This window comes from Polaribacter aestuariivivens, from assembly GCF_005885675.1.
Classification (GTDB): Bacteria; Bacteroidota; Bacteroidia; order Flavobacteriales; family Flavobacteriaceae; genus Polaribacter; species Polaribacter aestuariivivens.
Map to the genome: position 1 here is coordinate 115,344 of NZ_VANR01000003.1, position 392,489 is coordinate 507,832.

298 protein-coding genes and 2 tRNA genes (1 of these 300 only partly in view) are annotated in these 392,489 nt (G+C 30.5%); 195 read left to right on the forward strand and 105 right to left on the reverse strand.

Annotated features, from left to right (window positions below; translation table 11 throughout):
• Window positions 1-669, reverse strand: partial view of a BspA family leucine-rich repeat surface protein gene (locus tag FDT66_RS06550; protein ID WP_138535370.1) — the beginning only. 1,839 nt of this gene lie to the left of the window's left edge; only the first 669 of its 2,508 coding nucleotides appear in the window; the start codon lies at window positions 667-669; its stop codon lies off the left edge, out of view.
• An 87-nt stretch (window positions 670-756) separates the two neighbouring features.
• Here FDT66_RS06550 and dinB point away from each other — a divergent pair, with 87 nt between their 5' ends.
• From dinB to FDT66_RS06605, 11 genes are all read left to right on the forward strand, one after another.
• Window positions 757-1,839: a DNA polymerase IV gene (gene dinB / locus FDT66_RS06555; RefSeq protein ID WP_262709556.1), complete on the forward strand. Its 1,083-nt coding sequence runs from the start codon at window positions 757-759 to the stop codon at window positions 1,837-1,839.
• A 115-nt stretch (window positions 1,840-1,954) separates the two neighbouring features.
• Complete coding sequence (locus FDT66_RS06560) at window positions 1,955-2,425, forward strand: GNAT family N-acetyltransferase (RefSeq protein WP_171032333.1); 471 nt, start codon at window positions 1,955-1,957, stop codon at window positions 2,423-2,425.
• Entirely contained in the window at window positions 2,426-3,535 is a 1,110-nt protein-coding gene (locus tag FDT66_RS06565; protein ID WP_138535372.1) for an NAD(P)/FAD-dependent oxidoreductase, read from the forward strand.
• On the forward strand, window positions 3,535-4,671 hold the full coding sequence (locus tag FDT66_RS06570) for an NAD(P)/FAD-dependent oxidoreductase (protein WP_138535373.1): 1,137 nt from the start codon (window positions 3,535-3,537) through the stop codon (window positions 4,669-4,671). The genes FDT66_RS06565 and FDT66_RS06570 overlap by 1 nt, the downstream gene beginning before the upstream one ends.
• Window positions 4,671-5,381 carry a methyltransferase domain-containing protein gene (locus tag FDT66_RS06575; RefSeq protein ID WP_138535374.1) on the forward strand — a complete coding sequence of 237 codons (711 nt, stop codon included), beginning with the start codon at window positions 4,671-4,673 and terminating at the stop codon, window positions 5,379-5,381. The genes FDT66_RS06570 and FDT66_RS06575 overlap by 1 nt, the downstream gene beginning before the upstream one ends.
• Complete coding sequence (locus FDT66_RS06580) at window positions 5,382-6,434, forward strand: type III polyketide synthase (RefSeq protein WP_138535375.1); 1,053 nt, start codon at window positions 5,382-5,384, stop codon at window positions 6,432-6,434. It abuts the gene before it with no gap.
• Window positions 6,435-6,445: 11 nt separating this feature from the next.
• Window positions 6,446-6,886, forward strand: coding sequence for a 3-hydroxyacyl-ACP dehydratase FabZ family protein (locus FDT66_RS06585; RefSeq protein WP_138535376.1), 441 nt, complete (start codon window positions 6,446-6,448; stop codon window positions 6,884-6,886).
• Between the two features lies 1 nt (window position 6,887).
• Window positions 6,888-8,165 carry a beta-ketoacyl-[acyl-carrier-protein] synthase family protein gene (locus FDT66_RS06590; protein ID WP_138535377.1) on the forward strand — a complete coding sequence of 426 codons (1,278 nt, stop codon included), beginning with the start codon at window positions 6,888-6,890 and terminating at the stop codon, window positions 8,163-8,165.
• Between the two features lie 59 nt (window positions 8,166-8,224).
• Window positions 8,225-8,476 (forward strand): acyl carrier protein, encoded by a 252-nt coding sequence (locus tag FDT66_RS06595; RefSeq protein WP_138535378.1) that lies wholly within the window; start codon window positions 8,225-8,227, stop codon window positions 8,474-8,476.
• Complete coding sequence (locus FDT66_RS06600; RefSeq protein WP_138535379.1) at window positions 8,469-9,056, forward strand: 4'-phosphopantetheinyl transferase family protein; 588 nt, start codon at window positions 8,469-8,471, stop codon at window positions 9,054-9,056. The genes FDT66_RS06595 and FDT66_RS06600 overlap by 8 nt, the downstream gene beginning before the upstream one ends.
• On the forward strand, window positions 9,031-9,480 hold the full coding sequence (locus FDT66_RS06605) for a 3-oxoacyl-ACP synthase (protein WP_138535380.1): 450 nt from the start codon (window positions 9,031-9,033) through the stop codon (window positions 9,478-9,480). The genes FDT66_RS06600 and FDT66_RS06605 overlap by 26 nt, the downstream gene beginning before the upstream one ends.
• 176 nt (window positions 9,481-9,656) lie before the next feature.
• Here FDT66_RS06605 and FDT66_RS06610 read toward each other — a convergent pair whose 3' ends face one another.
• The 6 genes from FDT66_RS06610 to FDT66_RS06635 all read right to left on the reverse strand — a co-directional run bounded on the left by FDT66_RS06610 (window position 9,657) and on the right by FDT66_RS06635 (window position 17,457).
• Window positions 9,657-10,655, reverse strand: coding sequence for a DNA-processing protein DprA (locus FDT66_RS06610; RefSeq protein WP_138535381.1), 999 nt, complete (start codon window positions 10,653-10,655; stop codon window positions 9,657-9,659).
• A gap of 27 nt (window positions 10,656-10,682) precedes the next feature.
• Window positions 10,683-11,318, reverse strand: a complete 636-nt coding sequence (locus FDT66_RS06615; RefSeq protein ID WP_138535382.1) for an amidophosphoribosyltransferase — start codon at window positions 11,316-11,318, stop codon at window positions 10,683-10,685.
• Window positions 11,319-11,321: 3 nt separating this feature from the next.
• Window positions 11,322-11,897 carry an HAD hydrolase-like protein gene (locus FDT66_RS06620; protein WP_138535383.1) on the reverse strand — a complete coding sequence of 192 codons (576 nt, stop codon included), beginning with the start codon at window positions 11,895-11,897 and terminating at the stop codon, window positions 11,322-11,324.
• 133 nt (window positions 11,898-12,030) lie between these two features.
• Window positions 12,031-12,951, reverse strand: a complete 921-nt coding sequence (locus tag FDT66_RS06625; protein WP_138535384.1) for an ABC transporter ATP-binding protein — start codon at window positions 12,949-12,951, stop codon at window positions 12,031-12,033.
• A 205-nt stretch (window positions 12,952-13,156) separates the two neighbouring features.
• Window positions 13,157-15,232, reverse strand: a complete 2,076-nt coding sequence (locus FDT66_RS06630; RefSeq protein ID WP_138535385.1) for a M13 family metallopeptidase — start codon at window positions 15,230-15,232, stop codon at window positions 13,157-13,159.
• A 68-nt stretch (window positions 15,233-15,300) separates the two neighbouring features.
• Window positions 15,301-17,457, reverse strand: a complete 2,157-nt coding sequence (locus FDT66_RS06635; RefSeq protein ID WP_138535386.1) for a prolyl oligopeptidase family serine peptidase — start codon at window positions 17,455-17,457, stop codon at window positions 15,301-15,303.
• 293 nt (window positions 17,458-17,750) lie between these two features.
• On the opposite strand from FDT66_RS06635, the gene trxA reads away from it, so the two are divergent.
• The 17 genes from trxA to FDT66_RS14210 all read left to right on the forward strand — a co-directional run bounded on the left by trxA (window position 17,751) and on the right by FDT66_RS14210 (window position 31,234).
• Window positions 17,751-18,116 carry a thioredoxin gene (trxA, locus tag FDT66_RS06640; RefSeq protein WP_138535387.1) on the forward strand — a complete coding sequence of 122 codons (366 nt, stop codon included), beginning with the start codon at window positions 17,751-17,753 and terminating at the stop codon, window positions 18,114-18,116.
• 345 nt (window positions 18,117-18,461) lie between these two features.
• Window positions 18,462-18,800: a PadR family transcriptional regulator gene (locus tag FDT66_RS06645; RefSeq protein WP_138535388.1), complete on the forward strand. Its 339-nt coding sequence runs from the start codon at window positions 18,462-18,464 to the stop codon at window positions 18,798-18,800.
• A gap of 1 nt (window position 18,801) precedes the next feature.
• Window positions 18,802-19,455: a hypothetical protein gene (locus FDT66_RS06650; RefSeq protein WP_138535389.1), complete on the forward strand. Its 654-nt coding sequence runs from the start codon at window positions 18,802-18,804 to the stop codon at window positions 19,453-19,455.
• A 2-nt stretch (window positions 19,456-19,457) separates the two neighbouring features.
• On the forward strand, window positions 19,458-20,165 hold the full coding sequence (locus FDT66_RS06655) for a hypothetical protein (RefSeq protein WP_138535390.1): 708 nt from the start codon (window positions 19,458-19,460) through the stop codon (window positions 20,163-20,165).
• A gap of 50 nt (window positions 20,166-20,215) precedes the next feature.
• Window positions 20,216-21,682: a DUF5687 family protein gene (locus FDT66_RS06660; RefSeq protein WP_138535391.1), complete on the forward strand. Its 1,467-nt coding sequence runs from the start codon at window positions 20,216-20,218 to the stop codon at window positions 21,680-21,682.
• A 21-nt stretch (window positions 21,683-21,703) separates the two neighbouring features.
• Window positions 21,704-22,399 (forward strand): ABC transporter ATP-binding protein, encoded by a 696-nt coding sequence (locus FDT66_RS06665; protein ID WP_138535392.1) that lies wholly within the window; start codon window positions 21,704-21,706, stop codon window positions 22,397-22,399.
• A 90-nt stretch (window positions 22,400-22,489) separates the two neighbouring features.
• Window positions 22,490-24,721, forward strand: coding sequence for a type IX secretion system periplasmic lipoprotein PorW/SprE (porW, locus tag FDT66_RS06670; protein ID WP_138535393.1), 2,232 nt, complete (start codon window positions 22,490-22,492; stop codon window positions 24,719-24,721).
• A gap of 44 nt (window positions 24,722-24,765) precedes the next feature.
• A complete protein-coding gene (locus FDT66_RS06675; RefSeq protein ID WP_394347928.1) occupies window positions 24,766-25,137 on the forward strand; it encodes a bactofilin family protein in 372 nt (123 codons plus the stop codon).
• Window positions 25,103-25,321, forward strand: coding sequence for an AtpZ/AtpI family protein (locus tag FDT66_RS06680; RefSeq protein WP_138535395.1), 219 nt, complete (start codon window positions 25,103-25,105; stop codon window positions 25,319-25,321). The genes FDT66_RS06675 and FDT66_RS06680 overlap by 35 nt, the downstream gene beginning before the upstream one ends.
• Window positions 25,314-25,703 (forward strand): DUF6168 family protein, encoded by a 390-nt coding sequence (locus FDT66_RS14285; protein ID WP_222927910.1) that lies wholly within the window; start codon window positions 25,314-25,316, stop codon window positions 25,701-25,703. The genes FDT66_RS06680 and FDT66_RS14285 overlap by 8 nt, the downstream gene beginning before the upstream one ends.
• Window positions 25,704-25,783: 80 nt before the next feature.
• On the forward strand, window positions 25,784-26,917 hold the full coding sequence (gene atpB / locus FDT66_RS06685) for a F0F1 ATP synthase subunit A (protein ID WP_138535396.1): 1,134 nt from the start codon (window positions 25,784-25,786) through the stop codon (window positions 26,915-26,917).
• Window positions 26,918-26,953: 36 nt separating this feature from the next.
• Window positions 26,954-27,142, forward strand: a complete 189-nt coding sequence (gene atpE, locus FDT66_RS06690) for an ATP synthase F0 subunit C (protein WP_013993139.1) — start codon at window positions 26,954-26,956, stop codon at window positions 27,140-27,142.
• A gap of 100 nt (window positions 27,143-27,242) precedes the next feature.
• Window positions 27,243-27,743, forward strand: coding sequence for a F0F1 ATP synthase subunit B (locus FDT66_RS06695; RefSeq protein WP_138535397.1), 501 nt, complete (start codon window positions 27,243-27,245; stop codon window positions 27,741-27,743).
• A 6-nt stretch (window positions 27,744-27,749) separates the two neighbouring features.
• On the forward strand, window positions 27,750-28,307 hold the full coding sequence (atpH, locus tag FDT66_RS06700; RefSeq protein ID WP_138535398.1) for an ATP synthase F1 subunit delta: 558 nt from the start codon (window positions 27,750-27,752) through the stop codon (window positions 28,305-28,307).
• 21 nt (window positions 28,308-28,328) lie between these two features.
• Complete coding sequence (gene atpA, locus FDT66_RS06705; protein WP_138535399.1) at window positions 28,329-29,906, forward strand: F0F1 ATP synthase subunit alpha; 1,578 nt, start codon at window positions 28,329-28,331, stop codon at window positions 29,904-29,906.
• A 69-nt stretch (window positions 29,907-29,975) separates the two neighbouring features.
• Window positions 29,976-30,839 (forward strand): ATP synthase F1 subunit gamma, encoded by an 864-nt coding sequence (gene atpG / locus FDT66_RS06710; RefSeq protein ID WP_138535400.1) that lies wholly within the window; start codon window positions 29,976-29,978, stop codon window positions 30,837-30,839.
• 272 nt (window positions 30,840-31,111) lie between these two features.
• On the forward strand, window positions 31,112-31,234 hold the full coding sequence (locus FDT66_RS14210; protein ID WP_262709557.1) for an RNA polymerase sigma factor: 123 nt from the start codon (window positions 31,112-31,114) through the stop codon (window positions 31,232-31,234).
• 483 nt (window positions 31,235-31,717) lie between these two features.
• On the opposite strand, the gene FDT66_RS06715 is transcribed toward FDT66_RS14210, so the two are convergent.
• The 7 genes from FDT66_RS06715 to FDT66_RS06745 form a co-directional block, all read right to left on the reverse strand.
• Window positions 31,718-32,374, reverse strand: a complete 657-nt coding sequence (locus FDT66_RS06715; protein WP_138535401.1) for a M48 family metallopeptidase — start codon at window positions 32,372-32,374, stop codon at window positions 31,718-31,720.
• A complete protein-coding gene (locus tag FDT66_RS06720; RefSeq protein ID WP_138535402.1) occupies window positions 32,374-35,436 on the reverse strand; it encodes a type I restriction endonuclease subunit R in 3,063 nt (1,020 codons plus the stop codon). The genes FDT66_RS06715 and FDT66_RS06720 overlap by 1 nt, the downstream gene beginning before the upstream one ends.
• Before the next feature lies 1 nt (window position 35,437).
• On the reverse strand, window positions 35,438-36,793 hold the full coding sequence (locus FDT66_RS06725; RefSeq protein WP_138535403.1) for a restriction endonuclease subunit S domain-containing protein: 1,356 nt from the start codon (window positions 36,791-36,793) through the stop codon (window positions 35,438-35,440).
• Entirely contained in the window at window positions 36,793-38,847 is a 2,055-nt protein-coding gene (locus FDT66_RS06730) for a type I restriction-modification system subunit M (RefSeq protein ID WP_138535404.1), read from the reverse strand. Before FDT66_RS06730 ends, FDT66_RS06725 begins: the two co-directional genes overlap by 1 nt.
• Window positions 38,844-39,047, reverse strand: a complete 204-nt coding sequence (locus FDT66_RS06735; protein ID WP_138535405.1) for a helix-turn-helix domain-containing protein — start codon at window positions 39,045-39,047, stop codon at window positions 38,844-38,846. The genes FDT66_RS06730 and FDT66_RS06735 overlap by 4 nt, the downstream gene beginning before the upstream one ends.
• A gap of 371 nt (window positions 39,048-39,418) precedes the next feature.
• Window positions 39,419-40,960 (reverse strand): L-piperidine-6-carboxylate dehydrogenase, encoded by a 1,542-nt coding sequence (gene amaB / locus FDT66_RS06740; RefSeq protein WP_138535406.1) that lies wholly within the window; start codon window positions 40,958-40,960, stop codon window positions 39,419-39,421.
• 258 nt (window positions 40,961-41,218) lie between these two features.
• Window positions 41,219-43,507, reverse strand: coding sequence for a sulfatase-like hydrolase/transferase (locus tag FDT66_RS06745; RefSeq protein WP_138535407.1), 2,289 nt, complete (start codon window positions 43,505-43,507; stop codon window positions 41,219-41,221).
• Between the two features lie 159 nt (window positions 43,508-43,666).
• On the opposite strand from FDT66_RS06745, the gene FDT66_RS06750 reads away from it, so the two are divergent.
• Window positions 43,667-44,734, forward strand: coding sequence for an isoaspartyl peptidase/L-asparaginase family protein (locus FDT66_RS06750; protein ID WP_138535408.1), 1,068 nt, complete (start codon window positions 43,667-43,669; stop codon window positions 44,732-44,734).
• Here FDT66_RS06750 and FDT66_RS06755 read toward each other — a convergent pair.
• From FDT66_RS06755 to FDT66_RS06775, 5 genes are all read right to left on the reverse strand, one after another.
• On the reverse strand, window positions 44,722-45,066 hold the full coding sequence (locus tag FDT66_RS06755; protein WP_138535409.1) for a hypothetical protein: 345 nt from the start codon (window positions 45,064-45,066) through the stop codon (window positions 44,722-44,724). The genes FDT66_RS06750 and FDT66_RS06755 overlap by 13 nt on opposite strands.
• 81 nt (window positions 45,067-45,147) lie before the next feature.
• Window positions 45,148-46,473, reverse strand: coding sequence for a PorT family protein (locus FDT66_RS06760; RefSeq protein ID WP_138535410.1), 1,326 nt, complete (start codon window positions 46,471-46,473; stop codon window positions 45,148-45,150).
• A 3-nt stretch (window positions 46,474-46,476) separates the two neighbouring features.
• Entirely contained in the window at window positions 46,477-46,977 is a 501-nt protein-coding gene (locus tag FDT66_RS06765; protein WP_394347929.1) for an RNA polymerase sigma factor, read from the reverse strand.
• Between the two features lie 46 nt (window positions 46,978-47,023).
• Window positions 47,024-47,443: a hypothetical protein gene (locus FDT66_RS06770; RefSeq protein WP_138535412.1), complete on the reverse strand. Its 420-nt coding sequence runs from the start codon at window positions 47,441-47,443 to the stop codon at window positions 47,024-47,026.
• Window positions 47,444-47,445: 2 nt separating this feature from the next.
• Window positions 47,446-48,135, reverse strand: a complete 690-nt coding sequence (locus FDT66_RS06775) for a hypothetical protein (RefSeq protein ID WP_138535413.1) — start codon at window positions 48,133-48,135, stop codon at window positions 47,446-47,448.
• Window positions 48,136-48,304: 169 nt separating this feature from the next.
• Here FDT66_RS06775 and FDT66_RS06780 point away from each other — a divergent pair, with 169 nt between their 5' ends.
• From FDT66_RS06780 to FDT66_RS06790, 3 genes are read left to right on the forward strand one after another with little or no spacing between them, the layout of a single operon-like run.
• Window positions 48,305-49,279, forward strand: a complete 975-nt coding sequence (locus tag FDT66_RS06780; protein WP_138535414.1) for a LuxE/PaaK family acyltransferase — start codon at window positions 48,305-48,307, stop codon at window positions 49,277-49,279.
• A gap of 25 nt (window positions 49,280-49,304) precedes the next feature.
• A complete protein-coding gene (gene mscL, locus FDT66_RS06785) occupies window positions 49,305-49,763 on the forward strand; it encodes a large conductance mechanosensitive channel protein MscL (RefSeq protein WP_138535415.1) in 459 nt (152 codons plus the stop codon).
• 51 nt (window positions 49,764-49,814) lie between these two features.
• Window positions 49,815-50,255 (forward strand): YHS domain-containing (seleno)protein, encoded by a 441-nt coding sequence (locus tag FDT66_RS06790; RefSeq protein ID WP_138535416.1) that lies wholly within the window; start codon window positions 49,815-49,817, stop codon window positions 50,253-50,255.
• Window positions 50,256-50,287: 32 nt separating this feature from the next.
• Here the strand turns inward: FDT66_RS06790 and FDT66_RS06795 are convergent, their stop codons facing one another.
• Both FDT66_RS06795 and tyrS read right to left on the reverse strand, forming a co-directional pair.
• Window positions 50,288-51,055 carry a sterol desaturase family protein gene (locus FDT66_RS06795; protein ID WP_246034776.1) on the reverse strand — a complete coding sequence of 256 codons (768 nt, stop codon included), beginning with the start codon at window positions 51,053-51,055 and terminating at the stop codon, window positions 50,288-50,290.
• Window positions 51,056-51,065: 10 nt separating this feature from the next.
• Entirely contained in the window at window positions 51,066-52,358 is a 1,293-nt protein-coding gene (tyrS, locus tag FDT66_RS06800; RefSeq protein WP_138535417.1) for a tyrosine--tRNA ligase, read from the reverse strand.
• A 66-nt stretch (window positions 52,359-52,424) separates the two neighbouring features.
• On the opposite strand from tyrS, the gene FDT66_RS06805 reads away from it, so the two are divergent.
• Window positions 52,425-53,420: an NAD-dependent epimerase/dehydratase family protein gene (locus tag FDT66_RS06805; RefSeq protein ID WP_138535418.1), complete on the forward strand. Its 996-nt coding sequence runs from the start codon at window positions 52,425-52,427 to the stop codon at window positions 53,418-53,420.
• Window positions 53,421-53,445: 25 nt separating this feature from the next.
• Here the strand turns inward: FDT66_RS06805 and FDT66_RS06810 are convergent, their stop codons facing one another.
• From FDT66_RS06810 to FDT66_RS06820, 3 genes are read right to left on the reverse strand one after another with little or no spacing between them, the layout of a single operon-like run.
• Window positions 53,446-53,904: a DUF4296 domain-containing protein gene (locus tag FDT66_RS06810; RefSeq protein WP_138535419.1), complete on the reverse strand. Its 459-nt coding sequence runs from the start codon at window positions 53,902-53,904 to the stop codon at window positions 53,446-53,448.
• 1 nt (window position 53,905) lies between these two features.
• The gene (locus FDT66_RS06815) at window positions 53,906-55,243 is read right to left on the reverse strand and encodes a dihydroorotase (RefSeq protein WP_138535420.1); all 1,338 of its coding nucleotides are present in this window, start codon (window positions 55,241-55,243) and stop codon (window positions 53,906-53,908) included.
• A gap of 2 nt (window positions 55,244-55,245) precedes the next feature.
• Complete coding sequence (locus tag FDT66_RS06820) at window positions 55,246-55,968, reverse strand: polyprenol monophosphomannose synthase (RefSeq protein WP_138535421.1); 723 nt, start codon at window positions 55,966-55,968, stop codon at window positions 55,246-55,248.
• A 104-nt stretch (window positions 55,969-56,072) separates the two neighbouring features.
• Between FDT66_RS06820 and FDT66_RS06825 the strand changes: the two genes are divergently transcribed.
• The gene (locus FDT66_RS06825) at window positions 56,073-56,690 is read left to right on the forward strand and encodes a DUF4271 domain-containing protein (protein WP_262709560.1); all 618 of its coding nucleotides are present in this window, start codon (window positions 56,073-56,075) and stop codon (window positions 56,688-56,690) included.
• Window positions 56,691-56,707: 17 nt separating this feature from the next.
• Window positions 56,708-57,454 (forward strand): uroporphyrinogen-III synthase, encoded by a 747-nt coding sequence (locus tag FDT66_RS06830; protein WP_138535423.1) that lies wholly within the window; start codon window positions 56,708-56,710, stop codon window positions 57,452-57,454.
• A gap of 53 nt (window positions 57,455-57,507) precedes the next feature.
• Here the strand turns inward: FDT66_RS06830 and radA are convergent, their stop codons facing one another.
• The 4 genes from radA to panC form a co-directional block, all read right to left on the reverse strand.
• Window positions 57,508-58,869 carry a DNA repair protein RadA gene (radA, locus tag FDT66_RS06835; RefSeq protein WP_138535424.1) on the reverse strand — a complete coding sequence of 454 codons (1,362 nt, stop codon included), beginning with the start codon at window positions 58,867-58,869 and terminating at the stop codon, window positions 57,508-57,510.
• Between the two features lie 198 nt (window positions 58,870-59,067).
• Window positions 59,068-60,012: a lysylphosphatidylglycerol synthase transmembrane domain-containing protein gene (locus tag FDT66_RS06840; RefSeq protein WP_138535425.1), complete on the reverse strand. Its 945-nt coding sequence runs from the start codon at window positions 60,010-60,012 to the stop codon at window positions 59,068-59,070.
• Window positions 60,013-60,014: 2 nt separating this feature from the next.
• Window positions 60,015-60,365, reverse strand: a complete 351-nt coding sequence (gene panD / locus FDT66_RS06845) for an aspartate 1-decarboxylase (RefSeq protein ID WP_088352642.1) — start codon at window positions 60,363-60,365, stop codon at window positions 60,015-60,017.
• Window positions 60,366-60,392: 27 nt separating this feature from the next.
• A complete protein-coding gene (gene panC, locus FDT66_RS06850; protein ID WP_138535426.1) occupies window positions 60,393-61,241 on the reverse strand; it encodes a pantoate--beta-alanine ligase in 849 nt (282 codons plus the stop codon).
• Window positions 61,242-61,342: 101 nt separating this feature from the next.
• On the opposite strand from panC, the gene FDT66_RS06855 reads away from it, so the two are divergent.
• Genes FDT66_RS06855 through glmS form a run of 3 tightly spaced genes read left to right on the forward strand, consistent with a single transcriptional unit; the run spans window position 61,343 to window position 65,646 of the window.
• Window positions 61,343-62,152, forward strand: coding sequence for a glycogen/starch synthase (locus tag FDT66_RS06855; RefSeq protein WP_138535427.1), 810 nt, complete (start codon window positions 61,343-61,345; stop codon window positions 62,150-62,152).
• An 11-nt stretch (window positions 62,153-62,163) separates the two neighbouring features.
• Window positions 62,164-63,759, forward strand: coding sequence for a DUF4270 family protein (locus tag FDT66_RS06860; protein ID WP_171032334.1), 1,596 nt, complete (start codon window positions 62,164-62,166; stop codon window positions 63,757-63,759).
• A 30-nt stretch (window positions 63,760-63,789) separates the two neighbouring features.
• Complete coding sequence (glmS, locus tag FDT66_RS06865; RefSeq protein ID WP_138535429.1) at window positions 63,790-65,646, forward strand: glutamine--fructose-6-phosphate transaminase (isomerizing); 1,857 nt, start codon at window positions 63,790-63,792, stop codon at window positions 65,644-65,646.
• Between the two features lie 51 nt (window positions 65,647-65,697).
• Here the strand turns inward: glmS and FDT66_RS06870 are convergent, their stop codons facing one another.
• Window positions 65,698-66,306, reverse strand: a complete 609-nt coding sequence (locus FDT66_RS06870; protein WP_138535430.1) for an NAD(P)/FAD-dependent oxidoreductase — start codon at window positions 66,304-66,306, stop codon at window positions 65,698-65,700.
• Window position 66,307: 1 nt separating this feature from the next.
• Window positions 66,308-66,889 (reverse strand): MarC family protein, encoded by a 582-nt coding sequence (locus tag FDT66_RS06875; protein ID WP_138535431.1) that lies wholly within the window; start codon window positions 66,887-66,889, stop codon window positions 66,308-66,310.
• Between the two features lie 85 nt (window positions 66,890-66,974).
• On the opposite strand from FDT66_RS06875, the gene FDT66_RS06880 reads away from it, so the two are divergent.
• Complete coding sequence (locus FDT66_RS06880; protein WP_138535432.1) at window positions 66,975-67,544, forward strand: DUF3109 family protein; 570 nt, start codon at window positions 66,975-66,977, stop codon at window positions 67,542-67,544.
• Window positions 67,545-67,632: 88 nt separating this feature from the next.
• Window positions 67,633-70,311: a CHAT domain-containing protein gene (locus tag FDT66_RS06885; RefSeq protein ID WP_138535433.1), complete on the forward strand. Its 2,679-nt coding sequence runs from the start codon at window positions 67,633-67,635 to the stop codon at window positions 70,309-70,311.
• Here FDT66_RS06885 and FDT66_RS06890 read toward each other — a convergent pair.
• A complete protein-coding gene (locus FDT66_RS06890; RefSeq protein ID WP_138535434.1) occupies window positions 70,288-70,890 on the reverse strand; it encodes a tetratricopeptide repeat protein in 603 nt (200 codons plus the stop codon). The genes FDT66_RS06885 and FDT66_RS06890 overlap by 24 nt on opposite strands.
• The gene (locus FDT66_RS06895) at window positions 70,887-71,429 is read right to left on the reverse strand and encodes an RNA polymerase sigma factor (RefSeq protein ID WP_138535435.1); all 543 of its coding nucleotides are present in this window, start codon (window positions 71,427-71,429) and stop codon (window positions 70,887-70,889) included. Before FDT66_RS06895 ends, FDT66_RS06890 begins: the two co-directional genes overlap by 4 nt.
• A 118-nt stretch (window positions 71,430-71,547) precedes the next feature.
• On the opposite strand from FDT66_RS06895, the gene FDT66_RS06900 reads away from it, so the two are divergent.
• Together FDT66_RS06900 and FDT66_RS06905 are read left to right on the forward strand one after the other, a co-directional pair.
• Window positions 71,548-72,285, forward strand: coding sequence for a hypothetical protein (locus FDT66_RS06900; protein WP_138535436.1), 738 nt, complete (start codon window positions 71,548-71,550; stop codon window positions 72,283-72,285).
• A gap of 10 nt (window positions 72,286-72,295) precedes the next feature.
• Complete coding sequence (locus tag FDT66_RS06905; protein WP_138535437.1) at window positions 72,296-73,756, forward strand: FG-GAP repeat domain-containing protein; 1,461 nt, start codon at window positions 72,296-72,298, stop codon at window positions 73,754-73,756.
• A gap of 84 nt (window positions 73,757-73,840) precedes the next feature.
• Here FDT66_RS06905 and FDT66_RS06910 read toward each other — a convergent pair whose 3' ends face one another.
• Window positions 73,841-74,314 (reverse strand): hypothetical protein, encoded by a 474-nt coding sequence (locus tag FDT66_RS06910; protein ID WP_138535438.1) that lies wholly within the window; start codon window positions 74,312-74,314, stop codon window positions 73,841-73,843.
• A gap of 119 nt (window positions 74,315-74,433) precedes the next feature.
• Here FDT66_RS06910 and FDT66_RS06915 point away from each other — a divergent pair, with 119 nt between their 5' ends.
• The 14 genes from FDT66_RS06915 (at window position 74,434) to tsaB (ending at window position 86,302) form a co-directional block, all read left to right on the forward strand.
• Entirely contained in the window at window positions 74,434-75,174 is a 741-nt protein-coding gene (locus FDT66_RS06915; protein WP_138535439.1) for an energy transducer TonB, read from the forward strand.
• A 97-nt stretch (window positions 75,175-75,271) separates the two neighbouring features.
• Window positions 75,272-76,018 carry a deoxyribose-phosphate aldolase gene (gene deoC, locus FDT66_RS06920; protein ID WP_138535440.1) on the forward strand — a complete coding sequence of 249 codons (747 nt, stop codon included), beginning with the start codon at window positions 75,272-75,274 and terminating at the stop codon, window positions 76,016-76,018.
• A 2-nt stretch (window positions 76,019-76,020) separates the two neighbouring features.
• Window positions 76,021-76,593 (forward strand): acyltransferase, encoded by a 573-nt coding sequence (locus tag FDT66_RS06925; protein ID WP_138535441.1) that lies wholly within the window; start codon window positions 76,021-76,023, stop codon window positions 76,591-76,593.
• Window position 76,594: 1 nt separating this feature from the next.
• Window positions 76,595-78,673, forward strand: a complete 2,079-nt coding sequence (locus FDT66_RS06930; RefSeq protein WP_138535442.1) for a gliding motility protein RemB — start codon at window positions 76,595-76,597, stop codon at window positions 78,671-78,673.
• A gap of 216 nt (window positions 78,674-78,889) precedes the next feature.
• The gene (gene cyoE / locus FDT66_RS06935) at window positions 78,890-79,792 is read left to right on the forward strand and encodes a heme o synthase (protein ID WP_138535443.1); all 903 of its coding nucleotides are present in this window, start codon (window positions 78,890-78,892) and stop codon (window positions 79,790-79,792) included.
• 54 nt (window positions 79,793-79,846) lie between these two features.
• Window positions 79,847-80,434, forward strand: a complete 588-nt coding sequence (locus tag FDT66_RS06940) for a cytochrome c oxidase subunit 3 (protein ID WP_171032335.1) — start codon at window positions 79,847-79,849, stop codon at window positions 80,432-80,434.
• Between the two features lie 57 nt (window positions 80,435-80,491).
• Complete coding sequence (locus FDT66_RS06945; protein ID WP_138535444.1) at window positions 80,492-81,472, forward strand: cytochrome c oxidase subunit 3; 981 nt, start codon at window positions 80,492-80,494, stop codon at window positions 81,470-81,472.
• Window positions 81,473-81,491: 19 nt separating this feature from the next.
• On the forward strand, window positions 81,492-81,833 hold the full coding sequence (locus tag FDT66_RS06950; protein WP_138535445.1) for a cytochrome C oxidase subunit IV family protein: 342 nt from the start codon (window positions 81,492-81,494) through the stop codon (window positions 81,831-81,833).
• A gap of 80 nt (window positions 81,834-81,913) precedes the next feature.
• Complete coding sequence (locus FDT66_RS06955; RefSeq protein ID WP_138535446.1) at window positions 81,914-82,567, forward strand: hypothetical protein; 654 nt, start codon at window positions 81,914-81,916, stop codon at window positions 82,565-82,567.
• 19 nt (window positions 82,568-82,586) lie between these two features.
• Window positions 82,587-83,234 carry an SCO family protein gene (locus FDT66_RS06960; RefSeq protein ID WP_138535447.1) on the forward strand — a complete coding sequence of 216 codons (648 nt, stop codon included), beginning with the start codon at window positions 82,587-82,589 and terminating at the stop codon, window positions 83,232-83,234.
• Complete coding sequence (locus tag FDT66_RS06965) at window positions 83,227-83,769, forward strand: DUF420 domain-containing protein (protein WP_138535448.1); 543 nt, start codon at window positions 83,227-83,229, stop codon at window positions 83,767-83,769. Before FDT66_RS06960 ends, FDT66_RS06965 begins: the two co-directional genes overlap by 8 nt.
• Complete coding sequence (locus FDT66_RS06970) at window positions 83,762-83,983, forward strand: hypothetical protein (RefSeq protein WP_138535449.1); 222 nt, start codon at window positions 83,762-83,764, stop codon at window positions 83,981-83,983. Before FDT66_RS06965 ends, FDT66_RS06970 begins: the two co-directional genes overlap by 8 nt.
• A gap of 213 nt (window positions 83,984-84,196) precedes the next feature.
• Window positions 84,197-85,522 carry a TolC family protein gene (locus tag FDT66_RS06975; protein ID WP_138535450.1) on the forward strand — a complete coding sequence of 442 codons (1,326 nt, stop codon included), beginning with the start codon at window positions 84,197-84,199 and terminating at the stop codon, window positions 85,520-85,522.
• 93 nt (window positions 85,523-85,615) lie between these two features.
• Window positions 85,616-86,302 (forward strand): tRNA (adenosine(37)-N6)-threonylcarbamoyltransferase complex dimerization subunit type 1 TsaB, encoded by a 687-nt coding sequence (gene tsaB / locus FDT66_RS06980; protein WP_138535451.1) that lies wholly within the window; start codon window positions 85,616-85,618, stop codon window positions 86,300-86,302.
• Between the two features lie 2 nt (window positions 86,303-86,304).
• On the opposite strand, the gene FDT66_RS06985 is transcribed toward tsaB, so the two are convergent.
• The 3 genes from FDT66_RS06985 to FDT66_RS06995 all read right to left on the reverse strand — a co-directional run bounded on the left by FDT66_RS06985 (window position 86,305) and on the right by FDT66_RS06995 (window position 87,746).
• Entirely contained in the window at window positions 86,305-87,111 is an 807-nt protein-coding gene (locus tag FDT66_RS06985; protein WP_138535452.1) for a mechanosensitive ion channel family protein, read from the reverse strand.
• Window positions 87,112-87,126: 15 nt separating this feature from the next.
• The gene (locus FDT66_RS06990) at window positions 87,127-87,483 is read right to left on the reverse strand and encodes a DUF1304 domain-containing protein (protein WP_138535453.1); all 357 of its coding nucleotides are present in this window, start codon (window positions 87,481-87,483) and stop codon (window positions 87,127-87,129) included.
• A 62-nt stretch (window positions 87,484-87,545) separates the two neighbouring features.
• Window positions 87,546-87,746 (reverse strand): dodecin family protein, encoded by a 201-nt coding sequence (locus tag FDT66_RS06995; RefSeq protein ID WP_138535454.1) that lies wholly within the window; start codon window positions 87,744-87,746, stop codon window positions 87,546-87,548.
• Window positions 87,747-87,906: 160 nt separating this feature from the next.
• Between FDT66_RS06995 and FDT66_RS07000 the strand changes: the two genes are divergently transcribed.
• Together FDT66_RS07000 and FDT66_RS07005 are read left to right on the forward strand one after the other, a co-directional pair.
• Window positions 87,907-88,257: a toxin-antitoxin system YwqK family antitoxin gene (locus FDT66_RS07000; RefSeq protein WP_138535455.1), complete on the forward strand. Its 351-nt coding sequence runs from the start codon at window positions 87,907-87,909 to the stop codon at window positions 88,255-88,257.
• A gap of 125 nt (window positions 88,258-88,382) precedes the next feature.
• Window positions 88,383-88,742: a hypothetical protein gene (locus FDT66_RS07005; RefSeq protein ID WP_138535456.1), complete on the forward strand. Its 360-nt coding sequence runs from the start codon at window positions 88,383-88,385 to the stop codon at window positions 88,740-88,742.
• Between the two features lie 112 nt (window positions 88,743-88,854).
• Here FDT66_RS07005 and FDT66_RS07010 read toward each other — a convergent pair whose 3' ends face one another.
• The 11 genes from FDT66_RS07010 to FDT66_RS07060 form a co-directional block, all read right to left on the reverse strand.
• Window positions 88,855-89,574: an energy transducer TonB gene (locus FDT66_RS07010; protein WP_138535457.1), complete on the reverse strand. Its 720-nt coding sequence runs from the start codon at window positions 89,572-89,574 to the stop codon at window positions 88,855-88,857.
• 63 nt (window positions 89,575-89,637) lie between these two features.
• The gene (locus FDT66_RS07015; RefSeq protein WP_246034780.1) at window positions 89,638-89,922 is read right to left on the reverse strand and encodes a VanZ family protein; all 285 of its coding nucleotides are present in this window, start codon (window positions 89,920-89,922) and stop codon (window positions 89,638-89,640) included.
• Window positions 89,923-89,980: 58 nt separating this feature from the next.
• Window positions 89,981-90,361, reverse strand: coding sequence for a glycine cleavage system protein GcvH (gcvH, locus tag FDT66_RS07020; protein ID WP_138535458.1), 381 nt, complete (start codon window positions 90,359-90,361; stop codon window positions 89,981-89,983).
• A gap of 21 nt (window positions 90,362-90,382) precedes the next feature.
• A complete protein-coding gene (gene sov / locus FDT66_RS07025) occupies window positions 90,383-97,567 on the reverse strand; it encodes a T9SS outer membrane translocon Sov/SprA (protein ID WP_138535459.1) in 7,185 nt (2,394 codons plus the stop codon).
• Window positions 97,568-97,571: 4 nt separating this feature from the next.
• Complete coding sequence (gene ruvA / locus FDT66_RS07030) at window positions 97,572-98,153, reverse strand: Holliday junction branch migration protein RuvA (RefSeq protein WP_138535460.1); 582 nt, start codon at window positions 98,151-98,153, stop codon at window positions 97,572-97,574.
• A gap of 221 nt (window positions 98,154-98,374) precedes the next feature.
• On the reverse strand, window positions 98,375-100,657 hold the full coding sequence (locus tag FDT66_RS07035; protein ID WP_138535461.1) for an NADP-dependent malic enzyme: 2,283 nt from the start codon (window positions 100,655-100,657) through the stop codon (window positions 98,375-98,377).
• Between the two features lie 94 nt (window positions 100,658-100,751).
• Window positions 100,752-102,491, reverse strand: a complete 1,740-nt coding sequence (locus tag FDT66_RS07040) for an alpha-amylase family protein (RefSeq protein ID WP_138535462.1) — start codon at window positions 102,489-102,491, stop codon at window positions 100,752-100,754.
• 24 nt (window positions 102,492-102,515) lie between these two features.
• Entirely contained in the window at window positions 102,516-103,454 is a 939-nt protein-coding gene (locus tag FDT66_RS07045; protein ID WP_246034781.1) for a carbohydrate kinase family protein, read from the reverse strand.
• Window positions 103,455-103,483: 29 nt separating this feature from the next.
• On the reverse strand, window positions 103,484-104,785 hold the full coding sequence (locus tag FDT66_RS07050; RefSeq protein WP_138535463.1) for an MFS transporter: 1,302 nt from the start codon (window positions 104,783-104,785) through the stop codon (window positions 103,484-103,486).
• On the reverse strand, window positions 104,775-105,140 hold the full coding sequence (locus FDT66_RS07055; protein WP_171032337.1) for a glutaredoxin family protein: 366 nt from the start codon (window positions 105,138-105,140) through the stop codon (window positions 104,775-104,777). The genes FDT66_RS07050 and FDT66_RS07055 overlap by 11 nt, the downstream gene beginning before the upstream one ends.
• A gap of 174 nt (window positions 105,141-105,314) precedes the next feature.
• Window positions 105,315-107,939, reverse strand: coding sequence for a TonB-dependent receptor (locus tag FDT66_RS07060; protein WP_138535465.1), 2,625 nt, complete (start codon window positions 107,937-107,939; stop codon window positions 105,315-105,317).
• 183 nt (window positions 107,940-108,122) lie between these two features.
• Between FDT66_RS07060 and FDT66_RS07065 the strand changes: the two genes are divergently transcribed.
• The 6 genes from FDT66_RS07065 (at window position 108,123) to FDT66_RS07090 (ending at window position 115,489) form a co-directional block, all read left to right on the forward strand.
• A complete protein-coding gene (locus tag FDT66_RS07065) occupies window positions 108,123-109,148 on the forward strand; it encodes a LacI family DNA-binding transcriptional regulator (RefSeq protein ID WP_138535466.1) in 1,026 nt (341 codons plus the stop codon).
• A gap of 142 nt (window positions 109,149-109,290) precedes the next feature.
• On the forward strand, window positions 109,291-110,736 hold the full coding sequence (locus FDT66_RS07070; RefSeq protein WP_138535467.1) for a RimK family protein: 1,446 nt from the start codon (window positions 109,291-109,293) through the stop codon (window positions 110,734-110,736).
• Window position 110,737: 1 nt separating this feature from the next.
• Complete coding sequence (locus FDT66_RS07075) at window positions 110,738-111,961, forward strand: glutamate-cysteine ligase family protein (RefSeq protein ID WP_138535468.1); 1,224 nt, start codon at window positions 110,738-110,740, stop codon at window positions 111,959-111,961.
• Complete coding sequence (locus FDT66_RS07080) at window positions 111,961-112,638, forward strand: N-formylglutamate amidohydrolase (protein ID WP_138535469.1); 678 nt, start codon at window positions 111,961-111,963, stop codon at window positions 112,636-112,638. The genes FDT66_RS07075 and FDT66_RS07080 overlap by 1 nt, the downstream gene beginning before the upstream one ends.
• Window positions 112,639-112,766: 128 nt before the next feature.
• A complete protein-coding gene (locus tag FDT66_RS07085) occupies window positions 112,767-115,235 on the forward strand; it encodes a DUF5686 and carboxypeptidase regulatory-like domain-containing protein (RefSeq protein WP_138535470.1) in 2,469 nt (822 codons plus the stop codon).
• A gap of 11 nt (window positions 115,236-115,246) precedes the next feature.
• Complete coding sequence (locus FDT66_RS07090) at window positions 115,247-115,489, forward strand: MoaD/ThiS family protein (protein WP_138535471.1); 243 nt, start codon at window positions 115,247-115,249, stop codon at window positions 115,487-115,489.
• A gap of 20 nt (window positions 115,490-115,509) precedes the next feature.
• Here FDT66_RS07090 and FDT66_RS07095 read toward each other — a convergent pair whose 3' ends face one another.
• Window positions 115,510-115,779, reverse strand: a complete 270-nt coding sequence (locus tag FDT66_RS07095; RefSeq protein ID WP_138535472.1) for a DUF3817 domain-containing protein — start codon at window positions 115,777-115,779, stop codon at window positions 115,510-115,512.
• A gap of 64 nt (window positions 115,780-115,843) precedes the next feature.
• Here FDT66_RS07095 and FDT66_RS07100 point away from each other — a divergent pair, with 64 nt between their 5' ends.
• Window positions 115,844-116,266 (forward strand): molybdenum cofactor biosynthesis protein MoaE, encoded by a 423-nt coding sequence (locus FDT66_RS07100; RefSeq protein ID WP_138535473.1) that lies wholly within the window; start codon window positions 115,844-115,846, stop codon window positions 116,264-116,266.
• A 182-nt stretch (window positions 116,267-116,448) separates the two neighbouring features.
• On the opposite strand, the gene FDT66_RS07105 is transcribed toward FDT66_RS07100, so the two are convergent.
• Window positions 116,449-117,489, reverse strand: coding sequence for a COX15/CtaA family protein (locus FDT66_RS07105; protein ID WP_138535474.1), 1,041 nt, complete (start codon window positions 117,487-117,489; stop codon window positions 116,449-116,451).
• A 411-nt stretch (window positions 117,490-117,900) separates the two neighbouring features.
• On the opposite strand from FDT66_RS07105, the gene FDT66_RS07110 reads away from it, so the two are divergent.
• The 4 genes from FDT66_RS07110 (at window position 117,901) to FDT66_RS07125 (ending at window position 125,325) form a co-directional block, all read left to right on the forward strand.
• Window positions 117,901-119,175 (forward strand): ribonucleotide-diphosphate reductase subunit beta, encoded by a 1,275-nt coding sequence (locus FDT66_RS07110; RefSeq protein WP_138535475.1) that lies wholly within the window; start codon window positions 117,901-117,903, stop codon window positions 119,173-119,175.
• A gap of 3 nt (window positions 119,176-119,178) precedes the next feature.
• Complete coding sequence (locus FDT66_RS07115) at window positions 119,179-120,957, forward strand: ribonucleoside-diphosphate reductase subunit alpha (protein ID WP_138535476.1); 1,779 nt, start codon at window positions 119,179-119,181, stop codon at window positions 120,955-120,957.
• A gap of 282 nt (window positions 120,958-121,239) precedes the next feature.
• Window positions 121,240-122,580, forward strand: a complete 1,341-nt coding sequence (locus FDT66_RS07120) for a deoxyguanosinetriphosphate triphosphohydrolase (RefSeq protein WP_138535477.1) — start codon at window positions 121,240-121,242, stop codon at window positions 122,578-122,580.
• Window positions 122,581-122,628: 48 nt separating this feature from the next.
• A complete protein-coding gene (locus tag FDT66_RS07125; protein ID WP_138535478.1) occupies window positions 122,629-125,325 on the forward strand; it encodes a T9SS type A sorting domain-containing protein in 2,697 nt (898 codons plus the stop codon).
• Window positions 125,326-125,374: 49 nt separating this feature from the next.
• Here the strand turns inward: FDT66_RS07125 and dxs are convergent, their stop codons facing one another.
• Window positions 125,375-127,144: a 1-deoxy-D-xylulose-5-phosphate synthase gene (dxs, locus tag FDT66_RS07130; RefSeq protein WP_138535479.1), complete on the reverse strand. Its 1,770-nt coding sequence runs from the start codon at window positions 127,142-127,144 to the stop codon at window positions 125,375-125,377.
• A gap of 57 nt (window positions 127,145-127,201) precedes the next feature.
• Between dxs and FDT66_RS07135 the strand changes: the two genes are divergently transcribed.
• From FDT66_RS07135 to FDT66_RS07180, 10 genes are all read left to right on the forward strand, one after another.
• Window positions 127,202-127,651 carry a nucleoside deaminase gene (locus FDT66_RS07135; protein WP_138535480.1) on the forward strand — a complete coding sequence of 150 codons (450 nt, stop codon included), beginning with the start codon at window positions 127,202-127,204 and terminating at the stop codon, window positions 127,649-127,651.
• A 104-nt stretch (window positions 127,652-127,755) separates the two neighbouring features.
• Window positions 127,756-130,257, forward strand: coding sequence for a S9 family peptidase (locus tag FDT66_RS07140; protein ID WP_138535481.1), 2,502 nt, complete (start codon window positions 127,756-127,758; stop codon window positions 130,255-130,257).
• Window positions 130,258-130,372: 115 nt separating this feature from the next.
• Window positions 130,373-131,140, forward strand: a complete 768-nt coding sequence (locus tag FDT66_RS07145) for an enoyl-CoA hydratase/isomerase family protein (protein ID WP_138535482.1) — start codon at window positions 130,373-130,375, stop codon at window positions 131,138-131,140.
• Window positions 131,141-131,144: 4 nt separating this feature from the next.
• Complete coding sequence (locus FDT66_RS07150; RefSeq protein ID WP_138535483.1) at window positions 131,145-131,708, forward strand: MOSC domain-containing protein; 564 nt, start codon at window positions 131,145-131,147, stop codon at window positions 131,706-131,708.
• Window positions 131,709-131,978: 270 nt separating this feature from the next.
• Window positions 131,979-134,924 (forward strand): histidine kinase dimerization/phosphoacceptor domain -containing protein, encoded by a 2,946-nt coding sequence (locus tag FDT66_RS07155; RefSeq protein ID WP_138535484.1) that lies wholly within the window; start codon window positions 131,979-131,981, stop codon window positions 134,922-134,924.
• An 88-nt stretch (window positions 134,925-135,012) separates the two neighbouring features.
• Window positions 135,013-135,681: a LytR/AlgR family response regulator transcription factor gene (locus FDT66_RS07160; RefSeq protein WP_138535485.1), complete on the forward strand. Its 669-nt coding sequence runs from the start codon at window positions 135,013-135,015 to the stop codon at window positions 135,679-135,681.
• Between the two features lie 143 nt (window positions 135,682-135,824).
• The gene (locus FDT66_RS07165) at window positions 135,825-136,799 is read left to right on the forward strand and encodes a phage tail protein (protein WP_138535486.1); all 975 of its coding nucleotides are present in this window, start codon (window positions 135,825-135,827) and stop codon (window positions 136,797-136,799) included.
• A 15-nt stretch (window positions 136,800-136,814) separates the two neighbouring features.
• Window positions 136,815-145,352 (forward strand): LamG-like jellyroll fold domain-containing protein, encoded by an 8,538-nt coding sequence (locus tag FDT66_RS07170; RefSeq protein WP_138535487.1) that lies wholly within the window; start codon window positions 136,815-136,817, stop codon window positions 145,350-145,352.
• Between the two features lie 4 nt (window positions 145,353-145,356).
• Window positions 145,357-146,637 carry a hypothetical protein gene (locus tag FDT66_RS07175; protein WP_138535488.1) on the forward strand — a complete coding sequence of 427 codons (1,281 nt, stop codon included), beginning with the start codon at window positions 145,357-145,359 and terminating at the stop codon, window positions 146,635-146,637.
• Window positions 146,627-148,399, forward strand: coding sequence for a T9SS type A sorting domain-containing protein (locus tag FDT66_RS07180; protein ID WP_138535489.1), 1,773 nt, complete (start codon window positions 146,627-146,629; stop codon window positions 148,397-148,399). Before FDT66_RS07175 ends, FDT66_RS07180 begins: the two co-directional genes overlap by 11 nt.
• A gap of 1 nt (window position 148,400) precedes the next feature.
• Here the strand turns inward: FDT66_RS07180 and FDT66_RS07185 are convergent, their stop codons facing one another.
• Window positions 148,401-149,543 (reverse strand): DNA polymerase III subunit, encoded by a 1,143-nt coding sequence (locus FDT66_RS07185; RefSeq protein WP_138535490.1) that lies wholly within the window; start codon window positions 149,541-149,543, stop codon window positions 148,401-148,403.
• A gap of 75 nt (window positions 149,544-149,618) precedes the next feature.
• Here FDT66_RS07185 and FDT66_RS07190 point away from each other — a divergent pair, with 75 nt between their 5' ends.
• The 3 genes from FDT66_RS07190 (at window position 149,619) to FDT66_RS07200 (ending at window position 152,923) form a co-directional block, all read left to right on the forward strand.
• Window positions 149,619-150,407, forward strand: coding sequence for a tryptophan-rich sensory protein (locus FDT66_RS07190; RefSeq protein WP_138535491.1), 789 nt, complete (start codon window positions 149,619-149,621; stop codon window positions 150,405-150,407).
• A gap of 105 nt (window positions 150,408-150,512) precedes the next feature.
• Window positions 150,513-151,700: a phosphoglycerate kinase gene (locus FDT66_RS07195; RefSeq protein WP_138535492.1), complete on the forward strand. Its 1,188-nt coding sequence runs from the start codon at window positions 150,513-150,515 to the stop codon at window positions 151,698-151,700.
• Between the two features lie 182 nt (window positions 151,701-151,882).
• Window positions 151,883-152,923: an aldo/keto reductase gene (locus FDT66_RS07200; RefSeq protein ID WP_138535493.1), complete on the forward strand. Its 1,041-nt coding sequence runs from the start codon at window positions 151,883-151,885 to the stop codon at window positions 152,921-152,923.
• 110 nt (window positions 152,924-153,033) lie between these two features.
• On the opposite strand, the gene FDT66_RS07205 is transcribed toward FDT66_RS07200, so the two are convergent.
• Genes FDT66_RS07205 through FDT66_RS07215 form a run of 3 tightly spaced genes read right to left on the reverse strand, consistent with a single transcriptional unit; the run spans window position 153,034 to window position 155,316 of the window.
• Window positions 153,034-153,351, reverse strand: coding sequence for a DUF6370 family protein (locus FDT66_RS07205; RefSeq protein WP_138535494.1), 318 nt, complete (start codon window positions 153,349-153,351; stop codon window positions 153,034-153,036).
• 5 nt (window positions 153,352-153,356) lie between these two features.
• Window positions 153,357-153,620: a hypothetical protein gene (locus FDT66_RS07210; RefSeq protein WP_222927911.1), complete on the reverse strand. Its 264-nt coding sequence runs from the start codon at window positions 153,618-153,620 to the stop codon at window positions 153,357-153,359.
• Between the two features lie 10 nt (window positions 153,621-153,630).
• Window positions 153,631-155,316, reverse strand: a complete 1,686-nt coding sequence (locus tag FDT66_RS07215) for a glutamine--tRNA ligase/YqeY domain fusion protein (RefSeq protein ID WP_138535496.1) — start codon at window positions 155,314-155,316, stop codon at window positions 153,631-153,633.
• Between the two features lie 111 nt (window positions 155,317-155,427).
• On the opposite strand from FDT66_RS07215, the gene FDT66_RS07220 reads away from it, so the two are divergent.
• The 10 genes from FDT66_RS07220 to FDT66_RS07265 all read left to right on the forward strand — a co-directional run bounded on the left by FDT66_RS07220 (window position 155,428) and on the right by FDT66_RS07265 (window position 170,128).
• Window positions 155,428-155,643, forward strand: a complete 216-nt coding sequence (locus FDT66_RS07220) for a zinc ribbon domain-containing protein (RefSeq protein ID WP_138535497.1) — start codon at window positions 155,428-155,430, stop codon at window positions 155,641-155,643.
• A 163-nt stretch (window positions 155,644-155,806) separates the two neighbouring features.
• Window positions 155,807-156,217, forward strand: coding sequence for a DUF2452 domain-containing protein (locus FDT66_RS07225; RefSeq protein WP_138535498.1), 411 nt, complete (start codon window positions 155,807-155,809; stop codon window positions 156,215-156,217).
• Between the two features lie 102 nt (window positions 156,218-156,319).
• Window positions 156,320-156,676, forward strand: a complete 357-nt coding sequence (gene folB / locus FDT66_RS07230; protein ID WP_138535499.1) for a dihydroneopterin aldolase — start codon at window positions 156,320-156,322, stop codon at window positions 156,674-156,676.
• 59 nt (window positions 156,677-156,735) lie between these two features.
• Window positions 156,736-156,806 (forward strand) — tRNA-Cys (locus tag FDT66_RS07235).
• A 134-nt stretch (window positions 156,807-156,940) separates the two neighbouring features.
• Window positions 156,941-162,493, forward strand: a complete 5,553-nt coding sequence (locus FDT66_RS07240) for an alpha-2-macroglobulin family protein (RefSeq protein WP_138535500.1) — start codon at window positions 156,941-156,943, stop codon at window positions 162,491-162,493.
• A gap of 131 nt (window positions 162,494-162,624) precedes the next feature.
• The gene (gene pbpC, locus FDT66_RS07245) at window positions 162,625-164,970 is read left to right on the forward strand and encodes a penicillin-binding protein 1C (RefSeq protein ID WP_138535501.1); all 2,346 of its coding nucleotides are present in this window, start codon (window positions 162,625-162,627) and stop codon (window positions 164,968-164,970) included.
• A 351-nt stretch (window positions 164,971-165,321) separates the two neighbouring features.
• Window positions 165,322-165,501, forward strand: a complete 180-nt coding sequence (locus FDT66_RS07250; RefSeq protein ID WP_138535502.1) for a hypothetical protein — start codon at window positions 165,322-165,324, stop codon at window positions 165,499-165,501.
• Window positions 165,502-165,649: 148 nt separating this feature from the next.
• A complete protein-coding gene (locus FDT66_RS07255) occupies window positions 165,650-166,492 on the forward strand; it encodes an MBL fold metallo-hydrolase (RefSeq protein WP_138535503.1) in 843 nt (280 codons plus the stop codon).
• 15 nt (window positions 166,493-166,507) lie between these two features.
• Window positions 166,508-168,223: a S8 family serine peptidase gene (locus FDT66_RS07260; RefSeq protein ID WP_138535504.1), complete on the forward strand. Its 1,716-nt coding sequence runs from the start codon at window positions 166,508-166,510 to the stop codon at window positions 168,221-168,223.
• Window positions 168,224-168,292: 69 nt separating this feature from the next.
• Complete coding sequence (locus FDT66_RS07265; RefSeq protein WP_138535505.1) at window positions 168,293-170,128, forward strand: M1 family metallopeptidase; 1,836 nt, start codon at window positions 168,293-168,295, stop codon at window positions 170,126-170,128.
• 165 nt (window positions 170,129-170,293) lie between these two features.
• Here the strand turns inward: FDT66_RS07265 and FDT66_RS07270 are convergent, their stop codons facing one another.
• The 3 genes from FDT66_RS07270 to FDT66_RS07280 all read right to left on the reverse strand — a co-directional run bounded on the left by FDT66_RS07270 (window position 170,294) and on the right by FDT66_RS07280 (window position 173,228).
• Window positions 170,294-170,959, reverse strand: coding sequence for a LysE family translocator (locus tag FDT66_RS07270; protein WP_138535506.1), 666 nt, complete (start codon window positions 170,957-170,959; stop codon window positions 170,294-170,296).
• Between the two features lie 109 nt (window positions 170,960-171,068).
• Window positions 171,069-172,112 (reverse strand): ferredoxin--NADP reductase, encoded by a 1,044-nt coding sequence (locus tag FDT66_RS07275; RefSeq protein ID WP_138535507.1) that lies wholly within the window; start codon window positions 172,110-172,112, stop codon window positions 171,069-171,071.
• A gap of 126 nt (window positions 172,113-172,238) precedes the next feature.
• Window positions 172,239-173,228 (reverse strand): aspartate-semialdehyde dehydrogenase, encoded by a 990-nt coding sequence (locus tag FDT66_RS07280; RefSeq protein ID WP_138535508.1) that lies wholly within the window; start codon window positions 173,226-173,228, stop codon window positions 172,239-172,241.
• A gap of 282 nt (window positions 173,229-173,510) precedes the next feature.
• Here FDT66_RS07280 and trhO point away from each other — a divergent pair, with 282 nt between their 5' ends.
• The 11 genes from trhO (at window position 173,511) to FDT66_RS07335 (ending at window position 184,470) form a co-directional block, all read left to right on the forward strand.
• Window positions 173,511-174,542, forward strand: coding sequence for an oxygen-dependent tRNA uridine(34) hydroxylase TrhO (trhO, locus tag FDT66_RS07285; RefSeq protein WP_138535509.1), 1,032 nt, complete (start codon window positions 173,511-173,513; stop codon window positions 174,540-174,542).
• Between the two features lie 189 nt (window positions 174,543-174,731).
• A complete protein-coding gene (gene ricT / locus FDT66_RS07290) occupies window positions 174,732-176,174 on the forward strand; it encodes a regulatory iron-sulfur-containing complex subunit RicT (RefSeq protein WP_138535510.1) in 1,443 nt (480 codons plus the stop codon).
• The gene (locus FDT66_RS07295) at window positions 176,149-176,652 is read left to right on the forward strand and encodes a gliding motility lipoprotein GldH (RefSeq protein ID WP_138535511.1); all 504 of its coding nucleotides are present in this window, start codon (window positions 176,149-176,151) and stop codon (window positions 176,650-176,652) included. The genes ricT and FDT66_RS07295 overlap by 26 nt, the downstream gene beginning before the upstream one ends.
• A 2-nt stretch (window positions 176,653-176,654) precedes the next feature.
• Window positions 176,655-178,937, forward strand: coding sequence for a penicillin-binding protein 1A (locus tag FDT66_RS07300; RefSeq protein WP_138535512.1), 2,283 nt, complete (start codon window positions 176,655-176,657; stop codon window positions 178,935-178,937).
• Window positions 178,938-179,010: 73 nt separating this feature from the next.
• Window positions 179,011-179,712, forward strand: coding sequence for a CoA transferase subunit A (locus tag FDT66_RS07305; protein ID WP_138535513.1), 702 nt, complete (start codon window positions 179,011-179,013; stop codon window positions 179,710-179,712).
• A gap of 2 nt (window positions 179,713-179,714) precedes the next feature.
• Window positions 179,715-180,371: a CoA transferase subunit B gene (locus tag FDT66_RS07310; RefSeq protein WP_138535514.1), complete on the forward strand. Its 657-nt coding sequence runs from the start codon at window positions 179,715-179,717 to the stop codon at window positions 180,369-180,371.
• Window position 180,372: 1 nt separating this feature from the next.
• A complete protein-coding gene (locus FDT66_RS07315; protein WP_138535515.1) occupies window positions 180,373-180,594 on the forward strand; it encodes a hypothetical protein in 222 nt (73 codons plus the stop codon).
• Window positions 180,595-180,639: 45 nt separating this feature from the next.
• Window positions 180,640-181,401 carry an exodeoxyribonuclease III gene (locus FDT66_RS07320; protein ID WP_138535516.1) on the forward strand — a complete coding sequence of 254 codons (762 nt, stop codon included), beginning with the start codon at window positions 180,640-180,642 and terminating at the stop codon, window positions 181,399-181,401.
• Window positions 181,402-181,446: 45 nt separating this feature from the next.
• Complete coding sequence (locus tag FDT66_RS07325; RefSeq protein ID WP_138535517.1) at window positions 181,447-182,715, forward strand: lytic transglycosylase domain-containing protein; 1,269 nt, start codon at window positions 181,447-181,449, stop codon at window positions 182,713-182,715.
• A 151-nt stretch (window positions 182,716-182,866) separates the two neighbouring features.
• On the forward strand, window positions 182,867-183,850 hold the full coding sequence (locus FDT66_RS07330) for a DUF4837 family protein (protein ID WP_138535518.1): 984 nt from the start codon (window positions 182,867-182,869) through the stop codon (window positions 183,848-183,850).
• Window positions 183,851-183,972: 122 nt separating this feature from the next.
• The gene (locus FDT66_RS07335) at window positions 183,973-184,470 is read left to right on the forward strand and encodes a DUF1761 domain-containing protein (protein WP_138535519.1); all 498 of its coding nucleotides are present in this window, start codon (window positions 183,973-183,975) and stop codon (window positions 184,468-184,470) included.
• A gap of 75 nt (window positions 184,471-184,545) precedes the next feature.
• Here FDT66_RS07335 and trpS read toward each other — a convergent pair whose 3' ends face one another.
• On the reverse strand, window positions 184,546-185,514 hold the full coding sequence (gene trpS / locus FDT66_RS07340; protein WP_138535520.1) for a tryptophan--tRNA ligase: 969 nt from the start codon (window positions 185,512-185,514) through the stop codon (window positions 184,546-184,548).
• 146 nt (window positions 185,515-185,660) lie between these two features.
• Here trpS and FDT66_RS07345 point away from each other — a divergent pair, with 146 nt between their 5' ends.
• The gene (locus tag FDT66_RS07345; protein WP_138535521.1) at window positions 185,661-186,425 is read left to right on the forward strand and encodes a lysophospholipid acyltransferase family protein; all 765 of its coding nucleotides are present in this window, start codon (window positions 185,661-185,663) and stop codon (window positions 186,423-186,425) included.
• On the forward strand, window positions 186,422-187,060 hold the full coding sequence (trhA, locus tag FDT66_RS07350) for a PAQR family membrane homeostasis protein TrhA (RefSeq protein WP_138535522.1): 639 nt from the start codon (window positions 186,422-186,424) through the stop codon (window positions 187,058-187,060). The genes FDT66_RS07345 and trhA overlap by 4 nt, the downstream gene beginning before the upstream one ends.
• A 239-nt stretch (window positions 187,061-187,299) precedes the next feature.
• Here the strand turns inward: trhA and FDT66_RS07355 are convergent, their stop codons facing one another.
• On the reverse strand, window positions 187,300-187,773 hold the full coding sequence (locus tag FDT66_RS07355) for a CYTH domain-containing protein (RefSeq protein WP_138535523.1): 474 nt from the start codon (window positions 187,771-187,773) through the stop codon (window positions 187,300-187,302).
• 86 nt (window positions 187,774-187,859) lie between these two features.
• Between FDT66_RS07355 and porZ the strand changes: the two genes are divergently transcribed.
• The 3 genes from porZ to FDT66_RS07370 are packed head-to-tail and all read left to right on the forward strand — an operon-like array spanning window position 187,860 to window position 193,386.
• Window positions 187,860-190,190 carry a type IX secretion system anionic LPS delivery protein PorZ gene (gene porZ, locus FDT66_RS07360; protein ID WP_138535524.1) on the forward strand — a complete coding sequence of 777 codons (2,331 nt, stop codon included), beginning with the start codon at window positions 187,860-187,862 and terminating at the stop codon, window positions 190,188-190,190.
• The gene (gene recO, locus FDT66_RS07365; protein ID WP_138535525.1) at window positions 190,190-190,912 is read left to right on the forward strand and encodes a DNA repair protein RecO; all 723 of its coding nucleotides are present in this window, start codon (window positions 190,190-190,192) and stop codon (window positions 190,910-190,912) included. The genes porZ and recO overlap by 1 nt, the downstream gene beginning before the upstream one ends.
• Complete coding sequence (locus tag FDT66_RS07370; RefSeq protein WP_138535526.1) at window positions 190,912-193,386, forward strand: TonB-dependent receptor plug domain-containing protein; 2,475 nt, start codon at window positions 190,912-190,914, stop codon at window positions 193,384-193,386. Before recO ends, FDT66_RS07370 begins: the two co-directional genes overlap by 1 nt.
• Here the strand turns inward: FDT66_RS07370 and FDT66_RS07375 are convergent.
• From FDT66_RS07375 to FDT66_RS07390, 4 genes are all read right to left on the reverse strand, one after another.
• A complete protein-coding gene (locus tag FDT66_RS07375; RefSeq protein ID WP_138535527.1) occupies window positions 193,376-194,188 on the reverse strand; it encodes a class I SAM-dependent methyltransferase in 813 nt (270 codons plus the stop codon). The two genes, FDT66_RS07370 and FDT66_RS07375, sit on opposite strands and share 11 nt — an antisense overlap.
• Window positions 194,189-194,190: 2 nt before the next feature.
• The gene (locus FDT66_RS07380; protein ID WP_138535528.1) at window positions 194,191-194,535 is read right to left on the reverse strand and encodes an SdpI family protein; all 345 of its coding nucleotides are present in this window, start codon (window positions 194,533-194,535) and stop codon (window positions 194,191-194,193) included.
• Between the two features lie 125 nt (window positions 194,536-194,660).
• Entirely contained in the window at window positions 194,661-195,527 is an 867-nt protein-coding gene (locus FDT66_RS07385; protein ID WP_138535529.1) for an acyl-CoA thioesterase, read from the reverse strand.
• Window positions 195,528-196,700, reverse strand: a complete 1,173-nt coding sequence (locus FDT66_RS07390; RefSeq protein WP_246034783.1) for a peptidogalycan biosysnthesis protein — start codon at window positions 196,698-196,700, stop codon at window positions 195,528-195,530.
• 205 nt (window positions 196,701-196,905) lie between these two features.
• Between FDT66_RS07390 and FDT66_RS07395 the strand changes: the two genes are divergently transcribed.
• The 12 genes from FDT66_RS07395 (at window position 196,906) to FDT66_RS07445 (ending at window position 213,385) form a co-directional block, all read left to right on the forward strand.
• A complete protein-coding gene (locus FDT66_RS07395) occupies window positions 196,906-198,018 on the forward strand; it encodes an efflux RND transporter periplasmic adaptor subunit (RefSeq protein ID WP_138535530.1) in 1,113 nt (370 codons plus the stop codon).
• 5 nt (window positions 198,019-198,023) lie between these two features.
• Entirely contained in the window at window positions 198,024-201,380 is a 3,357-nt protein-coding gene (locus tag FDT66_RS07400) for an efflux RND transporter permease subunit (RefSeq protein ID WP_138535531.1), read from the forward strand.
• Window positions 201,367-202,710, forward strand: a complete 1,344-nt coding sequence (locus tag FDT66_RS07405; RefSeq protein ID WP_138535532.1) for a TolC family protein — start codon at window positions 201,367-201,369, stop codon at window positions 202,708-202,710. Before FDT66_RS07400 ends, FDT66_RS07405 begins: the two co-directional genes overlap by 14 nt.
• Window positions 202,711-202,776: 66 nt before the next feature.
• On the forward strand, window positions 202,777-202,911 hold the full coding sequence (locus FDT66_RS14215; RefSeq protein ID WP_262709558.1) for a hypothetical protein: 135 nt from the start codon (window positions 202,777-202,779) through the stop codon (window positions 202,909-202,911).
• 110 nt (window positions 202,912-203,021) lie between these two features.
• Window positions 203,022-203,603, forward strand: coding sequence for a methyltransferase domain-containing protein (locus tag FDT66_RS07410; RefSeq protein ID WP_138535533.1), 582 nt, complete (start codon window positions 203,022-203,024; stop codon window positions 203,601-203,603).
• A gap of 65 nt (window positions 203,604-203,668) precedes the next feature.
• Entirely contained in the window at window positions 203,669-204,667 is a 999-nt protein-coding gene (locus FDT66_RS07415; RefSeq protein ID WP_138535534.1) for a GntR family transcriptional regulator, read from the forward strand.
• Entirely contained in the window at window positions 204,667-205,548 is an 882-nt protein-coding gene (locus FDT66_RS07420) for an aldose 1-epimerase (protein WP_138535535.1), read from the forward strand. The genes FDT66_RS07415 and FDT66_RS07420 overlap by 1 nt, the downstream gene beginning before the upstream one ends.
• Before the next feature lie 36 nt (window positions 205,549-205,584).
• Window positions 205,585-206,739 (forward strand): galactokinase, encoded by a 1,155-nt coding sequence (gene galK, locus FDT66_RS07425; protein ID WP_138535536.1) that lies wholly within the window; start codon window positions 205,585-205,587, stop codon window positions 206,737-206,739.
• A 5-nt stretch (window positions 206,740-206,744) separates the two neighbouring features.
• The gene (locus FDT66_RS07430; RefSeq protein ID WP_138535537.1) at window positions 206,745-207,764 is read left to right on the forward strand and encodes a UDP-glucose--hexose-1-phosphate uridylyltransferase; all 1,020 of its coding nucleotides are present in this window, start codon (window positions 206,745-206,747) and stop codon (window positions 207,762-207,764) included.
• 253 nt (window positions 207,765-208,017) lie between these two features.
• Entirely contained in the window at window positions 208,018-210,570 is a 2,553-nt protein-coding gene (locus FDT66_RS07435; protein WP_138535538.1) for a T9SS type A sorting domain-containing protein, read from the forward strand.
• A gap of 25 nt (window positions 210,571-210,595) precedes the next feature.
• The gene (locus tag FDT66_RS07440) at window positions 210,596-212,254 is read left to right on the forward strand and encodes a T9SS type A sorting domain-containing protein (RefSeq protein WP_171032338.1); all 1,659 of its coding nucleotides are present in this window, start codon (window positions 210,596-210,598) and stop codon (window positions 212,252-212,254) included.
• A gap of 135 nt (window positions 212,255-212,389) precedes the next feature.
• The gene (locus FDT66_RS07445) at window positions 212,390-213,385 is read left to right on the forward strand and encodes a T9SS type A sorting domain-containing protein (protein WP_138535540.1); all 996 of its coding nucleotides are present in this window, start codon (window positions 212,390-212,392) and stop codon (window positions 213,383-213,385) included.
• 67 nt (window positions 213,386-213,452) lie between these two features.
• On the opposite strand, the gene FDT66_RS07450 is transcribed toward FDT66_RS07445, so the two are convergent.
• Complete coding sequence (locus FDT66_RS07450) at window positions 213,453-214,340, reverse strand: AraC family transcriptional regulator (RefSeq protein ID WP_138535541.1); 888 nt, start codon at window positions 214,338-214,340, stop codon at window positions 213,453-213,455.
• A gap of 448 nt (window positions 214,341-214,788) precedes the next feature.
• Here FDT66_RS07450 and FDT66_RS07455 point away from each other — a divergent pair, with 448 nt between their 5' ends.
• From FDT66_RS07455 to FDT66_RS14015, 21 genes are all read left to right on the forward strand, one after another.
• Window positions 214,789-216,150 carry a hypothetical protein gene (locus FDT66_RS07455; protein WP_138535542.1) on the forward strand — a complete coding sequence of 454 codons (1,362 nt, stop codon included), beginning with the start codon at window positions 214,789-214,791 and terminating at the stop codon, window positions 216,148-216,150.
• A gap of 96 nt (window positions 216,151-216,246) precedes the next feature.
• Window positions 216,247-217,824 (forward strand): glycoside hydrolase, encoded by a 1,578-nt coding sequence (locus FDT66_RS07460; RefSeq protein ID WP_138535543.1) that lies wholly within the window; start codon window positions 216,247-216,249, stop codon window positions 217,822-217,824.
• A gap of 1 nt (window position 217,825) precedes the next feature.
• Entirely contained in the window at window positions 217,826-219,433 is a 1,608-nt protein-coding gene (locus FDT66_RS07465) for a sulfatase (protein ID WP_138535544.1), read from the forward strand.
• A 14-nt stretch (window positions 219,434-219,447) separates the two neighbouring features.
• Window positions 219,448-220,863: a sugar porter family MFS transporter gene (locus FDT66_RS07470; RefSeq protein WP_138535545.1), complete on the forward strand. Its 1,416-nt coding sequence runs from the start codon at window positions 219,448-219,450 to the stop codon at window positions 220,861-220,863.
• A 9-nt stretch (window positions 220,864-220,872) separates the two neighbouring features.
• A complete protein-coding gene (locus FDT66_RS07475) occupies window positions 220,873-221,640 on the forward strand; it encodes an SGNH/GDSL hydrolase family protein (RefSeq protein WP_138535546.1) in 768 nt (255 codons plus the stop codon).
• Window positions 221,641-221,644: 4 nt separating this feature from the next.
• Entirely contained in the window at window positions 221,645-224,482 is a 2,838-nt protein-coding gene (locus FDT66_RS07480) for a sugar-binding domain-containing protein (protein ID WP_138535547.1), read from the forward strand.
• Between the two features lie 51 nt (window positions 224,483-224,533).
• Complete coding sequence (locus tag FDT66_RS07485; RefSeq protein ID WP_138535548.1) at window positions 224,534-227,836, forward strand: tetratricopeptide repeat protein; 3,303 nt, start codon at window positions 224,534-224,536, stop codon at window positions 227,834-227,836.
• Between the two features lie 10 nt (window positions 227,837-227,846).
• The gene (locus FDT66_RS07490) at window positions 227,847-229,352 is read left to right on the forward strand and encodes a sulfatase family protein (protein WP_246034784.1); all 1,506 of its coding nucleotides are present in this window, start codon (window positions 227,847-227,849) and stop codon (window positions 229,350-229,352) included.
• A gap of 35 nt (window positions 229,353-229,387) precedes the next feature.
• On the forward strand, window positions 229,388-231,238 hold the full coding sequence (locus FDT66_RS07495; RefSeq protein ID WP_222927912.1) for a sulfatase family protein: 1,851 nt from the start codon (window positions 229,388-229,390) through the stop codon (window positions 231,236-231,238).
• A 55-nt stretch (window positions 231,239-231,293) separates the two neighbouring features.
• A complete protein-coding gene (locus tag FDT66_RS07500; RefSeq protein WP_138535550.1) occupies window positions 231,294-233,072 on the forward strand; it encodes a T9SS type A sorting domain-containing protein in 1,779 nt (592 codons plus the stop codon).
• Window positions 233,073-233,095: 23 nt separating this feature from the next.
• Complete coding sequence (locus tag FDT66_RS07505) at window positions 233,096-235,888, forward strand: sugar-binding domain-containing protein (protein WP_138535551.1); 2,793 nt, start codon at window positions 233,096-233,098, stop codon at window positions 235,886-235,888.
• A 13-nt stretch (window positions 235,889-235,901) separates the two neighbouring features.
• Window positions 235,902-237,851 (forward strand): discoidin domain-containing protein, encoded by a 1,950-nt coding sequence (locus FDT66_RS07510; RefSeq protein ID WP_171032339.1) that lies wholly within the window; start codon window positions 235,902-235,904, stop codon window positions 237,849-237,851.
• An 11-nt stretch (window positions 237,852-237,862) separates the two neighbouring features.
• Window positions 237,863-241,087, forward strand: coding sequence for a glycoside hydrolase family 2 TIM barrel-domain containing protein (locus FDT66_RS07515; protein WP_138535553.1), 3,225 nt, complete (start codon window positions 237,863-237,865; stop codon window positions 241,085-241,087).
• Between the two features lie 46 nt (window positions 241,088-241,133).
• Window positions 241,134-243,296, forward strand: coding sequence for a family 16 glycosylhydrolase (locus tag FDT66_RS07520; protein ID WP_138535554.1), 2,163 nt, complete (start codon window positions 241,134-241,136; stop codon window positions 243,294-243,296).
• Window positions 243,297-243,381: 85 nt separating this feature from the next.
• The gene (locus FDT66_RS07525; RefSeq protein ID WP_138535555.1) at window positions 243,382-244,803 is read left to right on the forward strand and encodes a sulfatase-like hydrolase/transferase; all 1,422 of its coding nucleotides are present in this window, start codon (window positions 243,382-243,384) and stop codon (window positions 244,801-244,803) included.
• Between the two features lie 670 nt (window positions 244,804-245,473).
• Window positions 245,474-248,614, forward strand: a complete 3,141-nt coding sequence (locus FDT66_RS07530) for a SusC/RagA family TonB-linked outer membrane protein (protein WP_138535556.1) — start codon at window positions 245,474-245,476, stop codon at window positions 248,612-248,614.
• Window positions 248,615-248,619: 5 nt separating this feature from the next.
• Window positions 248,620-250,581 (forward strand): RagB/SusD family nutrient uptake outer membrane protein, encoded by a 1,962-nt coding sequence (locus FDT66_RS07535; protein ID WP_246034786.1) that lies wholly within the window; start codon window positions 248,620-248,622, stop codon window positions 250,579-250,581.
• 22 nt (window positions 250,582-250,603) lie between these two features.
• Entirely contained in the window at window positions 250,604-251,812 is a 1,209-nt protein-coding gene (locus tag FDT66_RS07540; protein WP_138535557.1) for a DUF5000 domain-containing lipoprotein, read from the forward strand.
• A gap of 25 nt (window positions 251,813-251,837) precedes the next feature.
• Window positions 251,838-253,100: a DUF4998 domain-containing protein gene (locus FDT66_RS07545; RefSeq protein WP_138535558.1), complete on the forward strand. Its 1,263-nt coding sequence runs from the start codon at window positions 251,838-251,840 to the stop codon at window positions 253,098-253,100.
• 293 nt (window positions 253,101-253,393) lie between these two features.
• A complete protein-coding gene (locus tag FDT66_RS07550; protein WP_138535559.1) occupies window positions 253,394-255,538 on the forward strand; it encodes a T9SS type A sorting domain-containing protein in 2,145 nt (714 codons plus the stop codon).
• Window positions 255,539-255,561: 23 nt separating this feature from the next.
• Window positions 255,562-255,729, forward strand: coding sequence for a hypothetical protein (locus FDT66_RS14015; RefSeq protein ID WP_171032340.1), 168 nt, complete (start codon window positions 255,562-255,564; stop codon window positions 255,727-255,729).
• Between the two features lie 222 nt (window positions 255,730-255,951).
• On the opposite strand, the gene FDT66_RS07555 is transcribed toward FDT66_RS14015, so the two are convergent.
• From FDT66_RS07555 to FDT66_RS07580, 6 genes are all read right to left on the reverse strand, one after another.
• The gene (locus FDT66_RS07555; RefSeq protein WP_138535560.1) at window positions 255,952-257,598 is read right to left on the reverse strand and encodes a solute:sodium symporter family transporter; all 1,647 of its coding nucleotides are present in this window, start codon (window positions 257,596-257,598) and stop codon (window positions 255,952-255,954) included.
• A gap of 246 nt (window positions 257,599-257,844) precedes the next feature.
• The gene (locus FDT66_RS07560) at window positions 257,845-259,254 is read right to left on the reverse strand and encodes a purine-cytosine permease family protein (RefSeq protein WP_138535561.1); all 1,410 of its coding nucleotides are present in this window, start codon (window positions 259,252-259,254) and stop codon (window positions 257,845-257,847) included.
• Between the two features lie 20 nt (window positions 259,255-259,274).
• A complete protein-coding gene (locus tag FDT66_RS07565; RefSeq protein ID WP_138535562.1) occupies window positions 259,275-260,420 on the reverse strand; it encodes an alpha-hydroxy acid oxidase in 1,146 nt (381 codons plus the stop codon).
• A gap of 5 nt (window positions 260,421-260,425) precedes the next feature.
• Window positions 260,426-261,799, reverse strand: coding sequence for an FGGY-family carbohydrate kinase (locus tag FDT66_RS07570; RefSeq protein WP_138535563.1), 1,374 nt, complete (start codon window positions 261,797-261,799; stop codon window positions 260,426-260,428).
• 10 nt (window positions 261,800-261,809) lie between these two features.
• Window positions 261,810-263,090, reverse strand: a complete 1,281-nt coding sequence (locus tag FDT66_RS07575; RefSeq protein ID WP_138535564.1) for a sugar isomerase — start codon at window positions 263,088-263,090, stop codon at window positions 261,810-261,812.
• Between the two features lie 80 nt (window positions 263,091-263,170).
• Complete coding sequence (locus FDT66_RS07580) at window positions 263,171-265,276, reverse strand: bifunctional aldolase/short-chain dehydrogenase (RefSeq protein ID WP_138535565.1); 2,106 nt, start codon at window positions 265,274-265,276, stop codon at window positions 263,171-263,173.
• Window positions 265,277-265,476: 200 nt separating this feature from the next.
• On the opposite strand from FDT66_RS07580, the gene FDT66_RS07585 reads away from it, so the two are divergent.
• Window positions 265,477-266,517 (forward strand): GntR family transcriptional regulator, encoded by a 1,041-nt coding sequence (locus FDT66_RS07585; protein WP_138535566.1) that lies wholly within the window; start codon window positions 265,477-265,479, stop codon window positions 266,515-266,517.
• A 1-nt stretch (window position 266,518) separates the two neighbouring features.
• Here the strand turns inward: FDT66_RS07585 and FDT66_RS07590 are convergent, their stop codons facing one another.
• The 3 genes from FDT66_RS07590 to FDT66_RS07595 all read right to left on the reverse strand — a co-directional run bounded on the left by FDT66_RS07590 (window position 266,519) and on the right by FDT66_RS07595 (window position 270,549).
• On the reverse strand, window positions 266,519-267,949 hold the full coding sequence (locus FDT66_RS07590) for a sulfatase family protein (protein ID WP_138535567.1): 1,431 nt from the start codon (window positions 267,947-267,949) through the stop codon (window positions 266,519-266,521).
• A 61-nt stretch (window positions 267,950-268,010) separates the two neighbouring features.
• Entirely contained in the window at window positions 268,011-268,178 is a 168-nt protein-coding gene (locus tag FDT66_RS14020; protein WP_171032341.1) for a hypothetical protein, read from the reverse strand.
• 25 nt (window positions 268,179-268,203) lie between these two features.
• Complete coding sequence (locus tag FDT66_RS07595) at window positions 268,204-270,549, reverse strand: T9SS type A sorting domain-containing protein (RefSeq protein WP_138535568.1); 2,346 nt, start codon at window positions 270,547-270,549, stop codon at window positions 268,204-268,206.
• A gap of 205 nt (window positions 270,550-270,754) precedes the next feature.
• Between FDT66_RS07595 and FDT66_RS07600 the strand changes: the two genes are divergently transcribed.
• Window positions 270,755-272,416, forward strand: coding sequence for a sulfatase (locus FDT66_RS07600; protein ID WP_138535569.1), 1,662 nt, complete (start codon window positions 270,755-270,757; stop codon window positions 272,414-272,416).
• A 39-nt stretch (window positions 272,417-272,455) separates the two neighbouring features.
• Here FDT66_RS07600 and FDT66_RS07605 read toward each other — a convergent pair whose 3' ends face one another.
• The 9 genes from FDT66_RS07605 to FDT66_RS07645 all read right to left on the reverse strand — a co-directional run bounded on the left by FDT66_RS07605 (window position 272,456) and on the right by FDT66_RS07645 (window position 289,092).
• Window positions 272,456-273,991, reverse strand: a complete 1,536-nt coding sequence (locus FDT66_RS07605) for a sulfatase (protein WP_138535570.1) — start codon at window positions 273,989-273,991, stop codon at window positions 272,456-272,458.
• A 2-nt stretch (window positions 273,992-273,993) separates the two neighbouring features.
• Window positions 273,994-275,208 (reverse strand): carboxypeptidase-like regulatory domain-containing protein, encoded by a 1,215-nt coding sequence (locus FDT66_RS07610; RefSeq protein WP_171032342.1) that lies wholly within the window; start codon window positions 275,206-275,208, stop codon window positions 273,994-273,996.
• Between the two features lie 20 nt (window positions 275,209-275,228).
• A complete protein-coding gene (locus tag FDT66_RS07615; RefSeq protein WP_138535572.1) occupies window positions 275,229-276,716 on the reverse strand; it encodes a sulfatase-like hydrolase/transferase in 1,488 nt (495 codons plus the stop codon).
• A gap of 73 nt (window positions 276,717-276,789) precedes the next feature.
• The gene (locus FDT66_RS07620; protein WP_138535573.1) at window positions 276,790-278,322 is read right to left on the reverse strand and encodes a RagB/SusD family nutrient uptake outer membrane protein; all 1,533 of its coding nucleotides are present in this window, start codon (window positions 278,320-278,322) and stop codon (window positions 276,790-276,792) included.
• Window positions 278,323-278,339: 17 nt separating this feature from the next.
• On the reverse strand, window positions 278,340-281,573 hold the full coding sequence (locus FDT66_RS07625) for a SusC/RagA family TonB-linked outer membrane protein (protein ID WP_138535574.1): 3,234 nt from the start codon (window positions 281,571-281,573) through the stop codon (window positions 278,340-278,342).
• A gap of 151 nt (window positions 281,574-281,724) precedes the next feature.
• Window positions 281,725-284,502 carry an alpha-L-rhamnosidase gene (locus tag FDT66_RS07630; protein WP_138535575.1) on the reverse strand — a complete coding sequence of 926 codons (2,778 nt, stop codon included), beginning with the start codon at window positions 284,500-284,502 and terminating at the stop codon, window positions 281,725-281,727.
• Between the two features lie 289 nt (window positions 284,503-284,791).
• Complete coding sequence (locus FDT66_RS07635; RefSeq protein ID WP_171032343.1) at window positions 284,792-286,963, reverse strand: T9SS type A sorting domain-containing protein; 2,172 nt, start codon at window positions 286,961-286,963, stop codon at window positions 284,792-284,794.
• 90 nt (window positions 286,964-287,053) lie between these two features.
• The gene (locus tag FDT66_RS07640) at window positions 287,054-287,602 is read right to left on the reverse strand and encodes a hypothetical protein (RefSeq protein WP_138535577.1); all 549 of its coding nucleotides are present in this window, start codon (window positions 287,600-287,602) and stop codon (window positions 287,054-287,056) included.
• A 5-nt stretch (window positions 287,603-287,607) separates the two neighbouring features.
• Complete coding sequence (locus FDT66_RS07645; protein WP_138535578.1) at window positions 287,608-289,092, reverse strand: sulfatase family protein; 1,485 nt, start codon at window positions 289,090-289,092, stop codon at window positions 287,608-287,610.
• 172 nt (window positions 289,093-289,264) lie between these two features.
• Here FDT66_RS07645 and FDT66_RS07650 point away from each other — a divergent pair, with 172 nt between their 5' ends.
• The 6 genes from FDT66_RS07650 to FDT66_RS07675 all read left to right on the forward strand — a co-directional run bounded on the left by FDT66_RS07650 (window position 289,265) and on the right by FDT66_RS07675 (window position 301,325).
• Window positions 289,265-291,235 (forward strand): sulfatase-like hydrolase/transferase, encoded by a 1,971-nt coding sequence (locus tag FDT66_RS07650; protein ID WP_138535579.1) that lies wholly within the window; start codon window positions 289,265-289,267, stop codon window positions 291,233-291,235.
• Between the two features lie 104 nt (window positions 291,236-291,339).
• Window positions 291,340-293,097: an alpha-L-rhamnosidase-related protein gene (locus FDT66_RS07655; protein ID WP_138535580.1), complete on the forward strand. Its 1,758-nt coding sequence runs from the start codon at window positions 291,340-291,342 to the stop codon at window positions 293,095-293,097.
• A gap of 30 nt (window positions 293,098-293,127) precedes the next feature.
• On the forward strand, window positions 293,128-294,906 hold the full coding sequence (locus FDT66_RS07660) for a hypothetical protein (protein WP_138535581.1): 1,779 nt from the start codon (window positions 293,128-293,130) through the stop codon (window positions 294,904-294,906).
• Between the two features lie 3 nt (window positions 294,907-294,909).
• The gene (gene rhaM, locus FDT66_RS07665) at window positions 294,910-295,221 is read left to right on the forward strand and encodes an L-rhamnose mutarotase (RefSeq protein WP_262709561.1); all 312 of its coding nucleotides are present in this window, start codon (window positions 294,910-294,912) and stop codon (window positions 295,219-295,221) included.
• Between the two features lie 17 nt (window positions 295,222-295,238).
• Entirely contained in the window at window positions 295,239-296,735 is a 1,497-nt protein-coding gene (locus FDT66_RS07670) for a sulfatase family protein (RefSeq protein ID WP_138535583.1), read from the forward strand.
• A gap of 117 nt (window positions 296,736-296,852) precedes the next feature.
• The gene (locus FDT66_RS07675) at window positions 296,853-301,325 is read left to right on the forward strand and encodes a G8 domain-containing protein (protein ID WP_138535584.1); all 4,473 of its coding nucleotides are present in this window, start codon (window positions 296,853-296,855) and stop codon (window positions 301,323-301,325) included.
• A gap of 51 nt (window positions 301,326-301,376) precedes the next feature.
• Here FDT66_RS07675 and FDT66_RS07680 read toward each other — a convergent pair.
• Window positions 301,377-301,458 (reverse strand) — tRNA-Leu (locus tag FDT66_RS07680).
• Between the two features lie 125 nt (window positions 301,459-301,583).
• Here FDT66_RS07680 and FDT66_RS07685 point away from each other — a divergent pair.
• The 3 genes from FDT66_RS07685 (at window position 301,584) to pth (ending at window position 303,938) form a co-directional block, all read left to right on the forward strand.
• Window positions 301,584-302,525, forward strand: a complete 942-nt coding sequence (locus FDT66_RS07685) for a ribose-phosphate pyrophosphokinase (RefSeq protein ID WP_138535585.1) — start codon at window positions 301,584-301,586, stop codon at window positions 302,523-302,525.
• Window positions 302,526-302,542: 17 nt separating this feature from the next.
• Window positions 302,543-303,169, forward strand: coding sequence for a 50S ribosomal protein L25/general stress protein Ctc (locus tag FDT66_RS07690; protein WP_138535586.1), 627 nt, complete (start codon window positions 302,543-302,545; stop codon window positions 303,167-303,169).
• Between the two features lie 148 nt (window positions 303,170-303,317).
• Window positions 303,318-303,938 carry an aminoacyl-tRNA hydrolase gene (pth, locus tag FDT66_RS07695; protein ID WP_138535587.1) on the forward strand — a complete coding sequence of 207 codons (621 nt, stop codon included), beginning with the start codon at window positions 303,318-303,320 and terminating at the stop codon, window positions 303,936-303,938.
• Between the two features lie 68 nt (window positions 303,939-304,006).
• Here the strand turns inward: pth and FDT66_RS07700 are convergent, their stop codons facing one another.
• The 8 genes from FDT66_RS07700 to FDT66_RS07735 all read right to left on the reverse strand — a co-directional run bounded on the left by FDT66_RS07700 (window position 304,007) and on the right by FDT66_RS07735 (window position 310,784).
• Window positions 304,007-304,540, reverse strand: a complete 534-nt coding sequence (locus tag FDT66_RS07700) for a hypothetical protein (RefSeq protein ID WP_138535588.1) — start codon at window positions 304,538-304,540, stop codon at window positions 304,007-304,009.
• 57 nt (window positions 304,541-304,597) lie between these two features.
• Window positions 304,598-305,047: a 6-pyruvoyl trahydropterin synthase family protein gene (locus tag FDT66_RS07705; RefSeq protein WP_138535589.1), complete on the reverse strand. Its 450-nt coding sequence runs from the start codon at window positions 305,045-305,047 to the stop codon at window positions 304,598-304,600.
• Between the two features lie 93 nt (window positions 305,048-305,140).
• Window positions 305,141-306,640 (reverse strand): GH3 auxin-responsive promoter family protein, encoded by a 1,500-nt coding sequence (locus FDT66_RS07710; protein WP_138535590.1) that lies wholly within the window; start codon window positions 306,638-306,640, stop codon window positions 305,141-305,143.
• Window positions 306,640-307,506 (reverse strand): M23 family metallopeptidase, encoded by an 867-nt coding sequence (locus FDT66_RS07715; protein ID WP_138535591.1) that lies wholly within the window; start codon window positions 307,504-307,506, stop codon window positions 306,640-306,642. The genes FDT66_RS07710 and FDT66_RS07715 overlap by 1 nt, the downstream gene beginning before the upstream one ends.
• 146 nt (window positions 307,507-307,652) lie before the next feature.
• On the reverse strand, window positions 307,653-308,237 hold the full coding sequence (nadD, locus tag FDT66_RS07720) for a nicotinate (nicotinamide) nucleotide adenylyltransferase (protein WP_138535592.1): 585 nt from the start codon (window positions 308,235-308,237) through the stop codon (window positions 307,653-307,655).
• Between the two features lie 81 nt (window positions 308,238-308,318).
• A complete protein-coding gene (gene gmk / locus FDT66_RS07725; protein WP_171032346.1) occupies window positions 308,319-308,912 on the reverse strand; it encodes a guanylate kinase in 594 nt (197 codons plus the stop codon).
• Window positions 308,913-308,985: 73 nt separating this feature from the next.
• The gene (locus tag FDT66_RS07730) at window positions 308,986-309,840 is read right to left on the reverse strand and encodes a YicC family protein (RefSeq protein ID WP_138535656.1); all 855 of its coding nucleotides are present in this window, start codon (window positions 309,838-309,840) and stop codon (window positions 308,986-308,988) included.
• A 47-nt stretch (window positions 309,841-309,887) separates the two neighbouring features.
• Window positions 309,888-310,784 (reverse strand): DMT family transporter, encoded by an 897-nt coding sequence (locus tag FDT66_RS07735; RefSeq protein ID WP_138535594.1) that lies wholly within the window; start codon window positions 310,782-310,784, stop codon window positions 309,888-309,890.
• 242 nt (window positions 310,785-311,026) lie between these two features.
• Here FDT66_RS07735 and upp point away from each other — a divergent pair, with 242 nt between their 5' ends.
• Complete coding sequence (gene upp / locus FDT66_RS07740) at window positions 311,027-311,680, forward strand: uracil phosphoribosyltransferase (protein WP_138535595.1); 654 nt, start codon at window positions 311,027-311,029, stop codon at window positions 311,678-311,680.
• Here upp and FDT66_RS14125 read toward each other — a convergent pair.
• Window positions 311,662-312,603, reverse strand: coding sequence for a DUF6427 family protein (locus tag FDT66_RS14125; protein WP_222927913.1), 942 nt, complete (start codon window positions 312,601-312,603; stop codon window positions 311,662-311,664). The two genes, upp and FDT66_RS14125, sit on opposite strands and share 19 nt — an antisense overlap.
• A 41-nt stretch (window positions 312,604-312,644) precedes the next feature.
• Here FDT66_RS14125 and FDT66_RS07750 point away from each other — a divergent pair, with 41 nt between their 5' ends.
• The 18 genes from FDT66_RS07750 (at window position 312,645) to FDT66_RS07835 (ending at window position 330,083) form a co-directional block, all read left to right on the forward strand.
• Entirely contained in the window at window positions 312,645-312,854 is a 210-nt protein-coding gene (locus FDT66_RS07750) for a DUF6341 family protein (RefSeq protein WP_138535597.1), read from the forward strand.
• Between the two features lie 9 nt (window positions 312,855-312,863).
• Window positions 312,864-313,535, forward strand: a complete 672-nt coding sequence (trmB, locus tag FDT66_RS07755; RefSeq protein ID WP_138535598.1) for a tRNA (guanosine(46)-N7)-methyltransferase TrmB — start codon at window positions 312,864-312,866, stop codon at window positions 313,533-313,535.
• Between the two features lie 65 nt (window positions 313,536-313,600).
• Window positions 313,601-313,936: an MGMT family protein gene (locus tag FDT66_RS07760; RefSeq protein ID WP_138535599.1), complete on the forward strand. Its 336-nt coding sequence runs from the start codon at window positions 313,601-313,603 to the stop codon at window positions 313,934-313,936.
• 241 nt (window positions 313,937-314,177) lie between these two features.
• Window positions 314,178-315,323, forward strand: coding sequence for an Mrp/NBP35 family ATP-binding protein (locus FDT66_RS07765; RefSeq protein WP_138535600.1), 1,146 nt, complete (start codon window positions 314,178-314,180; stop codon window positions 315,321-315,323).
• Window positions 315,324-315,326: 3 nt separating this feature from the next.
• Complete coding sequence (locus FDT66_RS07770; protein WP_138535601.1) at window positions 315,327-315,563, forward strand: NifU family protein; 237 nt, start codon at window positions 315,327-315,329, stop codon at window positions 315,561-315,563.
• Window positions 315,564-315,728: 165 nt separating this feature from the next.
• Window positions 315,729-316,784: an NAD(P)/FAD-dependent oxidoreductase gene (locus tag FDT66_RS07775; protein WP_138535602.1), complete on the forward strand. Its 1,056-nt coding sequence runs from the start codon at window positions 315,729-315,731 to the stop codon at window positions 316,782-316,784.
• Window positions 316,785-316,825: 41 nt separating this feature from the next.
• Window positions 316,826-317,158, forward strand: coding sequence for a hypothetical protein (locus FDT66_RS07780; RefSeq protein ID WP_138535603.1), 333 nt, complete (start codon window positions 316,826-316,828; stop codon window positions 317,156-317,158).
• Between the two features lie 209 nt (window positions 317,159-317,367).
• Window positions 317,368-318,525 carry a homogentisate 1,2-dioxygenase gene (locus FDT66_RS07785; protein WP_138535604.1) on the forward strand — a complete coding sequence of 386 codons (1,158 nt, stop codon included), beginning with the start codon at window positions 317,368-317,370 and terminating at the stop codon, window positions 318,523-318,525.
• A gap of 79 nt (window positions 318,526-318,604) precedes the next feature.
• Window positions 318,605-318,931 (forward strand): four helix bundle protein, encoded by a 327-nt coding sequence (locus FDT66_RS07790; RefSeq protein ID WP_246034790.1) that lies wholly within the window; start codon window positions 318,605-318,607, stop codon window positions 318,929-318,931.
• A gap of 47 nt (window positions 318,932-318,978) precedes the next feature.
• Window positions 318,979-320,142 carry a 4-hydroxyphenylpyruvate dioxygenase gene (gene hppD, locus FDT66_RS07795; RefSeq protein ID WP_138535606.1) on the forward strand — a complete coding sequence of 388 codons (1,164 nt, stop codon included), beginning with the start codon at window positions 318,979-318,981 and terminating at the stop codon, window positions 320,140-320,142.
• A gap of 126 nt (window positions 320,143-320,268) precedes the next feature.
• The gene (locus FDT66_RS07800; RefSeq protein ID WP_138535607.1) at window positions 320,269-321,186 is read left to right on the forward strand and encodes a tryptophan 2,3-dioxygenase family protein; all 918 of its coding nucleotides are present in this window, start codon (window positions 320,269-320,271) and stop codon (window positions 321,184-321,186) included.
• A gap of 103 nt (window positions 321,187-321,289) precedes the next feature.
• Complete coding sequence (locus FDT66_RS07805; protein WP_138535608.1) at window positions 321,290-322,060, forward strand: DUF3108 domain-containing protein; 771 nt, start codon at window positions 321,290-321,292, stop codon at window positions 322,058-322,060.
• 109 nt (window positions 322,061-322,169) lie between these two features.
• On the forward strand, window positions 322,170-323,444 hold the full coding sequence (locus tag FDT66_RS07810; RefSeq protein ID WP_138535609.1) for a M23 family metallopeptidase: 1,275 nt from the start codon (window positions 322,170-322,172) through the stop codon (window positions 323,442-323,444).
• A 4-nt stretch (window positions 323,445-323,448) separates the two neighbouring features.
• Window positions 323,449-325,017, forward strand: coding sequence for a glucose-6-phosphate isomerase (gene pgi / locus FDT66_RS07815; protein ID WP_138535610.1), 1,569 nt, complete (start codon window positions 323,449-323,451; stop codon window positions 325,015-325,017).
• A 218-nt stretch (window positions 325,018-325,235) separates the two neighbouring features.
• The gene (locus FDT66_RS07820) at window positions 325,236-327,839 is read left to right on the forward strand and encodes a TonB-dependent receptor (RefSeq protein ID WP_138535611.1); all 2,604 of its coding nucleotides are present in this window, start codon (window positions 325,236-325,238) and stop codon (window positions 327,837-327,839) included.
• A 103-nt stretch (window positions 327,840-327,942) separates the two neighbouring features.
• Window positions 327,943-328,365: a hypothetical protein gene (locus FDT66_RS07825; protein WP_138535657.1), complete on the forward strand. Its 423-nt coding sequence runs from the start codon at window positions 327,943-327,945 to the stop codon at window positions 328,363-328,365.
• A gap of 1 nt (window position 328,366) precedes the next feature.
• Entirely contained in the window at window positions 328,367-329,095 is a 729-nt protein-coding gene (locus FDT66_RS07830; protein ID WP_138535612.1) for a lysophospholipid acyltransferase family protein, read from the forward strand.
• A gap of 4 nt (window positions 329,096-329,099) precedes the next feature.
• Window positions 329,100-330,083: an acyl-ACP desaturase gene (locus FDT66_RS07835; RefSeq protein WP_138535613.1), complete on the forward strand. Its 984-nt coding sequence runs from the start codon at window positions 329,100-329,102 to the stop codon at window positions 330,081-330,083.
• A 222-nt stretch (window positions 330,084-330,305) separates the two neighbouring features.
• Here the strand turns inward: FDT66_RS07835 and FDT66_RS07840 are convergent, their stop codons facing one another.
• Window positions 330,306-331,088: an amidohydrolase gene (locus tag FDT66_RS07840; RefSeq protein WP_138535614.1), complete on the reverse strand. Its 783-nt coding sequence runs from the start codon at window positions 331,086-331,088 to the stop codon at window positions 330,306-330,308.
• 81 nt (window positions 331,089-331,169) lie between these two features.
• Between FDT66_RS07840 and FDT66_RS07845 the strand changes: the two genes are divergently transcribed.
• A complete protein-coding gene (locus FDT66_RS07845) occupies window positions 331,170-333,923 on the forward strand; it encodes a PD-(D/E)XK nuclease family protein (RefSeq protein ID WP_138535658.1) in 2,754 nt (917 codons plus the stop codon).
• Window positions 333,924-333,971: 48 nt separating this feature from the next.
• Window positions 333,972-334,160: a hypothetical protein gene (locus FDT66_RS14130; RefSeq protein ID WP_222927914.1), complete on the forward strand. Its 189-nt coding sequence runs from the start codon at window positions 333,972-333,974 to the stop codon at window positions 334,158-334,160.
• Between the two features lie 14 nt (window positions 334,161-334,174).
• Here FDT66_RS14130 and FDT66_RS07850 read toward each other — a convergent pair whose 3' ends face one another.
• Complete coding sequence (locus FDT66_RS07850) at window positions 334,175-334,966, reverse strand: universal stress protein (RefSeq protein WP_138535615.1); 792 nt, start codon at window positions 334,964-334,966, stop codon at window positions 334,175-334,177.
• A 95-nt stretch (window positions 334,967-335,061) separates the two neighbouring features.
• Here FDT66_RS07850 and FDT66_RS07855 point away from each other — a divergent pair, with 95 nt between their 5' ends.
• The gene (locus FDT66_RS07855; protein ID WP_138535616.1) at window positions 335,062-336,393 is read left to right on the forward strand and encodes an MATE family efflux transporter; all 1,332 of its coding nucleotides are present in this window, start codon (window positions 335,062-335,064) and stop codon (window positions 336,391-336,393) included.
• 11 nt (window positions 336,394-336,404) lie between these two features.
• Here FDT66_RS07855 and FDT66_RS07860 read toward each other — a convergent pair whose 3' ends face one another.
• The 6 genes from FDT66_RS07860 to FDT66_RS07885 all read right to left on the reverse strand — a co-directional run bounded on the left by FDT66_RS07860 (window position 336,405) and on the right by FDT66_RS07885 (window position 340,416).
• Window positions 336,405-336,611 (reverse strand): helix-turn-helix domain-containing protein, encoded by a 207-nt coding sequence (locus FDT66_RS07860; protein WP_138535617.1) that lies wholly within the window; start codon window positions 336,609-336,611, stop codon window positions 336,405-336,407.
• 2 nt (window positions 336,612-336,613) lie between these two features.
• Window positions 336,614-337,120 (reverse strand): DUF2975 domain-containing protein, encoded by a 507-nt coding sequence (locus tag FDT66_RS07865; protein ID WP_138535618.1) that lies wholly within the window; start codon window positions 337,118-337,120, stop codon window positions 336,614-336,616.
• 9 nt (window positions 337,121-337,129) lie between these two features.
• Window positions 337,130-337,552, reverse strand: coding sequence for a hypothetical protein (locus FDT66_RS07870; protein WP_138535619.1), 423 nt, complete (start codon window positions 337,550-337,552; stop codon window positions 337,130-337,132).
• 146 nt (window positions 337,553-337,698) lie between these two features.
• The gene (locus tag FDT66_RS07875) at window positions 337,699-338,400 is read right to left on the reverse strand and encodes a Bax inhibitor-1/YccA family protein (RefSeq protein ID WP_138535620.1); all 702 of its coding nucleotides are present in this window, start codon (window positions 338,398-338,400) and stop codon (window positions 337,699-337,701) included.
• A gap of 26 nt (window positions 338,401-338,426) precedes the next feature.
• A complete protein-coding gene (locus FDT66_RS07880; RefSeq protein WP_138535621.1) occupies window positions 338,427-338,861 on the reverse strand; it encodes a LexA family protein in 435 nt (144 codons plus the stop codon).
• 34 nt (window positions 338,862-338,895) lie between these two features.
• Window positions 338,896-340,416, reverse strand: coding sequence for an aminotransferase-like domain-containing protein (locus tag FDT66_RS07885; protein ID WP_138535622.1), 1,521 nt, complete (start codon window positions 340,414-340,416; stop codon window positions 338,896-338,898).
• Window positions 340,417-340,483: 67 nt separating this feature from the next.
• On the opposite strand from FDT66_RS07885, the gene FDT66_RS07890 reads away from it, so the two are divergent.
• From FDT66_RS07890 to FDT66_RS14025, 5 genes are all read left to right on the forward strand, one after another.
• Window positions 340,484-342,304, forward strand: coding sequence for a TonB-dependent receptor (locus FDT66_RS07890; RefSeq protein ID WP_138535623.1), 1,821 nt, complete (start codon window positions 340,484-340,486; stop codon window positions 342,302-342,304).
• Window positions 342,305-342,560: 256 nt separating this feature from the next.
• Window positions 342,561-343,151 (forward strand): hypothetical protein, encoded by a 591-nt coding sequence (locus FDT66_RS07895; RefSeq protein WP_138535624.1) that lies wholly within the window; start codon window positions 342,561-342,563, stop codon window positions 343,149-343,151.
• On the forward strand, window positions 343,145-344,566 hold the full coding sequence (locus FDT66_RS07900) for a flotillin family protein (RefSeq protein WP_138535625.1): 1,422 nt from the start codon (window positions 343,145-343,147) through the stop codon (window positions 344,564-344,566). Before FDT66_RS07895 ends, FDT66_RS07900 begins: the two co-directional genes overlap by 7 nt.
• Before the next feature lie 124 nt (window positions 344,567-344,690).
• Complete coding sequence (locus FDT66_RS07905; RefSeq protein WP_138535626.1) at window positions 344,691-345,557, forward strand: cupin-like domain-containing protein; 867 nt, start codon at window positions 344,691-344,693, stop codon at window positions 345,555-345,557.
• 82 nt (window positions 345,558-345,639) lie between these two features.
• Window positions 345,640-345,795 (forward strand): hypothetical protein, encoded by a 156-nt coding sequence (locus tag FDT66_RS14025; protein WP_171032347.1) that lies wholly within the window; start codon window positions 345,640-345,642, stop codon window positions 345,793-345,795.
• A gap of 65 nt (window positions 345,796-345,860) precedes the next feature.
• Here the strand turns inward: FDT66_RS14025 and rseP are convergent, their stop codons facing one another.
• Window positions 345,861-347,216, reverse strand: coding sequence for an RIP metalloprotease RseP (gene rseP, locus FDT66_RS07910; RefSeq protein ID WP_138535627.1), 1,356 nt, complete (start codon window positions 347,214-347,216; stop codon window positions 345,861-345,863).
• 171 nt (window positions 347,217-347,387) lie between these two features.
• Here rseP and FDT66_RS07915 point away from each other — a divergent pair, with 171 nt between their 5' ends.
• From FDT66_RS07915 to FDT66_RS07965, 11 genes are all read left to right on the forward strand, one after another.
• On the forward strand, window positions 347,388-348,068 hold the full coding sequence (locus tag FDT66_RS07915) for an SCO family protein (RefSeq protein ID WP_138535628.1): 681 nt from the start codon (window positions 347,388-347,390) through the stop codon (window positions 348,066-348,068).
• A 494-nt stretch (window positions 348,069-348,562) separates the two neighbouring features.
• Complete coding sequence (locus FDT66_RS07920) at window positions 348,563-348,793, forward strand: FeoA family protein (RefSeq protein WP_138535629.1); 231 nt, start codon at window positions 348,563-348,565, stop codon at window positions 348,791-348,793.
• Window positions 348,793-350,904, forward strand: a complete 2,112-nt coding sequence (gene feoB, locus FDT66_RS07925) for a ferrous iron transport protein B (protein WP_138535630.1) — start codon at window positions 348,793-348,795, stop codon at window positions 350,902-350,904. Before FDT66_RS07920 ends, feoB begins: the two co-directional genes overlap by 1 nt.
• Complete coding sequence (locus FDT66_RS07930) at window positions 350,904-351,020, forward strand: FeoB-associated Cys-rich membrane protein (protein ID WP_138535631.1); 117 nt, start codon at window positions 350,904-350,906, stop codon at window positions 351,018-351,020. Before feoB ends, FDT66_RS07930 begins: the two co-directional genes overlap by 1 nt.
• 91 nt (window positions 351,021-351,111) lie before the next feature.
• Window positions 351,112-351,669 (forward strand): DUF2911 domain-containing protein, encoded by a 558-nt coding sequence (locus FDT66_RS07935; RefSeq protein ID WP_138535632.1) that lies wholly within the window; start codon window positions 351,112-351,114, stop codon window positions 351,667-351,669.
• Window positions 351,670-351,832: 163 nt separating this feature from the next.
• Window positions 351,833-352,255 (forward strand): hypothetical protein, encoded by a 423-nt coding sequence (locus tag FDT66_RS07940; RefSeq protein WP_138535633.1) that lies wholly within the window; start codon window positions 351,833-351,835, stop codon window positions 352,253-352,255.
• Window positions 352,256-352,383: 128 nt separating this feature from the next.
• Complete coding sequence (locus FDT66_RS07945; protein ID WP_138535634.1) at window positions 352,384-355,842, forward strand: leucine--tRNA ligase; 3,459 nt, start codon at window positions 352,384-352,386, stop codon at window positions 355,840-355,842.
• Window positions 355,843-355,913: 71 nt separating this feature from the next.
• On the forward strand, window positions 355,914-356,531 hold the full coding sequence (locus FDT66_RS07950; protein WP_138535635.1) for a hypothetical protein: 618 nt from the start codon (window positions 355,914-355,916) through the stop codon (window positions 356,529-356,531).
• Between the two features lie 92 nt (window positions 356,532-356,623).
• On the forward strand, window positions 356,624-357,094 hold the full coding sequence (locus FDT66_RS07955) for a hypothetical protein (RefSeq protein WP_138535636.1): 471 nt from the start codon (window positions 356,624-356,626) through the stop codon (window positions 357,092-357,094).
• 49 nt (window positions 357,095-357,143) lie between these two features.
• Window positions 357,144-358,553 carry a sensor histidine kinase gene (locus FDT66_RS07960; protein ID WP_138535659.1) on the forward strand — a complete coding sequence of 470 codons (1,410 nt, stop codon included), beginning with the start codon at window positions 357,144-357,146 and terminating at the stop codon, window positions 358,551-358,553.
• Window positions 358,554-358,613: 60 nt separating this feature from the next.
• Window positions 358,614-359,396: an enoyl-CoA hydratase/isomerase family protein gene (locus FDT66_RS07965; protein WP_138535637.1), complete on the forward strand. Its 783-nt coding sequence runs from the start codon at window positions 358,614-358,616 to the stop codon at window positions 359,394-359,396.
• Window positions 359,397-359,473: 77 nt separating this feature from the next.
• On the opposite strand, the gene FDT66_RS07970 is transcribed toward FDT66_RS07965, so the two are convergent.
• Complete coding sequence (locus FDT66_RS07970) at window positions 359,474-360,055, reverse strand: hypothetical protein (protein ID WP_138535638.1); 582 nt, start codon at window positions 360,053-360,055, stop codon at window positions 359,474-359,476.
• Between the two features lie 208 nt (window positions 360,056-360,263).
• On the opposite strand from FDT66_RS07970, the gene FDT66_RS07975 reads away from it, so the two are divergent.
• Window positions 360,264-361,133: an AraC family transcriptional regulator gene (locus FDT66_RS07975; RefSeq protein WP_138535639.1), complete on the forward strand. Its 870-nt coding sequence runs from the start codon at window positions 360,264-360,266 to the stop codon at window positions 361,131-361,133.
• 8 nt (window positions 361,134-361,141) lie between these two features.
• On the forward strand, window positions 361,142-361,315 hold the full coding sequence (locus FDT66_RS14030; RefSeq protein ID WP_171032348.1) for a hypothetical protein: 174 nt from the start codon (window positions 361,142-361,144) through the stop codon (window positions 361,313-361,315).
• Between the two features lie 154 nt (window positions 361,316-361,469).
• On the opposite strand, the gene FDT66_RS07980 is transcribed toward FDT66_RS14030, so the two are convergent.
• From FDT66_RS07980 to FDT66_RS07990, 3 genes are all read right to left on the reverse strand, one after another.
• Entirely contained in the window at window positions 361,470-362,129 is a 660-nt protein-coding gene (locus FDT66_RS07980) for an HD domain-containing protein (RefSeq protein WP_138535640.1), read from the reverse strand.
• 35 nt (window positions 362,130-362,164) lie between these two features.
• Window positions 362,165-362,371: a hypothetical protein gene (locus FDT66_RS07985; protein WP_138535641.1), complete on the reverse strand. Its 207-nt coding sequence runs from the start codon at window positions 362,369-362,371 to the stop codon at window positions 362,165-362,167.
• Window positions 362,372-362,558: 187 nt separating this feature from the next.
• Window positions 362,559-362,969, reverse strand: coding sequence for a BrxA/BrxB family bacilliredoxin (locus FDT66_RS07990; RefSeq protein WP_138535642.1), 411 nt, complete (start codon window positions 362,967-362,969; stop codon window positions 362,559-362,561).
• Between the two features lie 332 nt (window positions 362,970-363,301).
• Here FDT66_RS07990 and FDT66_RS07995 point away from each other — a divergent pair, with 332 nt between their 5' ends.
• From FDT66_RS07995 to FDT66_RS08005, 3 genes are all read left to right on the forward strand, one after another.
• Window positions 363,302-364,057 (forward strand): TerB family tellurite resistance protein, encoded by a 756-nt coding sequence (locus tag FDT66_RS07995; protein WP_138535643.1) that lies wholly within the window; start codon window positions 363,302-363,304, stop codon window positions 364,055-364,057.
• A 434-nt stretch (window positions 364,058-364,491) separates the two neighbouring features.
• Complete coding sequence (locus FDT66_RS08000; RefSeq protein ID WP_171032349.1) at window positions 364,492-369,282, forward strand: DUF11 domain-containing protein; 4,791 nt, start codon at window positions 364,492-364,494, stop codon at window positions 369,280-369,282.
• Window positions 369,283-369,315: 33 nt separating this feature from the next.
• A partial coding sequence (locus FDT66_RS08005) for a tandem-95 repeat protein (RefSeq protein WP_171032350.1) occupies window positions 369,316-392,489 on the forward strand: 23,174 nt, incomplete at its 3' end.

The following is a 392,489-nucleotide window of genomic DNA, read 5'->3' on the forward strand; positions in this document are numbered from 1 at the left end:
ATTATTCATGGTGGTTGCAGAGGTCGTTGTCCATCCAGAAATATCTTGATTAAATAATGAAGCTCCATTAAACAAATTATTAAAATTTGTAACCCCACTTACTACCCAATTACTAATATCTTCATTAAATGAAGTGCAGTTTCTAAACATTTGAGCAATGTTTGTTAGGTTACTCATATTCCAACTATTCCAATTTGTTGTACTACCAGTTCCAATTGCAGTAGCATCTCTAAACATTCTTAAAGTAGTCAAGCAAGAAGTTAAATTAGGTGTATCAGAAGCATTAATTACTAAATTTGAACAACCATCAAAAGCTCTAGACATACTCGTCCAAACTTGATTTGTACCCCATTGTTCTACAGATAAAATCTTATCTTTATCTCCAGTGGCATTAAAATAAATTCTATTAAATGTACCTGTTATGGTAACAGTATAAGTATTTGCAGTTGTATAAGTATGTGAAGCGTTACCTGTATATGTCGTTAAATCACTTGAACCATCACCCCAATTTACATTGTAACTATATCCAACTCCAGTAGTTGGTATGGTTATGGTTTCGCCTGCGGTTGTAGTTTGCCATGTTGTTATAAACTCAGTTTGAGCTATACATTTAGAGGAAATTAATAAGAACACGAAAACTAAAAAAATGCGTTTATGGGGGAATAACATATCATTTTAATTTACCATAAATATACACTAAAATTTTGAGTTTTCATAATTGGTAACTAGGCACTAGATGTCGTATTTTTACATTCATTGGAAGCTAAAAATAAATATAGAAAAATTATTCATGTAGATATGGATGCATTTTATGCCTCTGTAGCAGAATTAGACAACCCAGAATTAAGAGGTAAAGCTATTGCAGTTGGTGGTGGTGGAGATAGAGGTGTAGTTTCTGCAGCAAGTTATGAAGCACGAAAATTTGGTGTAAAATCTGCGATGAGTAATGTTTTAGCGAAGAAAAAATGTCCACATTTAATTTTTGTAAAATCTGATTTTGCACGCTATAAAGAGCTATCAGCAAAAATTAGAGAAATTTTTTACGAGTATACAGATTTGGTTGAACCACTTTCTCTGGATGAAGCTTATTTAGACGTTACCGAAAACAAAAAGGGAAACCCGTCTGCAAACGATATTGCTAGAGAAATTCGCCAGAGAATTTATGACGAAACAGGTTTACGAGCTTCTGCAGGAATTTCCATTAACAAATTTATTGCAAAAGTAGCTTCAGATATCAACAAACCTAATGGGCAAAAAACGGTTCATCCAGAAGAGGTTATTAAATTCTTAGAAGAATTACCCGTAAATAAATTTTATGGAGTTGGTAAAGTTACTGCTGCAAAAATGTATAATTTGGGCATTTTTGTTGGAAATGATTTAAAGAAAAAATCGCTGGAAGAATTGGTAACTTTATTCGGAAAATCTGGTACCCATTATTACAATATTGTTCGAGGTATTCATAATAGCGCTGTAAAACCTAATAGAATTCGCAAGTCTTTAGCAGCAGAAAGAACGTTTAGTGAAAACATTTCATCAGAAATTTTTATGATTGAAAAGTTAGATAAAATTGCAGATGAATTGGAAAGAAGAATGCTAAAAAACGATACGAAAGGAAAAACCATCACCTTAAAGATTAAATATTCCGACTTTACACAGCAAACGAGAAGCAAAACAAAAACATATTTTATGCAAAAGAAAAAAGATTTTTTTCCTGTGGTAAAAGAGTTGTTATTTCAAGATAAATTGGTAAATTCTGTGCGTTTATTAGGAATTTCTTTCGGGAACTTAAACACAGAAATTAAAGAACCAGTTTGGGTACAGTTAAAGTTTGATTTTTAACGCACAGCGTTTTTAAGTATTTTATCAGCAGTATGTAATTCCTGTGAAAACAGGAATCCATAAGTTAGCTAGTTTGTATTCTTTTCTTTTTTGATATTAAAAACATAAAATAAACATGAAAATTATCAGAACAAATTCAGAAAATAAAGATTTTATCAATTTGGTAAAAGAATTAGATGCTTATTTAAAAATAACGGATGGAGATGAACACGATTTTTACAATCAATTTAATAATATTGATGTTTTAAAATATGTGGTTGTAGTTTATGTTGATACTGAAATAAATTCAGCACAAGTGAAGATTCCTGTTGGTTGTGGTGCTATTAAAAAGTTCAACAATATTTCTATGGAAGTAAAACGTATGTATGTTTTTCCAGAATACAGAGGTAAAGGAATTGCACGAAAAATTCTTTCAGAATTAGAAGTTTGGGCAGTAGCATTAGGATACAAAAAATGTGTTTTAGAAACAGGAAAAAGACAAGTAGAAGCAGTACAATTTTATAAAAAATGTGATTATACAGTTATTCTAAATTATGGGCAATACAAAAATATGGAAAACAGTATTTGCTTTGAAAAACAACTCTAAATGAACTACAGTTATTGGGAATTAAAAGAATGGTTTACAAACATCGATTTTACCATCGTTGGTAGTGGAATTGTAGGTTTAAATTGTGCTTTAGAATTAAAGAAAAAACATCCAAAATCCAATATTCTAATTCTCGAAAAAGGAATGTTACCTCAAGGAGCCAGTACAAAAAACGCTGGTTTTGCTTGTTTTGGAAGTCTTTCTGAATTGATAGACGATTTAAATTCTCACACAGAACAAGAGGTTTATAATTTGGTTGATAAACGCTGGAAAGGGTTACAATTATTACGAAAAAATTTAGGCGATAAAAATATCGATTTTCAACAAAATAAAGGTTTTGAATTGTGTGAAAACGAAGCCTTTTTTGAAGAATGTATTTCAAGAAAAGATGAAATGAATCAATTGTTAAAACCTATTTTTAAGAGTGATGTTTTTTCAGAATCAGAAAATGTTTTTGGATTTCAAAAAATTCATCCTAAATACATTGTAAATAATTTTGAAGGGCAAATTGATACAGGAAAAATGGCTTTTCAACTATTACAAAAAGTACAAAAATTAGGCGTTAAAATTCTCAACAACATTTCTGTAGAAAGTTTTGTTGAAAGTGGAAATCAAGTTGAAGTAAAAACGGATAAAATCAATTTTAAAACCAATAAATTATGTATTGCTACAAACGGATTTGCAAATCAGCTTTTAAATGAAAAAGTACAACCTGCAAGAGCACAAGTACTGATTACAAAGCCCATTAAAAATCTGAATATTAAAGGCACTTTCCATTTAGACAAAGGATATTATTATTTCAGAAATATAAATAATAGAATTCTGTTTGGCGGAGGCAGAAATCTTGATTTTAAAACCGAAGAAACTTCTGAATTCGGACAGACAAAAATTATTCAAAATCAATTAGAAAAAATTTTAAAAGAAACGATTTTACCAAATACAAATTTTGAAATTGAGCATAGATGGAGTGGAGTTATGGGTGTTGGCAATCAGAAAAAAGCCATTGTAAAACAAATTTCTAATAACGTTTTTTGCGGAGTTCGTTTAGGAGGAATGGGTGTTGCAATTGGAAGTTTGGTTGGTAAGGAATTAGCAGAATTATTAGATTAATGACTCAAGAAAAAACAACTTTTGAAATAATTATAATTGGAGGTGGTTTGGCTGGTTTGTGCAACGCTATTCATTTATCAAAATTTGGAAAAAAGGTTTTACTAATTGAAAAAAACGAATACCCAAAACACAAAGTTTGTGGCGAATATATTTCGAATGAAGTTTTACCATATTTAGAATTTTTAGAGATAAATCCGTTTGATTTTGGTGCTGTTAAAATTGATAATTTTCAACTATCTACAACAAAAAATAAAGTGATTTCAGCAAAATTACCTTTGGGTGGATTTGGAATTTCGCGTTACCAATTCGATTTTGTTTTATCAGAAAAAGCAAAAGAAAATGGCGTTGTAATTTTACATGATTCTGTTTTAAATGTTGATTTTAAAGAAGATGAATTCACAATAGAAACAAAAGAAAACGACTCTTTTAAATCAAAAATTTGCATTGGTGCTTTTGGGAAACGTTCTTTATTAGACGTAAAAATGGAGCGTGATTTTATCCAGAAAAAATCGCCTTATTTGGGTGTAAAAATGCATGTAAAAGGAGATTTTCCATCAGATTTGGTGGCGCTTCATAATTTTAAAGGCGGTTATTGTGGCGTTTCTAAAGTAGAAAATAACACGATAAACTTATGTTACATTACCAGTTTTTCAGCATTCAAAAAGTATAAAAATATTGACGATTTTCAAGAAAATGTGGTTTTCAAAAATAAGTTTTTAAAAGAGGTATTTCAAAACTCAAAAACAGTTTGGGAGCAACCATTGTCTATCAGTCAAATTTCGTTTGAAACTAAAAAGCCTGTGGAAAATCACATCATCATGTGTGGAGATGCTGCAGGAATGATTCATCCACTTTGTGGAAATGGAATGAGTATGGCCATTCAATCTGCACAAATTGCATCTAAATTGATTCTAAATTACTCAAATGGTAAAATCGAATCAAGAAAGGAACTCGAAAAACAGTATATTAGACAGTGGAACAAACAATTTAAATGGCGTTTACAAGCAGGTCACTTTATTGCGATGTTGTTTCGAAAAGACAAAATAGCATCATTTTTACTATCAATCTTAAAGAAAATGCCGTTTTTGTTGCCCATCATTATCAAACAAACTCACGGAAAACGAATTAATAACTAATGGATTTTTTCATCAGCACCAAACAGAGATCAGATAAAGAAGAATTGATGGACGATTTTTCTATTGGTGGCGATTTGTTACGAGATACGTTAGATAAATTAGAGAATATAAACAGGTGGTTAGGTGGAAATAAAGTGACTGTAAATGGCTTACAGTCTCTTTTGAAACATCAGCCAAAAGAAGAAGAAATTACCATTATAGATGTGGGTTGTGGTCATGGAGATATTTTACGAGATGTGGCAAAATTTGGTAGAAAACATAATTATAAATTTAAATTGATTGGAGTAGATGCCAACCCAACTGCGATTGATTATGCAAATGAATTGTCTGTAAATTATCCTGAATTGAGTTTTGAAACACAAGATATTTTTTCTGATGATTTTAAAAATAGAACCTTTGATGTAGTTTTAGCGACGTTATTCTTGCATCATTTTAAAGAACCAGAACTAGTTCCGTTTTTAGGAAACACGTTAAAACAAACCAAGATAGGAATTGTGGTAAACGATTTGCACCGACATAAATTAGCATATTATTTATTTATGCTATTATCTATTTTTATCTCTAATAAAATGATTATAGAAGATGGATTAACATCAGTTTTAAGAGGATTTAAAAGAGGTGATTTAGAGAGAATGTCAACAAAATTAAAAGTAAAACCAAGAATTCAATGGAAATGGGCTTTTCGTTTTCTGTGGATAATAAAAAAATAAATGAACGTAAAAATAACATCCGTTGCAAAGCAACTCCCAAAATATTATAGAGAAACGAAAGACATTATTCCGTTTGTAAAAATATGGATGCAAGATCAAGAAGAACGTTTTCAACGAAAAGTCATCAAACTTTTTGAAGGTGCAGGAGTTGACAAACGTTACTCTATTATGGATCCAGAAGAAGTTTTTACAGCCACTTCTTTTGAAGAAAAAAATGATATTTATACGAGAGAAGTTGTTCAGTTAGCAGAAAAATCACTCAAAAAATCGTTAGAAAAAGCCAATTTAAAAGCAACTGATGTAGATTATATCATTACTGTAAGTTGTACAGGTATTATGATTCCTTCTGTTGATGCGTATTTGATAAATTCCTTAGGAATGAAACAAGATATTGTGCGTTTGCCAGTTACAGAAATGGGTTGTGCAGCAGGTGTTTCTGGAATTATTTATGCGAAAAATTTCTTAAAAGCGAACCCAAATAAAAGAGCTGCAGTTATTGCAATAGAAGCACCAACAGCAACGTTTCAGTTAGACGATTTTTCGATGACTAACATTGTTTCTGCAGCCATTTTTGGTGATGGAGCTTCAGCAGTAATTTTATCTTCTTATGAAGAAGATCAAGGTCCAATCATTGTAGACGAAGCCATGTATCATTTTTATGATGCGACACACATGATGGGTTTTAAATTGGTAAATACGGGTTTGCAAATGATTTTAGATAAAGAAGTTCCACAAAAAATTTCGGATCATTTTCCAGAAATTATTCATCCTTTTTTAGAAAATAACAACTTGACTATTGATGATATTGACCATTTAATTTTTCATCCAGGAGGAAAAAAAATTGTGCAAACAGTTGAAGATTTGTTTGGTGTTTTAGGTAAAAATATCAACGATACAAAAGAGGTGTTGCGTTTGTATGGAAACATGTCAAGTGCCACAGTTTTGTACGTTTTAGAGCGTTTTATGGATAGAAGCCCTGCAAAAGGCGAACGTGGAATTATGTTAAGTTTTGGTCCTGGATTTTCTGCGCAACGAATTTTGTTAGAATGGTAAAAGGTTAACACATGAAATCATCAGAAATTATCAAACTATTACCCTATCAAAAACCATTTTTGTTTGTTGATGAAATTTCTGATGTTTCAGAAAACGGAATTATAGGAAACTACACATTTCAACAAAACGAATTTTTTTACGAAGGTCATTTTAAAGAAAATCCTATTACACCAGGTGTAATTTTAACAGAAACCATGGCACAAATTGGTGTGGTTTGTTTAGGTATTTTTTTGTTGAAAAATGAAATTTCATCAGCAAAAAAACCACAAATTGCTTTAACTTCTAATGAAGTTGATTTCTTTTTACCAGTTTTACCCAAAGAAAAAGTAACCGTAATTTCCACAAAAGAATATTTTAGATTCAATAAACTAAAATGTTCTGTTAAAATGATGAATTCCAAAAACGAACTCGTTTGTAGAGGAAGTATTTCAGGAATGATAATTGCCAAATAAAATGAAAAATAGAGTTGTTATAACAGGTTTAGGAGTTGTTGCACCAAATGGAGTTGGGTTGACTGAATTCACAAAAGCCATAAAATCGGGAACTTCTGGCATTACCTTTCACCAAGAATTAAAAGACAAAGGATTTTCTTGTTGTATTGGCGGAATTCCAACTATTTCCGAAGAAAAAAAGAACGAGTATTTAACTCCTTTACAACTACGTGGATTCAATTCCACATCGATTTTATATGGAGTAATATCAGGAATTGATGCTTGGAAAGATGCTGGTTTTTCGGTTGATGAAAACTCGGATTTAGATTATAATTCAGGACTAATTTTTGGCACTGGAACATCAGGAATTGAAAAGTTTCGAGAAGCGATTTATAAAATTGACGACCAAAATGTAAGACGTTTAGGAAGTACTTCTGTAATACAAACTATGGCAAGTGGAATTTCAGCATATCTAGGCGGAATTTTAGGTTTTGGAAATCAAGTTACCACAAATTCATCTGCTTGTACCACAGGAACAGAAGCGTTGTTAATGGGTTTTGAGCGCATAAAAAACGGAAATGCAAAACGAATGTTGGTAGGAAGTTCTAGCGACAGCAGTTTATACACTTGGGGCGGTTTTGACGCAATGCGAGTCATGACTTACAAACACAATCAAACTCCAGAAAAAGGCTCAAGACCCATGAGCGCAACTGCATCTGGTTTTGTTCCTGGTAGTGGAGGAGGCGCTTTGGTTTTAGAATCTTTAGAAAGTGCTTTAGAAAGAAATGCCACCATTTACGCAGAGGTTTTGGGTGGCAACATCAATTCTGGAGGTCAAAGAAATGGGGGTACTTTAACTGCTCCAAATGCTACAGCTGTTCAAAAATGTATTACAGATGCCATTTTAGATGCCAATATTTCTGCAGATGAAATTGATGCCATAAATGGTCATTTAACAGCCACTTCTAAAGATAGTTTAGAAGTGGAAAATTGGACAAAAGCATTGCAAAGAACAGGAACTAATTTTCCTCTTATAAATTCCTTAAAATCGATGGTTGGACATTGTTTATCTGGAGCTGGCGCTATTGAGTCTGTGGCTTCTGTGTTACAAATTAAAGAGCAGTTTGTGTTTCCAAATATCAATTGTGAAGATGTGCATCCAGAAATTTTAGCGTTGATTGCTGCAGATAAAATCCCGCAAAAAACCATTGAAAAAAACATCAATATATTAGCAAAAGCAAGTTTTGGTTTTGGTGATGTAAATGCTTGTGTTATCTTTAAGAAATATTCAGAATTTTGAGAAAAAGACCTCACAGGTTTTTAAAACCTTTGAGGTCTGAAAACAAATTACAACATAAAATGACAAAAGAAGAAATCATAAAAAAACTAACTACGATTGTAAAGCCTTATGTTCAAAATGAAGAAGGTTTTAAAAACATATCTGAAGAAACAGATTTTATAAATGATTTAGAAATAAATTCTGCCAATTTAGTAGATATTATTTTGGATGTAGAAGATGAATTTGACATCGAAATTGATAATGATGCTATGGAAAAAATGTTATCTGTAAAAGCAACTGTAGCAATTATACAAGAAAAAATGAATGCCTAATATTGGAAATGATATTGTTGATTTAAATTTGGCGAAAACCCAAAGCGATTGGAAACGAAAAGGGTTTTTAGAGAAGCAATTCACTAAAAATGAACAAGAAATTATTTTAAATACCAATGATTCCTTTTTACAAGTATGGCATTTTTGGTCGATGAAAGAGGCTGTATACAAATGTTATACTCAAACAATTGAAAAACGTTTTTTTGCTCCTAAAAAATTTGAATGTAGTTTAATTTCTAAGGATAAAGGAATGGTGGTTTTTGAAGATATCACATTTTACACAACCACTGTTTTTAAGGATTTTTATTTGCACACAATAGCGAAAAACCAGCAAAAAAAAGTAGCCAACTTTTTTAATATTGGATTCCAAAAAACGATTGATAATGACGTCAAATCAAAACTTGCTGAAATAACAGGCTTTTTACCAAAAAAAATAGAAAAAAGAAAATCAAGTATTGGAGCTCCAACCTATTATTATAACGAAAAAAAACTCACAAAATCATGCTCTATCTCACACCATGGAAATTTTGGAGCTTTTGCATTTATTTTAGAAAATGAATTTAAAAGAAGCACTTTTTAAACAATGTGAAGCTTTTGTAAACAGACGTTTACAGAATATAGAAGAAGTAATTTCATCTAACCAAAAAGCACTACAATCTGAAACCAAAAGTTCTGCTGGCGATAAACACGAAACAGGACGTGCCATGTTGCAATTAGAAATGGAAAAAGCGGGTCAGCAATTGGCTGGAATTACTCAAATGAAAGAGATTTTAAATAGAATTGACATATCAAAACAATCTAAAACTGCTCATTTAGGAAATATTATAAAAACAGATAAAGCCAATTATTTTTTATCCATTTCAGCAGGCAAGCTAACAGCTTGTGGTAAAGATTATTTTGCAATTTCTATTTCTTCGCCAATTGGTAAATTGTTGTTAGGAAAACAAGAACAAGACGTGATTGTGTTTAATGGAAATTCCATTAAAATTGAAGAGGTTTTTTAAGGTTTTCGCTAACGTTTAAGTATATGAAAAGTTGCGTGTAAATAAGCGCAAAATTTTCGGTTTAGAACTGACCTAAAAAATAAAAAAAGACCTTTGGATTAAACACTTAACAGCAATTTTTTATATACATTGTTAGGTGCAGGTGTTGTTCCATTCCGCTTGTTTCTATTTAGCATTTATCCGAATAATTCAGTCTGAAAATTGTTTTGTCTAATTGCCTTTTCTTTATTTAAATCAATATTGTCTATAATATCTTCCAAACTTTTTTGAGTCAAAGTTGTAACTGATTTGTCGGCATTAATTAACTCGCGATTTAAATCGAACATTGGATTATTAGCATCAAGATTTTGGTCATACATAACAGCTCTTGGGATATTATAGTCTTTTGCAAATCCCATCGCCAATCTTGCTCCGCTGTCCAATTTTTGACCAAATAATTTCCATCTTTCAGCGGTATCTTGAGCATAACTTGCAGCCAAAATTATAGTATCACAATATAATGCTTGTAATCTGTCACGGTCTTTATATCGACTACTTAAATCCATTCCTGATTTATGCTCGTCAAAATATTCAGACACTAAAAGTCCGCCTTCTTGAACTATCTCGAATGCTAAACTCTTATTTTTTGCTGGCATTATTTTATAAAGTGGACTTGGCAAAAAAGCAACAGTTTTTCCTCCAATAAGTGCTTGTTTATGAGCGATACTATCACAGCCAAATGCTAAACCACTCACAATTGTAATCCCTTTTTTTACAATTTCTGAAACTATTTTTTGTTCTCTACTTTCTATTCTTTCGTCAGGATTTAGAAGTCCAATAACAGTTACATTATTATTATCAAAGTCAATTAAACTTAAATCTCCCTTATAAAAAAGAAATATTGGTCTTTCACTTTCTTTCACATTTCCTCTATATTTTGGAAAGTTTCTATCTCCGATTGCGACAAGACCATCACAACTATCTTCAAATATTTCGATTTGATTTATAGTTTGGTTTTTGTTAAACTCGAAATCATCAACTGTTATTAATTCTTCTTGCTTTGAGTTGTTATTTATTAATGATACAATTTTATCGACACTTTCATTGCCTTTCAAATATTTAACAATCCAAGCCCTACCAATTCCTTTATAGGTTTTAGTAGTTATAATATTTATTGCGTTGTCTGTGTATTTCATATTAATAGTTTAAAAGATAAAATCTGTTTAGTGGTCAATAGTTTTTCCAATTGAATAGAAAGTTACTGAATTTGCACCACAATTTAGTAATGCTTGTATCATATCTTCATCAATATCTACATCTTTTGTGTAGATATCATCTATCAAAAGTATGTCAAGCCCTTTAATATTATTTGAAAAGTGACACGTTGCGACACTTATACCTGAATATGGTTCTGAACCATCATTAACAAAACCATCAACAGCTTTTCTTAAGTGTGTTGTTTTGGTATTTTTATTTCTTGCTATAAAATTTGTTCCATCTTTAAAATCATTGCCTAATTGATTAACTGCATCTTTAACAGTTGCTTTGAAAAGTAGTTGGTCTTGACGATATGTATTATCAGCTTTAGCTCTTGGAACAACACAAACCGTCATTTTTTCTAATTTACTTTCTTTTAAAATATTAGGTAGGTCTTTTAGAAGAACTTTCAATAATTCACTTTGTGCATTTTGTAGTTTAGATAACCACCATTTACGTTCAAGGTCATTTTTTAAGGTAAGAATATACATTGGATAATTATCGACTTCATCACGGTTTTCGTACGCAACATAATCAGTGTGATAATAACCTTGGGTATCTTGATTTAAGTATTCATTTTGTTTAATTGTAAATGACTTCATAGTTTAAAGACTTAAAATTTTATTAATAGAAATTCCTGCGAGAATAGCATCTTCAATTTCAGATTTTTCATTTTCAAAAACAATAACAGTTTGAGCCGATAGGCTCAAACTTGATATTGCATTTTTGTATTTATTTATTCGCTTTCCATTTTCCGAAATCTTTCTAAAAAATATATTGCTAAACTTATCGGTAAGCTTATGATAGTTTAATGTCATCAATGCTCTATCTTTTCTACAGTTTGTTACCAGTACTGTTTTATTTGTTTTGTGATGTTTTAGTAGAATGTCCACAACAGATTTATTTAGTTTTGTTTTCGATAAATGTTCTTTGTAAAGTTCCTCTTTCTTTTGAATTATTTTTTCATATTCCGTTTCCGTTAGATTTGGAACTGCAATTTTTAGTGAAGCACGATTAAATCTATCATTTGGATTGAATTCAATTTCATTTTCGGATTGAATGAACGATTGTATTGCTTTTTTGTACGATAAGAAGTTCGCAAAATCTGTATCCACTAATGTTCCGTCCATATCAAAGAATAGAATGTCATTTTCATTTATGTTCAGTTTTGGTTTTTTCATCTGCGGTTTTTTTCACTTGCACCTAACGTGCTTTCGTATATGGCCGAGTTTTAATTCGTTATATACGAAGTTAGCGAAAGGTACTTAAAAAAGAATTTAGAATCAAACTAAATTTTTTAGAGCTTTGAGTTATCTAAAAAGATAGCGCTATTTCTTTTTTATCGTTCAAAGGGTTATCACTATTAAAGTAGATGGTCGTATTTTGAAACGCTGCTTCAATTAACCAATAAGAGCCTTTAAAATAAGAATTGAGCACTATTGCTTTTTTATCTGAATTTTTTACAACTTTAATTTGATGAGGATATAATAGGTGTGTTTTTCCATCAATCGTAATTTCATTGACATCATCAAACAAAGCAGCAACGTATTTTTCTTTTGGATTGTTGTAAATCTCTTTTGGAGCGTCGTTAACTATAATTTTATTGTTACGAATAATTAGTAATTTATCTGCAAAAGAAAGAGCATCATTTTTGTCGTGTGTAGCAACAATACAGGCAATATTTTTTTCTTTTAAATAAGCAAACAAGTGTCTTCTTAAAGTATTTTTCTTAAAATTATCTATTTGCCCAAAAGGTTCATCTAAAAGTAGTAATTCTGGTTCTTTTGCCAAAGCTCTAGCAATAGCAACACGTTGTTTTTGTCCGCCACTTAAATTTTTCACTTTCGTTTTTTCGAAAGCTGTCATTTCTATAACTTCCAATAATTCTTGGGTACGTTTTTCGCTTTCTGTAGGATAAAAGCGTGACAAGTGTTTTTTTATATTTTCTGAAACAGAAGTATAAGGCATCAAATCAAAATCTTGAGCTACATATTTAAAAAATTCCATCCCTGGAACTAAATGTTCTTTTGGCCCTAAAACTTGATTTTTTTTCCAAAAAATTGTTCCTTTTTTTAAATCTAACAACCCGTAAATTACTTTTAAAAGTGTAGATTTTCCACAGCCACTTTCGCCCATTACACACAGGTGTTCTCCTTCATTTAAAGTAAAGTTGAAGTTATTTATTACTGTTTTATTTTTTGTATAACTAAAAGATATATTTTGAACGTTTAACATTTTGCAAAAATAACAATTTATGATTCAAAAAACTCTCCATACAGTTTTTCCTTTTTTAAAAATAACGAATAGTATATGCCTTTGTTTTTTAATTTAAACAAAGTATTTATTCAACAAAAAAAACCGACACTTTCGCATCGGTTTTAATTTAAAAATTTTAGTAAAATTCTTTTAAAATACAATCGTACTTAAAAGGTTTGCAACCTTACCAGATTCTTACTCTATCTTCTGGTTTCAAATACATTTTATCTCCTGGTTTCACATCGAAAGCATCGTAAAAAGCATCCACATTTTTTAGAGGCATATATGCTCTGTACATTCCTGGAGCATGCGTATCTGTCATAATTCTGTTTTTAAGAGCTTCATCACGCATTTTAGTTCTCCAAATAGTTCCCCAAGAAAGGAAAAAACGTTGTTCTGGAGTATAACCATCAATTTTACCAGGTCTACCGTTTTTTTCATAGAAAATTTGTAAGCCTTCATATGCTGCTTGTACACCACCTAAATCTCCAATATTTTCTCCTAAAGTGAACTCACCATTCAACTTCATACTGTCAATCGCTACAATATTACTAAATTGTGCTACTAGTTTGTCTCCTACTTTTTTAAATTCTTCAGCATCTTTTTCTGTCCACCAGTTTTTTAAGTTTCCATCACCATCAAAACGTGCTCCAGAATCATCGAAACTATGTGAAATTTCATGACCAATAACAGCTCCAATTCCACCATAGTTTACAGCTTCATCTGCTTTATAATCATAAAAAGGAGGTTGTAAAATGGCTGCTGGAAAAACAATTTCATTATTTACTGGGTTAAAATATGCATTTACAGTTTGTGGAGACATACCCCATTCTGTTCTATCAACTTCTTTACCAAGTTTTGCCATATTTTCTTCATAGTTCCATTTGGTAACATTAATAGCATTTTCAAAATACGAACCACCTTCTTCTAAACCTTTTACTTGTAATTTAGAGTAGTCTTTCCAAACATCAGGATACGCAATCTTTACTGTTAATTTGTGTAGTTTTTCTAATGCTTTTTCTTTGGTTTCTTCACTCATCCAAGATAATTGTGCAATACGCTTTTCAAAACCTAACATTACGTTATCAATCATTTCTTTTGCTTTTGCTTTTGCTTCTGGAGGAAACATTTTATCTACATATAATTTTCCTAAAGCTTCACCAATTGCACCATTTAAGTTACCCAAAGCACGTTCGTCTCTTGGACGTTGTTTTTTTGCACCACGCATTTCTTTACTATAAAACTCCCAGTTTGCAGTTTCTAAATCTGTAGATAAAGAACCTAAAGAGCTGTTAATGGTGTTCCAACGTAATAAAAGTTTAATATCTTCAACAGAACGATTTTTAAAAATATCATTCATGGCTTTAAAATATCCAGGATCTGTTACAATAATTCTATCTAAATCAGCCACACCAATTCCTGTTAAATGTGCTTTCCAATCTATTGCAGGAGCTAATTCTGTAAGTTCTGCTACAGTCATTGGGTTGTACATTTTACGTGTATCTCTTCTTTCTTCTTTAGTCATCATTGGTTCTGCTAAACTTTTCTCGAAGGCTACAATGGTTGCTGCGTTTTGTTTTGCAGTAGCTTCATCATCACCAAATTCTTGTAACATTTTAGCTACAAATTCTTGATACTTTTCAAGCTTATCTGATACTTTTGCATCTACATAATAATCTCTAGACAAACCTAAAGATCCACCACCTAAATAACCAGCATATTCACTACTGTTTTTTAGGTCGTTAAAAACGCCAAAACCATAAAAACCACCTCCACCATAAGGTGCCATATTCGTGATATAGTTTTCTACATCTTTTTTAGTTTTAATTTCATCTACTTTTGCTAAAAAAGGCATTACTGGTGCTTTACCTTGTTTATTTCTTGCAACAGTATCCATTATTGTTTGGTAGTAATTTACTGCTTTTTCTTGATCAGAATCAATTTCATTTCCTTGTGCATCTTTTACTTTCGGAAAATCTTTTTCTTCAATAGCTTCATTTAAAATAATTAAAACATCTTCATTTGTTTTTTTTCGAAGTTCGTTAAAACCACCCCAAGAAGTTTCATCATCTGGAATTTCTGTATTTTTTATCCAATTTCCGTTTACGTGTTTAAAGAAATCATCTGAAGGTTTTACAGAAGTATCCATATTTTCTAATATAATTCCTGCAGAACGATCTTCTTTTTTATCATTTTTACAGGCTACAAAAGCTAATGAAGCAATTGCTGTTGTAAAAAATACTTTTTTAATTGTTTTCATATATTATATGTATTTGATTGTTTGAATATTAGTAACAATATATAACAAATTGTTACACTTTTTTTTGATTAAGATTTAATTCTACTTTTTAGGTTATTTGGCAACTGTTCAAAACCCATATTAAACAAGGTAAAAGCAAAGATATCTGCATATTGTTCAATGGTTTTTGCAACAGGTGTTCCTGCTCCATGACCTGCATTGGTTTCTATTCTAATTAATACAGGATTTTCACCAGCTTGTTTTTCCTGTAATTCTGCTGCAAATTTAAAACTGTGTGCTGGCACAACTCTGTCATCATGATCTCCAGTAGTTATCAAAGTTGCTGGGTATTTTGTGCCTTCTTTTACATTATGAACTGGAGAATAGCCTTTTAAATAATTAAACATTTCTTTGCTATCGTTTACAGTTCCATAATCGTAAGCCCAACCTGCACCTGCTGTAAAGGTATGATAACGCAACATATCTAAAACACCAACAGCTGGCAAAGCAACTTTCATTAAATTGGGTCTTTGTGTCATTGTTGCTCCCACTAATAAACCTCCATTAGAACCTCCACGAATGGCTAAAAAGTCACTTGAAGTATATTTTTCGTCGATTAAATATGCTGCAGCCGCAATAAAATCGTCAAAAACATTTTGTTTTTTTAGTTGTGTCCCTGCATCATGCCACTCTTTTCCATATTCTCCACCACCACGTAAATTAGGAACTGCATAAACACCTCCTTGTTCCATCCAAACCGCATTTGCAATGCTAAAACTTGGAGTTAAACTTACGTTGAAACCTCCATAACCATATAAAATCGTTGGATTTTTTCCATTTAATTCTACATCTTTTTTATGCGTGATAATCATCGGGATTTTTGTCCCATCTTTTGAAGTGTAAAAAATTTGTTTACTTGTATAACTATCTGCATTAAAAGCAATGGATGGTTTCCAATAAGATTCGTATGTTCCGTCTTTTGTATTGAATTTATAAGAAGAACTTGGAGTGCTATAATTAGTAAACGAAAAATACAATTCGTTTGCATCCTTTTTACCTCCAAAACCACCAGCAGAACCAACACCTGGTAGTTTTACTTCTCGTATTAATTTTCCATCGAAATTGTATTGTAAAATTTTAGAAACAGCGTCTACCATATAATTCGCGAAGAAATAACCAGCCCCGGAACTTAAACTCAATACGTTTTCTGTTTCTGGAATAAAATCTATCCAATTTTCTGGAGTTGGATTTTTCACATCTACAGTTACTACTTTTTTATTAGGAGCATTTAAATTGGTAACTAAATACAATTTGCTTCCCCTGTTTTCTGCGACATAGGTATCACTTCTTACATTGTCTATAATCGTAATTAATTTGCTATTTGGTTTCGATAAATCCTTCAAAAATAATTTGTTTCCAGAGGTTGAAATTGATGCAGAGATTATTAAATAATTATCGTCTTCTGTTACAGAACCACCAACATACCTGTGTTTTTCGGAAGGTATTTCTCCAAAAATAACAGGATCGCTTTTTTGTGATGTTCCTAATTTGTGGTAATATAATTTATGTTGATCTGTTTTCGCAGACAATTCACTTCCTTTAGGTTTATCATAAGAAGAGTAGTAAAAACCTTCGTTTTTGTACCAAGAAATACCAGAGAATTTTACATCAACTAATGTGTCTTCTTTTACTTTTTTACTTTCAGCATCTATGATAATTATTTTTCTCCAATCAGAACCACCTTCTGAAATTGAATAGGCAACTGTTTTTCCATCTTTAGAAAAGCTCAAATTTCCCAAAGATGTTGTACCGTCTTTAGAAAAAGTGTTGGGGTCTAAAAACACTTCAGCATTAGAATCTCCTTTTTTTCGATACACCACATATTGGTTCTGCAATCCATTATTCTTGTAAAAATAGGTGTAATCACCTTCTTTAAAAGGCGCTCCTACTTTTTCATAATTCCATAACTCTGACAATCTGTTTTTTAAGTCTTCACGATATGGAATTTTACTTAAATAATCGAAAGTCACTTCGTTTTCCGCTTTTACCCAAGCTTTAGTTTCTTCACTTTTATCATCTTCTAACCACCTATAATTATCTATGATTTTGGTTCCGAAAATAGTATCTATAACTGGTTTTTTAGTTGTTTTTGGATATGTCAATTTTATGGCTGTAGTTTTAGTTTCAGTCTTGCAAGAAACAATAATTGCACTTGCAAAAAGAATAGGAATTAGTATTTTTTTCATTTTGATTATTATTTGATTTTGAAATCAAAATTACAGTAAAGTTTTTTAGTTAATTAGCTTATATATAATAATTTAACAGAAATTTAATTGTTTTAAAAACTGCTAAAAAGCCTAATTGTAAGGTAAAAAGCTTAAAAACGACTACTTTTGCACAATAATAAAAGTAAATTCTTTAATATTTATTGAAGACAAAAAAGAATCTCAATTGAATTGAGAAAAATAGAGATTTCTGTTTTTACAGGAAAGACAGAATTAATGATTTTTCGACACTATCGAAAAGAATATTTTAAATTATGACAGAAAATTTAACAAAAGAAACCTTCTTAAAAAAGGTTTTTAATTTTGAAGAAAACAAGGAGTGGAAATTCGAAGGAGAAAGACCAGCATTGATAGATTTTTATGCAGATTGGTGTGGTCCTTGTAAAATGTTAGCGCCAGTTTTAGAGCAACTTTCCAAAGAATATGAAGGCAAAATAGATATTTATAAAATAGATACAGAAGCAGAACAAGAATTGTCTGCGGCTTTCGGCATTAGAAGCATACCTTCTATGTTGTTTTGTCCTACAGAAGGCGAACCACAAATGGCAAATGGTGCTTTGCCAAAAGCAGATTTAGAAAGAATTATTGCTGAGGTGTTGAAAGTAGAAATCCCATCCTAACCTTCCTAAAGGGAAGGAACTCTTACTCATGCTTCTTATTAATGAGTATAAGAAAAGTAAAACCTATTAAATCCTAAGAATTAATTTTCTTAGGATTTTTTTTGTGAAAAATTTTATACCTAAGATTTCTATGCATCAAAAAATTATGTATATTTGATGTGAGTTAAAAAACTGTCAGTTCGAGTGAAACTTCTTTTTCAGAAATTTTGAATCGAGAACATATAAAGCTTCTCTCCCGAAACTTCGGGAACAATTTCGATTGAAAAAACCGAAATCACTCGAAGTGATAGTGAAAACAATTAAACAGTTACACGAATACACAAACAAACGATTACACATCAAAAAATGGGAAATCAGAAATTATACAAAGGCTCTTTACAAACTATTATTTTAAAGTTATTAGAAAGTAACGATAAAATGTATGGTTACGAAATTACGCAACATGTAAAAGAACTTACAAAAGGCGAATTGCAAATTACAGAAGGTGCTTTGTACCCAGCTTTACACAAATTAGAAGCAGATGGTTTGTTAGATGTAGAGGTTGCAAAAGTAGGCAACAGACTCCGTAAATATTACAAATTAACCGAAAATGGAACTAAAGAAACAGCCAATAAATTAGCTGAAATGCAAGAGTTTTTAAAAACAATGCAACACTTAGTAAATCCTAAATTTAGTTTGGAGTAAGATGGAATTAACAACACAGCAAATTCATAAAGTTGAAGAGTATTTAAATTCTAAAAATTTCGGTTTTATAGATTTAAGAGTAGAAATTTTAGATCATATTATTTCTGATATCGAAAACTTTATGCAAAAAAATATTTCTTTTGAAAATGCTTTTGCGATGACTAGAATTAGATGGGAAAAACATTTTAGAGAAACCTCTAGTTTCTATTTTGGAATGTTCTTTTCCGAATCTAAAATTGTTGTAAAAAAGGCCATAAAGCAATTTAGATCTTTTTACTTCTTATACTTAACAGCATACATACTACCCGTATTAATTTTTAAGTTATTTCCCGTAAACGCAACTGTTGGTTTTGCAAACTTTGTAAACGGGTTTCTTTTGTCATTTTCAGCTGTAATGGTTTGCTATGTTGTATATATTTTTATAAAAACAATTGTATCTAAACAGAAAACCACATTTAGCTTTATTTTAAAAACTCAATATTTTGGTATCATTTTTTTAATACTAGGGGCAGTTTTGGGTACAGTTTTTAATGAAGAAGGAGAACTGAATCCTATTTTTACAGGCTTTGTTAGCGCAGGTTTTGCGGTAGTTTTTATTTGTCATTATTTCTTTAAAAAACATCAAGAAGCAATTCAAAAATATAAAATTTCATAAAAATGGAATTAACTCAAAACCAAATCAATCAACTTTATAAATTTACAAGACAGCATTACGTGTATCATTATGATGTACAAACAGAATTGGTAGATCATTTAGCCAATGATATTGAAGAAATTTGTACGGAAACACCAAGTTTATCTTTTGAAGAAGCTCGTGATAAATCATTTAAAAAATTTGGCATTTTTGGTTTTATGGATGTTATTGAAGCCAAACAAAAACAAATGAATAAACGCTACAGAAAAATATTATGGCGTTTTTTTAAAGAGTGGTTTACACTGCCAAAAGTTTTACTCACTTTTGGTTTCACAATACTATTATTTTTTATTTTAAAAATTCCATTTTCAGAATATGTAATTCTTACAGCTCTGTTTGGAATTGTCGTTTTTGATATGTTTCAAATTTACAAACAAAGAAAACAGCAAAAACAAAAACAGCAAAAACAAGAGAAGATATTTTTATTAGAAGCAATGATTGGTGAAACAAGACAAGGATTTACAGGATTGGCTTTTATTAATATTTTTAACTTTATAAACCTTACAAACGTTTCTTTTAGTTCATTAGACAACAGCTGGTTGTTAGTAGTTTCTTTTTCTGCTGTTTTAATTATTATTTTGTTTTATGTAACAGCTTATCTTATGCCTAATAAAGCAGAAGAACTTTTAGAAGAAACTTATCCAGAATACAAACTTGTAAAAAGTTTGTAACAAATAGCAATTTGTAACTACTTATAACCAAACTAAACTAATTTAACTTTATGACTTTACGCTTCTTAAAATTAGAATGGAAACAATATTTTCGTTCTTCTCACTGGCAAAAAGGAATTGCTTTAAAAATAATTATGGCATTTTTTGCACTTTATTTTATAGTTTCTTTTCTAGCAATTGGTGTTGGTGGTTATTACATTTTAAAGAAAAAATTTCCAGAAACAGATCCATTAACATTGGTAAATTCTTTCCTCTTGTATGCTGTTTTGGGCGATTTAATTTTTAGATACCTCATGCAAAAGCTACCAATAATGAACATCAAACCATTATTAACGCTTCCCATAAAACGAAGTAAATTGGTACATTATGTGCTGGCAAAATCATCAGCTTCTTTTTTCAATATTTTAGGATTGTTTTTCTACATTCCGTTTGCAGTTGTTTTAATCATAGAAGGGTATAACGTTGCTGGAGTTTTGGGTTGGTTATTTACTATCATTTTAATGATTCAGTCTGCCAATTTTTTAAACTTTTTAATCAATAAAAACAACATTGCCTTAGGTGTTATAATAGTTGTTTTATTAGGTTTAATTAGCTTACAAAAATTCGATATTTATAACGTTACTGCTTTTGGTGGTCAAATTTTTGATGCTGTTTATGAAAACCCAATATATTCTTTAATTGGAGTTGCTATTTTAGCTGTTTTGTATCATTTAAACTTCAAGCAGCTTAAAAACTTGGTGTATTTAGATGAGGCAGTTTCACAAAAAGTAGAAGAAGCAAAATCCGCAGATTTATCTTTTGCAGATAAATTAGGTGATGTTGCTCCCTTTATAAAAAATGATATTCGTTTAATTTGGAGAAATAAAAGAACTAAAACTGTTTTTTTAATGTCATTCTTATTTCTTTTTTATGGATTGATATTTTTTACCCAAAAAACATATAGAGAAATGCCTGCAATGTTAATGTTTGCATCGCTTTTTGTAAGTGGAGGTTTTGCATTAAATTATGGGCAATTTATTCCAGCTTGGGACAGCGCACATTATAAAATGTTAATGAGTCAAAGTTTCAAATACCGTAAATTTTTAGAATCTAAATGGATTTTAATGGTAGTAATGACTTCGTTTTTATACTTATTAAGTTTTCCATATTTGTACTTCGGATTAGATATTTTCTTAATGATTACAGCTGGAGCCATTTTTAACATTGGCTTTAACTCCTTGTTTTTATTATTTGCGGGTTCTTTTAATAGAAAAAGAATAGACTTAAATAAAAGTGGTTTTGGAAACACACAAGGCACAAGTGCAACTCAATTTTTAATCATTATTCCTTTAATGATATTGCCAATGGCTATTTTTTGGGTTTTCAACAAATTTGTTGGTGGAAACTCTGGGTATATAGCAGTTGCTGCAATTGGTATTATAAGCTTGCTTTGTAAAAAATATGCCATGAACTTTATTGAGAAAAAATACATACAAAACAAATACGTAATGATTAATGCTTTCGGAAAAGAAGCCTAATTATCACTAAAAAAATATACAATGATTACAATAGATACAATTTCAAAAAAATACGGAAAAACAGAAGTTTTAAATGTACAATCTATAGAAATTCCAACAGGACAAAGTTTTGGTTTGGTGGGTAATAATGGTGCAGGAAAAACAACATTATTTAATATTCTTTTAGATTTAATAAGACCAACAACAGGTGCAGTTACCAACAACAATATTGTGGTTAGCCAAAGTGAAGATTGGAAAAACTTTACAGGTTCTTTTATTGATGAATCTTTTTTAATTACCTATTTAACACCAGAAGAATATTTTGATTTTGTAGGTGATTTAAGAGGTATGAATAAAGCAGACGTTGCTAAGTTTATTGCTCAGTTTGATGAGTTTTTTAATGGAGAAATTATTGGAAAGAAAAAATACTTAAGAGATTTAAGTAAAGGAAATCAGAAAAAAGCAGGAATTATTGCGGCATTAATGGGTAACCCACAAGTAGTGATTTTAGACGAACCTTTTGCAAACTTAGATCCAACAACGCAAATTAGATTAAAACAAATCATAAAAAAGTTAACAGAAAACAGAGAAATAACAGTGTTAATTTCTAGTCACGATTTAACACACGTAACAGAAGTTTGTGAGCGAATTGTAGTTTTAGATAAAGGTACAGTTGTAAAAGATATTAACACATCACCAGAAACTTTAAAAGAATTAGAAAGCTATTTTGCACTTTAATTAAGCGATTCTTAATTTATTACTATTTTTACACTCTTATTTATACTATTTTCGACAGAATTTAGTTTTAGATAAGAGTTTTTTCCATTTATGAAACACATTAAAAAATTACTTTTTATTGCCATTGCTTTTACAGCAATATATTCTTGTAGCACGAAAAAAGATACTATTATTAGTAGAAATTATCATGCAATGACAACCTATTTTAATATTTTATTTAATGGTGAAGAAGCTTTTAAAAAAGGAGTAGAAGGTATAAATAGTGGTTATAATGATGATTGGTTTGAACAATTACCAATAGAACCTATTGAGTTTGATGATCGTAAAATAACTGTACCTACTTTTAATAACAATGGTCCTGGAGCAGGTTTTGGAGGCACAGATACTAATGAAACAACAAAAGAATCATCTGGTCCTTTCGAAAAAGCAGAAGAAAAAGCAGTAAAAGCGATACAAAAACATGGTATGAATATCAACGGTTTAGAAAGAAACCGTCAAATTGATGATGCCTATTTGTTATTAGGAAAATCACGTTATTATTCACAACGCTTTATTCCTGCCATTGAAGCTTTCAATTATGTTATTGCAAACTATCCTGATGCAAATTTAATTGCAGAAACAAAGATTTGGAGAGCAAAATCAAACATTCGTTTAGATAATGAAGAATTTGCGATAGAATCCATGAAGTTATTAATGGTTGTAAAAGATACTTTAGAACCAGATTTTCCAGATGAAATTAAAGAGCAAGCATACACAACTTTGGCAATGGCGTATGTGAAAACAGATAGCATTCAAAAAGTAAAAAAATATTTACAATTAGCCACAAGAACACAAGAAAACAGAGATCAAGCTGCAAGAAACATGTTTATTCTAGGGCAAATTTATGCGCAAGAAAACAAAAAAGACTCTGCAACATTAGCTTTTAATAGGTTGTCTAAATTTAAAAAAGCACCTTACAAGTATAAAATTCGTGCGAATATTGAGTTGGCAAGAAATGCTTATAACGACTCTTTATCTTTCAGTTTGTTAGAAAAATTACAAAAACTCATCAAAAACAGAGATAACAGACCGTATTTAGACGAGTTGTATTATCAAGTAGCCACATTACACGAAAAAAACGATAGTTTAAAATTAGCTAAAGAGTATTACAATAAATCGTTAAGAGCTTTAAATGGTGGCGATAAACAAAAAACATTTACCTACGAAAATTTAGGGAATTTATATTTTAAAAACTCAGAATATCAATTAGCAAGTGCTTATTACGATAGTGTTTTAAACGTTTCTAAAGATAGTTTAGACCTGCGAATTAGAAGAGTAAAAAGAAAATACAAAAACTTAGCTTCGCTAATTAAATTTGAAGATGTAGTAGAAAGACATGATAGTATTATAAAAATTGCATCACTTTCTAAAACCGAACAAGAAAAATTTTTTCAAAATTATATTGATGATTTAAAAAAGAAAGACGAAGAAGCTGCACAATTAAGATTAAACCAAATAGCATTTGGAGGCTCTTCAGGAAGTAATTCATTACAATCATCCAACAAAGGAAAATTCTACTTTTACAACACACAATCTTTAGGATTTGGTAAAACAGAATTTCAACGAGTTTGGGGAAACAGAAAACTAGAAGATAATTGGCGTTACTCATCAAAAATAAGTAACAATATTATCGCTAAAGACTCTCTTGCTACAGAACAAAAAAATCTTAGATACGATTTGGCGAGTTATTTAGAGAAAATTCCTACAGAAAAACAAGTAATAGATAGCTTAAAAACAGACAGAAATCAAGCTTTATACGAATTAGGTGTTATTTATAAAGAACAATTTAAAAATAAAGATTTAGCAATAAATCGTTTAGAAAGAGTATCTACCTTACAACCAAGAGAAGAGCTAATTTTACCTATAAACTGGCATTTATATCAAATTTATAATGAAGCTGGCGAAACAAACAAAGCATTAAAATATAAAAACACAATTCTTACAAATTATCCAAATACCGTTTTTGCTCAGTTGATCAAAAATCCAGAGAAAAAGTTTGAAGAAAATGACAAAATAAATGAAGTAGAAAAATCGTATAAAGAACTATACTATTTATATAAAAAAGAAGAATATAAAAATGTTTTAATTGGAGTTAATAGTATTTTACCAACTTTAACAAATTCAAAATTAAAACCTAAGTTTGAGCTTTTAAAAGCATACGCCATTGGTAAATATTTACCAAAAGAAATTTATAAAGAAGCTTTAGAGTTTGTTGCAATTAACTACGGAAATTCAGAAGAAGGAAAAAAAGCAAAAGAAATCTTAGAACAATTAAACAAATAAATATGTTTAACAGTAAAGAAAAAAAACCGGTAAAAACAAAAGCTATGGAAAGAAACGTTGTCGCAAAAAACACAACCATTGTTGGAGATATTAAATCTGATGGTGATTTTAGAATTGATGGAACTTTAGAAGGTACATTAAAAACACAAGGTCGTGTAATTATTGGGGTAGATGGTTTTATAAACGGAACTGTAGAAGCAGCAAATGCAGACATAGAAGGTAAATTTTCGGGGACTTTACAAGTTTTTAAAACACTAACAATAAAAGCAACCGCAAATATTTCTGGAGATGTTTCTATTGGAAAACTATCTATAGAACCTGGTGCAACTTTTAATGCAACCTGTGTAATGAAGGGAACTTTAAAAGACATAAACGCTAAAAATGACAAACAAAAAATCTCAGAAAAAACCGCTTAACAAAGCCATAGCACTTTCTGGTGCAGGTTTACAAATGGGTTTAACCATTTATTTAGGTTTTTTATTAGGAAAATGGTTAGACAAAGTTTTTGAACTCAATTACCTAACAGAAACAATTACCTTATTAGCCATCTTTTTAGCCATGTATGCATTAATAAAACAAGCCAATAAAATTAATGAATAAAGATATTTTTAAATACATTTTGGTATTTGTACTTTTATTTTTAATTGGTTTTTATACGCACCATTTTTTGTTGGAATATTTTGAGTTAAATATTTCCTTTTCTTTAGAAAAAATTTACCTTTTTCATGCCTTTTTTTCGGCAATTATTTGCATCAATTTACGATTTGTTTCCACTGTTGATAAACTTTTTCCTCAACTTGGTTTTATCTATTTAGGCACGCTGTTAATCAAACTAATTTTATTTTGCATCTTTTTCTACAACCCAGTATTCACGGTAGATTCCTTTAGTCTTACTGAAAAAATGGGACTGTTTATTCCGCTTTTTATTTTTTTATCAACAGAAGCAATTTTTGTATTAAAAATACTCAACAAAAAAGAATAAATAATTATTCAGCAAAAAAAGGTTTGTAGTTTTGAATTATTGCGTACCTTTGCGCCGAATTTAGAAAGCGTATTTTTACAATGAAGGTTGCACAAAAAACAATCAAGTTTCTTTTAATAGCAGCAATAACCCTTTTTACAACGGTTAATTTCGCATCAGAATCTGACAAAAAACAAGACAATCAAAATGATGGTGGTCGTGTAAATACGAAAACTGAGGTTGAAGATTATATACTTCATCACATAAAAGATTCTCATGATTTTTCTTTGTTTTCTTACACAAGCAATGGAGAAAGAAAACATGTTGGTTTTCCACTACCAGTAATTTTATGGACAAGTGAAGGTTTGGTTACTTTTATGTCATCAGAATTTCACCATAATGACGATGGTCATGTAATCGTAGAAAAGAAAGGATTAAAATTCGCAAAAGTACACTCTAAAATATACGAATTAGACAAAGGGGTTTCATCAATAAACTTTGATGAAGATCACCATCCAACCAATGCACATAAAGTATTAGATTTTTCTATCACTAAAAGTGTAGTTGGAATTCTATTGATAGGTTTTTTATTATTGTTTTGGTTTTCAAGATTGGCAAAGCAATACAAAACAAAACAAATTCCAACAGGGTTTGCAAGAGTATTAGAGCCTTTGGTTTTATATGTTCGTGACGAAATTGCAAGACCAAATATCGGAGAAAAACATTATAGAAAATTTACAGGATACTTATTAACAGTATTTTTCTTTATTTGGGTATTAAACTTAGCAGGTTTAACTCCATTAGGATTTAACGTAACAGGTCAGCTAGCAGTAACAGCATGTTTGGCAATTTTTACGTTAATAATTTATTCAGTAAGTGGTACAAAAGGATATTGGATGCACATGTTGTGGATGCCAGGGGTTCCTGTATTAATTCGTCCAGTTTTAGCAATTATAGAATTAGCTGGAGCCTTATTAATTAAACCATTTTCATTATTAGTACGTTTGTTCGCAAACATTTCAGCAGGTCATATTGTGGTAATGAGCTTAATTGCAATTATGTTCACTTTAAAAGAATCTTTAGGGGTTGTAGGTGCAACAGGATTGTCATTTGTATTATCATTTTTTATATTATTAATTGAGGTTTTAGTAGCTTTTTTACAAGCGTATATTTTTACAATGCTATCAGCATTGTTTATTGGTATGGCAGTAGAAGATCATGCTGAAGCTCATTAGTGAAAGTTTGTTTAATTTAATATAAATACATTTATTATGTACAATTTAATTGGAGCAGGATTAATCGTAATCGGAGCAGGAATTGGTTTAGGTCAAATTGGTGGAAAAGCAATGGAAGGTATTGCTCGTCAGCCAGAAGCGACAGGAAAAATTCAAACAGCAATGATTATTATCGCTGCATTATTAGAAGGTTTAGCATTTGGTGCATTATTCTTAGGAAAATAATCCAAACAAAAACAAAAAATAGTGTTCTGTAACGGTTGGTTACAGAACCTATTTTTAAATTAAACAAGAATAAGAGAAAAATATATAATTAGTCTATAGAATGGAAACTTTATTAAACGACTTTTCACCTGGTTTATTTGCAGTATCAACAATTTTACTGTTAGCCTTAATTGCTTTAATGGTAAAATTTGCTTGGAAACCTATTTTAAACTCTTTAGAAGAAAGAGAATCAGGAATAGAAAATGCTTTAGCAGCTGCAGAAAATGCACGTAAAGAAATGCAAAATTTACAAGCAGATAATGAAAAGCTAGTAAAAGAAGCAAGAGCTGAGCGTGATGCAATGATGAAAGAAGCAAGAGATATTAGAGATAAAATGATATCTGAAGCTAAAGAAGATGCAAAAGAAGTTACTGCTGCTTTAATAGAAAAAGCACAAGCTTCTATCGTACAAGAAAAGCAAGCAGCTTTAGCAGAAATTAAAAAGAATGTAGCAGAGTTATCTATAGGAATTGCAGAATCTGTAATTAAAAAAGAATTATCTAACAAGAAAGATCAATTAGAGTTAGTTGAAGATATCTTAAAAGAAGTTACTTTAAATTAAGCATAAATGAAAGACGCAAGAGCAGCATTACGTTACGCCAAAGCAATTTTAAACCTTGCAACAGATTCTAAATCAGAATCTGCAGTAAACGACGATATGTCTTTAATTGCGAATACCATTGCAGAAAATAAAGAATTAGCAGTAATGCTAAACAGCCCTATTGTAAAAGTATCAGACAAAATGAAAGTATTAAACGCTTTGTTTGATGGTAAAGTAAACAATGTTACATTAGGTTTATTTCATTTATTACAAGACAATAAAAGAATAGCAATGTTAGGTTCTATTGCTAAGAAATACGCAATAGTATTTGATCATTTAAAAAGTACTCAAGTAGCTAAAGTTACTACTGCAGTAGCTTTAACAAAAGAAGTTGAGCAACAAGTTTTAGATAAAATTGTAGCTTTAACAGGAGAAAAAGCAAATTTAGAAAACGTTATAAACCCAGCTATATTAGGTGGTTTTATATTACGTGTTGGAGATGTGCAGTATGATGCAAGTATCTCTAATTATTTAAACGAATTGAAAAAGGAATTTGACAATAGTCATTACATTCCAAAAATTTAATTATACATCAAATCATAAAAGATGGCAAGTATTAAACCAGCTGAAGTATCAGCAATTTTAAAGCAACAGTTAACAAATTTTGAAGCAAAAGCAACTTTAAACGAAGTTGGAACTGTTTTACAAGTAGGAGATGGTATTGCACGTGTGTACGGTCTTTCTAACGTTCAATATGGTGAATTAGTAGAATTTGCTAACGGATTAGAAGGTATTGTATTAAACTTAGAAGAAGACAATGTAGGTGTTGTATTATTAGGTGCTTCTACATCAATTAGAGAAGGCTCAACAGTAAAACGTACAGAACGTATTGCTTCTTTAAGAGCAGGTGAAGGAATTGTAGGAAGAGTTGTAGATACTTTAGGAAGTCCAATTGATGGAAAAGGCCCTATTGAAGGAACAACTTACGAAATGCCTTTAGAGCGTAGAGCTCCTGGAGTTATTTTTAGAGAGCCTGTAACAGAGCCTTTACAAACTGGTATAAAATCTATTGATGCAATGATTCCTGTAGGAAGAGGTCAGCGTGAGTTGATTATTGGAGATAGACAAACAGGTAAATCTACAGTTGCTTTAGATACTATTTTAAATCAAAAAGAATTTTACGATGCTGGTGAGCCAGTATATTGTATATATGTTGCTATTGGACAAAAAGCTTCTACAGTTGCAGCTATTGCAAACATGTTAGAAGAAAAAGGCGCTTTAGCATATACAACAATCGTAGCCGCAAATGCATCAGATCCTGCAGCAATGCAAGTATATGCACCATTTGCTGGAGCTGCAATTGGAGAATATTTTAGAGATTCTGGAAGACCAGCTTTAATTATTTTTGATGATTTATCAAAACAAGCTGTTGCTTACCGTGAAATTTCTTTATTATTAAGAAGACCTCCAGGACGTGAGGCATATCCAGGAGATGTATTTTACTTACACTCAAGATTATTAGAGCGTGCTGCAAAAGTTATTAATGACGATAAAATTGCAAGTGAAATGAACGATTTACCAGATTCTATCAAAGGAATCGTAAAAGGTGGAGGTTCTTTAACTGCATTACCAATTATCGAAACACAAGCAGGAGACGTTTCAGCATATATTCCAACAAACGTAATTTCTATTACTGATGGACAAATTTTCTTAGATGGAGATTTATTTAACTCAGGTGTAAGACCAGCAATTAACGTAGGTATTTCTGTATCTCGTGTTGGAGGTAACGCACAGATTAAATCTATGAAAAAAGTATCTGGTACATTAAAATTAGATCAAGCAGCTTATCGTGAATTAGAAGCATTTGCAAAGTTTGGTTCCGATTTAGATGCAGCTACAATGAGTGTAATTTCTAAAGGACAACGTAATGTTGAAATTTTAAAACAAGCTCAAAACGATCCTTATCCAGTAGAAGATCAAATTGCAATTATTTATGCAGGTTCTAAAAACTTGTTAAAAGATGTACCTGTTGATAAAGTAAAAAAATTCGAAAGAGATTATATCGATTATTTAAATGCGAAGCATAGAGATACTTTAGATACTTTAAAAGCTGGAAAATTAACAGATGAAGTAATTGCTACTTTAACATCTGCAGCAGCTGAAATATCAAAGCATTTTGCATAATAGACGTTAGCATATAGCTTTTAGGCAAATAGTACTAAAAACTAAAGACTAATAACTAACAACTCAAGAATGGCAAACTTAAAGGAAATACGTAATAGAATCACCTCAATTGGGTCAACAATGCAGATCACATCTGCCATGAAAATGGTATCTGCTGCAAAGTTAAAAAAGGCGCAAGATGCAATTATTGCAATGAGGCCATATTCATCTAAACTAACAGAATTGTTGCAAAATTTAAGTGCAACATTAGATAGTGACACTGGAGGAGTATATTCATCACAAAGAGAAATTTCTAAAGTTTTAATGGTTGTAGTAACTTCTAACAGAGGTTTGTGTGGTGGTTTTAATTCTTCGATAACCAAAGAAGTTGTAAGAACAATAGACACAAAATATGCAAATGCAACTGTAGATTTATTAACAATTGGTAAGAAAGGAGACGTTTTATCAAAAAAATATAAAGTTATAGACTCTCGAAATGATATTTTCGATGATTTAACTTTTGATAATGTTGCTGCAATTGCAGAAAAGCTAATGGGCTTATTCGAAAATGGTTCTTACGATAGAATTGAATTGGTGTATAACCAATTTAAAAATGCAGCTACTCAATTACCACAAGTAGAACAATTTTTACCAATCAAACCAATTGAAGGTGGAGATGCAAGTGCTGTAAATTCTGATTATATTTTTGAGCCATCTAAAGAAGAAATTGTGGAAGCTTTAATTCCTAAATCTTTAAAAACTCAATTATACAAAGCAATTAGAGATAGTTTCGCTTCAGAACATGGTGCACGTATGACTGCAATGCATAAAGCAACAGACAACGCAAAAGATTTAAGAGACGAATTATTGTTAACGTATAACAAAGCACGTCAAGCAGCAATTACAAATGAAATTTTAGAAATTGTTGGAGGAGCAGAAGCTTTGAATAATTAAACGTAGCGTAGCGAAGTTAAATAATCAAAAGAGCAGAAGCTTTGAATAACTAAGCAAAAACTCAACAAGATAATATCTTAAAAACAGAGACTGGTTTTCCAGTCTCTGTTTTTTTGTCTTAATTTTAAAAAAAATAAAACTCTTTTATTTTTTTTGTTTTTAAGAATAGAACCAACCCTGTTCATGTCTAAAGAAGTAAACCTTTTAATTCTAAGCAGTAGAAAAGGCAACCAGAGAGCTCAAATAAAAATATATGATCTCTTTGTGAAGCAATGTTTTTTATTGCTTGTAGATACCTTAAAAACGACGAAGAAGCTAAGGAAGCCATGCAAGATGCATTCTTAAAAGCAGCATTTAGAGAGAAATATTCAGAAATCTCAGGTTTTGGTTTGTAATAGAAATCAGAATTCCAAATATTTGTATTTTATCATCTTGACTCTTAATTTAAAATAAAAAAACCACCACAAAAGAGTAGAGTTAGGTCTTATTTTTATATTACAGTGTAAGTTGTAATATTTTTTTTTTTAAAAGTTTCGTTTAACGGTCTTTTGTATGAAACGTAGCGTGTAAATAGACGCTAACTTTTCGGATTTAGCACGAGCTGAATTTTTTATTTTTATGTTTAATTTTCTTTTATAAATATAACCAAATAAAAAATTTGGCGTACTTTGTAAATATACACAAACCTCTCGAAAAGCCTATAATAGCTATGTTTTATACACGTTGTTGTAAGTAGTGCTTTTCACGTTCTGCTTGGTTTTCCGATGTTTCTTATTTAGTTCAAATTTGAGCGTTGGCAAGACATACTCTTTTGCAATTTTTGGCGTAGCGTTGGCTGTAGCGAATTGCGAATGTGTATGGCTTTGAGCGTTGGCTTTTCATAAACTATTTCCATATTTTTCTAACCATTTTACCGATTCTTTATAATTCGGATAATATGATTTCATTAAAGTCCAAAATTTATGTGTGTGATTCATAACCACAGTATGCATTAATTCGTGAATTATGATATAGTCAATCACATATTGAGGTGCTTTTATCAATTTCCAGTTCAATGAAATATTCTTGTCTCTTGAACAATTTCCCCATTTCGTTCTGGATACTCGAATGAATATTCTATTGTGCTTAAAATTCAAGTTTTCCGCAAGTTGGTTTGTCCGTTTTGTTAAATGTTTTTTAGCAACTTTCCGATACCATTTTTCCTGAACTTTTGGGTCAAGTAAATCTCTTTTTGAATTTATTGTTTTGTGTTCGTGGTCAACTGTAACCTTTTGTGAATACGTAGTATCATAAAAATAAGCGTATCTATTTCCGAAAAGCAATAATTGATTTCGCTTTAATTCAATTGAGGACATTCCGTCAAAATACTTTAGGTTTTTATCAATCCATCTGTTTTTTTTCTTCAACATTGAATTGATGTCTTCCTCTGAAAAGTCTGGTGGTGCAATTATGCGTACTTTCCCATCTTCACTTACTCGAAGACGAGCGTGTTTTACTTCCTTGCGGATTAATATGTAGTTATCAGGTAACTCCATTAACTTAATTTATAATTCTGTAAAACAGCTTTCATAATTCGCTCCATCAATTCTTCATTTCCATCAATCTTTAATTCCTCAAATTTTGGATTTACAGACAAGAGTAAAATTTCATATTTCAAACGGTCAAATTCTCTCGGAACTTCTTGCCAACCATTGTAAATTTTGGCTTTTATTTTTTCTGCTGCTTCAAATGAAAACTCTCTAACAAGTTCTTCGTTAAACGATTCTCCTGAAATATTCTTTATGATTGTAAAAAACTCAAAACTTCCTTTGTCTGGAAATCCCATTCTTTCTGGAAGCGAAGCAATTTCATCTAATTCTGAATAAAGGTGTCCTAATTGGTTTAAGATTTCTTCAATCGCAAGACTTTCTTCTTGCTTTTGTTTTATTAAATCATCCAAACGATTTTGAAACTCAACATAAATGGCACTATTTACTTCATTCTTACGTATAACGGTTTCAATATCTCGTATGATTTTTTCTGCTTTATCAGAAGGGTCAAGCTTGATTTCTTTCAGTTTATTTAAATAATCTGAATCAATTGAAATTTCAGGCAAATGCCCTTTGAAATTTAGCAGTTTTGAAGTTTCTTGAATTAATTTTCGTGTTTTGGCTGCATAGATTTCTGCATCAAAATCTAATCGTTTAAATTCTTCTAAATAGATTTCATAAATCTCATTCAGCCACAAGTATTTTATTTTTGATTCACGTAATGCTGGATGAGGCGAAATAGATTCCCAAAGTTGAATCACTTCTCTAAATTCATTTTCAAATTTTCCGTGGTCAATTTCCGATAGCTTTCTAACGATTGCCATTGTACATTCGTAACTGTCTTCCAGTTTAATGTTTTCAAAAGGTTTAAACGCTTCATCTAAAACTTTAGGGAATGTTTTTACCAAGCTTTCTACATCTTCAAATTCACCAATATCCTCTGGGTCGTAATTCAATGCTTCCTTGTAATTTTGAAAAACTCCAACATAATCAACTATTCGTCCAAATTCTTTCGATAGCTTGGTTACTTTATCATCATAAGGTCTGTTGGTTCTTGCTACTGCCTGTAAAAGATTATGGTGACGTAAAGGACTGTCCAAATACATTGTTTGTTCAATTGGTGCATCAAAACCAGTTAAAAGCATATTACAGACAATGAAGATTTTTAGGTTGTTACCCATTTTTTGTTCTTCTTCTGTAATTCTTTTCTTGAACTGTTTGATTAGTTTTTTACGTTCCTTATCTTCTTTATAATGGTCTTTGTAGAGTTCGTATTTTTCTGCTTCTTCGTAATGTCCAGTTGAGAATATTATGGCTATTTCTGAACGGTCGAAATAGTTCATCAGTTCATTATAATACAAGACACAAGCTTCTTTGTCACAAGCTACTATTTGAGCTTTATAGCCTTGTGGTTCGAGCATTTCTTTGAAATCCGTTGCAATGTCTTTAGCAAGTGTTTCCACTCGTTCAGGATGCTTTAAAAAGACTTTCCAAGCTGAAACTCTTCTTTCAACAGCTTTCTTTTCATCTTCTGTAAGTTCTGCTGTGATTTCTTCGTAACCTTCTTTTAATTTTTCCTTGTCTAAAAACCATTCTGTTGGCCCAAAAGTGTAGCGAATTGGTTTTGTAGCTCCATCATCAATTGCATCTTGAATGCTGTATTTATCTAAATAATATTCGTGTTTTCCTTTGTGTTGGTCAACTATTCCAAATTCTTGGTGTGTTTTTGGAATTGGTGTTCCTGTAAATGCGAATCGTTTAGCGTTAGGTAAAACTGCTTGCAATTCCATTTGATAATTGCCGTATTGTGTTCTATGTGCTTCGTCAATTAAAACAATTACATTGTCTCTCAAATCTTGTCGGTCTCCTAATTCATCAAATTTTTGAACTGTAGTTATAAATACACCTGAAGGTGAAGTTTTAATAATGTGTTTTAAATCGCCAATATTATTTACTGGTCTCGCATTTGGAAATTCGCAATCGTCAAAGGTTCCTCCAATTTGTTCTCGCAAATCTTTACGGTCAACCACAATGTAAATGGTTGGGTCTTTTAGTTCTTTACTTTGGCGAAGTTTGTATGCTGTGTAAAGCATTGTTAAACTCTTTCCAGAACCTTGTGTATGCCAAATTACACCTTGGTCTAAATCGCCTTTTATAACTCTATCTGCAATTTTATTGGCTGCTCGTAATTGTTGATAACGAGCTACTTTTTTTACAATTTTTCCTTCTTCTCGTTCAAAAACTAAAAAGTGTTTTAAAATATCCAACACTCTTGCTGGTTGCAATAAGCCAATGATACCGAGTTTCATTCTCTCCAATACTTCTCCATTTGGTAAGCGGTCAACATCAAAATTCCAAAGTCCATCTTTTTTATCTTGATAGGTTGGACAAAGGTCATTTGTAGGTTCTAAAATTGGATTGGGTTGACTTACATCTAACAAGGTGTTTTTCCACTCGTTGAAATAAGAAGATGAAGCTCCAGGAATTCCATATTTCGTAATTCTACCATTACAAGCCACACCAAAACAATGACACATATATAATTTATCGGCTCTTTGGTCGTAAGTTGAAAATTGGCGAACACCTTCCATCCAATTTGTGCCTTTTCTAGCTCTTTGTTTGGCTTCTATGGGTACTAACGGAACACCGTTTACTAACAAGACAATATCAGTTTTTACCATTTTGTAACCTTGTACCCAAAACTGATTGGTTACAATAAAATCGTTTTCCCAAATGTTTTCAAAGTCGATAAAAAGTACATCAATGTCTTTGTCTTTTACCGAAAGCGTAACACCTGAAACCAATTTGTCTAAAAATGCTTCATTTCCAAGAATAGGAATTGGGTTGTTTAAGTTTTGCATCAGCATTTCAACTGCGTGTTGTGCAACTTCTTCGCTTATATTATTTATTAAAGCTGTTTTTTCTACCAATATTTGTTCAATAATGGGTTTTGAAAAAGGACGTTCATAGGTTTTTAAATCATCTTTACTTTTGAATGACCAACCCATTTTACTTAACCATTCGGTAATTGGTTTTTCTACACCTTTTAGTTCTGATAAATGTCCCATATTATTGTGCTGTTGTAGTTGTATTGGTTACTTCAATTTCATCTTCAAACTGTGCAATAAATTCTTTTGGCAAACGAACTTTACCCGTTAGCAAATTTTGCATTAAGGCTTTTTTTAATCGTTGAAGTTTTTGAATCTTAATTTCTTTATTGATTATCTCCTTATCTACTTTCCTTATTGGTTTAATCAAAGCCTCTTGTTCTTCTGTAGTTTTAGGTAAATAAATCCACATTTTTTTCTGATTTGTAATTCCTATGTAATTCCGTGTAGATTGTTTTGCATTACCTTCAAGAATAATTTGAAAGGTATACAATTGAAAAAAGTAAAGTAGATATTCAGGAATTAGTTTTTGTGGGTCTACACGATACATTGTAACTTGAGGTGTTAACATTATGTAAGGGTCAGCTTCTTCAACAATACAAGTGTAACCAACTGAAGCTTTGTGTGAAAGCAAGACATCTCCTTTAATTGAAAATCCAATCCTCAATTTATCAGCTCTTTTTTTAGTTATTTTTTTGCAGTTTTCTGTATCAACAAAGCCTTTTGAAATATCACTTGCCATCACAAATGGAATACCTTCTTCTACAAATTCTGCTGAAACTGGATGAGATTCTCCGTGATTACCGTCTTGAACTTTTGTGATGTAATCTTCCTTAATTAGGTCTTTAATTTTACAATACTTCCAATCTTTAGAAGCATATCCATATTTTGTGTCCATCAACTCATCTTCTGTACGCCAAATACCATCTGGTTTGAGTTTACCAGTCAATAGATTTTGCATTAAAGCTTTTTTGAATTTTTCGGCTGCTTTTATGCTATTTTTTGTACTGACTATGGCTTCATCAACTTTGGAAAGTATGGTGGCTATGGCGATTTGTTCGGCTGGATTTTCTGGATATTCAAATTCCAAACTTTTAAAATCGCTTTTAGAAAGTGTATATCGTGTAGTACCTGTTGCCCGACTAATAAAATGCTTTTCTGAATTAAAAGAATTTAAAGCATAAGCCAAAAAATGAAGGTTAAAAAATTGTGGATTGTCAGGTCTAAATCTAACTAAATGATAGCTATACACTGTATTTGGTAAATCTTCAATGACAATTCCTGCGTGACCAATATCTGTTGGCTTTTCAGAAGAAGGTGTAAAAAGTATATCTCCAACTTCTAAATTGGCATTTTTAATTTCAGATTCTTTAGCTGTGACACTTTGAAAATCAATCTTATTGGTGATTTTTTGATTTCTATACACATCCATATAGTTCAGTAGCTGAACTTCTTTATGATTTGAATCTGATAATTTGTTTACACCTGCACTGCGCAGCCAACCCAAATCTTTCAGTTTTGTCCTTTTCCAATCCATTAAACCAACACTTTTAAAAGTTCATTAATAGACTTGTCCAAATCGTTTTCTTTGTCAATAGTAGCTTGAAACTCGGTAATGGCTTCTTTCAGGTCAATCTCTTCTTCAGGTTCAAAGGTGTCTACATAGCGAGGTATGTTTAGGTTAAACTCGTTTTCTTCTAATTCTTCCATATCTGCAATAGAAAAGTAGCGTTTGCGTAACTCTGGGTCTTGCAACATTGTAATCAATTCTTGTTCTACATCATCAATGGCGTGTCGTTCTTTTTCGGCTTGCTCGTGGACTGCGTTAATTTTGTTATCTTTTTCCGTAGTTAATTTGTCTAAAGCTGTTTGAGCTGTAACCACAGCCTTCTCTTGCCCTTTGGTGGGTTTCTTATTAGCTGCTTCACGGGCTGTAATTACTTTTTTAGCTTTTAACAATTTTGCCTCTGCTGTTTCAATATCCTCTTTATAATATTCATCAATTTCTGAAAGTTTAAAATCCAAATCTTCTTGTATAATAAATTTTAATCTTGTCTTTTGTGAATCAATCCAAGTTTTGGCAGTTTCCAAATCTCCCCAACTTTCTAAAATGGTAGAAATACGTAGAATATCATGAGGTAAAAGCACATTCATATTTGGTTCTTCTTTGTACCAACCTTCCTTGGCAGCATAAACCATAAGTACTTTGTCTTTGCGTTCTTCTGGTTTGTTTTTATTAATAAATAGAATAGCGCCAGGAATTGTGGTACCATAAAACAAATTACCAGGTAATACTACAATAGCATCAATAATATTGTGCATTTCGGCAAACTCGCCATTGTGGTCAACTTTACCTTGTAAAAAACCTCTTCGGATTAAATACTCATCATCTGCTTTTCGGTTTTGTCCATCTTCTTCTTCGGTTTTTTCAGGTTGCCCTCTAAACAAAACACCTTGCGGGCAAACAACTCCTGCTTTTCCATCATCTTTTATTGATGCAACAATGTGTTGTAAAAAGGCAAAATCTCCATTAGAAAATGGTGGTTGTCCATAAATTAAACGACCATAAGGGTCATTCATACCATCTTTAGGATAAACCAATTGTGGTGAACCATCTTTTTTGTTAACTACTTTTCCTTTTTTATCTCTTTTTGGCTCTCCGTTTTTCCACCAGTTTTCCTGTGAAAATGGAAAATTAGCCATTGCTAAATCAAATTGTTTGATTTCAAGCTCGTTGTCTTCTTCTACAAATTTTGGGTCGAGAATAGTATCGCCTTTTTCTATTCGAGCATCCAATCCGTGAAGAATCATATTAATATTGGCAATCGCCCAAGTGTTCCAAACATCTTCTTGTCCAAATAAGCGAATTGCTTTTGAATTATTGTAGTTTGTTTTACAATATTTAGCTGCATTAATAAGGAATCCACCAGAACCACAAGTTGGGTCGTAAACTGTTGTGTTTTTCTGTGGTTTTAAATAACGAACAATGACATCAACAACTTCTTGAGGTGTATAGAATTGTCCAGCGGTTGTTCCGCCTTTATTTTCGTCTGCAAATCGCTTTATTAAATATTCATAAGCATCACCCAAAACATCAACAGAAGCATTTTTGTTGCTTAAATCCACAGCATCTAAATAACTAACCAAAGAAGTCAAAACCTGTGGACTTAACTTTTTACTACCAGAACCGTCAGGTGCTGGTTCGTTCCAGCGAACTGTGTTAATGACACCTTTTAAAACTGCTTTTCCTTGTCGGTCAACATTAGCATCTGCAATTTCGTTTACTGCTTTGTTCAGTTTTTCGTTTTTCTTATCAGGTGAAGCATCACGCACATCTTTCCAAAAACAGCCTTCTGGAATTTTGAAGTCGTGTTTTTGAGCTACGATTATTCTTTTTTCGGCTTCGGTTGGTTGTCTTCCTTCTCTTTTTACAAATTCCTTTATTTCGTTTTCCGTTTCCCATTCGTAATTGTCCGAAAGACGTTTGAAAAAGAGAAGTGAAAGTATGTAGGCTTTATAATCTTCTACTTTGTCACGCAGAATGTCTGCCATTCCAAAAAGTGTACTTCCTAATGCTTGTTTTGTTATCATTTATTTAGTTCTGTTCTTTCAATTAATAAATCTTTGACTTCAACATTTAAGATTTCCGCAATCTTGTATAAGTCCTCCAAACTCGGTTGTCTTTTGTTTTGGGCATAAGAGTGTACCATATTGTAGCTCTTTCCAAGCTGTTCAGCCAACCAGATTTGTTTTATTCCTTTCTGTTCTAAAACCTCTTTTATTCGGTTCATTTTGAATTTTTTTAATTCAGTCAACTAATGTAGTCAACAATTTTCAAATACTCACTAAATGAGTATAAAAATTATCATTCAATAGTAATGAGCGTAGGGGAAAGGCAAGCTCTTTTTATTTTTTGAGGCACGATAAAAATGAAATGTGCTTGACTGTGCGGTTGGCTTTTCAGAACGAAAATTTCCTATTTTGCTCGTTTTTCCGCATTACTTACAACTATATTGATATGGAACGTTTTAATGTTTTATATCAGAAGTTAAACGAAGTTAGCTGTTTTTTTTGAGAAATTCAAGTTTTTAAAGTGAGTTAAAAAATAAAAACCTAACTTGAAAGAGTTAGGTTTTATAAATAAAATAATACTTTAACTTTTTTAAAGATCAAACTTAATTCCTTGTGCTAAAGGCAATTCATCTGAATAATTTACGGTATTTGTTTGTCTTCTCATATACACTTTCCAAGCATCAGAACCAGATTCACGTCCACCACCAGTTTCTTTCTCGCCTCCAAAAGCACCACCAATTTCAGCACCAGAAGTCCCAATATTTACGTTTGCAATTCCACAATCAGATCCTGCATAAGATAAGAATTTTTCGGCTTCTTTCATTTCATTCGTCATAATTGCAGAAGATAAACCTTGTGCAACGCCATTTTGTTTTTCAATGGCGTTTTCTACATCTCCACTGTATTTCATCAAATATAAAATGGGTGCAAAAGTTTCGTGTTGCACGATTTCAAAATGATTTTCAGCTTCAATAATCGCTGGTTTTACGTAACAACCAGATTCGTATCCTTCGCCTTCTAAAACACCACCTTCAACCAAAACATTTCCACCTTCCGCTTTTGCTTTTTCGATAGCAGATAAATAGGTGTTTACAGCATCTTTATCTATTAATGGCCCAACATGATTATTTTCATCTAAAGGATTTCCAATCTTAATTTGTTTATAAGCACCAACAATGGCATCACGTACTTTATCATACACAGATTCATGAATAATTAATCTTCTGGTAGAGGTACAACGTTGTCCACACGTTCCAACAGCGCCAAAAACAGCACCAGGAACAACTACCTTTAAATCGGCAGTTGGTGTAATAATAATGGCGTTGTTTCCACCCAATTCTAATAAAGATTTTCCAAAACGTTCAGCAACTTTTGCACCCACAATTCTACCCATTCTTGTAGAACCTGTAGCAGAAACTAACGGAATTCGAGTATCTGCAGTCAACATTTCACCCACTTTATAATCACCATTAATAATGCAAGAAATTCCTTCTGGTAAATTATTGGCTGCTAAAATTTCTGCAATAATATTCTGACAAGCAATAGTACATAAAGGTGCTTTTTCGGAACCTTTCCACACACAAACATCACCACAAATCCATGCTAAAGCTGTGTTCCAAGCCCAAACAGCGACAGGAAAATTAAATGCAGAAATTATACCCACAACTCCTATTGGATGCCATTGCTCTCTCATTACATGTCCTGGACGTTCAGACGGAATGGTTTGCCCATTTAATTGGCGTGATAAACCGACTGCAAAATCGCAGATATCTATCATTTCTTGTACTTCACCCAAACCTTCTTGATATGACTTTCCCATTTCATAAGAAACCAATTTACCAAGTGATTCTTTCTTTTCTCTTAATTTATTTCCAAATTGACGCACAATTTCTCCACGTTGTGGAGCTGGTTTATCTCGCCAAATTTTGAATGCTGAAGTTGCAGCATCCATCACGTTCTCGTAATCTTCTTTTGTGGTAGTTTTTACTTTTCCTATTAATTTTCCATCCACAGGAGAATAACTTTCTATAATTTCTCCATTAGAAAAATTATTTGAACCTGTAGAGGTTCCGTTATTTATATCTTTTACACCTAACTCTTGTAAGGCTTTTGTAATTCCGAAATCTGTCATTTTGCGGTTTGTTTTTATTTCTTAAATTGAAATTCGAATTTACGAATAATTTTACAAACAGATAAATTAAACAAAAACATTATATTTTGTTTAATTTTAAACAAAATAATTAAAACTTTTTAAGATTTCTAGATTTCATTGTGTTTCACTCGGAATTATAGCAGAATGTCATTTCGACCTTGTGGAGAAATCTCGGATATGAATTCAATTGGTAAGATTTTTCAATTCCACTGTGTTTCACTCGAAATGACAAAAGATTTATTCTTTAATAATCTTTTTGGTAAAATATTGGTTTCCCTCCACAAAAGCTTTCAATAAATAAACTCCTTTAGGTAATTCTTTTACACTTATTTTTTCTACATCGCCGATTGATTTTTTTATCAATTTTCCTGTGTAATCAAATAAGTAAGCTTTCTGCACCACTAAAGGACCAGAAATTTTTATAAAATTAGAAGTTGGATTTGGATATACAGAAATTGATGCCAATTCTTCTTCTATTTCTACACTTAAAGCAGCTCCAGTAACTTCGCTAGACCAATCATCTAAAAAGATTTCACCTGTATCTTTACCCAGTTGTAACCTAACTTCTACAGATTCTGTGGGGTTTGCTGTAATTTGAGATTTTGTAAAAGTATATGTGTATTTCGTATACAAATTACTAGTTTTAAAAGAATCTGCAAGTATAGTTTTATTACTACCATCTGCATAATTTACCTTTAATTGATACCTTATATTATTGTTATTATTTGATTTTGCATAGACACTTAGTGTAATATCTCTATTAGACAAATCATCATAATAAGGTGTATTTGTAACCCTAACTTTACCATAGCCACCACCTTTTATTACATTAATTTTTAGAGCTAAATCTCCTGTTCTAACATCTGTTGTGTTTGCACGTTCTAAATTGGCTTCTGAAGTAGAGTTTACAGTTATGGGCCAATCTAAATCGTACCAACACTCAAAACCTGCATTGTAAATAATACTGTTAGAGGTGTTTGGTTTCGAGCAACCTAAATCTGGCTGAATATTAGAACCGGTTTTGGCATTCATATTATCATATAAATATTTATTTTCGTTTAAATGTCCGGAATTTGTAACTCTATGATTAATGCCTGCTTTACTTCTGTAATTGAATAAAGCCGTTTTTAATTGCTTTACAATGGCTGGTTTAGAAGCACTTAAATCTGTAGATTCACTTGGGTCGTTCACCACATCATACAACTCAAAAACATTGTTGTATTTGTATTCTAATAATTTATAATTTCCTTGTCTTGCTGCAGCCATACTCACGTTTGCAGTTCCTTTACTTGCAAAATTAAAATCCCAAATAATCGGATTTTTTCTGCTGTAAGAAGCGTCTCCACCATTTGCAGTTGTTAATAGTAAATCTTGAAAACTTTCTCCATCTAAATGTTGATTTGGTAGTAAAGGAGTATTCCCCATTTCTAGAATAGTTGGGAAAAAGTCGGTTCCAACAACAGGTTCGTCTTCTACAACACCACTTCTGTATTTTGGTCCGTAAACAATTAATGGCAAACGAATTCCACCTTCATACAGCCAAGTTTTCCCTCCACGAAAAGGTCTGTTAGATGTTGGTAATTCTCTGTTTCCACCAATTTCTGTAGTAGATAAACCTCCATTATCTGAAGTAACAATAATTATGGTATTGTTTTCAATTCCTTTTTCTTTTAGTTTTTTTCTAATTTCTCCCAAACTTTCATCAACACTTTTAATCATGGCAGCATAGGTTGCATTATCTTGATGTAATTTGGTTTTTGCAGTTAAATCGTTTTCAAAAGCATCGCCTATATACGTTGTATTGTTTACTTTATTCTGAAAGTAGGCAACATCTGTACTTTTTGCTTCTAATGGAGTATGAACCCCATAATGAGAAACCATTGCTAAAAAAGGTTGAGTTGGAGAACTGGTAATATGGTTTTCTATAAACGAATTTGTTTCTATGGTAATTCTGTCTGTTAAATACTCTCCAGCAGAACCACCTGTACTTAAATCTGGTAAGGTTTTTCCATTAGCTGTATAAGGATACCAGTAAGTTGGAGGAGCACCAAAATCTGATCCAGAAATATTAATATCGAAACCAAAACTATCTGGATAATGATTTTCATCGTGTCCCAAATGCCATTTACCAATAAAAAAAGTTTTATAACCTTGGTTTTTTAAAGCCTGAGCAAAAGTAGTTTCTGCATAACCATTGGCATTATTATCTGATGGTAAATACAAACCACCAGAAACAGAAGGTCTAGATTCAAATTTACCAGACATTATAGATGTTCTAGAAGCAGCGCATCTTGGAGCAGCTTCATAGCCATGTGTAAATAAAACTCCTTCATTTGCCAAAGCATCTATATTGGGAGTTTCGTATAATTTAGAGCCATTGGCTAGTAAATTATTGTAAACAGCTAAATCGTAATATCCTAAATCATCAACAATAAAAAATATGATATTTGGATCTTTAGACGTGTTTGCTTGCGAGAAAATAATTGATGTTACAAACAGACTAAAAAGAAAAGTATATTTTTTCATTTTTTAAAATTTTAATAATACTATAAAAACTAAATAAATCAACAAAATTTTTTAATTAAGTTAGACTAAAATTGAATTCATTTAGATTATTAACAGACTTTATAGAGTTTGTAATTTAAAAGATTCTTAAATTTACCATTATTTATAATTTATAATAAGATGAGAAAACTAGCATTTTTACTATTATCAACAGCTTTGTTTTTAGGTTGTAATCTTAATTCTAAAAAAGAATCGGTTATTGAAGTTGATACAAATTCTAACAAAAAAATAAACGAATTTGCCATAATAATTCATGGTGGTGCTGGAACTATTTTAAAGAAAAACATGTCTGACGAAAAAGAAGCTGAATACAAAACAAAGTTAGAAGAAGCTATAAAAGTTGGTCATACTATTTTAAAAAATGGAGGAACAAGTCAAGAAGCAGTAATGAAAACCATCCAGGTGATGGAAGAATCACCACTATTTAATGCTGGTAAAGGTGCCGTTTTTACACATGAAGAAACCAACGAATTAGATGCTTCTTTTATGGACGGAAAAACATTAAATGCAGGTGCTGTTGCTGGTGTAAAAGATGTAAAAAGTCCTATTGAATTGGCAATTAAAATTATGACAGACTCTGATCATGTAATGCTTTCAGGAACAGGAGCTTCTAATTTTGCAAAAGAGAAAGGTTTAGAAATTGTAGATCCAAGTTATTTTTATACAGAAAATCGTTTTCAATCTTTACAAAGAATTAAAAATAGAGCAAAAACACAGTTAGATCACGATGATAAAAAAGCGGCTTTTTATGATGCTGATATCAAAAACAGCAAATTTGGAACTGTAGGTTGTGTTGCTTTAGACAAATATGGAAATATTGCTGCTGGAACTTCAACAGGAGGAATGACCAACAAACGTTGGGGAAGAATTGGAGATGCTCCAATTATTGGCTCTGGAACATACGCAAATAATAAAACCTGTGGAGTTTCCTCAACAGGTTGGGGTGAATATTTTATTAGAAGTCAAGTAGCTTATGACATTTCAGCTCAAATGGAATATCAGGAAAAAACATTAAAAGAAGCTACCAAAGATGTAATTCAAAACAAATTAACACAACTTGGTGGAACTGGTGGTGTTGTAGCTTTAGACAAAAATGGTAATATGTCTTTCGAATTTAACACTGCTGGAATGTATAGAGCTTCTATGAACGATAAAGGTGAATTAATCGTAAAAATTTACAAAGAATAATCCAACCACTTTTCTGGAATTGGTTTTAAATCTACTTCTGTAGAAATAGAATCAATTTCTTTTTTAAGACCAATTCTAGAAATTATAGGAACCGATAAGTTAATGTTATTCCGTTTATTAATAAGCTCTAAAACATCTTCAATTGGCATTTTGTTACACAACACTAAATTGTTCATCATTGCATTAGATTCTATATCTAATTTAAAACAATCTACAAAAAATTTAGGTTTATCATCTTGGTAAACAATCCACTGTGCTTTTTGTCTTTTGGGAAGTTCAAAAATTTTTTTAATACCACTCAGTGTTCGATAAGTTGTTAATTTTAATTTCATTTTTTAGGGGTTATTAAAAATTTTTTTCAAGATTTTCATTGCAAAAGTAAGACCAAACTAATTATTAAACAATTTATTTGACTAAAATTGATAATTTATACCTGTATATATACCCATATTAAAGGGTGAAAATCCGTTCGAATTTTCGCTATAAGTATTTAGTTGTGCTTTAAACATTGGGTTTACATAAAACGACCATTTTTTATCAAAATTATAATTAAAGTCAAAACCAAAATTTCCACTAAAATTTAAATCATTTAAATTGTTTGCAGTTCCTGTATTTGTAAAACTATCGGTTTGTAACAAAACTTCATTTTTTCTTAAAAATAATGAACTAAAACCAGCAACAATTTGTGTTTGAAATTTACTACTTTCAAGTACATTGTATTTAATTTCTATAGGAATTTCTACATAACCAAAATTTTGAGTTAAGTTTCCACTAAATGTTACCACGCTAGAAAGTGCACTTGCATTCACATCAAAATTATCTGAAGCAACATTTTGAAATGAAACTGAATTACCATTTTTAAAAGCAACATTAGACATTGCATTTCTCGAAGAAATTACAGCTATTTGATTATTGGTATATTGCATTTCTTGTAATTGAACTCCAGTTTGAATCGTCCACTTTTTATTTATTTCGTAAGCAACTTTTACACCATATGCATATGTGTTTTCACCAGAAGTAGATGATGCTAAATTAGCGTCTAATGAAGATGAGTTGGTAAATGAATTTGAGTTTAAAACAGCAAAAACAGGAGCAATACTCCATTGTTTTTTAGAACTTTCTTTAACTGAATTTTCTTTTGATTTTACAACAGCTAAAATATCTTTTTTTGGTTTAATTTCAATTTTTGTGATAGAAACAGTATCATTTTTATTAGTTGTTTTATCTTTTTTAAATTTTTTATCAGAAGAAGAGTTATTTGCAATAAAATTCTTTTTCATAACATTTTTTGAACTAACCTTTTTCTTCTCATTTAGGGTTGTTGTATTATTTGCAACAAATTCTTTTTTATGATTAGGGTTTTTTAATTTTTTATCTAATTTGTTTTTCTCAGTTGGTTTTTCGTTGGCAATTAAAACATCAGTAGTTGTTTTATTGTTTAAAATAATGGAGTCTACCGTTTTTGGTGTGTTGTTTTTAAGCTCTTCTTTGTTTGTTGATTTTTCTGTAATTATTACATCATTATTGATGTTATTTGGCTTTTCATCAGCAATAGGAAATAAGAAAAGACCAATTAAAAATAATGCTGCGATACCTCCAGAGAACCACCAAAAAGGAAATACTTTACGTTTCTTTTTGGTAAGTTTGGCTTCAATATTGTTCCACACTTTTTTGTTTGGAGTTGCTTCCAAATTTTTAAGTTGTTCTTGAAACAATCTATCAATATTTTTGTTTTCCATCACTTATGCTTTTTGTTCTTTTTGTTGATGAATTTCTAACTGTTTTTTTAAAATTTTTCTAGCTCTAGATAAGTTTGATTTTGAGGTGCTTTCTGTTATATTTAAGAGGTTTGCTATTTCTTTGTGAGCATAATTATCTAAAACATATAGGTTAAAAACTAGCCGATATCTATCAGGTAATTTTTGAATAAAGCTTAGTAAAACATCTACATTAAAACTTGTACTTTCCAATTCTATTTCTTCAATTTCTTCATTTTCGGAAACTTCTTTTACAATTTGTAACGGTTGCTTTTCTCTATATTTTTGTAGGGCAGTATTTATTGTAATTCGTTTTAGCCAACCTTCAAAAGAACCTTTATTTTGGTATTGTTTTATCTTTTCGAAAATTATCAAAAAACTATCTTGCAAAGTATCTTCTGCATCTTGATAGTTTTTAGAATATTTTAAACAAATAGGAAAAAGCTTATTAGCATATAACTGATAAACTTCAGATTGTGCTGCCAACTTTTGTTGGCAGCATTCTTTTATGAGTTCTTGTAGTTTAATGCGTTTAGTTTACAGGAATTACAATTTCTTCAAAAATATTTTCTCCATTTGTATCTTTTCCTTTAAAAAATTTGAAAAGATAATCTTGTTTTTGAGAAACATTTACAATTAATTTATACTCTTTTTCGATAGTCGCTTGTGTACAGACAGCATCTAAATCTACGAAAGCTCTTACTGCAACTACTCTTGCAGTGTCTTGATATTCGTAATAAATATTGTCGAAACTATAACAACTATTTGGAAGCGTATATTTTAAATTTATAGTATCTCTAGCACCAAAAGTAAAACTTGTAGGTGTTTCTGCCTCATTTATACCAATAAACTCATATTTGTAATTTGGTAAATCGTCCGTGTTTAAACAAGAGGAAAATGCTAAAATTGCGACTAATAGTAATACTTTTTGTTTCGTAATTAAGGGTTTCATAATTAATATTTAAGAGTTGGATATCCATTTTTACATATTACAGCTGTTGGTTTTGGAGCCAAAGAACAATCTGAAATAATGTTAAATTTTATATTGTATTCATTTTCTGCTTTGTTGTAGTTTTCAACTTTGTTTAGAAAAGAAACAGTATCTATATTTTTTGAGTAAGCAATGTAGCCTTGAAAACCACCACACGCTTTTGTTCCATAGCCAACAAAAGTCCAATTTGCGGCATCGTTACAAGGTAAGCTATAGGCTAAAGTGCTAATTTCGTTAAAAGTATCCATTAATTTTCTATGTTCAATTTCTTGATCTGTTAACTCTCTTTTTACTACTAAAGTACTTTCTGAAAGTGATATAATTCTCCATGCGAAAATATTTGGATAACTATTTTTTGTAACCGTAATTAAACTATCTTTAAGTTGATAATTACCATCAATATTAAAAAAAGTTAGGGGAGGAGTTCCACACCAACCAGAAGTTCTTTCAATATAAGTTTCATCAGTTTTAAAGGTAACACCATAATTTTCGTTGGGTAAATCATTTACACGTGAAAAAGTAGTTTTTTCACCATCATAAACAGCATTAGACCAATTTCCAATTAAAAGATTGTCTGGATTTTCAATAACTGAATTATTTTCTTCACAAGAGAAAATAGTTAGTAATACAAGTAGTGAGATTATTTTTTTCATTTTGGTAAGTTTTTTATGTTTTTTTGGTTTTATAAATTTCCTTTTCAGAAACTAAAATTTCATATTCAAAGCCTTCTTCATAATTAAGCTCATAATTTGGGTTCTTTTCTTATAAGATGAAAAAAGTTGTAAAAGGTTGCGTGTATAAATGTTATTTTTGTAAAAATATATGGAAAACAACATTTTTAACATACAAACTACAACTGATTTTAATCAAGTTACTTTATCTGTTTTTAAACATCAATTTAATAACAATAAGGTATACAGGTCTTTTTGTGATTTATTATACATACATCCAAGTGATGTTACTAAAGTTGAAGAAATTCCTTTTTTACCAATTCAATTTTTTAAAAATAAAAGAGTTTTATCATCTTCAAACCAAATTGAAGAAACGTTTACCAGTTCAGGAACTACAGGAAGTATTACCAGCAAACATTTTGTAACAGACATTAATTTGTATAAAAAAAGTTACTTAAAAGGATTTGCACATTTTTATGGAAATATTGAAAATTATGCAGTTTTGGCGCTATTACCCAATTATTTGGAAAGAAAAGGATCGTCTTTGGTGTTTATGGTAGATGATTTGATACGGAAATCTAAAAATGAAGAAAGCGGTTTTTATCTAAATAATATAGAAGAATTAGCTCAAAAATTGCTAGAATTAGATAATAAAGGACAAAAAACCTTACTTATTGGAGTTTCTTTCGCTTTGTTAGATTTGATAGAAAAGCAACAGTTCAAATTAAAAAATACCATAATTATGGAAACTGGTGGTATGAAAGGAAGAAGAAAAGAGTTAATTCGTGAAGAATTGCATCAACATTTAAAAAACGGTTTTGGAGTGTCTGAAATCCATTCAGAATACGGAATGACAGAACTGCTCAGTCAAGCATATTCTAAAGGAAATGGCATTTTTGAAACACCACCTTGGATGCAAATTCTTACCAGAGATACAGAAGATGCATTAACTATAAATACTGTAAAAAAAAACGGTGGAATTAATGTAATTGATTTAGCCAATTACAATTCTTGTTCTTTTATTGCCACGCAAGATTTAGGAAAAGTTCACCAGAATGGAACCTTTGAAATTATTGGGCGTTTTGATAATTCAGATATTCGCGGATGTAATTTAATGGTTCTGTAAGTTTACAATTATATAAATAAAAGATATGAAAATTAAATTGTTAAAAGATTTTAAAGAGTTTGCTGTTAAAGGTAATATGATAGACATTGCCATTGGAGTTATAATTGGTACAGCATTTAACAAAGTAGTAAATGTATTGGTAAAAGAGGTTTTAATGCCTCCATTATCTTTCATGACAGATGGTACAAATTGGGAAAACAGAAAAATAATTTTGCGTGAAGCAATTGTAAATGAAGGTAAAACAAAAGTAGAAGAAATTGCGATTGGTTATGGAAAACTTTTAGAAGCAGGTATTGATTTTTTAGTAATTTCCTTTACCGTTTTTATAGTGATAAAACTCATGAATTCACTTAAAAAAGAAGCTGAAGATCCAAAAAACTCAAAAGTTGTTACCCCTAAAAACATTGAGTTAATGAATAAAACCAACGAACTTTTAGAAAAACAAAACGCATTTTTAATGAAGGTTTTAGGAGAGAAAAATTAATGATATTGTAAACCTTCAAGTTTTTTGTCGACAAAATAAAAAACCAAAAACATGAAAAATTTATTTACAATAGTACTATTAATTGCATCTACTACATTTTTTGCTCAAGATTATAACCTAAAAAGAGGCTATGTAGCTGAGGGTTATGATGTGGTTTCTTATTTTGATAACAACCCAAAAGAAGGTGATAAAGATTTTACTACAGAGTATGATGGTGTTAAATTCAAGTTTATTTCTAAACAAAATTTAGAAAAATTTAAAAAATCACCTCAAAAATTTATTCCTCAATATGGAGGTTATTGTGCATATGCAATTGGTTTGAAAAGTGAAAAGGTTTCTATTGACCCAGAAACATTTGAAATTAGAGACGGAAAATTATATTTATTTTATAACTCTTGGGGAATCAATACTTTAAAGCTATGGAAAAAAGAAGGAGCAGAAAAATTGAAAGAAAAAGCTGACCAGAATTGGTTGAAAATTATCAAAGAATAGTTATATAAAAATAAAAAAAGAGCTAAAATTAATTAGCTCTTTTTTTCTTCTATTTCAGTTTTCATTAATCTATCCCAAAACGTAAAATACAAACCATAATTAAAGTTGAATTTTGTGTGATGAGAATCATGATGTGTAGCTCCAATAATCCATTTTCTAAACCAATTTCCTAATTTTCCTGAAGGATACACTTCAATGCCTGCATGATTTATGGTTGCAGAAAGCGTCATAATCAATAAAACAGCGAACAAAGCATACAAATGCATAGGTAAAAAAAATACAATTATTGGTAAAAAAATAGCTTGCAAAAAAGTTTCATAAGGGTGAAATGAAAAAGCAGTAAACACTGTTGTGTGAACACTTTTATGGTGAACTTTATGAAAAAATTTATATATTTTAGGAAGATGCATCCACCTGTGAATCCAATAATAATAGGTGTCTTGTATAAATAGAAAAGCAAAAATACTTAGAGGAATATACCATAAAGGATAAGTATTAAAATCTAAATAAATAGCAGTGTAATTAATAGACCATAAATAGTAAATAAAAACTGCAATTCCACCAAAAATAAAACCACTAATTAAAGACCAGTAAATTTCTTTACGAACCTGTTTCTTTTTTAGTGGTTTTTTATTTAAAATTCTGTGTGTTAGTCGTTCTCTAAACTTATGTAAGAAAAACCAATGATAAACTCCGGAAAATGCTAAATACCTTAAAAAGATAATAGTGGCAAACACAAGAATTAGAAGAATAATTACAAAAAAATTATTAAAATCTATTTCTGTAATTATACTGTTCATAAACTCGTATTTAGGCTACAACTAGTAAATAATATGTTTTTTTACCACGTTGTAAAAGCACATATTTGTTTGCAATTAAATCTTCTTTGGTAATTGTAAAATCTTCTTTTACTTTTTCTTTATTTACAGAAATTGCATTTTCTTTTAACGCTCTTCTTGCCTCACCATTTGAATTTAAGAAGTTTGTTTTTGCAGCCAAAGCACCAATCATATCCAAACCTTCTTCAATATCTGTAGTAGAAACAGTTGCTTGAGGAACACCATCAAAAACGTCTAAAAACGTTTGTTCATCCAATGATTTTAAGTCAGGAGCTGTAGATTTTCCGAATAAAATATTAGATGCTTTTAATGCATTTTCATACGCCTCTTTTCCATGCGTCATTATGGTTACTTCTTCCCCTAATTTTTTTTGAAGTAAACGTAAATGTGGATTTTCTGTATGTTCTGCAATTAAACCCTCAATAGTTTCCTTATCTAAAAAAGTAAACTTTTTAATAAAGTTTTCAGCATCTTCATCCGAAGAATTTAACCAATATTGGTAAAATTTATAAGGCGAAGTTCTGTCTGCATTCAACCAAACATTTCCACCTTCGGTTTTTCCAAATTTTGTACCATCCGCTTTTGTAACCAAAGGAACCGTAATTGCATACGCTTTTCCTTGTGCTTTTCTACGAATTAACTCAGTTCCTGTAGTAATATTTCCCCATTGATCTGAACCCCCCATTTGTAGCATACAATTTTTCTCTTTGTATAAATGGTAAAAATCGTATCCTTGAAATAATTGGTACGTAAATTCTGTAAAACTCATTCCCACAGAAGACTCTGAACTTAAACGTTTTTTTACAGAATCTTTTGCCATCATATAGTTTACAGTAATGTGTTTTCCTGTATCTCTTACAAAATCGATTAATGAAATATCTTTCATCCAATCGTAATTGTTTACTAATTCAGCTTTATTTTCTGAAGTAGCATCAAAATCTAAAAAGCGTTCTAAATTTTCGCGAACACCAGCAATGTTTTTTGCTAAAGTAGCTTCATCTAACAAATTTCTTTCTGCAGATTTCCCAGAAGGATCTCCAACCATACCAGTTGCACCACCAATTAAAGCAATAGGATTGTGACCTGCATTTTGAAAATGCTTCAAAATAAAAATCTGTACCAAACTACCAATATGAAGTGAGTCTGCAGTTGGGTCAAAACCAATATAACCAGCCGTTTTATTTTCTAATAAATATTGTTCAGTATCTGGCATTATATCGTGCAATAATCCTCTCCAGCGTAATTCTTCTACAAAATTTGTCATTATAATTGTTTATTTTTAAAGACTACAAAGATAAACTTATCAATCAAAAAATCATAAATTAGCAGTATGATTTTAGTAACTGGAGGAACAGGTTTAGTAGGTGCACATTTATTGTATCATTTGGTAAAAAACGATGAAAAAATTCGAGCAGTTTACCGTTCTGAAGATAAAATAAATGCTGTAAAAAAAGTGTTTTCTTATTACTCTGATGATGAGACTTTAATTACTAAAATTGAATGGTTTAAGGCAGATATTACAGAAGTTCCAGCCATGATTCCTGCTTTTATTGGCATTAAAAAAGTATATCACTGCGCTGCTTTTATTTCTTTTAATCCGAAAGATTATAGAGAAATGCGAAAAGTAAATATTCACGGAACTGCAATTATTGTAAACCTTTCTATTGATGCAAAAATTGATAAACTTTGTTTTGTGGGTTCAATAGCTTCTGTTGGTGATTCTTTAAAAGGCAATTTGATTACTGAAGAAAACGAATGGAATAAAGAGGCAGATAATAGTGGCTATTCCATCACAAAGTTTGGTGCAGAAATGGAAGTTTGGCGTGCAAGTCAAGAAAATGTAGATGTTGTAATTGTAAACCCTGGCATTATTTTAGGAAGTGGTTTTTTTAATGCTGGTTCAGGTAAATTATTTAGTCAAGTTTATAACGGATTTAAATATTATACAGAAGGTGTTACTGGTTTTGTAGGCGTGAAAGATGTTGTAAAAGCCATGATTTTATCTATGAATTCTGATGTGAAAAATGAACGTTTTATATTGGTGTCAGAAAATAAAACATACAAAGAAGTTTTATTTGCAATTGCAGATGGTTTTGGTAAAAAACGTCCTTCAAAAAAAATAAAACCTTGGCAAACAGCTATTTTATGGCGTTTTGCATCATTTGTATCTAAAATTACTGGAGTTGCACCTTTGTTAAGCAAATACTCAGCAAAAAGCGCTCATGAGGTCTCAAAATATTCTTCAGAAAAGTTTGAAAAAACGTTTAATTATCAATTCGAAAAAGTAGAAGATGTTATAAGAGAAGTTTGTAAAAATTATACTTAAGAATGTTATTAGTTTCTCTTTTAAATTAATTTAAAGTATCTTTTTTAATAGTACCTAAACTATCTTTAACGAGTTTTAAACTGTCTAGTTTCATTTGAATTTTTCTGGCCTTAACTGTAGAATCTTTTCGAATAGAATCTAAAACTGTTTTTTGTCTTTTAAAAACTTCACTTCTTTTTTCTAAACTCTTTTTTGCACTGTCTAACAAATCTTGATACATATCAATTTTAGACATGTAGTACAAATTACTTTCCATAAAACGTGTACTATCAATTTTAAATTTATCGTACACGAAAGGCATGTAATTGATGTTTTTTTCGTTGTTTTTATTTTTAATAAATTTAGCACTACCTGCAATAACCATTTCTTGCAATAAAAGACTCATAGTATCTTGTGGAATTAAGTCTTTCGGTTTTTCAAAAATGGTATTACTTGTGCAAGAAACCAAGAAAGTGACAATAAAAAGGGTGCTTATTTTCTTCATTTTATCTATTAAAAGTAATACGTTTTCCTTTTATATCATCATTAAAAACACCATTGTTGTATATTAAATTTCCGTTTACAAAAGTATGTGTTATTGTTGATGAAAATGTAGTTCCTTCAAAAGGAGACCAACCACATTTATATAAAATATTGTCTTTAGAAACAGTTTGAGATTTGTTTGGATCAATTAAAACCAAATCTGCATAAAAACCTTCTTTTATAAAGCCTCTTTTTTCAATTTGAAATAATTTAGCAGGATTATGACTCATTTTCTCCACTGCTTTTTCAATTGGAATAACGCCTTCTTTTACCTTTTCTAAAATGGCTACTACAGCATGCTGTACTAATGGACCACCACTTGGAGCTTTTTTGTAAACATTAGATTTTTCATCCAAAGTATGTGGAGCATGATCAGTTGCTAAAACGTCAATTCTATCATCTAACAAAGCTTCCCATAAACCCAATCTATCTTTTTCTGTTTTTACAGCAGGATTCCATTTAATATGAGTTCCTTTTTCGTCATAATCTTTATTGTTAAACCATAAATGATGTACGCATACTTCTGCAGTAATTTGTTTTTCTTCCAAAGGAATGTCATTTCTAAAAAGTTCAGTTTCTTTAGCTGTAGAAACATGAAAAATATGAATTCTAGCGCCAGTTTTTTTAGCCAATTCAACTGCTTTGGATGAAGAAATATAACAAGCTTCTTCACTTCTAATAATTGGATGGTATTTAATAGGAATATCGTCACCAAATTTTTTTGTAAACTCAGCAGTATTTTTTCTAATAGTTGCTTCATCTTCACAGTGTAAAGAAATAATCATTTTTGTAGATGAAAATATTTTTTCTAAAACCTCTACATCATCTACCAACATATTTCCAGTAGAAGAACCTAAAAATAATTTAATTCCTGCTACTTTTTTAGGATCTGTTTTGAGTAATTCTTCTAAATTATTATTTGTGCCACCAAACATAAAAGAGTAGTTTGCATAGGATGTTTTAGATGCAATTTCAAATTTGTTCTCTAAAAGTTGTTGTGTAGTTGCTTGCGGTACTGTATTTGGCTGTTCTATAAAAGTAGTAATTCCACCAGCAACTGCAGCTCTACTTTCTGTTGCTATGTTTGCTTTATGTGTTAGTCCTGGTTCTCTAAAATGCACTTGATCGTCTATAAAACCAGGTATTAAATAACTGCCTTTGGCATCAATAATTTCTGCGTTTTCTGGTGCAGTAATTTTAGAAGAAACTTTTTTTATGATTTCGTTTTCAATCAAAACATCACCAGTAAAAGTTTTGTTTTCATTAATTATGGTTGCATTTTTTATTAGAATGATGCTCATTTTTAATTTTTTGGTAATCCGTTTATTCTCATTTTTATTACTCCAAAAAGCGCTTCAGAAACAATATTTCCACTCATTTTAGATTTCCCTAAAGTTCTGTCAGTAAAGACTACAGAAACTTCTTTGATGTTAAAACCATGTTTCCATGCTTTAAATTTCATTTCTATTTGAAAAGCGTACCCAATAAATTTAATTTTATCTAAATTAATGGTTTCTAGCACTTCACGTTTCCAACAAACAAAACCTGCAGTGGTATCAAACACAGGAATTCTAGTTATAAATCTCACATATTTTGAGGCAAAATAAGACAGTAAAACTCTTTTCATTGGCCAGTTTACTACGTTTACGCCTTGTGAATATCTTGAGCCTATAGAAACATCTCCACCATTTTTATGACAAGCATTGTACAAACGAACCAAATCTTTTGGATTGTGAGAAAAATCTGCATCCATTTCTATAATATACTGGTAATTACGTTTCAAAGCCCATTTAAAACCATGAATGTAGGCAGTTCCTAAGCCGTTTTTTCCTTTTCTTTTTTCGATAAAAAGTTGGTTTGGAAATTCGATAATTAAGGTATCTACAATAGTTCCAGTTCCATCAGGTGAATTATCATCTACAACTAAAATATGGAATCCTTTTTTTTGATTGAAAACTGCTCTAACAATAGCTTCTATATTTTCTTTTTCGTTGTAAGTAGGAATTATGACTAGCGCGTCTGACATAAATTAAATTTCATGTAGTAAGAAAGCAAATATACATTTTTTAATTACTAATTTTGTGTTAATCTTACCAAACCAAAAAAGTGCAAGCACTAGAAAAAAATTTAATGGACTCATCATGGATAACCATAATCTTGGTTTTTTTGTTAGCACTAATAGTAGTGTTAAAAATGTTAGATTCTGAAAAATTAAAAGGATATTTTCTAGCGCTGTTAAATAAAGGCTTTGTAGAAACAGAGGTAGAAGAAAATGTTTCTTTTTTAAATACTTTTCACGTTGTACTTTTTATATTTTCAACCACCATTATTTCTTTAATTACGTACACTTTTATTATTGAAAGTGTAGCTGAATTTGATGTTGATTTTTTATCATTTTTATTAGTATTTACAACTGTAACAAGTTATTTTTTACTAAAATGGACTTTAGAAACTGCTATTTCTCGTCTTTTTTTAATAAAAAATAGCGTTAAATTTTATTTGGTATCTAAATTTAGTTACTTGTATTGTATTAGTTTTTTACTGTTTATTGTATTCATAATTATACAGTATAGTTCATTAAACAACAATATTTTATTTTATACAGCTGCTTTTTTATTTTTACTAAGATTTGTTTTTCATGTTAGTAATAACAAAAACCTGATTTTTAGTAAGTTGTTTTATTTTATTTTGTACATTTGCGCCTTTGAAATAGCACCGCTATTTATACTGTTTAAATTGATGCTTTAAAATTAAAACCAAAGCGTATGAAAGTGAAAACGATTTTAGTATCGCAACCTGCACCAAAGACAGAAACTTCTCCTTATTTTGATTTGTCTGATAAACAGAAAGTAAAGATAGATTTTAGATCTTTTATTCATGTAGAAGGTATTCCTATTAAAGAAGTAAGAAACCAAAAAGTTGATTTTAAAAATTTTACTGCGATTATTTTAACCAGTAGAAATGCAGTAGATTATTTTTTTAAAATTGCTGAAGAAATGCGTTTTAAAGTGCCAGATGATATGAAATATTTCTGTCAATCTGAAGCTGTTGCATACTATTTACAAAAATACGTTGTGTACAGAAAACGTAAAATTTACGTAGGGAACAGAACGTTTCCAGAATTAACAAAACTGATTAAAAAACACAAAACCGAAAAGTTTTTACTACCATCTTCAGACAAATTAAAACCTTTAATACCTGAAGAATTAGATAAATTAGGTGTAAAATGGACACGTTTAGATTTGTATAGAACTGTAATTAGTGATTTATCGGATTTAGAAAATGTATTTTACGACATTTTAGTGTTTTTCAGTCCTTCAGGGATAGAATCATTATTTCATAATTTTCCTGAATTCAAGCAAAACAATACTAGAATAGCCGCTTTCGGAAATTCTACAGTACAAGCAGTTACAGATGCTGGTTTAAAATGTGATATACAAGCACCATCTCCAGAAACACCATCTATGACTATGGCTTTAGATAAATATATAAAATCTGTAAATAAGAAATAATTTACTTTTTAAGGTATAAAATTATAGAAACCAAGCAGCAATGCTTGGTTTTTTTATGCAAATAAAGTAGCAAAAGCTTCCTCAATCTTTCCTACTAAAATCAATTTTATGTTGTGGTTTTTAGAAGAAATTTTGTTGTATTTAGAGGCAACAAAGGTTTTATAACCTAATTTTTCTGCTTCTAAAATTCGCTGGTCAATTTTTGAAACTGGCCTTATTTCACCTGCTAAACCAACTTCCGCAGCAAAACATACATTAGGGTTAATTGCAATGTCTTGATTTGAGGATAAAATTGCTGCAACCACTGCCAAATCAATTGCAGGATCATCTACATTTATGCCTCCAGTAATATTTAAAAAAACATCTTTTGCGCCCAATTTAAAACCTGCTCTTTTTTCTAAAACAGCTAAAATCATGTGCAATCGCTTTAAATTATAACCAGTAGTAGAACGTTGTGGAGTTCCATAAACAGCTGTAGAAACCAATGCTTGAATTTCAATCATTAATGGTCTAATGCCTTCTAAAGTGCTTGCAATAGCAGTTCCACTTAAATCTGCATCTTTTTTTGAAATTAAAATTTCAGATGGATTGGAAATTTCTCGTAAACCATTAGAAAGCATTTCATAAATACCCAATTCAGAGGTTGAGCCAAATCGGTTTTTTTGACTTCTTAAAATTCTATAGGTATGATTTCTGTCGCCTTCAAATTGTAAAACAACATCTACCATGTGTTCTAAAATTTTAGGACCAGCAATGTTTCCTTCTTTATTAATATGACCAATTAATAAAACTGGTGTAGCAGTTTCTTTGGCGAATTTTATGAGTTCTGCAGAGGTTTCTCTAATTTGAGAAATACTTCCTGGAGAGGCTTCAATATTATTAGTGTGAAGTGTTTGTATGGAATCGATTACTAAAACTTCTGGTTCTGTTTCTTCAATATTTTTGAAGATTTGTTGTGTATTGGTTTCAGTTAAAATTAAACAATTAGAGTTTTTCGCATCCAAACGTTCTGCTCTCATTTTTATTTGAGATTGACTTTCTTCACCAGAAACGTATAATACTTTTTGACGAATGTTTAATGCAACCTGTAATAATAAAGTCGACTTTCCAATACCAGGTTCTCCACCTAAAAGCGTTACAGACCCTTTTACCAATCCACCACCTAAAACTGTGTCTAATTCATTGTTGTTGGTAACAACTCTTTCTTCTGGATTTAGTTGAATATCAGCAATTTTTAAAGGCTTATTGATAACACTTTTTGCTGTTGTAGATTGTTTCCAAACTCTTTTTTCTTCTTTCTGAATAACTTCTTCAACAATGGTATTCCATTCTTTACAAGCGCCACATTGCCCAACCCATTTTGCGTGTTGTGTGCCACAATTTTGACAGAAAAAAGTTGTTTTGGTTTTGGCCATTTTTAAAGAGTTTCTAAGATTTGAAAGTAACAAAGTTACAAAGTTTATAGGCTGATAACTTTTAAATATTTAATAAAAATAAGATTTTCTATTTGTTAGCAAATACTTGCGTTAGCGATTGAATGGCTTGTTTGAGCTCTTTTTTATTTTCAAAAAAAGCGAGTAATGAAAGCGCGACCTTTAGGGAACGCCCAAAAATTATTTCACTTTATTATAAATAGGAAGTATAAGAAATGCCAAACCTCCAAAAACAACAATCATAGCTGTTTGTGCAGTCCACATAATCCAACCAAAAGCGGTTGCAGGTTCTGTTTCAATTCCGAATAAAGCCAAAGCACCAGCAACAGCAACTGGATATAAACCTATACCTCCATTGGTTGCAGCTATAGAAAATCCACCAGCAATAAAGCCAATTAAGATTCCTCCAAAAGGAACTTGTAACCCTTCAATTGCAGGAATTGTTGCCCAAAACATGGCTACGTACATTACCCAAATAAAAACAGTATGGAAAATAAAAGCCCATTTGTTTTTCATTTTAAAAATACTGGTAACTCCTTCAATTAAGCCAGAAATGAAGGTTTTGATTTTTAGTAAAAATCCAGATGTTGCTTTTTTAACATAAAACCTAAAAATAAAAAAGCCAATAATTAATAATACTAAGCCAATAATTATTTTATTTGAATCGAAATTTTTGGTAAGTAGGTTGTAAATAAAATCATACTGAACAAAAAGGGTAATTGCAACAATACAAAGCATCATAATTAAATCTGCAATTCTTTCTGCTACAATAGTTCCAAAACCTTTTTCAAACGGAACTTTTTCGTAGTTTGCCAAAACTGTAGCTCTTGAAATTTCACCTGCTCTTGGCAATGCTAAATTTACCAAATAGCCAACTAATACCGCCAAAACACTGTTGGTAAATTTTGGCTTAAAACCCAAAGGCTCTAGCATAAATTTCCACCTATAAGCTCTCGATAAATGACTTAAAATTCCGAAAAATAATCCAAGGAAAATCCAGCTATAATTTGCTTCCTTAAAATATTTGCCCAATGTTTCTATGGAAATTTCTGACAAAGAATACCAAACTAAAAAACCTCCCAAAGCGAGAGGTAATATAATTTTTAAAACTTTTTTGATATTCAAAACTATGTTAAGGTATTGTCTTTTTCGTTTGGAAAAACTAATTGAGGTTTAAAAACTTTTGCTTCTTCAAGCTCCATAAAAGCATAAACAATTAAAATTAACACATCACCTACAGCAACCAAACGTGAGGCTGCACCATTTAAGGTAATTTCACCACTTCCTCTTGGGCCAGGAATTGCATATGTTTCTAAACGATTTCCATTGTTATTGTTTACAATTTGAACACGTTCTCCTTCAATAATTCCTGCAGCATCCATTAAATCTTCATCAATGGTAATGCTTCCTATATAGTTTAAATCTGCACCTGTAACTTTTACACGGTGGATTTTAGATTTTACAACTTGTACTAACATTTGGCAAAAATACTATTTTTTTAGTTACTAATTTCTTAAACGAATGTTATCAATTAATCTTATTTTTCCTGCAAAAACCGCAATAAAAGCACGATAATTTTTATTAGATTCTTTAGTTTCTGCTGTTTCTAATGTTTTTTCTTCGGCAATCGTAAAATATTCTAACTCTAATAAAGGTTGTTTTTTAAATTGATTTTGTACCCATTCGTTAATTTCAGAAGCACTTTTTGTGCCAAATTTTTTTCGAACTTTTTTAAGGGTTTTAAAAATAAATGGTGCAATTTTTCTATGTTCTTCTGTTAAACGAACATTTCTAGAGCTCATAGCTAAACCATCTTTTTCTCTAAAAATTGGACAACCTTTAATTTTTACAGGAATTTGGTTCTTTTTCACCATTTTTTTTATGATTTGTAACTGCTGAAAATCTTTTTGTCCAAAATAAGCTTTATCTGGTTTTACAATTTCAAATAACGTTTTTACAATGGTACCAACACCATCAAAGTGTCCTTCTCTAAATTTTCCTTCCATTTGATGCTCTAAACCATCAAAATTAAACTTTTTTGAAATTATATTCGTGTCATAAATTTCTGCTACAGAAGGATGAAATAAAACGTCACAGGAAACAGATTCTAATAGTTTAGTATCATTTTTTAGTGTTTTAGGGTATTTTTTTAAATCTTCTACGTTATCAAATTGTGTAGGATTCACAAAAATACTAACCACAACAACGTCATTTTTTTCTTTCGCTTTTTCAATTAAAGACAAATGACCTTTGTGTAAAGCGCCCATTGTTGGTACAAAACCAATTGTTTTATTTGCCAATTTAATAGTAGCTAAATATTTTTGTAAAGTATCTTTTTCTGTAAAAAATTTCATTTTAAAACCATTAGTATTGTCTGCAAACTTAGCATTTTAACACGATATTTGCATATTAATTTGTACTTTTGCAAATCTCATAATAAAAAGAGTTTGATTTAATGAAGGACAAGAGAATATTATTTGTTTCATCGGAAGTTGTACCATACTTGCCAGAAACAGAATTATCGTCAACTTCTTTTAATGCTGCAAAAAACGCACATTCTAAAGGGGTACAAACTAGAATTTTCATGCCAAGGTTTGGTGTAATTAACGAAAGAAGACACCAATTACACGAAGTTATTCGTTTATCTGGAATGAATTTAGTGGTAAATGATATGGATATGCCATTGATAATAAAAGTTGCCTCTATTCCAAAAGAAAGAATGCAAGTTTATTTTATAGATAACGAAGAATATTTCAAAAGAAAAGCTGTTTTTACAGATGAAGATGACAAACTTTTTGACGATAATGACGAACGCGCCATTTTCTTTGCAAAAGGAGTTATTGAAACTGTAAAAAAATTAAACTGGGCGCCAGATATCATTCATGTTCATGGCTGGTTGGCTTCGTTATTACCTCTTTATTTGAGAGAGTTTTACAATGAAGAACCTCTTTTTACAGAAAGCAAAATTGTAACTTCTATTTACAATAATTCTTTTGAAGGTAATTTAAATGATAAATTGGCAGAAAAAGTTCAGTTTGATTTAAATGAAAATAAAAAAATAGCAACTATAAAAACACCTAACCATACCAATATTTTAAAGAGTGCTATTGAAAATTCAGACGCAGTTATTCATGGTAGTGAAGATATTTCAGAGGAATTATCTTTATTTATTGAAGAGAAAGAAATACCTGTTTTAGGTTTTCAAGAAGAAAATTTTAAAGAAAGTTATTTAAATTTTTATGCTGATTTAATTGCAGTAAAGTAAATTGTTATATGGTGAAAAAAAGTATTAGAAAAACAACACAAATTGGTGTTATGTGTTTGTTGTTTGCAGGTATTATTTCTTGCGAAAAAGATTTTACAGATATTGGAACAAACGTTGTAAGCAATACAAAATTTACAACTCACGATATTACTTTAGAAGTTTTACTTTCTAACGTACCTATTGAAAGTGTTAGAGCTGATGGTTTAGATTTAACTGATGCACCATACTTTGGTTTTCAAGGTCAATACTTATTGGGTGTTCATAACAGAGATCAATACGAAAAAATAGAAGCTTCTATAATTTCTCAGGTAAACATCAATACAGCTTTATCTGTTAGTAGTTATGCAAATCCTGATGACTTGGTTTTTGAAACAAGCATTGATACCGCTTTTTTAAAATTACCATACTACTCAACATTAGTTTCAAACACAGACAAACCTGAATATACATTAGATTCAATAATAGGTGATAAGGCAATACCTTTTACTTTAAATATTTATGAACTAGAAACATATTTAAATACGCTGAATCCTGCTGATCCTACAAAAAGAAACCGTTTTTTATCTAATGAAACGTATCAAAATAAAGGCATTCCTTTAACAGAGATTGAAGATTTTGATTTCATGCCTACAACTAAAGATACTTTAATAATTATTAAAAGAAGAAACAGTTTAGGAGATTTATTTGAAACAGATACTATTAAATATACTAATAACCCAAGCTCAGAAATTCCTTTACCAATGGCTATTATTCCATTAAAAAAGAGTTTTGTTAAAGAAAAGTTTTTGGACAATTATGAAACTGATAATTTTGCTTCTCAAAATGCGTTTAATGATTATTTTAGAGGGCTTGTAATTGAAGCCAAAGAAAAAACAAAAGGAGGTTCATTAATTTCATTCAACTTAAGAAACTCCAGCATATCTTCATTAAGACCTTTAATTGAAGTTTATTACACAAACACATTTTTTAAGAAAAATAGTACAGAAATTGATACTGTAATAAAAGTTAATCACTCTTATCAATTAGGAGGAATTATAAATAACAAATACAATATGACTGATAAAGTTTACCCAGTAAACAATCAGGTTGTGTTGCAAGGAGCTGCAGGTTCTGAAGCAAAAGTTGAAATTTTAAATAGTACAGAACTTGAGGATTTAAGACAAAAAAATTGGCTTATAAATGATGCTTCTTTGACTTTTTATATAAATCAAGATGCTGACACGACTGCTGTTCCTAGCAGACTATATTTATACAAAAGAGGTGAAAATTCAAACGGAAACCCTATCTTAGGACAGGTTAAAGACGTATATTCAGAAGGTGCTGTTTTATTTGGTGGAGCACTGCTTAAAAATAATAATAAAAAAGATCGTTATACTTTTAGAATAACAGATTATTTATCAGATTTAATAGGTGGTGAAACAAATTACGCTCCACCATTAAGATTAAAAGTTTATAATATCTCAGATTTCCCTACTTCTGCAGGTGATACTATTTTCAGACCATACAGCTGGAATCCAAAAGCGGTTACAATTTTAAATGGAGATGAAAGTATAAATGGTGTAAGAAGAGCCAAACTAAAAATTTCATACACCAAAAAGAAAGATTAAAAATCAACTAACTAAAAAAAAATAATTGTTATGTGTGGAATCACTGGCTATATAGGTTATAGAGATGCCTATCCTATTGTTATTAACGGTTTAAAAAGATTAGAATATAGGGGTTATGATAGTGCAGGAATAATGATGTTTGATGGTGAAAAGATTCACTTATCTAAAACTAAAGGAAAAGTTTCTGATCTAGAAAGTATTACAACTAAGGAAGAAGAAAGAAAAAATGGAAAGATTGGAATTGGTCACACACGTTGGGCAACCCATGGTGTACCAAATGACGTAAATTCACACCCACACTCTTCACAAACTGGAAACTTAGTAATTGTTCACAATGGTATCATTGAAAATTATGATACATTAAAAAAGGAATTAATTACAAGAGGGTATACTTTTAAAAGTGATACAGATACAGAAGTACTTGTAAATTTAATAGAAGAAGTAAAAAAAACAGAGGGTTGTAAATTAGGAAAAGCAGTTCAATTAGCATTAAATAATGTAATTGGTGCATATGCCATTGCTGTTTTTGATAAAACAAAACCAAACGAAATTATTGTTGCACGTTTAGGAAGCCCAATTGCAATTGGAGTCGGAAAAGATAATTCTGAATTTTTTGTTGCTTCAGACGCATCACCTTTTATTGAATATACAAAAGATGCCATTTATTTAGAAGATGAAGAAATGGCAATTATAAAATTGAATAAAGGAATAAAAATTCATAAAATTAACGATGATTCTTTAGTAGATGCAAATATTCAAGAACTACAATTAAGTCTAGAGCAGATTGAAAAAGGTGGTTACGATCACTTTATGCTAAAAGAAATTCATGAGCAACCAAAAGCAATAGTTGATACATATCGTGGAAGAATGTTACCAGATGAAGGCATTATAAGAATGGCTGGTATTGATAATCACATGAATAAGTTTTTAAATGCAGAAAGAATTATAATTGTTGCTTGTGGTACTTCTTGGCATGCTGGTTTGGTTGGGGAATATCTAATAGAAGAATTTGCTAGAATTCCTGTAGAAGTTGAATATGCATCAGAGTTTAGATATAGAAATCCTATTGTAACCTCTAAAGATATTGTGATTGCAATTTCACAATCTGGTGAAACTGCGGATACTTTGGCAGCAATAAAACTGGCAAAATCTAAAGGGGCTTTTGTTTTTGGAGTTTGCAACGTTGTGGGGTCTTCTATTGCAAGAGAAACAGATGCAGGAGCATATACACATGCAGGACCAGAAATTGGAGTTGCTTCTACAAAAGCATTCACAACTCAAATAACAGTTTTATCTTTAATTGCTTTAAAATTAGCGTCTAAAAAAGGTGAACTTTCTAAATCAGACTTAAGAACTTATTTGCAAAAAATGCAATTGATTCCTACAAAAGTAGAAGCGCTTTTAAAAATAGATAATAAAGTAAAAGAAATTGCAGCGGTTTATAAAAATGCTAAAAACTGTTTATATTTAGGAAGAGGTTTTAATTTTCCAGTAGCTTTAGAAGGCGCTTTAAAATTAAAAGAAATCTCTTATATTCATGCAGAAGGTTATCCTGCAGCAGAAATGAAGCATGGACCAATTGCATTAATTGACGAGAACATGCCAATTTTTGTAATTGCTACAAATAAAGGACATTACGAAAAAGTAGTAAGTAACATTCAAGAAATAAAATCTAGAGCAGGTAAAATTATTGCAATTGTTACTGAAGGAGATACGCAAGTAAAAGAAATTGCAGATCATGTAATTGAAATACCAGAAACCGAAGAAGCTTTTACTCCTTTATTAACTACAATACCTCTTCAATTATTATCATATCATATTGCGGTTATGTTAGGTAAAAATGTAGATCAACCGAGAAATTTAGCAAAATCTGTTACTGTTGAGTAATTTTTTGCTTTCATAAGAAATAAAAAAATCCAGCTAAATTAGCTGGATTTTTTATGAAACCTTATCATGTACTTTTGTATGATTTCCATCATTCCAAAGTGTTAATATATCTGTAGCAACACTTGCTCCTGAACCTGCTGCAATTGAAAACTGACTGCGCCAACCAGCAATGGTTCCACAACAGTACAAACCATTTTTTATGAGATGATTCTTATTTTTAAGCTGAATTCTATCTTTTTCTGGATTCGATTTTTCATGTGGAATTAAAAAAGTATCTAAACCTTTTATTGTAAATGGTTTTGAGTAATTTAAAGCCAAAACAACAATTTTAGAAAAATAGGTTTTCTTATTCGTTGTAATTTGAAAGCCTTGATCAAGCTCTTCCAAAGCTAATACTTTCTCATTTTCTATTTGAGTAACATGAGGGTATAATGCAGCCAATTGCGCTTTTCCTTCAATTAAAATATCGCTTCCTAATTTGTTAGGTAGTAAACCCAAAACATTATTAAATAACGCATTTTGTAAATGAGAAGCTTTTTGATGCATTATTATGCCTATTTTTTTATTTGAAGCAAAAGATTTTTCTTTGGCAGAACCTAAAACTAAGGCACATTGCATTCCAGCAACTCCACCACCAATAATCAAAGTATCAAAACTCATTTTAAAATAACATTTTAATATTTGCTGCAAATAACTTAACAGCAATTGCCAGTAATACAACTCCAAATACTTTTCTAATGATTTGAATTCCTGTAGCACCAATTAAACGCTCTATTTTTGAAGAAGTTTTCAAAACTATATAAATAACAATTACGTTTAAAAACACTGCTACAATAATATTTTCTATAGAAAACTCTGCTCTTAAAGACAGTAAAGTTGTTAAACTTCCTGGGCCAGCAATTAAAGGAAAAGCTAAAGGAAAAACAGTAGCAGTTATTGTTCCAGAATCAGCATCATCTTTATATAATGTAATTCCTAATATCATTTCTAAAGCAATAAAAAATAAGATAAAAGAACCTGCAACTGCAAAAGAATTTACGTCAATACCAATTAAACCCAATAAACTTTGACCTAAAAACAAGAAAAAAACCATAATTACACCCGCAATTAATGATGCTTTCTCAGATTGAATATGCCCTACTTTTTTACGTAAATCTATAATAATAGGTATGTTTCCTACAATATCTATTACTGCGAACAACACCATAAAAGCTGTTAATATTTCTTTTATATTTAAATTCATATTTGAGTGAAATTTTTTGCAAAATTAGGCAACTAACTTTAGGTAGGTGTAAATTTAAAGAAAAAATTTATCCTATTTTTGCAAGATGTTTCAGTTAGGAAAAACAATCGTATCAGAAGATATTATCGAAAAAGATTTTGTCTGTAACTTATCTGCATGCAAAGGCGCTTGTTGTGTAGATGGTGAAGCAGGTGCTCCATTAGAAAAGGAAGAAACCAAAATTTTAGAAGATATATATCCAAAAGTAAAACCTTTTTTACGTGAAGAAGGTATTGCAGTTATAGAAAAAGAAGGTACTTGGGTTACAAGTGAATGGGGCGAATTGGAAACGCCTTTAATTAACGGAGCAGATTGTGCGTACGTAATTTTTGATGAAAAAAATACAGCACTTTGTGCAATAGAAGAAGCTTATAATCAAGGAGAAATTGATTGGAAAAAACCAATTTCTTGTCATTTATACCCTGTTAGAGTTAAAGATTATAGTGAATTTGCAGCTGTAAACTATCATAAATGGGAAATTTGTGATGATGCTTGTTCTTTGGGTAAAGAATTGCAAGTGCCCATTTATAAGTTTGTTAAACAAGCATTAATTAGAAAGTTTGGGCAAAATTGGTATACAGAATTAGAAAAAGTTGCTGAAAAGCACTTAGAATAATTTTTTTGAAACTAAAGTAATTATCCTCTTTAAGTCGTAAATAATAAATAAAATTTTTATTTTTAGAACGTATATTTAAAATACTCTTTTGATAAAAAAACAAATACTTTTCTTTCTTTTTTGCCCTTTTTACCTGTTTGGTTTTCAGATAAACATACATCAAAAACAATTAGATTCTTTAGAAAACCTTTATAATAAAGGCCTGTACAATGAAGTCTTAAACGCATTAAAAAGGATTAATTTTAATAATACAAAAGGTGTTGAAGATAGTTTGTTTTATGCCAAAGCCTTTTATTTAAAAGCCAATTCTTTATACGGAAAGGAAAAATATAAAGCATCTATTGTATCTTATAATTCAGTTATTAATTATTCACCAAATACAGATTCTGGAAATAATTTAAAAGGAATGGCTCTTTTTGATAGAGCCTTTTCAGAATATAATATTCAAGAATATATAACTTCTTACAACTCTGTTAAATCTGCAGAAAGTATTTTAAGTAAAGTTAAAAACCCCAATTATGATTACTTAATCTCAATTTACGCAGATATTAGTGGATCTGCTACAGATTATGGGTATTATAATGAAGCCAAATATTATTTACAAAAAGGGTTAGCTTTATACAAAACCCACAAAAACAAAATTAAAACAGATAAAAATCAAGCTTCAAAAGATATTTTGTTGTTGTATAAATCTGTGGTTTTGTATGCTACTCAAGGCAAAGAAAAGCTGCTAATTTACAACTTAACTCAATTAAAAAAACAAAGAAACCATCGTAAATTTAATGCCACAGAAAATTTAATGTATGCAGTTTCTTTAAATCTTGTGGGCGATTTTTATTTGAATTACAGAGAAAAATTAAATCTCAAAAATCCTTTATTTAAAGCAGAAAAATATTTGAATGAAGCCTTGTCTATTCTTGATAAAAAATCATATCCAGACAATGAAATTCAATTTAAATTCAATTTAGCCAAAAAATTTAGATACAGTAAAGAATTTAAAAAAGCGTTAAATATAAATCAAGAAATTATTGATTTAGCAACAAAAGAAGATGCAAGAATTCCGTTTTTTTTAGCACAAAGAGGTATCATTTTTTTAGAGCAAAAAGACTTTGAGAAAGCAGCAGCAGTTTTTCATAAAATGATTTCTGCGATTCATTCTAAGAAAGAAAATTTAAACATTGATTATTCGAATTTTAAACCCAGTTTAGAGTTAAATCATACAGGGTTATTTGTTGAAATTGCAGATATGATTTTAGAAGCTTTTCCTACCCGTAAGAAAGCACAAAGTTTAGCTTCTAAAATGTATAAAATGGGTTTAACTCAATTTAAAAATGTATATTATAAAGAAGAGTTTAGTGATAAGTTAAAAGAGTATTACAACTTGACTTTTAGAGGAATTATTAGATCAAAATTAAAAGATTCACAAACATTAGAGGCATCACAAATTATTTCTGAAATAGAAAGTATTGAGAATAAATTAGATTGGAAAAACTTTCTTCAAAATAGAACCTTGAGCAAATCTTTTTTACCAGATTCACTTTTTACTCAAGAGCAAAAAATTAGAGAACAATTAGTAGATGCTAGAATAAAAAATGATTCACTTTTAATTATTGAGTTGACTAAAAAAATATCTGAACATAGAAATTATTTAGAAAAGTTGTATCCTAAAATTTCAAATTCATTGTTCACTGAATTTTCTATTGCTGATTTTCAGTCAAAACTGAAAAAAAACGATGTGGTATTAAGATATAAGTTTTTTAAAGACGATTTGTATGTCTTTAAAATAACCCAATCAGAAATCTTAATTTCTCAAGTAGATTTTGATGAAAAACAGATGATAACAAAGTACATCAGCATTTTAAAAAGTGGTAAAGAAAATATAGAAATGGCTTCTAAGTTATTTAAAAAACTCATTCCTTTTCAAATAAAAACAACTCAAAACTTGTTTATTGTACCTGATCAAAACTTACATCATTTACCTTTTGAAACTTTAATTGATGCAAAACAAAACTATTTAATTCATAATTATAATATTTCTTATGCTTCGTATTTGGTTTTTATCAATCAAAGAAAAGTTGTCTCAGAAAATCATCAATTAAAAGCATTTTTACCCAACTATACATCAAACTTACAAGGCGCAAATGAAGAGGTAAAAAACATCGTAAAATTCTTTCCAAGTAAAATTTATAAGAATGAGTTGGCTTCAAAAAATAGTTTTATAAAAAATTCTAAAAATGCATCAATTTTACATTTGGCAATGCATGCTGAAATTGACCATAAAAAACCAGAACTTAGCCATTTTTTATTTTCTGATAATGAAGAAGATAAGCTATATTTAGAAGAATTATATGGGCTGAAATTAAACTCAGATTTAGCAGTATTAAGTGCTTGTAATACAGGTAGTGGTTCTATAAATAATAACTTAGCTTTGGTATCTATACAAAGAGCATTTAATTTTTCTGGAGTACCATCTACAGTTTCTAGTTTATGGGAAATTCCTGATGAGGCTACCAAAGAAATTATGATTTATTTTTATGAGAATTTATCAAAAAAAATGCCTAAAAACAAAGCTTTGAGATTGGCAAAACAGCGATATTTAAAAAGTAAAACAGATAGCAATGTAAAAACTCCTTATTATTGGGCAGGTTTAATTGTTTCCGGAGATATAAATCCAATTTCCATTTCAGACAATTATAATTTTTATTGGATAATTGCTTTTGTTTTAGCCTGTTTAGGTTTTGTTTTATTCCAGTTTTTTAAGAAGTGATAAAGTTTCTAATTTTTTAAAATTATTGACTTCTTTAGAAAGTGTTTTTAAGGTTTTTATAGCTTTTTCGGTTTTCTTTTCTTTTAAATAGGCTAGTGATAAATACCACAAATATTTATCTTTCCAAGTATTAGTATCCTTTAAGTTTTTTTCTAAAATAGCAATGGCTTTATTCGTGTTTTCTAACTCTAAGTTAGTTACTGCAATGTATAAATGAAGTGCAGTTTTGTTTTCTTTGGTGATAGATCCTTCTAATCCTTCAAGTGCCTCAGCGTATTTTTTGTTTTCATAATTTTTAAAAGCAATTTCTAGAGTAGATTTATTTTTGTAGGATCTAGAAATTGGAGCAATTACATTTGTATAAGGTTCAAAATAACTAGCAAATAATTCGTCAGCACTTTTTTCTGAGGGCAAAAACAATAAGCTAGAAAGTGAAACCAGAAAAAGAACAGAGGCAGCAATCAACCATTTTTTTGAAAAGAAAAAGTTATTTTTCTTTTCAATTTGCTGAAGCTTTATTTTGCCTTTCTCATACTCTTTATGAGCTGCAACTATTTTTATATCATCGTCTGTAATCATGTCATTTTATCTTTCAAACTCTTTAAACATCTCGATTTTTGACTTTTTACAACATCTTTATGATTATAACCTAAATGTGTTGTAATTTCTTCTAAATTAAATCCTCTAAAATAAAACAAGGTTAAAATTTGCTGGCATTTTTCACCCAATAAATCAAAACTCTTTTTTAGTAATTGTTGTTTATCACTCAATTCTTGTAAAAACAAAACTTCATATTCTTTTTCTGTTTTAAAATTGCTTTCTTTAAAAGAATCTACAATTTGTAATTTATTTTCTTTCTTAATTTTATTATAAATGACATACTTTCCAATACTAAAAAGATAGGTTTTTATTGTACTATCAAATTGAACTAATTTTCCTGTTTTAATATTTTGAATGAAAGCCAAAATAACATCTTGATAGATGTCTGTAATTTCTTCGTTATTAATGTTGAATTTTTTAGCATAATTAAAAAAGGGCTTTTTATAATCTAGATATATTTTTTCTAAGACTTCATCATTATCCCTTTTTAATTCTTCTAAAATTTGATTCTCTTTCATACTTAATATCAAAAAAGTAAAAACGTAAACATTTTTAGTAAAAATAAAAAAAAGCAATGGTTAATGTTTACTTTTTTAAAAACTAGCTATAAAAAGAGTAACTAAAAGATGTTTAAGTATGAAAAAATTAAAATTATTCTCTGTTTTTGTTTTGTTTTTATTGGTTGGAAACTCTATAAATGCACAGATTTGGAAAAAAATTAAAGACAAAGCCATTCAAAAAGTAGAAAATAAAATCGATGTTGAGGTTGACAAAACTCTCGACAAAACTTTTGAAGGGAAACAAAATTTAAAATCAAGTAAATACTTTTTTAACAGTCAAGTTACTATTTCAATAGAAACTGAAAGTAATGATAAAGCAAGTTTTAATCTATTGTTTGGACCGAATAAAGAGATTGTTTGTATGCAAATGAGTAGTGGTGAGAATGATAATATTTTTAATGTGATTACACCAAAAAAGATAGAAACATTTATCAATGCATCTGGAATGAAAATTAGAAAAGCTACTAGTGCAGAAGAATTTTCTGGCTACAATAATTTAGACAAAATACCATCAAAAGAAGATTTAGTAAAAACAGGAAAAACCAAAAACATCTTGGGATATACTTGTAACGAATACGAATATAAAAATGATGGAGGAACAGTAAAAGCATGGGTTGTTGAAGGCAATTTCCCCATAAAAGCATCTTACGCTCCAGTTTTGGGTATGGTTACAAACGGCCCTATAAAGGGATTTGTTTTAGAACTAAACTACAGTGCTGCTAATGGAGAACAATCCAAAATATATGTAACTAAAATAGACCGCAATAAAATTTTAACAATTAACACTTCAGAATATAAATCTCTTGGATTTTAAAAAATAAACTATGAAAACAAAATTAATTTACTTATTCATTCTAATTTTTAATGTAAATACATACTCTCAATTAAGTTTTATTGAAAAAAACACCATATTTAAAGCAGTTTCAAACGGAGAAATAAAATTTGCAGATGTAGACAATGATAATGATTTAGATGTTTTAATAACAGGAAATCACGAAAACACAAATAACGCTACAACAACCTCTATTGCAGAATTATATTTAAATGACGGTTTAGGTAATTTTACGTTAGATGTTAACAATAATTTTCAAAAAATGTATGAAACCGCTGTAAGTTTCTTTGATTTTGATGGAGACAATGATTTAGATTTACTCATGTTAGGGCAACCAGATACAGGTCAGCCAGTATCTAGATTATACAGAAATAATGGATCTGGAAATTTCACCTTAGTAACCAACACACCAATAATTGGGGTAACTTCTGGTACAGTAATAACAGCAGATTTAGATGGAGATAATGATTTAGATATTTTTCTTAGTGGTTATAAAAATGTAAATGATGGTAGGCAATCTAAAGTATATTTTAATGATGGATCAGGTAATTTTGTAGAATCAACAAATAATCCGTTTATACCTGTTTCAGGAGCTTCTTCAGATGCTGCAGATATAGATAATGATAACGATTTAGATATTATTCTTTCTGGATATAATTTTTCAAATAATGCATACATCACGAAATTATACATCAATAATGGTCAAGGTTTTTTTAGTTTAGACTCTACAAATTCTTTTGATGGTTTTAATAATGGAGACATCCGTTTTGAAGATTTAGACAACGATGGCGATAAAGACATTGCCATTGTTGGTGGTACAAGTGCTTTTAACATACCCATACAATCTAAACTATATATAAATACAGGTAATGGTAGTTTTACAGAACAGAATGCCACTTACGATTCTTTAATTTTAAGTGATTTTGACTTTGAAGATGTAGATAATGACAATGATTTAGACTTGATAATTATAGGAATGAACAGTAATTCACAAACAATTTCTAATCTGTATTTAAATGATGGATCAGCAAATTTTACGTTACAAAGTTCTGTAAATCTTTTAACAGTTCATAAAGGAGATGTTGCTTTTGCAGATGTTAATAACGATAATAAAAAAGATATCTTATTGTCAGGCAAAAACATATCTAACAATGGTTCTTTAGATTTTATCAAATTGTACGTGAATCAATCTACATTATCTTTACCATATTACACACCTTCAAGAATTAGTGTTTTTCCAAATCCAGCAAGTTTAAATTTTACAATTTCTTCAGAAAATTTAACAATAGAAAACATAGAAATTTACAACCTTTTAGGAGAAAAGTTGCTTCATAAAAAAGTAAACAATACTTCTAAGATAGAGATAAATTCCTCAAATTTTTCAAAAGGAATTTATTTAGTAAAAATAAAATCGGTAAATAAAATTACTTCAAAAAAATTAATAATTAAATAAAAAAAAGAATAAATACTAATAAATATATTTTAGGAGTTTGTATTTATTGAGTAAACAGCATCAAAGTAATTTTTGATGCTGTTTTTATACGCCAATTTCATCAATATTAATTTTATTTAAACTCTTTTTTTGTGCTTTATGAAACTGCAGATTATCAAAAAAAAGAAGCAAAGAAAAAAGCAATAAAAGAACAGTAATAGATAAACGAAAGAAGTAAATACTCCTTTTTAATTCTAATTGATAATATCCATCAATAAAAAAGTAGATAATTACAGATAGAACAAGGGCTAAAGATATGGAGAAAATTAAATCGCAAATTCTAAAAACTTTATAAGTAGTAGATTTTATAGAAAGTGTTCTTTGAAGTTTATCTACATTAAATAAAAAACTTATTACAGCTAATAAATTAAGCAATATTGGTATTAGGAGGCTAACATCATTCTCTATAGCCAAGAGAGGATTTTCATATCTTAAAAACTCTCTAATTACAATATAAATACCTAAAAAAAGGAAACAAATTAATAGCAAACAAAAGAGTATCCTTTTTACTTTTTTCATTCTGTAAAAATAAATAAAATAAACAATTTAAAAGGTATTAAATAGAGCGTCAATAACTTACAGTTTTTTATGGCACGAACTTTGATTTAACAAAGTCTTAACATTAAAACTTTCTAATTATGAAAAACCTAAAAAAACTACCAACCAAACAATTAGAAAAGTTCTCTAACATTTTTACCCAGTTAGGACTTGTATTAGTGCTCTTTATCGTTTACATCACTTTAGAGCACCAAACAGAGCAAAAAGGAGTCGCCATTTATCAACCAAATGATAACAACTTTGTTTACATTCAACCAGATAAACAAGTATTGTTTCAAAAAGAGGTAAAGGAAATTCCAAAAACACAAGCTGTAAAAAAACAAACTTTTATTCCAGAAGAAGTGGTAAAAGGAAATGACGATATTAAAGAAACAATTATAGATGTTCCAAAAGAAGATCCTGTTTTAGTAAATATCGATGATATTGTCGTAGCAAAAATTCCTGATGAAGATCCATTTGTAAATGATGTACCTTTTGTGATGATAGAAGACGCGCCAATTTTTAAAGGCTGTGAAGGTTTATCTAAAGAAGAAAATAAACTTTGTTTCGATAAAAAAATGAAACAATTTGTACAACGTAATTTCGACGCTGATTTAGCGAGTGAATTAGGCTTAAGAGCAGGAAAATATAAAATTCAAACTCAATTTTTAATTGATGATAAAGGAAACGTTGTCGATATTAAAATTAGAGCACCACACAAACAATTGGAAAAAGAAACCAATGATTTGATTAAAAAATTACCAAAATTTACTCCAGGAAAACAACGAAACAAACCTGTAAGAGTAAGATACACACTACCCATAGCTTTTAGTGTAGAATAAAAAGATTATAACCCAACTGAAAAGTTGGGTTTTTTTATGCAACTTAAAAATAAAATCTCTTAACGTTCTTAATACAAGGTTTTAGTACATTTGTAAGATGAATATTAGTCGATTTTTAGATGCAACTTATTTAAAAACAGCTGAGCAAGCACAAATTTCTGATGAAGAAAATTTGCAAAATGTAATTGCATTGGTAGAAGAAGCCATTTTGTATGATTATAAATTAATTATGATTCGTGCAAGCTACATTTCTATTGCAAAAAGATTGTTAGCAGATGCAAAATCCTCTACATTAATTGGTACTGTAATTGGTTTTCACGAGGGAACATCTACTATTGAAGAAAAATTAAACGAAGCACAAAAAGCGATTGATTTGGGTGCAGACGAGTTAGATTTTGTAATAAATTACAAAGCTTTTAAAGATGGTAATATCAACCTAATTCAAAAGGAAGTGACAAATTACACAGAAATTTGTCTTAAAAATAAAAAGGTTGCAAAATTTATTATTGAAGTTGCAGCCTTAACAAATAAAGAAATAATTGTAATTTCACAATTGATAAAAAAAATCATTTTAGATAATTTCGGAGAAGAAAATGCAAAAAATGTATTTGTAAAATCGTCTACAGGATTTTTTAAAACCGAAAATAATTTACCAAATGGAGCAACGTTTGAAACCATGAGTTTAATTATAAAAAATGCGAAACCATTACAAATTAAAGCTGCAGGAGGTGTTAGAGATTATGAAACTGCAGTAAAAATGATAAATTTAGGTGTTGATAGAATTGGCACATCATCATCAAAAGCAATTGTAACTAAAGAAAAACAAACAAACCAAGATTATTAATTTTGAAAGAATATTTCGCACACGAAACTGCAGTAATAGATGCAGATTGTAATATAGGAAAAGATACCAAAATATGGCACTTTAGTCATATTATGTCTCATTGTATTATTGGAGAAAGCTGCAATATTGGTCAAAATGTAGTAGTTTCACCCAAAGTTGTCTTAGGCAAAAACGTAAAAGTACAAAACAACGTTTCAATTTATACTGGTGTAATTTGTGAAAACGATGTTTTTTTAGGGCCATCTATGGTTTTTACAAATGTAATAAACCCAAGAAGTGCAATAAAAAGGCAAGATCAATATTTAAAAACTCTTGTAAAAAAAGGAGCAAGTATTGGAGCAAATGCAACTATAGTTTGTGGAAATAATATTGGCGAGTTTGCTTTTATTGGAGCAGGAGCAGTAGTTACAAAAGAAGTACCACCTTTTGCTTTAGTTGTTGGAAACCCTTCTAAACAAATTGGTTGGGTAAGTGAATATGGACACAGATTAAACTTTGACGAAAAAGGTTTTGCTACTTGTAAAGAAAGCAAACAACAATATCAACTCAAAAACAATAGCGTAATAAAATTATAAGATGATTAGAAAGTACCTACTTTTAGTTCTATTATTTCCCTCAATATACTACTCACAAACAGAAAGATACCCAGTATTTGATGCTTGTAAAGGTGAAAACATTTCCGATATTAAAAATTGCTTTTTATCAACCACAAAAAAACATTTTTTTGCAGAATTTAAAACACCACCAATCGTAGAAAATGAAAACTATCAAGGTATTGCAAAAGTGTTGTTTGTAGTTACGAAAGAAGGTGATTTTAAAATAATTTATGTAAACTCACCATATGAAGAAATAAGAACTGAAGCAGAAAGAGCATTTAAAGTATTTCCAAGAATAATTCCTGCAAAATATAACAATAGAAATATTGAAATGCAATTTGAGCTACCAATTTCATTTCCAATTGATACAACAACTGAACTTATCACAAATACAACAAAAAACACCACAGATGTAAATAATCAAAAAGAAAATTTATTTGCAATTGTTGAAAAAAATAGAATAGCAGACTCTACCTTTTTAGAACATAACAGCCAATTAAACATTCCATTTACACATCAAAGATATGTAGACTATGAATTCGCGATGCACAAAGCAGATGGCACACACACAGCTTCAAAACCCTATACCTACAATGAAGTTAATAAATACTTTAATCTTACAGACTTTAAAAAGAAATTTTTAAAACCAGAAGTAAAATCTTGGGTTGGTAATAAAATCTGGAACGAACATTTACTACAAGTAAAAAAGAAAGATTTTTGGTTCACTTTAGATTTTTTAGTTGACGTTCAATTTGGTAAAGACAACTCTGATGTAGCTTACACATATAAAAACTCTCGCATTTTAACCGTAAACGGAGGTTTAGGTAATAAATTCTCATACTCAGCAACTGTGTATGAAAGTCAAGGTAGATTTGCAGACTATATAAACAGCTATATTTCAAATAGATCATTACTAACAAGACCCAAAAATTCAGAAGGTTTAGTTCCAGGAAGAGGAAAAGCAAAAGGTTTCAAAGAAGATAGTTTTGATTATCCAGTTGCAGAAGGTTATTTAGCCTTTCAGCCAAATAAATTTATGCAATTCCAATTTGGTAATGGAAAAAACTTTATAGGTGATGGTTACAGATCTTTTGTACTTTCAGATGTTTCTGCACCAACAACCTATTTAAAAATGAAAGTAGATTTTTGGAAATTACAATACACCAATATTTGGATGTGGAATACAGAACCATCAATTTCTGCAGCATCTAATCCAAACGAACACGCCAGAAAATACATTGCAGCACATTATTTAAGCTTAAATATTACCAAAAAATTAAACATTGGTTTTTTTGAAACAGCCATTTCTTCAGGAGAACAAGGTTTTGATGCAGGCTTTTTAAACCCGGTAATTTTTTACAGATCAGTAGAATTTAATAGAGGTGAAGATGCAGGAAACGCTATTATTGGATTAACAGGAAAATACAAATTAAATAAAAATATATCTTTATACTCTCAATTAGTTGTAGATGAGTTTTCAGTAGGAAACTTAAATAATTTGAGTGATTGGAGAAATAAATTCGCTTATCAAGTAGGAGCAAAGTATTTCAATGCCTTTAATGTTGATAATCTTTTTCTACAATTAGAATACAATTATGCGCGACCTTATACGTTCGCACATCAATCAGCCATTTTAAATTATGGAAATTATAGCCAACCTATGGCACACTTATGGGGCGCAAATTTTTATGAAGCAATAGCTATTGGTAGATATACCAAAGATAGGTGGTCTTTTAGCACAAAGCTAACACTAGGTAAAAAAGGTTTCGACTTTGAAGACGAAACAGTAAGTTATGGAGGTAATATTTATCAATCTTATAATGATAGGTTTTCAGATACAGGAAATGAAATAGGGCAAGGAAACACAGCAAATATATTCATAGCAGATATACAAACCAGTTATTTATTGAATCCATCTAACAACTTAAGTTTATTCGGAAGTTTCTTATACCGAAAATTTACTCCAGAAGTTGCAACCAATGCATATCCAGCTGGAAACACAGTTTGGTTTTCTGCAGGGATAAAAGCAGACTTGTTTAATTGGTATAAAGATTTTTAAAATATTTAACCTTTTAATTGTTTTTTGAATAAAAATATTACTTATATTTGAGGTGTGGTTCGTTTAGAATCACACTTTTTCTTTTTCATAGCAATTTTCCCACTCAATTTATTGAGTGGGTTTTTTTTATAACTTAATTTATGAACCAACAAAACCTGCTAAAAAATATGGTAAATTCATATTTATCAAATATCTTTGCAAGCTAATTGTGGTAAAATGAATACAACAGTTATTTCCGTTAAGAAAACATTTATGCAAACTATTTTTTCAGACTTTAAACAACTTACAAAAGTCGGTTTGTCCTTCAGTGTTGTATTTTCTTCTGTTGCTGGTTATTTATTAGCAGCAGAAACTGTAAATTATGTAACACTTTTTCTCTTAGCTTTGGGTGGTTTTTTTATGGTTGGTGCTTCTAACGCATTTAATCAAATTATAGAAAAAGACACAGATGCTATTATGAAAAGAACACAAAACAGACCCTTACCAACAGGAAGAATGTCTGTAAATACAGCACTTTTTATAGCAATTACATTTACCATTTTAGGAATCGCAATTTTATACAGCATCAATCCAAAATCGGCACTATTTGGTGCCATATCAATATTTTTATACACAAGTGTATATACACCCTTAAAAGCTGTAACACCTTTAGCAGTTTTTGTAGGTGCCATTCCAGGAGCAATTCCTTTTATGTTAGGTTGGGTTGCAGCTACAAATAATTTTGGTATCGAAGCTGGATTTTTATTTATGATTCAGTTTTTTTGGCAATTTCCTCACTTTTGGGCTATTGGTTGGTTACAATACGAAGAATATAAAAAAGCAGGATTTTACATGCTGCCAATGAATAAAAAAGATAAAGGCGCCATAAAACAAATTATCTTTTATACAATAATCATGATTTTAGTTTCGGTAGCTCCTGTTTTAAGGGTTTCAGGATCATTTTATATTTACCCAATAACAGCAGTAATAGTTGCCTTATTTGGTGTCATGATGCTTTATTACGGAATAAAACTTTATAAAAGTGAACAAAATATCGATGCCAGAAAACTAATGTTGTCTAGTGTTTTATACATAACAGTAGTACAAATCATATATGTAGTAGATAAGTTTTTGCATTAAAAACATTAATGCTAAGTTTTATTCATTTTACAATTAAAAGTTAAACAAAAAATAATGATTAAAGAACAAACTTTAGAGCAAGAATTAAATGTAGCCAAAAAAAAATCAGCAAAACCTATGTTATGGGTTTCTATGATTAGTATGGTAATGTTTTTTGCAGGCTTAACAAGTGCTTACGTAATTAGTATGCAAAGAGATGATTGGGTGTCTTTCGATTTACCAAATGCATTTCATATAAGTACTTTTTTAATTGTGGCAAGTAGTATTACTTTATTTTTATCACAAAAATTTTTAAAACAAGATAAAAGACAATTATCATTAATTTTAGTAGTTGCAACTTTAATTTTGGGTATTGGTTTTATTTGGCAACAATATGTTGGTTTTAATCAATTAAAAAGTATAGGTTTATTTTTTACTGGACCAGAAAGTACGGTTTCAACATCATTTATCATCGGTATTACATTTATGCATGTTTTGCACTTGTTAGCAGGTATAATTGTACTATTTGTTGTAATTTATAATCATTTTAAATACAAATACACACCAAATAATATGCTAGGGTTTGAACTTGGCGCTATTTTCTGGCATTTTGTAGATATTTTGTGGATTTATCTATTTTTCTTTTTCTATTTTATCAAGTGATGAAAAATGATTAATTTTGCATAACTATTTTTAATATTCAATTAATAGAAAACATTTATGGAAGCAAATATTGCTGTACCAACTAACAAAAAAGACACCTGGAATGGAGGTAGCGTAAAACCATTTGGAGCTAGCTATGGTAAAATGATGATGTGGTTTTTCATCGTTTCAGATGCATTAACATTTTCAGGCTTTTTAGCAGCTTATGGTTTAACTCGTTTCAAGTTTATAGATTCTTGGCCAATTGCAGACGAAGTTTTTACACACGTACCTTTTGTACATGGTGATTATCCAATGATTTACGTTGCAATTATGACGTTTATCTTAATATTTTCATCTGTAACAATGGTATTAGCAGTTGACGCTGGTCACCAAATGAAAAAAAATAAAGTAGCTTGGTATATGTTTGCTACAATTATTGGAGGTATTATTTTCGTAGGTTCACAAGCTTGGGAATGGGGTACTTTTATTAAAGGTACTTACGGAGCTGTAAAAACTACAGATGGTAAAGTGTTACAATTTGTAAAAGATGGTAAACAAATTGCTTTAGCAGATTTTGTTACTGGAGAAAGAACAGATGTAAGAGAACAACATACAAGAAAAAATGGATTGTGGTTTCAAAGCGAAGGTACAATATCTACTTACTCAGTTGATCAAGTTGTTAATGCTTACAAAGCAAATCCAGCAATACAAGTAAGAACAGAGTTGATAGATTTAGACAAGAAACAAAAAACAATTCTTTCAAGAGAAGAGGGTGCAGCACAATTAGCAAAAACTAAAATGGTAATAGAAGGTGCAAACTTAAAAGTTAATGAGTATGGAAATACTATTTTCGCTGATTTCTTCTTTTTTATCACAGGTTTTCACGGTTTTCACGTACTTTCCGGAATCATAATTAACATCATCATTTTCTTTAATGTTATCTTAGGAACTTATGAAAGAAGAGGACATTACGAAATGGTAGAAAAAGTTGGTTTATATTGGCACTTTGTAGATTTAGTTTGGGTATTTGTATTTACCTTCTTCTACTTAGTATAATTAAAAATAATAGATAGAAATGGCAGCACACGCACACGAATCAAATACAAAAAGAATATGGATAGTTTTTGGTATTCTTTCTGTTATTACTTTAGTAGAAGTTTACTTAGGTATCATTAAACCAGAAGCATTACACTTACATGGTCCAGGAACAAGTTGGTTAAATTGGATTTTTATAATTTTAACTTTAGCAAAAGCTTACGGAATTGCATGGGTTTTCATGCATTTAGAGGGAGAAAAAAAATGGTTTAGACGCTCCATTGTTTGGACGGCAGTTTTTTTAATTATTTACTTAGTAACCTTACTTTTAATAGAAGGTGATTATTTATACGACACATTAGCACCACTTGTAAAATGGTAATAAATTAAAAAAAAAGGTGGTTTTAACCACCTTTTTTTTTGCACAAAACAATGTAATATATACCCGTAAATCTTTAAAACATGAAATACATTACAAAAAAAAGAGTAGTACTATTTTTGTTATTTATATTTCCATTGTTTTTTTACCTCATATTATCTTCAGGTATAAACAACTTTGCAAAATTACCAATTATAACAAAAAATATTTCTGACGTTTCTTTAATAGATGAATCAAATTCTGCAAAATTTGCAGGAAATATTTCCATTGTTTGTTTTTTAGGAGAAGATATTGAAACCATAAAAGGTGCAATATTTAATTTAAATCAAAAAATTTATAAACCATTTTATGGGTTTAAAAATTTTCAGATAATTGCAATTTATCCAGAAGATAAAAAAGAAGAAGTAAAAGTTCTTAAAAGTGAAATAGGTGCTTTTACAGATATGGTAAAATGGAAATTTGTTTCAAGTTCAAAACCAGCAATAAATGCATTGTATGAGAGTTTTAAAACAACTGAAAACCTAAATAATTTACAAACCTCAAAAGCGTTTATTATCGATAAAGAAGTAAACCTAAGAGGACGAACAGATGATGAAGATTTTAAGGATGGTAAGCTTTTTGGTTACGATATGAGTTCTGTTGCTATTTTAAATAATAAAATGAAAGACGACGTAAAAGTACTCTTAGCAGAATATAGGTTGGCTTTAAAAAAGAATGATGCAGACAGAGAGATTTAAACTTATTACTTAGTAAAAAATGAACAAAAAATATTCATACATAGGTATCTCATTTATCATTTTACTTTTTGGTATTTACACAGTACCAAAAGTGGTAGATCGTTTTAGTAATTCAACAGACTTGGTAAAGTTTAATAAAGTTCCAGATTTTGAATTTACAAATCAAGAAGGAAAAACAATTACAAATGATTTTTACGAAGGTAAGGTATACGTTGTAGAGTTTTTCTTTTCTACCTGTCCAACAATTTGCCCTATTATGAATCAAAAAATGCTCACCATTCAAGATGAGTTTTTTGGAAACCCAAATTTTGGAATCGCTTCTATTTCTATTACACCAGCAATTGACACACCAGAAACTTTAAAAGAATATGCAAAAAACAATGGTATAACTTTAAAAAATTGGAACTTACTTACAGGAAAAAGTGAAAATATTGTATATGCACTTTCCAACAAAGGCTTTAAGTTGTATGCAGGAAAAGGTGATGAAGAACATGGTGGTTTTGAACACTCTGGTTTATTTGCCTTGGTAGATAAAGATGGATTTATCCGCTCAAGAAAAGACGAACATGGAAACCCAATTATGTATTATAGAGCTATTGAAGAGCAAGGTTTTCCAGATCAAATAAAAGAATTAAAAGAAGATATTAAAATATTGCTAAATGAATAATTTACAGGCAAAAGAGGCAAAATATAAAAAGATAATAACTGCATTATCAATAATAATTCCATTAGCAGTTGCAGCTTTATTTGGAATTAACCTTAGAGAGTTAGGTTTTAATGTTGAGCCATTAACATTTTTACCTCCAATTTACGCAACTATAAACGGGCTTACAGCTATTTTGTTAATAGCAGCAGTTGTTGCTATAAAAAAAGGGAATAAAAAACTGCACGAACAACTAAATACAACAGCAATTGCCTTTTCATTACTTTTTTTAGTATTGTACATTGCTTATCATATGACTTCAGATTCAACCAAATTTGGTGGTGAAGGTTTTGTAAAATATGTATATTATTTTATTTTAATTACCCATATTGTGCTGTCTATAGCTGTAATTCCTTTTGTTTTAATTACCTACATGAGAGCGAAATTAGGCAAGTTTCCAGAACATAAAAAAATTGCAAAACGTACATTTCCACTTTGGTTATACGTAGCAATTACAGGTGTAATAGTTTATTTAATGATAGCTCCTTATTATGTATAAAAAACAATTTCTTTTAGCAATTTTTTTATTCTTTTTAGCACTAGAAACAACATCTGCACAATGTGCGATGTGTAAAGCTGTTGTAGAAAATGGAGATGTTTCTATGGCACAAGGCGTAAATAACGGAATAAGTTACTTAATGGTATTTCCATACCTTTTAATAGGCGCTTTATTTTTTACGATATACAGATATAATAAGAAAATCAAAAATTAACATTTCAATAAGACGATAATTTTGTAACAAATTCTACATTTAGTCGTCTTATTAACACTAAGAAAAACATAAGTATTCATTTTTTAATTTGAATACATTCAGTTTTGTAAATACATTTAATTTTTAAGTTTTATAAATTAATGATTTACAGATTTTTAGATTTTTTTGTATCATCAGTAAAAATCAATCAACATAATATTAAAATTAAACATTTTGAAAACCAACCTTATTTTAATTGTAGCATTAATTACTTCAATTGCTACTTTTTCACAAAAACAATGGACTTTAAAAGAAGCTGTAAATCAAGCATTGGATAAAAACATTTCTATTCAGCAGAACAGATTAAGTTTAGAATTAGCAAAAAAAGATGTAGATATTGCCAAAGGTAATTTTTTACCAAATTTAAATGGAAGTTCTTCTGGAAGGTTCGGATTTGGATCTTTTATTGATGATGTAAGTAATACAAGAATTTCTACAGATAACTTTAATGCATCATTCAATCTAAGTTCAAACATAAATATCTTTAATGGATTTAGAAATACAAATACCTATAAACAAGCGCAGTTAGGTTTAGAAAGTAGTATGTTAGATTTAAAGAAAATTGAAAATGATGTTTCTTTATTTGTTGTGAATGGTTATTTAAATGTATTGTTTGCTAAAGAAAATCTTAATGCAGCAAAAGTTCAATATGAGATTAGTAAAACGCAAATAGAAGCTGCAAAGAAAAGATTTGAAGCTGGAGCTATTCCAAAAGGAGATTTATTAAACGCACAATCTACTGCAGCAAATGATTTACAAAATGTAATTACTAGAGAAAATGCCTTAGATATTGCACTACTTAACTTAGCTCAATTACTACAAGAGCCAGTAGAAGGTTTTGATGTTGCTGCTATTGATGTTGGAACACCAACAGCATCGCTATTATATAAAAACTCTGACGTAGTTTATCAAACAGCATTAACTACTATGCCTGAAATTAAAAGAGCTCAATTAGCAATACAAAATTCAGAATATAACATAGAAATAGCTAAAAGTTTTTTCATGCCAACATTATCAGCTTTTGCAGGTATGGGAACAGGTTATAGTCATAGGTTTAATGAGATTTTTTCTAACGATGATTTTGTTACTCAACTTAATGATAATTTAGGTTATAATATTGGAGCATCTTTAAATATTCCAATTTTTAATCGTTTTCAAACAAAAAACAGAGTATCTCAGTCAGAAATAAATAAAAAAATATCTGAAACAAGACTATTAAATGAAAAACTAAATTTACAACAAACAATAGAACAAGCATTTTTAGATGTTAAAACAGCTTTAAAAACATATGAAGCTGCTAAAATTTCTTTAGAATCACAGCAAGAAGCTTTCAAAAATGCTGAAGAACGTTATAACTATGGAGCAATGACATTATTTGATTTTGATTTGGTAAGAACGCGTTTGGTAAATGCTGAAGCTGCAATGATAAGATCTAAGTACGATTATGTTTTCAAAACAAAAGTGTTGCAATTTTATTCTGGTGATTTGATATTAGAATAACAAGCAATTAAATAATATTAAAAAACCTCACAGATTTTAAATACTGTGAGGTTTTTGTTTTTTTGAAATATTATATTTGTAAAAAAATAAAGGTTGGCAATAATTTTAAATATAGAAACATCTACTAAAAACTGCTCTGTAAGCATTGCACAAAACGGAAAAATTTTAGCAATTAAAGAATTAAATAACGGAAATTATTCTCATGCTGAGGTTTTGCATCCATTTATAGAAGATGTTTTGCAAGAAGCAAACATATTAAAACCTAAAATTAACGCAATTGCCGTAAGTAAAGGACCAGGATCTTATACAGGATTAAGAATAGGTGTTTCTGCCGTAAAAGGACTTTGTTTTGCTTTAAACATACCATTAATTTCTATAGATACTTTAACCTCGTTATCTTATGCTGTTGATATTGAAGAAGGAGTTATAATACCTATGCTAGATGCAAGAAGAATGGAAGTGTATGCAGCTGTTTTTAACAAAAACAACCAACAAATAAAAACAACAACAGCACAAATTATAAATGAGAACTCTTTTGCTGAATATTTAGAAAACAATAAAGTTTACTTTCTTGGAGATGGCGCTCACAAATGCAAAGAAATTATTACCCATAAAAATGCTTTTTTTATAGACGATAAGTTTCCTTCATCTAAAGAAATGGCAAAATTATCATTTGAAAAGTATAAAAAAAACGACATCGAAGATGTCGCTTATTTTGAACCTTTTTATTTAAAAGATTTTATTGTAATTCCTGAAAAGAAGAAAAAACCAACTTTTTAGGTTTATGCTTGTTTGTTAATATGAACCGCATGTGGATAAGGAATTTCTATTCCAGCAGCATCAAATGCTTCTTTGGTTTGTTCTAAAATATCAAACTTAACTGCCCAATAATTTTCTTTTTTTACCCAAACACGAGTAAAAAAGTTAATAGAGCTATCTCCTAATTCCGATAAATTTACTGCTGCTGCAGGATCTTTTAAAATTAGTGGATGTTTATTAATAACTTCAAAAATAATTTCTTTTGTTTTTTTAATATCAGAATCATAACCAACACCAAAAGTAAAATCAACACGACGTGTAGCTTCCGTACTATAATTTACAATATTCCCGTTTGAAAGTGCACCATTAGGAATAATAATTTCTTTATTATCTGGTGTATTTAATTTGGTTGTAAAAATTTCTATTTCTTTTACAGTTCCACTTTCACCTTGCGCTTCAATGAAATCACCAATTTTTATAGGTTTAAAAATCATTATTAAAACACCTCCAGCAAAATTTGCTAAAGAACCTTGTAGTGCTAAACCAATAGCTAAACCTGCAGCTGCTAAAATTGCTGCAAAAGAAGTAGTTTCTACTCCTAACTTTGCAATTACTGTAACAAATAGTAATATTTTAAGTGACCAACCTAATAGACTTATTAAAAATTTTTGAAGAGAAACATCTACCTCTCTTTTAACTAAAATCTTTTTAATTGTACTAACAATTATTTTTATTGCAATTAAACCTATAATTAAAATAGCCAAAGCCATTAAAACTTTTGGTAAGTATTCAGCTATAGTTTCTTTAAATAATACTAAGTATTCTTCCATATTTGTTATTTTATTTTAAAAAAACAAAGTTAACAATAATGCAATAATTGCGGGTATAGATTGAATGTAAATAATTTTTATTAATCTAGTAGAATACGCGCCATACAAACCAGCAACAATCACACAAACTAAAAGATATTTAATACCATTCGTATTGTCAATTAGTAGAAACCAAAGCAAACCAATTGCTAAGAAACCGTTGTATAAGCCTTGGTTTGCAGCCATTACTTTTGTTTCTTGTGCAAACTCTTTATTTTTTAAACCAAATGATTTTACTCCTTTTTCTGATGTCCATAAATACATCTCTAAAAATAAAATGTAAAGGTGTATTATTGATACAAAAAGGATGGCAACTATTTTTATGTTTTCCATATTAAATTAAAAAGTGATTTAAATAATATTAAATCACTTTTTTTTAGATTTTCTTAAAAGCATTAATTTACTTCAAAGGTTATTTTTAAATTTACTCTAAACTCTGCAACATCGTTTCCACTTACAACTGCACTTTGAGACTGTACAAAAACAGATTTAATATTTTTTACAGATTTTGAAGCTTGTTTTACAGCTTTTCTTGTAGCATCTTCCCAACTTTTTTCTGAATTTGCTAGCACTTCTATTACTTTCATTACTGCCATAATTATAATTTTTTTATTGATTCATATTTGTAAATATAATAAAATCAGACGATTATGTATGTCTACAACCCAATGTTAATTTAATGTTACCAAATTGTTTGTAAATTGTTACAAAAATTGTATATTTGTAAAAGAAACGTTAACCCTAAAATATTAAGTGATGAAAAAATTGATAACCATATGTGCCTTTTGCATAGCAGCAATAGGATATTCTCAGAAACAACAACCTACTTATACAGCAGAAGGAGATTTGGTAAAGGCAACTTATTATCACGATAATGGAACTGTTAGTACAGAAGGTTATTTTAAAGACAAAAAATTAACCGGAAAATGGGTTCGATTTGATGAAAAAGGAAATAAATCTCAAATGGCTTTTTATAAAGATGGAAAAAAAGTAGGAAAATGGTTTATCTGGGGTGATAATTCTTTAAAAGAAATTACATACAAAGACAATGCTATTGTAGATGTAAACTTATGGAAGGCAGAAGCTAAATTAGCTTCTAATAAATAATAAAACATACATTTAATAATAAAAACCCAAAGTGTTTACACTTTGGGTTTTTCTTTTGATTTATTTGAACTTACTATATATTTACAATGGTTTAAGAGAAGTTATATAATTGTTCAATTGATGAAATGTATAGTATTCCATATAAAAGAGATTTAAAAAAAGTTGAAATCGAATTTCTTAGGTATCTTTTTAGAAAAGAAAAATCGGAATGGACTAATATAATTGGCAATCTAAAAGTTATAGCTAGATGTGGTTGTGGAATTTGTCCAACTATAATCTTTGGAAAATCATTTGATTCTGAAATCCAAAAAGGATTTTTATTGATTGATTATGAAGGGAGAGGAAATAATGGTGAATTAATTGGAATATCTATATTCGGAACAAAAGAAATGCCAACTGAATTAGAGTTTTATTCAATTGATGGTATGTCTGATATTACTGAAATACCAAAAATTGCTACTTTAAGACCGTTGAATTATAAATAGTTTCTTCAGCTTTATGGCTTTATTTAAACATGTTTTGATTTCCTTTAAAAGCACAAAAAAAGTGCTTAGAAATCAAATCTAAGCACTTTTTTTAATTTATTACAAAGTTGTTTTACTCAACTAATAATGTAAAAGGAATACTGTATTTTACTCCTACAGGCTTTCCTCTTTGTTTACCTGGTTTCATTTTAGGTAATAATTTCATTACCTTAATAACTTCGTCTTTAATTTTTGGGTGTGGAGCTCTTGCATTAACATCTACAATGTTTCCATTTCTATCTATCTTAAAGCCAATAAATACTTTTTTCTTACCTGATGATAAACCTAATTCATTAGGTAATTCTGCATCAAATTTTCTAGTAAAGTGTTTTTGTACCATTCTACTAAAACAGTCTTTTAGTTCTTGTTTGTCTCCACTACATCCAGGGAATACTGGTACATCTTCAATAATCATAAAACTTACATCTTCTACAACTTCTTCAACTTCTGCAATTTCTACAATTTCCTCAACTACAACAGCAACAGTTTCATCTGTTTCTGTAGATTCGATAATAGTTTCTTCAACTTCTTTTTCGTCTTCTACAATTTCTATTTTTTCTGGAGCTGGTGGTGGTGGTGCTTTTGGAGTTTCTGGAATAACTCTTTCAGTAATTGGAATATCTTCTTCCATTAAAGCATTCATATTTACAACACCTAAGTCACCAATAGTTTTGTCGTAAGTTTTTTTCTCAATTGCAACAAAAGTTATAAATAAAGCTAAAACAAGCCCAATTTGCATAAATATTTTGCTGTAATTTTCTAAATTCGATTTCGGATTTTTCTTTATTTCCATTGTAAAGAGTTTTAATAGTTCGCTAATTTAGTCAAAAAATTGTTTGATATACAAGTCTTAGTGTTAATTATGTAGATTTTTTTTATAAATCTGATTAAAAACTACTAATCCTAACAGAACTCCTGTTGTATTTGCAAGTACATCTAAATAATCTCCTGTTCTATACGAAGTTAATTCATTTTGTAAAACTTCAATAATTATGCCAAAGGCAATACATAAAAAAGCAATTAGGTATTTTTTTTGTGCTTTGTTTATAAATGTAAGCAGCCAACAAATAGATAATGTAAAATAGGCAAAACCATGTTGCCATTTATCAATATTACTTATTGAGGTTTCGTATTTAGGCATTTTCATGAGGCTTAAATACAGAATGCTAATAGTAATTCCGATAGAAATTAGTAGAAGTTTACCCTTTAATAAGGTTTTGATACGCTTCTGCATCTAATAAATTATCTATTTGAGAATTGTCTGAAATTTCAATTTTAATCATCCAACCTTTTCCGTAAGCATCAGAATTTACTAATTCTGGTTCGTCCTCTAAAGCTTCGTTAAACTCGATAATTTCACCAGTTAATGGCATAAATAAATCTGAAACTGTTTTTACTGCTTCTACAGAACCAAAAACTTCACCTTCTTCTACAGTTTCGTCTAAAGTATCTACATCTACGTAAACAATATCACCTAATTCGCCTTGTGCAAAATCTGTAATACCTACTGTTGCAATGTTACCTTCTAATTGAATCCACTCGTGATCTTTAGTGTATTTTAAGTTTGATGGAATGTTCATTTTGTACTAATTTTTTAATTTTTAATTTCCTCCTAAGTTATAAACTATGTTAAAGCCACCATTAATTGCCTGTCTTGGAAATGTGGTGGATATTGCATATTTTGACGTTTGATGGTTGTAATAAAACGACGCGGTTAAATTACTACTTAATCTATAATCGGCGATAAATTTAATAGAAAATAATCGTTGACCACCACTAATTTGATTATTATCTTCATCAACAGCTCTAATTTGTGTTAAATTATCTCTTAAAGAAACATCTGCTCTTAAATTAATATCTCCTTTTAAGGTTTGTTTTTTTCCTGTAAAGCGTGTATTTACTTTTACATCTTTAAAAACATAACCTAATCCAAAAATATATTCGGTACCATTAATATCTGTTAAGGTGCTGTTGTTAAAATTCATGGTTAATGTTCTGTCTCTTTTTATTTCACCTCTTAAAGAAAATGAGTTTTTCATTTTCATATCTACTTTTATTAGTGGTGAAAATTCGTCAACCAAAGTAACTGCTGATACCAATAATTCTGGTTCATAATTACCAGCTGTATTTGTAACTGTTGGATTTGCAGCATCATATTGTAGGTTATTTGTGAAACTAGAAACGGTGTAAGAAGAGTTATAACCGTGAGAAACTACAAAGTTACTGAAGTTGCTTTTAAACCATTTAAATTTCATTAAACCGTTGTAACGCAAGGTCCAGTTTGGTATTGGAATGTTTCTGAACAAAGAGGTGTTTACTGTTTCGGCACTTTTTCCGGAATATGCTGCTATAAATGCTGGTAATAATACTTGTTGACTATTTTCTCCGAAACCACTTACTGGATTTCCACTTTCTGCAGCCAATCGATTTGAAATGGTACTTCTAAAATCACGAAGGTTTTGAAACAGTACATCAGCATCTTTAAAAACGGTAGAAATCATTGAAAAACTTGTACTAAAGTTTCCGTTTTCAAAAGCTGGTGCACTAAAATCTAACTCACCGTTTTCTGTTCCATTTTCTACTACATCTACTTGTTGTGATAATTCTCTTGTTTTTATTTTATTTCCTCTAACATCTATATTTAAATCTGTAAAAGGTTTTAGGGTAAATGTATAATCTAATTTGTTGTAATGAGTTCTTGTATATGTTTTGTTGTAATACTCACTATTGTTAGGATCTCTTGGGCCAACTAACCACCCATTTTCTAGTGCTTTTGTTCTAATATCTACTTGACTACCAAATGCGAAAGAGGTTGGTGCGCCTCCTAAAAATCCAACATCTTCAGTATAACCTGGTAATAATTGTCCATTATTTTCTGTATAACTAATTTTACCTTGTTTTACAGAGGTTATTACATCGTAAGTACCTTTTAAAATTTGTTTTCCTAACGAAAGTTTCTTTTTCTGATTTATTTTTCCTGGAGCTGGAGGTAAACCAATACCTTTTAAATTTTTTGAGTTTTTTCGTTGATTTTTACTCAACAATAACTTTTCAAAACCAAGGCTTTTGTAAAACTTATCGAAGTTTAACGTGGTATTTAAATTATGTGTATTTGAGTTTTGAATAACATTACCAACCAAATCTACATAAGGTACATCAACTCCATTTACATCAATACTACTTTGCGCTGCAGCTTGCCAATCGAAATCGGCTTCATATCCATAATCAGCTTTTATCCAACTTAAAAAAGGAATTTTATCAATAGGTAGTTGATAGGTTCCATTTAATTTTTGATGATAATGGTTTGCTCTACCTGTATTAAAGAAATCATCAAAAACTTGTATATCTTCAGTAGTATCAAAGGTATCGTAAATATAACTATTGGTGGCATTAAAGTTTAGTCGAATAGATTTTGTTAAATCGAAACCAATTGTATAATCCCAATCAAACAAAAATCTACGTTGTTTTAATTCTGGTTGAGGTGATAATCCTGGAACTAAATTTCGAGATTGTTGTTCTGTATAATTTCTATTAATTCTTGAGTTTACAGCAAAAGTGCTTGGAACAGGGTTGAAGTTAAAATCTTTAATAAGCTTTAAATATTTACTGTTTAAAAATTGTACATTTTTAAAAGGCTCAATAGGCTTTGATTGAAAATTGTAATTGTAAGTTGCTGCAGCAGTTACACTTTCATTGATGTATTTTTCTATATTATAATCTTTATGAAACTCTTTATTATGCGCATAAGAAACAGAAATGTTTTCGATATCGTAAAACTTTGGTTTTTTTGTTGAATTTGGATTTCTATTCTTTTTTACATTCATAAAACTAATACTGGTTCTTTTGGTATAGTCTTGGGCACTATTAATATTTTCTAATGCTTGATCTCTCTCAGCACTTGCAGGTTGCGCTTCTAAAAAGGTTTTGGCATCATCAAACTGAACATCTTGGTATTGTGGATCAAATTTAGGATCTATAAATTTTTCTCCAACACTATAACTCATTGGTAGTTGGATGCCCCATTTTTCAGGAGTTAAAACTTTACCTAAATTAACAGTTGTTGCAACATCATATTGCCTGGTTTCATCTAAGCTTCTTTGGTTTACTCTATCTTCTACATTACCAAAGCCAATTGTAGACATGCTTCCTGCTACAGAAACGTTTGCAACATCTGCAAAATTAGCATCTGCATTTACAACTGCAGCCCAACCACCATCGTTATCAAAACCAGCAGAACGTAATTCATTAAACCAAATTTCACCACTTTTAGGTGTTAGTGAAATGTTTTTAATACCTAACATTATGGTTCTTAACTGTGCCAAAGTTGGATTTCCTTTTACGGAAATTGTATACGGTAAACTAGGATCTTGCTCTGTAGAAGTATAAATTTCATTTATGGGAGCAACTGTACCACCTAAAGCATCTCTTTCTAATTTTACTCTTCCAAAAGATTCTAAAAATGCATCTAAGTTATTTGCTTCTGGCCAAATATCTAACTGTGAAGTTCCGTTTTTGGTTACTTTTAAAGGAATTTCAATTTGATAGAAATTCTCATTTAAATCTGTTCCTAACCTAATAATTCCAGAAAAATCGTTGTCATTTAAAACGGTTTCACCTTCATTTTCTTGGAGATGCATAAACATTTTTAAACGCTTAAAACGTCTTAAATCTACACTTATGTTTTTATAGATAGCTCTTACTTTATCAGGCTCTAATCTATTTACTTTTAAAGTTACAGACTGTTCGTTTTGTAATTGTACTGTTGTGCTTCCTTGTAAGCGTTCACGCTCAATTCCTGGAGGTTGTATGTAACTTCCTTCATTTTGCTCTATACTAACTACACCAACTTCAAAATCATTTAATTCGTCTTGTGTTAAATCTCTATCTGGATTTACAGCTGGATCTAGTGTTTTTACGTAACGTCTCCAATCTCCACGAACTAAATCTAATTCACCAAAACGAACTACTACAGGAATTTTAAAGTTGGTTAAAAACATTCTTACAAAACGAATGCTATTAAAGTCAGATATATTATTTATTGGAGTTCCACTTCTTACAGGAACTCTAAATTGATACCACTTTGTTTGTTGCGTTGTTCCGTTTTCTAGAGTTACAGTAGTAACTTTTTCATCAACAATATACCCAACACCTTTTCGTAAACTATTTTTATTTAGAGAGATTTTATATTCGTAGTAACTCTCTACAGTATTCATTGTTTGATCTTTATTAATATCTTCTACATCTGGGTATGTTGTTGAAGATGTTGGAAAAGGTTCTGTAGATTGATTTAAGGTTGGTGAGTTGCCTTGTGTGTTGTTAAAATCTTTATATCTTGTTATTAATGATGCGTCTATAGCTTCTAAATTACCACCTCTAAAAAACTGAAAGTTATCTGCTGCTGGATCTGGTAAAGTTGCGTAGTTGGTTCCAGAAACTCCACTTAAGTTGCTCTCTTCAACATCACCCAAACCATCAAAACCTAAATCTTGATTTGTTCTTGCTTCATCTTGTTCATTAAAAGCGTAGATTATAGAAGGGTTTCTTGGTACATCTCCCCAAATTGTTCTTGTTACATTATTTCCACTAACCTTTAAACCGTCTTCTGGCAAACCATTTTCATACATTTTACGGTTGTCTTTTAAAATATCTTCAGAAATGTTTCCTAAGTTGATATATAAGTCTCCAACTTGGTTTATTGGACTGTTTGGATTTACGCCTTGTGGCAAACCTTCTTCAGGAGTAATAGAATAGTTTTCATAAGGATCCATAATCCAAAATTGAATATACTCAACGTTTGCTTGGTCGAAATTATTGGTGGTTAATGGCCTCATAATTCCACCCCATCTAGTTTCTGGATTTGGTAAAGTTACTTTTCCGTTTTGAAAGTTTGCATTTGGATCAAAATTATAAGATCCTCTTTCAGCTGGAAAATAAGCTAAATCTAACGTTCGTATTAATGAGTTTTGTGTAATATCTAACTGTACGTTTGGAAACAGTTCACGGTAATTAATTTGCCTTGTTTCTGCTCTTGAAAGCTCATCTGCATCAATACTTGCTGGTGTTTCACCTGCACCATAAAAAATTTGATCTACACTATACCAAGCTAGTTTTGCTCTTTTGTAATTGTAAGATAAATCATCTCTTTCTCCATTGAAATTTGGAAAATATTTTGGGGTACTTGCTTCATACCAATCTAAAGGAGAAAGTAAACTAATAGGCACTTGTGAAGCTTCAAAATCATCAATATAAGATGTTGCTGCACCTGTTACATCAATTCCACTTGGTGTGCCTGGAATTAAATATGCCATATCAGCTCTTACAGAAATATTAGATGGTGCATCAGTATCTACAAAAGGTAGTTTGTTTGCTAATTTGGTAAAATAAGGTACTTCTGTTGAGTAATTAAAATTGAAACCCAACATGGTGTTATTAATAGGTTCTGCACCAAAATTAACTTTTGGCGTTAAAGGTCTTTCTTCAATATTTAAATACGTTGCACCCACTATAAAATCATCAGAAAATTTGTGTTCAACATCTATACCCATAAAGGTTTTTCTTTGTTGATTAAAAACAGCATTGTTTTCTGTAGAAACGCTAATTGGAACACCAGAAGCTTGTAAACCTGGATCTATAATTTGTACTCTTCCTAAATTGTAATCTACCACATAATCTACACCTTCTACTAACTGCCTTCCACCAGCAGAAACTCTTACAGAACCTCTTGGTACGTTAAAAGCTCCAATAGGAATTCCACCTGCATTTTCTGATTTAAAATATCCTTTTAAGAAATACTTGTCTTTATTTTGAAAGTTGTTTTTAATGTTAATTTTTGTGTTTAAATACAATTCTGGGAAAGCAAACTTTTCTACATCAGAGGTGTTTGGATCTAAACCATTATCATTAGGATCTATTTGAACAAGGTCATTACCAAAAGGTTCTGGTTCTGGAAAAAAGATAAATCCGTTTTCTGAGTTTACGGTAATACCTTCAATATAATCGAAATAACCATCTGGATTTCTAGACTGACTTTGATCTAATTGATCTAAATTTAATACTTGTAATAGTGGTTTGTTTGCAATACCAGCAGTTTGTGCGTTTTGTAAAACGTTGGATGGAATTCCGGTTTGATCATCTCTATACTGAATTTCAAATCGAAAACCATCTTGTGTTAAAGGAAATGCTCCTAAAGCATACACATTTTTCATCATTAAACGCCATGTTGGAAAAGATTCTTCTCCACCATTTCCATCTGGTCTTTTGGTTTGTAAAATTTCACTTCGTAATAATTTTACAGCTAAATTGTTTGGTGCTTGAATTCCGTCATTAGAAAATTCACCTACTTTAAAAGAATTTTTTGTGCTTCCTGTTACATTTCCAGCCACTGTATATTCGTAGGCAACTGCTAAAACCTCACCATCATTCAACCTTCTATTCAATGAAATAAAACCTAATTGAGTATTTAATTTATACTCATTTTGATCTAATTTTCTTGCGTTTTCTAATAAGGAATAATCTGTACCTTGTTCCATATTTAAAGAGTTTCTTAAAGTACTTTCTACTGTAGAAACGTCTCTAATTCCGTTTAAAATGGAAGGTTCATAAATATTATTTGCTCCGTTAAAAGGTAGGTTTTTACCAGAAACAACTGCTTGATTTGCACTAGGAACAATATTTCCGTTTTGATCAACAAGTACATTTGGGTCAGATTCTGCTAAATCTGCAATTGCTACAATGCTTCTAAAATCTTCTGTACTTGCATTTCTGTTGGTTATCCAAACCTCTATTCGAGTAATGTTAATTGGACTACTTATTAAAGGATAATTTTTTAATGAAGCTGCGTAATTGTCTATAAAATATTGAGATAAGAAAAAGTGACGATCATTATCATAATCTGTTGTTCTTAACTCAAATTGTTGAATAGAAGCACCACCTTCTGAAACTACTGTTTTACTTTCGGAATTTTGTTGAGAAAAAACAGCAGTAATGTTAGTGTTTCCAAACTTTAAATCTGTTTTTACTCCAAATAAACTTTGTGCACCATTAATTAACGAGTTTTTTATTGGCATAGAAATGTTACCTGCTTCTAAGCCTTGAATAATATCGTCTTCTGTTGGTGTAAATCCAATTTTTACTAAGTTTTGAAAATCGAAAGATGCTTGGGTATCGTAATTGGCGGTAAACTCTAAACGTTCACCAACTTTTGCACGAATACTTGCGTTAATTTGCTGATCAAAATCAAAGGTAAAGTTACTTCTGTTTTCTTCTGAAATTTGTGGGTTGTCTGTATTTTGATAAATAAAACCAAGCTTTAAGTTTAAATTACCAGTTGGAGTTACTTTTACAGTGTTTCCTCCAAAAATAGATTCGAAAAATTTTGAGTTTACGTAATAAGTTGGCAATAAATCTTTTTGAGCATCTGCAGCACCTTTTTTCTTACTATTGGTTGCGCTTACTTTGTCTTTAAAATATTGCATCATATCGCGTTTTAAACGATATTTTTCATATTCTCTCGGTGTTAAATAAATAGGTGTTTTTGTGTAGTAATTTCCTATTTTTTCTACAATTACATACCTGTTTAAAACTTTATCAAAGATGACTACTTTTTCTGCTAAATCGTCTAGAAAAAGACCTCCTTTTTGATTGCTATTAAAATCATATCGTAATTTTAAGCTATCATTTTTTACAAGCAGTGTATCTTTTTCGGAATTTTTTTGTGCGTATGTTGTTAAGCTAACAGCAAAAGTTACTGTTAGAAAAAGGAAAGTATTTTTTAAAAATGTACTCAATGGATTATAAACTTTTTAAAGCTAATTTTATAATTTTTTCAACAGAAGCTTCAGAATTTTCTTTTAAAATTGCAGTAATTACTTTGTCTGACTGTTTTTTGTTAAAACCTAGAACTTCTAAAGCAGATAACGCTTCATCTTTGTTTGTATTGCTTACAGAAAGAGAAACTTCATCCATATGAAAGGTCTTTAATATTTTATCTTTTAAATCTACAATAACTCGTTGTGCAGTTTTTGCTCCAATACCTTTTACAGACTGTATTACAGCTACGTTTTCAGACGCAATTGCATTTTGAATTTCTTCTGAAGTCATAGAAGAACACATGGTTCTTGCAATGCTTGGTCCAACTCCAGAAACTGAAATTAACAGCTTAAAAACTTCTCTTTCTGTTTTATTGATAAATCCATAAAGCGTATGTGCATCTTCTCTAATAGATAGGTGTGTGTATAAAACTACGTTTTCATTTTCTGGTAAACTTGAAAAAGTATTTAATGAAATATGTAATAAATAGCCAACACCATTACAATCTACAACTACTTCTGTAGGATTTTTTTCTACCAATCTTCCTCTAACTTGTGTAATCATAAAATATTTTCAGGCTTCTAAAGTACTATTTTATATTTGTTGTTGCTTAATTTTTTAAAATATTGATAAAATTGAAAAAAGAAAAGAGATTATTGAAGCTATAAAATAGACCAAACTTATAATTTGTTCGTAAAAGGTCTTACATCAACCATCTTTTAACAAAGCGATTTTTTGTCATTTTAAACTTCCAACTTCCAACTTCCACTGAAAACAGCAATTGCTTACTTTTTCCTCCTCTTCTCTTTTTGTTGTGCATCTACAACAGCCAAAGCTGCCATATTTACCATTTCATCTACACTTGCACCTAATTGTAAAATATGTACAGGTTTGTTAAAACCTAAAATTACTGGACCAATAGATTCTGCACCTTGTACTTCTTTTAGAAGTTTGTAGGTAATATTTGCAGACTCTAAATTTGGAAAAATCAACACATTTACCTTTTTTCCATTTAGTTTAGAAAAAGGAAATTCTTTGGCTAATAATTCTGGATTCAGTGCAAAATCTGCTTGAATTTCTCCATCAATAACTACTTTTGGAAAATGACGGTGAATGTAAGAAACAGCTTCTCTAATTTTTTTTGAAGTTTCAGAATTTGAAGACCCAAAATTAGAAAAAGACAACATAGCAATATTTGGTTTTACACCAAACATACTCGCAAAATTACCAGTCATTTGTGCAATTTTTGCTAAATCTTTTGCAGAAGGACTTTCGTTAATTGTGGTATCAGCTAAAAATAATGGCCCTTGTTTGGTTAACATTAAATTACATGCTGCAATTCTAGTTACATCTTTGTCTCTCTCAATTAACTCTAACATTGGTTTTACTACAGAAGGGTAAGGTCTTGAATAACCAGTAATTAAAGCATCTGCTTCACCTTCATTTACCATCATTGCAGCAAAATAGTTACGTTCTCGCATTAATTTTTTAGCTTCAGAAAATGTACGTCCTTTTCTTTGACGTGTTTTCCAGTAAGCTTCACCAAAACGATTTCTTCTTTTACTTTCTTCGTCGGTTTTTGGATCTATAATAACTACATCATCAGTAAAACCAATTTCTTCTTTAAGTTCTAAAATCACTTCTTTTCTTCCTAAAAGAATTACTTTTCCAAGTTTTTCTTCGTGAACTCTTTGTGCTGCTTTTAGTACATCTAAATGGTCTGCTTCTGCAAATACAATACGTTTTGGATTGCTTTTGGCTCTGTTATGTAATAATCTAATTTCTTTGCTTCCAGAACCAGAACGCTCCATTAATTGTTCGCGATATTTGTCCCAATCTTCAATTGGTTCTAATGCCACTCCAGAGTCCATAGCTGCTTTTGCAATCGCTGGTGGAATCTCGTAAATTAATCTTGGATCAAATGGTTTTGGTATAATGTATTCTCTTCCGTAAGTTAAACTTACTTCATCATAAACAATGTTTACTTGTTCTGGAACTGATTTTTTTGCTAAATCTGCTAAGGCATGAACAGCAGCAATTTTCATTTCTTCATTAATTTTGGTTGCTCTAACATCTAAAGCACCTCTAAAAATAAATGGAAAACCTAAAACGTTATTTACTTGGTTAGGATGATCTGATCTACCAGTTGCCATAATAATATCTTTTCTGGTAGCAATTGCTAAATCATAATCTATTTCTGGAACTGGATTTGCCATGGCAAAAACAATTGGATTTTTTCCCATAGAAAGTAACATTTCTGGTGTAACTACATTACCCATAGAAAGTCCAATGAAAACGTCTGCATTATGCATTGCTTCTTCTAAAGTGTTGATTTTTTTGCTCGTAGCAAACTCTGCTTTTTGTGAAGTAAGGTTTTCTCTATCTTTTCTGATAACACCTTTGCTATCACACATTATTACGTTTTCTCTTTTTACACCTAACTCTAAATACAAGCGAGTACAAGATATTGCTGCAGCGCCTGCACCATTTACTACAATTTTTATTTTTTTAATATTCTTTTTTGAAATATCGATAGCATTTTTTAAAGCTGCTGCAGAAATAATTGCTGTTCCATGTTGGTCATCATGCATTACAGGAATATCTAGTTCTGCTTTTAATCGTGTTTCAATTTCAAAAGCTTCTGGTGCTTTGATATCTTCTAAATTAATTCCACCAAAAGTTGGGGCAATTGCTTTTACGGTTGCTATAAATTCTTCAACATTTTTAGTGTCTACTTCAATATCAAAAACATCTATATCTGCAAAAATTTTAAATAATAAACCTTTACCTTCCATTACTGGTTTAGAGGCTTCAGGTCCAATATCACCCAAACCTAAAACAGCAGTTCCGTTAGAAATTACTGCTACTAAATTTCCTTTAGAGGTATATTTATAAACGTTGTTTTTGTCTTTTGCAATTTCCAAACAAGGTTCTGCAACTCCTGGAGAATATGCCAATGCTAAATCGTGTTGCGTTGCATATTTTTTAGTTGGAATCACTTCAATTTTCCCAGGTTTCGGTTTTGCGTGATATAATAAGGCTTCGTGTCTTTTTCTAGAATCACTCATAAAAAATTTGGTCTTTGTTTGTAACCCACAAATATATGGTTTTCAATGGAAGAGCAAACGAAATTAGATAAAGAAAAATTACTGTAAGTTTGATTTAGAAACTCATATTTTTGATGTTTTCATTTTCTGAAAAAGTTACAGTAAAAGAATACGAAGTGAGATTCGCTTTTAATTCTGCAAATTCATTATTGTTTTTCCAAATAATATGGAGTTCGTTTTCATTAGAGTTTTCAATTTTTAAAGTACCTAAAAAAGCATTAGAAGTATTTCTTAAACGCATTAATTGAAGTTGATTTTTAACAACGTCTTTCTTTAAACCTTGTTCAATATCATTTTCTGTAAGTGTGGTTCTATTAATTTCTTTATGACCTCCACTACCACCTTTATTTGCAGCTTCATAATTGTTTTTACCGGCAAAAAGATCTAAATACCAAACTTGAGGAATACCAGGCATAAATAGTTGAATGGCTCTTGCTAATAATAGTTTATTTTCATTTTCACCTAAAGCACTAAAAAAAGTTGCATTTACTTGGTAATAAGATATTTTTTTTCCTGAAGGATCATATAAATTTTTAACTCTTCCACCACGATTTATAACAGTTTCCATAATAGATTCTATTTCTGAATCTTCCAATAAACCTTTGTTATAAATACCATTTACTTCTTTTCCTTTTAAATCTAACACAGGAATTCCATCATGGCAACCTAACATATTTACGGTTTTATACCCTTTTTCAATTATTTCTTTTGCCCAAGTTATAATTGCTTTATTCGAAGCAGTTTCCAATGTATGAATCATTAAACCTGGTAGGAAAAAATCGTAAATTTGATAACCTTCTTTGGCAACTTCATCATGCAGATTTACACCATATTCTGCATGAATTTCTGGGAGTAGTATTAAATCATTCTTTTTTGCAATTTTGTTAATTCGGTCTAAATAATTCCAAGTACCAGGTTTGTTGAAAAAATTTGTTTGCCCTACTTCTTTGTGTAAATACGCAAAAGCATCTAAACGTAAAATTTTACAACCAAAGCTTTTTACTTTCGCCAATGTTTCCTCATAGAATTCCCAAACTAATTCTGATTTTGCATTTACATCCATTTGCCCTAAAAAAGTTCTTTTTTTATGTACAATTTGAATGATTTCACCTTTTAATTTATTGAAATTTTCAAAATCAATATCTTCTATTTTAAGATTATTTTCAATTGCTATATTTACTTTTTCACTAATAATTTTAGCTTCATTTTTAGTAACTCCTTCAATAATTAAAACGTCTTCAATAGTAACTTTATGATAGTTTATTTCTTGATAAAAAGTATTCCAATATGGTTTTTCTGTTCCATCAGGAAAAGGGACTTTTAAAATAGGAAGACCCGATTTTCTCATAAATAATTTATTTAAAAACTGATCTTCTGGAATTACGATTCCTTTTTCATTTAATTTTCCATTTCCTTGCCAAAAAGTATTCCAATTGATAAAAAATTCTTTGAATTTAGAATTTTCACCATTTTTTAATAAATCTTTAAATTGTGGAGAATTTACAGAAAGGTGATTTAAAACAATATCGAATTTTAATTCGATATTTAAATTTCCTAGCGCTTTTAAATCATCTTTAGAAACTAATTCTTCATTTAAATTGTAATCTATTACAGAAAACCCTCTATCTAAATCGCTATTAAAAAAAGTTGGCAACACATAAAATAAAGAAAACACATCTTTAAAAGCTTCATTTTGAAGCATTTTTACAGTGTCACTTAAGTTGTGCCCAATACTATCTGGATATGCATTTAGCATTACTCCGTTAGAAATAGTGTTTTTATTTTCTGAATTCATAAGATGCTGAAATTTGGAAAAAACTTATAAAAGTTTCGATAAAATATTGATGTTATCTGGCAATCTACCCACATTTTGAAGTTTTAAAGCTGCTAATTTTAAAGCGACTTGCAAACATTCTTCTATTGGTTTTTCTTTAATATAAGCGAATAAAAATCCAGACCAAAAAGCGTCTCCTGCTCCAGTTGTATCCATTACTTTTTCTATTTTTATTGCAGGTAATTCAATAATTTCTTTTCCTTTTTGAGAAAGTTTTACGCCTTTGCTACCTAAAGTTAAACAAACAGTTTCCACTCCTAAATTATGAAAGAAACTAAAAATTTCTTCGTGCGATAATTCTTTTTCGAAGAATCTAAACATATCATCATCACTAATTTTTATTAATGGATTGTATTTGCAATATGTTTTTATAACTTCTAAAGCTTCTTCTCTATTAGACCATAATTCTTTAGCATAATTTAAATCGATACTTAATTTGCATCCACTTTTAAAAGCTTCTGCTGCTTTATTTAAAATAGTAGTTTGCGCAGGTTTTTTACTCAATGCAAAACAAGTTGTGTGGTATATTTTTGTAGCAGCTAACATTTCTACTGTTATTTGCTCTTCAGAAATTGCGCAATCTGCATCTCTATAGGGTATAAAATCTGGTGTTCCGTTTGATTTTGATACAAAAATGACGCTTGTGGCTTTATTATCGAGTTTTTTTATGTGTTTTGTATCTATACCAATTTCATCTAATCTTTTAAAAACGTACTCTCCAAAACCATCATTACCAACTGTAGCAACCATTGTTGAGTTTAACCCTAATCGTTTGCAATTCATAGCAACGTTCGCTGGTGAGCCACCCAAATACCTGTGATAATCTCTGGTTTCATTAATTAATACATTGTTTTGGTGACCAATAAAATCGATTAAGACTTCACCAACACATAAAATATCTATATTTCTTATAAAATTTTTCAAAATAATTTAATTTGTAATTGAGTAAAAAACTATTGAACTTGTTTTTTACTTTTAATAAATAGCGTAAAAATGGCACTTAAAACCAATAAAACTCCAGCAAAAGTGATTGCGTTTCTTGGGTCGTTATCTAAAAAGTTTTTTAGAATGTATCCAAAGGATAATGTTTGAATAATCATTGGAATTACAATCATCATATTAATAATTCCCATATACACACCATAACGTTCTTTTGGAATATCTGAAACGACCATTAAATATGGAATTCCCATCATACTTGCCCAACCAATACCGAAACCAGTAATTGCAAAGAATAATAGGTTTTTATTTTCGATATGTGGAAACGCTAAAAAGCCTATTGCTGCAATTATTAAACAGAATGCATGTACTTTTTTTGGACTATATTTTTTCGCAAAACCAACCAATGCAAAAGCTACTAAAAACGTAACTACATTGTACCAACCGTTTACCAAACCTGTCCAACTTACAGCTTCACTATATAACTCTTTATTTTCTGGGGTTGCATTCCAAACTGAGAGTGCAACACTTTTAGATGAGTTTTGCCAGTAACAAAATAAGGCATACCACTGAAATAAATATACTAAGGCTAATTGCCACATTACTTTTGGCATGTCTTTTATTGCTGAAAAAATTTCAACTAAAGGACCAACTACACTTCTTTTTTCATTTTTTAATTTTGCTAACTCTTCTGGTGTTGGCGGTATTTCTTTTGTTTTACTAATACTCCAAAGTATAGTTGCAATAGAACAAAAAGCACCAAGAAAAAAAGATGCATACACCCAATTAGGTAATGAACCAGTTGCACCTATAAAAATTAAGGGAAAAATAAACAGTGATAAATTTGCCAAAACCTGACCTAAGCCAGTAAAAAAACTTTGCATTTGAAAACCTAAAGGTTGTTGCTCTTTCGTTAGTTTGTCTGCAATTAATGCTCTGTATGGCTCCATTGCAGTATTGTTACCTGCGTCTAAAATCCATAATAAACCTGCTGCCATCCATAAAGAACTACTAAAAGGAAATGCCAATAAAGTTAAACTACATAAAATTGCTCCAATTAAAAAGAAAGGTTTACGTCTTCCAAATCTTGGACTCCAAGTTTTATCACTTAATGCTCCAATAATTGGCTGTACTAACAAACCTGTTACTGGACCAGCAAGATGTAATAATGGAATTTGATCTGGACTTGCACCCAAAAAATCGTAAATCGGTGTAACTGCACTTTGTTGCAAACCAAAACTATATTGAATTCCAAAGAACCCAACATTCATATTTAGTATTTGCCAGAAACTTAAAGTAGGTTTTTTAATTTTCATCTTTTTTAATTTTTTCACCAAGAACTTTTAGAAATTCATCAAAGTTGCCTTTGTTTAAAAAAATGTCTCCTTTATTGTCTATAACAGGTAAGCTCAAAGTGTGTATAGAAATATTTGCTTTTTGAAGTTTTGCTAACATTTCTTGTTCTTTGATTTTATTAATATCGATATCGTAATAAATGAATTTAATATTCTTTTCTTTTAAAAAAGCTTTAGTATCTAAACAACTATGACAACTATCACTTCCATACACAATCATTTTTTCTTTTTTGGAATCTTTGGTTTGATGAAATGATTCTTGAGCGTTGCTTTGAAGTGTGGTTAAAAATAGAACTACAATTATTAAATATTTCATTTTAAAATTTATTTTAGATAGATAATTAAAATTTTGACCCATTAAAAAATTTGCAAATTAGTCTTTATTATTAATAACTTTTTTATAGTTTTTAGTTTTAATAAAATAGAGCCAATAAACTTTTCATTGGCTCTATTTCTAATTCAAATCAATAAAAATTAACAAACTTTTTTTTTAAAAACTATATTGCAATGTCATAGTTGTAGAACGACCAGAAATTGTTCTTGCCACAGCTAAACCATTAGCTATATTTCCATTTCCTTCCACTTCTGTAACACCAATTGTATCGAATAAATTGTTTGCGTTTACGCTTAAAGATAACCCTCTTGTTAAGCTAATTTTTGCCACAGCATTTATGTATGCATACCCTGGCATTACAAGATCATTATCATCTTGCGCAAAAGATTTAGAAGTACCTAATATTGTGATTCCAAAAAGGTGTTGTTTGTTTGCACCAAAAGAATATGTTGGTGCTAAATTGTAAACAAAATCTGCTTGTCTTCTTGGTTTATTACCTTTATTTACTCCACCATCGATTTCAGCTTTTGTATAAGTAACTGATCCGTTGATTCCAAAATCTCCAAAACTAAATGCAGATTCTACTTCTAAACCTAAAGCTTTGAAAGGGTTTCCTACAGTTCTGTTTAATTCGTTACTAATACCTTCATCTGTATTACTTACAAAACCTGTTACGTTTAGAACACCGTTATTTAATCTCTTTTTTAAACCAACTTCAAATTGAGAAATTTCATCAAATTGTACGTCTCCTAAACCATCTGCACCATAATTATTTCTGTCTGCAGCTCTACCAGAAGCACCTTTACTATATCTTCCAAAAACAGCTGATCCATCATTAATTTTATAATTTAAACCTGCTGAGAAAGAAACAAAGTTATAGTCATCACTTATTGCTTGTCCTGGGTTACCAGCTATAGTTGGGATTGTAGATTCAAAATCGCTAATTACACCATCACTGTTGTAGTCAAAACCAATTAAACCTCCATTAGCATCTAAATTACTTAATTGTCCAGAGTTTATAGTTCCGTTAACGTTTACATTTTCAAAACGTACACTACCATCAAAGTTTAATTTTTCAGTAATTTCAGCATCTACACCTACATAAGGAGAGTTTACATTATGTACAGTATTGTATTTTCTTTGACAACAGTTACCCCAAACTGGCTGACCAAAAGAGTAAGCACCACCTTGTGAGAATCCGTCAAAAATTCCTAATCTAGCTTTACCATCACCTGCTACTTCAGAAATAGCAGAACTCCATTGCCATCCTATTTTAGTATTTTGTGTTGCAGAGAACATACCTACAGTAACTCCAATGTTGTCATTAATAGCTTTAGTAACTTTTACGTCACTAAAAAAGTTGCTTAAATCTTCAATAGTTACATCAAAGTATCTAATATCTTGAGCCAATCCATTTGAAGGATTAAATGGAGTACCATCTTGAAAAGTTAAAGCACCTGTTGCTCCTGAAGCACCTCTTACTAAAGCTTCTATATCTGCAACTGCACCTACATTTGCGGTAAATGGAGCATTCCATTGACCAGAATTGTTTGAGTATCTAGCTTTACCATTTACTTTCCAATCGTCTCCAAGATCAAAAGAAAATTCTGCGCCAACTGAAGCACTTACTGGGTTGTTACCACTTCTCATATCGTTTTGTGTAGGATTTCCATCATAAACACTGTATGTATTTTGAATATTTACAGAATGTGGTGTATCTGAAGTAATATCAAAACCTGGAAGATTTCTAAAAGTAGGATTAGAATTTGAACCTGTTAAACTTACTGGCATTGGCATATACATTACAGACCTGTCATTTAAATACTTGAAATAAGTACGTACATAACCGTTTTTAAATTCTTTAGTAATATTTGCTTTTAATTGACCTCCTTTGTTACCTTGGTAACCAATATTTCTAGGGCCTTCACCCACACGCATAAAACCACCAACATGATAATATAATCCTTCACCAATTGGAGTTCCATATTCAAAATCTAATCTACTAGTTTGATAATCTAAACCATAAGTTGCACCTATAGTACCACCTTCTGTTCTTCCTGTTTTACTAATCATATTTATAATTCCAGCAGGACCATTAGATGTTTGTGTAGAAGCAGAACCACCTCTAATTGCTTCTACTCTTCCAATATTAGAATCTATACGTAAAAAGTTATCTGCATTTCCAAAAGAAGTATCTCCAAATAACATTATTGGAAGTCCATCTTCTTGTAATTGTAAATATCTAGAACCACCTGAAGAAACTGGTACACCACGTACGTTGAAGTTTGCATTACCTTCACCTCCTGAAGATTCTGCACGAATACCTGGTATGCTTCTAAAAAGTTCACCTGCAGATCTTGGAGAAGCTTGTTCTATTTGTTTAATACCCACAGTTGAAATAGAAACACTAGATTCTAATTTAGATTTTGGGTTTACAACTCCTGTAATTATAATTTCATCTAAAGACTGTGCATTTTCTATAATGGTAATGTCTAGAGTTAAATTACTGTTTACATTAATTTCTTTTGTAAAATTATCGTAACCAATATAAGATGCAACAAGCGTATAGTTTCCGTTTGCAACATTTTTAATTTTGTAAACACCATCAAAATCTGTAGTAGTTCCTTGAGTAGTTCCCTTAAGAATAATGTTTACTCCTGGAATTAGATTTCCATTTTGATCTTTTACTTTACCTGAAATTGTTGACTGAGCAACAAAAACTGTAGTTGAAAGTAAAAATACCATCAAAACAGTAATTCTAAAGTTTAATTGTTTTTTCATTTTAAATGTGAATTTAATAAAAAGTTAATTGTTTCATTGACAAATGTATTTTTATAGGCAAAAGTTTTGTGAAAAAAATAAATCGAAAACGTTTTCGATTTACCGAAAACGTTTTCGATTAAGATAATTTACTATATTTATAGGGTAATAAAACACACATTAACCTCAAAACAAGAGTATTTTATTTTGGTAACACTCAAGCAAATAGCAGAAAAATTAGGAATTTCAATAACAACAGTATCAAAAGCTCTGAAAGATTATCCAGATGTAAACAAAAAAACTAGAAAATTAGTAAGAGAAACAGCTTCTATGCTAAATTATAAGCCTAATTCTTTTGCTGTAAATTTAAGAACAAAAGAATCTAAAACTATTGGATTAATTATTCCAGTAATTGTGCATCACTTTTTTTCGAGCGTTATTAAAGGTATTATTGCACAAGCAGAAAAAAAGGGATACTTAGTAATTATACTTCAATCTAATGAGTCTTATGAGTTAGAAAAAAAGCAAATAGATTTATTATTAAGTAAAAGAGTAGATGGTATTTTAATTTCTTTAGCAAACGGAACAGCAGATTTTAAACATTTAAATGAAGTAATAGAAAATGATACTCCTTTAGTTATGTTTGATAAAATTGCTAAGGTTGTAAAATGTTCTAAAGTTATTATAGATGACAGAAAAGCTGCCTACAAAGCAACGCAACATTTAATAGATATTGGTTGTAAAAGAATTGCACATTTTAGAGGTCCTTTATTACCACAAAACTCTATTGACAGGTTTTTGGGGTATAAAAAAGCACTAATAGATAATGGATTAGAATATGACGCTTCATTAGTATATATATGTGAATGTGGTGATATGAGTTTTGAAGAAGGAAAGTTAAACGCGCAAAAATTATTAAAAGAACATAATGATGTTGATGGAATTTTTATCAATACAGATTTGGTTGCAATTGGAGCAATGACTGAGTTTAGTAAACAAGGAGTAAAAATACCCGAAGACATAAATATTGTTGGTTTTAGTAACTGGTTTATGGCATCCGTAATTTCGCCCTCTTTAACCACAATTAATCAACCAGGTTTAGAAATGGGTAAAAACGCTTTTAAATTACTGTATAAAGAAATAAAGAAGAAAAAGAAAAATTCAGATTTTACGTTTAAAGAACTTATTTTAGAAACAGATTTAATTTTAAGAGATTCTACCAGAAATTAATATAAATTTTTATTTTAGTAGAAGTTATAAGTGTTTGATTATTAATACATAAAAAAATAAATAAATATTTTTATCGTTTTGTAAAAGCAATTAAAAAATACTATAATTTTGTACCAAATATATACTGCTATTATGCACTTAAATGAATAAATACATTGTTGTAAATCAACCAGAAAAATGGAAATTTTCTATTGATAATATTATTGTAATTTCTTCTCAAGAATATCTTACAAACTCAACATTTTCGCTCATAAAAAAAGCAAGAATCTTTAATTTATGTAAAGATTATACCTATCAAACAAAAGGCTATTATGTATCACTATTAGCGGAGGCAAGAGGTCATTTGGCAATACCAACCATTAAAAATCTGGTAGATTTAAATGACTTAAAGTTGGTTAAAATTGTTTCTGAAGATTTTGATGATGTCATTCAGCAAAGCTTAAAAAACATAAAATCGAGAGAATTTACATTAAGTATTTATTTTGGTCAAAACGTAGCACAAAAATATAAGGAGTTAAGTAGTCTTTTTTACAAACATTTTCAAGTTCCTTTTTTGCGTGTGAAGTTTTCATTCAATACAAAATGGAATATCCAAAGTATTAAAGCAATTTCAGAATCAGAAATTCCTGCAGAACACTTAGAGTCTGTGCACGAATTTGCGAATCAGTATTTTTCTAAAAAAAGGTATGATACTCCAAAATTAACAAAGTCAGATTTTGATTTAGCAATTTTAGTAAACCCTAATGATGCTGCACCACCAAGCAATTCAAAGGCATTAAGAAAGTTTGTTGACATTGCTGAAAAAATGAATATATATGCAGAAATTATAACTCCAAAAGATTTAAGCAGATTAACTTCTTTTGATGCATTATTTATTCGCCAAAGTACAGAGGTAAATAATGAAGCATATGCCTTTGCAAGAAAAGCGCAACAAGAAGATATTGCAATTATTGATTATCCAGACGCGATTTTAAAATGTTGCAATAAAGTATATATGGCAGAAGCGTTGAACAACGCAAATATTGCTACTCCAAAAACCATCATTGTTCATAAAGACAATAGAAATGAAGTAATTACTCAAGTAGGTTTGCCTTGTGTTTTAAAAGCACCAGATTCTACATTTTCATTCGGAGTTAAAAAAGCAAAAACGGAAGAAGAATATACAACTTTGGTTGATGAAATGTTAAAAGAGTCTGATTTGATAATTGCACAAGAATTTTGTCCATCAGATTACGATTGGCGAATTGGAATTATAGATGATGAGGTTTTTTACGCATGCAAATATTACATGGCGAAAGGACATTGGCAAATTTACAACTGGAAAGCAAAAAAGAAGAAAGAACAAGATGGAGAGTCAGATTGTTTGCCAATTGAAAAAGTACCTAAAAAAGTAATTCAAATGGCATTAAAATCAGCAAAATTAATGGGTAAAGGTTTGTATGGAATTGATATAAAAGTGGTGAATAACAAACCAATGGTTATCGAAATTAACGACAATCCAAATATCGATTTTGGTGTAGAAGATGAATATTATGGAGATTTGATTTACACCAAAATTTTATCAGCTTTAAAAACAAGATTACAATAAAATGGGTAAAAAATATCACTTATTTGAAGTGTTTGGTATTGAGTTAGAATACATGCTAACAAATACAAAATCATTTAAAGTTGCGCCAATTGTAGATGCTCTTTTAACAAAAAAAAATGGAGAATTAACTGGCGATGTTGAAAATGGCGAAATTGCCTGGAGTAATGAATTGGTGGCACATGTTGTTGAATTAAAAACAAATGGGCCAACCAATAATTTAGATGGTTTATCAGAATTATTTCATCAAAATATTATTGAAATTAATCGTCTTTTAGAAAGTTTAGATGCCAATTTATTACCAACAGCTTCACATCCGTTAATGAATCCTTTAACAGATACTTCACTATGGAAACACAGTTATAGCGAGGTTTACGCGTTGTATAATAAAATTTTTGATTGCAAAGGTCATGGTTGGAGCAATGTACAAAGTACACATATAAACTTACCTTTTTTTAATGATGAAGAGTTTGAAAAACTTCATGCAGCAGTTCGTGTTATTTTACCATTAATTCCTGCTTTGTGCGCAAGTTCACCAATTTTAGAAGGAAAAATTACAGGATTTAAAGACACACGTTTAGAATACTATAAAACCAATCAAAAAGAAATTCCTGCAATGACAGGAATGGTAATTCCAGAAAATGTTTTCAATAAAAAAGATTACAATTCAGTAATTTTTGATCCTATAAATGAAGCCATAAAACCTTTTGATACGGATAATATTTTAGAGCATCATTTTTTAAATAGTAGAGGTGCCATTGCGCGTTTTGATAGAAATGCCATCGAAATTCGTTTGGTAGATATTCAAGAATGTCCGAAAGCAGATATTGCCATTTGTGTTTTAATTATTGAAGTTTTAAAATTATTGGTCAACTTAGATTTGGCAACACTTTCTTATCAGAAAAAATGGAAAAATACTGAGCTTTTTCCTTTGTTAAACGATACCATTAAAGATGCTGAAAATGCTGTAATTACTAATGTAGCGTATTTACAAACCTTCGGAATTCAACAAGAAACTACCGCAAAACAAGTTTGGCAACACTTGTATGATTTGGCAAAACCAAACATTAATAAATCTCATTATGAAGCGTTGGACACTATTTTAAAAGACGGTACACTTTCCACAAGAATTTTAAAGGCTTTAAAGGGTGATTTATCAGAAACAAACATCAAAAAAGTGTATATAAATTTGGCAAACTGTTTAGCAGATAATCGCTTGTTTTACTAATGAAATTACTACTTTCTTGCGAACATGGAGGTAATAAAATTCCTGCAAATCTTCAATATATCTTTAAAAATGATGAAGCAGTTTTAGAAACACACAGAGGTTTCGATTTAGGTGCTTTAGATGTGTTCAATCATTTAAAACCATTGGCAAATACCTTTTTTTTTAGTGAAGAAAGCAGGTTGTTAATTGAGTTGAACAGGTCTTTGCATCACAAAAATTTGTTTTCAGAATTTTCAAAATCACTTTCTAAAACAGAAAAAGATCATTTGATTTTAAATTACAAAATCTACAGAAATTCTGTAGAAACTGAAATTCGAAAATCAATAGAAAATAATGAAACTGTTTTGCATCTTTCTGTACATTCTTTTACACCAATTTTACATTCAATAAAAAGAAATTGCGATATTGGGTTGTTGTACGATTCTAAAAAAAAAGCAGAAAAGGAGTTTTGCCAACAATTTAAAAGTGAAATTTTAGCAATTGACACTTCAGTAAACGTGCGTTATAACTATCCATATTTAGGAAAAGCAGATGGTTTTACAACCTATTTAAGAAAACAATTTCCAACCAATTATATAGGTGTAGAGTTAGAGGTAAATCAGCAATTTTCTAAAAACAATAAAATGGAAAAATCTGTAAAATATTTACTTTATAAAAGCTTAGAAAATTTAATTTAATTAGTTCATACAACTTTTTAGCGTTGAAATACGTCTATAAAAAAAGTCGATTACAATTGGTTTAACATTTTTTAAACTTTAATTTGTAACAGAAACTTTATGTTTGCGACTATCAACAAAACCCAACTATGAAAAAAATTACTTTTCTATTTTTATTGTTTACAGTATTTGTAAGTACTGCCCAAATAAAAGGAGTCATTACAGATAAAAATAACGAACCACTTTCTTCAGTAAGTATTTATTTAGATAAAACCAATACAGGTACCACTTCTAATGATAATGGAGAGTATGTTTTAACACTTTCAAAAAAAGGAAATTATACAGTAGTTTTTCAATTTTTAGGATATGAAACTTTAAAAAAAGAAGTAAACATCACTTCTTTTCCGTTTGAATTAAATGCAATTCTTGAAGAAGAAAATGTAGTTTTAAATGAAATATCTATTTCCACAAAAGACAATCCTGCAAATGCAATTATTAGAAATGTAATTGAAAACAAGGAAAAAAATACTGATAAATACGCCAATTATACAGCCAAATTTTACTCACGTGGTTTAACAAAAATAAAAGATGCACCAGAAAGTTTTTTAGGCCAAAGTATGGGAGATTTTGGAGGTGGTTTAGATTCTACTAGAAGTGGAATTATTTATTTATCAGAAACATTTTCTAACATATCTTTTCAAAAAAATCCGAAAAAATTTAAAGAAAACATCGTTGCCTCGAAAGTTTCTGGACAAGATAATGGAGTAAGTTTTAATAGGGCAGAAGATTCAAGCATAAATTTATACGAAAACAGTATTGCTATTTTTAATAATTTAATTTCACCAATTTCCACAAATGCATTTAGTTATTATAATTATAAATTAGAGGGTACTTTTTACGATACTAATGGAAAATTAATTAATAAAATAAATATAATTCCTAAAAGAAAAGGAGACCGAATTTTCGAAGGCTCTCTATATATTGTTGAAGATGATTGGGCTTTGTATGGAGCAGATGTAACAACAACAGGTTCGCAAATAAATATTCCTATTGTAAACTCATTAACATTAAAACAAAGTTATGGTTATTCCAATGAAATAAACGCTTGGGTTTTAAAAACACAAACCATAGATTTTGATATTGAATTTTTCGGTTTTAAACCGAATGGAAAGTTTTCTTATGTGTATTCAGATTATAATTTTCAGCCAAATTTTACAGAGAAAACATTTACAAACGAAGTTTTAACATTCGAAAAAAATGCAACAGAAAAAGACTCACTTTATTGGAATAAATTACGTCCAGTTCCACTAACTAAAGAAGAAACGACTGATTATTATATAAAAGATAGTATAAAAGTAGTTCGAAAATCAAAAAAATATTTAGATTCTGTTGATGCAAAAGGAAACAAGTTCAAATGGTCAGATCCTCTTATGGGATATACTCATAGAAATTCTTACAAAAACAGTTCGTTTTCTTACAATGGACCTTTGTTAAGAACTAGTTTTAACACAGTTCAAGGTTTTAATACTTCTGCAGGATTTAGTTATTTTGAAGAAATTAATGAAAACGGTAAATGGTGGAATGCAGGAGTAAATGTAAACTACGGACTTTCTGACGAACGAGTAAGACCAACCTTTTATTTCTCTAAAAAATGGAACAATTTCTCAAAACCACGATTAAGTATTTTTGGTGGAGTTACCACACCACAATTTAATGGAAGAGAACCAATTTTAAAACTAAATAACCTTTTTAGTTCTTTGTTAGATCGTTTTAACTACATGAAAATTTACGAAAAACAATTTGCAAAAGTGAGCTATTCTGAAGAAATAAAAAACGGTATTTATTTTTCTTCTTCATTAGAATACGCAAAAAGAAATCCGTTGTTCAACACCACAAATTATTCTTTTGCACCACAAGATAAAAACGGAGGTTATACATCTAACAACCCTTTAGATCCAACAGATTTTACAAATGCTGCTTTTTATTCACATAATATTGCAATTTTAAATGTAGGAGCAACCATTGTTTTTGGGCAAAAGTATTTATCATATCCAAATCGTAAAGTAAGTGTAGGTAATGCGAAATTTCCAACTTTAAATGTTCAGTACACAAAAAGTTTTGCAGCATCTAATGCTGAATTAAATTCCGATTTATTTACTGCAAACCTTAGACAAAATGTAAATGCAGGTAACTATGGACAATTTGAGTACAATATTCGTGGAGGTATCTTTTTAAAACAAAAAGACATCGCTTTTATGGATTATTTACAAGCTAACGGAAACCAACTAACATTTCCTTTAGACAACCAATTAACTAGTTTTGGTTTGTTAGAATACTACAAATTTTATACAAACGACAAATATGCAGAAATGCACGCACAACATAACTTTAAAGGCGCTGTGTTAGGTAAAGTTCCTTTATTAAATAAGTTAAATTTACATTTGGTTGGTGGCGTAAAAGGGCTATTTATGGCTGATAAAAAGCCGTATACAGAGTTTTCTGTTGGGTTAGATAATATTGGTTTTGGTAAATGGCGTTTTTTAAGAGTAGATTATGTGCATTCTAATTACGGAGGCGTTTCTAATGATGGTTTTTTGTTTAGATTAAGTTTATTTTAAAATATATATTGATGAAAATTCAAACTCTTTTTTTCGGAATTACTTCAGATTTGGTTGAAACCAATGATTTGGAAATAACAATTTCAGAAAACAGTTCAATAAACGATTTTAAAGTTTTTTTGAAGAAAAAATATCCAAAACTAGAAAATATAAATTCTTATGCAATCGCAGTAAATGAAACTTATGCAGAAGGTAATTTAATTTTAAAAGAAGGTGATGTGGTTGCTATAATACCTCCTGTTAGTGGAGGCTAAGTAATATTTGTAGCAGCAATTTATAAATACTTTTTATCCATATAAAAAGTTCCAAACGGAATTATAGAGCACAGTAAAACAATTCCTAAGGTTTTATTGTTCCAATTCATTTGTTTTTGAATTACAATTGCCAACACAATATACAACATAAATAAAAGGCCATGTGGCATACCCAACATTTTTACGTAAGAAGCATCACCATGTAAATATTTAATTGGAGTTGCAATAAATAATAAAAGTAGGTAAGAAACTCCTTCTAAAAAGCTTACAATTCTAAAAATACTTTTCATTTTTTTGAAGTATTGAAATTTAAGATTGCAAAGATACATTTTGAATTACTATTTTTGTTAAATAATGAAGAGAACTTCCATTAAAATAACTTCCAAAAAACTAGATTTACAAGAATGTTACAATTTTGTAGAAGACGATTCTTGTGGCGGAATTTCAGCATTTATTGGAACTGTAAGAAATGATACACAAGGAAAAGAAGTTTTACAACTCGATTTTTCTACTTATAAACCAATGGCAATTAAAGAAATGCAAAAAATTGCAGATTTGGCTTTAGAAAAATTTCCCATTCATAAAATTGCGATTCATCATGCAGAAGGAATGTTACAAATTGGTGAAATTCCTGTAATTATTACAGCTTCATCAAAACATAGAAAAGCAACTTTCGAAGCTTGCGAATTTGCTATTGATACTTTAAAAGAAACTGTTCCTATTTGGAAAAAAGAATACTTTTCTGACGGCGAAGTTTGGGTAAATGCACATCCGTGATTTTAGTTTGCAGTTTTTCAGTCTTCAGTCTTCAGTTTGCAGTCAGTTTTTTTTCTCCCAAAGACGCAAAGCTTTTTATTATTTAGTTTCAAAGTTTCAGAGTCTGTCACTTCGAGTGAATTCAATTTTTCATCGAAATTGTTACCGAAATTTAGGGAGAAATTTTTTTAGAGCAACAACTGCTAACTGCCCACTGAAGACTGCGTACTCAAAGTCTTTCGACTTTGAAGCCACAAATAAAATTGCAACCCAAATAAAATTGCACCAGCCAATAAATGAATTGCTTGAGTACCAAAAGGAATTTCAGCATAATACATTAAAATTCCTGTAATGGTTTCTAAAAAGATTAAGAAAACAATCCAGTTTACAAGTTTGTAGCCTAAATTTTTCAATTGGTTTAAATATAACAAACTTAAGTTTACCAATACAATTGCAATGGTAAAAGACCTGTGGAAATAAAATTTAAAACTCGGATTCATTAAACTATAATTCTTGTTTTCGAAACCGTATAATTTTACTTGTTCATCTATAAACTGTCTAACTTGAGTTCCCATAGCAATTTGAATCAACGAAAAAATAACGGAAGCAATCAGTAACTTATTAAATAATGAATTGTACTTGTAAACTTTCTTGTTATCAGAAACAATAAATTGCAACCATAATAAAAGTGCAATAATTATTAAGCCAACCACCATATGAATGGTAATAATTGTTGGAGTTAAGTTAGAGTCTACCACTGTTTTTCCAAGCCAAGCTTCAAAAAGCATTAATAAGAAAGCTGTGTAAGCGAGTATAGGAATTCGCTTATCTGTCTTCCTGTTTTTATAAGCGCCATAAACCAAAAATAAAAAAACAAAGCCTGCTAAAACAGAAACCAATCTGTTGATGTATTCTGTCCAGGTATGGTATTTATTAAATTTATTGTAATCGTGTTTGGTATATTTTGCCCAATTTTTCAGGTTGAATTCAGACGAAGTTTTTAAATCATGTTCAGCAACAAATAACGTTTCGTCTTTTATAATAATAAAACCTTCTTTAAACTCAGTATTTGGTTTCCATGTAATTTGTTCTTCCGAAGTTGGTGGAATATAGTAACCAAAACACTTAGGCCAATCAGGACACCCCATTCCAGAACCAGTCATTCTAACAATTGAGCCAGCTAAAAAAATTAAATAAACAGAAATTATAGCAATTTGTACAATTTTTGGGAATCTATTTTTCATTAAAAAACTTTTTACAAAGATACTTTAAAATTAAACGAGCAAAAAAATTTTTGAAAACCTTGCATCTATGTATAAAAATTCTAAATAACACAAAATTTCACAAAAAAATTGTTTTAAAAAAAAAGAACGCTAAAACAATTTTAATTTTTCAATTAAAAAAATGAAATTAAAAAGTAGTTATTGCGAATGTCAGCAATAGCAAGAAGTTAAGCATTTTTTATGTTTTAAATTATTGATTTTCAAATAATTGTAAAAACGTTAAATTTTTATGAAATTCGTAAAGCAAAGGTAATTGTTAAAAACTTCAAGGGATTTGTGAATAAGTATGACTTTCATTTTGGATCAAAAATCGCAATCTTTGTAGAGGTCGTTCCTAACGATTTATTAACATTCAAATAACACCTTTTTACCGTGAAAATTACTCAAATTATTAAAAGAGACTCAGGAACTAGCAATTTCGAGTTAGACAAAATTACAAGAGCCATAGAAAAAGCAATGATTTCTGTAAACAATGGTTCTTTAGAAGATGCAATGGCAATTACTAATATCGTTAACGGTACTTTATTAGAAAGAAAGTTGAATGAACCCAATTATACACCCACTGTAGAACAGGTTCAAGATATTGTAGAATATAAGTTAATGGACAGTCGTTTTCGCGATGTTGCCAAAGCATATATTTTATATAGAGATGAACAAGCAAGAAATAGAAAAAGAAATATTTTCGAAAAAAGGCTGAACCTAAAACCTTACGATTATCCAGAATTAAACGAATATGTAGATGCAATTAGACACTCTTATTGGATTCATACAGAATTTAATTATACTAGTGATATTCAAGATTTTAAGGCATATTTGAATGAAACAGAAAAAAACGCGATAAAAAACACCATGTTAGCAATTTCTCAAATTGAAGTTGCAGTAAAAACATTTTGGGGAGATATTTACAAGAGAATGCCAAAGCCAGAAATTGGTTCAGTAGGTTCTACATTTGCAGAAAGTGAAGTAAGACATCATGATGCATATTCTCATTTATTAGAAATCTTAGGGTTAAATAACGAGTTTAAAAACTTGAAAAAAAATCCAGTGATTATGAGACGTGTTAATTATTTAGAATTGGCACTAAAAAATGTAAATAGTGAAGACAATAAAGAGTTTTCAGAATCTATAATTCTGTTTTCATTATTTATAGAACACGTTTCTTTATTCTCACAGTTTTTAATTATCATGGCCTTTAACAAGCACAAAAACGTGCTAAAAGGTATTTCTAACGTGGTAGAAGCAACTTCTAAAGAAGAGCAAATTCATGGCGATTTTGGAATTGATGTAATTAAAATTATAAAAGAAGAAAATCCAGATTGGTTTGACGAAAGTCACAGTTTATTAGTACAAGAAACTTGTAAAGAAGCTTATTCATCTGAAAGTAAAATTATCGATTGGATTTTCGAAAAAGGAGAGTTAGATTTCTTACCAAAAGCCGTAATTAAAGAATTTATTAAAAATAGATTCAACAAATCATTAGAAAGCATTGGTATCGAAAAAGTATTTGATACAGACGAAGCATTATTAGAACAAACAGATTGGTTTGATGACGAAATTATTGGAACCAAACACGGAGATTTTTTCGTAAAAAGATCTATCAACTATAGTAAAAGAACAAAAAGTATAACAAGCGACGATTTATTTTAAACCATGAACCAAACAAACACAAAAACTACCGAGCTTACAGAACACGAACAACTGATTCAAGCAAGAAACGCTGCTAGAGAAAAAATGTTGAAAGACAAAAGTGAACCAGAAATTGAATGGTTAACAGAAAACAGTCGTAAATTTTTAGAATCAGGTTACTTAACAGAAAATACAACTCCTGAACAAAGAATTCGTGAAATTGCAGACAATGCTGAGCGTATATTAAACAAACCAGGTTTTTCGGATAAGTTTTACAAATATATGGCTGCAGGATTCTTTTCTTTAGCATCGCCAATTTGGTCGAATTTTGGAAAAAGAAGAGGTTTGCCAATTAGTTGTTTTGGAAGTCATGTTGCAGATGATATGGGAGACATTTTGTTCTCACAATCGGAAGTTGGTATGATGTCTAAATTAGGAGGAGGAACTTCTGGTTATTTTGGTAAGTTGCGTGAAAGAGGAGCAGAAGTAAAAAACAATGGTTCGTCATCTGGTTCTGTGCATATTATGCAGTTGTTCGAAAAAATGGTAGATGTTGTTAGTCAAGGTTCTGTAAGAAGAGGTCGTTTTTCTCCATATTTACCAGTAGATCACCCAGATATTAAAGAATTTTTAGAAATTGGAACAGAAGGAAATCCAATTCAAGAATTAACACATGGAGTTACAGTTGGTAACCAATGGATGGAAGAAATGATTGCTGGAGATGTAGAAAAAAGAAGCATTTGGGCAAAAATTTTACAAAGAAGAGGCGAAATAGGATATCCATATATATTATTTAGAGACAACGCAAATAATGGAACGGTTGATGTTTACAAAGACAAAAACCATGAAATTTACGCAAGTAACTTGTGTACAGAAATTATGTTGCCTTCTAATGAAGAGTGGTCTTTCGTTTGCTGTTTATCATCCGTAAACTTATTACATTACGATAAGTGGAAAGATACAGATGCTGTAGAAACATTAACATACTTCTTAGACGCAGTAATGCAAGAATTCATCACAAAGTTAGAAGTTTATAGAGATTCAAAAGATAGAGACGATCAATTTACGTTCCGTTTCATGGAAAAAGCCTATAATTTTGCGAAAGATAACAGAGCATTAGGTTTAGGCGCTTTAGGATGGCATTCTTTATTACAATCAAAAATGTTAGCATTCGACAGTCCAGAAGCTTACGATTTAAACAGCGAAATCTTTAGAGTTATTAAAGAGAAATCTTACAAAGCTTCAGAAGATATGGCAAAAGAATATGGAGAGCCAGCAGTGTTAAAAGGTTATGGAAGACGTAATACAACTTTGAATGCAATTGCGCCAACAACGTCATCAGCATTTATTTTAGGGCAAGTTTCTCAAGGAATTGAGCCAATTTGGTCGAATATTTACGTAAAAGATATCGCAAAAATTAAAACAACCATTAAAAACCCAATTTTAGAAAAAGTTTTAGAAGAAAAAGGGAAAAATACCAAAGAAGTTTGGACGAGCATCAGAGATAACGATGGTTCTGTATTGCATTTAGATTTCTTAACAGAAGCAGAAAAAGATGTGTTTAGAACCTATTCAGAAATCGACCAAAACGTAATTGTTTACCAAGCAGCAAACAGGCAAAATCATATCGATCAAGGGCAATCTATTAACATTATGGTGCACCCAGATATGCCAATTAAAGATGTAAATGCAGTATATATTAATGCATGGAAATTAGGTGTAAAATCGATGTATTACCAACACAGTATGAATGCAGCACAGAAATTCAAGCAAAAGAAAGAATGTGCTTCTTGTGAAGGATAATGACTTTGTCATTTCGAGCGCAGTCGAGAAATCTTAATAATAAAAGTTCGTAAAAAAGAGAAGCAGCAATGTTTCTCTTTTTTTTGGAGCTATTTCCAGCTTTCCACTATATCTTTTTGCCAAAAAAGGCAAAAAGGATGTCGTTTCAATCTGGGCTAAAACTGTTTAATTACTTTTTGCTACTCGTAAAGTTTTTAGAAACTTAAATAAGCATCTTTTTCGTATTTTCGTGCAACTTGTCATTCCTGCACAAAAAGGAATCTCAATTTTAAAAATAAAATAATGAACTGGGAACAACTCCTTTCTTTAAAACGCTTTGGCGACACACAAAAACGTCCAAGAATAGCACAAGACGAAACACGTTTGGGTTTCGATGTAGATTTCGATAGAATTATATTTTCATCCGCATTTAGAAGCTTACAAGACAAAACACAAGTAATTCCGTTATCAGAAACCGATTTTGTACATACACGTTTAACACACAGTTTAGAAGTTTCTGTTGTAGGTAGAACTTTGGGTAGAAGAGTTGGAAAAGTGTTATTAGAACGTCACCCAAACTTAACAGAATTAGGCTATGCATTTAACGATTTTGGAGCCATTGTAGCAGCAGCTTCAGTAATGCACGATATTGGAAATCCTCCTTTTGGACATTCAGGAGAAAAAGCTATTGGCGAGTATTTTAAAACAGGAAAGGGCGCAAAATATAAAGCCGATTTAACAGATAAAGAATATCAAGATTTAATAGATTTCGAAGGAAATGCAAACGGATTTAAAATCTTAACAGAATCTAGAGAAGGTATTTCTGGTGGTTTACGTTTAAGTTACGCCACTTTAGGAGCTTTTTTAAAATACCCAAAAGAAAGCCTACCAAAAAAACCTACAAACCATATTGTAGATAAAAAATACGGTTTTTTTCAATCAGAAAAAGACGCTTTTTTAGAAGTGGTAGAGGATTTAGGAATGAAGAAAAAATCTGCTACAGAAGACATTTCTTTTTACAGACATCCATTAGCCTATTTAGTAGAAGCTGCAGATGATATTTGCTACACGATTATCGATTTTGAAGATGGAATAAACCTCGGTTTAATCGAAGAAGATTTTGCTTTAGAATACATGATTAAGCTCGTAAAAGATACTATTGATATTAAAAAATACCATTCATTAAAACACAAAACCGACAGAATAAGCTATTTACGTGCCTTAGCAATAGGAGTTTTAATCAATGAAGCTGTAGAAATCTTTTTAGCCAACGAACAAACCATTTTAAATGGAACCTTTGAAAAATCATTATTAGACAAGTGTAAGTATGAAGCACAAATTAACGACATAATAAAAATAAGTGTAGATAAAATTTACAAAAGCACAGAGGTTATAGAAAAAGAAATAGCAGGTTATCGAATTATTGCAGATTTATTAGATGTATTTTTAACAGCAATAAATAACAAGTATTTTGGTAAAGCATCTAACTTCGATAAACTAGTTTTAAATTTACTACCAAAAGAATACCAAACAGAAACTGCCAACCTGTATTCAAGAGTAATGCAAATTTGTAGTTATGTTTCAAGAATATCAGATAGTTATGCAATCAGAACTCATAAAAAATTAACAGGAAATATTATTTAGTACTATTAAATATCATTAAATTTGGCTACTTTTTTTAAAAAAACACCTATGAATAAAAAATTATACATTTTTGCAGCAATAATCATTGTCGCTATTTTTTCAGTTACAGCAATTCAAAATAATGAAAACGATGCGGATAAAAGACAAAGAGAATATGCAGCATATATTGAGAATCATCCATACTCAAAAAGAAAAGCTTTAAGTAAAAAAGAACTAAAAGCAATGCCAAAAAAAGATCGTCCAGATTTAGCTTTTGAGCAAGATTTCTTAAGAACAATGGATCCAAAAACAAAAAGCATTCCTAGAAAACGATTTTTTGAAGCATTAGACTACGTAAAAAGATACAATAAAAATAAACCTAAAGGACAAAGAAAAGAAGGTGAAGATTTTTCATGGGTTTCTAGAGGACCAAACAATGTAGCTGGTAGAACAAGAGCTTTAATGTTTGATCCAAATGACCCAACAGACAAAAAAGTATTTGCAGGTGGTGTTGGTGGAGGAATCTGGGTTAATAATGATATTACAGACGAAAATGTTTCTTGGAGTCAATTGGCTGCAGACATGTCTAACTTTGCAGTAACAGCAATGGACTATGATCCAGTTGTAACAACAACAATGTATGCAGGTACTGGAGAAGGTTATGGAAATATAGACGCCATAAATGGAGGAGGTATTTGGAAAAGTACAGATGGAGGCGCAACTTGGGTAAACTTACCAAGCTCAAGAATTTATGACCAAGTTTTTGATATTATTGTTAGAAATGAAGGTGGAGTAATAGGGGTTATTTATGCTGCTGTTAGAGATTTGGAGGGCACAACTGGTTCAGATTTAATAAGATCTTTAGATGGTGGTGAAACGTGGGATATTGTAAGTGATGAAATTGTTAGAGATTTAGAATTAGCATCAGATAATACGATTTGGTTCGGAACTGCAACTGGTTCTATTTTTTCGTCCTCAACCGGAACAAAATTTACTGCTAATTATACATCTTCAGTAGAAAATCCAAGAAGAGTAGATTTAGCAGTTGCTCAATCCAACCCTTCAGTGGTTTATGCTTTAATTGCAAACGGTAATGCATTAGGAGAAATTGTAAAAACAACTGACGGAGGAACATCATGGACTACTACCGCAACAACTCCTTCAGATAGTAGAGATAGTACAGTGCCTAATGACGATTTTACAAGAGGTCAAGCATGGTATGATTTAATTGTACAAATAAGTCCAGTAAATGAAAATCACATTTATGTTGGTGGTATCAATACATTTAATTCGTTAGATGGTGGTGATTCTTGGACAAAAATAACAAGTTGGTCCGATTTTTATGACGCAACAGTGAGTTATGCACATGCAGATCAACACAATATTATTTTCAGACCAAATCATCCAAATGAATTGTTAGTAGCAAATGATGGTGGTATTCAATACGCACCAGATTTAACAAAAGTTCCTACAACATTAACATTTGATCCTTATAACGAAGGCTTCTTTACTCGAAACAAAAATTTTAACATCACTCAGTTTTATTCTGGGGCTATAGACCCAGTGAATCCAAATGGATTTTTAGGAGGGTCACAAGATAACGGATCTCAATTTCTAGAAACACCAGGTATAGCTTCTAGTGAAGAAGTTTGGGGAGGTGATGGAGGCTTTTGTTTTATAGATCAAACAGCTACAAATGAAACAAGAGGTGTATATCAAATAGTATCTTTTACAAATAATAACTACTATTTGTTAGATTATACAGGAGGAAGCAGTGTTTGGATTTCATTGATAAACAACCCTAATAATGGTAGCTTTATTAATGCTGCGGACTATGATAGTGAAAACAATGTTTTGTATTCTTATAACGATAATAATGAAATAACCACAGCAACTTTAAATGCAGATTTTGCAGATCAAGGATCATTCTCTGATTTTAAAGGAGTGAAAGATACAATTACAATTCCAGAGTTATTAAATTCAACAGTTACAAACATTAGAGTTTCTCCTTATAATAAGGAAAACAGGGCAGTTTATTTTTCAACATCAGGTGGTAGAATTGTAAAAAGAACTGCTGATGAAAACGTAGCAGTAAGAACCAATTTTGCAGTTTTTGAAGGATCAATTTCTTGTTTAGAAATTGGAGCAACTGAGGATGAATTATTACTAACATATTCTAATTATGGAGTTGAGAGTGTTTGGTATTCAACAAATGGAGGTTTATCTTGGATAAATGTAGAAGGTAATTTACCAGATATGCCAGTAAGGTGGTCCTTATTCAACCCATTAAATAGAAAACAAGTTATTTTAGCAACAGAGGCTGGTATTTGGAAAACAGACGACATTACTGCAACTACTGTTGTTTGGGAACCTGCTTCAACAGGAATGGGAAGTGTAAGAGTAGATATGTTACAATACAGAGCATCAGATAACACAGTTTTAGCAGCAACACATGGTAGAGGTATGTTTACAACAACCTTTACAGATGGAACAGCTTCTGTTGACGATGTTTTAACAGATAAAAAAGCTTTTACAGTATATCCAACAATCTCAAATGGAAACTTTACGATTTTTGCTAAAAATAGCTTAGGGAAATCTAAAATAAATATTTTTGATATTTCAGGAAGACAAGTTTACAAAGCTAATTTAGATTTTACTTCTGAAGAAAAACAAGAAATTTCTGTAAACTTAAATGCAGGAATTTATATCGTTAATGTTGTTGATGAGAATAATAAGAAATCATCAAATAAAATTATTATAGAATAGTTTTAAAACTTATTTAAATTTAAAAAAAGGCGCTTAAGAGCGTCTTTTTTTATACGTAAGAATTTAGTAAATTAGATAGACTTTTAGGGTCTAAACCAATCATATGTTGCAATTGAGAAACCGTTCCATGTTCAATAAACATATCTGGTATACCCAACGTTTTTATTTGATGCGGGTACTTATTTTTAGCAGCAAACTCTAAAATAGAAGAGCCAAATCCGCCTTTTACTACTCCATCTTCCACAGTAATTATAGAAGTGTGGTTTGCAAAAATTTCTTCTAATAAATTTTTATCTAAAGGTTTTACAAAACGCATATCGTAATGAGAAAAGTTGTCTCTTTCTGAAATTAGTTCTAAAGCATCTATAACGTTTTTAGCAATTGTTCCAATAGTTAAAATTGCAACTTTACTTCCTTTTTTCAAACAAGTACCTGTTCCAATTTCAATATCTTCAAAAGATTTTTGCCACTCCAATAATTTTCCAGTTCCTCTTGGATAGCGAATTGCAATTGGGTTTTTCAACCCTTTTTGAGCCGTAAACAATATGTTTCTTAGCTCAATTTCGTTTCTAGGGGCAAATACAATTAAATTAGGAATGCAACGCAAATACGCTAAATCAAAAACTCCATGATGTGTAGCACCATCTTCACCTACCAAACCAGCTCTGTCTAAACAGAAAATTACAGGTAAGTTTTGCAAAGCAACATCATGAATTACTTGGTCATATGCACGTTGTAAAAATGTGGAATAAATATTACAAAACGGTATTAAACCTTGGGTAACCATTCCTGCTGCCAAAGTAACTGCATGTTGTTCTGCAATACCAACATCAAAAGTTCTTTCAGGAAATTTTTCGAGCATAAATTTTAAAGAACTTCCAGTTAACATGGCAGGAGTAATTCCCACAATTTTATCGTTTTTTTCTGCCAGTTCAACTAATGTTTTACCAAAAACATCCTGATATTTCGTATATAAACTTGCTTCTTTTTTAATGCGTTCTCCAGAAATTTTATCAAATTTTCCTGGGGCATGATAGGTTACTTGATCATCTTCAGCTTGCTGTAAACCTTTTCCTTTTGTGGTAATTATATGTAAAAATTTAGGGCCTTTTACCGATTTTAAACGTTCTAATTCTGATAGAATTTTAGGTAAATTATGTCCGTCAATGGGTCCAGAATAATCAAAATTTAAAGCTTTTATAATATTATTTTGAGCTGCTAACTTTCTGTCTGTTTTTACCTTTGTTAAATACTCTTTTAAAGCACCTACAGAAGGATCTATTCCAATAGCATTGTCATTTAAAATAATCAATAAATTTGCGTTAGAAACTCCAGCATGGTTTAAGGCTTCAAACGCCATTCCACTCGCAATAGAAGCATCACCAATAACTGCAATATGTTGTTTTTTGGTTTCACCTTTTAAGTTAGAAGCAATTGCCATCCCTAAAGCAGCAGAAATGGAAGTTGAAGAATGCCCAACTCCAAAAGCATCAAAATTACTTTCTTTTCTTGCGGGAAAACCGGCAATTCCATCAAATTGCCTGTTGGTATGAAAAGTTTCTTTTCTACCCGTTAAAATTTTATGTCCGTAAGCCTGATGACCAACATCCCAAACTAATAAGTCGTTTGGTGTATCAAACAAATAATGCAATGCAATGGTTAATTCAACAACACCTAAACTAGCTCCTAAATGACCTTCTTTAGTAGAAACAACATCAATAATAAAATCACGCAATTCTTTTGCCAATTGTGGCAATTGCGTTCGATTTAATTTTCTTAAATCTTCAGGATTTGATATGTGGTCTAATAAGTTTTTCAAGTCTATGCAAAAATACAATTTCAATTTTTGTAATATTGATTTTTATTTTCAAAAAAAATGATACAACCTTTTGATGACGTCTATTTTATGAAAAAAGCCTATCAAGAAGCAGAAAATGCTTTTGATAAAGGTGAAATACCTGTAGGAGCTATAATTGTTTTAAAAAATCAAATTATAGCAAGAGCACACAATTTAACTGAAACGTTAAACGATGTGACTGCACATGCAGAAATGCAAGCTTTTACTGCAGCAGCCGATTTTTTAGGAGGTAAATATTTAAAAGATTGTGTATTGTATGTTACTTTAGAGCCTTGTCAAATGTGTGCAGGTGCTAGTTACTGGACCCAAATTGGTAAAATTGTATACGGAGCCTCAGAACCAGAAAGAGGTTTTATCAATTTAAAAACTTCACTTCATCCAAAAACAAAAGTTATTGGTGGAATATTAGAAAACGAATGTTTACAATTATTAAAACGTTTTTTTATTGAAAAGCGTAATTTGAACTAACGTTAAAAAATGTTAATGTTTTACCAAAAAAATATTTAAAATTTGATATGTAGTTTGTTTTAGAGAACTTTAGCTTTTTAATTAAACATTCAAACTTTCTTCAAATGAAAAATATTTTACTCACAATGGTATTGGTATTTGCTACGATTGCAAATTTTGCACAAGAAACACCAAAACCTAATTACAGAGCAGCTGCCAAATACTCTCCAACTAATTTGGCTAAAATGGTACACTCTACAAGTGTAAGACCACATTGGTTAAAAAAAGGAAATCGCTTTTGGTATGCTTACAAAACCTCAGAAGGTTCTAATCATTACATTGTAGATGCAGATAGAAAATCTAAAAAACCACTTTTTGACAATGTAAAAATGGCAAAATGGTTAACAGAAATTACCAAAGATCCTTACGATGCAAAACATTTACCACGTTTAAATATTAAATTTAACGAGGCAGAAGATGCAATTCGTTTCAGAGTAACTTCTACAGAAGAAGTTGAGGTTGAAGATGAAAAAGATGAAACAAAAAAAGACTCTACTTCAACAAAAAAAGCAAAGAAGAAAAAACCTAAAATGGAAAAAAAAGTATACCATTTAGAGTATAAATTAGGTGGAAACGGATTAACAATTTTAGATACAAAAAAAGAAGAAAAAAGACCTTGGAGAAGTTGGGCAAATGTTGCTCCAGACAGTTCTATTGTTTTATATTCTAAAAACTACAACTTATACTGGATGGATAAAATGAACTTTAAAAAGTTTATTAAAGATGAAAAAGATAGTACAGTTGTAGAAAACCAGTGGACAAAAGATGGTGAAGAAAACTACGGTTATGGTGGAGGAAACAGAGGTCAAGATAATGAAGATATTGAAAAAAATAAAGACAAAAGAAAAGGTGTTTGGGGTACTTGGTCTCATGATTCTAAAAAGTTTGTTTTTCAAAAATCAGATTCTAGACACATAAAAGATTTATGGGTAATTAATTCTACAGAGAAAAAAAGACCAACTTTAGAAACGTATAAATATCATATGCCTGGTGAACAAGAATATTACAAATCTGAATTATTAATATTTGACATTCCAACAAAAACACATATAAAAGTTCCTTTAGATACTGTTCGTCAACAAAGTATTTCTGTATTTAGAGCACCAAGAAAAAAATCAAGTTATGACGATGATTTTACTCCTTCACTTTTATTATCAAAAAAAGGAAAAGTATACTTTAGTGTAATTTCTAGAGACCGTAAAAAATACGATATCAATGTTGCAGATATTAATACAGGAGAATACAAAACATTAATTGAAGAGCGTTTTAATACGTATATTGAGTCTCGTCCTTTAATTTTATTTAATAATGAAACAGAAATGTTACATTGGGCAGAACGTGATGGTTGGGCACATTTTTATTTATATGATGCTGATGGAAACTTAAAAAATCAAGTGACAGAAGGTGATTATCATGTTGATGGTTTTGAAGGTTTAGATGAAAGAAGCAGAACACTTTATTTTACAGCAAATGGAGTAAATAAAGAACAAGACCCTTATTATTTACATAGTTATAAAATCAACCTTAATGGAAGTGGAATGAAAACACTAAATCCGGGAGATTTTACAACAAACACAGATATGTCTGACTCTAATAAGTATTTTGTAAATAATTATTCAAGAGTAAATACTGTTCCAAAATCAAACTTAATGGATTCTAATGGAAGAGAAGTTATGGAGTTAGAAACTGCAGATTTATCGCAATTAATGGCTTCAGGTTATAAATTTCCAACACCATTTAAAGTAAAGGCAGATGATGGAATTACAGATATTTATGGAGTAATGTATACACCTTTTGAAATGGATTCTACAAAAGTTTATCCATTATTAGAATATGTATACCCAGGACCTCAAACAGAAGCTGTAAACAAATCTTTTTCATACAGAATGGATCGTTTAGATAGAATGGCACAAGTAGGTTTTGTAGTAATTACTTTAGGAAACAGAGGTGGACATCCAGATAGATCTAAATGGTATCACAATTATGGTTATGGAAACTTACGTGATTACGGTTTAGCCGATAAAAAATACGTAGCACAACAGTTAGCGAATAAATATAAATTTATTGATATTGAAAAAGTAGGAATTTACGGTCATTCAGGAGGTGGGTTTATGTCTACAGCTGCAATGTTGGTATATCCAGATTTCTTTAAAGCCGCAGTTTCATCTGCAGGAAATCACGATAACAATGTATATAATTCATGGTGGAGTGAAACACATCATGGTGTTAAAGAAGAAATTGATGAAAAAGGAAAAATTTCTCATAAATATAAAATTGATGACAACCAATCTTTAGCAAAAAACCTAAAAGGACATTTAATGTTAATTCATGGAGATATGGATAACAACGTACATCCAGCAGGAACCATTAGAATGGCAAACGAATTAATTAAGGCAAACAAACGTTTTAAATTTATGATTATGCCAGGACAAAGACATGGTTTTGGAAACATGACAGAATACTCTTTCTGGTTAAGAGCCGATCATTTTAGTAAATATTTATTAGGTGTAGAAGCTACAGAAGTAGATAATATGTACATGAATTTAAACAAACCAATGAATAGATAATTCAAAAAAATGAATATTAATTCATTATAAATTTAATATTGAAAACTCTGAAGTAAAATTCAGAGTTTTTCTTTTTTAAATATGAATAACTTATTTTTGATAAAAACTTAGTAATATGACTACAGATAGAAAAAATGGAAGTTTATATACCCACATACATAATAAAATCGCAACGATAGAATTTGGGCATCCAGCCAGTAATTCTTTTCCAAGTGAATTGTTAGACAGATTAACCAAAGAATTAATTTCTGTAGGAAATAATCCTGATATTTCTGTAATCATTTTAAAATCAGAAGGAGAAAAAGCCTTTTGTGCAGGCGCTTCTTTTGATGAATTAGTGGCTATTTCTAACTTACAAGAAGGTAAAGAATTTTTCTCAGGTTTTGCAAATGTGATAAATGCCATGAGAACTTGTGGAAAACTAATTATTGGAAGAATTCAAGGAAAAACAGTTGGTGGTGGAGTTGGTTTAGCCTCTGCTTGCGATTATGTGTTGGCAACAGAAAATGCTGCTATAAAATTGTCAGAATTTACCATAGGAATTGGTCCTTTTGTAATTGAACCAGCTGTTACAAGAAAAATAGGAGTTTCAGGAACTGCAGAATTGACTTTAGACGCAAGTAATTGGAAAAATGCTTATTGGGCAAAAGAAAAAGGTTTGTATGTAAAAGTTTTTGAAACCATAAAAGAATTAGATGAAGAAGTAGAAATTTTATCAGAAAAATTAGCTTCTTACAATCCTACAGCTTTGGTAGAAATGAAAAAAGCTTTGTGGAAAGGAACAGAAAACTGGAACAATTTATTAGCTGAAAGAGCTGCAGTTTCTGGTGAGTTAGTGTTGTCTGATTTTACGAAACAAGCATTAGAGAAATTTAAAAAGTAGTCTTGTGAAAATAATTTCAACAAATATTGGCGAACGCAAAGAAATTGATTGGAAAGGTAAAAAAGTAACCACAGGAATTTTTAAACTTCCAGTTTCTAAACCTATTTTTTTAGATACAGAAGATGTAAAAGGTGATGAAATTTCTGACAGAGAACATCATGGAGGCATTTTACAAGCAGTTTATGGATATTCATTAAGACATTACGATTATTTTAAAAAACTACATCCAAATGTAGATTTTACACATGGAATTTTTGGTGAAAACCTCACGATTGATGATTTAGATGAAACGAAAATCCATCAAGGAGATACGTTTACAGTTGGTGAAGCTATTTTAGAAGCTACAGTGCAAAGAAATCCATGTTATAAATTAGGCATTCGTTTTAACGATATGAAAATTGTAAAACAATTTTGGAACACTACTTTTTGTGGTGTGTACTTTAAAGTATTACAAACAGGAAACGTAAAAACTGGAGATGAATTTATTCAAATAAAAAGCTGTCCAGAAAACCCAACTATTGCAGATTTGTATGTTGCAAAACGAGTGGAAAAAGGATTTTCAACATAAAAAATCATCCAAAAACATCTTTATTATTTAGAGTAAAACATAGTATTCCTTAATTTCTTTTTACAACCATCTCTAGTTTTATTTTTTAAAGTTCTAAATTAAACGTTACGTTTTCTTATTTTTGATTGTTTAATTCCCTAAAAAATACATTTGTTTTACTAAATACACTAACGCTTGCAAAAGGTTTTATTTTTTTTACTTTTTTACCTTTTTACTTCAAATATTGGTCTTTATTCCCAAAATAATAAGAGTCCAATAGTAAGTAAAGTAGTGTACAATGCTTCAAACGGATATAATATATCTGATGCCTTTTTTTCCATTTATGATGAAAAAGGATGGTTATGGATTTTAGGAGAAAATAGACTCTCAAGTGAATTTATCATTGGAGAAAAAGAAGTTATTTTGCAACGATTTGATGGAAATAATTTTTCTACTCTCGAAATTCCAACTGAATTTAAACAAAGGATAACTAGAGGTATTTTATTTAAAAACCTCAAAGGTGGTTTGTATGTAAAATTATGGTTTGGCAAAGATGCGAAGACTCAATTATTTTTTTTGGATACCAATACTTTAGAAATAAAAAAAGTTTCGGCTTACGATGATTTGATTAAAAACAGACATACAGATTCGCAATACCATATAAATAATTCAACACATATTTTAGTTACACATGAAGATAAATTATTGAGTGCATCTTTAGAAGGTTTAAACATTAAAATGATAGATTCTATTGCCTATGATAAATCCAATAAATCATTGTTTATACAGACGATACACACATTTGGCAACTATACTATTGCCAAACTTTTAAGTAATGAATTCTTCTTGTTAGACAAACAAGGTAAGTTTATAAAAATGCTTACCAAAGAAGATTTTATAGATAAAAAAGGTGAGTCTTTTTTACCAACACATCTTTCTAGCAATTTTACATCAAAAGGAGAATATTATTTTTATTTTGATACCAAATACAACCTGATTAAATACAATAAGGAAACTCAAAAATTTGAAGAACTAAACAAACAAACTTATGATGATGGTGTCGTAGAATCGATATCTTTTTGTCAAGAGGAAGATAAAATAGGGTTTTTAAGAAAAACAAATGCCGATTATAAAATAAATATTTACAAAATCGCAAATAAATCCTATCAACTAGAACAACAAATTACTACAGAATTCTTACCAAATATTACTTACAGAGACATAAATAAAGATTTAGCAGTTTTATATCAAAATCAATTAGAATTGTATTTTTTTGAGGATAGTAAAATAAAAACATTTCTAAAAGACAAAAGTATAAGAGCCATCAATCAATTATCTGAAAAAAAATATATAGTTTCTACAGATTCAGAGGGTTTTTATGAGGTTGATGTAGAGAAAGGAACAGAAAAAGAAATTCAATTTTCACTAAATAATAACATACAAAGAATTGATTTTCCCAGAGATATTACAATGCAAGATTCTATATTTATAACAAATGATGTAGATAATATTTACCATATTGATAAAAACTACAAGATAATTGCTAAAAATAATACAAAGCAAAACGCGATAGAAGTTATAAAATTGAGAGACACTATTTTTATTGGTGGTAGACATGGAGGAATTTTTAAATATAGTATTAAAGGAAGAACATCAACAGAAATAAAAAATACACAAAGTATTTCTGTAAAAGAATTTGCAAGCAACCGAAACAAAATATTTGCAACTACTTCTGCAGGAATATTAAAATACGAAAACGGAAATACTACTCTTTCTGAATATAATAATGTAAAAACAGAAGATTTATTGGCTATAAAATACAGTGAATATTATGGAGTTTTAGTAACCACAAAGTATGGAAAAATTTATCAATTAAATGAAGAGAGCAATACATTAAACTTATTTTATGAAGATCAATTAGAAACCTCTATTGTTGGTATTGTCATAGATGATGATAAAAAATTATGGCTAAATACCTACACAGGTATTGTTTCTTTTAATCCTGAAAATAAAGAAACAAAAAGATACACCAAAAAAGAAGGCGTATATGAATTAGAAGGAAATAGATACAGTACTTTTAAAGATAATAAAGGAAATATTTTTATAGGAAGCTACAAAGGAGTAAGCTATTTTAGTCCAAAAGAATTAGAAGAAAATACCCTTCAATTAAGACCTATATTTAGTTCAATTTCTTCCTTCAACACGCAAAAAAATGAGTGGGAAAAAAAAGAAGCACCTAAAGAACTATCTGAATTAAAAGAGTTAGTGCTGCCAGCATCAAACCAAAGATTTAGTGCATCAGTTTCTGTTTTAGGCATTATAAATCCTAAAGATGTAAAATACAGATACAGACTAGTAACTGATGATGAAAAATATAATTGGACTCGTTTGTACAGTGGAAATGAAATCGTGTATTCTAATTTAGCCTCAGGAAAATATACACTGCAAATAGAAGCACTTACTTTAGCTAATCAAAAAATAGGAGAAACACTGCAGTTAACAATTGTTTCCAATCAAATTTTTTACAAAACATGGTGGTTTGTAGCGCTTTTAATTTTAGGAATTACGCTTTTCTTTACGTATTTAATGAGACAATTTAAAGCCAAACAAATTTTAATTACTCAAAATAAAATAGCCATTAACGAATCAAAAACTAAAGAAGCTATGATGATAGAAATTCATCATCGTATAAAAAATAATCTGCAAGTAGTTTCTGGTTTGTTAAGCCTACAAGCATTTAATAGCGATAATTTAGAACTTAAAGCAAAATTACAAGATAGCCAAAGCAGAATAGATTCTATTGCAGGTATTCATGATATTTTATACAAAACAGACAATCAAGAAGAAATTTTAGTTGCACAGTATTTTAAAGAAATTATAGAGTATAACAAAACAGTTTTTCCATTAAAAGTTGATTTTGAATTAGAAATCGACCCTGTAAGTTTAATGATGGACAAGGCAATTCCTTTAGCATTAATTTTTAATGAACTCATCATTAACTCATACAAGCACGCATTTCATCAAACTCAAGAGCCAAAAATTAAGATTAGTTTTAAAGAAGAATATAAAGACTATATGTTTTCTTACCAAGATAATGGTGTTTTCGACGAAACGAAAGATAAAAAGTCGTCAATGGGAAATAAAATTATTGCTATGATGATTTCTCAATTAAAAGGAATTAAATCAAATGAGAATAGTACTCATTTTAACATCAAAATAAAGTTCCCTAAAAAATAGTTTTTCATTTCACGACAAAAAATTTGAATTCACGACATTTTTATCTAAAAAAAATAAAATAATACTATTTTTCAGAAAATTTATATAAATGAGTCCTTTAAAGGTATATATTTTAGAAGATGAAATAATAACCCAAGAAGTATTGGTAAACACATTAACTTCTTTGGAGTGTAATGTTTGTGGAGTAAACACAAATGCAGAAGATGCGCTTTCAGAAATACAAGAATTAGAGCCCGATCTTGTTTTTTTAGACATAAAAGTAGCGGGTGAAAAAACAGGTGTTTGGTTGGCAAACCAAATCAATATTCCTTTTATCTATTTATCGGCTTTTAATGACAAGAGCAACGTAAAAGATGCAGCACAAACAAATCCTATAAGTTATTTACAAAAACCATTTAGAGAAAAAGACGTATTTATTGCATTACAATTAGCAAAAAATAAAATAAATCTTAAAAAAGAAATTGTATCTATAGAGAACAATTATAAAGTAAAAATTAAGGTAGATGATATTTTATATGCCAAAAAAGAAGACCATTATTTTGAAGTTTACCTAAACAATAATCAAAAAAAATTAGTTCGTGCTACTGTAGATGAATTTTTAGATATGGTAACACCAGATTTTATTCAAATTCATCGCTCTTTTGTAGTGCATAAAAAATACGTTACTGGTTTTTCTAACAAAACCATAAAAATTAAAGAAACAAAACTTCCTGTTTCTAACTCCTTCATTTCTAGAGTGGCAGATTTTCTAGAGTAGCCCTTTTATTTTTTTCATTTCACGACAAAAAGTACCCCATTCACGACATTTTTTGCATTTTTTAGTATTGATTTCACATTTTTGTTAACAAAATTTTAAGTTTTTAAAATAATTTAAAGGGGACTAACTATAAACAAACTACAATGAAATCTTTAAAAATTACGCTATTATTCTTTTTACTATCTGTTGCTGCTGTTGCACAATCTGGTATGGTTTTTCAAGGAATTGCAAGAGACAATAACAGTGCTGCAATTACAGACAAGTTAATGACATTTACGTTTAGAATCACTAAAAGTGATGGTACAGATTTGTACAAAGAAACACAACAAATTAGAACCGATAATTTTGGTGTGTACTCTCACATTATTGGAACAGGAAACGCAGTAACCAATACATTTGCAAGTGTAAATTTTGATGAGCCAAATCTAAAAGCTATCATCTCAGTAAATAATGATGGTGTAGATACTCAAATTTACGATCAACCTTTTTATTACACAGCCTATGCAAAGTATGCACAAAATGGAGTGCCAATAGGTACTGTTGTTGCTTTTATGGGTGATGAAAACAAAATACCAGATGGATGGATGATAGCAGATGGTAGAGACATAACAGGAGCACAATACGTAAATTTAAGAAATACTTTAGGTGGTGTAAATAATGTACCTAATTTAAGAGGTGAATATTTAAAAGGTGCAGGAACATCTATAGATCCTGCATTAATTACTTCGATAAATGTAAGACAGCGTCAAATACAAAATGTGGGTACTCACAACCATGGTGTAAATATTAACGGAGCAACAAATAATGATGGGGTTCATAGGCACCAAATTAAGCATTGGAGGAATCATACGCCAAGTGGCACTGATGCTACAGGTTGGGAAACCGAATTTGGAGGTCAGAGTGAAGGTAATACTGCTTTTTGGGACAACACAGATGTTTCTGCTCACGGAACAAATTTGGGTCACAAATGGGCTTCTCAAGCACATTCTGCACATCAACATGGTTTTACTGTAAATGGCACTACTGGTCAAAGACAAAACCAAGCTTGGGCAGACAACAGTAATATAGAAAACAGACCCGATAGCGTAGGTGTGTACTGGATCATAAGATTTAAATAATTAAATACCCAAGTTATGTATAAAAAACTACTAATTTTTCTAGTAGCTTTTTGGGTATTTGGTAACGCATTACATGCCCAAGAGCAAAGTGACCATAAAGGAGCAGTACTCAATGGAGGTGCTGTATTTAAAGACACAGACAAAAATCTGCAAATGCAATTTCAAATAGGAGGTTCTTTTTTGTATGATTTAAATAGCAATCAACATTTTAAAGTAGATTTCCCTTTTGGTGTTAATTACGTCCCTAATACCTTTAGCGAAAACACGTTCGAGGTTTCTAAAGGATATTATGAAGACAACATTAGAATCAGTTGGTCAGTAGGAGCAAATGAAGAGAATATACAGAAGTTTCAAATTTTTAGAAGACGTTTAGGTGGTCAAGATTCATTTCAGTTAATTGCAACTTTAGGTACAACCGTTTTCGAATACTTAGACACGCAAGTAGAAGGTGGTGTGTTGTATGAATATAAAGTTTCTGCTTTAGGAATTTCTAATATTGAGCAAAAGTTTGTAACCTTTATAGAAGGTATTGGGTATAGAAGCCCAACAGCGTTTGTATCTGGTTCTATTACTTTCGAGGGTGGTAGCCCTGTAAAAGACGTTACTGTATTTGCAGAACCAATTGGTGCAGAAGCAACTAGCGTGGGTACATCAATTCAATTTACAGATTTTACAGAACATATTCGTTTAAACAATAGATTTACCAATGTATCCGCTCAAAAACTATCTGTACAAGGTTGGTTTGCGCCATCAATAAATCAAGAAAATCAAAAACTATTTTACTTCACAGACTCAAATGGTATTGTGTACACATTGTATTTTTATTATGCTCCAGATGGTGCAGGAAAAAAAATAATGGCAAGATTTACAGAAGGTTCTGCTGTAGTGCATAGTTTTGAATTGCGAAACTCTTATCCAACAGGTAAAATAAATGCCAGAGGAGATGACGTGTTTGCAAATATTGCAGATATTACAGATACTACTTTTTTACATGTATCTTTAGTTTTAGAAAACAACTCAATACCTAGAGTTTATATCAATGGTAGAGCTATTAATCAAACTTATGTTAATGGTGTAAAAACAATAAACGAAGGCGTTTCTTTACCAGTTTTAGAAAATGTTGTTTCAAACAATTATGCAAACACACTTAACTTAAATTTTGTAGGTCTTGGTGCTGAATTTGTTGGTTATGTAGATGAATTTAGACTTTGGAGACGAGCATTAAATAATGCCGAAATAAGAAGAGATTATAAAAGGTATTTAGATGGTAGCGAATCTGGTTTGGCAATGTATAATCGTATGGACGAAGGTTATGGAAACTTTGCTTATGATTTGTCTAAAACAGGATTCAACTTTCACAAAAGAGACTTAGTAAAATCTATTTTTGATTCAGAAAATACAAAATTTTCTGATGTTGTACCTACCAAAGATCAGTTAGGTATTTTTGGTATTACAGACGAAGATGGTAGTTATGCCATTTCTGCAATTCCTTATGCAGGTTCTGGAGAACAGTTTAAAATTACACCAAGCTTTGGAGTTCATAAATTTAAACCTGCGAGTCAAACGTTGTTTTTAGGAAAAGAAGAATCTGTAGTAAATCAGGTAAATTTTGAAGATATATCATCATTCAAATTCAATGGTAAAATTGTTTATGACACCAGAGGTGTTTTTAACGATTTGGAAATTACAGATCCAAACTTGCAAAACATCACAGAAATAAGAGAAACAGGTTACAACAAATATTTAGTAAACGGAACCACTACCATAGATAAAGGTCAATATTATTATGATGGAGGTTCTGTAGATACAAATACAGGTAATTTAACAGGAGGAACTCTAAAGAGATATCCAGTTTTAGGAGTTGCAGATGCCAACATTTACATTGATGGTAATTTGGTCTTAGATGAAGATAATCAACCAGTGCTTACAGATGCTGAAGGTAAGTTTTCGATTAACGTACCTATTGGAAGACATAAAATAGAAGTAGAAAAACAAGGCCACGTATTTTCATTAAATGGACGCTTTCCACAAAAAACGAACAATGCAGCAACAAATTTATTCGACTTTTATGAAGATCAAATCCAAGAACGATGGTTTATAGACGAGACTAGAGTAACTGTTGTTGGTAGAGTTGTGGGTGGAAGAATAGAATCCGAAAAAGAAATAGGTTTTGGTTTTGATGGTATAAAAAAACATACGAATGAGGTTGCTGAAGGCGAACCAGAAAATATAGAAACCTATAGTTCTGTAAACAATATTGGTAAAGCAACAATTACGTTAAAGGGAGATAAAGATTCTAATGATTTAGATTATGTGTTTGAAACCAATGCAGAAACAGGAGAATATAAAATAAAATTAGTACCATACATTTACAATATAGTGAGTAACACAGGTATTAATATCTTAAGTAATTCTAGCATTAATAGTGAATTTTTAGATAGTGATGAGGTACTAGATTTTACGCAAATAGCTCAAGAATCTACATCAACCTTTACATCAGAAGATGGTACAGAATATGTTTCAGAACCATATCAATATGTCAAGAGTTTTAGATACAATTCTGAGGTTAGTTTAGAATTAATAGAACAACAATACGCAACATCAATTGATGTAGAAAAAATAGTAAATGGTCAAAAAGTAAAAGAATCATTTAAAACCGATCATTTAAATGAAGCTATTTATTTACAAGCAAGAGAATATGCTTTTGTAATGGAGGTGTCACAAGATTACTTAAATTATGATGCTGATGCAAATAACCCAATAAGAACGAAGGAATTTTATAACGAAGGTGAATTTAATATTACCAATAATTTAGAATTCGAGCCTTCTGTTGGAAAAATTAACAAGGGTAACAAAGAGCAATGGGTATATAAATTTACTGCAGGAGATCCAAATATTTCATCCGCAGATAACTTTGAATATTCTATAAATATAAAATATGATTTACCAAACAGCACTTCTGTTACGTTGACTTCTAGTGATGATGTGGTGTTTAAAAACAAAGGGATTGTACTAGGTTTTGGAGCTCCAGAAGGTTCTACTTTTGTCACTAGTGCACCACAAGTACCATCTATCATTTTAAGAGATCCTCCAGGAACAAGAAGTTTTGCATCAATTACAAAAGGGACAAGCATTACTTTTGAAAGAAGTAGTTCTAATTTTACAAATTCAAACTTGTCTGCAAGTCTTAATGTTAGTTTAGGACCTGATGTAGAAATATCAACAGGAATTGGAGTTGCAAAAACCACAAAAATAGACGTAACCGCAGATCAAGAATTAGGAGTATCTACTTCTATCTCTAGAGGTAGAGAAGGTGTAGAAACACAAACCTTTACTTTTGAGCAAACTATTTCTACAAGTGATGACACAGATTTTGTGGGAGCTGCTGGAGATTTATACATTGGTAATGCAACCAACATCAAGTATGGTATTATAAACTCATTACAACTTTTTCATAATGCACCAACAGATGCTGGTGTAGGTTCTAGAACATTGCAACTTAAAAACAAAAATGATGAAAATGTAGCTTTACACTTGTACTCTCAAAAAGCAAATATTATTGCAGAAGTACCAACAAATACATTTTTCACCTATTCTCAAAAGTTTATTCTAGAAGAATTAATTCCAGATTTAATAGAGAATGCAAAAGTTCAAGAAGCTAAAGAAGCTGTTGCAACAGAACAAGTAATTCCTTCTTCTAAATATTTGTACGCTCAAGCAGACTTGTGGAAAAGAGTAATTCAAGACAATGAAAGAAGTAAGTTTAATGCATTAAATAATAAAGCATCCGAAGAAGAAAGAATTAGAAATATCATAGCAAATTCTGGTGTTTCCAATAAAGATGCACTTTATAACTTGCTAAGACAAAACTTCTCTAAAAATGTTTCTTTAGATAGAGGTGTTCAAGAGATTGTAAACTCAGTATCAACAGTTACCTTAGATAGTAAAAGCTATACAAAAACGATAGATTTAGATGTAAATATAGCAAGAAGTATGGGAGTTGAAGTTGATGGTGTTGGAGCAACAGCATCATTCAATACAAATGAAGGAACTTCTAAAACAGAAACAAATAATTTAACATCAGAAAACACAACTACGTTTACTTATACATTAAAAGATAATGATGATAACAATAGAATTTCTGTAGATGTAGTGAATTTATTTGATGGTTATGGACCAATTTTCGCATCAAAAGGTGGTGTTACTTCTTGTCCTTACGAGCCAGAAGCAGTATCTTTTTTCTTTAATGATACAAATACAGATCCAAACGTTATTGGTACTGGAGGTAAAATATTATCAGAAGCATCAGTATCTTTATACAAACCTGTAATTAGTGTAACTTCAGAAAGATTAACAGGTATTCCAGAAAGCGATGATGCAGTATTTGTATTAAAATTAAGAAACGATTCGCCTGTTGGGCAAGATTTAGAACATTTCTTATTTATAGAAAATGGTTCTTTAGGTTTACTAACATCAAATGTAGATGCACAAGGAGTTTCAGTTTATCTACCTTACAATGAGGTTGTTGAATTTCCAGTAATCTTAAAAAAGAATCCTTCAATAGATACCTATACTTTTGAAAATATAGAAGTGTATTTAGGAGATCCTTGTGATGGAATTAGAGATATTTTGCAGACAAAAAATGCAGAGACAGACCTCAAAAAATATCCATACATCGCAAAGATTAATTTAAATGTAGAATTCAAAAAATCGTGTAGTAAAGTAACTGTTTCTGCACCAGAAGAAAATTGGGTGTTTAATAGAAATGAAGCATTTAGCTTAGATGCAAACGGAAAAGTAACGAACAATACATTACCAATTACATTTACAGATTTTAATACAGATTTTGCAGGATTTAGAAAAATTGAATTGCAATATAGAAATGCAAACGCATCAAACTGGACAAAGTTTAAAGCTTATTATGGTTCACAACAACTAAAAGATGATGCTGGAGATGAAAATGGTATTGTTATCGAATCACAAAACGAATTTACATTCAATTGGGATATTGTAGGTTCTAAAATTGCTGATGGTAATTATCAAATTAGAGCAGTTGCATTTTGTACAGAAAACATTACTTACGAATCAGAAATTATAAACGGTACCATTAATTTAACAGCACCTGTTTTGTTTGGAACTCCACAACCTTCAGATGGAATTTTAGACATTGGTGAAGTAATTTCTGTACGTTATAATGAAGCTGTAAATAAAGGAATTACGACTAATATTACTTTAAGAGGATTGCAAAATCAACAATCCATAGATCACAGTGTTTCTGTAGCTTTAGATGGAAGTAATAATCAAATAGAATTGCCTACTCAAAATTTACAATCCAAAAACTTTACCATTCAGTTTTGGTTAGATAGCAAAACAACAGGCACTGGTGTTTTATTACAACAAGAAGATGGTCCTAAAATTAGTTTGAATGGAGATAATGTAACTTTTGAGTTAGATGGTGCATCAGCCACAACAACAATTGGCGCAAATCAATATAATTTCTATTCGTTTATTTATAAAGCAGGAACAAACCCTCAACTAGAAATATTACAGAATGGTACTGTTTTAAAAACAGAAACATTAACCAGAGAATTGTCTTTCTCTAACAACAACTCAATATTTATTGGAGGAGCAAATGTTTTAGGTAATATTCATGATATTAGAATTTGGAGTAAAGCTACAACCCCAGGTTTGGCAACTGCAGAAAAAGATATCACCTTAACAGGAAATGAAGTAAATTTAGTTGGTTATTGGCCATTAAGTGAAGGACATGGAATTGTAGGTGTAGATAAAGTAAGAAGCAGAAATGCTAAAGTAAATTTATCGTGGACCATAAAACCAAAAGGGCAAGGTTATGAGTTTAGCAACAATAGTTTCTTAACCTTAGACAATGTTGGTTTTGTACAACCTACAAATTTTGAAGACATCACTCTATCTTTTTGGATAAAAGCAAGTGCTGGAGATAGTGGAACTATTTTATCAAATGGTTTAGGAACAGATACTGCTGAAGAGCCAATACTAACAAACGGATTTAGAAACAAGTGGTCATTAGATTTAAATAGCTCAGGAAATTTAATCTTATTTGCAGAAAATAAACAATATGCTATTACATCTACTTCAATTACAGATGATAATTGGCATCATGTAGCAATGAGACTAAAAAGAGGAGCCAATTTAACAGGTTTTGTAGATGGCAAGCAAGTAAGTTCTGTTTCTTCGCAAAATATTGGTGGTGTTGCTGGTTCTAAAATTCTTTTAGGAGCTAAATTGAATGAAACTTTATTAGGTACTATTACTTATGAAAATCATTTAACAGCAAAAATTGACGAATTAAGATTATGGAACACTTCCAGAAGTTTTGAGCAAATTAAAAGAGATCGCTATTTTGAGTTAGATAGAGAAACTGTTGGTCTTTTATTATATGTTAATTTTAACGAAGAAGAAGCAAATCTTACTGACAAAGGACCAAGATACAATGTGAGAAAACCAGATGGTGTTGTACAAAGTTTCTTATCAGAATTAAACAGCGCTCCAAGGAAATTTATTGAAGATTCTCCTGCAATTAAACCATCATTAAAGTATATAAACATACCATTTAGTACTGTAATTAATAATGATGAAATGATTATTTCTCCAGAATTAACAGTAGAAGAATGGAGTTTATTTGAAGGTCAAATTGTAGATGTTTCTGTTTCAGAAATGTACGATGTTCATTTCAACAAGCAGCTTTCACCAATTAGTTTTTCTGCCTTTGTAAACAGGCAAGAAATGGAATGGTTTACTGCAGAAAGTACCAAAGAAATAGTTACAGAAAAAATAGTAAACGAACCATTTTCTTTTACAATGGATATTGTTAACAAAGGTGGAAATAATCAAGATTTCAGCATAACAGGCATACCAAGTTATATAACTGCTTCTTCAATTTCTGGAACAGTAAAACCAAATGCTACTAAAAAAATCACTTTTGTAGTAGATAAAGAATTGGCAATGGGTACATACAACACAAACATGTATTTACAGCTAAATGACGGATATTCAGATAGATTAAACTTACAATTAAGAGTAATTCAGCAAGCTCCAGATTGGTCTGTTAAAGCAGCAGATTATTCATATAGCATGAATTTAATTAGTCAAGTAAAAATCAATGGTGAATTGTCTAGAGATAATTATACCAAAGTAGGTGCTTTTGTTGAAGGTAATAAAAGAGGTGAAGCATATCTAGTTTACGACAGTAATTACGATTCTTATTATGCTTATTTAACAGTATATAGCAACGTAACTTCTAACGAAACTGTAACTTTTAAAGTTTGGGATGCCTTAAATGGTAAAATTAGAATCGCTACTATAGATGGGCAACAATCCACACCATTTTTAGAAAATGAAGTTCGAGGAGCAAAATCATCACCAGTTATTTTTGATTCTGGAGATTTCTCAGAACAAAATATTTCTTTAAATAAAGGATGGACTTGGGTATCATTTTTTGTAGAAGATGCTCGCTTTAATAATATAGATAATGCTTTTAGTAACCTAACATTATCTGATGGAGATTTAATTAAACATGGAAGTCAGTTTACACGTTATGAAAACGGTTTCTGGTCTGGAAGTTTAACAAGCTTAGAAAATAAAAAAGCGTATAAAGTTAGACTAAATCAGCAAAACGATTTCCAATTAAAAGGAAATGAAGTTGATGTAAGAGCTGTTAATATTGCTATAGAAAGCGGCTGGAACTGGTTTGCATTTCCAATCCACAGAAATATTAGTGTTGCAGAAGCATTAGCTTTCTTTGAGCCAACAGATGGAGATGTTGTTAAAGACCAATTTAATTTTGCCATTTACGATGCAAACGCAAAAGAATGGACAGGTACTTTACGCTATTTCCAAGCAAATAGAGGATATATGTTAAGGGCTGCAAAAGCTCAAACATTCAATTATCCAAGTACTACTAACTTTGCAAAATCTCAAGGATATCAGAATCCAGACAATGAATTAATAGATGTTTTTGCAAAGTATCAAAGTACTATGGGAATTATAGCAGAAGTTCATGGAAGTGAAGCATATACGTATGTAAAAGTTTACGATATAGATAACAACTTGAGAGGTATTTCTAAAATTGAACAGGTAAACAACAAAAGACTTGCTTTTATTAACGTGTTTAGTAATGTTGATGAACAATTAAGCTATAGATTATCTGATGATTTCAATAACGAAATTAACTTAACAGAAAATGTAATATTTACAGAAGACGCAGTTTTAGGAACACTAAAAACGCCAATTCAACTAAATCAAAAAGCACTTTCTACAGACAGTTCTATTTTTAAGAGTGTAACACTTTATCCAAATCCATTTTCATCAGAAATAATTATCAATTCTGGAGATGGTACACGTATTTCTAAAATAATACTTTACAATACGTTAGGTAAAAAAGTGTTGGAGCAAACTGTTAATTCAAGTAATGCAAAATTGAATACAGATGCAATTGTTGCTGGTGTTTACATGATTAAGTTAATCAATGATAAAGGTAACTTTATAACCAAAAAGATGGTTAAAACAGAATAAATTAATGAGGTCTTTCATCATAATTAGTATCTTTTTTTTAGGAACTAGTATTTACTGCCAATCACCAGATTGGTCTGTAAATACTAGCTCTTATCAACATAGCATGACATTTACTATATTTTTAAATGTAAATGGAAAAACACTTACAAATAGTAATGACAAAGTAGGTGCATTTGTAAATGACCAACCAAGAGGAGAAGCAAATGTGGTTTATAATGCAAATGCAGAAAAATATGTAGCGTATTTATCTGTATTGTCAAATAGTTCTGGAGAAACCATAACATTTAAGATTTATGATAGTGAAGCAAATACCATTGTAAATACTTCTCAAACAGAAATATTTCAAATAAATGAGAATGTTGGAGGTGTTTTTCAATCGTATAGTGTAGCAGAACCTGCGTTGAAGAAAGACGCTGTAATTAGCAGTTTTTCATTCTTAAATATAGATACATCAAACACAACTATTAGTGATGATATTATTGATGTTAAAGTGCCAACAAGTACAGATCTTACCAATTTAACACCAGTTTTTGAAACTGTAAATAATGGAAAAGTGTTTTACCAAAAAGCACAGAAAATTTCAGGAAACGCAACTATCAATTTTTCGTCAGATGTAGTTTTAGAGGTCCTTTCTGAAGATGAAAGTGTTTTAAAATCATACATAGTTAAAGTGGTAAAACAAAATGCTACTTCAAATCCAGTAATTACGTTATCTGCAATAAGTTCAACAGTAAATACAATGCCTATTGAAATTACATTAACTGCCGAAAATGAAATTTCTGGTTTGCAAAAAGGTGATTTTGTATTAGAAAATTGTTTTATTTATCAAATTATAACTACAGATAATATCAATTTTAAACTCAATACAGTTGCTACAGCTCAAGGTAATTTTAGTATTCATTTACCAGAAAATATGGCTGTAGATGTAAATAATAATGGAAACTTAGCATCAAACAATTTAGTAGTTTCTTTTGATGATGAAGCACCAAAATTAATTGAAATTTCAAGACAAAATCCAACAGAAGAACTTAATAAGGCAAGTCAAATTGTTTTTAGAGTTACGTTTAGTGAAAAAGTAAAAGAGGTTTCTCAAGAAGATTTTACCACCATTGCAAATGCAACTGTTACTGTAAATCAAGAAACAGAAAGTGAGTATTTGGTAACGGTTTCTAATATCAACAACATTACAGGCGTTGTTTCTTTACAACTTTCAGAAACAAATAATATTACAGATTTATTTAATAATTCACTTGAATTCACAAAATATCAAACTTATGAAAAATAGTTTTTTAGTTTTGTTTTTATCTATGTCTTCGCTATTGCTAGCGCAAACTCCAGATTGGAGTGCAAAAGCAAGTGATTATCAATATAGTATGAATATTATCGCTTTTTTAAATGTGAACGGTAATCTTTTAACGAATGCAAATGATAAAGTAGGTGCATTTTCTGGGAATCAAGCAAGAGGAGAAGCTAACGTGGTTTACAATGCAAGTGCAAATAAATATGTTGCTTATTTAACTGTTTTATCTAACAATCCAGGAGAAACAATCAGTTTTAAAGTATTTGATAGTACAGAAAACAAGATTATAGATATTGTTAAAACAGAAATTTTCGAAATAGATAAAGTAATTGGAGGTGTGTTTCAATCTTACAGTATTGCAAGCCCACAATTAAAAAATACTACCACTTTAGAGAGTTTCATTTTTAAAGAGGTAACAGCTTCCAGCATTAATATCAATGAAAATACAATAGATATTGTATTACCACAAGGCAGTCAAACCACAAGTCTTACACCTATTTTCCAAACAAAAGACAATGCAAAGGTGTTTTATAACAATGTAAAATTATCATCAGATACTCAGCAAATAGATTTTACGAATAGTGTAGAAATTAAAATTTTATCAGAAGATGAATCTGAGCTAAAATTAATCACAATTACCACTTCTGTTTCTCAAATTAGTAACCCTAATATTGTGAGTTTGAGTACAGATTTATCAACATTAAATAGTAACAACTTCATAATCACTGCAGGTTTTTCAAATGAAGTAAATGACTTAAAAAATGTCGATTTTTCAATTGTAAATGGTACTGTAAAAGAAATAACGAAAGTAAATAATAAAGAATATCAAGTAGATATTATTGCTTTTGCTAATGGGGAAGTTCAAATAGAAATTCCATCCAATACAGTTATAGATGTAAATAACGAAGGTAATTTGGCTTCGAATAAATTAGTAGTCAATTACGATAAAAACATGCCATATCTTAAGGAGATAAGAAGTGATAATAATGGTTTCACTGTTGTTTTTTCTGAGGCTGTAAACAATGTTAGTTTAGAAAATTTTGAGTTAAATGGAATTGCAAAAGATGGGTTTGAGCTAACAAGTTTAGCTCAAGTTAACGCTACAACATATCAAATAAACACAACCAATTTAAACACCAAAAAAGGAAATATAAATCTTAACATAAAAGCAAATAATACTATTGTTGATGATGCAAATAATGGCTTGTTAGTACAAAATTTCAATACTTTTTATATTGATAATGAAGCACCAGTTGTAGCAGTTCAAAATTTTGAATTAGATTTAAACGGACAAGCATCTGCGTCAATTACAATTGATGATATAGAAGTATCTGCTTCAGATAATATTGGAATTAAGACCAAAGAATTGTCTCAAACAACATTTACAAACGCAGAAATTGGAGAAAATACAATTAATTATAGTGTTACAGATTTAGTCGATAATGTAACTACAAAGCAGGTAACTATAACTGTTGTAGATAAAAGTTTGTCCGTAGATAATTTTAGTCTAGAAGAAGATTTACAATTGTTCCCAAACCCTACAATTCAAGATTGGCTTACTATTTCTACGAAAAAAAATATGCTAGAAAAAATTATTATTTTCGATACTAATGGTAGAGTTGTGTTACAAAAAGAAGTTAATACGAATAGCTTAAAGTTAGATTTGCAATATTTTTCTTCTGGTTTTTATTTTGTGAAGGTACAAACGCCAAAACAACAAATTGTAAAAAGAATTCTAAAAAATTAGATTAAACTGTCTCTTCTTTCTTATGTAAAAACCTCGTTAATTTCATCGATAAATCTAACAAGATAATTTTAGCATTTCCATTTCTTTCAATGTGATACATAGCATCATTCAGTTCTTTCTCTATCTCCAAAATGTTTCCTGCATGCACAAATGGTGCAAATTTAGACAAATCGAAACCTGTTTTAGGTTCTAAAAACACTAAGTTTTCAGATTTATAATTTAGTAATAAAGCCTGTCTAAAAAACTGCAAACAATACTCTAAAAAACGTTTTTGAGTTTCTCTTCCCGTTTTTGCAATTGTGTCTGACCAAGAAATTAATTGTTGCACCACAGAAGCATTTCCTTTGGCTCTAAACGCACTTCTTATCCAAGCAATAAACCATTCTTCAAAAACCAAGTCAGAAGAATCATTGTGTAATAAATGAATAGCTTTGTTGTAGTTCCCTTCAGCTTGATGCGCAATGGTAGCAGCTTCACTTTCCGAACAATTTTCTCTTTCAACCAAAGCTTTTGCAATGTCTTGTTCTGTCAAAACAGGAAAATGTAACGCTTGACAACGTGATTTGATGGTGTTTATAATCTGCTCTTCATTTTCGGTAATTAAAATGAAAACCGTTTTATTTGGTGGTTCTTCAATGAGTTTCAATAATTTATTAGCGGCAGCAATATTCATTTTTTCTGCCATCCAAATAATCATCACTTTAAAACCTCCTTCGTAACTTTTTAATTGTAGTTTTTTTACAACATCTTCAGCTTCATCAACTCCAATGTTACCTTGCTTATTTTCTACACCAATATATTGCAGCCAGTTAAATAAACCAGCATAAGGCTGTTCTGAAATAAAATTTCGCCAATCTTCTAAAAATAAATTACTAACAGGGTGCTTTTTTACAGAATCATTTGTGGTAACAGGAAATGCAAAATGCAAATCTGGGTGTTGTAAATTATCGCACTTTAAGTTACAGGCTTCAACATCATTAGAAAAATTGCATAATAAAAATTGTGCATAGGCAATTGCCATAGGCAAAGTGCCACTTCCTTCTTTTCCTACAAACAATTGTGCATGCGGAATTCTGCCATTTTTCGCAGAAACCTGCAAATGGTTTTTAATATGTTCTTGACCTATAATTTGGTTGAAAAGCATGTACAAATATAAAGGTTTCTAAAACTTTTATTCAGAATTTTGTATTTTTAATAACTAAAAACTAAAAAAAATATTATGAAAAGATTTCTACAAGTTTTAAACGGAGTTGCATTTATTTCTGTAGTATTTATCAATTATTTGTCTAACACTGGTTTAATGAATAACACTACAATTGGTGAAATTTCAAGCGATTATAAATCTCTTTTTACACCAGCAGGTTATGCATTTTCAATTTGGGGTCTTATTTACTTGTTGCTTTTTGGTTTTATATTTTATCAAGGAAGAAGCCTTTTTGTAAAAGTAAGAAATGACAATTTTATTGAAGAAATTGGCCCTTGGTTTACTATATCATGTTTGGCAAATAGTGCTTGGGTTTTTTGCTGGATTTACGAATACACAGGCTTGTCTTGTATTTGTATATTTATACTACTTTTTTCATTATTAAAAATTGTGATAAATACCAAAATGGAACTTTGGGATGCACCATTTTCTGTAATTTTATTGCTTTGGTGGCCATTTGTAATTTATAGTGGTTGGGTTACAGTTGCAAGTATTGCAAACGTATCTGCTTATTTGGTAAAAATTGGTTGGAATGGATTTGGAATTTCTCCATTAATTTGGACAGTTATCATGATATCCATTGCAACAATTATTAATTTAATAGTTACTTGGAAGCGAAACATGAGAGAATTCGCTTTGGTTGGTGCTTGGGCATTAATTGCAATTGGAATTGCAAACACGAACAATACTTTAATAATAATCAGTTACATAGCAGCAGCAATTTTAATAATTAGCAGTACAGCACATGCTTATAAAAACCGAAAATACAACCCTATTAAAAAATTAAGAGAATTTGTAAAGTAGTTTTTTTAGAAAACAGGAACGCAAACGTTGTATTAACTTTTTAAGTTTCAACTTTCTAAAAACTAAAGAAAAAGGTATTTTTGTTAAAAATAGAAAATACCAAAAATGAAAACACTAAAAGATTTTAATTTCGAAAATAAAAAAGCGATTATTCGTGTAGATTTTAATGTGCCTTTAAACGATAAATTTGAAGTAACAGATACTACCAGAATTCAAGCAGCTAAATCAACAATAATCGATATTTTAGAACAAGGAGGAAGTTGTGTTTTAATGTCTCATTTAGGTCGTCCAAAAGGTTTTCAAGACGAATTTTCTTTAAAGCATATTGTAAAATCTGTAACAGATATTATTGGTTGCAAAGTGAAATTTGTAGAAGATTGTGTTGGAAGCAAAGTTGAAGATGCTGTAGCTAATTTAGAGTCAGGTGAAATTTTATTATTAGAAAATCTTCGTTTTTATGCAGAAGAAACAAAAGGTGATGTAGCATTTGCAGAAAAATTATCTAAATTCGGAGATATTTATGTAAATGATGCCTTTGGAACAGCTCACAGAGCTCATGCATCTACAACAATCATCGCACAATTTTTCGAAGAAAATAAATGTTTCGGAAATTTATTAGCAAGAGAAATAGAAAGTATAGATAAGGTTTTAAACAATTCAGAAAAACCAGTATTGGCAATTTTAGGAGGTGCAAAAGTATCATCTAAAATTACAGTAATCGAAAATATTTTAGACAAAGTAGACCATTTAATTATTGGAGGTGGAATGAGCTTTACGTTTATAAAAGCAAAAGGTGGTAAAATAGGAAATTCTATTTGTGAAGATGACAAACAAGACTTGGCATTAGATATTTTAAAGCAGGCAAAAGAAAAAGGAGTAGAAGTTCATATTCCTGTGGATGTTGTTGCTGCTGACGATTTTTCGAACGATGCAAATACACAAGTTTGTGATATAGATAGTATTCCTGATGGTTGGGAAGGTGTAGATGCTGGACCAAAATCAAGAGAAATTTTTGATGAGGTTGTAAACAAGTGTAAAACCATTTTATGGAACGGACCTTTGGGTGTTTTTGAAATGGAATCTTTTGCTGCAGGAACCATTGCATTAGGTCATTCTATAGACAAAGCAACAAAAAACGGTGCATTTTCTTTAGTTGGAGGTGGAGATTCTGTTGCAGCTGTTAAACAATTTGGTTTTGCAGATAAAGTAAGCTATGTTTCAACTGGTGGAGGTGCTATGTTAGAGATGTTAGAAGGAAAAAGTTTACCAGGAATTGAGGCAATTTTAAAATAAGATTCTCAAAATTTATTTGATTTGTTGTTCTTGTTCAGTCGAGAACTCAATTATAACATATTCTTATAAGCGTATAATTTTTAAAATTATACGCTTATTGTTTTTCATACACATAAGTTTTAATTTAGCAATCAGTTTAAAAACAGTTACACGATTAAACAAATAAACCATTACGCGACAAAATGAAATACACAAAACTACCAAATACCGATATAAAAGTTAGTAAAATATGTTTAGGAACCATGACTTGGGGAAACCAAAACACCCAAGAAGATGGTTTTGAACAAATGGATTATGCTTTAGAACAAGGGGTTAATTTCTTTGATACTGCTGAGTTATATTCAGTTCCTGCATCTCCAGAAACCTATGGTGCAACAGAAAAAATTATCGGGAATTGGTTTAAAAAATCAGGAAATAGAGATAAAGTAGTTTTGGCAAGTAAAATTGCTGGTGGTGGAGATTATACAAAGCACATTAGAGAAGGTGGTTTGAATAAGAAAAACATCAAAGAAGCAATTGAAGGTAGTTTAAAACGTTTACAGACAGATTATATTGATTTGTATCAATTACATTGGCCAAATAGAGGTGTAAACGTTTTCGGAACAAGAGATTTTCCAACAGATGCTGCAAAAGATGCAACTGAAAATTATTTAGAAATTATTCAAACTTTAAATGATTTAATTCAAGAAGGAAAAATAAGACAATATGGTTTGTCTAACGAAACTCCTTGGGGAACAATGAAATATTTGCAAACTGCAGCAGTAAATAATTTAGCAAGACCAGTAACCATTCAAAACTCATATTCTATGATTCATAGAGGTTATGAAGTTGGTATGAGCGAAGTTTCTCTGAGAGAAGATATTGGTTTGTTAGCATACTCTCCTTTGGCACAAGGAGTTTTGTCTGGAAAATATTTAGATGGAAATAAACCAGAAGGCGCAAGAGGAACGTTATTTCCGCGTTTTGTAGCACGTTATATGGGTGATGGGTCTTTGGAAGCTGTAAAAAGATACGAAGCAATTGCTAAAAAAGCAGGAATTACATTATCGGAAATGTCTTTGGCGTTCATCAACCAATTGCCTTTTGTAACTAGTAATATTATTGGAGCTACAAAAATGAATCAATTAAAAGAAAATATCAATTCTATAAATATCGATTTATCCGAAGAAACTTTAAAAGAAATTGAAGAAGTTCATAAAGATATTCCGAATCCAGCACCTTAATTTAGTAGCAGTTATACAGTATTCAGTTGGCAGTCATAAAAAATCCGATGAAAATTTAAATTTTCATCGGATTTTTTTTATATTCTAATTCTTTTGTTTCCAGAAATTGTTTATTTCTGTTCAGCATCAATCAACTTCAAAGAACTTGCAACAAATCTTCCATCAACAACTTTTCCAGTAATTTCTCCTTTACGAATTACATTACAAAAACCAATTTTTTCGTCGTGAGCATCTCCAAAATCATCAATTCCAAAACCATCAACAAAATACGCTTTATCTTCTAAACGAACTGCTAAACTACAGCCATCTTCAGAATCTAAATCGAATTTACATTGTCCACATGAAATTTCTGCAACTTGTGTTACTTCTTTCTTATTCCCACACGAAAAAATAAATAGTAATACCGATAACAATAATATATTCTTCATAAAAATTATTTTAAATTGTGTCTTTTTTTAATTTCTTCTTTTATTTTTTTCATAAATTTTATTTGATAAGGCAATGTGCTTAAACAGAAAATGCCAACAAATAAAATTGAAAAGAAAACAACATTATCATCTTTTTTTAATAATCCATAAATAGCATAACTAATTAAAGCTATTAAAAATAATATGAGCCCTTTTAAAACTACTTTGGTCGATTTGTACTCTTTTTTAAGTTCAGCTGTAGTTTTTCTTTTCAAATACTCTGGAGTCATTTTAACTTTATTATTTCCCTCCCCAAGAATCTCTTAAACCAACAGTTTTATTAAAAACTAATTTATCTGCTGTAGCATCATCATCCACATTAAAATAGCCCAAACGTTGAAACTGAAAACGCTCACCAATTTTTGCAGTTTGCAAACTCGGTTCTACAAAAGCATTGATTATTTCTAATGAATTCGGATTTATAAACTCCATATAATCTTTGTCTTTGTGCGAATCTGGTGCTTCGTCTAAAAACAATCTGTCATAGGCTCTTACTTCAGCATTAATAGCATGTTTTACAGAAACCCAGTGCAGTGTTCCTTTTACTTTACGCATGCTTTCTGGAGTGCCACTTCCCGATTTTGTTAATGGGTCATAGGTACATTGTATTTCAGTAATATTTCCATCAGCATCTTTTGTACAACTATTGGCAGTAATAAAATAGGCATTTTTTAAACGTACTTCTTTTCCTAATTTCAAACGGAAAAATTTCTTATTTGCTTCTTCTCTAAAATCTTCACGCTCAATGTAAATTTCTCTCGAAAAAGGTACTTCTCTAAAACCAGCAGATTCATCTTCTTGATTATTTTCTGCGGAAAGCATTTCCTCTTTTCCTTCAGGATAATTGGTAATTACCACTTTCACAGGATCTAAAACTGCCATAACTCTGTTGGCTGTTTTGTTTAAGTCTTCACGAATTTTAAATTCTAGAAGTGCAACATCAATCACGTTTTCACGTTTAGAAACTCCAACTGTTTCTACAAAACTTCTAATAGATGCAGGAGTGTAACCACGTCTTCTTAAACCAGAAATTGTTGGCATTCTTGGGTCGTCCCAACCAGCAACAATTCCTTTCTCAACCAGAGTTAACAATTTACGTTTACTCATAATGGTGTAACTCAAATTCAAACGAGAAAACTCACGTTGTTTTGGCGGATTTGGATAAGTGTTTTTACTATATTTATAAACATTATCGCGAAACCAATTGTACAACTCTCTATGAGGTTTGAACTCTAAAGAGCATAAAGAGTGTGATATTTGTTCTATGTAATCACTCTCTCCATGTGTCCAGTCGTACATTGGATAAATACACCAATCTGTACCAGTTCTATGGTGTGCTTTGTACATAATTCTATACATTAATGGGTCTCGCATTAACATATTATCACTTGCCATATCTATTTTTGCGCGCAAAGTATGTTCTCCTTCTTTAAATTTTCCATCTTTCATTCCTTGAAATAAATCCAAGTTTTCTTCCACAGAACGATTGCGAAAAGGACTATTTGTACCCACTTGAGTTGGTGTTCCTTTCTGCTCACGCATTTCTTCAGATGTTTGCGAATCTACATACGCTTTTTCATCTTTAATCAATAAAACTGCCCAATCATACAATTGCTGAAAATAATCAGATGAATACCTTTCTTCTGCCCATTTGTAACCTAACCAAGAAATATCTTCTTTAATTGCATCTACATATTCCTGCTCTTCTTTTGCTGGGTTTGTATCATCAAAACGCAAATTTACAGGTGCATTGTATTTTTGCCCTAAACCAAAACTAATACCAATTGCTTTTGTATGACCAATATGTAAATATCCATTTGGTTCTGGCGGAAAACGGAAACGTAAATTCTCTTTTGGCATTCCATTTGCCAAATCCTCTTCAATAATTTGCTCTAAAAAATTGAGCGATTTTTTCTCTTCAGACATCGTTTTATTTGAAAAAATTAAGATACAAAATTACATAAAATATTATACAGCAATTTACTATCTTGTAACAAAAATGTATTTTCAGCAACTAATAAATAAACACTATAAATTATGAGCGATCAAATTAGAAATTATACCTGCCCAAAATGCAACTCAAAAACCTATAAATTGGGTCAAATGCGTGCAACAGGAGGTACTTTGTCAAAAATTTTTGATATTCAAAATCAGAAATTCACTAGCGTAACCTGCGAACGTTGTACATATACAGAGTTTTACAAAACCAAAACAAGTGCAATAAGTAACGTTTTCGACTTTTTCACCAATTAATTTTTGGGCGTTCCCTTTCAGGTCGCGCTTTCCATTGTATCTTTTTATTTCAAAAAAGAAATAAAAAGGATGCCATTTCAATCGCTAACGCAGGCATTTTTACCAGTTAAAGTTTTCTAAAAGGAAGTTTTACTACTTATTTATTGTTGTATTTTTGTAACGTATGAAAGATGATGCAAAAAAACCAGATTTAGTCGTTTTTAATGAGGAAACGCAAAAATATGATGCTTCTATAAAACCTTATGGAACTTCGTCAAGTTCGCCAGTAATTAAACCGCTAAATACGGCAAGTTGGAAAAACGATGGAATTCAGAGAGTGAACAAGCAATTAAAATCGAAATTTGACGAGGTTAAAAAAGAGTATGAATCTTTAATGGAAAAGTTTCAGTATAACGATTTAATTTACAACGCAAAATTTAGTTTCGAACCAATTTTTGGAGAAAACTATCATTTATACAATAACAAGAACGGTGAGCCATTTTTGTCTATAATTGAACCTTCACAATGTAGTTTTGAGTATTTAGGATCATTCAGATTAAATACAGATAAAATGTGGGAGAAAATAGAATCGTAAAATTAGGCATAAAAAATGTCACTTTGAGCGCAGTCGAAAGGTTTTAGAATTTAAAATAAGTAATCAGTTCTCAACAACACTCGAACTGACAAATTAATAATTATGGGAATCATAAAAGTAAACAACATAAAATTATTTGCAAATCACGGTTGTTTGAGTGAAGAAGAAAAAATTGGTAGCGAATATAGAGTAGATGTTGAGGTAAAAGCAAGTTTAAAAAAATCTGCAAAAACAGATAATTTAGCAGATACTGTAGATTATGTTCATCTAAACCAAATTGTAAAAGAAGAAATGGCCATTCGTTCTGAGTTATTAGAACATGTTGCACAACGAATTTTAGATCGTTTTTTCCGAGAAATTAGAATGATTCGAAGGGCAACAGTTTCAGTCTCCAAAATAAACCCACCAATTGGCGGAAATGTAGAAGAAGTTGTTATAATTCTCACAAAAAAGCGATAACATAAAAAAATACTTGTAATACTTGTAAATTTGCGTAAATTTGCAATCCAATTATAAAAGGTGTCTTGGCCGAGTGGCTAGGCAATGGTTTGCAAAACCATGTACAGCGGTTCGAATCCGCTAGACACCTCAAAAACCGTAATCTTTAGATTGCGGTTTTTTTATTTCAAACGAATTCTAAAAAAAGCTTTACTAATTCTCATTGTGTAGTTCTTAGAATACTTAAATCATTATTTTTGAGTTGTATTTATAAATTCTATGACTATGAAAACAAACAAATTACTCACAGCTTTCGTTCTTTTTTTATTCATTTTTTCTTGTAATAAAGAAGAAATAAAAACAAGTAACATTTTCAAGTTTAAAGAATATATAAGTTATACAACATCTGGAGTTACTTCTGTTGCAGGTAACATTAAAATAAACCTTGCTAAAGAAGTAGAAAGTTGGGAACCAAACCAGGAAATATCTTCCGATATTTTATCTATAAAACCTTTTGTAAACGGAAAAATAAAAACCGTTAATAAACATGCATTTATTTTTATTCCTGATGAAAATTTAGAATCAGACAAAGCTTATACTGTATCTGTAAAACTTAATAAAATTTATAAAAATATTCCAGCAAAATTTGAAAATTACACATTTCAATTTAAAACAATAAAACCAAATTTTAATGTCCAAATAAATAATTTACAATCGTATTCAAAAACATATCAATATTTACAAGGTGTTGTAAAATCTGCAGATATAATTTCTTTAGACAATGCTAAAAAACTTTTAAAAGCCTCCCAAAAAGAAATATCAAAAAATATTGTTTGGAATGAATCTTTCAAAAAAAGCAAGGTTTTTGAATTTAAAATTGACAGTATTCAACGTTTTGAAGAAGATAGTAAACTAAAAATTTCATGGAATGGAAAACCAATAAATGCTGAATCAGAAGGAGAAAATGAATTGTTAATTCCCGGTAAAAATAATTTTAAAGTTTTAAATGTAAGTGTTGTAAATACTTCACAACAATACATTTCAATTAATTTTTCAGACGCACTAAAAAAGCAGCAAAATTTTGATGGCTTAGTAACAATTCAAAATGTAAATAAACCGCAATTTGTAGTTAATGGAAATGAATTAAAAATATATACTGATAAAAATTTTAAAGAAAATATTTTAGTTTCTGTTTTTGAAGGTATAGTAAACGCCCATGGATATAAACTGAAATCAAACTTTACAGAAACAATTACTTTTGAACAGAAAAAACCACAAATTAGGGCCATTTCTAATGGAACAATTTTACCAAACTCTAACAATTTAAAGTTCAATTTTGAAGCAATAAATGTAAAAGCCGTAGATGTTAGAATTATAAAAATTTACGAAAACAACGTATTACAATTTTTACAAGAAAATAATTTAAATAGTAATAACGATTATACTGTAAAAAGAGTAGGGCGTAGAGTCGCAAAAGAAACCATTACTTTAATTGATAGTAAAGAAAACAACACGCAAAATTGGAAAGCTTATAGCATAGATATCGCTAAAATGATAGCAACAGAATCTGGTGCTATTTACAGAATCGAATTAAGTTTCAATAAAAATCAAACTTTTTATGAATGTGAAGACGATAGTTCAAACAATGAAAATTATGATGATTTTGAGGACGATTATTACGAAGAATATAACACTTTAAGCGAGGTAGAAAATGAAGACGAAAGAGAAGAATTGTATTGGGACAATAAACTATATAGTTATAAAAACAGAAACTATAATTGGAGAGATAGAGAAAACCCTTGTAAAAATTCTTACTATAACTATAAAGAAATTTCACAAAACTTATTGGCATCAAACATAGGTATTATTGCTAAAAAAGGAACAAATGATGATTATTTTTTAGCAGTAACTAACATTTTAACTACAAAACCTATTATTGGTGCAATAGTAAAATTATACAATTTTCAGCAACAAGAAATTTTATCAAGTAGAACAAATACACAAGGTTTTGTAAACATTAAAAGCGCTAAAAACGCAGCATTTGCAGTAGTTTCTAAAGATAATAATGTAGGTTACATAAAGTTGTTTGATGGAAACTCTTTGTCCCTAAGCAAGTTCGATGTTTCTGGAAGCAAAACTCAAAAAGGTTTAAAAGGTTATTTATATGGAGAGCGTGGTGTTTGGAGACCAGGAGATTCCATTCATTTAACATTTATTTTAAATGATGCAGCAAATAAATTACCAAATAATCATCCTGTAAAATTAGAAGTAACAGACCCAAGTGGAAAGTTAATTTATAAAACAGTAACTGCGGAAAATTTAAACAAGTTTTACAAATTTACAGTCACTACTTCACAGGAGGCAAAAACAGGAAATTACCAAGCAAAAGTTACTGTTGGTGGTGCCAAGTTTTATAAAACTTTAAAGGTTGAAACCGTTAAACCAAATAGGTTGAAAATAAAGGTAAATTTTGAGGATGATATTTTATCAAGTTCAAAACCAGTTAATGGAAATTTAGAGATAAAATGGTTACATGGTACACCTGCAAAAAAATTAAAAGTAGAGGTAAAAGCAAAAGTTTCGGCAACAAATTACAGTTTTAAAAATTTTGGAAATTATATTTTTTCAGATCCATCAAGAAATTTTTCAATGGAAGAAACTAATATTTTTGAAGGAAAATTAGATGCAAATGGAACAGCAAAAATAAGCAATACTTTAAAAATTGGTAAAAATGCTCCAGGAATGTTAAACATACAATTTTTGGTAAGAGCATTCGAAAATGGGGGCGATTTTTCCATAGATGCTTTCACTAAAAAGTACGCACCTTTTAATTCTTTTGTTGGTCTAAAATCACCAAAAGGAAATAGATATGGCTCATTTTTTACTGATGAAAACAAAACGTTTTCTGTAGTTTCATTAGATGACAAAGGCAATGTATTGTCCAATAGAAATTTAGAAGTAGAAATACATAAAATCGAATGGCGTTGGTGGTGGAGTTCATCTGAAGACAATTTATCAAGGTATACATCAAGTACTTACAATAAAGCTTATAAAAAATTAAAAATTACTACAAACTCTAAAGGAAAAGGAAGTTTTAATTTAAATATTCCAGAAAAAGACAGAGGTAGGTTTCTAATACGAGTGATAGATAAAAAAAGTGGTCACGCAACAGGTAGAACTGCCTATTTTTATAAAAACTGGTGGCAAAATACTGGTTCTGCAAATAAGGAAGCTGCAAAAATGTTGGTATTTTCTGCAGACAAAGAAAAATACAATGTTGGTGAAACTGCAAAAATCACTTTTCCTTCAGGAAGCAAAGGGAATGCACTAATTAGTATAGAAAATGGTACAAAAGTTTTAGAAACAAAATGGGTTGCAACTCAAAAAGGTACTACTTCTGTAGAAATTCCTATTAAGAAAAATATGGCTCCAAACGTGTTTGTAAATATTTCATTATTACAACCACATCAAGTTACAGAAAACGACTTACCAATTCGTTTGTTTGGGGTAATTCCTCTTATGATAGAAGACAAAAATACCATATTACAACCGCAAATTTCTATGCCAAATGAACTTCAACCACAAAAAGAATTTACAGTAAAAATTTCTGAAAAAAACAATAAAGAAATGACATATACTTTAGCTGTTGTTGAAGAAGGTTTGCTTGATTTAACAAGGTTTAAAACTCCAAATGCACATAGCTATTTTTATGCAAGAGAAGCTTTAGGTGTAAAAACCTGGGATATTTTTGACGATGTAATCGGTGCTTATTCAGGAAGTATAGATCAGGTTTTTGCCATTGGTGGAGATGGAAACATTGCCAAAGGAAAAAACCAAAAAGCTAACAGATTTAAACCTGTTGTAAAATATTTAGGACCATTTCAATTAGAAAAAGGAACTACAAAAACGCACAAAATTACCTTACCAAATTATATTGGTTCTGTTAGAACAATGGTAATTGCTGGTGATGTTCGTAAAGAAGCTTTTGGAAATATAGAAAAAGCGGTTCCTGTTAAAAAACCTTTGATGGTATTGGCAACATTGCCAAGAAAATTGTCACCAAAAGAAAAAGTTACGCTTCCAATTACCGTTTTTGCCATGGATAAAAAAGTAAAAAATGTAAATGTTCAAGTAAAAACTTCCAACGGTATTTCAGTTATTGGCAATAAAACAAAAGCCATTAATTTTGATAAACCAGATGAAAAAATGGTGTATTTTCAATTAGATGTTTTAAATGCTAATGGCATGAATACTGTTGAGGTTATTGCATCTGGAAATGGAGAGAAAGCAACCTATAAAGTTGAGTTAGATGTTTTAAATCCAAACCCAATAACATCAAAAATTATTGATAAAAGTATAAAAAAGAAACAAGCAGAAACTATCAATTTTAATACGTTTGGGGTAAAAGGATCTAATCAAGCAATTTTAGAACTATCTACCATTCCACAAATAAACTTTACAGGCAGGCTGCAATATTTAATTCAATATCCTCATGGTTGTGTGGAGCAAACAACTTCTAGTGTTTTTCCTCAATTATTTTTAAATGATATTTTCGATTTAACATCAAAAAAGAAAAGAGAAATTCAAAAAAATATAGAAAACGGAATAAAAAGATTGGGTAATTTTCAAAAAGCAAATGGTGGTTTAAGTTATTGGATTGGAGAAAATTATGTTGATGATTGGGGAACCACATATGCTGGCCATTTTATGCTAGAGGCTGAGAAAAAAGGCTTTGTTTTACCATTAACTTTTAAGAGTAATTTTATAAAATATCAAAAAAATGCTGCAAGAAGTTGGCGTCCAAATTACAGCAATTATTCAAGAGATTTATCGCAGGCTTACAGATTATACACCTTGGCTTTAGCAGGAAGTGCAGATTTATCTGCGATGAACAGATTGCGTGAATTTAAGCAAATTTCCAATGAAGCAAAATGGCGTTTGGCAGCTGCTTATGCCTTAGTTGGTCAAAAAGAAGCTAGTACAAAAATTATGGAAAAAGCCAGTTTAAGCTTTTCTGGTTACTATTCTTACAGTTATGGTTCTACAACAAGAAATAAAGCCATGGCTTTAGAAACGATGTTAATTACAAGTCACAACAATGTTCAAAAGATAGCAAAAGATATCGCAAAAGATTTATCGAGTAATCAATGGATGAGTACACAAACTACTGCTTTTAGCTTAATGGCTATTGGCAAAATGGTAGTAAAAAATGGTGGAAAAGCAATTGAAGTAAATCTTACAAATAATGGAAAATCAGAAACTGTAAAAACTCAGCTTTCCATGATTCAAAGAAAGTTAAATATTACAGATGGTAAAAACTCCATTAGCATTAAAAACAACGAAAATAATGTTGTTTTCGCAAGAGTTATAAACTTAGGAAAACTACCATTGGGTGATGAAATTTCAGAAAGAAGAGGTTTGAGTATTTCTATAGATTATAAAGATTTACAGGGCAAAACAATTGATGTAAACAAGTTAAAACAAGGACAAGATTTTGTGGCAAAAATTATGGTAAGCAATCCCAAAAATGAAACAGTTAAAGACATTGCATTAACACAAATTTTTCCTTCTGGATGGGAAATTGTAAATACACGTTTTACAGATTTTGGAACTACTGCTAAAAGTGAAGCACGTTACACAGATATTAAAGATGATCGCGTAAATTTCTATTTCGATTTAAATAAAGGTAGAAGAACATCAGAAACAAAAACCTTTACAGTATTACTAAATGCAGCTTATTTAGGTAACTATTATTTACCAGGAATTCAAGTAGAAGCGATGTATGACAATGATTATTTAGTAAGAACTAAAGGAAATTGGATTGAAGTAATTAAATAAATAAGGTGAATTAAAAGTAAGAATTTCATTTCAACGAAAGGAGAAATCTCAAAGAATTAGTTTTTATTATAATATTTCTCAATCGTCTAAAAAGGCTTATTTCTAAATAACATTCGAAAAAAATAGAAAGCTTGAACATCAAAAACTACATAAAACGACATAAAAAGAAAACAATATTTCTAGCAGTTTTCTTGATATTCTATGCTTTTTGTTTGCCAAAAGAGTTGTTTACCAAACCAACATCAACAGTTATAACAAGTAAAAACAATCAATTATTAGGTGCGTTAATTGCAAATGATGGTCAGTGGCGTTTTCCTCATAATGATAGTGTACCAAATAAATTCAAAACCTGTTTAATTCAGTTTGAAGATGAGCATTTTTACAAACATCCTGGATTTAATCCAGTTTCAATTTTTAAAGCTTTAAAACAAAATTTACAAGCTGGAAAAGTTAAAAGAGGAGGAAGTACCATTACACAGCAAGTAATAAGATTAAGTAGAGATAATAGAGATAGAACGTATTTTGAAAAACTAAAAGAGCTCATCTTAGCAACTCGTTTAGAAATAAGAGCAAGTAAAGAAGAAATTATTGCTTTTTGGAGTTCAAATGCACCTTTTGGAGGAAATGTTGTAGGTTTAGATGCGGCTTCTTGGAGGTATTTTAATAGAAAAGCTACAGATTTGTCTTGGGCAGAAGCTGCAACTTTAGCAGTATTGCCAAATGCACCAAACTTGATTTATCCAGGGAAAAATCAGCATAAACTATTATCAAAAAGAAATCGGTTATTAAAAAAATTACTTATAAAAAAAGTAATAGATTCTTTAACGTATGAATTATCAATTCTTGAAGAATTGCCTCAAAAAGCATATGCAATTCCTCAAATTACACCACATTTATTGCAAAAAATAAACAAAACAAATAAAGGGAAATTTGTAAAAACAACGATTGATAAAAAACTACAAAATCAAACAAATGAAATTGTAAAAAAACACTACAATGTTTTAAATAAAAATGAAATTTACAATATTGCTGTTTTGGTTTTAGACGTAAAAAAAAGAGAAGTATTAAGTTATGTTGGCAATTCACCAACAGACAAAAAACACCAAAAAGATGTTGATGTTATAGACAAGCCAAGAAGTACAGGAAGTATTTTAAAACCTTTTTTATACGCTGCAATGTTAGATGCAGGTGAAATTTTACCAAATACGTTAGTGGCAGATGTTCCAACAAACTTTGGGAGCTATCAACCAGAAAATTTTAATAAAAATTATGCAGGGGCAATTTCTGCAAAATTGGCTTTGTCAAAATCTTTAAACGTACCAACAGTAAGGATGTTGCAAAGTTTTGGTTTGGAAAAATTTTATCATTATTTACAAAAATTACAATTAAAAAATTTACATGAAAATGCAAATCATTACGGATTAACTTTGGCTTTAGGTGGTGCAGAAAGTAACCTCTGGGATTTATGCAAAAGTTACGCATCAATGGCATCAACAGTAAATAATTATACTAAAAATTCAAGCAGATATTTTACAAACGAATTTACAGAACCTACTTTTTATGCTGATCAAAAAATCCATTTTGGAAAAAAATCAGCAGAAAAAAATATTTTTGATGCAGCTTCCATTTACCTCACTTTCGAAAGTTTAAAAGAAGTAAACAGGCCAAATGCCGAAGAAAATTGGGAGTTTTTTGATTCGTCTAAACAAATTGCTTGGAAAACCGGAACCAGTTTTGGTTTTAGAGATGCTTGGGCAATTGGCATCACAAAAGATTTTGTAGTGGGTGTTTGGGTTGGAAACGCAGATGGTGAAGGAAGACCAGGTTTGGTTGGCGTACAAACTGCAGCACCTATTTTATTTGATGTTTTTGATAAGCTACCAAATTCAGAATGGTTTTCAACACCTTTTGACGAAATGACAGAAATTAAAATTTGCACAAAAAGTGGATATAGAGCTACTGAAATTTGCGAAGATAAAAAGCTACAATTTATTCAAAATGCTGGTTTAAAAACAGCACCATGTCCTTTTCACTTTCTGGTAAATGTAAATGTTTCAGAAAAATATCAAGTAAATACTTCTTGTGAAAACCTAGAGAATATCAAACAGAAATCATGGTTTGTTTTGCCGCCTTTAATGGAATACTATTACAAGAACAAAAATCCGTTTTATAAAACACTGCCAAAGTTTAGAAATGATTGTTTGGGAGAAAATAGCAACGTAATGAAATTTATATACCCAACAGAAAAAAGTACAATTTTTTTACCTAAAGATTTTAATGGAATTAAAAACAAAGTGGTTTTTAAAGTCGCACATTCCAACAATAATGCAAGTTTATTTTGGTATTTAAATACTACTTTTTTAGGAAAAACCTACCAGAAACACGAGTTTTCAACTACGATAAAACGTGGAAAATACACCCTTACTGTAATTGATAATTTAGGAAACGAAATAAGTCAAACTATTGAAATTCAATAACATTATTGTAAAAAGTTAAATTTTTCTTAATTTTTAATTAAATATTTATATATTGCGTTAAATTCTTGAATAAAGAATAGTTGTCAATTACAAAACATGAATCCCTATACAATGTTTTTAAAAACTTCTTATGCAAATTCTGCAAATTACGCTACTTTTTTAAATGCGTTAAATTCACTATTTATCATTTTAGTTTTAAAAATCCATTTGGTTTATAGGATTAAAAGTTTCAATTAAAAACTGTTATTTTTAAATAACCGCTGTTAATCGATTGTTCTTTACCATTCGTCGTAAAACAACTGAAATTTTTTCGAAACAAAATTATATTTGAATAAATAACATATTAAAACCATGGCTTTACAAATTTTACCACCAGACCCAATACAAACAAGTGAAACTTTTTTAGACTTACAATTGGTTATGGTTATTACTGGTCTTGCAATTGGTGTTTTTGCAGTTTTAAAAATAACAAAACTTTTAAGCAAAATTAAAATTGATAAATCTGCTAAAAAACCTAGCTATACATCTTAAAGTATTAGATTTTTCTTAACAGAAAACTATAATAAATTCTTCATCTTTGTGAAATGCAATTTTTTAAAAATTTGTATTTTAAGATATTATAAATCATTAAATTATTATTTTTAAAATAGTTTTTAATGATTTTTTTAATTTTTATAAAATGAAGATTTATCCTATAGAAACAGGAAATTTTAAGTTAGATGGTGGTGCAATGTTTGGTGTGGTTCCTAAAACTATCTGGCAAAAAACCAATCCTGCAGATGCTAATAATTTAATAGAAATGAGTATGCGATGCATGCTAATTGAAGATGGAAACCGACTTATTTTAATTGACACTGGTTTAGGTGAAAAACAGTCAGACAAGTTTTTTGGTTATTATTATTTATTTGGCGATTTTTCTTTAGACACTTCATTGAAAAAATATGGTTTTCATAGAAATGATATAACGGATGTATTTTTAACACATTTGCATTTTGATCATTGTGGAGGTGTAATTGAATGGAACAATCAAAAAACATTATTGCAACCCGCATTTAAAAATGCAAAATTTTGGTCTAATCAAAAACATTGGAAATGGGCTACAGAACCAAATCCGAGAGAAAAAGCGTCATTTTTAAAAGAAAACATTAATCCTATAAAAGAAAGCGGACAATTAGAATTTATACATAGTAATTATAAAGATCAAATTGGTTTTGATGTACTTTTTATGGATGGTCATACAGAAAAACAAATGTTGCCAAAAATAAAATACCAAGGTAAAACCATTGTTTTTATGGCAGATTTATTACCAACAGTTGGCCACATTCCTTTACCATATGTCATGGGATATGATACAAGACCTTTATTAACAATCAAAGAAAAAGCAGCCTTTTTAAACGAAGCTGCAGACAATAATTACTATCTTTTTTTAGAGCATGATGCACAGAATGAATTGTGTACAGTGCAACATACAGAAAAAGGAGTCAGATTAAAAAACACACATAAATTTACAGATATATTTTAATAAGAGAAAAGAGAAATGAGAGTATTAAAACCAATAATGTTTACAGCAGTTGCTGGTATTTTATTTGCAAGTTGTAAATCATCAATCGCAACAATTCCAGTACCAAATGGTAGTGATAATGTAATAAACATACCTGCAAAAAAAGGAGCGTTTTCAGAAAATGAAAGACAAACTTGGAGTCATTTAGATTTGTTAACAGATTCTATTCCAGGAATGAGTATAGCCAAAGCATACGAATTTGTTCAAAATAAAAAAGGAACAACAGTTATTGTAGGTATTGCAGATTCTGGAACTGATGTAGAGCATGAAGATTTAAAAGATGTTGCATGGACAAATCCAAAAGAAATTGCTGGAAACAATATAGATGATGATAAAAATGGATATGTTGATGATATTCATGGGTGGAATTTTTTAGGAAGCAAAGACGGAACAATTGTAAATGCAGATCAATTAGAGCTAACAAGAATTGTAAAAAGAGGAATGGATAAATTTGGTGATAAAAAAGCTTCAGAAATTGCTGATACTGATAAAGCTGAATTTGAACAATACTTAAAGTTAAAAGAAAAATATACAAAATCTGTAGAAGCTCACAAACAAGAGTTAGTCAATTTAGCACAAACTGCTGAACGTATCAATCAAATTGAGCAAAATTTTAAAGACGTTAGAGCTTTTATCGGTAAAGATAATTACACTATTGACGATTTAAAAAAGGCAAAACCTACAGATCCAAAAATGGCAGCAAAAATTGCAGACATTACCAACCTTTTAAGTAGAGGTGCTTCTGAACAAGAACTGCTAAACTACAAAAAGCAATTAATGGATTACAAAAAAGGAAAAGAAGCATCTAAAAGTTACGATTTAGACTTTAATGCACGTCAATCTTTACCTGATAATTTATACGATATTAATGATAAATTTTATGGAAACAACAACGTAATAGGTTCTAAAGACCTAGAAAGTCATGGTACACACGTAGCAGGTATTGTTGCTGCTTCTAGAAATAACGGAAAAGGTGTAAATGGTGTAGCCAATAATGTAAAAATTATGGCTGTAAGAGTTGTTCCAGATGGAGATGAACATGATAAAGATGTGGCTTTAGGAATTAGATATGCAGTAGATAATGGAGCAAAAGTAATTAATACAAGTTTTGGTAAAGCATATTCACCAAACAAACAATGGGTTTACGATGCAATTAAATATGCAGCAAAAAATGATGTTTTAATTGTAAATGCAGCAGGAAATGATGGTGATGATATTGATGAAGTAAAAACGTTTCCAAATGATTCAGAAGACTTAAACACAGAAATTTCTGACAATGTTTTAACTGTTGGCGCAATGAGTGCTAGTTATGATGAAAATTTACCAGCATCTTTTTCTAACTACGGAAAGAAAAACGTTGATGTTTTTGCACCAGGTGTAGATATTTATGCTACAATGCCATTAGATAAATACGATTTTAATAGTGGAACATCTATGGCAGCTCCATCTGCTGCAGGGGTTGCAGCTTTGGTTCGTTCTTATTATCCACAATTATCTGCAAGTCAGGTAAAACATATTCTAATGAACTCAGGAATTAAAATTAATTTCAATGTCATAAAACCAGGTTCACAAAGCAGGCAAAACCCTGAAGGAGAAAAAGTTCCTTTCTCAGATTTATCTGTTTCAGGTAGGGTTGTAAATGCCTACAATGCCTTAAAAATGGCAGATAGTATTGTAAACGGAAAAAAATAATTTTATAAGAAATAGCGATTTACTCATCGCTATTTTTTATTTTTATATCAAATTAAACCAAAAATAAATATGAAAAAAATTCTAATTTTAGTTTTTGTAACCACTTTTGTAGCTTCATGTGCCAATAAAAAAGCTGTTAGTTATCAACAAAAAAACGATGCTCCTTTTACTACTTATTGGCAACAGCATATAGATTATGCTATGGAAATAAATATGGATGCTGAAAAGCACCAATACAAAGGAGTACAAAAAGCTGTTTACACAAATAATTCTCCAGACGAATTAAACAAAGTATACTACCACTTATACTTTAATGCTTTTCAACCAGGTTCTCAAATGGATGTTCGTTCATTAAACATCAAAGATCCAGATGGTAGAGTTAGAGATAGAATTAGCAAACTAAATGAAGATGAAATTGGATACATAAAAGTAAACTCATTAACACAAAACGGAACTCCTGTTTCTTATGAAACTGTAGGTACAATTTTAGAGGTTACCTTAAATACACCAATAAAATCTGGTGAAAGCGTTACGTTTGATATGGATTTCGACGCACAAGTTCCACTTCAAATTAGACGTTCTGGAAGAGATAGTAAAGAAGGTGTAGCGCTTTCTATGTCTCAATGGTATCCAAAAATGGCGGAATACGATTTTGAAGGTTGGCATACGCCACCTTACATTGCTCGTGAATTTCATGGAGTTTGGGGTAATTTTGATGTAAAATTAACAATCGATAGAAATTATGTTGTTGGTGGAACAGGTTATTTACAAAACCCTCAAGAAATAGGTCATGGTTATGAAGATAAATCGAAACCTTTAAATGTTCCGAATACAAATAAATTAACATGGCACTTTAAAGCACCAAACGTACACGATTTTATGTGGGCTGCAGATCCAGATTACAATCATGATATTTTAAGAATGCCTGTTGGTATAGATTTACATTTCTTATATAAGAAAACTTTGGATGCTAAATATTTAAAAAACTGGAAAGATTTACAAGAACCAACAGCAGAGTTAATGGCATATTTTTCTAAAAATGTAGGTCAATATCCATACAAGCAATATTCAGTAATACAAGGTGGTGATGGTGGTATGGAATATGCAATGTCTACTTTAATTACCGGAGAAAGAAGCTTTGGAAGTCTTTTTGGAGTAACAGCACACGAAATGGCGCATACTTGGTTTCAATTTTTATTAGCGTCTAATGAAAGTAAACATCCTTGGATGGATGAAGGTTTTACTTCATACATTTCAAGTAAAGCATCACACGAAATTTTAAAGAAAGGTGATGGAAACCCTAATGCAGGTCCAAATAGAGGTTACAATTATTTAGTAAAAAATAATATTGAAGAACCTTTAACAACACATGCTGATAGATATAATTTAAATGCAGCTTATAGTGTTGGAAGTTATGGAAAAGGTAGTTTATTTTTATCTCAATTAGAATATGTAATTGGACCAGAAAATGTTGCAAAAGGACTTAAAAAATACTTTAACGATTTTAGTTTTAAGCATCCAACACCAAATGACGTTAAGCGTTCTATGGAAAAAGTATCTGGAATTCATTTAGATTGGTATTTGAATGAATGGACACAAACTACACATACAATTGATTATGGAATAAAATCTGTAAATGGAAAAACAATTACTTTAGAAAGAATAGGTCAAATGCCAATGCCAATTGATTTAGAGGTAACCTATACAGATGGTTCTACAGAAAGTTTTAATATACCCTTAAGAATGATGAGAGGCAACAAACCAACAAATGCAACAATTTTAGAAGATTGGGGTTGGGCAATGCCAACGTATTCTTTTGAGGCTTCTAAAGTTGTAAAATCTGTTGAAATTGATAAAAGTAAATTAATGCAAGATGTTAATTTAGACAATAACATTTACAAATAACATTAGATTTTTTCTGAAATATAAAAAGACCTCATAGATATTTAAAATCTGTGAGGTCTTTTTTTATTAATATATTAATTAAAAAATCTCTAGATTGATTTTAAATTCTAATATTACAATAATGTTTTTTAAAATGAAGTAATTGTAGTTTAATTTAATAAGTTTTTAATGCAAAAACTCATCAATTTTTTCGTTAGGAATAAATCCTTTTAACATTAGCAGAAAGCCAAATACAATTAATAAAATACCCATTATTTTTTTTACTTTGTAAACAACCATGGGAGTCATTTTACTTTTTAGTTGTTTCGCTAACAATATTTTACCAATATCAGTTACAAAGTAGCCAATTAAAATTACACCAAAATAAGAGAAAATAGCATTTTGATTCATGTCTAGTGTTGGTCCAATTACCAAAACAGTTCCTAACCAAAAAGCCAGAACACCAATATTTATAAAATTTAAGAAAAAACCTTTTACAAATAATTTTAGGTAATTGTTTTTAATAGGAACATCTACCATTTTAGAAGTTTCAATAGCTTCTTTTTTATTAGATTTATCTAAATAGGTAATTAAACCGTAAATGATTAATACCAAACCACCAATAAAAAATAAACGAGGATCGTCTTTTATTTTTTCAAGTAAAGATCTACTTCCGTAATAAGCAATTAGTATAAAACTTACATCACCTAAAATTACACCTAAATCAAAAGCAATTGCGGCTCTTGCGCCTTTTAAAATACTGGTTTGAATAAGCATAAAAAAAACAGGTCCAATCATAAAAGCCATGAAAAAACCTATAAAGAAAGCATTTTTAAAGTCGTAAAAATCCATTGCCTAAAAATACTATTTTTTAATTGAAGTGTAAAAAAAAGGATGGGTTTTCCATCCTTTTTTAAATAAAATATAAATTTTTTAATTTTTTGATACTCTAGTAACTTTTTTAAACATCATCAAAATCAATCGTAATTTTGGATGTTGTAGGATGCGCTTGACAAGTTAAAACCAAACCTTCTTCTATTTCGCCATCAGTTAAAATAGAGTTTTTAACCATTACTGCTTTTCCTTCAGTTACTTTTCCTAAACAAGAACTGCAAACTCCACCTTGACATGAGTAAGGTGGGTCTAAATCATTGCGTAAACTAGCCGCTAAAATATTGTCGGTTTGTGACATTGTAAATGTAGTTTCTTCATCATCTAAAAGCACCGTAATTGCAGTTGTACCTTCTTTAATTTCATCTGCTGCATTTTCATCAACAGAGGTTGTAAATAATTCAAAATGAATATTTTCTTCAGAAAAACCACCGTTTTTTAATGTATCTGAAACTGTATGAATCATTTCTTCAGGCCCACATAAAAAAGCAGTATCAAAAGAAATTTGTTTGTATTTATTTTTGATAAAAAAATTTGTAAAAGCACTATCAATTCTACCAAACAACATGTTTTCTTGTCGTTCTCTACTGCAAACAAACTCTAAGTTAAAATTCTCATACGCTTCGTTTAAGTCTAATAAATCATTATAAAAAATAGTATCTGCAATTGATTTATTACCATAAATTAAGGTAAATGTTGCTGTTGGTTCTGTTTCTAAAACCGTTTTTACCATTGATAAAATAGGTGTAATTCCAGAGCCTGCAGCAAATGCAATGTAATTTTTATTTGGAGTTGTATCTAATAAAAAGCGACCTTCTGGAGCAGTAATTTCAATCTCGTCACCAACTTTTAAATCAGAAGTTGCGTACACAGAAAATGTTCCATTTTCCACTTTTTTTATGGCTACTCTAATTTCGCCACTTTGTGGTGTAGAACAAATAGAATAAGCTCTTCTAATTTCTTCTCCTTTAATTTCTTTTTGTAGTGTAATGTATTGTCCTGCAGTAAAATTAAAATTTGCTTTTAAATTATCAGGTATATTAAATACAACAGAAACCGCGTCTGCGGTTTCTTGTTTAATTTCTTGTATGTTTACTTTGTGAAAAGTTGCCATTAAAATATTTTTTTTAAAAGTATGTTATCATTTCAGTCTTGTGGATAAATCTAAAAACCAATTTAATAAAGATTTTTCGACTTCATTTCATTTCGCTCAAAATGACAAGTAAAAACTTAAAAGATTTTAAACTAAATTATTTTCGATTAAATATTCAGCTATTTGAACTGTATTTGTAGCAGCTCCCTTTCTTAAGTTATCTGCAACAATCCACAAATTTAAGGTATTTTCTTGAGATTCGTCTCTTCTAATTCGTCCAACAAATACTTCATCTTTATCGTGTGCATTAATTGGCATTGGGTATAGGTTGTTTGCTAAATCATCTTGTACTATAACTCCAGAAGTTTCACTTAAAATTTTGCGAACATCTGCCAAATCAAAATCATTTTCAAACTGAACGTTTACAGCTTCGGAATGACCACCAGCAGTAGGAATTCTAACAGCAGTTGCTGTTACAGAAAAAGAATTGTCACGTAAAATTTTCTTTGGCTCTTTTACCAACTTCATCTCCTCTTTTGTGTAGCCATTTTCTAAAAAAATATCACAATGAGGCAATGCGTTTCTACCAATTTTATGAGGATATGCCATTTCTCCATCAATTCCAGCTTCTTCATTATCTAGTTGCTGTACTGCTTTTACACCAGTTCCAGACACAGATTGATAGGTAGAAATAACCACGCGTTTCATTTTATATTTATCATGCAAAGGTGCCAAAGCCATTACTAATTGAATGGTTGAACAATTTGGATTTGCAATAATTTTATCATTTGCAGTTAAAACATCACCATTAATTTCAGGAACCACTAATTTTTTATCAGGATCCATTCTCCAAGCAGAAGAATTATCGATAACAGTAGTACCAACTTCAGCAAATTTTGGAGCCCATTCCAATGAAGTATCTCCACCAGCAGAAAACAATGCCACATCTGGTTTCATTTTTACAGCATCAGCTAAAGTTACAATGGTACATTCTTTTCCTTTATAAGATAATTTTTTTCCAGCAGATCTTTCTGAAGCTACAGGAATTAATTCGGTAATTGGTAAATTACGTTCTTCTAAAACTTTTAACATTACTGTGCCAACCATTCCAGTTGCGCCAACTACAGCTATTTTCATTTTTTATATTTTTTTTGATACTACAAAGATGCTAACAAAATAAATTCTACACATTCTTTTTATAAATATTTACCGAAATAATTTGTATTGTTTAATTTTTAACAAATTGATATAAAATTATTTTTTTAGAGCTTTTTCCAGCTTTCCATTATATCTTTTTTTCATACTTCAAAAAAGGATGCCGTTTCAATCTGGGCTAAACCTGTTTATCAGCTTTTTGCTTTCAGCAATTATTTGTAATTTTGCCTTTTATAAAATAATCATTAACTAAAAAAGTATAGCATGCAACTGTACAATAAGTTAAGCGCAAAAGAACGTGCTGCATTAATTGATGAAGCTGGTAAAGATCGCCTCACAATTTCTTTTTATCAATATCATAAGATAAAAAACCCACAATTATTTAGAGACAAATTATTCTTAGAATGGAACGCTTTAGACGTTCTTGGACGAATTTATGTTTCTTACGAAGGTATAAATGCGCAACTTTCTGTTCCTTCTGAAAATTTATATGCTTTAAAAGACCAATTAGATAGCATCTCTTTCTTAAAAGACATCCGTTTAAATATTGCAATTGAGCAAGACAATAAATCGTTTTTAAAGCTAAAAGTAAAAGTAAGAGATAAAATTGTTGCGGATGGTTTAAATGACGAAACGTTTGATGTAACAAACAAAGGAGTACATTTAAACGCAAAAGAATTCAATGAAATGTTAGCAAATCCAGATACAGTTTGTGTAGATATGCGAAACCATTACGAAAGCGAAATTGGACATTTTGATGGCGCCATAACTCCAGATGTAGATACCTTTAGAGATTCCTTAGATATTATTGAAGAAGATTTAAAAGACAATAAAGAAGATAAGAATTTATTGATGTATTGTACTGGTGGAATTCGTTGTGAAAAAGCATCAGCCTATTACAAGCATAAAGGTTTTAAAAACGTTTTTCAGTTAGAAGGTGGTATTATAGAATACACACGTCAAGTAAATGAAGAAGGAATTGAAAACAAGTTCATTGGTAAAAATTTTGTGTTTGATCATAGAAGAGCAGAAAAAATTACAGACGATGTAATTTCCAATTGTCACCAATGTGGAAAACCTTGTGATACACATACTAACTGTGCAAACGAAGCTTGCCACCTATTATTCATTCAATGTGATGAGTGTTCAGAAGCAATGGAAAATACCTGTTCTACAGATTGTCAAGAAATAATTCACTTGCCTTACGAAGAGCAAAAAGAACTTCGAAAAGGAAAAGGAAACAGCAATAAAATCTTCAAAAAAGGTAGAAGTGAGGTTTTAAAATTTAAGAAGTAAATTAAAAACTTATATAACAAAGCTCTCGAAATTCGAGAGCTTTTTTTTGTCAAAATTTTACCTTTTACTTATCAATCCATTTTCATATATTTACTGATTAGACTTTGTTAAGTTGCTTTTATGTAGTAGCTTGATAATCAAATTATGAACGGTAAAAAGCTTCGAGCTTTTCTAAAAATATAAAATTACATGGCATGTGGAAGTTGTGGTACAACAGAAAATGGCGTACCAAGAGGATGTAAAAGTAATGGTAATTGTGGTTCTGGAACCTGTGGAAGTGGTAGCAACAAACTAGCTGTTTTCGATTGGTTATCCAATATGACGTTGCCAAGTGGACAAGAAAAATTCAATATTTTCGAAGTACGTTTTAAAAACGGGAGAAAACATTTTTATAAAAATCCAGATAATTTACCCATAACCATGGGCGATATTGTAGCTGTAGAAGGTTCGCCAGGTCATGATATTGGAACTGTTTCTTTAGCAGGAGAATTGGTAAAAGTGCAAATGAAAAAGCGCAAAATTACTGAAGATCATGAAGATGTAAAGAAAATTTACAGAAAAGCAAGCCAAAGAGATATTGATATTTGGCAACAAGCAAGAGCTAAAGAAGAAGAAACTCAACGTAGAGGAAGAGAAATTTTGGGGCGTTTAGGTTTGCAAATGAAACTGTCTGACGTAGAATATCAAGGTGATGGAAACAAAGCCACTTTTTACTATACTGCAGAAACTAGAGTAGATTTTAGACAATTAATTAGAGATTTAGCAAGCGCATTTTCCATTCGAGTAGAAATGAAACAAGTAGGCGCAAGACAAGAAGCTGCAAGATTAGGTGGAGTAGGTTCTTGTGGTAGAGAGCTATGTTGTTCTACTTGGTTAACAGATTTTAGAAAAGTAACAACTTCTGCTGCACGTTATCAACAATTATCTTTAAACCCACTAAAACTAGCAGGTCAATGTGGAAAATTGAAGTGTTGTTTAAACTTTGAATTAGACACCTATTTGGATGCTTTAAAAACCTTTCCAAAGCAAGATGTAGTATTAAAAACAGAAAAAGGAGAAGCCGTTTTTGTAAAAATGGATATTTTTAAACAATATCTATGGTATACTTATAAAGAAGAACGATTCAAATGGTTTCGATTAACATTAGATCAAGTTTTAGAAATTATCGAATTAAATAAAAATAATGAGAAATCTGCAACGTTAGAAGAATATGAATCTGATGTAGAAGTTTTAGTAAAAGTAGATTTTGAAGATGCAGTTGGTCAAGACAGTTTAACACGTTTTGATGTTCCAAAAACCAGCAAACGTAGAAGAAACAACAGAAATAAAAACAAGAAAAAACCAGTTGGTGCTGTAGCTAATAAAACACAAGGAAAACCTAATCAAAAAAGGAAACCAGCAGCAAAACAACAAAAACCAAAACCAAGGCCAAACCCGAACGCAAAACCAAACCAGCCAAAAGCTGAAAACGGAAATCCAAAATCAAAACCTAGACTAAGACCAAATCCGAATGCAAAATCAGATGAAAGTCAACCAAAAGGTGAGGTAAAAAAGACAAACAAACCAAGACGAAATAATAGAAATCGTAAAAATAACAAACCAAATAATGCTGGCGATTCCGAAAAGAAATAAAGTTTTTTTCTTAATTTTAATATCGATTTTTCTAATTTCTTGTGATGAAAATACAGAATTTAATCAATATAAATCATTAGAAAACAGTTCTTGGAAAGCTAATGAAAATATTGTGTTTGATTTTATGGTAAAAGATACCATTCAGCCTAAAAATTTGTTCATAAACATACGAAACAATAATAAATTTGAGTTTAGTAATTTATACATAATAACTAATTTAAAATTTCCAAACGGAACAGAAGTTATAGATACATTACAATATCAAATGGCAGACGCTTCTGGACGCTTTTTAGGAAATGGTTTTACAGAAATAAAAGACAACAAATTATTCTATAAAGAACATAAAATATTTCCTTTCTCAGGAGATTATCAGTTAAGTATAAAACAAGCAATGAGAAAAAATGGTGAAGTCAATCCAATACCTTTTTTAAAAGGAATCACAGACGTTGGTTTAAGCATAGAAAAAATAAGTAAATAAAAATGGCAACAGAAAAAAAAACAGATTTTAAAAAATACGTAAAGTGGTTTTGGGGTATCATTTTAGGAGGTTTTGGACTTATACTATTACTATTTTTTATTGCTTCAGTTGGTGGTTTTGGCCCATTACCATCATTTGAAGAATTAGAAAACCCTCAAACAAATTTAGCTACAGAAGTTATTTCTATTGATGGCAAAACCATTGGAAAATACGCAACTGAAAATAGAACACCAATTCATTTTAGAGAATTACCAGACAACTTAGTAAAAGCATTAATTGCCACAGAAGACGAACGTTTTTACGAACATACAGGTATTGATTTTAAAGGAACTGCAAGAGCGGTTTTGAAACCAGGTAGTGGTGGCGCAAGTACCATAACCCAGCAATTAGCGAAGAACTTATTTACAAAAAGAGCTTCAAGTAACATTTTTAAAAGGGTATTACAAAAAGCAAAAGAGTGGATAGTTGCTGTAAAACTCGAGCGCCAATATACAAAGCAAGAAATCATTGCGATGTATTTAAACACACAAGGCTTTTTATTTAATGCCTCAGGTATTCGTTCTGCAGCCAGAATTTATTTTGGTAAAGAAGCAAATGAATTAGATTTACAAGAGTCAGCAATATTAGTTGCAATGTTAAAAAATCCTAGACAATTCAACCCAAATAGAGAAATTTCAAAAGGTAAATCTTTAACAAGAAGAAATGTTGTATTTGCACAAATGTATAAGAATGGTTTTATAACTAAGCAAGAAAAAGACTCACTTCAAAAATTACCATTAAAAATAAATTATACACCAGAAAGCCATAACGAAGGTTATGCAACCTATTTTAGAGGTCACTTACAAAAAGTTATGCGCAAATGGGTACAAGAACATCCAAAACCAAATGGCGAAGAATATGATATTTTTAGAGACGGTTTAAAAATATACGTAACTATAGATTCTAGAATGCAACAATATGCAGAAGAAGCTGTAAACGAGCATATGGCAAACCTACAAAGTTTCTTTTTTAAAGAACAGAAGAAAAATAAAACGGCACCATTTTATGATATTGAAAAAAGCGATATCAACGCAATATTAGAAAGAGGAAAGAAAAACTCAGATCGTTATAAGCGCTTAAAATTAGCAGGTAAATCAGAAAAATACATCAACGAAGTTTTCAAGAAGAAAACAGAAATGAGTGTGTTTTCTCACAAAGGAGATATTGATACTATAATGTCTCCAATAGATTCTATCAGATATTACAAATATTTTTTACGTTCTGGATTACTATCTATAGAGCCACAATCTGGTCATATAAAAGCTTGGGTTGGTGGTGTAAACTATAAACATTTTAAATTTGATGCAGTAGAACAACAAAAAAGACAAGTAGGTTCTACTTTTAAGCCATTCGTTTATGCTACCGCAATTAATCAATTACGCATGTCTCCTTGCGACCAATTACCAAACATACCTTACACAATTCCTAAAGGAAAATACGGAATTCCAGAACCTTGGACACCAGAAAATTCCAATCAACAATATGGTGGAATGCTTACACTTAAAGATGGTTTAGCGGGTTCTGTAAACACAATTTCTGCTAGATTAATAGACATGGTAACACCAGAAAATGTAGTTCGTTTAGCAAAATCTGCAGGAATAAAATCCGATATTCCATCAAATCCTTCTATTGCATTAGGCGCAGTAGATTTATCATTACTAGAAATGGTAAGTGCATATTCAACTTTCGCAAACAGAGGTTTGCGTGTAAGTCCAATGATTATTACAAGAATTGAAGATAAAAACGGAACCGTTTTAGAAGAATTTACACCAGAAACAAAAGAGGTTCTTAGCGAAGAGTCTGCTTATGTAGTTTTAAACTTATTAGAAGGTGTTACACAATCTGGTTCAGGTGTTCGTTTAAGATCTAATTATACTGGATATCCAAAAATAGTTACAGGTTTTCCTTATAATTTCGACAATGCAATTGCAGGTAAAACAGGAACCACACAAAACCAATCTGATGGTTGGTTTATGGGAATTGTACCAAATTTAGCAACAGGAGTTTGGACTGGAGGTGAAGATAGATCAACACACTTTCCAGGAATTGGTTACGGCCAAGGAGCAACCATGTCTTTACCATCTTGGGCTTTATTCATGCAAAAATGTTATGCGGATAAAACTTTAGATATTAGTAAAGAAGATTTTGAAAAACCAGAAAATTTATTCATTAATTTAAATTGTGGAGAAAGCAATAAAAAAGATGGAGAAAAAGAAGAACTTCCAGTAGAAGATACAGATTTTTAGTGCTGAACTTGTTTCAGAATCTCAATATAAAAAAGGTAAAATTTTATTTTAAAATCCTTAAAACACAAAATATATGATTAACAAAAAAGTAGAAAACGTTCAAGAAGCATTAAAAGGTGTTAAAAGTGGAATGACTTTAATGTTAGGTGGTTTTGGTTTGTGTGGAATTCCAGAAAATGCAATCTCAGAATTGGTAAGATTAAATGTAAAAGAAGTAACTTGTATTTCTAATAATGCAGGTGTAGATGATTTTGGTTTAGGGCTATTATTACAAGGAAAACAAATAAAAAAAATGATTTCTTCTTACGTTGGTGAAAATGATGAATTTGAGCGTCAAATGTTATCAGGAGAATTAGAAGTAGAACTAACACCACAAGGTACATTAGCAGAAAAATGTAGGGCAGCTCAAGCAGGTTTTCCAGCATTTTACACACCTGCAGGTTATGGTACTGAAGTTGCAGAAGGAAAAGAAACCAGAGAGTTTGATGGTAAAATGTATGTATTAGAACCAGCATTTAAAGCTGATTTTGCATTTGTAAAAGCATGGAAAGGTGATGCAGCAGGAAATTTAATTTTTAAAGGAACCTCAAGAAACTTCAATCCTAATATGTGTGGTGCAGCAACAGTAACAGTTGCAGAAGTTGAAGAACTAGTAGAAGTTGGCGAGTTAGACCCAAATAATGTTCATATTCCTGGAATTTTTGTACAAAGAATTTTTCAAGGAAAAAACTACGAAAAAAGAATCGAACAACGAACTGTAAGACAAAAACAATAGTTATGGCTTTAGATAAAAACGGAATTGCAAAAAGAATTGCACAAGAAGTTCAAGATGGTTTTTATGTAAATCTTGGAATTGGAATCCCAACGTTGGTTGCGAATTATGTTCGTGATGATATAGAAGTTGAATTTCAAAGTGAAAATGGAGTTTTAGGAATGGGACCTTTTCCATTTGAAGGAGAAGAAGATGCAGATATTATTAATGCAGGAAAACAAACCATTACAACAATGCCAGGAGCAAGTTTTTTTGATTCTGCAACCAGTTTTTCAATGATTCGTGGTAAACATGTTGACCTTACAATTTTAGGAGCCATGGAAGTTGCTGAAAATGGAGATATTGCCAACTGGAAAATTCCAGGAAAAATGGTGAAAGGAATGGGAGGTGCTATGGATTTAGTAGCCTCTGCAGAAAATATTATTGTGGCAATGATGCACACAAACAAACATGGCGAATCTAAAATACTAAAAAAATGTTCTTTACCATTAACTGGTGTTGGATGCGTTACAAAAGTAGTTACAAACTTGGCAGTATTAGAAGTTAAAGACAATGCTTTTTATTTACTAGAAAGAGCTCCAGGTGTTTCCGTAGAAGAAATTCAAAATGCTACAGAAGGTAATTTAATTGTAAACAGGCAAATACCAGAAATGGATATTTAAAATGAAACATATAGTTCCTTTTCTATTTCCTATCCTTATTATCTTATTTGGATTAATTATTTACAAAATATTGGGGTATGAGCCTAATGTTTATACCATATTAATAAATATTGGTTTGGCTTATATTCTATCGCCAAAAATTAAAATAATTCAAAAACAAAATGAAGAAGAAGAACAAATAAAATGGTTGTTTTTTAAAAAAGTAATCAACAAACAAATCTAAAAAAAAGAGTATTCATTCACTTTTTAAAAATAAGAAAAGGTTTTTATGAAAATAATATCATACAATGTAAACGGAATTAGAGCAGCACTAAAAAAAGGATTTTTAGACTGGTTAGAGGCTGCAAATCCAGATGTAATTTGTATTCAAGAAACCAAAGCACAAAAAGAGCAATTAGACTTAACAGTTTTTGAAAACGCTGGTTATAAGCATCAATATTGGTATTCTGCACAAAAAAAAGGATACTCAGGTGTAGCCATTTTATGTAAAAAAAAACCAAATAAAATTGTTTACGGAACAGGAATAGAAACTATGGATTTCGAAGGTAGAAATCTTCGAGTAGATTTTCATGAAGTTTCTATTATGAGCATGTATTTACCTTCAGGAACAAATTTAGCAAGATTAGATTTTAAGCTAAATTATATGGATGAGCTACAAGAATACATCAATAATTTAAAACAAGAAATTCCGAATTTAGTTATTTGTGGCGATTATAATATCTGTCATGAAGAAATTGATATTCACAACCCAAAAATGAAAGGTGTATCTGGTTTTTTACCAGTAGAAAGAACTTGGATTGGTAATTTTATTGATAGTGGTTTTATTGATAGTTTCAGGTACTTAAATCAAGATGTTCAACAATTTTCTTGGTGGAGTTACAGAGCAAATGCAAGAGCAAATAATAAAGGTTGGCGTTTAGATTATGCTATGGTTTCAGAGCCTTTAAAAAACAACATTTCTAGGGCTTATATTCTACAAGAAGCAAAACATTCAGATCATTGTCCTATTGCAGTAGAACTAAAATTTTAGCATCTAAATAGCTGTTTGAGTGTAGTTGAAATATAAATTATAATAATGAAAAAAATCCTCCTAATATTTCTTTTTACATCAAGTGTTTTAGCACAAACACAAAAAGATTCTATACCTCAAAAAATCACAAAAGCTGATTTATTTTCAGATTATGATATCGCTTTGATAGATAGTCTTTTAATGGATTCTAAATACAAATCACCTTTATATGAAACAGCAACTTATATAATTGATGATGCTGAAGATAAAGATGTATCTAACATAACATTATCCTCAGAAGTATTAAAAGAAAGATTGCGTAAAATTGATGCAAAAACACCATTTCATTTAGCCTACAATCCAGCATTAGAAACAGTAATAAAATCCTATTTAAAATATCGAAAAAGGTATTATCCAACCTTAATGGCAAAAGCCGAATATTATTTTCCAATGTTTGAGAAATATTTAGATCAATACGATATTCCTTTGGAAATGAAATATTTAGCAATTGTAGAATCTGCACTAGATCCTACAGCAAAATCACGAGTTGGAGCAACAGGTTTGTGGCAATTTATGTACACAACAGGCATTCAATACAAATTAAAAGTAAGCTCTTATGTAGATGAGCGTCAAGATCCACTAAAAGCAACCATAGCAGCTTGCCAATACTTATCAGATTTATATTCTATTTTTGGTGATTGGGATTTGGCTTTAGCAGCATATAACTCAGGACCAGGAAACGTTTCTAAAGCCATAAAACGATCTGGAGGTTATAGGAATTATTGGAATATTCGTCCGTTTTTACCAAGAGAAACTGCAAGTTATGTACCAGCTTTTTATGCAACTATGTATTTATTTGAATATCAAAAAGAACATGAATTAATTGCAGATGCACCACAAATTCGCCATTTTGAAACAGATACTATTCACGTAAAAAAAACCATTTCTTTTGATCAAATTTCCGAAACTACAGGCATTAGTTCAGAGTTAATTCAACTGCTAAATCCATCATATAAGTTAGATATTATACCTTACATTGAAGGAAAAAATTACACAGTTACATTACCAAGAAAAAATACCCTTCAATTTTTAGAAAACGAACAAGCTATTTATGCATTAGCAGAAGCAGATGCTGCTAAAAGAGAAAAACCATTACCAAAATATTTTGAGATGGATAAAAGAATCCGTTACAAAGTAAAAAGTGGAGATTTTTTAGGCAAAATTGCCAATAAATTTGGAGTAAGAGTAAGTGATATAAAACGTTGGAATCGTTTAAAAACAAGTAGGTTAAAAATTGGGCAAAGGTTAAGCATATACCCAAAAAACTATAAATAATTTGCCTAAAATAATAATAAGAATTACTCATTAAAGTGTTCCATACAAGTCATTATAAAAAAAATGAGTAACTTTCTTTTCTCAAATAAAAAAATGGAACAATATTTGGTATATTAAACCTGATACCAAACAAAAAATATAAAAAATAATTATGAAAAACGTATTTTCAATATGTATTATAGCAATGTTATTATTTTCTTGTACAGGAAATGATAAATTTGTTTTAAGAGGTTCTATAGGTAAGGTAAATAAAGTAATGGTGGTAACCAAAGCTAGTGATTGGAATGGAGATTTAGGAAAAGAAATAAGAAACTCTTTTGGCGAACTAATGATAGGTTTACCACAACCAGAACCAATTTTATCAGTATCTCAAATTGCACCAAATGGTTTTGGAAGCATGATGAAGGTAACACGCAATGTTTTAGTAATTGGTGAAAGCAGTCAAGAAAAATTTTATATAAAAAAGAATGTTTACGCACAACCACAAACTATTATTTATGTTTACGGAACTGATGATGAAAGCGTAATCAAAATGTTTAAAAAACACGAGCAAGAAATTATTGATGCGTACATAGAGTCTGATATAAAAATGACGCAAAGTATTTTTAAACAGAGGGAAATTGACAATGCAAACTACAAAACCTTAACCAATTTAGGTATATCTCTTATAATTCCAGACAATTTTAAAACTGTAGATGATACAGGTGAATTTTTATGGTTAAGACAACATTTAACAAGTGGTATTGCAAAAACAGGAAGTAATAATATTTTGGTGTATGCAATTCCTTTAAAAGACGAAGATAAAGTTGCTGAAAATATTGTAGCTGTAAGAGATAGTATTGGTGAAAAATACATACCTGGTTCAGACCAAGAAACAATGCATATGATAACGGAAGAAGCATATACACCATTTACGTCTGAAACCAAATTAGCAGGTAAAAAAGCCTATGAAACTAGAGGGAAATGGGAAGTTAAAAACGATTTTATGGCTGGTCCATTTTTAAATTACTCTGTAATTGATAAAAAAAATAATAGAGTTATTGTTTTTGAAGGTTTCACTTATGCTCCTTCCGTAAACAAAAGAGCTTTTTTGTTTGAATTAGAGGCAATTGGAAAATCATTAAAAATTAAATAATTCAATTTTTAATTAAAAATATTTAAAACTCAAAAGTTTCACTTTTGAGTTTTTTTTTGTAACCTGTTTATATTCAAAAACTTATTTGCTATATTTGGTATTCAACCAAAAACTTTTTTATCATGGAAATGAACTTTTACATCTTTTTTTTAGCAGCACTAGTGCCAATGATTGTTGGTTTTATCTGGTATGGACCATTATTTGGAAATGCATGGATGCAGCAAATGGGTTTCACCAAAGAATCTTTGGAAGGAACAAACATGGTTAAAACCCTCATTATTTCTTACATTTTAAGTGTTTTAATTGCTTTTGCATTAATGCCAATGGTAATTCACCAAATGGGCGTATACTCTACTTTAGCAGGAGATCCTGGTTTTAACGAACAAACAGGTGAAGCGTATTCTTATTTCGAAAACTTTGTGGCAACATACAGTGATCGTTTCAGAACTTTTAAACATGGAGCTTTTCACGGTGTTTTGTTTGGAGTTTTTTTAATAATGCCAATACTAGGTATTCAAGCATTGTTTGAGAAAAAATCTTTTAAATACATAGCAATAAATGCAGGTTATTGGATTGCAACCTTAGCAATTATGGGAGGCATTATTTGTCAATGGATGTAATTATTAACAATTAAAAAAACCTCGTTTTTATATTTAAAAACGAGGTTTTTTTCTTAACTAAATTAAGGAAGTATTTTAATATCCTATTTTTTCTCTCACTCTTTTTAAAACATCATTAGCAACAGTTTTTGCTTTTTCTGCTCCAATACTTAAGGCATTATCAATTTCATTTTTATTTTCCATATAATGATGGTATTTAGCTCTAACGTCTGCAAATTTTTCTAAAATGAGCTCATATAAAGCTTGTTTTGCATGACCATACCCATAATTTCCACCTTCATAGTTGGCTCTCATTTCAGCAATTTGGGTCTCAGAAGCTAGTAGTTTGTAAATTGCAAAAACATTGTCTGTATCTGGGTTTTTCTTATCTTCTAAAGCTAAACTATCAGTTTTTATACTCATAATTTGTTTGCGTAATTTTTTATCTGATAAAAAAATATTGATGGTATTATTTCTAGATTTGCTCATTTTTTCTCCATCAATTCCAGGAACTAATTTTGTGTGTTCTTGAATTTTTGCTTTTGGTAAAACCAAAGTGTCTCCAACAACATTGTTAAATCTACCAGCAACATCTCTAGTAATTTCTAAATGTTGTAACTGATCTTTTCCAACAGGAACAATTTCTGCATCGTACAATAAAATATCAGCTGCCATTAGCATTGGGTAAGTAAACAAACCAGCATTTACATCACTCAATCTATCAGATTTATCTTTAAAACTGTGTGCCAAAGTTAAACGCTGAAAAGGAAAATAACAGCTTAAATACCATGTTAATTCTGCAGTTTGTGGGATATCACTTTGTCTGTAAAAAATGGTTTTAGAAATGTCTAATCCACAAGCAAGCCATGTTGCAGCAGTACTGTAAGTGTTTTCACGAAGTTCTTTTCCGTCTTTAATTTGAGTTAAAGAGTGCATATCAGCAATAAATAAAAACGCCTCATTTTTTGGGTCATTTGCCATTTCTATCGCTGGTAAAATTGCGCCTAATAAATTTCCTAAATGTGGTGTTCCAGTACTTTGTACGCCTGTTAAAATTCTTGACATTAATTTCTTTTTTTATTTTTTTACTTAAAAGAGATATCTATAAATGCTCTGTAAGCGCAAAAATAAGGTTTTGAATAGAAAAATCAATAAACAAAAAGATATTAGTACTTTTGCCCACATATTACTTTAAAACTTTAATAGATTCTGTGAAATTTTTAAAAATTCCTTTTTTACTTATTTGGCGTTTGTGGTTCTACATTTTAATGTTTAGTTCTGTCTTATTGCTTTCTCCATTATTATTAATTTTCACATTCAAAAAAGAACATTATCCACATTTTTGGAAAGTTGCCAGATTTTTATCTAAAATTTTAATTTACGGAATGGGGTTTCGATTGGATTTTCAATCTGATGAAAAAATTGAAAAAGATAAAAGCTATATGTTTTGTCCTAATCATGCCTCACTAATAGATCCTTTTGTGTTGATTGCTATTAGTAAAAATCCGATAGTATTTGTAGGAAAACAAGAGTTGGTTAAAATACCAGTTTTTGGTTTTTTTTACAAAAGAACTGTAATTATGGTTGATAGAAACAGCGAAAAAAGCCGCAAAAGAGTTTATAAAATGGCAAAACAAAGACTTCAAAATGGGGTAAGTATGGCTATTTTTCCTGAAGGTTTAGTGCCTGCAGAAGATGTTGTTTTAGCACCATTTAAAAAAGGAGCTTTTAGTTTGGCAATAGAATTTCAAATACCAATTGTACCACAAGTTTATTACGATTGTAAACGTTTTTTTTCTTGGGATTTTTTAAAAGGAAGACCAGGAGTTTTAAGAATTCATCAACATTCTTTTATTGAAACAACTCATTTAAAACAAGAACACTTAACGGAGTTACAATCAAAAACATTTGACGTAATTTATAATGATTTAGTTCAGGATAAGAAATATATGAAAGATACAAATAGAAAAAAATGAGCGAAAAATTAAATTACATTTATGCTTCTTCTGAAGAAAGATTAAATATTATTTCTCATGCATTAGGCTTGATTTTAAGTATAATAGCACTTCCTTTTTTAATTTTAAAAGCGCTCGATTTTTCTGGTTTTTGGAAACCAATAAGTTTTATAATTTACGGTTTTAGTTTAATCATTTTGTATGCGGCTTCTACTTTTTACCATGCAGCAAAAGAGCCTAAAAAAAGAAGAAAACTAAATATTTTAGACCATGCAGCCATTTATGTATTAATAGCAGGTAGCTATACACCTTTTTGTTTGGTTGTTTTAAACTCTAGTTTAGGAAATTATATGGTAATTTTTGTTTGGCTTTTTGCTTTAATTGGTATTATTTTAAAACTTTTTTTTACGGGTAAGTTTCATATACTTTCCACAATAATGTATTTATTAATGGGGTGGCAAGTTGTGTTTTTTATAAAGCCACTTTCAGAAAATTTAAGCAGTTTTGTACTCAATTTATTAATTGCTGGCGGTGTTTTTTATAGTGTTGGAGCAATATTATATTCAATACCTAAATTACCTTACAATCACGCAATTTTTCATGTTTTTGTATTATTGGGTAGTTTAAGCCATTTTTTTGCAATATATTATTTGTAAAAAAATTACATTTTATTTGTCATATACATATTTAAACTTATTTTTCACTATTAAAATATATTTTTTTGTGTTTTTTTAGTATTAAATGTTAAAAAATTGACATTTTGCTTGTTTGTTCGAAAAAATAATTTAATTTTGCTAAGCTTAGATTATTTAACTTATGTTAATGTTTTAGGCTTTATAAATTTATTTAGGGGGTAGGTTTATTAAATTTCCTCGAACTTTTGTTCGAGGTTTTTTTATGACCAATTTTTAAATGGATGTTTACTAATTTTTGAATTATAATATTTTAAATTTCCAGTTACTTCTTCTCCTAACCAATCAGGTTTTTCAAAATTTTCATTTTCTGAGTTAAGCTCAATTTCTGCTATGACTAAACCTAAATTTTCACCTAAAAATTCATCTACTTCATATACGTGTTTTCCTTTTTTTACATAAAATCTTGTTTTTTCAATTAAAGTAGGTTCACTTAAAAGCAATAATTGGTTTGCTTCAATAGGTGTAATTGATTTTTCCCACTCAAATCTGGTAGTTCCAGTAGCATTCGATTTTCCTTTTATAGTAATAAAACCATTTTTATCGGTAATTCTTACGCGAACAACTCTGTGTTCGTCAGAGTTTAAATATCCTTGTTTTATGTACGTTTTATGAAAGCTTTCTTTTTTGTAGTTATCATTTTTAACCAAAAACTTACGTTCTATTTCTAAACTCATGTAATACTATTTCAAATTTGTACTAATGTATATCTTTTCACGTTATTCTAACAATAAATAAATATCTTTGAATATAATTTATTTTGATGAAAAAATTTTTCTCACTTTATATTTTTCTTTTTTACATAGTAAATTTACATTCTCAAACAGATTATAGTGATACTTGGGAAGATTTTTACTCATACAATAATGTTAAAGATTTTACCAAAGTTAACAATACAATTTATGCATTGGCAGATAATGCTGTTTTTACATATGATGTAACAACTGGAGAGGTAAATAAACTGTCATCAGTTCAAGGTTTGTCTGGAGAAACTACAACAGCCATTTATTATAGTGAAACTTATAAAAGGCTTTTAATTGGTTATAATAATGGTTTGATAGAAGTTGTAGACGAAAATGGTGCTATTACCATTTCTTCAGACATAGTTAGCTTTAATCAATCTGGAGAAAAAAGTATCAATCACATATCAGAGTTTAACAACAAGCTTTATTTATCTACTCCATTTGCAGTAGTTGTTTATGATATTGAAAGATTAGAATTTGGTGATACCTATTTTATAGGAAATGGATCTAGTTCCGTAAAAATAAATCAAACTGTTGTTTTTAATAATACAATTTTTGCAGCTACAGAAAACGGAATATTTTCTGCAGATGCAAACAGCAATTCTTTGATAGATTTTAATAATTGGCAACAACAATTTTTTGGAAGAAATTTTAAAGAAATCGAGGTTTTTAATAATGCTGTATACGTTACTGAGAATTCATCATTGTTACGTCTAGAAAATTCAACCTTAACAGAAATAAGAAATTTTTTTCAAGATGTTAAAAACATAAAAACTTCTAGTTCTCATTTAACAGTATCATTACCAAACACTGCAGTAGTTTTAAATACATCTTTAAATGAAACAATTTCTTTTACTACAAATACAGCATACAATTTCTCATTAAATACTGCTTTTTTTGAAAATAATACAGCCTTTTTAGCAACTGAAGAATTTGGTATTTTAGGAAGTTCATCAAATCAATCTACAACATATGTAGAGATTCACCCTGAAGGACCAATTTCTAACGATGTTTTTTCAATAGCAGCGAATAACGATAATTTATGGGTAGTGTATGGAGGTTATTCACCAAATTTTGCTCCTAGAGGAATTCGTAAAGGATACAGTCATTTTAACGGAGAAGAATGGATTAATACTAAATTTGACCCTAGTTTTCCACTTACAGATTTAAATCACATTACTATAGATACAAATTCAGAAAATAAAGTTTACATAAGTTCTTTTGGTGATACAAATAATGTAAATTCATCTGAAACTGGAGGTTTGTTAATTTTAGAAAACGATGAAATAAGTACTTTTTACAACCATTTAAATAGCCCCTTAGAAGATATAGAACCAAATGATCCAAACAGAGTTACAATAAGAATTGGTAGTTCTGCTTTAGACCGCCAAGGAAATTTATGGTTGACAAATATTGGCGTTACAAAAGAATTAAAAAAACTATCTACAAGCGGACAATGGTCTAGTTACGATATGAGTACAGCTTCAAACGTAAGCTCATTTGGTTTAAATGAAATGACAATAGATAGAAACAATAGCATTTGGTATGGCTCTAGAAGTTCTGGTGTTTTTGTATTTAATGAAAACGGAAATCGAAAAAAATCATTATTTACAACACCAAATTTAGGAAATTTGCCAGATGCAACTGTAAATACTGTTGCTGCAGATGCTAGTAATAGAATTTGGATAGGAACAAAATCTGGTTTAGTAGTTTACAATAATGCAGGAGGTGTTTTTGATGAAACTGTAACCAATGCAAATCCTGTTATTATTTTAGATGACGGAATTCCAAAAAAATTATTAGGAGATCAAACCATTAATTCTATTGCAATTGATGGGGCAGAAAATAAATGGTTTGGAACCGATAATGGAGGTGTTTTGTACACAAACCCAAATGGGCAAACAACTTTGGCAAATTTTAGCAAACAAAATTCACCATTACCATCAAACAGAATTCGAAAAATAAAAGTAGATGATTCTACAGGTAAAGTATATTTTGCAACAGACAAAGGTATTGTAGCTTACAATAGTAAAGTAGCACCTTTTGGTGATGTTTTAGGTGAAGTTTATGCATACCCAAACCCAGTTTTAAAAAACCACACAACAGTAACCATAGATGGTAGAAATGGCACACACTTACCCAAAGGAACCAATGTTAAAATTTTAGATGTTGCTGGTAATTTGGTTTATGAAACCAATGTTGTAGAAGGTCAAGAATTACAAGGAGGTAAAGTAGTTTGGAACAAGAAAAATTTAGCAGGTAAAAATGTAGCTTCTGGAATATATATTGTGTTACTTTCAAATGATGATGCATCTGAAAACGCTGTAACTAAAATTGCAATTGTAAATTAATGGCAACAATAAGCACAAAAGCAATTGTTTTAAGTGCCATAAAATATAGCGATACTAGTTTAATTGTAAAATGTTTTACAGAACAAGAAGGGTTAAAAACCTACATGGTTAGAGGTGTGTTAAAAGCAAAAAAAGGAGGTATTAAAGCAGCCTATTTTCAGCCTTTAAATCAACTTCAAATCGTTGCTAACCACAATACAAAAAATCATCTTCATAGCATAAAAGAAGTTCAAATATTAAACCCATACAAGTCTATTTATCAAGATATTGTAAAGCAATCTGTTGTGCTATTTTTGTCAGAAGTTTTATCTTACAGTATTCAAGAAGAAGAAAAAAACACTCAACTTTACAACTATTTAGAAACTGCATTTATTTGGTTAGACACACATGATAAAATTGCCAATTTTCACTTGTTGTTTCTACTAAATTTTACGAGGTATTTGGGTTTTTATCCAGATGTTTCAGAAGCTACTAAAAATGGTTTTAATCTCTTAGATGGAAGTTTTACAAATTTTACCTCCGAAAAAAATGTTATTTCTGGAAACGATTTTTATCAATTTAAAAAGCTGTTAGGCATAAATTTTGATGGTATTGAAAACACGTCTTTCGGTAAAAATGAAAGACAATTGGTTTTACAAATAATTATCAGATATTTTGAATTACATTTGGACGGATTTAGAAAACCAAAATCATTACAAGTATTAGAAACAGTTTTTAGTTAATGAGAAATTTACTTTTTGCAATCGTTTTTTTTATTGGAGCAAATACTATTGCACAAACTATTAAAGTTTTAGATATAGAAACAGGTAAAGCAGTTAAAAATGTAAGTGTTTTTAATGATAAAGAAACTATTAACATCACAACAAATGATGATGGTTTGGTAGATGTTTCAAGATTTAAAAACGATGAAGTAGTAATATTTTCTCACATTGCATATGCAACTTTACGCAGAAAAAAATCGATAATATTAGCTAACAATAACACAGTTTATGTAACCAAACAATCAGAACAATTAAATGAAATTGTACTTTCTGTATTTAAAAAAGCAGAAAAAACAACTCGTATTGCAGAACAAATTGCTGTAATATCATCTAAAGATATTCAAAAACTGTCACCTCAAACATCAGCAGATTTATTAGCTACAATTCCAGGAATTAAAGTCCAAAAATCTCAATTTGGAGGAGGTAGTCCAGTAATTAGAGGTATGGAATCAAATAGAGTTTTACTGGTAGTTGATGGTGTAAGAATGAACAATGCCATTTACAGAAAAGGGCATTTGCAAAATGCCATTTCTGTAGCACCAAACATGTTAGATAAAACCGAAATTGTTTTTGGACCATCATCTGTTTTATATGGTTCAGACGCTTTAGGTGGTGTAATTCATTATTATACAAAAACGCCAAAAATATCGGAAAAAGAAAAAGTTGTTAGTCAATTTTTTTCAAGATTTTCAACCATAAATAATGAAATCACAACCAATGCAACAGCTGAAATTAGAAAAGAAAAATGGGCATCTTTAACAAGTATTTCATATAGCAATTTTGGCGATTTAAAAGCAGGTGAAAGACGTTCACATGGTTTTGAAGATTGGGGAAAAGTTTTTTTCTATTCAGAAAATGTAAACGGAAACTATAAAGAAACTCCAACAAAAAACAGCGATCCAAACTTACAAAAAAACACAGGTTACAGTCAAACAGATGCGTTGCAAAAGTTTTTTGTTCCCTTAAATAAAAATACCGATTTAAAAATTAACTTACAATACTCCACAACATCTGACATACCAAGGTTTGATCGTTTAACAGAACTGAGTAATGGAGAGTTAAAGTTTGCAGAATGGAATTACGGACCACAAAAAAGATTTTTAGCATCTACTCAACTAATTTTAAATCCCAATAAAAACTGGGTTGAAAACGGTATTATTACAGCAGCTTATCAAAACATACAAGAAAGTAGAATTCAGCGAAAATTTGGTAGTTTAGAACGTTCTTACAGAGAAGAAGATGTAGATGTTTTTAGTTTAAATGGCGATTTTTCTGTACCAATTACTAAAGATAAAAACAGAACGCTTTCTTACGGTTTTGAGTTTGCTTACAATGATGTTAGTTCTAATTCTTATGGTAAAGAATTAAATATTGAAAATGGAGAAATAAATGGTTTTTCTAATACTTTTAAAGTTCAATCGCGATATCCAGATGGTGGAAGTGATTATTTAAGCTCTGCAGTTTATGTAGATTATAGGCAAGATCTAAATAAAAAATCAACCTTAAATACAGGAATTCGTTTTACAAATACAGAACTAAATGCAAAGTGGATAGATCAAACCTTTATTCAATTAGATGATATAGATATTACTGCAAATCATGCAGCTGTAACTGCAACTTTAGGGTATGTGTACAAACCAAATACAAATTGGCAATTAAATACTGTTTTATCTTCTGGTTTTCGCTCTCCAAATATTGATGATGTTGGAAGAGTTAGAGAAAAAGCTGGTAATGTAACTGTACCAAATATTCTTGTAACTCCAGAATTTGCTTACAGTGGAGAAGTTGGAGTTTTAAAATATTTTAATAATAAAAAATTCCGTTTTGGCGCAAACGCATTTTATACTTTGTTAGATAATTATATTCAAAGAGATTTTGTTTACAATGCAGATAGAAGTATAAAACAAGTAGAATTTGATGGTGAATTTGGAAATGCCGTTTCTAATCAAAATAAAGAAACAGCTTATATTACAGGTGTTACAGCTAGTTATTTAGGTAAAATTTCAAATCGTTTTAATACTTCTGGTTTTGTAACCTATACAAAAGGAAGAACATATGATACAAACGAACCAATGTCTTCTATTCCTCCATTATTTGGGCAGTTTGAGCTTAACTTTTCAGAAAATAAATTAGAATTAGGTGCAGCAATTCGTTTTAATGCTAAAAAAGATATTACAGATTTTAATATTACGGAAGGTATAGACAATCATGATTTAACACCAGTTGTAAACCCAAATGCAACAGAAGATGTAAATAAATATTTTGGTTCACCAAGTTGGATTACTTTCGGATTGAATGGAAAATATTTAGTGAGTAGTAATTTTTCTGTACAAGCAAGGTTAGATAATTTATTAGATCAACATTATATTGAATTCGCTTCAGGAGTTGCTTCTCCAGGAAGAAATTTATCAGTATCTCTTTTGGCTAATTTTTAATTGCCTTTAAAATCCAAACATCTTGTTGAGGCTTATTGTTTGTTACCTTACCAGAAATGTGTTTTAAAATTTTCAAATTATTTTTTTTACACAACTCTTTAAAAAAAAGTGGAGATTGATATGATGCAAACAATCTATTTCCTTCTTTTTTAAAATCATGAACAACTAGCTTTCCTGCATCATACAATTTTTGTTCTTGAGGTAAAAGTTTAAATTTATGAACTTCGCCATGAGTTGTTAAAAACAAAATACCATCATTTTTTAAAGTTCTTGTGAGTTCCTTCATCCAAGAAAAATGTAATTCTTCAGATAAATGTGTAAAGATAGAAATACCATAAATAATATCTAATGCGCTTTCTTTAAAGTTTAAAGGTGGTTCTAAACCATTCAATTTAAAATCAATTCCATCTAAATTTTCGGAACACCATTTAACATATTTTTTATTGTAGTCTGTACCGTAAAAAGAGTTTGTTTTATCTAAAAGTGAAGGTAAATGTCTTATGATTCTTCCTGTTCCACAGCCCCAGTCTAAAATAGATACGTTTTCTATTTTTTTAAATTCTGAAATTAATTCAATTAACCATTTTGCTGTAGGTACTCCGTTTGTATAAAATTTACTATAATTTAAAGTAAAAGTTTCATACAGATAAAAATCTGGAGGAAGCTTTACTGAAGGGTTATTTTTCTTAAATAAATTATTGCTTTTTCTATTTTTTAACTTTTCACGATAAAAGTTAATTTGTTCAATAAGAGGTAATAAATTTACTTTTGCTATTATTTTTTTAAGAATAATTTTTTTCATCTCTATTTTCTTTGTCCTTCATCCGTAAAATTATCCGATAAAGCACGTTCTGTTTTAATAATGCTAACTAAAATAGATAAAAGGACTAAAACCATAGGTTGCCAAGAAAGTTCTTTAGTAGCAAAATTGGCAAAAACCAAGCCTGCTAAAAAAGAGATTCCAGAATAAATTAGTAAGTTTTTATTAAAAACATTATTCGCAAAATCCCATATTTGCTGATTTTGCATAGCTTTTGGAGTTCTGTAGCCATAAATAGCATTTATTTTTTTCGGTGGAAATTTCCAAAAAATAATGCTTAATAAAAATAGCAAACCGTTTGTGGTTAAAATGTACGTTAATGGATTCATGTTTATATTTTTTTGTTTTCAAATTTGAGATTTCTCCATAAAGTCGAAATGACAGGTATTAGACGTTTTTGTTTTACTAAAAGGATACTGCTACTTGCTTTACTGCTAACTACTGAGACTGCTTACTAATTTTTAGGTCTCATTAATCCTTCTTGTGCAAAAGAAGCCACTAACTTTCCATCTCTTGTAAAAATATTTCCTTTAGCCAAACCTCTTGCACCAAAAGCATTTGGAGATGCTGCTGAAAAAAGCATCCAATCATTATAATTGAAATCTCTAAAAAACCACATAGAATGATCTAAACTTGCAGTTTGAGTGTTTCCAAAATTATGTTTGCTTGCATTCGGATTAAAAGCAGCGTTTAACACATTGTAATCAGATATATAGGTTAAAATTTCTTGTTTTGTTCTGTAATTTAAATTTTTATGACTTTCTCCTTTTAAGCGAAACCAAACTTGCTCGTTTGCTGGTAAATCTTTTGGATCCATAGGATTTGGAACTCTAACTGGTTTAAATTCAATGGGCCTTTTTACGCTTAAAAAAGCTTTGGTAGATTTTGGTAAAAAATCGCCAAATTTCTCCAACATATCATCCCAACTTAATAATTCTTCTGGTTGCTTTATGTTGGAATCGAAAGTTGCTTGATGCTCAAAACCATCTTCTTTTATATGAAATGAAGCTGCCATAATAAAAATAGTTTTATCATGCTGACTTGCTGTAACTCTTCTTGTTGAAAAACTTCCTCCATTTCGCATTTCTGCCACATGATAATTTATAGGAACCGTTAAATCTCCAGCTTCTAAAAAATAAGAATGTAATGAATGTAAAAACCGATTTTCTGGAACAGTTCTATAAGCTGCATTTACTGCTTGTGCCAAAACTTGACCGCCAAAAACATGTGGGCTTCCAATGGTATAACTATTTCCGCTAAAATTATTTTCTCCTAAATTTTTTAAATCTAAAAGGTCTATTAATTCTTTACTCGTTTGCATTTATTGCTGTTTTTTAAATGGAAATTTTTGTTGAAATGGTGTGGGTTGAACTCTTTGCAAAAATAACTTTAATATTTTGTTTGTAATGGTTTTTTTGTGACGTAAATACATGGTTAAATCTTGTGGAATTGCACCTACAGAACTTTTAATTTCACTTGCAGTTCTTCCGAAATTAATGGTTTTTAGTTTTTTAGAAATGGCAATTTCAATATAGTGATATAGCATTCTTTGGTAAATTGCATAAGTTCTGTTTAACTGATAATCAATACCCACAAAATGAGAATCTAAAGTGTTTTTTGTAATAACACCAGACATAAAACCAACTACATTCTTATTTAAAATAAGGACTTTTAAGATATAGGTGCTTCCTAATTTATCTTTAAAATCTTTATAGGTTTCTAAATTAAAGTGGCCTAAATTAAAATCTGCATTTGCAGCAACTTTTTCATATAAATCAGTCATTTTTGGCAAAAATTCCTCAATATTTTTGCTTGTAACTTCTTCAATTTTTATGCTACTACTTTGTGAAAATGCTTTTTTAGCTTTTACTCGAAACTTAGTTTTCATTGCAGCTAAATAATTATCAAAACTTAGCCAATTTTCATCAATATTAAGTAGCATGTTAGGTTCTACTAAAAAAGGGTTGTAGCTGAATTTTTTTAGTTCGTCAGTAATAAAAAGCGATTCTCTTACAAAGTCTTTAATGAGAAAAGCATCAATATTATTTTTTAATTTTTTATTGGTGTTTACAAGATGATTTATAGCGTTAGCAAGTTCTTTTATTACCTTTTTTTTATCTTGATTTTGATGTATGAATAAACCATGTTCTCCACTTACAAATGTGTTTCCTGAAATTAATAACTTTAATGGTTTACTTTCTTTAATAATACCAAATTGTCTTCCTAATTTTTTTAAAAAATCAAAATCTTTTTGCATTGACTTCATATAAAAATCTACAATTTGAATGGACGAATATGCAGTAGGTTTTTCGTTTTCATCAACCAAAACAATGTGTGAAAAAGTAATGTTTGGGTGATTTTTTTCTATTGATTTTAAAAAATCTTGATGAAAATAAATGTTGTTTTCACATTGAAGATGATTCCATATTTTAGTAGGAATTTCATCAATCGAATTAAAAAATAAAGCAGTATTTGTGTTTTTACAAAAAATCAACTAAAGAAGTATAATTAAAAATTAATCATATAAAGATGCTAAAAAAAAGTGGTTCATAAAATTTTATTGAATAATTAATACATTATAACGTTTCTTTAACAAAGTTGTTTTAAACTTTGGAATGACTAATACGTCAAAAAAGTATCTTTGCAAGAACTATTAAAAACCTTTCTTTCTTCTTATTAAGAAAGTTTAACTAACAATTATGAGAAAAATAATTTTAGCTATTCTTGGAGTTTTAGCTATTGTAGGTGCTGTATATTTTGGAAATATATTGGTAGCAAAAAGTAATAAACCAAAACCAACTTTCAAAAAACAAATTAAAACGGTATTTGTAAATAGCGTTGAAAATAAAGAGATTCCTATTATTTTATCAGCAAGTGGTAATTTAATTGCTAAAAATAAAATTGATATTTTTTCTGAAGTGCAAGGTGTTTTAAAACCTTCTAAAAAACCATTTAAAGCTGGAACAAAATATTATAGAGGAGAAACTTTGTTAAGCATCAATAGCGATGAATTTTATGCAAGTTTACAGTCTCAAAAAAGTAATTTATATAATTTAATTACCTCTATAATGCCAGATATACGTTTAGATTACCCAAACGAGTTTAAAAAATGGGAAACGTATTTAAAAAGTTTTAACATCAATAAAACAACACCTAAGTTGCCAGATTTTAATACAGATAAAGAAAAGTATTTTATTTCTGGTAGAGGTATTTTAACAGCTTACTACAATGTAAAAAACTTAGAAGTTCGAAATTCTAAACATCAAATAAGAGCACCTTTTTCAGGTATTTTAACAGAAGCTTTGGTAAGCCCAGGAACTTTGGTTAGAGTGGGACAAAAATTAGGCGAATTTATTGACCCAAGTATTTACGAAATGGAGGTTTCTATCAATGCAGAATTCGCTGATTTATTAAAAGTAGGAAACTCAGTAGCATTAACGAATTTAGAAAAAACGAAAGAGTATACTGGAAAAGTAGTTCGTATAAATGGTAAAGTAGACCAAGTATCACAAACTATAAAAGCATTTATAGATGTAAAACATCCAGATTTAAAAGAAGGTATGTTTTTAGAAGCAAATTTAGTAGCAAAATCTGAAAAAGATGCCATAGAAATTTCTAGAAAATTACTTATTGATAATAGCGCAGTTTATACAGTAAAAAATGATAGTATTTTAAGTTTAGTACCTGTAAAACCAGTTCACTTTGCTTCGGAAACAGTAGTAATAAAAGGTTTAAAAAATAACGATAAAATTTTAACACAACCTTTACCAGGATCGTTTGACGGAATGATTGTGAAAATCAATAAAAAATAGGCTTTATGAAAAAAATAATTACCTATTTTATAAAATATCCAGTTGCAGTAAATGTAATGATTTTTGCATTTATCATATTTGGTACAGTTGGTATTTTTAGTATGAAATCTTCCTTTTTTCCATTGGTAGATTCACAATTAATTAGAATTTCATTAGCATATCCTGGAGCTTCACCAGCTGAAATGGAAGAAGGTGTTGTACTAAAAATTGAAGACAATTTAAAAGGAATTGTTGGTGTAGAAAGAGTAACATCAGTTTCAAGAGAAAACTCAGCAAGTGTAAATATTGAGGTAGAAAAAGGAAAAGATATAGATGTTGTTTTATCAGACGTAAAAAACGCAGTAGATAGAGTTCCATCATTTCCATCTGGTATGGAGCCAGCTGTAATTGCAAAAGTAGAAAGTATAAGACCTACTATAAGTTTTACAGTTAGCGGAAATAATGTTTCTTTAAAATCATTAAAACAATATGCTAGAAATGTAGAAAATGATATTCGAGGAATAGAAGGAATTTCACAAGTAGAAATTTCGGGTTTTCCAGATGAAGAGATAGAAATTGCAGTTCGTGAAAACGATTTACGCTCTTTAAATATGTCGTTTACAGAAGTTGCAACCGCCATTAGAAATTCCAATATTTTAATTACAGGAGGTAATATAAAAACCGCAGAAGAAGATTATTTAATTCGTGCAAGTAATCGTTCTTATTACGGAGTTGAACTACAAAATTTAATTGTTAGAACTGAACCTTCTGGAAATATAATTCGCTTAAAAGACGTAGCGTCTATTAACGATACTTGGTCCGAAAATCCAGACAAATTATATTACAATGGAAATTTAGCCATAAATATTACAGTAAGTAATACCAATAATGAAGATTTAATTTCATCTGCAGATAAAATTAAAGAATACATAAATGAGTTCAACCAAAAACAACAAAACGTACAATTAAATGTTTCTAGTGATGCTTCTATTACCTTGAATGGAAGAACAAAATTATTAGTAGAAAACGGTATTGTTGGTATACTTTTAGTATTATTTTTCTTAGCGCTATTTTTAAATTTACGATTGGCAATTTGGGTTGCATTTGGTTTGCCAGTTGCCTTTTTTGGAATGTTTATGTTTGCAGCACAATTTGATGTAACCATAAACGTATTATCTCTTTTTGGAATGATTATCGTTATTGGTATTTTGGTTGATGACGGAATTGTTATTGGAGAAAATATATATCATCATTACTACGATTTAGGAAAAACCAAAATACAAGCTGCAATAGATGGTACAATGGAAGTAATTCCACCAATTGTTTCAGCAATTTTAACAACCATTATCGCTTTTTCTACTTTCTTTTTTGTGGATGGTAGAATAGGAAGTTTCTTTGGCGAAGTTTCTACAATAGTATTGTTAACACTAAGTGTTTCGTTAATTGAAGCCTTGGTTATTTTACCAGCACACATTGCACACTCCAAAGCTTTAAAAAGAAGAAATGAAGAGTTTTCTGTAAATAATTTTAACTTTAATGACAATAATGTTGTTATTCTTGAAGAGAATAGTGATGAAGTTATTGTTGAAAAAAACGGAGAAAGAATTGTACTTTATAAAGAAAGTAAATTAGATGCCTTTTTCCGTAAAATTAACTCAAAGGCAGATGCCATTTTAGGGAAATTCAGAGACAATTATTACGTACCTTTTTTGAAGTTTTCTTTACAAAACAAGTTCTTTATTTTTTGTGTTTTTATTGCAACCTTGTTAATTAGTTTCTCAGCATTAAGAGGTGGTGTTATAAAAAGCTCTTTTTTTCCAAGAATTGCTAGTGATCGTATTCAGATAACACTAAATATGCCACAAGGAACTAATGAAAAAATAACAGACTCTATAATATCTTCAATTGAAGAAAAAGTTTGGTTGGTAAATGAAGAGTATACAGCAAAACAAACAGGCAATGTAGCTATTGTAGAAAACGTAATTAAAAGAGTTGGTCCAGGAAGCGCAAATGCAACTTTATCAGTAAATCTTTTACCTGGTGAAGCTCGTGATTTTTCTTCACCAGAAATTACAAATTCTATTCAACAAAAAGTAGGAAAAGTATATGGTGTAGAAAGCTTGGTTTTTGGTTCTGGAGGTAATTTTGGAGGAAGCCCAGTTGCAGTTTCTTTATTAGGAAACGATATAAAAGAATTAAAAGCAGTAAAAGATGAGTTAAAACAAGCATTAGAAAACAATCCTTTGCTAAAAGATGTTTCCGACAATGATCCTGCAGGAATTAAAGAAGTAAAAATTACTTTAAAAGACAATGCATATTTATTGGGCTTAAATTTACAGGCTATAATGGCACAAGTTCGAGCAGGATTTTTTGGTTTTCAAGCGCAACGTTTTCAGCGTGGTCAAGACGAAATTAAAGTTTGGGTTCGTTACGACAGGAAAGATAGGTCTTCCATAAAAGATTTAGATGATATGCGAATTATAGCCCCAAATGGAACAAGAATTCCGTTTTCAGAAATCGCAACGTACGTAATAGAAAGAGGAGATATTGCCATCAATCATTTAGAAGGTAAAAGAGAAATACAAGTTACTGCAGATTTAAAAGATTTAACAGCAAGTGAAACTGAAATTTTAGACAATATAAAAACGGTTATTCTACCAGAAATTTTATCTAAATATCCAACTGTAAAACCAATTTACGAAGGGCAAAATAGAGAAGCTAAAAAAACTACAGATTCCATAAACATTGTAGGGCCAATAATTTTGCTATTAATATATATTGTAATTGCATTTACATTCCGTTCTTACAGTCAGCCAATTTTGTTAATAATAATGATTCCTTTTAGTATGATTGGAGTTATTTGGGGGCATTATATTCATAATTTTTCTATCGGAATTTTATCCTTTTTGGGAATCATTGCTCTAATAGGAATTATGGTAAATGATGGTTTGGTTTTGATAGGTAAATTCAATAGTTATTTAAAAGAAGGTTTAAAGTACGATGAAGCTTTAATAAAAGCAGGTCAATCTCGTTTTAGAGCCATTTTCTTAACATCTTTAACAACTATTGCTGGATTAGCGCCATTAATATTTGAAAAAAGTAGACAAGCACAATTTTTAATTCCAATGGCAATTTCAATTGCATATGGTATCGCAATTGCAACTGTTTTAACTTTGGTAATGTTGCCTCTAATGCTGGCAGCATCTAACACATTAAAAGTTAAAATTAAATGGTTAAAAACAGATACTCATGTAACTAAAGAAGAAGTAGAAAGAGCCATTATAGAATCTAAAATTGACGAAGAAGAAACTATAAGAATTTCTGAAGAAAAAGAGGCTAATTTAAAATTAGATAACAAAAAAAACAATAATGAAACTGAATAAAAAAGCAATTATTTTAGTCGTTTTTTTATCGACTTTACAACTTTTTTCTCAAGAAATTTTAACCAAAAATGAAGCGTTAAAAATTACTTTAGAAAACAATTTTGGCATTAAAATAGCAAACAATAATTTAGAAGTTGCAAAAAATAATAGTAGTATTTATAATAGTGGTTATTTACCAACAGCAACACTAAATTCTGGAGCAGATTACCGAAGAAATAACCAAACAATCGTATTTACAGACCCAAATACTGGTAGTGATAATGAGAGAGTAGGAAATGGTGTAGTTACAAAAACATATTCTGCTTCTGTAGGTATTAATTATACAATTTTTGATGGTTTGGGTAGAAAATACAACTATCAACAATTAAAAGAAACTTATAACTTAACAGAACTACAAGCAAAAGAAACAATTGAAAACACCTATTTACAATTGTTTACTGTTTATTTTCAAATTGCACGTTTAACTGAAAATACTAATAATTTAGAAGAGGCATTAACTATTTCAAAAAGTAGATTAGAGCGTGCAAAATATCAATATGAATATGGACAATCTACAAAATTAGAATTACTAAATGCAGAGGTAGATATTAATAATGATAGTATTTCACTCATAAATTCCAGACAACAATTATCAAATGCAAAACGTGGTTTAAATATAGTTTTAGGCGTTGAAAAAGAAGTGAATTATGAAGTTGAAACAGAAGTAGATTTTAATGAAATGATGAATTTTGAAAATCTTCAGCAAAAAACGTTGTCAAACAACAGTTTATTAAACCAAAACAAAAAAAATATTGCCATTAGCGAGTTTAATATAAAAATTAACAATTCCAATTATTTACCATCATTAAACTTTAATACTTCTTATGGTTTTAATAGAACAGAAAATGAAAATTTAGTAAATCCTTTTGGAGCTCGTTTAATAACTTCTGATGGTTTAAATGCAGGTTTAACCTTATCTTGGAATATATTTGATGGTGGAGCAACAAAAACAAGAGTTGCAAATGCAAAAATTGCACTAGAAAATCAGCAAATTTTGTTAGACCAACAAACTGTTACAATAAAAAACAATTTAAAAAATACTTGGGAAAACTATCAGAATCAATTATTTATTTTGAAAGCACAAGAAAAAAATGTTGCTACTGCTCAAAATAACTTTGACAGAACAGAAGAGCGCTATAAATTAGGGCAAGTAACATCTATAGAGTTTAGGCAGGCACAAATAAACTTATTCAATTCAAAAACGGCTTTTAACAATGCAAAATTCGATGCAAAACTTATAGAACTCCAATTACTACAATTAAGTGGCGATATTTTAAATGTAAAATTTTAAAAACTGATTTTTATCATATTTTACAATTTTCTTATTTCATAATTTTATCATCAAATTAAATAAGATATGAATACGGTTAGTTTACCTCTTGTTTCTTGGACAAATGGTACCATAATGATAGGCGTTTTTGCACTAGTAGTAATAGGTTTAGTTGTTGCTATTTTTTTATTAATGAATACAGATAAGAAAGCGAAAAAGTAACAAATTTGTTAGTTAGTTTTAAGAAACCTGAGTGAAAGCTCAGGTTTTTTTAATTTTAATTTTTAGAATAAAATAACTGTATTTTTGTTGAAACAAATACTTTTCTAAAAATGGATTTATCTGAAAACGCATGGAACTCTCGTTATATAAACAATGATATTGGATGGGATTTGGGTAAAGTTTCTCCACCTCTAAAAAACTATTTTGATCAGTTAGAAGATAAAAAAATAAAAATTTTAATTCCTGGAGCAGGAAATGCCTATGAAGCAGAATATCTTTTTAATCAAGGTTTTAGAAACGTATTTGTAATAGATTTATCTAAAACAGCATTAGATAATTTTAAAAAAAGAGTTCCAGATTTTCCAACATCTCAATTACTTCATGGTAATTTTTTTGACATTAATATATCGTTCAATTTAATAATAGAACAAACTTTTTTTTGTGCCATAAACCCAAACTTAAGGCAACAATATTCCATTAAAATGCATCAAATTTTAAAAACAAATGGCAAATTAGTTGGTTTATTATTCAATGCATCTTTGTTTAGTAATCGCCCACCATTTGGAGGTTCTAAAAAAGAGTATGTTAGTTATTTTAAGCCCTATTTTGAAATGAAAACTTTTGAAAATTGTTACAACTCTATAAAAAGTAGACATGGAAAAGAACTGTTTATACAATTAATAAAGAAATAATTGATATAAAATCATACTAGTACCTACTAGTTGTTTTTTAAGTTTTTCTTTTCTATATTTGCCATATGGAAATTGTAAAACTTTTAAAAAAATCTAAAAAACCGAAATACAAACAAATTGTTTCTTCTATAGAAAATGCAATTGTAAGCGGTACTTTAAAAAAGGGTGATCAAATACCTTCAATCAATAGTTTAAGAGATACACACAATTTATCTAGAGATACTGTTTTAGCAGCTTTTAACGAACTGAAAAATAGAGGTATTGTGCACTCTGTAGTTGGAAAAGGGTATTATATTTCGTCAGAAAATATTTCAGTTTCCAAAAAAGTATTTTTACTTTTTGACGAATTAAATGCTTTTAAAGAAGATTTATACAATTCCTTTTTAGCTTCTGTTGGCGAGCATGTTCAGGTTGATATTTTCTTTCATCATTTCAACACCAAATTATTTAACAATTTAATTTTAGATAGTATTGGCAACTATAGTCATTATATTGTAATGCCAGCGAACTTACAAGACACGCACTTAGTTTTAGAAAACCTTCCAAAAGAAAAAGTATACATTTTAGATCAATTACAACCCGAGCTAAACTCATATGCAGCTATTTTTCAAGATTTTGAAAACGATATTCAAAACGGATTATTACAGGGTAAAGAATTGTTGAAAAAATACACAAAACTAATTTTGGTTTTTGATGATAAAGTACAGCCAAAAGGAATGAAAACTGGTTTTCAAAAATTTTGTGCTGCTCATCGTTTTGAAAGTGAAGTTATAGAGTCTATTAAAGATAAAACTCCACAAAAAAATGAAGTTTATATAATTCCAGATGATAGAAACTTAATAAGATTGATAAAAAAATTAAAAGAAACGTCTTTAAAATTAAATACAGATTTTGGAATAATTAGTTACAATGATACCATGCTTAAAGAGATTGTAGAAGGTGGCATTACCACTATTTCAACCGATTTTAATAAAATGGGAGAAAATTTAGCAAATATTCTTCAAGAAAAAGAGCAAATACATATTAAAAATTCAACAAAATTAATCATTAGAAATTCACTATAATGTTTCGTGTAAAAACTATAGAAAACAAACAAAATTGTATTGAGTTATCTAGTAATAATTCTAAAGCAATCATTAACTTAAATTTAGGAGGTAGTTTACAAGAGTTAATTTTACAAGGAAAAACCATTATTGCAGGTAATAGTGAAGACTATAAAAATAATTACGCTTCTTCTATTTTATTTCCATTTGCAGGCAGAACTGAAGATGGGAAATACATTTTTCAAAATAAAGAATACCAATTACTTTGTAACGATAAAGAGAATAACAACGCACTTCATGGCTTGGTTTATGATAAAAAATTCACACTTGTAGAACAAGCAGAAAAAAACAATGCAATTTCTGTAATAATACATTTTGAAGAAATTGAAAAAGCAAAAGGGTTTCCTTTTTTGTATCAAATTACTTTAGAGTACACTCTTTCTAACGATTCTTTACAGTTAAAAATGAGTGTAAAAAATAATGATACCAATACATTTCCATTCTTTTTAGGTTGGCATCCTTACTTTGAGACGAGTAATATAAAACACACAAGCGTAAGTTTTCAAGCAAATAAAAAAATTAAATATAACAATAGGTTAGTTCCTACAGATTTTTTGGATGTAAATATTACAAAACCAATAATGTTTAAAGAACAGCAATTTGATGATTGTTTCTTTTTAACCAATAATACAATTGATTTTGAAACACCAGATTATAAAATTTCTTTAGAGTCAGATGCTAAAAATGCATACCTACAAATGTATACACCACCTCATAGAAAAAGTGTAGCATTAGAACCTCAAACAGGTATTTCTAATAGTTTAAACAATAAAATAGGTTTACAAAACTTAGAACCACAAAAAGAATATTCTATAAACTGGTCTATTAAAAAACACGATTAATTGCTTTATAATTTATGAGCAGCAATAATATATAAGATGAAAAAAGAGTTGATAAAAGATGTTAAAAAAAGTTTTAAAAAACACTTTAAAACAAAACCTTTAATGGTTTTTTCTCCAGGTAGAATAAATCTAATTGGCGAACATACAGATTATAATGATGGTTTCGTTTTTCCAGCCGCAATTAATAAAGGAATTGGTTTAGCAATTCAAAAAAACAACGAAGAAAAAAGCAATGTTTATGCTTTAAATAAAGAAGAAATGTATTCTTTCAGTTTAAAAAACATACAACCTTTAGAAAATGGTGGTTGGAGAAATTACATTTTAGGTGTTGTATCCGAAATTCAAAAAAAAGAAATTTTATTAGAAAATTTCGATATTGTTTTTGCTGGTGATATTCCAGGAGGTGCAGGTATGTCCTCTTCAGCAGCTTTAGAAAATAGCGTAGTTTTTGGTTTAAATGAGTTGTTTAAATTAAACCTTACAAAACAAGAAATGATTTTAATTTCTCAAAAAGCAGAGCATAATTTTGCAGGTGTAAAATGCGGAATTATGGATCAATATGCAAGCATGTTTGGTGAGAAAAAAAGTGCAATTTTATTAGACTGTAGAACCATAAAATCTCAATCTTTTAAAATAGATTTTAAAAAATACAAATTGCTTTTAATCAACACAAACGTAAAACACGATTTATCTGAAAGTGCTTATAATGATAGGAGAGAGGTTTGTGAAAGTATTTCCGAAAAGCTTAAAATTACAGCATTAAGAGACGCTTCCAAAAACGATTTAGATGCTATTAAAACAGAAATTTCTGAAGAAGATTATCAGAAAGCCTTGTATATTATTGAAGAAAATGAGCGTGTTCAAAAATTTGCTGAAGCCATAAAAAATGATGAATTAAATGTTTTAGGGGAGTTATTATATCAATCTCACAATGGTTTAAGTAAACAATACAAAGTGAGCTGTAAGGAGTTAGATTTTTTAGTAAATCAAACAAAAGAAAATTCAAAAATTTTAGGAGCAAGAATGATGGGTGGTGGCTTTGGAGGTTGTACAATTAATTTAATTTTAAAGAAAGAAGTAGCAGCTTTTAAAGAAGAAATTTCTAAGAAATTTAAAAAAGAATTTAATAACGATTGTTCAATTTATCAAGTAAAACTTTCTGAAGGCACAAGGTTAGTCAACAAAAAATAAAAGAAATGAATTCAAATTTACAAGATTACTCACATAAAAGATTTAATATTTTAACAGGCGAATGGGTTTTAGTATCTCCACACAGAGCAAAACGTCCTTGGCAAGGTCAAAATGAAGAAGTAAGTAAAGAAAAAAGACCAGCTTATGACGACAAATGTTATTTGTGTGCAACAAATACCAGAATTAATGGAGAAATAAATCCAGATTATAAAGATGTTTTCGTTTTTACAAACGACTTTGCTGCACTTCAAAACGATTCACCTTCGTTCAATGTAAGTGAAGGCTTATTTAAAGCAAAAAGTGAAACAGGAATCTGTAAAGTAATTTGTTTTAGTCCAGATCACTCAAAAAGTTTGGCAGATATGGAAATTGAAGACATTAAAAAAGTAGTACACGCTTGGCAAAAAGAATATAAAGAGTTAGGTGAAAACGAAGCCATTAACTATGTTCAAATTTTTGAGAATAAAGGTGCTGTAATGGGTTGTAGTAATCCACATCCTCATGGACAAATTTGGAGTCAATCTACACTGCCAAATGAAGTTGATAAGAAAGATAAGCAACAAAAACTATATTTCTCAAAAAATAACAAAAGTCTTTTAGGTGACTATTTACAGCAAGAAATAGAAGCAAAAGAACGTATTATTTTTGAAAACGATGATTTTTTAGTATTCGTACCTTTTTGGGCAATTTGGCCATTTGAAGTGATGATTGCTCCCAAGAAACAACAAAAAAATATCTTGGAATTATCGGAAGATGGTGCAAAAAATTATGCAGAAGCTATATCTGTGATAACTAAAGCTTATGATAGATTGTTTAATACTTCTTTTCCGTATTCAAGTGGAATTCATCAAGCACCTACAAATGGATTAGATAACAGTCACTGGCATTGGCACATGAGTTTTTACCCACCATTATTAAGAAGTGCAACCGTTAAGAAATTTATGGTTGGCTATGAGATGTTTGGGTCACCTCAAAGAGATATTACAGCAGAAATTGCAGCAAAAAGATTAAAAGAACTTATTTAAAGACTAACCAACTTTAGTGAATTTAAAAAAGCAACATTTATGTTGCTATTTTTTTTACTTCAAAAAGATATAATTGTGTTTATCTGTTTGTTTTATTTGAAATTTAACATTTTATAATAGTATCATCTATTTTTAAAGTTTTTATGTCTATATCAAAGTAAAAAGTAAGCTCTAAATTTGATAAAATGTGAATATAGGTCTCTTTTTTTGAGGTTTTTAACCTTTGTTCATACGTTTAAATATACATTTTATCATGAAAAAAAATACCCTATTAATAGCTATTTTACTCTTAGCTATATCTACCATTTTTTATTATAATTTTTTGGAAAACAAAGAAGTTGTTGGTTTGGAAAATGAACATTTAGAGGAAGAGTATGAAGAAGAGCCAGAAGATGATTTTCCAACAGTAGCACCATTTATTCCAAGTGAATTAAAAGGAAAAGAGCTTGAAGAATATAAAGAATGGCGTCAAAAATTAAAAGAATCTGGAAATAAGTTTACAGATTTTAAAAACTTAGGTACTTCAAAAAAAGCCAATACTGTGAACTTCACAGCAACTAATTCCTATGCAAACAACAGTATTACAGGAACATGGTCTCAAAAAAACATATTAACTAGTGATCAAAACGGATACAGAGCAGATGGTTCTGCATACGACCCTGTAAATGATGAGTTGTACGTAGTTTCAACTCCAGGTCATTTATATAAAATTGATGAATCTGCAGATTTAAAATGGTCATTAAGAAATCACAAACAAAACTTTAGGGGAGATGATTTAGCAGGTATTAATTTACCAGATAATAGCTTTCGTTTGTTACATCAAAATCCTAATGGAGGAATGGAATATTCAGATGATGAGGGAAGAAGCTGGTCAACTGCTAACGGTGCTTTGTTTCAAAACTCATGGAATTTTACAACGGTAGTAACAAAAACTCCAACAGGTAGAAGAATTGTTGCTCATGGTGGAAATTATGACGGCAATAAAAGTTTTGATAATCTTTACATTTCTACAGATTATGGTTTGAACTATACAAAATCAAGTTTAAGCTTTGATAGAAGTGTTTTTGAAGTTGTTATTAATAAACCCCACAATAGTAGAAGTGTATATTGTTTTGCTAAAAGAAAATCAGACTCTAAAATTTTAGTATATAAAATGGAAGAAAATGACTCTGATTTCAAACCATTTGTGGCACCAACTCAAGTATTTTCTGGTAGTATAAAAGTATTTGGTACATTGTTAGGAGGTAAATACTATTTTTATATAAGTGCCGGAAATTCAGATATTTTTTATTCAGATGACGAAGCTAGAACTTGGACTCAAACAAGTAGTACAAATGACAGACCGTTAATGGACATTCACCCAAAACAACCATATGTATGTTATAAAGGGTTTTTAGAGCTAAACATGTCTACAGATTACGGTGCAACTTGGTCTAAAAACAATCACTATCTTAAAACTCACTACGTTTGGGATTTGCAACATATGAAAACTTATGATAGAGAAGATGGAGGTAATTTAACCTTTGTAGGCTTAGATTTTGGAAGTTATTACAGTACCAATCCTAGATTGTGGAATTCTTGGGTTTCTATAAATGAAGGTAGTCCAAATATACTAGCTTACGATGCTACAACTAGTGATAGGTTTAGTAGAATTTATACTGCAAACCAAGATAGAGGAACGCATGGTTTTAACGATGATGATGGAGGAGATGGAGTTTATGAAGCTTTAAATGAAGCGAACACAGATGTTCTTAGAGTAGCGCTTGCAAAAAATGAATCTTCAATTTGGCACTGGTATTATTATGGTACAATAGGTAGAAATAGCGTGCAAAATAGTGGTGGAGCAAATAATGTTACTTCAAAAGATTTTTATGGAAATTGGTGGGCAACAAGTATGGTGGCATCACCAAATTCTAATGAAGATGCTATATATATTCCATCAGGAGGAAATAGGTTAGAAAAATTTACTTACAGTGGTTCAACTATTGTGCGAACATACAACCCATTTGTTTTTCCAGGATCCGTAGTTAGTTTTGGGTATTCAAAGAAGAATACCAATAGATGGTATGCAGGTTTAAAAAATGGAACATTTTTTTATTCTACAGATGGTGGAGCAACATTTACAGAATCTTCATATACTGGAAATTGGCCTGGGCAAGACGATTCTTATAAGAAAACAAGACAAGTAATTGTTGCTAGTCCAAAAGACGAATCTACAGTTTATTACGCAGGAAAAGGAAGTGTATTTTTAATTTCTAATGATGGTGGTGTAACATTTACAAATCATAACACAGGTTTATCTGTAGTTAGATTTATGGACTTTGATATACACCCAGATGGAAAATTTATTTTTGCAGCCTGTGGTTATGATGGTGCTTGGGTGTATGCTGTTGAACAAGATAAGTGGTTTAGAATGACTGGAGATGCTGTGCCAGAAGTGGTAGAATTTTCAGATGTAGAATATATTACATCTAAAAATATTGTAAGATTTGCAACTTATGGAAGTGGAGTGTTAGATTTTTCAATTGATTTAAATTCGTTATCTACAAGCGATGTTTTTGATGAAGTAATAACTATAAAAGCCTATCCAAATCCAACATCTGGCATTTTTGAAGTTACTATCCCACAATCAATAAAAAATGTTAAAGTTAAAATATATGCAAGTGATGGTAAACTTGTTTCTGATAATAATTATGATGTAAATAATGGGAAAATAAAGGTAAATTTAGAAAAAGAAGTTGCAGGTATTTATTTTGTAAAAGTATTTCTAGAGAAACCAGTTTCTATAAAAATCATCAAAAAATAACGAGTACATAAAAGAAAATATGAAAATGAAAAAAATAATTTTCAAAGTAATAACATTGTTATTTATTCTTTTTGTAAAAATCTCTTTCGCACAATCAATTGTAGTAAAAGCAGATTCTTACAAACAAGATTTTAAAGGTGTAGGAACTTCTATCGGACTTTATATTTATCATCATTTTAGTATGAATAGTCCAAATCAAGAAAAGGCTATGAAATGGATCAATAAAGATTTGAATATGACATTTATTCAAGATTATATTCAATACTATCCTTCAAACACAGCTTATTATGATATTAGGGCAAATTATATTAAAGAAGCTAAAGTGTATCAACCTAATAGTCAGGTTGCCATGGTTTATGATAATTTTCCTGATGAGCTTAGAAAAGATAAAACAGTTTCTGGAAATGTGATTCGTATTTTAGATGTAACAAGAGCAGGTATTTATGATGAATTAGCAGACTGGTATTTTCAAAGTTTAAAGGGTTTTCAAGAAAGAGGGGTTGAGGTAGATATTTTAAGTGTTTGTAATGAACCAGATTTTACAAGACAACATCATTTCGGTTTTGGGAACCCAAAATACGGAGTTGGACGAATTTTACAAGAAGCAGTGCCAAAGTTGAAGGCTATGTTAGCAAATCCAGCTATAAATACAACAAACATAAAAGTTCCTTTAATTATGGCTCCAAGTAATCTTTCTACAGTTTCTTGTTTAGAGTATGTAAGATATTATAAGAATGATTATCCTTCAGCTTGGGCTCAAATAGATATTGTTGCAACGCATCAATACGCAGGAGGATATGATGAAACTACAATAAGAAACATTAAAAACGAATTAGATGGTAGAAGGTTTTACCAATCAGAAATGCATGCAGATCATAGTGATAATTTAAACCTAGGTAACCTTGTAGAAAGACCTCACAGAGCCTCTTTAGATCTATCTGGGCTTTTTAATGTAGCTATGAACAATGGTATAGAATCATGGTTTTATTTCGAAAATAATTACCCTCAAATATACCATCCAGGAGGTTTAATTCGTGTGCCTTGGGGTGGTGCACCAACACCTTATAAACACTATTATGCTTTTAAGCAAATTACTTCAAGGCAACCTTCAGTAACAAAAGTTTTAGACCTAAATTTAACCAATATAAAAACTTCTGAAGTTTCATCTTTTAGAAAAACTGATGGAGATTCTATTTACTTGAACGTGAGTAATTTTTCAGCTACAACAAAACAAGTTCCAGTTGAAATAAAAAATAATGCAAATATAAATTATAAAATAAAACACATCGAAGTTATTACTACAGATGCAACTAAAAATGCAGAAATTACACAAACCATAAATTTCCCCAATCCAATTACTGCGTTTAATTTGAATCTTCCTCCTTTTAGCATACAAACGCTAACATTTGCATTAGAAACCAACTCAAGTTTATCTACAGATTCATTTGTAACAAAACCAAATTTTAAAATTTACAGTGTAAATAATTCCTTAGAAATAGTACCGCTAAATGAGCAAAAAGTTAAGGTTGTAAAAGTTTTTTCAACAATAGGAAAAAAGATTGTTGAGTTAAATAATATACAAAATATTGAGAATGAAAAAATTACACTTACAAAAGGTATTTATATTGTTAAAATTGTAGATGAATTAGATAATTCTTCAGTTAAAAAAGTAATTGTAAAATAATTTTATTTCAGTGATTTTTGTTAAAATCTAATAATATCATCATTTTTTAATACTTATATCCATATATACATAAAAAACATCCATTTTTTTCCATTAAAGATATTTTAGTTTTATACAAATATAAAACGTCACATTATGAAAAAAATTACTTTATTGGCGGTAGTCCTATTAATACTACCATTTTTTATGAACGCACAAGTGCATTTTACATTTGACAGTTCCCAAGATGTTATGGGTGATATTGTTATTACTGCAGAAGGTACAAATACCCAAACTTTTACTCTAACAGAGTGGAGTAATGCAAATAATACCGAGTCTAGTGTAATGTCTTCTTCAATTGTTACAGATTACGAAAGAGGAAGTGTTTTAGAATTAGCAAATAGATATGAGTACGCAGCAGCATCATCATTACCAACTACAGGTGATTGGACAATGAGCTACTGGTTTAAATTAAATGAGGTTACCTCATACCAAAGCTATAAAACAGTTTTAAGATCACCTAGTGAATGTCATGTAGTAGATATTATAAATGTTTCTTGGAATGCAGGTAAATCTGCTTTATATTTAAATAAAATCTCTGGTTTAACCAATGATCAAGGAGATGCTTTCGTTCCAGGTGAATGGGTTCATTTAGTATTTGCTTTTGATGAATCTGAAAATGAAATTACATCTTATAGAAATGGTGTATTTTTAGAAACACAAAACTACGGAAATACATATCCTTTTGCTTTTCAAAATTACAATGCATGGGTAATTGGTGCTGATTTTGGAAACACACCACCTTCTAGATATGATGATTATATGATACATGATGGTATTTTAGATCAGGCAGCAGTTACTTCTTTATATAATAGTCAAGCAGTTTTATCTGTTGATGATAATGTTGCTTTAGAATCGGAAATTAGTTTATATCCAAATCCAGCACAAAATATGTTTAAGATAGAGGTTGTTGGAAATTTAAAAATATCTGACGTAACTGTTTACAATGCTATTGGTCAAAAGAAATCGTTAAGAGCTTCTGAATCAAATAAAAATGAATACGATGTAAGTAATTTAGCTTCAGGTTTATATATGGTTAAAATTAGTGATGAAAATGGAAACATCACCACTAAAAGACTTATAAAAAACTAAGTATTATTTATTTAGATTATAAAAACCCATTTTAAAATATTAAAATGGGCTTTTTGTTGGAGTATTTTTAGTTAACCTTTTTCTTGTAACTTCTTGGTGATTTGCCCATAAAGTTTTTGAAAATTCTAGAAAAGTATAGTGGGTCATTAAAACCAATTTTAAAGCTTATTTCTTTAATACTTAAATCTGTACAGTTTAAATATTCACAAGCTTTTTGTGTTTTCTTTAAATTGAAAAAAACCATAATTGGGTATCCCGTACTTTTTTTAAATTTTGTGTGTAAATAAGATTTTGAATAGTTAAACTTATCTGCAATTTCATCTAAAGTAAAATTTTTATCTAAATTATTTAGCAAGAAATTTTTTATTGAATTTACAATATTTTCGTTGTCATTAGAACTAATAGTAGAATCAAAATCGTGGTAAATGAAATTACTAATAAAATTTAAGCTCAGTAAATTTGCATACTCTATCTGGTTCTCTAAATTATTATGACTGAAAAGGGAAAAAATTTTCTCAAAAAGACCTATTTTTTCTTTTGAGAAAGACACATTTTTATAATTATTTATATCCGTATTTTTATATCTATTGTAAAGTTCTTCAGCAATAGAGCCTTTAAAATGAAACCAATAAATTGTCCATGGATCAGCTTGGTCTGCACTATATTCGTGCTTTACATTTTTTGGAATAATAAAAAACTCGTTCGGAGCAATTGGATATTTTATATCATCTAATATAATTTCTCCCTTACCTTTTGTACAATAAATAAAAATGTACTGACTAGATCCTTTTTTTCTTCTTCTGTAATGATTGTTTGCTTTTGGATAATGACCTAAGTCAGAAACATAAAATAATTTAGTAATTTCATTATTTTTTGCAATATTAATTATGGATTTAGGTAAAGAAATCATTTTTTGGCCTAAAAATCCTTCTTTTAAGGCTGTAGCTTCTGTCATTTTTTACTTATTAATAATTTTTTGCATTACAAATTATGTAAATATATAAAAATAATTTAAGTATTTAAGTCCATATAAAATTAATAAATAAAAAAAATAATTTTAATTTTTTGATTTACTTTAATGTTATTATTGGTTTTTAGAGGGTTTTTTGCGTTTGTTTTATGAAAAAAAAAATTAAAAAAGGAGTAATAAAGTCCATATATTGGGTTTTTATGTCTATTTATTGAGTTCTTTAAATTATTTACTTTGTATAAATAGCGCTTTTAAATTGTATTATTTATAAAAAAAGTAATTTAAAAATTAATAAATCAAAATTTTTAAGAATTTTATGTTTTAATTTTTCTAAAATAAAAACACTTTTTTAAGAAAATTATCTTTTTTCAGGTGCAATTCTAACAATTGTAACATGAGAAATCTAAAAATAAATTTTATAACATTTTTTTTATTGAATATTTTATTTTTTTCTTGTAGTTCGAGTGAAACTCAAGTGCCTGAAGAAGATGATAGGGGAGATGTAATTATTTCTCCTGAAATAATCCTAACAGTCAACACTAATGATGGCATAGATATAAATCCAGAAATTTTCGGAGTAAATAATGATTGGAGGCAGATAACCAATGTGGGTTTTTCAAACTTTTCAAATACTTTAAAAAGTATTAATTCAACTTTAATAAGATATCCTGGAGGTTGGGAATCTGAGTATTATAATTGGGATACAAACAGTACACCCAATTGGAATAATAAACCGAATGTTCCTGGTGCATCTATACAAACATTAAAAAATAATAGTAGTAATTACAGTATAGTTATACCAACTGCAGATGCAATGAATGAAGAAATTGGCTCCTCAAAGTTTAATATTGCAATAGAAAATTTAAAAACAACTGCAGAAAAAGCAATTACAAAATCAAATATAAAAGATGGTATTGTAGAAATAGGAAACGAATGGTGGTTGCAGTATGCAGGTGGTGTTACTAGGTTAGAAAAACTTAATAAATACACAAATATAGCAATGAATTTAGCAGAATTTATTGCAGAAAATTTTCCAAATAGAACTTTTAAATTGCTTGTAAATGGAGATTATACCCAGCCAAATGAGTTTACTTTAATGAAAAGTAAATTTACAAAGGCATACAATCAAATAGATGGTATTGCTTTACATACTTATGTAGGTTATCAATCTACTACACATAGTATGGCTAATTTAGAACAACGAATAAAAGAGTGTGCAAACAATTTTAATCCCCAAAAAAACTTTATTTATTTATCTGAATGGATGCCGTCAAGAGATTATAATGAAAGAGCTTTGTACATGCAGGCAGCAAACATTATTCCAGATATTATACAAATTTATGCAAGATCTGGAGCAAACGCAGCTGCTTATTGGTCCCCAATAAATAGTTCTATTCCAGGGTTAGGTTTAACAAACTGGAATTATTCTTTAGTCTATCCTGTAGGTCAAATATTTGGAGAGCTTGCTGAGTCTTACAAAGGAAAATCCCTAAAAACAACTTCTAATAAATTTCATATTTCAGCCTCTTTAAATGATAATGAAACTGTAGTTTTATTTATTACAGGTGGCAATCAGCCTTTTGCTAAAGTTGGTGTAGTGCTAGAAGGTTTTGAAATAGGTAGTATCGAAAGTGTAAAACGCTTTCTTCCTTCAAATTATTCAGAAACTAATAGGGCAGAACCTTATGTGGAAGAAATTTCGGAAGCAGTAATAAACAAAAACAATCAAGTTGTAGTTGCTATTAATAAAGAGTGTAAATATCAAATATACAAACTAGTTTTAAAAAGAAAATAAACCTTTTTGAGTAGTATTATCCATGTTTTTGATTTTAGCATCTATTTTATCAGTATTAATTTCTTTTATATTTGAAAACATTTATTATTTATAAGAATGAAAATAAAAATTTACAAACATAATATTGTCTATATTTTTACAGCGATTACACTTTTTTTCGCTGTAAAAACAAATTTATATAGCCAAACATTAGAAATTGTAATAAACCCCAACAAAAATTTTCAAAAAATAAAAGGGTTTGGTGCTTCAGATGCATGGCGTTGTCAGTTTGTAGGTTTGAATTGGCCAGATGAAAAAAAAGAAAAAATGGCTGAATTATTATTTAGCCAAGAATTAGATGATGAAGGAAATCCGAAAGGAATTGGATTGTCTTTTTGGCGTTTTTACATTGGAGCAGGTACTGCAGAACAAGGAAAAAACTCTGATATTAAAAATGAATGGAGAAGAGCAGAATCTTTCGTAGATGCAGATGGGAATTATGATTGGAGCAGGCAAAAAGGCCAACAATGGTTTTTAGAAAAAGCCAAATCTTATGGTGTAGAAAATTTTTTAGCATTTTCTATTTCAGCACCTGTTCATTGGACTTTAAATGGAAAGGGATATAATTCTGATTTAAAATCGGGACGAATAAATTTAAGAAAAGATAAGTTTGATGATTACGCCTCTTTTATGGTGCAATTTTTAAAATATTTTGATGATCAAGGAATTTCTTTTGATTACTTAAGTCCAATTAACGAACCACAATGGGAATGGGAAAAGAAAACTCAAGAAGGTACACCAGCAACAAATAAAAACGTTTTAGAGATTGCTAAATTAGTAAGTAATCATATCGAAAAAAATGATTTGTCTACTCAGATTGTAATAACAGAAGCTGCAGATTTACGTTTTCTATACTCAAATCATGGTAGATCTTCCAGAGGAAATCAAATAGATTATTTTTTTAATGATAATGTAAATATTAAAAATTTAGATAGAACAATTACTGGTCATAGCTATTTTACAACATGGCCTGTAGAAAATTTAATTGCTGTAAGACAAAACTTAAACAAGAAATTAAATAAATATCCCAATCTCGATTATTGGCAAAGTGAGTTTTGTATTCTTGAAAAAAATGATGATGTAAAAGGTGGTCCAAAAAGAGATTTAGGAATAGCAACAGCACTTTATGTTGCACGTGTAATGCATGCAGATTTAACTCTGGCAAACGCAAGTTCTTGGCAATGGTGGACAGCGATAACAAATGCAAATTATAAAGACGGACTTATTTATTTAGATACCGGTAATAAGGATGATATGTACAATTTAAATTCTTTAAAGTTTGATGGTAATTTTCACGAATCGAAACTATTATGGGCTTTTGGAAACTACTCTAAATTTATCAGACCAGGTATGGTGCGTGTAGAAACTTCATCAAATAATAAGCTTTCATTGAAAGAACAATATCAAAATGTAATGCATTCTACATATTTAAACCCAACAACATCAGAGTTGACTACTGTAATAATCAATTATAGTGATGAAGATGAAAAAATAAATTTTAAAAATTTAGATATTAATAAAATGTACGTGACTTCTTCTGATAAAAATTTAGAAAAAGTTTCAATAAATAAAAGTGATGATTTGGTTATTAAAGCAAAATCAGTAAACACAATCATAGGATATTTAAAAAAATAGCATGAAGAATATTTTTAAAATAACGATTAAATTAACGCTAGGTATTTTTATTACAGCTACAGTTTTACAAGCGTGTAAAAGTAAAAGTGTATCAGAAAAAAAAGAAGTTAAAAAACCTAATGTGGTTTTTATTCTTGCAGATGATTTAGGGGCACATGATCTTAGTTTTGCAGGAAGTAATTATTACGAAACACCAAACATTGATGCTATTGCAAAAGAAGGTGTAGAGTTTACTCAAGGATATGCTGCAGCACAAGTTTGTAGTCCCTCTAGAGCTAGTGTGTTAACAGGTAAAAACACAGCACGTCATGGAATTACAGATTGGATAGGTGCATTAACTGGAGAAAAGTGGGGAAAAAGACAAAATACCAAAGTATTACCACCAGAATATATTCATGCAATTCCAGAAGAAGATATTACACTAGCCGAAGCTTTTAAATCTGGAGGCTATAAAACCTTTTTCGCTGGAAAATGGCATGTAGGAGATGAGCCTTACTCGCCAGAAAATAACGGTTTCGATATTAATGTTGGTGGTTGGGAAGTTGGAAGCCCAAAAGGAGGCTTTTATGCACCTTGGGAAAATCCAAAGTTAGATTATAAATATGAAGGTGAAAACCTAACCAAAAGACTAGCTATAGAAACAGCAGATTTTATTTCTGCTAATAAAGATGAACCATTTTTTGCTTTCTTATCTTTTTATGCAGTTCATGGACCAATTGAAACTACACAAGAAAAGTGGAATAAATATCGAAACAAAGCAGAAGCACAAGGAATTTCAGAAAAAGGTTTTGAAATGGAGCGTATTTTACCCATAAGAACTGTTCAAGACAACCCTATTTATGCTGGTTTAGTAGAGTCTATGGATGATGCTGTTGGTGTAGTTTTAAAAAGGTTAAAAGAATTAGGTTTAGACGAAAATACAATTATTGTTTTTACTTCAGATAATGGAGGTGTTGCAAGTGGTGATGCTTTTTCTACTACAAATTTTCCATTGAGAGGAGGTAAAGGATATCAATGGGAAGGTGGTATAAGAGAACCTTATTTGATAAAAGCGCCTATGCTAAAAAATGCACCAAAATCTATTAATTATCCAGTTACTGGAGTAGATTTTTATCCAACTTTATTGGATTTGGCAGGCATTTCTAAAAGCGAAAAACAAACCATAGATGGTGTTAGTTTGGTTCCGTTATTAAAAGGTGAATCTTTAGATAATCGTGCTTTATTTTGGCATTATCCACATTATGGAAACCAAGGAGGAGAGCCAGTAAGTATCATTAGAAAAAATGAATATAAATTAATTCATTATTATGAAGATGGACGTGATGAGTTATACAATTTAAGTACAGACCCAAAAGAAGTAAACGATATTGCTAAAGAAAACGAAACTATTGCAAAAAATTTACGCACAGAATTAAATACTTATTTAAAAAGTGTTGATGCAAAAGTACCTACTGTAAATAAAAATTATGATGCTAAAAAAGCAGAAGAATTATACAATAGAAGAAAAACAAGGATGCTTCAAAATTTAGAAAATCAGCGTAAAAACTTCTTGAAGAAAGATTTTAAACCAAACGAAGATTGGTATAATAGCAGTTTAACCAAAGACTAATAATTTTAAATATCATGATAGAAAATCAATCCATAAAAACAGAAAAAACAAAATTTAATTTTACCTATTTGCTTTTCTTAGCATTAGCTTCTGCTATGGGTGGCTTTTTATTTGGTTATGATTGGGTAGTTATAGGTGGTGCAAAACCATTTTACGAATTGTATTTTGATATTAGTGAGTTACCAACGTTACAAGGTTGGGCAATGAGTAGTGCTTTAATTGGGTGTATTTTTGGAGCTATTATTTCTGGTTTCTTTGCAGATAAATTTGGTAGAAAAATACCATTAATCATTGCAGCAGTATTATTTACATTATCTGCATTTGGTACTGGTTACGTAGATAATTTTACACCTTTTATTTTTTATAGGTTGTTAGGTGGTTTGGGTATTGGTTTAGCTTCAACACTATCACCAATGTACATTGCAGAAATTGCACCAGCAAAATATAGAGGGCAGTTTGTAGCGATAAATCAATTGACTTTGGTTATCGGAATTTTAGTAGCTCAAATTGCAAATTATTTAATTGCAGAACCTGTTTTAGATGAAGCAACTATGTTAGCTTCTTGGAACGGACAAACAGGTTGGAGATGGATGTTTTGGGCAGAATTAATTCCGGCAGGTTTATTCTTTGGCTTAATGTTTTTAGTACCTAAGAGCCCTCGTTTTTTAATGAAAATGAACAATGAAGTAGCAGCAAAAAATGTATTGGCTAAAATTGGTGGAGAAGCTTATGCAGAACAAGAAGTAAAAAATATTGCTTTAACATTAAAAGAAAGCGGAACTGCAAAAATCAATTTTTCCGACTTTAAAAGTCCTAAAGTAAAACCCATATTAATTGTTGGTATTGTACTGGCTATTTTCCAGCAATGGTGTGGTATTAATATAATTTTTAACTATGCTGAAGAAATTTTTACAGCAGCAGGTTACACAGTGGGTGACATGTTATTCAATATTGTTATTACAGGAAGTGTAAATCTAATTTTTACCATCATCGCTATGAGAACTGTAGATAGTTGGGGACGAAGAAAGTTAATGCTTTTCGGCTCAATTGGTTTAGGTTTGGTGTATGCTATTTTAGGAGGTGCATATTTTATGCAATATACAGGTTGGCCTGTTTTAGTATTGGTGCTTACGGCAATTGCAATCTATTCAATGTCTTTAGCACCAATTACTTGGGTAGTTTTATCAGAAATTTTTCCAAATAAAATTAGAGGAGTTGCCATGTCTATAGCAACATTTGCTTTATGGGTGGCTTCTTTTATATTAACATTTACATTTCCAATTTTAAATGATGCTTTAGGAGCTTCAGGTACATTTTGGGTGTATAGTGTTATTTGTGTGTTAGGCTTTTTATTCATCAAAAATAAATTGCCAGAAACGAAAGGAAAGAGTTTAGAAGAAATTGAAATTGAGTTAACGAAAGATAAATAATTTATTAAAATGATATTTTATTTAAAGAAAATAAACATATTTTTTGCGTTAAGCTTTTTACTAAGCGTGAACTTTGCTTGTGCGCAACAAAAAATAAATACGTCTTTAAAACAAGATATTTCTGAGACATATTTAGATTCCATTAAGGTAAAGCTGAAGAAAAAATGGCCAAATAACGAATTTGTGAACTTGGTTTTTCACGGGCATTCTGTGCCAACAGGTTATACTACAAAAGGTGTCGTAGATCGTTTGCAGGCATATCCTTTTAGAACATTAAAAAAAGTAAACGACTATTATCCGTATTCTGTAGTAAATACAATTACAACATCAATTGGTGGTGAGCAATCAGAACAAGGTGCCAAAAGATTTAAAACAGAGGTTTTAAATTACAAACCAGATGTGCTTTTTATAGATTATGCTTTAAATGATAGAGGTATAGGTTTAGAACGAGCGAAAATTGCTTGGGAACAGATGATTCAAGAAGCTCTGGCTTACGGAACAAAAGTAGTTTTACTAACTCCAACTCCAGATTTAAGGGAAGATATTACTTCAGAAGATACACCTCTTGCAAAACATAGTGCTCAAATAAGAGCTTTGGCAAAAAAATACAATGTAGGTTTAATAGATAGTTACTTGTTATTTAAAGAATTAGCTATGACAGAACCTTTAATAGGATATATGTCACAAAATAATCATATCAATCAAAAAGGGCATCAATTTGTGGCAGATGCAATTTTTGAATATTTTAAAAATCAACCAAACAATAAAAATAAATAATACAATGCCTTTTTACAAAAACATAAAAAATTACATTTTATTTCTTTCGATTATTGCCCTAATTTCTTGCGGAAATAACAAGAATAATAAAATTGATTTGTCTGGCGAATGGAGTTTTAAAATCGATTCTTTAGATAGAGGAGTTGCTGAAAAATGGTTTTCTAATGATTTTTCTGAAACAGTGAAACTTCCTGGATCAATGACAGAAAATGACAAGGGAAAAGAAGTTACAGCAGAAACTGTTTGGACAGGGAGTATGTGGAATGACAGTTTGTGGTACAAAGACCCAAAGATGGAAAAATATAGACAAAAAGGAAACACAAAAGTTTCGTTTTGGCTAACTCCAAAAAAACATTACGTTGGTGCTGCTTGGTATAAAAAAGAAGTAGAAATTCCAGAAGATTGGAAAAATCAAGAGATACATTTATTTCTAGAAAGAGTTCATTGGGAATCTACATTGTGGGTAGATGATATAGAAGTGAGTACACAAAATAGTTTAGGTACAGCACACAATTACAACTTAACACGTTTTTTAACTCCAGGAAAACACATGTTATCTATAAGAATTGATAATCGTGTAAAAGATATAGATGTTGGTATAGATGCACATAGTGTTTCAGATAACACACAAAGTAATTGGAATGGTATTATTGGTGATATGAATTTAATTGCAATACCAAAAATATCAGTTGGTAATGTAAAGATGTATCCAAATGTCGCAGACAAAAATGTAAAAGCAGAAATTCAACTTGAGAATAGTTTCAAAGACGAACAAAAAGTTCAACTTATTTTACAAGCAAAAGAAAAATCAGCCATAGGAAATTCTATAGAGGTTTTTGAAAAAGAAATTACGATAAATGGTGATGATAACATTACAGTAAATTATAATATGGGAGACAATCCAAAACTTTGGGACGAATTTAATCCTAACGTTTATGAGATGGAAATTACTGTAAAATCTAAAAACATAGAACATTCTAAAACTATCGATTTTGGAATGCGAGACTTCAAAGTAAATGGTAAGCAATTTTCTATAAATGATAGACCTGTATTTTTAAGAGGAACATTAGAATGCGCCATTTTTCCACTAACAGGTTATCCACCAACAAATGTAGATGAGTGGAAACGTATTTACAAAACAATTAAAAAACACGGTTTAAACCACATGCGTTTTCATTCTTGGTGTCCACCAGAAGCTGCCTTTATTGCTGCAGATGAAGAAGGAGTTTATTTACAAGTAGAAGCTTCTGCTTGGACAAAAATTGGTGATGGAGATCAAATTGATAAATGGTTATATAAAGAAGGTGAAGATATTATAAATGCTTATGGTAATCATCCATCTTTTGTAATGATGGCATATGGAAACGAGCCTAGTGGAAAAAATCATGTGAGTTATTTAAAAGACTATGTTGAGCACTTCAAAAATTTAGACAACAGAAGAATGTACACGAGTGCTGCTGGTTGGGCATATTTAGATAATATGGATTATTACAATCATTTTCAGGCAAGAATCCAAAAATGGAATCAAAATCTGAACAGTATTATCAATGCAAAAGCACCGCAAACGGAGTTCGACTATAGTAATATTATCAACAGAACTCCAATGCCATATGTAAGTCATGAAATTGGTCAATGGTGTGTGTATCCTAACTTCGAAGAAATGTCTAAATATACAGGTGTTTTACAGCCTAAAAACTTCGAAATTTTTAAAGAAACATTAGAAGAAAATGGCATGGGCGATTTATCTAAGCAATTTTTAATGGCTTCAGGTAAACTACAAGCACTGTGTTACAAAGCAGATATTGAAGCTTCTTTAAGAACAAAAAATATGGCCGGTTTTCAACTTTTAGATTTACACGACTTTCCTGGACAAGGAACAGCTTTAGTTGGTGTTTTAGATCCTTTCTGGGATGAAAAAGGATATATTTCTCCAGAAGAATTTAGAGCATTTAGTGGTCAAACAGTTCCTTTGGCACGTTTTGCAAAAAGAACATTTCAAAACACAGATACCTTAAATGTAAAAGTTGAATTAGCTCATTTTGGAGAAAACATGTTAAAAGATGTTACTCCAACTTGGAAAATTACAGATGTTAAAAATGAAGTATTTGCAGAAGGAAATTTAGATAAAAAAGATATAGAAATTGGAAACGGAATTCAATTAGGTGAAATTAATTTACCACTTTCAAAAGTTGATAAAGCTAAGAAGTTAATCCTTTCTGTAGGTGTAAATGAATTTCAAAACACTTGGGATTTTTGGGTATATCCAAATGAAACACCTACAATTTCCAATGAAAACACAGTTAAAGTTGTAGATAAATTAGATGTAAATACAATTAATTATCTTCAAAATGGAGGTAATGTGTTATTCAACATCACAAAAGGAGACATTGCAAGTGGCAAAGGTGGAGATATTGGTATTGGTTTTTCTAGTATTTTTTGGAATACCTCATGGACCAATGGACAAAAACCTCATACGCTTGGTATTTTGTGTGATCCTGAAAATCCTGCACTGACAGATTTTCCAACAGAATATCATTCTAACTGGCAATGGTGGGATGCTATGACAAATTCAAATGCTATTATCTTAGATGATTTACCTCAATTAACACCAATTGTGAGAGTTGTAGACGATTGGTTTAAAAATAGAAGATTAGGCTTAGTGTTTGAAGCAAAAATAGGTAAAGGAAAACTAATCATGTCTGGTATAGATTTACATACAAATATTGATGAAAGATTAGAGGCAAAACAACTGTTATACAGTTTAAAGAAATATATGACAAGTGAAGATTTTAATCCAGAAACTGTTGTGGAAATAAATCAGATTAACTCTTTATTAAAATAAAAACATAAAAGGTCAACCAAACCAAAATATTAAAAATTTAAAATTACTATTATGAAAACAGTTAAAGCTTGGAGAGAAAAAGTGGTAATACCCACTTACGAAGTAGGCACACCTGAAAAATATCCAGTTTTTTTAGAAAAACGAGTATATCAAGCAAGTAGTGGAGCAGTATATCCACATCCTGTAATCGAGAAAATTAGCGACACCAAAGTAGATAAAGAATGGAACGCTATTTATATAGAAAATGAATATATAAAAGTGATGGTTTTACCAGAATTAGGAGGTAGAATTCAAATGGCTTACGATAAGGTAAGAGAGCGTCATTTTGTGTATTACAATCACGTGATTAAACCTGCTTTAGTTGGGTTAACAGGTCCTTGGATTTCTGGTGGAATCGAATTTAACTGGCCACAACATCACAGACCAAGTACTTACGACCCAACAGATTCTAATATAGAAGAAAATGCAGATGGTAGTATTACTGTTTGGGTAAGTGAATTAGAAAGAATGTTCCGTACAAAAGGAATGGCTGGTTTTACATTGCATCCAGACAAAGCATATATAGAAATTAAAGCACAATTATATAATAGAACTCCACATCCACAAACTTTTTTATGGTGGGCAAATCCTGCAGTGGCAGTAAACGACCATTATCAATCTGTGTTTCCACCAGATGTTAATGCAGTTTTTGATCATGGAAAACGAGATGTTTCAGAATTTCCAATTGCAAAAGGAGAATATTATAAAGTAGATTATTCACCAGGCACAGATATTTCCAACTATAAGAACATTCCTGTACCAACAAGTTATATGGCAATTACATCTAAATATGACTTTGTTGGTGGTTACGAAAATGATTCTAAAGGAGGTTTGTTACATGTTGCAGATCATAATGTTTCACCAGGGAAAAAACAATGGACTTGGGGTAATGGAGATTTTGGTAAAGCTTGGGATAGAAATTTAACAGACGAAGATGGGCCATATATCGAATTAATGTGTGGTGTTTATACAGACAACCAACCAGATTTTTCTTGGATGCATCCTTATGAAGAAAAAAGCTTCAAGCAATATTTTATGCCATACTACAATGTGGGTGTTGTAAAAAATGCTACAAAAGAAGCGTTGGTAAACTTAGAAATTAAAGATGGAAAAGCTTTAGTAAAAGTTTATGTGACGTCAACTTATAATGATGGTAAAATCACGCTAAAAGGTAAAAATGGAGTCTTGTTTGAAGAGGTTTTGAATCTTTCTCCTAAAAAGGGTTTCGAAAAGTTGATAGAGATCAATGGCTCAAAATTTGATGATTTAAAAATAACTGTTGCAGATAAAAATGGAAACACTTTAGTTGCTTGGGAAACAGATAAAGATATTGAAACAGAAATTCCAGAAGCAGCAAAAGCAGCAAAAGCACCAAGTGAAATAGAAACTGTAGAAGGTTTGTTTTTACAAGGTTTACATTTAGAACAATACAGGCATGCGACTTTTAATGCAACAGATTATTATGAAGAAGCGTTAAAAAGAAGCCCTAAAGATGTAAGATGTAATAATGCAATGGGCTTATTATTATTAAGAAAAGGACAATTAGAAAGAGCCGTTTCTTATTTTGATACAGCAATTAGCACATTAACGAATCACAATCCAAATCCTTATGATGGTGAAGCATATTTTAACAGAGGAATTACACTAAATTTCTTAGGTAAAAAAGATGAAGCATATGCAAGTTTCTTTAAAGGATGTTGGAATGCACAATGGCAAGATGCAGGATATTTTAACTTGGCACAAATAGATACTTTTAGAGGTGATTTAGATAAAGCTTTAGATTTAATTGATAGAGCTCTAATTAAAAACTGGCACAATCACAAAGCAAGACATTTAAAAGTAATTATTTTAAGAAAATTAGGCAAAACAGAAGAAACTAATCAACTTATAAAGGACTCTTTAGCAATTGATAATTTTAACTTCGGAGTTTTATACGAGCGCTATTTAATTTCTGGTAAAGAAGAAGATTTACAGCAGTTTAAAGAAATCATTAGAGGTTATGCACATAATTATAATGAGTTCTCTTTAGATTATGCAATGGCTGGTCAATTTGATGAAGCAATTTCTTTATTAAAAGTTTTTACGGAAGAGAACAAAGAGGTATACCCAATGGTATATTACTTTATGGGTTGGTATTATGATCAAAAAGGAGATAGTACAAATGCATTAGAATGTTATAAAAAAGCATCTCAAATGTCAGACAAATACTGTTTCCCAAATAAAATAGAAGAAGTTTTAGCATTACAAGCTGCTACAAAAGCAAATCCAAAAGATTGTAAAGCTTTCTATTACTTAGGAAACTTTTGGTATGCAAACAGACAATATGATGAAGCACAAACTTGCTGGGAAACATCTGTAAAATTAAACGATAGTTTTGCAATTACACATCGTAATTTGGCGTTGTTATACTTCAACAAAACCAATCAAAGAGATTTAGCACAAAAACATTTAGAAAAAGCATTTTCTTTAGACAATACAGATGCAAGATTATTAATGGAGTTAGATCAGTTCTATAAAAAAGTAAACGTTTCTGTAGAAGAACGTCTGGCTTTATTAGAAAAACATATTGATTTAACAAACTCAAGAGACGATTTATATTTGGAGTTAATTACTCTAAATAATTTAAAAGGAGATTTTGAAACAGCAAAATCACTCATAGAAAAACGTCAATTTCATCCTTGGGAAGGAGGTGAAGGAAAGGTACCATTTCAGTATTTAACTACGCAAGTAGAGTTGGCTAAAAAGCACATCAACTTACACAATTTCGAAGAAGCAATAGAGCTTTTAATGGATGCTAAAACTTTTCCTCATAATTTAGGTGAAGGAAAGCTGCAAGGAACTGTAGAAAATGATATCGATTATTGGTTAGGTTGTGCTCACGAAGGTCTTGGAAACAAAGAAAAAGCAACTGAATTTTTCACAAAAGCTTCTATTGGTTTAAGCGATCCAAGTCCTGCAATATTTTATAACGACCAACAACCAGATAAAATATTTTACCAAGGTTTGGCTTTGCAAAAACTAGGTAATGAAAAAGAAGCAAATATTCGTTTTAATAAGCTTTTAGAATATGGTAAAGAGCATTGTGAAGACGATGTAAAGCTAGATTACTTTGCGATTTCATTACCAGATTTATTAATATGGGAAGAAGATTTAAATGTCATAAACCAAATCCATTGTGATTATTTAGTTGGTTTAGGTCAATTAGGTTTGGGCAATCAAGAAGAAGCAACAGCAGCTTTCGAAAAAGTTAAAGAAACAAATTTAACACACATGCCAGCTCACATTCACAGTAAAATGGTTTCAGTTTTAAACTAAAAAAATAATTTTGATAAAAAAACTTAAAAATATTACCTTTTTAACACTGATGCTAATTCCGTTTTTAGCATCTAGTCAAAATTCAAAACCCAACATTGTAATTATTTATGTTGACGATTTGGGTTATGGTGATATTGGTGTAAATGGAGCAATTGGTGTAAAAACACCAAACGTAGACGAACTCGCAAAAAACGGATTAAATTTTACAGATGCGCACAGTTCTGCTTCAACGTGTACACCTTCTCGTTATTCTTTATTAACAGGAAGTTATGCATTTAGAAATAATGCTGCAATTTTAGAAGGCGATGCTCCATTAATTATCGATACCAAAAAAGAAACCTTACCAAAAATGCTACAAAAAGCTGGTTACAAAACTGGTGTAGTTGGTAAATGGCACTTAGGTTTAGGAAATGGAAAAATAGATTGGAACAATAGGATAGATTTAGGTCCAAAAGAAGTAGGTTTTGATTATAGTTTTTTAATTCCTGCAACTGGAGATAGAGTTCCAACCGTATTTTTAGAAAATCAGAGAGTCGTAAACTCAAATCCAAACGATCCAATTACGGTAAGTTATGGAGCTAGAATTGATGGTGGTTATCCTTTAGGAAGAGAAAATCCAGAGATGTTAAAAATGCATACAGATCCTTATCATCAAGGAGCTATTACAAACGGAATTAGCAGAATTGGTCATATGAAAGGTGGTAAAGAAGCACTTTGGATCGATGAAAAAATACCATTTGTTTTATCTGAAAAAGCAACATCTTTTATTGCTGAAGAAAAAGATAATCCATTTTTTCTGTATTTCTCTTTGCATGATATTCATCAACCAAGAATTGCCAATATAAAATTTGTAGAAAGTAGCACAATGGGTCCAAGAGGAGATGTTATTGCACAAATGGATTGGTGTGTTGGAGAAATAACAAAAGCGCTTAAAAAACAAAATGTATTAGAAAATACATTAATCATTTTTACTAGTGATAATGGTCCAATTTTAGACGATGGATATTTAGATTATGCCATTGAACTTCTTGGAGAACATAAACCTGGAGGAACATATAGAGGTGCAAAATACTCTGTTTATGAAGCAGGAACAAGAATGCCAACAATTGTACATTGGCCAGCAAAAGTACAACCAGGCAAAAGTGACGCTTTATTGTCTCAAGTAGATTTATATGCTTCGTTAGCAAGTCTAGTAAATCAAAAAATTGAAAAAGAAGCAGCTCCAGACAGTGAAAATCATATAGATGCTTGGTTAGGAAAATCTAAAAAAGGACGAGAATTCCTTTTGGAGGAAGCTTTTACGTATGGATTAAGAATGGGAAATTGGAAATACATCAAGCCAAAAAACAAACCAGTTCCAGGTTGGATTACTCAAAAGTTTGTAGATCCAGGTTTTAGAAAAGAAATTCAGTTATTTAATTTAGATAAAGATCCATCAGAAGAAAATAACATTGCCGAAAATCACCCAGAAATCATCAAAAAAATGGAGCAAAAACTCCAAGAAATTTTAAAATAATGATATCAAAATCTACTAGAATAATAGTTTTTTTCTTGCTCCTCATAGTAAGTAGTTTTTCTGCTCAAGAAAAGCCAAATATTCTATGGATTACAATTGAAGATACTTCACCTCAGTTTATAGGTTGTTATGGCAATGAAAATGCAAGTACGCCAAATATAGATAAGTTAGCAGAAGAAGGAATCCGTTTTACAAATGCATTTTCTACAGGAACTGTTTGTTCACCAAGTAGATCTGCAATAATTACAGGAGTGCCGCCGTATAAAATGGGAAGTGGTAATCATAGAAGCAATTACCCTATTCCAGCTTTTATAAAGGGTTTTCCATATTATTTAAAACAACAAGGTTATTATACTACCAATAATTATAAAACGGATTATAATATTGCAAATGAAAAAGATTTTATAAACGAAGCGTGGAACGAAAGTTCTAACAAAGCCACTTGGCGAGATAAAAATGAAAATCAACCTTTTTTTTCTGTGTTTAACTTCCCAGAATCACATCAATCAAGAACCATGTCAATGTCTTATGATTGGTATGTGAAAAATGTTTGGAATCATTTACCAGAAGAAGATAAAATTGCAGACAGTGCCTTTGAGATGCCCCCTATTTATAAAGATTCTCCAGAAATGCGAAAGCATTTTGCAAGAGTTTATAATTCGATAAAATTAACAGACAATCGAATTGGAGATTTACTTGATAAATTAAAGGAAGATGGTCTAATGGAAAGTACCATTATTTTCTTTTTTGCAGATCATGGAGAAGGAATGCCAAGAGGAAAAACAAACGGAATAAATTATGGCTACAGAGTGCCTTTTATCATAAAATTTCCAGAAAAATTCAAGCATCTTTCTCCTTGGGGAAAAGAAGGGACAGTTTCTGATGAATTGATAAATTTTGAGGACTTAGCATCAACCATTATAAATCTTGCTGGAGGAAAATCGCCAGAATATTTAAAAGGTAGAAACTTAATTGGTGAAAATAGAAACAAAGAAAGAAATCACCTATTACTTTCTACAGACAGAGCAGATAATGGACCAGATTTAACAAGAACTATTACAGATGGTCGTTTTGTATATTCTAGAAATTTTATGCCTTTTATGCCAGAAATGCGTTACATAAATTATTTGGAAATTGCAGATATTACTCAGCAAATGCGAAAAGATTTTAAGAATAAACAATTAAATTCTTTACAGAAAAGTCTTTTTGCTACGCGTCCAATTGAAGTGCTTTATGACATTGAAAATGATATTTGGGAAACAGAAAACTTAGTTGAAAATCCATCGTACAAGAATGTTTTGGTGAAAATGAGAAAACAACTAAACAAGGCTGTTTTAAAAGCTAGAGATATACATTTTGTACCAGAATATGAGATTGGTTTGATATCTAAGAACACAACGCCATACAAGTATAGAATGGATGACAAAAATTATCCTTTTAAAAAAATATACGAAGCAGCTTTATTATCTGGTAAAAAAGAAGAAAAAGTTGTAAAAAAACAGCTTAAGCTATTAAAAAGTGACAACAAAATTATAAGATATTGGGCAGTTATTGGGCTGATGAGTCAAGATGTAAATACCATCAAAACACATAAGAAAGAACTTTTAAGTGCGTTAGAAGATTCATATCCGCCAGTAAAAATAACTTCGGCAGCTATTCTATATGAGAATTTTCAAGATAAAAAAGCAGAAGAAATACTTATTAAATACAGTAAAAGCGATGATTCTGAATTGGCTTTAATGACCATAAATTATCTGTTGTATATAGAAAACAAGAAACCGTTTTTAGAAACTATAAAAGCAGTATGTAAAAAAACAAATCATCCGTATAAAGTGCAAGCAGCTTGTAGCGATTTTTTAACAATTACAGAAACATCAAAAAAGTAAATAGAGAAAAAATTAAATAACTTTAAAAATTAATTTAAAGTTAAAAAACAGAAACATGAAATCACAAAATATAAATATTAGAGTGCTCTTTATTATAGCGTTTTGTTTGTATATCAACAATACAAATGCACAATCTAATGTTGTGGTAGATCCAGAAATAGAACACCAAACTATAGAAGGTTGGGGAGTTTCTTTAGCTTGGTGGGCAAACTTAGCAGGTGGTATGGGAGATGATGTTGTAGAAGAATTAGCTGGTTATGCAGTAAATGATTTAAACTTAAATGTATTTCGTTTTAACATTGCTGGAGGAGAAAATCCTAATTGTACTGAAGGAGATCATTTTAGAAAAGATGGTGCTCTAATACCAAATTATAGAAGTCCACAAGCGGATAATGAAGGTTGGGGTACTTACGATTTAACCAAAGATGTTCGCCAAATTAAAGTAATGAATAAAATTGCAGAATTAAGAGCGGATAAAGGAGATATTATTACAGAGATGATTTCTTATTCTCCACCTTGGTGGATGACTTATGGTGAATGTTCTGCAGGAAATGTAAATGCCACTTCAGAAAATTTAAAACCAGAATTCATAGATGATTTTGCAGATTATTTAGCTTCTGCAACAAAAGGTCTTAAAACAACATATCCTTCTTGGAATGTAAGTTATATTGTTCCTTTTAATGAACCAACCTCTGGTTATTGGAAAAAAGGTGGAAATCAAGAAGGTTCTGCAATTTATCCTCAAACACAGGCACAAATTTTATGGAGATTATGGCAAAGAAAAAATGCTTTAGGTATTCCAGAAATTAAACTATCTGGGTCAGACAACTCTAAAGTTACATGGTCTTTATCAAACATGACCTCTTTAAAAAATAATAATCCAAACGAATATAATGGAATCGCTAAAATAACAACACATAGTTATGCTGGAGATTGGATGGATAAAAGAGATTTAGCAACATTTGCAAAGGAAAATGGTAACAAACCTATTTGGCAAACAGAAACAGGTCCTTTAAGTTGGCAAAGAAATGGTAGAGGTTGGTTTGCCAGACATTATGATATGGCTTACAGATTAGTAGAAGATTTAAGAAATTTAAAAGCTACTGTTTGGTGTGATTGGCAATTGATGTCTAGAGACGATGGTTGGGGAATGATACATCAAACAAACTGGGACGAAAACAACCCATATAAAACACCTACATTTAATAAAACAAGGGGTTTTTATTGCAGAAAAAACTTTACTAACTTTATTAAAGTTGGGTACAGTATTATTAATACAAATAATGGAAGTACTTTGGCTGCATTAAGTCCAGATAAAAATGAAGCTGTTTTTGTAATTGTAAATAATTCTGGAAACGCTAGAAGTTACAATGTAGATTTAAAAAATTTTTCTAACATAAATAGTTTTAAAACATTTAGAACTTCTGGCTCTACTTCTAGCACAGGAGAAAATACAGAAGAAAAAATGGTAAATTCTATTACACAAAAAGGCGTTTTATCAAATAAAAATATTTCATACAACGCTCCTGCATATTCTGTTACCACATTTGTAATAGATGTGTCTAATTCGCTTTCTGTAGAAAATTTTAAAGGTGATGAAGTGTTGGTTTATCCAACTCCATTTACAATACAGTGTACTTTTAAACTTCCACGAAACTTATCAAATGCAGAATTAATTATTTACAATGTTATTGGTAAAGAAGTAAAGAAAATTAGTAACATAAATAGTAACGAAATAATTGTTGAAAGAGACAATTTAGATAACGGAATGCATTTTTATAAATTGATAGAAAACAACTCTGTTATATCAAAAGGATTCTTAATTACAGAATAAAAAGCTTAAAAATAAATTAGAACATGAAAGGATTACGTTTAATAATCATATTTTTTATCACGTTAATTACAACTTATAGTTGTTCAAATTCTGATGATGCTCAAATTTCGCTAGCAGGAAGTTGGGAAGTAAAATTAGATTCTACAAATGTTGGAGCCAATGAAAATTGGGCTAAAAACAAGTTCAAAGGCTCAGAAATAACATTACCAGGAACTTTAGATGATGCAGAAATTGGTACAGAAAGTACTTTAGAACCTGCTATGAATAACTACGTGTTATCAAACTTAACAAGGAAGTTTCGATATATTGGAAAAGCTTGGTATCAAAAAGAAATAGAAATCCCATCTTCATGGAAAAATAAATCTATCACATTAAATTTAGAAAGAATTATTTGGGAATCTTCTGTTTATGTAGATGGAGAACTTGTAGGCACTGCAAATAGCCTTGTTGGAAATCATAAATACAATCTAACTTCTTCATTAAAACCAGGGAAGCATTTATTGACGATTTGTGTAGATAATTCTAACAAGTTTCCTTTTATAAATGTTGCTGGAGATAGATATCCAGATAAAGTAAATCAAGACATGGCTCATGGTTACACAAATCATACACAAATAAAATGGAATGGAATTTTAGGAGACATGGCTTTAGAAGCATCAGCAAAAAATACTCCAGAAAATCTTCAAATTTATCCAGATAGTACACTTAATAAATTAAAAATAAGTTTCAATCAAGAAAATAGTACTGAAACTGAAGTAAATTGTATTATCACATCAGCAGAAGGTGAAGAAGTTTTTAATGAAAAAGTGACTGTTAAAAAAGATAACAATACAAACAGTTTTGAAATTAATAAACCAGAAAATCTTCAACTTTGGGACGAGTTTCATCCAAATTTATATGATGTAGAAATTACTACAAAAACTGGTAAAACTTCTGCAAGATTTGGATATAAGTTTGCTAGAAATAAAAACGGAGACTTAGTTTTAAACAACAAACGAATCTTTTTAAGAGGAAATTTAGAATGTGTAATTTTTCCTTTAACAGGCTATCCACCAACTAAAAAAGAAGACTGGGCAAAACTTATAAAACAAGCAAAAGCCTATGGGTTAAATCATTTACGTTTCCACTCTTGGTGTCCACCAAAGGCAGCATTTGAAGCTGCAGATGAAGCAGGTTTTTATTATCAAGTAGAGTTGCCACATTGGAGTTTAAAAGTGGGTGAAGATGCAAAAACTACTTCATTTTTAAGAAAAGAAGCTCAAAAAATGCTTAAAGATTATGGAAATCATCCGTCATTTATTTTTATGGCATTAGGAAACGAATTACAAGGAGACATAAGTCTTTTAAATGATATGGTTGCAGAATTAAAGCCAAAAGATAACAGGCATTTGTATGCAACAACAGCTTTTTCTTTTCAACAGCCAACAGGTGCAAGACCAGAGAAAGAAGACGAATTTTTTATAGCACAATGGACAAAAAAAGGTTGGATTCGAGGACAAGGAATTTTCAACAACAAGTCACCACATTTTAATGCAGATTATACTTCTGGAAGCGCACACATAGAAATACCATTAGTGTCTCACGAAATTGGTCAATATTCTGTGTATCCAGATATGAGTGAAATTGATAAATATACAGGAGTTTTAAAACCGCTTAATTTTATGGCAGTAAGAAATGAATTAGAAGAAAAAAATCTAATTGATTTGGCTCCTGACTTCACGTACAACTCAGGAAAATTAGCAGCTTTATTGTATAAAGAAGAAATTGAAAGAGCACTAAAAACTCCAAGTTTTGATGGATTTCAATTATTGCAATTACAAGATTTTCCAGGTCAAGGAACAGCTTTGGTTGGTTTATTAAACGCCTTTTGGGAATCTAAAGGTGTGATTTCTGCTGAAGAATTTAGCCAATTTAACAGTGAGTTAGTTCCTTTAATTCGTTTTGAAAAAGCAGTGTACAAATCTGGAGAAAATTTTAAAGCATCTATAGAAATAGCTAACTTTTTCGAAGAAAAAACCAACCAAACCATAGACTGGGAAATAAAAAATACAAAAAACGAAGTTGTCAAAAATGGAAACTTAACAAACGTAAATCTATCTATTGGGAATAATGCAGGTTTAGGAGAAATTAATTTTCCTATTGCAACAAATACAGCAGAAAAACTAACCATCACAGTAAGTTTAAAAGATAGCAAGTATAAAAATAGTTGGAATATTTGGGTATATCCAAATGAGGTTTCAACTACAAATAATGATGTTTTAGTAACGTCTTCTTTTAAAACAGCAAACGAAGCTTTAAAGCAAGGAAAAAAAGTGTTGCTAAACCCGAATTTCAATTCGTTAAAAGGAATACAAGGCAGATTTGTACCTGTCTTTTGGAGTCCTGTACATTTTCCAAATCAGCCAGCGACTATGGGTTTAATGGTGGATACAAAACACAATGCATTTAATAGTTTTCCTACAGATTCTCATACAGATTGGCAATGGTGGAATTTATGCATCAACTCTAAATCTGTAATCATAGATTCTTTAGAGGTTGCACCAATTGTACGTGTGATAGATAATTTTGTAACAAATCACCATTTAGCAAACGTTTTTGAAACCAATGTTGGTGAAGGAAAATTAATTTTCTCAGCAATAGATTTAACAACAAAATTAGACGAAAGACCAGTTGCAAAACAACTAAGACATAGTTTATTAAATTATATGACGAGTGAAAACTTTAACCCTGAAAAAACATCAAGTTTTAAAGACTTAGAAGCTTTGAAGTTAGAAGGCAAACAAGATGGTTTTTCAACTACGGATATTTACAAATAAAACAGATCAAATAATGAAATCAAGTAAAGCATTTTTCTATTCTATTTTTTTAGTCCTGATGTCCACTCAAATTATTGGACAAGTCCAGTCTATAAGAAACGGAATAAGTTGGCAAGATACCTCTGGAAACAGAATAAAAGCACATGGAGCAAGCATTATTAAACATAACAATGTTTTTTATATGGTTGGTAATGATATGACAAATGGAAATTCTTTTACAGGAGTTAATTTATATTCATCAACAGATCTCATGAATTGGGAGTTTAGAAACACAATAGTAGATAAAAATACCAATAGCGATTTGAGCAATGGTTTGCGTATTACAGAACGTCCATGTTTAATTTATAATGCATTAACTAATAAGTTTGTACTGTGGATAAAGTATCAAAATGGATCTTACACCAACAACAAAGCTGCTGTTTTTTATTCAGATACTGTAGATGGAAAATATACTTACGATCGAGAATTTTTTCCACAAGGATACGATTCTAATGATAGTAGCATTTTTGTAGATACAGATGGAAAAGCTTACTATGTCTCTACAAATAAAGCCAATCAAAGTTTAAATCTTTATACTTTAACAGATAACTATAGAGGTGCAGCAGATGCAACTGTACTTTTTCAATGGCAAAACAAAGAAGCACCTGTAATTTTTAAGAAAGACAATTTGTATTACATGTTATCATCAACAAAAACAGGTTGGGATCCTAATCAAATGCAATACAGTACATCAACTTCTTTAAAAAGTGGTTGGTCTTCATGGAAAAATGTTGGAAATAGAATCACTTTCGATTCTCAACCAACAGACGTTTTAACCATCACAGGTTCTGCAGGAACAAACTATTATTATGTTGGAGATCGATGGAAAGATCCAGAACTTAGAGAATCAAAAATAGTAATTTTTCCATTAACTGTTGGTAATGGAACTTTAGATATGGATTACGTACATGAGTTTAAAATAGACTTAAACACAAGTACTTGGAGTGTTTTTGATGATAACACTTACGTGCCACAAAACAACTGGAACGTTGTTTCTGTTTCAAGTGAAGAAACAAGTTCTGGAAATTTTCCAGCATCAAATGTTTTTGATGGTAATGAAAATACAATGTGGCATTCACGTTACAATGCTGGTCAAGATACTTTCCCCTATGAACTTGTTATAGATTTAGGAGCCAACTATAATATTTCTGGTTTTATGTATGTACCTCGTCAGGACAATAATTTAAACGGAGTTTTAAGAGATTTTCAATTGTTTTTAAGTGGTGATGGACAAAATTGGGGAGCACCTGTGGCTTCTGGTTGGCTAAGTTATTGGAGCGAAATTTATTTTCAGCAAAAAAATGCAAAATTTATGAAATTGGTAGCACGTTCAGATTTTAATGAAACAAGATTTGCAACTGCTTCAGAAATAAAATTAATGACGAGTAGTCATTATGAAAATGTAGGCATAAATTCTTTCTATAATGTAAATGGTATAGGATGGAGATCTGGAACTAATATAGAAGTAAACCAAGGTAGTCAAATTCATTTTGGACCTCAAGCAAGACAATCATCTGGACAAACCAGATTTTACGGAACTTTTAGTTGGCATGGACCTAATAACTATTATGCAAACGAAAGAGCTCCAATAATTAATAACATACAAGCAAAAGATTTAGGTGAGTACACTGTTTATTATTTAGATGATAATTATCATGTTCAGAAACAAAGCATAAATGTTTTTTCAAATACATTATCTGTGGAAGACGATTTTGTAAAAGAAACAACATCTCTATACCCAAATCCCGCAACCAATGTATTAAATATTAGTAATGCAGATGAGAATACCTCATACAAGGTTTATAATATTCTAGGAAAAGAAATCATAAAAAACAACGGAAAATCTATAGATGTTTCTTCTTTAGAAAGAGGTTACTATATGGTTTTAATCAATAATAAAGCTTACAAATTCATTAAAAAATAATTTTCAAAAAAATGAAATCACTCCAAAAACTTGTTCTATCATTCATAATAATAGTTTGTTTCAATGCTTGCTCTAATAAAGAAGAAAAAGCTCCTCGTCCATTATATAGTGCAGAAAAATGGGAAAATCCAGAATGGGAAAATCCAGAAATTTTTCAAATTAATAGAGAAGAGCCTAGAGCAACTTTTTATAATTATGATACAGAAAATGCTGCAACAGAAAACAAAGGCTGGGAAACATCTTCATCTTATAAATCGTTAAACGGAACTTGGAATTTCTATTATACAGACAGTGTTCAAGGAAGACCTGTAGATTTCTACAAAAACGATTTTAGTTTAAAAGGTTGGGATAAAATAGAAGTGCCTTCAAATTGGGAAATGAAAGGTTTTGGTTTACCTATTTATGTAAATGCAGGCTATGTTTTTCCAAACAATCCACCATATATCAAACACAACATAAACAATGTTGGTAGTTATAAGCGCTCAATTGATATTCCAGAATCTTGGAGTGACAAAGAGGTGTTTATTCATTTTGCAGGAGTTAGTGGTGCAATGTACCTTTATGTAAATGGTGAAATGGTAGGGTACAATGAAGGTAGTAAAACAGCTTCTGAATTTAACATTACAAAATTTGTAAAACCAGGTGAAAACCAAATTGCAGTGCAAGTTTTACGTTGGTCTGATGCCAGTTATATGGAAGATCAAGATTTTTGGAGATTAAGTGGTATTGAACGTGATGTATATTTAAGAGCAGAAAATAAACTACATATTAAAGATATTAGATTAAATGGAGATTTATCTTCAGATTATTCTCAAGGGCTTTTCAATTTTGATGTAGAGCTTAATAATTCATCCAATAAAGAAGAGTCTGCAACTGTAGAAGTTAAACTTTTAGATGGAAATAAAGAAATTAAAAAATACTCTAAAAAACTTTCAGTTTCATCAGGAACTTCTACTTCCGCAAGTTTTAATGAAGTTATTTCAAACGTAAAACATTGGACAGCAGAAACACCAAATCTATATACAGTTTTGGTTGCTGTAAAAGATAGTAATGCTAATGTTTTACAAGCTACATCTTTAAAAACAGGCTTTAGAAATATCAAAATAAAAAACAATCAGTTTTTAGTCAACGGAAAACCAGTTTTAATCAAAGGAGTTAATCTTCATGATCATGATGAATCTCAAGGACATGTGGTAAGTAAAGAGTTAACTTTAAAAGATTTAAAAATAATGAAAGAAAACAACGTAAACGCAATACGTTGTAGTCATTATCCAAAAAATCCATTCTTTTATGCCATGTGTGACGAATATGGTTTTTATGTAATTGATGAAGCTAATATAGAATCTCATGGGATGGGAACAACCAATCAAGGTTTAGACAATGATGAGAAAAGAAAAAGTGTGCATCCTGCATATTTACCTCAATGGAAAGCAATGCATATGGATAGAACCATCAGAATGTTTGAGCGTGATAAAAATCATCCATCAATTTTTACTTGGTCTTTAGGTAATGAAGCTGGAAATGGCGAAAACTTTTTCGCAACATACCAATGGTTAAAAGATAATGACAATACGAGACCCACACAATATGAAGGTGCAACACACTATGAAAACTCAGATATTCAAGCACCAATGTACATGTTAATTAAAGACATGATTAAGTATGCTGAAAACAACCCTGAAAGACCATTGATACAATGTGAATATTCACATGCAATGGGAAATAGTTTAGGTAATTTTAAAGATTACTGGAACGCTTTTAGAAAGTATGATGTTTTACAAGGTGGATTCATTTGGGATTGGGTAGATCAAGGATTAGTATCTAAAACAGAAGATGGAGTAGAGTTTTGGGCTTATGGAGGAGATTTAGGTGCAAGCCATATTAAAAACGATGGTAACTTTTGTTTGAATGGTGTTGTAAATCCAGATAGATCTGCACATCCAGCATTAGAAGAAATGAAAAAAGTGTATCAAAATATACATTTTAAAGATGCTAATTTCAATACAGGAAAAGTAAAAGTATATAATGAGTTTTTCTTTAGAAACTTAAAAGAATTTAACTACACTTGGAAGCTTTTTAAAGATGGAAATGAAATAAATAAAGGTGCAGTGAAAAGTATAGATGTAGCACCAGGAGCAACAGAAATTTTAAACTTAAACTTACCTAAAATTGATTTAGCTACAGGCGAATATGCGTTACAATTATATGCACACGAAAATGATGAATCACATTTAGTAGCAAAAGATCATGTAGTAGCAAAAGAAGAATTTATTGGAGGTAGTTTTATGCCAATATTTCTAGAAAATACTAAAGACGATTTAATGGTTTCAAAAAAAGCAGATGATTTAATTTTCAAATCAAACAATTTTGAGGCTCAGTTTAACATCAAAACTGGTAAAATAGAAGCTTTAAATTTTGGGAAAGGTAATATTCTTGTGCAAGGTGTTCAGCCAAATTTCTGGAGAGCAACTACAGATAATGATTTCGGTTTCAATATGCCAAAACATTTTGGTGTTTGGAAAGAAGCAACAGAGAGTCAAACTTTAGTTTCAGTTGATTTAAAAGATGGTGAAAAGCCATTAGATATATCAACTATACAAGAGAGTAATAAACTCAACAGGCAATCTGCATACTTAAAAGTTGTATATCAATTAGCAGACGATTTAGCAAAAATTCAAATAGATTATAAAATTGATGCTTCAGGACAAATAACCGTTACAAACTCTTTGAAGAATGTGAAAAAAGACGTGTCAAACATTCCTCGTTTTGGAAACAATTTTATTTTAAACAAAAACTATAATCAAGTAAATTGGTATGGTAGAGGTCCGCAAGAAAACTATCAAGATAGAAATTCTGCAGCATTTATTGCAACTTATAAATCTAATGTAGAAGATTTATATTTCCCATACATTCGTCCGCAAGAAAACGGTTATAAAACAGATGTTCGTTGGATAACTTTCACAAACAATGCTGGACAAGGAATTAAAGTATTAGGACCAAAAAACATTAGTTTTAGTGCACATCATCAATACAATTCAGATTTTGATGCTGGCGAAAAGAAACAACAAAGACACACAACAGATATCATAAAAAGAGATTTTGTGAATATCAATGTAGATAGTGAACAAATGGGTGTTGGAGGTGATACAAGTTGGTGGGCAAGACCTTTACCAAAATATCAAATCAAACCAAAAGATATGAGTTATTCTTACAGCATTATTCCTGTGAAAAAATAGTTTTTGGAAAAAGTAAAAGAGACAAATAATATCGAAAATATAAATAATGAATTCAAAACATTTTTTAAAAGCATTTTCTTGTAAAAGTTATTATTTACTTTTTCTTTCACTTTTTATATCTCAAAATTTACTTTTCTCTCAAGATTTGGTAGATGCAGAAACTCCTTCAAATGCAAAACCCAATGGTTTAAACCTTGAAGGAGATTGGAAAATGACTTTTAGTGACGAATTTAATGATACAGAAGTAGATTCTTCCAAATGGTTTATTTTAAATAGCTCTAGAAGTAGAGCTGCTAGACCAGGTTTGGGTATCAATCAATGGTTTTGGAGACCAAAAAACGTTTTAGAAGATGCTGGAAACCTTATTTTAAAAGTAGAAAAATACAATGCTACAACTATGACTTGTGGCTCTATAAATTCTAACAACAGATTCGAAAAAGCTTTTGGTTACTATGAAACGAGAATAAAAATTGCACAGGCAGATAAAGGAACTCATACTGCTTTTTGGTTTCAAGGAGACAATATGGGTAATGTAGATGGTACAGCAAGAGATGGTGCAGAAATAGATGTTTTTGAGTCTGCTTGGACAGGAGATTATACTAAATCTGTAATTCATATAGATGGTTATGGAGCAAGTCATCAAGCCAACACAAAACAGTATAGCACACCAGGTATTCATGAAGGTTTTCACACTTTTGGATTGTTATGGACTCCAGATTTTTTAAAAATATATTATGATGGAGAACTAAAAATTACCTATTCAGATCCAAAATGGGTGCCACAAGTACCAGAATATATTTGGTTGTCTGATGGAGCTAGCTTTGGATTTTCTGGTGATAACTTTACAAGAGAACCTATTGGTTTTATAACTCAAGCCTACGTAGATTATGTCAGAGTTTGGGAATTGGATGATTATTCTTGCCTTTCACCAGACAGAGAACTAGAAAGTTTAACTTTTTCTAACGAGGCAGATACAACTGCAGAAATTGTAAGTAACGCAGCAGCATCAAATGGAAAACAAGTTCGGTTAGAGGCAAATAAAGTTGGTGACGAAATTATCTTTAAAAACATTTGCCATTCGCAAGCAGGTTATTATAAATACGAATTATCTGGTTTAACATACAATACATTTGGTAAGTACAAAGCATCTATAGAAGTGGCAGAAAATATTTGGCAGCCTTTTGATCAGGTAATAGATTTTTACACAGAAAATCCTTCTCAAGTTTCACAAATTTTTGGTGCTATTTATTTAGAAGCAGGTTCTTATAACATAAAATTTACTGCAGTTGGTAAAAATGAAAATTCAACAGGTTATTGGGGTGTTTTCGACAAATTATCATTGCAGTCTAGTGCTAATTATGATGATACTTTGTTGTCAAACATCAATTCTGAAATTCTTTGGACAGGTGAGGCAGAAGATGCAACGTATACAGGAGCAAACGCTTTACAAAACTGCAATAATGCATCAAATGGAAAATATATTAATTTAAACCAAGTTCAAACTAAAAATTTAAAGTTCACTAATGTCGATGTTAGTGAAACAGGAACTTATTTACTAAAGGTTAATTACATTTCTGGAGACAATAGAAATGCTATAGTTTATGTAAATGGAGCACTTTTAGCCAATGTTTCGTTTCAAAAATCTGGAGTTTGGTGTCATGATGGAGGAGAAATGGCAGATTATTACACTTCTGTAAATTTAAATGCTGGTACAAATACTATTGCATTCTTTAAAGGTGATGGAAATATGCCTATTTTCGATAAAATTTCCATTTTAAATGCACCACCTGATAACGATAGAGATGGTATTCCTGATGCATATGATATTGATGACGACAATGATACTATCGTAGATTTGGCAGACAATTGTATCAATATTCCAAATACAGATCAAAAAGATTCAAACGGAAATGGAGTAGGAAATGCTTGTGGAGTAAACGCACTGAGTATTGATTCTTTTGATCAAAATAATTCACTGCTTATTTATCCAAATCCTACAAAGGGAAAAATCACTATTAATAAAAAAAGCGAAAAAAATCTACTTCGTCTTGAAATATTTGGTGTAACAGGAAAAAAAGTTGATACACAAATTTTAGAAACTAAAATTTCAACAATATCACTTCCTTTAGGTTTATTTGAAGGGATTTATATTTTTAAGTTTAGTAGTTATAACAAAGTGTTTTTTAGAAAAGTGATGTTAACAAAGTAAAAATCTTTTTAAAAATAAAAGATACACAAGTCAATTTAGCCATATATATTTTTAGAATAAAACAATCAATTTAAATAAGAACGCAATGAGCATCAAAAAAATAGTAATCCTTTGTTTGGTTTTAGTTTCTATAGCATCTTGTAAATCAGTAAATAAAAATAAAGAAGTTGGTAGTAATGAATCCAAAGATTCTTCATCGCAACCAAATGTAATTGTAATTTTGATAGATGATGCAGGCTATGTAGATTTTGGCTTTATGGGAAGTGAAGATTTACAAACACCAAACATAGATAAATTAGCACACAGTGGAGTTAAATTTACAGATGCACACGTTAGTGCAACAGTTTGTGCACCTTCTAGAGCAGGTTTAATTACAGGTAAATATCAGCAACGATTTGGTTTTGAAGCAAATGGAACTGCTGGTATTGGTTTAAGTGATGATGTGGTTACTGTAGCAGATGTCTTCAAAAAAAACGGATACAATACATATTCTTTAGGAAAATGGCATTTAGGAGAAGATAATTCTGACCATCCAAACCAAAGAGGTTTCGATAATTTTTATGGTTTCATTGCTGGGAGTCGTTCTTATTTTCCGATCAAAAATCCATCAAAAGAAAAAATGTTACAAAACAATGGAGAACGTGTGGTTTTTGAAGGATACATGACAGATGTTTTAGGAAATCAATCTGTAAAATATATCGAAGAATCTAAAGATAAACCATTTTTTATGTATTTAGCATACAATGCTGTACATACGCCAATGCATGCAAAAAAAGAAGACTTAGAAAAATTTAAAGATCATCCAAGAAAAGTATTAGCAGCCATGACTTGGTCTTTAGATGAAAATGTAGGAAAGTTAATGGATAAGTTAGAAGATTTAGGGATAAAAGATAATACTATAGTTTATTTTTTAAGTGACAATGGAGGAGCTCATAACAACGATTCAAAAACAGGAGAACTAAAAGGTTGGAAAGGAAATAAATTTGAAGGAGGTCATAGAGTTCCTTTTATTATGAGCTGGCCAAATAAAATTAAAGGAAATAAAACTTTTAATGGCTTAACGTCTTCTTTAGATATTTTTGCAACATCTATAGCAGCAGCAAATATTGATCAAGAAAATTTACAGTTAGATGGTGAAAATCTTGTACCTTATTTAACTGACGAAAAAATGGGAGACCCTCATGAAAGTTTATTTTGGAAAAAATTAGAAGTTTCTGCTGCAAGAATTGGAGACTATAAAATGATAACTTTAAACAATTATGGCTCAGTTTTATATAATTTAAAAGACGATTTGGGTGAAACCAACAATCTTTTTTCTATTGAGCCTAATATGGTTGATACACTACAAACAAACTATAAAAATTGGAAAAAAACATTGATGAATCCATTATGGGATGAAGGTAAAGATTGGTTAAAAGTTTCTAATCATGTACATCAAAGTTTAATGGAAAATAAAGAAGCTGCTTTTAAAGATATTTGGAACCCAGCTTTTAAAAAAGCAAAATAATCTATATTTTTAGTTTAAAAGAATTCTTGATAATATCAAGAATAATCATTTTCTTCAAATAACGATGTTGTTATAATAATCATTTTAAAAAAGCAATTAAATAAAATTGTTATTACATATTTAAATAAATCTGTTTACACCATTGATGTATTCTATAATTACAGTTATGTTTTTAGATAAAAAAATAAATAAACCTGTATATAAATTTATTTATATAAAGTCTTTATTTAAAAAAACTAAAAACAATATCACTTTAAAATAGTTTTGTACAATAATGTACATTTTTTATTATTCCAAATAATTTTTAACTCAAATCTCAGTACTAAAGCCACCTTTCAATAATTATTCAAAGTGTATTTATAAAATTTTAACAAAAAAATAATATAAATAATAAAGGTTTAATTATAAAAATGTGTTCAAAAGAACCAATAAAAAGTGTTTTTGTTGATGTTTTTAGTTGTTTTATCCATTTTTTGACCTCAGGTAAATATTAACTTGCAATCTATAATATCATATTGTGTTGCAAATTCGACATATTTTGAATTAACTATAAAGAATAACGTAAAAAAAGTTAGTTTTTTTTACAAAAAAAATAAAATAAACATATAAACTAAAATTTTTGTTTTAAACTTTAAATTAAACAACCAAACGTCAAATCAAATAATAAAATATGAAGAATACAAAACATTTAATTGTCCTATTTATCTTATTTGCTCAAACAGCTTTTTCGCAAATTACAGTAAAAGGTACAGTAAAGGATCCAGAAGGAAATCTTCTGCCAGGAGCAAGTGTTTTAGAGAAAGGAACTACAAATGGATTTTCTACGAATTTTGATGGAGAATATGTTCTAAGAGTAGCCAATAAACAATCTGTTTTAATATTCAGTTATCTTGGATACAAACAATTAGAGGTAGCTGTTAAAGACCAAACAGAAATCAACGTAACTTTAGAAGAAGACGATAACCAATTAGGAGAAATCGTATTAGTTGGTTTTGGTAAGCAAAAGAAAGAAAGTTTAGTAAGTTCTATTACTACAATTAATCCTTCAGAATTACAAGCTCCTACGAGTAACCTTACTACAATGATGGCTGGTAGAGTTGCTGGTATGATTGCATTTCAACGAAGTGGAGAACCTGGAGCAAATAATTCAGACTTTTTTATTAGAGGTCTTGGTTCTTTTGGTTCAGGAAAAGTAAATCCATTAATACTTATTGATGGTATTGAATCTACTCAAACAGATATGGCGCGTTTACAGCCAGATGATATTGAATCTTTCTCTGTATTAAAAGATGCAGCAGCATCTGCAATTTATGGAGCACGTGGTGCAAATGGGGTAGTGTTAATTTCTACAAAATCAGGTAAAATCGGTGCTGCTAAATTTGATGTTAGAATAGAAAATAGATTTTCTTCTAATACTGATAATTTTAAGTTAGCTGATAATATTACTTATATGCGATTAGCAAATGAAGCTAATTTAACAAGAGATCCTTTGTCTCAACTACCATATTCACAAAATAAAATTGAGAGAACAGCAGCTGGTGATAATCCACTTTTATATCCAAATAATAATTGGATTGATCAGTTAATCAAAGAATATACTTGGAACCAAGCATTTAACATTAGTGCAAGTGGTGGTGCAGAAAGAGCAAGATATTATGTGGCAGGTACTTTTAATATTGATAATGGTTTAATTAGAGAAAACAATTTAAACGGAGTAAGCAATAATATTAAACTTTACAATTATTCTTTAAGGAGTAATATAAACCTACAACTTACGCCTACAACGGAAGCTATAGTTAGGTTGTATGGACAATTTGATGATTATACTGGACCAATAGGTGGTGGACAAAGAGTTTTTAATACAGCATTATACTCAAACCCAGTATTATTTCCTGCAATATATCCAAAAGAACTTTTACCGTTCACTACACACCCATTATTTGGTGGTGCAGAAACAAGACCGGGAAGTGGTGTTTTAGCTTTAAATCCATATGCAGAAGCAACAAGTGGATTTCAAAATTATAAAAATTCAACCTTGCAAGTACAATTAGAATTTAAGCAAGAGTTAGATATGCTAACAGAAGGTTTAAGTGCAAGAGCAATGGGGTATATTAGAAGGTTTCAATTTTTTGATGTTCGTAGAGGTTTTAATCCTTTCTACTATTCTTCAAGAAGAAACCCAGAAAATGGTGAAATTATTTTAAATGTAATAAACGACGGTAGCGAAGGTGCTATTGGAGGTATAAATGGTGCAGGAACTGAATTTTTAGATTATCAACCAGGAGTAAAGAATTTAGACTCTAGAATATATTTAGAAACAGCATTAAACTATAACCGTACTTTTAATGATGTACATAACATTTCTGGTATGTTAATTAATTTAATTTCTAGTTACCAAACAGGTAATGCAGGTACATTACAAGCATCTTTACCTTCAAGAAATCATGGTTTATCTGGAAGGTTTACTTATGACTATGACACAAGATATTTATTCGAATTTAATTTTGGGTACAATGGTTCAGAGCGTTTTGCATCAGGTAAACGTTATGGTTTCTTTCCATCTTTTGGATTAGCATATAGAATTTCAAACGAAAAGTTTTTCGAACCTTACAAAGAAACAGTTACAGATTTAAAACTTAGAGCAACCTTTGGTACTGTAGGTAATGACGAAATTGGTGCTGCAACAGATCGTTTCTTTTATTTATCTGATGTAAATCTTAACAACGGAACATATGGAGCAACTTTTGGTGAAGAGTTTGGTTTTTCAAGACCTGGAGTTTCAACTAGAAGATATGCAAACCCAAATATTACTTGGGAAAAATCACAACAATTAAACATTGGTGTAGATGTAGGATTGTATAAATCTTTAACTGTAAATGCAGATTATTTTAAACAAGTAAGATCTAATATTTTACAAGCAAGAGCAGATGTAGGTTCTACTTTAGGTTTGCAAGCAACACCTGCTACTAACTTTGGTAAAGCAGAAAGCGAAGGTTTTGAACTTTCTTTAGATTACAATAAGCAATTTGGTAGAGATTGGTGGACAAGCTTACGAGCAAACATGACATACTCTACAAGTAAAATATTACAAAACGCAGAAATAGATTATCCAGATGAGTTATCTTATTTAAAAAGAAAAGGAAACTCAATCTCGCAAACTTATGGGTTAATTGCAGAACGCTTATTTATTGATGATGAAGAAGTTGCAAACTCACCAACACAGTTTGGAGAAGTTAGAGGTGGAGATATTAAATATAGAGACGTAAATGGCGATGGTGTAATTAGTAACTCTGATAGAGTACCAATTGGTTTACCACAAGTTCCAGAATTAATTTACGGATTTGGAGGAACTGTAGGATATAAAAATTTCGATTTAAGTTTATTTTTCCAAGGTTCAGGTCGTTCAAGCTTCTTTATTAATCCATCACTGATACAGCCGTTTTTTATCAATGGTCGTTCAGAAAGTGGATTGTTAAAAGCAATTGCAGATAGTCACTGGTCTGAAGATAATAGAGATATTTATGCTTTCTGGCCTAGATTAAGTACAAATCAAGAAGTTAATAATAATCAAACATCAACTTGGTGGATGCGAAATGGATCTTTTTTAAGACTAAAAAACATAGAATTTGGCTACAATCCACCAGAAAAAATATATAAGAAACTAGGATTAAAAAATTTACGTGTATATGCAAGTGCTATCAACGTAGCTGTTTGGAGCTCATTTGATTTATGGGATCCAGAACAAGGAGCAAATGGATTAGGATATCCAATTCAAGGAGTTTATAATTTTGGATTAACAGCTAGATTTTAAAAAAAATGATTAATATTAAAAAAAATAATAACATGACTTTGTATTTTAAAAATAATAAAGCAATTATATTGTTGTTAACCTTATTTTTTGGTTTACAATCTTGTGAAAGCCACTTAGACGTTGTGCCAGATAATGCACCAACAATAGATAATGCCTTTACGCTAAGAAATGAAGCAGAAAAATATTTATTTACTTGTTATTCGTATATTCCAAAAAACGGAGATATAAACTACAATATTGCAATGCTTTCAGGTGATGAAGTTTGGAAAAACAATGTTGCATTTCCAAATATGCCAAGTTATTTAATTGCTACAGGAAACCAAGTAGCTGGAAATCCATACCAAAATGTTTGGGACGGAACAAGAGGTGGTGGTGGAGCTAATAATAATTATGATATTTTTGATGGTATCAGACACTGTAATATCTTTATAGAAAACGTTAGTAATGAAAACAATGTAAGAGATTTAGATGCTTCAGAAAGAGAACGTTGGATAGCAGAAGCTCAATTTTTAAAAGCTTATTATCATTATTATTTATTAAGAATGTATGGTCCAATTCCTATCATTGATAAAAACATTCCAATTGAAGCTTCTACAGAAGAGTTAAATGTTTTTAGAGAGCCTTTTGACGATTGTGTTACCTACATTTCAGACCTTTTAGATCAAGCAGCAGAAAAATTACCAGAATCTATTCAAGATCGTACAAACGAATTAGGTAGAATTACAAAACCGATAGCTTTAGGTATTAAAGCAAAACTGTTAACAATGGCTGCAAGTCCATTGTTTAATGGAAATCCAGATTATGCTGGTTTCGTTGATAAAAAAGGAAGACAGTTAATTAGTACTACAGCAGATCCAGAAAAATGGAGAAAAGCGGCAGATGCAGCTTTAGCGGCAATTCAATCAGCAGAAAATGTTGGAAGCAGCTTGTATTATTTTCCACAAAATCAATTTAACTTATCAGATACTACTCTAACAAAACTAAGTGTTAGACAAGCAGTTACAGAACGCTGGAATCCAGAAATCATATGGTCAAATCCTAATAGTGGTACAGTCGCATTACAATATTATTGTATGGTTCCATTAAGTCCAGATTATACACATACATTAGCTCAAAAAATACTTTCACCTCCATTAAAAATTGCAAAAATGTTTCACACTAGAAATGGTGTGCCAATTAATGAAGATAAAACGTTAGTTTTTGATAATGATACCGACTTAAGAATAGGAGATGAAAGTCATCGTTATAATATTTTAGAAGGATATAGAACAGCAAGACTTAACTTTGATAGAGAACCACGTTTTTATGCAAACTTAGGTTTTGATGGAAGTACATTTTATAAAGCAGATAGTCCATCATTATCAGATGAAGATACTTGGGTAATTCGTTCAAAACTAAACGATTATTCAGGTAGTAACGCTGGAGTTTTATACAATGTAACTGGTTATTATTTAAAAAAATTAGTTGATTGGAGAATGTCAAATACAACAGGTAACCCATATAGAACTTATGGATGGCCAGAATTAAGATTGGCAGATTTGTATTTATTATATGCAGAAGCATTAAATGAAGCAGAAGGACCAACAGCAGATGTATTAAGATATACAGATTTAGTTAGAAAAAGAGCTGGTCTAGAAGGTGTAGCAACATCTTGGACAAACTTTTCTTTAAATCCTTCTAAATACACAAGTAAAGAAGGTATGAGAGAAATTTTACATCGTGAAAGACTAATTGAATTAGCTTTTGAAGGAAATCGCTTTTGGGATTTAAGACGCTGGAAAGAAGCAGGAGAAGAGTTAAATAAACCTATTCAAGCCTGGAACTTTAACGGAATAACTGAAGTAGAATATTATCAAATATTAACTTTAGAACAACAAAGATTTGTTGCTCCTAGAGATTACTTGTGGCCAATTTCCGAAAATACTTTATTACAAAATCCAAACTTGGTACAAAACCCAGGTTGGTAAAAACGAATAAAAACTAATAATTATGAAAAATTTAATTTTAAAACGACTATTTATTGTTGTATGTATTACAACAATAATTGCATCTTGTTCTCAAGATGATAATACAAACGAGCCATTGTTTGTAGATGGAAGTGTACCAGAGCAAGTTTCTAACATTACAGTTATAAACGAAGCAGGAAAATCTACAGTTAAGTACTCTTTACCAAAAGATAAAAACTTGCTTTACATCAAAGCAACGTATACTATTGATAATGGTACAAAAATGGAAGTAAAATCTTCTTATTATAAAAACAGCCTAATTTTAGATGGTTTTGCTGGAGCTGGTGAACGTGAAGTAGAACTTGTTTCTGTAAGTAGAAGTGAAATAGAATCAGAGCCAGTTAAAATAACTATAAACCCCGAAGAATCTCCAATTTTTGATGTTTTTAAAAGTTTAAAAATTGGTCCTGATTTTGGAGGATTATTTGTTGAAGCAGACAATCCAAAAAGAAAAGAATTAGCCATTTTAGTAATGCAAAAAGATGACAATGGAGATTGGGTTACTACTGGAAACAGTATCTATACTTCTACAAATGATATTTTTAGAACAGTAAGAGGTTTAGATACTATTAATTACGATTTTGCTTTAACAATTCGTGATAGATTTTTAAATACAACAGATACGCTTTTTCAAACAATAAAGCCAATTTATGAAACTGAAATTCCAAGATCTCAATATGCAGGTTATCCTTTACCAGGAGATGCTCCTACGAATGATTTTGGTTTTGGTTTGGATAGAATGTTTGACAACAATTTTATTGGTTGGCCAAGAATTTATATAACAGACGCAGCACCACCAGCACCACATTCATTTACTATAGATTTAGGTGCAGAGGTTAAAATTAGTCGTGTAAAAATTTGGGATTATCCGCAAGGAACAGCAGCAGGTTATTTTTATTATTGGCAATTTAACATGCGCAAATTTGAAATCTGGGGTTCAAATAACCCAAATCCTGATGGTACTTATGATAGCTGGAATAAACTTGGAGATTATGAAGTGATAAAACCTTCAGGTTTACCATTAACACAACAAAGTGCAGAAGATTTAGAATTTGCACAAGATGGTTTCAATTGGCCAATTCCAATTACAGCTCCAAAATACAGGTATATAAGAATAAAAAATCTTGAAAACTGGTCTGGAGGAGGACGTTTAGCAATTGCTGAAATGAGAGTTTACGGTGATCCTAGATAACAATAAAATTAAATCGATTTATATCATGAATAATAAATTAAAGAACATATCCTTTTTATTTTTAATCGGATTAATACTTGCAGGTTTTAGTGCATGTACCCTAGATGAAGACGATTACAAAAAATACACAGAAGGTGGTGAAATTTCATACGCTGGAAAATTAGACTCTGTGAGTGTTTTTTCTGGTAAAAACAGAATACAGTTAAATGCAATGCTTAGTACAGATCCTCTTGTAACTTCCTATAGAGTTTACTGGGGAAATAGAAGAGATAGTGTTGTTATACCAGTAAATCCAGATCAAATAGCAACCAAAATAAGTCAAATTATTCCTGGTTTAGAAGAGAATACGTACAATTTTGAAATTAGATCTTTTGACGATTTAGGAAATAGTTCTATTCCTGTATTTACTTCAGGTAAAGTTTACGGTGATCGTTATATAGCTACTTTAATAAATAGGCCTTTGGTAAAAAAAGATTTGCAAGTTTCCTCTAATTCTGCAGTTGTAGAATTTGCACCTGTTGATTTAACTTCCGGAATTATTGAATCTGAATTAGAATATACAGACAATAATAATGTAACAAAATCATTTACAATTGCTGCAGATGATACAGATGAATTAATATTAGAAAACTTTGATGAAGGAAACACTTTTAGATACAGAACTTCTTTCAAACCAGATTCCACAAGTATTGATATCTTCTATACAGATTATAGTGTAATAGAAGCAATTGTACCAATTACAGAAGCACCATACTTTAAAAATGCAGTTAAGCCGTTTAAGGTTGGAGAGTTTAGTGGTGTGCGTTATGGAACTCCTGAAGATTGGATTCATAATGAAGGCGCTTTAAACCATAATGGTTATGGAGTTTATGATAGTAATCGTGGAGGAGGTATTTTTAATTTGGTAAGTGGTTATGGAGAGCCAAAATTAGTTAACGCAAAAGTATATCAAAAAATGCGTTTAAAACCTGGTACTTATACTTATTCAGTAATTACAGAAGGTAATAACTATGATGGAGTAAGAGATCAAGTATATGCAACAGTTGCTTTGGGTGGAACTTTACCAGATGTAAAAGAGGTTGAAACATCAACTAACACACTAGGTTTTTCTAGAATTTCTGGACCACCAAATACTTATACTATACAGTTTACGTTAACTGATGATTTAACAGACATAGCTATAGGTTTAGCTGCCACAAATGGAATAAATCCAAATGATCCAGATGCTGAACCAACTAATATTAATAGATATATGACATTTACTTCTTTTACTTTAAAAAAGAATTAAGAATATATAGGTATTAATTTATCTATTAAAAAGTGATTTTTTTAGTAGTATATTTTTCACAAATCATGTGTTTATGTACTACTAAAAAAATCACTTTTCTTTTTTATCATTTTTGATACTTCTAGGTAATAAGTATCATAAATATATTTTTTTAGTATTTTTTTTAAAAAAATACTTTTTTTAATACATCTAGAATGTCAATTCAGCAAAAAAGTCCATATAACCTTAAGTATTGTCTATTTATGTGATTTTGTTTTAAGTTAAATTTAACAAAACAATTAAATATTAATAAGATGATAAAAAAAATTACACTTTCGCTATTTATTTTTAGTTCTTTTCTAGTTCATAGTCAATACATGGTTAATGATTTTGAGTCCGGAGCAAGTCTAATATCTTCAACCAATTTCAATGCAAATATAGTTGCGAACCCTTCAAAAACAGGATTAAATACTTCAAATAATTGTCTTGAAGTAGGAAGAACAGCAGCTGTAGAATGGTGGAGATTTTTTAAATTGGACATAAATCCAGATTTATTAATATCTTCAACAGAAAAAAAGTTTGTAAGCGTCATGGTTAATTATGCAGTTGAACCTGATTTAGGAATTAGGTTTAATGCTAGTAGCGATACTAATAATGGAACAGATAATGGAATAGTAAGGGCACTAAATACCTATGATGATAGCTCTCCTAACACTTGGCAAGAAATTGTTTTTGAATTAAAAAGTGTTGGTAATCCAGCAACTTCTGCTCACGAATTTACATCGGGTACACTCTTTAGTTTTATTTTTCATCCAGATATGGGCTTCAACAATTCGGGTAAAGGTAAAGTATTACTAACCCCAAATGTTGCATATATAGATGAAGTACGTATTTTAGATTATAATCCTTTAGCAACTACAACAAATAATTGGGTTGGAGCTTCGTCAGATATTACTTCTCCATCAAACTGGAGTTTGGGCTTGCCAACTGCTTCAACTTCTTTGGTAATTCCTTCAGGAGTAACTCAACCAGTAATACCTGCAGCTTCAAATCTTACCCTACAAAATTTAGATATTAAAGATGGAGCTTCTTTAAAAATTGAATCTGGAGCTTCCTTAATAGTTACTGGAAATTCATCAGGTAATTTAGAATACGAAAGAACCTTACCAAAAGATCCAGGTTTAACAAATGCTTGGGCAACCATATCTTCACCAGTAAGTAATGTAGATATAAGTACTTTACAAACAGATGGTGTTTTTGCTGAAAACGGTTCAAATTTAGGTTTAGCAACATATAACCAAACTTCACAGTCTTGGGATTATTTTAGCAATGTAACAGGTGCAAATACAGGTATAACACTAACAGCAGGTAAGGGTTATATTGCTAAATTAAACAACGCTTTAGTTGGTAACACATTACCTTTTGTAGGAACTTATACTACAGGAAATGTTGAAACTGATATCAGTATAGTAGGTGGCAACAAATTTAACTATGTTGGTAATCCTTTTACTTCATATATAAATTTAGGAACATTTTTTACAGATAACGCAGCTACAGATAGATTAGATGAACAAACTATTTGGATTTGGGATGAAAATAAAAATGGTGTAAATATGGGTGGTTACGTTCAGAAAATGGCAGGTGTAGATGCCGCTTTTGAAATTGCTCCTGGTCAAGGTTTCTTTGTTAGCTCTGGAACAGCAGCCTCAAATAAAGTAGTTTTTAATGCAGCAAATCAAAGTCATCAAACAGATACATTTTTAAAAGCTCCTACAACAAGAACAGAAATTAGTTTAATAGTTTCTCAAGATAATTTAATTAGTAAAACCCAACTATATTATATTGATGGTGCTACAACAGGTTTTGATAATGGTTTTGATGGTTCTATGTTTACTGGTATAGCATCTGATTTAGCAGTATATACAGAGTTAATTTCTAACAACAATGGAAGAAAAATAGGAGTACAGTCTCTACCAAATTCAGATCTAGCTTCTATGATTGTTCCTTTTGGTATAAAGGCTGTTGCCGGAAAAGAAATTAGTATTTCTGCAACTTCTTTAAATTTACCAGAAACTATAAAGGTAATTTTAGAGGATAGACAAGAAAATACCTTTACAAATTTAAATGAAGGTGATTTTAAAATTATTCTAAAAGAAGATCTAAATGGTTCAGGAAGATTCTTTGTTCATACAACTTCAAACGTTTTATCAACAGATAAAAACACTTTAGTTGACGCAAATGTGTATCAAAAAAATAATGAAACACTAAAAGTTACAGGTTTAGATAATGTGAACGGTTCAGTTTTTATGTATAATGTTTTGGGTAAAGAAGTATTAAGAAAAACATTTAATTCGTCAATTAGTTCAGAAATTTCACTTCCAAGATTAGCAAAAGGAATTTACATTGTAAAACTGGAGACTGAAAAAGGTGATTTAAGCAAAAAAATAATTATAGAATAAAATTCAAACTAAAGTTCAACAAGATGAAAAAAAATATAGATAATAAAAAAGAAATTACTCGTAAAGATGCATTAAAAAAGATAGGCAGTTACGGTAAATATGCAGCATTAACAGCTTTAGGTACTTATATGATTTTAAATCCACAAAAATCTCAAGCACAAAGTCCAGAGGCTCCTGGAACAGGCTTTTAAAAGCTTAAGTTTGTTAATTTTAAAAACTCCAACTGAAAAGTTGGAGTTTTTTTATAAAGTTTATATTCTTGAGAGAATATATATTAAAATGTACACTTGTTTTAAATGGTTCTAATAATATCTCATTACAATATGAGTATATATTATAAGTCCTGTTTTAAGTCTGTTGAAAAGATACAAAAACAATAAAAATGAAGCTATTTTTAATAAATAATTTTGTTTTTAAGCAAAATAAATATAAATACCAATCACAATTACACATATAGCAATTCCAGCTTGTTTAGTGTGTTTCCAAGGAGTAATATCTACTTGTTTTGTGTATTCCTGCACAAATGCTTCTTTTCTTGGAGCTATTTTCCCTATAATTAACATAATTAAAACGTTTAAAACGAATAATATAGCCATTACATCTAAAAAGTGAGGATATGCTTGAGCTTCAATTAAGGCAAGTTCAGCAGCATCAGTAATATTAGCTTCGGCAGCAGCATCTAGAGCATTGTTTACAAAATACGGTTGTAAGAAAAACTGACTTACTATATATAACAAACAACCTGTTACTAAACCAATTTTTGCTGCAATGGCAGGAACTCTTTTTGTTAAATATCCAACCACAATAATAGTTAAAATAGGAATACTGTAAATTCCATTTATTTCTTGTAAGTAATCAAATAAACTACCAGCATTCGCAATTAATGGAGCAATAAACATAGAAGCTATAGCTAAAATAACACCAAATGTTTTTCCGTATTTTACAACAGTTTTTTCTTCTGCGTCTTTATTAATGTGTTGCTTATAAACATCAATACCAAATAATGTAACAGAACTGTTTAAAACACTATTAAATGAACTTAAAATAGCGCCAAATAATACTGCTGCAAAAAAACCAACCCAAGCAGTAGGTAATACCTTTTTTACTAACATTGGATAAGCACTATCTGCAGATTCTAAATTTCCTTGAAAAATATGAAATGCAATTAAACCAGGTAAAACAACGATAATAGGTCCTAGTATTTTAATAAAAGATGCTAATAATAATCCTTTTTGACCTTCTTTTAAATCTTTTGCGGCCAAAGCTCTTTGGATAATTTGTTGGTTTGTACCCCAATAAAATAACTGCACCAACATCATTCCAGTAAATATAGTATAAAAAGGTACAGGGTCTGTTGGACCACCCATAGATTTAAATTTTTCAGGATTTTCTGTAGTTAAAATAGATAAACCATCTAATAAATTTCCATCACCAATCATTAATAATCCAAAAATTGGAATTAAAATACCTCCAATTAATAAACCAATAGCGTTTATAGAATCTGAAACAGCAACAGCTTTTAAACCACCAAAAACAGCATAAATGGAACCTATGATTCCAATACCCCAAACACAAATCCATATAGATTCTGTGTGAGTAACTCCTAACAGCTCAGGAACATCAAACATACCACTGATTGCTAAAGAACCAGAATATAAAATTACAGGTAACAACACAACAACATACCCTGTTAAAAATAAAACAGATGTTAACGTTTTTGTGGTTACATCAAATCTTTCCGCTAAAAATCCAGGAACGGTTGTTAAACCTCCTTTTAAGTATTTTGGTAATAAAAACATTGCTGTAACTACCATTGCCACAGCTGCTAAAGTTTCCCAAACCATTACAGATAAACCGCTCTGATATGAAGAACCGTTTAAACCAACAATTTGTTCTGTAGATAAATTAGTTAATAATAAGGATCCAGCAATGACTCCTGCAGTTAAACTTCTTCCTCCTAAAAAGTATCCATCAGAAGATGATTCCTCGGTATTTCTTGTCTTAAAATAAGAGATAATTGCTACTAATGCTGTAAATCCTATAAATGTTAAAAATTGCATGGTTAATTGTTTTTGTTTAATAAAGCGCCTAAATATACACTAGAATTATTAGAAGATGCAATTTTTAATAAAAAAAAGTCCTTTAAAAAATTTAAAGGACTCTTGTACTTAAAATGTAAATCGTGCACAAAACTCTCAAAAGAGGAGAGCTTTATATCGAGTGAGTTGTTAATTAATTCCTAATATGACAGACTTTGTAGTCATAAGATATATCTTAATACTTTCTAAAATAAATTAAGTAAAGTCTTATTTTTTCTGAAATTTCTTACTGAAAAGTAGAAATAAGAAACCACATAATAACCAAGCAGGTAGAGTTACAAATGACAAGAAAACATCAAATTGTACAGAAATAAAATAAAATAATCCAAAACTAATAGCCCAAGCAAAAAGGACTGCATTATTTATTTTTATTCCTGCTATTTCTGCGTAATTTTTTTGAATTCCAAATTTCTTTGCAAAGAAATGCTCAAACACGATAATAGCACCAAAAGGAGCTAAAATAAAACCATAAAGAGCAACAAAACCTAGTAATTTCATAGCGAAAGCAGGGAATAAGCCAGCAATGGTAGCAACAGAACCTGCCAAAACAGTAACTTTTGCAGTAGATAGTTTTGGTAAAATAGCTTGAAATGCTAATCCTGCTCTATAAATGGTAGGATTTGCAGTAGTCCAACCTGCTAAAACCACAGCAATAATTCCGAAAACACCAATAGCATTGTAAGCCATTGGTCCAGGAGCAACAGGTGGTGCATTTCCATCATTTAAAAAAGACAATGCTTCTGGAGATTTTAAATAAACAGCATACAAAAGTGCAGCAGCTATCCAAGCCATGTAATGACCAACATACATTCCAGCTGCAGTTGCCCAACCTGCTTTTGCTTCTTTTGCGAAACGAAATACAGATAAGTCTGACATACCAATATGCATAGCACCATTCGCAAACCAAGACCAAATGACAACATGCCAAAAAGTAAATTTTGTTTGTCCAGGAAAAGGTTCTCCACCTTCACCCCAAATTGCCCAAAATTTTGAAAAACTATCTACGCCTAATTGATTTAAAGCCACAATTCCACAAGCAATAAAAGCTAAAACTATAAATGGAGACATCCAGTTTGCGGCTTTGGTTACAGTATCATATCCTCTTGCAGCGATAATAGAAATTACGGCTCCAATGGCCATTACAATAATAATCCATGTCATTCCATTTGGTAGTGTATCGTCTAATTTTGGCATTGGCATATCAAAAGGAATACCTACAGCTGTAGCAGAAACTGTTATCATAGAACCTGCTAAAAAACAAAATAAAATCCCGTTAGCTAAATTATAACCAGTAACTAATTTTTTACCACAAATTTTTTCTAATTGAAAATATAAAGTCAATCTATTTTTAACCGCAATTTCTGCTGTTAAAAAACGCCAACTTAAAACTGCCAATAAGTTTCCAAATAATAACCCAACTATTAAATCGAAAGCACTAACGCCAGCTGTTAGAAAAAGTGGACCAATCATAAATTCTGTACCAGCAGCGTGTTCTCCTGCATACATTCCAATGAAACTTTTCCAGCCTTTCAATTTGGATTTTGGAACAGGTTCTCTTTCAAATTCACCACCAGCGATTTCTTCTATATGCTCTGATTCTATGCTTACTTGACTCATAAAGGTTGATTTTTGATTAGTTATATTAAGTGATTTGGAAAATCTTCTACGCGCTCACAGCAAATTTGTTCCATTACTTGTTGTAGTTCTGTTTTAATTAAAGATATTGTATGGTCTCCTCCTTTATTTCCCAAAGCAGCTACACCATACATAAAAGAACGTCCCATAAATGTAAATTTTGCTCCAGAAGCTAGAGATCTTGCAACATCAACACCAGAACGAATTCCACTATCCATCATTACTTCGATTTGATCGCCATATTTTTCTGATATAGAAGCTAATGGTTTTATGGTAGATTCTCCTGCATCTAATTGTCTTCCTCCGTGATTAGAAACAATAATTCCGTCTAAACCTAAACGTATTGCCTGTTCTGCATCGTAATGAGAAGCTACACCTTTTAGTACAATTTTACCTTTCCACATATCACGAATTGGTTTGATTTTTTCTTCATTTAAACGTCCAGAAAAAGTCTGATCCATAAATTTACCCAATTGTTTTAAATCTAAATTTTTAGGCATATATGGTAACAAGTTTGCAAAATTTGGGATACCATGTTTTAAAGTTTGTAAACTCCAATGAGGTCTTCCAAAAGCTTGTAAAATATTACTTACATTCATTTTTGGAGGCATTGCCAACCCATTTCTTATATCTCTTGGTCTAAAACCAAAACTTGGAACATCACATAAAATAACTAAAACAGGACATTCTGCAGCTTCAGCTCTTTTAATAATATCGTCTCTTAAACGATCTTCAGTTGGATGATATAATTGAAACCAAGCTTTACCTTCGGTTAATTCTGAAGCTCTTTCGATACTTGTTGTAGTAACTGTACTTAAAATAAACGGAATGTTGTGTTTAAATGCAGCTTTTGCTAAAATTTCTGGTGAATTTGGCCACATCAATCCTTGTAAACCAACAGGAGCTATCCCAAAAGGGGCATCATATTCAATACCAAATAATTTTGTTTTGGTGGATGAACCTCCATGATTTCTTAAATAATTTGGCTTTAATTGTACTTCTCTTAATTCTGATGTATTTCTATGTAAATTTACATCTTCATTGCAACCACCATCTAAATATTCAAAAGCAAATTTTGGAATTTTCTTTTTAGCTTTATTTCTAAGGTCATCTACAGATGGATAACGTGTATCTATTTTTATTGCCATGATTTTTATTTGATAATAAAAGGAACGTGTTTTTTTAACGCATAATTCTTTTTTAAGAATTTAGAGTTTAGTTTAGAATCAGAAATTGCTATTGCTGCTCCTAAAGCAGAACCTAAAGAAGCTTTTGTTGTTCTCAATTTCATACCTCTTAGGTAGTGAGATAATAGTTTTATATACAAATCATTATCGGTAAAACCGCCATCAACATACAAGCGATCTATTTCTTGTGTGTCTGCTATTCTTTTAATGCTTAGTACTTGTAATTTAGCTAACTCTATCATTAATTGATGATATGCATGTTCAAAAGTATTATAAGAATAAGATGTTTTTTTAGGCATGTTTTTATCAGAAAAAGATTTCCAACGGAAACAATATTGAAATTCTTTTATAATTTCAAAATAAGCATCGTATTCAAATTTTACTGTTTTATGATAATCTTCATCTACATTAAATTTTTTGGCTAATTCTGCTACTTGTAATTTGTATTCATTTCCTAAAAATAGTCTTGAAGATTTTACTGGTTTTCCATTAATTCGCATATAATTTATACAACCTGCTTCTGTCTCTTCATTCGTTAATGGAACATCAGAAAAAGGATTCAATGCAATAGACCAAGTTCCTGTAGACACCAAAACAAATGGTTTTTTTACGCTTCTCACATAAGGAAGTAGAGCAGAGGAGCTATCATGAATGCCCACACCAATTTTTACTCTTTTACCATTGTAATTCATGTTTACACTAGTTTCTGTAGAAACAATTGGAGGTAAAATTTTGTGTATTTCTTCTTTATAAACCCAACTATGATAATCTTTTTCTTCATAATTCCATAAAGACGTATGACAACCAATACTGGTATATTCACTAAAAGGAATTCCAGTAAAAATAAAACTTAAGTATTGTGGTAAATGCAACGAATATTTTATTTTTTTAAATATTTCTGGCTTGGTATGTTTAATCCAATACAATTGCATTCCAGAATTTAAAAGTCCAGATTTTGGTGAGCCTGTAGTTCTTGTTAATTCTAATTCTGGACCGTATTTTTCGTAGAAATTATCTACTAAATTTGAGTCAATTTCTTTGGTATAATTATAAAGAGGTGTTAAAGGATTTCCATCTTCATCTAAATGCACGAAACTTGCACCATAAGTGGAAAAATTTATAGCTTTTATGATGTATTTATCATGATGTAATATTCTTTCAAACAGTTCTTTTAACCATGTTTGTAACGCCGCTAAATTTTCTGTAGGATAGCCGTCTTCATCTTTTATCTCTTCAAAAGAGGCATATTCTCTGTATACTTCTTTGTATTTTTTATCAAAAAGAAAAAACTTTTTATTTGTTTTTCCAATATCGAAAACGGCAGTTACTTTTTGTTTCATGTTTGCTTTTTTACAATCCTGTTGCTACTGTATTTTTTCCTCTTTCCTTAATTAAAGCCTCTCTTACAGCTAAATTTCTATAGCTTTGTAATGGATTAATTGCACCACCGGTTTTTAATCTAGCAGCTGCTAATAAAGGTCTAACGTCTGTTCTAAAGGCACCTTGCAAAATTTCTTGACACTTTACAACATCATTTTCTAATTGCGCAGTTCTTAGAGCATCTTGATCTACCAATAATGCTTTAGCATATGCTTCTTGAATGGCTTCTAAAGACTGTATCAAATCTTCTAAAGGATCTTTTACATTGTGACTTGCATCTATCATCCAAGCTAAATCTGGATTTTGAGGATTATTTTCCATTCCATACACTAATTCATTAAAAATCAAGAATAAGGCATAAGGCTTAATACTACCCACAGTTAAATCGTCATCACCATACTTGCTGTCGTTAAAATGAAAACCACCTAGTTTGCCTTTTAATTGTAAAATGGCAACAATTTGCTCGATATTACTATTTGGTAAATGATGTCCTAAATCAACCAAAGTAAATGCTTTATCTCCACAACCATTTGCCAACATTAGAGAAACTCCCCAATCTTGAATTACAGTCGAATAAAAATTTGGTTCATAAGGTTTGTATTCGATTAACATTTTCCAATCATCTGGCAAACCTTTATAAATTTCCTGTAAGCTATTTTGAGTGTTTTGAAAAGCTGTTTGAAAATTATTTTGCCCTGGAAAACAAGAACCATCTGCCAACCAAACTGTTAAGCTTTTAGAGCCTAATTGATTTCCAATATTTATAACATCTATATTATGTTGAATAGCTTGGTCTCTAACTGCTTTGCTTGTATTGCTTAAAGAGCCGTATTTATAACTTTCTTCTGCATTTTTTTGATCTTGAAAAGTGTTAGAGTTTACTGAATCGAATTTGATGTTTAAACTATCTGCTTGTTGTTTAATAGCTCTATAATCTGAAGGAATATCCCATGGAATATGCAAAGAAACAGCGCCAGCAGTTTGTGTTAACGAGTGAAGAATACCAACATCATCTATTTTTTGTTCTAAGGTTGATGGTTCTCCATAAAATGAAAAACGTCCAAAACGAGTTCCTCCAGCACCTAAAGCCCAACTTGGAATTGCTACTTGAAATTCTGATAATTTAGATATGATAGTATCTACATTATATCCTTGAGAAGTTAGAGAGTTTGCTAAAAAGTTATAGCTGTTATTTTGAGAAGAAAGACTTTTCTTATTATCATCTTCTATATGTTGTTTTGTTAATTTCATAATTTAGTTTTAAAAATAGAAAACTTCCATAAAAAATAAAGGTAATTTATGGAAGTTTTGTTAATAAACTTTTTCTTTTATTACCTTACAAATGCATTGGCCATTCCACCATCTACATTAATAATATTTCCTGTAGATTTATCTAAAATACCAACTAGAGAAAACACTCCATTAGCAATATCGTCTGGCGTAATAATTTCGTTTAATAAGTTTCTTTTGGCGTAAAATGCTGGTAATTCTTCAACAGTAATTCCGTTTGCCTTTGCTCTACCTTCTGCCCAAGCACCTTCCCAAATTTTGCTTCCTACAATAACTCCATCAGGATTTACTGTATTTACTCTAATTTTATCTTTACCTAATTCTGCAGCTAACAAACGTACCATGTGTTGTTGTGCTGCTTTTGATGTTCCATAAGCTACGTTGTTTGGTCCTGCAACCAATCCGTTTTTACTAGCAATAGAAATAAAATCTCCACCTAAATTTTGCTTGCGCATAATTTCTACAGATTGTTTAGCCAAATCAAATTGACCTTTTACTAAAATATTTTGTAAAATATTCCAATCCTTATCTGTTGTATCCTCTAAAGCTTTAGAAATTGCTAAACCTGCACTATGTACAATAATATCTACACCACCAAACTCTAAACAAGCAGCTTTATAAGCAGATGCAATAGAATCTGTATTGGTTACATCACAAATTGCATAGGTTGCTACATCTCTTTTGTAGGTAGCATTTGCTTCAATTAAACTAGCTTCGTTAATGTCTGTTAACACAACATTTGCTCCTTCAGCAGCAAGTTTATCTGCAATTGCTTTACCAATTCCACCTCCAGCACCAGTTACAACTGCTATTTTACGTGATAATGGTAATTCTTTTGGCATACGTTGTAATTTAGCCTCTTCTAATAGCCAATACTCAATATCAAAAGCTTCTTGTCTTGGTAAAGATGTGTAAGCAGAAATTGCCTCTGCACCTCTCATTACATTAATTGCATTAATATAAAACTCGTTGGCAACTCTTGTTGTTTGTTTGTTTTTAGCAAAACTAAACATACCAACTCCAGGATAAATTATAATTACTGGATTTGAATCTCTAATTGCTGGACTATTGTCTTTTTTACAAGTATTATAATAATCTACATATTCTTGTCTATAAGCAGCAAAAGCTGGCTCTAATTCTTTTCTGATAGCTTCTGTATCAGATAAATCTTGATTTTTATCTAATTTTAAAACTAAAGGTTGAATTTTCGTTCTTAAGAAATGATCTGGACATGAAGTTCCCATTGGCGCTAAACGCTCTAAATCATTACTATTAATATATTCCATTACAACATCTGTATCAGAAAAATGCCCAATCATTCTATTTTCAGAAGAACATAATCCTCTTAATAATGGCATTAATTGTGCTGCTTTTTCTTTACGTTCTGCTGCTGGTAAGCTTTCTACTTTTTGTCCACCAAAAACCTGACCATTTTCTTTGATTTTTTTCTCAATATATTCAGAAGCCATTTCTATAACTTCTAAACTATTCATGTAAGATTCGTAAGAGGTATCTCCCCATGTAAATAAACCGTGAGAACCTAAAACGATTCCCCTAATTCCTGGATTGTCTGCCAAACATTGCTCTAATTGTAAACCTAAATCGAAACCTGGTTTTTGCCAAGGAACCCAACCCATTGTATCTCCCCAAATTTCTTTGGTTACCTTTTCGCTATCTTTTGCTGCGGCAACTGCAATTAATGCATCTGGATGTAAATGATCTATATGCGCAAATGGCAATAATCCATGTAAAGGTGTATCAATAGAAGGTGCTTTACTGTCTAAATCGTAAATACAATGGTTAAATAAACCAACCATTCTATCTTCATCATGCAAACCTTTGTACACTTTTTTTAAGTCACGTAATCTACTTGTGTATAAACCAGCAATACCTGCTCTATCTAAAGTTCCAATATCACCACCAGAACCTTTTACCCACATTACTTCAACATCTTCATTTGTTAAAGGATCTTTTTCTATGGTTTTACAACTTGTGTTTCCACCACCATAATTAGTAATTCTTAAGTCTGCACCTAAAATATTAGATCGATATAAAAATAATGCTACTTGATCATCTCCTAAAGCATCTGCTTTTTCTTGATCCCATAAATAATCTACGTACTTAAATGTTTTTGTGTTAGTTTCCATAAGAATTGTTAAAGTATTATAAAGCGAATTTATTATTAGAACAAACAATTTGTATCCTGTACTATGTGGTTGCTATTTATTTTTTAATAAAATAGTAGAATGAAATAAGTTTCTACTTGGTTATTCTTTTAAAATCTATTAATTTGCTTCTAATAATAATTATTCGCTTATTTGCGAATTAAATAACTTTTATATCATATATGTTCAGCTTTATTTCTATTGATGAAAATTCTAGGATTCCAAAATACCAACAAATTGTAAATGAAATTATAGCAAATATTTCTAATGGTAATTTAACTATAGATCAAAAAATACCTTCTATAAATAAATTTAGCGAAGAATTTTATCTTTCTAGAGATACTGTAGAAAAAGCATATAATATTTTAAAAGAACGTAATATTATATCTTCAATAAAAGGGAAAGGATATTATATTACACGAACTAAATTAATATCTAAAGTTAATATTTTATTTTTAATTAATAAGTTAAGTTCTTATAAATTAAGAATTTATAATTCTTTTATAGATAATATTGGAGCAAATTCTCATACAGATTTGCACATCTATCATTGTGATGAATCTTTGTTTTTAAATTTAATTGCCAAAAACAAATCTGCATATGATTATTACGTTATAATGCCACACTTTATAACTGAGCAATTAACCCATATTAGTTACACAGATGAAGTTTTAAAATCTTTGAAGAAAATACCAAAAGAAAAACTAGTTATTTTAGATAATCTAAAAGAAGGTATGGAAGGTGGTGCTGTAGAGATTTTTCAAGATTTTGAAAATGATATATACAACGCCTTAAACGAAGCGTATCCAAAGATTAAAAAATATGAAAATCTAATGCTGTTTTACCCAAGAAAAACAGTTTACCCTTATCCTAAGAGAATACTACATGGTTTTAGAAAATTTTGTGTAGAGCATGACATAAAATTTGAAATTCTAGAAGAAGTTTATGAAGATATTATTATTAAAAAGGGAGATTTATTTGTCACCATTGAAGAGTCTGATTTGGTAAACTTGGTAAAACAAATAAGAGAAGATGAATTTATTTTAGGTGAAGAGGTTGGTGTAATATCTTATAATGATACGCCATTAAAAGAACTTTTAGGAATAACAGTAATTTCTACTGATTTTAAAGTCATGGGTGAAACTGCAGCAAAAATGATTGTTGAAAAGAAAAAAGGGCAATTTAAAGTGCCTTTTAACTTTATTGATAGAAAGTCTTTATAATTTATCTTTCTGGGAAATAATAATCAAACCATTGTTTTTCACTTTCTCTAGTTTTAAAGTTTATTCCTTTAATTTTTAGAGTTTCAGACCATTTTATAAGTTTGTTTTTTAATCTTTCTGCAATTTTGGGATGTTTTTTAATGAGATTATTTTGCTCGTGTTCTTTTGTAGTGACATTAAATAAAAATTCTCTTTCACCAAACTTTAAATACTTATAATTGCCTTCTCTTATAGCAGATTGAGACCAAAATCTCCAAAATAAAGAAGTATGAGGTTCTCCTTTTTTTTCACCTGTTAAAAAAGGAATTAAATCTACACCGTCTAAATTCTCATCTTTAGCTAAACCAGCAACAGAAATGGCTGTTGCAGCAGCATCTAAAGAAATTACTTGCTTGTCATAAACTTTTCCTTTTGGTAAAACTGCTGGCCAGTTCACAATAAAAGGCACTCTTATTCCTCCTTCAGAGAGCATTCCTTTTTCGCCAACAAAAGGCGTATTTAAAGAACCATCCCAAGCACCACCTTTAAAAGAAATGGGTTTGTCTTCTTTGTAAATTTTTAAAGGAGCACCATTGTCACTTATAAAAAATATAAGTGTGTTTTTATCAATTTTTAAATCTTTTAAAGTTTGTTTTATTTCTCCAACACCATCATCTATTGCAGACAACATCGCTAAAGCATGTTTTCTTCTTTCTGGCATTTTATCTGGAAATCTATCCAAGTATTTTTTAGTAGCTTCTAATGGAACATGAGGAGCAAAATACGGAAGATAAAAAAAGAAAGGTTTTTCTTTATTTTTTTTGATAAAAGTAACTGCAGCTTGTGTTTGAATTTCTAAACGATACCCTTTTTCTTTTACTATTTTGGGCTGTATTTTAGCTCCATTCTCTAATGTATAATTTGCGTTATAGGTATTAATATAACCTTCAAACGCATAATCGAAACCTCTATTAAAACTAGCATAAGGAAGTTTTAATTTTTGTGGAATACGTATTTTTCTTTTTTCTGTTTGATTGTATTCTGGCAGATGTTTTTTTATCCATTCTAAAGAACCAGGATTAGGATCTAAATGCCATTTACCAGCCATTCCTGTTGTGTAACCTGCTTTTTGTAATCTTTGTGAAATTAGAATTTCTTCTAAAGGAAGTGGAATTGTTCCATTTTGATCTAATCCAAATTTTTGTTGATACCTTCCTGTAAGTAAACCTGCTCTAGAAGGAATACATTGTGGTGCAGTAATATAACCAGAAGTCATTCTTACGCCATTTTTAGCCAACAAATCTATATTTGGTGTTTTGATATCTTCTACAGCACCATTTACACCAATATCTGCATAACCATGATCATCTGTAAAAATGATAATAATATTTGGTTTTTTTTGAGCAAAAAGACTCGAACATGCAAATAGAAACAGTAGTAGTTTTATCTTCATAATTGTTGGTATCAAAAAAGCCTTGAAATTTTCAAGGCTTTTTTGATTAGTATCTAGATTTTTAAAAACCAGTTCCAGGAGCTTCTGGACTTTGTGCTTGCGCTTTTTGTGGGTTTAAAATCATATAGGTTCCTAATGCAGTTAAAGCTGCATATTTACCATAATTTCCTATTTTTTTAATTGCTTCTTTACGAGAAATTTCTGGTTTGTTTGTATTGTTGTTTTTCATCTTGAATCTATTTTAATTCTCGTTATTATTCTAAAATTATTTTTTTGCTTAAACTTCCTGTTTCAGTTTGAAGTTTTACAAGATAAATTCCAGCAGTTAAATCTGGTAAAGAAATATCTTTTGTTCCATTTGCATTAAAAGTGGTATTCACGATTTGCTTGCCTAAAACATTGTACAATTGAAAAGTAGTTTTACCTTCCTCTAATCCTGCTATTCTAACTGTAGAATTAAGAGTTTTGTAGATTGAGATAGAGTTTAGTAAAACATTATCTGTACTTAAAACACTAGAGGCACTTGTATGCATGTAAAATCTTCCTGTTCCATTTTGTTTTGTGTCTAACACAACAGTATGGTTAGATGAAGTATCTAGTAAAGTGTAAGTTTTTGCAACTCTATCTTCTAAGTATACTTGTATTCCGCTTGGTAAATTTTGTACGTCTGCTTTAAAAGTAATTTCTTTTCCTGCGTCTGCGATAACACCAACAGGAACTATCATACTCTCATAATTGGAATCTGGCAATGCTTGTCTCTCAAAACTAATACCTGTATTATCTTCTAATATCTCTGTATAGACACTAAAGTTTGAAGATATTCCTGTAAACAGTCCAATATCATTACCAGGATCTAAGCCTAATTTATTATTCGAGTTGTAACTAACTTCTGTTTGTCTTGTTTTATTTCCGTCAAAAATTGATAAGCTAATTTTTGGAGCATTGCTTTTGTAAAACGTTACACCAGTTTGGTGACTTTGTAAAGATTCTGCAAATACAAAATTGCCTGCAGTAGAGTTTGCTGCGTTTACAAAGAATCCTTGTCCAGGAGCAATATAATCTGTACCAGCCAAAGAGGTATACAAACCGTTTCCTGAGTCTAAAGAAGAGTCCCAAACATATACAGTTTGAAAAGCACCACTTAAGCTACTAGTGTTATTTGCAACTAACTCAGAAACTCTTATGTAAGAAGGAAAAGGATTTCCAGATAAATTCCAATTATTGGCACTTTGATTTATTGTAGTAGTTACATCTGCATCTGGAAAAGAACCTATAAACGCATAAATTTCTTCATCTTTTGCAGATTCATAAGAAACTTTTCTTGTTGAAAAACCTTCTCCTGAATTAAATGTTTCAGCAGGAGAACCTGCTTGAAAATATGTCCAATCTCCATCTGCGTCTGTTGTATTATCATATAATGAAATAGCTCTATTTGCTGCTGTACCAGTTCCAATATAGTTTATCTCAATCCAATCATTATCGTAAGTTTCTCCAGAAACAGGAGAAGATAATAAATGCCATTCAAGAGGTGCTCCAGTTGGATCTGTAGTAATAGTATTATAAGTAAAATTTCCTGAAATTGTTATTGTACTTTTTGCGATTAAACTTGCTCCATCATAAACAGAAACATTATTTGCTGTAAATGTTCCATTAACAGTTAATGATGCATTTTCTTGAACAATAATATTATTGGCAGATATTGCTCCTGAAGCTACAGGGTCATTAGCTGTTCCATCATCTATAATAACGTCATTAGACCCAGAAGGTACTCCACTAGGGCTCCAGTTTGATGCTGTATCCCAGTCTGATGTTGTACCTAACCAAGTTTTTGTAGTGGCAGTTGTAGATCTTGCAGCCTCAACTCCAAAATCCATAATTGTTTTTATTTGTTCTGCACTTAAAAGTTCTGAAGTGATTAAAAAATCATCCATATCTCCTAAAATTGCTTGTCCAGTTTGACCTGCTTTTTGCGTTCCAAGGACTAAAGCCTCTTGAGCATTTCTAGGAGATGTTGTATATGTTTGCTGAGTGTCTAAAACTCCATTTATATAGTAGCTCCAACTTTTTGCAGTTACATCATGGACAACAGCGACATGATACCAACGCTCTTTATTAACTCTAGTATTTGAATATATTTCTGAACCTGGAATAGAAGTTACAAATTCATTAGCTAAAGAAGATGAATTACTTCTAAAACGTAATTGAGGTTGTCCATCATCAGCAGTTCCAGCAGCAGCTCCATTATTCATATCAAATATTGTTGTAATTTGACTAGCTGCTAAATTTTCGCTATTATCAATTCTTACCCACAAAGCGATACTTACATCATTAGATGTATTGTACACTGTATTTCCAGAACTTTCGTAAGAAGAATTATTAAAAACCCCATACTGCCCGAATTTACCCTCAGTTGAGCTATAAGAAATAGGCGTTGTTGCTGAACCTGTAGTTTGTTGTGCGAATGTAAAATTACCTTTTGCATCTACTAAATCACCCTCAAAATCTAGGTACATTAAAATATTTGCATCATTAATTGTTTGAGCATTTACAAAATGAAAACTAAATGTAAACACCATCAGTAAAAGTATTTTTCTCATCATAATTGTATAATAAAATTATTAATTAGTTAATTATCAGAACCTTAATATAATTTAAAAAAGTCTATTTTCAAATATAGAAATATGAGTAGTTCTTACTATCCTGCTCTATCTTGTTGGTAGATTTTAGAAATATTAAAACCATAAAGAACAGGACAGTTGTTTTTTATAAATGGCTTATGTTTATCTTCCAAACAAATCAACTAAAATGAAAAATTTTTGTCTTTTATTATTTTCTATCATCTTTATTTTTTCTTGTAAAAAGCAAGAAGTTAAAAAACCGAATATCATTTTTATTTTGGCAGATGATTATGGTATTGTAGATACGCAAGCATATGCTGCTAAATTCTTAAATACTTCAATTGATAGCACTTTTTATGAAACACCAAATATTAACAAATTAATGAATGAGGGTGTCTCTTTTTCACAAGCGTATGCGAATCAATTGTGTTCGCCAACAAGAGCGAGTATTTTAACGGGGAAATATGCTGCAAGAGTCGGTTTTACTACAGCAATGCCTCATAGAAATACCTATTACAATCAAAATTTAGAGATACCAGAAGGTTATTATGCTAATGATGTTTTAGAGCATAAAGACAATATTTTAATAGAACAACCTCATATAAACGGAACTTCTAATTCTGCTGTTCCTACAGGAAAACATGCACAAACTAATTTAGATGAATTGTCTATAGCAGAAGCTCTAAAAGATTATGAATCTGCCTTTATTGGTAAATGGCATATTGGTGGTTTTGGCGCAAAGGGTTTTCAACCTAAAGACAATGGATTTAAAACATTAGCTTATTTTGATGGTGGAGGTTCTACTTATTTCAACTGGGTAAATGGTTGGAACCAAAAAACAAAAGCGCGTTTTCCTAAAATGCCACAAGAAGAGTGGGAAATAGGTGATGCTGGAAATGTAACAGGAGAAAAATATTTAACAGACGATTTAACCATTCAAGCTCTAAATTATATCGAAGAAAAGGCAAAAAACAAAAACAAACCTTTCTTTTTATATTTTTCTCATTTTGCAGTTCATTCTCCTTATCAAGGCAAAAAAGACGAAATTGATTATTTCAATTCAAAAAAAACAAGAGGTTTTAACGGACAAGACAATGCTATTTATGCTTCTATGATTAAAAGTATGGACAGATCTGTAGGCAAAATTTTAGACAAATTAAAAGAGACTGGAATTGAAGAAAATACTTTAGTTGTTTTTATGTCTGACAATGGAGGAATTGATGGTGAAATTACTCCAGATGGAAATGGAACTGAAAATTATCCTTTTTTAGGTGGAAAAGCATGTTTAACAGAAGGTGGAATTAGAGTGCCACTTGTATTTCGTTGGAAAGGAAAAATTGAAGGTGGAAAATGGGTAGATACTGCTGTAGATTGTTCAGATATTTTTCCTACTATTTTAGAAGCTGCTGGTTATGATGCTAAGCAAATTGTTACTGAAAATAATTTGGATGGTGAGAGTGTCATAGGATTACTATCAGATATTAAAAACGAAAGTAAGACCTATAAAAAAGACGCCCATTATTGGCATTACCCTTTTAATGTTATTTATAAAAGTCCTTACGATGGTCATGCGTTAACACCCCACTCAGCAATAAGAAAAGGAAATTTTAAATTGATTTTTGATTGGTATGGACGTTTGCATTTGTACGATATAGAAAAAGATCCTTTTGAGAAAAACGATTTATATACTACAAACAAAGACCAAGGAGATGCTTTGTTTAAAGATTTGGTTACTTGGTTAGAGGAAAATGTAGACAAACGTTATTGGCCAAAATTAAATCCTGATTATAATCCTGAAAAGGAAGTTAGAGATGTTCCTTTTAAAGATTTGATTGGTCAAAATGAATAAAAAAAAGAGAAGCTAAATGGCTTCCCTTTTTTCTTATAATTAGTTTATCTCCAATTTCTTTCCTTTTAAACCACCATTTTGTTTGCCAATATTTTCTGGTTTGTATCTGGTTGGGTCAAACTTTGGATTTGGTATGGGTACAATTGCTTTGGTATCTTTTAGATGTTTTTCAATTAACTTATCTAATTCAGCTACTTTTTTTGGATATGTTTTTGCTAAATTGTTATGTTCACTAATGTCCCATTTAAGGTTGTACAATAAATAATCGTGTTTAAAATTGTTTCCCTGGTGGAATAAGCGAATTAATTTCCAATCGTCTGAATGTACAGAAATAGAAGTTGGTAACCAATCTGGAACTCCTGGTTGATGTGGAAAATAAGTATATATCCCATCTCTTTTTATATCTTTCCCTTTCAAAGTTTCTGTAATATCTATACCATCTACAGGATGATTTTTTGGCATTTTTAAACCTGCTAAACTTAGTAATGTTGGATAAAAATCTGTTGATTGTATTAGAGCATCATTGGTAGTTCCTGGTGGAGTAATTCCTGGATAAGAAATAATAGTTGGTACTCTAACGCCGCCCTCAAACATGGTTGCTTTTCCTCCTCTTAAAGGTCTATTACTTGTTGGTGGAGCAAAATATTTTTCGCCATTTGGCAAAACATCTGTTACGCCATTATACATGTTTCCTCCATTATCACTAGTAAAAACGATTATAGTGTTTTTACTCAAGCCTAATCTATCTAATTCGTCTAACAAACGACCAATAGCATCATCCATAGAATGTACCATTGCTGCATAAGTTACAGAATGTTGTTCATCAGACAAATCTACTTTTGTTCTATAATATTTTTTTAATGTTTCTTTAGCATCAAAAGGAGCATGAACAGAAAATTGCCAATAATTCATAAAAAAAGGCTTGGTTTTATCAATATTGCGCAACCAAGAAACAGCTTCATCTGCCATTCTATCTTCTATATGTTCTTTTGCATATTTTTCTTTGAAATTTTTATATTTCCAAGGAGCAACAAAGCTTCCAGCAGGACCTGGACCTGCAAAATGAGGAATATCTACATTAAAACCATGCTGAAGAGGTGAGTATGGGTCTGTACCCAAATGCCATTTGCCAAAATGTGCAGTTTGATAACCAGCATTTTTAAACTGTTTTCCTAAAGTTGGTAATTTGTTATCTAATCTGGTAACAGATTCTAAAATAACAGACTTATTTGCAGGACCAGTTCCAGTATTTAAAGAGGCTTTAAGTTTTACTTTTCCTAAATGTGCAGTGGGCGCAGTAATACCTGTTCTTGCAGGTGTTTGTCCTGTTAAAATACTTGCTCTTGTTGGTGAACAAAGTGGGCTTGCAGCATACGCTCTTGTATAAGTGATGCCTCTTGCTGCTAGTCTTTCTAAATTGGGGGTTTCATACAATTTTGTTTTTCCATAAAGAGTAACATCGCTCCAACCTAAATCATCAGCTAAAATAAAAACTACATTTGGAGGTGATTCTTTTTGTGCATTTATAGTTAATGTTGTTGTGCAAAAAAAAAGTATGAATAGTATTTTTTTCATGTTTATTTGTTTACTGCTTTAAATTGCGTTTCCAAAGGAACTCCATAAATAGACTCTAAATCTTTTACCGATTTTTTATAAAATTTTGTTTCTGGAGGTAGTACAACAGTTTTCCAGAATTCTGGATGATAATCTACTTCATAATCTCCAATGTCTTTTCTGTCGTAAATTGGATTTTTTACCTCAAACTTTTTTCTATCTTTTTCTATCTTTAGAACTATAGCTTCATGTCTGTAAGAACTTTGTATGTTTTTATTTTTAATATTTAATAATTTTTGTTTTTGAGCAGTTATTGGTGTTCTAAATCTCGCTTCTCTGTTGTGATAGCTTAATACCAATTTTCCTTCGTCATTTTTTTTATAAATGTAAGTAGCTGTTAGTCCCGCAAATTTTGATGCGAATCTAGAAACATCAACTTTATAAATACCATAGGTGTCTAAGCCTATATAAAACTTTATCCAATTTTGAGATTTATGTGTTTTTTGATTTTTTTTTGTTCCTTGTATTACCAAAACATCTTCTCCATCATAGGAGGTGTCACTAATTCTCTCCCAATCATAATCTTTCACATAAATGTCTTGTCGTAAAGGATTTACTTGTGCCATAATATGAATGGCATGTACAGGTTGTTTTTTAAAAGCAAATCTGTAGTCTGCAGATTTTCTGACTTCAGCCAAACCAACTTCATCAAAACGAATATCAGATGGTCCATAATCGATAACATTTAACAGATGCTCTACCAAAAAGCGCGTTTTGCCATTTTCTACAGAAGATCTTCTGTATAATATATCCATTTGATGTTTGTCGCTTAATGTGGTTTTTTTTAGTTTTTTGAGAGCTTTTTTTACAATGTCATCTGTCTTTTCTAAAACAATAGCATCTAATGTTACTACATTTTCAACTAGTGTAATTTTTTTAGTTTTTGAGTCTATATAATCTTGAATTTTTACACGATAGGTTTTAAAACCAATGGTTGAGATTTCTAAAGTATCAGAAAGATTGTCTGCTGACAATTTTAAGTAAAAACCTCCATCATCATTTGTTGCGGTTCCTATTTGTTTAGAAGGAATACCAACAGCTGCATAGGGTATTGGGTTTTCAGATTCGTCAACAACTACACCTTCTATTTCTATATTTTTCTGCCCAAAAAAATTTGTGCTCGCAATAAGAAATAGTATTATTAAGTAGCTTTTTGAAAGAGATATTTTTAAGTTCAAAATAATGTTTGTTTTTAATTTTATTTTTTCTTTTTTAATAATTCTATTGGTTGATATGTATAATTATATGTCCATTCACTTTCTGGTTTTACAGCATTAAATTCTTTAGCTCCGTAAAATTCGTCATCATACATTTCCATCCACTCTTTAGTGTAATTATTTAATTTTTTTTGCACAGATGCATAGCTAGAATTATTAAATAAATTGTTAAGTTGGTTTGGATCTTTTTCTCTATCAAACAACACATTTGTCAAAGGATTATTTGGTTCTGTTGAGATAGAATAGGTGTATTTTTGAGTTTCTACACCTCGCCAATTATTATTTTTTGCTCTTCCAATTCTGTAATTCCAAATAGGAACATAGTCGTTTTTACTTACTTTGTTTTCAACGATTTTATTCGATAAATCTTTACCATCAAAATCTATATCTGTTTTTATATCCATATAACTCAATATTGTTGGTAAAATATCCATTGTTCCTAATAAAGTTTCCGATTTTAAATTTGGTTGAATTTTTTTCGGATATTTTATGATAAATGGAACTTTATTAGAATAATCGTGAGGATATTGTTTAGGCAATTTTGCGTTATGCGATTCTAACATATCTCCATGATCTGACGTAAAAGCAACCAAAGTATTTTCTTCTGCATTCATATTTTTTAATTGTTGCATTAACCTACCTAAAGCAATATCTATACCACTTACTTGAGCCATGTGACCATGATACATTCTTCGTCTGTCTGGAGTATCTTCTAAGTCCTTTCTTAAGGTGATTTCTTCTCTATTATAAAGTTGCATTAACTCCTCTAAAGTATCATATCTATAATGCATTTTGCCATCTTCTCCTTTAAATTTTCCCCAATCGTGAGGTGGATGTAAAGAAAGAACTATTGCAAACGGTTTTGTAGTGTCTATATTTTTTAGATACTCTATAGCTTGATTGGTTTGTGCGTAAGGTTCCCACTCATCAAAAAATTTTTGTTCTCCATTTTCGTTCCAAAAGAAGGCTTTTCCTGGTCTGAAATCTACATGACAATTATTAGTTAACAAGGTGTCAAAACCATATCTCATGTTTTTTGGAATACCTCTTTTTCTATTTCCCCCAAGCAAATGCCACTTTCCAAAATAACCTGTTTGATATCCTTTCTCTTTCAAAATTTCTGCCATCAGCTTTTTCTGGTTTGGTAATAATGGAACATCATTCACAAAAGCACCATTTTTTAGTGGATGCATACCACTCATAAGCATTCCTCTAAAAGGTGTACATACTGGTTGACTAGAAAAGGCATTTTTTAAAAGCACTCCATCTTGAGCTAATTTATCTAAATTTGGAGTTATGATTTCTGTATTACCATATGCACCAACCATATCTGCAGAATGTTGATCTGATAATACAATAACCAAATTAGGAAGTTTTTCTTCACCAACTGGTTTTTGGTTGCTTTCATCTTTTTTTATTTTACAAGAAAAGATGCAAAGAAAAAGTATATATGCTAATAGTTTTTTCATTTTTAAAAATCTAGTTTAAAAACCAAAATAGCTGTAAAAAATATTTACAGCTATTATTAGTTTGATATATAGTTTACCAGTCTGGATTTTGTGTTAAATTAGGGTTTTTTGCTAATTCTACAAAAGGTATTGGACTTAATTTATTTCTATCTGTCCATTGTAAGTTGGGGTTTCTCCATTGTCTTAATCTATGGTTATTAAATTCTTCTTCAGTAATATCCCATCTTCTAGCATCGAATAATTCTCCCATTTCACCATACAACTCTCTAATTCTTTCTTCTCTAATAATGGTTCTTAATGCGTTTTGATTTGTAGTTGTAATAGTACTTGCATTAACTCTATCTCTAGCAATTTTTAAGTATGGTAATGCTTTTGCAGGTTCATTATTTTCATTGTAAGCTTCTGCTAACATTAAAAAAGCATCTACATATCTATATACTATATGATCTTTAGAGTGAATAACGTTTCCAATAGCACCACCATCTTGGTATTTGGTCATAGAAATTCCATTTCTGCCTTCGTACCTAGCACCTCTTGCGTTAATTGGATTTCTACTATATGTAATTGTTTGATTGTTATTTATTCTGGTATAACTATATGTAAACCCATCTGCTAATCTAGTATCACCAGCTTCATATAAATTTAACAAATCTGGATGCCATGCAATTTGGTAACCACTACCATTTCTAGATTGTATACCACCAAACTCACTAAACTGAGGATTTGTCCAAAATGGCAAAACAGATCCTAATAAATTTTCATAAATATTACCATGTGCAAAAATTACCTCTTTGTTTCCTTCATTTGCTATGCTAAAAACACTTTTCCAATCTGATAATAATTCTACGTTATAAGCACCAGAATTATCTGCCAATGGTTTTAATGCGTTTATAGCTTTTTGGTAATTTGCTGTTATGTTAAGTGGGTAACCTGCAGATGTTAAATATACTTTACCTAATAAGAATGCTCCACCAGCTTTTGTAACTCTACCAGTACCTGTTTTATTCCAAGAAACTGGCAAGTTTTCACTAGCAAATTCTAAATCTTCTATTATTACATTGTAAACATCTTGCACGGAACTTCTTGCTTTAAACAACACTTCTGGATCTGCAGATTCTACGGGTTCTGTATACAATGGTAAGTCTCCAAAAAGTTGTGTAAGTTGAAAGTAAGAATATGCACGCATCCATCTTGCTTCAGCAATATATTGCTTTGCTATTTCAGGATTTTTTTCAAAGAAACTAGAAAGTGGTACGTATTTTATAATTGTATTTGCTCTAGAAATAGCGTTGTAACCCACATTCCACAATCTTTCATATCTAAATGGTTGTCTGTCTGCTGTTTGGTACGCTGCATGCCACGCAAAACTTGGAACTCTACTGGTTGCATATCTACTTGTCATGCTTACTAAAAAGTACATATCCTGCTCCCAAACTACATGTCTAAAAGCTTCATAAATTCCTAAATTTTGTGCCTGTAGTTGTTCTTCATTATTGTAAAAATTTTCAGCACTATATGTAGAAAAAATTTCTTCTTCTAACTCTGCCTCACAAGAGTAAAATCCTGTAATTAATATTCCGAGAATTAATAATTTTTTAAGTTTCATAATATTATTTTTTAATTCTAAAATGTTAAGTTTAATCCTAATGTAAACACTTTTGGTCTTGGAAATGCAGAGTAATCTATACCTCTATTTAAAGCGCCTCCACCATTTGTACTAACCTCAGGATCTGGGCCTGTATAATTCGTAATTGTTACCAAGTTGGTACCAGTTAATACTATTGCTACGTTAGAAAATGCTTTTAAATTTTTTAAATTATATCTAACGCTTAAATTTTTTAGTCTTACATAAGAACCATCTTCTATAAAAACAGAGTTAGGAACATTAACTCCTGTTGGTCCATTGAAACTGGGATATCTAACATCATTATGTTGGTTGTTAATTGTCCATCTATTATTATAGTAGTCTTGTGTACCATTGGCTCCTTGCCAGCCAGAACCAATAAATGCTTTGTTTAGGTTTAAAATATCATTACCTATAGAGCCTTGTATAAACATAGAAATGTTAAAATCTCCTATTCTAAATTGGTTATTAAATCCAAAAAACAAATCTGGATTAGGGTTTCCTATTGTTTGTCTATCTGCTTGAGTTATTCTTCCATCTCCGTCTATATCTTCAAACTTCCAAGTTCCTGGTGCATTTGCTCCTGGGTTTCCATTACCAACAGGTGCTGTTGTTGCGAATAATTGCTGCTGAGTTACAGTGCCATCTTCTAAAGTTACTTCTTCGGTTCTTATTCTAAAGTCTCCTGCTGCATAATCTACCAAATCACTTGGTTGTATTAAACCTGTTACCTTGTATCCAAAAAACAAACCTAATTCTTCTCCAGGATATGTTCTTGTTCCGTTAATACCAAAGAAATTAGTTGCTAAACCTCTACCATCAATAAATTCTAAAGCACCATAATCTACTAATTTTGTTACGTTTCTTGTTAGATTTAATTTTGTTGTCCAAGAAAAATTTTCTTCTTTAAAAACATCATAAGCTAAATCTACTTCTATACCTCTATTATTTAATGTTCCATCATTAATTGGCACACTAGCAAAACCATTTTGCCTTGGAATTGGTTGATTGTTTAGTAGGTTTTCTGTTATTCTTTCATATACATCCACACTAGTTCTTAATCTATTTCTAAAAAAATTAGCATTTAACCCTAAATTTAGAGTAGTACTTGTTTCCCAAGTTAAATTTTTATTTGCAATTCTTGCTGGAAAAGTACCTGTATATAAATTATTGTCTGTTAAACCTATATTACTAATATTGTAAGTGTCTAATGTAGAATACGGTGCAACACCCCTAGAACTACCAACTTGCCCATAAGAAACTCTAAGTTTTAATAACGATATTGCTCTTATATCTCTAATAAACTTTTCTTTATGAGCGTCCCAAGAAATTGCTGCAGAAGGGAAAAACCCCCAAGGTTCTCCTTGGCTAAATTTTGAATCTCCATCATATCTACCAGTTGTAGTTAATGTGTACTTGTCGTTAATTGTATAATTAAATCTATACAGCAAAGATTTAAAATAATTATTAGTTCTTATAGAAATAAAGTTTTGAGAAGTACTCGCCAATTGTAATGCATCTAAACCTAAATCATCAAACGTAAAATCTGTATATAATTCTCTTTTGGCAAAAGATGTAATATCTGTATAACTTGCTCCTACTGTTGCATTAATTTTATGTTTATTAAATCTTTTATTAAAGTTTAAGAAAGATTCTACCGTAAATCTGTTAGATTCTCTTTCCGACAAAAACAAACGGCCACTAGAATTTGCACCCACTACAGTTTTTTTGTTATTAAATACCTGGTTCGTATTTAAACCTGCATTATAACCAATTCTATTAGTCCATTTAAAATTATCATTAAATGAATATGTACCTTCTGTTGAAAATATTAATCTTTTATCTTTTTGCACATTATCTGATTCTGTTGCTTCTACCAAAGGATTTGTAATAATTTCTCCGTCAATACCAATTAAATTAAACTCTCCAGTTTCTAAATCAAATAAAGGTACGAAAGGGCTTATTCTCATTGCTGAAAAAACCACTCCAGACAAACCAGTTCTTGCACTTGTTTGTACCCTTTGGTTTCTTGAGTAATTTAATTGAATGTTAGAATTTAGTTTAAACTTTTCACCAATTTTCATTTTAGAATTATATCTTAAATTTGCTCTCTGAAAATGTGAATTTATAATATTACCCTCTATATCGTTAAAACTTACAGATAGTAATTGAGACATATTTTCGTCTCCACCAGAAATTGTCACATTAGCATTTCTATTAATCCCTTTTCTGAAAAGTGCATCCATAAAACGGGTTCCATCTGCTGCATTTTCTGGAAGAGGTCTAAATTCATTACTTCCGTCGAAAAATAATCTATTTGTAGCCAATAATTCATCAAAAGTTAATTGTGGGTTTAATAAACCAACAATATCATTTCTAAATTGTGCATATTGGCCTCCAACCATTAAGTTATATGGCACACCAACATCTGAAATGGAAGTTCTTAAATTGGTAGTAATTTTAACTTTACCAATTTTAGCTTCTTTTGTAGTTATTAAAACGACACCATTTGCAGCTCTTGCACCATAGATTGCTGTTGCAGACGCATCTTTTAAAATTTCTATGCTTTGTATGTCATCTGGATTTAATGAAGCTAGTGGATTTGTACCTGTAAAAAAATCGTCTCCAGGTGCTTGTGTATCTAAACCTATTGGAATTCCGTTTAAAACATAAAGAGGCTGAGAATTACCTGTTAAACTATTAATACCTCTAATATTTACAGAAATGCCTGCACCTGGTTCTCCAGAATCAGAGGTTACTAAAACTCCAGATGCTTGCCCTTGCAAAGTTTCAGTTATGTTTGTGTAAAACTGATCTTCTAAATCTTTAGCTTTTATAGAACTAATAGCCCCAGTAACGTCTTGTCTTTTCTTTTCTCCATAACCTACAATTACAATTTCATCTAAACTTTGAGATTCTTCAACTAATTTTACATTAATTGTTTTTAAATCTCCTATGGCTTTTTCTACGTTTTTATATCCTAAATAAGAAAAAACTAAAATTTTGCTTTGATTGTCTAGTAATTTTAATTTATAGTTTCCATCAAAATCTGTAGAGGTTCCGTTTGTTGTTCCTTTTTGTAATACAAATGCTCCAAATAAAGGATCTCCCTCAACAGAAGTAATTTTACCTGTAATTGTTTGTGCTTGCAATCCTATCGAAAAGCAAAAAAAGACAAAAAACAACGTTTTCTTTAAAATATCAATAAGATGATAATTGTACGTACGTTTCATAATTAAATTTATGGTTAAGTTAAATGTTACTTCAATGTTAAGTAGATTTTAAGAATAGAGCATCCTGCTCTTTCTTGTTGTAGTATTTTTTTCACAAAAAAAAGTCAGAAGTTTATATTTTACTTCTGACTCAATGGAATAAACGATTTTCTTATTTTTTTAAGTACGCTTTTATTGTGTACTTACCAGAACCAACTTCTAAAATAGTTTCTTCATTATTTTCAGCTACTACTCTATGAGTTCTACTCTTTTTTAAACTTTTATCATTTAATTTTATTTTAGATGATTTGTCAGTTGGAATATGAATATGCGCAGTTGTATTTACTGGAATTTCTATAGTCATATAAAAGTACTTTCCTTTAATTTTCCAATTAGAAGTGATTTCTCCGTTGATGGTTTTTGTGCTTCCGTTGATAAATTCCATTTCATTAGAAACTGCAGGTTTTATAATGATTTTTCTGTAACCAAAAGTTTTTGTGTCTATACCAGCTGCATACTGAAACATCCATTCCGCAACAGAACCAAATGCATAATGACTAAAAGAATTCATAGCTGCATTTAAATCTGAGTTTTTAGAATTATCTTTCGTAAAACTATTCCAACGTTCCCAAATAGAAGTGCTTCCATTGTCTATAGAATATCCCCAGCTTGGATATGCTGTTTGTTGAAACAACTTGTAAGAAGTTTCATGAAATCCATACTTAGAAAGTGCCAACATTACATGTTTTGTACCTAAAAAACCTGTTGCGAATTTGTATCCATTATTTTTTATTTTTTCTGCCAAGCGCGCTGCACCTTTTTCTGCTAAATTTTCTGGATATAAATCAAAATACAGAGCTAAAGCATAGGAAGACATGGAGTCTTCGGTTGTTTTTCCATCAGATAAAATATATTTTTTTGTAAATACCTCTTTTATCTTTTTAAAATCTTCAGTATACTTTTTAGCGTCTTCTTTTTTACCAATTGCTGCAGCCATTTCACTCATTAAATTTGCATCATAACCATAATATGCAGAGGCAATAAAATCGTGACTTGTAGTTTCATTAACAGCTAACCAATCTCCCCAGTTTTTTCCTGCTCCAGGTCTTAAATAATTTGTACTTGCCTTTTCTTGAAACTGCATAAAATTTTGCATCCCTTCATACATGTATTCTACAATTCTCGTATCATTATACACTTGCATCATGGTATATGGAATTATAATACCTGCATCCATCCAAGCAGGAGAGTATTGTCCTGGACGTGAAAAAGGAAAAGGTGCAAAATTAGGATATGCTCCATACCAACGTTGTGCATCATCTAAATCAATAGAAAACTTTGTAAAAAATGATGCTACATCTGCATTATAAGTTGCAGAACGAGCAAACACTTGTGCATCTCCAGTCCAACCTAAACGTTCATCACGTTGAGGACAATCTGTAGGAATATCAACAAAATTTGCTGCTTGTGTGGTTTTAATATTTTTGAATAAAGTATTATTCATTGGGTTTGATGAAACAAATGTGCTTGCATCTGTTTTTATAGAACTTAATTTTTTACCTGTAATAGTTTCTAATGTCGGTTTTTCTGATAAACCAGTAACTTCTACGAATTGAAAACCATGGTAAGTAAATTTTGGTTCCCAGGTTTCTAAACCATCGCCATTTAAAATATAAGTATCTGTAGCTCTTGCTTTACGTAGATTTTCTGTTAACAAGGTTCCGTCATTTTTTAAAATTTCACCAAATCTAAGTGTGATTTTTGTACCTGCTTTTCCTTGCGTTTTTAACTGAGCAATTCCTGCAATATTTTTTCCTAAATCAAAAATATAAGTTTCTGGTTTTGGTTCGGTAATTTTAATAGGTTTAATGGTTTCTTGATTTTTTACAGCAGTTGTTGGAGATGCCATTAGTTTACCATTTGGCAAAGTATAACGTTTTGGTTTGCTCCATTTACTGTCGTCAAAACCAGCTTTGTCCCAATTTTTATGTTCTAAGCGAGCATCGTAAGTTTCTCCCATAATAATATCTGCTTCTAAAATAGGCCCAACGTTAGATTTCCAAGTATTATCATTCGAAGCAATTACTTCAGAAGTTCCATCTTCATATTCAATTTTAATTTGCCCCATAAAGGATGGATTTACACCATAAAATTCCCTCACTTTATCTAATCTCACTAAAAGTGCATAACCTATGTAGCCTGCATACCATCCATCAGCAATAATAGCTCCTACAACATTTTCTCCTTGAGAAAGTTTATCTGTAATGTCAAAAGTTTGATAGTATAAACGTTTGTTGTAATCTGTCCATCCAGGTAGTAAATAATCATCTCCAACTTTGTTTCCATTTAATCGAAGTTCGTACAAACCCAATGCAGTTGTATAAGCAGTTGCTCTTTTAATTTTCTTTTTCACATTGAAAGAATGACGTAAATATCTTGCTGGGGGTAAGTATAATTCGTTGTATTTATCTTTTTTGTTGTAACCTGCATTATGACCAATAAACTGTGCTTGCCAGTCTAAAAAATCTAAGTTTCCCATAGACCAAAAAGCAATTTCGCTAGTTGATGAAACTTCGTTTTCATCCCAAACTTTTACTTGCCAAAAGTACTTTTTACCAGAAATTAATTTATCACCATTATATTCTATTTGATTGGTGCTGTTTGATGCAATTTTTCCGCTATTCCAAATATCTGGATTTGATAATCTATTTTTCGAAGAAGCTACCATTATTTGGTAGCTGGATTGACTTCTGTTAAAACCATCTCCTTTTAAAATCCAGCTAAATCGAGGTTTTGTAACATCTATTCCTTGTGGATTTTCTAAATATTCAACTCTTAATTGATGAATTTCTAGTGGTGTTGCTGTATGAACGTTATTTCCAAAAATAGAAATAGTAAAGAAAACAAATAGGTATAATAAGTTGCTTTTTTTCTTGAATGATTTATGCATTGATTTCAAAAATTTTAATTGAAGATTATTTGAAGAATTCCTTGGTTTTACTTTATTCTTTAGTTAACAATACTAGCTAGTTCTTGTAAAAACCCTATCCTGTACTATCCTTTTATACTTCTCTTATAAAAAGAGTAAAATAATTTTTATGAATATAAAACTATTTAAAATAAGCTTGTAAATTATTTTAAATAATTAAGCTTATACTTTGCTTCGTAAGTTTTACTAACTAAAAAAGAGTGTTCTAAATTAATACAACACTCTTCTCTATTTTGCTAATTTAGTAGGACTAATTCACTATTACTTTAAAAGTTTTAAAACTTCTGTTGTTTTTAACACTTACTAAATAAATTCCAGTATTTAATTGATTTGTAGAAATTGATTCAGATTTACCTCCTAAAACTTCTTTAGAGTAAATTAACTTTCCTGTTATATCATTAACGAAAAGTTTAATCTTATCTGTATTTGAAAATCTCTCTAAATTTACGTTCAAATTTTGTCCTTGAGTTACTGGATTTGGATAGGTAAATGTTGCATCTAACATTTTTTGAGATGCTACAGATGCAGTATTATCTTCTTTAGTAATTCTTATGAAATCAAAAGAGACAACACCTGCAGAACCATCAGTATTTGCATCAAGTCTAACATCAATAAAGTTATCGCTAACTGACCAGTTTGAAACACTTGCAGGTAAATCAACAACTATGGTTTCAAAGTCTGTACTGTTTGGTGTCATAGTAAATAGCGCTGTTTTAGGCGATGCTCCACCTCCTCTAAAAAATATAAGTTGTCCACTATCACTCGCTGTTTCATTTTTTACTTTAATGATTAAAAAATTAGCACCTGCTGCGCTAAAAGGTTGTGCAGTAGTATTTCTTACATTTGGATCGTTTTCCCCAATAGTAGTTACATCTAAATAACCTGCGCTATTCCATGCAGTAGTACATCTTAAAGGGTTTTTATTCCAACCTTCATCATCAGTATCAAACTCCCAACTAATTATTGTATTTGGTCCTTGCGTTATGGTTATTTGTTTTGAATCGCTAACGTTAGAACCATCTGTACTTGTTGCAGTTACTGTTACTGTACCAGCAGTTTTTGGTACTAAAAGTCCAGAAGAATCAATTGTAGCAACATTTGTGTCGTTCACAGAGTAATCTACAGATTTAAAAGTAGCGTTTTCTGGAGATATAGTTGTTGTAAATTGAGCTATTTCATTGGTAGTTATTGTACTTGGACCGTCAATAGTTATAGAAGTTGCTAATATTGTACTTGAAGGATTTTCTAAAAACCGAATATAATCATAAGAAACAACTCCTGTGGCACCTGTTAAATTAGGATCTAATCTTACATCTGTAATAATTGTTTCGTTTGATAAATTAGTAGTTGCTAAATCAATTACTATGGTTTCAAAACCTGAATTATTTGCAGTCATTGGAACTGGCACATTAACATTACCAGCACCTGTAAATAAAAGAATACCTCCTTCTGTATCTGCAGTTCCATTTTTTACACTTAATTCTATAAATTTAAAATTTTTAGCATTGAATTCAATTTTGGGATTTCTGTAAAAAAAAGGATCATTATCGCCTGTTGTGGTAGCGTCTAAATATCCTTGACTATTCCAAGCTGTAGAACATCTTGTTTGTGCACGATTCCATCCTTCATCATCTGCATCAAATTCCCAATTTAAAATGGTATTTGAGCCTTCTGTAATTGTTACTTGTTTTGAGCCACTAACGTTAGAACCATCTGTAGCTGTAGCAGTTACTGTTACTGTACCTGTTTTTTTAGGCACTAAAACTCCAGTAGGATTAATTCTGGCAATATTTGTGTCATCTACAGAATATTCTACATCATTAAAAGTGGTATTATTTGGTGAAATTGTTGCTGTGTATGTAGCTATTTCATTTACGGTTATTGAACTTGGTCCATCAACTGCTACAGAAGTTGCAAGTACAGGATTTGTAGGGGTTTCTACAAATCTTATATAATCAAAAGAGATTGTACCAGCAGCACCACCATTATTAGGATCTATTCTAACATTATCTATCTGTAAATTGTTTGAAAAATTAGTAACTTTAGATAAATCTATCACTATAGTTTCAAAAGCTGTACTATTTGGAGTCATAGAATATGGTATATTAACATTTGTGTCATTTGTTCTTAATAATAATATACTTCCTCCTCCGTTTGCAGTTTCATTTTTTATACTTAATTCTAAAAAATTTACATTTGTAGTTGCCAAGGTAACATCTGTAGTGTTAAAAAAGAAAGGATCTGCAACTCCTTGTGTGGTAACATCTAAATATCCAGCACTATTCCATGCAGTAGTACATCTTGCTGGATTTTTATTCCAGCCTTCATCATCGGAAGTAAACTCCCAACCAACAATAGTTTGTGCATTAAAAGTTTGTAACGCTATGGTTAGTACAAAAAAAGTAAAAAGTAATTTTTTCATCATATTTATTTTTTTATTTATTAAGTGATAACAAGGCTATTGAAAAAGAAATAAAAATCTATCCTGCTCTGTCCTTATTTTGTGAAATAATTATTCGATTGTAAAAGAGAAAATCATATCTACATCTTTATTTTGTCTTTTACCTCCTGGAACTTTGGAGTTTGCTACTAAAGAACCATTTTCAAAAGAATTTGTATTGTCAGATTTAAAACGTAATAATTTTTTAGAATCTGATTTACTTTTGAAAAAACCAACCGTGTACGTTTTTCCTTCTTCCACTTGAAATCCACCGTTTTCAATTGTAATATTTACATCTTCAAAATTTGAAATAGGAGTAGCTGGACTTGGTAACGTTATGTTTTGTTTGTGCAAAGGTTTTTGAGCTATTTTTTTATCTTCAAAAATTCTTAACTCAACATTTGTAACTTCATTACCACCACCAATTCTAAAAGAAGCCATGGTTAATTTTCCTGTTTTACAAGCTTTAAAAGATTGACCAATAAATACAGCGTTATCGGTTTTTTTACCCATTGTACCATTAACAGCAGGTTTATTTTCTGTTGCACAGTTTTGTGAGTGAAGATTTTGAAAATTGAATACAAATGCAATTGCTATAATTAATTTTAATAGATTTTTCATGTTTATTAATTTAATTGTCTTGTTTTAATATTTTTTGGATTATTAGCCACGTCTCCTGTTTCTTTTCGCCAGTTTTTCAAGGCTTGTCTCAGTTCAATTTTTTTCTCTTTGTACTCTGGGTTGTTTGCTAAGTTTATTAATTGATACGTGTCATTTTGCATGTCATATAATTCTTCTGCAGGTCTTCCCTTTTCTAAAGTTCGCAATAAATTATATTGCATTGGATGCGTATCTTTTGCTAAAACTGTGGCGTCGTAACTTTTATTACTCCAACCTTTGTAAGCTCTTAAATCAGCAGGTAATAAATAAGATTTATTAGGCATTAAGTTTTTAATAAAATAAAAACGACCGTCGAAAACAACACGACTTGGATAGTGCTCTCTTGGGTCTGGTCCATGAGAATTATGTTCTCCAAATATGTATTTTCTGTCCGTGACTTTTTCTTTACTTCCGTTTAAAACTGGTAATAAAGATTTTCCTTGGATTGTGCTTGGAATTGGTAAATTCAAAAAATCTAAAATGGTAGGCATAATGTCTGTATGAGAGATTAAAGCATTAGAAATTTTATCTTTTATAACATTTGGACCTACAACTGCATAAGGCACATGTAAGCCTTCTGAATATGCAGAGGCTTTTGCTCTGTGATAAGGTTGTCCTTGGTCTGAGGTATAAATAATTAACGTGTTTTCAAACTCGCCTGCTTTTTTTAACGCCTCAATAATTGCACCAGCACAAGCATCAGCTAATTGAACACAGCCATAATATTTACTTAAATCTTCACGCATCATTGGCGTGTCTGGTAAGTAATCTGGTACCACAATTTCTTCAGGATTTGGCATAAATTCTGGAAATTTTTTCATGTGAGCATCAAAATTTCTATGTGGAGGAGAAATATTAGCTTGAAAAAAGAATGGTTTATCTCCAGACTTCTCTATAAACTCTGTAATTACTTTTTTATAAACTGCAGGATTGTTGTGTACAGGATCTCTATCTGAAAATGGAAATTTCCAAGGAGGACTCATGTGAAATTTTTGAGTGATTGCTGTAAAAAAACCATTTTCTTGTAAAACTTCTGGTAACGTTTTAATGTATTCGTGAATTCCAACTTTATCAACTCTTGTGGCCTGTCGTCCAAAAGCCTCATCTCCATCACTCAAGCTTGGTGTAATCGTGTTTCTCCAATGTCCGTTTGTGTGTGGATACATACCTGTGGCTATAGAACTACGACTTGGAGAGCAAGAAGGTACAACTGCATATGCATTTGTAAATCGAATTCCTTCTTTTGAAAACGCATCAAAATTTGGAGTTTCTATTCCTGCCATTCCATCAATTGAAGTATCATAACCTTGATCGTCCATTAAAATCAAAACAACATTTAAAGGCTTCTGGATTTCTTTTTTTATTGTTGAAGATTCTTTAGAAGATTTACAATTCAGAATTAAAACTGAAAAAAGCAAAGCACCAAAAAAACGTATTTGTAGAGATTTCATAAGTTGAAAAGTTTATTTTTAATTGAAATTAAAGATACAGTTACAAAATTTATTGGGCATCCTGCTCTTGCACGTAATTTTACAGGTTGGCACAGGATATGATAGTTAATGTTTGTAATCATTTTTGATTGACAATAATTACTTATAAAAAACAAGTAACACAAGACTTAAAATGAAACTAAAAATAAAATTGTTTTTCTACTTTATTTTATGCGGTCAAATTGTTTTGGCACAAAATAAAAAACCTAATATAATTCTAATTGTAGCAGATGATTTAGGGTTTAGTGACGTAAGCTCTTTTGGAGGAGAAATACCAACTCCAAATATTGATAATCTAGCGGAAAACGGAACGCGTTTTACAAAGTTTTACGTGTCACCAATGTGTGTTACCAGTAGAGTTGCAATTATTGCGGGATTAGAATTTCAAGCTGCTGGCAGAAACAATTTTCCAAAAGGAGAAAGTATCGCAAAACTTATGAGAGCAGAAGGTTATACTACTAGTTTAGTTGGGAAAAATCACGGAATGAATAAACTTAAAATAGGAAATAAGAATACCGATTTTGGTTTTGATCATTTTTATGGATTTACAGGTGGACAAATAAATAGTTTTACAGGAAAAGGGAATGCAAAATGGCAAGATGATGGTAAAATATTTCCTCATACAGATTTACCAAAAGACTTTTATGCCACTACAAACTTTACAGATTATGCTATTAAGTATATGGACGAAGCTATTAAGAAAGATCAACCTTTTTTTAGTATGGTTTCTTACAATGCGCCTCATAGTCCATTAGATGCTCCAGAAAAAAATGTACGTAAGTTTTATGACCCAGAAAATAGGATAAATGTATATAAAAAAGGATGGAATATACTACGTAAGGAACGTTTTGAACGAATGAAAAAAATGGGAATTATAGATGAAAACACAAAGCTTCCAGAGTTGGGTGTAGAAATTCCAGATTGGGATTTGTTGCCAGAAAACTCGAATAGACATTGGGAGATTCAAAAAGACTTTGAGGCATTATCTAGAAGTGCTTATGCAGGAATGGTAGACAATATGGATGAAAATATTGGTAGAATTACTGCTTTTTTAAAAGACCCAAACAAAGATGGGAACACAGAAGATAGTCAATTACAAAATACACTCATTATTTTTATTTCAGATAATGGTGGTTGTTATGCAGGTTTGCACACCAACAGAAAAGCATTGCCTTGGAGTCAGCAAAACAGAGGAGCAGGTTTTACAACAAATTATGGTTGGGCAGCTTTAAGTAATACACCTTTTTCTTCTTACAAACATGGCAGTAAAGAAGGTGCCATTAGATCTCCAATGATTGTGCATTGGCCAAAAGGTTTGCAATTAGAGAAAAATTCCATCAACAAAGAAATGATTAGAATTTGGGATTTGTATCCAACTTTTTTAGAATTAGCTGGTGGAAAATACCCAAAAGATAAAAAAGAAATTCAAGGAAAAAGTATTTTGCCTTTACTTAAAAATAAAAAATTTGAAGAGGAAAAATTTTTCGTTTCAACATTTTATCGTTCTAAAGGAATTATTAAAGGAGATTGGAAATTGGTTAGTTTTTATGACAGTCCGTTTGAATTGTATAATCTAAAAAAAGATCCAACCGAAACAGAAAATGTTCGTGTAAAGCATCAAATTAAATACAAAGAATTACTAAAAGCTTGGAACCATTATGCAAAAAAACATGAATTTGAAAAAAACAAGCAATGGAACATGCCTACAGGAAATAAAAAAAGAAATTTTGGGTATGATAGAGTAAAAAATATGATGGTAAAGGCATCTCCAGAATTTATGGAAGATAATGTTTCTATCAACCAAAAATTAAGTTTCACTTTTAAAGGTGAAGCAAGTTATGCGAACACAAAAGGCAGAAAAATAAGATTGCAGAAATATGGAAGCCAAGAAATTTTATGGTCTAAAGACTTAGATTTGAATAGTGATTTTGAAGGCGAGAAAGAAATTGTTTTTAAAGATTTTCCTACTTTAGAACCTAATACACATTATTACATAACTTGGGATGCTGGTTGGGTGAAAATAAAACAAAACGGAAAGTTTAAACCTATTCAACCTGTTAGAGAAAGTGCTTTTGCTTATAGGTTTAGAACAGGATCTAACTAACAAAAAATTCCACAGGTTGGCACAGGATAGGAAAAAATATCTAAAAAATTAGTTTTACATCTATCCTAAAAATGAATAAAAAAAATATTTCAACTTATAAAAAAATGAAAAAATCATTACCAATTTTATTGATTCTATGCTCTATTAAAATGACATTATTTGCGCAATTACCTCCGGTTTTTAGCGCAGAAGATAAAGATAGAGCAACTCATTCAGAAATGGTGAGAACTTATTTAACTCCAAATAGAATTGTTTGGAAATCAGATGATTCTGGCAAGTTCATTCAAAACGAACAAACACTATTAGAAAAAGGAAATGGACAAGTTGCCGTAAACGATAAAAACCTGTTTAGACTAATTAGCACAGAAGAGCATAAACCTGGTATTATGCTAGATTATGGAAAGGAAATTCATGGTGGTGTAAAAATCTCAATGGGAATAAGACCTTCCAAAACGCCATTAAAATTAAGAATTCGTTTTGGGGAATCTGTATCAGAAGCAATGTCTAATATTGGTGGGAAATTTAATGCAACAAACGAACACTCATTGCGTGATTTTATAGTTGAAGTTCCTTGGTTAGGTTCTATAGAAGTTGGTGAAACTGGTTTTAGATTTATTAGAATTGATGTTGTAGAAGGAGGAGAGAATGCTCCAATAAAATCTGTTGAAGCTGCTTTTGTTTATAGAGATTTAGATTATATAGGTTCTTTTGAAAGCAACAATAAAAGATTAAATGATATTTGGATGACTGGTGCATATACTGTTCATTTAAACATGCAAAATTATCTTTGGGATGGTATTAAAAGAGACAGATTAGTTTGGGTGGGAGATATGCATCCAGAAGTAATGACCATAAATACCGTTTTTGGTAAAAATAGTATTGTACCAAAAAGTTTAGACTTGGCAAGAGATCAACATCCTTTACCACAATGGATGAATACTATCAGTTCATATTCTATGTGGTGGTTAATTATCCATAAAAACTGGTACGATTATCATGGAGATTTAGCGTATTTAAAAGAGCAAGAAACCTACATGATTGCTTTATTAGACCAGTTAAGCACATTTATAGATGATGACAATAAGGAAATTTTAAATGGAGGTCGTTTTTTAGATTGGCCAACAAGTACAGATCCAAAGGCAGTTCATGCAGGTTTACAGGCGATGATGATTATGACTTTTGATGCAGGTGCTGAAATGATGGAAACACTTGGTAGAAATGATTTAAAAAAGAAATATCAAAAAATAAGCAAACGCTTAAAAAAACACATTCCAGAAGGCAATACTTCTAAGCAAGCAGCATCTTTAATGGTATTGGCAGATTTGGCAAAAGCTAAAAAAATTAATACAGAAATTTTAAAGAAAGACGGTGTGCAAAACATGTCTACTTTTTATGGTTATTATATTTTAGAAGCTATGGCTAAAGCCGATGATTATCAAGGAGCAATAGATGTGATTAGCGAATATTGGGGAGGAATGTTAGATTTAGGAGCTACTACCTTTTGGGAAGATTTTAATATTGCAGAGGGCAAAATTAGTGGAAGAATTGATGAGCTTTCTGTAGAAGATAAAAGTGACATTCATACGGATTTTGGAGCTTTTTGTTATGTTGGTTTGCGTCATAGTTTAGCTCATGGTTGGGCTAGTGGGCCTACTTCTTGGTTAACACAATATGTTTTGGGAGTTAATGTTTCTGATGGTGGAAATACAGTAACTATAAAACCACACTTAGGAAATTTAGAGTATGTTAATGGAACTTTCCCTACAAAATTCGGAATTTTAAAAATTAGCCATACTAAAAATGCAAACGGAAAAGTAACTACAAAAATTGATGCTCCAAAAGGTTTAGACGTGAAGCAATAATCAATATTAATTCATTTTAAAAACCAAATAATGAAATCCTTGAAAAAACTTGCTTTCTTATATTTTATATCGAGTGTTTTTTTTGTGAAAGCTCAAGACAATGTCAAAACTCAGCAGTTACAAAATTATAACACAGATAATTGGGTAGCTACAGATGCTCTAGGCAGAGAAACAGTAACTTTTGATGTTGCAGGTCCAGTTAAAAAGGATAAAAAAGTAGGTGTTTTTTATTACATATGGCATGGGTATCACAGCAAAAAAGTTTATGATATTACCAATATCTTAAAAGACCCTAAAGGAAAAAGAAAATGGGGTCCAAAAGGCAAGTTTCATTTTTGGGGAGAACCAGAACAAGGTTATTACAATGCAAATGACCCTTGGGTTTTACGAAGAGATTTACAGATGCTTACAAATGCGAAGGTAGATTTTATCTATTTAGACGTTACCAATCATTTCATCTATCCAGAAACCGTAAAAGCATTATTTGAAATGGGAAAAAAAATGCGTTCAGAAGGCATTCCTACGCCAGATATTACTTTTACCACCAACTCTAAAAGTGGACTTACAGTTACCAAAATCTATAACGAATTTTACAAAAAAGGTTTGTATAAAGACCAATGGTTTTTGTGGGATGGTAAACCAGTAATAATGGCGAATCCAAAAGATCCAAAACTTACCAAAAAAGCACGCGAGTTTTTTACCATAAAATACAGTTGGGCTTGGACTAAAACAAACGAAAATCCAAATCACTGGCAGTGGGTAGATACAACGCCTCAAGATTATGGTTGGAGCAAAAGCCCAGATATTCCAGAACAAATTCCAGTTTCTGTTGCAGGACATCCTGTAGAATTAGGACATGGCTTATATGGCACAAGTAGATCTAATGGAAAACAACCTAAAGTAAACAAATATTACGTTGCACCAATTACTGGAGAGGGAGCTCATTTTCAAGAGCAATGGGATAGAGCTTTAGAAGTAAATCCAGAAATAGTGATGGTAACACAATGGAATGAATGGCTTGCACAACGTTTTATTTGGGATGATAAATTAAAACATAAAGGCTATGCAGGAAGGCCTATTAAAATAGGAGACTCTTATTTTGTAGATGCATTCACAGAAGAATTTAACAGAGATATGGCTCCAATGAAAGGAGGTCATACAGATAATTATTACTATCAGTTGGTTTCTAATATTAGAAAATTTAAAGGAATGAAACCTCCTGTAAAATATACTCAAAAAAGTACTATTAAAATTGATGGAAATTTTGAAGATTGGCAAGATGTGCAACCAGAGTTTTATGATCCTACAGGAGATACTATGCATAGAGATTTTAAAGGTTATGATCCTAACACAAATTATAAAAATAAAACAGGTAGAAATGATATTATTTCTGCAAAAGTAGGTTTGAGCATAAAAGATGTTTTCTTTTATGTAAAAACACAAGAAAAATTAACTAGCTATAAGGACGATAAATGGATGTTACTCTTTATTGATACTGATAAAAATAGTAATACAGGTTGGGAAGGTTATGAATATGTGGTGAATTATGAAATAAAATCTTCAAAAAAATCAACTTTAAAAAAGTGGAATGGAGTAATATGGGAAAATGTTGGAAGTGTAACTTATAGGGTTAAAGGCAATGAGCTAGAATTATCTGTATTAAAGGATAATCTCAATTTAAAAGAAAATATAGATTTTTATTTCAAATGGGCAGATAACCCGATTGAATTAAAAGATGTAACAACATTTTTTATGAACGGAGATACTGCTCCAGACAGACGTTTTAAGTATCATTTTAAAACAAATTAAATGATGAGGAAGGCATTTAAAATGAAGTTATATTCTAATGAGAAAGAAGAGTATATAAAAAGGCACAATCCTATTTGGCAAGAATTGCAGGAGGTTTTAACATCTCATGGAGTTTCAAACTATAGTCTTTTTTTGGATGAAGAAACCAATATTTTATTTGGTTATGCAGAAATTGAAAACGAACAAAAATGGCACCAAATAGCTGAAACAGAAATTTGTAAAAAATGGTGGAAACATATGTCTGATATTATGAAAACAAATCCAGATAACAGCCCAAAATCAATAAACTTAGAAGAGGTTTTTCACATCAACTAGAAAACAACAAAGTAGTAATGAAATCAATAAAATTCACAAGTATATTAATAACAATTTTAGTTTTTTATTCATGTAAAAAAGAAATTGTAGAAGTAGAAAAACAAACATCAAAAAGACCAAATATTATCTTTTTAATGGACGATCAACATAGGTTTGATGCTCTTGGAATGATTAATAAACAAGTAATTACACCAACATTAGATAGTTTGGCAAAAGAAGGTGTTTTTTACAGTCAAGCAGTTTGTCAAGCGCCTATGTGCGTACCAAGTAGAAACTCTATGATGTTGGGTTTGTATCCAAATCAAAATGGAGTGTATAGAAATAGTGATGGTATAAAAGACGAAAACCTACCTGTAAAAACAATGGCAGAATATTTTAAAGAAGCAGGTTATGAGACTGCAGGTTTTGGAAAAACACATTGGGGAAAATATAGAACAAATACCAGAGGTTTTGAAACAAGATACACTTCAGAAATTAAAGAAAATGGCAGTATTACTATGCTAGAAATGAATCCTGAAGCAAAGAAAAAATACGACGATGAAATCGCAGATATGGGTCCAGGTGAAGAGAATAATTTAGGTTATTTAGGTTTTACAAGTAAATTAGAAGAAGATGAACATAGAGATGGCTGGATTACCAAACAAGTTTTAAATTACATCAACAATCGAGAAGACGAAAGGCCTTTGTTTCTATACTTGTCTTATATGAAACCTCACGCAGGCCATAATGTGCCAAAAGGATATGAAGATTTATATGATGCAGATACTATAAAATATGCAGAACAACCCAATTGGGATAAAGATAAATCTCCACATTCAAAAGGAGTAAACAGAAGAGATATGTATGTGAATTACTGGAAAAATGCTTCTGAAAAAGAATGGCAATTAATGACAATGCGTTACTATGCAAATGTAACTTGGATAGATGACATGATGGGAAGAACCTTAGGTGCTTTAAAGAAAAAAGGATTATTAGAAAATACGTTAATCGTGTATACTTCAGATCATGGAGAAATGTTAGGTGAACGATACTATAAATTTAACAAATACAACTTGTATGATGCAAGTGTAAGAATTCCAATGATGCTATCTGGAACAGCATTACCTAAAGAAATTAAAAGAAATTCTATAGACAGTTTATCTGCAGAAAATACAGATTTACTTCCCACTCTTTTAGATTTTGCAAAAATAAAAAAAGATAAAAATTTGTTAGGTGAAAATCTATTCTCAAACAATAGAAATCAAGCAACCTTTTCAGCACTTCATGAGAAAAAAAATGAAGCTGCTTTTATGTGGAGAACTCCAAACTATAAGTTGATTTTAGTGTTTAATCGTAAAGAAAATGCAGTTAATTATACTGAAAAAGACATCATCACAGGAGAATTTTTTAACTTAAAAGAAGATCCAAAAGAATGGGAGAACTTATACAATAATCCTAAAATTATGGAAATACAAAAAAAGTATAAAAAGGCTTTAATTGCATACCTTAACAAGCAAGAAATTTTGGTGAAATAAACTCCTTATAAATAGTAGTTTTACAGGTAACAGCAGGATGCTTTTTTGCATTTTTTTTAAGAAGTTTGTTTACATTTGAAACTTTAATTTCATCTGTTAAAAATAGGTTTTGCTACGATGAAAAATATACAATATCTCTTAATACTTTTTTTAACTGCATCAATAATCACCTCTTTTACTAAGATTGAAAAAAAGGAACCTTTAGTTTCTTTTAAATATACTTGTACAGCTGAAAAGGCTTCTGTACAAGCTATTGCAACTGGAGATTGGAATAATACAGCTACTTGGAGCAACAATCAAATACCAACAAGTAATGACGATGTTGTAATTCCTGCAGGAATTCGAGTTTCTCTTTCTGGAACTATGGCAGTAAGAACTATTCGTGTTGATGGGAATTTAGGACCTCTAAATTTAAACACAGATTTAAATTTAACGACAAAGGGAATTATGGTACATGATGGTGGGCTATTTCAAATTGGTAGCGAAACAAACCCATACACAGCAAATGGAACTATAACACTTACAGGATCAGATCCAGCAGAGGTTTTAATGGGAAATACCCTAATGGGTTCAAAATTAATTGGTGTCATGTCTAATGCACGATTAGAATTACATGGAGTTCAAAGAAAAACATGGACGCAATTAAATGCAACAGCAGAAAAAGGAGCTACATCCATAACTCTTAAAGAACAAATCAACTGGAAAATTGGAGATCAAATAGTGATAGCATCTACAGATTTTGACCCACATCAAGCAGAAAAAAGAACCATTACAGCAATAAATAATACAACTATTTCTTTTGATACTCCTTTAGAGTTTATGCATTTTGGTGTAGAGCAAACCTATACTAATGGTACAAAAACTTTTGTGTTAGATGAAAGAGCAGAGGTGGGTTTATTAACACACAATCTTAAAATTCAGGGAGACGTTTCTAGTGAAAGTAATGGTTTTGGTGGTCATATTATGTCTATGCCAAATTCTATTTCAAGAGCATCAAATATCGAACTATTTAGAATGGGGCAAAAATCTCAAATAGGTAAATATCCTTGGCATTGGCATTTGTTAGGCGATGCTGATGGACAATATATAAAAAATGCAGGAATTCATACTTCTTACAATCGTTTAATAACTGTACATGCTACAAATAATACTATTGTAGAAGGCAATGTTGGCTACGATTTTTTAGGTCATGGTTACTTTTTAGAGGATGGTAACGAAACTGGCAACTTGTTCAAAAATAATTTAGGTGTTTTATGTAAACGACCTAAAGAAGGCGAAGAAACTAGACCTCATGATTTAGGAATTGGTGCAGATAGAGGTGCAAGTCCTGAAGCATTTCCAGCAACTTTTTGGATAACAAATCCTAATAACGATTTTATTGGAAACGTTTCTGCAGGTTCAGATGGTTCAGGATTTTGGCATTTAATTTTAGATGAAGTTTTAGATGATTCTAACTCAAATTATGTTCCAGGAAATCAACCAATGGGAATTTTTGATGATAATAAAGCGCACTCTAACTTATTTAGTTGGGGAATTGATGGTGGAATTGATAAAACCACAGAAGAGATTGTAAACGGACATTATAGGCCGAAAAATGCTGATGGTAGTCAATTTATTCCTGTAATTAATAGATTTGATGGTTACAAATCAGTAGATAGAAATGTATGGATTAGAGCAAATACCATGAATTTTTATGATTGTGATTTTGGCGACAATGGTCGTGCAGATTTCTTTTCCTACAATCAAACATTATTCAATTCTTTAATTGTAGGAAAATCAGCAAATATTGGTAATCCAAAATCTGCAAGTGAAATACAAGCAGGTAGATCCTTACCGTTCCCAAGTTTACCTTTAACGGCTTTTACGAATGCTTTTCGAGGACATAGCATTTATGATGGACCGTCAGGAATCGTAGATACTCATTTCGCAGGTTTCGATTCAAATGGCGCTAAATCGTATTGTTTTCAAATCAATGGTGCTTCAAGAAAATCTACCAATCATTTTGCAAGAGGCATCACTTATGATGTTTCTGTGGCAGAAGATTCAAAGTTTGATTTTGACCATATATCTTACTTCAGTTATATGTTTTTAAGTGGTTTAATTGATGAAGATGGAAGTGTAACAGGTGTTGCAGGAACCAATATTAGACCCATACTTATAGAAAATCCAAACAATAGAAATTTGTACGAAAAAGGGGCTAACACTCAGCAAACAAATGCTATTGAAAAACCAGAATTTGGAGCTTGGTTAACTCAAAATAAAACATACAACTATTTTAAAGATATAGACTTTACTAATAAAGATGATGGCGCATTTACACCTCGTTATTTTATTGCAGAATATCCAGATAAAACATCACATGCTGTTTTTAATGTGCAAACCCAACAACAGTATTTTGATGCACCTGTAATTACAAACGATTTAGATTACACCTATTATTTACAATACCACAAACTACCAAAATACATGGTTTCTTCTTTAGATGGTTGTAAAACAAATTCAGAAAACGTAATTGTTGCCTATCCAAATATGCCTGGAATTAGCTATGCAGGAAATGCAACACGCGTTACAAGTTTTGCTGCTTTAAAATCAAGTTCAAATCAATCTTACTTTATAAAAGACAATACTATTTATTTTAAACTAATAAGTACAGATATTCAAAACGATTTTTTTAGAAGACAATTTGGAGAAGATTACAAATACGAAACAGATGCATTCATATGTAATTCAGGAAATTGTTTTGATAGTTCTTCTTGGGGAAATATCGTAGGCGATGTTACTCTGATAGATTACAGTGTACGCTCAATGGATTTAGGCTCTGTAGAAACCAATGACGATTCTAGAGATAGTGCAACGTCAACAGATGGGTTAACCATACCAACATTTAATTATGCAAATACAAGAGTAAATTTTACGGTAGAAAATAATGGAAATGGTATAGATGGTTACACAGATTATGAGATTAATTTATCATCAAGACAAGTATGGGAATATTTCAACACCCTAAACTTAAATTTTTCTGGAGCAGATGTAGAAGTAATTGTACAAAGCGAAAACGGACAAAATTTTAGTGTTGGTAGCTATAATTCTTCAGATTCTAGCAATATTAGAATAGGACAAGACACCCAATTTGATAAATTCACCAACGTTAAAAAATTGATTTTACGTTTTTACGAATCTAAAATTGGAGATATCAACACAGCATCTTCAAGCAACATCACAATAAATTTTATAAAGTTAGGATCAGATGTGCCAGATAATTACAGTGTTTCATCTACTAAAGTAGAGCAAGATTCAGATGGAGATGGTATTTTAGATTCGGCTGAAACAAACTCTTGTAGAAACCCAAATTCTGCATCAGACTTTGCTTTAGAATTTAATGGAGATAGTACTATTTTTGATGGGTTTAGCACAAGTTTCATCAATAATCCAGAGATAGCAAATGGAGTATTCAAAGGGACTTCCACAAGTAACGATCCAAAAATTATCAACGAAGGTTTCGTTTCATTTAGTGGTTCAGATATAAATACGTTAACTTTTAGGTATAAGGCAAATACACCAAATACAAGAGTGCAACTTTTCTGGCAAACTACAGAAAATAGTAGTTATGCAGCTTCAAGATCTGTACAAGCCAATTATACAGGAAATGGAGATTGGCAAGAACTTTCTCTTGATGTATCTTCTAATACAGAATGGCAAAATAAAATTATAAATAGCTTAAGAATAGACCCGACAAATAATGATAATGTTTCTTTTGAAATCGATTGGATTCGCGCAAATAACGCCATAGATCCTACTCAACAATGCATTCCAGAGATAGATACTGATGGAGATGGACTTTTTGATAAGGAAGAAGAGGATTTATGTAGAGATATTAATTCTTCGTCAGACTTTGCAATAGAATTTAATGGAGATGATATTTTTGATAATTATACTGCACAGCAAATAGATAATTTAGTGGAAGAAAATGGAGTGCTAAAAGGAACTACTTCTGGTACAGATTCCAAACTAATTAAACTTGATTTCTTAGAAATGGCAGGTGCTCCAATCACAGATATTATTGTAAGAATGAAAGCAAATATAGATATTACTAAATTTCAAATTTTTTGGGAAGTTGAAGGTGGTAGCATTAATGCAGCAAGATCTGTTGTTAAAAATTACACAGGTAATGGAGCATGGCAAGAGCTTTCGTTAGATTTATCTACAAATAACGAATGGATTGGTAAAAAGATAAAGGGATTAAGAATAGATCCAACAAACAACAATAATGTAAGTTTTGAAATAGACTGGATTAGAGCGCAAAATGCTAAAAACCCAGAAACTTCTTGTGCTACTGCATCTGTTGACGAAAATATCTTAGAAGATAACGTTTCAATATATCCAAATCCTTCAAAAATTGGTAATCCAATTAAAGTTATAGGAATAGGAAATTTTGATAAAATTTATGTTTATGATTTAAATGGAAAACAAATTTCAATAAGAAGATATAATGATTCTTTTAGATTTGTTAATTCCCAAAAAGGTATATATCTAATTAAAATCATACTAAGAAACGGTAATTTTTTAACAAAAAAATTAATAATTAATTAATTGTAACAAATAAAAAAACCTCAACTGCAAAAAGTTGAGGTTTCTCTTTAGTACTCAAGGTGGGAATCGAACCCACACTCCCGAAAGAACTGGATTTTGAATCCAGCGCGTCTACCAATTCCGCCACTTGAGCAAGTTTAAAATAGAAATGCAAATGTATTAAATTATTTTATTTTAAAGTCTATAAATAAATTTCAAAGTCAATAAATAATTTCTACTTTTGTTACCATACAACAACACAACAAAAACTACCATTAAATGCCTACAAATCAATTAGCACCAAAATTATTTGCTTGCTCTCAAAGTACTATATTAGCAGAAAAAATTGCAAAAGAATACAATACTACTTTAGGAAAAGTAAAAACAACTAAGTTTAGCGACGGAGAATTTCAACCAGCTTTTGAAGAATCTGTAAGAGGAAGAAGGGTTTTTATTATTGGATCAACTTTTCCAAACGCAGATAATTTAATGGAAATGTTATTAATGTTAGATGCTGCAAAAAGAGCATCTGCAAGACATATTACAGCAGTTATGCCTTATTTTGGTTGGGCAAGACAAGATCGTAAAGATCAACCAAGGGTAGCAATTGGAGCAAAATTAGTTGCAAAATTATTAGAATCTGCAGGAGCAACAAGAATTATGACAATGGATTTACATGCAGATCAAATTCAAGGGTTTTTTGAAAAACCAGTAGATCATTTATACGCATCAACTATTTTTTTACCATATATAAAAAGTTTAAAATTAGATAATCTTACCATTGCCTCTCCAGATATGGGTGGTTCAAAAAGAGCTTATGCCTACTCTAAGCACCTACATTCTGATGTTGTAATTTGTTATAAACAACGTAAAAAAGCAAACGTAATTTCACATATGGAATTAATTGGAGATGTAGAAGGTAAAAATGTAATTTTGGTAGATGACATGATAGATACTGGAGGAACATTAGCACACGCAGCCAATTTAATGATGGAAAGAGGAGCCTTAAGCGTTCGTGCAATTTGTACACATCCAATACTTTCTGGTGGAGCATATGAAAAAATAGAAAGCTCTGGATTAACAGAATTAATAGTTTCAGATACAATTCCATTAAAAAAGGAAACTTCTAAAATAAAAGTTGTATCTTGCGCGCCCTTATTCGCTGATGTTATGCACAAAGTGCAAGATAACACCTCAATAAGTGGACAATTTTTAATGTAAATTTTAATAAAAAAGTAATGAAATCAATTACAATTAAAGGATCAAAAAGAGAAAGCGTGGGCAAGGTAGCTACCAAAGCCTTACGTAATGCTGGAATGGTTCCTTGCGTTATATACGGAGGAGATAAGCCAATGCATTTTTCAGCACCAGAATTAGCATTTAAAAAGTTGGTATACACTCCAAACGTATATACTGCTACAATTAATGTTGATGGACAAGAAATAGCTGCAATATTGCAAGATATTCAGTTTCACCCAGTAACAGATAGAATTATACACGTAGATTTCTACCAGTTATTTGATGACAAAGAAGTAACAATGAACATTCCTGTAAAATTAACTGGAACTTCTCCAGGGGTTTTAAATGGAGGTTCTTTACGTTTTACAAACCGTAAATTAAAAGTAAAAGCTTTACCAGCAAATTTACCAGATTTTATTTCTGCTGATATTTCTAAATTAAAAATCGGTCATAAGTTAGTTATCACATCATTGTTTAATGACGATTATACATTCATGCACCCAGATAACACTGTTGTTGTACAAGTTAGAACTTCACGTAATGCAAGTGCAGATGATTTAGGTGATGACGAAGAAGAAGAAACTACAGAAGAAGGAGCAGCTGAAGAAACTACTGCAACTGAATAAATTTAGTTTTTAAAGTAAAATTATTTAAAAGCGCTACATTTTGTAGCGCTTTTTGTTTATACTTATTTTTTAGCATTATTTAATTTTCAAGGGTTTCCCTTTTTGTAAATCATTATTTATTTCTTCTTATTTTTGAAGAATGAATGTGATGTCATTTTTTAAAAATCTTTTCAGTATTAAAACTGAAACTAAAGAAGAATTAATGAAGAAGTTTTTAATTGTAGGTTTAGGAAACATAGGAGATAAGTACACCAATACGCGTCATAATATTGGTTTTAAAATTTTGGATGAAGTCGCTGAAGAACACAATACAACATTTGAAACTGAAAAGTTAGGAGACGTTGCTAGTTTTCGTTTTAAAGGAAGAACATTTATTTTACTTAAGCCAAGTACATTTATGAATTTAAGTGGAAAAGCCGTAAAATATTGGATGCAACAAGAAAAAATTCCTATTGAAAATATTTTAATAATTACAGATGATGTAAATATTGATTTTGGTACCATTCGCGTAAAAGCAAAAGGTTCTGCTGGAGGACATAATGGACTTAAAGACATTCAAGAAAAACTAAATACTCAGCAATATGCTCGTTTTCGTTTTGGAGTTGGTGGAAACTATTCCAGAGGAAAGCAGGTAGATTATGTTTTAGGAGAGTGGAATAAAGATGAAACCAGCCAATTAATAGAACGTTTACCAACTTCTGCCAAAGTAATTACCTCTTTTGGTACAGATGGTTTAGCAAATACAATGAATAATTTTAATGGGAAATAAATCTTTTTAAAACAAAAAAGCTATCCGTAATAGATAGTTTTTTTATAAAATAAAAAACTTATTTCTTTTTATTTTTTCTCAAAAATGATAGTGGTTTTAATATCTATATTTATGTTTCCGTCTGTTTCTTCTGATTCCTGAGTTAAAGTTAATGTATTTTCATTGAATAAATTAACATTATATTCTCCATTTAAAAAATCTCCATTAGAAGAATTGAATGTAATTTTTCTGGCACCAGTTTTGCTTATAAAAAAACTTCCAGAATTATCAATAGTTAAAATTTTTGTAGTAACAGTTGCAGAACCATCAACAGGTGTTACAGTGGTAACCACTCTGTAAGGACCTTTTACAGTAAAAGTTCCACTTGTATTTAAAATTAAATCTACTTCGAAACTATCACCAATTTTTGTAGAATTAGAAACGTTGACAGATGTACCTTGAGTAACGACAGTATTCGATAAATCTTGATTAAAACTTTTAACTTTATAAGTTCCAGAAACATTAGTTAAAGAAAAATCTAAAGCAACTGTTTTTTCACTATCGCCACAACTTGTTATTGTTACAGCTATAAAAAGGGCAAAAAGAATTTTAATTGTTTTCATAATATTTTTTTTAAATATAACTTAATAAATTAAATGAATTTTATATTTCTATAAAAATCAATTTTCACTAGCAAACCACTCAGCGAAACTAGTATCTGTTTCTTGTAGTTTTATCGAATGTAGTTTTATTTTTTTAGGTAATCTCTTTTTAATTTTTTTTGCAAAATCAATTACCATCATTTCACTTGTTGGTTGATAATCTACCAATAAAACGTCATGTCCTCTGTCCATTAACTCTTTTGCCAATTCTACATGAGGTGTATTTTTATTAAAAACAGTTGCATGATCAAAAACATCTACAATTTCTTCATTTACAATCTTTTTTAAATCGCCAAAATCAATGACCATTCCAAACTTTACATTGGTATTGTCTGCAATTGGTTTTCCAGAAACAGTTACAGAAAGCTTGTAAGAATGTCCGTGAACATTTTTACATTTACCATCATAACCGTATAAAGCATGACCTGTTTCAAAATTGAATTGTTTGGTTATTCTAATTGTGCTCATTAACGTTTGTTTCTAAATTTGTTGTAAAAATAAACAATTACCAAAGCTACAGCTAATATTAAAAATAAATAATCTCCTCCCATTTCGTTTCTATTATTGTTCTTCTAAAAAATGATCTAAAACATCTGCAATTTTTCTGTTATCAGACAATTGTGGAATTTTGTTTTGGCCACCAAATTTATCAATAGATTTCATATACTCATGAAAACCACCTTTTTTTACTTTTCTAATTACAAGTGGACGTAGTATTTTACCTTCAATTAAATCAAAATAATAAATATTTTGTGCTTGCATGGAAGCATCTACTTTTTTAGCAAAATCATCTAAATTTTCAGGTTCATTTTCAAACTCTATAAACCATTCATGATAAGGCAAACCACTTTTAGGATTTACTTGTGGTGCTACTGTAAATTCACTAATATTTATGTTGGTACCTTGTATGGAATCATTTAAGGCTTTTTCTACTTCTTTACCAATAACATGTTCACCAAAGGCAGAAATAAAATGCTTTATACGTCCTGTAACTTTAATTCTGTAAGGTTTTGTTGATGTAAACTCAACAGTATCACCAATATTGTATCCCCAAAGACCAGCTGTTGTATTTAATATGATTACGTAATTCACACCAATTTTCACATCTTTTATGGAAATTCTAGTCGGATTTTCATCAAAAAACTCGGTTGCAGGTATAAATTCATAAAAAATTCCAGAATCTAACTGTAATAACATTCCTTTTTCGGTTTGCGAATCTTGGTAGGCAATAAAACCTTCAGAAGCTGGGTACAATTCTATATAATCTATTTTTTTACCAATTAAACTTTCGAACTTGTTCTTATAAGGTTCAAAATTTACGCCTCCGTAAATAAAGAAATTAAAATTTGGGAACAGTTCAGAAACTTTTTTTCCTGTTTTTTCAATTAGTTTTTCAAAATACATTTGTACCCAAGAAGGAATCCCACTAATAACAGTCATGTTTTCGTTTACAGTTTCCTCTACAATTGCGTTTACTTTTGTGTCCCAATCTTCAATACAGTTAGTTTCCCAACTTGGTAAACGATTTTTTAATAAATACTGTGGAACATAATGTGCCACAATTCCACTTAAACGACCTAATTTCACACCGTTTTTATCTTCTAAAACTGGACTTCCTTGTAAAAAAATCATTTTTCCATCCACAAAACTGGCATCGTTTTTTTCAACAATATAAAATAACAAGGCATTTCTGGCCGCTTTTATATGTGTTGGCATCGATTCTTTGGTAATAGGAATGTATTTTGCGCCAGAAGTTGTACCAGAAGTTTTTGCATAATAGAGTGGTTTTCCTTTCCAAAGAACATTTTCTTCGCCAGCAACCATTCTATCTACATATGGCCTTAAACCTTCGTAATCTGTAACTTTTACGTGTTTTTTAAAATCTTCGTAAGTAGTTATTTTATCAAAATTATGATCTTTTCCAAAAGCTGTTTTTCTTCCTTCAGAAATTAAATTTTTAAAAACTTTTTCTTGTGTTTCAAACGGTTTTTTAGCCCATTTTTGCACTTTTTTGGTGGCAAATTTGGCAAACGGAATTGCAAAAAAAGATTTGATACTCATTATTTAAAATCGATAAAATTAGTAGGATTTACAGCATAACCACCACTCCAAAGTTCAAAATGTAAATGTGGTCCTGTGGTTAACTCTCCTGTAGAACCAACAGTAGCAATAACTTCGCCAGATTTTACAAAATCGCCTTGTTGCCTTAATAAATTTCCATTGTGTTTGTAAACGGAAATATAATCGTTATTATGTTTTAAAATAATTGTGTAACCAGTTTCTGCACTCCAACCAGAAAAAATAACAGTACCATCTGCAGTTGCTTTTACAGGAGTTCCTGTTTTTGCAATAATATCTACAGCAAAATGTTTAGAATTAGCGTCAAAATTTTGTGAAATAGAACCATTTAAAGGAGCAAAAAATACAATATTGTTTTTATTTTGTGAGTTGTTTAGAATAGAAAATCGTGTTTCGCGTTCAATTTTTTCTCGAAATAATGAATCTTCTTTAGATGCGTAAAGCATTTCTTCATTAATTGTATTTTGTGCAATTTCTGTTTGTATAGAATCTACTTCTTCTGGAGCTATTTCTCCTGTTAAAACGGGTCTTAATGCATTTGTATAATTTTCTAAATCGGCTAATTTATTTTTTAAAGAGTCTGCTTCAAAGGTTAATTTTACAGCGTCTGCTTTTAATTGTGATGAAGAATATCCAGGAATGTATTCTTTTATTGGTGTAAACGCTATTAAAACGGTTGTTAAGGCAATTAATAAAATTGAAAAAATACCTCCTAAAACAAATACGTTTAAACGCGATAATTTTAACGAAAAACGTTCTTCAAAAGTGTTTTCATTTAAAACCACTAAACGATATTTATCGGTCAGTTTTTGTTTTAATTTACCCTTTTTTTTATCTTTTATTGCCAATGATTAAACTTTAATGTAGTGTAAAAATAATAATATAAAAATGACTTTCCTTTTTTTTATATTATTATTAACGATAGAAAATAAAATTTCATATCTAATTCAAAAAGTTCTATAGTTATTTTAAAGTTTTTAAAATGTAAAAAATGTTATTTTTTGTAAAAGTTCATTTCATCTATATAACTCCAAACTTCTTTGGTTAACATAGGTTGTATGTTTTTACCACCTTTAATTCCGTTTCTAATCATTGTTGAAGAAATTTCTATAATTGGCGCATCAACTTTGTGAATTTTTGGATGATTATCGAACTGAGTTTCTACTGTTCCTTCAGAAATTCTTGGATAAACATATATATGATGATGTTCTAGAATGGTCTCATAATTTTTCCATTTATGAAAACTCTTCAAATTATCTGCCCCCATAATTAAACAAAACTCTTTGTTTGGATGTTGTTCAGAAATATGTGCTAAGGTAAAAACGGTGTAATTAGGTTGTGGTAATTTAAACTCAATGTCAGAAGGCTTAATTTTTGGATAGTTTTCTGTAGCTCTGTAAACTAGTTCAAAACGATGATGATTTTCTAGCAAAGAGCTTTTCTTTTTAAACGGATTGTGAGGTGTTACCACCATCCAAACTTCATCTAAATCTGAATTTTCAACCATTTGATTGGCAATAATTAAATGCCCAACATGAATTGGATTGAAAGTGCCAAAATATAAACCAATTTTACTCATTTTCTAATAGATATTAGAAAAAAGAATAAAGAAAAGAGACTTTTTGCACATCTTTATTCTTGAATCTATTTTCTTGTTTCTTTAATCTTTATTTTCTTTTAATTCTAAAAAATCATTCACTAAATCTTCTGCTTCTTTTAAAGCAACATCTAAATCGTAATTTTTAATGATTTTATCAAACTGAGGTGCAGTAGCCAATTCTACAGAAGCTTTTGCAATGCGCATGTTTATTTTTTCTTCGCTTTCTGTTTTACGTTTTTTTAAGCGAATTTTAAGTTCATCTACACTTGGTGGTTTTACAAAAACCGATAATGTTCTTTCAGGATATTTCTTTTTAATTCTTAAGCCTCCAACTACATCAATATCAAAAATAACATGTTTTTTTTGAGCCCAAATACGTTCAATTTCACTTTTTAAAGTTCCGTAAAAATTATCTCTATACACTTCTTCCCATTCTAAGAATTCATCAGCCTTAATTTTATCTTTAAAATCTCTTAGAGAGATAAAATAATAATCTTCGCCATCTTTTTCGAAACCTCTTGGAGCTCTTGAAGTTGCAGATATAGAAAATTCTAGATTGAATTTTTCCTGCGCTAATAAATGACGAACAATGGTAGTTTTTCCAGAACCTGATGGTGCAGAAAACACGAATAATTTTCCTTTAAAATCTGACATAATATTGTTTTTGGTTGCTGGTTTTTGGTTGCTGGTTTTAACAATTAACTAAAAACCATCAACTAAAAACTATTTAAAGCACATTTAATATCTGTTCTTTAATTTGTTCCAGTTCATTTTTCATTTGAATAACCGCTTTTTGCATTGGTGCAAAATTGGCTTTAGAACCTGTTGTGTTTATTTCACGACCCATTTCTTGAACGATAAACCCTAATTTTTTTCCATTAGAATCTTTAGAATCCAAGGTTTGTAAAAAATAATCTAAGTGATTTGCCAAACGAACTTTTTCTTCATTAATATCTAATTTCTCTAAGTAGTAGATTAATTCTTGCTCAAAACGATTCTCATCAGTGTCAACTTTTAAATCGTCAATTGCCTTTTTTAAACGCGTTTTTACATTTTCTACTCTATCTCCATCTAACGCTTTAACTTCTTCTAAATAGGTTTTAATATTTTCAATTCTTTCTTTGAAATCACTTTCTAAAGAAGCAGCTTCGTCAATTCTATATTGCACAATTTCTTTAATGGCAATATCTATATGTTCATTAATTGTATTCCACTCATTTTCATCTAATTCTTCACGTTCAGTTTTTAATGCATCTGGCATTTTTACTGCCATTTTTAGTAACTCAACATCATCAGAAGTTCCAGTTTGTACAACATTTCTAAGTTGTTGCATGTATTGTTTTATAACTCCATTATTTAAAACAGTAGAAGTTTCGTCAGCAGTCATTTCTACGAAAATAGAAAAATCTACTTTTCCTCGGACCAAAGCATTTGCTAACTTTTTACGCACGTTTAATTCTTGCTCTTTGTAATAAGATGGAATTCGAACGTTTAAGTCGAGGTTTTTACTGTTTAAAGATTTAATTTCTATGGTTACTTTTTTGGTAGGCAATTGTAATACTGCTTTTCCATAACCAGTCATAGATTGAATCATAAAATCATCATTTTTAATGAGTTGCAAATATAGTTTTAATTCTTAGATTTTTTAATCTGTTTTGTTACTAAATAAACACCAAAAAAGATGAGTAAAGTTGCACAGATTTTTACTAAATTTAAAGAATCACTACCCACAATTAAAGCATAACTAGTAGCAATTACAGGTTGTAAATAAATAAAAACACTTACAGTTGTTGGTTTTAATTTTGATAAACCATACAAGTTAAATAAATAGGTTATACATGTTGTAAATACAATTACAAATCCAATACTCCAATAAATAGAAATGGGTATTTTTTGCCAAATAACTTCTGTGATTTCGTTATAACCAAAAGGAATCACAAAAAATAATCCGAATAAATACAACCATTTTACAAAAACAATTGGATGGTATTTTTTAATCAAATCTTTAGCTAAAACCAAATACAAACCATAAGATGCTGCATTTAAAAAAACCAAAAAATTACCTAAGTTACTGTTGTATGCATTTTCTTCAGAAGAGTTGCCATATGTAATTAATAGTAGTGTACCAATTAAACCTATAAATACTCCTAAAATACGTTGTTTACCAATTGCTTTTCGTATTAGAATACTAGAAAATATCAATACCATTATTGGTGATGTAACCATCATTACAGAAGCACTTATTGGCGTTGTTAAACTCAAGCCTTTAAAAAAAGCTAACATATTTAAAGCAATACCAAAAAAAGAGGCTAATAGTATTTTTTTATAATCTGCTTTTTCAATTTTTTGATTTTTAAAAAATAAACCAAGTAGCCAAAAAATAATGGTTGCGCCAGAAACTCTAAGTAAAATAAAAGCAAAAGGTTTTACATGCGTTGGCATAACACCTTTTGCAATAGTAAAAGTGACTCCATAAATAAGTGTAGCTATAAAAACTGCAATTAAAGCAATAACTCTTTTATTCATTATCATGAATTTGAGTAACAAAGTTGAGGATAATTTTAAAACAGACATAAAAAAACCACAATTAAATATCAAAGTTTTAAAGTAGTATTTATGTACTTTGAATCTATACAGAAAGAAATGAGTTTTTTAATTTTTTTTAAAAATCAGTAATTATTTGTACTAATTATATTGAGGTTTATTTCACCAATACCTTAAAATTGCAGTATTCTTTTTTTTGTAATTTTGTTGGAAACTTATACCAAATGGAAATACATCATATTGCAGAAAATGATTCAATTTTAAACAAATTTATTGCTGAAATAAGAGATGAAAAAATACAAAAAGACTCTTTACGTTTTCGAAGAAATATTGAACGAATTGGTGAAGTTTTAGGTTATGAGTTAAGCAAAAGTCTAGCATATTCTAATGCATCTGTAAACACGCCTTTAGGAAAAAAAGAAATAAAATTATTTAATAACAACATGGTTTTATGCTCTATTTTAAGAGCAGGTTTGCCATTACATCAAGGACTTTTAAACTATTTTGATGATGCAGAAAATGCATTTATATCTGCGTATAGACATCATCCAAAAAATGATTCGGATTTTGAAATTGTGGTAGAATATTTTGCTTCACCATCCATTAATAATAAAACTTTATTGTTAGTAGATCCAATGTTGGCAACTGGCCAAAGTTTGGTTGCAGTTTATGAAGCAATAAAAAAACATGGTACTCCAAAAGAAATTCATATTGTTTCAGTAATTGGAGCAAAACAAGGTGTAGATTTTGTGAATAATCACTTTCCAGAAAACACAAAATTATGGATTGCTACAATTGATGATCAACTAAATGAAAAAGGATACATAGTTCCAGGTTTAGGAGATGCTGGAGATTTGGCTTACGGCTCTAAGCTATAAAATAGTGGAAATACAATAGTAAAAATTAAAAGTAAATACAAAGCTATATTTTTAATTAAGCTATTGTTTATCATTTCAAAGCCGTTCGCAATAATTATAGATGCTGGAAAAATTACAAATAAAAATTCAACACCAGTTTTTTCAGGAATAAAAAGTGAGAATCCAACTGCAACAAAAAAGTTTATTAAAACAAGTATCCAATTTCTTTTAAAAGAGTTGTTTACAGACAATGCTTTAGGTGTTTTTAAAATTAATCCGATTAAGGTTAAGGCTAACAATACTGTAATAATCCAATAAAAATTTTTTTCTGAATAAAAATAAATTTCGTTGAACGAATTTAGTAGAAATAAATTCGAAAAACCTTCTGTATTATCCATCCAAAGAAAATATGCATAATAACAAATTAAAGGTGCACAAAAACCTATAATTGGAGCAAATAAAGTATGTATTGTAATTTTGTGATGTATAAAAATGGCTACATAAATTAATATTGCAAATACAATTGTAAAAGGTTCAATAAAAAACATTATGGCCATCCAAAACCCGCTATCAAAAAGTTTTTGTAATACTGTTTTATTTGATTTTAAACTGTATATTTTCCTTAAAAAAAGAACATAAAAAAATAAAAGAAATATTATTTTAAAAACATATATTTTAGTGATAAATAAACTTAAAAAAAGTGTAAAAATGAAAAAAGCATACGTGTTATCTCTCGTCAAATTATTTTTTGAAATTACAAAATTGTAAAAGAAAAAAATAAGAAGAAAAACCAATAAAAAACCGACGCTTTTTAAGAAAACATTCAAAGAAAAATCATCAAAAGCAAAAACAAAAATAACATTATATAAAAAAACGCACGAAAACAGTACTAAAAGCACAATAAAATTGATTGGTTTAGATTTGCTTAAAAAATTGGCTAGCATTGTTTCTTTTATTATTTTTGTAGCGTAAAGATAATTAAGTTATGATAGCAAGCAATATTTTTAGATGGATTGGTAGTTTATTTACAGACTTTTTGTTTATCCCTTTTGATATGTTAAGAAAAGGAGATTTCAATTGGTGGTCATCAAATATTATAAATTGGCTTTTTTTAGTGGTTTTATTAGTTTTATTTGCATACTGGATGAAAGAATCTCGTAAGTTTTTAAAAGAAGGAACAGAAGACAGAGCTTAATTTAATACATTGGGAAGTAAAAACAAACTAAAACGTTTCAAAGAAAATGAAACGTTCGAAAATGTCATTCAGCCATCTAGAGAAGAAGTTTTAAATAATTTTTCTCATAAAGGCAAATGGCATTCTTTTTTTGGAAACGAAAATCCAATTATTGTTGAATTGGGTTGTGGAAAAGGCGAATATACAATTGCTTTGGCAAGAAAAAATCCTGACAAAAATTATATTGGAATAGATATAAAAGGAGCTCGTTTTTGGAGAGGAGCAAAAACTGCCATTGAAGAAAATTTACCAAATGTTGCTTTTGTAAGAACTCAAATTGAATTGGTAAATCATATTTTTGCAGAAAATGAAGTTGCAGAAATTTGGATTACTTTTCCAGATCCTCAAATAAAATACCAGCGTACAAAGCATAGAATGACAAATGCTAACTTTCTGAAAAAATACCATCATATTTTACATCCAGAAGGAATTGTGAATTTAAAAACAGATTCAGAGTTTATGCATGGTTATACTTTAGGGTTGTTGCATGGTGAAGGGCATGAAGTTTTGTATGCAAATCACACAGTGTATAAAAATGAAGGTGCCCCTAAAGAAGTAACAGAAACCCAAACTTTTTACGAAAACCAATACTTAGCAGTAAACAAACCAATTACCTACATAAAGTTTAGGCTCAAATATTAATTGGAATTTTTCTCAAAACATCATAGAATGGTAATTAATTGTTTTGTAATTAATAACTTCACTTCGTGAAAAAATCTGATAGTTTTTTTGATAAAGTGTATCAAGTTGCACGTTTAATTCCTTATGGAAGAGTAACTAGTTATGGAGCAATTGCAACTTATTTAGGTGCTGCAAAATCTGCAAGAATGGTAGGTTGGGCTATGAATAATTCTTCAAGTCAGCAAAAAGAAGTTCCAGCACATAGAGTGGTAAATAAAAAAGGATTGTTGACAGGAAAACATCATTTTGATGGCACAAACCTAATGCAGCAATTATTAGAAAGTGAAGGAATTGTGGTTATTGACAATCAAATTCAAGATTTAGAAACTGTTTTTTGGAATCCTATGGAAGAGTTATCTTAACTTTTAGTCAACTAGAAAATAACCCAAAAAAAATTTCAAGCTTCATACCATCATTTCCACTTATCAATCCATAAATATTCACAATCCACAAACTTTCTTTTTTAAACTGTTAAGCGTATCTTTGTAATCAAGATTAAATCTTAATTAAAACTATAAATGTCTTCTCGAGCGCAGTCGAGAGGTTTTATAGAGCTAACAATATTTTAGGTCTCGACTGCGCTCGACCTGACATTCGAAAAAAATGAGTTTTAACAAACAAGATATACAAAAAGCATTAGAAACTATAACTGCACCTGGAGAAGGAAAAAGTTTAGTGGAAAACAACAACTTAAAAAATGTAGTAATTTTTGGTAACGAAGTTATTGTAGAAATAACAATTAGCAATCCAACATTACAAGCCAAAAAGAAAGTTGAATTAGAAATTACAAAAGCTATTAAAAGCAATGTTTCTGAAAATATTGATGTAAAAGTAAATGTAACTGTAGAAAAACCAGTTGTAAAAGAAAATTCAAACCCGAACCAAATTCGCGGTAAGGAAATTCCGAATATTAAAAATATTATCGCAATTGCATCAGGTAAAGGTGGTGTTGGTAAATCTACTATTACAGCAAATAAGGCCATTTCATTAGCAAAAATGGGTTTTAGTGTAGGTGTTTTAGATGCAGATGTTTATGGACCATCACAACACATTATGTTTGATGTAGAAAAAGCAAGACCACTTTCTGTAAAAGTAGATGGACGATCTAAAATGAAACCAATCGAAAATTACGGAGTAAAATTATTGTCTTTAGGGTTTTTTACAGATCCAAATCAGGCAGTAATTTGGCGTGGACCAATGGCTTCAAAAGCATTAAATCAGCTAATTTTTGATGGAGATTGGGGCGAATTAGATTTCCTTTTAATCGATTTACCACCAGGAACAGGAGATGTACATTTATCAATTGTACAAGCATTACCAGTAAATGGAGCAGTTGTTGTAAGTACTCCACAAAATATTGCGTTGGCAGATGCTAAAAAAGGAGTTGCCATGTTTCAACAAGAAAACATCAACGTTCCAGTTTTAGGAATCGTAGAAAATATGGCTTATTTTACACCAGAAGAATTGCCAAATAATAAATATTATATTTTTGGAAAAGATGGCGCAAAAAATTTAGCAGAAGATATCAATACTCAATTTTTAGGTGAAATTCCACTGGTACAAAGCATTCGTGAATCTGGTGATGTTGGGCATCCTGTGGCGCTACAAGAAGGTACGATTTTAGAAGAAGCATTCAATAAAATTACCAAAGAAATGGTTGCTCAACTATTAAAAAGAAACGAAAATTTACCACCAACAGAAGTTGTTAGAATTACAACAATGAGTGGTTGTAGTTCAGTAAAAAAATAAATCATGACAGCACAAGAAACATTAACTAATGTAGAAAAAGCGTTAGATGAAATTCGTCCATTTTTAATGAGTGATGGAGGAAATATCAAACTGCTTTCAATAGAAGATTCTATAGTAAAAGTACAATTAGAAGGTGCTTGTACAGGATGTTCTGTAAACCAAATGACGCTAAAAAATGGTGTGGAAGCAACTATAAAAAAATACGCACCGCAAATACAAGAAGTTATCAACGTAGCTTAAAGTAATATTTTGGGCGTTTGCTAAAAAGGGTAAGTTTCGCATTATATTTTTTTAAAATAAAAAGCTAAGAACATTCACAGATTTTCTGACATAACCTTTAAGGCTCTCACAAAAATGAAACAAATTTCAACAGTTTTTGAGATTTAAATAGAAAAAGTACAAAAAGTGATTACAACAGATATATTAATTATTGGTGCAGGACCAACAGGATTATTTACCGTTTTTGAAGCAGGATTATTAAAACTGCGTTGTCATTTAATAGACGCTTTACCACAAGCTGGTGGCCAATGTTCAGAGATTTATCCAAAGAAACCTATTTATGATATTCCAGCATATCCAGAAATTTTAGCTGGCGATTTAACAGATAAATTAATGGAACAAATTAAACAATTTGAACCAGGTTTTACATTAGGCGAACGTGCAGAAACTATTGAAAAGCAAGAAGATGAAACTTTTATAGTAACTACAAATAAAGGCACAAAACATCATGCAAAAGTAGTTGCAATTGCTGGTGGATTAGGCTCTTTCGAACCAAGAAAACCGCCAATTCCAAATATTGTTAATTTTGAAGATAATGGAGTAGAATACATAATTCGTGATCCTGAATTTTACAGAAACAAAAAAGTAGTAATTTCTGGAGGAGGAGACTCTGCCTTAGATTGGTCTATATTTCTAACGGATGTTGCATCATCTGTAACTTTAATTCACAGAAGAAACGAATTTAGAGGTGCTTTAGATTCTGTAGAAAAAGTTCAAGAACTGAAAAATGCAGGTAAAATTAATATGATTACACCTGCAGAAGTTGTAGGTATTGCAGGCGCAGATAAAGTAGAAGGTGTTTCTGTAGTTCAAAATGGAGGAGAGCCTTTCATCATAGAAACAGATCATTTTATTCCACTTTTTGGCTTGTCACCAAAACTAGGCCCAATAGCAAATTGGGGATTAGAAATAGAGAAAAACGCCATTAAAGTAAACAATGCTTTAGATTACCAAACCAACATTCCAGGAATTTATGCAATTGGAGATGTAAACACGTATCCTGGAAAATTAAAGCTAATTCTTTGTGGTTTCCACGAAGCAACATTAATGTGTCAAAGTGCTTTTCAACGTATTTTTCCTGATAAAAAGTATGTGATGAAATATACCACAGTTGGTGGAGTAGATGGTTTTGATGGAACAAGAAAAGAAGCTCCAAAAGCAGTTGTTAAGAAGATAGAATAATAGTAATCAGATTAATTTTCTTATTTTAGATAAAAATTAGAATGATGTTTGCACACAATCTTATCCCATTTCCTTTTTTTAGGCAACTAAATGCATATGATTTACTAATGTTCGCTTTAGGTTCAATGGTAATAATCTCAATTCTAAACTTTTACTACAACAGAATTCCTAAAAGTAATTCTTCAAAAGACGAATTAAAAACTCCAATTTACGATTCAAAAGACATTTTACTGCAATCAAATAGTTTGGATGCAAATTTTATTATTGCAGAAAAAACGACATCAACATTTGTAAAAGTATTTGTATTTATTTTAATCACTTTAGTTGCATTTACACCTCTGCATCAACTTTTAGGAGTTGAACACTTCTTATAGCATTTTTTCTCCTATCATTTTTGTATCTTTGAAAAACAAACGAAATCGATTGAAATGTATTCAGATTTATTGTCACATTTAAAATTTCTTATAAAACGCAATCCAGAATGATTCTATAATGTAACAATTGAGCAATTTAATAATGTATCAATTATCTTCTTTTTGAGCATTGTTACATTTAATTATTAATTCATTATTACATTAAAATTATGCCTTTTTATCATAAATTAGGAGAAATTCCACCTAAAAGACACACACAGTTTCGTAAAAAAGACGGTAGTTTGTATTACGAACAATTATTTGGTACCATTGGTTTTGACGGAATGTCCACCAATTCGTATCATGAATATAGACCAACAATGGTCAAAAAAATTGGCAAACAATATTCGGTTAAACCAAAAATTGCCAAAGCAAATAACATTCAATCTTACAGATTTCGTGGATTTCAAGTTCCGCCAGAAAACGACTATTTAGAAAGTAGAAAAGTAGTGCTCACGAATTCGGATTGTAATATTATTTTAGCAGCACCAAAACAATCTACCAAAGATTATTTTTATAAAAATACAGATGCAGACGAAGTAATTTTCATTCATAAAGGATCAGGAAAATTAAGAACGCATTTGGGAAATCTCGATTTTAAATACGGAGATTATTTAGTAATTCCACGAGGAGTTATTTACAAATTAGATTTTGATGATGAAAATAATAGACTTTTTATCGTAGAATCTTACAGTCCTGTTTACACACCAAAACGTTACAGAAATTGGTTTGGTCAGTTGTTAGAACATTCGCCATTTTGTGAACGTGATTTAAGACGACCATACGAATTAGAAACAAACAATGAATTGGGAGATTTTTTAATCAAAGTAAAAAAGCAAGGTGAGATTATAGAAATGACGTATGCATCTCATCCTTTTGATGTGGTTGGTTACGATGGTTATAATTATCCTTATGCCTTTTCCATTCATGATTTTGAGCCAATTACGGGACGAATTCACCAGCCACCACCAGTACATCAAACTTTTGAAACCAATGCATTCGTAATTTGCAGTTTTGTACCACGTTTGTACGATTATCATCCAAATTCAATTCCTGCACCTTACAATCATAGTAATATAGATTCAGATGAGGTTTTGTATTATGTAGATGGCGATTTTATGAGCAGAAATGATATTGATCAAGGACATATTTCTTTGCATCCTGCAGGAATTCCTCATGGTCCACATCCAGGAACAACAGAAAAAAGTATTGGCAAAACAAAAACCGAAGAATTAGCAGTTATGGTAGATACGTTTAAGCCTTTACAGGTTACAGAAGAAGCCATGAAAATTGCAGACGAAGATTATTATAAGAGTTGGCTTGAGTAAAGGAATAGAGAATAAAGAAGCAAGAAAATAGAATGTAACAAAGAATTTGGTGAAGAAAAAAAGACATAACTATAAGAATTTGAAAATTTGGCAAATTGGAATCGAAATTGTAGACGATGTTTATTCTATGATTGAAAAGTTTCCTAAAGACGAAAGATTTGGTTTAATTTCTCAAATTAGTAGATGTTCAGTTTCTATTCCAAGTAATATTGCAGAAGGTTCATCAAGAACAGATAAATCTTTCTCTCATTTTATTGATGTTGCTTTAGGTTCTTCTTTTGAGCTCGAAACACAATTGATAATAGCGTATAATAGAAATTACATTAATAAAGAACAGTTAACAAAGATTGAATTAAAGATTCAAGAATTTCAAAAAATGACAATGGGTTTTCAAAACAAGCTCTAATAGTCTCTATTCTTGTCTCTATTTTCTTTCTTCTATAAAACATACAAATGAGTAAAAAAGAGATAAAATCAGTAAACTACGGTTTAGAAAAAATATTTGAAGGAGCACAAGATTTCCTTCCATTGTTAGGAACAGATTATGTAGAATTTTATGTGGGAAATGCAAAACAAGCAGCGCATTTCTACAAAACAGCTTTTGGTTTTCAATCTTACGCATATCGTGGTTTGGAAACAGGAGCAAAAGACTCTGTAAGTTATGTGTTAAAACAAGATAAAATCAGGTTGGTTTTAACAACACCACTTAATAGTAAATCACCTATAAACGACCATATTGTAAAACATGGAGATGGTGTAAAAGTGGTAGCACTTTGGGTAGAAGATGCCAGAAAATCTTATGAAGAAACCACCTCAAGAGGTGCAAAATCGTATATGGAACCAACAGTAGAAAAAGATGAATTTGGTGAAGTGGTAAGAGCAGGAATTTACACTTATGGAGAAACTGTACATATGTTCGTAGAGCGTAAAAATTACGACGGAGTTTTTCTACCAGGTTTTAAAAAATGGGAATCCGATTACAATCCGCCAACTGCAGGTTTAAAATACATAGATCATATGGTGGGTAATGTAGGTTGGAATCAAATGAATGTTTGGGTAAAATTCTATGAAGATGTTATGGGGTTTGTCAACTTTTTATCTTTTGATGACAAGCAAATTCATACAGAATATTCTGCATTAATGAGTAAAGTAATGTCGAATGGAAATGGACGAATTAAATTTCCAATAAACGAACCAGCAGAAGGAAAAAAACGTTCTCAAATTGAAGAATATTTAGATTTTTATGAAGGTGCAGGCGTGCAACATATTGCTGTTGCTACAGATGATATTATTAAAACCGTTTCGCAATTACGTTCGAATGGTGTTGAATTTTTATCCATTCCACCAGAAGAATATTATCATGAAGTTCCAGCAAGATTATCAGCATTTAGTCATGAATTGGGCGAAGATATCGAAATCTTAAAAAGTTTAGGAATTATGATTGATGCTGACGAGGAAGGTTATTTGTTACAAATTTTTACAAAACCAGTAGAAGACAGACCAACCTTGTTTTTCGAAATTATACAAAGAATGGGAGCTCGTGGTTTTGGAGCAGGAAACTTTAAAGCGTTGTTTGAATCTATTGAAAGAGAACAAGCAAAAAGAGGAACGCTTTAAAATAGTTTTCAGTTTTCAGAAGCAGTTTTTTTAGGATAAATTTTCTCAGTCCTCAAAGGTTTTTTAAAACCTTTGAGGACTTTATTTTTTAAAAACTATTATATCTTTGTTACTCAATCAACAAAAATGGAAAGAGACGAAATTTTAAAAGCAATAGAAGAAAAATACGATAAATTGGGTGTGCCTGTAGATGCAATGTTAGAAGGCTTATTACACAGTACTCCAATTACCTATTGGGATTATATTCAAACAGATGCATTGTTAGGGTTGCAAACTCCAAGAACTACACAGCCAGATGAAATGGTGTTTATTATGTATCATCAAGTAAACGAATTATTGTTTAAAATGATACTTTGGGAAATTGATCAAGTTGCAAAAACGGTAAAAGTAACAGCCGATAAATTTTCTATGCATTTAGGTAGAATCAGCAGGTATTTTGATATGCTTTGTAGCTCTTTTAATGTCATGGCAGATGGAATGGAAAAAGACCAATATTTAAAATTCAGAAATACATTAACACCTGCCAGTGGCTTTCAATCAGCGCAATATCGTAAAATTGAATTTGCTTCCACAGAACTAATCAACCTAATTGATGCACGTTTTAGAGATAATATTGATAGAAATTCGTCATTCAAACACGCATACAATCATTTATATTGGCAAGCTGCAGGTAAAAATTATACGACAGGGCAAAAATCAACTTTATTAAATTTATTCGAAAAAAAATACATAGGAGATTTTATCGACTTTATGGAAGATTACAATGATATAAATCTTTCAAAAAAGTTTAAACAATTGCCCAAAGAAGTTCAAGAAAATGATGATTTGATAAAAGCAATGCGTCATTACGATTACACAGTAAATGTAAAATGGGTTATGGCTCATTACAATGCAGCTGGAAAATATATTGGTGGCAAAGATTCAGATTTAGAAGCAACAGGAGGAAGCAATTGGCGTAAATACATGCATCCAAAATATCAAAGAAGAATATTTTTTCCTTATTTATGGAGTAAAGACGAATTAAAAAATTGGGGTACTTTTTAAAATGTAAGAAAAAGTTAAAAAAGTCATTTACAAATTAGTAGCAAATAACTTTTTTCTTTTTTGGAACGGTAATTGTCATTACTTTTTTATAAGTTTGAAATCTATGAAAAAATACAATATTATATTACTTCTCTTTTTTATAACCATTTCTTTATTTTCACAAGAAGAAAAACCAGCTTTTAAAGGTGGTGAATGGTTACGATATAAAATGAGCTACAGTGGTTTTTTAAGAGCTGGAACTGCAGTTTTAGAAGTTGAAGAAACAGATTTAAACGGAAAAAAAGTATTTCATACTAAAGGTTCTGGTTGGACCTCTGGAATGATAAAATGGTTTTTTAAAGTTGATGATGTTTACGAATCTTATTTTGATAAAAACGTTGTAAAGCCCTATTTATTTAAAAGAAAAATTGACGAAGGAGGTTATAAAAAACACACAATAACTAAGTTTAATTATAATTTAGGTAATGCGTACGTGCAAGATTTTATAAAGCAAAAAGACACTACTGTAAATGTTTTAAATGCACAAGACATGCTTTCTGCTTTCTATTATCTAAGAAATCAAGATGTAAAGGATATGAAGAAAGGAGAAGAAATAGCGATTGATATTTTTATGGACTCTCAAATTTACCCTTTTAAACTTCGTTTTTTAGGTAAAGAAGTTTTAAAAACTACCTTTGGTAAAGTAAATACATTAATTTTTAGACCTTTAGTGCAATCTGGTAGAGTTTTTAAAGCACAAGAAAGTGTTACTATTTGGATAACTGACGATGCAAATAAAATTCCAATAAAAATGAGTGCATCTTTATCAGTAGGTTCTTTAAGAGCTGAACTTGAAGAATATAAAGGTTTGGCAAATACGTTTGGAGTAGATTAAAAAATTATAAAAACTTTAACGAAACCGTTATCGGAACTTCATCTGTAAGATTGAAAATAAATCAATTTTATTTGTACTTTTGGGCAACAAATAAAATCACTCCCATTTTTTGAAAAAAGTATTCTCTCTTTTAATATTTTTAATCGCTTTTTCTTCCTGTAAAAATGAAGATAAAAAGCCAGTTTTAACAACAAAAGAACCTGCAATAGTAGAGCCAGTATACAAATACGGTTTTAAAATTGATGATTATAAAGTCATACAAGATACTATAAAAAGTGGTGAAAGTTTTGGTGAAATTATGGATAGACATCATGTAGACTATCCAAAAATAAACAAAATTGCAGGTGAAATAAAAGAAGTTTTTGATGTGAGAAGAGTAAGAGCTGGTAAGCCTTACATGATTTTAGCAAGTAAAGACTCTCTAGAAGAAGCAAAAGTTTTTATTTATAAAAATGATAAAATAAGAGCCACAGTTGTAGATTTTAAAGATTCTATAATTGAAGCATATTCTTATTTACAACCAATAAAAACAGTCGAAAAAATAGTTGAAGGTAAAATATATTCAAACTTATCTAATACTATGGATAGTTTGCATTTATCACCAAATTTAACTTGGGCTGTTGCAGATATTTACGCTTGGACTTTAGATTTTTACAAACTACAAAAAGGAGATTCTTTTAAATTAGTTTTTGAAGAAAAATACATCAACGATTCATTATTTGCAGGTTATGGAAACATAAAATCGGCAGTATTTAATCATAAAGGAGAAAATCTATACGCATTTCGTTTCATTGCAGACTCTATAAAAGGTATTCCTGAATATTATGATGAAGCAGGAAACATGTTGCGAAGTCAATTTTTAAAATCCCCAATAAAATTTCAGTACAGAATTTCATCAAGGTACAATTTGAAAAGGCGAATTGCTTATTACGGTAATCGTGTAAAACCGCACAGAGGCACAGATTTTGCTGCAAATATTGGAACAGAAATTTTAGCAACTGCAAGCGGAACAGTTACAGAATCTGCAAGAAGAGGAGGTAATGGAAATTATGTAAAAATAAAACATAATAGTACATATTCTACCCAATATTTACACATGAGAAAACGTAATGTTAAAAAAGGACAATACGTAAAACAAGGTCAAGTAATCGGTTGGGTTGGAATGACAGGAAATACTGGTGGTCCACATGTATGTTACCGTTTTTGGAAACATGGCAAACAAGTAGATCCTTTTAAACAAAAATTACCTGCAGCAGAACCTTTGAAAAAAAGCTTAAAACCTAAGTTTTTAGACTTCATAGCTCCATTAAAATATCAATTAGATCATAACCAACTTAAAATAAAAGAACCTCCAGTAATTTCGGAAGTTATAGCACAAAATTAATAGAATGGCTTTACAAAATATCAACCCAACCAAAACAAAAGCATGGGAAAAATTAACAAATCACTTTAATGAAAATAAAGATATTAACATTAAAGATTTGTATAAAAATGCTTCAAGAAAAGAAGATTTTTCTATAGAATTTGATGATTTATTAGTTGATTTTTCTAAAAATAGAATTACAGAAGAAACAATTTCATTATTAGTAGAATTAGCAAAAGAAGTAAATTTAAAAGATGCTATTGAAAAACAATTTAATGGTGAAGTTATAAATGTTACTGAAGGTAGAGAAGTACTACATACAGCTTTAAGAAGCACTTCTGAAGAACCAGTTTTGGTAAACGGAAAAAACATAAAACCACAAATACAAACTGCATTAAGAAAAATAAGAAGCTTTAGTAACAAAGTTATTTCCGGAAAATGGAAAGGTTACACAGGTAAAGCTATTACAGATGTTGTAAATATTGGTATTGGTGGAAGCGATTTAGGACCAGACATGATTGTAGAATCATTACAGTACTATAAAAATCATTTAACTACGCATTTTGTTTCAAATATAGATGGTGATCATGTTTCTGAAATTATAAAAAAATTAAATCCAGAAACAACACTTTTTGTTATCGTTTCAAAAACTTTTACAACGCAAGAAACCATTACGAATGCAGAAACAATTAAAAACTGGTTTTTAAAATCGGCAACAATATTTGATATCCCAAAACACTTTGTAGCTGTTTCAACAAATTTAGAAGCTGTAGATAATTTCGGAATAGACAAAACTAACGTTTTTCCAATGTGGAACTGGGTTGGTGGTCGTTTTTCACTATGGTCTGCTGTGGGGCTATCTATCAGTTTATCTGTAGGTTTCGATAATTACCGAGCTTTGTTAGATGGAGCAGAAGAAATGGATTTACATTTCAGAAATACAGATTTCAATGAAAATATTCCGGTAATTTTAGCATTATTAAGTATTTGGTACAATAATTTTTATGGAGCAGAAACAGAAGCAGTTTTACCTTACACACAATATTTAAAAAAACTACCAGATTATTTACAACAAGCCATTATGGAAAGTAATGGAAAAGGAGTAGATAGAAATGGAGATAAAATAGATTATCAAACAGGTACAATAGTTTGGGGAAGTACAGGAACAAACATGCAGCATGCATTTATGCAACTGGTACATCAAGGAACCAAACTAATACCTGCCGATTTTATTGGTTATAAACAATCTTTATACGGTTTAACAGACCATCACAAAAAGCTAATGGCTAACTATTATGCTCAAATGGACGCTTTAGCTTTTGGAAAAACGAAAGAAGAAGTTCATTTAGAGTTAAAGTTTTCTGGTGATGAAGACAAAATTTCACAATTACTTCCATTTAAAGTTTTTGAAGGAAACAGACCAAGTAATGCAATTCTTTTTGATAAACTTACACCTCACTCTTTGGGTAAATTAGTGGCTTTGTATGAACATAAAATATATACTCAAGGTATTTTATGGAATATATATAGTTACGATCAATTCGGAGTAGAATTAGGTAAAGAATTAGCTAAGAAATTATTGAATAAACAGTAGTTTTTAGGTTTTAAAGTATATTCACCAAAAGATTAACTATATATTCTATTTTAGTTAACAACTTTGTTGATATCTAATTTGTTGATTTTCAGATTTCAAAACATATTTATTTAATTTTAACTGTCTTAATGTTTTGTTAAAGCTTAACATTAAGTTAACATTAGAAACCTGTAAAAGAAAGAATTTTGCAGAAAATTAAAATAATCTAAAATTCAACAATGAAACATTTTAAAAACTTATTATTTGTAGCGTTATTTTTTGTAACAGCAACAGTTTTAGGACAAACTAAAATTACTGGTAAAATTGTAGATCAAACAGGTCAACCATTACCAGGAGCAAGTGTTTTGGAAAAAGGTACTAAAAACGGAACATCAACAGATTTTGATGGAAACTTTACCTTAAACGCAAAAGCACAAACAGGAAAATTAGTAGTTTCTTTTATTGGTTATACAACTAGAGAAATAGCTTTTTCTTCTTCAAAAAACAACGTAGGTTCAATTAAACTTCAAGAAGATGAAAACTCTTTAGAAGAAATTGTAATTGTTGGTAAAGGTGTAATTGATTTAGCTGGAGGTAGAAAAACTCCAATTGCTGTATCAACTATTAAAGCAGCAGAAATTCAAAAGAAAATTGGTACTCAAGATGTTACTATGGCTCTTGTAAACACACCATCAATTTACGTATCTGGTCAAGCAGGTGGTTTTGGTGATTCTAGAATCTCTGTACGTGGTTTTGATCAAACAAACACAGCATTCTTATTAAACGGACAACCAATTAATGGAATGGAAGATGGTAAAATGTACTGGTCTAACTGGTCTGGAGTTAACGATATTGCTTCTGCAGTTCAAATTCAGAGAGGTTTAGGAGCTTCTAAATTAGCAATTTCTTCTGTTGGTGGTACAATGAACTTTGTAACTAAAACTACAGATAAAAACGAAGGTGGTTCTTTTTATGTTGGAACAGCAAATGACGGTTACTTAAAAACTACTGCAATGTACAATACGGGTATGAGCGATAGTGGTTGGGGTACAAGCGTTATGTTATCTCACTGGCAAGGTGATGGTTATAATAATGGAACAAGAGCTCAAGGGCAAACGTACTTTATCTCTTTTGGATACAAGCCAAATGATGATCATAACTTTAACTTCTTAATTACAGGTGCACCACAATGGCACGATCAAAACTTCACAAAAAGCATTAGTGTTTATTTAGATAAAGGTAAAAAATACAATAACAACTTTGGTTTTTACAAAGGTCAATACTTAACAGAAAGAAGAAACTTTTATCACAAACCAGTATTAAACCTAAACTGGGATTATCAAATATCTGACGCTTCTAGTTTATCTACAGTATTATATGCTTCTTTTGGTAGAGGTGGTGGAACTGGAAACAGAGGAAACAGAGAAAGAACTGCAGATGGTTTAATTGATTATGATGCAATTTATGCAAATAACTTAGCAACAGGTGGTGATGGTAACTTCGGAAACGATGCTTATATCACTAGAGCTTCAATGAATTTACATAGCTGGTATGGTGTAGTTTCTAACTTCGAGCACAAAATTAATGACAACGTAACTTGGAATGTTGGTGCAGATTTAAGAACGTATTATGGTACACACTTTAGACAAGTTGAAAACTTTCATGGTTTAACTTCTTGGACAGAAGACAGAACATTAAAAGACGATAATGATAATAGAACAGGACCAACAGTAGCAGTTACTGCAACTGAAAGCGGAAAAGCAAATCCATGGGATGCAACTTTTAGTACCATGGCTGAAAACCAAAGAATTGATTATGATAACAGTGAAAGAATTTCTTACGGAGGTTTATTTACACAGTTAGAATATGCAGATGATGTAATGTCGGCTTTCTTTCAGGGTTCGGTTTCAAACCAAAGTCACCAAAGATTTGACAGATATGATTATCAACCAGAATTCGAAGATTCAGAAAAATTAAATAACGTAGGTTACAACTTAAAAATTGGAGCTGGTTTTAATTTAACAGAAAGAAGTTCTGTTTACATGAATACTGGTTATTATTCACGTCAGCCTTATCATGATAATATTTTTAACAATTTCGATAACTCAATCAACCCATTTTCACAAAACGAAAAAATCTTTGGTTTAGAATTTGGTTATAACTTTAAATCAGAGTTTTTTAGCGGTAGCGTAAACTTATATAGCACAAGCTGGAGAGATAGAGTTGATGGTTTTACAGATGTAACAACTGCAGGTGTTGTAACAAATACACAAACATTTGGTCAAAACCAATACCACAAAGGTGTTGAATTTGATTTTGTTGCTAACTTAGCAGAAGGTTTAAGACTAAAAGGTTTCGCATCTTTAGGAGATTGGAAATATTTAGGAGAACTTAGAACTCAAACTTTTGATGAAGACAGAAACTTAATTAGTGAGTCTGTAGAAAATGTAGATGGTATTAACGTTGGTGATGCTGCACAAACTTCTTATGGTTTAGGTGTTGATTATACAATATTTAATGGTTTAAGCGTAGATTCAGATTTTAGATATTACGATCGTTTATATGCAAACGTAAGTCCAACAAGAGGTGAATTACAATTACCATCTTATGGTTTATTAGATTTCGGAGCTTCTTACAGATTAGACTTAGGAACTGATAAAACAAAATCGTTAGATTTTAGAGTTAACGTAAACAACGTTTTAGATAGAGAGTACTTATCAGAATTAACTTCTGCAAACTTAGCAACTGGAAGTTCAGATACTTACAGAGGTATAGATACTTCAAACAGAGGATATTTTGGTTGGGGTAGAACTTGGAATGCAAGTGTTAGATATAACTTCTAATACGTACCTTTTATAAAAATTTTAAAAACCACCTCATTCGAGGTGGTTTTTTTCTGCTTAAAAATTAGTAACTTTGTAAGAACTAATAAAACGAACTATTATGATGAAAGACGTACACTCTTATTGGGCATATTTAGTATTAGCAATTTTAATTTTTGCAGTAATAAATGCCATTGTAGGATTCACTCAAAAAAAACAATTTAAAGACAAAGATTTACGAATTGGTTTATTTGCATTAATAGTATCACATATTCAATTATTAATAGGTTTAGCTTGGTACTTTATGTCACCTTGGTATAAGGCTTTAAAAGCAGATGCAGGTACAGTGATGGGTGAAAAAGCAACAAGATTATTAGCAATAGAACACCCAATTATGATGATTTTAGCCATCGTGTTAATAACAATTGGTTGGTCTAAACATAAAAAGAAAACAAGAGATGCCGAAAAGTTTAAAACATTTGCCATCTTTTACGGAATTGCATTGTTATTAATACTTTCAAGAATACCTTGGAATAACTGGTTATAAAATGAAAATATTAAGTTACATACTATCACCAATCTTTGTATTGGTGTTTTTTTTATTCCTAATCATCTTTCATCCATTACAATGGTTAAGTTTAAATTTATTTGGTCATAAAGCCCATAACGCAGTTGTTGCCACATTAAATTTTTTCTTAGTAAAATCGATGTTAATAATTGGAGTTCCAATAAGGTTGATTAACAAATACAAAATACCAGAAGATACTTCTGTAATATTTGTATCAAACCATCAATCTACATTTGATATTCCTCCAATAGGATGGTTTTTTAGAAAACAACATCCAAAATTTGTAGCAAAAATCGAATTAGGAAAAGGCATTCCAAGTGTGTCTTTCAATTTAAGAAATGGAGGTGCAGCACTAATTAACAGAAAAGATCCAAAACAAGCAATTTCTGAATTGGTGAATTTTTCAAAAAGAATCAATGAAAATAAATGGGGAGCCATTATTTTTCCAGAAGGTACAAGAAGTAGAAATGGTGAACCCAAAAAATTTGCTGTAAATGGCTTAAAAGTAATCACAAAATTTAATAAAGATGGTTATATAGTACCTTTAACTATAAATAACTCGTGGAAAGTTTTTAAATACGGTAAATTTCCATTAGGTTTAGGTAGCCCAATAACAATTACCACACACGAGCCAATAAAAATTAGTTCTTTACCGTTTGAAGATTTATTAGAAAAAACAGAAAAAGTAATTAAAGAACATATAAAATAAACACATGTCCACAATAAAAAATATTAGAAAAGAAGTAATGTTGCAGCTAGAAAAAAGCATGGATACTTTCATGGAAAGGTATTTAATTCCTGCTGAAAAAATTTGGCAACCAACAGACTTTTTACCAAACTCACAAAAAGACACTTTTATTTCTGAAGTTGAAGAAATAAGAGAAATATCTAAAGAATTAGATGACGATTTTTGGGTAGTTTTAGTAGGAGATACTATTACAGAAGAAGCATTACCCACTTACGAATCTTGGCTGTTAGATTTAGATGGAGTAAGTCAAGACCCTGATAACAGTTGGGCAAAATGGGTTAGAACTTGGACAGCAGAAGAAAACAGACATGGAGATACATTAAACAAATACTTGTACTTATCTGGTCGTGTAAACATGCGTGAGGTAGAAATTTCTACACAACATTTAATTGCAGATGGTTTTGATATTGGAACATCAACAGATCCATATAAAAACTTTGTATACACTACATTTCAAGAATTAGCAACTTACATTTCGCATAACAACGTAGCAAAAATTGCACGTAAAAAAGGGCATAAAGCTTTAGCAAAAATGTCTAAAATTATTGCAGGAGATGAAATGCGTCATCACCAAGCATATGCACATTTTGTAAAAGAAATTTTTAAAATAGATCCAAGTGAAATGATGTTGGCTTTCCAACACATGATGAAATACAAAATTGTAATGCCTGCAATGCATTTAAGAGAATCTTTTGGTGCGAAAGGTAGTTTGTTCGACGATTTTTCTGCAGTAGCACAAAGAGTAGGCGTATACACAGGTTTCGATTATGTAGATATTTTAAAAAAATTAAATACCATGTGGGAAATAGACAAAATCACCAATCTAACTCCAGAAGCTGAAAAAGCACGTGATTATTTAATGAAATTACCAGACAGAATGTACAGAATTACAGAAAGAATTGTAATTCCAGATACCAAGTTTAATTTTAAGTGGATGGTACCAGCATAGTTTTATTAGAAGCTATTTCCAGCTTTCACTACTCGCTTTTTTTATTCAAAAAAGAATAAAAAAGAGCTCAAACAAACCGTTCAATCTGGGCTAAACTTGTTTGTAAACCAATAGAATAAAAAAGAATTTCTATATTTTTTAAAAACAAAGACCTCACAATTTTATAAAGCTGTGAGGTCTTTTTCATTATTTAAATACATAAAGTTATTCAAGTTTTTTAAATTAACATTCTACAGAAAAAGTATCCATATCATTTAAAAACCCCAATTTTTCTCTCACATTTACTTGCTTGTCCTTAAAAATAGTTGCAGTAATATTTCCAACTTCATTTTCACCTAAAGCAGAAAGTTCTTCACCTAAATAATCTATAATTAAAGAGTTTCCAGAATATTCGTAGTTGTTAGCATCAGTTCCAGTTCTATTAACCCCAACAACATAACTCATGTTTTCTATTGCACGTGCTTTTAAAAGCGTATCCCAAGCTTTTATTCTTGCAATAGGCCAATTAGCCACAAATAATAATAAATCATAATTTTCGCTATTTCTAGCCCAAACAGGAAAACGTAAATCATAACAAATTAACGGGCAAATTTTCCATCCTTTAAACTCAATAATAATTTTTTTAGAACCAGAAGTGTACACTTTGTCTTCTCCAGCCAAAGTAAAAGAATGTCTTTTATCATATGTTTCAATTTTACCTGAAGGAAAAACAAAAATAAATCTGTTGTAAAAGTTAGCATCGTCAGAAATCACCAAACTGCCGCAAATAGCTGTTTGTTTTTCAAATGCTATTTTTTGCATCCAAGAAACAGTAAAACCATCCATTTTTTCAGCAACATTTTCAGGATTCATAGTAAAACCAGATGCAAACATTTCTGGTAATACAATTAAATCGATATCTGAAGCTAACTTTTTGATTTCTTGTTCAAAAAAAGCAATGTTTTTAGTAGAATTTTCCCAAACCAAATCAGCTTGAATACCCACAATTTTTAAATCGTTTTTCATCAAAATTAAAATTAAAGATTTAACACCTATAAAAGTAAGTTTTTGTAATTTAGAAATTCATTTTGAATGTTAAAAATTTCTATGCAATCTTTTATTTCCGAAACTTTAGATGATATTTTAAAAACAACTACTTCTTTTGAGAACGTACTATTTGTTTTGCCCTCACAAAGAGCCAAAGTATTTGTAAAACAGCAACTAAAAGACAAAATAGCAACTGGTTTTTTACCCGAAATATTAAATATAGAACAATTTGTAAAACAAGTTTCTGAAATTGAAAAAGTAGATAGCATTCAACTATTATTTTATTTTTATTCGATTTATAAGAATATTGAAGAAGATCCAGATACTTTCGATAAATTTTCTTCCTGGGCATTTACAGTGTTACAAGATTTTAATGAGCTCGATCAACATTTAATAGACACAAAAGAAATTTTTGTGTACTTGAGAGACATTCAGCGATTGAAAAAATGGTCTGTAACAGGAACTTTTAAAGAAACCGAGTTGATAAAAGATCACTATGCTTTTTTAGAAAGACTGCATAAATATTACCCAGTTTTTTATGCTTTTTTACTGGAGAAAAAAATTGGTTATCAAGGAATCATGTATAGAGAAGCGTCTAAAAAAATCACTACTTTTTTAGAGAAGAACTCTGGCAGAAAAATATTTTTTATTGGTTTTAATGCACTAAATAAAGCTGAAGAATTCTTGTTTCAAAAAGTATTAGAAAACGGAAACTCAGAAATTTATTGGGATTTAGATGAGGCTTTTTTCAAATCCAATCATCAAGCTGGTACTTTTATCAGAAAGTATAAAAAAGAGTGGAAGTATTATGAAAAAAACGATTTAAAAACACTCGGAAAATCATTTACAGAACCTAAAAACATTCAAGTAATTGGGGCTTCAAAAAACACAACTCAAATAAAATATGCAGGAGAAATTTTAGAAAAATTCCAAAATTTTAATAATACTGCTTTAATAATGGCAGATGAAACGTTACTTCCTATAACGTTAAACTCACTTCCAAAAAACATCAACGCCATTAATATTACAATGGGTTATCCTTTAAAAGATATACCAACAACAACCTTGATTTTTTCAATTTTTCAGCTTTTTACTTCGCAAGAAAAATTGCAAAAAACAGCTACTAATGAGTTTTATTACAAAGATGTTGTTCGTTTTTTTAAAAATCAGGCGATTTACAAACTATTAATTGATGAAGAAAATGCATTTGTAGATGATTTTTGTGATAAAATTGCCAAAGAAAATTTGACCTTTATTTCAAAAAGTAAAATAGACGAATTATTAGAAAAATGTGATAAAAAAATAAAAGCTGCAATTGGTACTATATTTACGCCATTTTCTTCAATTTCAGATTTTATTGAGCAAATTTTAGAGCTTATAAATTTACTAAAAGAAGAAACTACAGATTTAGAAAAAGAATATTTATTTCGTTTTTATACCGTTTTTACACAACTGAAAAACTTACATTTAGAATATAATTATTTTCAAGATTTAAAAACCTTAGCCTTATTTTTTAAACAGTTAATAGCTTCTGAAACACTATCTTTTCAAGGAGAACCACTTAAAGGATTACAAGTAATGGGTATGTTAGAAACTCGTGTGTTAGATTTTGAAAATGTAATTTTAACATCAACCAATGAAGGTATTTTACCAGCAAGTTCTCAACAAAACTCGTTTATTCCTTTTGATGTAAAAGTCGCTTTTGGTTTGCCAACTTATAGAGAAAAAGATGCTATTTTTTCATATCATTTTTTCAGATTATTGCAAAGAGCAAAAAACGTTTTTATTTTATACAATACAGAACATGATGTTTTTGGAAGTGGAGAAAAAAGCAGATTTGTAACGCAATTAGAAATGCTGAAACCAAATATTATTCAAAAAATAATTTCTCCAAAAGTAGTTTCAGATACAATTGAGTTAAAGCAAATTCGTAAAAACGAATCTATTTTCGAGCAATTAAAAATATTGTCAGAAAAAGGAATTTCTCCATCTGCTTTTACAAATTATTTGCACAATCCTATTGCATTTTATAAACAGAAAATTTTAAAATTAAAAGAGTTTGATGATGTAGAAGAAACAGTAGCTTTTAATACCTTAGGAACTGTTGTTCATGAAACTTTAGATGAGCTATATACTCCTTTTGTTGGTAAATTTTTAAACAAAGAAGTGGTTTCAAAAATGGAAGATGATGCCAAAAAGTTAGTTGCAAAACACTTTAAAATTCATTTTAAAAATGGCGATATTTCTACTGGAAAAAACCGTTTAATTTTTGAAGTTGCAAATCGATTTGTGATGAATTTTTTACAGCAAGAAAAAAAGCTGGTTTCAAATGAAAACAATAAACTAAAAATACTAGCTACCGAAGAAAATTTAGCCACAGAAATAACTATTGATGGTATTGACTTCCCTATAAAAATTCATGGTCAAGTAGATAGAGTTGATGAATTAAATGGCGAACTTAGAATTATAGATTACAAAACAGGAATGGTAACTGCTGCGAATTTACGAGTTATAAATTACGACGATTTACGAGAAGATAAATTCCATAAAGCCATTCAGGTTTTATTGTATGCTTTGCTATTTACAAGAAGTAAAAACTACGATTTTAAACAACCATTAACCGCAGGAATTTATTCTTTTAAAAATTTAAATAAAGGATTTTTGTCAATTAATTTTTCATCAAATTACAGGCAACCAGATACGTTAATCACTCAAGAAAAATTAGACGAATTTTTAGAGGAAATAAAAATGTATATCAAAGAAATTTATAACCCAGAAATTGATTTTATTGAACCTGCAGATTTAAAATATTAATACTATTTTTAAAAATTGAAAAGTTGTAATCTACTTAAAGTTATGTATTTGAAAACTCAACAAAAAAGTACTTTTATAAAATCGATTGCTATTTTATTTATCTTAATTTTTGTTTTGATTCCCCTAGCAGAAATAACTACTCATTTAGAGTATAATACCATAAGTTATTACGCAAAACAGACAATTTGCGCTATGGACTATCCTTTTGAAGTTTTATCTTTTAAAGAAATAAAATAAAAATTTTTAAATATTTATTTCCCCTTTAAAATTAATAAAGGAACAGCAGTGTAAAACTCTTCTTTTAAGATGGTGTTTTTCTCCCAAAGTTTCTTAAAAAAACCTCTTTTACGCCTAAAAACACATAATAAATCAGGATTGTAAGTTTTACTATGTTCTAAAACACCTTGATAAGTAGTAGCATTTTCAGTTACCGTTAAAGTAGATTGTAACTCTGCTAAACCTTTATTTAGTTCTAAGTCTTCATTTGTATATTCTGGTGTTTTAACCAATAGTAAATTTACAGTTGGTTTAAATGTTTTTGCAATAAATTGCAGTGGTTTTAAGCCAGATTTTCTTTTTACAATTCCGGTTTTAAAAGCTACTAATATATTTGTAATTGGTTTAAAAGTATATGAATCTGGAACTGTTAGCACAGGTAAATCTGACATTTTAGCCAATTTACCAGCAGTATTTCCTAAAAATAATTCTTCTTTAATAGAATTACTTTTTGCGCCTACAATAATTAAATCTACACCAATCTCACTGTCAACATTTTCTACGCTATCTATTAACGAACCTTTTGAGGCAATTAGTTTAACTTCAACATTTCTTCTGTTTACAGAAGTTACTAATGTTTTTAAATACAAATTGGTTTCTCTTTCAATAATTGCATTTACGTTAATTATAGTTCCTGCTTTTGTAGGTGCATTATAAGCTCTAAAAACAAAAACATTGGCATTCACTTCAGCTGCAAAATCAATTGCGTATTGTAGTGTATTTTGAGCACTTTCTGTTGAACCTATAGGTACTAAAATGTTTTTCATAGTAGAAAATTTATTTTGCAAAGTTACTCAATTTTCAGAAATTAAGGTATTTTCTCATCTTTTAGATATGTACATTTGTAAAAATTTTTTTCTACTTGAAAACTAATATAAGTTTTTCTCATATTAATAAATTGGCAATTCCTGCTTTAATTGCTGGTATTGCAGAGCCTGTTTTGTCTATTACAGACACAGCAATTATTGGTAATATAAATTCAAACGCAACTGAAAGTTTGGCTGCTGTAGGTATTGTTGGAGCCTTTATTTCGATGCTAATTTGGGTTTTTGGGCAAGTTAGAAGTGCAATATCATCAATTGTATCACAATATGTAGGAGCCAATAAACTAGATGAAGTTAAAAACTTACCAGCTCAAGCCATAACAATTGTTGTTTTAGGAAGTTTATTGGTTTTAGCAATTTCTTTTCCTTTTTCTGAACAAATATTTCAGTTTTACAATGCATCTGGAGTTATTTTAGAGTATTGTGTTACTTATTTTGAAATAAGAATTTTTGGTTTTCCTTTTGCACTTTTCGTATTTGCGATTTTCGGAACATTTAGGGGTTTACAAAACACTTTTTACCCAATGATCATTGCCATTATTGGAGCTTCTTTAAACATAGTTTTAGATATTATTTTGGTATACGGAATTGAAGGTTTTATTCCTGCTATGGATATCAAAGGAGCAGCGTATGCTAGTGTAATTGCACAAATTACAATGGCAGTAATTTCAGTAATTTTATTATTGAAAAAAACGGAAATATCTTTGAGAATTTCGTTTCCTTTTCATCCAGAAATAAAACGGTTGTTAGGCATGATGGGAAATCTTTTTATAAGAACCATCGCATTAAATACGGCTTTGTATTTTGCAACTTCTTATGCGACAAGTTATGGAAAAGAATATATTGCTGCATATACAATTAGTTTAAATATATGGCTTTTAGGTGCTTTTATGATTGATGGATATTCTAGCGCTGGAAATATTTTATCTGGTAAATTATTGGGTGCAAAAGATTATAAAGCGCTTTTGGAGTTGAGTAACAAATTGTTTAAATACGGTTTAGTTACCGGATTTTTAATGGCTTTAATGGGTTGGCTTTTTTACGATTCTATTGGAATAATTTTCACAAAAGAACCTGAGGTTTTAAAGCAATTTTACTATATTTTTTGGATAGTTTTACTCACACAACCAATCAATGCAATTACGTTTATTTTTGATGGAATGTTTAAAGGAATGGGAGAAATGAAGTACCTAAGAAATTTATTAATTTTATCTACAGGGTTAGTTTTTATACCTACTTTGTTACTTTTCGATTATTTCGATTTTAAATTAACTGCTATTTGGATAGCCTTTACATTTTGGATTTTAGCTAGAGGTTTACCATTGGTTTTTAAATTTAGAGCAAAGTTTTTACCATTGACTGAGAAATAGAAATAACTTTTTTAATTTTCTTTAAATTCTAAAATATCTGCAGGTTGGCAATCCAAAGCTTCGCAAATTGCTTCTAAAGTAGAAAAACGAATTGCTTTTGCTTTACCCGATTTTAAGATGGATAAATTAGCGGTTGTAATACCGATAATTTCTGCCAACTCTTTGCTTTTCATTTTACGTTTGGCAAGCATTACATCTAAATTTACTACGATTGCCATAGTTATATTGTTAAATCGTTTTCTTGTTTTTGAGTCTTAGCAATTTTGAAAATTTCACTTAAAACAATTGAAAATAATCCAGCACTTATTAGTCCAACACCAAAACCATGAAAATTCATATAAATTATATTATTAAAAAGGGGTGCTATAAAATCACTTAAAATAAACGCAAAACCTACTACTATAAGATTATATCCTATTAAATTAAAGTTCTTAATAATTAAATTATTAAATATTTTTAAAGAGTTAAAGTTATGAATTATCTGTCTAAATAAGTATAAACTATAAATAAGAAGTAATTTGGTAAGGTGTAAAATTATTAAAATAATTTGCTGAATTTTGGTTAGATTATCTAAATCAGTTTCGTTTATAGAAAATCTAAAATTTGGACTCACTTCAATGATACCAGTTAATGTACCTAATAATATAAAAAATAAAATTACAATTGCTGTAATTGATAGCCACCAAATAAAATCTATTATATTTTTTAAAATTTTAATCTTTTTCATGTCAATTTATTAAATCATTCCTAAGTTATCAATTGTTTGAAATCTATTATCGGCAAGTGAAAATTCTAATTCAATCCAAGCAGTTCCTTCAATTCCATTTAACTTTAAGCCTTTATCTGTCTTCTCTATTTTGATTAAAAAATTTGCTAAATATTTTTCTTTTTTTGAAGAATTCTTATTAAATTCAGTCATTCCATATTCATCAATAGTTTGTTTTTTATTTTCTTCTTTAATAGTATAAGTTAATTGTTTCCAAGCACATCCTTTTTCGCATTTCATTGTTATTTTGTTATCATTATTTTTAATAGAAATGATAAACTCTGAAAATTCAGTTGATCTTTTATTTTGTTTAGTGAGTTTTGATCCAACAAATAAAGTAATTGCTCCAATTACTAATATTCTTACTACACTATAGATTTGTTTTTTTCTCATTTTATTATTTTTTAGCATCACAAATATATAAAAATTATTGATAAACAATAATAAAATATTATTTATTGATAATATTTTGAGTTTTAAACAAAAAAAATCAGTACTTTTTAGTACTGATTTTTTTTAAAATCTATAAGATAAACGCTTTAATCTCTTGACATGAAAATGGATAATACATACCAAAATAACAACATTAATGAAGCAAATAGTCCTAAAGAGGCAGGTATATAATCTTCAGTTCCGTATTTATTTACCAAGTTAGATGTTTGATAAAGTATAGAACCTCCAGCCAATAAACACATTGCTACAGAAAACCATAAACCTAAATTAAAGCCAAATAAGGTTCCTGCAATAATTAAACCTATAGCTATAAAAAAACCAATTGTTAATCCAGCTTTTATGAAAGAGAAATCTTTTTTAGTGATAAAAACAATGGCAGATATTCCAACAAATAAAGCCAAAGTTACTACAGCTGCTTGTTGCACTAAATCTATACTTTCTGTATAATAAATTGCAATATATAAAAGTGGTACAAAAATTATTGCTTGTGCAAAAACATATAGAGCAAATGCCATATACTGTATATTTTTATCGGCAGTTTTCATAATTGTACTTTCTGCATAATTAGTAGCCAACATAAAGCCACCTAACATTACCAACCAACGCCAACCTTCTGTCATAGACAAAAGAAAGTTTACAATAGCATCACTTTGCAATAATAAATATTCAAAAAGAACAAATAGTAAAACGCCTCCTGCAACATGTGCATACGTTTTTTTATAAAATGCTACACGAACTTCGTTTGTAGTGTCAATTAATAAAGTTTTGTTTTCGAATGTGTTTTCCATAGTTTAAAATTTAAATATCAATTTTTTTATACTTTTTTAATTACGTTGGTTACAATTCCCCAAATGATAAAATCGTTTTCTTCTGTAATTTTAATGATAGGATAATCTGGGTTTTCTGGTTGTAACCAAACTTCGTTATTTTGTACTCTTAATCGTTTTACGGTAAATTCTCCATCTACATAACAAACTGCAATTTTTTTATCACTTGGTTCTAAACTTCTATCAATTACTAATAAATCGCTGTCATTTAAACCAGCATTAATCATAGATTGCCCCTTAACCTTAGCAAAAAAAGTACTGTTTTTATTTTTGATTAATTCTTCATCTAAAGAAACTTTTTCTTGTTCAAAATCTCCTGAAGGAATAGGAAAACCCGCAGAAATACCAGTATCTATTAACAGAGCACCATCAATTGTAGAAGGTTTTGGATTGAAAAAAATAAGATTTTGAGATGTTTCCATACGCAATGCAAATTAAAACTTTTCTTTTAATTTTTTAATAATTTTTAAACTTAAAATATTTTGCAAAAACCTTATCATAGGCAGTTCTTAATTTTATAATAACAGCCTCTATTTCTTCATTATTCAAATGCCCAAATCCAAAACGAATGGCACAGGTTTTTTTATCTTGGTATAAAATGGTTTTTGGTATAAATAAATCAATTTTTTCTGCTTCTTCTGCTAATTGAACCAACGATATTTTAGTTTGAAACTCCAACCAAATAGCCAATCCACCAGAAGGAATTTTCCAAATAGCAATATCTGTAAAATGTATTTTTAATAAATCGCACAAACAATCTCTTCTTTGTTTGTAAACGACAATGTTTTTTTTCATCAATCGATAAATTTCACCTTCATTTATTAATTCCGAAAGCATTTGTTCTTGAATTAAATCTCCTTGCTCATCCAATAAATACAAATAATTTTTAGCTTCTGAAATTAAATTTTCTGGGGCAATTACAAAGCCTGTTTGAAAGCTTGGGAACAAAGACTGTCCTAACTTTCCTAAATAAATAATCATTCCATTTACATCTGCACTTGCCATTGGTAACATTGTAGAACCATCAAACTGAAAATCATAATCGTAATCATCTTCAATAATTGCAAATTCGTATTCTTTTGCTAATTTTAACAATTCTAAACGACGGTTTGTGTTTAGTTTTACTGTAGTTGGGTAATCTCTATGTGCACAAATATAAACACATCTAATGCTTCCTTTTTTAAAATGTTTTTTAATATAATTTACATCTAATCCATTTTTATCAACTGGCACTGTTTTGATGTTAGCACCTACTTGTTGAAAAATCATATTGGCAGCATAATTACTCAATTTGCCAACTAAAACAATGTCATTTTGTTGCAACAATAACTGAGATACAATGTACAAACTCATTTCTGTACTTCTTGTACTTATTAAATTTTTTGGATTGATATGAAAACCCCTTGTAGCATTTAAATAATTACATAATTGATTTTGAAATAAAGAATGGGTTGATTCATTAGGTCTGTTCCATTTTTTTATCAATGTTTTACGTTTCATAGCAGCACTGTACCACCTTGTAAATTGATTTACAGGATGCAATCGTAAATCTGGTTTCCCATCATTTATTGTGTACTTTGCATTGGTTAACTGAACTGTAGAAGCTAAATGAAATGATTTTTGAAAAGGAAATCCTGTTGATGTAGCATAAGAGTATGCTTCAGTTATGTTTTTTGAAGAAGTTTTTGTTTTCGAAATCTTTAACTTTGGTTCCAAAACAAAAGTTCCTTTATTCGGAATAATTTCTACCCAACCTTGTGAAGCTAATTCATCGTAAATTGCCACAGCCGTATTTCTATGAATTTTTAACAACTCACCCAAAACACGTGTTCCTGGTAACTTTGTACCTTTGATTATATAACTACGTTGTATTGCATTTATAATTTGTTGCGCAACCTGTATATAAACTGGTTGTGTTAATGTTTTATCGAAATGTATTAACTGTTTAAAAAGATTATTAAGCGGACTATCTGTCATTTTAAAACTGGACTATTTTAATCGTCCGGAAAGTTACGACTTTTGCAATGTATTTAAATAACTATTTATGAAAATTAAAATTACACTAATTAGTACTGTATTATTTTTTGGATTGCAGTTAAAAGCACAAGATAATTCTATAAAAAGAGATACTTTAAAGGAAGTAATCATAACTTCTACAAGAATAGATTTACCTTTTAAAGAAAACTCCAGAACTATAAATATTGTTACAGCTGCAGATATAAAAAATAGTGCAGCCACAAACGTAGCAGATATATTACAACAAGTTGCAGGTGTAGATATTAGAAGAAGAGGAATTGCAGGAAGTCAAGCAGATTTGTACATTAGAGGTGGTGGTTTCGACCAAACATTGTTGTTAATTGATGGTATAAAAATGGATGATGCACAAACTGGTCATCATACTTTAAATGCTGCTTTACCAATTGAAGTAATTGAAAGAATAGAAATTATAAAAGGGCCTGCAGCAAGAGTTTTTGGACAAAATGCATTTACAGGAGCTATTAATATTGTAACAAAAAAGAAATTAAACAACACCATTTCTGCAAATATTGAAGCAGGATCTTTTGGACAACTTAATTACTCTGTAACAGCAGGAAAAGAATACGAAAATTCATCATTTATTTTCCATTACGGAGCTTTAACTTCAGATGGTTATCGAGAAAATTCGGACTATAACAATAATAACTACTTTTTAAAAGCAATTTTAAATAAGAAAAAGCAGCCTATTGAAGTTATTGGAACTTTTTTCGATAAAAAATTTGGTGCAGAAAATTTTTACACTACAAATCCTGATTGGCACGAATATGAAGAAACTCAAAACAGTTTAATAGGAGTTTCTACAACTTTTAGAAGTGAGAAATTTAAAGTTACTCCAAGAATATATTGGAGAAGAGGTCAAGATATATTTTTATTAAAAAGAGATGATCCAAGTTTTTTTAGAAACTTACACATTACCAATAAAATTGGCGCTGAAACAAATGTTACTTACACATCAAAATTAGGAATTACTGGTTTTGGTATAGATATTTCTCGTTTTTTTATAAGTAGTAATAACTTAGGAAACAGAAATAGAACTATGGCAAACTTGTTTTTAGAACATCGATTTAAATTAGGTGATCGTTTGGATGTTACACCTGGAGTTGCAGTTTCATACTTTTCTGATTTCGATTTTAATGCTTTTCCAGGGTTAGATGTTGGGTGGCAACTATCAAACAAATTAAAAGCTTATGGTAATGTTGGGTATACGTTTAGAGTGCCAACTTTTACAGACTTATATTATAGTGATCCAGCAACTTCAGGAAACCCTAATTTAGAACCAGAAAGTGCTTTTTCACAAGAGGTAGGAATAAAATTTAATGACAACCGTTTTTCTGGATCTATTGCATTTTTTAATAGAGATTCTGATAATTTGATTGATTACATCAGACCAAATACTGGCGTAAGTGTTTTTACTGCAGCAAATATTGCAGAAGTAAATACAAAAGGTTTTGAGTTAGAAGGTTCCTATAATTTCAAACTTAAAAATTATAACCAAACTTTAAATTTTGGCTACACATATTTAAATGATAATATTTTAGATCAAAATAAAGATTTATCACGTTATTCATTAAACACACTAAAACATCAATTTGTTACTCGTTTTTCTTCAAGATTATTTAAAAACGTACGTCAGAATATTATTTACAAGCATGCAGAAAGAACTGTAGGTACAAGCTATAATGTATGGGATGCTTCTGTAATTTTAGATTTTAATAAGTTTAATTTTACAGTAACAGCAAACAATATTTTTAATGCAGATTATATAGAATCTGGTTTTGTACCTATGCCACCAAGCAACGTTTTATTTGGTTTGCGTTACAATTTTTAGGTAAAAAATTATTTTTTTAAATTATTCAAAAAGGGACTTAATAAGTCCCTTTTTTTTTATGAGAAATAGTTTTTTTGTAACAAAAAATACATTTTAACTACTAATAAATAGAAACTCAAACAAAGTTTTAATTTGTTAATATTTGTAAGTTCACTTGCGTCTTTTTTTAGAATTGAGTTTCTTTATTTGAATTGATAAATAACAACTTTAAATCAATCAAAAAACTTTATATTTATTCTTTTTAAAACGAATTGTTATGATGGAATGGTTTCAAGAATTATCGGCTTTCGAAAAAACATATTGGATACTTACCTTTATATCTACTTTCATGTTTTTAATAGTTTTAATAACTACAATTATAGGAGCAGAAACAGATGATATTGGTGATGTAGATGCAGAAATAGATGCAGATACTGGTGTTGGATTTCAATTTTTCACCTTAAAAAACTTGGTAGCCTTTTTTGCTATTTTTGGTTGGAGTGGAATTTCGAGTATAAACTCTGGAAACTCAAAACCAACAACTGTACTTATTTCTATTTTTTGTGGTTTGTTAATGATGTTTGTAATGGCATCCTTATTTTATTACATCAGTAAACTATCTTCTAGTGGAACTTTAAAAATGCACAATGCTTTAAATGCAGTAGGTGAAGTATATTTAACAGTAGGTGCAAATAGAACTAGAGCAGGTAAAATTCAAATTAAAATTCAAGGCGCTTTAAGAGAGTTAGACGCACTTACAGATTATGAAACAGATTTAAAACAAGGACAAATTATAGTAGTTACAGAAGTAACAAAAAACGGAACATTAATTATAGAACCTCAAAATAAAACCAAATTACTATGCTAAACTTTATTTCATTACAAATTGACCAATTTCCTGGTTTAATAGGAGTTGGAATTGCAATTCTTTTTATTTTCATATTAATTATTGCAATGATTAAACGCTACAAAAGATGTCCCTCAGACAGAATTTTAGTTGTTTACGGAAAAGTTGGTGGAGGTGAATCAGCCAAATGTATTCATGGTGGAGCAGCATTTATTTTTCCAGTAATTCAAGATTACGAATTTTTAGATTTAACACCAATGTCTATAGAAGTGAATTTAATAAATGCACTTTCTAAACAAAATATTCGTGTAAACGTACCAAGTAGATTTACCATTGGTGTGTCTACAGAACCAGGTATCATGCAAAATGCTGCAGAACGTTTATTAGGTTTGGGTTTACCAGATATTCAAGAATTGGCAAAAGAAATTATTTTTGGTCAATTGCGTTTGGTGGTAGCCTCAATGGACATTGAAGAAATTAACAACGACAGAGATAAGTTTTTAACAAACATTTCGCAATCTGTAGAAACAGAATTAAAGAAAGTAGGTTTAAAATTAATCAACGTAAATATTACAGATATTGTTGATGAATCTGGTTATATAGAAGCTTTAGGAAAAGAAGCTGCAGCACATGCAATAAACGCCGCAAGAAAATCAGTTGCAGAAAAAAATAGAGATGGTTCTATTGGTGAAGCAAACGCAGTACAAGACGAAAGAACACAGGTTGCAGCAGCAAACGCACAAGCTGTAGATGGCGAAAATAAAGCAAAAATTAATGTAGCAAATTCCGATTCATTAAGAAGACAAAGAGAAGCAGAAGCAGAGCGTACAGCAATAGCAGCAGAAAAAGTGCAGGCAGCAAACGCCTTAAAAGAATCTTACGCAGCAGAACAAGAAGCAGAAGTTGCTAGAGCAGAAAGAGAGCGTTCATCTCAATTAGCAGATATTATTGTACCAGCAGAAATAGATAAAAGAAAAGTAGAAATTGATGCGGAAGCAAGAGCAGAAAATATTAGAAGAATAGCAAAAGGTGAAGCAGATGCAATTTTTCTAAAAGCTCAAGCAGAAGCAAAAGGTTTGTACGAAGTATTAACAAAACAAGCACAAGGTTTAGATCAAATTGTAAAAGCAGCTGGAAACGATTCTCAAAACGCGGCGTTATTATTAATTGCAGATAAGTTACCAGAATTGGTAAAAACACAAGCAGAAGCCATTAAAAACATTAAAATTGATAAAGTTACTGTTTGGGAAAATGGAGGAGGAAAAGACGGAAAAACATCTACCTCTAACTTTATTTCTGGAATGTACAATGCAGTACCACCTTTACAAGAAATGTTTAACATGGCTGGTATGCAATTGCCAGATTATTTAAAAGGAAAAGATGTTACTGAAGAAAAAAACTCAAATAAAAAAATAACCCCAAAAGAAAAAGAATAACTCTTTTTTAAAGTTTTTACTGTTAAAAAAGCACTTATTTTCATTGTTTAAAAAAACCATCTTCTTACAAAGTAGATGGTTTTTCTTTACATTTTCTTAACTTTGCAATGTAAAAAAGAAAGAAATGAGCTTGAATTTATCTGAAATTGATAGGGTGCAAACCATCACCAAAGAAGATTTTATAAAAAACTACTTTAAGCCACAAAAACCTGTGGTAATAGAACGTTTTATTGAAGATTGGCCAGCCTATAAAAAATGGAATTTAGAGTATATTAAAGATGTTGCTGGCGACAAAACTGTGCCTTTATATGATGATAGACCTGTAGATTTTAAAGATGGTTTTAATGAACCACATGCAAAAATGAAAATGAGTGAATATGTAGATTTGTTAAAAAAAGAACCTACAAAATTCAGAATTTTTCTTTGGAACGTTTTAAAAGAAGTGCCTATTTTACAAAAAGATTTTACCTATCCAGATTTTGGTTTACGACTCATGAAAGGGTTACCAATGCTGTTTTTTGGAGGTACAGATTCTTATACATTCATGCATTATGATATAGATTTAGCAAACATTTTTCATTTCCATTTTGAAGGAAAAAAAGAAATTATTTTGTTTGATCAAAAGCAAAACGATTATTTATATAAAATTCCACATTCTTTAATTGTTAGAGAAGATATTGATTTTTCAAACCCAGACTTTAAAAAATGGCCAGCACTAAAAAAAGCAAAAGGTTATAAAACTAATTTAGAGCATGGGCAAGTGTTGTATATGCCAGAAGGTTATTGGCATTATATGAAATACATTACACCTGGTTTTTCTATGAGTTTACGTGCAATTGCCAGAAAACCTAAAAATTTATCAAAAGCAATTTATAATGTTTTTGTAATGAGAACAATAGATAATGTAATGCGTAAAATAAAAGGGCAAAAATGGATTGATTGGAAAAATGAACAAGCTATTATAAAAACAAACAAATTTAATAATATCTAAAAATTAAAATACGTAGTGATACGTACAGATAATCAATTGATTTTTATTACATTGCACAATTCTAACCAAATTTTAATTAATTATGAAAGCCTGTCCAAGATGTAAATCTGTATCAAAGCACAGAATGAGAAGAAAAGGGATAGCAAGGTTAATTCCAGGAACAAAAGGTTATGCTTGCGATAAGTGTAATGCATTGTATACATGGTTTCCTTTTATTAATCGTTCTTTAATAATTTAAAAACAAAAAACACTCATTAAAATGAGTGTTTTTTGTTTTTAAATTATTTTTTATAAAGTTGTTTTTTAATCAAACAATCTAAATATATCGTTTCCATTTGCAAAAAGTAACAACGCTATCAGTAATATAAAACCTACTACTTGTGCATATTCTAAAAATTTATCTCCAGGTTTTTTTCCTGTAATCATTTCCCAAAGCGTAAAAACTACATGACCACCATCTAAAGCTGGAATTGGTAAAAGATTCATGAAACCTAACATGATAGATAAAAAAGCCGTAATTGTCCAGAATGATTGTGCGCTAAATTCATCAGGAAAAATACTTCCAATAGAAATAAAGCCACCCAAACCTTTATAAGCTCCTGTACTTGGGTTAAAAATCTTTTTCAACTGTTTTACATAGTCTGTTAAGGTTTTCCAAGATTTTTTTAAACCTGCTGGTATTGCTTCTGAAAAAGAATATTCAATATCAGCCAAATCGTAATAACCAAGTTTTTCTAAATCGCTATAAGAAACAGCACCAAACTGTACATCCAAAGTTCCTCTATTTGTAACCTTTACAGGTATTTGTTCAGTTGTTTTGTCTCTTTTCACGGTAACTGTAATATCTTGTCCTTTATAGTTCGATAAAATAGCTTCTGCTTGATCAAAATATTTAATACTTTCACCGTTAATTGAGGTAATAATATCTCTAGGTTTTAAACCACTATTTTCGTTTATAGAGTCTTTTAAAACTTTAGAAATCGTAAAAGGATATCTTGCAGCAACAACAGGTCCTTCTTCATTTTTCTTTCTATCCATTAATTTAGAAATAAAATTAACAGGAAGTGTTTTTTCTATAACTTCACCATTTCTTTCAATCGTAAAGTTATTTCCGTTTATAAAACCTAATGTAATGGCATTAAACTCTCTAACTTTTTCACCATCAATAGTTAAAATTTTATCTCCAGTTTTTAAACCAATTTCCATGGCAAGTGAATCTTGAACCCAAATTCCATCTTTATCATTTACACTTTGGTTTGGTAAAAATTGTTCACCATAAGACCACATAAGCATAATATAAATGAAAATTCCTAAAACAAAATTCACAAAAACACCACCTAACATAATAATTAAACGTTGCCACGCAGGTTTAGAACGAAATTCCCAAGGTTGTGGGGGTAAAGCCATTTGCTCAGTATCCATACTTTCGTCTATCATTCCCGAGATTTTTACATAACCTCCCAAAGGAATCCAACCAATACCGTAAACAGTATCACCTATTTTTTTCTTAAAAATCGAGAATTTATAATCGAAGAATAAGTAGAATTTTTCTACTCTCGTTTTAAACAATTTTGCAGGGATAAAATGCCCTAATTCGTGCAACACAATTAATAAAGATAAACTTAAAATAAATTGCGATGCTTTTATTAATATTTCCATTCAGCGTTAAATCATAATTAAAAAACGCACAAATGTACGTTTTTAAAGAGAGTTGTAAAAGAACTATTAGAAGTTGATTTTTTATTTTAACAAACATTTTAGATTGATCGTCATAAAAACAGCTTTTAAACGATTTTTTAAGTCGTAAATTTGCATAAATAATCATGATTTATGGATTTTAAGTTTTTTAAAAAATCGTTACCTACACTTATTTTTTTAGCAGTATTTTCTGCTATTGCCATTCCTGTATTTTATCATTTATTAAAAGTAGATAAAAAATTAAAAGTGTTTAATCCTGTAGATGTAAATCCTAAATTGGTAGATGAAACCATGTTGCATGTTCAAAAAAATCATAAAATTGCCGATTTTAAATTGACAAACCAGAATGGAGAAATCATTACAAATAGCGATTACAAAAACAAAATTTACATAGCCGATTTCTTTTTTACACGTTGTAAAACCATTTGTATAGCAATGGCATATAATATGAACGAGTTGCAAGAATATTATAAAAATGATGATGATATTATGTTTCTTTCACATTCTGTAACACCAGTAATGGATAGTGTTTCCGTGTTAAAAGAGTATGCTATAAATAAAGGCGTAATTGATGGTAAATGGAATGTAACTACAGGCTCTAAAAAACATATTTACGAATTGGCAAGAAAAAGTTATTTTGCTGTTTTAGATGAAGGTGATGGAGGAGAAGACGATTTTATTCATACAGAACAATTTGTTTTGGTAGACAAAGAAAGACGAATTAGAGGTTATTACGATGGTACCGAAAAAGAAGACATGGAAAAGCTAAAGAAAGATATTTTTTTGTTGAAGGAAGAATATGCTAATCAATAGATTTTTTTGAAATTATTATTGTTTCTTTAATGATGTACATTGAAATTAAAATGTAACTTATTGAAGTGATAAAAAAGTAAATTTCATTTTTTGGATTCGAAAGAACATTTGTATTAAAATAGTACGAATAAAGAATTGGATAGGTTAATAAATACCCAATTATAGTTAAATATATTTTATTCTTTTTTCTAGTAAATAAAATTAAAATAATCCCAATTAAAGCTAAAAATACTGAGACAATGTCAAAGTTTACTCCATTTTCTAAACTTTCAAAAACACTAGTTAATATTATAAATATTACTATAATAAAAGGAACAGAAATATGATTGTTATGTTTCGCTATTATTAAAAATAATATTATGGAGAGAACTTTTAAAAAGGATAGTTTTGGTATAATATTCAATTTATTTTTTTCAAAAGTAATCAAAAATAGAATATCACAACTTGTTTAGAATCATTCTAAATGAGTATCTTTGTTTTCCAAATAAAAAACGTTGAGCACAATTGCATCTTTAAACATTGGTGAATTAGGTTATATTTCTGAAGAATCTTTAGATTTTATACCATTAAAGTTATTGGAAATGGGTTGTTTGCCAGGAGCAGAAGTACAATTAATACAAATTGCACCTCTAAAAGATCCATTATACATCTGTGTAAATGGTAGTCATTTAGCAATTAGAAAAGAAACAGCATCTAAAATAAAAATCTTAAAAGCAAATATTTGATGTCTAAAAACGATATAAAAGTTGCTTTAATTGGAAATCCTAACACTGGAAAAACTTCGCTATTTAATCAACTAACAGGTTTAAATCAAAAAGTTGGTAATTACCCAGGTGTTACTGTAGATAAAAAACAAGGAACTAGTAAATTATCGGCAACACAAAATGCAATTATTACAGATTTACCTGGAACTTACAGTATAAACCCAACTTCAATTGACGAAAGTATTGTATTAAAAACCTTACTTAAAAAAGATATTAAAGAATCTCCAGATGTAATTTTAGTAGTTGCAGATATTGAAAATTTAAAAAGAAATCTGCTGCTTTTTTCTCAAATTAAAGACTTAGAAATTCCTACAGTTTTGGCTATTAATATGGTAGATCAAATGGCTAAAAAAGGAATTACAATAGATTTATCTGCCTTAAAAAAGGAATTAAATACAGAAGTAGTACTGGTTAGTGCAAGAAAAAATCAAGGTATTAATGAGGTGAAAGAAGCTATTATTCGTTGTCATGTAGCAGCAAAAGCTTCACCACTTTGTGGTATAAACTCAAAAATTGATCCAGATTATTTTAATAAACTAAAAGAAATTAGCCCCAATTATTCGTTATATGAATTGTGGTTAATGGTCACTCAAAATAATTACCCAACTTCAATAACAAAAGCCGAAAAAGACAAACTATTGGCTTTTAAAGAAGACATGTCTAAGTTGAAAAAATATCAACATAAAGAAACCATATATCGTTATCAAGAAATTAATAAAATTTTAAAGAAAACATATATTGTAGACAAAAGTAAAGCCACAGATGTTCGAAGTAAATTAGACAAAGTTTTCACCCATAAAATTTTTGGTTACGGAATTTTCTTTCTCATTTTACTTGTAATTTTTCAATCTATTTTTGACTGGGCAACATTGCCTATGGATTTGATTGATAGTACCTTTGCAGAACTATCAGATTTTGCTAGAAACAGTTTTCAACCAGGAGTTTTAACAGATTTGTTGGCAGAAGGTATCATTCCAGGTATTGGAGGTGTACTTATCTTTATTCCGCAAATTGCCATTTTGTTCTTATTTATTGCAGTTTTAGAAGAAACAGGTTATATGAGTCGCGTTGTATTTTTAATGGATAAAATTATGCGACGTTTTGGTATGAATGGTAAAAGTGTAATTCCATTAATTTCTGGAACAGCCTGTGCAATTCCTGCAATTATGGCAACCAGAACCATATCTAGTTGGAAAGAGCGTTTGATAACTATTTTAGTTGTTCCGTTTACAACATGTTCTGCACGTTTGCCAGTGTATGCAATTTTAATTGCATTAATAATACCGAATAAAAAAATTATAGGTTTTTTAAATTTACAAGGTTTGGTATTGTTATTGTTGTATGTACTAGGTTTTGCATCAGCAATTATTGGAGCCTATATTTTACACAAAACTTTAAAGATAAATTCAAAATCTTTTTTTGTGGTAGAAATGCCAAACTACAAATTGCCTTCTGTAAAAAATGTATTTTATGATGTGGTAGAAAAAACAAAAGCATTTGTTTTTGGAGCGGGAAAAATAATTTTAGCATTGTCCATAATACTATGGTTTTTGGCTTCGAACGGACCAGAATCATACAAAAATGCAGCTAAAAATATAGTTGAAAATCTAGCTAATGAAAATTTACCAGAAGATGAATTAAATCAAAAAATAGCTTCAGCAAAATTAGAAAATTCTTATATAGGAATCATGGGAAAAAGTATAGAGCCAGCTATAAAACCTTTAGGTTATGATTGGAAAATAGGAATCGCTCTAATAAGTTCATTTGCTGCAAGAGAAGTGTTTGTAGGTACTTTAGCAACAATTTATAGTGTTGGTTCTGATGATGAAAATACAACCACAATTAAAGAGAAAATGCGTTCAGAAATAAATACAGAAACAGGTAAAAAACGATTTAATTTTCCTGTAGGAATGTCGCTTTTAATTTTTTACGCATTTGCAATGCAATGTATGGCAACTTTGGCAATAGTAAAACGTGAAACAAAAACATGGAAATGGCCATTAATTCAACTTTTCGGAATGGGATTGTTGGCATATATAGCATCGTTTATTACATATCAAATTTTAAGTTAATGCAACAAATTATTGTTTACTTATTAGTAGCTTTTGCAGTATTTTTTCTTGTAAAAAAGTATTTTTTTGCTTCTAAAAACAAAAAAAACTGTAGTACAGATTGTGGCTGCCATTAAAACCTTTACACAAAATTACAATCAACTTATTGTAATGATTATTACTTTTGTAAAACTAGATTAAAAAATTAAAATTTAACAATAACATATTATGAAAAAATCCATTTTATCATTAGCAATTTTTGCAATTGCTTTAATTAGTTCAGCAGATGTAGTTGCTCAAAAATTCCCGAAATTAGATGTAAGTCCAATGGATGCAGCCTCTTTTCCAACAAATTGGCGAGATGCAAATAAATTAGTAAAAGTTGTTTACAGTCGTCCGCAATTAAAAGGAAGAGATTTAGAGAAACTTGCTCCAAAAGACAAAGTTTGGAGGTTAGGAGCAAACGAATCTGCAGAAATCACTTTTTATAAAGATGTGATTTTTGGAGGTAAAAAAGTAAAAGCAGGTACATACTCTATGTACGCAATTCCAACAGATGGTGATTGGACAATCATATTAAGCAACCAAATAAATTATTGGGGTTCTTATTTTTACAAACAAGATCAAGATGTTGTAAGAGTTTCTGGTAAAGTTTCAAAGCCAGATAATGAAATAGAAGCTTTTTCTATTGTTTTTGAGGGTGAAGGTACAACTGCTGAAATGCATTTAGGTTGGGCAAATACAGTTGTTACTGTGCCAGTTACTGCACAAGAAACTAACAACTAATATTTTTTAATTTTTGAGAATAAAAAATACTGTTTAAATCCGTTTAAGCGGTATTTTTCGTTTTTACACGTTTTTTTTTCCTTCTCAGTAAAGTTAAATTTAATATGGTAAATATTAGTTGTTGTTTTGTGATAACCAAATTAACAATCTAAAACTGACAATTATGAAAACGTTTATTAACAAATTTTTTATCTGTTTAACTTTATTAACTTCAATAGCACTTGCAAATTGTAACAATACTAATGAAGATTTTCCTTTGGAATTAACAATACAAGATAAAGTTGTTTTATTAGAAAGTGGAGAATGGCTTTTAAAAGGTTTTGAAACCAATGTAATGCATACTTTTAAAGCTGGTAAAAAGTATACTTTTTATGGTTCTGATAATGTTTTTTTAAATGAAGCCATTCCAGGAACTCAAGAATATACAATTTCTGGAGAAATGTTAATGATAAATTATAACTTTGGAAATATTACATCTTATCAATTAAAATTTTCTTGCGATAATTCAATTGTAAAATTTTATGAAGATGATAACTTAAACTTAACCTTGTATAAAAGAGGTTCTAAATATAAAAGTTGTTTATAATTAACAAAAAAACTTTTATAAAAAGAGGCTTTCTAATAAATTTAGAAGCCTCTTTTTATTTTAGATGAATTACACTTTTTGCTTAAAAAGAATAAACGTAAATTTGCGCCTTAAATCAAGAAGTTACAATGCAATACAATCATCAAGAAATAGAAAAGAATTGGCAAAAATTTTGGGCAGAAAACCAAACTTTTAAAGCCAGTAATGAAAGTGAAAAACCTAAATATTATGTGTTAGATATGTTTCCTTATCCAAGTGGAGCAGGTTTACATGTTGGGCATCCTTTAGGATACATTGCATCAGATATTTATGCGCGTTACAAACGTCATCAAGGGTTTAATGTATTGCATCCACAAGGTTACGATTCTTTTGGTTTGCCAGCAGAACAATATGCAATTCAAACTGGGCAACATCCCGCAAAAACAACTGAAGAAAACATTAAAACGTATAGAAATCAATTAGATAAAATTGGTTTTTCTTTTGATTGGTCTCGTGAAGTAAGAACTTCGAATCCAGAATATTATAAATGGACTCAGTGGATTTTTATTCAATTGTTTAACTCTTGGTATAATAAAGATTCAGACAAAGCAGAAGATATTTCAAGTTTAGAAAAAATCTTTAAAACAGCAGGAAACACAAAAGTAAATGCAGTTTGTGATGAAGATGTAAAACCTTTTTCAGCGGAAGAATGGAAAGCGTTTTCAAAAACAGAACAAGAGGAAATTTTATTACAATATCGTTTGACATTTTTGTCAGATACAGAAGTAAATTGGTGTCCTGCTTTAGGTACAGTTTTGGCAAACGATGAGATTGTAAACGGTGTTTCAGAAAGAGGTGGTCATCCAGTTGTTCGTAAAAAAATGACACAATGGTCTATGCGAATTTCTGCATACGCACAACGCTTGTTAGATGGTTTAGAAACCATAGATTGGCCACAGCCATTAAAAGATTCTCAAACCAATTGGATTGGGCGTTCACAAGGAGCAATGGTTACTTTTGAAGTCCTATCCCCAACCCTTTCCGAAGGAAAGGGAGAAAATGTGCAATCGGAAGTAAAAGGTTATATAACAGGGGGAAACAATTCTTATTTGTTGCTAGAAAAAGCGAAAGAAATGAGAGCAAACCCAACACCTGCTGAAGCTATTCTATGGAAATATTTAAAAGGGAAAAAGTTAAAATCTAAATTTAGACAGCAGCATTTAATTAATGATTTTATTGTTGATTTTGTGTGTCTATCAAAAAGATTAATCATAGAAGTTGATGGAAATATTCATGATTATCAATTAGAAAAAGACGAAGAAAGAACTTTAGAATTAGAACAAAAAAGTGGTTTTAAAGTAATTCGTTTTACAAATGAAGAGGTAATTGGAGATATTGAAACTGTAATTTTTAAAATTGAAAAAGAACTAAACAATCAATTTTATAAGTTACAAAAACTAGAGAAAGAACAAATCCAAACCGTTTCAGATACAGTTGAAAACCCAACAGTGTCTCTTTCCTCAGGAAAGAGAGTCAGAGATAGGATTCAGGTTTTTACTACACGTCCAGATACAATTTACGGAGTTTCTTTTATGACATTAGCTCCAGAACACGAGCTTGTTTCTAAAATCACTACTCCTGCCCAAAAAGCAGCGGTAGAAGCATATATAAAAGCAACAGCAAAACGTTCTGAACGCGATAGAATGGCAGATGTAAAAACCATATCTGGAGCCTTTACAGGAGCATATGCAATTCATCCTTTTTCTGGTGAAAAAATTCCAATTTGGATTGGCGATTACGTATTAGCAGGTTATGGAACGGGTGCAGTTATGGCGGTTCCTTGTGGAGATCAACGTGATTACGATTTTGCAAAACATTTCGGAATTCCGATTCCTAATATTTTTGAAGGTGTAGACATTTCTGAAGCAGCACACACAGAAAAGCAAGGTACTGTAATTGCAAATTCCGATTTCTTATCAGGATTAAAATATCAAAAAGCATTAAAGTTGGCCATTTTCGAAATGGAAAAACGTGGGTTTGGTTACGGAAAAATTAACTACAGATTGCGTGATGCCGTTTTTAGTAGACAACGTTATTGGGGAGAACCTTTTCCTGTATATTACAAAGATGGAATGCCACAAATGATTGACGCAAAACACTTGCCAATTGTGTTGCCAGAAGTAGAGAAATACTTGCCAACTGAAGATGGAAAACCTCCTTTAGGAAACGCAACAGAATGGGCCTGGGATTCTCGTGCAAATAAAGTAGTTTCGAATGATAAACTAAAAAACAAAACAGTATATCCTTTAGAGTTAAACACAATGCCAGGGTGGGCTGGAAGTTCTTGGTATTTTAATAGATATATGGATTCGCAAAATTCAACCGAATTTGCAAGTAAAGAATCACTTGATTATTGGAAAGAAGTAGATTTATATATTGGAGGTTCAGAACACGCAACAGGGCATTTGTTATACGCTCGTTTTTGGCAAAAATTCTTGTTTGACAAAGGTCTTGTTCCTGTAGATGAATTTGCTAAAAAACTAATCAACCAAGGAATGATTTTGGGTACTTCTGCATTTGTTTACAAAGCCACTTCTTTTGTAAAGAATGGTTGTAATATTGATAAATCAAATGACGATGTTATTGAGAAAATTCCAACAGTTTTTGTTTCTAAAAGTTTATTTTCTAATGATGATGAATTTGAAACAATTGTAAAAAACTATTTGTTAGACAATAAATTGCTCGATCCAAATTTTGCAGATTTGGTAATGATTACCAAAACACCACTACATGCAGATGTTTCTTTGGTAAATAATTCTGATGAATTAGATGTAGAAGGTTTTAAAAATCATCCTTTAAATGCAGATTATAAAAATGCTGAATTCATTTTAGAAGATGGCGTATACAAGGTTGGTAGAGAAGTAGAAAAAATGTCCAAATCGAAATACAATGTGGTCAATCCAGATGATATTGTAAAAGAATATGGAGCAGATGCATTGCGTTTGTTCGAAATGTTTTTAGGGCCTTTAGAACAAGCTAAACCTTGGAAAACTTCAGGTATTTCTGGTGTGTATTCTTTCTTAAAGAAATTATGGAAATTATACATTTCTGAAGATGGTGTAATTGTATCCGAAGAAAAAGCAACAAAAGACGAATTAAAAGTATTGCATAAAACCATTAAAAAAGTACAAGAAGATATCGAGAATTTTTCTTTTAACACCTCTGTTTCTACCTTTATGATTGCTGTAAACGATTTGACAGCTTTAAAATGTAATAAGAAAGAAATTTTAGAGCCATTATTAGTTTTATTGTCTCCTTATGCACCACATATTTCGGAAGAATTATGGAGTAAATTAGGTAATAAAAAATCTATTTCAACAGCTCCTTTTCCAGTTTTTGATGCAAAACATTTGGTAGAAAGTTCTAAAAATTATCCAATTTCTTTCAATGGAAAAATGCGTTTTACTTTAGAGTTGCCTTTAGAGTTATCAAAAGATGAAATTGAAAAAACAGTAATGGAGCACGAAAAAACACAAGAACAACTTGCAGGAAGAGTTCCTAAAAAAGTAATTGTAGTTCCTGGGAAAATAGTAAATATAGTGGGTTAAAGGCACAGGATTTTTAAAACTCACTCAAAATAGTATATTCGCAAAAAATAATCAACCTAAAAAAAATAAAAATGAAATTTGCAAAAATTATTCTTCTATTAACATTTGTTGCTGCCTTTTCTAGTTGTGCATCTGGTTACAAAACCATTAACCCTAATAATTTAAATTACCGTTCTAAAAGCACAGATAATAACGTATCATTAGAATATAAGTACGAACTATTAAAGAAAAAATATAAAAAGAAAGAAATAGCGAAAGGAGTAAGATTGGTTGCTGTAAAAATTACAAATAATAGCGGAAAAGATTTGGTTTTCGGTCAAGATATTAAATTGATTTACGACGATGGAACTTCGCCTTATATTATGGAAACTGATAATGTTTTTAGATCACTAAAACAGAGTCCTGCTTCGTATTTATGGTATTTGTTATTAACTCCAATGAACTTATATACAACTTCTAATCAAAATGGTTTTCAAACTCAAACAAGCTCTACACCAATAGGTTTAGTTGTTGGTCCAGGTTTAGCTGGAGGAAACATGATTGCAGCAAGTTCTGCTAATAAAAAATTTGAAAACGATTTGTTGGAGTATAATTTAAATGGAGTAATAATAGCTAGTGGAAAAACGGTTTCTGGTTTAATTGGAATAAGATCTGACGATTATAATGCGATTAAAATAAAAGTCGAATAAAGCTATTTATTTTTAACAGAACAAAAGTCATTACAGTATTTGTAATGACTTTTTTATTTAAGTACCTTGTCATTCTCAAAATAATAATCACAATGAAATTAAAACATATTATATTTTTAATAATTTTCGGAACGTTTTTTGTTGCTTGTAAAAATGATACAGAAACTTCTTTAAAAGAATACATGACTAAAAGCTGGCAAACTACCTATTTAAAATTAGAAATGCCAACTTATCAAAAATCAGATTCTTTAGAAATTTATGAAGATAAATTTGAAAATGATCCTGAATTATTGGCGCAATCTAAATACAATTCAGATGGAACTTTTTCAGCTTGGTTTATCAACAAAAAAGGAGAAAAAAACTCTAATTCTAATGGAAAATGGCGTGTAGAAAACGACTCACTTTTCGTAGAATTTTTTTATAATGAAAGAGATATGAAAGTGAGTTATCATGTAACAAAAACAGAGGAAGGTTTTTTAGCAAAAAGCAAATACGATTGGGATAATGATGGTGATTACGACGATCTTTTAACGATGAAAACAAAACAAATTAAAGCACAGTAATTTGAGTACATTTAAAAATGTTTCTTTAAGAATTCGGATATTTTTATCTATGATTTTATTGGTGTTATTGGCATCAATTTTAATTGTGGTCGTAACAGTTTATCAATATGATGAACAAACTGACGATTATAACATTCAGCGTTTTGAACGAAAAGAAGCCACAACCAAACAAACCATAGAGTTAGAGCTAAGAAACAAAACAACATATGCAGTAAATACAGAGAATTTAGATAAAATTTTTAAAGAACGTATTTACGAAATATCGTCTATAAATAAATTAAATATTGCTATATATGATTTAAACGGAAACCTTTTAAAATCGTCTATTGCAAGTGCTTTCGAGAAAATTGATGTAAAACCACTTTCCGATAAAATTATTAAAGAATTAGCTCAAAATTCCAACCATAGAATTTTAAAAAATTTAGAAATAGAAGATAAAAGCTATCAAACATCATACTCATATATAAACGATTCTAAGTACAAAAGAATAGGTATTTTAGAATTACAATTCACACAAGACAATTCAGAAATTGAACACGAACTTAAAGAGTTTATGTACAGATTAGGCTTGGTATATATTTTAATGTTTTTAATAGCAATTGCATTTGCATTCTTCTTGTCAAGTTACATTACACGCTCAATAAAAACAATTTCAGATAAAATGCAGCAAACTCGTTTAAACGAGCGTAATGAAAAAATTATACTAAACAAAGCAAGTTCAGAAATTGAGGTATTGGTAGATGCTTATAACAACATGATTGATCAATTAGAGGAAAGTGCCGCCAAATTAGCAAAAAGTGAACGTGAACAAGCTTGGAGAGAAATGGCAAAACAAGTTGCTCATGAAATAAAAAATCCATTGACTCCAATGCGATTATCCGTACAAAGTTTTGAAAGAAAATTTAACCCAGAAGATCCAAAGATTAAAGAAAAATTAGCAGAATATTCGCAAACTTTAATTCAACAGATAGATGTAATGAGTTCAATTGCATCAGCATTTTCTGATTTTGCAAAAATGCCATCACAGAAAAAAGAAAAAATTGAAGTAATTGGTGTTGTAAAATTGGCATTAGATATTTTTAACGAAAAAGCAATTAAATACAAACCTCAAGAACCAACATTAGATGCTTTTTTAGATAAAACACAATTAATTAGAATTGTAACCAATTTGGTTAAAAATGCTTTGCAAGCAACAGAAAAAGAAGAAAACCCAATAGTAGAAGTAGTAGTTTCTTCAGAAAATACAAATGTAAAAATAGTGGTTTCCGATAATGGAAAAGGAATGTCTGATGACGTGAAAGAATTAATTTTTGAACCGAAATTTACAACCAAAACAAGTGGAATGGGATTAGGATTGGGAATTATTAAAAATATTATTGAAGCTTATGGAGGTACAATTACATTTACATCTAAAGAAGGTGAAGGAACTGTTTTTACTGTAGTTTTACCTAAGCAATAAAAAGTACAGTTGCAGTTTTTTAGTAAAATTTTTCATATAAAAAATTAAAATATAATAAAAATGAATTTCGAAAATTTAATAATCACACAAAACAATGGTATAGCACAAATAACCATTAATAGACCTAAAAAATTAAACGCTTTAAATAAAGCCACTATTCAAGAGTTACACGAAGCGTTTAGAGCTTTAGAGAGTGATGTAGCAGTAAAAACAATTATAATAACTGGAAGTGGAGACAAAGCTTTTGTTGCTGGAGCAGATATTTCTGAATTTGCTCATTTTTCAGTTGAAGAAGGCCAGTTTTTAGCAAAAGAAGGGCAAAGAATATTATTTAATTTTATAGAAAACTTAGCTACACCAGTCATTGCAGCTATAAATGGTTTTGCTTTAGGAGGAGGTTTAGAATTGGCAATGGCATGTCATTTTAGAGTTGCTTCTGACAATGCAAAAATGGGTTTACCTGAAGTTTCTTTAGGAGTAATTCCAGGTTATGGTGGTACACAACGTTTACCACAATTAGTAGGAAAAGGAAAAGCAATGGAGCTAATTATGACAGCAGGCATGATTTCTGCAAACGAAGCAAAAGAATGCGGTTTAATAAATCATGTAGTTTCTCAAGAAGAATTATTGCCTTTAGCCGAAAAAATTGCTTCTAAAATTTTAAGAAACTCTTCAGTAGCAATTTCTGCTGCTATAAAAGCTGTAAATGCTAGTTTTAAAGATGGTGTAAATGGTTATGATACCGAAATTGAAGCTTTTGGAAACTGTTTTGGAACTGAAGATTTTGTTGAAGGAACCACTGCATTTTTAAACAAGAGAAAGCCTGATTTTCCAGGAAAATAATAAAAAAAAGCGAGCATTAACTAGCTCGCTTTTAATTCAAAATTCATAGCAAAATTTGATACTATATTTATTGTTTTTTAAATGTTAAAATCTTGAATATAAGTTCTGTAATTGTCGTGAATAATAACTTTGTAATCTCCTTTTTCTTCTTTAGAAAGTCTATATACCCTGTTTAAAATTGCTTCTGTTTCTTTAATTGTTTCAGAATAAATAACCTCATTCTTATACAAAAGAGTTACTTGTAAAGGGTTATTATTGAAAGAAATTTTAGAAATTAAAACCAATTCGTTTTCAGTTCTAATTACGGGTTTAAATTCAGTTTCATTTTTTTCAGAAAAAAGTACAGTTCCATTTTCTACTTTAAAAGACTTTTTTATAATTTCGAAATCTTTCTCTAACTCAGCAATGTAACTTCCAGAAGCTAATGCAGAAAAATCAAAAGTTTTAGAGAATGTTCCTGCTTCTGTAATTTTAGATGTATATAAAGTAACACCATTTTCTTGCTTAATAGTAAGTGTATTTCCTTTTTTAACAGCGTTAAATTCAACTTTTACTCTCTTTACATCAATAGTTTTAACAGGAGTATTGTTTTCGTTTGCGTAACCTAATAATGTTCCGAACATTAATGCTACTACTAAGTATTTTTTAATTGTTTTCATTTTTCTTTTTTTTTGTTTGTTATGATTAACAGTGCAAATCTATGGCAGATTTAAGATCCTAAAAACATCAAAATTGGCAAATTTATGTGCTAAATTATCAATATATATTGTGTTAAATTAATGTAATGTTAATATAGTACACATAAATGGTAATTTTATATATTTTATTACTTTTTAGTATTGTAATTTTGCATTTATAAAAGTAACCATGAAAACAAAACCTACATTAGAAAAAATTACCCCAAGTTTTGGTAGTTCCTTACTGGTTAAAAAACACGTTCAGTTTTTAAAAACAAAAAAAGCATTTTGGCATTTTCATCCAGAAATTGAGTTAGTATATGTAAACAAAGGAAAAGGAAAAAGACATATTGGTAATCATATCAGCTACTTTAATAACAGTCAGTTAGTTTTAATTGGTTCTAATTTACCGCATTTAGGTTTTGTGGACAGACTAACCACCAATGGTTCAGAAACTTTAATACAATTTAAGCCAGATTTTCTTGGAGAAGATTTCTTTAAAATTCCAGAAATGGTTGCTATAGATCAACTTTTTGAAAGAGCAAAAAAAGGAATTCGTTTTAATATTGAAATTAAAAAAAGAATTGGTGCAAAAATTGAAGAATTAGTTGATTTAGAAGGTGTAGATAGAATAATTTCTTTTTTAAATGTTTTAAAAGAACTAGCAACAACAGATGATTATACTATTTTAAATGCAGATGGTTTTGCGTTTGAAACGCAACCACAAGACAGTGAAAAGATAGATTTGGTTTTTAAACATATAAATGAAAACTTTAATAGGCATATTGCTTTAGAGGAAATTGCTGAAGTAGTGAGTATGACTGTACCTGCATTTTGCCGTTTTTTTAAAAAAACAACTACCAAAACATTTACAAAACTGGTAAATGAATATAGAGTTGTTCATGCCACAAAATTACTATCAGAAAGTAATAGTAGTATTACAGATATTTGTTTTGAGTGTGGATTTAATAATTTTTCTCATTTCAATAAATTATTTAAAGAGTTTACAGGTAAGTCTGCATCAAAATATAGAAGTGAAATGTTAAATCTTGTGCAATAAAATTAAAGATGGAAGATAAAATAGAAGAAACACTAAATTATTATACGTTTAAAAGTAACGAAGTTTTAAACAGTATAAATTCGAGTTCTAATTTAACAGTAGATGAAATTATAGAAAAAGCTGCAAAACTTTCTGAACTTGAATTTAAAATTACTGCCTTAGAGGTTGCAAAAGAAAATTAGATACTAAAATTTATTTTTAGCCATTTTAAGAGCTTTTAAAATACAAAGTCTTACAATCTATTTAAGTGAAGTTAAAACAAGTTTAAAAACATCTTTTAAAGTGTTGTTTTAAATAGTTTTAAATTATGATAAAATATATTTCAATAATAAAAAATTATTTAACACCATTCCATTCATTATAAAATTGCTCTAAGTATTTTTCCATAAATTTATGTCTTTCTAGCGCAATTCGTTTTCCAGTATCTGTATTCATTTGATCTTTTAACAACAACAATTTTTCGTAAAAATGATTAATAGTTGGAGCAGTAGAGTTTTTGTATTCTTCTTTGGTCATATTTAAATTAGGTACAATTTCTGGGTCATATAAAGGTCTATTTTTAAAACCACCATAATTAAAACAACGTGCAATTCCAATTGCGCCAATGGCATCTAATCTATCAGCATCTTGTACAATTTCTAACTCTTTAGAAGTAAATTCTTTGCCTTTTTTATCAAAAGTATTTTTAAAAGAAATATGCTTTATAATATTCACAACGTGTTTGCCTATTTCTTTAGGTACATTCTCTGAAATTAAAAAATCACGTGCTTTTTTAGGGCCAATAGTTTCATTTCCATTATGAAATTTAGGGTCTGCAATATCGTGCAATAAAGCAGCCAAAGAAATTACAAAAACATTGGCTTTTTCTTCTTTAGAAATTAAAATGGCATTTTTAAAAACGCGCTCAACATGAAACCAATCATGTCCACCTTCAGCATTTTTTAACGCTTCTTTTACAAATGCAATCGTGTTAGAAATTATTTTTTCTTCGTTCATTATTTAGTTCTTTCAGCCAATTCTTTTTTTAATTTTTATAATTCAAAAAGCATTATAATTTCCATAGGAATAAAAAATAGAGGTAAAAAAGTTTGAAAAGAAATACCATTTTCTATAGATGTGAAAATAGCAAAAACAATCATTAATAAAACAATAAAACCATGAATTATTGCCATTGTTTTTTGCTTTTTAATTTTCTTTTTTAACTCTTCAGTTGTATAAGTGGAATATAAAGAAGCCATATTTTAAATTTTTATAAAAATACAAAATCCACGTAAAAACGTGGATTTTAAAAAGTTATCTTTTTGAAAAAAATTCAACAGTTTTTAAATAATTAAGCATTCAAAAACCTGTTTACAATTCCCAAAATTTTCAAAAAAGAAAAATGTGTCTCAAAGTCCTTCCCTCAGGGAAGGATTTAGGATGGGATTAACAAAACTCTTCGTAAGCTTGTGCTAAATTTTGTGCAATCATTTGTGCAGAACGACCTTCAATATGATGTCTTTCAAGCATATGTACTAAATTTCCATCTTTAAACAACGCCATTGCTGGTGATGAAGGTGGAAAAGGAATCATAAATTCACGTGCTTTTTGTGTAGATTCTTTTTCTACACCTGCAAAAACTGTTGTTAAGTTGTCGGGTGTTTTTTCTGCACCTAAAGAGGCAATAGCTCCTGGTCTTGCAGTACCTGCAGCACAACCACAAACCGAATTTACAACTACTAAAGTTGTTCCTTTTTTTGCCATTGCTTTTTCAACATCTTCACTCGTATATAATGCTTCAAAACCTGCGTTAATTAATTCGTCACGCATTGGTTTTACTAATTCTTCTGGATACATAATTTTTAATTTTATTCTCTGCAAAGATACTTATTATTTTCTTTTTTTGGGCGTGCCAATTTTTAAAAATACTATTCCGTTATCACTACATTCTATTTTAAAAAATCGTCAGGCTTTCAGCACTCGCTTTTTTTCTGAAAAAGAAAAAAGAGCTCAAACAAATGCCTCAATCCTTCACGCAAAATTTACTTTTAACCTAATTAAGACTAAGGTTGCATAAAGCAAAGTTGTCAAGTTTTAAAACATGATAAACAGAAGGTTTCAAACATCAAACTTTAAAAGGAACTTTGTAACTTTGCTACTTAGTAATTCTAAAGAAAAAGATTAAAAGTATGGCAAATTTTACAAAATGGTTGGGTGCTGGTTTGGGTTTTACATTAGGGGGTCCAATAGGTGCTGCAATAGGTTTTGCAATTGGTAGTTTTGTAGATGGTTTTTCTGAAAAAGATTTACTCTTAGAACAGGGTGAATATCAGCAAAAACAAAAAAGAAATACTCGCGTAAACACACAATCTGGCGATTTTGAAATGAGTTTACTAGTTTTAGCATCAATAGTTATAAAATCAGATGGAAAGGTAGACAAACGAGAGCTAGACTTTGTAAGATCTCAATTTTTAGGCATGTATGGTAAAGAAAGGGCCAACAGTGCATTTAAACTATTTAAAGGGGTTGTAAAAAAAGATATTTCTGCAAGACAGGTTTGTATACAAATTAGAGAGCATATGTCTCATGCTTCTCGTTTGCAATTACTGCATTTTTTATTCGGAATCGCAAAAGCTGACGAATTTGTTACCGAAAAAGAAGTTGAAGAAATACATAAAATTGCCAACTACCTATATATAAATTCTAGAGATTTTGAATCTATAAAAGCCATGTTTTATGATGCGTCAGATAATGCCTATAAAATTTTAGAAATAGAAAAATCGGCTACGAATGACGAAGTTAAAAAGGCCTACAGAAAAATGGTTAAAAAGTATCATCCAGATAAATTACAAGACTTAGGTAGCGAGCATTTACAAGGTGCAAAAGAAAAATTTCAAAGCATACAAACTGCTTATGACAAGATTAAAAAAGAAAGAGGTTTGTAAATTTTAATTTATAATGATTCTAAATAAGCAGCTTAATATCCTTAGTTTCTCTGTTTAATGACGATATGTAAAGTACAAGGGATGAAACGGAACTTGTTAAATATTTAATTTTTTGATTTAAAATGTAGACAATTTGTCACTTTTCATAATTATTTTTGTGATACACAATATTTTTTTTAATAATTATCATTTTTTTTCCATTTATGATATGAAACAATCAAAAATATAATATTAACGAATTTTTACTTTCAATAAACATTTCCAAGTCGCTTCTAATTTTTTTCTTAAATATATGTTAAGAAAAAGTTTATATTTGTTTTTCTTTTAAGAAAAAATAGAATTAGAATTACGAAAACAACTTGTAATAATCAATAATTTACAAATTATTTCAGTTCATAACATACATGTTTAAACAGAAACATAAAGTCCACGGTATGAAAAAAAATTACATCAAATCAAATAGTTCAAATCAGAGAGTATCAACATATTTTAAGAATATTTTTACTCTTTTTTTATTTGTTTTTACAATTATAAGTTCATCAAATGCCCAAGATAGTTTTGAAACAGGCTTAGATGGATGGGTAAATGCTTCCGGAGATAATTTTAATTGGACAAGAGATAGTGGAGGTACTCCTTCTGGCTCCACAGGTCCTTCCACTGGAGCTACAGGAAATTTTTATATGTATATTGAAGCAAGTGATCCAAGAGTTGATGGTGATAGAGCTTGGCTGCAAAAAGATTTTTCACTTATAAATAGAGGTAATGGTCAGTTAAATTTCAAATATCATATGTTTGGAGATGCTGGAATGGGAACTTTAAATGTTTTAGTAAGTAATAATAATGGTGCTTCATTTTCAACAGTTTTTTCTAGAACAAGAAACCAAGGAGATGTATGGTTGTCTGGTTCAGCTGATTTAAGTGGTTATAGCAATCAAAGTATAATTGTTAGATTTGAAGGAGTTAGAGGACTTGGGTTTAGAAGCGATATAGCAATAGATGATATAGAGTTAACCTCTCAAGAGTTAGATTCAGACAATGATGGTGTTCCAGATTCTGTAGATTTAGATGATGACAATGATGGAATTTTAGATGAAAACGAGTATTGTACAGGAAACAATAATTCAGAAATAGGAGCTACTCTCGGTTTTGGTAGCATAAGTAGTGGAAATAACGGAACATACACAACTTCAGCAACCGATATAACTTATACGTTTGACGAATCAGGTGGTATAAATATTACTACTCAAAATCTTAATGGAGCAGGGGAGCAAGGTCCTATATTTAAAAGTTCAGCTAGTAGTGGAGAAAGTGGTTCTATAGATCAAAAATTTTCTCATAACATAAGGAACGCACAATTTAAAATAACAGATTTTGATGAAGATGAAAGTGTTTTAGTAGAGGCTTATGATATTAATGGAGGTCTAATAAATTTATCATCTGGTAATTACACTACTTTAGGATCTCAAGTACAATCATCTGGAAATACATTTTTTACAACAGCTAATAATAATGTTAATGGAGATAATACTTCAAGTGATGCTGTTGGTACTGTATTTTTTAATTTTTCTGGTATTTCAATTTCTAGATTAAAATTAACATTTACCCATGTTCTAAATTCGTCTCTAAGAATAACTCAATTAACAGGTTTTTGTGCAGATTTAGATACAGATTTAGACGGAATTCCGAATAATTTAGATTTAGATTCAGACGGAGATGGGTGTTTTGATGCCGAAGAAGGAGCCGTAAATTTAACGGGAACAGACATAGATGCTCAAGGAAGGTTAACTGCAAGTGTTGGTACAACAGGTATTCCCACTAGCGTAGACCAAACAAATGGTCAGGCTACAGGAGATTCTAATAACGCTAATGTTACGGCCTGTAGCTGCCCTTTTCCATCTGGAGTAGATTCCGATAACGATGGTATAGATAATCTATGCGATTTAGATGATGATAATGACGGTATTTTAGATACAGATGAAGGTTGTCAAATAATTACAGGATCTACATTTACTTTAAATAGCTCTTTAAGTGTTTTAGGTGATGTAAATTCTGGAGGTAAATTAGTATATGAAGATACAAATGGTAATACAGTTATATTAGAAGCAGCTGGAACAGTGGGTAACAACAATGCTATAACAAATTTTGGCCCAAATGATGGTACTATTGTAACAGACATTACAACTGGAAATATTGTATTTGAAATTGGAGCAAGTGGAAGTCAAGATGATCAACCAAAATTAAAAGTTTCTACAATATCATCTTCGGGTTTACCTTTTAAAATTACTTCTATTGGTTTAGGTGGTATTGGTAATATGGATAATGCAGATGCACAAGATGCTATTGCTGTAGATATACCTGGTGCTTGGTCTAACTTAAGTTCAGGTTCAAATATCTTAGGTTCAGCTCAAATAAGAACCTCTCCAGTTGGTGCAGTACCAGTTGCACACGTAACCCAAGCAGAATTAGATAATTTTAATTTTGTCAATTTTGTAACACAAGGCGCAGTATCAGAAGTAATTTTTAATAATGCTGACAATAACATACAATTTGGTTATAATGCAACATTTACACCACAAACCCCAGTAAGTTCATTTAATTTAATAGTAGATGATATTAATATTGATGATGGTGTAGGTAGAAATATTGTGGCAGAATTATTAACAACCTCTATAACAATTGGTGCAATTATCTGTAGAGATACAGATGGAGATGGCATTGAAGATTCTTTAGACTCAGACTCAGATGGTGATGGTTGTTCAGATGCAGATGAAGCATACTATGGTACAGTTGCAAATGCAGATACAGATGATAATGGATTTTATGGTACAGGTGTACCTAATGTAGATGCAGATGGTAAAGTGGTAGGAGCATCATACGCAACTCCTACTTCGTTTTATATAGATGCTTCAAAAAATACTTGTTTAGATACTGATAACGACGGTATAGCAAATTTTGCAGATTTAGATGATGACAACGATGGTATTTTAGATACTGTAGAAGATAACTGTACTACACCAACCAAAGGCTTTTTTGATTGGGATACCGATTTTGGTGTAACGCCATCAACTACAGATATTTCAGGAAACTTACCTATTGTTTCAAATTTAGTAGACAATCATAATTTAACAGTTTCTTTTACAGATAATGCAGCAAACCCAGGTTTAGAATTTATAAATATTTCCAATGCTTTTGGTTTAGGAACCGTTTTACAAGTTGTTAATGCACCAGGAGAAATAGGTGGAGGTATTACTAAATTTAATTTTTCAAATGAAGTAAATAATCTAACTTTTAGTGTACAAGATATAGATGCTAGAGGCTCAGATTTTAAAGATAGAATAATAGTAACAGCTAAAAGAAATGATGGCACAACAATTATTATTTCAGAAACTACAAATATTATATCAAAAGGATCCGCAGTTAGTTATTTAGGTAATAATGAAATAATCGGTATAGCAGATGTAGATAGCCCAAACCAAGCAAATGGTGTAATCACATTAAAGTTTTTTGAGCCAGTATCAGAAATTAGTTTTCAATATTTTAATGATTTAACAAATCCAAATACAAGACAAAGAATAGGAATTGCAGATTTACAATATGAATTTGTGTGTGATATAGATTCAGATAATGATGGCATTCCTAACTCATTAGATTCAGATTCAGACAACGATGGTTGTTCAGATGCAGACGAAGCCTATTATGGAACGGTAACAAATGCAGATGCAGATGATAATGGTTTTTATGGTTCAGGTACTCCAACTGTTGATGCAAATGGAAAGGTTACAACAGCTTCTTACGGAACTCCAAATTCTTATTATTTAAATTCAACTGTAAAAACATGTAATGATGAAGATAATGATGGAATACCAAATGCTCTAGATTTAGATGACGATAATGACGGTATTACAGATGTAACTGAAGGCTATGGTTTTTATACAGATGGTTCAGGAACTTGTGATGGTTTTTCATACAGCTTTAAAGGAGGAACATATATTACAGGAACAGGTTCAGGTGCAGGAACATTAAATGCACAATACCGTTTTCCATTAGTAAATGCAACATTAGATGGAATTGTAACGATAGTGCAAAAAAGTGCTTCAGTTTCAATTTTAAGTATAGATCAAAATTTAGGAGATAATGATGCTTTCCAACCAAGACTTAGATTTGCAACAGGTGCAGTTGGAGCAGATTTAAGCATACAATTCCGATTTAGTTTTGTTTTAACAGGTACAACTACACCTTCTACAGTAGATAGAGTAGGTGGTTTTATTCAAGATATAGATGGAGCATCAGGAATAAAAGAATTTTACAAGGTTCAAAATATTGTAGGTTATAGTATTGGCGAACCATCAAACATAAATGTTACTCAAACAGGTGCAGAATTAAAATTTATTTCAAAAACTAATATGTCTGCACCAGTAGAACCAGTAGATACAGATAATAGATATCGCTCTTTCTTCCAAAAAAGAGATACCAACCAATTTTTATTCACAATTGGTGCAGAAAAAACAAGATCAGCACAAATAGATAGATATTTTTCTATTCGTTTTGACGAATGTAGAATAGATCTTTACAACAATCCAAGACATGTATTTTTTAATGCAGAAGACAATGATTCAGATGGTATTCCAGACTATTTAGATACAGATTCAGATAACGATGGTTGTCCAGATGCAATAGAAGGCGCAGGTGCAATTATGCAAGCAAATTTAACATCCCTTGCAGGAGGAAGTGTTGGAGGTAGTTTATTTAATTTAGGAACAGCTTCTAATGCTACAGGAAATCCACTATTAGATGGTGCTGGTTTAGGATACGAACAAAACACAACTGCAGCAGTATTAGACAATACTTTAAACGACGCTTGTTTAGTTGATTTAAGTTTAACAAAAACAATAGACAAGCCAATCAAAAAAGTAGGAGACACAATTGTGTTTACGATAACATTAAAAAATGATGGTGATGCAGACGCTACAAACGTAATGGTAAAAGATCTGTTACCAGCAGGTTTAACGTATAATGCAGCAGGCTCAGTAATTCCAACAAATACAACTTATACAGCTTCCACAGGAATTTGGGATTTAAGTCTTCTAACAATAAAAAAAGGAGAAACAAAAACCTTAAAAATTGGAGCAACTGTAACTACAGCAGGAACAATAATTACAAATAAAACAGAAGTTTTCTCTGCAACTGAAACAGATAAAGACTCTACCTCTAACAACAACAACTAACAAAACAACAAAAGAATAATAAAGATGAAAAAAATGCACACAATTTTCAACTTAAAAGATAAAACCCAGCAACAGGTAAGGAAAATTTTACTTGTTTTAGTAATTGGGCTTTTATCAAGTTTTTCTTACGCCCAAGGTGTAAACATTATTGTTAATGCTACAACACCAAATGGTAGTGATAATGCTGGCGATACTATAGAGTATACAGCATCAGTTATTAATTCAGGAGGTACAGCATTAAATGCGGTTACATTCACATCGTCATTAGGTACAACTATGACATTAGATAGTGGAGATACAAACAACAACGCTATTTTAGATGTAAACGAATGCTGGATATATAAAGGAACACACACAATTACAGCAGCAGAAATTACAGCAACAAAAATAGATAATACATTTTCTTTAAATGCAACAGAGTTAACAAGTGCGCAAACTTTTATGTATACAGAAAATGTTCATGAAGATGATATCTCTTTTGCAAGTGTGATAGCAATAAATGATATTGATGCTGTAAATGATGATTTTTCAACTACAGTTGTTAATGGTATTACTGGAGGTGCATCTGGTGATATTACAACAAACGATTTGTTAAATGGAGTTGCAGTTACAGACGCAGATATAAATATAACAATAGAAAATGATGGAGGTTTAACAGGAGTAACTGTAGATACAAATGGAAACGTTAATGTACCAGCAAATTCTGCTACAGGAACCTACACAATTACGTATAAAATTTGTGAAAAAGTAAATACAACAAACTGTGATACAGCAACAGCAATTGTTAAGGTAGATGGAGATACAGATGGAGATGGAGTTTTAGACTCTGTAGATAAATGTAATGGTTTTGACGATAATGCAGATAATGACAATGATGGAGTTGCAGATGGTTGTGATTTAGATGACGATAATGATGGTATTTTAGATACAGCAGAAAATGCTACAAGTGGAGATCCATTTGTAGATACAAACAACAATGGAATTTTAGATTACCAAGATCCAGCTCTTGTTGGTTTTGTAGATGGAAATTCCGATAATATTGACGATAGATACGATTTAGACCAAGATGGTAAAATAGATCAGTTTGATACAGATGCAGACGGAGATGGATGTAATGATGTAATCGAAGCAGGTCATAAAGAAAGTGCAACAAAACCAGGTGAAGTTAGTGGAACAGGTTATAGTTCAACAGACGGAAAAGTAACAGGTTTTACAACAGCATATACAGGAACAAATTCTAATGTTTCTTCTGCTGGTACAGCACCAACAATTACAGCACAACCACCAAACAGAAATATTATTGTTGGAGGAACAACAACATTTTCAGTAACCACAGATGGAAACGTATTTCAATGGGAATTAAGTACAAATGGTGGAGCAACGTACAACACTATTTTAAACGGAAGTGTTTATAGTGGAACAACAACAAATACACTAACCATTTCTGGAGTTACAGCTGCTCAAAATAATTATAAATTTAGAGTAATTGTCTCAAAAACAGATTATGTTTGTCCAATTACTTCAAATGCAGGTACATTAACAACATTTACAAATGATCCACCAGTTGCAAGTAGCAATGCAATAACTGTAGATGAAGAAAGTTTAGCTACTTCATTAGGTTTCACAGCACCAACAGATCCTGATGGAAACACATTAACAATTACAGTTACAGGTTTACCAACACTAGGTGTAGTAAAAAAAGCAAATGGAGATGTAGTTGCAAACGGAGCAACATTAACACCTGCAGAAGTTGCAGGCTTAACTTATGATGCACCTGCAGAATATAACGGAACAGATGATCCAGGAGATTTCACCTATACAGTTTCAGATGGTATTGCACCACCAGTAACAGGTACTGGTGATATAACAGTTACAGCAATAAACGATTTACCAGTAGCAGTTGGTGAATCTGGGACAGCATTAGAAGACAATCCAATTACATTAACAACAATTGGAGCCAATGATACAGATGAAGATGGAAATGTAGTTCCATCAACAATTATTTTAATAGATCCAACAAATGCGGCAAATACAGGTAAAACAGGAACACCTTTAGTAATAGCAGGAAAAGGAACTTATACAGTAGATGCAGCAGGAACTGTTGTTTTTACGCCAGAGGCAAACTTCAATGGAACAGCAGACATTAAATACACTATTAAAGACGATAGTGGTTTTACATCAAACGAAGCAACTTTAGGTTTCACAATTACACCAGTAAACGATGTGCCAGTTGCAGTTGCAGATGTAAACTCTACAACAGAAAATACAACATTAACAGTTACAGCAGCAAACGGAGTTTTAAGTAATGATTCAGATGTAGATGTAGCAACAACGTTAAATGTAACAACATTTACAATTGACGGACAAACGAAAAATGCAAACGAAACAGCAACTATAATAGGAGTAGGTACTTTACAAATTAATGACGATGGTAGTTATGTATTTACACCAGATACAAATTATACAGGAGTAGTTCCAGTAGCAACATATAATATTACTGATAATAATCCAGGAACTCCAGGAACAGCTTCTTCAATACTAACAATTACAATAGATCCAGATTCAGATAACGATGGTGTTGCAGATAAAGTAGATTTAGATTCAGACAATGATGGTATTTTAGATATTGTTGAAGGACAAGGAATAGACCCAACTGCAGATGCTGATGGCGATGGAATATTAAATTATTTAGATGCAGATTTTCCAGGAGGAACTGCACAATTTGATTTCGATGGCGATGGAATTCCAAACCACTTAGATTTAGATTCAGATAACGATGCCATTCCAGATGTTTTAGAAGCAGGTTATGCAGATACAAATAACGATGGTATTGCAGATGCTTCAGCAACGCCAGCATTAGTTGGTGCAAATGGTTTCGGAAATGTTTTAGAAACTGCACCAGAAAGTGGAGTTGCAGCAACAGCTCCAAGAAATACAGATGCATCTTCAGATATTGTTTCAACATTAATAAATTCGTTAGATAGAGATTCAGATAACGATGGTATTTCAGATACAGAAGAAGCATTTTCAAATAATGCCACATTTAATGATACTGATAATAACGGAGTAATAGATGGTTTTGTAGATGCAGATAATAATGGTTGGGATGATAGAATATCTGCTCCAACACTTGCTACGTTTCCAACTTTCTTAAATTCAGATACGGATGCTTTACCAAACTATTTAGATTTAGATTCAGATGGTGATGGTTTACCAGATACCTTCGAAGGAAACTTCCAAGTTACAGATGGAGACAATAATGGTATTGTTGGAACAGGAATTCCAGCAGACTCAGATGCAGATGGTTTAGCAGATACAAATGACCCAGATTTTGCTGGAAATATTTTAGGAGGTTTTGGATTCAACCAAGACAGAGATGGAGATGGTGTAAAAAATTACTTAGATATTGATATTGATAATGACGGTATTTTAGATAATATTGAAGGACAATCAACAGCACAATACAAAGCACCAACAGGAACAGACTCAGACAACGATGGTATAGATGATGCCTATGATGTAGATGCAACAGGTGGTATTGCAGCAGGTTATACAAATACTGATGGAGGTTCTGCACCAGATTATGCAGATACAGATGCAGAAAATGATGGAATTAATGATATTAATGAAGGATTTTATAAAACAATAGTTACAACCAATAATTTAGATGCAGATTCAAACGGAATAGTTGATGTAGCAAAATTTGTAGATGCAGATGGAGATGGTTTACACGATGATTTTGATGAAGTTTCAGGAACAGGAACAACAAATAACGCAACAAATGGTGGGCAAACACCAAATACTCAACCAGATGTAGATCCTGCAGGAGGTGATAGAGATTGGAGAGAAGCATCTAACCAAGATAATGATGGAGATGGTATTAATGATATTGTAGATTTAGATGATGATAATGACGGTATTTTAGATACAGATGAAGATTTAAACGCTGATCTTGATAATGACCCAAGAACAGATCCAACAGATTCAGATGGAGATGGTATTCCAAATTATTTCGATTTAGATTCAGATAATGATGGTATACCAGATTATTATGAAGCAGGAGGTACAAATGATCCAGACAAAAATGGTCAACCAGGAACAGGTACTCTTACAAGTTCAGATGTAAATGCAAACGGTATTCCTTTAGACGTATCTACAGATACAGCAACCACAGGTACAGCAACAACATCTAACTTAGCACTTCCAAATACAGATGGAGATGCCAGAAGAGATTTCTTAGATATCGATTCAGATAATGATGGTATTGTAGATGCAATCGAAGCAGGAGGAACAGATCCAGATGGAGATGGAGAAATTGGTTCTGGTACTGCAAATGATGCAGATTCAGATGGATTGGCAGATTCTGTAGATCCAGTAGATCAAGATCCAGGAGGTAGCTCAGGATTTAATGCAGGAACACCATTAACAATTCCAAATTCAGACAACGATACCATTCCAAATCACTTAGATTTAGATTCAGACAACGATACCATTCCAGATAATATTGAAGCACAAACAACAGCTGGTTATATAGCACCTTCAGCAACTTTTACAGATACAGATGAAGATGGTTTAGATGATGCTTACGATACAACAGATGGTGGAACAGCAATTATACCTGTAAATACAGATGGTACAGACAATCCAGATTATTTAGATTTAGATTCAGACAACGATTTAATAAAAGATATCGTAGAATTTGGAAACGCAACTAATGACACCAATGGAAATGGACAAACAAACGAAACTGTAGGCACAAATGGTTTAGACAATACTGTTGAAGCCGCAGATACTTTTGCAGATGTAAATGGTAATTTAGACAACACACAAGCAGACAATTCACCAGACGAAGACAATGATGTTGCTTCTGGTGGAGATGTAGATTACAGAGATATTTTAGACAATGATAATGACGGTGTTGCAGATGCAGTAGATTTAGATGATGATAATGATGGTATTTTAGATACTGTAGAATCACCAGGAAATGTTAATCCAGATGCAGATTCAGATAACGATGGAACACAAGATTTTAAAGATTCAGATTATCCAGGTTTTGTAGATACAAATTCAGACGGAATTAATGATAATTTTGATACTGATTTAGACGGAATTCCAAATCATCAAGATACAGATTCAGACAACGATTCTTGTCCAGACGCAGTAGAAGCAGGTTTTACAGAAAGTACAACCAAACCTGGAGAAGTATCAGGAACAGGTTACGAAACAGATGGTACTGTAACAGGAGCATCATATTCTGGTACAAATGTAAATGTAACAACAGCAGGAACACCAGTAGTTATTAGCACACAACCATCAGATCAAAATGGTTTTATTAATGGCTCTGTTACTTTTGAAGTCGTTTCAACAGGAAATGTATTTCAATGGCAAGAAAGTACAGATGGTGGTACAACATTTACAGATATTACTAACGGAGGTATATATTCAGGAGCAACTACAAATCAACTAAGTGTTAGTAACTTAACAACAACTCAAAACGGATATAAATATCAAGTAATTGTCTCTAAAACAGATTATGCCTGTGATATTCCTTCAACTCCACCAGCAACTTTAACAGTTTCAAACAATCCACCAGTTGCGGTAGATGATTTAAACAATACTACAAATGAAGACACTCCAATAACAGTGTCTACAATTGCAGCCAATGATACAGATGTAGAAGATACTACTCCAGACGCTTCAACAATTATATTAATTGATCCAGATAATGCATCAAACACAGGAAAAACAGGAACACCTTTAGTAATTGCTAATGTTGGTACATATACTGTAGATCCATTAGGAAACGTGACTTTTACACCAGTTCTAAATTTCAACGGTGATGCAGATATTAAGTATACTATTAAAGATAGTAGTAATAATACTTCGAATCAAGCAAATATAGATATTGTTGTTACAGATGTTAATGATGCACCAGTAGCAAATAACGACTCTTCTACAGGTCTAGAAGGAGCTGTTCAAACATTAACAACTATTGGAGCAAATGATACAGATGTAGATGGTACTATAGACCCAACAACTGTTATTTTAATCGATCCAAGCAATCCTTCCAATACCGGAACAACAGGAACGCCATTAGTAATTGCAAATGTTGGAACATATACTGTAAATGGAGCAGGAACAGTTGTTTTCACACCTTTAGAAAATTTTAATGGCTCTGCAGATATTTTTTATACAATAAAAGATGATGATGGTTTAGTTTCTAATCAAGCTACCTTAGATATTACAGTAACACCTGTAAATGATGCACCAGTAGCACAACCAGATTCAGGAACATCTGCAGAAGATGTTACTTTAAATGTAGCAGCAGCAGATGGTTTATTAAAGAATGATTCAGATGTTGATGCAAATCCATTAAGCGTTACAAAATTCGTAGTAGATGGAACTACAGTTACTGTAGATCCTACTTCTGGAGGAAGTACAACAATTGTAGGAAAAGGAACCATCACAATAAATGCAGATGGTAGCTATACATTTGTACCAGTTGCCGACTTTAACGGAACAGTACCTCAAGTTACCTATACAGTAAGTGATGGAACAAATTCTGTAAACTCAACTTTAGATATTACAATAACGCCAGTAAATGACGATCCAGTATTAGTAGCAGACACGAACTCTACAAATGAAGATGTTACTTTAACAGTAACAGGTGCAAATGGAGTTTTAAAGAATGATACAGATGTTGACGCAGGAACAACTTTAACAGTTTCAAGCTTTACCATTGCAGGAGTTTCAGGAAGCACAAATGCAGGAGACCCAGCAGTTACCATTCCAAATGTAGGAACTTTCCAAATGAATGCAGATGGAGGTTATGTTTTTGCACCAGCCCAAGATTATGTAGGCGCAGTACCAGTAATTACGTATACAGCCACAGATGGAACATCACCACAAACAAGTACATTAACAATAACAATTGTACCACAAAACGATGCACCAGTAGCAGTAGATGACACAGCAACAGTAAATGAAGATACTACATTAACAGTAGCCAAAGCAGATGGATTAATCGATGATAATGATACAGATGTAGATGGAGATACATTAAATATAACTCAATTTGTAGTTGGTGGAACCACAGTAACAGTAACACCAACAACACCAGGAGTAAGAGCCATACCAAATGTTGGAACCATCACAATAAACACAGATGGTAGTTATAGTTTTGTACCAGTTGCCGACTTTAATGGAACAGTACCAGAAATTACTTATACTATAAGTGATGGTACAAATACCGACAATGCGAAATTGAATATTACTGTTACTCCTGTAAATGATGCACCAATAGCAGTAGATGATACCTATACAACTAATGAAGACACCTCAGTAGCATTATTACCATTAACAGGCGATAGTGATATTGATGGCGATACATTAACAATAACAAGTATTAATGGAACAACCTTAACACCAGGAGTTGCTCAAACAATTACAGTTCCAAATGGAGTTGTAACCACAACAGTTTCAGGAGTAATAAGTTTTGCGCCAACCGCAAATTATAATGGAACCTCAACATTTGCTTATGTAATAAGTGATGGAAATGGAGAAACAGCAACCGCGAATCAAATTATTACAGTAAATGCAGTAAATGACGCGCCAGTAGCAAATCCAGATACGGCGAGTCTAGCAGAAGACACTACATTAACAGTAGCCAAAGCAGATGGATTAATAGACTTAAATGACACAGATATAGATGGAGATATATTAGCTATTACCCAATTCGTAGTGAATGGAACCACAGTACCTGTAGATTTAACTACGGGAGGAACAAGAGTAATTCCAAATGTAGGAACATTGACTATTAATGCAGATGGTAGCTATAGTTTTGAACCAGTTGCAAACTTTAATGGAACAGTACCTCAAGTTACCTATACAGTAAGTGATGGTACAAACACAGCAAACAGTACTTTAAATATTACTGTAACCCCAGTAAATGATGTACCAGTAGCAGTAGATGATACCTATACAACTAATGAAGACACCTCAGTAGCATTATTACCATTAACAGGCGATAGTGATATTGATGGCGATACATTAACAATAACAAGTATTAATGGAACAACTTTAACACCAGGAGTTGCTCAAACAATTACAGTTCCAAATGGAGTTGTAACCACAACAGTTTCAGGAGTAATAAGTTTTGCGCCAACTGCAAATTATAATGGAACCTCAACATTTGCTTATGTAATAAGTGATGGAAATGGAGAAACAGCAACCGCAAATCAAATTATTACAGTAAATGCAGTAAATGACGCGCCAGTAGCAAATCCAGATACTGCAAGTATAGCAGAAGACACTACTTTAACAGTAGCCAAAGCAGATGGATTAATCGATGATAATGATACAGATGTAGATGGAGATACATTAAATGTAACTCAGTTTGTAGTTGGCGGAACTACAGTAACAGTAACACCAACAACACCAGGAGTAAGCGCAATACCAAATGTTGGAACAATTACAATAAATACAGATGGTAGTTATAGTTTTGTACCAGTTGCCGACTTTAATGGAACAGTACCTCAAATTACCTATACAGTAAGTGATGGTACAAACACAGCAAACAGTACTTTAAATATTACTGTAACCCCAGTAAATGACGATCCAGTATTAGTAGCAGACACGAATTCTACAAATGAAGACGTTACCTTAACAGTAACAGGCACAAATGGAGTTTTAAAGAATGATACAGATGTAGATGCAGGAACGACTTTAACAGTATCAAGTTTTACCATTGCAGGAATTTCAGGAAGCACAAATGCAGGAGACCCAGCAGTAACGATTCCAAATGTAGGAACTTTCCAAATGAATGCAGATGGAGGTTATGTTTTTGCACCAGCCCAAGATTATGTAGGCGCAGTACCAGTAATTACGTATACAGCCACGGATGGAACATCACCACAAACAAGTACATTAACAATAACAATTGTACCACAAAACGATGCACCAGTAGCAGTAGATGACACAGCAACAGTAAATGAAGATACTACATTAACAGTAGCCAAAGCAGATGGATTAATCGATGATAATGATACAGATGTAGATGGAGACACCTTAAATGTGACTCAATTTGTAGTTAGCGGAACCACAGTAACAGTAACACCAACAACACCAGGAGTAAGAGCCATACCAAATGTTGGAACCATCACAATAAACACAGATGGTAGTTATAGTTTTGTACCAGTTGCCGACTTTAATGGAACAGTACCAGAAATTACTTATACAATAAGTGATGGTACAAATACCGACAATGCGAAATTAAATATTACTGTTACCCCTGTAAATGACGATCCAGTTGCAACAAACGATACAACAGGAACAGATCCAGGAGTTGCTGTTGACATTCCGGTTTTAACGAATGATAATGATTTAGATGGAGACACAATTATAGTAAGTAGTATTACAGCACAACCATCAAATGGAACAGCGACTATTAATTCTGATGGAACAATAAAGTATACACCAAATTCAGGTTTCAACAATGGTTCAGATAGTTTTACATATGAAATTTCAGATGGAAATGGAGGAACAGATACAGCAGTTGTAACTGTTACAGTGCCAATTTCGCCTTTTCCACCAGTTGCAAACCCAGATACGAATTCAGTAAATGAAGACACAACTTTAACAGTTTCTGCTGCAAATGGAATACTAAAGAATGATACAGATGGAAATTTAGATGCTTTAAAAGTAGTAAGCTATACAATTGCAGGAATTCCAGGAACAAAAACACCTGGAACAATTACAAGTATTCCAAACGTTGGTTCAATAAAAATTAACCAAGATGGTAGTTACGAGTTTATTCCAGTAGCAAACTTTAATGGAGCAGTACCAGAAATTACGTATACAGTTACAGATAGCTCTGGTTTAACAACAGATGATACAAGTACTTTAAACATTACTGTAAATCCTACAAACGATGCTCCAGTAGCAGTAGCAGACACGAATACAACACCAGAAGACACTAAGTTAACAGTTACAGCCGCAAATGGAGTTCTTAAAAACGATTCAGATTTAGATGGTGATGCAATAAGCGTTAAAGAATTCGAAATTAATGGAACAACTACTACAGTTGGAACAGCTGTTACTTTAACAGAAGGAGTATTTACATTATTATCAGACGGTAGCTACACATTTACACCCGCAGAAGATTTTAATGGAAATGTACCAGAAGTAACATATACAATGACAGACGGAACAGTAGATGTAATGGCAACACTAAACATTTCTGTAACACCAGTTAATGATCCACCTGTAGCAGTAGATAATTTAGGAAATGTTGCTAATGAAGACAATCCTGTAACGATTGCAGCAATTGGAACAAACGATACAGATGACGGAACAATAGACCCATCAACAGTAAGATTAATAGATCCTAATAATGCTTCAAACTTTGGAAATTCTAGTACACCATTAGTAATTTCTGGAGTAGGAACATATACTGTAAATGCAAATGGAGACGTAGTATTTACTCCAGTCGCAAACTTTAACGGTCCAGCAAATATTAAATATACTATTAAAGATAATGAAGGAGTTACTTCATTAAACCAAGCAACTATTGGCATTACAATAACACCAACAAATGATGTTCCAGTAGCAGTAGCAGATACAAACACTGTAGATGAAGGTGCTACGTTAACAGTTACAGCAGCAAATGGACTTCTTAAAAACGATTCAGATGTAGATAACGATCCATTAACAGTTACTCAAATTACTATTGGAGGGACTTCTTATCCAGCAGGTACTACAGTAACAATTACTGAAGGAACTTTAGTTGTAAAATCAGACGGTAGTTATACATTTACTCCAGCTGGAGATTTTAATGGAGATATTCCTCAAGTTACATATACAGTTTCAGACGGAACAACAACTACAACAGCAACTTTAGACATTAAAGTAAACCCAGTTAACGATAGACCAGTTGCAAATCCAGATACAAATAGTACTGATGAAGACACTTTATTATCAGTTTCATCGGTAAATGGAATTCTTAAAAACGATACAGATGTAGATAATGATCCTTTAGTAGTAACAGGTTATACTGTAAATGGAGGAACAAGAACTATAAATACAGATGTAGTTTTAACAGAAGGAACATTAAATATAAAAGCAGATGGTAGTTATACTTTCCAGCCAGCGTTAAATTTCAATGGAGATGTACCTCAAGTTACTTATACAGTTTCAGATGGTAATTTATCTGCAACAAGTACTTTAGATATTAAAGTGAATCCAATTAATGATGCTCCAACAGCAGTACCAGATACGGATACTGTTGCAGAGGATGTTACCTTAACAGTAACAGCTGCAAATGGAGTTCTTAAAAATGATTCAGATATAGATATGGATGCTTTAACAGTAACCAATTTTACTGTTGGAGGAACAACCTATAATGCAGGAGATACTGTACCATTAACTGAAGGTTCACTCAAATTAAATTCAGATGGAAGTTATTCATTTACACCTACAGCGAATTTTAATGGAACTGTTCCAACTATAACATATACAGTTTCTGATGGTACAAATACATCTAATACAACATTACAAATTACAGTAACTCCAGTTAATGATGCACCAGATTTAGTTGCAGATACAAATACAACTATAGAAGATACACAGTTAACAGTTGCAGCCGCAAATGGAGTTCTTAAAAACGATACTGATAAAGAAAACAATACAATCACTGTAACTAAATTTACAGTTGGCGGAACAGATTTCACTGCAGGAGCTACTGCTATCTTAACAGAAGGTACTTTAAAGTTAAATGCAGATGGAGGCTACGTATTCAATCCAGCACCAAACTTTAATGGAGCTTATCCGCAAGTTACTTATACAGCAACAGATGGAACTGATACAGCAACATCTACTTTAGATATTACTGTATTACCAGTAAACGATTCGCCAGTAGCTTTAACAGATACAAATTCTACGAACGAAGACACACCACTAAATGTTCTAGCAGCTAATGGATTGTTGAAGAATGATACAGATCCAGAAAACGACCCATTAACAGTTACACAATTTACAGTTGGTGGAAATACTTTTACAGCAGGATCTTCTGCTAATATTACTGAAGGAACAATTAAAATTAATTCAGATGGTAGTTACACATTTACACCAGCTACAGATTACAACGGTCCAGTTCCAGTAATTAATTACACTATATCAGATGGAACTAATACTGCAATAAGTACATTAACATTAACGGTAAACACAGTTAATGATGCACCAACTGCAGTAGCAGATACTAACACAACAGTTGAGGATACTCAATTAACAGTTACAGCTGCAAATGGAGTTCTTAAAAACGACTCAGATATAGATGGTGATGTAATCAATGTATCAGGTTTTGTAGTAGAAGGTACTTCTTATTTAGCAGGAGAAACAGCAACAACGGCTGCTGGTACTATTAAATTAGATTCAAATGGAGGTTATACTTACGTACCAGCTAATAACTTCAATGGAGCTGTTCCACAAGTAACATACACTATTACAGATGGAGTTTTAACAGCATCATCAACATTAGATATAACTGTAACACCAGTAAACGATTCACCAATTGCAGTTGCAGATACAAATGCAACAGATGAAGACGTAGCACTAAATGTACCAGCAGCAACAGGATTGTTAAATAACGATTCTGATCCTGAAGGAAATCCAATTACAGTATCTAACTTTACAATTAATGGAACTGTATACACAGCAGGAACTTCTGCTACAATTACAGAAGGAGTTATAAAAGTAAACGCAGATGGTAGTTATTCATTTACACCAGCATTAAATTATGATGGAGCAGTACCAGTTGTAAACTATACAATTACAGATGGTTCAAATACAGCAAATAGTACATTAACACTTACAATTAACTCAGTTAATGATGCACCAACAGCAGTTGCAGATACAAACACAACAGCAGAAGATGTAACACTAACAGTTTCAGTAGCAAATGGAGTTCTTAAAAACGATTCAGATTTTGATGCAGATACTATTACAGTAACTCAATTTGAAGTTGGAGGAACCACAGTAATATCGGGAAACCCAATAAGTATTGCAGAAGGAACAATTACTATAAATACAAACGGTGATTATGTATTTGTACCAGCAGCAAACTTTAATGGAACAGTACCAACAATTACTTACACAGTTTCTGACGGTACAGATGTTTCTACTGCAACATTAATAATAACTGTAACACCAGTTAATGACACACCAAATTTAGTAGCAGATACGAATACAACTCCAGAAGACACTGTATTGTCAGTAAATGCAGCAACAGGCGTTTTAAGTAATGATAATGATATTGATGGAGATACAGTTACTGTGTCTAAATTTACAGTTGGAGGTGTAACATATAATGCTGGTCAAACAGCAACAATACCTTCAGGAACTATTAAATTAAATGCAGATGGTAGTTACGATTATACCCCAGCATTAAACTTTAATGGAACTGTACCTACAATTACTTATACAGCAACAGATGGTGTAAATACTGCTAACAGTACATTAAAAATTACAGTTACACCAGTTAACGATAATCCAGTAGCTGTTGATGATACTTCTTCTACAGATCCAGGAGTTTCTGTTAACATCCCAGTATTAACGAATGATTCAGATTTAGATGGAGATGTATTATCTGTTAGTGCAATTACAGTTGCTCCAACAAAAGGAACAGCTGTTATTTTCGATAATGGAACTCCAGGAGATACTTCAGATGATGTTGTTACATATACTCCTCAAGCAGGATTTAATAACGGAACAGATACATTTACATACCAAATCTCTGATGGAAATGGAGGGTTTGATACTGCAGTAGTAACAATTACAGTTCCACAATCTGCATTCTCTCCAGTAGCAAATCCAGATACCAATGTAACAGATGAAGAAGTAACTTTAACAGTTGCAGATGGAGCACCAAAGAGCTTAATTAAAAATGATACAGATGCAAATTTAGATCCAATAACTGTAACTAAATTTGTAGCAGAAGGAACTACTTATAATGCAGGAGATACTGCAAATCTTTTAGAAGGAGATTTAACAATAAATGCTGGTGGAGGATACGTTTTTGTACCAAAACCAGACTTTAACGGAGTTGTACCAGCAGTAAGTTATACAATTACAGATGGTCAAGGAACTCCAAATGCAAGTAGTACATTAACAATTACTGTAAACCCAATTAATGACGCACCAATAGCGAATCCAGACGTAAAAACTACTCTGGAAGACACAACATTAACAGTTAGTGCAGCAAACGGTTTACTAGATAATGATACAGACATAGATGGAGATGTACTTTCTGTAAAAGAGTTTGAAATTGGTGGAACAACATATACAGTTGGAGTAGCAGTTAATTTACCAGAAGGTTCTTTAACAATAAATTCAGACGGTAGTTATACATTTGTACCTACACCAGATTCAACAGCAGATTTACCACAAGTAACTTATACAATTACAGATGGTACAGTAGATATTGTTACAAGTACTTTAGATATTTCAGTAACAGGAGTAAATGACGCTCCAGTTGCAGTAGACGATTTAGGAAATACAACAAATGAAGATACAAATAAAATTATAGCAACTATTGGAGCGAATGATACAGATGATGGAGGTATTGATGTTTCAACAATAACACTAATAGATCCAAGTAATCCTGCTAATACAGGGCAAACAGGAACACCTTTAGTAATTACCGGTGTTGGAACATATACTGTAGATAATTTAGGAAATGTAACATTTGATCCAGAAGATAATTATAACGGGTCTGCAAATATTAATTATACTATAAAAGATAACGATCCAACAACACCTTTAACATCTAATGTTGCAACTATAGGAATAACGGTTATCTCTGTAAACGACATTCCAGTAGTTCAAAATGAAACTGATACAACACCAGAAGATACACAATTAGTGGTTTCTGGAACAAGTACAGATGGGTTATTAAATAATGACACAGATGCAGATGGAGATCCATTAACAATTTCAACTTTTACTATAGATGGAGATGCAACTGTGTATAATTCAGGAACAACAGCAACACTTACAGAAGGAACGTTAAAGATATTAGCAGATGGAGGTTACGTATTTACACCAGCTTCAGACTTTAATGGAACTGTACCTCAAGTAACCTATAATGTTACAGATGGTAATGTGGTAACACCAATTGCTGGAACTTTAGACATTACAGTTACACCAATAAATGATGCGCCAATAGCGGTAAATGATTTAGGAAACGTAACTAATGAAGATACAGATATTATAATACCAACAATAGGAGGTAACGACACAGATGATGTAGCAATAGATGCATCTACGGTTACTTTAATAGATCCAAACAATCCTTCAAACACAGGTAATTCTACAACACCGTTATTAATTACAGGAGTTGGTACGTATAGTGTTGATAATTTAGGAAACGTTACATTTGATCCAGTAGACAATTACAATGGGCCAGCAAACGTAAATTATACGATTCAGGATAATGATCCAACAACACCATTAACCTCAAATGTAGCAACAATTGGAATTACAGTAACCTCTGTAAATGATGTTCCAGTGGTTCAAAATGAAACAAATACAACTCCAGAGGATGTTCAATTAGTAGTATCCACTGCGAATGGATTATTGAATAACGATTCAGATCCAGATGGAGATCCATTAACAATATCAACATTTGTAGCAGAAGGGACTACTTATAATGCAGGAGATACAGCAGTATTAAACGACGGTACATTAAAAATTAATCCAGATGGTAGTTATATATTCACTCCAAATGCAGACTTTAATGGAGCAATTCCTAAAGTAATTTACAATGTAACAGATGGTGTAGATACTGTAGCAGGAGAACTAGACATTACAGTTGGAGCAGTAAATGATGCACCAGTAGCAGTAGATGATTTAGGAAATACAACAAATGAAGATACAGAGGTTGTTATAGCAACAATTGTAGCAAATGATACAGATGATTCTGGAATAAACCCAGCAACTGTAACGTTGATAGATCCAAGTGACCCTTCAAACACAGGTAATTCAACGACACCATTAATAATACCGGGAGTCGGAACATATACTGTAGATAACTTAGGAAACGTAACATTTGATCCAGCAGATCATTACAATGGGGCAGCAAATGTTAACTATACTGTACAGGATAACGATCCAACAACACCATTAACATCTAATGTCGCAACAATTGGAATTACAGTTGCAGATGTAAATGATCCTCCTATTGTTGTGGATGAAGATACTATAAATCTTATTTTTGAAGATACTCCTTACACAGCATCAGTAGCAGACGGACTATTGGTAAATGATTCTGATATAGACGGAGATGCTTTATCTATTTCAACATATATTGTTGATGGTAAAACATACAATGCAGGTCAATCTGCAAACTTAACAGAAGGAACTTTAAAAATCAATTCAGATGGTAGTTACACATTTACACCAGCGTTAAATTACTTTGGTTCTGTACCACCAATTACATATAATGTTTCTGATGGAACAGCAACTACACCAGCATCTTTAACAATTTCTGTTATTGAAGTAAACGACCCACCAGTTGCTGTAGCAGATACAAATACCATAAATGAGGACACAGTTTTAACAGTATCTGAAGCAAATGGTATTTTGGCAAACGATTCTGATATAGAAAACGATGTGCTGACAGTTACAGCATTAATGGTAAATGGAAACCCAGCAACAGTTGGAAGTCCAATTAGTTTAACAGAAGGAGTTTTAACAATACAGTCTAATGGTAGTTATGTATTTACTCCAGCACCTAACTTTAATGGAGCTGTACCAACAGTAACCTACACAGTAAGCGATGGAATAGACACAGCAACAAGTACGTTAAAAATTACTGTATTACCAGTGAATGATGTGCCAATTGCAGTAGCAGATACAAATACTACTCCAGAAGATGTAGCAATTACAGTAAATGCAACAAACGGATTGTTGAAGAACGATTCAGATCCAGAAAATAATTCATTAACTGTAACAAGGTTTACAGTTGGAGGAACAACATATGTTGCTGGAAACACTGTAACTTTAACAGAAGGTTCCTTAGTAATTAATTCTGATGGTAGTTATACATTTACACCAGCAGCAAATTACAACGGAACTGTGCCAACGATATCTTATACACTAAGTGACGGAACAAATACTGCAAATAGTACATTAGATATTACAGTAACACCAATTAACGATGCACCAGTTGCAACAGATGATATTTCATCTACAGACCCAGGAGTTTCTGTAATTATACCAGTATTACCAAATGATACAGATATAGATGGAGATACATTAACAGTTTCTGGAATCGTAACTCCTCCAGCAAATGGAACTGTTACAATAAACGGAGATGGAACAATTACTTATACTCCAAACCCAGGATTTAACACAGGTACAGATGTATTTGTTTACCAAGTTTGTGATGGAAATGGACTTTGTGATACAGCAACAGTTTCTGTAAAAGTTCCAAAATCTTTATTACCTCCAGTGGCAAACCCAGATGTAAGATTTACATCAGAAGATGTTACATTAACTGTAGCAGCAGCTAATGGATTATTAAATAATGATACAGACGCAAATCCAGGAGAAACGTTAACGGTAACGAAGTTCCAAGTTAATGGAACAAATTACAATCCTGGAGATACAGTTACAATTACAGAAGGAACCATCACAATAAATGCAGATGGTAGTTATACATATGTTCCTGCAGCTAATTATAATGGTCCAGTACCAGTTATTAACTATACAATTTCAGATGGTACAGGAACTGCATTGGCATCAAGTACTTTAACAATAACAGTAACAGGAGTTAATGATGCTCCAGTAGCAAATCCAGATACAGATACCACACCAGAAGACACACAATTAAGTGTTTCTGCAGCAAATGGTTTAATTAAAAATGACTTAGATCCAGACGGAACTCCGTTAACATTAACTCAGTTTGTTGTAAACGGAACTTCATATGCAGCAGGAACAACAGTAACATTAACTGAAGGTTCATTAACTGTTAATGGAGATGGTAGTTATACATTTAATCCAGCAAAAGATTATGTAGGCACTGTGCCACAAGTAACATATACAGTTACTGATGGCGTGGAAATAGCAACAACTACATTAGACATTACAGTAACAGGAGTTAATGATGCTCCAATTGCAGTAAATGACTCAGCTACAACTTTAGAAGACACACCTGTAACAATAGCAAATATTACAGGAAATGATACAGATGATGATACTGTAGATCCTTCAACAGTAGTTTTAATTGATCCAAATAATCCTGCAAATACAGGTAACTCTTCTACACCACTAGTTATATCAGGAGTTGGAACTTACACTGTAGATAATTTAGGAAATGTAACATTTACACCAGAATCTAATTTTAATGGATCTGCAGATATAAACTATACTGTAAAAGATAATGATGGATTGGTAACAAGCACACCTGCTAAAATAAGTATTGCTGTCACACCAGTTAATGATGTACCAATTGTGGTTGCAGACGTAAATAGTACAACAGAAGATACTCCATTAACAGTATCATCTGCAAACGGAGTTTTAGCAAACGATTCAGATGTAGAAGGAACTCTTTTAACAGTATTAGAATTTACAATTAACGGAACAGATTATCCTGCAGGTACAATAGCTACAATAACTGAAGGAACTTTAGAAATAAATTCTGATGGTAGTTATACATACACACCAGCATTAGATTTTGTAGGTTCTGTACCACAAGTAACATATACTGTTTCAGATGGAGTTAGTATCGCAAGTACTACTTTAGATATTACAGTTACTGGTCAAAATGATGCACCAGTTGCAGTAGATAATAGCGAAACAACTGTTCAAAACACACCAGTTACAGTAGCTACAATAGCAGCAAACGATACAGATGCTGATGGAACAGTAGATCCATCAACAGTTATTTTAATAGATCCAAACAATCCAAACAATACAGGTAATTCAACTACACCATTAGTAATTGCCAATGTTGGAACTTATACAGTAGATGCAGCAGGAAATGTGATATTTACGCCAGAACCAGATTTTACAGGAGTTGCAAATATCAATTACACAGTAAAAGATGATTTAGGTTTAATATCTAACATTGCTAAAATCACAATTACTGTTCAGTCAGATAATGATGGTGATGGTATTATTGATATTGTAGATTTAGATGATGATAATGATGGTATTCCAGATACTGTAGAAAATGGAGGAGATGATCCTTTAAAAGATACAGACAATGATGGTATACCAGATTTTAGAGATCCAGACAATATCACTAAAGATGACAATAATGATGGTATAGATGATAAATACGATTCAGATGGAGATGGTATTATAGATCAATTTGATCTTGATGGAGATAATGATGGAATTCCAGACCTAGTAGAAGGTGGTGGAATAGATACAGATGGAGATGGTAAAGTGGATAATTTCACTGATACTAACAACGATGGTTTAGATGATAACACTGCAACTACACCATTAACAACACCAGATACAGATGGAGATGGAGTACCAAATTATCAAGATATAGATTCAGATAATGACGGAATTATAGATAATATCGAAGGTCAAAACCCTTCAAATTACGTAGCTCCTTCAGGAACTGATACAGATAAAGATGGTATAGATGATGCTTACGATGCAGATTGTACACCTTGTGGTTCCGTAACAGGAAATCCAATAATTACTCCAATGAATTCAGATTCAGACGCAATACCTAACTATTTAGATATTGATGCTGACAATGACGGAATTGTAGATAATATCGAGTGGCAAACAACTTCAGGATACATTGCACCAGGACCAGATACAGATGGAAACGGTTTAGCAGATGTTTATGAAACTGCACCAGGTTCAGGTAATCCAATAAGATTCCCAGTAAATACTGATGGAACAGACACACCAGATTATACAGATACAGACTCTGATGGAGATGGATTATTAGACACTGTTGAAGCTTATGATACAGATGGTGATAATGTAGCAGAACCAGGTAAAGTATTTACAGGAGTAGATTCAGATAACGATGGTTTAGATGACGCTTTCGATCTGAATTCAGGTGGTTCAACAGATCCAAACGGACCTTCTAACGATATGCAAGATGTTACAGCATTCCCTAATGATCAAGATCCAGGAACAGCAGAAGTAGATTTTAGAGATAAAGTTACATTTGGAGTATTAGTAGACACAGATGGAGATGGTATCACAGATGATATTGATATTGATGATGATAACGATGGTATTATAGATGTTGTAGAATCTTTAGGATTTGAACCATCAGCAAACGCAAACTATCCAAATTGTATTTTACCTAACGTAAGCTTCAGAAATCCAGTTTATGTTGCAGGAACAGGAGTAACAGGTTCAGGTTCAATTGGAGCAAAATATCGTTTCGAAAATGTAGTAGACGTAACAGGTTTTGGAGGTTCAGGAGGTATTTTAGATGCAATTGTTGAAATTACAGACATCCAAGGAGGAGCATCTTTAATCTCAATAGATAACTCTACAACAGGTAATCCAGATGCGTGGCAACCAGAATATACAGTGCCAACACCAACAGGTAATAAAGCAGAAATGGCATTCAAAGTTATTTTGGTAAATGACAACACAAACACGTTATATAACATTAGCAGATTTAGTGGAGTTATTTATGATATAGATGGAGCAAACGCAAGAGAATCTGTAATTCTATCAAGACCAGGATTGTATGCAGTAGATAACGCAACATTGTTAAATGTAACAGACAATCCAGCAACAGGTTTAGTAACTTTCCAAGGTCCAGATGATACCTATTCTGGAGTAGATTTATCACCAAGATTAGCAACATTCTTTGGTTATTACAATTCTGCTTCATTTAATATTCGTTTCTCTGCAGAATTATTATCTGCAACTTCGAATACAAATTTAGGATCAGTATTATTTTCAGGATGTGCTATCAATGGTTTATTTGATGCTTCTAACACAACATCAGCAACAGCATCACAAGCCAATGGAGTATCTTTACCTTCAGGTCCAGGTACATTCCCAGTATTTACCGTAAATGATGGAATTGATAGTGATGGAGATGGTAAATCAGATGATAAAGATATCGATTCAGATAACGACGGTATTCCAGATAACGTAGAAGCACAAGTAACAGGTTCAGGGTATATTCCGCCAAATGTAGGTATTGTAGATTCAGATAATGACGGTTTATTAGACGCTTATGACGATAATGCAGTAATTAGTGGATTGTCAACCGTAGATACAGATGGTGACAAAATACCAGATTATTTAGATACAGATTCAGATAATGACGGAATTGATGATACTAAAGAAGCAGGTTTTGTAAAATCAACAGCAAATAACGATGCAGATAATGATGGTTTATTAGATGCATACGATGATGTACCAACTATCGGAACTTTATTTGATGTAAACGATGATCAAAACGCAGGAGCATCAGATTTACCTAATTTAGACAACCCAAGTAATCCAGAAGTAGACTTTAGAGAAATCAAAGATAATGATGGTGATGGTGTTCCAGATTCTGTAGATTTAGATGATGATAATGATGGTATTCCAGATTTAGTTGAACAAAATGGGAATCCAAATAGAGACACAGATGGAGATAACATTCCAGATCATTTAGATTTAGATTCAGACGGAGATGGCGTAAATGATCTTACAGAATCAGGTTTCGGTCAAACAGACTTAAACAATGATGGTATAATTGATGGTTCAGACATAGGTTCAGGAGCTAACGGATTATTCGATTTAATAGAAACAACACCAGAAAGTGGAGTGACACAAGATACTCCCCAAGACACTGATAAAGATGGTATCCCAGATTTCCAAGATACAGATGATGATGGAGATGGAATTCTAACGAAAGAAGAAGATGTTGTAAATGTTAATGGAGACCCACAAGATGATGATTCAGATGGCGATGGCATACCAAATTATTTAGATATTGATGATGATAATGATGGAGTTCCAACAAAAGATGAAGACAATAACAACAATGGAGATTTCACAGATGATGATGATAATAACGATGGTACACCAGATTATTTAGATAATTTAGATACAGATAAAGATGGAATTCCAGATAGTGAAGATCCAGATGATGATAATGATGGTAACCCAGATGTAACAGATCCAAACCCACTAGTTCCAACAGTTGGAGCAGATATATTAACAGTTGTAGAAGGGATTCCAGGAAAAGTAAACATCTTAACAAATGATGATTATTTACCAGGTCCAAATACTACAATCGTAGATGCAGGAACAGGAACTGCTACAGGAGTTGTAACATTTGACCCATTAACAGGAGAAATGACATACACATCAGCTCCAGGAGAAGAAGGAACAACAGTAACTGTAGATTATACAGTTTGTAACACAGCAGTAAATCCTGCAGTATGTAGAACATCAACAGTTACCATTACAGTTCAAAATGATAACGATAATGATGGAGATCCAGATGTAACAGATCCAGATGATGATAATGATGGCAATCCAGACACAACAGATCCAAATCCATTAGTTCCAACAGTAAGTGGAGATGTATTAACAGTTGTAGAAGGAGTTTCAGGAACAGTAAACATCTTAACAAATGATGATTATTTACCAGGTCCAAATACTACAATAGTAGATGCAGGAACAGGAACTGCTACAGGAGTTGTAACATTTGACCCATTAACAGGAGAAATGACATACACATCAGCTCCAGGTGAAGAAGGAACAACAGTAACTGTGGATTATACAGTTTGTAACACAGCAGTAAATCCTGCAGTATGTAGTACAGCAACAGTTACCATTACAGTTCAGCCAGATAATGACAAAGATGGTATTCCAGATGTCACAGATCCAGATGATGATAATGATGGTAATCCAGACACAACAGATCCAAACCCACTAGACCCAACAGTGGCAGATGATGTATTAACGGTTGTAGAAGGAGTTCCAGGAACAATAAATATCTTAACAAATGATGATTATTTACCAGGTCCAAATACTACAATAGTAGATGCAGGAACAGGAACAGCTACAGGAGTTGTAACATTTGATCCATTAACAGGAGAAATGACGTACACACCAGCAGCTGGAGAAGAAGGAACAACAGTAACCGTAGATTATACAGTTTGTAATACAGCAGTAAATCCTGCAGTATGTAAAACTGCAACAGTTACCATTACAGT

Coding starts and splice junctions, on each gene's coding strand:
- FDT66_RS06595 (WP_138535378.1), top strand. CDS start 8,225: ATGACAAAAGAAGAAATCATAAAAAAACTAACTACGATTGTAAAGCCT.
- FDT66_RS07400 (WP_138535531.1), top strand. CDS start 198,024: ATGAAAAAAATAATTACCTATTTTATAAAATATCCAGTTGCAGTAAAT.
- FDT66_RS14210 (WP_262709557.1), top strand. CDS start 31,112: ATGTTTTTTATTGCTTGTAGATACCTTAAAAACGACGAAGAAGCTAAG.
- FDT66_RS07050 (WP_138535463.1), bottom strand. CDS start 104,785: ATGAAAATTAAAAAACCTACTTTAAGTTTCTGGCAAATACTAAATATG.
- FDT66_RS07075 (WP_138535468.1), top strand. CDS start 110,738: ATGGGTAAAAAATATCACTTATTTGAAGTGTTTGGTATTGAGTTAGAA.
- FDT66_RS06830 (WP_138535423.1), top strand. CDS start 56,708: ATGAAAGTGAAAACGATTTTAGTATCGCAACCTGCACCAAAGACAGAA.
- FDT66_RS07475 (WP_138535546.1), top strand. CDS start 220,873: ATGATATTTTATTTAAAGAAAATAAACATATTTTTTGCGTTAAGCTTT.
- FDT66_RS07540 (WP_138535557.1), top strand. CDS start 250,604: ATGAAAAATTTAATTTTAAAACGACTATTTATTGTTGTATGTATTACA.
- FDT66_RS07995 (WP_138535643.1), top strand. CDS start 363,302: ATGGCAAATTTTACAAAATGGTTGGGTGCTGGTTTGGGTTTTACATTA.
- FDT66_RS06895 (WP_138535435.1), bottom strand. CDS start 71,429: ATGAAAGAGAATCAAATTTTAGAAGAATTAAAAAGGGATAATGATGAA.
- feoB (WP_138535630.1), top strand. CDS start 348,793: ATGTCTAAAAACGATATAAAAGTTGCTTTAATTGGAAATCCTAACACT.
- FDT66_RS07355 (WP_138535523.1), bottom strand. CDS start 187,773: ATGAGTTTAGAAATAGAACGTAAGTTTTTGGTTAAAAATGATAACTAC.
- panD (WP_088352642.1), bottom strand. CDS start 60,365: ATGTTAGTACAAGTTGTAAAATCTAAAATCCACCGTGTAAAAGTTACA.
- trxA (WP_138535387.1), top strand. CDS start 17,751: ATGACAGAAAATTTAACAAAAGAAACCTTCTTAAAAAAGGTTTTTAAT.
- panC (WP_138535426.1), bottom strand. CDS start 61,241: ATGAAATTTTTTACAGAAAAAGATACTTTACAAAAATATTTAGCTACT.
- FDT66_RS07640 (WP_138535577.1), bottom strand. CDS start 287,602: ATGAAAAATCTATTAAAATTAATTATAGCAATTGCATTTGTATTCAAT.
- FDT66_RS07650 (WP_138535579.1), top strand. CDS start 289,265: ATGAAACTAAAAATAAAATTGTTTTTCTACTTTATTTTATGCGGTCAA.
- FDT66_RS07595 (WP_138535568.1), bottom strand. CDS start 270,549: ATGATGAGAAAAATACTTTTACTGATGGTGTTTACATTTAGTTTTCAT.
- atpE (WP_013993139.1), top strand. CDS start 26,954: ATGTACAATTTAATTGGAGCAGGATTAATCGTAATCGGAGCAGGAATT.
- upp (WP_138535595.1), top strand. CDS start 311,027: ATGGAAATACATCATATTGCAGAAAATGATTCAATTTTAAACAAATTT.
- FDT66_RS07205 (WP_138535494.1), bottom strand. CDS start 153,351: ATGAAGAATATATTATTGTTATCGGTATTACTATTTATTTTTTCGTGT.
- FDT66_RS07485 (WP_138535548.1), top strand. CDS start 224,534: ATGAAAACAGTTAAAGCTTGGAGAGAAAAAGTGGTAATACCCACTTAC.
- FDT66_RS07570 (WP_138535563.1), bottom strand. CDS start 261,799: ATGAAACAAAAAGTAACTGCCGTTTTCGATATTGGAAAAACAAATAAA.
- FDT66_RS07620 (WP_138535573.1), bottom strand. CDS start 278,322: ATGAAACTTAAAAAATTATTAATTCTCGGAATATTAATTACAGGATTT.
- FDT66_RS07265 (WP_138535505.1), top strand. CDS start 168,293: ATGAAAAAAATTCTAATTTTAGTTTTTGTAACCACTTTTGTAGCTTCA.
- FDT66_RS06625 (WP_138535384.1), bottom strand. CDS start 12,951: ATGTTAAACGTTCAAAATATATCTTTTAGTTATACAAAAAATAAAACA.
- FDT66_RS06940 (WP_171032335.1), top strand. CDS start 79,847: ATGATTAAAGAACAAACTTTAGAGCAAGAATTAAATGTAGCCAAAAAA.
- atpG (WP_138535400.1), top strand. CDS start 29,976: ATGGCAAACTTAAAGGAAATACGTAATAGAATCACCTCAATTGGGTCA.
- atpH (WP_138535398.1), top strand. CDS start 27,750: ATGAAAGACGCAAGAGCAGCATTACGTTACGCCAAAGCAATTTTAAAC.
- FDT66_RS06795 (WP_246034776.1), bottom strand. CDS start 51,055: ATGAACAGTATAATTACAGAAATAGATTTTAATAATTTTTTTGTAATT.
- FDT66_RS07735 (WP_138535594.1), bottom strand. CDS start 310,784: ATGAATAAAAGAGTTATTGCTTTAATTGCAGTTTTTATAGCTACACTT.
- FDT66_RS06745 (WP_138535407.1), bottom strand. CDS start 43,507: ATGAAAAAATATACTTTTCTTTTTAGTCTGTTTGTAACATCAATTATT.
- FDT66_RS07320 (WP_138535516.1), top strand. CDS start 180,640: ATGAAAATAATATCATACAATGTAAACGGAATTAGAGCAGCACTAAAA.
- amaB (WP_138535406.1), bottom strand. CDS start 40,960: ATGACAGATTTCGGAATTACAAAAGCCTTACAAGAGTTAGGTGTAAAA.
- FDT66_RS07055 (WP_171032337.1), bottom strand. CDS start 105,140: ATGAAATATTTAATAATTGTAGTTCTATTTTTAACCACACTTCAAAGC.
- FDT66_RS07660 (WP_138535581.1), top strand. CDS start 293,128: ATGAAATCCTTGAAAAAACTTGCTTTCTTATATTTTATATCGAGTGTT.
- FDT66_RS06610 (WP_138535381.1), bottom strand. CDS start 10,655: ATGAAATACACAGACAACGCAATAAATATTATAACTACTAAAACCTAT.
- FDT66_RS07840 (WP_138535614.1), bottom strand. CDS start 331,088: ATGAAAAACGATTTAAAAATTGTGGGTATTCAAGCTGATTTGGTTTGG.
- FDT66_RS07550 (WP_138535559.1), top strand. CDS start 253,394: ATGATAAAAAAAATTACACTTTCGCTATTTATTTTTAGTTCTTTTCTA.
- FDT66_RS07590 (WP_138535567.1), bottom strand. CDS start 267,949: ATGAAGATAAAACTACTACTGTTTCTATTTGCATGTTCGAGTCTTTTT.
- porZ (WP_138535524.1), top strand. CDS start 187,860: ATGAAAAAATTTTTCTCACTTTATATTTTTCTTTTTTACATAGTAAAT.
- FDT66_RS07105 (WP_138535474.1), bottom strand. CDS start 117,489: ATGAAAAATAGATTCCCAAAAATTGTACAAATTGCTATAATTTCTGTT.
- FDT66_RS07915 (WP_138535628.1), top strand. CDS start 347,388: ATGGATTTTAAGTTTTTTAAAAAATCGTTACCTACACTTATTTTTTTA.
- FDT66_RS07380 (WP_138535528.1), bottom strand. CDS start 194,535: ATGAATCCATTAACGTACATTTTAACCACAAACGGTTTGCTATTTTTA.
- FDT66_RS07820 (WP_138535611.1), top strand. CDS start 325,236: ATGAAACATTTTAAAAACTTATTATTTGTAGCGTTATTTTTTGTAACA.
- FDT66_RS14030 (WP_171032348.1), top strand. CDS start 361,142: ATGGAAGATAAAATAGAAGAAACACTAAATTATTATACGTTTAAAAGT.
- FDT66_RS07465 (WP_138535544.1), top strand. CDS start 217,826: ATGAAGAATATTTTTAAAATAACGATTAAATTAACGCTAGGTATTTTT.
- FDT66_RS07170 (WP_138535487.1), top strand. CDS start 136,815: ATGTATAAAAAACTACTAATTTTTCTAGTAGCTTTTTGGGTATTTGGT.
- FDT66_RS07140 (WP_138535481.1), top strand. CDS start 127,756: ATGAAAAATATTTTACTCACAATGGTATTGGTATTTGCTACGATTGCA.
- FDT66_RS06905 (WP_138535437.1), top strand. CDS start 72,296: ATGAAAACAAAATTAATTTACTTATTCATTCTAATTTTTAATGTAAAT.
- radA (WP_138535424.1), bottom strand. CDS start 58,869: ATGGCCAAAACCAAAACAACTTTTTTCTGTCAAAATTGTGGCACACAA.
- FDT66_RS07165 (WP_138535486.1), top strand. CDS start 135,825: ATGAAATCTTTAAAAATTACGCTATTATTCTTTTTACTATCTGTTGCT.
- FDT66_RS07905 (WP_138535626.1), top strand. CDS start 344,691: ATGAGCTTGAATTTATCTGAAATTGATAGGGTGCAAACCATCACCAAA.
- FDT66_RS07460 (WP_138535543.1), top strand. CDS start 216,247: ATGAAAATAAAAATTTACAAACATAATATTGTCTATATTTTTACAGCG.
- FDT66_RS07015 (WP_246034780.1), bottom strand. CDS start 89,922: ATGCCTAAATACGAAACCTCAATAAGTAATATTGATAAATGGCAACAT.
- FDT66_RS06985 (WP_138535452.1), bottom strand. CDS start 87,111: ATGGAAGAATACTTAGTATTATTTAAAGAAACTATAGCTGAATACTTA.
- FDT66_RS07250 (WP_138535502.1), top strand. CDS start 165,322: ATGGCTTTACAAATTTTACCACCAGACCCAATACAAACAAGTGAAACT.
- FDT66_RS07825 (WP_138535657.1), top strand. CDS start 327,943: ATGAAAGACGTACACTCTTATTGGGCATATTTAGTATTAGCAATTTTA.
- FDT66_RS07585 (WP_138535566.1), top strand. CDS start 265,477: ATGTTCAGCTTTATTTCTATTGATGAAAATTCTAGGATTCCAAAATAC.
- FDT66_RS06815 (WP_138535420.1), bottom strand. CDS start 55,243: ATGAGCATCATTCTAATAAAAAATGCAACCATAATTAATGAAAACAAA.
- gcvH (WP_138535458.1), bottom strand. CDS start 90,361: ATGAACATTCCATCAAACTTAAAATACACTAAAGATCACGAGTGGATT.
- FDT66_RS06760 (WP_138535410.1), bottom strand. CDS start 46,473: ATGGAAAACAAAAATATTGATAGATTGTTTCAAGAACAACTTAAAAAT.
- FDT66_RS06775 (WP_138535413.1), bottom strand. CDS start 48,135: ATGAAAAAAATAATCTCACTACTTGTATTACTAACTATTTTCTCTTGT.
- FDT66_RS07395 (WP_138535530.1), top strand. CDS start 196,906: ATGAGAAAAATAATTTTAGCTATTCTTGGAGTTTTAGCTATTGTAGGT.
- FDT66_RS06730 (WP_138535404.1), bottom strand. CDS start 38,847: ATGATAACAAAACAAGCATTAGGAAGTACACTTTTTGGAATGGCAGAC.
- FDT66_RS06655 (WP_138535390.1), top strand. CDS start 19,458: ATGGAATTAACTCAAAACCAAATCAATCAACTTTATAAATTTACAAGA.
- FDT66_RS07450 (WP_138535541.1), bottom strand. CDS start 214,340: ATGACAGAAGCTACAGCCTTAAAAGAAGGATTTTTAGGCCAAAAAATG.
- FDT66_RS06805 (WP_138535418.1), top strand. CDS start 52,425: ATGATTTTAGTAACTGGAGGAACAGGTTTAGTAGGTGCACATTTATTG.
- FDT66_RS07255 (WP_138535503.1), top strand. CDS start 165,650: ATGAAGATTTATCCTATAGAAACAGGAAATTTTAAGTTAGATGGTGGT.
- FDT66_RS07275 (WP_138535507.1), bottom strand. CDS start 172,112: ATGGCAACTTTTCACAAAGTAAACATACAAGAAATTAAACAAGAAACC.
- FDT66_RS06660 (WP_138535391.1), top strand. CDS start 20,216: ATGACTTTACGCTTCTTAAAATTAGAATGGAAACAATATTTTCGTTCT.
- FDT66_RS07675 (WP_138535584.1), top strand. CDS start 296,853: ATGAAAAATATACAATATCTCTTAATACTTTTTTTAACTGCATCAATA.
- FDT66_RS07515 (WP_138535553.1), top strand. CDS start 237,863: ATGAAATCACTCCAAAAACTTGTTCTATCATTCATAATAATAGTTTGT.
- FDT66_RS07770 (WP_138535601.1), top strand. CDS start 315,327: ATGACAGCACAAGAAACATTAACTAATGTAGAAAAAGCGTTAGATGAA.
- FDT66_RS07115 (WP_138535476.1), top strand. CDS start 119,179: ATGAACCAAACAAACACAAAAACTACCGAGCTTACAGAACACGAACAA.
- FDT66_RS06820 (WP_138535421.1), bottom strand. CDS start 55,968: ATGTCAGACGCGCTAGTCATAATTCCTACTTACAACGAAAAAGAAAAT.
- FDT66_RS07645 (WP_138535578.1), bottom strand. CDS start 289,092: ATGAAATCTCTACAAATACGTTTTTTTGGTGCTTTGCTTTTTTCAGTT.
- FDT66_RS06770 (WP_138535412.1), bottom strand. CDS start 47,443: ATGAAACCCTTAATTACGAAACAAAAAGTATTACTATTAGTCGCAATT.
- FDT66_RS07405 (WP_138535532.1), top strand. CDS start 201,367: ATGAAACTGAATAAAAAAGCAATTATTTTAGTCGTTTTTTTATCGACT.
- deoC (WP_138535440.1), top strand. CDS start 75,272: ATGAATATTAGTCGATTTTTAGATGCAACTTATTTAAAAACAGCTGAG.
- FDT66_RS07530 (WP_138535556.1), top strand. CDS start 245,474: ATGAAGAATACAAAACATTTAATTGTCCTATTTATCTTATTTGCTCAA.
- FDT66_RS07865 (WP_138535618.1), bottom strand. CDS start 337,120: ATGAAAAAGATTAAAATTTTAAAAAATATAATAGATTTTATTTGGTGG.
- FDT66_RS07975 (WP_138535639.1), top strand. CDS start 360,264: ATGAAAACAAAACCTACATTAGAAAAAATTACCCCAAGTTTTGGTAGT.
- FDT66_RS07555 (WP_138535560.1), bottom strand. CDS start 257,598: ATGCAATTTTTAACATTTATAGGATTTACAGCATTAGTAGCAATTATC.
- FDT66_RS06810 (WP_138535419.1), bottom strand. CDS start 53,904: ATGAAGAAAATAAGCACCCTTTTTATTGTCACTTTCTTGGTTTCTTGC.
- FDT66_RS07120 (WP_138535477.1), top strand. CDS start 121,240: ATGAACTGGGAACAACTCCTTTCTTTAAAACGCTTTGGCGACACACAA.
- FDT66_RS06715 (WP_138535401.1), bottom strand. CDS start 32,374: ATGGAGTTACCTGATAACTACATATTAATCCGCAAGGAAGTAAAACAC.
- FDT66_RS14285 (WP_222927910.1), top strand. CDS start 25,314: ATGAATAAAGATATTTTTAAATACATTTTGGTATTTGTACTTTTATTT.
- FDT66_RS06945 (WP_138535444.1), top strand. CDS start 80,492: ATGGAAGCAAATATTGCTGTACCAACTAACAAAAAAGACACCTGGAAT.
- FDT66_RS06750 (WP_138535408.1), top strand. CDS start 43,667: ATGAGAAAACTAGCATTTTTACTATTATCAACAGCTTTGTTTTTAGGT.
- FDT66_RS06825 (WP_262709560.1), top strand. CDS start 56,073: ATGGACTCATCATGGATAACCATAATCTTGGTTTTTTTGTTAGCACTA.
- FDT66_RS07505 (WP_138535551.1), top strand. CDS start 233,096: ATGAAAGGATTACGTTTAATAATCATATTTTTTATCACGTTAATTACA.
- FDT66_RS07185 (WP_138535490.1), bottom strand. CDS start 149,543: ATGCTTTTCAACCAAATTATAGGTCAAGAACATATTAAAAACCATTTG.
- FDT66_RS06915 (WP_138535439.1), top strand. CDS start 74,434: ATGAAAAACCTAAAAAAACTACCAACCAAACAATTAGAAAAGTTCTCT.
- FDT66_RS07090 (WP_138535471.1), top strand. CDS start 115,247: ATGAAAATTCAAACTCTTTTTTTCGGAATTACTTCAGATTTGGTTGAA.
- FDT66_RS07070 (WP_138535467.1), top strand. CDS start 109,291: ATGAATAAATACATTGTTGTAAATCAACCAGAAAAATGGAAATTTTCT.
- FDT66_RS07630 (WP_138535575.1), bottom strand. CDS start 284,502: ATGCATAAATCATTCAAGAAAAAAAGCAACTTATTATACCTATTTGTT.
- tyrS (WP_138535417.1), bottom strand. CDS start 52,358: ATGACAAATTTTGTAGAAGAATTACGCTGGAGAGGATTATTGCACGAT.
- FDT66_RS07845 (WP_138535658.1), top strand. CDS start 331,170: ATGCAATCTTTTATTTCCGAAACTTTAGATGATATTTTAAAAACAACT.
- FDT66_RS07220 (WP_138535497.1), top strand. CDS start 155,428: ATGAGCGATCAAATTAGAAATTATACCTGCCCAAAATGCAACTCAAAA.
- FDT66_RS07875 (WP_138535620.1), bottom strand. CDS start 338,400: ATGGAAAACACATTCGAAAACAAAACTTTATTAATTGACACTACAAAC.
- ruvA (WP_138535460.1), bottom strand. CDS start 98,153: ATGATTACACAAGTTAGAGGAAGATTGGTAGAAAAAAATCCTACAGAA.
- FDT66_RS06620 (WP_138535383.1), bottom strand. CDS start 11,897: ATGAAAAAACCAAAACTGAACATAAATGAAAATGACATTCTATTCTTT.
- galK (WP_138535536.1), top strand. CDS start 205,585: ATGAAAAAAGAGTTGATAAAAGATGTTAAAAAAAGTTTTAAAAAACAC.
- folB (WP_138535499.1), top strand. CDS start 156,320: ATGGGAATCATAAAAGTAAACAACATAAAATTATTTGCAAATCACGGT.
- FDT66_RS07605 (WP_138535570.1), bottom strand. CDS start 273,991: ATGAAAAAAATACTATTCATACTTTTTTTTTGCACAACAACATTAACT.
- FDT66_RS07000 (WP_138535455.1), top strand. CDS start 87,907: ATGAAAAAATTGATAACCATATGTGCCTTTTGCATAGCAGCAATAGGA.
- FDT66_RS07085 (WP_138535470.1), top strand. CDS start 112,767: ATGAAAAAAATTACTTTTCTATTTTTATTGTTTACAGTATTTGTAAGT.
- FDT66_RS07305 (WP_138535513.1), top strand. CDS start 179,011: ATGATTAACAAAAAAGTAGAAAACGTTCAAGAAGCATTAAAAGGTGTT.
- FDT66_RS07175 (WP_138535488.1), top strand. CDS start 145,357: ATGAGGTCTTTCATCATAATTAGTATCTTTTTTTTAGGAACTAGTATT.
- FDT66_RS07415 (WP_138535534.1), top strand. CDS start 203,669: ATGGAAATTGTAAAACTTTTAAAAAAATCTAAAAAACCGAAATACAAA.
- FDT66_RS07080 (WP_138535469.1), top strand. CDS start 111,961: ATGAAATTACTACTTTCTTGCGAACATGGAGGTAATAAAATTCCTGCA.
- FDT66_RS07690 (WP_138535586.1), top strand. CDS start 302,543: ATGAAATCAATTACAATTAAAGGATCAAAAAGAGAAAGCGTGGGCAAG.
- cyoE (WP_138535443.1), top strand. CDS start 78,890: ATGAATACAACAGTTATTTCCGTTAAGAAAACATTTATGCAAACTATT.
- rseP (WP_138535627.1), bottom strand. CDS start 347,216: ATGGAAATATTAATAAAAGCATCGCAATTTATTTTAAGTTTATCTTTA.
- trpS (WP_138535520.1), bottom strand. CDS start 185,514: ATGTCAAGAATTTTAACAGGCGTACAAAGTACTGGAACACCACATTTA.
- porW (WP_138535393.1), top strand. CDS start 22,490: ATGAAACACATTAAAAAATTACTTTTTATTGCCATTGCTTTTACAGCA.
- FDT66_RS07950 (WP_138535635.1), top strand. CDS start 355,914: ATGAAATTTGCAAAAATTATTCTTCTATTAACATTTGTTGCTGCCTTT.
- rhaM (WP_262709561.1), top strand. CDS start 294,910: ATGAGGAAGGCATTTAAAATGAAGTTATATTCTAATGAGAAAGAAGAG.
- FDT66_RS07370 (WP_138535526.1), top strand. CDS start 190,912: ATGAGAAATTTACTTTTTGCAATCGTTTTTTTTATTGGAGCAAATACT.
- FDT66_RS06965 (WP_138535448.1), top strand. CDS start 83,227: ATGAATAATTTACAGGCAAAAGAGGCAAAATATAAAAAGATAATAACT.
- FDT66_RS06580 (WP_138535375.1), top strand. CDS start 5,382: ATGAACGTAAAAATAACATCCGTTGCAAAGCAACTCCCAAAATATTAT.
- FDT66_RS07535 (WP_246034786.1), top strand. CDS start 248,620: ATGATTAATATTAAAAAAAATAATAACATGACTTTGTATTTTAAAAAT.
- FDT66_RS07385 (WP_138535529.1), bottom strand. CDS start 195,527: ATGCAAACGAGTAAAGAATTAATAGACCTTTTAGATTTAAAAAATTTA.
- FDT66_RS07870 (WP_138535619.1), bottom strand. CDS start 337,552: ATGAGAAAAAAACAAATCTATAGTGTAGTAAGAATATTAGTAATTGGA.
- FDT66_RS06870 (WP_138535430.1), bottom strand. CDS start 66,306: ATGAGTTTTGATACTTTGATTATTGGTGGTGGAGTTGCTGGAATGCAA.
- FDT66_RS07035 (WP_138535461.1), bottom strand. CDS start 100,657: ATGAGTGATTCTAGAAAAAGACACGAAGCCTTATTATATCACGCAAAA.
- trhA (WP_138535522.1), top strand. CDS start 186,422: ATGAGCGAAAAATTAAATTACATTTATGCTTCTTCTGAAGAAAGATTA.
- FDT66_RS06900 (WP_138535436.1), top strand. CDS start 71,548: ATGAAAAAATTAAAATTATTCTCTGTTTTTGTTTTGTTTTTATTGGTT.
- FDT66_RS07625 (WP_138535574.1), bottom strand. CDS start 281,573: ATGAAACGTACGTACAATTATCATCTTATTGATATTTTAAAGAAAACG.
- FDT66_RS07980 (WP_138535640.1), bottom strand. CDS start 362,129: ATGAACGAAGAAAAAATAATTTCTAACACGATTGCATTTGTAAAAGAA.
- FDT66_RS07510 (WP_171032339.1), top strand. CDS start 235,902: ATGAAATCAAGTAAAGCATTTTTCTATTCTATTTTTTTAGTCCTGATG.
- FDT66_RS06630 (WP_138535385.1), bottom strand. CDS start 15,232: ATGAAAACAATTAAAAAAGTATTTTTTACAACAGCAATTGCTTCATTA.
- FDT66_RS07710 (WP_138535590.1), bottom strand. CDS start 306,640: ATGAGTATCAAATCTTTTTTTGCAATTCCGTTTGCCAAATTTGCCACC.
- FDT66_RS07300 (WP_138535512.1), top strand. CDS start 176,655: ATGGCAACAGAAAAAAAAACAGATTTTAAAAAATACGTAAAGTGGTTT.
- FDT66_RS07970 (WP_138535638.1), bottom strand. CDS start 360,055: ATGAAAACAATTAAAAAATACTTAGTAGTAGCATTAATGTTCGGAACA.
- FDT66_RS07500 (WP_138535550.1), top strand. CDS start 231,294: ATGAAATCACAAAATATAAATATTAGAGTGCTCTTTATTATAGCGTTT.
- FDT66_RS07040 (WP_138535462.1), bottom strand. CDS start 102,491: ATGAATTCAGAAAATAAAAACACTATTTCTAACGGAGTAATGCTAAAT.
- FDT66_RS07940 (WP_138535633.1), top strand. CDS start 351,833: ATGAAAACGTTTATTAACAAATTTTTTATCTGTTTAACTTTATTAACT.
- FDT66_RS07655 (WP_138535580.1), top strand. CDS start 291,340: ATGAAAAAATCATTACCAATTTTATTGATTCTATGCTCTATTAAAATG.
- FDT66_RS06950 (WP_138535445.1), top strand. CDS start 81,492: ATGGCAGCACACGCACACGAATCAAATACAAAAAGAATATGGATAGTT.
- FDT66_RS07005 (WP_138535456.1), top strand. CDS start 88,383: ATGTATAGTATTCCATATAAAAGAGATTTAAAAAAAGTTGAAATCGAA.
- FDT66_RS07480 (WP_138535547.1), top strand. CDS start 221,645: ATGCCTTTTTACAAAAACATAAAAAATTACATTTTATTTCTTTCGATT.
- FDT66_RS07960 (WP_138535659.1), top strand. CDS start 357,144: ATGATTTTATTGGTGTTATTGGCATCAATTTTAATTGTGGTCGTAACA.
- FDT66_RS07190 (WP_138535491.1), top strand. CDS start 149,619: ATGAAAAGATTTCTACAAGTTTTAAACGGAGTTGCATTTATTTCTGTA.
- gmk (WP_171032346.1), bottom strand. CDS start 308,912: ATGTCAGATTTTAAAGGAAAATTATTCGTGTTTTCTGCACCATCAGGT.
- FDT66_RS07200 (WP_138535493.1), top strand. CDS start 151,883: ATGAAATACACAAAACTACCAAATACCGATATAAAAGTTAGTAAAATA.
- FDT66_RS07835 (WP_138535613.1), top strand. CDS start 329,100: ATGTCCACAATAAAAAATATTAGAAAAGAAGTAATGTTGCAGCTAGAA.
- FDT66_RS07565 (WP_138535562.1), bottom strand. CDS start 260,420: ATGGCAATAAAAATAGATACACGTTATCCATCTGTAGATGACCTTAGA.
- FDT66_RS07850 (WP_138535615.1), bottom strand. CDS start 334,966: ATGAAAAACATTTTAGTACCTATAGGTTCAACAGAAAGTGCTCAAAAT.
- FDT66_RS07270 (WP_138535506.1), bottom strand. CDS start 170,959: ATGGATTTTTACGACTTTAAAAATGCTTTCTTTATAGGTTTTTTCATG.
- FDT66_RS06855 (WP_138535427.1), top strand. CDS start 61,343: ATGAAGGACAAGAGAATATTATTTGTTTCATCGGAAGTTGTACCATAC.
- pgi (WP_138535610.1), top strand. CDS start 323,449: ATGGCTTTACAAAATATCAACCCAACCAAAACAAAAGCATGGGAAAAA.
- FDT66_RS07930 (WP_138535631.1), top strand. CDS start 350,904: ATGCAACAAATTATTGTTTACTTATTAGTAGCTTTTGCAGTATTTTTT.
- FDT66_RS07145 (WP_138535482.1), top strand. CDS start 130,373: ATGACTACAGATAGAAAAAATGGAAGTTTATATACCCACATACATAAT.
- nadD (WP_138535592.1), bottom strand. CDS start 308,237: ATGAGTAAAATTGGTTTATATTTTGGCACTTTCAATCCAATTCATGTT.
- FDT66_RS07295 (WP_138535511.1), top strand. CDS start 176,149: ATGCTGGCGATTCCGAAAAGAAATAAAGTTTTTTTCTTAATTTTAATA.
- FDT66_RS07410 (WP_138535533.1), top strand. CDS start 203,022: ATGGATTTATCTGAAAACGCATGGAACTCTCGTTATATAAACAATGAT.
- atpA (WP_138535399.1), top strand. CDS start 28,329: ATGGCAAGTATTAAACCAGCTGAAGTATCAGCAATTTTAAAGCAACAG.
- FDT66_RS14020 (WP_171032341.1), bottom strand. CDS start 268,178: ATGAAAAACAACAATACAAACAAACCAGAAATTTCTCGTAAAGAAGCA.
- FDT66_RS07100 (WP_138535473.1), top strand. CDS start 115,844: ATGAAGAGAACTTCCATTAAAATAACTTCCAAAAAACTAGATTTACAA.
- FDT66_RS07440 (WP_171032338.1), top strand. CDS start 210,596: ATGAAAAAAATAATTTTCAAAGTAATAACATTGTTATTTATTCTTTTT.
- FDT66_RS07435 (WP_138535538.1), top strand. CDS start 208,018: ATGAAAAAAAATACCCTATTAATAGCTATTTTACTCTTAGCTATATCT.
- FDT66_RS06635 (WP_138535386.1), bottom strand. CDS start 17,457: ATGAAAAAAATACTAATTCCTATTCTTTTTGCAAGTGCAATTATTGTT.
- glmS (WP_138535429.1), top strand. CDS start 63,790: ATGTGTGGAATCACTGGCTATATAGGTTATAGAGATGCCTATCCTATT.
- FDT66_RS07210 (WP_222927911.1), bottom strand. CDS start 153,620: ATGACTCCAGAGTATTTGAAAAGAAAAACTACAGCTGAACTTAAAAAA.
- FDT66_RS07325 (WP_138535517.1), top strand. CDS start 181,447: ATGAAAAAAATCCTCCTAATATTTCTTTTTACATCAAGTGTTTTAGCA.
- FDT66_RS07125 (WP_138535478.1), top strand. CDS start 122,629: ATGAATAAAAAATTATACATTTTTGCAGCAATAATCATTGTCGCTATT.
- FDT66_RS07315 (WP_138535515.1), top strand. CDS start 180,373: ATGAAACATATAGTTCCTTTTCTATTTCCTATCCTTATTATCTTATTT.
- FDT66_RS07635 (WP_171032343.1), bottom strand. CDS start 286,963: ATGAAAAAATTACTTTTTACTTTTTTTGTACTAACCATAGCGTTACAA.
- FDT66_RS07705 (WP_138535589.1), bottom strand. CDS start 305,047: ATGAGCACAATTAGAATAACCAAACAATTCAATTTTGAAACAGGTCAT.
- FDT66_RS07985 (WP_138535641.1), bottom strand. CDS start 362,371: ATGGCTTCTTTATATTCCACTTATACAACTGAAGAGTTAAAAAAGAAA.
- FDT66_RS07545 (WP_138535558.1), top strand. CDS start 251,838: ATGAATAATAAATTAAAGAACATATCCTTTTTATTTTTAATCGGATTA.
- FDT66_RS07195 (WP_138535492.1), top strand. CDS start 150,513: ATGAAAACACTAAAAGATTTTAATTTCGAAAATAAAAAAGCGATTATT.
- FDT66_RS07330 (WP_138535518.1), top strand. CDS start 182,867: ATGAAAAACGTATTTTCAATATGTATTATAGCAATGTTATTATTTTCT.
- FDT66_RS07935 (WP_138535632.1), top strand. CDS start 351,112: ATGAAAAAATCCATTTTATCATTAGCAATTTTTGCAATTGCTTTAATT.
- FDT66_RS06780 (WP_138535414.1), top strand. CDS start 48,305: ATGGAAAACAACATTTTTAACATACAAACTACAACTGATTTTAATCAA.
- FDT66_RS07750 (WP_138535597.1), top strand. CDS start 312,645: ATGATAGCAAGCAATATTTTTAGATGGATTGGTAGTTTATTTACAGAC.
- FDT66_RS06880 (WP_138535432.1), top strand. CDS start 66,975: ATGTTTCAGTTAGGAAAAACAATCGTATCAGAAGATATTATCGAAAAA.
- FDT66_RS07215 (WP_138535496.1), bottom strand. CDS start 155,316: ATGTCTGAAGAGAAAAAATCGCTCAATTTTTTAGAGCAAATTATTGAA.
- FDT66_RS07890 (WP_138535623.1), top strand. CDS start 340,484: ATGAAAATTAAAATTACACTAATTAGTACTGTATTATTTTTTGGATTG.
- FDT66_RS06755 (WP_138535409.1), bottom strand. CDS start 45,066: ATGAAATTAAAATTAACAACTTATCGAACACTGAGTGGTATTAAAAAA.
- FDT66_RS14015 (WP_171032340.1), top strand. CDS start 255,562: ATGAAAAAAAATATAGATAATAAAAAAGAAATTACTCGTAAAGATGCA.
- mscL (WP_138535415.1), top strand. CDS start 49,305: ATGAAAATTAAATTGTTAAAAGATTTTAAAGAGTTTGCTGTTAAAGGT.
- FDT66_RS07965 (WP_138535637.1), top strand. CDS start 358,614: ATGAATTTCGAAAATTTAATAATCACACAAAACAATGGTATAGCACAA.
- FDT66_RS07135 (WP_138535480.1), top strand. CDS start 127,202: ATGATACAACCTTTTGATGACGTCTATTTTATGAAAAAAGCCTATCAA.
- FDT66_RS07885 (WP_138535622.1), bottom strand. CDS start 340,416: ATGACAGATAGTCCGCTTAATAATCTTTTTAAACAGTTAATACATTTC.
- FDT66_RS07375 (WP_138535527.1), bottom strand. CDS start 194,188: ATGAAAAAAATTATTCTTAAAAAAATAATAGCAAAAGTAAATTTATTA.
- atpB (WP_138535396.1), top strand. CDS start 25,784: ATGAAGGTTGCACAAAAAACAATCAAGTTTCTTTTAATAGCAGCAATA.
- FDT66_RS07580 (WP_138535565.1), bottom strand. CDS start 265,276: ATGGAAACTAACACAAAAACATTTAAGTACGTAGATTATTTATGGGAT.
- FDT66_RS07240 (WP_138535500.1), top strand. CDS start 156,941: ATGAAAACAAACAAATTACTCACAGCTTTCGTTCTTTTTTTATTCATT.
- FDT66_RS07880 (WP_138535621.1), bottom strand. CDS start 338,861: ATGGAAACATCTCAAAATCTTATTTTTTTCAATCCAAAACCTTCTACA.
- FDT66_RS07445 (WP_138535540.1), top strand. CDS start 212,390: ATGAAAAAAATTACTTTATTGGCGGTAGTCCTATTAATACTACCATTT.
- FDT66_RS06725 (WP_138535403.1), bottom strand. CDS start 36,793: ATGGATTGGAAAAGGACAAAACTGAAAGATTTGGGTTGGCTGCGCAGT.
- FDT66_RS07730 (WP_138535656.1), bottom strand. CDS start 309,840: ATGACTGGTTATGGAAAAGCAGTATTACAATTGCCTACCAAAAAAGTA.
- FDT66_RS07945 (WP_138535634.1), top strand. CDS start 352,384: ATGCAATACAATCATCAAGAAATAGAAAAGAATTGGCAAAAATTTTGG.
- FDT66_RS06955 (WP_138535446.1), top strand. CDS start 81,914: ATGAAATACATTACAAAAAAAAGAGTAGTACTATTTTTGTTATTTATA.
- FDT66_RS06560 (WP_171032333.1), top strand. CDS start 1,955: ATGAAAATTATCAGAACAAATTCAGAAAATAAAGATTTTATCAATTTG.
- FDT66_RS07560 (WP_138535561.1), bottom strand. CDS start 259,254: ATGAGTCAAGTAAGCATAGAATCAGAGCATATAGAAGAAATCGCTGGT.
- FDT66_RS06680 (WP_138535395.1), top strand. CDS start 25,103: ATGACAAACAAAAAATCTCAGAAAAAACCGCTTAACAAAGCCATAGCA.
- FDT66_RS06665 (WP_138535392.1), top strand. CDS start 21,704: ATGATTACAATAGATACAATTTCAAAAAAATACGGAAAAACAGAAGTT.
- FDT66_RS06890 (WP_138535434.1), bottom strand. CDS start 70,890: ATGATTACAGACGATGATATAAAAATAGTTGCAGCTCATAAAGAGTAT.
- FDT66_RS06995 (WP_138535454.1), bottom strand. CDS start 87,746: ATGGCAGTAATGAAAGTAATAGAAGTGCTAGCAAATTCAGAAAAAAGT.
- FDT66_RS07860 (WP_138535617.1), bottom strand. CDS start 336,611: ATGGCAATCGTAGTAAATTTAGATGTAATGCTTGCCAAACGTAAAATG.
- FDT66_RS07095 (WP_138535472.1), bottom strand. CDS start 115,779: ATGAAAAGTATTTTTAGAATTGTAAGCTTTTTAGAAGGAGTTTCTTAC.
- FDT66_RS07335 (WP_138535519.1), top strand. CDS start 183,973: ATGGAAATGAACTTTTACATCTTTTTTTTAGCAGCACTAGTGCCAATG.
- FDT66_RS07900 (WP_138535625.1), top strand. CDS start 343,145: ATGCTAAACTTTATTTCATTACAAATTGACCAATTTCCTGGTTTAATA.
- FDT66_RS14025 (WP_171032347.1), top strand. CDS start 345,640: ATGAAAGCCTGTCCAAGATGTAAATCTGTATCAAAGCACAGAATGAGA.
- FDT66_RS07430 (WP_138535537.1), top strand. CDS start 206,745: ATGAATTCAAATTTACAAGATTACTCACATAAAAGATTTAATATTTTA.
- FDT66_RS07280 (WP_138535508.1), bottom strand. CDS start 173,228: ATGAAAATAGCTGTAGTTGGCGCAACTGGAATGGTTGGCACAGTAATG.
- FDT66_RS06720 (WP_138535402.1), bottom strand. CDS start 35,436: ATGGGACATTTATCAGAACTAAAAGGTGTAGAAAAACCAATTACCGAA.
- FDT66_RS07600 (WP_138535569.1), top strand. CDS start 270,755: ATGAAAAATTTTTGTCTTTTATTATTTTCTATCATCTTTATTTTTTCT.
- FDT66_RS06570 (WP_138535373.1), top strand. CDS start 3,535: ATGACTCAAGAAAAAACAACTTTTGAAATAATTATAATTGGAGGTGGT.
- FDT66_RS06650 (WP_138535389.1), top strand. CDS start 18,802: ATGGAATTAACAACACAGCAAATTCATAAAGTTGAAGAGTATTTAAAT.
- FDT66_RS08000 (WP_171032349.1), top strand. CDS start 364,492: ATGAAAAAAAATTACATCAAATCAAATAGTTCAAATCAGAGAGTATCA.
- FDT66_RS07895 (WP_138535624.1), top strand. CDS start 342,561: ATGATGGAATGGTTTCAAGAATTATCGGCTTTCGAAAAAACATATTGG.
- FDT66_RS07670 (WP_138535583.1), top strand. CDS start 295,239: ATGAAATCAATAAAATTCACAAGTATATTAATAACAATTTTAGTTTTT.
- FDT66_RS07785 (WP_138535604.1), top strand. CDS start 317,368: ATGCCTTTTTATCATAAATTAGGAGAAATTCCACCTAAAAGACACACA.
- FDT66_RS06930 (WP_138535442.1), top strand. CDS start 76,595: ATGATTAGAAAGTACCTACTTTTAGTTCTATTATTTCCCTCAATATAC.
- FDT66_RS06600 (WP_138535379.1), top strand. CDS start 8,469: ATGCCTAATATTGGAAATGATATTGTTGATTTAAATTTGGCGAAAACC.
- FDT66_RS07180 (WP_138535489.1), top strand. CDS start 146,627: ATGAAAAATAGTTTTTTAGTTTTGTTTTTATCTATGTCTTCGCTATTG.
- FDT66_RS07225 (WP_138535498.1), top strand. CDS start 155,807: ATGAAAGATGATGCAAAAAAACCAGATTTAGTCGTTTTTAATGAGGAA.
- FDT66_RS06735 (WP_138535405.1), bottom strand. CDS start 39,047: ATGAACCGAATAAAAGAGGTTTTAGAACAGAAAGGAATAAAACAAATC.
- FDT66_RS06990 (WP_138535453.1), bottom strand. CDS start 87,483: ATGGAAAACATAAAAATAGTTGCCATCCTTTTTGTATCAATAATACAC.
- FDT66_RS07525 (WP_138535555.1), top strand. CDS start 243,382: ATGAGCATCAAAAAAATAGTAATCCTTTGTTTGGTTTTAGTTTCTATA.
- FDT66_RS07990 (WP_138535642.1), bottom strand. CDS start 362,969: ATGTATCCAGAAGAATTAGTAAAACCAATGCGTGACGAATTAATTAAC.
- FDT66_RS06875 (WP_138535431.1), bottom strand. CDS start 66,889: ATGAATTTAAATATAAAAGAAATATTAACAGCTTTTATGGTGTTGTTC.
- FDT66_RS07955 (WP_138535636.1), top strand. CDS start 356,624: ATGAAATTAAAACATATTATATTTTTAATAATTTTCGGAACGTTTTTT.
- FDT66_RS06960 (WP_138535447.1), top strand. CDS start 82,587: ATGAACAAAAAATATTCATACATAGGTATCTCATTTATCATTTTACTT.
- ricT (WP_138535510.1), top strand. CDS start 174,732: ATGGCATGTGGAAGTTGTGGTACAACAGAAAATGGCGTACCAAGAGGA.
- FDT66_RS07420 (WP_138535535.1), top strand. CDS start 204,667: ATGTTTCGTGTAAAAACTATAGAAAACAAACAAAATTGTATTGAGTTA.
- FDT66_RS07765 (WP_138535600.1), top strand. CDS start 314,178: ATGAGTTTTAACAAACAAGATATACAAAAAGCATTAGAAACTATAACT.
- FDT66_RS14125 (WP_222927913.1), bottom strand. CDS start 312,603: ATGCTAGCCAATTTTTTAAGCAAATCTAAACCAATCAATTTTATTGTG.
- FDT66_RS06575 (WP_138535374.1), top strand. CDS start 4,671: ATGGATTTTTTCATCAGCACCAAACAGAGATCAGATAAAGAAGAATTG.
- FDT66_RS07310 (WP_138535514.1), top strand. CDS start 179,715: ATGGCTTTAGATAAAAACGGAATTGCAAAAAGAATTGCACAAGAAGTT.
- FDT66_RS07260 (WP_138535504.1), top strand. CDS start 166,508: ATGAGAGTATTAAAACCAATAATGTTTACAGCAGTTGCTGGTATTTTA.
- FDT66_RS07575 (WP_138535564.1), bottom strand. CDS start 263,090: ATGAAATTAACAAAACAACATATAGAAGATGATAATAAGAAAAGTCTT.
- FDT66_RS06970 (WP_138535449.1), top strand. CDS start 83,762: ATGTATAAAAAACAATTTCTTTTAGCAATTTTTTTATTCTTTTTAGCA.
- FDT66_RS07800 (WP_138535607.1), top strand. CDS start 320,269: ATGGAAAGAGACGAAATTTTAAAAGCAATAGAAGAAAAATACGATAAA.
- FDT66_RS07685 (WP_138535585.1), top strand. CDS start 301,584: ATGCCTACAAATCAATTAGCACCAAAATTATTTGCTTGCTCTCAAAGT.
- FDT66_RS06605 (WP_138535380.1), top strand. CDS start 9,031: ATGAATTTAAAAGAAGCACTTTTTAAACAATGTGAAGCTTTTGTAAAC.
- FDT66_RS07830 (WP_138535612.1), top strand. CDS start 328,367: ATGAAAATATTAAGTTACATACTATCACCAATCTTTGTATTGGTGTTT.
- FDT66_RS07060 (WP_138535465.1), bottom strand. CDS start 107,939: ATGAAAAAACAATTAAACTTTAGAATTACTGTTTTGATGGTATTTTTA.
- trhO (WP_138535509.1), top strand. CDS start 173,511: ATGCAACTGTACAATAAGTTAAGCGCAAAAGAACGTGCTGCATTAATT.
- hppD (WP_138535606.1), top strand. CDS start 318,979: ATGAGTAAAAAAGAGATAAAATCAGTAAACTACGGTTTAGAAAAAATA.
- FDT66_RS14215 (WP_262709558.1), top strand. CDS start 202,777: ATGAATACGGTTAGTTTACCTCTTGTTTCTTGGACAAATGGTACCATA.
- FDT66_RS06590 (WP_138535377.1), top strand. CDS start 6,888: ATGAAAAATAGAGTTGTTATAACAGGTTTAGGAGTTGTTGCACCAAAT.
- FDT66_RS06615 (WP_138535382.1), bottom strand. CDS start 11,318: ATGAAGTCATTTACAATTAAACAAAATGAATACTTAAATCAAGATACC.
- FDT66_RS06790 (WP_138535416.1), top strand. CDS start 49,815: ATGAAAAATTTATTTACAATAGTACTATTAATTGCATCTACTACATTT.
- FDT66_RS07010 (WP_138535457.1), bottom strand. CDS start 89,574: ATGGAAATAAAGAAAAATCCGAAATCGAATTTAGAAAATTACAGCAAA.
- FDT66_RS06695 (WP_138535397.1), top strand. CDS start 27,243: ATGGAAACTTTATTAAACGACTTTTCACCTGGTTTATTTGCAGTATCA.
- pth (WP_138535587.1), top strand. CDS start 303,318: ATGTCATTTTTTAAAAATCTTTTCAGTATTAAAACTGAAACTAAAGAA.
- FDT66_RS07780 (WP_138535603.1), top strand. CDS start 316,826: ATGATGTTTGCACACAATCTTATCCCATTTCCTTTTTTTAGGCAACTA.
- FDT66_RS07520 (WP_138535554.1), top strand. CDS start 241,134: ATGAATTCAAAACATTTTTTAAAAGCATTTTCTTGTAAAAGTTATTAT.
- FDT66_RS07615 (WP_138535572.1), bottom strand. CDS start 276,716: ATGAAAAAACTATTAGCATATATACTTTTTCTTTGCATCTTTTCTTGT.
- FDT66_RS06910 (WP_138535438.1), bottom strand. CDS start 74,314: ATGAAAAAAGTAAAAAGGATACTCTTTTGTTTGCTATTAATTTGTTTC.
- FDT66_RS07700 (WP_138535588.1), bottom strand. CDS start 304,540: ATGAAAACAATTAAAATTCTTTTTGCCCTTTTTATAGCTGTAACAATA.
- FDT66_RS06675 (WP_394347928.1), top strand. CDS start 24,766: ATGGAAAGAAACGTTGTCGCAAAAAACACAACCATTGTTGGAGATATT.
- FDT66_RS06645 (WP_138535388.1), top strand. CDS start 18,462: ATGGGAAATCAGAAATTATACAAAGGCTCTTTACAAACTATTATTTTA.
- FDT66_RS07470 (WP_138535545.1), top strand. CDS start 219,448: ATGATAGAAAATCAATCCATAAAAACAGAAAAAACAAAATTTAATTTT.
- recO (WP_138535525.1), top strand. CDS start 190,190: ATGGCAACAATAAGCACAAAAGCAATTGTTTTAAGTGCCATAAAATAT.
- FDT66_RS07805 (WP_138535608.1), top strand. CDS start 321,290: ATGAAAAAATACAATATTATATTACTTCTCTTTTTTATAACCATTTCT.
- FDT66_RS07160 (WP_138535485.1), top strand. CDS start 135,013: ATGAGTCCTTTAAAGGTATATATTTTAGAAGATGAAATAATAACCCAA.
- FDT66_RS06565 (WP_138535372.1), top strand. CDS start 2,426: ATGAACTACAGTTATTGGGAATTAAAAGAATGGTTTACAAACATCGAT.
- FDT66_RS06585 (WP_138535376.1), top strand. CDS start 6,446: ATGAAATCATCAGAAATTATCAAACTATTACCCTATCAAAAACCATTT.